The following is a 461,373-nucleotide window of genomic DNA, read 5'->3' on the forward strand; positions in this document are numbered from 1 at the left end:
GCTCATCCCGGAGGAAAACCGGCGGGCGATCAAGGAAGCGGAGGCGAAAGGAATTCACGTCGTCATCAGCACAGGACGCACGCTGATGACCTGCCGCGAACTGGCTGAGTCTCTCGAGCTGTCATCCTTTTTAATCACGGCAAACGGCAGCGAAATCTGGGATTCCAACTTTGAGCTGGTTGAGCGCAAGCTTCTTCATACCGATCATATTCAAAAATTATGGGATCTGAGGAATAAGCACAACACGAATTTCTGGGCTTCTACCGTCGATAGAGTGTGGAGAGGGGAATTCCCGGAAACGATTACGGATCATCAGTGGCTCAAGTTCGGTTTCGAAATCGAGGATGACGAAGTGCGGAATGAGGTGCTGAAAGAGCTCAAAGAATACAAGGAGCTCGAAATCACAAACTCAAGTCCGATCAACATCGAAGTCAATGCCCTCGGTATCAACAAAGCGGCTGCGCTGGCGAAGGTATCGGAAAAACTCGGCTTCACGATGGAAAATGTGATGGCCATGGGTGACAGTCTGAATGACATTGCCATGATTGAAAAAGCGGGTGTCGGCGTCGCCATGGGGAACGCGCAGGACATCGTGAAAGAAACAGCTGACTGGGTGACTGATGTCAACACGGAAAACGGGGTCGCCAAAGCGATCCGCCACTGGGTGTTATAATAGAAAAAAGAGAGAGTCTCAGTATGAGACTCTCTTTTTTTTTTGTTTTGTCAGATTTGTGACTAGGTCCATGGTAGGTTTTCTGACAAAAGGATGTTCAAACCTGTCAGAAATAAATATAATGAAGAGAAATCCAACAATTCGGAATAGTCATTCCGAATAGCGGAATGATAATCATATAAAACGTTTACAATACAGGAGGGATCTTATGTTTCAGATTGACATCAATTGTGATTTAGGAGAGAGTTTCGGTGCTTATAAAATCGGGCTGGATGAAGAGATTTTGGATTATGTGACATCTGCAAACATCGCCTGCGGCTTTCATGCGGGTGATCCCAGCGTGATGCGCAAAACGGTTGCGCTTGCGGCGGAAAAAGGCGTGAAAATCGGCGCTCATCCCGGGCTGTTCGATCTGCAGGGATTCGGGCGGCGGCAGATCGCGATTACACCCGAGGAAGCGTATGATCTGACGCTGTACCAAATCGGCGCGCTGTCAGGGTTTTTAAAAGCAGAAGGTGTCGAGATGCAGCATGTGAAGCCGCACGGCGCTTTATATAATATGGCCGCCGTCAATCCCGGCCTGTCAGAAGCCATCGCTCAGGCGGTCTGTCATTTTGATCCCGGGCTTATTCTTTTCGGGCTTTCCGGAAGCGAGCTGATTAAAGCGGGAGATCGACTCGGACTGAGGACGGCAAGCGAAGTGTTTGCGGACCGCACCTATCAGGAAGACGGCACGCTGACGCCGCGTTCAGAGCCGGATGCGCTGATTCAGGATGACAAAAAAGCGGTCGGTCAAGTGATTCAAATGGTGAAAGACAGCACGGTGACATCGCGTAAGGGACAAGCTGTAAACCTGAAAGCGGACACCGTCTGCATTCACGGAGACGGCGCCCACGCCCTCACATTCGCAAAAACAATCAAAAAAGAATTAAAAGCAGCAGACATTCAAATCAGCGCGCTTGCAAAAGACTGAGCAGCAGAGGGAGGAAGACAGCATGGAGCAAAAGAAAAAAACAGCCGGAAAGGCTTCCGGCAAATGGTCGCTTCTTTTAGGCGCGACATTTTTGATGGCGACATCATCAATCGGGCCCGGCTTTCTGACGCAAACGGCCACGTTTACCAATACATTGGCGGCAAGCTTCGGCTTTATCATTTTAATCTCTATTATTTTGGACATCTTCGCGCAAACCAATGTATGGCGGATTATCGCGGTTTCCGGAAAGCGCGGCCAAGAGATTGCCAATATGGTGCTTCCGGGCGCCGGTTATGCCATTGCTTTTCTGGTCGTGCTCGGCGGACTTGCGTTTAATATCGGAAACATCGGCGGCGCGGGTCTCGGTCTTCAAGTATTATTCGGAATCAAACCGGAGATCGGCGCTTTAATCAGCGCTGCGATTGCGGTTCTGATTTTCGTCATAAAGGAAGCCGGAAAAGTCATGGACCGTTTTATGCAGATCGCCGGAATCGTCATGATCGTATTGACGGTGTATGTTGCCGTAACGACGGCTCCGCCGGTCGGACACGCCGTTGTGAAAACTTTTATGCCTGATCATATCAGTGTGCTGGCAATCGTGACGCTTGTCGGCGGTACGGTCGGCGGATACATTACATTTGCCGGCGGCCACCGCTTGCTTGATTCAGGCATCCAAGGGAAGGAAGTCATTCCTCAGGTGACGAAAAGCTCCATCACGGGCGTCTTGATTACATCTGTTATGCGGATTGCCCTGTTTCTCGCCGTGCTCGGCGTCGTTTCAAAGGGCCTGCGCATCGATCCTGATAATCCCGCGGCTTCTGTGTTCAAGCTTGCGGCGGGAAATGTCGGCTATAAAATTTTCGGCGTCATCATGTGGTCTGCCGCTATCACGTCTGTCATCGGCGCCGCCTATACATCGGTGTCATTTTTCAAATCATTTTCAACAAAAATCGAAAAGCACTCACATGGCGTCATTATCGGTTTTATCATCGTATCCACTCTTATTTTTGTTACGATCGGCCAGCCTGCCAAAATTCTGGTCGCGGTCGGTTCGCTTAACGGCTTAATTCTGCCGCTTGCATTAGCGATGATACTGTTGGGCGCTTATAAGAAAAAAATCGTCGGCGATTACAAGCATCCGATCTGGCTCACGATTGCAGGGGCGATCGTAGTGGTTGTCATGGCGGTTATGGGCATCTATACATTATTCACGCAGATGCCGCAGCTATGGAGCTGATGATATGAAAAAACATATGAGTGACATGAGTCCCGAAGAAGTCAGACAGCTGATCAGGAAGGGGCAGATGACCGGGCCGACGGCGGGGATGGCCGCTTCTTATGCACAAGCCAATCTCGTCGTTTTGCAAAAGGATCTTGCCTTTGATTTTCTCTTATTCTGCCAGCGCAATCAAAAGCCTTGTCCGGTGCTTGATGTGACGGATGCGGGTTCACCCGTTCCGGCAATAGCTGCGCCGGGAGCTGATATCCGGACGGACTTTCCGAAATACAGGATTTATCGGCATGGCGTGCTTACTGAAGAGGTAACGGATATTACGCCGTATTGGAAGGATGATGATGTCGGGTTTTTAATCGGCTGCAGTTTTTCATTCGAGCAAGCCCTTATTAATCAGCACATTCCAATCAGGCACATCGATGAGGGTGTGAATGTCCCCATGTATAAAACAGACATTGACTGTGTTCCCGCCGGCCCGTTTTCTGGAAAGATGGTCGTCAGCATGAGACCGATTCCGGAAAGGCTTGCAGTCCGCGCGGCGCAGGTCACGTCACGTTTTCCCGCCGTGCACGGCGCCCCCGTCCGCATCGGAAATCCGCAAAGCATCGGTATCAGCGATTTGCATCAGCCGGATTTCGGAGATGCCGTAACGGTGCGGGAAGGCGAAGTTCCCGTATTCTGGGCTTGCGGCGTTACGCCCCAGGCGGTGATCATGGAAGCAAAGCCTGACATCGTAATAACACATTCACCGGGGCACATGCTGATCACCGATATACGAAATGAATCGCTTGCTGTCCTGTAAGTGAGAAAGAATACAACGAGGTGATGACAATGATGCAGTATAGCGGAAATACAGCGCTTGATATACAGCCGTACGGTGATTCCGCCGTTATCATCCGCTTTGGCGGGCACATCAGCGAAGAGGTCAACGGCCGGGTGCATGCGGCGGCAGCCTGTATGGAAGAACGGCCGTTTCCGGGCTTCGTTGAATGTATTCCGGCATTCACAAGCTTAACGATCTTTTATGATGTGTATGCCGTCTCAAACATAAAAAAAGGCGTCTCTCCTTTTGCCCTGGTCAAGAAAGAAGTGACAGAACGTCTCAGCCATATAATGACCGGCCGCAAAGAAGAGCGCCGGGTGATGGAAATCCCCGTTTGCTACGGCGGTGATTTCGGTCCCGATTTAGAAGAGGTCGCTGAGATGAACGATCTGACCCCGGAAGACGTCATCCGCATTCATACTGAAGGCGAATATCTCGTTTATATGCTCGGATTTGCGCCGGGATTTCCGTTTTTAGGAGGAATGTCTGAGCGGATCAGAGCGCCGAGAAAGGCGTCGCCAAGGCCGTCCATCCCGGCCGGTTCAGTAGGAATCGCGGGAATGCAGACCGGTGTGTATCCGATATCCACTCCCGGCGGCTGGCAGCTGATCGGCAGCACCCCGCTCCGGCTTTTCAGGCCGGAAGAACATCCGCCGAGTCTATTGAGAGCGGGCGATACGGTGAAATTCGTCCGGATCACGGCAGAGGAGTACAGCCGCATCAAGGAGGGAGCCGAATGAGTATGAAAGTGGTAAAGCCCGGTCTCTTGACGACGGTTCAGGACAAGGGGCGGACGGGATATCAGAAATACGGTGTGCTGGGAAGCGGCGCAATGGATACGATCTCACTGCGCATCGCCAATCTTCTTGCCGGAAATCAAGAAAAAGAGGCGGGACTGGAAATTACGCTCATGGGGCCCGGGCCTTCCTTTGAATTTTCAGAACCTGCGGTTATTGCCGTCACGGGAGCTGATTTCGCCTTTCATATTAATGGGGAGCCCGCTCCTCTGTGGAAACCGGTTTTGATAAAGGAAAACAGCGTTGTCTCATTCGGGCCGTGCAAGATGGGGAGCCGCGCTTATCTCGCCGTCGCGGGGGGATTTGACGTGCCCGCCGTCATGGAAAGCAAAAGCACATATGTCAGAGCGGGGATCGGCGGCTTTTGCGGAAGAGCGCTGCAAAAAGATGATGAGCTGCCGCTCGGCCGTATGACGCCATGTTCGGAATCAATCGCGTACCGTCTGAGCGATTCTTTCGGACAGCATGGTTTCTCAGCGCCTGATTGGTCTGTCAGCAGCAGAGGATTTCTGCCGCTGAAAAAAAATCCGGTCATACGAGTGCTTGAAGGCGCTCAATTTCACGCTTTTACAGAAGAAGCAAAATTACGTTTTTACCAAGAGTCATATACGGTCACGCCTCAATCCGACCGAATGGGCTACCGGCTGAAGGGCGCTCCGCTTGAATTGCGGGAGCCGCTGGAGATGGTATCTGAGGCCGTGACGTTCGGAACGGTGCAGGTGCCGCCGGACGGCAATCCGATTATTCTGCTGGCTGACAGACAGACGACGGGGGGCTATCCGCGGATGGCGCATATCATATCCGCTGATCTTCCTCTCGTCGCCCAAACGATGCCGGGGGAACATATCACGTTCCGGGCCGTTTCGCTGGAGGAAGCGGAAATGCTGCTTTTGGAGAAGGAACAGCAGCTGAAGGAGCTGAAAGCAAGGCTCAAAATGGAATGGCTGATCTGACAAAGGGGCTAAAGATCATGGATAACAAAAACAAAACCGTCATCAAATCAATGGAACTGCTTCACTTGTTTCTGACTGAACCGAGCCTGAGCTTAAATCAACTGGTTTCTCTATCGGAAATGCCGAAGACGTCGGTTCATCGGATGGCAAGCTCGCTGGAGGAAACGGGATTTCTCACCCGGGCGGCGGACGGCCGTTATCAGCTTGGTCTGATCTTTTTACAATTCGGCCAGCTCGTCTCTGAACGTCTGGACATCAGGAAAATAGCCAAACCGATTATGGAAGAACTGTGCGGCGAAGTGGATGAGGCCGTTCAGCTGATCATGAGGGACGGAGATGAAGCCATTTACGTCGAAAAAATTGAAGGCACCCAAACCGTCCGCCTGTATACGGCAATCGGCCGCCGGTCGCCGCTGTACGCGGGAGCGTGCGCCAGAAGCATTCTATCGTTTCTGCCAAAAGAGGAGATTGACACATACATTCAGAAGACAAAGCTTGCCGCAATCGCCTCAGGCACGATGACGGATCGGGCTGAACTGCTTCACTCCATTGAAAGATCCTTACAATCAGGTTATACGATCAGCTATTCGGAATTAGAAGATTACACGGCGGCGATCGGGGCGCCGATTTTCAATCACGAAGGTAAGGTGGCTGCCGGAATCAGCATCGCCGGCTTCGAAGCCCGGTTTTCAGAGGACAGGCTGCCGTATTTAACCGAAAAGGTCAAAACCGCCGCACAGTATATTTCTGAGAAATTGGGTTATTGACCGAGCCAATTTTTCTTCACTCGCGTACATTACAATATCGATAGTAACGAGTGGAGGAAAGAAAATGGGACTTGTTTATACGGCGCTGGGGGATTCTTTGACGACGGGGAGGGGATCCGGGCCGTTTTCCGCCGGTTTTGTCCAGCGGTTCGGGCGCATGATGGCAGAAGATTTACAGACAAGAACCGACGTATCCATCTTTGCCAAATCAGGCCTTGAGACGGGAGAAATTCTCGGGCTTATGTCCTTGCCGTACATTCAGAGGCGGATTCAGGCTGCTGATATGATTACGATTACGGGCTGCGGCAACGATTTAATCGATTCGGTTCAGGCATATCAGCAAACATCGGACGCTTCGGTGTTCACCAGCGTGTCCAGTCACTGCCATGAGAACTTTGAAAAGATGATTGCCAAGATCGCTGCCTTAAAAGGGCCGCACCCGTCTCCTTATGAGATCCGCGTCTTCAATTTATACAATCCTTTCCCGGGAATCTCCATTGCAGAAAAATGGATATCCTCTTATAATGCGCACCTCAGCACACTCGCATCGGCGCCGTACGTCAAAATCGCCGACGTCCACAGCGCTTTCAAAGGAAAAATGAATGAATATCTCTCTCATGACCGCGTACACCCCAACAGCAAGGGATATGAAGTCATGGCATGCGTCCTGCGGGGGCTCGGATACGGAAGCCTCGCCGGCTCATAACCGCGCGCTCCTTTTCATCGGGAGCGCGCTTTTCGTGCTCCTTAAAACAAACTTAAAATTGTCCGACTTTCGTTCTATCCGCGCAAAAAATACGCTAGAATAATGGGGGATAAAGACAGAAATAGAATTGTGTTCAAAAAATGATAACAGAAAGGATGGATTGCTTTGCTGCGCGCCTTAAAACTGTCACTCGCGATGCTGATTATTATACTTGCGGCCGCCGCATTTACGTATGCGGAACATACCTCTGTCATACAGCCGGTTATGCTCGTGTTTCTCGGTGCGGTCATGTTCATTCAGGGGCTGGAGGAAAAACGGAAAGAAAACGACGGCTCCGGGAAATTCAATATCTATACCGCCGTTTTTGTATGGTCGATCTCCTTAATCGGTTTTACGCTTCACGCGATCTGAGGCTGATAGATCCTGAAAATGCTCCACAACGGGAAATGGTGAATAAAAACGGTGCAGTAAGGCTTTCCATTCCTGATATTCCGGCGATCCGCGAAAGCCTTTTGTATGATCTTCCAATGTCTCCCATTCCACAAGCAGCAAATATTTATGCGTCTTTTCCATACATTTGGACAAGGAATGGGACAGATAACCTTTCATGCCCGCGATAATCGGCTCCGCCCGGCGGAATGCCTCTTCGAATTCCCCCTCAAGACCTTCTTTTACATACAGCATGGCTGCTTCTTTGATCATCTGAAATTCCCCCTTTTTTTAATAGATACATTGTATAAGAATATGGCCCGTGACGGCAGGAAAAACAAAAAAATTTTAAACAATATGAGAAAAAAATCCTTGCCAGCCTGATTTGGTTTAGGAGAAAATAACAGTTGGAAGGCAGGGGAATAGACAGTGAAAAAAGGGTTATACCTATTACTTTTACTCGCAGGAATCATAGGTTTGATCGGCTGCTCGAAAACGGAATCGGCCGAAGACAGAATGAAAGATTTCGTAAAAGACTGGAACGGCGGTCACTACGATAAGATGTACCAAAGCCTCACCCAGGATGAAAAGAAAAAACGATCCAAAAAGGATTTTGTAAAGCGATATGAAACCGTTTATGAACAAGCAGGGGTCAAAAATCTGAAAGTCACTGCCGAAAAACAGGACGAAGACGACAAGAAAAAAGATGACCTCCAGCACATCGATTATAAAGTCAGCATGGATACAAAAGCAGGGAAGGTCGCTTTTGAAAACACGGCCGTCCTGAAAAAAGAAAAAACAGACGATGGAGAATCATGGAACATCGACTGGAATCCTTCTTTTATTTTCAAACAGCTTTCCGATGACAAAACCGTGCAGATCGCAAATGAAGAACCGAAGCGCGGACAAATTTACGACAAAGACGGAAAAGGTCTCGCCGTAAATACCGAGGTGCCGGAAATCGGCATTATCCCTGGAAAACTCGGCAAGGATAAAGACAGCGTGATCAAAAAACTGTCTGAAAAACTGGACCTTTCTGAAGACGATATCAAAAGCAAACTGAACCAGGGCTGGGTAAAAGACGACTCTTATGTCCCGATTCAAAAAATCAGACCGGATGATGAAAGCAAGGTCAAAAGCCTGCTCGCATTAGACGGCGTGACGAAAACGAAAGTCAGCTCCCGCTACTATCCGTACGGCGAAAAAGCGGCCCATCTGACCGGCTATATTAAAACCATCACAGCGGAGCAGCTGAAAAAAGCGAAAGACGGCCAATACAGCGATACTTCCAAAATCGGCATCGCCGGCCTTGAGAATGTATATGAAGACAAGCTGCGCGGCACGACCGGCTGGAAAATTTACGTCCCGCAAACAGGTGAGGTCATTGCTGAAAAGAAAGCCGAAAGCGGGCAGGATATTCATGTAACGATTGACATGAGTACGCAGACGAAGCTGTATGATTCTATGAAAGATGACAGCGGAGCGGCAGTCGCCCTCGAACCGCAAACGGGAGAGACACTCGCGCTCGTCAGCGCACCATCTTATGACCCGAACGGCTTTATTTTCGGCTGGGGCGGAAAAGAATGGAAAAAGCTGAATGAAGATAAAAACAATCCGTTTTCAGCGAAATTCAACAAACTTTATGCGCCGGGTTCAACGATTAAACCGATTGCCGCGGCAGTCGGCCTGACAAACGGAACATTGAAAGCGTCGGAAAAGAAAAAAATCACCGGAAAAGAGTGGCAGAAAGATTCAAGCTGGGGCGGTTACCATGTCACACGCGTATCAGAGCGCCTGAATGAAGTGGATCTCGAAAACGCGCTGATCACATCTGACAACATCTACTTTGCGCAAAATGCCATAGATGCCGGAGCGGACGCGTTTACAAAAGGATTAAAAACATTTGGGTTTGATGAAGAGATTCCGTACCAATTTCCGATTGAAAAGTCTTCAATCGCTAACGGCAAGCTTGATTCCGAGATCCTTCTCGGAGATACGGGCTACGGCCAGGGGCAGATGCTGATGTCTCCGCTGCACTTAGCGGCTGACTATACCGCATTTGTAACAGACGGAAATCTCGTCAAACCGACATTGATCAAAGACGGAGAAAAAACACCGCAAATCTGGCATAAGCAAGTGGTGTCGAAAGCCAATGCCGAAGAAATCACAAAAGGGCTGAGAGGCGTCGTTGAAGATCCGCGCGGCTCTGCATATCAGCCGGCCGTAAGCGGCATTACCGTAGCCGGAAAAACCGGCACAGCCGAGCTGAAAACGTCTAAAGAAGATAAAGACGGCAAAGAAAACGGCTGGTTTGTCGGTTACGATTATAAAAAGAAAGACCTCTTGATCGCGATGATGATTCAAGACGTCAAAAAACGCGGCGGAAGCCATTACGTCGTTGAAAAAGCGAAAAAGCAGTTTCAGAATCATTAAATGACGATTTTTGCGGGCTGAAAGGAAAATCGGCCGCCGAAGCAGAATGAAACAGCATGGGCAATTCCTGAAAACAGAGATACAAGAGGCTCTAAGAAAAAGGGGGATTTCACATGCAGCGCATTCAATTGGCTGAAGACCTGGAATTTTCAAGAGTGATACACGGGCTTTGGCGTCTGAACGAATGGAATGTTTCAGACGGAGAGCTGCTGAATTTGATTGAATGGTGTATCAGCCAAGGCATCACCACCTTCGACCATGCCGATATATACGGCGGTTATACGTGTGAAAAGCTGTTCGGCGGCGCTTTGTCCCTTTCGCCTTCAATAAGGGAGCGAATCGAAATCGTCACAAAATGCGGGATTGTCATTGAATCACCGGAACGGCCCGGAAACAAGTCGCATCATTATAATACGTCGAAGTCTCACATTTTAGCGTCGGCGGAGCAGTCGCTCTTGAATCTGAATACGGATTATCTGGATGTGCTGCTCATTCACAGACCGGACCCGCTTATGGAACCGGAGGCGGTGGCTGAAGCGTTTCATGCGCTGAAAAGCTCGGGAAAGGTCAGATATTTCGGAGTATCGAACTTTAAAGCGCACCAGTACAGAATGCTCGAATCCTATTTGGATGATCCGCTCATCACAAATCAAATTGAAATCTCGGCGTACGAGCTGGAAAATATTCATGACGGCACGCTGGATTTCTGTCAGGAAAAACGCATTCCGCCGATGGCGTGGTCACCGCTTGCGGGCGGGAGCGTCTTTACCGGACAATCAGATAAGGACGTCCGTATCCGTGCCGCGCTTCGTTCCGTACAGGAAGAAATCGGCGCCGCTTCCATTGACGAAGTCATGTACGCATGGCTGTTCACCCACCCGGCAGACATCATGCCGATTGTCGGCAGCGGAAAAGAGAACCGCATTTCCGCCGCGGTGCGTGCATCCGCGTACAAACTCAGCCATGATCAGTGGTTCCGGATTTATACCGGTGTCCAAGGCTGCGATATTCCATAAACAGAACAAACGCCCGGAAGCTATCTTCCGGGCGTTTGTTTATGTGGTGTGCAATGTCTAAAAACAAGTAAGGTCACTTTGAAGTATAGCCGTGCGGATCAAGAGTAACAAGCGTCATGGCATATTATCTGACACATTTTTCTTTTTCAATACTGTCACACGGCCCAGTGCCAAATTGCCATTTGAAAATGGTTGAATAATCATTGAAAGCGTTTTATATTATAACTTACACCACTTTCCCCGGCAGCACTCCCCATATGCCATACTTCTCACAACTAGAAAATCTGGAGGCGCGTTTCATGTATATGACAGCGAGAGAACAAAAATTAATGAAACATCTATTACTGCAGAACCGGTACGAGACAGTGCATGAACTGGCGGAAGCTTTACAAGTCAGCACAAGAACCGTTCACCGCGAGTTAAAAACAATCAAACCGATAATGGAATCATTCGGTCTGGCACTTGATAAGCAGCCCGGCAAAGGACTGAAAGCGGTTGGAAACCCGGAGGACAAACAAAAACTCCTGTCAGACCTGTCCTATGAACAGCATGAATACAGCGCTGAGGAGCGGAAACTTTTAATTCTATGTTCACTATTAGAGTCTCAAGAGCCGATCAAGCTCTACAGTCTGGCGAACGAACTGCAAGTGACAAACGCGACGATCAGCTATGACCTGGATGAGCTGGAGACTTGGATTGCGCCCTTCGGCTTGACGCTGATCCGAAAAAGGGGCTTCGGCATTCAGCTGACGGGGCCGGAAAATGCGAAACGGAAAATCGTCGGCAATCTCATCGTCAACCGCCTTGATATTCAAAGCTTTTTGGAAGCGGTTGAATTGAATATTAAAGGAAAACCGGACGATGCTGAAAAAATGTTCGGCGTCGTAAATAAAGCGGAACTTTTGAAAATGGACCGGCTCTTAATTCAGCTCAAGGAAAAAATCGCGATCGCCTTATCTGACAGCTCATACATGGCGCTTGCGGTTCATTTAACCTTTGCGATGGACCGGATCAGGCTCGGAGAAACCATCACGATGGAGGCTTCGGAACTAAAAGCGCTGCAGCAGACGAAGGAGTACGGCTCTGCGCTGGAAATGGCAAAAGAGCTTGAAAAAGCGTTCGGCGTTTCAATTCCGGAAGCTGAGATCGGATATATCACCATTCATTTGCGGAGCGCCAACCGCAAATACAAAACGGAATTCAAACCGGAAGACATAGAGGTTGAAACGGCCTTGCAAACGAAGCAGCTGATCGGCTTCATTTCTGAAAAAATTAAAATTGATCTGACGGAAAACGGTTCTTTATACGACGGTTTAATCGCCCATCTGGAGCCTGCGATCAACCGGGTAAAAGAAAATATCGACATGTACAACCCGATGACCGAGCAAATTAAACGCGACTACTTCCTGCTGTACATGGCCGTAGAAGAAGGAATGGAAAAATTCTTTCCGGGGCTTCTTTTCTCTGATAATGAGATCGCTTTCATCGTTCTTCACTTCGGCTCTGCTTTGGAAATCAAACGGGAAGAAGCGAAGATCAAAGCGCTGATCGTCTGTTCAAGCGGCATCGGGTCGTCCAAAATGCTCGCATCCAGGCTGAAAAAAGAGCTTTCGGAAATCCGTTCCTTTGATATGTCTTCCCTCATCGAACTGAAGGATCGAGACATCACCGCGTATGACATGATCGTATCCACCGTTCCGATCCCGTATGAAAACATTGATTACGTCATGGTCAGTCCGCTTTTAAACGAAGAAGACGCTGATCAGGTCAAGCAGTACATCAAAAGAAAAATTCCGCTGATTCTTGACAAAAAAAGAAACGGTGAAAGAGAGGAGAAGCAGCCGGAGACGCCTGATATGCTGGAAGCGGCCGGCCGTATGGCGCATTACGCGGCGGTTATCCAAAGCGTGCTGCGGAACTTTTCGATCAAATCCATTGATTCAAACACGGCGTATGAGCTGTTTTTGAACCGTATGTTTGACATGCTGGAGCAAGAAGGATTGGTTCATAATGCCCAAAAAACCGCACAGCGCCTTGCTGAGCGTGAACGACAGGGCGGACTCGGCATTCCGGGAACGGCGATGGCCCTGTACCATCTCAAAAATGAAGAAATTGTCACGCCTTTTTTCAAAATTTATGATTTGACAGCTCCATGCAGTGTCAAAGGCATGGACGGAAATTCCCTGACCGTCGACCGCGCTTTGGTGATGATGGCGCCGGCTGATATGCCCGCTGAAGGCTCGGAAATACTAAGTGCGGTCAGCTCGGCCATCATCGAGTCCGAAGACAGTATAAAAGCCTTCCAGACTGAGGATGAGGCCGATTTATACAAACGTTTAAACAAGCTGTTTTATCATTTCATTCAGGAGAAAGGACAGCGGTAAACAGGAAGCGCACACCTCATGTGGGGTGTGTTTTTTTGTGCATGTATGAGGGTAAGGGGAAGGGAAGAAACTAAAAACACGGGACTATTGTATCATTCACTGATGGAATAGTTCTAAAACAAAATAGTTTTACAAGTTATATTTTTTGGTTTAAAATGGGTTGCGTGAGAAAGAAAATCTGACAGAGTTTTTTTGTGATTTATCATTATGGGAGATGAAAATATGGAGACATTACAGCATCTGATTCTGCATGACATTTCAAATAGCGAAGAGATCGAAGCTGTAAAAAGCGGTGCGTATACCCTGACCTACGCGGAATATCGAAAACGAATCAACCAGCTTGCACAAGCGCTTCTTGATAAAGGAATAAAAAAAGGCGACAGAGTGGCGATGCTTTGCAAAAACGGCCACGCGGCATCCATTGTCATGTTTGCGGCACTCGAAATCGGCGCGGTGGTTGTGCCGGTCAGCTGGCAATTAACACCTTACGAAATGAAAGGCATTTTAGCAGCCTGTGAACCGAAAGCTGTTTTTTACGGCACTGAATTTAAAGAGATCATGGAAGAAGTGCTTCCTGCGCTGGTATCTTCTCTTAAACTGAAGGTCGAGACCGGAACAGCTGCGGAGACAACGCCTCAGTTTGACGCTTTATTGACAGGCTCCGGTGATACACCGGATGTCGAAACGGTGTCTGAAAACGATACGGCATTGCTGATGTTTACCTCAGGTACAACCGGCAATCCGAAACGCTGCATGATCACTCACGGCGGCATATACAACTACGTAAACGCGACATTGGCATACACGGGGAGAATGCAGCATGTCCGCTTCTTAGCATGCCATCCGAATTACCATACGAGCGCGATTATCTGCCAGATGGTCGGCACGATGAGCGGAACGACATTCATTATGACAGACAATCAGGACCCTGTGGAAAACCTGAAGCTCATCGAAAAAGAAAAAATTCAAACCATCATGGCGCTGCCAGTCTATTTCACATACCTGCTGAAAGCATGGGAAACGCATCAGACTGACATGTCTTCTATCGTTTATATGATGACGGGAGGCACAAAGGTGCCAAGCAGCCTGATCCAGCAGTATCTCGATATCGGCATTCCGCTCATGCACGGATACGGAAGCACGGAAGCGTGGGGTATCAGCTCTTGGAATCCGCAAATGGGAATGGATAAAGCCGCTTCCGCGGGTAAACCGATGGAAGAAGTGGACGTCCGCGTTGTAGATCCGGAAACAGGTGAATTCCTTCCGCAAGGCTCAATCGGAGAAGTCGTTGTGAAAAGTCCGTTTTTATTCAAAGGCTACGAAGGTAACGAAGAAGCGACACGAAAAGTGCTGAAAGACGGCTGGTTCCATACCGGCGATTCCGGCTATGTGGATGAAGGCGGATTTATCTTTATCACCGGACGTTACAAAGATGTCATCATCTACGGCGGCGACAATATTTATCCCGACCAGATTGAAGAGGTCATTCAGCAAGTGCCGGGCATTCTTGAAACGGCGGTTGTCGGTATCCCTGATCCGCTTTACGGTGAAAAGCCGAAAGCGTTCATCGTGACAAACGGCAGAGAAGGCCTGACAGAAGAAGAAGTGACCCGATTCCTTCAAGAACGTCTTGCCGCCTTTAAAATTCCGGAAATTGAGTTCGTCAGCGAACTTCCGAAAAACAACCTTGGAAAAGTGAGAAAAGACGTGCTCCGCAAACAAGCGGTCCGTTCATAATTGAAAACAAAAACCCGGCTGCCAGCCGGGTTTTTTTCTTGCGTTCCATGTGAAACATTTTTCTCCGAAAACATTCTGAACTGTCTCAATCATGTTTATCCGGAAGACTGACGAGGTAGACAAGAAATATGAGATCGAACAAGAAGGAGGAACTTAACATGGAAAACTATCCGAAGGAATTCCCGGCGGAATCACAAAACCGCCAGCCGGGCATTGAAAGCGAAATGAATCCGGCGCCTGTTTATGAATACAAAGAATATAAAGGCGCTGATAAATTAAAAGGGAAAACCGCACTTATCACAGGGGGCGACAGCGGTATAGGACGCGCCGTAGCGGTTGCTTACGCGAAGGAAGGCGCAAATGTCGCGATCGTCTATTTTGATGAACACGGTGATGCGGAAGATACAAAAAAACGAGTGGAAGAAGAAGGCGTAAAATGTCTGTTAATCCCCGGCGATGTCGGTGAGGAAGACTTTTGCAATGAAGCGGTTGAAAAAACGGTTGAAGAATTCGGGCGTCTTGATATTCTCGTGAATAACGCCGCGGAACAGCATCCGAAAGAAAGCATTAAAGACATCACAAGCGATCAGCTTCACAGAACCTTTAAAACAAACTTTTACTCACAATTTTATTTGACTAAAAAAGCGATTGATTACATGAAGCCGGGCAGCGCGATCATCAATACGACATCCATTAATCCTTACACAGGCAATCCGCAGCTGATTGACTACACGGCTACGAAAGGCGCGATTAACGGTTTTACGAGATCCATGGCGCAAGCGCTCGTCAACGACGGTATCCGTGTCAACGCCGTGGCGCCGGGGCCGATCTGGACACCGCTTATTCCGGCGACATTCTCAGAAGAAACAGTCGCTTCCTTCGGTCAGACTACACCGATGGGCCGGGCAGGCCAGCCTGTTGAACATGTCGGCTGCTATGTGCTCTTGGCCTCAGATGAATCATCTTATATGACCGGGCAGACGCTGCATGTCAACGGCGGCGGATTTGTAAACACATAAGGGGGCTGAAGCATGACGATATCGAAACATGACGTGAATGCATACTATCAAAATGCGGGAATCGTTCTGACTGATGATGAAGTCGAAGACATTCAAATTATGGATTACGGTTTAGGTAAGCTTAAGGAAACCGGGCTTCAGCTGTTTATTTACGTGAATACCGACCGCTACTGTTCGAAAGAATTGGTGCTCTTTCCGCGCCAGACGTGTCCGGAACACCGCCATCCGCCGGTCGGCGGCGAGAAGGGAAAACAAGAGACATTCCGCTGCCGCTGGGGGAAGGTGTATCTCTACGTGGAAGGCGAAAAGACAGAGAACCCAAGCGTCCTCCCGCCGGAAGAAGACAAGGAATACTACACCGTCTGGCATGAGATTGTGCTTGAGCCGGGCGGACAATACACCATACCGCCGGATACGAAGCATTGGTTTCAAGCGGGAGAAGAAGGGGCGGTCGTCACGGAAATGTCATCGACAAGCACGGATGATCACGATGTTTTCACCGACCCGCGCATTTAAGGATGAGGCTGCACGCCTCATCTTTTTTTGTATGGAAAAAAATGAATTTACCTGTATAATGGCTAATAAAGGAAAGAAGGTGTGATCGTGTTTTCCTGTCAAATCCGGGAACATCTGACGATCAGATTGCTTGCCAAAGAAGATACGGACGAATTGTATTCTGTTATGAAGCGAAATCAAAACCATCTCAGCGAATGGCTCAGCTGGGCGGAAGAACTGGCTGATATCGATACGTACCGCGATGTGATCATCCCCGAATGGCGCTATAAATACGCGGAAGAAAATGGGTTTGACGCCGGAATTTTTGTGAAGGGCCGGTTTTGCGGCATGATCAGCATCCATAATGTCGATACAGCCAATCAAAAAGCAGAGATCGGCTACTGGCTGGATCGAGAGCATGAAGGGTTCGGCATTATCACCGCAAGCTGCCGGGCGGTCATCACCCATGCATTTCAGGATCTCGGCCTGAACCGTATTATGATCAGCGCGGCTGAAAAAAACACGAAAAGCAGGGCGGTGGCGGAACGGCTCAGATTTCAGAAAGAAGGACTGACGAGAGAAGGCATTTTCGTACAGGGCGCCTATCATGACACGGTGAACTACAGCATGCTGAAGCGGGAATGGAGCGAAGATCGGCAGAAGAGCACATTTCTTGGTTTAAATGTCTTCCCCAATGTGGAAAAGTAAAAGCGGAGACGTTAAAAAGGAGTGATTCTTCATGAATCAAAATGAAATCAAAGAAAAAGTGCTTGAAGTACTGGATCATCATAAAGTCGGTTCGCTTGCGACGGTAGAGCAAGGCAAACCGCATTCACGCTACATGACATTTTTCCATGACGGCTTAACGATTTACACGCCGACGAGCAAAGACACTCATAAAGCGGAAGAAATTGAAAACAATCCGAATGTTCATATTCTGTTAGGGTATGACTGTGAAGGATTCGGTGACGCTTATGTGGAAGTGGCCGGAACCGCCAAACTGAACAACTCAGCCGATTTAAAAGAAAAGCTGTGGGATCCGAAACTGGAACGCTGGTTTGACGGAAAAGACGATCCGAACCTGGTGATTCTTGAAATTGAACCGAAGCAGATCAAGCTCATGAACGCGGGTGAAAAAACGCCGGCCGAGCTGGAACTTTAATAAATCATTTGATTATTCAGGGGCAATCTGTTATACTTAACTGCTAAGTGACAACATGCAAATAAAAAAGAAAGTAAACTTCTTTTTTCTGTTTTGATATAGAAGCTTCAGGCTTCAACGGACAGCTTGAAAAAAAGCTGAGCTTATTCTTTTCCTTCTGATATTCGCCCCTAACGAAGAGATGGAAAAAAGACTTTTTGTTTTACAATTCACACCGGCGCGGCTTCGGAGCCGCAGTGACGATTGAGAGGTAGGGCTTTCGTTGTCTTGTGTTCAAGAACTTCCATGGTGTTTACTTTCGAAGAATGATTCTGTCGGAACTGTTAATACACGAATCACCCGCGGGCTAAGGCGGGCAACCATATATTATTTATTTGCGTAAGAAAAGAATAAGACAAAACCGCTCCGGACATCCGGGCGGTTTTTTTATGTAACCGGCCGAAACCTCGCCGCAGTCTGCAGAGTCTAATCAGTAGAAAAGATTTGGAGGAATCATACATTGCACGTTATTACTTCACAAGTACTGTTTATCTTCTGTTTTCTGCTGCTGATACATTCGATTGAAACGCTTGCCTATGCAACACGGCTTTCCGGCGCGAGAGTCGGATTTATCGCGTCCGCGCTGTCATTATTTAATGTCATGGTCATCGTGTCGCGCATGTCAAACATGGTTCAGCAGCCGTTTACCGGACATCTGATTGATGCCGCCGGATCAAACGCCCTGTCTGTTGTGGATGCTCAGTTTCGATTTTTAATATTCGGCTCCACGGTCGGAACGATGCTCGGCATCTGTCTTTTGCCGACATTCGTCGCGTTATTCTCCAGGGCGATTATACACTTGGCGGACGGAGGAGGCTCCGTCATGCAGGTATTTAAGAAAGGATTTTCACTGAACGGGCTGAAGCATGCGCGTTCTTATATCAGACTGCCGTCAGTCTCCTATTTAAAGGGGCTTCAATTCCGAATGATTCCGAAACGCTTGTTTGTCATTAATATGGTCATTACGTCTATTTACACGATCGGTGTTCTGTCCGCTCTGTACGCCGGCCTTCTGGCGCCTGAGCACAGCACGACCGCCGTGATGGCATCAGGCTTAATCAACGGAGTTGCGACTATGCTGTTGGCTGTGTTTGTTGACCCGAAAGTATCCGTACTGGCAGACGATGTGGCGAAGGGCAAGCGCAGCTACGTCTCCTTAAAATGGACATCGTTGACGATGGTGACATCAAGGGTGGCGGGCACGCTTCTCGCCCAGCTCGTATTCATCCCCGGCGCTTATTATATCGCCTGGGTGACGAAATGGATGTAACGCATGAAAAAAGCTCCTCTGCAGAAGAGGAGCTTTTTTATTGATAATGTCTCAGGCCGCGATCATAAATAAAATTACCGAACGGAATAAAGGCCGCGATAAAACCGGCGGCTGACCATTTCACATGCCATTTGACAGTAAACGCCGCATACGCCAGCACCGCCAGATAAATGATAAACAAACCGCCGTGAATGGAACCGGCAATGGTGACGGCGAGCGGATGATGAGCCCAATACTTCAGCGGCATCGCGATAAACAGCAGCACCAAAAGCGACATTCCTTCAATAAACCCCATCGTGCGAAGTCTGCCGATAGGCGTGTGTAACATACAGCTCCCTCCTGTCGGACATCTTTTTTCCTCTATACTATAAGCAAAGGGCAGTCCTAATATGACCATTTCGCGTCAGTTCCTAAAAAACCTTTATTAATTCAGCCTGTTGTTCTTGTCATTTTTCGGATTTCTCTTGATAATATAGCCAAAAGGGTAAGGAAGGACTACAGTCATGAAACTAGATAATGTGGATCTGAGCATCATTAAAGAGCTGCAGCGGGACAGCCGCCTGTCCATGCGGGAACTGGGCAGAAAAATCAAATTGTCAGCCCCGTCCGTCACAGAGCGTGTCAGACAGCTTGAATCCTTCGGCGTCATTAAGCGCTATACATTGGACATTGATCAAAAAAAGATCGGGCTTCCCGTCTCCTGCATTGTCGAAGCGACGGTGAAAAACGGGAAATACGATCAATTCAAAACCTACATTCAATCCATTCCCAACATTGAATTTTGTTTTCGGGTCGCCGGGGCGGCGTGTTATATGCTGAAGATGAACGCGGACAGCCTGGAAACGATCGAACACTTCATCAACCGCACCTCTCCGTATGCCCAAACCGTGACCCACGTCATTTTCTCAGAAATTGACACAAAAAACGTCCTCGATTAGAGGGAGCGTGAGGAAGTCTGTTATAATAACAGGATGATTGTGAAAGAAAGAGAAGTGAAAAGCATGTCAAAAACAGTTGTATTAGCTGAAAAACCTTCAGTCGGCCGGGACTTGGCCCGCGTTCTGAAGTGTCATAAAAAAGGAAACGGATATCTTGAAGGCGACCGCTACATCGTCACATGGGCGCTCGGGCATCTGGTAACGCTCGCTGACCCTGAAGGATACGGCAAAGAATTTCAATCATGGCGGCTTGAGGATCTGCCGATTATTCCGGAGCCTTTAAAGCTCGTCGTCATTAAAAAAACAGGAAAACAGTTCAATGCGGTCAAAGCTCAGCTTGTCCGGAAAGACGTCACCCAGATCGTAATCGCTACAGACGCAGGACGGGAAGGGGAGCTTGTGGCCCGCTGGATTATCGAAAAGGCAAACGTCCGCAAACCGATTAAGCGGCTGTGGATTTCCTCTGTGACGGATAAGGCGATTAAAGAAGGATTTCAAAAGCTCCGCAGCGGCAAAGAGTACGAAAACCTGTATCATTCCGCCGTTGCCAGAGCGGAAGCGGATTGGATCGTCGGCATCAACGCGACCCGCGCGCTGACGACGAAATTTAACGCGCAGCTGTCATGCGGACGCGTCCAGACTCCGACATTGGCGATGATCGCCAAGCGTGAAGCGGACATTCAGGCGTTCAAACCCGTTCCTTATTACGGTCTCCGCGCGGCTGCTGATCAGATGACGCTGACATGGCAGGATAAAAAAACAAAGCAGACAAGAACATTCGATCAGACGGTGACCGGCCGTTTGGCAAAAGATCTCCAAGGAAAGCCGGCGGTCATTTCAGAATTGAAAAAAACGGCGAAGAAAAGCTTCGCTCCCGGTCTTTATGACTTGACGGAATTGCAGCGGGACGCTCATAAGCGCTTCGGTTTCTCCGCAAAAGAGACGCTGTCCGTGCTTCAAAAGCTGTATGAACAGCATAAGCTTGTCACTTACCCGCGGACGGATTCCAGATTCCTTTCCGCAGACATCGTGCCGACTTTAAAAGACCGTTTAAACGGCATGGAAGTTAAGCCGTACGCACAGTACGTCAATCAAATACTGAAGCGGGGCGTCAAAGCGCATAAAGGATTCGTCAATGATGCGAAAGTATCGGATCACCATGCCATCATTCCGACAGAGGAGCCGCTGATCCTTTCAAGCCTCAGCGACAAAGAACGAAAGCTTTACGACCTGATTGCCAAACGTTTTCTCGCCGTGTTAATGCCGGCGTTCGAATACGAAGAAACAAAGGTCACAGCCGATATCGGCGGCGAAACATTTACCGCAAAAGGGAAAACGGTTCAATCGTCTGGCTGGAAAGCCGTGTATGATATGTACGAGGATGACGACGATCATGAGGAAGACAAAGACCAGACGCTCCCGGATCTTCAGCAGGGTCAGCGCCTCACTGTCTCATCACTGAAAGAAACGAGCGGACAGACGAAACCGCCGGCGCGCTTTAATGAAGGCACGCTGTTATCTGCGATGGAGAACCCAAGCGCCTTTATGCAGGGAGAAGAGAAGAACCTTGTGAAAACATTGGGTGAAACCGGCGGACTCGGAACAGTCGCCACCCGCGCTGACATCATTGAAAAACTGTTCAACAGTTTCTTGATCGAGAAAAAAGAAAAAGATATTTTCATTACGTCAAAAGGGAAGCAGCTCTTACAGCTCGTCCCGGAAGATTTAAAATCACCGGCCTTAACCGCTGAGTGGGAGCAAAAGCTCTCCGCCATCGCAGCGGGCAAACTGAAATCCGCCGTGTTCATTAAAGACATGAAAACATATGCGGGCAAAACGGTGAAGGAAATCAAAAACAGCAGCCAAACCTTCAGACATGACAACATTTCAGGCACCGCCTGCCCTGATTGCGGCAAAATGATGCTTAAAGTCAACGGCAAACGCGGCACGATGCTCGTATGTCAGGATCGTGAGTGCGGCAGCCGGAAAACGCTGGCAAGAAAAACAAACGCCCGCTGTCCGAACTGTCATAAGAAAATGGAGCTTCGCGGCCAGGGCGAAGGCCAAACCTTCGCATGTGTATGCGGCCACCGGGAGAAACTGTCCGTCTTTGAAAAGCGCAAGGCGAAAGATAAATCCGGACGCGCATCCAAGCGGGACATCAACTCTTATATGAAAAGCCAAAACAAAGAGGAGCCGATGAACAACGCGCTGGCAGAACAGCTGAAAAAACTCGGCCTGGATAAATAGATCAGAGAAAGGCAGCATTTGTAAAGAAATGCTGCCTTTTGTTGTGTTTTTAACTGTAATGGGAATACGATCCAGACGAAGAGGGAAAAGGTGAGCAGACGGCGCTCCCATTTAAAATTTCCCAATGTGAAAAAATGCTAGTATTCTTTTATCATTTCCTATATAGTAAAAATACTTTGTGAAAAAATAAGATATGGGTCTAAAAAAGGATTTATAAAATAGGAGGATGGACTGTGAAGCAATTCGTTTTTCGCCTGATGATCCTTTTGATTTCGATCGTTCTGACGGCGGGGTGCGCGGAGGCCGGCACTGAAAAACAGGCGGCAGCCGAACCGTCCGGGCCGTTTCAGCCCGCAGAGCATTTTATTTATTATAAATTGATGAACGGGCGGGGGATGATCCGGACGAACATATCCGGTGAGCCGGAATATTTATCAGAGTCTCTCGGACTATGGATGGCATTTTTGCTGAACAGGAAAGATGAACGGCAGTTTCAAGCGCAATATCAGCTTCTCACCGATTCGTTTCTGACGAAAAACGAGCTCGTGTCGTGGAAGATTGACGGGAATAAAGCGAGCGGCACCAATGCCTTAATTGATGATTTCAGAATCATGAACTGTCTGAATGAGGCCGGAACCCTGTGGGGAAACAGTGAATACGGGAAAACAGCGGTGCAGATCGGGAAGGCGCTGGAAAAATACAATACGAATGACGGGTATTTTACGGATTATTATGATGCCGCTTCAAATGCCGCGTCAAAGACCGTGACGTTGTCCTATGTCGACCCCGGCGCCTTACAGATGCTCAGAGAAAAGGGGATTATCGATGAGAAAACGGAAAACAGGAACCTCGATGTTCTCAATCTTGCGCCCCTGAAAAATGGTTTTTTGCCGAAATCGTTCAATACCGAAACTAAGGAATACAAATATGACAGCGAAGTCAATGTCATCGACCAGCTGTACGCCGCCGTGAATCTGAAGCGGGGCGATGGCAAAGCCGCTGTGCTGTCGAAATGGATGATAAAGGAATTTAAGTCGCGCGGACAGCTGTACGGACGATACAGCGCAGACACGAAGGAGCCGGCGGTTCAATACGAATCACCGTCCGTTTACGCCCTGGCCGTTCTTTTTTTAGCAGAACAAAAAGCTGATCCGGCTGTCATCAAGCCGCTTTATGAAAGAATGACTTCATTTGAAACACTGGACACGCTGAAACCTGATTACGGCGGCTATATGAGCGGGGGCGATACACATTCTTTCGATAACCTGCTGCCGCTTCTGGCTGAAAGGAAATTGTTTAATGAAAATATCATTCAATGAATCACAAAAACTGTGCAGCTACACAGCAGTTATGCTGGTGCTGCTGTCTTTTTTTATTTACTATGCGTCTCAGCAATCCGCAGGGCTTCTGATAACCTGCATCACATTGCTTGTTGCGGGAGCCGGCATATGGTTCGGGGCAATCTACGCGCTCGTCATCACCTTACTCGTCTTATTTGTTCTCGGCAGTCTGCTCCTGTGGTTTCAGACCGGGAGCTTTATGGCGTCTGCCGGTGCCGAAAGTCTGCAGGTGCTGGTCATTTGGGGGATTGCGCTGCTCGTCTTTTCTTACATAGCGGGAAGGATTCACGAGTTGGCGAAGGGGCTTGAGCGCTCAGTGAAACAGCTGCGTGAAGAGATTACGAGCTTTGTCGCCGTCGACAGGGTGACCGGCTTTGACAACCATCTGCGGATGAAGCTGGAGCTTTCTGAGGAAATCAAGCGGGCGGAACGTTACGGCAATTCCTTCGTCTTTTTGCTGCTGCACATGCATTATTTCAAGGAATTCAAATCCCTCTACGGAGAAAAAGAGACCGACCGCCTGCTGGCATTTATCAGCCGCCAAATCCGGTCAAGCGTTCGGGAAACAGACAAAAAATTCAGGCCGTCCGCCGAACGGTTCGGCATCGTGCTGACCCATACGCCAGAAGAAAACATGCCGGCCGTTCTGGCGAAGCTGAAAAAGGAATTGGATACGTACCGGCTGCAAAACGATAAATACGTCTCCATCACCTTCCGTGTATGTTACTTGGCATACCGAAAGGATTTACAAACGGCTGAGCAATTTTTAAATGAACTGGAAAACGAGATGATGATGAATGAACTCTAAATGGATACCTCTCTTACTCTCGGCGCTCTTCATGATTTCGGCGGTTTATGTTCCCCTTACGGCGGAAGCAAAAGACAAAAAGGACGGCATTCTCATTATTTATACAAGCACGGACGGCAAAGAAACCGCTGAGGTCAAAATGCTTGATCTGACCGCGGGCCATTTCTCATCCGCCGTCACCGTGAAAAGCGACGGAGACATCACAGCCGCGGACCTCAAAAAGAATCGGCGCGTCATCTATTACGGCGTCACGAAAAAAAAGCTCAGCACATCATTCGTGTCTCTGATCAGCAGCATGCCGCAGCAGCTTATCAGCATCGGCTATAACGCCGGACAGTTCCGCCAATTTGCGGGTTTGTCCCTGACAGAGAAAGAAACGGTATACCGCATTTACGGCAAAGAAGAAAAAACAGACATGCCGCTTGAAAAAGGGATGTCCGTGCTCGGCGTATCGGGAGTAAAAGGAAAGTCCCTTTATACATACCGGTCCGGTGACGGCGGCACCCGCCCTTTTATGTGGAAAACGGCGCGCTCTGACTATTATTTCGGTGTGACGAGCCTGTTAAATGATTCGTTTCTGACGGCGAAAGCGCTGCGCAGCGCATTCGGAGAATCAGCGGGCGGCACCCTCCTTTATTTACGGCTTGAAGACATCAGTCCGATGTCAGATGAAACATTGCTTTACGAAGCGGGCGCTTACCTGCATAAAAGACACATTCCGTTTATTCTGGCGGTCATTCCGGTCTATCTCAATCCGGAAAACGGAGAAAAAGTATACCTGGCAGACAAACCGAAAATGGTCAGCGTCCTGAAAAAACTTCAGCAAATGGGCGGCAGCATCATTGTTCACGGCTACACGCACGCATACCGATACAGCGAAACGGGAGAAGGCTTTGAATTTTGGGATGCCAAAGCGGATCAGCCGATTACGTCAGAAAATGCGGATGATACTCCGGTCAAGCTTGAAAAGGAACAGGATTTTCCGAATGAAAAAGCGTACCGGGCGTATGTGAAGCCTTTCCGTGAAAAAGAAAACATCTACACGAGAACGAAGCTGGAGCAGGCGATTGACGATCTGACAGAGCTCGGCCTTTACCCGCTGTCATTCGAAGCGCCGCACTATACGATGTCTGAAGAAGGCTACAAAATTGCATCTTCTTATTTCTCCAGCATTTTCGGACAAGTGCAGCTCAGCGGCACGACGTGGAAAACCTCGGGCGCCCCTCCGTTCGTCTCAAAGCCGGCTATGCTGGACGGGATGACGCTGTACCCGGAAACAATCGGTTATGCCGATAACTCAAAGGAAAATCCGCTCGGAGATATGGAGAATCATATTTCGCAGATGATTGATTTCGGCGGCGGAACGGCGGGCGGTTTCTACCATCCGTATCTCGGCATGAAATACCTCCCCGAGCTCGTCAATCAGATGGAGCGGATTCCCGGCGGCGAGTGGCTCGATCTGAAGAAAACGAAGCAAACGGTAACGTCGGACAGCGTCAGGATCAAAACGGACGGGGACGGAACCATTCATGTGGAAAACAAGATTCATCCGATAACGGCCTTTTTCAATCACCATCAGCAGACGCCTCTGGAAAAAGCGCTTTGGATTCTCTCCGGCGTGGTGTTATTGTTTATCATCATGTTCGCCTGCTACGTTCTTTATTTGCGCGCCACATTAAAAAAACGAATCTTTAAGGAGAGAAGAAGCCTTGAGTAACATTCTGTTTTTTATCTCATTAAGTTTAATATGGTTGATGCTTCTCTATCACATGTTTCTGATGCAGGGCGGATTCAGGCATTATATGACCTTCGAACGGAACATTCCGAAATGGCGCGCAAAGATGGGGGAGCTCCCGAAGGTCAGCGTGCTCATTCCCGCGCATAACGAGGAGGTCGTCATCAGGCAGACGCTGAAGGCGATGGTGAACCTGTATTATCCGAAAGACAGGCTTGAGATCATCGTCGTTAACGATAATTCCTCCGACCGGACGGGAGACATCGTCAATGAATTTTCCCGTCAGTATGACTTCATTAAAATGGTCATCACAAAGCCTCCGAACGCCGGAAAAGGAAAATCTTCGGCGCTGAACTCAGGGTTCGCGGAATCGAACGGAGACGTGATCTGCGTGTATGATGCGGACAATACGCCGGAAAAAATGGCGGTGTACTACCTGGTTCTCGGTCTGATGAATGATGAGAAAGCGGGAGCGGTTGTCGGGAAATTCCGTGTCATCAACGCGGCCAAAACGATCCTGACAAAGTTTATCAATATTGAAACCATCTGCTTTCAGTGGATGGCGCAGGGCGGCAGATGGAAATGGTTCAAAATCGCCACCATCCCGGGGACGAACTTCGCGATCAGGCGGAGCATTATCGAACAGCTCGGCGGCTGGGATGATAAGGCGCTGGCGGAGGATACCGAGCTGACCATCCGCGTGTATAATCTCGGCTACCATATCCGCTTTTTCCCGGCGGCCGTGACATGGGAGCAGGAGCCTGAGACATGGAAGGTCTGGTGGCGTCAGCGGACAAGATGGGCGCGCGGCAACCAATACGTCGTTCTCAAGTTTTTATCCCAATTTTTCAAGCTGAAACGCAAGCGGATCATCTTCGATCTGTTTTATTTCTTTTTTACGTATTTTTTGTTTTTCTTCGGTGTGATCATGTCAAACACGATTTTTATCATCAATCTTTTTTACGACCTGCATCTGGCAGTCGGGTTTTTGGCGATGATTTTGTGGATACTGGCCTTTTTCCTGTTTATGACTGAGGTCATGATTACTTTAAGCATTGAAAAAACAGAAATGAACAAACAAAACTTCTTTATCGTATTTCTGATGTACTTTACATACTCTCAGGCTTGGATCGTGCTCGTCATCTGGTCATTATTCACAGAGATCAAGCACCGCTTGTTCAAGCAGGAAGTCAAGTGGTACAAAACGGAGCGATACAATCAAAATAAAAGCGGGTGACCTTTTTGAAAAAAGCGATCATATTGATAACCGGCCTTTTGCTATTGATGTATAACGGGCAGGCGGCCGCGGCCCGGGAACTGAAAACGGACGGTTCCGCCCTCGGAACAAGCGCCGGCGCAAAAGAGCAGCAGGCGCTGACTGGCGATCTGATGACACTGTACGGGGCGAAAGACAGCGCAGAGCTGACCTATCAGATTCCTGCGGGAGCTTCGAATGCCGATCAGTCGCTTCTGATTGATTACGAGGCGTCAAACTTATTAATTGCCCCGTCTTCTTTAACCATCGCAATTGATGATGAACCCGTCAAATCCATAAAGCTTGACGGCAGCTCCAAGCGGAAAACGGTGAAGCTCAATCTCAGCAAAAGCCAATCCGCCCAAGGCTATCACAATGTATCATTGCAATTTTACGGCGTATTAAAAGAGGGCGTCTGCGTCAGGCAGGATACGTCAGGCAACTGGATAAAAATTTATCCGGACAGCCGCCTTGTGCTTTCAGAAGCAAGCAAGTCAAAGGGAGCGGATCTCGGCCATTTCCCGTATCCGTTTGCCCAATCAGGCAATACGGGTGAAGAAACCGATATTATCCTTCCTGACAAACCGACCTCGGCGGAAGCCGAAGCCGCAGTCAAAACAGAAGCATTTCTGAAAACGGCAGACAGCAGGCTGAAGGTATCCTATGTAAAAGAATCCGACGCCGGCAAAATCAGCAATCCGTCAATTGTCATCGGCGCTGATCAGCATTGGAACGGGAAAATAAAAGAGCTTTTCGAACGCGGGAACATCAAAGCGGAAGACAACAAACTTCTTCTCGCTGAACGGGTTCTGACATCAGGGGACAAACGGCAGCCCGTCCTGTTTGTCACGGCGCAATCAGACAAAACGCTGGCGGATAAAATCCGCGTCATCACAGACAGCGCTTATTCAAGTCAGCTGGGCGGAGATACTTTGACAATCGGCCGCCTTCAGCCTGCTGCGGAAAAGACAGGCAATAAACTGACACTAGAGGACTTCGGCGCGGGAAATGTAACGATCGGATCAAACAAAACGGCGTCAGAGCACTTCTTTTACCCTGCGGCTGCCGCTGTTGATAAAGACGGTAAGGTCAAGCTTTCACTTACATTAAAAACGTCGGAATCGATCCGGACGAAGGCGGATTCAGATGATGACGCTGAGAGAGCGGAGCTGAACGTCATGGTCAACGGACAGCCGAATGCGGTGCGTCTTGATGATCTCGGCAATAAAGATAAAGACGGCTTTTACCACGTCTCCATCCCGATTGATCCGAAGCTTTTGCGAAGCAGCAGGTACATTGATCTGCAATTTGTCACATCAGGTTTGAAACATAACAATCCGTGTATCGACCGTGACGAAAACAAATGGGTCTATATTGATAAAAGCAGCACGCTGACGTATCCGGTAAGCGATGCGGCGCAGAAAGCGGATTTCGGGCAATGGCCGCTCCCGTTTGCGGGCGGCGGGAAAGAGAAAACAGTGATCGTCATCCCGGATGGCGTAAACATACAGACATTGAAAGAACTTTCTCTGGTGGCGGATTCATTCGGAAACGGCTTTACCGTAAAGACGGCATCAGACATGAAGGAAGCGGATGCCAAAGGCCGGAATGTTGTGTTTATCGGAGGCCTGCCGCAAATCCCGCTTTTAAAGTCAAACGCCTCTAAGCTTCTCGTGCCGTCAGACCGCAGCGGCGCGTACGATGTTTCTTCGTTTCAGATGCTGAATGAGACAACGAAACAAGTCGCGTTTACCCAGGAATCACCTTGGGACTCCGGCCGGAGCATCGCTGTTTTTGCTCCGTTATCAGGAAGCGGCGCGTCTGTCACAAAAGAGCTGATCAGCTTTTTAGACAGCACAAGCGATGCCGCAACCGTCATTAACGAAACGACAGGCAAGCAGCTGTTTTCGAACCATCAGCAAATCAAGTCAGATGACAGCAGTCCATCGGCTGATACGAAAAGCCGGTCCGCAGCACTGAACGTTACGTATATTGCTGTTTTCGCGGCGCTTATGATCATTGCGGCCGGTCTGATCTGGCTGACGGCAAGAAGGAAAAAAAGAAAAGCGGATCATGAAAAAAGCGAAGAGTAATGAAGGAAAAAGAGGCCGTTCACAGGCCTCTTTTTTTTGTATTTTTATTTCCATTTTTGGCGGTGATTTTTTTATTTTTGAAACAGCATAAAAGCCCCTTTACAACTGAACGGGACGGGAGTATGATCTCTTTTATAATCTATATCGCTTAATCTGTAATCAGAGCGGGGGAACCAATTTGCGGCGCGTGATGCCGCTTGGGGTGAATCCTTTTTCAGGTAGGGCCAACTCTCATCAGCCCGAATCCGACAGCTAACCTCGTAAGCGTTCATGAGAGGAGATGAATGAAACCTGTGCACGATTATGGCGCAGGGGCATCCGTTTGCCTCTGTGTCTTTTTGCTGTGCTGAAATATGGCATGCAATCAGCATTCGGAGACATCATAGCAGTAAGGGTTTGTAAATCAAACGGAAAATGAAAAAAAGGGGAAAACAACAAATGTACCATTCAATCAAAAGATTTTTGATTGGGAAACCGCTGAAATCACAGGCGGCCGGAGAGCAGAAACTCACGAAACTCAAGGCGCTCGCCATGCTTTCTTCAGACGCGCTGTCATCAGTTGCTTACGGAACGGAACAGATTCTGATCATTTTGGCTGCGGTAAGCGCGGCCGCGTTTTGGTATTCCATTCCGATCGCAGCCGGTGTTCTCATTTTGCTGCTTGCTTTGATTCTGTCCTACAGACAGATTATTTACGCTTATCCGCAAGGCGGAGGCGCTTATATGGTTTCTAAAGAGAATCTTGGTGAGAAGCCCGGCCTGATTGCGGGCGGCTCATTGCTTGTTGATTATATTCTGACGGTGGCGGTAAGCATTTCTGCCGGAACTGACGCGATTACATCGGCATTTCCGGCTTTGCACCCGCATCATTTGCTCATTGCTGTTTTGCTTGTGATTCTGATTATGATTTTAAATTTGAGAGGGCTGTCAGAATCGGCGTCCATTTTGGCGTATCCCGTCTATCTGTTTGTGGCGGCGCTTGTCCTTTTGATCGTCGTCGGGCTGTTTAAGCTCATGACGGGCCAGGTTCATCCGGCCGAGCATACACCAATCGGCACGACCGTGGCGGGCATCACGCTGTTTTTGCTGCTGAAGGCCTTTTCATCCGGCTGTTCGGCGCTGACCGGTGTTGAAGCCATTTCAAACGCGATCCCGGCCTTTAAAAATCCTCCGGCAAAAAACGCGGCCCGCACTTTGGCCATGATGGGCATTCTGCTGGCGATCTTATTTACGGGGATTACGGTGCTGGCGTACGGCTACGGCACGGGTCCGAAGCCTAACGAGACCGTTATTTCACAAATCGCCGCGGAAACCTTCGGACGGCATACGGTGTATTATTTCATTCAAGGCGTTACATCATTGATTCTCGTGCTTGCGGCGAATACGGGCTTTTCCGCATTTCCACAGCTGGCGTTTAATTTAGCGCGCGATCAGTATATGCCGAGAATGTTTACGGTACGAGGCGACCGGTTAGGCTTTTCAAACGGCATCATCTTTCTCGGTATCGCGTCCATCCTGCTCATTCTTTTATTCGGCGGCCGCACGGAACATTTAATTCCGCTTTATGCCGTCGGCGTGTTCATTCCGTTTACGCTGTCGCAGACGGGAATGTGCATCAAGTGGATCAGGCAGAAGCCGAAGGGCTGGGCGGTAAAAATGCTGATTAACTCATGCGGCGCCGCCATTTCATTTATGGTGCTGTGTATTTTATTTGCAACGAAGTTCAATCTTGTCTGGCCGGTGCTGTTATTCATGCCTGCTGTCGTGATGCTGTTTTTCGTCATTAAAAATCACTACACCGCGGTCAGTGAACAGCTGCGGGTCGTTGATCAGCAGCCTGAGGAAATCAGGGGAACTGTCGTCATCGTGCCTGTCGCCGGTGTCACCACCGTCGTCCAAAAATCGATTCAGTATGCGAAATCATTATCGGATCAGGTCATTGCGGTTCATGTTTCCTTTGACAGAGAAAACGAAAAAAAGGTGGAAAAACGCTGGGAAGAACTTCATAACGGCGTCCGCCTCGTCACCCTGCATTCCTCATACCGCAGTCTGGTTCATCCGTTTGATAAGTTTTTAGAAACGGTCGAACAGAAAGCGAAAAAAGAAAAGTTCTCCGTGATGGTGCTGTTTCCGCAATTTATTACGAAAAAACGCTGGCAGACCATCCTTCACAACCAATCAGCCTTCTTGCTCCGCGTCCGGCTGTTTTGGAAGAAGGACATAATCGTCGCCACCCTGCCGTATCATTTTAAAAAGTAACGGAAAGACCGCAGGCTAAAATGCCGCGGTCTTTTTTGTAAAGGAGGACGACATGGCACAAGGCGCTTTTGTCATCATACAAAATGACGGGCGGGACATATTGCTCGTAAAACGAAAAGACGTTCCACTATGGGATTTGCCCGGGGGCAGGATTGAAGAAGGTGAAACACCTGAAGCCGCAGCCGTCAGAGAGGCCTTCGAAGAAACCGGGTATAACGTGACCATCCTGCAAAAATCCGGTGAGTATGAAAGGCCGGCATTTGAAGATACACAGCACGTTTTCATCGGAGCCATTACCGGAGGAACACCGCTGATGAACGGATCGGAAACCGCCGATTTACGCTGGTTTTCCCCAAACCGGCTGCCGCTGTTCATGGTGCCGAACAGAAAACGGCAAATAAAAGACGGACTCAATGGGGCGGCAAATCGTAAGGCAGTCCTTAAAGACCGAAATCTGTTATCCATCCTTGATCTGCTAAGAAAAAAGCTGAGAGCATAGCCCGTGTTTCAACCCGTATGAAAAAGGGGATGAATACAGGTAAAAGGAGGATGCAGTATGCCAAGTAAAACAGCAGGACACGTAATGACGGAGCTGCTTGAACAATGGGGAGTCGGTCATATATACGGCATTCCCGGAGACAGCATTAATGAATTTATCGAAGAACTGAGACATGAACGAAATAACCTGACATTCATCCAAACCCGGCACGAAGAAGTCGCAGCCCTGGCCGCCGCGGCTGAGGCAAAACTGACCGGGCAGATCGGTGTCTGCCTTTCAATCGCAGGACCGGGGGCCGTTCATCTGCTGAACGGTTTATACGACGCCAAAGCGGACGGCGTTCCGGTGCTGGCGATTGCGGGACAGGTGGCTTCCGATGAAATCGGCCGTGACAGCTTTCAGGAAATCAAATTAGAGCAAATGTTTGAGGACGTGGCGGTATTCAACCAGCAAGTACATACGGCAGAAGCGCTGCCCGATCTTCTGAATCAGGCGATCCGCACGGCTTACAGCAAAAAAGGCGTTGCCGTTTTAACCGTTTCTGATGATTTATTCGCGCAAAAAATCAAACGGGAGCCGGTTTACACATCGCCGATATACCTCAAAGCTGATATAGAGCCGAAAAAAGAACATCTCGTGACATGCGCGCAATATATTAACAACGCAAAAAAACCGGTCATTCTCGCCGGCCAAGGGTTAAAATCAGCAAAAGAGGAGCTGCTCGCATTCGCCGATAAAGCGGCCGCTCCGATTGTCATTACCCTTCCGGCAAAAGGCGTCGTGCCTGACAGCCATCCCCACTTTCTCGGGAATCTCGGGCAAATCGGCACAAAGCCCGCCTACGAAGCAATGGAGGAATGCGATCTGCTGATCATGCTCGGTACGTCGTTCCCATACAGGGATTATCTCCCGGATGATACGCCTGCTATTCAGCTTGATTCGGATCCGGCGAAAATCGGGAAGCGCTATCCCGTCAATGCGGGAATCGTCAGTGATGCGGCTCTGGGACTGAAAGAGCTGACGGAATACATTGAATATAAAGAAGACAGAAGATTTTTGGACGCCTGCACCGAGCACATGAAGCATTGGTGGAAGGAAATCGAAAAGGATGAAACCGAAGCGACTCATCCGCTCAAGCCGCAGCAGGTCATTGCCCGGCTTCAGGATGCCGCCGCAGAGGACGCCGTCCTGTCGGTGGATGTCGGAACGGTTACGGTGTGGATGGCCCGCCATTTTAAGATGAAGAAGCAGGACTTTATCGTCTCAAGCTGGCTCGCCACGATGGGATGCGGGCTTCCGGGAGCGATTGCCGCAAGCCTTGCCGAACCTGAACGGCAGTCCATCGCCATTTGCGGAGACGGCGGATTTTCAATGGTGATGCAGGACCTGCCGACGGCTGTTAAATATAAACTGCCGATTACGGTTGTCATATTAAACAACGAAAATTTAGGCATGATTGAATATGAACAGCGGGTCAAAGGCAACATTGACTACGTCACCCAGCTGCAAAATATGGATTACGCCGCTTTTGCAGAAAGCTGCGGGGCAAAAGGCATCAAAGTGACGAAACACGAGGAATTGGCTCCCGCTTTTCATGAAGCGCTCAACTCAAATGAGCCGGTCGTCATCGACGCCGTCATCGGCGACGAGCCGCCGCTTCCGGGAAAAATCACTTACGGCCAAGCGAAGGGCTTCAGCAAATACATGCTGAAAAACTTCTTTGAAAACCAAAAAATCGAAATGCCGTCACTCAAGAAAAGCTTAAAACGGCTGTTTTAAGAAGCCGGTGGTTATAAAAAAATAAACAGGCAGCATGCCTGTTTATTTTTTTAGGCTTTCTTATTGATGATTATTTCTTTACTGACCCCTTCCATGGTAAGGAAGTGGTCAGCAGTTTGAACCCGCTTGGAAGCTTAGAGGACGGGAACCGTAACCGAAAGTATACCGTATTAAAATCTGCGGAAACGGTAAAGAAAATCGTAAAATCTGCAGCTAGCAAGCGATGGCTGATAAAAAAGCTTTTGGAGGGCCAGGACAGTTCATAACAAACGTGGTTCGCACATTAGCATCGCACAGCCCTTATCAGCAAAAACAGGAACAAAGACTGGCGTGGCGACGTACACCGTCAAGAAGGGAGATGTCCTCCCTGTAATTGCACAGAAAACTGCCGTAAACATGGCCACCATCCAGAGATTGAACAGTATCAAGGACCCGAATTTTATCAAAGTCGGCCAAGTATTAAAGCTGACGGACTCGGCCAGCTCTCCAACAAAAGGAAAAAAATCATCTTACACGCTGCCATCGGGCGTTTTTAAAGTGACAAGCCCCTTAACTAAGGGAACGGCCGTGAAACAGATCCAGACAGCTTTGGCAGCTCTCTATTATTATCCGGACAAAGGGGCAAAGAACAACGGAATAGATGGCTATTACGGTTCGAAAACAGCAAACGCGGTCAAACGATTCCAGTCCATGTATGGACTGCCTGCTGACGGCATTTACGGGCCGAAAACGAAAGCAAGGCTTGGAGAAATGTTAAAAAGGGAATAAAAAAGCAGGCTCTAAATTGCCTGCTTTTCTTTTTATTAGCCTAATTTCTCTTTTGAGATCTTATCCAAATTAGTAAAAAGTATATCCAGGCCCGAAAATAAGAAAGTTATGAAGAATGAAAGAAGAATTTCTCCACCTTGAAATATAGATATGTTTTCAATGAAATTACTGGAAACATATTTAATTGAGAAGTAAACAGCAGCCCATGCAAAAATGAATTCAAGTATATAGGCTAACCAAGCAGGTAATTTAAAAATATGAGTAATTCCTTTTACAATTGCCATAAGGATTAGCATATAAATTAAAGCTAAAATACTTACGACAACAGAAAATATGTATAAGTCTGAAAGTGAACCATAGATGATATACTCTCCGAAAAAATGATTTACAGTTATAGCTACAAAATAAATAACTAGGCTAGGTACAGTTATAGCGAAGAACAGGGAGAATCCAATAAGCCCTATGAATGCTACATGAGCTAAGTGGTTGGGTGGTGTATCCACAATCTCCTTTTTTAATAGAATCATAAAAATAAGAGATGAAATAACAAGACAGCATAGTATGGTGAGCAATACGGTAATAAAGATAGCCATGTTAACCTCCAATGAAAAAGTGCTATTAGAGTGAATCTAACAGCACTTTAAATTTTAAATATGTTAAATCAAAGCAACAATGAATTTAGCTAAAGTGGTAGCTACATCTGTAGGAGCTCCGATAGCTTTAAAAGCTTTTGTAAATTGTTTTACACCCCAATTTTCACCTTTATCCATAATGTCGGCAACCTTCTTAGAGTTTTTTCTAATCCATGCCGCAGCTTTAGGGGAGAATGGCTTTAAGGCTTTTGATAAAAGCCATCCACCTGAACGGCAGGCAGCTCTGAAAGCCTTATAGGACCACGAAACTACACCTTGGGTTTGGTAGTCACCATTGAGAGCCGCTTTGGTTGGAATAGTGCCAGGCATTCCAGTTGGAATAGTACCTGGTGCAGTTTTCGTTACCGGTACAGGAGTTGTGGTTCTGTTTTCAGCTGCTAAAGCACCTGAAGTACCCAAGAATGATGTAAGTAGAGTTGCGCTTAAAACTACAGGGATTACTTTCTTCTTCATATATATTTTCCTCCTAATAATTTATGAATAACAATAAAATGTTTCATCGCTAACGTTGTCCAATGAGCGAGGCTTTTAGCCTTGTCAGAAAGTCCAGACTTTTTAAGTGAAAGATAAAGATTCTCTCCACGTCAATACAACTCAAGGCAACATATTCGTTTAATAGCTTCTTTAAAACCAGTTTAAGCTAAAAGGAAAACGGCTTATCAATTATTATAAAAAATTGGTTTGGTAATTCCAGTGGCATTAGTAGTGATATCTCGGTTTTCTTCAGCTCAGGATGTGGGGACAAAAGAAGCAGTTACAAGGGCTAAAGATGTGGCGAATAGAATACCGTTAGCTACGTGTTTAATGAAAAATCCTCCTTTAGGAATGTAATCTGCCAGCGAAATGAAAGACTATGTATTTAGGATAGTCCTATATTATTCGCTTTGAATATTTTTCCACCTCCTTCAGAAACCATTCTATCAATAGGTATTTTTTGGGTAAATAGTATTTTTATACAGTATTTTTATGTTGAGGTATAATTTCCCTGTGTCTTAAAAACAAGTTAATCAGGTGAGTATGACGCAAAAGTAAATTGCGGTTTTTTTTCGTTTTCACTTTATGTTCAAATAGTTATAATATTACAAAAATAGTGATTAGAGGGAGAGGTATATATGGATCAAGTTTTGCCGTCGTCCCAAGTTGGTGTCAAGATCAATGAATGGTACAAAATGATTCGCCAGTTCAGTGTGCCTGATGCTGAGATTTTAAAGGCTGAGGTCGAACAGGAAATAGAGGAGATGGAAGAGGATCAGGATTTGCTTGTTTTTTATTCATTGATGTGCTTTCGTCACCAATTGATGTTAGATTCCTTGGAGCCGGAAGACAGATATCGAGATCGCCCCACAGTCGACGAACTGCTTGAAAAAATAGAAAAGCCGCAAAAAAGACTTACAGGCCTCTTGAAGTATTACTCATTATTTTTTCGTGGAATGTATGAATTTGATCATAAAGAGTATGTTGATGCGATAAGCTATTATCGCAAAGCAGAGAGAGAGTTGAATGCTGTATCAGATGAAATGGAGCAAGCTGAATTTCATTACAAAATAGCTGATGCCTATTATCAAATTGATCAGCACTTTGTTTCCCTCAATCATTTGAAAAAAGCCAAGCAATTGTTTGAAAAAAATCAATTATACAAAGTGAAAGTGATTGGCTGTAATATGATGGTCGGTGCTAACATGTACGATATGTACAGGCTGACGGAAGCAGAATCATATTATCGGGAAGCATTAAGTATCGCCCGTGGGTTGGAAGAGGAAAAAGTGAAAAGGATTATCGGGTGATCTTTCATAACTTAGGCTTAGTTTATTTAAGAGGGGAAAATTTGATTGCTGCTGAAGAGAATTTCAAAAAGGCAATAGACGTGAAAGAACATATTGATACAAACGGCTTTAAATCGTGCTCGGACTTCTAATGAAGAAGAATATTTGGCGAAATTAAAAATCATTAATTCATTATACGAAGAATATAATGAAACAGCAGTGAAACAAAGCTTAGGCTACTTAGAAGAGAAACGCCTTTGGTCTGATTTCGCAGAGCTAACTGAACAATTAGGTGACTTTCATTTTGAGAAGAGAAACTATGCAGAGGGAAGAAACTTTTTAAAGAAAACCATACATGCCCAAACACAAATACTTAAGGTTACGGAGGCTATATAATGAAGAAGGTTATAATCAGCTCCGCTTTAATCGGTATTCTTTTTACTGGATTATTAAGTGTAACAAATGTTTATACTGCTGAAATGAGTGATTCTGGAACTTTCCACATCGCTGAAAAAGCTATAAATATTTAAGTGTTCTCCAATTTTTGACCTCCACCTTTTAAGACTGGGGGATTTCTTTTTCTTATCCAGTAATCAACATACGCAGCCTCATATGGTTCTTAACCGCTGAGTGTATTGCGTTCACCTTTCCGTTTTGCTGTGAAGTGTTTTCTTGAACTATGCATGCATGAGAAAGACGCCGTCCATTTTTAAGCCTTTCTTCAATCATTCAAGGAAAAACAAAGGAGCTATCGAGAAGATTTCGACCTTGATAAACAGCCTGCATGCCTGTTTATTTTTTTTGTTTGTTGAGCGACTTGGCTTGCATATAGCCGCCCTAAACGGAAACGGAGATTGTGAAAAACCACAGCTGGCGGGCGATAGCTGATCAAGAAACTTATGAAGGACCAGTGCTCAGTGCAATTCATCTCAAGAACAGCCAGAGAGCGGTCACAACAGCGATCATAAAGTAATCTCCATCATTCAGTGTAGTTCCATTTTTGACAAACACAAGTGCCGTCCGGTTTGTCTTTGTCCCTTTCGGGGTTTTAAGCGCAATGTTCTTCCCTATATTGTAATAAACAATTTTAAATAAATAATATGCCAGCGAACAGAATAAAAAGAGCAACATGAACTTGCCAATAAACAATATCATGTTTCATTACTCCCTTTTGCAGTTTTTTCGTTTGAATATATGACGGAAAAGTCAGGATGTTATATAAAAGGAGAAGTATTTTACAGAGGCTGGTGTTATTCATTAATGAACGGTTCGCCGCAACATCCCCAGATTCGGAATCATTTCAAAACGAAAGAGAAGCCCGAGGATTATTAAAAAACAGTCCCTAATGTGTCCGCTTTTTTTGGAAAATTTGATCTAAGATGAACATAAAGAGGGTGAATACGAAGGACACCGTAATCATATCTATCAGAAATATATTAGGAGTATCTTTTATTAATAGCAGCCATACCACCTGCAAAACTAAAGAAATAGAAAAATAGAATATATATGTCATGATCCTCATATTTGTTACCCCCTTAGCCTAATTTCTCTTTTGTGATCTTATCCAAATTAGTGAAAAGGATATCCAATCCCGAAAATAAGAAAGTGATGAACAATGAAAGAAGAATTTCTCCACTTTGAAATATAGATATGTTCTCAATGATATGATTGGAAACGTATTGGATTGAGAAGTAAACAGCAGCCCATGCAAAAATGAATTCAAGGATATAGGCTGACCAAGCAGGCAATGTCAAAACATGAGTCATTCCTTTTACAATTGCCGTAAGGATTAGCATATAAACTAAAGCTAAAATACTGACGACGACAGAAAATATGTATAAGTCTGAAAGTGAACCATAGATGATATATTCTCCGAAAAAATGATTTACAGTTATAGCTGCAAAATACATAACTAGGCTGGGTACAGTCACAGCGAAGAACAGGGAGAATCCAGTAAGCCCTATGAATGCTGCATGAGCTAAGCGGTTTGGCGGTGTATCCACGATCTCTTTTTTTAATAGAATCATAAAAATAAGAGATGAAATCACAAGGCAGCATAAGAAAGTGAGCAAAACAGTAAAAAAGACAGTCATTTTGACATCTCCAATGAAAAAGTGCTATTAGAGTGAATCTAACAGCACTTTGCATTACTTCATACGTATTTTCCTGACGATCATTTATGAATGATTTTAAAATGCTTTCATTGCTAAAGTTGTCAAATGAGCGAGGTTTTTAGCCTGGCTGTCAGAAAGTCCGGACTTTTTAAGTGAAAGATAAAGATTCTTTTCCACGTCAGTCCAGCTTAAGGCGACATACTCGTTCAGCATTTTCTTTAAAACCGGTTCGATGTGTTCATTGAAAACGGACTCGAGTTCATTTCTTATTTTCTTTCCTGCTAATTTTTCAACAAGATTGAATAATTTTGTTTTATTTTTCAGCACTTCTCTGATTACATCTTTGACTGGTTTTGACACAGATGCATCGCTTTGTGCTTTAAGTCCGTAGGAAAATTGCGTATCAGTCTGATAAAAAAATGATTTGGTCGTTCCAGTGGCATTGGCAGTATTATTATGATTTTCTTTAGCTAAGGATGCGGGGACAAAAGCAGTAGTTACAAGGGCTAAAGATGCGGCAAACAGAATGCCTTTAGCTGCGTGTCTAATGGGAAATCCTCCTTTAGAAATGTAGTGTAGAGAGAAATGAAAGACTATGTATTTAGGCGGGACCGATATGATCCGCTTTGAACATTTTTCCCTCTCAGATACCATTCTATCAATAGGTATTTTTGGGGTAAATAGGATTTTAATACAGTATTTTTCTTATAATTCAAAATCTTCTTTAGCAGGATTCATTTTGGCTGCAGTTTTGATGAGATGGGACATGGGCTGGAGCCTATATAACACATGTACAGGCTGATTGAGGCGGAATCACATTATCGGAGCGGTTTTATAATTTAGGGTTAATGAATAAAAATAAACAGGCGGCATGCCTGTTTATTTTCGTTTGCGTGAAAGAGCGAAGAAAAACGGGAAGGCGGAGCCGGCCAATAACGTTCCGAATAAAAACATGCCCCCGATGAACACATGATAGTTCACCCCGCCGATCCAAAGCCCCGTGATTAAGGAAACGATGCTTAATGCGATCATCAAAAAGCCGGGAATCAGACGTTTCTTACCCGTTGTCCGATAAGCAAAAAGAGAACAGAAGATGCCGATGACAATCGGCACAATCCACAGATAAAAAAGGATAAATACTGACATAAGCAAAACTCCGATTTTTCTTCTATCATACCAAAAACGCCCGGAAAAAGATACGAACGGCACCCGGCGTCAAAAGAAAAACCGGCCGCAATGGCCGGTTTTTTCTAACGGAATGAATCGTAGATCACAAACAGATTAAGCGCGATCACCAAAACCGCAATCAGCCAGGCGAGAGCCGTCACCCATTTTCGGTTCGTCAGGGCGCCCATCAGGCGTTTGTTGCTTGTAAACATAATCAGCGGCACGAGCGCAAAGGAGATGCCGAATGAAAGAACGACCTGGCTCCATACGAGCGCTTCTGTGGCGTTGACCCCCGAGATAATGATGATCATCGGCGGAATGATGGTAATGAAACGCCGCAAATAAAGCGGGATACGGTAACGGATGAAGCCCTGCATGATAATATCGCCTGACAATGTGCCGACAGAAGAGCTTGAAAGCCCTGCAGCCAGCAGCCCGATCCCGAAGAGAATGGCTGAAGCCGGTCCGATATAGTGGCCGAATTGCTGATAAGCCACGTCTAAATCTTCTACATACAGCCCGTTCTTGAAGAAAAGCGCGGCAGCGACGATGAGCATGCTTGCGTTAATCGCCCCGGCGATCACCATTGCGATGAGAATGTCAATCGTCTCGAATCTAAAAATCTTTTTCCGCTCACTATCCGTTTTTCCGACGACACGGCGCTGTGTCAGTGCGGAATGTAAGTAAATGGCATGCGGCATCACGGTTGCGCCGAGTATCCCGGTTGCCAAGAGCACACTGTCCATTCCGTCAATTTTCGGGATAAACAGCCCTTCGAGAACGGAAGCGGCGTCAGGTTTGGCAAAGAAGGTTTGCAGAGCGAAGGCGATCACTACGACGAACAGAAGTCCGGCGATGCCCGCTTCCAGCGCCCGGTAACCCCGGCGCTGCAGCTCTAAAATCGCGAATGATCCGATCGCCGCAATAATGGCCGCTTCAACCATCGGTATGCCGAACAGCAGGTTGAGCCCGAGCGCCGCCCCGATAAATTCTGCCAGATCAGTTGCCATAATCACCAGTTCACCCTGTATCCACAGCCCGGCTGATACCCATTTCGGATACCGGTCTCTGGCGATTTCCGGAAGGTTTTTACCCGTGGCAATGCCGAGCTTCGCGGAAAGAACTTGGATTAAAAAAGCCATCAAGTTTGAAAAGAGGATGACCCACAGCAGCATATACCCAAATTTCGAACCAGCTGAGATATTCGTAGCGAAGTTTCCCGGATCAATGTAGGCAATCGCCGCGATAAAGGCTGGGCCTAAGAAAGGCAGAAGCCGCTTGAATCCCTTGCTTTTGCCGTCAAGTGCATCCTGCACGGCTTTTGCTTGCAGTGATTGTGCTGAGATGTCTTTGCTCATTATGTCTCACCTAAATTCCGATAGATTTTTAGCTAAATAACAAAAAGTTTCCTAGATGCAAATTATTTTATCTACATCATAAATCCGCTATTATGAGATGTCAAGTTCTTTATGTTCAATAAACCGGCACATTGATGCCCTGTTTTATCTATGATATGTATCCCGCCGAAGAAAGGTCCGAAAATGAAAACGGCATCGTTCCGGGAAAGAAGCGATGCCGTTCGCAAAGCGTGTTTCCGCCTCCGATCATGCACGGATGCGTGGAGCGTTCTTTTAAAAAGGTGAAAAGAGGACACTTGCCTATATAACTTCACAACTTTCTGTCCGCCCAACTGATTTGAGAAAAAGACGCTGTATTTCCTCCGTTTTCCCAGGTAAATAGAATAATAATGTTTCTTTCCATTGGAAGATAAAACCTTTCTGTACCATTCAAATGACCTCCGGAAAAACTCCGGCTGCTCTGAATAAACGTTTGAATCAACGATATATCAGTGATTCCAGTCCAATAAACCGCTGTTATCTATCAAAAAAAGAATCGGCATGGTCACTTGCGAAGAAAAGAAGTTGGAGCATTAGACTTATTTCAGTCTCCCGGGCAAAAAAGTATAATAACGTCAGGAAAGCTTTCCGGCCATATGATAAAAGAGGGGGAATTTTCTTGGTACGTCGTTTGTCGATCATTTCTTTAGCCATGATTTTTGCTGTTTCTTTATTCGCTTTTGGCGGCTCTGCATCAGCAGCAGCTTTCAAACCTAAAGCTGAACCGGACGTTTCCATTTTAGCCAGCGGGGGCACAGTCGGTATTTACGGTGCTAATATGCGCTCATGCTCTAAGGTCAGCTGTTCAACGATCACAACATTCTCAAGCGGTAAAAAAATTACAGGTTCTTGGGTAACCGGAGAATATGTTCAAGGCCACTACACCAATTCCAATAAATGGCTGAAAGTCACGTATGCAGGAGCGACAGGCTACGTTTCAGTCACCACACTATCTTATTATTACGGTTTATAATCAGAAAAACCTCGTTCTCTTGAGAGCGGGGTTTTTCCTTTATTCCGATTCAATTTCCGCGTTTCGTTTCATCATCGTGTTTCATCAGCTGATCGATTTCTTCCTTAGAAGCGTTTTTTTTCCACTCTTTCGCCTGACTTGTCGCAATGGGAATGGCCCGTCCTTCTTCATAACCCTCATCTACCATCGCATTCGCGATTTCGATCGCTTTTTTCTTCACAGGTTCCTCGAGATTCTTCAATGATTGCGGATAATCCTTCATAGACCAAGGCATGTCTATCACTCCTTTATGAAAAGTGTTTCCCGCCTGAAGAAAAAGAAAACCGCCTTATCAAAAAGAATGACAGCTAGTTTTACGAGAGACCAGCAATTTCCGAATAAAATATAAAGGATAAAGAAGCAAGTACAGATTGAATGCCCACCACATAAGATCAAAATCACCGATAAATACCCAAAAGGCTATCGCTTGCAGGCCTGAACAAAAGGTCAGCACAAGTGATATTAATGCGAAAGGGCGCCATAACGCATGTGTCCGTTTATAAAGAAACAAGCTGTACAGCCCGGTTATCGAAATGAAAATATCTAAGGGAAAGAATGACCAGTTCCAGGCCATGATCATGGCGTTATCATAATCTTTAAACACCATGTTTTTTGGAATCCACTCAAAAAAAGTAACAATCCAATAAACGATAAATCCAATATCTGTAATGAGGAAGAGAACCTTTAACCCTTTCATCATCTGTTTCTGTCCGTATGAACGCTACTGCCGTTTGATGACGTTTCACTTTCAGAAATAAAGTTTAAGGAAACAACACCGATGATGATCAAAAGAACAGAGACAGCTTTTATGACAGAGAACTGTTCATGAAAGAAAAAAATTCCGATCATGGAAATCAGTACGATCCCCATCCCCGACCAGACCGCATACGCGATGGAGACACTTATATATTTCAAAGTCAAAGTAAGAAAACAAAGGCTGCCGATATAAAACAATAATAATAAAATACTTGGGACAAGTTTTGTAAATCCATTTGATAATTTCATGCTGACCGTACCCAATACTTCAAAAATGATCGCTAAACTTAAATAAATCCATTGCATTCAACATTCTCCTTCAATCGTATTATTCAAAATTATACAATATACAGAATTTGAAGAAAATTAAACAATGGAATGTTTTCCGGATAAAAAATCCGTCCGGGTGTTAAAAGAAAACGCCATAAAGGTATACTATGAACAAAGAAATCAGAAAGGACGTGCAGGACGGGTGACAGAAGAGCGGACAGACCTGGAAAGACAACTGAGAGACATTCAAAAATGGGAAAAGGCGCAGCAGAGGGTGATGTTCTGGCAAACATTCACCCGCTTGCCGTTTCAGCTTTTGGACAAGCTGACACCGCAATTTATTCAGAGGAAAATCGGACTCATTCTCGATGAAACGGGAACGTTTATTCAGTCAGGCGGACAGTACCTGACATCTGAAAAGCGCATCACGAAAAAGTTTCAAAAACGGCTGCCGCACGGTACATGTCGAACGCTTCACGACATCCGCATTGCGCCGCTTGCCGTCATGGACGAAATCGCAGAAGCCGTAGCGCGTACAAGCGTAAAGGCCGCGACGGTGCAGGGAGCCGCAACGGGAGTCGGCGGCGTATTCACGCTGGCGGCAGACATTCCGGCGATGCTCGGCCTGTCCTTAAAGACGCTGCAGGATATCGCGGTTGCTTACGGCTTTGATCCGAAAGACAAAAAAGAACGCGTGTTTATCGTCAAATTGCTCCAGCTTGCATCCAGTGACGTCATCGGAAAAAAAGCGATCCTGCAAGATTTACGGCAATATGATCAAAACGACCGCGCCTATCAGCGCGTCGCCTCGCAAATCCAAGGCTGGCGGGAAGTCGTTTACAGCTATCGCGATACGTTCGCCGCGAAAAAACTGCTGCAAATGGTTCCGGCCGCAGGCATCATCTTCGGCGCGTCCGCCAACCGTTCAGCTTTAGAAAGCATCGCGGAAACAGGCATCATGCTCTATAAAAAACGCCGGATTCTAAAACGCATGAGGGATACAGAATGATAAAAAACCACCCGAAAACACATTCAATGTGTTTTCTTTGTTTAGCAGTTCTGAAATCGGGAAACCAACAACCAACACCAATTAAAGGAGGAATTCAAAAATGGCACAAGATAATAACAAAATGAGCAGAGAAGAAGCAGGTCAAAAAGGCGGAGAAGCCACAAGCAATAACCATGACAAAGAATTCTATCAGGAAATTGGTCAAAAAGGCGGAGAAGCAACAAGCAAAAATCACGACAAAGAATTCTATCAGGAGATCGGTGAAAAAGGCGGAGAAGCCACTAGCAAAAATCACGACAAAGAATTCTATCAGGAAATCGGTGAAAAAGGCGGAGAAGCCACTAGCAATAACCATGACAAGGAATTCTATCAAGAAATCGGCCAAAAAGGCGGAGAAGCCACAAGTAAAAATCATGACAAAGATTTTTATAAGGAAATCGGCCAAAAAGGCGGAAACAGACGAAGCAGCTAATAAAAGCATAAAAGGCAGACAACCTGCAGATCAAAAGCGATCCGGCGCATCAGCTGGATCGCTTTTTATTTTGGGAAAATCTTGATCTGAGCCGCCGTTGCGATACAATAAAATGAAAAAGGGGTTTTTCACTCGTGTCTGACATGCTGAATTTGCTCGCTATCGCCAATAAAGTCAAAGAAAAACACGACAATTTTTCAATCGCGGAGATCAATGACCACTGTGTGCGCCTCGCAGTGTTTACGGGAGAATATGACTGGCACCATCACCCTGACTCAGATGAATGGTTCATCGTTCTGGAAGGTGAGCTGCTGATCGATTTTAAGGACAAAGAAACCGCAGTGCTCAAAGCAAATGACAGCCTGCTCATCCCGAAAGGCACGATTCACCGCACCCGCTCTTACGTCAGAACCGTGAATCTGTGTGTTGAGCATACGCGTGCGAAAACAGTCATCACAGAGGAACGTCATGCTGATCAAAAAGATTGTATGTGAAACAGACGCTGCAAACGCTGAAGCATTTGCGCAAGCACAGTCAAGGTGGGGAGCATTATCATGTGTAAATGGCTTCGTCAAACAGGCCGGCGGGTGGCGGAAAAACGCAGACGGCCTGTTCATCGCGGAAATCATCAGCGTTTGGGAGAACAGACAGGCCTATGATGATTTTATGGAGAACGAACATGACCGAATATACGAAGAAAACGAGCAGAAGGCTGCGATTCTTTCAATAGAAGTGATGCTGTATGAAGAGGATGAACCTGTCATTCACGAGCTGTTACATCACCCTGACATCCGATACGAACCGGACTGGACGGTTCTGAAGGCATAATGAAAGCCCAAAACAGTTTGTTTTGGGCTTGTGTCTTTACTCGCGTCCGGGAAGCGTGTTGTGGACATACGGCGGGACGGGATCCAGCTTAGCTATTTCGCCGTGCGCTTTCGGTTCCTTTTCGTATTCGAATGGTTCTCCGTCCGGCGCTGTTTCCTTCAGCCAATTTTGTTCAGCGCTTTCTCCGCCATCTGAGAAATGAATAAGCTTATGGGAGAATGACTGTTTTTCCAGCGCCTTCGGGAATGTGGAAGGAACGATCGGACCTTCCTGTTCTTCTAATTCTTTAATGGCCGCAAGCCATTGGTTTTGATGCATGGTATCGCGGGCCAATAAAAAGCTGAGCATATCTTTCACGCCTTTATCATCGGTCATTTCATACAGGCGTGCGACTTGAAGCCTTCCTTGTGATTCGGCGTTCAGATTGGCGCGGAAGTCTGCCAGAAGGTTTCCGCTTGCGACGATATAGCCTGCGCTCCACGGAACGCCCGTGCTGCTCTCCGGCATTGCGCCGAGTCCTGAGACAATTGCATGATGCGGATTCATCCCGCCTAAAATGGACCCGATGACCGGATCATCAGCCGCTTTTTCCTGCTCTGCCAGCGGGGCGTCTTCTAACAGTCTCGCAATCATCGTCGCGATCATTTCGACATGGCCGATTTCTTCCGTCGCGGTATCCATCAGAAGATCCTTATATTTTTCATTGCCCCGTGTATTCCATCCTTGGAACAAATATTGCATGGCGACGGATATTTCCCCGTATTGTCCCCCTAAAATTTCCTGCATCTTTTTTGCGAACAGCGGGTCAGGACGATCCGGTTTAGCCGGATGCTGCAGTTTTTTCGTATGTGTAAACATGTCTCCATCTCCTTTTTTTTGCTCTGTCCCTATTTACTTCCCCGGCGGGAAAAGGGATGAAACGGAGATGGGCGTATTGGTCCTGCTAAGGCTCGCGGCGCAAGGATAACAAATCCTGCACAAGCCCGCGGCCGATCATCTGTTCATATTGTCCGTAAATCGGGTCGAGGCGTTTCATCCATGTGTTCTTTTCCGCTTTGCTCAGCACATGAATAGTAATGGATGAATTCTTCTTTATCTCTTCAAGCTGGTCTTTATTCATTTTCTCAGCGGAGGCTTCGTTCCACTCCGTCGTTTCTCTCATCGCCTCCGTTAAGATGGCTCTCGTTTTTTCTGTCTGTGAATTCCAGAAATGCTCGTCGGTCATCACGGCATAACCGAGGTACCCGTGATTGCTGATTGTCAAATAATCTTGAACATTATAAAATTTTTTAGAATAGATATTTGAAATCGTATTTTCTTCTCCGTCTACAAGATTGCTTTCCAAGAGCTGAAACGTGGAATTAAAGGAATCCTGCCGCGGGCGCGCGCCGAGCAGGCGGTACTGGTCTTCGATCACGCTGCTCGGCATGATCCTGAGCGCCTGTCCTTTCAAATCGTCCGGAGTGAAGATCGGTCCTTTATTTGACGTAAGCTGCTTAAACCCGTTCGTCCAGTACGCCAGTCCTTTCAAATGATGCTTTTCTAATGAAGCGAACAGGCGTGTGCCGATTTTGCCGTTCAGGCCTTCTTGCACGGCTTTATAGTTTGTAAACGCGTACGGCAGATCCAAAACACCCCATTCGGGAGACAGTGATCCGAGCTTTGAGGTGGAGGGAGCGATGAATTGCACGTCCCCGTTTTGGAGGGCGTTTATTTCTTCATTATCCGAATAGAGGCTCCCGTTTGGAAACACCTCTACTTTAATGGTGCCGCCGGATTTTTGATAGACAAGTTCGGCAAACTTATTCGCCGCCCGCCCTTTTGGCGTGTTTTCAGCAACGACATGGCTGAATTTGAAAACGATTTGATCTTTCAGGCCTTCCTGTTCGTCATCATAATACGGTTCTTCCGTTGAGAAACGATCATGAAAGCCGATGAATAAAGCGGTTCCGATACCGAGTACCATCAGGCTGAGACAAGTCAGCAAGCTTTTCATCGAAAACCCCCTCCGCCATTTTCTATAACAAGCATAATCGGGCGGGCCGTTTTCGTAAAGAGACGGAAAGGAAGAGGCCAATGACGAAAAAAAAGCTCACCATCCGCTGGAAAATCACCATACTTTCGTATATCGTCGTGCTTTTTACCTTTTTGATCGTCGGCATCGTGCTGATCGGAAATATTCAGCATACAGAGGAGCGCGAGCTGAAAAAACGGCTGATGAATACCGCGCGGACGGTATCTGAGATGACCGATGTCAAACGCGCCCTGGAGCAGAAAAAACAAAGGGAAGACGTGCGCCATGCGGTCGAAGAAATAAGGATCATCAATGAAGCGGATTACATCGTCGTCATGGATATGGATCATATCCGCTATTCACATCCCGTCAGCACAATGATCGGAAAGCGTTCAAGGGGTGAGGACGAAGCCGCGGCGTTCGCCGAGCACATTTATTTTTCCGAAGCAAAGGGAGAGATCGGCACCGCCGTCCGCGCTTTTTATCCCATCAAAGACCGGAATTTGAATCAGATCGGCGTCGTTCTGGCCGGTAAAACGCTGCCCGGATTCGGTGAAATTCTTCTTCAGCTGAAACATGAAATACTGTTTATCGTTCTGCTGGCGCTCGGGTTCGGACTGGCCGGCTCCTTTTTGCTGGCCCGCCACATCAAAAAACAAATGTTTTGGCTGGAGCCCCATGAGATCGTGAGAATGTATGAGGAACGGACCGCTACGTTTCATTCAATGAATGAGGGCGTCATCGCGATTGATAATCAGCATCACATCACCATTTTTAATGAAAAAGCGAAGCAGATATTCAATGTCAGACAAGAAACAGACGGCAGGCTTATCTGGGACGTGTTAAAAGATTCGCGCCTCCCTGAAATCGTCGAGCGGAACCGAGCCGTATATAATGAAGAAATCCAAGTCAGCGGAAAGGTGATCATGAGCAGCAGAATTCCGATCGTCATGAAAAAGAAGGTCATCGGAGCCGTCGCCATTTTTCAGGACAGGACGGAAGCGGCGAAAATGGCGGAAGAACTGACAGGTGTGAAAAATTTTGTCGATGCGCTCAGAGTTCAAAATCATGAACATATGAACAAGCTTCACACCATCGCGGGACTGATTCAGCTCGGAAAATCAGAAAAAGCGCTCCAGCTTGCTTTTAAGGAATCATCAGAACAAGAAAGCGTCACCGATTTTCTTCATCAGGCCATTCAGAATGACGCTGCGGCGGGACTGCTGTTAAGCAAAATCAAAAGAGGAAAAGAGCTTGGCATTTCTGTGAAAATTGATGAAAACAGCAGTTTCTCGGCATTTCCGGAGCATGTCGACCAGCATGACATCGTCGTCCTGCTCGGCAATTTAATTGAAAATGCGTTCGGCGCATTCGAAACAGCGGACACGGAGGACAAACATATTGACATCAGTATCGAGCAAAATGATGAAGTGCTTGCTATATTAATAGAAGACAACGGAAGCGGGATTTCCGATCAGCACATCCCGCACCTTTATGACAAAGGGTTTACCGTCAATAAAACGGGAGGAACGGGATACGGCTTGTACCTCGTCAAACAAATCGTCGACAAAGGGATGGGCATTATTGAAGTCGACACACGGCAGGGACAGGGAACGGCATTTTCTATTTTATTTCCGATGAAGGGGGAGGAATCATTCGATGGACATCAAGGTGCTGCTTATTGAAGATGATCCGATGGTGCAGGAGGTGAATAAAGAATTTATCACCGGTGTTTCGGGGTTCAGCGTCATCGCCACAGCCGCTGACGGAGACGAGGGAATCAGGCTTATAAAAGATCTGAGGCCCGGGCTCGTGGTATTAGACGTATACATGCCGAAAAAAGACGGAATTAAAACACTCCAGGAAATCAGAAAACAAAAGCTCGAAGTGGACGTCATCATCGTCTCGGCCGCAAAAGACAAAGAAACAATCCAGCTTATGCTGCAAAACGGTGCGGCCGACTATATTTTGAAGCCGTTTAAGCTGGAGCGGATGAGACAGGCGCTCGAAAACTATAAACAATATAAACGGAAAATTGAAGAGCATGACACCATGTCGCAAGAGCAGCTTGACATGCTGCTTAAAATTCCGCAAAATCCGTCCCGGGATCTGCCGAAGGGGTTAAATCATTTTACGATGAATGAAATTTTGACCTATATGAAACAGCAGACGGAGCCGCTTTCAGCTGAAGAAGCCGCCAAAGCGCTCGGAATCGCCAGGGTGACAGCGCGGCGTTATCTTGATTTTCTTGAAAAAGACGGCCAGATTAAGCTCGACATTCAATACGGGGGAGTGGGCCGGCCGGTTAACCGCTACAAATTCGTCCGCTAGCCGAGACCAAAAAGACCAAAATGTCCGTTATGATCATAAGCTTCCCCTCTTTGTTTGAAAACGCTATCATTTTCGTATAGACGCAGCGAGAGGCAAGGGGGAGTAGGGATGAAAATTTTCAAAAATCTTACGGTGCAGGTCATCACGGCGGTGATCATCGGCGTTATTGTCGGACTCGTATGGCCTGAGGCCGGGAAGCAGATGAAGCCGCTCGGCGATACATTTATCAATGCGGTAAAAATGATTATCGCACCGATCATATTCCTGACGATCGTGCTTGGCATCGCCAAGATGGGAGACATGAAAAAAGTCGGCAAAGTCGGGGGAAAAGCATTTATTTATTTTGAAGTCGTGACCACCATCGCCCTTATTATCGGACTTCTGGTCGTCAATATCATGAAACCCGGTGAGGGGCTTGATTACAGCAAGCTTGAAAAAGGGGATGTCTCTCAGTACACGCAAAACGGGGGACAGGGGATTGACTGGATTGAATTTATCACTCACATCGTTCCGTCAAATATGGTTGACGCTTTCGCAAAAGGCGACATTCTTCAGGTCTTATTCTTTTCTGTATTATTCGGTGTCGGCCTGGCGGCGCTCGGTGAAAGAGGCAAAAGCATTATTGATTTCTTCGATAAACTGTCGCACGTTTTTTTCAAAATCATCGGCTACATCATGCGCGCGGCGCCGATCGGCGCATTCGGGGCCATGGCCTATACGATCGGGCACTTCGGCCTTGATTCCATCAAGCCGCTGGCGAGTCTGATGCTGTCTGTATACGTTACGATGTTCCTGTTTGTATTTGTCGCTTTGAATATCATTTGCAAACTATTCGGTTTCAGCTTGTGGAACTATCTCCGTTTTATTAAAGATGAACTGCTCATCGTTCTCGGCACAAGCTCTTCTGAGTCCGTCCTTCCGCGGATGATGGATAAAATGGAGCGCTACGGCTGTTCCAAATCGGTTGTCGGCCTTGTCATTCCGACGGGATATTCTTTTAACCTGGACGGCACCTCGATTTATCTGTCCATGGCGACGGTTTTTCTGGCGCAGGTGTTCGGCGTTGACCTTACCATCGGCCAGCAGGTTACGATCATTCTCGTGCTGATGCTGACATCAAAAGGCGCGGCGGGCGTAACCGGAAGCGGATTTATCGTGCTCGCCTCCACTTTATCGGCGCTTCAGGTTATTCCGCTGGAGGGGCTGGCGCTGCTCCTCGGCGTCGACCGCTTTATGAGTGAAGGAAGGGCGATCGTCAACCTGATCGGAAACGGAATCGCCACCATCATCGTAGCCAAGAGCGAAAATGAGTTTGACGAAGCGAAAAGCACACAGGCCGTTAAAGAAATGAAAACGGCGGTATAAAAGGAAAGGAACGGCATGCATCGGGCATGCCGTTCTTTTTTTCGGCCGCCATGAGTAAAAAAGATAAATTTGTTTAAATTTATTAGGAGGTGGACAAAGACCTTAGCGTCATTTTGTTATATAATTTACAATTAGAGAGTGAAAGATGAAATCTAAGGGCTTTTTGTCCTAGCAGGAGTGTATAAATGGCGGCTATTTTTAAATTTTTTCAGCATCCGGGTGTCAGACGTTTTTCCGTTTTTCTTGTTTTGACTGGGGTGTTAGTTGTATTCCGAAGTATGATTAATTTGATTTTGCTTACGTTTATTTTTACTTTTCTGATGGATCGGCTGGAGACTGTCATCCGGCACGTGTTGAACCATTTTTTCCGGATCAGCCAGAGGGTGGTCATCACCGTTTTATATATTGCGCTGGCTGTCGGGGCGACTGTCGGAGGCTTTGTCTTTTACCCGATTGTTGCCAAGCAGATTGAACAGCTGATTAAGCAGATCAAGCACATCGCGTATCATCCCGATGTCATTCCGTTTTATGATGAGATATCGAGCGTGTTCGGCGATATCAATATCGGTTCCTATGTAAAAGAAGGTTTTAATGTACTGTATACATACTTGGCCGATATCAGCACTTTCGGTTTGCAGGTCGTGATGTCACTGATTCTCAGCATGTTTTTCCTGTTCGAGAAAAAGCGGCTCACGGAGTTTATGAAAAAATTTCAGCACAGCAAGCTGTCTGTTTTTTACTACGAACTTGCTTATTTCGGCAGCAAGTTTGCGAGAACATTCGGCAAAGTGCTTGAAGCCCAATTTATTATCGCGCTGGTGAACTGTATCCTCACCTTGATCGCATTGGCGATTCTGCATTTTCCGCAGCTGTTCGGCCTGTCAATCATGGTCTTTTTCCTCGGGCTCATTCCCGTTGCGGGTGTGGTGATTTCGCTCATTCCGCTCAGCATCATCGCGTATACGACGGGCGGCGCAGCGTATGTCATCTACATCGTGCTGGTCATTTTCGTCATCCATGCGATTGAGACGTACTTCCTTAATCCGAAACTGATGTCAGCGAAAACGGAACTGCCGATCTTTTTTACTTTTACAGTTCTGATTTTCTCGGAACATTTCTTCGGCATTTGGGGCTTGATTATCGGAATTCCGATTTTTGTGTTCCTGCTTGATATTCTGGATGTCGTCAATAATGAAGAGAAGGAAAAAAACGGACCGGTCCCGGATAAGACATAACGTCGGCTCCGGCTCTTCACGAATATATGACTAATGTTATAATGCAGACAGTGCCTATGTACGGGCACTGTTTATTTTTTGTGAAAAAGGAGGAAGGCTGTATGACTGAGCCGATTTTACATATTGAAGGCCTTGACAAAACAATAGGCAAAAAGCACATTTTAAAAAACATCAGCATGAATGTCAGGCAGGGCGAGATCATCGGTTTGCTCGGTCCGAACGGGTCGGGAAAAACCACACTTATCCGAATCATCGTCGGTCTTTTAAAGAAAAACAGCGGCACGATTACAATTAACGGCTTTCAGCACGATGCTGATTTCGAAAAAGCGCTTGAATCCGTCGGAGCGATCGTGGAAAATCCTGAATTCTACCCGTACCTGACGGGGTGGGAAAATCTGAAGCACTTTGCCAACATGCACAAAAACATCAAAGAGGACAGGCTTCAGGAAGTCATCGAGCGGGTCGGGCTCACCAATGCCGTTCATGACAAAGTTAAAACGTATTCCCTTGGCATGCGCCAGCGTCTCGGAATTGCGCAGGCCATTCTTCACCGTCCGAATCTGCTCATTTTAGATGAACCGACAAACGGGCTTGATCCCGGCGGAATGAAGGATTTCCGCGATCACTTAAAGGAACTCGCGGAGCTTGAAGGGACGAGCATCCTTTTTGCGACGCATTTATTGCGTGAAGTGGAGGACCTTTGCGACCGTGTCATCATCATTCAAAAAGGTGAGATCAAAACAGAGGTTGTTCTGCGCGGCGCTGAGGAAAAAGAAGAAAAAGCCGTCCTCGACATTCAGCCGGCTGACGAAGCATTCGAATGGCTGTCCCAACAGCAATTTGCTCCGGAGAAAAACGGCGGGGGCATTACCGTCACCGTAGCGAAGAAAGACATCCCGGCATTAAACCGTGCGCTCGTCGGACAAGACTTTCTCGTGTATTCCATCATGCCGTATGCGGAATCGCTGGAGGATGAATTCATGAAAGTGACGACGGCGCTTCAAGAGGAGGGGGAGACGAATGTTTAAATTGACAGCGAATGAGCATATGAAACTCTTTAACCGAAAAGTCTCATTAGTGGCGCTGATTCTGATGGCCGTTCTCCAATTTATTATGGCGCTTGTCATTAAACGGCTTGTCATCAGTTCCGGAACGGATGAGAATTTCATCGGCTATATGGCGTACGCGCCCGGGCTGAATATTCTGCTTGAGGCGTTAACGATCGTGATCGCGGCAACGATCATTTCCGCTGAATTTGATAAGAAAACGATCAAATTTTTGTTAATCCGCCCGGTAAAGCGGGAGCGGATATTTGTATCTAAACTCATTACCGTATTTTTGGTCAGCTTGTACCTGTATGCGGCGTACTATATTCTGTCTCTGCTGTTCGGTATGGCTTTCTTCGGTGTGTCGGTGACATCTGAATCAGGGACGCTTCTTATGAACACCCTGAAAGTAATCGGCACGAACTGGGTCGAGGCGTTTGCGATGGCATGCTTTGGCTTGTTGTGTTCTTCTGTATTCCGAAACAGCGCAACGGCCGTCATTTTGTCATTTATCGTGCTGTACGGCGCAAAATCACTCGTGACGATTATGTCGCTCTTCCAAAACAAATGGGGAAGTTTTCTGCTGTTCGCAAATACTGACCTGACGCAATATATGAGCGGGGCGAAACCGCTGTTTGCGGGAATGACGCCGTTATTTTCCGCAGGCATTATCATTATCCATATCGTATTCTTCTTAGCCGTCGCTTGGTGGAGCTTTTGCAAACGCGATGTTCGGGTATAAAGTAAAGGAATGACATTTTTGTGAAAAAGATCACGATAAATCAATAATTTATGCTATTTTGATTTATAATAAAGGTAATGACGGAGGTGCTCACTTGAGAAATTTTATTACCGCATTACCGATTGTGTTATTGCTTGGTTTTTCCTTTGTGTCATTCATGTTCCAATTCGAACATCTTGTTTATTTCAGGCTTGCGCTGGGTTTGTTTTCTACAGTGGGGCTGTTTCTCTTATATAAAATGAAGTCGGGATTCCGTTATTTCATCATCTACCTGTATGCAAGCTGGATCGTGCTTGCTGCAGTTACCGCGTTTGAAGAGCCGATTTTTTCAAGCTTTTTCTTTGGCGGGCTTGTGATGACGATGGGTTATCTCACATATATGCTGATTTATCTCGGGCTTAAGCAGGACCGCGGCCCGGAAGCAGTCTGAACGCGCTATTCCATGGAATAGCGTGTTTTTTTGTACAGCCTCACAGTTGCGAAACGAGACTTGAATCTCTATAATACTTATTAACTTTATCGGAATTATAATGGGGGGATTCCAGTGTCTTTATGGATACAGAATGAACGGCAGAGGGAATGGATGGAAAAAATCGGCCTGCTTGCAGACGAATTTCAAAAAACAGCCGCGCTTGATGATGAGGCGGGCCGTTTTCCCGCGGAGAAAATTCAAAGACTGCGCGACGCGGGATATACGGCGTTAACGGTACCTGAGGTATTCGGCGGTGCAGGCATTTCCGTTTATGATATGGTGCTGTTTCAGGAACGGCTGGCGCGGGGAGACGCGGCCGTTGCTCTCGGAATCGGCTGGCATTTATCCGTCATGGGTGAGCTCGGAGAAGGAAACAGCTGGGATGAAGATGTCTTTTCATTTATCACAGAAGAGGTGAAAAAGGGAGCTGTCCTGAACAGGGCAGCGACGGAACGGCAGACCGGCAGTCCGACGAGGGGAGGAAGACCCGGCACCTCCGCTGTCAAAAAAGACAGAAAATGGGTGCTGAACGGCCGAAAAACCTTTACAACCCTTTCGCTGACTTTGAATTATATGCTTGTGACGGCATGGATTGAAGAAAAACAAACGACCGGTGTTTTTCTCATTCATAAAGATCAGGCAGGCGTTTCAGTCGAAGAAACATGGGATATGATTGCCATGAAGGCGACCGGAAGCCATGATCTCCTTTTAGATCATGTCACGGTCAGTGACGAGCGGCTTGTGGAGCTTATCAGCGGGCCGAGAGCGGCGAAAGTGAATGGCTGGCTACTTCACATTCCCGCTGCTTATCTGGGTATCGCTCAAGCGGCAAGGGACTATGCCGTCCGGTTTGCATCCGAATATTCGCCGAACAGCCTGAACGGACCGATTAAAGACGTGCCGGCCGTTGGGCAGCGTGTCGGGGAAATGGAGCTTGAATTGTTAAAAGCGAGACAGTTTCTCTTCACGGCGGCGCAAATGTATGATGACCCGAAACGCCGCCCTTTCATCAAAAGCGAGCTCGGCGCCGCAAAACATATTGTGACAAATGCCGTCCTTTCTGTTGTTGATAAAGCAATGAGAATCACTGGCGCAAAAAGCCTGGAGCGAAACAATCCGCTTCAGCGGTATTACCGGGATGCCCGGGCCGGCCTTCACAATCCGCCGATGGACGATGCAGTCATCGGCAAATTAGCGGCGGAAGCCTTCAAGCAATAAAAAAAGAGCCTGAAAAAGGCTCTTTTTATGTATGGCTGTTGTGCCGGAGCAGTTTTTGATGCTTGCGGTCAATTCTGTCATAGATCACATTCATCAGCTTTTGATTATTCATAATGGCCGCCTTGTTTTCTTTTATCAGCTGTTCGTATGTTTTTATTTTACGTTTCGCCATGAGCCCGCACCTTCCTTACATATTTGTATTCGCTTTCTAACTCTCCGAGCGATAATTCATATAAATGCCGTTCCGACTTTTTGTATATTCCGTTATTGATCAGCAAATGGATCAGATGTTTTTTTCGTCCTTCAACTGATGATCTGAGCTGAGGAGAAGACCTCATGATTACCCTCCTAATCAAATGATATTGAGAATCATTATCAGTTAATGAAAGTATACAATGGGCATATTCATATGTAAAGGGAAAATACCGCCAATTTTTCGACAAAAAGTTTCCCGGGGAATAATGCTGTCGAATATTGCATTTGGTCAGATCAAAGCTGCTATTTTTCCGCTTTTCCATCCATACTATGAATGAGAATGGAGGAGTCCTTACATGAATGATCAAACGGCAAACTTAAAACGGGGTGAGAAAGGCGCGATTCTTAATATCGCCGCGTACCTCATCCTTGCCGCCGTCAAACTGGTGATCGGTCTTATTTATCATTCCGAAGCGCTCAGAGCGGACGGGTTAAATAATGCCACGGATATTGTCGCATCACTGGCTGTGCTGATCGGGCTCCGGATTTCCCAGCGCCCCGCGGACAGTGATCATGCTTACGGACATTATCGGGCTGAAACAATTTCTTCATTAATTGCGTCTTTTATTATGATGGCGGTCGGTATTGAAGTGCTGATCGGGGGAGCAAAGGCGATTGTCAGCGGAACGGAGGCCGAGCCGAGCTTCATTGCGGCATGGACGGCGCTCGGAAGCGCGATTATAATGTACGGCATGTATGTATATAACAGCCGACTTGCGGATCGGGTTAAAAGTTCTGCGCTTCATGCGGCGGCGAAAGACAGCCGTTCTGACGCCTATGTCAGTATTGGGGCGTTTATAGGCGTCTTAACCGCCCGGCTTCATCTGCCGTGGATTGATCCGGTCATTGCTTTTCTGATCGGAATCATCATCTGTAAGACAGCATGGGACATCTTCAAAGATGCTTCCCACTCATTGACGGACGGGTTTGATCTGAAAGATTTGGAGCCGTATAAACACACGGTGAAAGAAATAAAAGAGGTCAGCAGGCTGAAGGATGTGAAAGCAAGGTATTTAGGGAGCACGGTTCATGTGGAAATGGTCATTACGGTAGATCCGGGACTGTCTGTGAAAGAAGGCCATGCAGTAGCCGATGAGGTCGAATATGCAATAAAACATGAACATGATGTGACTCATGTCCATGTTCATGTAGAGCCTGAAGTCATAAACAAAGATCGTGAAACGAATTAAATATGCTGTGATAAAAACTCTGTGACTTCTTCGGGCGTTTTCGCGTTTGCGCTGTGAAGATGCGCTTTCTTTTCGCCGTTTTTAAAGATCAGAAGGCTCGGTATGCCCATTACCTGATATTTGTCGGCAAGCTCAGGGAGCTCGTCTCTGTTCAGTTCATACCAATCATTTTGATTATATTCTTCCAAAATATCGCCGATGAACATATTCATGCGCGTGCAGTCAGGGCACCAGTCAGCGAAAAATTTCACGATGATTTCCTTGTCGGATTGAATAAGTTCATTAAATTGTTCTGTTGTATTGATTTTTTTCATATGACACATCTCCTTTTCCATGCCATTTTAATATAAAATAAAAAGGAATTACATACAAATGCTTTCATATTCAGAATGCCCAAAAATAATTAGATCATTTTCTGAGGAAAGTGATAAGATAGTAAAGATGAATTGTTGTGGGGGGAATATCCATTGAAAACAAGTCTAGGATTGGTGTACGGCGGAAAGTCAGCCGAACACAATGTATCGCTGCAGACAGCATTAGCTGTAACAAAAGCGCTTAATACTGAGAAGTTTGATATACATCCGATTTACATCACTGAAAAAGGAGAATGGCAAAGAGGCCCGCTGCTGACTGAGCCGGTTTCCAACGTGAAAATGCTTCAGCTGGAACAAAACGGTGAAAGTTTCGCTCTATCAGCATTGAACCGGGAAATGTTTCCTGAAGCGTCGCCTGACGAAAAGGCGCCGATCGATGTCGTATTTCCGCTTCTCCACGGACCGAACGGTGAAGACGGCACCATTCAGGGTCTCCTGGAATTGCTGAACGTTCCTTATGTCGGCAACGGGGTGCTTGCATCATCAGCCGGCATGGATAAAGTCATCATGAAGCATTTGTTCGCTCAAGCGGGGCTTCCGCAGGCGAAGTACGCCGCTTTCTTAAAAAAGGACTGGAAACAGACGCCGGACAGCTGCTTACAGCAGGTTGAAGAGGAGCTGGGTTATCCGTGCTTCGTCAAACCGGCGAACCTCGGATCAAGCGTCGGAATCAGCAAATGCCGAAACCGTGAAGAGCTTGAAAAAGCCTTCGAACTGGCTTTTGAATATGACCGGAAAATTGTGGTGGAAGAAGGAATCGCCGGCAGAGAAATCGAAATCGGCGTACTCGGAAATGACGAACCGAAATGCTCCGCCGTCGGTGAAATCGCGCCGAAAACCGACTTTTACGATTACAAAGCGAAATATGAAGACGGCGACACGGATTTAATGATTCCCGCGCAAGTGACGGATGAACAATATGCGGAAATCAGCGAAATGGCGATTAAAGCCTTCAAAGCGATTGACGGATCAGGCCTTGTCCGCGCCGATTTCTTCCTGACCAATGACGGTCAAGTGCTCATTAACGAAGTGAACACAATGCCGGGCTTTACGCCATTCAGCATGTTCCCGCTGCTTTGGAAAGAAGCAGGCGTAGATTACAGTGATCTGATCGAACAGCTGGTTGAGCTGGCAAAAGAACGCCATGCCGAAAAACAGCTGATTAAACATACATTTTAATGAAGACGGACACTGCCTGAAGGGGCAGTGTCTTTTCCCGTAACAGACAACATTTTCAGAAAGCGAGGTGCCACCTTTGATAAAGCGAACTGTAAAACGAATCGCCGACATGGTCAAAGGCACACTGACAAATCCCGAATTTGAACAAACAATGATTGAGGGCGCCGCAACCGATACGCGGACTTTGGAAAAAAATCAGCTGTTCATTCCTTTAAAAGGCGAGCATTTTAACGGCCATACCTTTGTGCCGCAAGCATTCGAAAAAGGCGTTTCCGCGGTATTGTGGGACCGCTCTGAACCGAATCCGCCGGAAGGGCGTGCTGTCATCCTGGTCAATGACACGCTGGAGGCGCTGCAGACATTGGCAAAAGCTTATTTGAAAGAGCTCGGCACACGGGTCATCGGGGTGACCGGGAGCAACGGAAAAACGACAACGAAAGACATGCTTCACGCCGTTCTCGGCACTCAGTACCGCGTTCACAAAACCGCCGGCAATTTCAACAATCATATCGGCCTGCCGCTGACCGTGCTTGCCATGCCTGAAGATACAGAAATCGCCGTTTTAGAAATGGGAATGAGCGCGAGAGGCGAAATTGATTTTCTGAGCCGTCTTGCTGAACCGGAAGCGGCCGTCATTACCAATATCGGCGAATCCCACATGCAGGATTTAGGCTCAAGAGAAGGAATTGCGGAGGCGAAACTTGAAATTATAAACGGACTTCGGGAAGACGGCGTTCTGTTTTATTTCGGGGATGAGCCGCTGCTTCGCGAAAAGACGTACACTTGCCGGACAACGACATACGGCGCAGGCGCGGACAATGATCTCCGCCTGAAAGAAATAAAACAGGCGGAAGAAGGCACGTACTTCAATATCGACGGAATCGACCGTTCTTTCTTTATTCCGGTTCTCGGCAGACATAATGTGATGAATGCCATGGCCGCATACGCCGCCGGCATCTATTTCGGCATTACGCCGGAAAATGCCGCTCTGGGACTGAGCCGCCTGAAGGTGACGGGGATGAGATTGGAACTGGTCAAAACGGACAACGGCATCTCGATCGTAAACGACGCGTATAATGCGAGCCCGACGTCAATGAAAGCGGCGGTCGAATTAATCGAAACGATGAAAGGCTATCGGAAGAAAATGCTCGTGCTCGGTGATATGCTTGAACTCGGTGATGAAGAAAAAGCATTCCACGAAGAATGCGGAGCTGCGGTTAATCCGGCGGAAATCGACCATGTATTTACTTACGGCACACTCGGCGCATTCATCGCTGACGGAGCGCGCCGGCATTTTGAAGAAGGGCGCGTCAGCCATTATCTTGACAAAAAAGAACTGCTTCACGCCATACAGGAAATGGCCGCTTCCGGCGATCTCCTTCTGTTTAAAGCATCGAGAGGTATGAAGCTCGAAGAAATCGTTAAAGATTTATTAGAGAAGAACTGAAAAAATACTGATCAGCATTATAAAAATATACAAAAATGAAGAAACTAATTCAGGGTGAAATAATTCTGTCCGTATTGAAAAAGAAAGGCCGCCGGCTGGGAAATCCCGTCCGGCGCGGGGTCCGGCCTCGTTTGCGGGAAGAATCCGGTCAGGCCGCTTCCGGCCGCCTGACCATCTCGCCTTATTGAAAAACACATAGTGTAATGGTAAGATTAAACGTAAAGTAATTCGGGCTTTGTATACGTATGATCCTGTCCTTTGGATGAAAGGGCGGTTTTTAGTGGTAAATCACGACATTACTGAAACAGCAATCAGAAGGAGTTTGAATAATTTGACTATAACGTTTCAAGATTTCCAATTAAGTTCTGATCTCATGAAATCAATCAATCGTATGGGATTTGAAGAAGCAACACCGATCCAGGCACAAACGATTCCGCTCGGACTTTTAAATAAAGATGTCATCGGACAAGCGCAAACAGGTACAGGTAAAACAGCTGCGTTCGGTATACCCCTTGTTGAAAAAATGAACCCCGAGTCTCCTAATATTCAAGCAATCGTAATCGCGCCAACCCGTGAATTAGCCATTCAAGTATCTGAAGAGTTATATAAAATCGGACAAGATAAGCGTGCGAAAGTGCTGCCTATTTACGGCGGTCAGGATATCGGACGTCAGATCCGCGCATTGAAGAAAAACCCGCATATCATCGTAGGTACGCCGGGGCGTCTTCTTGACCATATCAACCGCCGCACGATCCGTTTAAACAACGTGAACACGGTTGTCATGGATGAGGCTGATGAAATGCTGAATATGGGATTCATTGATGACATTGAATCCATTCTCTCAAACGTGCCGAGCGACCACCAAACGCTCTTATTCTCAGCAACAATGCCTGCGCCGATCAAACGGATCGCAGAGCGTTTCATGACTGAGCCGGAACACGTAAAAGTAAAAGCGAAAGAAATGACTGTGTCCAACATTCAGCAGTTCTACTTGGAAGTGCAGGAGCGCAAAAAATTCGATACGCTGACTCGTCTTCTTGACATTCAGTCTCCGGAACTTGCGATCGTATTCGGACGTACGAAACGCCGTGTCGATGAGCTTGCTGAAGCCCTGAACCTTCGCGGATATGCAGCTGAAGGAATTCACGGCGACTTAACGCAGGCGAAACGTATGGTTGCGCTTCGTAAATTTAAAGAAGGTGCGATCGAAGTGCTTGTAGCGACTGACGTTGCCGCCCGCGGACTTGATATCTCAGGCGTTACCCACGTTTACAACTTTGACGTGCCTCAAGATCCTGAAAGCTACGTTCACCGTATCGGAAGAACGGGCCGTGCAGGAAAAACGGGTATGGCGATGACGTTTATCACACCGCGTGAGAAAAGCATGCTTCGCGCGATTGAACAAACGACAAAACGCAAAATGGACCGCATGAAAGAGCCGACGCTTGACGAAGCATTAGAAGGACAGCAGCAGGTGACGGTTGACCGTCTGCGCACGGCGATCAGCGAAAACAACCTGAACTTCTACATGACGGCAGCTGCGGAATTGTTAGAAGATCATGATGCAGTGACAGTTGTGGCTGCAGCCATTAAAATGGCGACAAAAGAGCCGGACAGCACGCCTGTACGCCTCACTGATGAAGCGCCGATGGTCAGCAAACGCTATAAAAACCAGCGTACTTCTAAGCGCAGAGACGGCCAAGGCGGCGGCTACCGCGGCGGCAAAGGGAAAAACAACAACCGTTCTTCCTACGATAAAAAACGCTCAAGCGACCGCCGTTCTTCAGGTGACAGACGCCAGAAAAAATCATACTAAAACACAGGAAGCGGACCCTTTTACGGGGTCCGCTTTTTTTTGATATGCCGGAAAGTGAATCTTTTTTGCAAATCAGCCGTATTTGTATGTATGATAAAAAATGGGAGGTAGGTATGTTGAGAGCACAGCCAAAAAATCGAATCAGTCCAAGCGGCTTAAAAGTCTGGCGTCTTCAGGAAATCATCCTGTCCGCCTTCTGTCTTCTGGCCGTTATAGCAGCAGCTGTTTTAAGCCATTTCTTCCATTGGCCGTATTGGATCACCGGAGTCCTCGGCATCATTTGGGTCATCGGTTCAGTGATATCCGTCTATGCCATACCGAAAATCAGGCACAGGATCTGGCGCTATGAAGTCCATGAAAATGAAATTGATATTCAATCCGGCATTTTTATTGTCAAACGGGTCATTGTGCCGATGGTGAGGGTGCAGCACGTAGATACTTCACAAGGCCCGCTCCTCAGAAGGTACCGTCTGGCCTCAGTCAAAATCTCCACGGCGGCAACCGTTCATTCCATTCCGGCGCTTGATATGGAGGAAGCTGACCGGCTGAGGGATTCCATTTCCCGTCTGGCAAGGGTGACGGAAGATGATGTCTGAGCCGAAACGTCTGCACCCGGCGGCCGTGATTTTGAACTTATTCCATATTATTATCGAAACCATTAAAAACATTATTCTGCCATTTTTTCTCGTCTATATTGTAAACTCCAACCACTTCATCCGCTTTTACGGAGGCATTGCGCTCGCCGTCCTGCTTATCTGGCTGATTACGGCTAGTGTGATCGAGTGGAGAAAATTCACATACCGGATTGAGGACGGAGAATTCAGAATTGAAGAAGGCTTGTTTTTTACGAAAAAGAGATACATCTCCATTGACCGGATTCAATCAATGAATACGAGTGCCGGCATCATTCAGCAGCTTTTTAAGCTTGTTAAGCTTCAAATCGAAACGGCCGGCGACGGGAAAAACGCCGAGGCCGTCTTATCCGCCATTACTGTGGAAGAGGCGGAACGGATCAGAGCGGCTGTTTTTCAGCAAAAAGCGGAACAAGAAGAACGAGGGGAGACCGCAGCGGAGCAGGAGCCGATGCGCGGGGAAGATGTGCAATCCGTTTACCGATTGTCTGTAGGTGAGCTGCTTATGGCCGCCTCAACATCCGGGGGAATCGGTGTCATCATCTCAGCGGTATTCGCCCTCTTTTCTCAGATTGATGAAGTACTTCCGATGGACTGGCTCTATGACAGGTTTTCTTTTCTCAAGCATGCGAGCATCGGTATATACGCCGTGATCATTTTCATAGGATTGTTCATCGCCTGGCTGTTAAGCATCGCCGGTATGATGATCAAGCATGCCAACTTTAAAATAGAAAAAAAGGAACACGAATTGGTCATTACCAGAGGAATTATTGAAAAACATCAAGTGACAATCCCGCTCCGTAAAATCCAAGCCATTAAAATGAAAGAAAATGTGATCAGGCAATTATTAGGATACGCGACGGTGGCGATTGTCAGCGCAGGCAGTGCGGGGAATGAGAAAGAAGGAGCACAGACGATTCTGTTTCCGATCATCCGCAAATCAAAGCTCGGAGTGATGCTGAACGGTTTCACACCGGATTACGTGCTGGAAGAAAACCGGAATCATTTGCCGAAAAGGGCGCTGCGCCGGTATTTATTCCGATCCATAATCTTCTCGGTTTTCGTGATCATCCCGCTTTGTATTCTGTTTAAGCCGTGGGGATATGCATCGCTCCTTGTGCTTCCCGTCGAACTGGTGCTTGGATATGCCTCGTTTAGGACAGCGTCATGGTGCATAAACGGCGGCAGGCTTCAGATTACCACGAGGCTGGTCGGGAAGACGACCACGATTATGCTGAGAAGAAGAATGCAGATGTTTGAAGTCAGCCGCTCCTTTCTGCAAAAAAGAAGGCGGCTCGCATCTGTGGCTACCGCAGTGAAATCAGCTCACCACATGGAGCATGTCATGCTGAAGGATGTCAGCGAGGAAGATGCCGAACGCATCGGGCGCTGGTATTCATATGAAAAAGCGGACGGTTAATACCGCCGCTTTTTTTGCTGCACGCATAAAAAGGAAAGCAAAAATCCGCCTGCCAGTCCGAACAAATGCGCCATAATGTTAATATTAGAGTTGATAAACGTCGACAGCACCGCGATGATAAGCAGGGTCATAATCATTTTCGACTGATCCCGGCCGATCAGCTCCTTGCGGAAAACAGTCAAAAACACATACACGCCGAAAAGTCCGAAGATCGCGCCGGATGCGCCGACATGCACATAATCAAGCGGTTCGGCAAGATACGTGCCGATATTGCCGATGATGCCCGATGCGATGTACACAATCAGAAAACGGACTTTTCCGAGCATCTGCTCAAGCGGGGGCGCGAATAAAAAGAGAGACATGGAGTTAAACAAAAGGTGAGTGAAATTCGCGTGTAAAAACATCGGTGTCACCAGCCGCCACCATTCTCCCGAGGAAACGCCGTAATTATAGCCGGTCACAGCATCTGACCACATCATGACGGAATGAAGCGGCATACTGAAAAACAGCCACAAGAACGCCTGCAGCGCCAAGATACAGCTGACGGCCGGATAACGTCTGATAAAAGTCTGGAAATTTTCCGTTCGTATAAACATCGCAAGCCCCTTTGCATCTGATTTGTTACATATATAGTAACACGTTTATGACATAAACCGTTTTTTAGTACGGACTTTTAGGAGGAATTCACATGATTTTCGGAATCGGAATCGACATCGTTGAACTGCACAGAATTGAAAACATGCTCAGCCGGCAGGCGAGATTTCCGCAAAGAATATTGACGGAGGCTGAATACGCCCGTTTTACATTGCTGTCGGACAAAAGGAAAATTGAATTTCTCGCGGGAAGATTTGCGGCAAAAGAAGCCTTTTCGAAAGCATACGGCACAGGTATCGGCAAAGAGCTCAGCTTTCAGGATATTGAAACCGGAAACGACAAAGCGGGAAAGCCTGTGCTGGCCTGCGCCAAGCTTGACGGCGCGGCGGTTCACGTCTCCATTACCCATACAAAAGAATACGCCGCGGCACAGGTCGTGATTGAAAGGTTGTCACGCTAGTCTGCATATTAGCCGGAACCCCTTCATATATTTGATAGTGCATTAAGGGAGACAAGTTGTTTGAGGCTTTTATGGTACGCGTCCGTCCGTTCAGGGCGTACCGTTAAAGTCAAACAAGCGATTTCTTCCCTTTACATCAATTGAGAAGAAGGGGTTGAAAAAAGGTGAGAAAAAGCTTTGTTTTGCTTTTAACGGGACTGCTTGCCGTCCTTATTCTTTCGGCCTGCGGCCAAAAATCACAGGAAGATATCGTGAACGGTTTAGATAAGAAGGCGAAAGAATACACCTCGTACAAAGCGAAAGCCAAAATGACCATTGAAACGGGGAGTGATCCGCAAGTATACAATGTGGAAATCTGGCATAAAAAGCCTTCCCTGTACCGGGTCTATTTGGAAAATCCGAAAAAAGACCAAAACCAAGTCATTTTACGGAACGCCAACGGAGTCTTTGTCCTCACGCCGTCGTTAAATAAGAGCTTCAGATTCCAAAGCGACTGGCCGAATAACAGCAGCCAAGTATATTTGTTTGAGTCACTTGTAAAGGACGTGCAGCATGACAAAGACGCCGTCTATTCCGCCAAAGATAAAAAGTACACGTTTGAAACAAAAACAAACTATCAGCACAACAAAATGCTGCCGACTCAGGAAATCACTTTCAACAAAAAGGACATGAGCCCGTCGCTCGTCAAAGTCATGGATACAGACCGGAAAGTGATGGTAAAAGTCGAATTCAAAAGCTTTGAATTCAACAAGCCGTTCGATAAAGACTCTTTTGACGAGAAGAAAAATATGACGCTTTCTCAGATGGACGTCGCCACAAGCGCCAAGCCGTCTGATTCATTTGCGGTCAAAACACCGCTTCAAGTGCCGGCCGGCGTCAAAAAGCTTGAAGAGAAAGATATTTCAACGGCGGACGGCAAACGGATCGTCATGACTTACGGCGGAGAAAAATCATTCACCCTTATTCAAGAAAAAGCCCATATCGCAAAAGCCGCCTCTGCCGTCACGCTGAAAGGCGAACCGGTTAATCTCGGCTTCACGGTTGCGGCATTATCTGATACGTCTTTAACGTGGACATATGACGGAGTGGATTATCTTCTGTCATCACAGGATCTTACAAAAGATGAAATGGTGGCCGCCGCCAAAAGCATGCAGGGACAGTCGTCAAAATAACGTCAAAAAAGAGGCCGCTGCTGTCGGTCTCTTTTTTGATTCCATTTCACTTTGCAGAATAATTTTAGTATGATAATAACAATATGAATTGAAAATAATGCTAGGAAGTGTATCGAATGACCACAGCATCCTTTTACAGAGAAACGTGGGCGGAAATCAATCTGTCCGCGATTAAAGAAAATGTCACGCATATGAAAAAACACATCGGGCAAAACGTCCATCTCATGGCGGTTGTAAAGGCGAACGCTTACGGCCACGGAGATTTGGAAGTTGGGAAAGCCGCGCTTGAAGCGGGTGCCTCTTGTCTTGCCGTAGCCATACTGGATGAAGCGATTTCATTGAGAAAGCGGGGCATTACAGCGCCGATTCTCGTGCTTGGCGCCGTGCCGCCCGAATATGTACAAGCAGCTGCCGAGTATGACGTAACACTCACGGGGTATTCTGTTGAATGGCTTCAGGAAGCTGCGCGCCACCTCGGAAGTGCGACAGTGCCGTTTCATCTGAAAGTCGACACCGGCATGAACAGACTCGGAGTCAAAACGGAGGAAGAAATCCAAAGCGTGTTAAAAATCCTCAGCCAAAATCCCGGTTTAGTCTGTAAAGGCGTATTCACCCACTTTGCTACCGCGGATGAGAAAAACAGAGATTATTTCCTCTTCCAGTTTGACCGCTTTAAAACATTGATCGCTCCGCTTCCTTTAAAAGAATTGATGGTGCACTGCGCGAACAGCGCTGCCGGACTTCGTCTTAAAAAGGGCTTCTTTAACGCGGTTCGTTTCGGCATCAGTATGTACGGGCTTCGTCCTTCTGCTGACATCCAAAGCGAAATTCCGTTTCAATTAAAGCCGGCTTTTGCGCTGCACTCTGTTTTATCCCATGTGAAAAAGATCCGCAAAGGGGAAAGCGTCAGCTACGGCGCAACATATACGGCAGAGAAGGATCAATGGATCGGAACGGTTCCCATCGGCTATGCAGACGGGTGGCTCCGCAAGCTGAGCGGCACGTCTGTGCTGATCGGCGGCAAACGGATGAATATCGCGGGAAGAATCTGCATGGATCAATTGATGGTCGAATTAGATCAATCTTATCCGCCGGGCACCAAAGTCACCCTGATCGGCAGCCAGAAGGAAGAAACGATCACGATGGATGAAATCGCCGGGCGGCTTGGGACAATTAATTACGAGGTCCCTTGTACCATTAGTTCCCGCGTTCCCCGTATGTTTTTGGAAAATGAGAGTATAATGGAAGTAAGAAATCCTTTACTGCAAGATAATACAAGCAAGTAGCCGTCATCCGGAAAAAGAGAATTTATAAAACAGCTTTGCTTGACGTTTGAATAATGGTATCATTATGTCTGGATGGATGAATTGGTCGTATCCGTAAGTTTGGTGGAGGTGTATGTTTTTTGTCTGAATCCAGCGCAAGAACCGAAATGAAAATCAGCTTGCCCGAAAACTTAGTAGCTGAATTGGATGGTGTAGCGATGCGGGAGAAACGAAGCAGAAACGAACTGATATCACAAGCAGTGAGAGCGTATGTCAGCGAACGGACAACTCGCCATAACCGTGATTTGATGAGACGCGGGTATATGGAAATGGCGAAAATCAACTTGAATATCTCTTCTGAGGCTCACTATGCTGAGTGCGAAGCAGAAACGACCGTTGAGCGCTTAGTCAGCGGAGGATAATCATTTTGATTGTAAAGCGCGGCGATGTTTATTTTGCTGATTTATCTCCTGTTGTTGGCTCAGAGCAAGGCGGCGTACGCCCGGTTTTAGTGATCCAGAATGATATCGGAAATCGCTTTAGCCCGACTGCTATTGTTGCAGCCATAACAGCCCAAATACAGAAAGCGAAATTACCAACCCACGTCGAAATTGATGCAAAACGCTACGGTTTTGAAAGAGATTCCGTTATTTTGCTGGAGCAAATTCGGACGATTGACAAGCAAAGATTAACGGATAAAATAACTCATCTGGATGATGAAATGATGGATAAGGTTGATGAAGCCTTGCAAATCAGTTTGGCACTCATTGATTTTTAGTCATATTTTGGTTGCTCATAAAGAGCAACTTTTTTTGTTTTCGAAAAACATAAGCGCTATAATAAAGAGATAATCAAACAAACTTTGTTGTTTTGTGTCGGGAGGTCAGTGAAACCCATGTCGAATCAGAAAGTGTATCAGTTTATCATTGATCAGCATGATGAACTGCTTGATACTTGGACAGCCAAACTAAAAGAAGTAGGCAATCAGGAAGACTATCAGCTTACGAATCACATATGTGAAAATATTTGTAAAGACTATATAGACATTCTTTTATTATCGACTAAAAATGACGAGGCTGCGGAAGAGCAGATCAGCGACCTCGCACTGCGCGCCGTTCAGCTCGGCCTGTCACTGAAACTTCTTTCAGCCACCCTGTCAGAGTTTTGGAAGCTGCTTTACGAAACGATGGTCGACCTTAATATGGCCGATCAGGACAGAGCGGAATTGATATTGGAGATAGACAGCTTTTTCAGTCCGATCAACACGGAAATCTTAAATCAGTATTCTATCTCATGGGAAAAAACGGTTACTTTGCAAAAAATCGCGCTTCAGGAACTGTCCGCTCCGCTGATCCCGGTATTTGAGCATGTAACGGTCATGCCGCTTGTCGGGACGATTGATACGGAGCGTGCAAAGCACATTATGGAAAATCTGTTAAACGGCGTCGTGAAGCACCGTTCACAGGTTGTATTAATTGATATTACCGGCGTGCCGGTCGTTGATACGATGGTGGCGCACCATATTATTCAGGCATCAGAAGCGGTGCGGCTTGTCGGCGCGAAATGCCTGCTCGTCGGAATCCGTCCGGAAATCGCGCAGACGATCGTTAATCTGGGAATTGATTTGTCGCAGGTTATTACGAAGAATACCCTTCAAAAAGGAATTCAAACAGCGCTTGAAATGACAAATCGAAAAATCGTTTCATTGGGGGAATAACATTGTGAGACATCCAAAAATCCCGATCCTGAAACTGTATAACTGCTTATTGGTATCCATCCAATGGGAACTTGACGACCAGACAGCTTTGCATTTTCAAGAAGATCTGCTGAACAAAATCTATGAAACCGGCGCAAACGGAGTCGTCATTGACCTGACATCCGTTGACATGATCGATTCATTTATCGCGAAAGTGCTCGGCGATGTCATCACCATGTCTAAATTGATGGGCGCAAAGGTCGTATTGACGGGAATTCAGCCGGCTGTGGCGGTCACATTGATTGAACTCGGAATCTCACTTGAGGAAATTGAAACGGCGCTCGATTTAGAGCAAGGGCTTGAGACATTGAAGCGGGAATTGGGGGAATAGCGATGAACGACCAATCCTGTGTGAAAATCATGACAGAATGGGATATCGTAGCCGCCAGACAGCTTGGCCGCAACGTTGCGAAGGAATTAGGCTTCGGCACGGTGGACCAGGCCAGAATCACGACGGCTATCTCAGAATTGGCCAGAAACATTTACTTATATGCAGGCAAGGGCCAGGTCAGCATAGAACAAGTAAACGACAGAGGGAAAAAAGGCCTTAAAATTATAGCAGAAGACAAAGGACCCGGAATCCCCGACATCCGTAAAGTGATGGAAGACGGCTTTTCAACGTCAGGCGGACTGGGAGCGGGACTTCCGGGCGTCAAAAGGCTGATGGACGAATTCAGCCTGCAATCTGTTGCAGAGGAAGGAACAGAGATTCAAGCCGTAAAATGGCTTCGGTAGGAGGTTAGAACGTGGATTTCAGGGAGGTTATAGAGCAGCGGTATCATCAGCTGCTTAGCCGATATATAGCCGAATTAACAGAAACATCTTTATATCAAGCCCAAAAATTCAGCCGAAAAACGATTGAACATCAGGTTCCTCCGGAGGAGATCATCAGCATCCACCGAAAAGTGGTAAAGGAACTGTATCCGGATCTGCCGGAAGATGTTTTTCATTCGCTGGATTTTTTAATAGAAGTCATGATTGGCTACGGGATGGCTTATCAGGAACACCAAAGTCTGCGAGATATCCAGCAGGAGCTTCGTTCAGAAATTGAAATTGCCGCAAATGTTCAGCAGACGCTGCTGGGCACAAAAATTCCTGAAGAAGAAGAGCTGGATATCGGGGCGATCAGCGTCCCCGCCAAGCAAATGAGCGGGGACTATTATCACTTTGTCAAAGACAAGGAATCGATTAACATCGCGATAGCCGATGTCATCGGAAAAGGAATACCCGCCGCATTGTGCATGTCGATGATCAAGTATGCCATGGACTCTCTTCCGGAGATCGGCATTCACCCCTCCCAAGTGCTGAAAAATCTTAACCGCGTTGTAGAACAGAACGTGGACTCAAGCATGTTTATCACCATGTTTTACGCAAACTACAATACGGAAAATCACCAATTTACATATGCTTCTGCGGGGCATGAACCGGGCTTCTACTACTCTGAAAAAGAAAAAAAGTTTTATGATCTGGAGGCAAAAGGATTGGTGCTGGGAATATCCCAGGATTTTGATTACAGCCAATATGAACAGCACATGGACGAAGGAGACATGATCGTTCTTTTTTCTGACGGCGTCACCGAATGCCGCACCGAAAACGGTTTCTTAGAACGCAGCGACATTCAGCGCATGCTGGAAGAACATATGGACTGCTCCGCGCAGGATATGGTCAAAAATATTTACGACAGCCTGCTGAGACTTCAGGACTTTCAGCTTCATGACGATTTTACGTTAATTGTTTTGAAAAGAAAGGTTTAAAAAAACAGCAGCACGGGTAAAAAGCCATTAGCACGAGTAAGGATAACTTTCAGAGGTGATACGATGAATTTAACGGTAGATATGAAGGAGAATCTTTCAGATATACAAATCAATATCGCTGGAGAAATCGATGTATACTCAGCTCCGGTGGTTCGTGAAAAGCTGATGCCCCTGGCAAACGAGGGGAAGGACATGAGAATCTGCTTAAAAGATGTAAATTATATGGACAGTACGGGTTTAGGCGTTTTTGTAGGCGTGTTTAAAACGGTGAGCAAGGAAGGCGGCTCTCTGAAGCTTGAGAATCTTTCCGACCGGCTCGTCCGTCTGTTTGAAATTACGGGGCTTAAGGACATCATCGACATTTCGGCAAAGTCAGAAGGTGGCGTGCAATGAGTACATCAGTTGATTATATAGAGATGAAAATTCCGGCCGAACCGGAATATGTAGGAATCGTCAGGCTTACGTTATCAGGAGTCGCCAGCAGAATGGGCTATACCTATGATGACATTGAAGATTTGAAAATCGCTGTCAGCGAAGCTTGTACAAACGCTGTCCAGCATGCATACAAAGATGAAAATAAGGGAGAAGTATCCGTGCGGTTCGGTGTGTTTGAGGATCGGCTGGAGGTCATTGTCGCCGATCAGGGAGACAGCTTTGATTTTGATCAGAAGCAGCAGGATCTCGGGCCGTACACACCTTCGCACACAGTCGATCAATTGTCAGAAGGAGGGCTCGGTCTGTATTTAATGGAAACGCTCATGGATGAAGTCAAAGTTCAAAGCAACTCTGGCGTAACCGTGGCGATGACAAAGTATTTAAATGGGGAGCGAGTTGATCATGGCACAACCATCAAAAACTACGAAACTAACTAAAGATGAAGTTGATCGGCTCATACGCGACTTTCAAACACATGATAATAAAGAAGCCCAGGAAACACTCGTCGAGGTGTATACCAATCTCGTCGAAATGCTGGCAAAGAAATATTCAAAAGGAAAAAGCTTTCACGAAGATCTCCGCCAGGTCGGGATGATCGGACTTCTCGGAGCCATTAAACGGTATGATCCCGAGGTCGGCAAATCCTTTGAAGCATTTGCGATTCCGACCATCATCGGCGAGATCAAACGCTTCCTCAGAGATAAAACATGGAGCGTACACGTCCCGAGACGGATTAAAGAACTCGGGCCGCGCATTAAAATGGCGGTGGATCAGCTGACGACAGAGACGCAGCGGTCGCCGAAAGTCGAAGAAATCGCAGCCTTTCTCGATGTGTCAGAAGAGGAAGTGCTTGAAACGATGGAGATGGGAAAAAGCTATCAGGCGCTTTCTGTCGATCACAGCATCGAAGCGGATGCGGACGGAAGCACCGTCACAATTTTAGATATCGTCGGGTCGCAGGAGGAAGGATACGAACGCGTCAACCAGCAGATGATGATCAAAAGCGTGCTTCATGTGCTGTCCGACCGCGAAAAACAGATTATCGATCTAACATTTGTGCAAAATAAAAGCCAAAAAGAAACAGGGGACATTCTCGGAATATCTCAAATGCACGTCTCGCGCCTGCAGCGGAAAGCGGTGAAAAAACTGAGAGAGGCCTTGATTGGAGATCCCTCCATGGAGCTAATGTAATGATTCAGGTTGAAGAAAATGAACATGTTCAAACTCTTGTATACCAATTAAATAAAGAAGGCAAGTCCATATGCGGCGACAGCTTTTTTATGAAGGCGAATGAAGAAGAATTAGTTTGCGCGGTAGCGGACGGTCTCGGCAGCGGATCTCTTGCCAACGAATCCTCGTCAGCCATTAAAGACATCGTGGAAACGTATGCGGATGAGGATGTGGAAAGCATCATTGAGCGCTGCAATCAAGCGATGAAAAACAAAAGAGGGGCGACTGCCTCCATCTTAAAAATCAATTTCATCAAAAGGGAATTGACATACTGCTCGATCGGCAACGTCCGTTTCTTCCTGCACTCCCCATCAGGCGAAGTCTTTCATCCGCTGCCGATTTCGGGTTACCTCTCAGGCAAACCGCAAAGATACAAAACGTATACGTCATCATACGAAAAAGGGGCGACATTCATCATCTACACGGATGGGCTTGAGGTTCCGCATATCCGCACCTGCTTAAAGCAGGGACACTCAATAGAAGAAATATCAAAATCACTTCATCCGTACACAACATCCAGACGTGATGATTTGACCTATATTCTCGGGCAGCTTTTATCGTAAGGCTGCTTTTTTTATGTTCCGCCGTTTTTTGATACACTAGAGAAAGAAAGAAGAGATGGAGGCTTTTGTGATATGGAAACGTTAGCCCTTTTGAAAAAACAAATTGCTGAAGAAACAGCGTTATCCCAAAAACATGTCGAAAGTGTCATCCGCCTGCTGGAAGACGGCAATACCGTCCCGTTTATTGCGCGGTACCGAAAAGAGCAGACCGGCTCAATGGACGAGGTGCAGATTCAGGCAATCTCCGAGCGGTGGCAATACATACAAAACCTGACGCAGCGGAAAGAAGAAGTCATCAGATTGATCTCCGAGCAGGACAAGCTGACGGAAGGGCTGAAGCAAAAAATCGAGCAAGCGGTCAAGCTTCAGGAAGTCGAGGATTTATACCGTCCCTTCAAACAAAAACGGAAAACAAAAGCCACCGTCGCCAAAAGCAAAGGCCTTGAACCGCTTGCGGACTATATTCTTTCTCTCCCGAAAGAAAACCGCCTTCACGACGTCGCTGATCAATATATCAGTGCAGAAAAAGAAGTCGCTTCAAGAGAGGAAGCTATTGAAGGCGCGAAGCACATCATAGCCGAACAAATCTCGGATGATCCTCATTTCAGAAAGTGGATCCGCCAGGAAACGTATAAAAAAGGAATTCTCACTTCCGCGGCAGGCAAGTCAGCCGCAGATGACGAGAAAAACGTCTATGAAATGTACTACGAGTACGAAGAGCCGATCCAAAAGGTCGTTCCTCACAGAGTGCTTGCGATGAACCGCGGTGAAAAAGAAGGCATTTTAAAGATTGCGATCGAACCGCCCGCCGATCAGATAAAAGCTTATTTAGAAAAGCAAATCATCAAACACCGTGAAACACCTGTGAAAGAAACGCTTAAAGAAGCCATTGAGGACAGTTATAAACGTCTGATCCAGCCGGCTATTGAACGCGATATCCGCAAAGAGCTGTCAGAAAAAGCAGACGCGCAGGCGATCCATATTTTCGCTGAAAACCTGCGTAAACTCCTGCTGCAGCCGCCGATGAAGGGAAAAGTCGTGCTCGGCGTCGATCCGGCCTTCCGTACGGGGTGCAAACTGGCAGTTGTTGATGAGACGGGAAAAGTGCTGAAAATCGACGTCATTTACCCGCACGCTCCCGTAAAAAAGACAGCGGAAGCCCGGAAAAAAATCAAAGAATTGCTGGATCGGTACGAAGTCGAGGTTGTGGCGATCGGAAACGGCACGGCATCACGGGAGACAGAGCAATTCGTCGTTGATGTGCTGAAAGAAACAGAGCGTGACATTTATTATGTCATCGTCAATGAGGCCGGAGCAAGCGTGTATTCCGCGTCAGAAATCGCCCGTGAGGAATTTCCGGATTTTCAGGTCGAAGAGCGCAGCGCCGTCTCCATCGCGCGGAGGTTGCAGGACCCGCTGGCCGAGCTTGTAAAAATTGATCCTAAATCCGTCGGCGTCGGGCAATACCAGCACGATGTCAGCCAAAAGCAATTAAACGAATCTCTCCGTTTTGTCGTAGAGACCGTCGTCAACCAAGTCGGGGTGAATGTCAATACAGCTTCAGCCGCGCTGCTCCAATATGTAGCCGGGTTATCCAAAACCGTTGCCGGCAATATCGTTAAAAAAAGGGAAGAGCTCGGAAAATTTACAAATCGCAAAGAACTGAAAGAAATCCCGCGTCTCGGCGCAAAAACATATGAACAATGCATCGGCTTTTTGAGAGTACCCGGAGGACGAGAGCCGCTCGACCGCACCGGGATACACCCGGAAAGCTATAAAGAGACAAAGGCGCTGCTCAAAAAACTGCAGCTCACTGCGGATCAGATCGGAAGCGCGGACGTAAAAGAGAAAATAAGCGCATTGCCGCTGTCTGAAACGGCTGAAGAGCTCGGTATAGGGGAAATTACGCTTGCGGATATTTGCGGGCAGCTGACAAGGCCGGAGCGCGATCCTCGTGACGAAGTGCCGAAGCCTTTGCTGAAAAAAGACGTTCTGCAGCTTGAGGATTTAAAGGAAGGAATGGAATTGCAGGGCACTGTCCGCAACGTTGTGGACTTCGGCGCTTTCGTCGATATCGGCGTCAAGCAGGACGGGCTTGTGCACATTTCAAAACTGAGCAATCAATTCGTCAAACATCCTCTCGACGTCGTATCGGTCGGAGACATCGTCACCGTATGGGTCGAAGGGGTGGACGTGCAAAAAGGCAGAGTGTCGCTGTCTATGGTAAAATAAAAGCACTGCTTACGGGGACTGCCCCCCGTTTTTGAGACAGGGGTCAAAACACCTTTTAAACAGCCAATTGCCGATAGTTTATCGGTGATTGGTTGTTTAGTTTGGTTTGAATACGAATATTGTTATAATAATGAATGTATTCTATGACAGTGCGTTCTACGATGGCAGTCGTAGTTCGATCAATGCTGTTAAGATAGAACGTTTCAGACTTTAGCGAGGAATGAAACGATTCGATGGAGGCATTATCAGCGGGCGTCCCTTTGCGGGACATACTCATGGTAATGCCTTTTGTTTTAACAGCTTTTTGATACTCGTAAGATGTATACACAGAACCTTGGTCACTATGTAACACGCAGTTCTCAGGCAGCATTGGTAGCTGATCAAGTGTGTCTAAGACAAAGGCTGTGTCCTGCTTATCCCCAATAGTAAAAGCAATCACTTCTCCATTGTATAAATCTAATATACTGGAAAGGTACAATTGTTTCTGTCCATAAGGCAAATATGTGATGTCCGTTACTAGTTTTTCAAGAGGACGATCAGACTGAAAGTTCCGATCCAATATATTATCGACCACGGCATATGGCTGCCCATCCTTCTTGCGCTTTTTCACCTTAACCCGACACTGCCATTGATTTTTCTGCATAATACGTTGAACCGTTTTATGGTTAATACACATTCTCTTTTTTAGTATGGCTGTGATTTTTCGATAGCCATATCGATACTTGTGCTCTCGGCACAACGTGCCGATTTGTTTTTCCAAATGGCGCTTGGGATGATCCTTCATCAGATTCTTCTTCCAACGATAATAAGACGCTCGAGAGATACCTAAATGAATACAGATATCCTGTACGGTCATTGTGCTGTGCAATATTTCTACAAGTTCGACTGACGTTTCGCTATCAACTTCCTTTCCAATTCGTTGTACTTTTTTAACACTTCATTCTGTTGTCTCAGATAACGATTCTCTGCCTGGAGTTTCTCTAATTCAGAAGAATACTCCGGACCCTTTCCATAAGTATATTGCTTTCCAACAGGCTGTTCGAATCGGTGGGTATCCCCAGCCTTATGCCATCTAACCCATGTCTGAACCTGAGTCTTATTTTTGATATTCAATTCCTGCATGATCTCTTTCATAGGCACGCCCGCCAATCTCATTCCTACAGCCTTCTGTTTGACTTCAACCGGATAACTCACTCTTGTCCCCATAGAAAAACACCTCCAAGTTTTATTTCGGATAACAACGGTCCGTTTTCAAACTTGAAGGTGTTTTTTGTTTGTCTCATATTATGGGGTCAGTTCCTACGAGCAGTGTTTTTTTCTGTAGAAATACCAGCACTGATTCAGCAGTTTGATTTGGTAATTGTCCTTTTCTAAAAACGCTTTTTGCATTTGTTTCATCAGCCAATTCGGCATGGCTCATTCCTCCTCAGCTTTTAGTTAGAGGTCGGTTTTAACTCATTGTATGCGAACGGTGAATTGTCCCGTTCAATGTTTTTAAAGCGGGGTGCACTTATGGATAACGAACAACTTCAAAAGCTGACGGAAGACATCTCTGAACAAGATTTCGGAAAGCCGTTCCGTCACAGAGCCTTCTTCAATGACCGGCTGAAAACGACAGGCGGCCGGTACATGCTGTCTTCTCATAACATTGAATTAAACCGAAAATATCTGCTCGAACACGGACGGAGCGAGCTGGTAGGCATCATCAAACACGAGCTGTGCCATTACCATCTTCACCTTGAAGGAAAAGGGTACAAGCACAGAGACAAAGACTTCAGAGAACTGCTTCAGAAAGTCGGAGCGCCGAGATTCTGCAAGCCGCTCCAAACCAAAAAGACACAAAAGAAAACATATATGTATAGATGCGCGGCTTGCGGCCAACAGTATATAAAGAAGCGGGCAATGAATCCGGAAAGATATGCCTGCGGAAAGTGCAGAGGAAAAATCAAAAGAATTTTTTAAAAAGGCTTGACTCATTTTAATGTTCTATGTTAAATTATAAAAGTCGTTGAGAGACAACGACACTTTCTCAAAAAAATAAATGTTGCTTCTTGACACAATATGTCGCATCATTTATAATGAAGAAAGTCTGATTATTCCACAGTAGCTCAGTGGTAGAGCTATCGGCTGTTAACCGATCGGTCGCAGGTTCGAATCCTGCCTGTGGAGCCATATGGAGAAGTACTCAAGTGGCTGAAGAGGCGCCCCTGCTAAGGGTGTAGGTCGCGTAAGCGGCGCGAGGGTTCAAATCCCTCCTTCTCCGCCAGATAAGTTCTCAACCAGACGGCCCGTTGGTCAAGCGGTTAAGACACCGCCCTTTCACGGCGGTAACACGGGTTCGAATCCCGTACGGGTCACCATTTACCTTCGTTGGGCTATAGCCAAGCGGTAAGGCAACGGACTTTGACTCCGTCATGCGTTGGTTCGAATCCAGCTAGCCCAGCCATTTTATTTAAAATTTTCGAATCACTTTTAGAGCGAGCCATTAGCTCAGTTGGTAGAGCATCTGACTTTTAATCAGAGGGTCGAAGGTTCGAGTCCTTCATGGCTCACCACTTGTCACGCGGGTGTGGCGGAATTGGCAGACGCGCTAGACTTAGGATCTAGTGTCTTACGACGTGGGGGTTCGAGTCCCTTCACCCGCACTTTCTTTTCAAAGTGCTGATCATCATCACTAGCTTATATGCTTAGTGGAAAGACAGCTTCATAGCACGCGGTCGTGGCGGAATGGCAGACGCGCTAGGTTGAGGGCCTAGTGGGTGAATAACCCGTGGAGGTTCAAGTCCTCTCGGCCGCATCTCAATGATACCAAGGGTTATAGAGATCCTTGGTATTTTTTTGTGTTTATTTTTAAATGATCTACTGCTCACAAACTGCCCACTTACCTAAAGTAAGTCATCTGCAGTCGACATCGCACAAATATTTTCATTATTTATAGATAGTTACTAATGCCTCAAACTCCAATTTGCAAAAGCAGAGAAAGTATTGCTAAGCATGGAAGACCTTGTTATATGATCAGCTATTAGAATTTAGACACGAGATAATAGGGTAGGGGCATAAGGGTACTGAAAAGGCTTAATCTTTTTTAAAAGATTAAGCCTTTTTTTGGCTATAAATGTAATCGGTGTCCAATAGTTGCCCTGAATTCATGAAAAAGGATAAAATAGGTGTAAATAAGTTGTGATTTTAAAATTAGAATCAAATCCTTATCACAAAAGCAATAATAACTAATCGGCGAAGAAAGGATAACAGTCAAATGAAAACATTAGTTATCGTTATACACCCTAATTTGGAAACGTCTGTTGTCAACAAAACCTGGATGAATCGTTTAAAGCAAGAGAATGACATTACGGTTCATGACCTGTACGGTGAATACCCTAATTTTATCATTGATGTAGAAAAAGAGCAGCAGCTCCTGTTAGATCATGAGCGTATCGTTTTTCAGTTCCCAATGTATTGGTACAGCAGTCCCGCGTTACTCAAACAATGGGAAGATGATGTGTTAACACATGGCTGGGCTTATGGAACTGGAGGTACTAAATTGCATGGAAAAGAACTGCTCTTAGCTATCTCCTTAGGCGCACAGGAATCTGATTATCAAGCAGGCGGAGAATATAATATCACGATCAGCGAGCTTATCAGACCGTTTCAAGTCACTGCTAACTATATAGGAATGCGTTTTCTTCCTGCCTTTACACAATATGGGACACTTCACCTTTCAAAAGTAGATGTTAAGAACAGTGCGGAGAAATTGGTTAACTATCTTAAAGCTGAGCATTGATCCGGTATTCGCGAGGGAAGCTGAAATAAATGATGTGTTGTGAAAATAAGGATTTGTGATAGATGTTAATTAAACTTTATTTCAAAGTTACATCGACTGAATGCAGGAGGGCATAGAGCGAGGACTTAATTATAAAAAAGAGACCAAGCTATTCACCTGGTCTCTCACTATTTCAACTTTTTACTGTTAATTAACGCCAAGCTGACGGAGAATATCATGCACATCCACATGAGATCTATGTTCAATAATTTTACCGTCAACAATACGTAACAACATCATAAGAGAGAATTTAACGCTTTTTCCTGTTGCAGGGACTCCAGCAAATGGAATACCTGTATGCCTGCCTTCAAAAATAAAATATGCTGCAACAAGGTCGCCTTCAGCTGCCATTGCTTTAATTGGCATTTTGAAATCTGGGAAAGCATCGAAGTTTTTCTTTTCTGATTCAATTAAACCCTCTACGCCTGGATACGGTGTATCTACTTGTGGATAGAATACGAAATCTTTATGGCAAAAGTCTTTTAAGGCATCGTATTTTTCTTGTTCAATCGTTTCAAAGTAACGACGCACTAATTCTTTATTGTTTTCAACGGACATAATGAACGCGCCCTCCCTTAGTTAAAACTTCAGTTCATGTGTTAGATTAAAATGAATATGATTCGCCATCTTCAGGCACTAAAACATCAGAAGTGATTTCTTTTTCATTAATAAAGGATTTTAGTTCTTCTTTTGATAATCCCCAATGATTTACAGCTTCCATGTGGCTTACAATAATTTTTGCTTTTGGAGCAGCCTTATACGTTTCATAGATATCTTCTTTACCCATGATGAGAGAACCGCCTTCGTAGAATTGATTATCTCCGCCATTTACGACAATGATTTCTGGTTGATGTGTATCAATTTCTTCCTGAACGGCAACATACCATACTGTATCTCCGGCTATATATAACGTTTTCTCGCTTTGGTGTTTGAAGACAACACCGCAAACAAGACCTGCAAGTTTTAAAATTTCTCCTCTTCCGTGTTCGCCTTTTGTTTTAATCAATTGAATACCTTCAAAAACTGTATCTTTTGTTAAAACCTCTACATTTTTGAATCCGGCATTTCGTATTTCTGTTGCATCTTCTTCATTCTGGGAGAACAGCTTGATATCTTTTGGCAATACCTCTTTTGCAGCCTCATCCCAATGGTCATAATGAAGATGAGTAACAATAACAGCATCAACATCTTTAATAATATTGTCAACAGATGTTGGCAATTCAACCAAAGGGTTATTTTGATCTTGTCGTGGTGCATTTGGGAATGGAGGGTATGCACCTTTCTCAGCTAACATAGGATCTATTAAAAACTTTTTGCCTGCGTATTCGACAACAAGTGTGGCATTACGAATTTGTTGAATATTCATGTGTAACACTCCTTTTCTTTGATATGAGTATAGTTTACATACAGCTGCTGAATAAATACATAGAACAAATCAAGTCGTTCTGTCGCTTGACTTGATTTTTGAAAGTGTATATTTTGTTTTGTATGAACTGATTATTATCGCTGTACATAATGTGTCAATTTACTTTGAAAGGATCTGAGCTCATGTTAGATCATACAGATATGCAGATATTAGAAGAGCTGTCTAAAAATAGCCGTATTACAATGAAAGAATTAGGTGAAAAAGTTCACTTAACAGGGCAGGCAGCTGCTGCGAGAGTTGTCAAATTGGAGGATAATGGTGTAATTGAGGGGTATACAATTAAAGTGAATCAAGTAAAACTAGGATGTTATATACATGCTTTGCTTAATATCTATACAAAAAGCACCCATCATAAGCCATATCTTTCATTTATAAAAACCCAAGAGAGATACGTAATCAATAATTATAAAATTAGTGGGGATGGTTGTTACCTTCTTGAATGCCGATTTCAATCTAACGAGTTGCTAGATCAATTTCTAGTGGAATTAAACAAGCATGTAAATTATAAATTATCAATTGTTATTAGCAAATAGAAAGACTCATTTAAAAATCGTTGGTTATTCTAATGAACATGGAACCCGAGACATGTCATGTATTTTTCTGGTGACGAAAAAAACTACTCCATTTTTACTCCACAATATGAATAAATCATTGTGATACATCATAATCAAAATAAATAAACACTGATATATAAAGGTTTTTGTAACAGAAAACACAGCTTCACTTTATTGATGGCCCAGCGGGTGAATAACCCGTGGAGGTTCAAGTCCTCTCGGCCGTATCAATGATACCAAGGGTAATAGAGAGAGCCTTGGTATTTTTTTGTGCTTATTTTTAAATGATCTACTGCCCACTTACCTAAAGTTCAAAGTGATCAAAATACTCAAAGTATCTGGACAATACTTTGCTTGGTTCTTATTTGTCAATAGTCGCCGTAACGAAAGCACTAAACAACACATAAAAGAGATTCTTTTGATATGACGGACACATATGACAGTTTGCGATTGTCAAAATTCAATGTTTAATCTTTGTTCAACTTACCAAGGTCAGTTAAAATTTTGTTAAAATTGTGATAAATGTATGAAAGGATTAAATGTTCATATCGAAACATTAGGATTACAGGGAAGGGGAAACAAATACATGTCGATTTACCATAAAGTAATTGGAGAGGGATATCCGATCGTTATGCTGCATGGTTGGACACTTGACCATCAGGTGATGTTACATGCAATGGAACCGTTATTCGAGAAACGAAGCGGTTGGAAGAGAATATACATAGACTTACCGGGTATGGGACATTCTGAGCCGCAACCGTCTATTCAGAACTCGGATGATATTTTAGAAGCGATATTGCGTCTTTTGGACGAGATTATTCCTGGTCAACAGTTTATTGTGTGTGGTAATTCATATGGAGGGTACATTGCCAGAGGTATCGTTCGTTCACGTCAAGAAACAGTTCGTGGATTACTGCTGATGGCACCATTAACTATACCGGAATTCGATGAAAGGGTAGTACCGCAGAAGACTGTTCTAAAAAGAGACAGCGACTTGATATCACATTTGTCTTCAGAGGAGGCGGATGAATTTTGCTCTATGGCGATTGTGCAAGGTAAAACTGAATGGGAGAGGTTTCGAGATGAAATTTTACTTCCTTCTAAACAAACAAATTATGAATTCATAAACAACATTCGTCAAAATGGATATGGGTTTACCTTCGATATTTCATCTAAACTTGAGTATCCCACGCTAATTATCACAGGGCGTCAGGACAATGTAGTCGGATACCATGATGCGTGGCGACTAATAGAAGATTACCCAAGGGCAACTTTTGCAGTACTTGATATGGCTGGTCACAACCTGCAAATCGAACAAACCGATGTATTTAATTCATTGGTTCATAACTGGTTAAACAGACTTGAGTCGGAAAATTTTCGGATGGTATAACTATTCATAAATATGAATTTACTGTTACAATTACCAGTTAGTTAAACAATAATTGAGATAATGAGTTTTGGTATTTTTTAAAATTTTAGTAATTATTAGTCTTTATTGTCATTGGGGATAATTTAATCATTGAATTTCATGATGGAGAAGTAAAATTAAATGAAGGTGAAATGTTTGTCATTCCGAAAAATGTTGAACATAAACCTTATGCAGAATCAGAGTGTGAAATTTTGTTTGCAGAACCTAAAGGTGTTGTGAATACCGGGCAAGAAATAACTGATTAAACAGCTGAAAATGATATCTGGATTTAGCTGTAAGAAATAGTAGATCAAAAATAAAACCATTACCTAAGAAATGTTTCTTTATTTCCAGCTGGATTTAAAAAATAATTTTGTTAGGTATCATGCAATAAATTCAATTGTCGGTGATTGGCCTGTTTAAATGCATCCATTATTTCATACCCGGTGCTACTTATTTCTGTTGTAGTCTGTATCCTGATTAATAGGTAAAGAAAGTCGAAAAGGTATACGAAATTCTTCATACAAATTAAAGTTTTGAATGAAAGAGCAGGATTACTCCTGCTCTTTTTCTTTCTGATTGGGCTGGATTAAACGCAGACGGTTATTCCTTGGGAAAAACAAAAAAATTTCTTCTATCCATTGACTAGCTGGGCTTTAGCCGGGTTTCTATCACCCTGTTGAGCTTGTCAGATTTTAAAAAGATATGGTACGTTTATAGTGTTTTGTTTCACCTGATTGTGGGGTAATAAAGATAGGATCAGTAAATAATTCTTAGGAACGACCTCAATCTTATAATAAACATATTGGAAGACGTAATGGAAGAACTAAAATAAAGGTTTAGGATACTTTGAAGAAATAAAAGTTTTTGTTCGATTGTGATAATATTCACAATAGAGCTTTATTAAGGGGAATCATTTCTCCAAATAGTCTGCAGAAAATACCAACCACAGCCCAAGGATATATCACTAACCGCTTTGCCTGATATTATCTGTTGGATGTTTCTCTTTTTGTTGCTTTTTGTATTATTTTTAGTCCAATCGGCAAAAATAAGTTAAGGAAACCAGCGAAAAAACTGAATTTCATCCTTCTTTCCTGGTTTACAATGTTATTTGGCGCTGATATGGATATTAGTCTAGTCTTTTAAGGTACAGTTGAACCAATCATCCACTATGCCGTTAGCTCTCCATCAGGTGAAACAGAAACCCCCGGACTTTTAGAGAAGCATTACGCTATACATTCTGGGACTGCATGCTTGGACCGTTTATGCGCTTGTATAATGTGGATTTGATAATTAAGGAGTCGATATTATTAAATGAAGTTTAACAAGAAAAAAATTAACGTTGTAGACATTCAAAAAGCGAAGAAAAGCGTGTTTGCTACAGGGATAGGAAACGCGATGGAATGGTTTGATTTTGCTTTATATTCTTATTTGGCAGTTATTATTAGTAAAAACTTTTTCAGTCCAGTTCAAAACGATGAATTAAAGTTAATATTTACTTTTGCTACATTTGCAATTGCCTTCTTACTTAGACCGGTAGGCGGAATTATTTTTGGTAAAATGGGTGATAAATTTGGTCGGAAAATAGTATTAACAATTACTATTTTAATGATGGCTTTATCTACTTTAATAATTGGTGTGCTTCCTACCTATGAACAGATTGGTGTATGGGCCCCTATATTATTACTCTTAGCTCGTATTCTGCAAGGTTTTTCTGTGGGTGGAGAGTACGCTGGTGCAATGGTATATATCGCAGAATCTTCTCCAGATAATAAGCGTATAAGGTTAGGCAGCGGTTTAGAAATCGGCACATTATCTGGTTATATAGTAGCTTCTGTTTTAGTTACAGTACTTTTCTGGACTTTATCTGATGTTCAAATGAATAGTTGGGGATGGAGAATTCCTTTCTTCTTAAGTATTCCAATAGGATTATTTGGTTTATATTTGAGAAGTCATTTAGATGAATCACCAATTTTTGAAAATGACATCTCTGAAAGCCAAGAACAACAACCAGGTTTATTAGAAGTCATTAAAACATATAAAAAAGATATCTTTTTATGTATCGTATTTGTGGCATTTTTCAATATAACCAATTACCTATTGTTAGGTTATATGCCTTCTTATTTAGATGAGAACCTTGGTATAAGTGATAATATAAGTACACCGGTTACAGCAATTGTATTGATTATTATGGTACCGTTCGCTTTAACTTTTGGTAAATTGGGAGATAAATTAGGAAATAAAAAAGTTATAACAATTGGATTAGTATTAGGAATTGTATTTTCGATTATCTCTTTTCAATTTCTTAATATGGGGAATATAACATTCTTATTTATAGGACTTTTAATGTTAGGGATTGTATTATCTGTATACGAAGGTACTATGCCAGGATCTTTACCTACGTTGTTCCATACTGACATTAGATATCGTACGTTATCCTGGACATTCAACTTATCAGTTTCTATTTTTGGTGGAACAACACCTTTAGTTGCTTCTTGGTTAACCCATGTGACAAGAAACAATTTGGCGCCGGGTTTCTATTTATTAGCAGTTAGTTTAATTGGCTTAATTGTTGTGTTAACCTTATTTAAAGATACTTCAGGTAAATCTTTAAAAGGTTCTTACCCAACAGTTGCTTCTAAAGCTGAGTTTCAAGAAGCTGTTGAAAATCCAAAAGATTCACTGTGGTGGAAAATGGAACAAACAGAAAAGGAATGAAAAAAACATCCATTTAATTGACCGGCTACTCGACATACAGACTCAGAATAAGCTGGGATTATCCGAGCAGCAATGATTGCAGCTCTTTTATATTCTGGAGGGCTTACTGCTTTGCAAAAGCAGCGTTGTTATTCTCGATCGTCATTATTTTATTGGTTGTGTCCTAATAATAAAACGTTGACGCAAGAACGAAGAGAAATTAAAAGGTCCGAGCAATACAGCAAAATAAGAAGCAAGAAGCTTTGTTATGCCAGTTCTTCTCCCGAAGGAGAGCTGGCTTTTTATTTTCTATATGGGGTCCAAAGCAGAAAACGAGAACTTGTACGCTAATCACAGTATTTGGTTCTTCTTGTTTTATGGGAGAAGGAAAAAATATCTGTTAAAGGTTTAGGCGAAGAATTATATCTAGACTCCGGAGCATTAACTCCAGTTTTAAAACGACTTGAGGAGCGAGGTCTTATTATAAGAGAGCGTTCAAAAGAGGATGAACGAAGTGTAATTATTACGTTAACAACTGAAGGGAATGAGTTTAAAGAAAAAGTCACAATGATACCTAATGCAGTATTTGATAAAACCGGTTGTAATGAAGAAGAAATTAAAAGTTATAACAAGGAAATTCGTAATTTACTTAACATGCTGACAACTGAGCAATAGTTTTATGAATATAGATGGCGGGCCCAGCGGGTGAATAACCCGTGGAGGTTCAAGTGCCTCTCGGCCGCATCAATGATACCAAGGGTTTTGACACCCTTGGTATTTTTTGTTTATAAAAATTCATCTGTTACTGTCCACTTACTTATAGTAGGTCGTATGATTTGTCAGTCACCTTCATCCTTCTGCTGACTGCGTGCGGCGGTAGTAAATATGATAATGCAATTAATGAAGTGATGAAGCAGGAGAAGAAAGTCAGAAAAGAAATGCGAGCTGATTCAGATGAGCACAAAAGAGATAACGCCATAATTCGTGTATATGATGACGGGAAATATATTCAACTTGCGTTTTATCAGCCGGAAGAAAGTTCTCGTAGGCTGACTGCTTATTCTTATTATAAGAAGCTTGGAGATTCTTATGAGGAAATGGCACATATGCCGGGTGATGGTGATGGCGACCGCCTTGGTCTTTATAAGAAAACACCTGATTATAAAGAGGTTAAAGGCAAGGAAACAAAAACAATGTGCTTGTTCATTCCTGATAGGGGAACAATTGTTTTACCGTTAAGTTGTTGTGTGAGAGCCAGTATGTTAAAATGCTACGTAGATTTAATAATAAAGTTTAGATTCAGGGAGATTTATTTATGAAGTTGGATGAATTTACCGTCGGGCAGGTTTTTCAAACTAAATCTTTTGAATTAACAAAAGAGAATATAAAGAATTTTGCAGAAGTGTATGACCCACAATACATGCATTTAAATGAAGAAAAAGCAAAAATGGGCAGGTTTAATGGAATTATTGCTTCTGGAATACAAACGTTATCTATTACTTTTAAGCTTTGGATTGAAGAAGGGTGTCATGAAGACGATATTATTGCTGGGACAGGAATGAATAATATAAAATTCCTAGCACCCGTTTACCCTAATGATAAACTGAACACTATTGTTAAGGTTATTGATAAAAAACCAAATAAAAGCCAGACGGGGATACTTACTGTATTGTTATCTACCTATAATCAGAAAGAGGAAAAAGTGTTTGAAGGTGAGTTATCAGTATTAATTAAACGCTAAATGACCTTTGCGGCATATCATCGTCACCTATCATTTTTTATAGGTGTCTGCATGAAATGAGCAATCATCTTAATGAATTGAGTGGACTTTGAGTCTGCTCTTTTTTTATTTGTTCAACCTATGTCGAGAAACAAAGGACTCACAATAACGAAAAAATCATCTCGTAAATACGAATTTAAAAATTGCTGCCTTGAGGTTTTTTGCATATTCCTCTGTATCATTGCACCGGATGAATATCTATAATGAGCGTTCTATCCTTCGATGTTATGTTTCCTTTTTACTTTTTGGTTTTGTCAGTTCAAAGCTGTACTTTACCATGTCATGGATTTGATGCTCTGGGAGTCCCTCATCTAAGGTAAGCGTATTCCAATGCTCCTTGTTCATATGGTATCCGGGCTTGATTTCTTCAAAAAGACCACGTAGAAAATCAGCCCTTTCAGGTTCGCATTTAAGGTTGACACATAAGTGTTCGTCGCGAGTGAAGATAAGTGCAAATATTTTCTTATTCCCTTTGTGCCGAATTGCAGTCCAACCATCTCCAAAAGGGTGGTCTTCATAAGAGTTTGGAAAGGTTAGGCAGTAATCTTTTATTTCATCATAATTCATTATCAATTCACTCCATACCTCATTATTTTTATATACAGAACATATTCGTTCAAACTAAGATTTGCGGTTTCTTTTATACCAATCCGAGATTTCCTCAAGTCTTTGTTTGAACTTAGCTTCTCAACCTTGAGTTGTTGGATAGTAATACTCACGCCCTATTAAAGAATCTGGCATCGTGTGCATTGTCGTTAATTTTTTCTCTTTATCATGAGCATATTTATATCCCTTACCGTAATCTAAATCTAAAATCAATATCAATTCGGGGCTGGATTCAATATGACCCAGTCCATTTTTGTTTTATTGATTTTTCTTATCCCCAGTCTGATAAAAGATTTTCTGTGAAATCATTTAACAATTATTGGTCAATTTTTCTTTTTCAATAATATCCTTTACCACATCCTCAATTGTGATATGCCCAAGAGCTTTTTCCAAGGCACATTGGGCGATTTCAAATATTGGACCAATTGTACTTTGAATGTTCCGGCCTACAGGACATTGAGGATTGGGATTTTCATGTATACTAAACAATTCTTTATCTTGAACAACATTAACTGCTCTATAAACATCAAGTAAGTTGATTTCAGTTAAATCCTTCGCTAATTCAGCTCCTGCAATACCTGGCCGAACATTTACAAAACCTGCTTTTTTCAGCATCCCCATAATTTTTCTTATGAAGGCGGGATTTGTATTTACACTTCCAGCTAAAAATTCAGAAGTGCTAATTCCGTCTTCATTTATTTCAATAAGAGCCAATATATGAATTCCTACAGCAAAACGGCTGCTAATAGACATGATTTCTTCACCATCCTCATTACTTTACACTCTTTATAGTACACTTGTAACTGAATGAATTACAAGTTCTTTTACTCTAATATGCTCAATTAACAAGTTGACAAATAAATAAGGTGTAACTAAACTTATTACATGTAATCGATATGGTTACATTTAAAATTTTGAATGATTAGGAGGACTTTAAATTGAAAATTGGAATCATTGGTGCAACCGGAAAAGCTGGAAGTCTTATCTTGAAAGAAGCGGTAAGCAGGGGACATGAAGTAACTGCAATTGTAAGAGATGCTGCAAAACTTAAAGAGGAAAAGATTGCAATCATTGAAAAAAATATAATTGATCTTACATCGGATGATCTAAAAAAATTAGATGTAGCAGTTAATGCCTTCGGTGCTCCATTAGGAGAAGAACAGGCACATGTAGATGCTGGCCGGGCATTAATTAGGGCATTAAAAGGAACGGGTACAAGAGCCGTAATTGTAGGTGGAGCAGGGAGTCTTTATGTAGACGAAAATAAAACTGTCAGTGTAATGGATACACCTGATTTCCCGGAGATTTTTATTCCGACAGCTAAAGGGCAAGGTCGTAACTTGCAAGAACTAAAGGAAACTTCTGATATGAACTGGACATTTATCAGTCCTTCAGCGGTATTTGACCCAGACGGGAAAAGAACTGGATTTTATCAGTCAGGAAAAGATCATCTTCTTGTGAATTCGAAAGGCGAAAGTTATATCAGCTATGCAGACTATGCAATTGCAGTATTGGATGAAATTGAAAATCCAAAACATATAAATGAACGCTTTACAGTTGTTGGAGAAGCTGAATAAGTGATTGAGTAGAAACAAAGGGTGCCATTAGTGTCAACGCTCTAATGGTATCTTCCTTCTAAGAATGTACCCCCTGTTATCAAAGCTCCTTTTCATGTTGCTGATGACAGAGTAGGTGCTTAGTGAGTTGTACCAAAAAAAATACGTATAAATAGCTCTGACTAAAACCTTTGTGGGTTAGTTAGAGCTTTTGTAAACCCACTCGTTTTCGTGAGTCGGCTTTTTTTTAAATACATCTATCAACATGATATTTATTATTAAGTACGGTAAGGGGTCCGTCAAAACTTCTAAATTACAAATGAAGGTTCTCACTAAAAAAACCTGCCGCACGTTTAACAAATAAAACCCTGAATGAAACATAATATTAATTTGCAGTTATTTCCGTTTCGTGATATGATAAAGGAGAATTATTTTTGTTCGTGTAAAGGATAGTATGAATATCGACTTTTCGTCTTGATGATACTTTGGGCAAGGATAGTAATACAATGTGTAACACACTAGGAGGCAACAAAAATGGAACAAGGTACAGTGAAATGGTTTAATGCAGAAAAAGGTTTTGGATTTATCGAACGTGAAAATGGAGACGATGTATTCGTACACTTTTCTGCAATCCAAAGTGACGGATTCAAATCTTTAGACGAAGGTCAAAAAGTAACGTTTGACGTTGAGCAAGGTGCTCGCGGAGCTCAAGCTGCTAACGTTCAAAAAACTGCTTAATCTTCAATCGTTTATACAAACAGGCTCTTTATATAGAGCCTGTTTTTTTATGTTCTCTGTATCATACTGAATAAAAAAACCCTACTCAACGTTCGAGTAGGGACAGTTGCTACAAGGTAAGAAAAAGGTTTAAAACCTCAAAGGATTGTTTACAGTATAACATACCGGATTGACGATATGTGGAATATATATAAATGATTTGTTTTTATGTTCTCAAGATAACTGTATGTTATTCTTTGTTACAATTCGCATATCTCTTTTATGAAAAGAAGAAAACAACTGCTATTCAATGTGGAAGCAGATGTAAGAAATTCTTAAAGATAAAGAGGGGAGTGGTTGTTTTTTCTTCCGGAAATAATCACTTAGACCTAAAACAATGAAAGCCCTGCCTCTCTTCCATCCTTACGGCTCCTTGTCCGTGCCAGTGTGAATCAGGATTACAAAAATCAAGTGACTATTTCATCGAGTTTCTTGATAAAACATCAAATGTTCGTTAAAGAAAAAAATAAAACAGATTAGATTGTAGGAATAATAAAAGAGGTTAATGTTCTAAAAGTAAGTTGAAGAAGTTAAGCGTCTTTGAAATATTTTAATCGTAATATTCCGAAAACTCGTGGGTGCTTTTTGGAATGCAAAACATTATTTAAAATTAACCTTAGCAGAAACTTTTTATTTGTTTTTCAGTGATTCCTTTAATGACTTCCAGTTCACTAATCAAAAATTCATATGCATCATCCAACATTTTTTTTTCGCTTGAATTAAGTGCTTTTTCTTTCTTCATTCGCATTAAATCACGTACAACTTCAGCGCCTTCTTGTATTTCACCCGTTTTTATTTTGTTCGTGTTTACTATATACCTTTGCTTCCACGGCAGTAACCTATCTGATTCTCCATGCTGAAAAATGTGTATAATGTGTTTTAATGCACGTATATCAGTAACTGGCCGTATATTTGAACTCAATATTTTACGCGTTGGAATCATAACTGTCATATTACTTATTGACATTCTTATGACATAATACTGTTGTTTTTCCTCTAAGAATTGTTTTTCTTCTATGGCTTCAATTGTACCTGCTCCGTGCATTGGATAAACAATGTTATCGCCAATTTGAAACATATAATCCACCTCCATATATGGGAACTTAACTTAAGGTTATCATATATGGAGTTAGATATCAAATTTTTAATGATAACATGGTCATTTATTGGTGTCAATAACTTTTTTAAAAAAACAACATCAAAACAAGAGGGAACCTGTGGGATTCCCACTTTCATAACCAATGATATGCTTTTACTATGTTGAGGGCCCAGCGGGTGAATAACCCGTGGAGGTTCAAGTCCTCTCGGCCGAAAAGAGTGAGGTTGAAGTAATACTCACTCTTTTTTAGAAATAACACTCCTGAAAACAGCTAAAAATACAACAAATCTTGGATAGCCTACGTGTAATCGGAAATGAAGCTGCTGGAGCGTCCCCCGAGGTTATTTAGTTACTATTTTATAATTTCTCTCTTAAAAAGCAGCGAGCGGCATTTAATCACTTTCATTAGCGAAAAGAGTACGAGCTGTTTGGATAAAGACATCTGTTGCTTTAGAGATATCTTTCATATCTGGAACAGCTATACCGATTTCTCTAAACGTGTTCGGCTTTAATTCACGAAAAACGACATTTTCCGGTAGTGATAGAATGTTTTTTTTCGTTGTAATTGTAATTCCTAATCCTTCTTGTACCATACATAATGCTGTGTCTATATAATCAATAACAAACCGTACTTTAGGTTTCAATTTAAAATCTTTGAATAAAGAGTGAATTTGTAACTCATAACCGCCTCTTCCAAGTAATATATCCTCATCTTGTAAGTCGGGAATACCTATTGTTTCTTTCTGATATAAAGGATGACTCGAGTGCATAATGACAATCAATTGATCTTTCGTTAAGGGCACGATATCGAAATCTTCTGCGGGAGGAATAATCATTCCTACATCAACACATTTAGAACGTAACCATTCTTTGACTTGATCTACACTTCCTTCCGAAATCTTGACTTCAAGACCAGGATACTTATCTTCCATTGTCCGTATAATTTTGGGAATAAACCTTTTGCACGCAGTTGGGTAAGCTCCAATATGAACCTTGCCTATTTCTAATCCTTGTTCAGCTGCAATTAATTCATCTACTTTCTGGAATTCACTCAGGATATTTCTAAAATTAATTAAGACACGCTCTCCTATATCAGTAAAAAACAACCCGTTCTTCTTATTTCTCTTAATTAACTTCGTCCCTAATTGCGATTCAATCGTTGCTACGGCACGACTTACCGCAGGCTGTGTCATGTGCAGCTCTTCACCGGCTTTTGTAAAACTTCCTGTTTCCGATATCTTAACAATCAGTTGAATTTGTGATCTATTCATATCGTTATTGTTATCTCCTATATGATTAATATGCATTTTATCTATGATGAAATCTAATGTACCATAAAAGAGAATGAAACTTCAAGATAATAACAATAACCGTAGACAAGCGGAAGACATTCAACAAGAGCTGGATAAGAATCACAAGGAATTTCAGAATATGTGATCCGTATTTGAGATGTATTCCAAACTATGCTCGACTGAAAAGGTTCCTAGTTTTTTGTTATCACTAATCAACTCAACCTTAAAAAGGAGAGAAGTATGATGAATACTAGTGAAAAAAGAAGATCGGGGTTTTGTTCGCAATGCGTTTCAAAATGCGGGGTTATATCCATTACGGAAAATGATCAGTTAAAAAAGGTGATTCCAGATAAAAGTCATCCGAATGGGGGAATCTGCCCAAAAGGAGCGTCAGCCCCTCCGATAATCAATCATCCTGATCGTATTCTTTTCCCTTTAAAAAGAACGAATCCAAAAGGGGAAGAACCGAAATGGAAAAGAATAAAATGGGAAGAAGCCTTACAAACCATTGCTGATAAGTTAAAACAGATCAGTTCTGAAACAGGGGCAGAGTCGGTAGCATACACTTTTCCAACTGTCGGTGCGAGCGGAAGTTTTAACTGGGGGCCATATCTGCAGCGCTTGATGAATCTTTACGGCACTCCCAACTATATTTCCCATACAAATGTCTGCCAATGGGCAAGGGACGAGGGATCAAAATACACGTATGGTGTTGGATTACCTCAACCCGACTTTGAACATGCTAATTTAATATTGATATGGGGACACAATCCGGCAGATACGAATCTTCAGACTTGGAAAAGGCTCATGGAAGCGAAAAAAAGGGGGAGCAAACTAGTCGTAATTGACCCGCGCCGTACAACGACAGCTGCAGCGGCAGATTTATGGATTGCTCCGAATCATGGAACTGATAGTGCCTTAATATTAGGCTGTATTCGCTTTTTACTTGAGAATCATTCATTTGATCATAAATTTCTGCTTAATTGGACCAATGCCCCCTTCTTAGTGGATAAGCAAACGGGGAAATTCCTTCGACCGGAAAATCATCATCCATATGAATTTTTAGCTCTTGATAAGAATCAGAAGCCATATAAAATTGATACCCGGGAAGATCCTCAAACATGGTCAGAAAATATTTTACTTACAGGTGAATATACAAATGGAGGCGTTTCTTCAGAAACTGTTTTTTCTCAATTAATGAAAAGAGTCTCTTCTTTTACGATTGAAAATGTGGAAAAAATAACGGGTGTTTCATATGGAAAATTAGTCGAACTTGGGGAATTATTAAGCGATGTAGATCCGATATCTTATTATTCATGGAATGGCTTAGAACAGCATGTAAATAGTTCATCAACTAATCGAGCATTGTGTATCCTTTATAGTCTGACCGGTCATTTTGATAAACAGGGAGGAAATATTATCCTCCCATCTTTACCAGTTAATCTAATTAAAGATCAAAACTTGATTCCGCTGTCACAACAACAGAAGCGTTTAGGAATAGAGAAGAGGCCCCTGGGTGCTCCGAAACTTTCCGCAACAGGGTATGATTTTGCCGATGCTGTATTGAACGAAACGCCTTATCTTATGAGAGCGTTATTAAGTTTTGGGAGTAATATGGTCACACAAAACCCGGGAAGCGGAAACATGATTGAGGCCTTAAAAAAACTGGAATTTCATGTCCATGTCGATATGTTTCATAGCCCTATGACAAGGTTTGCAGATATTGTATTACCTGCTGCGCATGCCTGGGAGTCACCAAGTCTGTTGGCTGGTTTTGAAGGGAGTTTACAAACGGCTCAACATATTCAATATAAGCCTGCAATGTCAAAGGCCCCTGGGGAAACTCGTCCTGACCTGCAAATCATAATGGATCTGGCATTAGAAATGGGTAATGGAGATCATTTTTGGAATGGAGATATTGAAGCAGCGTTTAACTACTATCTTGAACCTTTGAATTTAACATTAGACCAACTTCGTTCTCAGCCTGCAGGGATATCAGTTCCGTTACAAGTAAGCTATTGTAAATATAGTGAAAAACTGAATGAAGAAGTCAGTGGCTTTTCCACCCCAACGAGGAAGTTGGAGATTTATTCCGAGTTTTTGTTACAGCATGGGTATGACCCGCTGCCCCAATTTGAAAAACCATTAACTGTTCCGCATTATCAGGATAAATCAAATGATTTTCCGTTAATTCTTTCTTCAAATAAATTAAAATCTTTTTGTCATAGCCAGCATCGAAACATTGCTAAACTAAGGAAAATGCATCCTGATCCTTTTGTTGAGATTCACCCGAAAACAGCTCAAATGTATAAATTAAATGATGGTGAATGGATTCAATTGGCATCTCCTCATGGCAGAATAAAGGCAGTCACTCGAATGACGCAAAGTATACCCGTAGGTACGGTATATACTCAAGCAGGATGGTGGGATAAGTGTGATGAACTAGAGTTATTAAGATTTGATCCATTTTCAGCTGTAGGGGCAAACGTGAATCAATTGGTAGGGATAGAGCAGCTGGATCCTATGTCAGGTTCCGAACCTTTAAAATCATATCGTTGCCAGATTTATAAGATGTCATAGATTAATTCTTTACAAATTAAGTATTAATGATAAGTGATAGAATACATTTAAGCTGATGGCTCCTTAGCGTTGGAGAAATCAGCTTTTTTCAATAAAAGGGTTATAAAGGTTTTATGTAAAAACGGTGGTGTTGCCCCAGACTGGTGACTTTATATGACCAAGGTAAACGCAACGTCCTTCAGATATCTGATCACTAAGTTGAATTTATGGTTTTTCATATCATTTTTGTTATCTCCAATATAATTAATATGCATTTTATTTATGTAATAACTTCATGTACCATTAGATAGAATTAAACTTCAAGAAATCAATCGGAGGTAATTGGTATGATCAATCGTAATAGATTATTTCTATTTGCACTTATACTGGCTGCATTTAATCTGAGACCGGGTATCACTTCAGTTAGCCCAGTTCTACACGGAATAACGGAGGAACTAAGCATGAGTTCGATGTCAGCGAGTTTACTCACGTCTATTCCTTTAATATGTTTTGGTTTTTGTTCATTATTTGCTGGTCGTTTAGCCAATCGCTATCAATCAGAGAAAATTATCACATTCTTTATCGCCTGTATAGGTGTTGCAACGTTTCTGCGTTTCTTTTCAAATTCCTCAATATACCTATTAATAACGGCTTTGTTTATTGGTGCAGGAATTGGGATTGTAAGCCCTCTGCTCTCTGGCTTCATCAAAAGTTACTTTCCAGAGAATGCTGCATCCATGATAGGCATATATTCTACGTCAATGGTCGTTGGTGCATCTATTTCTATTGGGCTGACAACACCACTTCAACACATACTAAATGATTCATGGAAAAACGGATTAGCATTCTGGAGTATTTTTGCTCTATTCGCTCTTCCACTTTGGTTTATGGTCACAAAACACGCTCATCATCACACCAATCAATCGTCAAAAAAAAGTCGTGCATCTTTACCATTAAAAAATAAAGAGGCCTGGTTATTAACTTCTTTTGTAGGGCTTGTAACTCTTTTATTTTATTGTTTTGCAGCTTGGCTGCCAGCAATTGTAGAGGAAAAAGGAGAAACTGCGGCATTCGGCGGACTCATCGGTACAATATCTATGCTTGCACAGCTGCCGGCTACTCTTTTATTGCCTAGTCTCTTAAAGGTCATGCCAAGCAGAAGATTTTGGATTACATTCCTCACCCTCAGCGTGATGATCGGTTTATCCCTGTTATGTTTTACAAACGTAACACCTATTGTTGCAAGCATATGTTTAGGAATTGGCAGCGGTGGTCTTGTTTCACTTACTTTATTATTACCAATAGATAAGACAGCTTCACCTATAGAAGCAAGCACTTGGTCAGCAATGACTCAAGCCATTGGGTATATGATTGGTGCAGTGGGGCCATTTATCATCGGTTTTCTACATGATTATTTAGGAAGTTTTGTTCCTACATTATATCTTCTTATCACCTTAGGTTTGATTATTATCTTACTAGGTTGGAAACTCACTAAACCAGCTAATGTTTTAGAAGAGGAGATACCTGTAAAATTATAACGATTGGGAACAAATTTATGCTGATAAATTTGCTCGGTCGGGAAACGTCCCTGAAGAATGCAAACAATGGGGTTCTTTTTGGATCGAAAGCGCATCTGCACTGTCCCTGACGAAAAAAACATTGCTTCTTTGAAGGCAGCCTGCGAACAAATAACGAAGCTATTTTCGATACAGAGGTGAAAAATCATGCCAACAAATGAAAAAATGAGTAAGCAAAGCAAAGTCATTCTCTTCATTTTAATTTTAGGGAATTTTCTATGCCTAATCAGTGAAACTGTAATGAATGTGGCATTGCCCAGTATCATTTCAACATTGCACGTTACAACAAGCACTGCCCAATGGCTATCAACCGGCTATATGCTTATCATCGGAATATCCGTACCGGTATCAGCCTTTTTAATTCAACGGTTTACACTAAGGCAACTGTTTATCACAGCGATGTGTTTATATGTGATTGGTTCATTGATTGGTTATATTACGCCATTCTTCTCTTTACTCTTTATTGGCCGTATGATTCAAGCATTGGGAACAGGTATTGTTTTACCATTAGTCATGAGTACAATGTTAACACTTGTACCGGTAAGTATACGCGGAACTGTGATGGGAATATTCAACGTAGCGATTTTGTTTGCTCCGGCGATCGGACCTGTCATTTCTGGTTTAATTATTCAATATTATTCATGGCGAATTGTTTTCTTAGGTCTTTTGATTGCAGCGGTGCTCATTTTGATAATAGCTGTCTTTAAACTTCACAATGTATCTGAAACATCTAAACCGACGATTCACATTCCATCCGTGATTCTTTCGACAGTTGGGTTTGGCGGAGTTGTTTATGGATTTAGTACAGCTGGTGAAGCATCTGGATGGGGAAACCCAATCGTATGGATTACGCTTGTTGTTGGTGTGCTGGCTCTTGCTTTCTTCGTCAGACAGCAAACAAAGCTTTCGTCACCCATGATCAGCATGAAACCATTTACGTCATCCGTTTTTTCAAGAGCGATGTTTCTGATGTTTCTCATTATGATGATTCAGTTTTCGATGATGCTTATTTTACCTCTTTACTTTCAAACAGCTGCCGGCTTGACACCATTAGGCACGGGATTTCTTATGCTGCCTGGCGGAATCACGCTGGCATTTACAGCGATGATTGGCGGGAGATTGTTTGATAAGGTTGGTTTTAAACCGCTGATCATCATTGGTTTACTTCTTATAATGATCGTTTTAAGTTTATTTACTCAGATTTCAAACGAAACGGCTACGACAACAGCTGCCATTCTTTATGCAGCATTTACAATTGGAGTAGGGTTGAGTATAGGGCCGGTGATGACTCTAGGGCTAAATCAAGTTCCTAAACAGCTGCATGCCCATGGATCAGCAATTTCAAATACCATTAACCAAGTATCTGGTGCAATCGGTCCGGCTCTTTATACAAGTATTATGGCTGCGGCTTCGCAGCATTATATTCAACATACAAACGAAGCCAACAAAACTATGCTGAACATACAAAGTATGACCCAAGGTATTCATACAGTTTATCGTGCAGCGATTGTCTTTGCGGCTGTCTGTTTCATTCTAGCCCTTACTTTAAAGAAAAAAGACCAATATCTTGAAACAGATAATGATGATTTATCGTAAGATTAAAACCAAAAAAGAAAGGTCATTTTCTTAAAATATACATCGGCTAGTAAGGAAAAACGGTTTTCATTTCAATTAAATCAATCCATTGATCAGTGACACAACATAGGTAATGAATGTTAAATCATTTCATCCTAATGAGATTCGGAGAAGTGGGGAATTAAGGGTGTTTTTTACTCGCCAATTATTAACCATAATTCATTCAAACTTATAGAAATGATGTAATGTGGTGTTAGAAGGTGTAATGAAAATAGCTTTCATAATCAGTGCTACGGATTCACTATGTTAAGGCCCAGCGGGTGAATAACCCGTGGAGGTTCAAGTCCTCTCGGCCGCCTCTGAATGATACCAAGGGTTTTTGACAACCTTTGGTATTTTTTGTTTCTTTTTAAAAAATGTGTTTTGTGACCAAAAGAGTCCACTACTAATAGTAGTCGTCCGGTTTGCCAGCCATCTTTTGAAGAGTCTTTTATTTTTCTTAGTGTATCGGTTATTCTGCTGACTGCGTGCGGCGGAAATAAATATGATAATTCGATTAATGAAATGATAAAATAGGAAAGAAAGCCAAAAAGAAATGAGAGCAGATTCAGATGAGTAACACAAGAATAACTCATCGTGATCGTATTCGTACACATTTTTACAGAGGAGGACAATTATGATTGGAATACTGGCAGGAATGGGGCCAAAATCTACTGGGCCATTTGTAGATAAGGTAGTAGACGAGTGCCAAAAAATATATGGAGCAGTACATGATATGGATTTCCCTCATATGATGATTTATTCTTGTCCGACTCCTTTCTATATGAATAAACCTCTCAATCATACGGACATGGAAAAGGCAATTATTGAGGGGGCTGTAAAGCTTGAAAAAACGGGTGTTGATTTTATTGCCATCCCATGTAATACCGCACATATCTATTTTAATCAAATAAAAAAATCGCTTTCAGTCCCTTTACTAAACATGGTTGATGAAACCATAAAAAAAATACCTAGAGGCTCAAAAAAAGCAGCTCTTTTAGCCACCTATCCTACGGTTCAATCTGGAATATTTCAAGAAGCGTTAAACAGAGAAGGTTATGATTTTTTACATCAAGATAGTTGGCAAATCTATGTCGATCACATAATAGAAAAGATTAAACAAGGTCAAATCGATGAGGCTGGTACATTATATGATGAATTACACCGTGAATTAGCAGAAAAGGTTGATACGGTTATCATTGCATGTACGGATTTAAATATGGTCACGGATCAAAAAAGCAGCGAACTTACCTTTGTTGATTCATCAGCTTGTCTCGCTCAAGCCATTGTAAATAAGTATGTATCATTAACAAAATAAGCCGTCTGATTTATCAGCAAATGCAGGGCGCTTTTTTTTCGTTAAAGCGCCCAGCTTCGGCAAATACATGATCCTCGATTACTTCTTGAATGTAACTTCCCCGTGTTATTGTTCCTTTAACATTGAATATTTTCGATACGCTTTATAGTAACTGATGCCGAAGATAACAGCCATAAGAGCGGGAAGCGACCTTAGAAGGGCAAATGGAGTTTCAAATAAAAATGCTTTCCAAAACATTGCGCCTTCCATACTCCACAGACCTTCAGCTAAATACAAACCTGAATCCTTGTAAATCAAATAAGAATAAAATAAGCAAAGTAAACCAAAACAAGATGAATAACTCATTAATCTTTTATAATAACTACTCTTTGATTGGCGATCCGAGAAGATTTCATTTTGATCATCATCTTCTTTTTGCCAATATCGAGTTCCGCTGAGCCATGGGCTGTTTATATAACTCCAGCCGAAGTCTTCATAGATCTCTCTGTAGTTCTTGAATTTTTTCTTTGATAAATAATCTTGATAATCCAGTCGCATCACATATTTTTTGTCGGTTTTTTCGAAAGTGTATATTCCTAATCCGCTGATATTTGTACAGCGATAGCCTTTTTGTAATTGCTCGTTCAGCCATTGCTCCTCTTTTTCAATATCAAAAAACATCTTAAATGTCTTCATTCGATTCACTTCCTTCGTACAGGGATAAAATATGCAGTAACCTGTTTTGTTCCATTTTCAAAATGGCGCTTCCTTCCGCAGTTATCATATAAACTTTTCTCCGGCCCGACTCTCCGACAGGTTCAATCCAGCCATGCTTATTCAAGTTTTCAATCGCGCCGTATAATGTGCCGGCCGCTAAAATAACAGTTCCGTTACTCATCTTTTCGATCTTCTGCATGGCGGCATAGCCATGAAGCGGCTCCCGCAGAGCTAATAAAATATAATGCATGGTTTCAGACAGCGGTAATAATTTATGTTTCATATCCTCATCCTCTATTCAGTCTGACTATATAGTTAAACTTAATACAGTTCAACTGAATAGTCAAGAGTCTTTTCAAAATTTGTCAAAGGAACTTGAAAATCAAATCTAAAAAGCCGCTTTTCTTACGTAATGGGAAGCGGCTTCTGGGTAGTCCTATTCAATTAAATGGCCCGATTGTTGGTTGTAATGCCTAACTTCAGTGTTTGAAATGCCGGGCGGTAATAAGCTTTATCGAATGCCCAGGGTATAAATAACCCATGAATGTCCAAATCCTCTCAGCCGCATTAAAAATACCAAGGGTTTTGAGTCCCTTGGTATTTTTTGTTCATTGTATGATGATGTAAACTTCTGACTTATTTAATGGCTGTCGTTCCAGTTTTTCTCTAGAAATGTATTCACAGGCTCTAAGTTGGTTTTGTTCGCAATTTCAATGACAGCGGGAACCACGGAAGGGTCTGTTTTGGAGAAGTTAGGAATCCGCGGATCTAACCGGAAAAAGCGATCTCCCAGCAGATTCGCACTGACCATGGATTCATAGTAGCCATTTCCGCCGGAGATCATCTGAAGAAATGGCAGTAATGGTTCATTAGGCGACCTGTCCAAAAGGACTCCCCAATTTGGAGGAAGGTTCTTCAGATTTTCGGGACGTATGTTATCCGCACTTACCATTCCCCACCCCCTCGTATCTCTTCTTAACCGAGTCGGGGCTTCGCCTGTACCGATGGATAGCGCCGCAATTAGATCCAATGGCACGTTGGCTTTACCAACCGCAAACGCGATACTGGCCGTACTGGGGTTCGTTGCCACTACATATCCGTCCACGTAGTTTTGATAGGCGCGCTGCGTTGCGGGAGCACCGCTGCTCCGCAGTATGACATCACTCACTTTCTCATTTAAATAGGGAGAGCCGGGAAAGTTGTGAAATAATACGGGCGTCCAACGATCCAGTGCTGGGGAGTATAGTTTGAATGAAGGGACAACAATTCGTTTTCTTAGATCTTTAAGGCGAAGGCCTGGCGGGAAAAAGTTTCGTACCGCTTTAATAAAACCGGAATATGGCAATTGTTGATTGAAAACAGGTCCTCCCGGCCGGGAAGTGCTGAATGCGGGCAGGATTTCATCCTCAAAATACTGAAGTGTTTCCTTCGGAGATCTTCCGCTTGCTAATGCAAGGGCAGTAAATGAACCGATTGAATTTCCCGCAAATACATGGGTTCGGCTTATCAATGCTGGATTTTCTTCAGCCAGTCTGTTCAATAGCTGTAAACTTAAAGCACCTAAGGTACCGCCCCCGTCAAAGGTCATGATTCGATACTTTGCCAAAGCTGATTTCTCCTTTCTGATGAAAACTATCATTTAGTATATGTTCAACCAGAGTCTATTGTATGGATGAATGAATATCTTCTTATCTTAAATTACCAATCCAGCGAGTTGGGAAAGAATACGTTTTTTATTTAAAGAGGTTTTTTCCGGGAAGAAGGAGAATTATTTAAAAATAAAAGGGGGAAAACACTTGAATACGATTGACCTTATTATTTTAAATTTTGAAGAAGTAAGACGGCGAAGCATCAAGTTATGGACAGCTATACCTGAGGAAAAAATGGACTGGCGCCCGGATTCCGAAGCCATGTCGTGTAAAGAAATGATAAGACACATATTAGAAGCGGAATTTCTTTATCATCAAATTTTAATGAAAAATATGAGTGAGTTTTCAGAGGAAACTATTAATCCTTATGAATCAAAAATGTTTACCACAGTAACCGAAGAATTAGAATTTGCAAAACCGTATCGGGCCGAGTTTTTGACATTCATCAAATCGTTAAACGAAGCAGATTTAACAAATATAAAGATTGACAGGTCTGATGTTGGATATATTCGCGAACTAGGAGACATGTTATTAAGAATCGCTTACCATGAGTCCGTACATACTGGTCAGCTTTTAGACTATCTCAGAACTGCTGAAGTGGACAGGCCTTTAATTTGGGACTAGTTAAATGATAGAGTTTTACAAGGAAAGCGGAAAGAATGGAATATAAACCGATTAATTTTCAAGAGAAATTAGCTGCGTTCCAAGATCAATGGTCTCCAAAAGTAATCGCTGAAATGAATGATTATCAATTTAAACTTGTTAAGGTACAAGGGGATTTTGTTTGGCATAAGCATGACGAAACAGATGAAGTCTTCATTGTCATTAAGGGTAATTTGATCATTGAATTTCGTGATGGAGAAGTAACATTAAATGAAGGTGAAATGTTTGTCATTCCGAAAAATGTTGAACATAAACCTTATGCAGAATCAGAGTGTAACATTTTGCTTGTAGAGCCTAAAGGTGTTGTAAATACCGGGCAGGAAATAACTGATCAAACAGCTGAAAATGATGTCTGGGTCTAGCCTGTAACAAAAAACGATCAAAACTCCGAAAGATCGAATGACGATTAGAGAAAATGATCAGGAAAACCAATTAAGAATGATTTAAGGTTAAATATTGAAAAATTTGTTAATATTATAATATATTGTTTGAAAATGTAATCATTTTATAAGGAGTTTTCTAATTGCGTTGGAGTAAATGGTTCAATATTTTTTGCATAGCAGCATTGGGATCAGTATATGGCTATAAATTGTTTACTAACCAAGAAGTCAGTACGGCTCGTGCAATCATAGCTGCTGCAATTATCTTGTGGAACGTTGTCGGACTTTTTAGCAAAGAACCAGTAAAACAAACACAGCAAGCAAACTAAAAGTCAAAAACACAAAAAGTTGGTACAGAAGGATGCTGCAGCGTACAGCATCCTTTTTCGCAGTCTCCCTTTTTACGCTGCTTATCATAAACATTTAAGTTTCATCAAGCATCCAGAATCTGTTGTATCGATAAATAAAAATTATCCTAAAATGTGCCGGTTCATCAAAATACCAGTCCAAGCTGCAGTTATTTCTTTACATAGTATGTAAAGATTAAAAGATGAGAGAAGGAGTGGCGTAATGTATTATAACGAAGGTGAAGATCAACAGTACGTTCAGAGGAAAAAGCCATACAACGAAGCCTGTGACCTTGGCCATGATTTTGATATGGCGGAAGACGAAGCAAGAGCAGAAGCAGCAAGAGAAGCAGAAGCGAGAGCCAGAGCGGAAGAGGCGATAGCAAGAGCGGAAGAAGCAAGAGCCAGAGCAGCAGAAGCAGCAAGAGCAACGGCAGAAGCAAAGGTAAAAGCGGCAAAATTAGCAGCAAAAGCGAAATGTAAAAAACGTCATAAGAAAGAGAAAAAACAGGATTGCAAACGTAAGCACAAGAAGAAAAAATAAGAGCTTTTCATCATGTAAAAGATAAGATTCAATGTGTATTGATTTTATCCGTACAGGGGTGCAAAAACGATAAAGAATAAGATTCTTGTCGGGGGATCAAGCAGAAAGATTGCTCAGCCGGTGTCTCAGCAGAACCACGCATGGCAGGACAAACATAATTTTCTATGGACTTCCATAGTTTGGTCGGGATATCACGCCAATAATTGTAAGTGCCTATCATGATAAAAAAGGCAGGAGAGACAAGAGTTTCGGCAGCTTGCCGCTCTTGTCTTTTTTTTGTTTTTATATCATCTTCGCGTATATGTATCTATTTTTAAGTTTGCAGAACATCTGTCTAAGAATTTGTCCCATCCCTACATATACTGGTATCGGAATCAAATGCTTATTGGGAGTGAAATAGATGGGATCAGCACAGTTAACAGGACGCGTCATCTTCAAAGGGGACCCCGGCTATACACAGGCGGTTAAGAATTGGAACCCTTATGTTGATGTCTGTCCGCTTGTCTTTGTTTTTGCACAAAATTCATACGATGTAAGTAATGCTATTAAATGGGCTCGTGAGAAGAATGTGCCTATGCGTGTCAGAAGCGGCCGCCATGCTCTGGATAAAAATCTTTCCACGGTAAGTGATGGGATTGTTATTGATGTGAGTGACATGAATAAAGTTTTCTTAGATGAAAAAAACGCGGTAGCAACCGTTCAAACCGGCATTCACGTCGGCCCGCTTGTAAAAGGTTTAGCTCGGGAAGGTTTTATGGCCCCGTTCGGAGACAGTCCAACCGTCGGAATCGGAGGAATCACAATGGGAGGCGGATTTGGAGTGCTTTCACGATCGATCGGCCTGATAAGCGATAACCTTCTCGCACTGAAAATGGTAGATGCCAAAGGCAGGATCATACAAGCAAATCAATCCCGCAATGAAGATTTACTGTGGGCTTCCAGAGGCGGCGGGGGAGGCAATTTCGGATATAACACCCAATATACGTTCAAAGTTCACCGTGCCCCTAAAACCGCAACCGTCTTTAATATTATTTGGCCGTGGGAACAGTTAGAAACGGTATTTAAAGCGTGGCAAAAATGGGCGCCGTTTACAGACGAACGATTAGGATGCTACCTTGAGATTTACAGCAAGGTAAATGGCTTGTGCCATGCGGAAGGATTGTTCCTCGGTTCAAAACCAGAGCTGATTCAATTATTAAAACCTTTATTAAATGCCGGAACGCCGGCACAAACAGTAATCAAAACATTATACTACCCGGATTGTATAGATTTCTTAGATCCTGACGAACCGATTCCCGGCAGATCTGATCAGAGTGTTAAATTCTCCTCGGCGTGGGCGCTCAATCTTTGGCCGGAAGAACCTATTGCAGTAATGAGACAATTTTTAGAAAAAGCGACTGGGACAGAAACCAATTTCTTTTTTATCAATTGGGGCGGCGCGATAAGCAGAGTACCAAGCAGTGAAACAGCCTTCTATTGGCGCCGTCCGTTGTTTTATACGGAATGGACGGCCAGTTGGAAAAATAAATCACAAGAAGCTTCGAATCTTGCATCAGTTGAAAGAGTGCGTCAGCTGATGAAACCATATGTAACAGGTTCATATGTGAATGTTCCGGATCAAAATATCGAGAACTTCGGAAAAGCATATTATGGCTCAAACTTTGCAAGGCTTCAAAGAATAAAGGCGAAATACGATCCCGAAAATGTATTCCGTTTTCCGCAAAGCATCCCGCCATCGTATAAATAGTTTGATCGTTTTGGGAAACAAATAAAAAACACACCAGAACATTCAGGTGTGTTTTTATCGTTGCTAAATTTGGTTATTCAATTGCATCCCAGTGCGGATTCCAAACGATTTCCCATAGGTGCCCGTCGGGTCTTGGAAGTGACCGGAGTATCCGCCCCAAAAAGTATCATGAGCGGGATCAGTTATCGTTGCTCCTGCCTGTTTTGCCTGTTCCATGACTTTATCGGCTTCAGCTTTACTGCCAACATTATGTCCTCATGTAAATTCTGCAGGGCTTGGCGCAGTTAACGTAACGTTTGTTTCATGTGCGATGTCTTTGCGGTTCCAAATGGCAAGTTTCAGTCCTGTTTGTAAGTCAAAAAAGGCAGCTGCGCCATGTTCAAATTCTGTACCGGCTATTCCCTCTGTAGGCAGACCCAAGCCATCCCGATAGAAGTGAAGCGATTTTTCTAAATTGTCTGCGCCTAAAGTAATTACTGTAATCCGCGGCTTCATAGCAATCATTGATCAAGAGCAATATAAAGTATTGGACATTTTCATTGAAAAGATTTTGACATTTCAGTAAAGAACCTATATATTCATATATGAGCACATAATCATATAAGGTTATTTTTTTGTCCATGTTAGAATGCTTCATAACAGAAAAGAAATAATAAATGCAGTGTATGAGATAAGGAGGAGATTTTTATGGGGCACAATCACAATCACGCTGGCGGAGCCAATAAGAAGGTTTTATTGATCTCTTTTATCATGATTACAGGTTATATGATAATAGAAGCGATAGGCGGATTTGTAACCAATAGTTTAGCGCTTTTGTCAGATGCAGGCCATATGCTGAGTGACTCGATCTCATTAATGGTTGCTCTGATTGCTTTTAAATTGGCCGAAAAAAAGGCAAGTCATCATAAGACATTCGGCTACAAACGATTTGAGATTCTCGCAGCTGTGATAAACGGTGTTGCATTAATATTGATTTCCCTTTATATCATTTATGAAGCAATCAAACGTTTCTCTCATCCGCCGGAGGTAGCAACAACCGGCATGCTGACGATTAGTATCATCGGGTTAGCTGTGAATATATTGGTCGCTTGGATTATGCTGAACGGCGGAGATACAAAGAATAACCTGAACATAAGAGGGGCTTACTTACATGTGATAAGTGACATGCTCGGATCTGTAGGTGCCATACTGGCTGCGATCCTTATCATCTTCTTCGGGTGGAGCTGGGCAGATCCAGTGGCCAGTGTCATTGTAGCTATTCTTGTGCTGAGAAGCGGTTATCATGTGACGAAAGACTCCATTCACGTATTAATGGAAGGAACTCCGGAAAATATCGATGTCACTGACATCATTCATACAATTGAAGAGACAGAAGGAATTCAAAGCATTCATGATTTACACATATGGTCTATCACAAGCGGATTGAATGCTCTTTCCTGCCACGCAGTTGTTAACGATCAACTGACCATTTCTGAAAGTGAAAGTATTTTACGCAAAATGGAACATGAACTTGGAGATAAAGGCATTACACATGTAACCATTCAAATGGAAACAGCAGCGCATAATCACGACAATACGATTCTTTGTCAGGCCCAATCTGAGAATCCGCGTGACCATCATCATTAAAGGAGGAAATAGGGACTCACTTTGTCTGCTGACAATTAAGATAAAACCGGAGGGGGGATTCATATGTACGACACGATAGTAATCGGAGCCGGTCAGGCAGGAATCTCAGTAGGATATTATCTAAAGAAGTCGAAACAAAAGTTTATCATTTTGGATAAAAGTCATGAAGTGGGAGAAAGCTGGAACAACCGGTATGACTCATTGGTTTTATTTACTTCTCGAATGTACAGCTCTTTGCCTGGAATGCAGCTTGAAGGAGACAAGCATGGACTCCCTTCAAAAAATGAAATTGCTGCTTATCTGAAAAATTATGTTGAAAGATTTGAAATCCCGATCCAATTACGGACAGAAGTAATAAGTGTGCAAAAATTAAAGGACTATTTCTTAATAAAAACAAACCGGGAAGAATATCAAACGAAGAATCTTGTGATGGCCGCAGGTCCTTTTCATACCCCTAATATTCCATCAATATCAAGGGATGTAGCCGATCATATTCATCAATTACATTCTTCACAATATAAACATTCAAAACAACTGGCGCCTGGGAATGTACTGGTAGTCGGCGGCGGGAATAGCGGGGCTCAGATAGCTGTTGAATTATCCAAAGAAAGAGTTACATATTTGGCTTGCAGTAATAAATCGGTTTATTTCCCTTTATGGATTGGAAAAAGAAGCATCTTTTGGTGGTTTGATAAATTAGGAGTTTTACATGCAAGTCATACATCCATATTAGGCAAGTTCATTCAGAAGAAAGGCGACCCCATATTTGGGTATGAATTAAAACATGCAATAAGACAGAAGAAGATCATCTTAAAACAAAGAGTCATAGCCGGAAAGCAAAATGAAATCATTTTTAAAGATTCATCTTCATTAGAAGTAAACAATATCATTTGGGCAACTGGTTTTAAGAATCCGCTTTGTTGGATGAAAATAGAAGGTGTTTTGGATAAGGAAGGCCGAATTATACATCACCGGGGTGTTTCAGCTGTGGAAGGATTGTATTTTATTGGTTTACCTTGGCAGCATAGGCGAGGTTCAGCGCTGCTTCAAGGTGTAGGAAATGATGCTGAATACATTGTAAAACAAATGAACGGCGGATAGACAGAGGAGAGCAGTAACTTACGTGTTTACTGCTCTTTTTTGTGTTGAATAAGTCCGGTTATGTGACTGTGTAAAGCCGAAAAAATCTTTTGGCTTAATTAATAAGAAGATCCCTGACTCATTGATTGTGCAACATTCTGACGTACCTCCCTAGCTAACTGCGCGGCACGTAAGGAAGCCTGCCAAATAGCCGGACTCACTGCAGATTGACTGATGGATAATGCCTGTTGTGTGGCTGGAACCATTGGTCTTAGGAGATTTTCCGCCTCGTCTACAGATGACGCGTATTGGTGACCGGCTGCTCTTCGCAGGTCTGCTATCGCTGCGGGGAAGTTTGACCATAGACGAAGTATTGAATTCATGCAGCCTACCATAAGAGGAAAATGAGGAGCCCGGCCTTGTCCGGCGGCGAGAAGCTCTGCTGCGCCTAAAGCGGAATAAACGTGATAGCTCAACGGAGTAAGATATTTCGCGTGTACAGTATGAAGTTCTCGTAATCCCCAAGTGTCTGGAAGAAATCTGAATTCTGAACTCATACCGCATCCCAGAGCGAGTGCTCTGCTGACAGCCTGCAAGTGTTTCACTACCGCAGCCATTGATTGTTGAAAGGAGGATGAGTGTATTGGAATTTGTTGAATCGCAGATAAATGGCTTCGCATTTTATGATTTGCCTGACTTAAATCAGGCTGCTGTCTGTAATCATATACATAATACGGATAATAATAATAATACATATCTAAACTCCCTTTATGAATGGCTTTTAGGAGCAGGATATGCACCCAGATTGTTTTTGATAAGGGCATGTGCCTAAATGAATCCGTCAAATGTTGTTGAGTCTGAATATTTTAGCCCGCCAAAACCAATGGGTAAAACAGTTAAGGCCGAAGCTATGAAGCAGGCTCTCTTTGCCTGCTTTTTTTGTGTGTCGGCCTTTACATCTGACATGTAAAGTTATCTGAAACTGTATCTTTTTAAATGTCAGACAGTGTTATATGATACTCTGCAGATATTCAAGAATATGTACTTGGAGGACATTCTCATGCGAAATTTTAATGTTGCTATCCCTACGCCTTTTCATGAAGATGAAAGTTTATATGTAGAAGGATTTGATGCTATTGTCGAACATTTGAAAAACAGCGGTATCCATTCGTTACTCATATGCGGCACGACTGGTGAACAGCATTCACTCAGCATAGATGAGCGTCTTCAGATCATTGAGTATGTTAATCAGCGAAAATTTGAAGATGTTGAACTGATGTTCGGTGTTTCAGCCGTAAGAACCAGTGATGCCGTCAAACTGATGAAACACATCGAGAAAACCAATATTGATTCTGTACTGATTGGTTTTCCTCCTTATATAAGACCGACACAGCAGCAAGCCGTTTATTACGTTGACGAACTTCTCAGTCATACCTCTAAAGAGGCTGTGCTTTATAATAACCCCGGCCGGACCGGTTTTAATCTGAGTGAGAAAGCGCTTAAAGACTTGATAAGCCGGCATCCCCGGATAAGGGGGCTGAAAGAAGGAGGAGACGTTCTGCGTCATAAACAAACAGAGTTCCCTGATCACTTTATTTTGTTTGCGGCAGGAGACGTTGAATTTCCGAAGATGCTGAGTAACGGGTGTAACGGCCTGTCAAGCATGGCCGGAAATGTCTATCCTGAAGAAATCAGAGAAAGCTTCAGCAGCTTATCAGAAAATAAACCGATTAATCTGGATCGAATAAACGATCTGATTGCTGAAGTGACAAATCATCATACTGTCATGAATATAAAAAATCACTATAGGAAGATTGGGATTCAAGCAGGCAGCTGCCGGTCACCCATTATATAAGAAATGTTCCGTCGCGGATAAGTGAAAAATGTGATCAGCGCGCTTTCTGTACTTGGATTAGGCTTAATAAGCAAGTTGTATAATACTGTCATTAGCGGGGGCGTAAGCATTTGTTTAGCTTTACATAAGGGAAACCTTATGATATGGTTATTATTGCTAATATTGACAAGAAAGAGGTGAAAGCGATGATAACGATTTATGGAATTTTGTATGGTAAAAATGCAAAAATTGGAAACATCTTGGCGGACAAAGGGAGCAGTCTGTCCTTTTTTAAGCCAAATCACCATACAAAAACAGTTATCGGTGCTTTTTCTCTATGTCAAATAAACGATAATCCAATGACATAATGTCCTTGTTTATTTGTGCATGATGTTATTTAAGCGTAACACCGATAATTGTGTCGGTGTTTTTTTGTGCCTGATTTTAAAAAATGGTTAGATTGATAACTCCCTTCTATTTACTCAAACAAACAAGAGTATTATGGAAGGATGAGAAAACATGCAACAAAAAAACAAGTATATAAGAATCCAAGAGTTCCTGAAGCAAAATAAATTTCCTGATTTTAGAATGAATCAAATCAAAAATGCTGTATTCCAAGGGAGAATAAATCATTTCAATGAAATAACGGTTCTTCCTAAATCCTTGAGAAAATTGTTAATAGAGGAGTTCGGAGAGTCAATTATAAATATTGCTCCTTTAAAAGTGCAGCATTCTGAGCAAGTTACAAAAGTCTTATTTGAAATTTCAGGAGACGAAAAAATAGAAACGGTTAATATGAAATATAAAGCCGGTTGGGAGTCATTTTGTATATCCTCGCAGTGCGGCTGTCATTTTGGCTGTACATTTTGTGCAACAGGAGATATTGGTTTAAAACGCAATTTAACGTCAGATGAAATGACTGACCAAATTTTGTACTTTCACTTAAAAGGACATTCAATTGACAGTATTTCTTTTATGGGAATGGGAGAAGCATTAGCGAATGTACAAGTTTTTGATGCTTTACATGTGCTTACAAATCCGGAGTTGTTTGCTTTAAGCCCTCGCAGGTTATCTATTTCGACCATAGGTATTATTCCGGGCATTAAAAAAATCACTCAGGATTATCCGCAGGTCAACCTGACGTTTTCATTACATTCTCCTTTTAATGAACAGCGAAGCAAGTTAATGCCGATTAATGAACGCTACCCGTTATTGGAGGTAATGGACACATTAGATGAGCATATACGTGTGACCTCAAGAAAAGTTTATATTGCTTATATTATGCTGCCGGGAGTTAATGATTCTATTGATCATGCGAATGAAGTAGTAAATCTTTTAAGAAGCAGATATAAGAGAGGGAACTTGTTCCATGTAAACATCATTAGATATAACCCGACTGTTAGTTCACCTATGAGATTTGAAGAAGTAAATGAGAAACAAGTTGTAAACTTCTATAAAAAATTAAAGTCAGCAGGAATTAACGTGACCGTCAGAAGTCAATTTGGCATTGATATAGATGCTGCTTGCGGACAATTATATGGAAATTATCAAAAAAATAAGAACCAATAAATCAGGTGCAGAACTCGGTTTGACTTCATATTATTTCATTTGATAACATAAAATGGTTATCGTGATTGAAAAAAAGATACCCGTTTTTATAAAAAAAGGAGTCATAACGTTGCTGAAAAGGTTTTTTCTTGTTTTTCTTACGCTGATAATGTCTATATTTGCTGTATTCGCGGCTGCTGAAGAGTCTCCCGGCGATCGTGTCATTTCTTTTGACGAGCCTATGATTTTATTGATTTCACTCGGAATCATCTTATGTTTGTTCATTCCTCCATTCGTCATGTCCTTTTTTGGCAGCTTGGTTGTGAGAATCATATCCGGAGTCTATCAATGTTTTATCGTCCTCACGTTTGCGGGGCTCATTCCGGTTGGATTTCTGATCCCCAATGGCTTTTTGACAATTCTTGCTGCCGTACTGGGGACTTTGGTCAGTTTAGCCAGTGTTGTGGTCACCTTATTCGTTGGCAGGAAAAAAGAGGCCGGAAGGTTTTAAAACTAGTGGGTAAGCTGCAATATTGAAGGGAAAGTCATTGTTTGACTATTTATATGGAATAGCATAGAATTAAAGTAAATATTTATAAAAAGTCACTAGGGGAGCTTTAATAGCTGAGAAGAGACAATACGTCCTGACCCTTTGAACCTGATTTGGTTAATACCAGCGTAGGGAAGTGAAAAATTAGAGAGATTCTTTATCTTATCTATATTTAAGCCACTTTCCATAGAGGAAAGTGGCTTTATTTATTTTGAAAGGGTGATATGAAGTGGCGACTAAAAAAGTTTTTCTGGCAGGGCCTTTTAAAAGTTTAGTAGATGAGAAAACTGGATTGATGAGTACGTATGAGAGGGGAAAGCTGGAATCATTAATTTCCTTTTTTGAGAATGAAGGATGGCTGGTTCATAATGCTCACAAGCGGGAAGGGTGGGGGAAAGATTTCATGACACCCCTTCAATGCACTAAAATTGATTTTGATGAAATAAGTACTTGCGACCTTTTTGCAGCATTTCCCGGATCACCCGCTTCTCCTGGAACACATATAGAAATTGGATGGGCTTCTGCCTTGAAAAAAAAGATCGTGCTATTTCTAGAAAAGGACAAGGATTATGCTTTCTTAATTCAAGGGCTACATGCAGTGGCGGATGTTGAGCACATCAGCTATAAAGATACAGATGATTTATTAGAGAACATTAAAAATATCTTTGCAGCATATAAGGCGGAATCTCAATGAGAAAGAGAACTTTTCATGAAGCATATACGGAAACGCTGTATGACATCTATCACAACCCTGAATTTTTCAATTCACCGCGCGGACAAAAAAGCAGAGAACAATTGAACTACCATCTGACTCTGGAAAATCCAATAGAACGTGTCACTTATTTATCCTCAAGAAAAACCAATATCGTGTTTAATTTTGCTGAAGTGCTATGGTATTTATCGGGGAGTAACGACTTAGATTTTATCAGTTATTACAATAAAAAAATGCCTTCATACTCAATGAATAAAAAAACATTAACAGGCACTGCGTACGGGCCTAAAATATTTGAATTCGGAAATGCAAAACTAAATCAATGGAATAGAATAAAAAATCTTTTGACACAAGAAGATATTGATTCAAAAAGGGCATTTATTCAAATATTCGATGCTTCGGAACTCTTCGTTTTAGAAAATATAGATGTTTCCTGCACAATCGGTTTGCAGTTTTTTGTGAGGGAAGGCGAATTATACATGTCTTCTGTCATGCGTGCAAATGATGCTTTTCGCGGGATGATCAGTGATCTTTTCTCATTTACCTTCATGCAGGAATTAATGGCCAGAGAACTGCGTTTAGAAGTCGGAGAATATTTTCATAATGCGGGATCGATCCATATTTATGATTCAGATCATGAATGGGCGAAAACGGTGCTTGAAGAAGCTGAAAATCACCATGATATTCCGGAATTTGAATTTCCGAAAATGCCTGAGGGAAATAACTGGCCGTCCATTGAAACAGTCTTAAAGTACGAAGAATTACTTAGGAAAGATCAAATTTCTATGACTAAAAACGATATTGAAATGCTTGATTTACCTGATTACTGGAAACAGATTCTTTTCCTTTTTAGTATATACCAGCATATTGCATATAAACGGGATATGGATCATTCTCTATTTCAAAGTTTACTTCCTATATATCAATTTTTCGTCAGGAATAAGTGGTTTCATTATTTCTCAACTGAGCAAAAGGAGGAAATTCAATGAAAACTTCATGGAAAGAAGACAGTGTTGCTGGTAAATTCGATGCTTATAACGACGTTTTAGAACAAACGTTAGGTTTTGAGTTTGTTTTTCGTACTTTTGATAAAGCGGAGATTAAAAAGGTGCTCGATTTCGGATGCGGTCCAGGAAAGGTAGCTTATAGGCTGGCTGACAGAATAGGCTGCAATGTGATCGCAGTCGATGAATCAAGGAAGATGTTAGATATAGCAAAGGCAAAAAGACAACATCCTCATGTGGACTATCATTTAATTGAACACGATAATCTTTCCTTCTTACCAGATCACTCAGTTGATGCTGCAATGGCCTGTTATGTTTTTATTAATACGGATAGTGACCAGCGTATCAAAGGTATCATAGATGAAATTTTTCGTGTGTTAAAACCAGGAGCTTCATTTGTCATACTCGATACGAATCCTGATTCAACCGGAATTGAATTTTCAACCTTCCGTAATGGAATACCGGGGAAAGAATATTCTTACGGAGAAGAAAGAAATGAATGGCTCCATGTTCCCGGACAAGCAGATTTAATTTTAAATGATTTTCATTGGCCTAAGTCAATGTATTATAAACTATTAACTCTTGCAGGTTTTGAAAATGTAACTTTATCAGAACCAACGTTAAACGATATTGACCAAGAGCATGTAAAAGCCATAGAGAAAGAGTTTCAATTTAATAATTGGAAATGTGAAAAGGAATATCCGCCTTTTGTCATTTTTAAAGCAGTGAAACCTGCCTGAAGGAGGAGTGTAAATTGACGGATACTTATAAAGCGCTTTCGATTGCTGGGACTGATCCTTCCGGAGGGGCGGGAATTCACGCGGATTTAAAAACATTTCAGGAACAAACGGTATATGGAATGGCAGTTATTACATCAGTTGTTGCACAAAACACACTTGGTGTGAAAAGTTTTGAGGAGATGTCTCTTCAGAATATATCTCAGCAAATAGACTGTGTCATGGATGATATAAAACCGGATGCTGTCAAAACCGGTATGCTTGCAAGTATAGGAATTATTGAATTGCTGGCAGAAAAGTTAAAAGACGCAAATATTCAATCGTATGTGATGGATCCGGTTATGATTGCTAAAAGCGGACATCATCTGCTCCATAAGGACGCCATTGATCATTTGAAGAAATTATTAATACCCCAAACAACTGTTATTACACCGAACATTCCGGAAGCGGAAGTAATCATCGGCAAATCAATCGAGACTGTACAGCAGATGCGTGATGCGGCGAAAGAAATAGTGGAGGTATACGGGGCAAAAAGTGCTGTCGTAAAAGGGGGGCACCTGAACGGAGAAGCCCGTGATATTTTGTACTTTGACGAGGACTTCGAGGAATTTGTTTCTCCCCGCTTTGATACAAAGCATACTCATGGAACAGGCTGTACGTTTTCAGCTGTGATAACTGCAGAGCTGGCAAAGCAGCACAGCATACCGGAATCAGTGGCAACTGGAAAGGAATTCATTTCAGCAGCCATTAAACATCCCTTAGGAATCGGGAAAGGACAAGGCCCTACAAATCATTTTGCATATCGCTCAACTATTAACCAAGAGACAACCGCTTAAGGAGTGTTATGATGATCTCCGAGAATTATGATGTATTTTTATTTGATTTAGACGGAGTGATATATATAGGAGATAAAGCTTTACCAGGAGCTGTGGCCTCTTTAAAACGACTCCGTGAAGAAAAGAAAGCCATTCGCTTTTTAACGAATGATCCTTGTGTTACAAGAGAAACGATTGTGAAACGCCTTCATAAACTGGGGATTTCAGCAAGTATTGATGAAGTGTTTACTGCGGGGTGGGCAACAGCTGATTACCTTGTCAGTGAAGGAATAAAGAAGGCATATATATTGGGAAATGACCAACTTAAAAGTGAAATTCAAAAGGCCGGTATTGATCTTACGGAAGATCAGGCGGAGGCTGTTGTCATTGGCTGGGATCAAAATATTACATTTCAGGATGTGCATAAGGCAGTAAACCTCATCCGCTGCGGGGCTTCATTTATCGCTGCAAACGGGGATAAAACATTTCCTGCCGCTAACGGACCAGCTCCCGCGACAGGCGCTATAGTCGCGGCTGTTAAAACAGCAGCTGCTAAAGAGCCGATTATAATTGGAAAACCGGCGTCTTCAATATTTGAAAAAGTACTCGAGTCTTTTGAAGATAAAGAGAGATGCGTTATGATTGGGGATACGCCTGAAACAGATATTGTCGGAGCAAACCAAATAGGCATCACTTCCGTATTAGTTTCTGAACAAAATACTTTATTTCCTGCAAAACATGATTTTAGAAATCCGGATGTTGTGATCCGCGATCTGAAAGACTTGTTCGATAATGAAATAAAGGCAGAAGTACGGAAAAAACCGGATTTCCAATGGACAGAACAAGTGAAAGCCGGAGTCGCTGGAATTATAATTAAAGAATCAAGTTCCGTTTTATTAATGAAGCGTGCTGATAATGGTTTATGGGGCATTCCTTCAGGACATGTGGAACCTGGTGAAACAGTTGAACAAGCAATTATAAGAGAAATAGAAGAGGAAACTGGATTAGTGGTGAAAGTCTCTAAAATGATAGGCGTTTATTCTGATCCGAGTTCACAAACCTTTATATACCCTGACGGCAGAGTCAGCCATTTTATTACCAATTGTTTTCAATGTGACGTCATCGGCGGCACTTTGAAAAAGTCCACTGAGGAAGCCATGGAAATCAGATATTTTGATATCCATGAATTACCTGAACATCTCTTGCCGATGCACCCGAGATGGCTGGATGATGCTTTGGAAATGAAAGAGAATGCTTTTATTCGATAAGGAACAGTATGTCAAAAATACTTTTTGGGGGTTATTTACAAGGATTAACGGTTTTCAACCCATATTTCTCGGCCGCGTTCCAAAAACACCAAGTGTCACAGACCCTTGGTGTTTTTTAATTCCGGCAGAACCATAATGCAAGAGCGGCAGAAAAGAAGGTATAATGGGCGGAGAAGAGGTGTCAGCCAATGAAAATAACCAGAGAGACATTAGAAAATCAGCAAATTTGGATATATGGTGTGACTCTTGTAATCGGCGGAATAGCGGGGATCGCCGGGAAAGATTCAGGACTTCGCTGGGGATGGACGATATCACCGTTTATCGCTGTTCTCATGTATGCCATGTTTGCCCAAATCCCATTCTTGAAGCTGAGGGAAACCATGTCAAACCTCAAGTTTATGGCGGCTTTATTGATCGGTAATTTCTTAGCTGTACCTGTCGTTGTATGGGTGTTAACCGCCATTTTTCCTCAATCTCCTCCTATATTATTAGGGGTTTGTTTGGTATTGCTTACACCTTGTATTGATTACGTCATCGTCTTTACTCAGCTCGGCAAAGGAAATGAGAGATTAATACTGGCTTCCACGCCGGTTTTGTTCGCCGTTCAGATGGTATTGCTTCCGTTATACCTGTCGCTGTTTATCGGGAAAGAAGTGATAGGGGCTGTTCATGCGGGACCTTTTCTGGAAGCATTCTTATTGTTAATAGCAGTGCCGCTGCTGGCGGCGGTGATGACTCAATTATGGGCTGATAAGAAGCCGGCGGGAGAAAAGGTGTTGGAATGGACGGCGTGGCTGCCTGTTCCTTTTATGGCTCTGGTCTTACTGGCGGTCGTCGCCACACAAATCGGAAAGGTCATCAGTGATGCTGACATCATTATACGTGTGATTCCGATCTATCTGTTATTCCTGCTCATTATGCCGTTTGTCTCCCGGCTTATCGCATATGCGTTCCGTCGGGATACAGGTGAAGGAAGAGCATTGATCTTCAGCACGGGCACAAGAAATTCTCTCGCAGTCCTTCCGTTAGCGCTGGCTTTGCCGGATGCTTGGGCCTCATTAGCCGCCGCTGTAATCGTCACACAGACGATTGTTGAATTGATAGGCGAATTGGTTTATATAAAAGCGGTGCCCGGTTGGCTGCTGAAATAAAAAATAATTTGAACTGAAAAAAACATACCAACAAATATTGGTATGTTTTTTATGTCGATTATAAAGTTGAAATATCAATGACGAAACGGTAGCGGACATCGCTTTGGAGAACCCGTTCGTACGCTTCGTCAACTTGATTGGCCGGTATCACTTCAATTTTAGGAGCAATGCCGTGCTCGGCGGCGAAATCAAGCATTTCCTGAGTCTGCGGAATACCGCCGACGAGTGAACCCGCAATGCTGCGGCGGCCCGTGATTAAGGAGAACACACTGTATGAGTCCGGCTTAGCGGGCGCTCCCACATTTACCAATGTACCGTCAATGCGAAGCAGGGATAAGTAGGCATCTACGTCAAGGTTCGCGGATACTGTATTTAAAATAAGATCAAATCGTCCGGCCAGCTCAGTAAATGTATCCGGATCGCTTGTTGCAAAGTAATGATCGGCTCCAAATTCAAGCGCTTCGTCTTTTTTGTTCATTGAGCGGCTGAGGACGGTGACCTCTGCGCCTAAAGCGTGCGCGAATTGAACGGCTAAATGTCCAAGCCCGCCCATTCCGACAATCGCCACTTTTTTGCCGGGGCCGGCATTCCAGTGTTTCAGCGGAGAATAGGTGGTAATGCCCGCGCACAATAGCGGGCTGGCAGCATCCAAATCCAGCTGATCCGGAATCCGGACAACGAATCTGTCAGTGACAACTATTTTCTGGCTGTAGCCGCCGTACGTAGGGTTTCCGTCGTAGTCCAGGTTATTATAAGTCTGAACAACGCCTTTTGTGCAATATTGTTCGTCTCCGTTCAGGCAGTATTCACATTCCCCGCAGGAGTCTACAAAACAGCCGACACCCACACGGTCGCCGACGGCAAATGTGGTGACTTCTTCACCCACGGCTTCCACAACTCCGGCAATTTCGTGTCCGGGAACCATCGGAAAGATTCCGCCGCCCCATTCATCGAATGCACTGTGGATGTCTGAGTGACAAATCCCGCTGTACTTAATATCAATCAGGATATCGTGCGGCCGTAATGCTCTTCTCTCAATCGTTGTCCGCTCAAATTTAGCTTTTGCATGCGGAGCGCTTAATACACGAGTCGGATGATTATTGCACATGGTTATCTTCCTTTCCAAGATAAAGTGATGAATCCTCTGTTCGATTTTACTTTAAATGTTAAAGCGGACTTTAAGTCAAGGAGTTTGGTTTATTTTTTTATGAAATGATATTCTATAATGGCACGCTTATGAAAGGTATGAAGGACGGGTGGTAAAAATATGAAGATTGCGCAGGCTGCAAAGCAGGTTGAGTTATCAGCCGCAACGCTTAGGTATTATGAAAGTATAGGACTGATTCCTCCGGTAAAACGCGATGAAAGCGGCATCCGCGATTATGACGAAGATGATGTGAATTGGATTCAATTTATAAAATGCATGAGAAGTGCCGGGCTGTCGATTGAGGCGCTGATTGAATATACCGCTTTATTTATTGAAGGAGCCGATCATACAATCGAACCCCGAAAAAACATCCTTATAAATGAAAGGAAAAGGCTGACGGAGAAACAGAGGGAAATTGATGAAACCATAAAACGATTAAACAGGAAGATTGAGGATTACGAAGATATCCTTGAAAATGAAGCGAAACTTAAAAACAGATTGAAAGCTGAATGTATTTCTGAATGAAGAGAAGGTGTCCCGGACGCGGGGCCGCATGAAATGTACCAAGGGAAACGAGCCTTGGTTTTTTTATTTTCTAAAGAGTGGAAACAAAACAGCCTTTTCTATCTTATCAATCATTACTTATCCTTTTTTCAGCTTGACTTTTTTACTGCAGACTTTTAAAGTGTGAAATGTTGCTTAGACTGTGATTAGCGACTTTAATGCTGAAAAGAGGTGGTTTACCCAGATGAACAATAAAAAGAACCCTTGGGCGTTATTGCCTTTAGTCTTATTCGTAGGGCTTTTTGTCGGCTCTGGTCTGGTGACCGGAGATTTTTATAAATTGCCGATCTTGATTGCCGCGATCATTGCGTCAGCTTTTGCGCTGTTATTTAACCGGAAGAAATCGCTCAATCAAAAAATAGAATGGTTCGCTTCCGGTGCGGGACATCCTGATATTATCATTATGGTTATGATTTTTATATTGGCAGGTGCCTTTGCTTCAGCGGCTGAAGCGATGGGAGCGGTGCATTCAACTGTCAATCTTGCTTTGAGCGTTATTCCGCAGCAGTTTTTGCTGCCGGGGCTGTTTATCATTGCTTGTTTTATTTCTATATCGATGGGAACATCAATGGGCACGATTGCGGCGGTTGCGCCGATCAGCGCGGGTTTGAGCGGCGAGCTTGGCATCTCCGCCGCGATTCCGATTGCGGCTGTGGTCGGCGGAGCTATGTTCGGAGATAATCTTTCTTTTATTTCCGATACGACCATCGCGGCAGTCCGGACGCAAAAAACACAAATGAGGGATAAATTCAAAACGAACTTTCTGATTGTTTTGCCCGCTGCCATTGTGACTGTTATTATCTTATTTTTTATTCCGGCAGGCCACGCCGTCCATACGGGAACTGCATCTTACAGCTGGATTAAGGTGCTTCCTTATATCGCCGTGTTGGTTTTTGCGTTAATCGGTATTAATGTGATGGCTGTCATATTCGGCGGATTGATTTTGACGGGAATCATAGGGTTAGCGTGCGGCAGCCTTACGTTTGATTCTTATTTTAAGGCGATTACGGAGGGAATTGCCGGAATGAGCGATCTGATCATCCTGTCCATGCTGATCGGCGGGATGGTCGGCGTGATGAAACAAAACGGCGGGATCGACTTTTTACTGGAGTTCATCACGAAACGAATCCGTTCGAAAAAAGGCGCCGAAGCCGGCATTGCCGGACTGGTCAGCGTGACGAATCTGGCTGCGGCCAATAATACGATCTCGATTATCGCAGCCGGGCCGATTGCAAAGAATATCGCTGATAAATTCAACATCGACAACAGAAAATCGGCAAGTATTCTGGATATCTTTTCGTGCATGATTCAAGGATTGATTCCTTACGGCGCGCAGCTGTTATCAGCCGGGAAATTCGGGAATATTTCACCCGTCAGCATCCTGCCATACTCTTTCTATCCCGTTTTAATCGGAATCTGCGGTATCGCCGCCATCATATTTGGACTGCCGAAATTCACAAGAAATACGAAATGAAAAAAGCGCCGTTCGGCGCCTTTTTTCTTTCATGACAGCCAAGCATTTCTCAAAAGCTGTACGCCATGTGTGATCTGATCCGTATCGAGATGGGCGAAACCCAGCTTTATGATCGGCGGTTCGGGTTTTTCGGCAACGAAATAAACGGCGGTAGGATATACCTTCACTCCGTACTGAAAAGCGCGTTCGATTAATGTTTCTTCTGTATAGTTCAGGTGAACTCTCACCAATATATACAATCCCGACTGCTCGCCGATGATCGTCACATGATCGCCGAACTGCTGCTTTACATGTGAAATCAAGTGCTGCATTTTTCGCCTGTAAACAATGCGCATGCGCTTAATATGGCGGGTCCATTCACCGGCCTTCATCAATTCAGCCATGGTCAGCTGGTTAAGCGAAGAAGCGGTGCCTTCGAAATGAATAAACCGTTCTTTATACCGGCGCAAAAGGCGCTGCGGCAAAACCATATAGCTTATGCGGATGCCCGGAAGAAAGGATTTTGAGAAATTCCCTAAATAAATCACCCGGTCTGATTGAATGGAAGCAAGAGCGGGAAACGGCTGCTGTGTATAACGGAATTCACTGTCATAATCATCCTCTAGAATATAACCCTCTCTATGATTCACCCAATTGATCAGAGTTTGGCGCTGCTGAATGGACATGCTTACGCCGTAAGGGCTGTGATGGGATGGGGTCACATAGATTAATTTTTCTTTCATTGCATGTAATTGAGAAAAATCAGCTCCGTTTTCATAGACAGGCATCGTTTCCAGAGATAGCCCGTGAAATTGAAATGCCGCTCTGGCACCGTCAAATCCCGGGTTTTCAACGATCATTCCCGAAAAATCCTCTTTCAGAATCCGGCTGAGATATATCAGCATCTGCTGGGTGCTGCTGCCGATGATAATGGAATCCGCATCTGTTTTCACCCCGCGGGATTCCAAGAGATAAGCGGCAATTTGTTCACGCAGGCCTCTCTCGCCGAACGGTTCGCCGTACAGAAAGCTTTTCTCTGATGTCAAAACTTGATTGTATAATTTTCTCCATGTTTTCAGAGGAAAATGCTTTTGATCGACGGCTCCGGCGCAAAAATCAGTCAGGACCGGCTGAGTTGATTCGGTTTTTTCAGCGTAAACAACATCGTTTTCTTTTTGAAATATAGAAGGTTCTACTTCATTTACAAAATAACCTTTGCGTGTTTCTCCGCGAATGTATCCCTCCGCTAAAAGAAGATCATAAGCCATCAGCGTTGTATTACGGCTTACCCGCAGGGAATCCGCCAGCTCGCGAATGGAAGGCAGCCGCTCATCTGCCTGAATATTTCCCTGCTCAATCAATGTTTTAAATTGCTCGTAAATTTGTTTGTATTTCGGGGTGCCGCTTTCGAAAGCGAAAATCATATTTTTCATCAGATGTTCTCCTCTGACATGTGTATTTGTTTGAAACTGTATCTTTTTAAATGTCAGTTGATATCTTATTATAGCGGAAAGCGCTTTATCAATCCATGTTCAGAGAGGAGAGTTTTGTATGTATATTCCGGCTCCATTTCAGCTGAGTGAAGCTGAAGCGTGCGATGTAATCAAAAAGTATGGTTTCGCAGCATTGTTTTCAACGGCGGAAGGCATGCCGTATGCAACCCACCTGCCATTGATGATGAGTAAGAATAACGAATGCTTATACGGTCATTTTGCATTGCCGAACCCCCAATGGAAAGAGATTGATGGCCAAAACGTGTTAGCCGTTTTTCAAGGGCCTCATTGTTATATCTCGCCTAAATGGTATGAGACGAATCAGGCTGTTCCCACATGGAATTATGTGGCGGTTCATGTATACGGAGAGGCGGAGCTTTTGGATGAGGAAGAAACCGTGCAATCGATGAGTGATCTCGTATTGAAATACGAAAGCCCCGACAGCCCGTACAAATTAGAGGATGTCGATGCGAAATTGCTGGCAGGCATGAACAAAGGGGTAAAAGGTTTTAAAATCAAAATCAGCAAAATAGAGGGGAAAGCAAAGCTGAGTCAAAATCATTCAGCCGCAAGACAAGGGCTGGTCGTACAACAGCTCAAACAGATTCCTCATACAAACGAACAGCTCATTTCCGGCTTGATGGAAGAAAACATCAAGCGGATCACTGCAAAAAACTGATCCATACCTTAAAAACATACCGGCAGCATGCGGTATGTTTTTTTCTGATTATGAAGCTTTTCTCAGGATGAATAAAGACTCAAACAGCACATAAATCAACGGCGCCGATAAAATGAAGAAAGAATGAAAAATAGCATACGGTATGAGTAAGTAAACGATAAGTTTTAATAGAATGGAAGACGTTTTATTCAATGTCCAGCGATTCTTCAAGATATCAGTCATACAAGCTGAAACAAGGCCGACCGTCAAATATCCGGCTGCTATGTACAGATAAATAAAAAGGTAAAACCGGTCAGACAACGGCGGTGTGTCTTCTTGTGTCACTTTTAAACTCACATAAAAGACCAATAAAAAGCAAACGGACGAAATCAGAGCTAACAAAAGGTGTTTATATAAATACTTCTTCATGTGTTTCACCTGCCTATGGCGCAATTATTTCTTAACATATTATGACATGGTTTTACCGCTGCTGAAAGAATTGGAAGTCCTGCTATATGAGCGGGGCGTAAAGAATCAATATCATCTTTTCATGAATCCGGATGTTTTGTTCGGATGGATGTAAAGAAGAATATACCAAAAAAAGCTGTCAGCTTGGTCCTGACGGCTTATTTTTGGGGAAAGGCTTATTTCTCCGTGGTGAAATAAAGCAATGCTATGACCGGAAAAGCGATTCCAATCCATAATGTGATACTCCACCCGCCTGAGGCGTATGCCCATCCTCCGATTGATGATCCTGCAGCGCCGCCCAGAAAGAAGATTGCCATAAATAATCCGTTTAATCGGCTGCGGAATTCAGGTGCCAACGAAAAAATGGCACGCTGACTGAGTACGAGATTGGCAGATACCCCCATATCCAACAGGATAGCTGCGGCCACCAGAACTGCTACTCCGACGGGGGAGCTGCTCTGAATCATGAGCGGGAGTAATAAAGAAACGATGACAACACCGAGAGCGATTCCGGTGGCAAGCCGGGTTAAGCCGCGATCAGCCAGACGGCCGCCTATCGGTGCAGCCGCTGCACCCGCAATGCCCGCTAATGCATACAGCGCGATTGCCTTCTGAGAAAAATGAAAAGCAGGCCCGGACAATAATAAAGGTACAGTCGTCCAGAATAAGCTGAAAGCTCCAAATACAAACGCATGATAAATGGCACGGCGGCGTAAGACCGGAGTCGTGCGCAGCAGCTTCCACATTGAACCGAGTAAGACGGTGTAGCTTGTGTTTGCTGTTGGTTTTCTGGCAGGAAGCACTTTTGATAAGACGATTGCCAGGACAACACTTAACGCGGCGGATAAAGCAAATATGGCATTCCACCCCCATATATCAGCGACCAGGCTGGATATCGGACGGGAAAGCATAATACCGAGAAGCAGGCCGCTCATCACATTGCCGACAACCCGGCCTCGTGCGGCATCTGGTGCAAGGATGATGCGAACGGAACTAGCACTTGGGCTGCGATGGATCCCAGTCCGATGAAAAACGCAGCGGCTAAAAACAGTGTTCCATGCTTCACACATGCTGTCAGAGTTAGAGCGGCTGCGCTTAGTAGGAGCGATACCACGACAAGTTTTCTGTTTTCGATAATATCTCCCAAAGGGACGAGAAACAGCAAGCCGGCAACGTATCCGATTTGAGTCAGCGTGACAATCAATCCGGCACTGCTTGGAGAAAGCCCGATTGCCGCACTAATGAATCCTGCCAAGGGCTGTGCATAATAAAGGTTAGCGACAATGATACCGCATGCCGTTGCGAGAAGAAGGGTTAAACTGGTTGAGATTCTCTGATCTGCTTTTTGTTTGTTTAATGTAGCCATGTGAATGAACTCCTTTTTAATGATTTTATGAGGTTTGATAAATATTTTGCTGATTCATCTCCTCTCCATAGATTTTTAATGCTAAGGTTTAGCGGAGTGTTGAACATTTTATAAACTGAACGTTCAGTTTTATTTATAAGTGAATGATATACTAAACGTTCAGTTTTGTAAATAGGTTTCTGTTTTCTTTTTTTATACATATTAAGTATACTGAACGTATCGTTTATAATTCGGGAAGGAATGATTCATGTGCAGAGTAAACGAGGACGGCCGCGTGATGAAGGAACACATAAGGCGATTCTTTCTGCAGCCTATGATCTATTGTTGGAAAATGGCTTTGACGCGGTGACAGTCGATAAAATTGCTGAGCGTGCCAAAGTAAGTAAGGCAACGATTTATAAATGGTGGTCAAACAAGGCTGCCGTTATCATGGACAGCTTTCTTTCGACCGCTACGGACAGACTGCCTGTGCCCGATACAGGATCAACAGTGCAAGATATATTGACCCACGCCACGAATTTAGCAAGGTTTTTGACGAGCCGGGAAGGAACCGTTATTAAGGAATTAATCGGTGCGGGGCAGCTGGATGCAAAATTGGCGGAAGAATATCGCACGCGATTTTTCAAGCCCCGCCGCCTCCAAGCGAAAGGCCTTCTGGAAAAGGGAATTCAAAAAGGTGAATTAAGAGAGAATCTTGATATTGACGTAAGCATCGATCTCATTTACGGACCGATTTTCTATCGTCTGTTGATCACAGGTGATGAGGTGAATGATTCCTATGTGCATGATCTGGTGATGAGTGCGTTTAAGGGAGTTCAGCCTGCCTGAAAAATACCCGGATCATGTGAAAGAGATACAGACTTCTGCTCCCTATGGGCGGAATATAATGAAAAGGCCGAACAAGTTCATTGTTCGGCCTTTTCTGATTGATTTGCGAACTGCCGGGCGGCCGCCACGCAAGCGATAACGCCGGCATTCACCGCCGCAAGTTCCCATCCTGCTTTTTCATGGAGAATCATGGCGGCCAGTAACAGTCCGAAGAAAGGCTGCAGAAGCTGCAGCTGTCCGACCGCGGCGATGCCTCCCTGGGCGAGTCCGCGATACCAGAATACGAAGCCGATCAGCATGCTGAATATTGAGACATATGCAAGACTGAGCAGTGCGGGCGCGCCGATGTTTGACCATGAGTCCGGCATGAAGCAGAAAGACAGGATGAACATAAGGGGAAGCGATAAAACGAGTGCCCAAGAGATCACCTGCCAGTTGCCAAGCCGCCGGGAGAGGCGGGCGCCTTCAGCATAACCGAGACCGCACACGATAATCGAAGCGATCATGTACGTATCACCGAGCGGAGAGGATTCTCCTCCTTGCAGCAGAGCATATCCGGCTACGAGGATGCTGCCGGCAGCCGAGAAAATCCAAAAGACCGGCCTGGGCCGTTCGCCTCCTCGCAGTACGCCGAAGATCGCCGTCGCAAGCGGGAGAAGCCCGATGTAGACAATGGCATGAGCGGATGTGACATGCTGAAGCGCTAAGGCTGTAAGCAGCGGGAAACCGATCACGACGCCGAGCGCTACTGTTATTAGTGAAATGATGTCGCTTTTGGCAGGGCGTTTCTCCTGAAAAATGAGGAGCAGAGCGCCTGCCAATATACCGGCTATCGCGGCGCGGCATACGGTGAGAAAAACCGGGTCAAAGTCCGCTACAGCCAAGCGGGTCGCAGGAAGCGAGCCGCTGAAAATGAGCACGCCGATAAATCCGTTAATCCAGCCGTTTGCGGCTTTCTTCATTCCAATCACTCCAATATATATTTCTAAACCCATTTTCAAAGTTTATAATGACTATAAACTGAAATTGGCCTTATACAAATGGCCAGTTTTTATAAAAAGAAGAATGCCAGTTTGGAGGGAGCAAAAATGGATATCACGCCATTTTTAAATAGAGATCTGAATATTCCGCTTTATCAGCAGCTTTATCGGCATTTTAAGGAAAATATGCATCAGGGCCGTCTTCCTAAAGGACTGAAGCTTCCTTCAAAAAGGCTTTTGGCAAGTCAGCTTTCCGTCAGTCAGACGACTGTAGAGCGGGCCTATGAACAGCTTGCCGCCGAAGGCTATATTGTCAGTAAGCCGAGAAGCGGATGGTTTGCCGATTATGACTCGGACGCCGTCTATGTGAAAAAGCCGGGCGCTTCGCCTGTTCAAACAAAGGCGAAGGAAGACCGCCAATGGATTGATTTTCACTACGGCACTGTGGATGCCGCTCATTTTCCTTTTTCGGCATGGCGCAAAAGCATGGTTGCAAGCTTAGATCAATACGGGCATGAGCTGTATCGGCCCGGGGATGATTTGGGCGAGCTTGAATTGAGAACGCTCATTTCGGAGTACTTATATCAGTCGCGCGGAGTGAATTGTCTTCCTGAACAAGTGATAGTCGGCGCCGGGAACCCTGCTCTTTTGCAAATGCTGTGCAAAATATTTGAAGCAAATCTATCCATCGGATATGAAGATCCGGGTTATCCGAGAGCGAGGGAGATTTTTAAAGCCAATCACATGAAGATTATTCCGATACGCGTCGATAATGAAGAAGTCTGTATCCGGAAGCTGAATGAAGAGCAGCTGCGTCTTGTATATGTCACGCCTTCTCATCAATTTACGTTAGGAACGGTTATGCCGGTAAACAGAAGGATTCAGCTGCTGAAATGGGCGGAGGAACATCAATCGTTCATTATAGAAGATGATTATGACGGAGAATTCAGATACAACGGCCAGCCGATCCCAGCATTGCAGGGGCTTGATCAGCATCACCGTGTCATTTATATGGGAACGTTTTCCCAATCTCTGCTTCCTTCGCTGCGCATCAGCTATATGATTCTTCCTTTGCCGCTTATCGAAAAAGGCAGGGAAATCGCTTCTTTATATAAACAGACCGTCTCCTGCCACAGTCAGCTGACGCTGGCTCAATTTATCAAAAGCGGAGAGTGGCAGAAACATATTAACAGAATGAGAAAGCTGTACCGGAAAAAAAGAGCGGTATTATTAGAGGCCGTGCGGCGCGAGCTGGGACAATACGTCAGGATTCGCGGAGAAAATTCCGGGCTGCGGATTTTACTTGACGTTCATCTGCCTTTCAGCGAAAAAGAGCTGATTGAAAAGGCGGAGGAACAAGGCGTCAAAATCTATCCCGTGTCTCTTACCTATCAAAAACAGGTCCCTGAAAAAACAGTTTCTCTCGGTTTCGCGGGGGTTTCTGAAACCGATATACAAGAAGGCATAAAAAAACTGAGAGCCGCCTGGGCGCTGTAAAAGGCAGCTCACAGTTTGAAATACTGAAGCTTGAGTCAGGGGTGCTGTCTCAGCAGCAAAACGATTTATAGGACGGGCAGGCGGAGCGCCGTATCAATATTTTGTAAATTAAACCGGACTTGTTCATCTGTGTTCCACGGATGATACCAGCCTTTTTCTATCATATAGCGTGAGATTTGCTCATGCATGTCGATGGCTTCTTCTAAGTGACGGGTGAGGATCGCTTTCACTTCAGGCGTTCCGGCTTCCGTCGCCGCCATCGCATAGTTTCTGACTCCGCTTTTAGCCGAATTCAATAAATCCATTGCGACAACTTGGTCTGTCAGTGCATCCATCCCCGTCAAGTATTCAATAATCGGATTCATTCGTCATTCATCTCCTATTCATGCTTTGCCTCAGATAAAATCGAGGCAAATTCCTGCAATTGCCTTGTTGATGTATCCGCATCCTGCTGCATGATTTCTTTCAGCTGCGGATCGGATACGAGCGCTTTCATGGTTTTGGATTTCGTCAGGCAAAGTGACTTAAAAGAAGCCATCTCCTGAATTTCGAGTAATTCATGTAAGGCGCTGGCCATTTCTGTAGCCTCCGTTCTCTAAGGTTTGAGTACAACTTTAATACAATCATCTGTTTTCGTGTCAAACATCTCATAGCCGTGCTTCGCTTCACTAAGCGGAATGACATGGCTTACAACATCGCCCGGATCAATTTTGCCGGTTGACACCAGTTCAAACATATACGGCATATAATGGATAACCGGAGCTTGTCCGGATCGGATATTGACGTTTCGCTGCATGATATCGCCAAGGGGAAACCCGTTGTATCTGCCGCCGTACACACCCGTAATCTGGATCGTTCCGCCTTTTCGCACGGCTTGGGACGCGATGACCAATGCGCTCATCGCCCCGCCTTGAAGTTTTAATCCGCTGGCGAGGAACTCAAGATCTGTCATTTTTCCGTCCATGCCGACGGCGTCAATGACAACGTCGGCGCCGCCTTTGGTGATTTCCTTCAGGTAGCTGCCCGTATTTTCGTGGTCTTCGAAGTTCACGATTTCCACTTTATTCGTCCGTTTCGCATGCTGGAGACGGTAGTTAACATAGTCTACGGCTATTACGCGTTTCGCTCCCTTTAACCAGCAGAATTTTTGAGCGAAAAGGCCCACGGGCCCGCAGCCGAGAACGATGACCGTATCGCCTGCTTTTACGCCGGCATTGTCAACGCTCCAAAAACCGGTTGTCATCGCATCGGCAATAACACTCAATTTCTCATCCGGTTCTTCGCATGTTTCGGGGACTTTAAAATGGGTAAAGTTCGCAAAAGGGACGCGCAAATATTCGGCCTGGCCGCCAGGATAGCCGCCGGTACTCCCTGAATAGCCGAAATAAGCGCCCATATCGCCGTTTTCATTTGATTGATCACATTGGCTTTCCAAGTGATTTTTACAATAAGTGCATTCTCCGCAGGCGATATTAAAAGGAATAATGACGCGGTCGCCTTTTTTGACTTTCGTCACGCCGGGACCGGTTTCTTCCACGATGCCCATCGGTTCATGCCCGATGATGTAGTCTTCCTGCAAGTTCGGGATGAGTCCGTGGATTAAATGTAAATCTGATCCGCAAATTGCCGTACTTGTGACTTTTATAATCATGTCATCGTGTTTTTCAATCTTCGGATCAGGCACGTCTTTGACTACGACGTTTTTCACTCCTTGATACGTTACGGCCTTCATGCTGTAATACCTCCAGTGTTAGTGTTCATCAGGTGTGCGGTCAAACATCCCTTTTCTGTTCGTTTCAACGGGAAACAGATTCATGTTTCCGACCATGAGGGTATTTTTCGCAGAGAGCTGGTCCAGTTTATACTGTTCGCTCAGATCATGCGGGTGAAACCACTTTTTGCTGACCATCAAGTCTGTAATTTCCTGATGCATCGCGATTCCCTGCATGAGCTGTTTGCGCAGCAAAGCTCTTACATCAGGTGAAGCGGTTTCTGTCAAAGCGACGGCGGTATTTCTGACGCCTTCTTTTGCCCTTATGAGAAAATCCATTGCGAATGTCATATCTGCGAGTTCAGGGACGTGTAATGAATTGATTGGATCTAAATGGTCATGATTCAACGATGCTTACCTTCCTTTCAATTGATGATCGAAGTCGGCCGGTTTTGAGGAACAGGAGCCTGAAAAGATGCCCGTTCATAAACCGCCTGCAGATCAGCCAGGTCTTGCGAGGCTTGCTGAACATCTTTCTCCATTAACGTTTTCAGATCCTGATCAAACACAAGCCCTTGCATGAGCTTGGATTTCGCTACACAAAGCGTCTTGAAGTTAATCATTTCATGTAAGTCAAGCGACTCGTGAGCCGCTAATTCACGCTTTTCCATAATCGTCTTAAACCTCCTCTTCTCAATTACATAATTAATTTCCCCTGAGAAAAGAGCTCTAGTCTTACAAATTTTGTTTATAAGAAAAAAGAGAGAAGAAATCTGACGGTACATCAAAAAAAGAGGAAGCCTAATCCCGAAGATGATAAGTCCGGCAAACACGATGCTTTTGAAAGCGGAAAAACAACCTGCGCTGATGACAAATATCCCAGTGATAACAAACAGAACGCTGACCGGGGCAACGAACCTGGTTCCCTTCCGCGAGATCATCCGGCTGGCGCTTAACAGGCCGATCAATGAGCCGAACGCAAGCCCATATATAACCAATCCCGCAGGCTGTTTTTTCTTTCACCCGTCATGCAGGACAGAAGGGGAAGGTGAGAAGCAGGCACTTATGGTATGATGACAAATAGAATAAAACATCGTGAGGCCGGTCGGCTAAAAGGAAGTGGACAGAGATTGTTTGGTACAAAACATCAAGAAGACTATGTCTCCCGTGACAGACGCTCATTGCATATGCTTGCGCTTCGGGTGCCCGGTCTGGCGTTTATTTTTATGGTATATGCCGCATCAGTCTCTTTGCAGTACATTTATGAAAGCTGGACGGTTTTATTGCTGCTGTTATTCACGATATTGATCGTCATTTTTGCCGTGCTGCACTGGCATTCCTATCGCTGGGTCAAGAAAAAAACGTTTCTTTATTTCATCATACAGGGATTTATCATATATACATCGGCTAACTTGATGACCGGGGGCTATATCGCGGCGGTCATCGGTCTCTATGCCTTTTTAATCGGGCAGATTATCGGAATGGCGGATAAGGGCAAAACGCTGCTCATACTCTATCTTTTCATTTTAATGTCCATAGCAGCCCTGCACCAGGAGCATCCGCATCATCTGCTTCGTTTCATCGTTATCGCCGCTCCCATCATGATCGTGATTATCACGTATGCGGCAACATTTTTCGCGCAAGTTGATGAAAAAATAAAAACACAGATGACGCTTGAAAAATTAGAACTCGCTCATCGGCAAGTGAAACAGCTGACGCTTCAGAATGAAAGGCAGCGGATGGCGAGAGACTTGCACGATACGCTTGCACAAGGGCTGGTCAGCTTGCATATGCAGCTTGAAGCGGTACATGTTCATCTTTCAAAGGGTAACACTGACAGGGCGAAAGACATCATCAGCCAGTCAATGGACAGAGTGAAGGGCACATTGGCTGATGCGCGCTCGGCCATTGACAACCTTCGCAGCAAATCAGAAGAGATCGGGTTCTTAAAAGAAAGCATCACTGAACAAATCAACCATTTTACAGAAGCCTCCGGGCTGTCTTGTTTTTTAGATTACAGCGTGCATCATGTGCTTGACGTTCATACGGCGGAGAATTGCCATTACATGATCGGAGAAGGCCTGACAAACGCCGCCAAGCATGCAGAAGCCAAGAATGTCTGGGTGTCCGTTCAGGAAGAAGAGGGACAGATCCGCATAACCGTCAAAGATGACGGGAAAGGCTTTGATGCCGGAACAGAAATGAGAAAAAGCGGACATTACGGGCTGCTTGGGATACAAGAACGCGTCAATATGATGAATGGCACTTTCCGTATAACAAGCGCCAGATCAGCGGGAACTCAAATTGAGATCATCATACCAATTCAAGGAGAAGCGGAACATGTATAAAGTGTTAATAGCAGATGACCATCTTGTCGTCAGAGAAGGTCTGAAGCTTTTGATAGAAACAAATGACCATTACACCATAACGGGAGAGGCGGAAAACGGGAAAACCGCCGTCCGCCTCGCAGAGGAACTAAAGCCCGATGTCATTCTCATGGATCTGTACATGCCGGAAATGAGCGGGCTGGAAGCCATTAAACAGATAAAAGAGCATTCTGATGTGCCGATCATTATTTTGACGACCTATAATGAAGATCATCTGATGATAGAAGGCATTGAATCAGGCGCGAACGGTTATCTGCTGAAGGACACAAGCTCAGAAACCTTATTTCATACGATGGATGCGGCGGTGAGGGGAGAAGTGCTTCTGCAGCCGGACATCTTGCGGCGTTTCCGGGAAATGAAAATGGAACGGGCAAATGCCAATGAAACACAGCTGACGGACAAGGAAATCATAGTTCTGCAAGCCGTTGCGAAAGGACATAAAAGCAAAGCGATCGCCTTCGATTTAGGAATCTCAGAGCGGACGGTAAAAGCGAGATTAACATCGATTTATAACAAATTAGGCGCTGATTCGCGGACGGAAGCCGTCACCATTGCCATGCAAAAAGGCATTCTGAAACTGAATATATAATGAAAAACTGCCCAAACGTACATGCCCCTATGTACGTTTTTTTTATGTGAATGTGAACTACAATTAGGCAGAAAGTAATGATTGGAGAGGAGTATTCGATGTCTGGTTTTTTATATAAATTAGGGGGATGGTCTGCCCGCAACCGATTCAAAATGATCAGTGCGTGGCTCGTGATACTGATCGCTTCGATTGTGATCGCCATCTCGTTAAAACCTGCTTTTTCTGAGGATATGTCAATTCCCGACACACCTTCTGAAAAGGCGATGGATGTGATTCAAAAAGAATTTTCAAAGGGGCCCGATAAAGGAAGCATACGGGTTATTTTCGGAGCTGAAGACGGGAAGAAATTGACGTCAAAACCGGAAAAACAAGCGATTGAAGAGACATTAAAGAAGATCAAAACAGATCATTCAGTCGCTTCGATTGCAAGTCCTTTTGAGACAGGAACCATTTCTAAAGACGGATCAGTGGCATATGCCGATATTACGTACAAAAAAGCGGCGGATGACATTACGGAGGCGTCTGTTTCACATATTAAACACAGTCTGTCCGCCGCCGGAGACAAGGGCCTGCAGACGGAGCTCAGCGGTGATGTGCCGGGGGCCGGTGTTGAAGTCGGCGGTGTCTCTGAAATTGTCGGCGTTGTGCTGGCTTTCGTCGTTCTGGCCATTACGTTTGGTTCATTAGTTATAGCGGGGCTGCCGATTGTCACAGCCCTGATTGGGTTAGGCGTAAGCGTCGCGCTGACGTTAATCGGAACACAGGTCTTTACAATAGCCTCGGTCAGTCTCTCATTATCCGGAATGATCGGCCTGGCCGTCGGGATTGATTATGCGCTGTTTATCTTTACGAAGCATCGTCAGTTTTTGGGCGAAGGTGTACAAAAAAATGAATCGATCGCTAAGGCTGCGGGAACGGCTGGCAGCGCCGTCGTTTTTGCGGGACTAACCGTGATCGTCGCGCTTTGCGGATTGACTGTTGTCGGCATTCCGTTCATGTCTGCCATGGGATTGACTGCGGCACTCAGTGTGCTGATGGCTGTATTGGCTTCAGTAACGCTGGTGCCTGCGGTGTTGTCAATCGCAGGAAAACGAATGATTCCGAAATCATACAAGAAGAAAGAAAAGAAAAGCGCCGACACGAATGCCTGGGGGCGCTTCGTTACAAAGAAGCCTATTCTGTTAAGCATTTTCAGCATCATTCTTTTAGCCGTCATCAGTCTGCCGGCCATGCATTTAGAGCTGGGGCTGCCTGATGCGGGAATGAAAGCGAAAGACAGCCCGGATCGCCGCGCCTATGATCTGTTGTCTAAAGGATTCGGAGAAGGCTTTAACGGCAAGCTGACAATTGTTGCCGATGCAAAAGGGGTCAAGGGGAACAAAAGTGAGGCATTTCAAGACGCCGTGAAAGAAATGAAGGACTTGCACAATGTGGCGAGTGTCACACCTGCCATGCCGAACGAAAAAGGGGACTATGCCATCATTACGGCAGTGCCTGAAACCGGGCCGAATGATAAGGCAACGAAAGAGTTAGTGCAGGATATACGGAAACGATCAGACAAAAACGGCATCCGCCTGCTCGTCACCGGGTCAACCGCGGTGAACATTGATATTTCAGACCGGTTAAACGATGCGATCCCGGAATTCGCCATTCTCATTGTCGGGTTTGCGTTTGTATTGCTGACCGTTGTTTTCCGCTCGCTTCTCGTGCCGCTTGCCGCCGTTGTCGGCTTTTTGCTGACAATGACCGCAACACTCGGGTTATCGGTATTCGTCCTGCAGGATGGACATTTCACCGGCTTGCTGAGCATTCCGGAAAAAGGCCCGATTCTCGCCTTCCTGCCTATTTTGGCGATCGGTATTCTTTTCGGGCTGGCGATGGATTATCAAGTATTCCTTGTCAGCAGAATGAGAGAAGAATATGTCAAAACAAAAAATCCGGTACAAGCCATTCATGCCGGATTGAAACATAGCGGACCTGTCGTAACAGCGGCGGGACTGATCATGATTTTCGTCTTTGCGGGATTCATCTTTGCGGGAGAAGCTACGATCAAATCCATGGGCTTGGCAATGACCTTCGGTGTGCTTTTTGATGCGTTCATTGTAAGAATGACCATTATTCCGAGTGTCATGAAGCTGATGGGACATGCGGCCTGGTACTTGCCGAAGTGGCTGGATAAAATCATTCCGAACGTGGATATCGAAGGCCATAAGCTGACACAAGGCAAAACACCGGAGAAACCGGAAGAATAAAATGAAAAAGCAGATCGTTTGGAACTGACCCCATAATATGAGACAAACAAAAAACACCTTCAAGTTTGAAAACGGACCGTTGTTATCCGAAATAAAACTTGGAGGTGTTTTTCTATGGGGACAAGAGTGAGTTATCCGGTTGAAGTCAAACAGAAGGCTGTAGGAATGAGATTGGCGGGCGTGCCTATGAAAGAGATCATGCAGGAATTGAATATCAAAAATAAGACTCAGGTTCAGACATGGGTTAGATGGCATAAGGCTGGGGATACCCACCGATTCGAACAGCCTGTTGGAAAGCAATATACTTATGGAAAGGGTCCGGAGTATTCTTCTGAATTAGAGAAACTCCAGGCAGAGAATCGTTATCTGAGACAACAGAATGAAGTGTTAAAAAAGTACAACGAATTGGAAAGGAAGTTGATAGCGAAACGTCAGTCGAACTTGTAGAAATATTGCACAGCACAATGACCGTACAGGATATCTGTATTCATTTAGGTATCTCTCGAGCGTCTTATTATCGTTGGAAGAAGAATCTGATGAAGGATCATCCCAAGCGCCATTTGGAAAAACAAATCGGCACGTTGTGCCGAGAGCACAAGTATCGATATGGCTATCGAAAAATCACAGCCATACTAAAAAAGAGAATGTGTATTAACCATAAAACGGTTCAACGTATTATGCAGAAAAATCAATGGCAGTGTCGGGTTAAGGTGAAAAAGCGCAAGAAGGATGGGCAGCCATATGCCGTGGTCGATAATATATTGGATCGGAACTTTCAGTCTGATCGTCCTCTTGAAAAACTAGTAACGGACATCACATATTTGCCTTATGGACAGAAACAATTGTACCTTTCCAGTATATTAGATTTATACAATGGAGAAGTGATTGCTTTTACTATTGGGGATAAGCAGGACACAGCCTTTGTCTTAGACACACTTGATCAGCTACCAATGCTGCCTGAGAACTGCGTGTTACATAGTGACCAAGGTTCTGTGTATACATCTTACGAGTATCAAAAAGCTGTTAAAACAAAAGGCATTACCATGAGTATGTCCCGCAAAGGGACGCCCGCTGATAATGCCTCCATCGAATCGTTTCATTCCTCGCTAAAGTCTGAAACGTTCTATCTTAACAGCATTGATCGAACTACGACTGCCATCGTAGAACGCACTGTCATAGAATACATTCATTATTATAACAATATTCGTATTCAAACCAAACTAAACAACCAATCACCGATAAACTATCGGCAATTGGCTGTTTAAAAGGTGTTTTGACCCCTGTCTCAAAAACGGGGGGCAGTCCCGTTTTGATCTGCTTTTTTTATGTGCTGACCGCATCCATGAAATGAGAAAAAAGCTTTTTCATGTCTTCATGTTTTTTTGTCAGCATTTCGGGATGCCATTGCACGCCGACGACAAATAATTCACCCGTCCGTTCAATCGCTTCAATGGCCCCGTCTTTCGCATAAGCCGCCACTTTAAACGAAGGCGCCGTCTCTTTTATGATCTGGTGATGGAATGAATTCACCCGCGCTGAATCGCCAAACAAGGTATGGAGACGTGTCCCTTTTTCAAAAGAAACATGATGGGTTTTTAACGGCGGATCTTTTTCTTGATCATGCTTAATGTCAGCAAACGAAGCGTGTGTCAGGTCTTGATATAAAGTTCCCCCGTAAGTGACGTTTAACATATGCATCCCCCGGCAGATGGCCAGAATCGGCTTTTCTAAAGCAACCGCCGTGAGAATCAGCTCCTTCTCGTAGGCGTCCCGATCAGGAAAGGTCTTTCTTAAAGCCTGTAAAGGTTCTTCGCCGTAAAACAGCGGGTCTATATCCTGACCGCCGGACAGAATGATCCCGTCAACATGAGAGACCTGTTCCTTTAAAAGCGCCGTCTCTTGAATCACCGGCAATATAAACGGCACACCGCCGGCCTCAGAAACAGACTGAATATAATCATTATTGACATATGCCCGATTATAACCCGGGAAAGGGCCGGATTGATCAGCCATAATGTTTCCCGTAATTCCAATGCGTTTGGCCATTCTTCGCCCCCCTGAACCATGCTCATAATTAATCTGAACGTAGGTTGTACAAATCAGTTTGAAATTATTCTTCATGATACGTGAGCTTTCCAAAACAAAACCCGTGACAATCACGGGTTTTTCATTCATTTCAATTTCTTTATTTCTTCCGTCAGCTCTTTGAATTTTTGATCAAGCTCACGATATTGTTTATCAGCCGGAGTCATGAAGCTGAGTTTTCCGAGGACTTCCTGCCGTTCGGTTTCAAGCTTCAATCGCAGTTCTTCAGCATCGTCCCTGACGGAGGGAGATTCTTTCCATTGTTTTCGGACGCTGCCGTTTGAGATATCAAGCCGGATGTCCGTCGTCTTTTCGACAAAGTAACGATCATGAGATACGATGATGAGCGTTCCGTCGTATCGGGCCAAAGTGTCTTCAAGCTGCTCGCGTGACGGCAGATCAAGGTGGTTTGTCGGCTCATCCAGAATCAGCACATCTTTCTCCTCCAGAATAAACGCCATCAGTTTGCATTTGACCCGCTCTCCCATGCTCATCTTGCCGATGGGTTCCGTCCATTGCGCTGCGGTAAATCCTAAATGCTTCATGAGGGATTGAACATTTCCCCTTGCTTCGAACGTTTCTTTGTAAAAAAGCTGTTCGGGGGTTTTATCAAGCGGGAGGTCGAATACTTCCTGGGTTAAATATCCGACGTTTGCAGACGGAGAAATCCATATGCTGCCGTCCTGTGCTTTTTCCTGACCGAGGATGACCTTCAATAATGTTGTTTTCCCGCTGCCGTTCGGGCCTGTAATCGCGATCTTTTCACCGTGCATCACAGTGAAATTCACGTTTTTGAAAAGCGTTCGGCCGTCATATGACTTTGCGGCATCCCTTACTTCTAAAAAACGCTTTCCCGCTTTTTTGCGGTGTTCAATGGAAAAACGGACTTCATACTCCGCTTCAACCGGTTCTGCTTTCGCTTTTTCAAGCTCTTTCTCAAGGCGCTTCTGCTTTGATTTAATCTGGGCGTCCGTGCGTTTTGCTTTTACGCGATGGTATTCTTTAAACCCTTCTATTTTCGTTGATTGGGCGTGGGCTTTTTTTGACCAGGCGCTCAGCTCGTTCATTTGAGCTTCAATCCTTTTGACCATATTCTGCTGATTCTCATATTCGCGCTGCTGTGTCAGTCTTCTCTGTTTGCGGACCTCCATATAGCTTGAATAATTCCCTTTATGTTCAATGAGTTTCTTTCCTTCGATGGCCCAGATTTTTGTCGCCGCTGCATCTATAAAAGCACGATCATGCGAAACAAAAATAATGGTGCCTTTGTAATTCTTGATCTGATTTAGCAGTATTTCTAAACTGTGCTGATCGAGGTGGTTCGTCGGCTCATCTAATAACAAAAGGCTGCTTGAGGAGGAGAAACCTTTGGCAAGACGGGCTTTCAATTTTTCTCCGCCGCTTAATTTCGAAAAGGCGCGTGCGGGCACGTTCCACTTTTCCAACAAGGCTGCCTCCGCAGGCTCCGGATGGCCGGAATCATAAGCTTCCGTTTCTTGTTCCACCATATATATGTTCACATCTTGCATCATCTGGATCTGTCCTTGTGACGGCGCTTTTTGATTGCAGATCAATTGCAGCAATAACGATTTGCCGGCGCCGTTTTTACCGATAACGCCGATGATGTCACCTTGCTGAACGCTCGCGCTGATCTGTTCAAAAAGGGGAACACTGTTGATTTCATAACTGATGCCGCTTATTTTTAACATTTCTTTCATATGTCAATCCCTCGCTTTAAAGGGAGGACCAAAAAAATCCTCCCAATTGATTTGGAAGGATTAGCCGTACCTGTGCATGATCAAATAAGCTATTTTTACATAGCTTTCGTATCGTATAGAAAATGGGCAGACTAATCCTATTTTTTCTGATTTGAAATATTTGATTTCAAACGGTCAAAATAAGATTAGTTAATCATTGTCCACCCATCATCCCTTCGTATTTGTTACAAACAGTGTAGCACACACTTATCTGTAAAAGCAAAGGGTATAAGCCTTTTTATTCCAGATTGGAGACTTCCCATTCTTCTTCTAAAACGGCATAATAATATTCGTCCCACCATTCATTATCATGGGGGATGCATTTTTTGAAAAAGCCTTCCCGTCTCATCCCGATCTTTTCCATCACCCGGTGCGAAGCCATGTTTTCCGGCTGACATGTCGCAATGATCCGGTGTAATTTCATCTTGTTAAACCCGAATGCCAGCACGGCGCGCGCCGCCTCTGAAGCATATCCTTTGCCCTGGTATTCCGGGTGAAACACCCAGCCGATTTCATACGTATGATCGCCAAAATACTGAAAAAAAACAATGTGGCCAATGACCGTTTTCTCATCCTTCAATAAAACGGGAAACTTCCCGGCATGTTCACCGCTGTTTTCAGTAACGAATTTCCTGGCATCTTCTTCGGTAAAGACACCCTCTGGTATATATTTCATGACACTCGGATTTGAGGCGTACGCATAGACATCCTGCCAATCTTCCGGTTCAAAAGTCCGAATGACAAGCCTTTCAGTTTTGATATTCATTTTTTTATGTTCCTCCATCAAAAAAGGTTTCATTTACTACTTCGATTGAAAGATATAAAAAACCTTTGAGCGGGGAAGAACCGGATAAAAAAAGCCTGCAGCTATACACTGCAGGCGGTTATTTTTCATTTGCGGCGGCAGGCAGGTTTGTAAACCCGAATTGCCCTCCGACAGCTTCTTTTACTTCATGAATAACGATAAATGATTTCGGATCAATTTTTTGAACATGTTTTTTGATTTTCAGCAATTCGTTCTTTTTAATGACAACATAGATAATGCGCTTGTCTTTGCTGCCGTAATACCCGTATCCGTAAAAAATCGTCGCCGCGTTGCCGTACTCGGAGGTGATGGCTTTGGCGATTTCTTCGTATTGGTCAGACATAATGGTGAGGGCTTTTTTATTATGGAAACCCTCAATGACAATATCGACGATTTTGGCGCACAGATAAACGAATATAAACGTATACAGCATATGATTGATTCCGATCGCTAAAACGGATGCGAAAATGATGACACAATCCATATAAAACATGCTTTTGGAGATGTTAAAGCCCTTTGTGTAATTCAATAAATACGCCAAAAGCGTGGTCCCGCCGGTAGATCCGTCAGCGATAAAGATCAATGCCAGCCCCGCTCCCATCAGCAGAGCGCCGAATACGATCCCGAGCACCATGTCGTGCACGCCGAATGGAATAAAGCTGACGATGCTGAGAAAAACAGAAGTCATTCCCGTACCGAGTATCGTGTATAAAATCGTTTTTTTCGTTAAAAATTTATAAGCCAACCCGATAAAAATCAAATTTACAACCAGAGTCGTAATACTTGCAGGTATATGGAAAAGATAATATAAAACGAGAGCGATTCCCACGGTGCTGCCGTCCCCTAAATGATTCGGGATGACGAAAAATTCCACGGACGCCGCGATAAGAAAGGCTCCGGCCATAATCATCAGTATATCCTTGCAAATGTTCTTCATATGCAAACCTCCTCCGCAGTCAAAAATATATAAAAAACAAAAACGCCTCAAAAATTATCCAGCAGAACTAAATAATTTTTAAGACGAATCATTCACAATCTCGTTTGTTCATTCAGTAAAGAATGATCAGCTTCAATATCGAAGATTATATAGACACCTTCACATCTTGTCAATGCCGTGAAAATTGATTTTTCTGCAGTGTATATGAGGTTTGAATCAAATCAAAACGAGGAATGATATCAGAAGAGTTTTCATTTCTGCTCTATCAATAAGAGAAATGTAATGAGAGACAACGAAGAAGGGATGATGACATTGGAACGAATTTTTATCAGTCCGGCCAAATACGTGCAGGGAAAAAACGCCATTAAAACGATCGGCGGACATCTGGAGGGCGTTGGTGAAAAAGCCGTCGTCATCGCGGACAAAACCGTATGGGATATCGCGGGCCACAAGGTGACGGCTGAATTAAAGAAAAGCAATATTTCTTCTGAAGAAGCGGTTTTCAACGGCGAAGCCTCCCAGGAAGAAATGAAAAGAATTGCCGGCATCGCAGAAAAAGCAGGGGCGACTATTGTCATCGGAGTCGGCGGCGGTAAAACGCTTGATACGGCCAAAGCCGTATCAGATGAAATAAACGGCTACACCGTTATCGTGCCGACGGCCGCTTCAACGGATGCTCCGACAAGCGGGCTGTCTGTCGTGTATTCTGAACAAGGCGCGTTCGAAAACTATCGTTTTTATCATAAGAATCCTGACTTGGTTCTGGTCGATACGAAAATCGTCGCGGAAGCTCCGCCGCGCTTTTTAGCGTCAGGGATTGCCGATGCGATGGCGACGTGGATAGAGGCGCGCAGTGTCATCGCCAATGGCGGTAAAACGATGGCAGGCGGAATTCCGACAATCGCCGGAGAGGCTATCGCGGAAAAATGTGAAGCGGTATTATTCAAATACGGCCGTCTCGCTTATGAGTCTGTGAAAGCGAAAGCCGTTACACCCGCATTGGAAGCGGTGGTTGAAGCCAATACACTTCTGAGCGGACTGGGATTTGAAAGCGGCGGCTTAGCTGCGGCACATGCCATTCATAACGGATTTACCGCGCTTGAAGGTGAAATCCATCACTTGACCCATGGTGAAAAAGTGGCATTCGGCACGCTTGTTCAATTGGCGCTGGAAAAACGTTCGCTTGAGGAAATTGAGCGGTATATCGCGTTTTATATCAGCTTAGGGCTGCCTGTCACACTTGAAGACATCAAATTGAAAGACGCATCTAAAGAGGACATTATGAAAGTGGCAGAAGCCGCGACGATTGAAGAAGAAACGATTCATGCCGCTTTTGACGTGACGGCTGACGACGTGGCGGACGCCATTATAGCGGCTGATCAATACGCAAAAGCATTTAAAGAAAAACACGCGTAAAACCTTTTACCGCGTGATCCGGGACCAAGGGCTGTTACAGCCCTTGGTTTTTTTTATGCCCTTTGAAAACTTTTAAAAATAAAGAAAAAATTATGATACAATATACAAATGTTTTGAGAGATTGACAAAGGAAAGGTGGGAACGATATGCTGCATAATCCGACCGGTAAGGAGCGGCTTGCGCTGGCTTTTCTACTCGGAATGCTTGCGATACTGGGGCCGCTCAATATAGATATGTATCTGCCGAGCTTCCCTGAAATCGCCGAAGATTTAAGCGCCCGCGCTTCGCTTGTCCAGCTCAGTTTAACCGCTTGTCTGATCGGACTGACAATCGGACAGGTTGTTGTCGGCCCGTTAAGTGACGCGAAGGGAAGAAGAAAACCGTTATTGCTATGTATTTTTTTATTTGCTTTGTTTTCTCTGTTTTGCGCGCTTGCACCGAACATTTCAACACTGGTGATTGCCCGTTTTCTTCAAGGATTCACCGCTTCGGCAGGACTCGTTTTATCCCGTGCAATCGTCAGAGATGTGTTTACGGGAAGAGAGCTTTCTAAATTTTTCTCGCTGCTGATGGTTATTACCGCCGTCGCGCCGATGGTGGCGCCGATGACGGGAGGCGCGATTTTATTGCTTCCGTTTGCATCATGGCATACGATTTTTCTGTTTTTAACTTTTATCGGGTTTTTGCTTGTTCTCATCATTGCGCTCAAGCTGACAGAAACCCTGCCGCCAGAAAAGCGGATTCCGAGCTCCATCGGAAATTCCGTGCGGACAATGGGAAGCCTGCTGAAGGATCGGTCATTTATCGGCTATGCGCTGACGGTCGGTTTTATTCACGGCGGGAGCTTTGCGTATGTCTCCGGAACGCCTTTCGTGTATCAGGATATTTACGGAGTATCGCCTCAGGTATTCAGTGTTTTATTCGGCATAAACGGTCTGGCGATCATTACCGGAAGCTTTATCATCGGCCGTTTCGGCGGGATCATTCACGAAAAAAGCCTGCTGAGAATCGGCGTGATTACAGCGATGACGGCGACTGCCGTTCTGCTCGTCATGACGATCATTCACGGGCCGCTGGCGGCACTGGTGATTTCCATTTTTATTTATATGATTACGATCGGCATGACGCTGACAAGCACCTTTACATTGGCGATGGAAAAGCAGGGACACCGCGCGGGAAGCGCAAGCGCACTGCTCGGCATGCTTCCGCTTCTTCTCGGTTCCATCGTGTCGCCGCTTGTGGGGATGAATGAAGCGACGGCCGTGCCGATGGGGGCAATTATGTTCACGACATCCGTTATCGGTTCCATCGCTTTTTTCGCCTTAACAACAAAACCGGAGAAAGCAAAAAAGGAGTGAAATGATTCACTCCTTTTTTTGATGCCCGCTATTCATATTTCTTCAGCACGATCGCCGAATTATGTCCGCCAAAGCCGAATGAGTTGGAAAGGCCGATCGTTAACGATTGATGGCGGGGCCCGTCTGTCACATAGTCCAAATCACATGCCGAATCAGGGTGCTGCAGATTGATCGTCGGCGGGATGATGCCGTGTCTCAGGCTTTCTGTCAGAGCGATGGCTTCAACGCCGCCTGCCGCGCCAAGCATGTGGCCGAGCATTGATTTGTTGGCCGTAACCGGAATGTCATACGCAAGCTCCCCGAATAATGTCTTGATGGCCAATGTTTCAGAAAGATCTCCGGCTTTTGTGCTTGTCGCATGGGCGCTTACGACATCAATGTCTTTCGCTGAAACGTTCGCCTTTTTCAAAGCGTTTTTCATCGCCAGGTATGCGCCCGTCCCTTCCGGATGGGAGGCCACCATATGATACGCGTCAGAGCTTGCGCCGTAGCCGAGCACCTCACAAAGGATCGGGGCATTTCTGCCGATTGCGCTATCCAATGATTCCAATACTAAGATGCCTGCGCCTTCACTCATGACAAACCCATCGCGATCCGCGTCAAACGGCCGGCTTGCCGCGGCGGGGTCTTCGTTTCTCGCTGACAGCGCGTGGGCATTGCCGAAGCTGGCTAATGACAAATTCGTAATCGCCGCTTCCGCTCCCCCGGCAAACATGATATCTGCGTCATCATTCCGAATGGCGTTGAATGCTTCCCCGATCGACGTATTGCCGATGGAACACGCGGTGACGGGCGAAAGTGAGGGGCCGAGCGCGCCTAATCTGATGCTGATTTGAGCGGCGGCCGCGTTTGAGATCATCATGGGGACAAGGCTCGGGCTCACTTTTCGCGCTCCCCGTTCATTTAAAGTATGAACGTTATCAATCAAAGTCGTGATGCCGCCGATTCCCGAGCCGACGTACACGCCGAGGCGTTCACGGTCAATCTGATCGAGCTGAATCCCGGAGCTTTCAAGCGCCTGTTCCGCTGCCGCTAAAGCAAACTGGCTGAAACGGTCAAGCCGTCTCGCTTCTTTTCTGCCCCATCTTTCTTCTGCGTCAAAATCACGGACGGTGCCGGCTATTTTTGTCTTGGAGCCGGAGACATCAAACGAATCGATGAGAGAGATTCCCGATGTTCCTTCCGTCAGGTGTTTCCAAAATGTATGCACATCATTGCCGAGAGGTGAAATCACTCCCATTCCGGTGATCACAACTCTTTTCATGGTCATTCCTCCTTCGGTATGTATTTATTGTAACTTGCAATTATCCTATTACAAGTTGTTGATTATCCTAGTATAATGAATACCAGGGTAAGAGAGGAGAGATTCGGTATGATACCAGAAGGAAGATTGCAGGCGCTCTCAGAGTTTTTAAAAACGCAGCGGGCCAAAATTTCTCCGCAGATGGCCGGGCTTCCGATGGGCACACGGAGAAGAACGCCCGGACTCCGAAGAGAAGAGGTCGCGCAATTAGCCGGCGTAAGCACCACGTGGTATACGTGGCTGGAGCAGGGCAGAGACATTAAAGTGTCCGCAGCCGTATTGGACGCCGTTTCCGATGCGCTGCAGCTGAACAAAGATGAGAGAAATTATTTATACGCGCTTGCCATTGAGGAGGGCGTGAAGCAGCCGTTTGCTGCGGAGGAAGAAGCGGTTATCAGCCCGTCCCTTTCAAAAATCCTGCAAGAGCTCCGTTATTGTCCCACCATTATCTCGGACAGGCGGTGTCATATCGTAGGGTGGAACCAGGCTGCGGCGCACGTGTTTTTAGATTTTGAACAAATTCCTCCTGAAAAGCGGAATCTCATAGAGCTATTGTTTTCCAGAAAAGAATTAAGAAGTTTAGCCGTGAACTGGGAGCACTTTGTGAAAGGATTCATCGCCATTTTCAGAACGTATTACGGCCAGTATGTAGCTGATACGTGGTATTCTCAGTTTATAGAAGAAATGGAGAAAACGTATTCGGAATTTCATACGCTGTGGAATGAGAGCGAAGTCAGCTCGGCACCCGAAGTATTAATTGAATTCCGCCACGCGAAGGCGGGAAAAATGGTCTTTAACCTGACTTCATTTCAGGTTCAGGGCAACAGTGATCTGCGGTGCAGTGTGTATACACCGGTAGATCATACCGAAACGGAAGCAAAGCTGAAAAAGCTCTTCGAAAACAGATGAAGAACAGAACAAAACGGGAGGCGGCCGCCTCCCGTTTCAGTTTAAAATAAAAGCATGAGACCGGCGATGGCCGGTGTTAAAAAGATGGCTGATTTCAGAATGACTTTCGGCACGAGGTTGGTGAATTTCGCTCCGACATATGCGCCGCACATCGTTCCGATCAGCACTTTGACCAACAGCATATAATCGACAAATCCTTCCGTCACATAACCGAGTCCTCCGCCGACCGCAAGCGGGATAATGACAAGCATGGTGGTGCCGACCGACTGGCGGATGGATAAGCGCAAAAGAATCATTAAGCCGATTTGGATGAAAGGGGCAGAGCCGATCCCGAACGTTCCGGACAAGATTCCTGCGATGACACCGAGTACAACGGCTTTCACCCATATGTTCAGATTGCTTTGCCGTCCGGAATCTTCTTGTGTTTCTTTTACAATAAATAACCGGACTAAAATAAGCAGAGCAGATAAAAACAGCATGCCCGCCGTCAAGTAATGCAGCAAATCTGCGGGGATAAGGGAAGTAAGCCTTGCCCCGAAAAACGAACCGAATGCCGCAAAAACGCCGACGATGAGACCGATCTTCATCTGAATATTGCCTTCACGGTAGTGGCTGAAAGCCCCCGATAAACTTGTGAAAGCCATTCCGGCGAGGGAGGTGCCTAAAGCCGTATGAATCGGTACGTGAAACAGTATAGTTAAAAGTGCAATGACAAAACCGGCTCCCCCCGCGCCGATAAACCCGAGAATAATCCCGAGAAGAAACATAACGAGTATAATAAGCACAATCTTCTCCTCCATTTAGATGCCTGATCACCATGTTCCGCTCCGCTGTATCAGGTTTTAATAATCGACCGTAGTCCGTCGACCGTCGTCTAATATCTTTATGTTACCTCAAATTTAAGGTATTGGCAAGAAGACGAATTGCTTTTATACAGAGGGTTTACAGCTCTTTCACCATCACTTTTTCCCCGTTTGAGTCCAGCTCTCCATTGAATAAGTAGCCGAATTTTTGATAAAGCCGCAATGCGTGCACGTTATCTTCAAACAGGCTTAAATAAATCCGTCTGCAATCATATATTCGAACGAGATGGCGGATAAGGGCATCAAGCAACAGCTTGCCCAATCCCCGTCCCTGATAGCGTTCATCAATAAAAAAACGGTCAAGCCATACTCTGCCGTTTTCATTTTCCTCATCATATTCCGGAAACCATCCGTACATGGCAAAGCCGACCAATTCCCCGTTAACATAAAGACCGGCCGGCTGATAATGCCGGCAATCCTCAGCATCTTGTAAGCACTCTTCCGCGGTTTCAATAAATGAAGTCTGGCTTTCCCTTACACGAAGCGCCAGTATATCGGCACGGTTTTCTTCCGTGACTGTTCTGATTTCAATCGTCATACTTGATACTCCTCTTCCGCTTTTTTTGAGACGGTAAAGCTTTCATTACGTAAGCCATTTGTGAATCAGCCTTCTCTCGGATACAATGATCATCATAAAGGATATGGTTACCGTATAGTCAAGGAGGCATTATGAGCGAAGACGTCAGAAAATACTTCACAACGGGTGAATTTGCAAAACTGTGCCACGTAAAAAAACAAACCCTGTTCCATTATGACGAGATCGGCCTGCTTTCTCCGGAAATCAAAAAAGCGAACGGATACAGATACTATTCCTATCATCAATTCGAACTGTTCCAGGTCATCGGTCTGTTTAAGGAGGTCGGCGTGCCCTTGAAGCAGATCAAACCGCTCTTAACAGACAAAACCCCTGAGGGTATCATCACGCTTTTAAAAGAGAAATCTTCAGAAATCGAAAGCAAAATCAAAAAGCTGGAGCACCTGCAAAGGATGATTCGGACAAAGGTGAAGCTGACCGAACAAGCCTTGGAGACAGACTTTTCCTCCGTCTCATTGCAGCGATTAGATGAAGAGACACTTATGATAGGACGGCCCGTACTCCATTTGCCAGAACGGCAATATACTGCCGCCATTTCAGAATTGATCCGCTATATGCGGGTACATGAGCTCGATCAGGGGCATCCGGTCGGCGGACTGTTTGCGCGGGAGCAGATTCTGAAAAAAGAATTCTACAACTACACCCATTTTTATATGAAGACAGAAGAAGGCATAGAGAATAGAGACCTCCATATCAAGCCGAAAGGGCTTTATGCCGTCGGGTACCAAATAGGGGATGAAGCGGAAGCGGCTTACCGCAGCATCATGCAGTTTATTGAAGAGTATGGGCTGGAAATGGGCGATTATGCATATGAAGAATATATGCTTGATGAGGTTGTGGCGGACGGGTTTGACAATCAGATCACAAGAATCCAGCTGCAAGTCCGCAATCCATAAAGCCGATGCCGCCGTTCATTTACGTCTTTTAACAAACCTTGTATAATGAGAAAAATCAGATTGCAATTGAGGTGAAAAACGATATGTTTCTAGCGCCCTTATTTGAACATGATGTACCGGCAGCACTTCTCCGCCCTTAATGGAGGAAGGTGACTGCGCTTCTCTCCGTTAGGGCATATGACGTGACCTAATATGATAACGGAGGGTGCATCAAATTGAAAAATACATTGTTCGGTTCGATTTATTTGGCATTGGCCGCCAGTATCTGGGGCGGTATGTATGTCGTTGTAAAAGTTGTGGTAGCGGTCATTCCGCCGCTTGAACTGGTATGGCTGAGATATGCGGTGGCGCTTCTTTCGCTTTTGATTCTCAGTTTATTTACACGCCAATCCTGGAAAGTTCATAAACGTGATTTATTACTGATCGCTGCGATCGGATTGATCGGCAACACGGTTTCGATCGTCACGCAGGAAATCGGCACGAAATTATCAACCGCGCAGATGGGTGCGATTATTACGGCATCCACTCCCGCATTTATGGTTGTATTTGCCCGGCTGATATTGAAAGAACGGTTAACGCTGAAAAAAGGAATATCGACAGGGCTGGCGACGATCGGAGTATTGCTCATTGTGGGGAACGGAGATCTCAATATGTCGAGCCAGCTCGGCGGTCTCTCGCTTCTGGCTGCGGCGCTGACATGGGCTTTGATGTCCGTGCTGATGAAACGGGTTCCCGGCCATTACTCACCGCTTGTCGTCACAACGTATTCCATTTGCGTCGCATTTGTCATCCTGACCCCGTTTACAGCGGGCCCGCTTCGGGAGATTCCTTTGTCTCAGCTTGCCCGGCCTGAGATATGGGGCGGACTTTTATATCTGGGTGTGATCTCAACCGCCTGCGCGTTCATGCTTTGGAATCGCGGATTGCAATTACTGAATGCGGCAAGCGGCGGTCTGTTTTTCTTCTTTCAGCCGCTTTCCGGGACTTTGCTCGGCTGGCTGCTGCTGGGAGAGACGATCGGAGGAACCTTCTGGATCGGGGCGGCTCTTATTGTTTCAGGCGTCGTTCTCGTCATGATAGAAAAATAGAAAATGAAAAAAAGCCATTCAGCAAATGAATGGCTTTTTTCTGATTTCCGGCAGGATTCGCTCCGTCATACACAGAAAACAAGGAGCAGAAACGGATCATGGGCATCGGTACTCTCAAGGTGCAGTATCCTGACTCTTGGGGTTTCGTCAATTAACATAACGGGCGGTGAAAAAATGGAGCCAAAATGGCTTGAATGGGCAAAACAGCTTCAATCCGCGGCGCAAGCGGGGCTGGCTTATTCCAAAGACATATATGATATTGAGAGATTTGAAGAAATAAGAAAAATAAGCGTGGATATCATGGCGCATCATACCGGCACCGACAAAAGGGTCATAAAAGACGTATTCGCCGGTGACACGGGCTATCCCACTCCGAAAGTTGATATCAGAGCGGCAGTTTTTAAAGATCAGAGCATATTAATGGTAAGAGAGAAAAGCGACGGCAGATGGGCGCTGCCGGGCGGATGGGCTGATATCGGGATTTCACCGGGTGAGACCGCTGTCAAAGAAGTAAAAGAGGAATCGGGAATCGAAGTAAAGCCCGTTAAACTGTTAGCTGTAATGGATAAGAAATGCCATTCCCATCCGCCGACCGCCGCCCACGTTTACAAAGTGTTTATCAAATGCGAGATCATCGGCGGCCGGATCAGGGAGGGAACAGAAACAAGCGCCGCCGGCTTTTTTGCGGAAACGGAACTGCCGCCGCTATCTGAAGCCCGCAATACAAAAAGTCAGATTGAAAGGATGTTTGCATATCTCAAACATCCGGACGAACCCGTTTATTTTGATTAAGGCAGCAATCAGAAAGAAAAGGGGGCCCGAGTATAATGGAGGATTCAATTAAACAGCAGGCGCAGCGGCAATTTGCCAAAAACGCCGCGAAATATGTGACTAGTCCAGGACACGCCGCAGGAGAGGATTTGGCGTATCTCGTTTCAGCTTCCGGTGCCGAAAAGCATATGGACGTGCTGGATATCGCGACGGGAGGCGGACATACGGCTAACGCTCTCGCTCCTCTCGTACGCTCTGTTATCGCATATGACCTCACGGAAGAAATGTTAGCAGCCGCTGAAGCATTTATATCCGGAAACGGATGGACGAACGTGTCATTCAAAAAAGGCGATGCTGAAAAGATGCCGTTTTCCGATGCTGCTTTCGATATCGTCACATGCAGAATCGCGGCGCATCATTTTCCCGATGTCAGAGCCTTTGTTCATGAAGCGTTTCGGGTTGTCAAACCGGGCGGCAGACTGCTTCTCATTGACAATACCGCACCTGAAAAGGATGAATATGACCATTTTTATAATGACATTGAAAAGAAACGGGATCAGAGCCACTTTCGGGCGTGGAAAAAAACAGAATGGCTCCGTTTTCTGGAGACAGCCGGCTTCCGGATTGAATCCGCTGTCTGCTTTTTGAAACCATTTCAATTTACCGTCTGGTGTGAACGGGCAGGCCTGACTGAAGAGAAAGCCGCATTACTGGAAAAACAGATGCTGGATGCTCCTCGTGATATACAGCGGTTTTTTTCTGTAGAAAAGGATCAATCAGGCCGTATTGCAGGCTTCACAGGTGAATCGGCCTGTTTCTGCGCGATCCGTCCCGTCTGAGACGAAAAAAACCGCTGTGCAGTTTTCCTGCCCGCGGTTTTTTTCGTATTATCTGTTCTTGATTTGAGAAATAATAGCGGAAGTGACATCTTCCGTTGAATGTTTTCCGCCGACATCAGGAGTCAGAATGCCGCTGTTTGTGACCGTTTCAATAGATTGTAAGAGGAGATGGCCCAGTTCCTCTTCTCCGAATGAATCGAGCATTAATTTCGCCGTCCATATTTGGCCTATAGGATTGGCAATTCCTTTCCCGACAATATCCGGGGCGGAGCCGTGAACAGGCTCAAACATGGAAGGATATTTGCCGTTTACATTGATGTTGGCTGCGGGAGCGATTCCGATGCTTCCCATAATCGCCGCGCCGATATCTGTCAGCACATCTCCGAACAGATTCGAAGCGACAATGACATCAAAGCGTTCCGGCTGCGTGACGAAGAAGGCCGCCAGTGCATCGATGTGCTGGGAATCCGTCTCAATCCCGGCGTACTCCCGGCTGACCTCTTTAAAGATGTCATCCCAGAACGGCATCGAGTGAACAATACCGTTTGATTTCGTCGCGCTTGTGACGTGTTTCCGCCGACTTGCCGCCAGTTCGAAAGCATACCGCATCACTCTTTCCGTACCCCGGCGGGAAAAGACCGCGTTTTGTATGGCGATTTCGTCCTCACCCTGATAGATTCTGCCGCCGACAGAGCTGTACTCGCCCTCACTGTTTTCGCGGACGACTATCAGATCAAAATCTTTCGGGTTAACGAGGGGGGAAGTGATTCCCGGCAGGAGCTTCGCCGGCCGCACATTAATCACCTGTTCAAATTCCCGGCGTATCTTGATGAGCAGCCCCCACAGCGAAACATGATCGGGGACGAGTTTTTGATTCCCCACCGCTCCCAAAAACAAAGCATCAAAGTGCTGTAACCTTTCTAATCCATCATCCGGCATCATAGTCCCGTGCTCCAAATAATACTCGCAGCTCCACGGAAAAGAAGTGAAATCAAAGACAATGCCTCCATGTAATTCGGCGATCGCGTTCAACACCCGCTCCGCTTGAGGGACTGTTTCTTTCCCCACACCGTCCCCCGGTATGCTGGCAATCTTGTATGTTTTCATGTTTCCGTCACCTCTGAATGAATTGTTTTCGGTTTACGGCAGACCGTCGACCGTCGTTCATCATAATTCCATATTACGCCACCTCCGATATGCTGACAAGCTCGGGAATGTTGCTTCCATAGATAAACTGTTATATGATCTTGGTAACAATAAGGCCTAAATTGTATGAAGAGGTAGGAAAGATGGATAATTTTAAATTAGATAAGCCAATCCCGTATTATCTGCAATTTTATTCCCAATTGAAAAAAATGATATTTGACGGGATTTTTAAACCGGGTGAACGGCTGAATGAGACTCAGCTGGCCAAGGATTTCGGAGTCAGCCGGTCGCCGGTCAGAGAAGCCATGCGGCTCCTTGAAAAGGACGGGCTTCTGACGGCAGACGATCGAAACGGCTTTGTCATTTATTCGTTGTCCGTTAAGGATGTTGAAGAGATTTATAAAATCAGAATGTCACTTGAATCACTGGCGGTCGAACTGGTTATTGATGAAGCGGCTGAGAGTGAAATTGACCTCATTGAAAAACAGCTGTGGGAGACGGAAGAAGCCATCAATAAAGGCGTCAAAGAGACTGAGATTATTTCCTTAAACGAGTCGTTTCATCGGCTCCTTGTGGATTTCAGCCGCAACAGCCGGCTGGCCATGCTGCTTGAGCATGTCAATGTGCTGATTCATTTTTGCAGAGTTCTTAATTTTAAAGGAGATGACCGTGCGGAAGTTATTCTGCATGAGCACCGGAAAGTCTTTGAAGAAATAAAAAAGGGCGACAAAACAAAAGCCGTGCAATATATGACGGAGCATCTCAAGCATGATGAAGAACATCTGAAAGGCGTGCTGAGAGCGGAAGAAACAGACGAATCATCACGATAGACAAGGCGAAATGCCTTGTCTTTTTTTTGCCGATGTCATCGAACCGTCATAAAGACCTGACGGATGTTCCTTGCATGATTTTTTCCGCGTCATTTATGATGGATATGGAAGAGACACAAAAAAGGCAAAGGAGATTGAAAAATGGCGAAACATATTCTGATGATCAATTTTCCTGCAGAAGGACACGTAAACCCGACTTTGGGTATGACAAAGGCCTTCAGCGAACGGGGCGATCACGTTCATTATATCTCAACGGAAAAATACAAAAGCAGACTGGAAGGAGTAGGGGCGAAAGTTCATCTTCACAGCGATCTGCTCAGAATGACACCCATTGATCCCGGCAGTCCGTCCGGCATACTTGCATTTTTAAAGGTTCATATCAAAACGTCACTGGAGATTTTACATATTGTGCAGCGGCTTGCAGAGGACATTCAATTCGACGCCGTCTATTATGATAAATTCGGTGCGGGAGAGCTGGTGCGGGACTATCTCAACATTCCCGGCATCTCTTCTTCAGCATCCTTCCTGTTCAATGAAGACCGTCTGAAAATACTGCCGCTCCACCCGGACAGGGAATGTGAAGAGCTGTTGGCCGAGATGAAAGACAAATACGGTGTCGCCCCTGACAGCATGGTTCAATTTATGAACAACACAGGTGAATTGAACGTCGTCTATACAAGCAGATATTTTCAGCCCGAAAGTGAGACATTCGGAGATGAGTATTTATTTATCGGTCCGAGTTTTCCGAAGAGAAAAGGGCGCGTCGACTTCCCGATTGACTCACTAAAGAATGAAAAAGTCATTTATATCTCAATGGGAACGGTGCTCGGGGACACGGAAGCGTTTTTCAATCTGTGCATAGACGCGTTCTCAGATTTTGAAGGAAAAGTAGTCATTGCCGCCGGGGAAAAAGCCGATCTGTCGAAAATCAAACAGGCGCCGGAAAACTTTATCATCGCCCCGTACGTGCCGCAGCTTGAAGTGCTGGAGCAGGCCGACGTGTTTGTCACGCATGGCGGAATGAACAGTGTAAATGAAGGCATTCATTATCAAGTGCCGCTTGTCGTCATCCCGCACGATAAAGACCAGCCGATGGTTGCGCGCCGCCTGACTGAATTGGATGCAGGCTATACCGTGCAAAAAGATGAAGTAAGCGCTGAAAAGGTAAAGCTTGCCGCGGAAGAAGTGCTGCATAACGGAAAATACAAACAAGGCATTCAAGCCATTAATGAAAGCTTTAAAGAATGTACGAACATGAAGGATGTTCTCGCCCGGATCGACCGGTTTATTGAACAAAAACATGCTCAATAATACATGGAAAAAGCCTGTTTCCTCTGCCAAAGGGAAACAGGCTTTTTATAATGGCTTTTAGATGATGTGATGTTCTTCATTTGCAAGTTTCACAAGAGTCAGAAGAGATTCTGCCTCACGTGCGTCGAGTGTTTTTGCCAGACGGTTTTTTTCAAAGATCTGCTGGCCGAAGACATTCACAGACGCCTGGTCAACCGCCGTGTGCCAGTCCTTTTGTGAATGATTCTCAGAAAAAGAGAAAACGAACACGGCAAAGACCGCTATAAGCATCGCCATGACCCAAAATTTTTGCCGATTTCCTGCTGCTGACATAGGCCGCCTCCTAAACATTTTACTGGTATTAGATCATATATGAGCTGTTTTTAACAGAGTAAAGAAGTCATTTTTTCATGTAGTCCAAATGAAACGGAGTACAGCCGAAAGCCCGCCGGTCAGGCCGATGAGCCAATTCATATTTTGTTCATATTTTATTAAAAGTTTATCCAAGCCTGTCCTTTACAGTAGATATAACCACAAAATGCTGCTGAAAGGAGCCTTTAAAAAATGCATATTCATATGATCAACAAAAACCAGTTTGAGAGTGACTTGGAGGCGGCCGGCTTCAGCCGTCAGGCAGATGATATTATCGGCAAAATGAAAGAGTACGTAACGGAATACGCGGCTTCATCCGAACGGTTCCTGATTGAAATTCAAACCGTCATGAACGAATACAAAGCTGTCGTCTGCGCGATGTTTTCGACCATGGAAATTGCCGGTGCAAATAAAGACGAGAAGCATGTTGAATTCGAAGCCTGCACAGTATTGTGTGAATAAAAGACCTTCATCAAACCTCCGCGGCTGCCTGAACGGCAGTATACCGACTGGTGTTTTGAGAAGGGAAAATATTGAAACTTCTAAAGCGGCCGCTCGTATAAAAGAGTAAATCAGCTTGTATATGGGGGGTTCGTGAAATGAACGATAAGAAACAACAAGCTTTTGAACAGCTTTTCAGCACTTTAGACGAAAGACATGAAATAAACGGCGCTGTATTGGCAGCGGAAAACGGCCGCATCTTATACCAGGGTTCATTCGGCGCTGCAGAACTGAAAACAAAGAGGATGCTGAATGACCAATCGGTCTTTGAATTGGCCTCAGTATCGAAGCCGTTTACAGCTTTAGGAGCTATCATTTTAGAACAGCAAGGGAAGCTGCGTTATGACGATATGATAGAGCGGTGGCTTCCTGATTTTCCTTATCCGGGCATTACCATTCGGCATTTACTCCATCATACGTCAGGATTGCCGGACTATATGGAGTTGTTCTTAACACATTGGGACCGGGACAGAATTGCCGTTAATCAAGATGTGATCAATATGCTTAAGCAGCATAAACCGGATGCTTATTTCCCGCCGGGCAAGGAGTGGCTTTACAGTAATACGGGGTATGTGGTGTTAGCGGTTATTATAGAAATTGTATCAGGCATGAGTTTTGCTGAATTTATGAAACAAGCCGTATTTCATCCGCTCCGTATGCACGATACGCGGATTTATAACAGAAGGCTGAGTAAAGAAAACATTCCGAACTATGCATATGGCTATGTGTATGATGTTCATTCCGGAGAATATGTGCTGCCGGATGAACTTGAGGAAACTGATTATGTCGTCTTTCTTGACGGAATTCAAGGTGACGGAACCGTTAACTCCGCTATTAGAGATTTATATCTGTTTGATCAGGCTCTTTATACGGAAGAAATCATCGGCAAAGAGTCTAAAGATCAAGCGTTTACACCGGGCTATTGGAATGAAGAAAAGCAATTCGGATACGGATTTGGCTGGATGATTCAAAACAGCCCCCAAAAAGGGAAGGTTATCAGTCACGACGGAGGCTGGCCGGGCTATTCAACTCTGATGATCCGATATATTGACCAGAATAAAACATTGATTTATCTCAGCAATATGGAACAATCGTATCAATTTGAACAAGCTGTAATTGCCGCGGCTGTAAACATCTTATTTGATCAGCCATACGTGATTCCGAAACGTCCGGCAGATCAGAAAAAAGCAGATATCGATCCTGCGATTTACAGCAGATTTACCGGCAATTACTCATTTCAGGATGACACACATGCATCGGTGGCGGTAAAAGAAAACCGATTGTATCTTACAATAGACGGGCAGACTCCATTCGAATTATTCCCAATGACGGAAACCCGTTATTTTGTCAGGGCGCTGACGCTTGAAATTGAATTTGCAGGTGATAAAGCACAAACAGCCCCGCATTTCGTTTTATATCAGGACGGCACAGAAGAAACGGCTTTGCGGATAGACTGAGTGACATGCAAAACAAAACCGCCGTCCTGAGAAGACGGCGGTAATAGACAAGTCAAACCCCTTTGATGACGCGAAATTTTCTTTTCGGCTCTGACATAAGTATAGAAGAAAAAATCATAGCTCCGAGCATTGTGATGTATTCCATATAAAGCGAAACCTCTGCCAAAACCAACCCCGCAATCATTAAAACAGCGCCCAATACCACCGTAAAAACCTTCGTTTTCATGATGAGTTCCCCCTATTATCTGATAATTGAATTATACTGCATCTCCATTAATGTGTACATTTTGTGAACAATTTCACCTGATGAAAGGCAATAAAGAGAGATTTGAAGAATTAGGAGAAATGACAGGCCATCTTTTTGTTTTACTGAAGAAACGAAAGGGAAAGTGAAAAATCAAAAAGGCAAAGGAGTTCTTGAAATGAAAGCGAGACTATTTTTATTCAGCATGTTTCTCCTGATCCCCGTTCTGGCGCTTGCCGGATGCAACAGCCAATCTTCAGGAGGAAGCGAAAAAGCGAAAGACAAAGAAACGCACTCTCACGAAGACATGAATCACTCAGGTTCATCCGAGGTGCCGAAAGGTTTAAAGAAGGCAGAAAATCCGACTTATAAGGTCGGCAGTGACGTCATGATTTTAGCTTCTCATATGAAAGGCATGAAAAATGCGCAAGGAACCGTAAAAGGTGCTTATGATACAACGGTTTACAGTGTATCTTACACTCCGGAAACGGGAGGAAAGCGCGTCGAAGATCATAAATGGGTCATTCAGGAAGAGCTGAAGGGCGCCGGGGATAAAACGTTAAAACCGGGTGACAAGGCCGTGATCGAGGCATCCCATATGAAAGGCATGAAGGGCGCCGAAGCCGTTATTGATTCAGCCAAAAAGACAACCGTTTATATGGTCGACTATACACCGACTGACGGCGGCCAAAAAGTAACCAATCATAAATGGGTGACAGAAGACGAGCTTGCTGCCGCAAAATAAAAAGACCGCAAAAGCCGAAGGAACTCCTTTGGCTTTTTTGCGGTCTCACATTTATGCGGATTTTCTTTTCAAAGCGGGTCTCGTTAAAGAGAATACAGCTAACGCGACAGCGATAATGACAATCAAACCGCCGCACCAGGCTGTTGCTGTGACTGAACCGGTTTGTCCGATCACGCCGCCGCCGATGGCTGACCCGAGCGCGATGCCGATCTGCAAAGCGGACGTGTTGAAGCTTTGCTGAATATCGGAAGACTCAGGCGCAATTTTGATTAAATAGCTTTGCTGCGCCGGCGCAAGGCTCCAGCTGAGCAATCCCCAGATCACCATCGCAGGCAGGAAAATGATTATAGAAACCGTTGTCAGCGGAAGAATAAACAGGATCAGAGCGAAAGAAACGGTCACAAGCATGATGCTTTTAAATGCTCCTAAACGGTCATACAGCCAGCCTCCGAACGGGCCGCCGCATACCGCTGACAGACCGAACAAAAAGTAGCATACACTGACCCAAACGGAACTCAAATGAAGCGTTCTTTCCAAAAAAGGCGCAAAGTAGGCATAGAGTGTGTAATGCCCCGCCAATGTAAACAAGGTGACAAGATGTGCGCTGGCAATTTTGGCGGTCCCGATCGTCTTGATCTGCTCACGAAACGGAATCATTTTTTCAGCAGGTATTTTTTCGAAAAAGACGCTGATGATCAGCATGGAAACGAGAGATAATACGCCGATTCCCAAGAACAGAACGCGCCATCCGAAGGCATTGCTGATGATAATGCCGACAGGCACGCCTAAAGCGATTGCGGAGCTGAACCCCATGAAAATGATGCCGATCGCCCGCGCTCTGTATTCAGGCGCCACGATTTTAGGAGCAATCGTTAAAGAAAGGACGACAATCAGCCCTGTGCTCATGGAAGCGAGCACCCGTGACACCATAAGTACGGCAAAATTGGGACTGAAATAAGCCACCAGATTACTTAGGAAGAAAATAAACAGTGCGATTAAATAAAGCCGCTTTCGTTCAGCCTTTGCCGTCACCGCCAAAAGCAGCGGGCCGGATACCGCGTAACCGAGCGCAAACACGCTGATCAGCTGCCCCGCGCTGACGATAGATATATCTAAGTCGGAAGCGATTTGCGGAAGAATACCGCCCACAATTAATTCAACCAATCCGACTGCGATGGTAGATGCTGCAAGCAGAAATACTTTGAAATTCATGTACAGATACTCCTTTTTTTATTTTTTAGAAAATAAAAAATCCTGATTACAAAAAGTGTACGGGACAATTTTTGTAATCAGGATTTTACGGTTCCTGGTAGACACCCTCAAACCATATCATTGAGGTTATACAATGTATGCAATATTCGGTTGTGTCCGTTTCTGCAAAAAATTCTACCATAATAGTGAGGGAGATTCCATAGAAAATTCAAGGAAATCCTTTCATTTTCAATATCGGCGGCTGTAACGTCATTGATGAAGCCGGGAAAAAAATTTATGATAACCGTAAGGAGTCTATACAGATCAAACATTATACAGCCGGAGGAAACCGATGAATAAGTACGAAAAAATCGCCAACGAAATGAGAAAGAGGATTAAAAGCAGTGTATATGACATAGATCAGCCGATCCCGGATGAAAAGACGCTCGCTGCGGAGTTCGGGTGCAGCCGGATGACAATGAAGCGGGCGCTTGATACACTTGCGGCTGAAGGGATGCTTTTCAGAAAAAGAGGGCACGGCACGTTTATCATTCAATCAGCCATGCAGGATGAGCACGTTCACGTAGTCAGCAACGAAATTCTCGGCTTGAGCAATTTGTTAAAAGGAAAAAATATCAAGAGCAAGGTCATCCGGTTTGAAGTGCAGTTTCCGTCTCAAGATGTCGCCGCACATTTGGCCATCGATGAAAAGACTCCCGTCTATTATGTAGTAAGGCTCAGAATTGTTGAAGGCGAACCGTACGTTCTTGAAAAAACGTACATGCCGGCGAGCCTTATACCCGGCATTAATGACGAGGTGCTCAACCATTCCATCTACGATCATATTACGCGGGAACTCCAGCTCAAAATCGCAGGCTCACACAGAAAAATCAGAGCGTGCAAGTCGGATGATATGGATCAGCAATATCTCGGCTGCCGGCCGGATGACCCGATACTTGAAGTCGAGCATGTAGGCTTTTTGGACAACGGCACTCCCTTTGAATATTCATTTTCCCGCCACCGTCATGACAAGTTTGTCGTGACCTCAGTCAATATAAAACGTTCATAAAAGCGCCGAAGAGTGAGAGAAAAACTCACTCTTTTTTTGTTGCCGCTGATTTACATCTTCGCTTCTTTTATGTTATATTACCCAATGATAGAATCATCCTACAAATTTCAGAGGTGTTTTGATGGAGATATCCAAAACAAGCAGACTGTCGCTCGTAGAACAAGTGGTGACGCAAATTGAATCGTTAATTCAATCGGATAAATGGCCGGTCGGGACGCGCATTCCCCCTGAGCTGGATTTAATGAAGCAATTTGATGTGAGCCGAAACACATTGCGTGAGGCCATTCGGGCGCTCGTACATGCCGGCCTGCTTCAGACAAGGCAGGGGAGCGGTACGTATGTCAGCTCATCCAGTGTTCTCGGCGCGGCATTTTACCGCCATATTAAAAAATCAAATTTGCTTGAAACATTAGAAGTCAGATACGCACTCGAACGAGAAGCTGCGCGATTGGCGGCGGAAAGGCGTAATGACGAAGACCTGAAAGCACTGAAGGTGTGCTTGGATGAATGTGAAGCGGCCTTGCAAAATGAAGATCGAAAACGGTATGCCGAGGCTGACATTAAACTGCACAAAACCATTGTACAGGCGGCCCATAACAACATGCTTTCTGATCTTTACGAGCATATGACGGAGGCGCTTTGTGCGTCAGTCCATAACCTGTTGGAAATCACCCCTGCTATACGGATCCACACCCAGCTTGCCGCCGCGATTATCGGACAGAAACCGGATCAGGCCATGGAGGCCGTCAACCAATACATCACAGTATTTAAAGATACAATACACATGGAGGATGAACATGAAAATTAAAGACGAACATCAAATTCTGCAAGCAAGTCAGCGTAAAAAACTGATATTGCTGGTCATCGGAGTCATATTGATAGGGGCCAACCTCAGAGCGCCTCTGACATCGGTCGGGCCGCTCGTTTCCTCAATTCGGGACAGCCTCGGCATGACCAATGCGGCTGCCGGCACCATTACGACAGTGCCGCTTTTGGCATTTGCATGTCTGTCACCGTTTGTTCCTTTATTGTCCCGGCGCTTCGGTACCGAGATTGTCTTACTGTCATCATTAATTGTCCTGACAGCCGGAACTCTGCTGCGCTCCATCGCCGGAATCGGCACTCTCTTTTTCGGAACGATTCTGTTGGGATTGTCGATCGCCGTATGCAACGTCCTGCTGCCGAGTCTCATTAAACATAAGTTTCCCGGAAATTTAGGCATCATGACCGGCGTCTACTCGGTTTCTATGAATCTGTGCGGCGCGATTGCATCCGGCATCAGCGTGCCGATCGCCTCTTCAGCGGGGTTAGGCTGGAAAGGCGCGCTCGGCTGCTGGGCTATCCTTTCTTTCATTGCGTTTGTCATGTGGATTCCGCAAATGCGAGGACGCGAACTGCCCGTCCGCACGACTGGGACAAACGGAGAGAAGAAAAGCAGTCTGCTGCGGTCTCCGCTTGCTTGGAAGGTGACGATGTTCATGGGGCTGCAATCCCTTATTTTTTACACCGTCATCGCTTGGCTGCCGGAAATTCTTCAGCAGAATGGTCTCAGCTCAAGTAAGGCGGGATGGATGCTTTCATTAATGCAATTCTCAGTCCTGCCGATTACTTTTATCGTGCCGATCGCTGCCGCTAAAATGAAAAATCAGCGCGCACTCGCCGGACTGACGGCTTTATTTTTCCTTATCGGCATTGCCGGCGTTCTTTTCGGAAGCCCGGCTCTCACTCCGCTATGGGTCATTTTGATCGGAATTGCGGGAGGATGTGCGTTCAGCTTGGCGATGATGTTCTTCAGCCTGCGGACACGGCATGTTCATGAAGCCGCGGCGCTTTCCGGCATGGCTCAGTCATTCGGATACCTGCTTGCCGCGTTCGGGCCGCTCGTATTCGGTTTGCTGCATGACATCACGCACGGCTGGACGGTTCCGTTATTCATGCTGATCGCAGTCTCCGTTCTGATATTTATTTTCGGAGTCGGAGCGGGAAAAGCGGAACAGATCAAAACAGCATAAAAAAACAAAGGGCCCGTTTAGGGTCCTTTGTTTTTTATTTGAAAAGCTGTCTCAGGCCGTCACGCTGTCAGTTTTAAGCCGATGACACCGATGAGGATAAGCCCCAGAGACACCAATTGTGACAGATTGAATTTTTCTTTAAACCAAAGTATGCCCACGGCCGAAACGCCGATGCTTCCCATGCCGGTCCAAGCCGCATACGCGACACCTGTGGGAAGAACCTGCATCGCTCCGGAAAGGCAAAAGAATGAAAGCATAAAGCCTGTTACCATGACAATCAGCGGCCACTTTTTTTTAAAACCGTCAATATGTTTCATGGCAACGGCCGCTACAACTTCCTCCGCTCCGGCAATAAATAACAGCAGCCATGCCATTAATGTTCACCCCTTGTTTCAGTTTCTTTCGTAAATACCTTCATTCCTAAAATGCCGGACAACAGCAAAGCCAAAAAGAATATTTGCCCGATTGAAAACGATTCACCTAAAATGACGCCCGTTACATATGTGCCGACGGTGCCTATTCCGACAAAAACGGTATATGCGGCAGCCATCGGAATTTTTTTATAAGAGCGGATCAGCATCAGAAAGCTGACGGCAATCAGAAGGAAAATACCAATCCAATCAAAGAGCGAATCCGCATGCTTCAGGGCGGACGCCCAAACTACTTCTAACAGTCCGGCTATCAATACAAGCAGCCAATACATGATACAGTCACCTCAGTTATGAATGAATGTCAGTCATTTTTACGGCGGTCAAAAATGATCGGTCTCCGCCAATCATTTCTGCAAGCTTCTTTTGAGAAAGCTGAATATTTCTTTTTTATATACTTCGAGATCGACATCCTGTTCACAGCCGATATAAAACCGTTCAGCCGCGTTCTCGACAACGTTGATAATCGTTCTGGCCGTCCATCTGACATGAATGCCGCTGTGGACCTCACCCTGTTCAATGGCCGTATTGATCACGCCTTCCAGCCAGGAATAATAAGGCTGATAAATGGCTTCCCATTTCTCCATTGAATGATCGATGGCAAGACCGGAATAACAGAGAACGATAATATCTTTATGAAGCCGGGTGATGTGAAATGTCTCATCTACCAAAATGTCCAGCAACGTCCAAAAATCTTCAGAACCGTCCGCTTTCCCTTTTATTCTGTCCAGCGTAGTGTCGAGCAGGTTTTCTGCAATCGCGGATATCAGTGCGTTTTTAGAAGAAAAATATAAGTAAAACGTACCTTGGGCCGTTCCGGCTTTTTTGACGATTTCTGAAATGGATGCTTTGTCTAATCCTTTTTCAGAAATGACTTCAATCGCGGCTTGCAGGATCTTTTCGTATTTTCCCGAGCTTTGTTTTGCCAATAGAGGGGTTCCTCCTTTTATGAATGACTGTCATTCATTTTATCGCATGTTCTCTTTTTTGTCATCCCTTAAAATAAAAATACCGGAAAGAAGACCATACTTCTTTCCGGCATTCGTCATTTATCACTGTCGATCATAGCCTTCGGCAGACCCGTATATTTTGCCCAGTAATAAATACCGAGCGAACCGATGGCGATCAGAATCAGGTCAAGCGGATTGCTGATAATGCCCAATCCGTGGCCGAACGAGCCGAGATAGGAGAAAATCAGCATCATGACATAAAAGCCGACGATCCACCATGCTGATTTCAGCTGCTGCCGTATGCTGACATCATCTTTGGGAGCATATTTACTGAAACAGAGATAGATCAGAAACATGACAATTTGAGAACCGAGAAGCCAGGATACGGTGCGCCATCCGGACCAATATACAATATAAGAGGTAAAAATAAACGACAGCGGCCCGATGATGCTCATCCCTTTTAAATAAAACGGTCTGTTAATATTCTTCGCGTTGACTCTCAGCGCCGCTGAAGAAATCGGCGCAATCGCATAAGACAGAATCAATGCGACGGAGCATACGTTGACAAGAGCGTTCCAAGAAGGGAAAGGAAGCGTCCAAAAAACAGCCAGACCGAACGAAAGCCAAAGGGAGGCGCGCGGTGTCCCGGTTTCTTTATTGACTTTAGAAAAAATGCTGAATAATGTTCCGTTTCTGGCCCAGGCATAGACGAGACGTGAAGTCGTATTCATAAAGATATTTCCGTTACCGCCCGGTGATAAAATCGCATCTAAAATGACCAATGTCGCCAGCCACCCCAAACCGAGCAAAACGGCGATATCTTTGAACGGAAGGGAGAATTCAGTCCCGATAGCCGGCCATCCGTGCTTCAGGGTATCCGCCGGGATCGCCCCTATAAAAGTGAGCTGCAGCACGGTGTAAATAATAGTAGACACGATAATACAGACAATCAATGCGATCGGAATGTTCCGCTTCGGGTTCTGCACTTCACTCGCGACAGCCACAATCGGATGCAGCCCAAGATATGCAAACATGACGCCGCCTGTGGAAATCGCGGCCTGAATTCCGGTGAAACCAAAAGGCGAGAATCCGTGAACGGTCATATTGCCCGGGTGAAAATGAAAAATCAGTACCACAATTACCGTAATCGGTACGACATATTTAAAAATCGAAATAATGAAGTTTGCTTTCGCAAAGGTTTTGACACTCCAGTAATTGAGGAGGAAGAACAGGCAGAGCAGCGCAAATTGCAATATCCACCCGGCAATTGTCGGAGAATCGGAGCCTTTTACGGTCAAACCGGGAAACCAATACGCCACGTATTGGCGGACTGCCGTGACTTCTATAGAAATAAGACTCGTGTATGCCACAATGGTGACAAAGGAAATTAAATATCCGACGAGGTGTCCGTGTGAATATACGGGATACCGGATAATTCCCCCGGTCCGCGGCAGCGCGGCGCCCAGTTCGGCATAAACCAAGCCGATCAATAAGATGATTCCCCCGCCGATCAGCCAGGAAAAAATGCCTGATGGGCCCGCTTTAGAGGCGACGTTACTGACGGCAAACAGCCATGCCGAACCGAATATGGCTCCCATGCCGATTAAAATAAGATCAAAAAGTGACATAGTTTTCTGGAAGTTTCCTTGCTTAGACATTCGCTGCCTCCTTAGAAAAGACATTGTTCTCTTTACATAATTCCCATTATCATTCAAACATACCCAGCCGGCCGGCTGGAAAATTAGGACAACTTTCGAAACGAAGTATGTACAGCAATGTGCTCACATTATAATAACGGCCGTATGGCAAGATCTCCCGGCTTATATTCCCCGTTTTAAACAAATTCAAACCTCATATTCAGAAAAACAAAAAACGCCCGAAACAGGCGTTTTTTGTTACAAGTTCATATCTTTCAGTCCGGGGCTGTGCTCATTCGGAAGCTCAGGAAGTTCCGGCACGGGGAAACCTTTAGGAGGCTCGGACACACTTAATTCGCCGCCGTTTCGGCTCGGCGTCGTTCCCTGCAGAATTTCTCCGATCCGTGTCGGATCCAGTCTGAAATTAAATTGAGTATTATGATAACCCATCTCAACGAATTTCCGGCATTCCGGGTATTTTTCAATATCATAATTCGGCACGGGAAATAATTTGCCCCATTCGACACCCAGTGTTTCCAACGCTTTTGTAAATGCATTTTGATGGGCGTTGTCACGGACAATCAGAAAACCGAGTGTTTCTCTGAACGTCTGATTTGAACTCATTTCATAAATGCGTGTCTTTTGCAGCACGCCGGTTGATTCCAGCACGACATTGTCCAATAAATCGGAAATCAGATTCCCGTGGTTGTATACCCAAGAACCGTTCCATGGATTGCCGCCGGCGTCTACAGGAAGAGAACTTTGCGCTCCGATGATAAAATGGTGCGGATTGGCGTGTTTAACTGCTTCGTCAAGCGGCGCCTGATCTGCCGCCTGATTTCCGGGGCCCTCAGCGCCGCTTTCGTCGAGCAGCGCATTGATCGTATGCTGGACAAGCTCAACGTGTGCGATCTCTTCTAAAAATACACCGCGAAGCAGGTCACGGAACTGTTTTTCTTTTCCTCTGAAATTAGAGCTTTGGAAAAAGTATTGCATCATCGTCCGCATTTCTCCGTAGTGCCCGCCTAAAATTTCCTGAAGCACCTTGGCCGCGGCCGGGTCCGGCTTGTCCGGTTTAATGATATTGATCAGCTCTTCTTTGTAATAATACATAAACAGCGCCCCCTGAAAGAAGTTTTCGGTTCTTCTGTTAGTGTCTTTGCAAAGTCAGTTTTTATGTATCGGCATCAAAAAAAGGACGGAAAGCGTGTCCGTCCTTTTGTGTTAAGCCTCAACCGCTCCGCGAAGTTTCGTGTTGACAAGCCCGTTCCATCCTTGATCCATCGTACTGTGAATCTCGGAGCTTTTCCGATTGACTTTATTGATGACGGCTTCCGGCTCTTTCCATCCGCCGTGAATGAGAGTGAATTCCGTATCTCCGCTTTCCGTTTCCTTTAAGACAAAAGAAACGATCCAGCCTTCCGTATCCCACGAAAAAGAAAGGCGGTACGGCGCTTCAATATCCAGCAGCTTGCACGGAGACGGACCGAACGGAGATTCCAGCTGAAACTCACTGTCTTCTTGAGGTGTGAAATCATTCGGCATAAACCAGAGAGACAGGCCGTCCGCAGTGGAGACCGTATCCCAGACAACTTGTATCGGCGCCTTGAAAACGGCGGTATGAATAATGTCCGGTAATGGCTGATTGCTGCTGTTGTTGTTTTTGTTATCTTTGTTTTGTTTATCAGACATGATGCGTAACCACTCTTTCGCTGTTTTTACTTTTGATCATACTACACGGGGCAGGACATTTGAAAACAAATCAAACTTATTTTATGCTTTTCCAAAGCCATTCAATTCATTTTAAGGAGACGTAGTAATGACAGATCAATTTAAAGCGTTAGTAGTCGATCAACGTGAAGACCGGTTTTCAGTCAGCGTACGGGAGCTGGCGGTTCAGGACCTTCCCGAGGGTGAAGTGCTGATTAAGGTTTGCTACTCAGGGGTGAATTATAAAGACAGCTTGGCTGCCATTCCTGACGGCAAGATCGTAACGTCGTACCCTTTCGTCCCGGGAATTGATTTAGCGGGAATCGTCGTTTCCTCAGATGACGCCCGTTTCAAAGAGGGGGATAAAGTCATTGCGACAAGCTACGGCATAGGTGTTTCCCGCTTTGGCGGTTATAGCGGGATGGCCCGCATTCCGGCAGATTGGATCGTGCCGCTGCCTGAAGGTCTGACACTTAAAGAAGCCATGACGATCGGAACCGCCGGCTTCACTGCCGCATTGTCCGTCCAGCGTCTTGAAGAAAACCATGCCGCTCCTGAAAAAGGGAAGGTGCTGGTGACAGGAGCGACAGGCGGCGTCGGAAGCTTTGCCGTCTCCATTCTTTCAACCTTAGGTTACGAGGTCGAGGCCAGTACGGGAAAAGAAGACGAAAGCGGCTATTTGAAGAGCCTCGGAGCAAAGACGGTCATTCACCGTGACGAAGTGTATAACGGCACGTTAAAACCAATGCAAAAACAAAAATGGGCAGCGGCCGTCGATCCGGTCGGAGGTGAGCCGCTTGCTTCAGTTCTCAGTCAGATTCAGTACGGCGGATCAGTTGCTGTGAGCGGACTGACAGCGGGAACGAAACTCCCGGCTACAGTCTTTCCGTTTATATTGCGCGGCGTCAGTCTCTTGGGAATCGATTCCGTATTCTGTCCGATGGAGACAAGAAAGAAAACATGGCAGCGTTTAGCTGATGACTTCAAGCCTGCAGATCTGGAGGCCTTTATTCAAAAGGAAATTACACTTGAAGAGCTGCCGGATACGCTTCCTGCTCTTTTAAAAGGAGAAGCGAGAGGAAGAACGATCGTTACAATAAACGAAGAATAAATCAAAAACCCCCCAATCAGCAGTTGGGGGTTTTCAATATATAATCAATTATTTATTGAGAAGAGATTAACTATTGAGTATATCGTGGAAATGAGCCGATTAAAAACACAAATTGGTTATATATAGGTAATATAAAGGTAATTTATAAAATTTTCTGAAATATTTATTGACTGAAAGCGCTTTTAAAATTATGATAATAACATAAATGCCAATAATATCATTATAACTTCACTACAAAGTAACTATAAAATAACAATTTGACGAGAGGGGAGAGCGGATAATCACTATAAATGATAACGCTTTCGGATTATTTTCTTCTTATATAACTGTTTTGGACGGTCAGAACTTGTATGCAGACGTTATAGGTGCAAATATTGATAACTGAATATTCCGATATTATCTCTATGTAAAAACTAGGAGGATTTGAAGATGAATAAAAATAGCAGCCAGCATTCATTTTTGAGAACCATCATTTTAGTATCGACGTTCGGGGGTCTGCTTTTCGGCTACGATACAGGTGTAATTAATGGGGCGCTGCCGTTTATGGCGGAAGCTGACCAGCTTAATCTTACCGCTTTGACTGAAGGGATGGTGGCGAGCTCCCTGCTCTTGGGGGCTGCGATCGGAGCAGTTTTCGGAGGGAGATTGTCGGACTATAACGGCAGACGTAAAAATATCCTTATCCTTGCCGTTTTGTTCTTTGCAGCGACGCTTGGATGTACACTGGCGCCTAACGTATCTGTTATGGTCATCTCCCGTTTTCTGCTGGGGCTTGCCGTCGGGGGAGCATCCGTAACCGTTCCGGCGTATTTGGCTGAAATGTCGCCGGCGGAAAGCCGAGGGAGAATGGTTACCCAAAATGAATTGATGATTGTAACAGGCCAGCTGCTTGCCTTCACGTGTAATGCTATTATCGGCAATGTGCTTGGTGATACCTCTCACGCCTGGCGTTATATGCTCGTTATCGCGGCTCTTCCTGCGGTATTCTTGTTTTTCGGTATGCTGAAAGTTCCTGAAAGTCCGCGCTGGCTGGTTTCTAAAGGAAGAAAAGAAGATGCTCTGCGCGTTCTCCGGCGAATAAGGAATGAAGAGAAAGCGAAGTCTGAGCTCGCTGAGATTGAATCTGCCTTTCATAAGGAAGCTGAGATGGAGCAGGCCGCCTTTAAGGATCTTGCCGTTCCGTGGGTGCGCCGCATTGTGTTTGTCGGGATCGGAATTGCGGTAGTGCAGCAGCTCACCGGCGTGAATTCAATTATGTATTATGGAACTCAAATTTTAAAAGATGCCGGTTTCGAGACAAAAGCCGCATTAATCGGCAATATCGCTAACGGTGTGATTTCGGTGCTCGCGACTTTTGTAGGAATATGGCTTCTCGGCAAAGTCGGCCGCCGCCCGATGCTGATGACGGGGCTGATCGGAACGACTGCGGTGCTGCTTTTGATCGGAGTTCTGTCTGTCGTGCTGAAAGGATCGCCCGCTCTTCCTTATGTGGTTCTTTCATTAACAGTCACTTTCCTTGCGTTTCAGCAGGGGGCTGTCTCTCCGGTGACCTGGCTGATGCTGTCGGAGATATTCCCGCTTCGATTGCGGGGACTTGGTATGGGGGTCACTGTCTTCTGCCTCTGGATCGTGAACTTCCTTGTGGGTTTCACTTTTCCGGTCCTGCTCGCAAACATCGGATTGTCTGCAACCTTCTTCATTTTTGTCTTGTTAGGGATAGCGTCCGTTATATTTGTGAAAAGGTTCCTTCCGGAAACGAAAGGTCTGTCGCTCGAACAGCTTGAACAAAACTTCCGTGCTTATGAAAAAACAGATCGTAATAGCGCGGAAGCCAAGGTGAGCGGGTAATCTGAATAGACGCGGGGTTCCTGGGAATCCTGCTTTTTTATTTATTACATAGAAGGGAATAATAAGTGAGAAAAAAGTTTCGTAAAAGTGTTGACCTAATTTAAAGTGCATGGTATATTATTAGACGTCGCTGATGAACAAAGCGATAACGACAAATGAGAAAATGATCTTTTGAAAAAAGACTTTACAAATTCTCGAAAGCGTGTATAATAAATGAGGTCGAGAAAAAGACTTTGAAAAGAAATAAAAAAACACTTGACATCATAACTGATTGGTAGTATGATAGTTAAGTCGCCTGATAAGCGCCCGTAGCTCAATTGGATAGAGCGTTTGACTACGGATCAAAAGGTTAGGGGTTCGACTCCTCTCGGGCGCGCCAATTCAAACGCGGGTGTAGTTTAGTGGTAAAACCTCAGCCTTCCAAGCTGATGTCGTGAGTTCGATTCTCATCACCCGCTCCATTATAATGATCTTTGAAAACTAAACAAGACAAAACGTACCTGTTAATTCAAAGTTTTAAATAAATCGCACAGCGATGTGCGTAGTCAGTCAAACACTTTATCGGAGAGTTTGATCCTGGCTCAGGACGAACGCTGGCGGCGTGCCTAATACATGCAAGTCGAGCGGACAGATGGGAGCTTGCTCCCTGATGTTAGCGGCGGACGGGTGAGTAACACGTGGGTAACCTGCCTGTAAGACTGGGATAACTCCGGGAAACCGGGGCTAATACCGGATGGTTGTTTGAACCGCATGGTTCAGACATAAAAGGTGGCTTCGGCTACCACTTACAGATGGACCCGCGGCGCATTAGCTAGTTGGTGAGGTAACGGCTCACCAAGGCGACGATGCGTAGCCGACCTGAGAGGGTGATCGGCCACACTGGGACTGAGACACGGCCCAGACTCCTACGGGAGGCAGCAGTAGGGAATCTTCCGCAATGGACGAAAGTCTGACGGAGCAACGCCGCGTGAGTGATGAAGGTTTTCGGATCGTAAAGCTCTGTTGTTAGGGAAGAACAAGTGCCGTTCAAATAGGGCGGCACCTTGACGGTACCTAACCAGAAAGCCACGGCTAACTACGTGCCAGCAGCCGCGGTAATACGTAGGTGGCAAGCGTTGTCCGGAATTATTGGGCGTAAAGGGCTCGCAGGCGGTTTCTTAAGTCTGATGTGAAAGCCCCCGGCTCAACCGGGGAGGGTCATTGGAAACTGGGGAACTTGAGTGCAGAAGAGGAGAGTGGAATTCCACGTGTAGCGGTGAAATGCGTAGAGATGTGGAGGAACACCAGTGGCGAAGGCGACTCTCTGGTCTGTAACTGACGCTGAGGAGCGAAAGCGTGGGGAGCGAACAGGATTAGATACCCTGGTAGTCCACGCCGTAAACGATGAGTGCTAAGTGTTAGGGGGTTTCCGCCCCTTAGTGCTGCAGCTAACGCATTAAGCACTCCGCCTGGGGAGTACGGTCGCAAGACTGAAACTCAAAGGAATTGACGGGGGCCCGCACAAGCGGTGGAGCATGTGGTTTAATTCGAAGCAACGCGAAGAACCTTACCAGGTCTTGACATCCTCTGACAATCCTAGAGATAGGACGTCCCCTTCGGGGGCAGAGTGACAGGTGGTGCATGGTTGTCGTCAGCTCGTGTCGTGAGATGTTGGGTTAAGTCCCGCAACGAGCGCAACCCTTGATCTTAGTTGCCAGCATTCAGTTGGGCACTCTAAGGTGACTGCCGGTGACAAACCGGAGGAAGGTGGGGATGACGTCAAATCATCATGCCCCTTATGACCTGGGCTACACACGTGCTACAATGGACAGAACAAAGGGCAGCGAAACCGCGAGGTTAAGCCAATCCCACAAATCTGTTCTCAGTTCGGATCGCAGTCTGCAACTCGACTGCGTGAAGCTGGAATCGCTAGTAATCGCGGATCAGCATGCCGCGGTGAATACGTTCCCGGGCCTTGTACACACCGCCCGTCACACCACGAGAGTTTGTAACACCCGAAGTCGGTGAGGTAACCTTTATGGAGCCAGCCGCCGAAGGTGGGACAGATGATTGGGGTGAAGTCGTAACAAGGTAGCCGTATCGGAAGGTGCGGCTGGATCACCTCCTTTCTAAGGATTTTAACGGAATATAAGACCTTGGGTCTTATAAACAGAACGTTCCCTGTCTTGTTTAGTTTTGAAGGATCATTCCTTCAAAACATAGGAACACCTGCTAAATGCGCCACTTCCTGTGGCAACGCATGTGTTAGCATGTCCTATGCGTTGTTCTTTGAAAACTAGATAACAGAAGTAATTCACATTCAATTAGTAATGCAAGATATCACGTAGTGATTCTTTTTAACGGTTAAGTTAGAAAGGGCGCACGGTGGATGCCTTGGCACTAGGAGCCGATGAAGGACGGGACGAACACCGATATGCTTCGGGGAGCTGTAAGCAAGCTTTGATCCGGAGATTTCCGAATGGGGAAACCCACCACTCGTAATGGAGTGGTATCCATATCTGAATACATAGGATATGAGAAGGCAGACCCGGGGAACTGAAACATCTAAGTACCCGGAGGAAGAGAAAGCAAATGCGATTCCCTGAGTAGCGGCGAGCGAAACGGGACCAGCCCAAACCAAGAGGCTTGCCTCTTGGGGTTGTAGGACACTCTGTACGGAGTTACAAAGGAACGAGGTAGATGAAGAGGTCTGGAAAGGCCCGCCATAGGAGGTAACAGCCCTGTAGTCAAAACTTCGTTCTCTCCTGAGTGGATCCTGAGTACGGCGGAACACGTGAAATTCCGTCGGAATCCGGGAGGACCATCTCCCAAGGCTAAATACTCCCTAGTGACCGATAGTGAACCAGTACCGTGAGGGAAAGGTGAAAAGCACCCCGGAAGGGGAGTGAAAGAGATCCTGAAACCGTGTGCCTACAAGTAGTCAGAGCCCGTTAACGGGTGATGGCGTGCCTTTTGTAGAATGAACCGGCGAGTTACGATCCCGTGCAAGGTTAAGCAGAAGATGCGGAGCCGCAGCGAAAGCGAGTCTGAATAGGGCGAATTGAGTACGTGGTCGTAGACCCGAAACCAGGTGATCTACCCATGTCCAGGGTGAAGTTCAGGTAACACTGAATGGAGGCCCGAACCCACGCACGTTGAAAAGTGCGGGGATGAGGTGTGGGTAGGGGTGAAATGCCAATCGAACCTGGAGATAGCTGGTTCTCTCCGAAATAGCTTTAGGGCTAGCCTCAAGGTAAGAGTCTCGGAGGTAGAGCACTGATTGGACTAGGGGCCCCTACCGGGTTACCGAATTCAGTCAAACTCCGAATGCCGATGACTTATCCTTGGGAGTCAGACTGCGAGTGATAAGATCCGTAGTCGAAAGGGAAACAGCCCAGACCGCCAGCTAAGGTCCCAAAGTATACGTTAAGTGGAAAAGGATGTGGAGTTGCTTAGACAACCAGGATGTTGGCTTAGAAGCAGCCACCATTTAAAGAGTGCGTAATAGCTCACTGGTCGAGTGACTCTGCGCCGAAAATGTACCGGGGCTAAACGTATCACCGAAGCTGCGGACTGTTCTTCGAACAGTGGTAGGAGAGCGTTCTAAGGGCTGTGAAGCAAGACCGGAAGGACTTGTGGAGCGCTTAGAAGTGAGAATGCCGGTATGAGTAGCGAAAGAGGGGTGAGAATCCCCTCCACCGAATGCCTAAGGTTTCCTGAGGAAGGCTCGTCCGCTCAGGGTTAGTCGGGACCTAAGCCGAGGCCGAAAGGCGTAGGCGATGGACAACAGGTTGATATTCCTGTACCACCTCCTCACCATTTGAGCAATGGGGGGACGCAGGAGGATAGGGTAAGCGCGGTATTGGATATCCGCGTCCAAGCAGTTAGGCTGGGAAATAGGCAAATCCGTTTCCCGTGAAGGCTGAGCTGTGATGGCGAGCGAATTATAGTAGCGAAGTTCCTGATTCCACACTGCCAAGAAAAGCCTCTAGCGAGGTGAGAGGTGCCCGTACCGCAAACCGACACAGGTAGGCGAGGAGAGAATCCTAAGGTGATCGAGAGAACTCTCGTTAAGGAACTCGGCAAAATGACCCCGTAACTTCGGGAGAAGGGGTGCTCTGTTAGGGTGCAAGCCCGAGAGAGCCGCAGTGAATAGGCCCAGGCGACTGTTTAGCAAAAACACAGGTCTCTGCGAAGCCGTAAGGCGAAGTATAGGGGCTGACGCCTGCCCGGTGCTGGAAGGTTAAGAGGAGCGCTTAGCGTAAGCGAAGGTGCGAATTGAAGCCCCAGTAAACGGCGGCCGTAACTATAACGGTCCTAAGGTAGCGAAATTCCTTGTCGGGTAAGTTCCGACCCGCACGAAAGGCGCAACGATCTGGGCACTGTCTCAACGAGAGACTCGGTGAAATTATAGTACCTGTGAAGATGCAGGTTACCCGCGACAGGACGGAAAGACCCCGTGGAGCTTTACTGCAGCCTGATATTGAATGTTGGTACAGCTTGTACAGGATAGGTAGGAGCCTTGGAAACCGGAGCGCCAGCTTCGGTGGAGGCATCGGTGGGATACTACCCTGGCTGTATTGACCTTCTAACCCGCCGCCCTTATCGGGCGGGGAGACAGTGTCAGGTGGGCAGTTTGACTGGGGCGGTCGCCTCCTAAAAGGTAACGGAGGCGCCCAAAGGTTCCCTCAGAATGGTTGGAAATCATTCGCAGAGTGTAAAGGCACAAGGGAGCTTGACTGCGAGACCTACAAGTCGAGCAGGGACGAAAGTCGGGCTTAGTGATCCGGTGGTTCCGCATGGAAGGGCCATCGCTCAACGGATAAAAGCTACCCCGGGGATAACAGGCTTATCTCCCCCAAGAGTCCACATCGACGGGGAGGTTTGGCACCTCGATGTCGGCTCATCGCATCCTGGGGCTGTAGTCGGTCCCAAGGGTTGGGCTGTTCGCCCATTAAAGCGGTACGCGAGCTGGGTTCAGAACGTCGTGAGACAGTTCGGTCCCTATCCGTCGCGGGCGCAGGAAATTTGAGAGGAGCTGTCCTTAGTACGAGAGGACCGGGATGGACGCACCGCTGGTGTACCAGTTGTTCTGCCAAGGGCATCGCTGGGTAGCTATGTGCGGACGGGATAAGTGCTGAAAGCATCTAAGCATGAAGCCCCCCTCAAGATGAGATTTCCCATTCCGCAAGGAAGTAAGATCCCTGAAAGATGATCAGGTTGATAGGTCTGAGGTGGAAGTGTGGCGACACATGGAGCTGACAGATACTAATCGATCGAGGACTTAACCAATTTGAATGTATGCTTACTGTTATCTAGTTTTGAGAGAACACTCTCAATGGTTTGGTGGCGATAGCGAAGAGGTCACACCCGTTCCCATGCCGAACACGGAAGTTAAGCTCTTCAGCGCCGATGGTAGTCGGGGGTTTCCCCCTGTGAGAGTAGGACGCCGCCAAGCTTTTCTAAAATTTTATCATCGCGGGGTGGAGCAGTTCGGTAGCTCGTCGGGCTCATAACCCGAAGGTCGCAGGTTCAAATCCTGCCCCCGCAACCAAAAAATAAATGGTCCGGTAGTTCAGTTGGTTAGAATGCCTGCCTGTCACGCAGGAGGTCGCGGGTTCGAGTCCCGTCCGGACCGCCATTTTTATTGTAAACGAAACGATCATGTTTTCGTTTTTTTTGTGTTTTCTTTTAATGCTGGCAGCTTGGTATCTAACCAAGCTTTCTTTTATATCGTTAAAGTCTTGGATATTGAAACATAATCCGATACACTAGAAAGAGCTGTATTTCACAAGAGCGTCAGAAAGGGAGACGGGAGATATATGGATGAGTTTGATTTGATTCACAGTATTACACCGCATTCGCATTATCATCCTTCCGTCGAGGTAGGGATCGGTGATGATGGTGCGGTTTATACAGCATCACCCCACATGCAGCAAATTGTCTGCCTTGATACAATGGTGGAGAATGTTCATTTTAAATTAGAGTATTCCTCTCCTCATGATATCGGTTATAAGGCGCTTGCTGTTAACATTAGTGACGTGGCGGCGATGGGAGGCATTCCGAAGTTTTATTTGGTGTCTCTAGCGGTTCCTTCTTGCTGGCAGAAAGCTGACGTCCAGGCAATGTATGAAGGAATGGCGGAACTGGCGAAACTATATCAAATGGATTTGATCGGGGGAGATACCGTCTCCGCTTCCGGTCAAGCTGTTATTACCGTTACTGTCATCGGAGAAGTTGAGAAGGATTGCGCTTGTCTGCGAAGCTCGGCAAGACCCGGAGATGTTGTGTTTGTTACAGGGGATATCGGTTCGTCCGCAGCAGGACTGTCTCTTTTATTGGGAGAAACACTCCCTTCTGCTTTTCATACGACTGATTATTTTATCCAAAAACATAAACGGCCCGTTCCGAGAGTTCAGGTCGGCCGCTTCTGCTCTCAGCTTCAGCGCGCGGCTCTGAATGATATCAGTGACGGATTGGCTAGTGAGCTGCATGAAATAGCTGCGGCAAGTTCAGTTACGATAGAAATTAAAGAACAACTTCTGCCGGTGCATCCGGATTTGCCTGAGGCAGATTCTGAGTGGAAGAAATGGGTGTTATTCGGCGGAGAAGATTTTGAATTGGTTGGAACGGTTTCTCAGCAAGAGTGGACCTCTCTGCTTGATTACTGCGCTCAATCGGGCATTCCGATTGCGAAGATAGGAGCGGTATCTGAACGGAAGGAAGCATGTGTTCTTTTGACAGCCAATGATCAGAGACAAATCGTCCTTGAGAAAAAAGGATACAATCATTTTAAATAAGACGGGTGACTCACTTTGAAGACATTACAATGGAGAACGAAAAACCCCGAAGAAACGAAAGCCGTAGCCAAGCTTGCCGCTTCTTTGGCAAAGCCGGGAGACATTTTGACACTGGAAGGCGACTTAGGCGCGGGAAAAACGACTTTTACAAAGGGTTTTGCCGAAGGACTGGGAATCACGAGAGTGGTAAACAGCCCGACTTTTACAATTATAAAAGAATACCATGACGGTTCGCTTCCTCTATATCATATGGATGTGTATCGTATGGAGGATGAAAGCGAAGACTTAGGGCTTGAAGAATATTTTGAGGGACAAGGCGTCTGTTTAATTGAATGGGCTCATTTAATTCAGGATCAGCTGCCTGCTGAACGGCTGCAGATCGTCATCACAAGAGCCGGTGATGAGGCAAGGGACATTACCTTTACGGCTTGCGGAACACGGTATGAAACGCTTTGTGAGGAGATAAATAAACATGACAATACTGGCAATTGATACGTCAAATTACACGTTGGGTGCCGCGCTCGTTCGTGACAAAACGGTGATGGCGGAGTATATTACATATTTAAAAAAGAATCATTCCGTGCGGGCCATGCCTGCTGTCAATTCATTGCTGAAGGATTGCGGCCTAACACCGCAGGACCTTACGAAAATAGCGGTGGCGAAAGGACCGGGTTCATACACAGGTGTCAGAATCGGTGTGACGCTGGCAAAAACATTGGCATGGTCGCTGAAGCTTCCGGTTTCCGCTGTCTCGAGTCTGGAGGTGCTGGCGGCTAACGGACGGCACTTTCAAGGACTGATCTGCCCGTTATTTGATGCCCGGCGCGGACAGGTATATACGGGGCTTTATGAATATCAGGACGGCCGATTACGATCCGTTATTCCTGATCAGAATGTCCTTTTGACTGATTGGCTCGGCATGCTGAAAGAAAAAGCGTCTCCGGTTTTATTTTTAGGGCACGATACAGCCATTCATGAAGAAACCATTCTTCATGAATTGACATCTCAAGCAGTGATTGGAACGGCTGCACAGCATAATCCGCGGCCGTCAGAGCTGGCGTTTTTAGGCTTGGAAAAAGAGGAAGCGGATGTCCACAGCCTTGTTCCGGATTATTTGCGTCTGGCAGAGGCTGAAGCGAAATGGATGGAATCTCAAAAATAGGGTGATAGGGATGAAAACGAAAACGGCGATTCGAAGCATGCGTCCGGAAGATATTGATCAAATTTATGAAATTGAAACAGCATCCTTTACTTCTCCGTGGACGAAGGATTCATTTTATCATGAGCTTTTGGAAAATCCGTATGCCCACTACCTTGTCATTGAAAAGGACGGCTGTCTGGCGGGGTATTGCGGAATCTGGATTATTATAGATGACGCGCAGATTACGAACATAGCCATTAAGCCGGAATATCGGGGCCAATCATTGGGAGAAGCGCTGTTTCGCTCTGCGATAGAATTGTGCAGAGAAAAAAAGGCAAGAAGGCTCTCTCTCGAAGTCAGGGTCTCAAATCATCCCGCCCAATCCTTATATAAAAAATTCGGTCTTCAGGCCGGAGGAATCAGAAAACAATACTATACAGATAACGGAGAAGATGCGTTATTAATGTGGGTGACATTACATGAGTGAAAAACAAGATATTTATGTATTAGGAATCGAAACAAGCTGTGATGAAACAGCGGCCTCAGTCGTAAAAAACGGGAATGAAATTATTTCAAACGTTGTCGCTTCTCAAATTGAAAGCCATAAACGTTTCGGCGGGGTCGTGCCTGAAATAGCGTCCAGACATCATGTGGAGCAGATTACCCTTGTAATTGAGGAAGCTCTTTCAAAAGCGGAGATGGGCTTTGATGATCTTGATGCGATTGCCGTAACGGAAGGACCCGGACTTGTCGGAGCCCTGTTAATCGGAGTCAATGCGGCAAAGGCGTTAAGCTTTGCCCATCAAATACCGCTAGTCGGCGTTCATCACATCGCGGGTCATATTTATGCAAACAGGCTGATAGGAGAGTTTCAATTCCCGGCGCTTGCTTTGGTTGTGTCAGGCGGACATACGGAATTGGTTTATATGAAAGAGCACGGTTCATTCGAGGTTATCGGTGAAACACTGGATGATGCCGCAGGCGAAGCTTACGATAAAGTGGCAAGAACGATGGGGCTTCCTTATCCGGGAGGGCCGCAGATTGATAAGCTGGCAGCTGTGGGAACGGATTCCATTCCGCTTCCGCGTGCGTGGCTGGAAGAAGGGTCTTACAATTTCAGCTTCAGCGGCCTGAAGTCAGCCGTGATTAACACGCTTCATAACGCCTCGCAAAAAAATGAGGTGATTCCTCCGGAGGATCTTGCCGCAAGCTTCCAGCAGAGTGTCATTGATGTACTGACGGCAAAAACCTCTAAGGCCGCGAAAGAATACGGGGTGAAACAAGTGCTGCTGGCAGGGGGCGTAGCCGCTAACAAAGGGTTGAGAGCCGCACTGCAGCAGGAATTCAGCCATTCGGGAGATCCCGAGCTTGTCATCCCGCCGCTTTCTTTATGCACGGACAATGCAGCGATGATTGCGGCTGCCGGAACCGTTGCTTTTGAAAAGGGGATTCGGGGCTCATATGATATGAACGGACAGCCCGGTTTGGAATTAACATCCTTTGATCGTCTCACGTTGTAAAACGTGAGGCTTTTTTTTACTTATTAACAGATAATTCCAACATATCCACAGGATTGTGAATATATCCAGAAATCCAGGCTGGATAAGGGGCTGTAAGTTGTTAGTAAAGTGGATAAAGTCAGAAAATTTTGTGGATAGTGTGTATAAAACGCTTACTTACATGGCTGACAAGGAGGATAGCTGTGGATAAAAAAGCACCCCTTAAAGAGGTGCTTGACGTTTTCTATTCTTCTGAGGAGAGTTCCTCCCATTCTGCTAATAAGTTTTCGAGCTCTTGATTCAGAGCTTCATTCTCCGCATGAATGGTCTGTACCTTTTCATGATCCTGATACACGTCAGGATCGCACAGCAGCTCCTCATTGGCGCTGATTTTCTCTTCGGCGGATGAGACGGCAGCTTCAATTTCTTCAATGCGTCTCAGGCGCTGCCGTTCTTTCTTCTTCCATTCTTTTTCTTCCTCGTAAGTTCTTTTCGTATCCTGTTTGACCTTGCCGGCAGGCTGAGCCTGCTCTTTTTCCTGCCGCTTCATTTCTTCCAGTTCCAGCTGCTGGGCTTTTTTCTCGGTGTAATAGTCATAGTCACCCAAATATTCTTCTGCATGATCAGGTGACAGCTCCAGCACTCTTGTGGCGATCCTGTTAATAAAGTAGCGGTCATGCGATACAAATAACAGTGTTCCCGGGTAGTCGATCAGGGCGTTTTCCAGCACCTCTTTACTGTCCAGGTCAAGGTGGTTTGTCGGTTCATCAAGGATGAGAAAGTTTGCTTTTTGCAGCATCAGCTTGGCAAGCGCGACTCTTGCTTTCTCACCGCCGCTTAGAGAACGGACAGGTTTCAGGACATCGTCTCCGCTGAACAGGAAGTTGCCGAGGCATGTCCTGATCTCTTTTTCCGGCATGTCCGGATATTCATCCCACAGCTCGTCCAGCACGCGTTTGGACGAGGTCAGTTCAGCCTGCTCCTGATCATAATAGCCGATTGTGACATTGGAACCGTACGTGATCGATCCGGATTCGGGGCTCAGCGTGTTCATAATGGTTTTCAGCAAGGTTGATTTGCCGATTCCGTTCGGTCCGACGAGGGCGGCGCTTTCGCCTCTTGTAATGCCGAAGGTCAGGTTTTTCAAGAGCGGCGGCTGGCCGTCATAGCTGATGGAAACATCCTGTACGCGCAGGACGTCGTTTCCGCTCTGTTTTGTAATGTCAAAACGGAAGGCGGCTGATTTTTCATCCCCGAGCGGCTTTGCCATGACGTCCATCCGTTCAAGCTGTTTTCGTCTGCTTTGGGCTCTTTTCGTTGTAGAAGCTCTGGCCAGATTGCGGTCGACAAAATCTTGAAGCTTGGCGATTTCGTCCTGCTGTTTTTCATACAGCTTCAGGTCTTTCTCGTACTGCTCAGCTTTTTGTTCTAAATAGGCGCTGTAGTTGCCGAGATATTTTTTACTTTCTGTCCGTGAGACCTCGTACACTTGGCTGACGACTTTATCAAGAAAGTATCTGTCGTGGGAGACGATCAGAATGGCGCCTGAATATCCCTGTAAATAATGCTCAAGCCATGTAAGCGTATCGATGTCGAGATGGTTCGTCGGTTCATCCAGAATAAGCAGATCAGGCTGGGTCAGCAGCAGTTTTCCGAGCGCAAGTCTTGTTTTCTGGCCGCCGCTCAGGCTTTGCACTTTCACGGAATCGTCAAATTTTCCGAAGCCGAGGCCGTGAAGGATAGATCGGACATCCGCTTCATATTGATAGCCGCCTTTATCCTTGAAATCCTGCTGAAGCCTGTCATAGGTTTTCATCAGCGTCTCAAGCTCCGCGGGGGCGGCCGTGGCCATCTTTTCTTCAATAGAGCGCATCTCTTTTTCCATTGCTTTCAGGAAATCAAAAACGCTCAGCAGTTCTTCTTTTATGGTAAGCTGGGATTCCAAGCCTGTGTGCTGGGCAAGATATCCCATCGTTAATTCTTTCGGTTTGATTAATTCACCCTTTTCATATGAAAGGTGACCTGCGATAATTTTAAGGAGAGTTGATTTGCCGGCTCCGTTTCTGCCTACTATGGCGATGCGATCCCGAGATCTGACTTCAAGCTTTATATTGTTTAAAATAGGATCAGCGCCAAAAGATTTGGATAGCTGATTAATTTGTAAGATCATCATATTATTTCACCTCTGTTATAATAAGTTAAGTGTAGCTTATCAACCTGCTGTCAGCAAACAATACATCAGAATTGGAACATTATAGGATAAGACATCAGGGAGAAAATAGTGTATGATCAGAAGTAAGGAGAGTTTAAATATGAATGGATTTTCTCATTTTAATGAAGAAGGCCGTGCCCGCATGGTGGATATAAGCGATAAATCTTCAACAGTCCGTACTGCCGCTGCGATATCCAGCGTACACATGAAGCATGACGTGTACAGCAGAATCAAAAACCGCGAGATCGGAAAAGGAGACGTGCTGGCTGTCGCACAGGTGGCAGGAATTATGGCCGCAAAGCAGACGTCAGCGATTATCCCGATGTGCCACCCGCTTTCTTTAAGCAGCGTCGACATTTCATTCGGCTGGGAGGAAAAGGATTCCGAAGCCGTTCTTCATATACAGGCAAGCGTAAAAACGAAAGGGAGTACAGGTGTGGAAATGGAAGCGCTAACTTCCGCTTCAGTCTGCGCTTTGACCGTGTATGACATGTGTAAGGCGCTGGATAAAGGAATGGTCATCGGCCCGACCTGCCTCATGGAAAAAGCAGGAGGCAAAAACGGTGATTTTAAAAGAGATGCATCTGAGTATAAAGTGGAGGACCAATCATGAACAAGGATCAATCAAAAATTCCACAGGCGACGGCAAAACGGCTGCCGCTTTATTATCGCTTTTTAAAGAATTTACACGCGTCAGGAAAACAGCGCGTTTCATCAGCTGAACTGAGCGACGCGGTAAAAGTCGATTCGGCCACGATCCGCCGGGATTTTTCCTATTTCGGGGCGCTCGGCAAAAAAGGATACGGCTATAATGTGGATTACCTGCTGTCATTTTTCAGAAAAACACTGGATCAGGATGAAACGACGAACGTCATTTTGATCGGTGTCGGGAATTTAGGGACGGCGTTTCTTCACTATAATTTCACAAAAAATAATAACACAAAAATATCTATGGCTTTTGATGTGAATCAGAGTAAAATAGGAACTGAGGTAGGCGGTGTGCCTGTCTTTGATCTTAATGATTTAGAGCTTCACATTAAGGATGAACCCGTGGCGATTCTTACCGTTCCTGCGGTTGCCGCCCAGTCAATCACCGACCGGCTCGTGTCGCTCGGAATCAAGGGAATCCTTAACTTTACGCCGGCCCGTTTGAATGTGCCGGATCACATTCGAATTCATCATATAGATTTAGCTGTAGAGCTTCAATCATTGGTTTATTTCTTAAAGCATTATTCTGTTTTGGAAGAAATTGAATAGCGAAAGGAGGAGCTGCACATGATCGGTCCTGGAAGCCTGGCGGTTATCGGTGTGGTGGCGGTGATTATTTTCGGTCCGAAGAAGCTTCCCGAATTAGGAAAAGCGGCGGGGGACACGCTTCGTGAATTTAAGAACGCTACTAAGGGATTAGCCGGTGAAGAAGAGGAAAAAAAGAAAGAAGAACAGTAAGATAGGATGACGCGTATGAGAGTGAATCAAATGACGCTTGTGGAGCATATTGCCGAACTTCGGAAACGATTGCTGATTGTGGCGTTATCCTTTACGGTTTTCTTTATTGCCGGCTTTTTTCTGGCAAAACCTATCATTGTGTATCTTCAAAAAGCCGATGAAGTAAAAGAGCTCACCCTTAATGCTTTTAACCTGACGGATCCGCTGTTTATCTTTTTGCAGTTCGCGTTTATCATCGGCATCATTTTGACTTCGCCGATTATTCTCTATCAGATTTGGGCGTTTGTCAGCCCGGGCCTGTATGAGAAGGAGCGCAAAGTAACACTCAGCTATATTCCGATTTCGATCGTGCTGTTTGTCGGCGGTGTGTCGTTTTCTTATTATATTTTATTTCCGCTGGTCGTTGATTTTATGAAGCGGGTCTCGAATGACCTCGATGTCAACCAGGTGATCGGGATCACCGAGTACTTTCATTTTCTGCTGCAGCTGACGATTCCGTTCGGACTGCTGTTTCAGATGCCGGTGCTGATCATGTTTTTAACGAGACTCGGTGTTATCACGCCGATGTTTTTATCGAAGATCAGGAAGTACGCGTATTTTGTGCTGCTTGTGATCGCCGCGATGATTGCGCCGCCTGAGCTGCTGTCTCACTTGATGATTACCATTCCGCTTTGCATTTTATATGAGATCAGCATTCTTATCTCAAAAGCGGCGTATCGGAAAAGGCAGACCAGCAGTGAATCCGATCAGGACGTATCAGCATAAAAAAAGCCATTTCTCAATGATGAGAAATGGCTTTTCTTTTATTTTTGATTTTTCTTCACTTTAAATGAGAAAGCGAACATTTTAAACGAGATGCTGATATTATAAGCGGCGAAAACCATCAGCAGTATGGAATAAAAAGACCACATGCTTCCCGGAGAGCTTGCGGCCAAATACGTAAAGATACAGCCGACTGCGAAATAAATCAAGCCCCAAGTCATTGGGTTCCTCATACAAACAATCCTCCAATAATTAATTGCATTTGCTCACTATGCTGTTCAATATATTTTTGGGCGGGGCCGAGCTGCATGACCACGACAATGGTATTCATCATGACATGGGCGAATATCGGCACAATAATCCGTTTCGTCTGCACATACAAGAACGCAAAGGTAAAGCCCATGGCCGTATACAGCAGCAGGTGCGTGAGGTCTTGATGCACAATGCCGAAAATGACGGAACTGATCAGTCCGGCGATAAAGAAATTCGTTTTTTCATATAATACACCGAAAATGATCTTCCGGAAAATGATTTCTTCAAGAATCGGCCCGACGATAGAAGAAACGATAATCATGAGCGGCATGGCTTTAATAATGCTGAGAATGGCTTTCGTGTTTTCGGAACCGCTGCCCACATGAAAGACATACTGCTCAATCATCCCGGCGATTCCCTGAGAAAATAAAGCGAGCCATATTCCCGCGACCGCCCAGAGAACGGACATGCCGGCGGATGCTTTCTTCCCGTTTCTTAATGTCTGCTTCGGCGCGGTTCTCAAAATCAAGAGAACGATAATCAGGCAGATGAAAAAGCTTACGACGGAATAAATCCCCTGAGCCATGGTGAGATTCGCATTCGTAGGGTGCCCGCCCGCATAGCCGAATTTGTACATTAAAGGAATGCCGATCAATGCGGAAAGCTGCATGATAACATATGTCAAAATGATATACCAATACTGTTTTCTCAAATGATATGTACTCCTTTATCCTATAAAATCAACTTATTTGTTCTTATTGTAACACAAGTGAACTTGACGTGAAAAAAGGAGAAAATCAGTGTGAGAGAGAATCATGTAAGCGTGAAAATTTTTTATTCTTATGACTTGAAATTGGAAGTGAGATTCTTTATTATAATAACTGTGTTAGCACTCTTTAGAGCTGAGTGCTAAAATTACATATTCATACTATTGAGGAGGTTATTACATTGTTAAAGCCATTAGGTGATCGCGTTGTCATTGAACTCGTAGAATCTGAAGAAAAAACTGCCAGCGGAATCGTATTACCGGATTCTGCAAAAGAAAAGCCGCAAGAAGGCAAAATCGTGGCAGCCGGTTCAGGTCGCGTGTTGGAAAGCGGAGAGCGCGTTGCTTTAGAAGTAAAAGAGGGCGACCGCATTATCTTCTCAAAATACGCCGGTACTGAAGTGAAATACGAAGGTACTGAATACTTAATCTTACGTGAAAGCGACATTTTAGCTGTTATCGGCTAAGCAAATAAATATTTTTAAAAATTCGAGGAGGTTTCGTTAACATGGCAAAAGATATTAAGTTTAGTGAAGAAGCACGCCGCGCTATGCTTCGCGGTGTCGATGCGCTTGCTGACGCTGTAAAAGTAACTTTAGGGCCAAAAGGACGCAACGTGGTTCTGGAGAAAAAATTCGGTTCTCCGTTAATTACAAATGACGGTGTGACAATCGCAAAAGAAATTGAACTTGAAGATGCGTTTGAAAACATGGGTGCGAAGCTTGTAGCTGAAGTAGCCAGCAAAACAAACGACGTTGCCGGTGACGGTACGACGACTGCGACTGTACTTGCGCAGGCTATGATCCGCGAAGGCCTTAAAAACGTAACTGCGGGGGCTAACCCTGTCGGCGTGCGTAAAGGTATGGAACAAGCCGTGACTGTAGCAATCGAAAACTTAAAAGAAATTTCTAAGCCGATCGAAGGCAAAGAGTCTATCGCTCAGGTTGCTGCGATCTCTGCTGCTGATGAGGAAGTCGGAAGCCTTATCGCTGAAGCAATGGAGCGCGTAGGAAACGACGGGGTCATCACAATCGAAGAGTCTAAAGGATTCACAACTGAGCTTGAAGTTGTTGAAGGTATGCAATTCGACCGCGGATATGCGTCTCCTTACATGGTGACTGACTCTGATAAGATGGAAGCGGTTCTTGACAATCCTTACATCTTAATCACAGACAAAAAAATCACAAACATTCAAGAAATCCTTCCTGTGCTTGAGCAAGTTGTACAGCAAGGCAAACCATTGCTTCTGATCGCTGAAGATGTTGAAGGAGAAGCTCTTGCTACACTCGTTGTCAACAAACTTCGCGGCACATTCAACGCTGTTGCCGTTAAAGCTCCTGGCTTCGGTGACCGCCGTAAAGCAATGCTTGAAGACATCTCTGTTCTTACAGGCGGAGAAGTAATCACAGAAGACTTAGGCCTTGACCTGAAATCTACTGAAATCGGACAATTGGGACGCGCTTCTAAAGTTGTGGTAACGAAAGAAAACACAACAATCGTAGAAGGCGCCGGCGATACTGAAAAAATCGCTGCACGCGTCAACCAAATCCGCGCTCAAGTGGAAGAAACAACTTCTGAATTCGACAGAGAAAAATTACAAGAGCGTCTTGCGAAACTTGCCGGCGGCGTAGCTGTCATCAAAGTCGGCGCTGCGACTGAAACTGAGCTGAAAGAGCGTAAACTTCGCATCGAAGACGCCCTCAACTCAACTCGTGCAGCTGTTGAAGAAGGTATCGTATCCGGCGGTGGTACAGCGCTTGTCAACGTATACAACAAAGTCGCTGCAGTTGAAGCTGAAGGCGATGCGCAAACAGGTATCAACATCGTGCTTCGCGCGCTTGAAGAACCGATCCGTCAAATCGCGCACAATGCAGGTCTTGAAGGATCTGTCATCGTTGAGCGCCTGAAAAACGAAAAAATCGGCGTAGGCTTCAACGCTGCAACCGGCGAATGGGTAAACATGATCGAAAAAGGAATCGTTGACCCGACAAAAGTGACACGTTCTGCTCTGCAAAACGCAGCTTCTGTAGCAGCAATGCTCTTAACAACTGAAGCCGTTGTCGCTGACAAACCGGAAGAAAACGCCGGCGGCGCAGGAATGCCTGACATGGGCGGAATGGGCGGAATGGGCGGAATGATGTAAAGAATGCCGAAACCCCTTGATTTCAAGGGGTTTTTCTTTTTGTTTTATGAAATTGGTCACATTTTGGTCACATAGGAGTCATGATAACTGTATTTTCATTGAGAGGTCACCTATGAATGAATTAAATTTTTGCGAAGTTCTTTCTTTGGTTTTTCTAGTAGTGTGTAAATATACTTTTTTCGTTATGTCATCATTTTGATGGCCTAGTATTTTTTGTATCTCTTCTAAAGGTACATCTGCCTCAGCAGCAAGCGAAGTGAATGTATGCCTAAAAGTATGTTGGGTAATATGTTTGTTTATGTCCATCCGTTTTAAAATCCTTCTCATTCTGGTATCCATCTTTTTAATGTTCTCAGGGTGGCCGTCGGGACGAGCGAATATAAAATCATCATCACTGAATGTGCGTCCATTCGCGTATGCTATTTTAGCCTGTTTGAGCTTCAGTCTTTTCAACAACGATGCTAAAAAGTCCGACAAAGGAACATCCCGAACAGCAGCTGGCGTTTTCGGTGGCAGCAGTTCATAGTCAGATGCTTTGTTGGATGGGCAATAAAGCGTTTTGGTAACTCGAAATGTTTTGAGGTCATCTCCCTCTAAAGTTAAGTCTCTCCATTTGCCGGCCAATCGCTCCCCGGAACGAGTGCCTGTAAATGCAGCCATGCAGAAATATTCAAAGTCGAGAAAAAGACCGTGTTTTTCTGTAAGGTCTAAAAACTCAACAAGTTCTTCGCCTTCAAGAAAGTTTTCGACTTCTTCTTGAGATTCAATATCTTCTACTGTAAGCTTTGGACGCTGCGGTTTAACAAATTCCGTCGGGCTTTTGCTTATGATGTCCTCCTGTCTCGCATATTTGAAGATCATGCTTGCTGTAGTGTGAATACCACTTATTGTATTGAAGGAATAATTTTGTTCTCTCAGATAATCTAAAAACTTCTGATAAACACCCCTGGTTATGTCTTTAATTTTCATCTTCCCGAAGTATTCTTCCAAACTCTCTATTTCACTTTTTCGTGCTCGCAGGGTACTGACTTTGACGGTATGCTTGTATTCTTTGTACCATAGGTTTTTGATTTCCTGAAAAAGAATGTTCTCTTTCCCGACATCAATCCCTGAAAGGAGCTTCGTTTTCAATTCAAGATAAGCGGCTTCCGCCGATGCTTTTGATAGGAAACCACGTCTTTTTATTTGTCTGCGTTTTCCTGTTCTTGGATCGCGGCCGTTTTCCATCACAAAATACCAAGTATATCCTTTAGATGAACGCTTTGATTTCTCCTTTTTAAAGACAACCATTTTAATCCTCCTTAACGATAGTTTAATTTATTAAAGTAAATTCTTAATCTCTTTTTTGCAAAGTCAAAGGTTACTTTAAAAGTATCTGATACCAGCCGTGCAGCGGCTTCCTCATCTGAGGGTAAGTTCATCTGTCGCAACATGAATGTTGGAACACAAAAGTGATACGAAAAATAACCTGCTTTTGATTCTTGATACTGTTTCCAGTGGGGCGGCATAAGCTCGTTATCGCCGCCCTCTAATAGGATGTGCCATAATTCGTGAGCTAAATCCGATCGTTGCTGTTGATAGCTTAACCGGTTGTTTATGCCTACGATATGAACCCCCGCAATATCTAACATATAACTTTCTCGATCATCAAAAAGTACAAATACATTGAGCTTCCTGCATAATTTAACAAGTTTAAGTTCTGAAGGCGTTGTTATTTTGTGTTCCCTGAGAAAACTTTCGATCCAATCCTCTAAGTGACTTTGCGTATACCCCATGTTGTAATTGACCCCCTCATTACCTTGTCAATGCTTAAATTGTGGAAAATCTGTTTGCTTGTATGTAATTATAGGGGAAAAATGTACCATTTTACACCGGTAAATACGTCCATAAATAGGTTAAAGTGGCATTATAAAGAACGTTTGTTCTGTTTTGTATTCAAAAAAAGGAAGCCCGAAGGCTTACTTTAGTGATATTGTACCTTTTTGGGTGCCGTAAATGCCAGTTTGCACAACAAGCTTTAGGTCTTTTGCATTCGCAACCTCCGGCGCCACATCAAAAACAACTTTACCACTCATTGTAGAATCAGGGTTTAAATCCTGCATGAGAAAACTGTTATCAATGCTGCCGTCTTCTTTTTGGTTCGCTGAAACACTCGCCGCGGAATCGGCTTCATATGTTTTTTTGCCTTTTTTCAATTTGAAGAAAGAGGCATCCACAGTGATTTTATCATTACCGGTATTTTTAAGCGTTGCTTCAATGACCAGGTATTTGTCATTTGCTTTCTCCGGCAGTACAGACGGGCCTACTTGATCAGCTGCTTTTCTGGACTTAATATTATAAATCATATCGCCAACCTTAATATCTTGACCCATTTTAACCTCTTTATCGGAGGATTTATTTTCGGCTTTCTCGTTTTTACTATCCCCGTTGTTGTCAGACGAGGCGTTTTCTGTAGATCCACACGCAGCTAAAGCGAGTGCCAAGCCCAAAGACATGAATAAAACTAACCACTTTTTCAAACTAATTCCCCCAGTTCATATAATAGAATACCTATATATGATCAACTAAAACGATTGATAATTCAAGAGAGTTTTACCAATTTTTCTAGTATTTTCATGAACAAGCGTAAAAGGGCTGAAAGTGTTGCCTCAATAATTGCGGTTGAAAGGGAAATGACTGAAGGTATTACTGAAGTGTTCACCTCAATTTTTGAGGTTGAATGCCATATAACTGAACACTTAACCTCAATTTTTGAGGTGATCTATTCAGCATTATTTAAACTAAACAAAACAATAATAAATAAATAATTAATTCTTATCTTCGTTCTTCTTTTTGAAATTCTCCTCAATGAGTTTTTCAATGCCATCAATTCGTCTTAAAGCATCTGCAAGAATTTCCTCTTTTTCACTATCAGTGAATTCCCGACCATCGACAGCGGCAAAACGAACGTCATTATGTTTACGCAGTTCCCTGGCCTTATCTCTATAATGATCTTCGCCTCTGAGCAAAAAATCTATAGAAACATCAAAGAAATCCGCAATTTTAACAAGTGTCTCATGGTCCGGTTCTCTTTTGCCCTGTTCGTATGATGCGTATGTTGTGCGGGCAATGCCTAAATTATCTGCAACCTCTTGTTGATTTAATTTTCTCCCCACTCGGAGCTCTTTAAGTCTAAATGAAAAATTCATAGTATCGCCTCATCACGTTTTTAGAACTACCTACATTATAACTACACAATAAGCGTAGTAATATAGATTACTCGAAAAGAGTCATTTTTTTAAAAAAGGGGTTTACAAGACTCGTTTTGCGTAGTATATTTAATTCGACGACACGAAATGAGTCATGGAGGTGAAAAACATGCCTGCAATTGTAAGGGATTGGTTAAAGCAAATACGATTATCCCAAAATCTTACCCAAAAACAAGTTGCTGATAGAGCGGGCATCGCAAGAACAACATACGCATCTATTGAGCAAGGCGAAAGAAATGCTGGTGTCTCAACGGCTAAGGCTATCGCGCAGGTTCTTGGATTCCATTGGACCCTTTTTTTTGATGAGGAACTACGCGTTTCGAGTATCGAACTCAAATTCAACACAGCATAGGAGGTCAAAAGCATGTTCAATTTAGATCATGAAGCTTTTAGAAACATGTTCCGCGAAATTATAGCGGAAGAGGTCGCTGGAGCTCTTCAGGATTTCAGAACCACTCAACTCCCGCCAATGCTGACAAAGCAAGAGTTTATGGAGGTTATGAAAATCAAAGAAACGAAGGCCTCTCAACTTATCAACCGTGCTGACTTTCCTGTTTTTAAAGAAGCCGGGTTAAGAATACCGACTCATTTGCTTTTCAAGTGGATCGAGAAAAACACAGATTGGGTTGCCGAAAACACTGACTACTACAAGAAAGGAGCTACAGCATGAATCAATTACAAAATTTTTCACATGAGCAATTCGGAAACTTGCCGATCATTCAAGTTGACAACAAAGATTTTTTCGGAGCAACCGAAGCGGCTGCATCCCTCGGGTATGCGAACGCACATGATGCAATCTCAAAACATTGCAAAGAAAATGGAGTCGCGTTTCACGAGGTCACAGATTCGCTCAACCGTAAACAACATAAAAAATTCATTAGCGAAGGAAATCTTTACAGGTTAATTACTAAATCTAAACTTCCTGCAGCTGAACAATTTGAAGCATGGGTATTTGACGAAGTGCTGCCAACACTGCGTCAGACAGGCCAGTATGGCGGCCCAAAGGTTTTATCCGATGAAGAACAGCGAATCGAATCGCTGAAACTCACTTTAGAAACAGCAGAACGACAACAGAAAATGCAAAGCGTGTTGTTCGATCATGAAAAGCAGATCGGTGAGCTCAGTCAAAAAGTGGACGAGCAAATCACGTTGGATTCCGGAGAACAGCGCCGGCTTCAAAAAGGAGTAGCGCGCCGGGTTTATAGCATCACGGGAGATAAGACAGAAGCGGCCAGGCTTTTCAGAGAACTACACCGTGAGATAAAAGACCGGTTCGGCGTTTCAAGCTACAAAGATATAAAGCGCCGGGAGCTGTTATCCGCAATCAAATATATTGAAAGTTGGATTCCTCGAAAGGTTTCCTAAAGCCTTTCAAGTTCCTTCATTAATTAAATTTTACCAGTGAACAACTGGATATATCAGGAGGCAAACATATGGAGAACAACCCATACAATTTGCATAATCTACCCCGGATCATGCGTAGTGTCCGCAAAGCGGCAGGACTTGCACAATATCAGATCGGTAATTTGATAGGGGGAAAGGATCAGCGGTATGTTTCGGACGTTGAAAATGGATTCAGTAAGCTTACCCCGGAATTATGTATCAAGTGGTTTGAGGCGTGCGAGGCATACGAACATATTGATCTGGTACATTACCTCTTCAAATTGCACCCGACGACAGCGGCGCCAATTGATCCAGCACTTAACGAGAGCGCAAGCGCGGCGGTAATCAATATGATTCATCAGCTTGAAGAGGCATTGCAAGCAACAAGGCATTTAGCGCGCTGGCTGGCAAACGATAGGCCAGGCCGACAACCTGAAGAACTGCCAATGGCCGATATTAAACAGATTTTCGATCTGATCCCGGCAAATAAAACGCTGATATATTCGCTGGCCCGTAGTCATGGATTGAACATGAAGGAACTGGCCGAAAGGTGGACGCGGAAAGCGCTAATGAGTCAGGTTGCAATGGCGAAAACAGAAGAAAGGCAGGCGGTGCTGGTATGAAAATCAATCAGTTTCTAAAATCAGATGCAGATTCAGCAAAAAGAAAAATCGAGTCGGCGGAAGAGCTCTCTATCATGCTTTCGGAGGCGTTACGGGATGGCGATTATGAAGAAGCTATCAGTCTTGCAGGGAGCATCAAGGTTCTTACAAAGGACATCAGCCGACTGGCGAATAAAGGGCGGTTGTATCACACAGCAATAAAAATGCAACAGCGCGGCATTAATTTAGCAGTGATAAGTAGGTGTTTTGGATGAACGTTGAAAACCCAATGGTTCTGAACAACTGGCATGACAAGCTGACTGAGCTGGAAACAAAAAAGGACTTTTTCGGGGACGAAGTAACGTCAGCAGATAATTATGTAATCGACAGCGGCGAGGTGATTTTACAAGACAATCTTAAACGCTATTTGAAGGAGCAACTTGGATTTAGGTTTCATTCAGCACAATAAAAAAAGCCCACTTTGCAGAGTGGACTAGGTAAGGCGTTTTGATAATTGATTGTATTCCTATTATACCAAAACGCCCCATAAAAAACAATGGAGGTTTTATACATGGCTAAAACAGTTAAAGTCGCATTCAGTGAGCGTGCAGAGGATCAGCAACGTTTAAGACAGGTCGGAGGTTCAATTGTATTCTCCAAAAACGGTAAAGCGCAGTTTAGTTTCCCTTCAATGGATCACTACCGGGAATGGCAGCGACTTGGAACGGAAGCATACAAAAGAAAGGTGGCAGAAGCACAATGAACGGACTATCTCAGGTAGATTACTCAGATTACATGCCGGCGCCTCAGCAGGCCACTGGCGTGACTACGGAAGCGATGGTAAGCCGACAGGCTCAAGAAGTACAGGCGGCAATGGTCATCGCAAAGAAATTCCCACGGGACGTATACGCGGCGTTTGACCGGATTAAAAAAGCATGCGAACGGAGGCTTTTGGCTGAGAATGCGGTGTATGAATATCCTCGCGGCGGCACAAAGGTTTCCGGCCCGTCAATCCGATTGGCGGAGGCATTGGCGCAGAATTGGGGCAACATTGATTATGGAATTATGGAGCTCGAGCAAAAAGCCGGGGAATCCTCTGTCATGGCGTATGCTTGGGACCTTGAAACGAATACACGGCAAACCAAAATATTTACTGTGAAGCATGAGAGAAAGGCGAAAGGTACAGTAACAAAGCTTAATGACGCGAGGGATATTTACGAAATGGTTGCCAATCAAGGAGCCCGTCGACTCCGTTCCTGCATCCTCGGAGTGATTCCTGGTGATATCGTTGATGCTGCAGTTGATATGTGCCAGAAAACGTTGATAAATGGCCATAAAGAACCATTGGAAGACCGGCTCAGAAATGCTTTATCAACATTCAAGAAAGAATTCGGGATCACCAAAGAAATGATTGAAGAGTACATCGGCAGTAACGTTGATGCTTTCACTGAACAAGATTTCTTGAAAATTGGTCGTATTTACACGTCTCTGCGTGACGGGATGGCAAAGAAAGAGGATTACTTCAATGTGAAGACCACTGGCGCGACTAAATCAAAGGCTGAGGAAGAATTCAAAAAGCAAAAAGAGCAAGCTGAAAAGCCTGCTGATAGTAAAGAAAAGGCGGGTGATCCTGCTAATGCGGATACCGGCGCTGAGCAAGGAGAATTATTACTCTAACGAGATTGATAGACACTATATGTCAAATTCTCAATATAAAAGCTTTTTGCAATGCGAGGCTGCCACGATGGCAAAGTTGAACAGAGAATGGACGCCGCCTACATCGGAGGCGCTCATCTTCGGCCAATACGTTCATGCCTGGCTTGAGGGTGAACAGGCTTTTGATGAATTTAAAAAGAACACTCCATCGCTTTTTACACAAAAAGGCCAGCTGTACAAGCAGTATCAGTTAGCTGATCTGATGATTGAAGCGATTCAACATGACGAACTTTGTATGTTCGTTCTGCAAGGAGCAAAGGAAGTTATCGTATCAGCTGAACTGTTCGGCGTCCCATGGAAAGGCAAGTTGGACGTATACAACCCTGCCGGCAGCCGTTTTGCCGATCTGAAAACAGCCCGTTCACTCCGGGAGAGGGTTTGGAATCCGGAAATAGGTTATTGCTCATTTGTCGAGGCAAATGGCTATATTGCACAAATGGCACTGTATGCTGAGCTTGAAAAAAGAATGACTGGAAGGAGTGAATGGCTTGAGCCCCTGATTGTAGGGGTTTCAAAAGAAGATCCACCTGATAAAGCTGTCATCAATATTGATGAAGGCAGGATGGAAGCAGAGCTTGAAGAGATTGAGCAGCGGATGGACCGGATTTTGCAAGTGAAACATGGCGGGGAGAAGCCGGAACGGTGCGAAAAATGCAAGTATTGCCGGGCCACTAATCAACTGAACAGCATCATCCATTTTTCGGAGTTGGTGAGCTGATGGACAGGGAGTTGATCAGGATTCCCATCCCGCATTGTTATCTCTGGCTGGTCAAAACGGTTCAGCGCGATATGAGAAAGGACTTGTATACCCGGTATACGACTGACTACTTAAAGACAAATGAGCCGTCTCTGAGGTTAGTAGAAATAGATTTTAAGGCTCTGACAGCACTGTGTGAAAGGAAGTAGGTGAGCCATGAACTACCTGAAAGAAATGAACGGCTTCATGAATTGGTTAGAAACGAATCCGTTGTCTGCAACAACACAAGCGTTATGGTTCCATCTGATGCACATCAACAATAAAACCGGGTGGCGGGAGTGGTTCACCACTTCAAATACCACTCTTCAAGCAAAAATCGAGATAACAGAAAACACGTTGATAAAGCACCGGAAAATTCTGATTGAGCTCAAACGAATAGAATATGAGCCGCAGGGGAGAAAGGCCGGAAAATACAAGCTGATCTCTTTTGAAAATCAAGTACGTAATGAGGAAACGGACAACCGTAAAGCGGATATGCCAGACGCGGCGGCATCGCCTAAAGAATCATCGCCAAAAGCACAGCAGGAGGTTGACGAAAAAATGAAAAACGCATTTGAACTATTCGAAAACAAAACAGCCCGCACCATTGGCACAATGGAGGTTCAGCGGCTCGGGTATATGGTGGATGATTACGGCGAAGAGAAAGTCATGGAGGCGATGAAACAGGCTTTCAGAAGCAAGGGAAACAACGTCAATCTGAATTACATTGAAGCAATCCTCTCAAACCCATTCAGCCAGAGACGAAAGGAGAAACAGCAGTATGGAAGCTCGCAAAACGCAAGATATGGACGCGGCAATGAAGGCCATTCTAACCAAGCTCCGGGATCGGTCAGCAGCATCTTCAGTGGGACAGGCCGCCTCAGAAGAAAAGGCTGAATACGAGTGCTCTGACTGCAAGGATAAGGGCATTATCGTTTACCGGATTCACCAAGACACAGAACGCCAATTGAGAAAAGAGCATAAGACAATGGAAAGCCTGGATCCTGATCAAATGGTCAGAGAAGAGGATTATCTTGCGGGGAAAGTATGCTTGCCGGATAAGGCCCGAGAATGGAAGACGACATTTTCCAAGCAATGCGAGTGTGTGAAACGGAAAAAGATCGCCCGGCTTATGAAGGCCAGCGGCATCACGGAGGAATTCGAAAAGCTCCTTTTTGGAAACTTCATTAAGGACGGGAAGCCGGACATGATCAAGGACGCTTATGAGTGCGCAGTGGAATACTATAAGGATTTTCCCAACGTCATGGGAAAACGTTCAAACAGTATCGCTTTGCTCGGGCAGCCGGGCAGCGGAAAAACGCACCTGTTAACGGCGATCATGAACAATCTGATCAAGAAAAAATCAATTTACTGCATGTATTTCCCGTACGTTGAGGGAATGGGCGATCTGCGAAATGACTTTGACCAGTTGGAAACAAAGCTCGACGCCATGCGGAAAGCCGATGTCCTGTTCATTGATGACTTATTCAAGCCAGTGAAGGGGGAGCCGCGGGCGACGGATTGGCAAGTGGAACAAATTCAATCGGTTGTGAACTATCGGTACCTGAATCATAAGCCTCTGCTAATCTCTTCCGAGCTTGATACGGGCGAAATTTTGGATATCGACGAGGCGCTGGGCTCCCGGATTCATCAAATGTGCAGAGATTACACGGTGATCATTAAGGGCGACCGGATGCAATTAAACCATAGGTTAGGAGATTGGGAATGACAGAAAAAGCGAATTTCACAGCGACCGACGGAATGTATCTGTTCGGGCCCGCCGAGCAAACGGCCGGCCAGGACCTTACCCCGGCGATCCGGGTGCTTGAGGAAAAAATCAAACAAATGGAGCTGATGCACAGTGCTTAAAGCGGTGATCCTGCTGCCGGCCATCATCCTCACAGCGCCGTACAAGGAAAAGCAGATTCAGCACTGGGAACAAATTGACGGGAGGTAACGACGGCACGCGGGAACGGGCCGATAAGGAAATAGTCAGGGATATGGAGGCAGCAGAATGAGAGAAATTAAGTTTCGTGCTTGGAGCAATAAATACCAGCACATGTTCAGAGTGAGCGAAATTGCACAAGACAGAAGCGGCTATACACACGGAATTGTCGACGAAGAGTTTAAAAATGAATTTGAACCGGAATTCGATAGTCCATTTTGTTGGATAGGCCGTGTAGATTTTACAAAATCATCTGATGGACGCGTTGCTTCTTTAGCTCAAAAGTCAAATGATGAACCCTTTTATCTAATGCAATACACCGGATTGAAGGACAAAAGCGAGGCCGGGCAGGAGATTTGGGAGGGAGACATTCGAAAAGACGCTTTGGGGAGAATATTTAAGGTTGTTTACGATAATGATTTGGCTGCATTTTACGGAGAATATACCAACGGGCATTATGAGTCTCTTGGTGATTGCGGGCCGGATTCTGAATTTCTCGGAACAGTCTATCAAAATCCTGAGCTTTTGGAGGAATCACATGTCAGTCAATAAATACGGCGCCAGAAAAACACAGGTAGACGGCATCACGTTCGACAGCGGGGCCGAAGCTAAATACTATGAGCAATTGAAATGGCTCAAGGTGAGCAAGCAGATCAAAGATTTCAAGCTGCAGCCGCGGTTCCTGCTTCAAGAGGCATTCAAAAAGAACGGCAAAACTTTTCGGAAGATTGAATATATTGCAGACTTTGAGGTTCATAACTTGGACGGCACCATCGAGATCATTGACATCAAGGGCGTAGAAACAAAGGAATTTGCCATCAAACGCAAGCTGTATGAACGGCTTTACGATACGCCACTCAAGGTGTTGGCGTTGGATAAGGCATTCGGCTTCATTGAGTTGGACGAGCTGAAAAAACTCAAAAGAAAGGCGGGGAAGACCACTGCAAAACGTGGTAATCGCAGACGATCGGCCGTTGTGGGTGCAGGAAGAAGATAAGCTCATGGCCTGCATGATGCTCTGTTCCGATTACAAACGATGTGCAAGCCGAATGGGAGCGGAATGCAAAAAGCTTGGAGGTTCAGAAATACCAAAAATCAATTCAGGAGGTTATCGCTATGCAAGAAAAAATCAATCCATACAAGCCTGGCCCAGTTGAGGAGTGGAAAATGACGCCGGAAGAGCTGGCGGCTTACGTCGAAAAGCATCCGATCATTTACCGTGAGGAATTAAAGCCGTCTGCCGGCGTGACGATGCGGCTGCCGTCGTAAAACGTAAAAAAGCACCGAAGCTGCGCCTCAGTGCCTTTGATATGAACTGGTACTTCTATCATAGCACAGGGGGCGGCCAGAGTGAACAAGCCAACAGAAATAAAAAATCATGAAACAACTATTCAGCAAAGCATCGAGCCGGGGAAAGTCCGGATCATCGTTTTAGATGGTACTGAAGGGACAGCCCACTTAATGGACGCCCCGGAACACGGTAAAACAATCATTCAAACAATAAAAGGCGGCCTGGCTCGTTGTGATTACGAGATCGGCCACAAATTCAAATAGCAGGGGTTTCCCCTGCGGGGGAGGAACGGGCATGAAAGAGAGAATTGAGTGGTTAAAAGGGCTTACGTATATTCCGCAAAAGGAAATGGGATGGCTTCTTGAACAAGCTGAATTGTCTGCTAAACAACAGGAAATCATCGAGGAAAACAAGCGTCAGCAGGAAATCGCGGTCAATCAGTTTCGGCAGGCTCAGGAAGAGATACAGCGGCTTACAAAAGAGAATGACAGGTTCAGAAAAGCCTTTCATCTGTTCGCAAATATGAAAACAGTGAGAACGGCGCCTGAATTAGTAATTCAAAGATATTCCCGATATGCGAAGGAGCTTCTTGAAGGCAGAGGATTGGAGGGTAATGCGGAATGAGCGAATTATCCCAAGAACAAACTTGTCCGTATTGCGATTGCACAGAAGAAGCATACCATTCTAACTGGGATTCAGACAGCGACGGGATCGTAACATGCACGAGTTGCTATAAAGAATATTATTCAATGCCCAAATATCACTTTGAGGGTTGGCAGGTTGAAAAAATATGCGAAGAATGCGGTCATGAAGAAAGTGAATGCCATTGCGAGGGGGAAGAAAAATGATGCCATTACAAGTAGAACTTCAGCGGAACGTGAAGGCCACGAAGGACGAAGCAATGACCGTCGAGCAGGCGGCCGAGCTTTTAAAGGTTCACCCGGACTACATCCCGACGCTGGTCGCTCGGTCTGATGATCTGAAAATGATCGGCGATACCATTATCGCTAAACGGGATAAAACAAATATCTGGCTGGTCGGGGCATGCGTGGGGTTTTTCTTCTTCGCTGTCGCTGTCCTGCCGGGGTTGATGGGGTGACGGGATGATCAAGCAACAACTGGGACTTTTCAGAGAAATCATTGTCGATAACTTCGCGGGCGGAGGCGGGGCCAGTACCGGAATTGAATTGGCTACCGGGCTTTCGGTGGACATTGCGATTAACCATGATCCGGCGGCCATCGCCATGCACCAAGTAAACCACCCTGATACAGAACATTATTGTGAGTCTGTTTGGGAAGTAGACCCAAGGGAAGCAGCCAAGGGGCGGCCGATTGGTTTAGCTTGGTTCTCCCCATGATGACGGAAAACGAAGAGCTTCAAGCAAGATGCATCGAACTGGAAACACGCAATGAAGATTTAGCGCGGACGATTCAGGAGCAAAACAAAATGATCCGGGGGCAAAACTGGCGAATCCTGTTTTTCGCCCTCTCTTGGGTCGTATATGGCATCGTAAGCGTCGTGAATTATTTTTGGGGGTGATGGAATGACAGGAGCCGAAAATGACTTAATGCATTGTGAATGTGGAAAGCGGCTTGAACAGTTTGGTGGAGGCACTTGCTCCGACTGCTTTATGGAATCCGTTCATGATTCTATCGCAAACAGGAATAAGAACAAAGAGGTCAAAATCTGGTGCGGCTCGGAAACATTATGGGCTTTTGACAAAAAGGATATAGCGGCCATCAAAGAAATTCCCGGTGGCTCTCGGTTGGAATTGAAGAACGGCGACTGGTTTGAGATTGATTATTCTGTTGAAAAAATGAAGGATATTCTTGGATTGGGGGAAACAAAATGAAGAAAAATGAATCAGTTTCAGTGATTGACGCAATCAAATGCCCGCATTGCGAGTATGTAATGGAATTTTACGATTACATTGAGGGAGGCGATATGTCGGGTGAATTTGAAATGAATTGTGAGAAGTGCCACAAGCCTTTCCATGTGGATTTTAACAGTACATTTCATTTCACTTCTAAAAAACTACATGGAATACCCGAAAGGACGGAGGATTAATAACTATGAAAAAGCTATTCAAATCAATCATTCTATCAGCGGTATTACTTATGGGAGCGGCGGCCGTTGCGCCGTCTGCTTCCGCCGCATGGTCCGGCTGGCAAAATGAATCCGGGTACAGCGGGCGGGTGTTTACGGATGCAGCGACTTACACGGCCGGCGCCTCAACGGTGGACTGGAAAGCCGAGAAGAAAGGCTCAAGCACTCTTTATTACACGGCTGGCGTATACAAGAAGCGCAGCGGCGGCGGGCTGACTGATACGAATTTAGTACAGCGGGGCAGCTTCAAAACGTCAACGCCTCTGAAATCATTCAACGTGAAAACGATCCGGAATAAGACCGGGAAAGGAACCTATGTCATTCAGCTTGACTGCTATTCTGATTCCGGCAAGCGGAACTACATCGGAACATTTGAATCAGCTAAATTTCAAATCAAATAAGGGGGATTCGATGGCGCTGAGAATAGTTTTTATGCTGATGGGGTTAGGATTCTGGTTTTATTTCCAGTACGAATATAGGCCGGACATGAAAGCAAACATCACGTTAATAGGCGCAATCATCGCATTCACGGCTGCGGCGTTTTTTCAAGATATTGATAAGTATATAGAGAAAGGAGAAGACAAGTGACAAAAGAGGAATTGCATAGCTATTATTGCGAGGAATGCGAAGAATGGACATATATTGAAGAGCTTAAATATCCGAATGGTGTTCATTGTGCACATTGTGGAACGGAGGGTGTTTCTATAAGCTCCGAGGGTTATAAAAAATTGAAATGGGCATCGGAACAAAACTAAATAAGTCCAAGACGGAAAGCCTGCGGACACTGATCACTGCACAGAATCACTGTGCTCTGATTGGTGTCCGTTTTTTATTTGAGCGGAGGGATGACATGAAGCAGAAAAAGAAAAAGCCCAATAAAAACGCGCAGGAGCGATCTGAACGCTTTTGGCAACAAATGATGAACACGAACATGCAAACACTTAAACGAGGCAAGGGCGGCGCATTTAAGCGCAAATAAAGGGAGGAATCAGAATGCAAGATTTAATCATTGAGTACAAACGAGCTTTAAGAGAAACAAGAAAAATGTATCGGCTCTACAAAGATACGGCTGAAGTCAATCTGGCGGCTGAACAGATCAACGACAAAAAGATTATCAGTAGCATAATCAGCGATATTGAATTCACTCTTGAATGGCTGCAGAACGGAAGACAGCCCGGCGCCCGTCGAGGTGCTGACAGAAGAGACGCATATCAAAGGACGATTCTTGCTGATCCGCGCTTAATTGATGCGCTCCCGGAAGAATACGCAATCGTTCAAGAAGCTGAGGGAGAGGTAAGTGATTGGGATAAAGAAAGAATCGCTGATGCCCTTTCCGTGCTTACTGAAAAAGAAAAAGACATTTTCATGATGCATGTTGTGCAAAACATGTCATTCGAAGAGATAGCGCAGTTATTGGGGATTAAAAAAGGAACCGTGCAGAAGAACATCGAACGTTCCCGCCTGAAAATGAAAAATAGAGCAGATCACAGCCTATTCTGTTTAGCGTGAATAGGCTCTTTTTTATTGGAGAAATAAAGAAAAAAGCCCATTAAATTACTTGACGTAAGTAAAGTGATGGGGTATAATTAAAGTATAGAAAGGAGGGAAAGAAAGTGGCTGAAATCGCATTGGTACTGGGGATTATCCTCACAACTCTCACAGTTGTTGAAAAAGTCCTCATCATCAGGGAAAAGCTTAAAACAAAAAAGCCCAAAATCAAAAAACGCAGACGTCCAAGAAAGCGCAGATGATTTTGAGCCGAGGGAGAAGGTAGCGCTTCTCCCTTGCTCCAAGTATAGCAAATGCGGCGACTAAAGAAAAATACTTGAAAGCCAGCCACTTTCAAAAAAATGAAAAGTGTACAGTCCACCACCGATATTGTTGTTCTTCTCGCCTTGGCGTATATGTTGTTTTTCCGTCAGGATGTGGCAGCGGGACCATTGAAAACGGCTCTCGATATTAGTCTGATCATTTTATTTGTTGTTTCGATCATTGAGAAAGCATTTTCCCTTTACTTGAAATATCGCGAGAAAAAAGGATGATTCAAAAATGTACAAGCCTAAAGAGCGTGACGCAATCAAGAAATTCTTGAATGAAGAGATACTCAATACAAGTGAAGCGCTTGAGATATTGGGGTTCACCCGTCAGTATCTGAACCAGTTAGTGAAGACCGGGGAACTGGAGCCGATGAAAGAAATGCCCCGGGACAGGCTTTTTCTGAAAGAGGATATTTTGGATTTTCAAAAACATAGAAGGAAATGAGCAAATATGAAAAAATTAATCGATGGTTCAACGATCTTATTCTTTATTCTGTTTGTGATATTGTTCACTAATTTTAATTATGGTGATCTCAGCACTCTCGATATTATTACTATGATTTTGGCAGTGATCTGGTTTGTATTGACTATAATTAATATAACCCTAAAATGGAGAAACCTCCGAAATGGCTAAGTTTATTTTTGAGAGTATAGACGAGCTGAGAGATTTTATGGATAAAGAAGTCATAACGACATCTGAAGCCATTGAGATAATCGGATGCAGCCGGCAGAACCTCAAGCAGCTGGTGGATTATAAAACATTGGTTCCGATTAAAACTACGAACAGAGATCGCCTATTCTTGAGAAAAGATATTGAAGGCTATAAAAAGAAACGTTGATTGCACCCTGTCAAAAGGGTGTTTTTTCGTCTTACGGTTGCCACCTATTTATGTAGGACGCTTTCGTTCGAAATTCACTAACGAAAGGAGTGAATGAGATGGATTACAAAACATCGAAACAAGAAACTGTTTTAGACAACGTGAGAATTACTGGTCATTTGCACAATGCGAAAATACCCCAATTAAGCATAAGTCAACTTGTATCCGAGACAATCGCTGATAAGGAGTTATTCGACTGTATCACTACTGAAAAGGTTGAACAATTATCCAAGGCTCATAATGATTTAGGGTTCACCATTGATCGATTGAAAAAAATTCATGAACAGGGCCGATGCGTAGAGTTTATGAGCGAATTGATACCCACTATTGATAAAGAAAAGTACGGGGACGTATACGAATACAATATAAGACTTAGCGTTAAACATGCTCAGGTTTAAAATGTTACTGCGGCACTGTGAATCAACAGGGTCGCTTTTTTATGTTCTCTGTAAACCGGGTCCAGTGAATCTCAGATAAAACAATTGGCGGCTGACAGCCTCTGAGTGTGGGCTTGGTTTAGAGAGAATATGAAGGGGATGATCCGATGAGTAAAGTGAAAAGAGTTTTTCCCGGCCCTACAAACGGACTTATTAACTGGATGGAACAGAACTTTCATGAGATAGATGGCTTTGTCGCTACTTTCAACATGAAAGACGGAACCACGATGACTGTATACGATGCAGAATCATATTCGCAGGCTGTTGGACTCGTGGAAATAGGGAAAGACACTATTCATCAGCTTGCACACGATGACGAGTTTAGTCCGAAAAAATAATCTCCAAAACAACTCAATTCAAAAGGAGGCGGCGGTGGATGTAGATGGCTGAAAAGCACATTCAGGCGTATAAGGATTACGCCAAAGGCATGAAATACAAGGACCTTGCCGAAAAATACGGGGTGTCAATGAACACCATTAAATCGTGGAAGCAGCGGCATGGTTGGGAACGAAAAAAGGGTGCACCCTCTGAAAAAAGTGTGCACACAAAAAAAGCGGGCGCCCCACCCGGTAATAAAAATGCATTGGGAAACAACGGCGGCGCCCCGGAGAGAAATCGAAACGCGGTTTCGCATGGCTTTTTCTCGAAATATCTGCCGGAAGAAACGCTTGAAATCATGGAAGAGATTCAGGAGCGTTCCCCTGCTGATATGATATGGGATCAGATTCAGATACAGTATGCGGCTATTATCTGGGCGCAACGCATTATGTTTGTACAGAATAAAGACGACCTTGCAAAAGAGCTTAAAAAGGCGAAATACGTTTATCACCAAGAAGAGGACGAAGATGGCAATGAGTATTTTGAAAAAGCCGTCACTGAAGAAGAGTTTGAAATACAATTCGCTTGGGATCGTCATGCAACATTCCTGAATGCTCAATCTCGGGCAATGGGAGAGCTCAGGAGCTTGATCAAGCAATTCGACCAGCTGGCGCATGAGCAAGATGAGCGGCGTCTCAAATTGGAACAGATGCGCTTGAATATCGAGAAAACACGGAACGAAGTCGAGAAAGACGCTCCAAAAGACAGTGGCGTGACGATCATTGATGATATAGGAAGTGAAGACGTTGACGAAGGTTAAGCGAATATCGGACATCGTAACGCCGAAATTCCGTTCGTTTTGGGCGGCAGCCAACAGTCACAAATATCTTCGGTATGTCTTAAAGGGTGGACGTGGCTCTTCGAAATCGACGCATATTGGTACCCGAATAGTCAACGACATGATGAAATACCCGGTCAGTACACTTGTGGTTCGGAAAGTCGCCAACACATTAGGGGAATCGGTTTTCGAGCAGCTTAAAGAGGCAATTGATCTGCTGGGCGTGGGTGAATACTGGCATGTCAATAAATCGCCGATGAGGCTCACGTACAAACCCAGGGGAAACAGCATCATCTTCAGGGGTGCGGACGATCCGGCAAAAATCAAGTCACTCAAGATCGCAAAATTTCCGGTTGCCTTCCTGTGGGTCGAAGAGCTGGCCGAATTTAAACTGGAAGAAGAAATTTCAATGATCGAAAACTCCGTCCTGCGGGCTGAACTCCCGGACGGTCTTTTTTATGCTTTTTACTATTCATACAATCCGCCGAAAAGAAAACAATCGTGGGTTAACAAAAAATATGAATCTTCATTCGTACCAAAGAACACATATATCCATCATTCAACATATCTCGAAAATCCTTATATCTCAAAAGCCTTTAAGGAAGAGGCTGAGATCGTTAAGGAACGGAACCCATTAAAGTACAGATGGGAATATCTCGGCGAAGCGTTAGGGAGTGGTGTTGTGCCATTTGATAATTTGAAAATCGAGAATGGCTGCATTACTGATGAAATGGTTCGTTCATTCGACAACATCCGGCAGGGCGTTGACTTTGGATATGGTCCTGATCCTCTCGCTTACGTCAGGTGGCACTATGACAAAAAGCGGAACAGTATCTATGCGATTGATGAGCTTTATGATCAAAAGGTTTCCAACAGAGAGCTGGCAAAATGGATCAGGTCAAAAGGATATGAGAGTCAAGAAATTACTGCTGACAGTGCTGAACCTAAAAGTATTGATGAATTGAAAATAGATCATGGCATCCGACGCATTACAGGCGCTAAAAAAGGACCTGACTCGGTTCAATATGGCGAGGAATGGCTTGATGATTTAGACGCTATTATCATTGATCCGTTGAGAACGCCTAATATTGCCCGGGAATTCGAGAATATCGACTATCAGACTGATAGAGACGGCAATCCAAAGGCGCGGCTTGAGGACGCTGACAACCACACTATAGATGCCACTCGTTATGCTTTTGAACGGGATATGAAGCGGCCGGGCGTACGGGTCATGACGAGATAAAAAGAAAGGAGCTGATTTCTATTGTATCCAATAACGCCAACACACACAGAAGAGCTGTTGAAAATCATTCAGGACAGTGCAGAAACATCAGATACTCTGCCGGACACTACGGTTATTCAAAAGATGATTGATAAACACGAATTAGATCGTGACCGAATGCTTGAGGGCGTCGCATATTATATGAATCAGGCCGACATAAAAAAAAGACTGCGCTATTTCTATGAGGGTGGCATACGAAAAATAGATACGGAAAAGCCTAATAACCGTATTTCTCATAACTGGCACAAGCTGCTGGTCCAACAGAAAGTGCAGTATCTGGTCGGGAAACCAATCACTTTTAATGCTGAAGATTCAAAGTTCTTGAAGCTGGTCAATGACTTTGTAAACGAAGATTTTGATGACGTGATGAATGAGCTTTTGAAAAACGCCAGTAATAAGGGCAGTGAATGGCTCCACCCATTTGTTGATGAAGACGGGAAATTTGATTTTATCCGGATTCCGGCTGAAGAAGTCATTGCGGTATACGATACGACGAAAAAGCGGAAGCTTCTGTATGCAATCAGGTATTATGATGTGAAAAACATTGATGATGAATACACTCGTAAGGTCGAATTGTATACGGATGAGCAGATATTCTACTACGTAATGCACGATGGTGCTCTCGTTCTTGATTTTGAATACGAACGAAACCCAGAGAGTCATTTTTATTTAGGGAATGCCGGGTATGGATGGGGAAAAGTCCCCTTAGTCGAGTTCAAGAACAATGAAGAAGGTGTCAGCGATCTTGTTTTTTACAAGGATTTAATTGATCAATACAACAGCAACATTTCAAACAACGCAAATACTTTTGATGAAATGCAAGAAATTATTTATGAATTGATAAATTACTCGGATGACCTATCTGAATTTGTCACAAATCTGCGCCACTATAAAGCGGTTGCTGTTGGTGAAGGTGGCGGATTCAACATGAAAACTGCTGAAATCCCCATGGATAGTTCTAATTCCCACCTTGATCGACTTGAGGAAAATATATACCGGTTCGGGCAGGGAGTTAACAATAATCCTGACAAAGTGGGAAATTCACCGACGAACGTTGCAATTAAAAACCTATATTCTTTACTTGATCTGAAGGCAAATGAAGCTGAGAGGAAATTCCGTCCGGCTTTGCATGCCTTCTTTTGGTTTTTTACTGAATATTTGCGGATGACCGGCCAAGGGGAATACGATCACACTCTCTTACAAATGACATTCAACCGTTCACGTATGACCAATGAACTTGAAGAGGTGCAGATGGGTAATCAAAGCACTGATTTAAGCAAAGAAACTCGTCTCGCTCATCATCCATGGGTTGACGATGTAGAAGCTGAAATGAAGCGAATTGAATCTGAAGAAATCGAATACAGGAACAGCATGCCGCCGTTAACGGATGTGGAAACAGACGTGGGCGGTGATGAAGATGAACCAGAATGATATTGATAAGTACCTGGACGACATGATCACTGAGGATGCTCAAAAGATTGATGTCGTTTTTGCATCTCGCTTAAAGGAGACCAATGCACAAATTGCCCGGCTGTATGCGAAATACAGTAAGGACGGCCAGCTTACTTTAGCCGATGCCAACAAATACAATCGTCTGAACAAGGAAATGGAGAGGATGGCCGAGGAATCTCACAAGGCTTTCAAAACCATTCTAACTATTGTTGAGGCATTAGCAGCCAAGCAGTTTTTAGAGAATTATATGCGTTCTGCTTATCTATTTGAAATGGAATCCGTGGTTAACTTGGGTTTTAGCATCCCGACAGCCGAAGTCATTCGGCAGGCCATTCTAAACCCCATAGCTGAATTGACTTTGTCAGCGATATACAGGCGGCATCGCGATGATTATGTCCGGCAGATTCAAATTTCCGTCGCACAGGGCCTACAAGCGGGGGAGGATTATTCAAAGATCGCCCGCCGCATTGAAAGAGCGACCGAATTTGCCCGCAGGAAAGCCCGTGACGTGGCGAGAACAGAAGTTCATAGGGTACAAGTCTCGGCAAGGATGGAAAGCGCTGAAAAGGCCTCAAAACGGAGCAATCTTGAAAAGATGTGGAATGCTACCCTTGATCTTAAAACACGAGCCGGGCACAGGAAGCTGGACGGGAAGACAATAGAACGCAATGGGCTGTTCAAATCAATTTATGGCGGCATCGGACCGGCTCCGGGGCACATGAATAATGCGAAAGACGATATAAACTGCCGTTGCACAATTACGTTTAAAGTGAACGGCGTCCTGCCGGACACGAGAAGGGCGAGGGAAGGTGGTAACGGAGCAGGCCGAACAATCCCATATCAAACCTATGAAGAATGGTACAAATCCATTGAGGAAAAGGGGAAATGATCTATGAAAGTGAATGAACGTATTCAATATTTACTTGAAATGCTGAATTGCGCTATTCGTTACGATGATTCTGATAGTTACGACGAGATTATGAATGAGCTTAAACAAACACTGTTGCAAACAAAAACATTTGATGCAAAAAAAGCCAAAAAGCTTATTGAATCACAGGATATGTACAGGGCTAACTTACAGGAGCTTGAAAAACAGAATGAGCAAAGCAGTCTGACCGTTATTTTTAAGGGTGAAGCGTTGCAAAATTACCAGCTGTATAAAGATAGTCATTAAAGACCTGTCCTGAGCATGACGTTAAAAGGCTCTTTTGTCTGCTCGTTTTAAAGGTTTAGAGCAAAAACAAACGTAAATCCTGTGCGTGAGGTGGACACGCAAAAAAACATCAAAGGAGAGAATGAAATGAGTTTAAAAGAATTGCTCGGTGATGATTTATATGCTCAGGTGATCGAAAAAGCCGGAGATCAAAAGATTGATATTGTCAGTAACGGCCAATGGTTCCCGAAGGAGCGTTTTGATGCAGTCAACAATGAGAAGAAGGACTTGAAAAGCCAGCTTGACGAGCGTGACCAGCAATTGAACACTTTGCAGAAACAGGCTAAAGGAAACGAAGAGCTTCAGGCAGCAATTGAACAATTGCAAGAAGACAACCAAAAAACTGCTGAGGAGTATCAGCAAAAATTAGATCAGCAGGCTTTTGATTTCGCGATTGAATCAGCATTACGTGATGCGAAGTCAAAAAACATCAGGGCTGTTAAAGCCAATTTAAATCTTGATGGTTTGAAATTAGCTGACGGCAAGGTGATTGGTCTTGATGAACAACTAACGGCTCTCAGGGAAAGCGACAGCTATCTTTTTGAGGAAGATCAAAAAGGTGCTCCGTCTTTAGCGGGAAGGCAGCCACATGTTTCCGGTCAATCCGGAACGCAGACGCCTGCAAACCCTTTTAAGAAAGAAACGTTGAATCTTACTGAGCAAGGGCGCCTTTTTAGAGAGAATCCAGAATTAGCAATGCGCTTGCAAAAAGAGGCGCAGTAATGGAGGTGTGAAGGTATGAAAAAACGCATTCCGCGTTTTCTTCGCAATGTGAAGCTACCAGCGGGAGAAAGAGGCCCTAAAGGTGATAGAGGTCCAGCTGGTCCTCAGGGGCCAAAAGGAGATACAGGACCACGAGGCCCGGAAGGCCCTCAAGGTCCAAAAGGCGATCCGGGAACATCAGCTTAATTTAAAATAAAGGAGAAATGACAATGGCAACAACTAAAATAGCGGACGTTATCGTTCCAGAGGTTTTTAACCCATATGTAATTCAAAGAACAGCCGAATTATCGGCATTACAACAGAGCGGGATTATCTCAAATAATCCGGAATTGGATCGTTTAGCCTCTTCAGGCGGTACGACTATCCAAATGCCTTTTTGGGATGATTTAGAGGGAGAAGACGAAGTTTTATCTGACAAAACACCTCTCACACCTGAAAAAATCACATCAGATTTTGATGAGGCGGTGCTTTTGCTTCGTGGTAAAGCGTGGGGAGCAAATGAATTGGCAAAATCATTGGCTGGTAGTGATCCAATGGCCGCGATCGCTGCGCTTGTGGCAAGCTATTGGGCGCGACGCAGACAAGCAACACTTTTAGCAGAGCTGAAAGGTGTGTTCGCTTCACCAACAATGAAAGACAATATTCTTGATATTTCTACTTTGTCAGATGGTGTTTTCAATGGTGAAACATTCATTGATGCAACACATGTGATGGGGGATGCTGAGAATAAATTGACTGCGATTGGCGTTCACTCGAATACTTATGCGGAAATGAAGAAGCAGAACCTTATTGAATTTGTGAAGGATTCAGAGGCGGCTGCAAAAATTCCATTCTATCAAGAAAAGCGGGTTATTGTGGATGACAGTATGCCTGTCGAAACCCTTGAAGAAGGCGGAAAAGTATATACTTCGTATTTATTTGGTGCGGGAGCAATCGGCCTCGGGAACGGAGCAGCCCCAACACCTACCGAAGTAGACCGCGACAGTTTGCAAGGTGAAGACATTCTCATTAATCGTCAACACTTCCTGTTACATCCACGCGGCGTGCGTTTCGTGAAAAACAATGTTGCTGGTCTTGCCCCAACGAATGAGGAATTAGCCGATCCATCCAACTGGAAACGTGTTTACGAGCCTAAAAACATTCGGATGGTTGCATTCAAACACAAGCTGTAAGGGGGCTGGTCTTCATGGGTCTGGCTTCTTTTAATAGAATGCGACGGTTGAAAAAAATGAATTACGAGAGCATGTCTTTAGATCAGCTTAAACAACAAGCAAAAGAAAAAAGGATTCCTGGCTATTTCAACATGAAACGAGAAACACTTCTCGAAAAATTGAAAGGGTGATCCAATGGACATCCAACAAGTAAAACGAATGATAGGGATAACCACCGACAAGCATGACGCTTATTTGTCTGAGGTTGTCCCTATTTTAATTGAGGTTGCCGCAGACGAATGCAAAAATACTTTTGATCCAAAAGCGCTGCCCGCTGGTGTGAAAATATTTGTTGCGAAAGCGGCTGAATACAATATGACGCCGTCTGGTCTGTCTGGGAGAAGTATGGGGGATGTGTCGTATTCGTATAACACGGACTTCCCGCAACACATCATGAAGAATCTGTACCCATACAGAAAGGCATTCCGATGATCTATGAAGAATTCCCGCATGTTGTCACGTTTCAGCGGGTGGAAAAGGTGCCGGACGGCGGCGGGGGCTATGTTGAAAAATTCACTGATTATCTCACAACAGAGGCCTTTGTCGGCGGGATTACGTCCCGGGAATATTATCAGGCTCAGCAGCTTCAGAACCCGGTTGATTGCAATGTGTATTTTCCGTATCGCAATGATATTGAGAAGACAATGCGGATCATCTACGAAAATAAGGTGCTGACTCTCAAATCAGATCCGATCGACCAGGGCGGCATGCATGAGATGATGAATTTGAAATGTCAGGTAACGGGGGTGCTGAAGGGCAGTGGCTGAGGTCAGTGGTAGATGGGTCAGGCAGATGCAAAGAGCCACGAGCGAGTTTAGAAACCGGGTCATAGATGATATTAAGCAACTGGTCACAGACACGGCCGAGCTGATTTACAGCCATGCTGTCCTGAATGCTCCGACCGCCGCGATAGACGGAGGGAACCTGAAAAATTCAATTGAAATCGACTACCAAGAGGGCGGCTTACGGGCCGTTATTTCTGTTGGTGCCGATTATGCCGTATATGTGGAATATGGAACAGGGATTTATGCAGAGGAAGGCGGCGGCCGGCAAACGCCGTGGGTTTATTATGACACCAAGCTTAATAGATGGGTGGTCACGCGGGGAATGCGGGCACAGCCGTTCTGGAACCCAGCGGTGGACGAAGGCATGCGGTATTTTGCCAGTCAAATGTGATGGAAAGGAGCTGTCATCATGCGATCTGCCCTGTGGCCGTTGCAGGCTGCTCTATTTAAGAGGTTGTCAACAGACGAAGAGCTGAACGGGCGCGTCACGGGCGTCTTTGATGCAGTCCCGAAAGATCAGCAAAAGCCTTATGTCACAATGGGAGATGATGATGTTTCCCCATTTGAAACAAAGACATCCAGCGGTGAAGAAATCAATGTCGTTCTGCACTGCTGGTCGGGTTACAACGGAAAAAAAGAAGCAATGGAGATTCTGAGCCTCATGCTTCAAGCGTTAACAAGCAGGCCCCTAACAATAGAGGGCTTTTCTTTATGCCGTTCTGAGATGCGCAGCATGCAGGTGATCACCGATATTGACGGGTACACGCGTCACGGCATTCTCAGAATGCGCTTCACAATAAACAATTGAGAGGATGAACAAAATGCCGGATTTATTAAACGGTAAAGATGAGATTTATTTTGTGCAGCCGATGGATGCAAAAGGGACAGATGGGCTGTTCATTGCCTTTCAAACAGAAGGGTCACACACGAAAGAACAGGACACGCTGGACGAGTCCACAAAATCAGGCCGTATTGTCGGTTACGGTACAAAAAATGAAAGCTTTGAGCTGACTTTTTATGCTGCTGTGTCCGATCCAGGGCAGGAAGCGATCGAAAACGCATTTGATAACGAAAAGGCAATTAAGGTCTGGAAAGTCAATAAAAACAAAAATAAAAATGGAAAGCACAACGCAGTTTATGGTCATGCAATTATTGAAAGTTTGGAAGCGAGCCAGCCGCAAGATGGTTTTGTTGAGACGTCCGTTACTCTTCCTGTACTCGGAAAAACATTCAAAGGCGAATTGCCTCCACTATCGGACGAAGTATTAGCGGCGATTGAATCCTCTGCCGGCGCGACTAAATTTGAGGAATTCGGCGGCACGACTACGCCCTAATGCGCCCCAAAATCTATCGTTCACGGCTACGACTGACAGCGTGACCGTGAAATGGGATGCGGTAGATGGGGCGACTTCATATAAGGTATACAGGGGAGCGGGCAAGCAACTGGACGCAACTGTCACTGGCACATCCCACACCTTGACAGGAATTGCAGCCGACACGAAACTGACGGTCAACGTCTCTGCTGTGAACGATGCTGGCGAGTCCTCAATGACTGAGATTGTTACGCAAACACAAGCGGTTACGCCCTAACGTACCCCGCAATATAACTGCGAAAACCGCCACTTCAAATCAGGTGAGTTTTTCATGGGATGCGGTGAAAGGGGCGTCATCTTACAACATTTACAGATTTTATGCAAAAATAGCGACTGTCTCAGAGAATTCGTATACGTCGAATCCTAACCTGAAGCCGGACACTGCCTACATTTTTAACGTGTCGGCAGTGAACTCGGCCGGGGAATCGGAACGATCGGCCAATTTTACGATACGTACAGAAAAGGAATCATAGGGTCCGGACTTCCCGGGCTCTTTTTTAACATAAAAAAATAATCGGAGGTTTTATAATTGGCTTACTTAACTATCGGAGATAAAGAATACAAATCACGCTGCGACTTTGCTTTTGACAGATTGGCAAACGAAAAATATTCCACTGCGGACGAAAAGGGCAAAGGCGGCACAATGAATATTTACATGAGCTTGCTCAACGAAGAGGCTTCCTATCTTTCTGCTTTTTGGGATTGTGCACTCGCTTACTTGAAGAAAGAAAAGCCATCAATTGAGGCTATTGAAGAAGCAATTATTAAAATCATTGATGAAGACGAAACAGGCGACGCAATTGACAAGATGATCAATGAAGCATTCACAACGCTGGACTCGGCGGGTTTTTTCAAAGGCGTGATCCGTCAGCGCTGGAAGATGATGGAGAAGATGAACAAAGGGAAGAAACCGGCTCCGAACGAAACGCCGGAAATGGAAGCGAAGCGGCTGGAGGACGAAGAGAACGGCAAGGAAGTCCTGAAGATGATGAAAGAGGCATACAAAGAGAGAACGGGATCGACTATGACCAAATAATTACAAATTCCGCACATTGGCTCGGGGTTTATGATGTGGATTTAATCATGTCATGGACTCCTAACGAGTACAAGCTTTTGCTCAAAGGGGCCAAGTTGCGAGAAATAGATGAATTGGAGCTTATGGCAAGAAACGCCATGTTTCACCGTTACGCCATGAATGAGAAGCGCCCTAAAGAAACGAAAATGTTTGATGCAAAGAAGGCCAGACGCCAATTGGAGCGGAATATCACTGGCGATAACGACAAATGGCGTAAATCAGATGTGAACGAGCTCGGCAAACGAGCTAAAGGGGTTCAGCGGTTTAATGATACAATCCGCAACCACTTTGCAAAATTTGGACAAGGAATGGGGTGAGGAATTGATCGAAAGATTGACAGCAATAGTTGAAGCGCAGACAAGAAGATTTACTCGCAGCATGGACCGTGTGAATGATATGATGCGCCGGATGAATGATCATCAGACAGTAGAAATTGACGCAGAGATCGCAAGCTTTCAGGCCAGAGTGCGGCAGGCCGAGCAGCAAATTGATAATTTTGTACATCGACATGAACGCACGCGAGTTGATTTAGATGCTGATTCAGATCCTCTGACTAGAGCTGTGTCAGAAGCACGGACAGCTTTAGCTTCGTTGCGAAATAGAGTCACTACCAACATAAACGGTGATACCTCGAATTTAACGAGAGCGGTAGCAGTAGCCAGAACAGAGACACATTCCTTGCCAAAACGTGTTTGGATACACATCGAAGCCCGAATTGATCGGTTTGAAACATCAATGAACAGGCTCGCCAAAATCACTAACTCTGTTTCAACTGTCATAGGTCATTCGCTTGCTGGCGCCTTCACGTCCGCATTGCCTGCAATTTCTCCGGTTCTTGCCAGCATAACCGGGGCAATTGGTGCCTTGGGCCCTATGCTCGGGGTGGCAGCTGGCGGGGTTATGGGGTTAACCAGTGCATTTGCAACAGCGGGAACAGGCGCGGCGGCATTCGGTGCCCTGGCTATTACTTCAATAAGCGGTGTATTCAAAGCATCTGAAGACCTTGCAAAGCTGCAGGAGAAGCTGGACAATGCAACGAGCGCAAAAGAGCGCGCTAAAATCATGAAACAGATCAATAATCTGCAAAAATCTCTTGGAAAAGAAGAGAGAGAGGCATTAAAGAACCTCGAAGACTTCAAAGACAATTGGCGGGACATCGGTACGATGGTTCAAAAGCCGATCTTAAAAACATTCGGTATGTCTCTAAATACGTTTAAACTCGCGCTTAACTCACTCATTCCAATGTTTGATGGACTGGCAAAAGAGGGCGTGGGACTGGCGAAAAGCATGGATAAGGCTTTTAAAGCTCCGGACATGCAGAGATTCATTTCCTATCTGAACAAAGAAGCTCCGGCGGCGTTTGCTTCATTCGGCCGATCTGCCGGGAATGTCTTACGGACAGTTTTTAATCTGATCGTAGCATTCGGACCGACTGGAAAGAGCATGACAAAATCCATCGAAGGAATGACCCAATCATGGGTGAAATGGTCAGCGAACTTGGGCTCCTCAAAGAAATTTCAGGCTTTTGTGGAGTATACAAAAACCAACGGCCCAAAACTGCTGCAGATCATCAGAAACTTTTCGGGCGGCCTGACAAAGCTGTTTACTGGATTCGCTCCTATGTCTCAAGACATGATGACATCCCTCGTAGATCTGACCAAGCGGTTCAATGAGTGGGCTGGCAGCGTTACGAAAACAAAAGAATTTCAATCGTTCATAGACTATATCAAAACCAACGGCCCTACAGTATGGAGCACATTGGGGCAGATCGCGAAGACTATCATCAACTTGCTTGTCGGCATGGCTCCACTCGGAAAAACGATTTTGGAGAATGTAAATGGGTTTTTGAAATTTACTAATGCGGCGATGGAAGCAAACCCGGCAATCGGGAAGTTCATTGCGGCGGGCATTTCATTAATCGGTGCTCTAAGAGCTATTGTTCCGGCGATAGTAGCGGTCAGTGCTGTTACCAACGGTCTTAAAGATTTTAAAGATGCAGCTGATTATCTACGAACCTTCAAAACCACAGCTGCGGGTATAAAGCTGGCCGGCCTGATTGGCCAATTAAAATCAGCGATAGCAACTATGGGACAATTCATTGCGAAGTATACAGCGATGGCAGCAAGCGCAACAGCTAATGCTGTGAAAATGGCGGCATCGTGGACAGCCATGAAAATATCAGCGTTTGTTTCTGCTCTGAGGCGCGGCATTGTTCAAATGGGCTTATGGATCAAGAATATGACTGTAATGGCGGCCCAATCAATCGCAAGTGCTGCCCGTACAGCAACCGCATGGACAGCAATGAAGATCTCCTCTTTTATCACAATGCTGACAAACGGGATTAAGCAGATGGGTCTTTTCATTGCCAAAATGACCGTGCTCGCAGCGCAATCCATAGCACAGGCAACCCGCATGGCAGCGGCTTGGACGGCGGCGCAGATCAGCAATTTCATATCTTTGCTGGTTGCAGGCGGTAAGCAAATGGTTTTATTCGGTCGGCAACTCGTCATGCTTGCGGCACAAGCGGCAGCACAGGCGGCACGTATGGCCGCATCATGGGTCATCGCAATGGGGCCTATCGGATGGATTACGGCGGCTGTCATCGGTCTGGTTGCCTTGATCATCGCGAATTGGGACACGGTAAAATCGGCTACAATTGCGGCATGGGGCGCTATTTCCAGTTGGCTGTCTACTGTCTGGACAGGTATAAAGACGATAGCAACATCAACATGGAACGGAATAAAGTCGTTCTTCTCTACTGTTTGGAATGGAATTGTATCGGCAGCTAAAAGCATTTGGAACGGCCTGAAAACATTCTTTTCATCACTCTGGAATGGGATGAAAACCGCGTTCACAACGGTTTGGAACGGCATTAAGTCATTCGCCACTTCAACCTGGAAAGGCATTGTGTCAGTCGGGAAATCTGTCTGGAATGGTTTAAAAACGTTCTTTTCATCTGTTTGGAATGGAATGAAAACCGCATTTACAAGCATTTGGAACGGCATCAAAACAATTGCTACTTCGATCTGGAAGGGCGTTGTATCAGTTGGAAAATCAATCTGGAATGGATTGAAAACATTCTTCACCAGTTGGCTAAATACGCAAAAGAAAATCTTCAGCACCGTTTGGAATGCGATAAAAACTGTTGTTACCACAGTATGGAAAGCTGTATCTTCTACTGCCAAGAGCATTTGGAATGGTTTGAAGTCATTTTTTAGCAGCATGCTGAATGGCACCAAGAGTGTTTTTACAAGCGTGTGGAACGCCGTCAAAGGTTTTGTGACAGGGCTCTGGAAAGGGCTTGTGAGTACAGCTAAAAGCCTATTCAATAGTATGAAAAACGCTATTTCCGGCATAATGAAATCAGCAAAATCAACAATTACAAGCATATGGAACGGTGTCATGAAGTTTTTCCGCGGCATTAACTTGTGGCAGATCGGTAAGAACATCATCCAAGGCTTAATAAATGGTATTAGCGGCATGGCGGGAGCATTAGCGAGCAAAGTAAAATCAATGGCAAATGCTATCCCTAACGGCATGAAAAAACTTCTGGGAATCCATTCTCCGTCAAGGGTAATGCGTGACAAGGTCGGCTATCACGTCGGTACCGGTATGGCGGCTGGTATTGATAAGTCGCAGGCCAAAGTAAAAGCGGCTGCGGCGAGAGCGGCTAAAGCGGCTCAAAAAGCTGCTGAAGTGAAAGTGACCAACAAAATTAAAAACGCTGAAGTTAAATATGACACCAAGAAAATGGGCGCTGACACTTATATCAAGACGTTGCAGAAAATCCAGAAGCAAAACAAGCTGACAAGCGAGCAAAGCCGAAAAATCCAGCGTGAAATCTATCAAGCTGCCAAAAACGCCTCTGATAAACAGAAGAAGCTTTTGAAAGAGCAGCAGCGCAAGGAAGCGAAGGCGAAGCTGGCGTATACCAAGAAAGTATCAGATCAGATTAAGAAAGCTGAGGCAAAATACGATACAGGAAAAATCAGCGGGAATACCTATATCAAAACGCTTGAGAAAATCAAGAAGAAGAACAAGCTGAATTCTGACCAGCAAATAAAGGTTCAACGGGAAATCTATCAGACTCAAAAAGCGATGGCTGATAAGACCAGAAAGCAGAAGGAAGCCGAAAAGAAAGCGGCTGACAAACTTAACAAGGGCATTCTTTCTGCAAACAATACTTATCTCTCAAAATTCAAAAGTGTGAATGATAAACTGACTGCCGATATTAAGGCGGCCAATGATGCCTATAAAAAAGAGCTGCAAGACCGAACTGACGCGATCTATAACGCCATCGGTCTATTTGACGATGTCTCAAGTCAAAATGTGAACGGCTCCAAGCTGACTTCAAATCTTAAAAAGCAGCTGGACAAGATCAAAACGTTCAACACTGACATTACAAAAATAGCAAGCCGGGCACCGAAGGCATTCACAGACGAATTGAAAGAAATGGGTGTCGGGTCAGCTGATCAGATTAATGCAATAGCCCGCATGACAGATTCGGAGCTAAATGAGTATGTCAGTCTGTGGAAAGAAAAGCACAAGCTGGCCAGTGACCAGGCTACCCAAGAATTAACCGGCTTGAAGAACGCGACGACCAAGAAAATAAATGAATTACGATCTGCCGCAAATAAAGAACTGGCACTATTGAAAAATGACTATCTCCGCAAAATTGGGGAGCTTACAGTGGATGTAAAACAGCTTGGTTCTCTCAAGAAAAGCGGAAAAGCCATCGGTTCAAATACAATGGCTGGCATTATTTCTGGAATGAAGAATATGAAGGGCGAGCTGGCGAAAGAAGCAAATTCCATCGCCTCGACAATTGAGAAAACCATTAAGAAAAAATTGAAAATCCACTCCCCATCCAGATTGATGCGGGATCAGGTCGGGATCATGGTTCCTGCCGGTATCGCTGTGGGGATTCAGAATGGTATCGGTGCTGTTCAGAAAGCTATGGGCGCCGTCAGTGATGCCATGACTATTCAGCAGGAGGATCTGAATTTTGCATATGACACATCCATTTCTAGTAGCGAACTCGGCACGGTTAGAAAAGAATTGAGCGCGGACATCCGGAACCTTGAATTGCCTGACAGAATGATTGTTGTTGAGATGGACAGCAAGAAGGTCGGTCAAGGCGTAGAAAAGCCTGTCACAAACGCACAAAAAAGGTCAAACGCAAGGAGGGTGAGATTTAATGATTAATTACCAGGAACTGCTGCCTAACCAATGGAAAATCACGTTTGATGGCATTGATATCTCCCCCTTCTTTTATGTGAAGACCACGGGCGGCCGGGGAGTGACCGGAAGAGAAGTGAATACAGCCACTATCGGGAATCGCCCCGGCGGTTTCCTGCGGAACACAAGAATCCCTGTAAGAGTCATAACCATTGAGGTTCTTTTTGCCTTCAGCAGTGAAGAAGAGTTGAAGAAAAAGCAGGAGGAATTGACTTTTATTCTGCACACCGAAGAGCCTAAACCGTTAATTTTTCATGATGAGCCTGACAGATTCTATAACGCTGTCTTTGAAAGCATTTCAGAAGGCGAAGAACAGGGAGGCTTTCAGACTGCAACATTGACTTTTATCTGTCCGGATCCAAAAAAATACGGCTTAGCGAAGGATTTTGAATTTGATTCAGGTGTTCAAACTATTACTAATCCGGGCTATGCAGCCGTAGACCCAACAATCGAATGCGTTTTTGAAGAGAAAGCCACTTCATATGAGGTGGCTCTTCTTAATGCTGATGGGTCTGTATCGAAAACGATCAAGCTGCTTTACGATTTCATCGCTGGTGACACTCTTGTAATTGATTCAGCAAAAAGAAAGGTCACTTGCAGCGGTAATTTAATCATGACAGCACTTCAAATTCAATCAGATTGGTTTCTGTTGCCGCCCAGGACGCCAGTTAAAATCAAGTTCAGTCATAAGAGCAGCATCAAATTTAATGAGGCATATTTGTAAGGAGGTCCGGTCATGGCTGACATTTATATACTTTCACCAGATGATAAATTATTGACAGTGCTGTCCAGCCACGGACGAGAAACCTGTACGTTCTGGGATGCAAAATACAAGGAAGAGCTGAACAAGGGCTCTTCTTTTTCTTTTGTAGCGGACGCCTCCCATCCTGACGCACGCTTCTTATTTGAAGAGAATCAAGTGGTGTTCAAGGATAAGGACGGTGTACTGCGTCTGTTTGTCATCAAGGAATTGGATGATGCAGACGAAGAAGGAGAGGTTAACACCCAGGTTACCTGTGAGGCTGCCATGATGGAGCTTGCCGAAACATTTGTAAAAGATTTCCGCCCAACTAACAAAACTGCTCAGTTTGTACTGGACAACGTCCTTTCTCGGTCAAGATGGGTGGCGGAAGTAACGGCGGAGCTTGGAGTGAATTCGACTACCTTCTATAAAAAAACAGCGTTGGATTGTATTGCTGACGTGATCAATATATGGGGCGGAGAGCTTCAGGACACTATAGAATTTGATGGAAATAAGGTCGTCAAACGAATCATAAAAATACTTCCCCGTCGCGGTAAAGACAGCGGAAAGCGCTTTGAGAGTGATAAGGATACAACAAATATCCGGCGGACCGTTATCAGTTACCCAGTGACAGCCCTTTGGGGTTACGGGGCATCCATAGCATCTACGGATGAGGAAGGAGAGGAAACGGGCGGCTATTCCCGTTTTATTGATTTCTCTGAAGTAGAATGGAAAAAATCAAAAGGCGACCCGGTCGATAAGCCTTTAGGCCAGGAATGGGTTGGCGATCCGGATTTATTAGAAAGATTGGGGCGCCTTAGAGATGGAAAGTTGATCCATCGGGAAGGCCAGTTCAATAATGAAGACATAACGGAGCCGGAAGAGCTCTTAAAGGCCACGTATAATCATTTGATAACGACTGCATGTAAGACAGAAATCAATTATGAGCTGTCTGTGCAGCTGCTTGAGAGCGTGCCGGGACACGAACACGAACATGTGGAATTGGGAGATACAACGATCACGATTGATCGAAACTTCGCTATTCCAATCGAGACATCGCAGCGCGTTATTTCAATGGAATACGATATTACTGACCCTGAAAATACTTGCGTCGTTGAGATCGGCCAATTTTTATCGGCATTACAAAAAGACGGTAGGCTTGAGCAGATTGAAAGTGTGATCGAAAAGAACCGTGGCACTTGGGAAAGCAAACCGGACGCCGGAGAGGTTACGGACGGCAGCTTTCCCGACAAAGCACCGCCCGTTCCGTCGAATGTAGTGATCAAACCCATGTTTCAGAATGTGGCCCTGACATGGGACTATGATCCGTCCAGTTATATTGCAGCCTACGAGGTGTATGCTTCACAAGTAAATGGATTCACCCCATTAAAAGAGAATCGTATTTTCAGAGGCAAAACAGGCGGATACGAGCATTTTACGGGAGTAAATGAAGTTTGGTATTATCGCTTGCGCTCAATCAACACACGGGGCACAGCAAGCGAATTCACGGATCAGTTCTCCGCGACCACTCAGCGCATTCGGACTGATGACATTGTTTTCGGAGCGATCACAAAAGAAAAACTGGCCCAGCTGGCCGTCGATGCTGATAAACTTTCCAGAAACTTTGATGATGCTAATATCTTACCCGGCTCTCTTTTAAAATCTAAATGGTTCTATGATTATACGGACACCAGCCACAGTGTTGAGGAAAAAGAATTTAATGAAATGACTGTTTCTCAAATTATCAATGGAACAACTAGAATAGCTTTCGGAATATGCGGGAACAGGTCCTCGCCTGTTAATATTCAAAGAATGGCATTGGTCAAAGAACAACAATATACACTGTCTTTTGAAATAAAGCGGAATAATACCACCGACATAAATTATATTCATTTGAAAAAAGGCAGTACTTTCATACAAATTAGCAGCAATGAACAGAAAGATATTTCTGCTTTTCCGTCTGATCAATTTATAAGGGTTAATATCAAATTTACTGCTCCGGAAACCGGCTCTGATTACACAATTGGAATCGGCGGATATAATCGAAACGGAAACACTGAGCCCTGTAGCTTTGTTATTCGTAAGGTACAGGTACGCAAAGGCGATGTCATTTCTGATTATGGTTATAGCCCGTTTGATACTCAGCTGGTTGATGGGGTTATTGATGGCGACCACATCCAAAAGGCGGTAATAGAAGCAGCTCATATAAAAAATGCAGCCATAACAAGTGCGAAAATAGCTGAGGCGGCAATCGGGACAGCGGCTATTCAAAATGCGGCTATCGCAAAGGCACATCTAAAAGAAGCAATAATTGATTCGGTACACATCATTGATGGTTCAATAACAAACGCCAAGATCAAAGACCTTTCAGCGGACAAAATAAATGTCGGGACGTTAAAAGGTATCACGATTGAGGGGGTGACCATAAAAGGGGCCCGTTTCGAGGCGCTGACACAATCAGAAGATGCCGAATACTATATCGAAGGCGATAAGATTTACCAGTACACCAGAGACTCTCATTATGTTTACAACAAATTGATTGTTAGTTCTGGAAAAATAACGCAGGAACAAGGAAAGTTTTTTGATCCTGGTGATTCCTATAATGAAATCTACAGAACAGTTTCAATTGGTGATGGCAAAATAGAGCTCCGTGGCGCAGGCAAGCAAACCGCATATGAAACGGTTCCAACTATCTCAATGTATTCAGAAATAGGAGATGTTGGACAAGTTATAAGCCATTTTAATATGAAAATGGAAAGACAGGCAGCTGTTGAAGAAGACGCTTTTCTTCTTACTGCTACTACCAATCCTAAAAATATAGGAGAGCCGTTCACATATAACCGTTATCAGGCCCTTTTTGAAGGATCAGCTACTATTTATCGCTTTAAACCGAATAATTTAGATATTGATGTCCCCGGGGTCATTCGACTGAAATCAGGCCAAAAAACGATTGTTGATGCATCAGATTTAACGCTACCATTGGGAACCAAAGTTGTAGCAGGGAATGCAAAAAATTGCGAATTCAAATTGATGGGTGGCAATGTTTCTACAGAATTAGAAGACGAGCATGGAGGCCTACAATACGGTTTGATGGTTTACTGCTTTACTTGGGACATTAAACTGCCGCCTGACGGAGGGGCAACTGCGTACGCGCGCTACAATCGCATTCCTTTTGTTGATAGTTTTTATTATGCGCCTGAGAACGTTTTTGCGGCGGTAGGTACAGCCATTGGCGCATATTCTAATGCGGTTACGGTGGGATTAGAAAATATAAGCGCCAGTTCTGTTGATATTGGAGTGAGAGGGACCGGGACTACTGCCGGAGTTGCGGGAAAAACGATAAAGGTTCAAATTGTTATTTTTTACGAATCACAATAAGGGAGTAATTTTTATGGTTGAAAAAAGGGATTTTAACATGAGTCTTTATTATGCGGACGGCATCGAAATAGAAGAAACCGGCGCGGGAATTGAAATAACTGCCGGCTCTATAAAAAAAGGAGACAAGACATATCCCATGGAGGCTGTTTCGTTCGATCTGCAGCCGGACGATACAACAAAAGTAGCGTATCAATTATATGTCCTTCATGATATAAAGTCTGATGAAATAAGCTATTTGCTCACAAAAACTTATGTAGAGCCTGACGGTTATTATCAAGGGTACAGTGGGAGCAAAAAGCTTATTATGATTCCAGTTCAAATTGTCGTTGATCCACAAGGCAACCGAGAAGGGCTTATAACAATCTACGTTCAAAATAAGGAGGATGGCAAAGATGAAGCTTGAGCCCGTGGTATTAAATATTGAAGCAAAAGATAGAGAAATGGAAAAGACTACAGAGGAAAAGTTGCAGGAACAAGTCCTTGACCTTCAGCGGGTTTGCAATCTCTTGATGAATCAATAAAAGGAAACGGGGGGAGCCCATTGGAGAACCGAAGTGCTCTTTTCGGGTTTTTTGAGGATTGCTGGAAAAACGGAACTGTTTTGACCGTTGAAATGAGAAAAGCCGTTGAGAAAGGCCGCATTACGAAAGAGGAATACGACGAAATCACAGCAAAAGAACGAGGTAGTGCTTACCCTGACCAAGAATAAGGAGTGTGTGGAATGCAAGAAATGACAAAAGAAAAATTACAGGAACAATTTGAAATTGCAACATACAAGGCTGCTTCTTTGCTTGCAGAGCTAAATGAAAAAAACGAAAAGCTCGCTGAGTATAAAGCGTTGTACACTGCGGCTGTCAATAAACTGACCCAACTGCAAAATGCTTCAACTAAAACACAAAATGAAAATCAGAATGCACCAGCAAGCGCACCTGTAACTGAATAGGTGTTTTTATTTTGCCTCGAAGGAGGTGAAGCGTATGAGATAGAAAAAGGGGGGCGTACTAATGTCACAAATGACGGAGGTACCGGAAGTGAATGCTTTACAAAAAGAAATTACAGAGGTTAAAGCCGGGCAAAAGACTCTTGAACAGCGAGTGAGTGTCCTTGAGCGTTCTTCTGACAGGCATGATCAGCAAATCATTTCATTAAACGAAAAGCTGAACAAAATTGATGAAAATACGACTTGGATCAAACGGACCATCACAGGGGCCATAATAACGGCAGTCAGCACCGGTTTTATCGGCGGGGCTATCGCGATCATGTATAACCTGCTGCAAAAATAAGGAGGAAAATAACATATGAAAAAATTCGACAAAGGTACAGTCGTCCGGACTGTGCTTCTTTTTATTGCTCTCGTAAACCAAGTTTTAGTGATGTTTGGTAAGGATGTGCTACCGATTGCAGATGATCAAGTGAATGACCTTGCGGACGCGGTTTATTTAGGCGGCTCCATCGGGTTTACGATCATCATGTCACTGGTAGCATGGTTCAAAAACAACTATGTGACTGAAAAAGGCCATAAGCAAAGAACCGTTTTAAAACAGCACGAGTTGACCAAGTAAGGGCTGCCGTCGGCGGCCTTTTTATATTTCAAAACAGAATAGGAGAGATTTTTATGTCAGCATACAGAAACCAATATATTGATATTAATAAATGGACGCGGCCAGGAATCAAAAACAACGGCGTGAAGAAACTGGTGGTGCATTACACGGCAAACCCCGGTGCGCCCGCTGCCAATCATTATAGATACTTTGGTCAAACGCTCCCCGCACAAAACAGAAATCTGTCTGAGAAGAAACAGACGTTTGCATCTGCACATATCTTTGTCGATCGTACAGAGGCTATTTGCATCATTCCGTTGAATGAGGTGGCCTATCATGCGAATGACGTTCAGCAATTCGTCAACGGGCAGCCTTACCGGGGTGTCTCGGCGCTGAAACCGAATGCGAATTTCTTGTCTGTAGGCGTGGAGCTTTGCATTGAAAAGAACGGCACTTTCCATCCGGATACCATTGCTCGTGCGGAACAAGTTTGTGCCGAGCTGTGCAAAATGTATAAACTTGATCCAATCAATGACATTGTGCGACATTACGACATTACCCATAAAATCTGCCCGGCGCCGTGGGTAAGCAACTCGCAGGGGTTTACCGATTTTAAGGCCCGTGTTAAAAAACGAATGGCCGGCGTGGTTGTAACGGCGCCTGTATCAAATCCGGATGTTACCCATACAGACACAGGAAGATTCATCAAAAACACGGTGGTTTCAAGCGATGGCCTTGTTTTACGTACACAACGGAGTGCCTCTTCTTCCATGGTGCTTAACCTGCCGAATGGCACGGTTGTAAAATATCAGCTCGGATCAACTGTCAACGGATGGGGATATGTTGAATACACCAATTCTAAAGGCCAGACATTCCACGGATATGTGAATGTATCTTATATTAAGAGTGATAATGAGTTGAAAAGCGGCAGCAAGAAGAAGGCAACAGCCTCAAAGCCTAAAACCACTCAGAAATCAAAATTTAGCTTGCCTGCGGGTATTTTTAAAGTCACAAGCCCATTGACCCGAGGGGAGGCCGTAAAACAGATTCAAACAGCGCTGGCGGCTCTTCATTACTACCCGGATAAGAGCGCAAAGAATTTTGGAATTGATGGCGCATATGGTGCGAAGACAGCAAATGCGGTCAAGCGATTCCAGTCCATGTATGGCCTGACTGCTGACGGCATCTATGGGCCGAAAACAAAAGCGAAGGTCGAAGCGCTTTTGAAATGAAAATGAGCAGGCATTAGGCCTGCTCATTTTGTTTTAAATCATTTGTTAGGTATTCTATATCTTGTATGTACCGTTGTATAGTTTCCTCAATTGCATCTCTTACAACCCGAGGGTAACCCTTTTCACTTTCCTGTTTCTGCTCCTTCTTCAGTTCTTCTAAATCCTCTTTAAACAATTTAATAGCAGTCTTTTTTTGGTCAACGTTCATATGATTGTAAATTTTTCTCATGATAATTCTCCTTTTTTAACTAATTTTAAACAAAAATTATAAATTTTAGTATATAATACTATATTGGAAGGAGGTGGTAAAATGAAAAAGATTATGTCAAGCGTAATTATTCTTTCTCTCACAGGCTTACTTTTAGTATCAACACTATTACCAAGCGTTGCAAGTGCCGCAACTCCTAATAGTCAAACTGAGACTAAAGGAACAACACAGAGTGTTAATGTTCAAACTAACACTTTGAACAATTTAGCTGAGGAACAGAGTGAGGAGCCAGTGTTCCACACTACCGGCATTAAAGGCTATCTAGTCAAATTAGCTGCAAATACAGTCTCCTTAGGAATTAGACATGGCGGAGCAGCGGTTGGCCAAATATTAAAACATGCCGACGCTAAAGCAGCAAAAGCATTTAAAAAGAATTCAGGCTACATAGCAGATAAGATAGATGAAATAGCTGAACTTCCCGATGTTACTGCACATATGATTTCGGACAAGCTATTTAAGGCTTTGAAGGGTAAGATTGGCGGAGGATCGGCCAAAATAATTGCTGATGGTGTTTATTATGCTATTAATCTATTGTTGTTCTAAAAGCAGGTAAATGCCTGCTTTTCCTCTTGGTGAATGTATAAGCTCTGAAAAAAATTAGAGGCAGAGCGTTAAGAAGTATCGTTTGTATGATGAATGATTCCCTTCTCGTGACGAGGAGGGTTTTTTGTGATGTATGGCCTGACTGCTGACGGTATTTACGGACCGAAGACGAAAGTGAAACTAGAATCACTCTTAAAATAAATAAAATCCCCCATTTCGGTGGGGGATCAATTAATATATTCTTTCCAATTATCATAGAAACCCATATGATGCATTTCTATTACGTCATCATACTCTTCTGTTAAAACTAGAAAACTATTAAGAAACCTATTCCATTCTTGTTCAGACAACAATATCTTCAAAATATAAATAAACGAAACAAGCTTGCTGTTATTTAATTCTATCTTTGGTGATAGTCTAATCGAAAAAGAGAATTTTTTATTATAAACTCTTGAATAGTGAGCGCATGTGTTTCTTAATATAGTAATAGCCTCAAGCCAATTACTAAGCACTGCATGCGAAAGCCCATTATATAAGCTTTTTGAGATTGCTTTCTTATCTTTGCTATGCATGTTTTTGTAAAATTTCGATATAGTACCCATCGTGAGTAATTCAACTGCGCCCCAAATAGGCAGTTGACTATTATAATGGTTACGATGATGAACAACAAAAAGATCACTACTATTCATGATTGTTTTAGATAATTTTTCAATGAAATCTCTATGGAAATTTTTACTTTTTTGATCGTGGTTAAAATTTTCTGAAAAATGGTACCCTAAAGGACCATAAGTATCTGCAAAATTATATGCCAGTTGAGCTTTAAATGAAATCTCTATAAACTCAATAGCCCTCAATAAAATCCTTCTTAATTTTTCATCAAAATTATGTAAGCGTACTGCGTCATTAAATGAAGCATCAGAATGAAATTCATCGTTTACCTTCATTGTTAACATATAACCTGTCAAACGGTAATAGTTGATTTTTTTTAGGATGTTTAAGGCTTCAGTATCATCATCAACTTTTAAACCACGTTGTTTAAGTATTTCAAGTTGTTCTTCATGTGTTTTGAAGACTTTAGGAGTATGCGCGATTGACATAATTTACCATCCTTTAGATAAAAAAAAGTCTCACTGTGGTCCGCATTATTCCGAAGAACAAGAGGCGTGTGAGCTCTGTTACATTTATTATACTATTTATATACGGAATTGTCAATGTAAAGTTAGAAAATCCACTTTTCTTTTTTCTTATCCCAATTCAAAACACGATTTCTCATCAAATTTTTCACAGCAGCACGGATCGTCTGTTCATCTTTCCCGGTTTTCCTTTTCAATTGTTCCATGGAGGGATTTTTCCCGAAGCGGGTCATATTGAATATAATCCGATACACTTTACGCTCAAAATCGGTCATTCTGAATCAACTCCTAACGGGAGTATAAACGAATTTAGTTTCTGATTTCAATTTTGGTCACACAATTGGTCACACTTTATAAATTCAAATATGAATATCAATGAGAGATATGGGGGCAATCGAGCGAAAAAACAAATAACGAATTGCCTCAATGAATAGGAATGTATGTTCTTGAAAGTGATTGATCTATGGGCGGAATGATGTAATTTAAAGCGTTAAACAAGACGTTTTAAAGCTTCATCCACTATCTCATTTTGAAAAGCAGTTACGGATGCTTTTTCTAAAATGAGAACCGTCATGTAAATCAATTTAATAAGACTACTTCCTAAACAGGAGGTAGTCTTTTTTATTATTAAAATTTGCGTATTAAGACTTTTTGGATGACAGACGCTTTAAGACACAACAAAAGCAAACATTTGGAATTGTGAATCGATGTTTAGAGAATTTGTAAGTTACTGTATTGAGAAAGAAGTGGTAAATGTAAAGGATATTTCTTTTAGTCATGTCCGTTAATATTTCAAAGTGCCAAGGGAAAGGAAAGGAAAAAAAGCGGATATGATCAATGCAAAGCTTTTACGTATAAAAGCCTTTCTTTCTTAATTACATGGTCGAGTGTGGAGTCATTAAGAACAATTCCGCAAAGAGGGCAAAAAGAAGGTGTGAAGATTGATGTATTTAACGATGAGCAAATCCAGCAAATACTGAACTTCTACAGACGAGATATGACCTCGCGGCGGATAACAACTAAAGGCTGAACTACTTAACAAGGTGTATTAGACAATGTGGTGCTTTATTTTAACGGACAAAAGAAATTTAAACAAAAAAAACAATTTAAGATATGTGTATGAGAAATAATAGACGATTATAATCTTGAAGAATTAGATTAAATAAGTATATAAAAGCAGAAATGAGTATGGGATTAAATGGTCCTGGATGTATGACTAGGAATATTGAGATTGAGGAAATAGATAGTGTAAAAACTTATAGTCAACTAGTTAACATAAATGAACATATTCTCTAAAAAGCATCAAACATAAAATGAGATACACTTTTAATGTAATCTGTTTGTTGGACGCTGTATTTCGTAACAAAGGGAATAAGAAACTTTGTTTATTTCTAATCAATTTTCTACAAATAATTACATAAGACTTTAGTTATGCATTTTTAGACAAAAAGTTGAATTTATTGCCTTGGAATTGGAAATAATGTAGAATCATAGTAGAGATAATGATAAGTAAACATTACAATTTCTCGAAAAATCTTCTTAGGATGTGAAGGAGGGCTGATGAAAAATGGTTTCAATCTACGAAGCATTTTATGTCGATAACGATAAAAAAACATTAATTAGTATAGAAGAAATCAAGCCAGAAGAGTATTCCAGAAAGTATTGGGGAAAGCTTTTTTGTACGGAAGCAGGATGCGAAGCTAAATTATCATATGTGAAACTGCCAGGTAATAAAAGCCATTTCAGGAAGTGGAGAGAAAGTCCCCATTCGGAAAACTGTATTCACTTTGCTGAAAGAATCGATGGAAGAACTGGAACTAGACAAGTAGGTGTCCAAAATGGATTTATTTCACCAGAACAAATGAAAAAAGCACAAAGAGAAGCATTTGAGCTTGAAATTTTGAGTGCTGAAGAAAGAATAAAGAAAAGAGAAGATGATCGAGAAAAAAGATTGAATAAAAAAAATACCAAAAAAGTCACCAAAACAGTGGAACAACCAGCAATCAGAGTAATAGTTGATCCTGCTCATAAAATAGAAGATACGAATCAAGTGAAAGGTAGATTGTATAAGCGGGATGTAGATGCACTAAAAGAAAAAGATTTGGGGCAAACAAGGACTGTAACAGGAAGAATTGAGAAGGTCGAAACTGGAGAGAAAAGTGCATTAGTGAGAATTTGTAAAAATAATAAATTTGTAAATATAAGGTTTGGAGAAGCTTTTTTTGCTGATGCTCCTCAGTATGAAGGTTTGTTTCATTATATTGATCAATTTGCAACAGAAAATAATAACGCAGTCTTTAATGCTACTGGAGAAGTTAAGCAAAATGAACAAACTAATGAGTTTGAGTTAATTGTCTTTAACAGGGATGGTTTATTGGTTCATGGAAGGACTTTATCTTATATAGCAACTACTTACTCCATAGAATCAGACAAAAACTAAGATGAATAATAGTAGTAAATATATCGTTTAAGAACTCCATAAGTATTGTGGAGTTCTTTTAACGATAAAAGCTATACAAAGTACACTTGAGAGAGAGCTTTTTAAGTCAATGCTAATCGTACAGTTTATTTGCACAAATTATAATGGAGAATGATTGAATTTATTTCATATAATGAGGGAGGAAGTTATGAATAAGGTTGTTTTGATAGGAAATGGTTTGTCGGTAGGTTTAAATAAAGATTTTGCTCTTCCTAATATTACACAGAAGTTTTTCAATCGCTTAACTTCTGAACATAAGTCCTTCATTCAGCATCATATGGATAGATTAAAAAAGGGGGAATACATACAAACAGACTTTGAAGAAGCTATAGCCAGTATTGAACAAGCTTATGAATCTCTGAAAAATTACTATGATTTCCTTGATGAAAATGAGCAAGGAGAACGATTTATGGGGACTTATAGGTTGGAAAAGAATGAACTAGAAAAACATTTGAAAGCAATAAAAGAAATAATATTCGAGTATACAGCGTCAATTTTAGATTTAATAGATGGACACGTTCGTTGGAAAGAGATTAATGAAAGATTAGACGGATTTGTAGAATGGTTGCGAAACATTATTGAAGAATCTACTCGTATCGGTTTCTTTACTCTAAACTTTGATTTACTATTAGAAACTATATTGTTGGAAACTATAGGTACAAATAATTTTATGGATTACCATGTTCCTCGGGATAAATGGGAGTTGGCTGATAATGAAAAGCGATTTTTCTTTAGTCCAGAGTTGACACTATCCATGTTTGGAGAGAAAAAAGTGGAGCTCCATCATCTACATGGATCGCTTTCTTCTTTTAAGGATATCGATACAGGGAAAACTTTTAAGATAACTACAGAAACGTTACGTTCTCATAATGTCTATAATAAGATTTTTGACTATAATATTATCCCTTCCATAGTAACAGGTGGAGGGAAAAGTGCAAAAGTTCAAGAAATGCCATTTAATTTTTACTATAACAATTTCCGGCGTAAATTAGTTGATAAGAATAATCCATGTGATGAATTGTATATTATAGGATATAGTTTTCGAGATGAGCATATTAATAATTCAATATGTGAGCGTTTAAAACTTGATAGAAGTAAAAAAGATCCAAAACCGTTGCAAAGATTATTGATTGTAGATTTTAAGAATACTGAGGAAGAGAAAAATAAGTTTATTGATGATATAAATTTGGCGCTTAAATTAGGACCGAGAACTAAAGGAAGATTTGAGTATGGAGATTCTCGGGTAATGTTCGAAGGGGCAAATGCTCTTTCTTCAGTTAAGTTTTAGTTATAGATAAAGCGGCAAGGTTTCAAGACAGTTCACAGTAACCACTTTCTAATTATAGGCTATATAATATGTTGTAAGTAATCATGCATTGTCAAAAGCTAATGAAACGTGATTATACCAACAAAAGTAACACGCTCATCTCTACGAAATGTTGCGTCTGTAGCTGCAATGTTCTTATCAACGAAGCTGTTACCGCTGACAAGCCAGAAGAAAACGCTGGAGGCTGAATTCCTGATTTGAGCGGTATGGGCGGCATGATGAATTAAACTACGAAAACTCTTGATATACCAAGGGTTTGACCATTGATTTCATCTGAAATGCCCATAGCGTTCTATCAGAAAGACCTTATCAGTTAACTCAACTGATAAGGCCTGATTTATTTATAAATAAGGTGTGAGGGGTTTATCTTAGATGGAATTCACACTTTCCTAACTACAATGTGACTTCAAACCATTTCCTTCAAGCACCATTCTCAGCTGCTCAACCTCACCCCGAATCCCAATCCCAGGCTCCCACGAATCAATCAAACGAATCGCCTTTTGATTCGATTCCATCGCTTTCGTTTTCTCTCCTTTACGATACAACAGCTGTGCCATTCCGTAATAGTAATAGATCAACTCAACTTGATTGGCGTTATGTTTGTCATAGAGCATTTGTTCAAAGGCTTTTTCCGCTTTTTCGAGTTGATCACACTTTACGTAAGCCATGCCCAGGTTGAAATAGGCTTCTATTGTTTTTTCGCCGCCGTATGCGGCGCTGGTTGTGTTTGCCGCTTCGTATAATGTGATGGCTTCTTCGTAGTGAGAGCGGGCGAAACTCAGGTCGCCGCGGACCAGAAGAACCCTGTGCCGGATAATGGGGGAGACGGGCTGATCTTTGATGCCATCCAGCATTGCTGCCGCTTTGTCCGGTTCTCCGGTTTTTAACAGCAGCCTCGATTGCAGGGCGGTTCCCCATACTTTCAAGTCGTCGTGATCCGGCGCGCCTGATTGTTCGAGTATCTTCAGGCCGGCTTCTATTTGCCTGAGAGCTCCGTCTGAATCGTTGACTTCCATCAGCGCCCAGCCTGCCGTGTCGATCCTGAAGTAGGCTTCCCGTGTGTGTTCGCCTGATTGACGGGCGGCATCGGCGGCTTTTAATCCGTATTCGATTCGCAGGAGCAGGTTGATTCTGCTTAGAAAATGGCTGATGCGGATGATGAGTTTGATCAGGATGTCATGTTGTCCGGTTTCACTCGACCATTCGATGACCTTTAGGATGTTCGGCCATTCCTTTTTCATTTGCTCTAAATTCCGCCCCAGCAGGTAGCTCCAATAGACGGAATTCGGCCGTTCCCGTTTTATATGGGTTTCCGCATAATCAATATAATAATGCGCCCAGCGGCTGCGGGCTTCTTTTGCAAATTCGTGATTTTCTGATAAGTGCTGTTCTCCGTAAGCGACAACGGTTTGATGGGCTGCGTATTGAATTCTTCCTTCGCCTCGTTCCGGCTGTATTAAAGCATATGACCGCATTTGCTCAATCGCGTAATGAAACCGCCGGACGTCTAATCCGGCCGCTAGAGCCAAGCTTTTCTCATCAGGGGGCTTAGCGAAAAAGCAAAGCGTCTGCCATAGTTTTCGTGTGTCTTCATGACATCTGTCCCATGTGCGGCCAAAGAGAACCTCAAACAATTCCAATAATGAGTAGCCTGCTTGTTTAAGTTCTTGAATGAGCTGCGGAGCGGGGATGTCGTCGTCTGACATGTATGCAATGCTCAGTGCCATGGCCTTCGGGTTGCCGGCGGCTGCCGAGATGAATTCATTCTTAAGGTCAGGCGATAGCCGCAGCAGCTGCTCCAGCTTTTCCCGTTTTTGCGGGAGGTTGCATGTTTGCAGACAGCGGTGCACTTCTTGATGGAAAAATTCAAGGGCATCCGTTTGTTCAAGGCCGCTCAGCTGGATGGCCGCCAGTTCCCCGAGGCCGTCCCGGTATGTCTGTTTTACGTTTTCCCGTGCCGTAAGGAGGACTTTTACGCCTTGCGGAAGGCCGATGATAAATTCGTGAATGTCACGTTCCGCTGTATCGATGCTGTCAACGATCAGCAATACCGGTTTTTTATTTGAATGAGCGGCTAATGCATTGCGGACGACGAACCGTTTTTCGTTGATTGATTTATCGATTTGTTCGGTGCGTCCGAGCTGATAGGCGATCGTGTTTAAAAAATCGCTGAAGCTCAATCCTTTCCAGTCAGCGCTGATCCAGATGATGCTGTTGAATGCTGGCCAGTCTGGTGAACTGCCGGCACAAAGGTAGGCTGCTTCAAGAGCGATCGTTGTTTTCCCCATGCCGGCCCAGCCTGTGATTAAACAGACCGGTGACGGAGACAGCATCCATTGCCGGATCGCCTCTATATCAAAGTCGCGGCCGATAAAGTTTCCCGTCCGGCGTGACGGTAAGTTATGCGTGACGGAGTTTCTTGTAAGCGCATTCGTTTCGTGGCTTGGTCTGTCATGAAACAGCCGCTTTACTGCTTTTTCAACATCGTCATCACTCGGCGCTCCGAATGATCCGTCTTTCCGGAGTATTTTTGCTTTTTTTAGACAAGACGCCGTCCAAACGGGCAATGCGGGTTTGATGACGGGAATGGTGGTGGTTTCCAGAAGATCGGTCAGCCATTCAGGATCCATGTCAGTCTTTTCGATAATGATCCAGATCATGCCGAACAGCTTTCCGTCGTCAATTCGTCCGGGAATGTAGTTTGCGCCCATCTGTCCGATCCAGCTTTTGATCGTGTTAGAGGAAACGCCTAATCGGAGTGCGATTTGATCTATATAAGACTGTCCTGTTTTTTCGTTCTTTTTCCTTCTGACTTTATAATCAGGATGAAGTTTCAGCGATTTGACGGCAGGTGCCAGCAGTTCTGCAAAATGTGTCCGGTTTTCAAGTTCAGCCATTAGCCTGCACCTCCTATTAGTACTATTTTATCAATTCAGTGTTTTTTGTATATGAAAAAATAAAAAGTACAGTGCGGCTGTCCTTTTATACAGCAGGAAAGGCTGTTGAACGTATGGAAAAGCAGATAAAATAGGGGCAGTAACAGAGAAAACAAAAATGTATGCACTTACATTTCAGAGCAGAGAAAGGATTTTGCCAAATGACTCACACAGTGCCTCAAAACATGAAAGCGGCGGTTATGCACAACACGAGAGAAATCAAAATCGAAACATTGCCCGTGCCTGACATCAATCATGATGAAGTGTTAATTAAGGTGATGGCTGTCGGAATTTGCGGATCTGATCTGCATTACTATACAAATGGCAGAATAGGCAATTATGTAGTGGAAAAACCATTTATCCTCGGTCATGAATGCGCGGGAGAAATTGCCGCCGTCGGATCGTCTGTCGATCAATTCAAGGTGGGAGACCGTGTCGCCGTCGAACCCGGTGTCACATGCGGACGCTGTGAGGCGTGTAAGGAAGGGCGTTATAACCTTTGCCCGGATGTACAGTTTTTGGCTACACCGCCGGTAGACGGCGCGTTTGTCCAATATATTAAAATGCGTCAGGACTTTGTTTTTTTAATCCCAGACTCACTTTCTTATGAAGATGCTGCTTTGATCGAGCCGTTTTCTGTCGGTATCCATGCGGCGGCCAGAACGAAGCTACAGCCCGGATCAACGATTGCGATTATGGGGATGGGCCCTGTTGGGTTAATGGCTGTTGCCGCAGCTAAAGCATTTGGGGCAGGCACAATCATTGTCACCGACTTAGAGCCGCTGCGGTTAGAAGCTGCGAAAAAAATGGGAGCGACTCACATTATTAATATACGTGAACAGGATGCACTTGAAGAGATTAAAACGATCACGAATGATAGAGGCGTTGATGTTGCTTGGGAAACAGCGGGGAATCCGGCGGCATTGCAATCCGCACTGGCTTCCGTGCGCCGGGGCGGAAAACTGGCGATTGTCGGTTTGCCTTCTCAGAACGAGATTCCGCTCAATGTGCCGTTTATTGCAGATAACGAGATTGATATATACGGAATTTTCCGTTATGCGAATACGTATCCGAAGGGAATTGAATTTCTCGCTTCCGGCATAGTGGACACGAAGCATCTTGTAACGGACCAATATCCGCTGGAGAAGACGCAAGAGGCGATGGAACGGGCCTTTCAATACAAAAATGAATGCTTAAAAGTGATGGTGTATCCAAATCGCTGAATGAACGGGGAGGATCTTTGCATTCTCCCTCTTGCTTATCAAAAATGAAAACGGATTCTTGGGGTGGGAAATGATGATTGAAACAGAAAAAGCAGCGGCAGTAAAGACGAAATATCGCGGCCTGTCCTGGATGGAACGGATCGGCTACGGATTCGGCGATATGTCGTACAATATTATCTTTCAGTTTGTAAACGCATACTTATTATTCTACTATACAGACGTCGGCGGCATTAAGCCTGCGGTCATCGCAGCTTTGTTTCTTATCGTAAGGGTGCTGGACGCTGTTTTTGACCCGATTATGGGCGTGATTTTAGACAAGACGAATACAAGATGGGGAAAGGCAAGGCCGTATCTTTTGTGGGTGGCGTTTCCTTTTGCGCTATTTACGTTCTTATGCTTCACGACCCCTCATTTCGGCGAGACGGGGAATATGGTTTATGCGTACATCACTTATATTCTGCTTGGGATGTCCTTCAGCATGCAGACGATTCCGGTCAACAGCTTAACGGGGCGGATGACGAATTCCGTGGAGGAACGGACGGTTCTGACGACGACCCGGATGATTTTGGTTTATATCGGAATTCTGTTATCGATTTCCTGTGCGACACCGCTTGCGGACGCCATCGGCGGGAAAGATCAGGCGTTTGGATTTCAGATGACGGCGCTCATCTATGCGGCTGTCAGCATCGTTTTGAATCTATTTAGTTTCTTTACTGTACGGGAGCGGATTCAAACTGAAAAAAGAAAAAAACAAGGAATGAAAAAGACGTTGTCCGTTTTGTTCCGAAACAAGCCTTTGCTCATTTTGGTTTCTGCATTTTTGGCGTTTGCGATTGGGTTTAACATTAAGCTCAGCACGATGGTGTACTATTTTACGTATAACGTCAGCCATAAGGAATTTGTGTTTTTAGGAACTGTATTATTTTTCGGCGCGGCGCTGATCAGCAATCTGTTTATTCCTTTCTTTTCTGAGAAGCGGGGCCGGAAGCAGGTTATGATCATCACGGCGGCGCTATCGCTGATTTCTTATGCGGGCCTTCAGTTTACATCGTATTCTTCGCTGCCGCTTATTTTCTTTTGGCTTTTCGTTTCGGGATTTTTCACAACGCCTTTAAATACGCTTGCTTGGGGAATGGTTGCCGATTGTGTCGATTATGCGGAATGGAAAACCGGAGTCCGGGCTGATGGCGTGGTGATTTCGAGTATGAGTTTCATCAATAAGCTCGGAGTTGCGTTAGCCGGGTCATTTTCGGCCGTTTATCTCGGAATCGCCGGATATGCCGCGAATACCGATCAGACGGCCTCGTCATTGAATGCGATTAAAAATATGAATGCGCTCATTCCGGGATTGTTCATTCTGCTGTCTATTATTCTTATTTCTTTTTATCCTTTAACTGAAAAAAAATATCAGCAGATGATGTCTGATCTGGAGCAAAGAGCTGCAAGATAAGTATACGTAAAATTTAAAATATTCTATGTAAACGGTTGTATTTATGACAGAAAGCACTATACTGAAACTATAATTGAGAATTGATAAACGAGTGTGATAATGTGGGAAGCCAATCTGTTATTTGTATTGGAGAATTGTTAATTGATTTCTTTTGTACCGATGTGGATGTTGATTTGACGGAAGGGCGCAATTTCTTAAAAAGTGCCGGCGGCGCACCGGCGAATGTGTCGGCAGCGATTGCTAAGCTGGGCGGAGACGCGGCTTTCAGCGGAAAAACAGGCAAAGATCCGTTCGGGTATTTTCTGAAGCAGACATTGGACGCCGCACATGTCGATACCTCTATGCTTGTCATGGATGAGAAAGCGCCTACAACGCTTGCGTTTGTTTCATTAAAACAAAATGGGGAGCGCGACTTTGTGTTTAACAGAGGAGCGGACGCTTTGTTAACGCTGGATGATATTGATCTGGAAAAGGTAAACGATGCGAAAATCCTTCATTTCGGATCAGCGACGGCATTGTTATCTGATCCGTTTTGCTCAGCCTATTTACGGCTGATGTCGATTGCGAAAGACAATGGACAGTTTATTTCCTTCGATCCTAACTACCGTGAGGATTTATGGAAAGGAAGAGTTTCAGAGTTTATAAACACCGCAAAAAAAGCCGTTGCCGTAAGTGATTTTGTGAAAGTCAGTGACGAAGAGCTTGAGATCATCAGCGGTGCGAAGGATCATAAAGAAGGTGTTGCGGTTCTTCATGAGCTCGGGGCCGGCATAGTTGCGGTGACACTCGGGAAAAGCGGGACCCTTCTTTCAAATGGGAAGGATATTGACATCATTCCGAGCATTCCGGTGACATCAATAGACTCAACGGGAGCGGGAGATGCGTTTGTCGGCGCGGCGCTGTATCAGCTGGCGCGCACGGATGAGATTCAGACGGCAGCCGAAGATTTTGCGAAGCTGCGTGATATTGTCTCATTTGCCAATAAGGTGGGGGCGCTCGTGTGCACCAAAATCGGTGCGATCGATGCTCTGCCGAGTTTAAAAGAGGTTGAAGTATCACTGTAAAGTATGGAGGATGTTTCTTGAAAGTCATCGGACTTCGGGAAGCATCCTCTTTATTTAGGTCTGAAACTCTTTACGATATACGGTATACTTTAGAAAGGCATCCAGTAAATTGAACCGATGTGAAGTACATACAATCACGTTTTTATCAGTTCTGAGTAAAACCAAGTTTCTGCTGCTGCCGTCATGTATAGTATGACGGCCTATGATATTGAACCGCGGAGGAATGTTTTTCATGAAACATGTTTTTCTTATTGTGCAATGCGCGTTTTCTGTTTTTTGTTTTCTTTGTCTCGCCGCTGTCAATTGGTATCAGGGGAGTGAGCTTGTTTCTGATTCGTTTGATTGGAATGATACGGCGAAATTTTCAAAGCTTTTGAATGGGACGGATACGATTACAAGTCCGGAACAGATTTCGCAGCTTGATTTCTTTGTGTATGCGGCGAAACATTATCCGTTAGTGAGCGGGTTGATGATCGGGCTGTTTGTTTATTTTTTGTTCTCACTGTATCTGGTCATAAAGAATTTCCGCCGGCACAAATGGGCTGAATGAGACTATTTTCATATAAAATACATAAATTTATGAGAAAATGAAACTTTTTTCGAAAAAAACAGTATAGATAACTATGAACTTGTTACTATTTAATTTTGGGAGGAAAATGAAAAATGAGTATTTTAGGAAGATTTAAAGACATCATGTCAAGCAATATCAATGCGCTGCTGGATAAAGCTGAAAACCCTGAAAAAATGGTTGATCAATATTTGCGGAATCTGAACAGTGATTTAGGAAAAGTGAAAGCGGAGACGGCTTCTGTCATGGCTGAGGAACAGCGGGCGAAAAGAGCGTTAACAGAATGCCAGGCTGATGCCGAAAAGATGGAAAATTATGCGATGAAAGCATTGCAGGCCGGCAATGAAGCCGATGCGCGGACATTTTTGGAAAGGAAAGCGGCTGTTGAATCAAGACTGACCGAGCTGCAAACGGCTTATCAGCTCGCTTCTTCCAACGCGTCTCAAATGCGCAAAATGCATGACAAGCTTGTCGCTGATATCGGAGAGCTTGAGTCGCGCCGAAATGCCATCAAAGCGAAGTGGTCTGTGGCAAAAACGCAGGAGAGAATGAACAAATTGGGGTCCTCTGTGTCAAATGCGGGCCAATCGATGACAGCTTTCGGCAGAATGGAAGACAAGGTCAACCAAGCGCTTGATCATGCCAATGCGATGGCTGAGCTGAACGCGTCTCCGAAAGACGATATTGGCGAGCTGACGGCTAAATATGACAGCAATCAAAGCAGTGTCGATGATGAATTGGCGGCGCTTAAGCAGAAAATGCTTTTCAGTAAAGATCAATAGACAGCGGGCTGCAGCTTTGTCCGATATAAAGAGAAAGTGAGAGAAACAGAATGATCATTTCTTATAAATGCCCGAACTGCGGCGATGATATGGTCTTTGACAGTTCATCCGGCATGCTGACATGTCACAGCTGCGGGCGGCAGGATCAGATTGAAAGCCTGCCAAAGGAGTATATAACGACGAGATTTTCCGAAAATGAGGCGAACGAGTACCGCTGTGAAAATTGCGGCGCGGTATTAATGACTGAGGCGGAAACGACGGCCACGACGTGCGGGTTTTGCGGAGGAGCCGCCGTTCTCGCCGACCGATTGTCGGGAAATCTCGCGCCTTCGATGGTGATCCCTTTTACGATCAGCAAGGAAGAAGCCATGAGCGCTTTTAAAAAGTGGTGCCGAAACGGCCGTCTGACACCGAAAGGATTTATGACTGCCGATCGGGTGAAGAGCATAACCGGCATGTACGTGCCGTTTTGGATGTTTGACTTAAACAGCAAGGTTCAGGTCAATGCCGTTTGTACGAGAGTGCATCACTATGAAGATGGAGAATACCGGGTGACGGAGACCGAGTATTACAACGCGTACCGCGATATCAATCTTGATTATCTCAAAATTCCGGTCGACGCTTCAGAAAAAATGAATGATGAATTAATGGACAAATTGGAACCTTACTCATACAGTGAACTGAAGGAGTTTAATACGGCCTATTTAGCGGGATATATAGCGGAAAAGTACAATTATACCGATGACGATCTCTTTCCGCGGGCGAAGGATAAAATCAGCCATTATATTGATTCTTATATCAGATCCACCTTCTCCGGATATACGACGGCTGACATTACGGATGAGCAGATTCAGACCGATAAAATCAGCAGCTTTTACGTACTGCTTCCGGTCTGGATGGTCAGCTACGACTATGAGCGGGCTGAACACATTTTTGCGATGAACGGGCAGACGGGCAAGGTTGTCGGCAAACCGCCGATCAGTGCCGGAAAAGTGGCCGCGTGGTTCGGCGGCATAACCGCCGGTGCGTTTTTAGCATTAAGACTCGTCTCACTTATGATAGGAGGCGGTTTTTGATGAAAGTATCGATAAAAAAAGCGTGTCTCTTCTGCTTCGTCCTTTTTCTGATGCTGTCTTTTGGTTTACATACATCGGCGTCTGCCGCGGAACAGAAGCAATATGTTTATGACAATGCTCATTTATTAACGAAGGATGAAACGAAGAAACTTGAGGAATTGGCCGGGAAGCTCGGGGCAAAGCGCCATACCGATTTTATCATTCTTACCGCAAACGGAACGGGCGGTAAGGACATCGAGCAGTACGCCGGTGATTTTTATGACAGTCATTTTAGCGGAAGCACGGCGATTTTGACCATTGATATGAAAAAGCGGGAAGTATTTATCTCCGGATATAAAAAGGCGGAGACGTATTTGAATAACAGCCGGCTGAATACGATCAGAAATACGATCTCGTCAGATATTTCCGCAGGCCATTATGAAAAGGCGTTTCAGACCTACATCAAGATGGCTTATAAAGATATGGGGAAAAGCCCGGACGACAAGTCTGACAATCTGCTGCTCACATGGTGGTTTCAGCTCATTATTGCCGCAGCCGCGGCCGGAATCACCGTCACTGTGATGGTGTACAATTCCGGCGGCAAGGTCACCGTCACCGGCAGCACGTATATGGATCACGATACGTCTGAAGTGCTGAGCCAGCACGACACATATATCCGAACCGACGTTACAAGAGAAAAAAAGCCTGATAAAGATAATGACAATGACGGCGGAGTCACGAGGGGCGGCACGAGTTACAGCGGAAGCAAGGGAAGTTTTTAAATTATATGTAAAGGATTTGAGCATACATGGGTTTTTTCAGAAATCAGTTAGCAAATGTGGTGGAATGGGAAGAATTCAGAGATGACATGGTTTTCTATAAATGGAACAACCGTGAAATTAAAAAAGGCAGCCGTCTGATCATCCGGCCGGGACAGGATGCCATCTTTTTATACAACGGGAAGATTGAAGGAATTTTCCGTGATGACGGCGATTATGATATCGAATCAGAAATCATTCCGTTTCTATCTACACTAAAAGGGTTTAAGTTTGGCTTTAACAGCGGCATGCGGGCTGAAGTGCTGTTCGTGAATACGAAGGAGTTCACCGTGAAGTGGGGCACAAAAAACGCCATCAATATTCCGGCGGCAGGTATGCCGGGCGGTATGCCGATCCGCGCAAACGGCACATTTAACTTCAAGGTCATTGACTACATCGGATTGATTGATAAGATTGCGGGTGTCAAAGACAGCTATTTAGTGGAGGACATTAAAATCCGGATTACGTCTATTCTCGATCAGCTTTTGATGAAATGGATCACCAGAGAAGGAAAAGACATGTTCAATCTGCAGTCGAATTCCTTTGAAATCGGAAAAGGGATTCAAGAAGATCTTGATATGCAGCTGATCGGAGACGGCATGTCGATTACGGGCTTCAATATTATGAGCTTTAACTATCCGCAGGAAGTTCAGGATATGATTACGAAAAACGCTTCTTACGGCATGGTGGGCGATGTGAACCGCTATCAGCAGATTTCCATGACGGACGGAATGTCATCCGGCAAAATGAACGGAAGCGGCGCCGCCTCAGACATGGCGGGCATGATGATGGGAATGAATGCGGCAAATCAAATGATGAACCAAATGAACCAAAATCAGCAGAACCAGCCGCAGCAAGATCAAAGTCAGCAGAATCAGGGGACGGCACCGGCAAACGGCTCGGAAGGAGCGGCTAAGCCGAAATTCTGTCCGAACTGCGGAACGAAAACGGAAGGCGCGAATTTTTGCCCGAATTGCGGACAGAAGCTTGCCTGACGATATACGAAAAAGAGGCCTTTTTGGGGCCTCTTTTTTTTGTCATGATTTCATTGTTTGAACGATGAGGGATGTCAGCGCTTTAGACCCCTCAGGTATGAGATGGACGCCGTCCGGTGTGAAGTATTCAGGGTGCTGCAATGCTTTTGCGTGCCAATCGACAAGCGTCACATTTTTGCGAGACTCGGCTTGCCGGCGCAATGATTCGTTTACTTTGCTTTCCCACTGCCGCGGCACACGCGTGTTGACAAGATAGATATCGGCTTTTGAAAAGGAGCTGATCAGTGATTCAATTTGGCTGTTTGTGAAATAGCCGTTCGTCCCTAACTCGATGATGACCGCTTTGTTCGGCTGATTAAATGACGCATATTCCGAAGTGAGCTGGAGTGCTTGAGAGACTTGTCTTCCTACCTTTCCGTCGATGGTGACATGAGGGAGGGACTGCCGCAGGTATGACGCAATGTCCAGCATCACCGAGTCACCGATAGCCAGCACGTCTTGCTGAGGCTGTGTTTGTTTTGGATCAGCCGTTTTTTGAGATGACCGTTCCTTTTTCTCTTCGTTTTTCTTTGTATTTGATTTGTCTGTTGGTTCTTTCTTGTTTTTGTCTGACGCGGTGTCTGTTTTTTCGCCGCTGTGTTTTTTCTTGCTGTCATCTTCTTTTGCCGGTTGATCGTGATCGGCCGTCTTGTGCGAAGAGGCGGCGGTTTCTTGCTGATCATTTTGCGCGTACGTCCATTGCGGCTGTTTTTTCTCTTCGGCTATTCCTGACAGCCCGCCCGCAAATACGAGAATGGCGGCAAGAATAAGGCCGAGCGACATTCTGCTGATGACAGAGGACGTCTTCCATTCCAGAAAGCGGTTCAGAAACACGCGGCGTAAAAATGGCCGGAAGCCCGCAGTGCGGATCGGCTGTTCAATGAAATGGTAAGACAGCTCGGCAAGAATGAAAGTGGCACCGATTCTGACGGCGCAGTGCCAATAAACCGGATTTCCGATTTCCTGCACGGGTGTGCTCAGTACGATAACCGGGTAATGCCAAAGATAGATTCCGTATGATCTCGTTCCGATCCAGCGAAGCGGCTTCCATGAAAGAACATGTCCCAAAAAGCTGCTCGGATGGCATAAACATGCGACAAGAACCGCTGCGGTGATGCTGATCAAAAGCATGCCGCCCTTGTACAGGAAGGGTTCATATTCATCCGTGTAAAAGACGCAAAGCAGCAGCGCGGCAAAAGCGGCAAGCTCCGTCCCGTGAAGCAGGTGTTTCATTCTGCTCGGCAGCCGTTTGGAAGATAATCGTTTCATCGGCCACACTAAAGCTAAAGCGCAGCCGATCAGCAATTCAAATGAGCGGGTATCCGTCCCGTAATAAACGCGGCTCGGATCTCCGCCGGGCACATACATCATACTCATTACGACTGCCGAACATAACGCGAGGAACATGACCGCGGCCGCAAGCCGGGCCCGTGTTTTACATATGTACATTCCCGCAAGCAGCAGGAAGGGCCATATGATATAAAACTGTTCTTCAATCGCCAGCGACCAAAGGTTTTTTAATGGCGAAGGGGAGCCGAAGCTGTCGAAATAAGAAAGCTGATGAAAGATAAACCACCAATTGCTTATGTAAAAAAGTGAGGAGACCGCATCCCCGCGTACGGTATGCAGGAGCTCGCTGTTAAACAATACGACCCAAATGACCGTCGTGATAATCATGAGATAAGCCGCCGGCAGAAGCCGCCTGATCCGGCGCACCCAAAAATCACGCAAATCAAGGGTGATGGCATTGCCTTGGGCAGGCAATATAATAGATGTAATTAAATACCCCGATAAAACAAAAAAGATATCAACACCAATGAAACCGCCGTCGGCCCAGTTAAAATTCAGATGATATGCGATAACTGCGAGGACGGCAAAGGCGCGAAGTCCATCCAGTCCGGGAATATAGCGGTGATGCAGTGACTTGTCTGACATGGTATTCCTCCAATAATGTGTGCGGAAATTCTCGCTGTTTTGCGGATGGCTATGGCAGATTTCTGTACAGTCTTCCATTTGTTCCGTTAATTAGACGCATTCGGAAGGGGATTTTGTTTCAGAAAAAATGAATGAAATGCTGTGATTTTCTTAAACTTTTCAGCCCCCGTCCGGCGTCTGTTATATGAAAAGGGTCTCTTGTACATCTTGGCTGTTGCGGGACGAAAGAAAAAATCCATGATCTGCGGATATCATGGATTTTTTTCTTTCTTTATCTGATGTAGCGGTCTCCGACAAGCAGCTTGGAGATGACGGAGGTCGGTATTGTAAACTCTGTGACGCCCATATATCCGGGTGCCGCTTCATATTCGTCAAATGAGATGACAAGTTTGTGCTTATCTGTAATATAAAAATTCTGGTCGGCGCGGATGGCTTTAAAAGGCTCCGACATATCATTATCTTCGACCCAGTATATTTTATTCGGATCTTCTTTCATCTGTTTTTTCATTTGTTCTTTAATATTTTGGCTGATGACTTTAATATAACGGTCATCTTTAAATAAACTCTTTAACGTAAGCACGGCCTCATTCTTTTTATCAATCGTGATGTAACGGCTTTGCGTATAAGATGAAGCTTGCGTTTTTTCGATATCACGGCGGATTGAGATCAAATCCGCTGTGTCAGTAACGGTTTCATAATCGCTGTAAATACTAAGGTGGCCTTTTTTGCTTTTTGAGGTCGCCTTCATAAATTCCTGATACAGCTCTTTTCTTTCTTTCATATAATGCCGGTTGATGCTGTCTTCGAGTTTATGATCGGAAAGGCCGGACAGAGCGGGCGTTTTCACATCAATGCTTGATTGGTTCTTTTCTTCCTTCATCTCCGTGAATGTGATGGCTTGGACGACTTTGCCGATGACGGGGATTTTAGACATGGCTTGTGCGGCATCCGGGTTGATATTGACAACGGCGGTAAATAAGACGGCCGCAGCGACTGCCGCGGATGTCGGCCACATCACGATTCGTTTTTTCTTCGGTTTCTGCTGAAGGGCTTTTTCGACAATGCTGTCCAGTTCCTTAGGAATGGGCACACTTTTATACTCTTCTCTTAATTGTTCTAATCTCTTTTCCATTAAGAAAGATCCTCCTTCGTCAGCTGAATGCGCATGAGCTTCAGCCCCCTGTAAAGGCGTGTTTTGACGGTGTTGATGTTTTCCCCCGTGATGTCCGCGATTTCTTCTAATTTCAGGTCTTCAAAGAAACGCAGAATGATAATGGTTTTATATTGATGCGGCAGGTCATCAAGCGCTTCGTGAAGGTCTGTGTCTTTGTAGTGATCTTCCTTTCCGCGGCTTAAAAACTCGATCGTTTCATCGTCCATCACTTTCAGTTTTTTCTGTTTGCGGAGAAAATCAATGGCCGTGCGCACTAAAATTTTATAAAACCAGCTTTTGATCACATCGGGGTTTTTGACGGATTCGACCGATGTCAGCGCTTTTTGAATTGATTCCTGAACAATATCTAACGCGTCATCCTTGTTCTTTACGTAACTGTACGCCAGCCGGTAAAAGTCTTCCTTGCGCTCAGTTATGCACGTCACAAGCGACGCTTTGGCTGTTTCGTTCTTCATTGCTTCAAAGGGCTCCTTTTTTAAAAATACGTTTCATAGGCTGCTGCCTAAGGATAGACGGGACAGGGTAAAAAATAGTTTGCGCAGAGGGGATCATTTTTAAAAGGAAAAGGAAGGAAAGACGATGAGATGAAAAAAAGAGCCGGAACGGCTCTTTTTCGGATGTGTTGATATTCAGCTGAACGGTTTAGTTCGGTTTGACTAAGATTTTCACTTGGTTTTTCTCTTTGATTAAAGCGCCGAAGCCTTCTTCAATCAGATCGTCGAGCACGATTTTTTTCGTGACGAGCTTATCTGCTGAGAAGTACCCCTCTTTCATCAGTGCAAGAACGGAAGGGAAGATGTCACGGTATCCGATAATGCCTTTTACGGTCCGTTCTTTGATGACGATATCGTTCGGATGAATTTCCGCTCCTTTTTCCCAGATGCTGACGATAACCGTTTCACCGGCAATGTTTGTTGACTGGATCGCCTGGCGGAGAACGACAGGAACGCCTGTTACTTCATAAGAAACATCAACGCCGCCGTTTGTGCGTTTAGCGATTTCTTCAACGACATCGTCCGTTTTTGACGGATCAATGATGATAGCGCCGAGTTCTTTCGCTTTTTCCTGACGCTCCGGTGAAAGTTCAACCGCGTAAATATCTGTGGCGCCGGCCGCTTTCAGGGCTTCAATCACAAGCAGCCCGATCGGTCCGCAGCCAAAAACTGCCGCCTTGTCGCCCGCTTTTAATTTGCTTTGGCGGACGGCGTAAAGCGCTACCGCTGACGGCTCAACAAGTGCGCCCTGTTCGTAAGAAAGCTCTTCAGGAAGCTTAAACAGCAATTCTTCGTCAACGGATACATATTCAGAAAATCCGCCGCCGCCTCCGGCTAAGCCTAAGAATCCCATTTGTTCATCAAGGTTATAGGCTCCCTGATGTCCGTGTGTGGCAAAAATCGGTTCCACGACGACACGGTCGCCGACGCTGTAATTTTTGACGCCTTCGCCCACTTCAACGACTTCTCCTGAGAATTCGTGACCCATCGTGACGGGCGCCATTTCGTTTGTTAACGGATGAGGTTTGCCGACCGGAATAAAGATCGGGCCTCCCAAATATTCATGAAGGTCGCTTCCGCAAATCCCGCACCATTTGACTTTAATTTTGACTTTACCCGGTTCTGCTTTAGGTTCATCAATGTTTTCGATTCGAATGTCTTTTTGATTGTGCCATCTTGCCGCTTTCATTGATTATCACTCCTAGTCTGATTGAAACGAGTATAGGTACATGATCAATATGAACCACGGTTAAAAGGAATAAAGTGCCTGCTTCCTAAAGCCTGATTTTTCTCAAAATATATCATATTATGCAACTATCAATAGGCCTTATAAAAAGTCCATATTGAATGCAGAAATACTCTATGAATATTATAACGCTAATGAATTAAATTTTGTAGTATAATTTACCATGGAATTATATAGAACAGGTAATTGTGCCGTCGTTATGTGCATGTCTCATCACGTTGTAATGAACATGTAAAGTGATTGAAATATTATAATCGTCTTCTTGGTGTATAATTTTGCCTAGAATAAAGAATCAGGAGGACGAAAGCTTGAAGAAGTTATTCTTAGCCTTATTGATTTTAGCAGGAAGCACGCTGGGAGCGATCAGTTACTCTTCTGATGCAAGTGCTAAAAAAGTGAACGGTAATATTACATGGTATAATGGAGTCGGTAAAAAAGGATCTTCCGGTAAAAAACTGGGACACTGGGATTGCGCGACAAAATTAGGATTTGACGTTCCGAGAAACGGAACGAAAATCAGAGCTTATGCGAAAGCAAAACCGAAAAAGGTTATCACCGTATACAAAAATGATGTAGGCCGTCTGCCGAATGCCGTATTGGATGTCAGCCCGAAAGCGTTCAAAGCGCTCGGATATCCATTAAGCAAAGGAAGAGTATCCGGACACTACAGCTATTAAAATAGACCATCTTAAAAAGCAAGGACACTGATTCTTGCTTTTTCTGATTGACGGAGAGATTGATAATGAAGAAGAAACGATGGATCTGGATGTTGCTGGCAGCCGTTTTGGCGGCGGCGGTCATCGCGTCCGTTTTACTGATTAAAGGAAAAAGCGACGGCGGCGGAAAAGCCGTTGTCTCCGGCGGCCATGACAAGCTGCTTGTTTCCATTACAGACAAAGATCTGATGACGAAATATTACGAGGACGGCCGCGTGCTGTATGAGGAAAAGCTTTCGGCATATCCGGCGTTTGCACTGGATGACGCCCGTCAGGTGCTCTATTTTGTCGGGAATAATGACCAAAATGAGATGCGTCTGTATAAGCTTGATCTGAAGACGAAAAAGAAGACGGTGCTTTATAAAGGAACGGCAAGCGCTGACAGTCTGTTTTTATCAAAGGATCTGACGCACATTTATTTCCGTCTCGGGAAAGCGGATGAAGATATTTTCCGGCTCGCATCTTTTGATTTGAAAACGAAACGTTATGAAAATCTGTATCCCGCCGCCGATGAGAAAGACGACAGTGTAAGCAGCTTCTTTTATAACCGCAGCCAAAACGATTTTGCGCTTTTGCATTATTCCGTCAAAGAGGATTATCAAAAAACGGATGAGGCAAATGAGAAGGGGATTGACCCTGAACCGACGAATATCCGGTTTGCGGCAGGAGCGGGCGAACACCTTCAGGATCTGACAAACCTTGAACAGTTTATCAGCGACGTGGCGGTGTCACCGGACGGAAAGAACCTTGTCTTTACATCTTATACCCAAAAAGGGACGGAACAAAAAGCGTCCATCCGTCTGATGAATGTCAAAACGAAAAAAGATGAAACGATTATCTCAAACGGGAAGGACTTCGCTCCGCTGATTGATGCCCAGCCTCAGTTTTCTAAAGACGGCAGCATCATTTATTTCATGGCGGAAGCAAAAGGCGCTAAGCGTTTGAAGGATGAAACGGGGCGGAATGCGAAGGTCCGGACCATTTATGCTTATCATTTGGATACGAAAAAATGCGAAAAAGTCTGGGAAAATGACAACGGCATTATCAACAGTTTTTCCGTCATCCAATCATGAAAAAAAACACTCAGCGCCCGCTGGGTGTTTTTTAATGAACAAAGCTGGCTGCGGCTGAGGCGAGCCATTTGAAAAAACGGAGAATCGGAACGGCAAAATGAAGCGTTTCGATGAATGACTGTGCGGCAAGGTTCATTTTCCGCCGTTTTGCCATTTCCTTCAGATCTTTCTGCTGCCGATCGTTTTTCATGTTCATTGCTCCTTTGCATCATAAAAGGACATGATAACGCAAAGGCCTCTCATGAGACATGGAGGCCTTCTCTATGTTGAGACTCGTAAAAGGGAGGTCTAACTTGATGCCGTTTGATTATTGTTTTGGAGATTTACCAACGAACGGACGCCGTCGATCATTTTACTGCCGCAAAGGGGGCAAGTCGGGGTATCACTGCCGGCAAAATTCTTTCTGCTCCAGCCGATACAGTCCTCTTTTGTGCATTCCCACGTACTGACATCTTCTTTAGGCAGCGGTTCCTGATTACGTTTGTTGTAGTAAGACATAAAGTCACTTCTTCCCTTATGAATTTTCGTGCACTCCTTCATTGTCTCATACTTTTCCCTAATCTCCTAATTCCTTTTTCTATCCAGATTTCCAATGAGGGTGCATCGTCTTCCTGTTATTACAGTATATGCAAATAAGTGTCTTCTTATTTTTTCTTTTTGGGTAAATAAAAAAGCCCCTTCTCTAAAAGGGGTGATATTTGTTTACTGCTTATCCGTGACGTCCATCGGTCTCATCATGTCGTAATCTTCATGTTCTAAAATATGACAGTGCCATACGTAGCGTCCGCTGTAAGGAGCGAAGGTCGCCGCGATTCTGATGACCTCTCCCGAGTGCGCCTGCACGGTATCTTTCCAGCCTTTCTCACTTGGAGGAGGCGGGACGGCGGGGCCTGTATACACAATGTCGCCGAATTTGTTATAACGCTCTAAGTCAAAAGGGCGCCGGTCAAGGATTTGGAAGGAAACAAGGTGCAGGTGTATCGGATGGGTTCCCCCCATCGGATTAATAATCGACCAGATTTCCGTTGTGCCGAGCTTCGGCGCTTCTGTCACAGGATCATGCCACCGCTTGTTATTCAGCGTCAAAACGGGCCGGCCGTATTTGTCTTGCGTATTTGTGAGTTTAAGCGTCCTGATATTGTGTATTCTCTTTGATGTCACATTAGGCATTGTTGAAAGATATTTAGGCTTCCGGCTTGTGTCTAATCCCTTCAGCGGTTTTGTGACGCGGAATTGCATCACATTGGCGTCTGTATCCGGATCGGCGTCGCCCCCGCAGCCGGTGCAGTTCGTTAAAATGATATGTTCTCCGTCAAAGGCGGAGAAATCGATGAGCACATCATACCGCTCTGCCGGGGCTAAGCTGATAGATTGTGTTTTGACAGAGCGGGGAAGCAATCCGCCGTCAGAACCGATTTGAATAAACTTCCCGCCGTTATTGAGCGAGAGAGAAAATGTTCTCGTATTGGAGGCATTAAGGATACGGAAACGATATGTCCGCGGTTCAACTTCCATATACGGCCACGCTTTACCATTGACGAGAATGGTATTTCCGCAAAAAAACGGGACGATGGAAGGGTCGGGCAGCGTTTCGGAAGGGTTAGCAGGTCCGCTCGGATAAGACAAGGAACCGTCGTCATTTAATGTGCGGTCCAAAATCATAAGCGGTACGTCATACTCTCCGGAGGGAAGCTTCAGCTGCTTTTCTTTTCGCTCGCGAATGATATACATCCCGGCAAGCCCGGCGTACACATTGAGCCTCGTAATCGCCATGGCGTGATCGTGATACCATAACAGAGCCCCGCGCTGTTTGTTTGGATAATGGTATACCTCTCTCTCAAAATAAGGACCCGTTTCCTTAAAATCCTTTGTGAACCATGCTTCCGGGTAGCCGTCGCTGTCCGGCGGCGTTGCTCCTCCGTGTAAATGGACGACGGTTTTGACATCGGGTTCCTGATGGCCGCTTTCTGAATGGTGAATGGTATGATCCACGGGCAGAAAATGCTTATCCGGCAGGTCATTCATCCATTTAATATAGACGTTTTCATCTTGGTTCACGTCGATCGTGGGGCCCGGAAATAAACCGTTATACCCCCACAGCCGGGTCGGCGGGAGATCGCGGTGCAGCTTGTGAAAGCATTCCTTCATGGTGACTTCATAATACGTGCTGCCGTCTGATTTCTTCTGCGGCTGGAGTGTTTCGATAATCGGCAGTTCATCTGCAAATTTTTCTAGAGCCATTTTTCATCCTGTCCTTATCATTTATTGAAATCCTGTACTACAGTTAATGCTGCCTGGAACAGGTTGGTTAAAAAAACACCCGCCCTTTTTTGAGGGGGGTGTTTGCGGTTATTGCGCAATCCGGCTTTCGGAAGCGCTCTCTTTCGGTTTTTGTTTTTTGCGGAATACATATGAGGCAAGTACCAGCAGAGTAATAAATCCTGTCAGCAGAAATTCAGACCGCATTGAACTGATAAACAGCATAGATAACAAGATGGCGCAAATGGCGATGATCGTCAGGTAGGTTAAGTACGGATAAAACCACATTTTGATTTTAAGAGATTCAGGGTTTGTCCGTTCGATTTTCTTTCTCATTCTCAGATGTGAGACGGCGATGACGAGATAGACGAGCAGTGCGATCGCCCCTGATGAATTGACCAGGAACAAAAATACGGAGTCGGGAGAAAAGTAGTTCATAACAACGGCAATATAGGAGAAAAAGGTGCCGGCGATAATGGCTTGAACCGGTACGCCTCTTTTGCTCAGTTTCATAAAACGCCGCGGCGCTTCATTTCGCTCTGCCAGTGAATACAGCATCCGTGACGTCGTATAAAGCCCGGAGTTCAGGCAGGACAGAACGGCTGTCAGGACGATGAAATTCATGATTTGAGCGGCTGCGGGAACCCCGATATGGCTCAAAACGGCAACGAAGGGGCTTTCCAAAATATTGGCTGAATCCCACGGCAGCAGTGTGACCACAACCGCAATGGAGCCGACGTAAAAAATAATGATCCGCCAAACGACTGAGCGGGTCGCCTTCGTGACGGATTCGACCGGATTTGACGTTTCTCCCGCTGCGATTGCGACGATTTCAGATCCCATGAAAGAAAAAATGACAACGACAATGCCGAGCAGAACGGAACTTGGACCTTTAGGGAAAAATCCGCCGCTGCCCGCCAGATTTTCCAGCCCGACCGGTTTGCTGCCGGGGACGATTCCGAAAATGAACGCAAATCCCGCGATTAAGAAGACAACGATCGTCGCTACCTTCACTAAGGAAAGCCAGTATTCAAATTCGCCGAACGATTTAACTGAATAAATATTCGTCAGTGTTAACAGCACGGTCAGAAGCAGACTCGTCAGCCATAACGGAATGCCCGGGAACCAGTACTGTATGATTCCGGCGCCTGCAATGGCTTCAATGGCAATGACGATGACCCAGAAAAACCAATACAGCCATCCGATCGTAAAACCGGCCCAAGGACCGATGGCGTCATGCGCGTACTGTGAAAACGAACCGCTTGTCGGGTTGACGGAGGACATTTCCCCCAGCATTCTCATAATAAAAATCACTAGTAATCCTGCTAAAGCGTAGGAGACAATCGCTCCGGGTCCGGTGGAATGAATGACGGATCCGCTTCCGACAAATAATCCGGCGCCGATCACGCCGGCAATTGAAATCATGGTCATATGCCGGGTTTTTAATCCCTTAGATAAAGAGTTAGGCTGATTCATTCTTTGCCTCCTTTTGGTTTGTTTATGCTGAATATTCCGACAAGTATTATTCTATCATAAATGCCACAGACAGTTGAAAATGATGTAAGAAAATATGACATTTTTTCTCGTCCGTACAGCAGAAGGTGCCGGAAGGAAAAGAGATAATTTTCTGTTATTTCTGTGTTTTAATGGTTTTGAAAATAATTCCATGAACATGGGTTGGCGAGAATCCTTGATACGATTGGGATGAGAGGGGTTTTGTGAATGAAAATAAGTTTCCTGAGTGCATAAATGTTCTATGCTTACTATTTTTCTGTGGAAAGTGAATCATGTTTCTATAGACCCACTGTGTCCTCGCTTTGTATGATAATGAAGGAAAAATTGAACGGGAAGGAGGATTTTCAGTGGAGAGATATCATGAATTGAAAAAAGGCGAAACCGGAGCGATTGTCAGTATTGGCGCATATGCGGCATTGTCGGCTGTGAAGCTTGTGATCGGTTATTTGTTTCACTCAGAAGCGCTTCAGGCCGACGGTTTAAATAATACGACTGATATCGCGGCATCTGCGGCTGTTTTCATCGGTTTGCGCATCTCTCAGAAACCTCCTGACGAAGATCATCCTTACGGCCATTTTCGGGCGGAGACCGTCGCGTCCCTCATCGCTTCCATTATTATGATGCTTGTCGGAATGCAAGTGCTGTTCAGCGCCGCGCAATCTATTTTTTCCGTTAAAGAGGAAACACCGGATATGATAGCCGCCTGGACGGCCGCGGGGAGCGCCGTGGTGATGCTGATGGTCTGCCGCTATACGAAAGGGCTTGCGAAAAAGGTAAACAGCCAGGCGCTTTCAGCTGCGGCCGCTGATAATAAATCAGATGCGCTCGTCAGTATCGGCACGTTTATCGGAATTTTTGCTTCACAGTTCCATTTGGCTTGGGTGGATACGGTTACCGCGTTTATCATCGGGCTGATCATCTGCAAAACCGCGTGGGATATTTTTAAGGAATCCTCTCATTCGCTGACTGACGGTTTTGATGTCAAACATATTTCTGATTATAAAAAGACGATTGAACAGATTGCGGGCGTCAGCCGTTTAAAAGATATTAAAGCGAGATATCTGGGCAGCTCCGTTCATATTGATGTCGTCATTGAAGTGCCGTCTGATCTGAACATTAAAGAGAGTCATGAGATCGCAAATGAGGTAGAACGCAAGATGAAAGAGGAACATGCCATTGACCATTCACACGTTCATATGGAGCCTCTCCAGCTGAAATAAAGCTTCCTTTCTAAAGGGAGCTTTTTCCTTTTTCAGACTGGAAACAATTCGCTGGAAACGTTTTTTTATACTGTTTATATTTTGTGGTAAAGTTAGGTTACGATAATTGAAATTTGAGAGATGACTAGGAGGAGAAGAATGGCTTATAAAGAAGAGCTGCATCCGCTGCTGGAGAAAGCCGTTGAGCATATTGAAAACATCATCATAGGAAAACGGGATATCGCCATACTCAGTCTGGCCGCCATTCTCGCAAAAGGGCATGTGCTGCTGGAAGACGTGCCGGGAGTCGGAAAAACGATGATGGTCCGCGCTTTGGCCAAGCTGATCGGAGCTGACTTTAAGAGGATTCAGTTCACGCCGGATCTTCTGCCGTCAGATGTGACGGGTGTCTCTATTTATAATACGAAAACGATGGAATTTGAATACCGCCCGGGACCGATCATGGGGAATATCGTGCTGGCTGATGAAATTAACAGAACCTCTCCGAAAACGCAGTCTTCCCTGCTTGAGGCAATGGAGGAAGGGAATGTTACGATTGACGGAAAGACAATGCGGCTGGCTGAGCCGTTTTTCGTCATGGCCACACAAAACCCGGTTGAATATGAAGGAACGTATCCGCTTCCCGAAGCCCAGCTTGACCGGTTTTTATTTAAGCTGCGCATGGGCTATCCGACTGCCGAGGAAGAGCTTCAAGTTCTGTCTTTGCAGGAAGGGCGCAATCCGCTTGAAACAATCGAGCCCGTCATTTCTAAAGAACAGTTTATCAGCCTTCAGCAAAAATTGGAGCAGGTGCGGGTGGATGATGGAATTAAAGCGTATATCGTCGGCATTACTCAGCATACCCGCCGGCATCCGTCCGTACATCTGGGCGTAAGTCCGCGCGGTTCAATCTCATTAATGAAAGCCGCGCAGGCGTACGCGCTGCTTCATGACCGCGATTACGTCATTCCTGATGACGTCCAGTATTTGGCTCCGTATACGCTGCCGCACAGAATGATCTTGACCGCCGAGGCGAAATTTAACGATGTGACCCCGGAAGCGGTTATAGAAGACATCATGCAAACGGAAAAAGTGCCCGTCCAAAGGATGTCGGTCCGCTAATGAGAAGGAAGATGCATTGGCTTCTATATGGCTGGAAGCTGCTTATGTTGGCCGTACTGACGGCGGCTGTCTTTTCTTATGCCATGTTTCAGGGCGGATTTGTGAGCTGGTTTTTATTTTATGCGTTTTTGCCGTTTACCGTTTACGCCGGGCTGGTCGCTGTGTACCCGTTACGGGCGTTTCAGGTGACGCGTGACGTGTCCTCCGCCCAGTTAACCTCAGGCGACAGGCTGTCTGTCACCATCAGGCTGACGAGGCGCCTGCCGTTTCCGCTGACATATATGGTCATTGAAGATGTGATGCCGGAAACGCTTGGCGAGAGGCGCAGTGCGAAACAGCTCGTGTTTCCGTGGTTTCAAAGGAAGCTGACGTTACAATATGAGCTGCCGCAGGTGCCGCGCGGAGAGCATCATTTACATACGATAAGAGTGCGGACGGGAGATGTTCTCGGGCTTTTGGACAAGACGGCGTCGTTTTCCGTAACGGATACGGTTCTGGTTTTCCCGGCGTACGGGTCTGTTCACTATAAGCCGCAGGTCTCATCCGGAGAAGAGGGTGCGGCTGCCGGCGCTCCGTTTCAGGTACACCGCTCAGCAATGGCTGCGAGCGTCAGAAATTATCAGGCGGGCGACCGGTTTTCCGCACTTGACTGGAAAACATCGGCGCGGCGGAATGAGCTGATGACGAAGGAATTTGACCCGCTGCAGAGTGTGAATATAATTCTCCTTTTGGACTGCAGGCCGTCCCCATCGTTTGAAGCCGCGGTATCAGCTTCGGCATCCCTGCTTTACACGGCGCTTGTGAAGGGCTCTCCCGCAGGATTTATTTCATTGGGGAGCGACCGGACCGTATTTCCCGTCCGGGAGGGAGACCGGCATTTCAGAAAGATGCTGCGTTACCTGGCATCAGCTTCAGAATCGGAAGAAGCCGATGCAGGCGGGCGTTTAGGAAAAGAGCTGGCGGATCCGCGCGTCCGCAAAGCTTCCATTGCCGTCGTGACGGGCAGTCTTACAGAAGACCTTCTCAAACAGGCTGAGCCCGGCCGTGCTGACATGACGGTGTTTTTGGCGAAAGAAACGAATGCCGCGCTTTCAGAGAAAGAACGGAAACTCGCTCTCATCTTCGCTCAAAAAAATATTAAGGTGCAAATGATCAGGGACAAACGGGTGTCCCATGTTGTTTAGAAAGAGAGGTGGCGCGCCATGCCGCATGACGAGAACCAGGAAAGCAGGCTGAGTCTGCTGCTGTTTTATTTTCTCGCTTTTTTATTGTTATGGGAATGGCTCAGGCCGCTGCACAATTTTACGGATACAAAACATACCGGTTTTTTCATCGTTTTTATCGGTTTGGCATTTCTGCTGTCATTCTTCCGGATGAGGTGGTACGTCACCGTGCCGTCCTGCATTCTGTTTACGTTGATCAGTATTCACATCCTGTTTTATAAAGGTTCGGTTTTTCAGCCGGAATGGCTCGTTTCTTTTTTGCGGGACGTGATTCAAAATGCCCGCCACATCGGGTCCGGAAGATGGAATGACATGAATCCGTCATTCCGCACATTGCTGTTTTTTGTGCTTTTATGGCTGCTCGTGTATTTGCTGCATTACTGGGTGATCTATCAGCGGAAAATATTATTCTTTTTTATCATGACGGTGGCGTATATCACCGTGCTTGATACGTTTACTCCTTATGATGCCGCGTACGCCGTCATCCGGATCGTCTTTATCGGCTTTTTGATGATGGGGCTTTTGTATATGGAGCGCATCCGGCTTACGGAACACATAGCATTTAAAAAAAGATTGATACTCAAATGGTTTCTGCCGCTGATGCTGTTTATCTGCGCTTCTGTTGTGTTCGGGCTGGCGGCTCCGAAATCAGACCCGAACTGGCCGGATCCCGTGCCGTTTCTTAAAAAAATAACAAACCACAAAGAAGTGCCCGCCGCCGAAAGCAAAATCGGCTACGGCAATCATGATGAAACATTGGGCGGCCCTTTTCAGCAGGATGATACGCCGGTTTTCACATGGAAGGGAAAAGAACGGGCGTACTTCCGGGTGGAAACGAAGGATACATACACGGGGAAAGGCTGGGTGGAGACCGATCAGGGCATGTCCTATAAACTGAACGGCGGCAACGTGGAAGATATATGGTTTGACCGGAGTGTGCAGACGAGACGGTATACGGCACAGGTGTCCATTGATGAGAATTATCTCTATAATCACGTCATGTATCCGATCGGCGTCTCCAATATTAAACCGAAGCACTCGATTCAGCTTGAAATGAACGGAAACACCGAGCAAATTATGCCGGTCAGTGAACAAGTGGGCAACATCCGCAATATGGGACGGTACACGGTGACTTTTCAGGCGCCCGTCTTTAAGCTGAATGATCTCAGAAAAGTGAAAGTGAAACGATACCGTGAGCAGAATCAATTCAATGACCGTTATTTACAGGTCCCCGACAGCCTTCCGAAAAGAGTGAGACAGCTTGCGGACAGACTGACGCGGGATCATCATAATATGTTCGATAAAGCGAAGGCGATCGAGGATTATCTCGGATCTTCCGCATTTTCGTATAATACACAGGATGTCGCGGTTCCGGAGCACAATCAGGATTATGTCGATCAATTTCTGTTTGAAACGAAAAGAGGATATTGTGATAACTTTTCATCGGCAATGGCTGTGCTGCTCCGCTCTGCGGGAATCCCCGCCCGTTGGGTGAAGGGCTATACATCCGGCGAATATAAAGGGGCAGGCGACCATAACGGCCACATTTATGAAGTCACAAACAACAACGCCCATTCGTGGGTAGAAGTGTATTTTCCCGATCAGGGCTGGGTGACGTTTGAGCCGACAAAAGGCTTCACCAATCCGACGGAGTTTACGTCAGAGCAAAATCATACCGCGGCAAAAGACAGCGGAGGCTCAGCGGGGAATTCGGATTCACCGTCTGACAAGCAGCGTCAGGAAACAAAGCCGGAAAAAGAAAAAACACCGAAAAAGCGGGATCACCGTGCGGCACCGCAGCCTGTGATCCGCAACAAAACCGCGGCACACCTGTGGCCGTATGCAGCCATCGTTATCGTGATTTCAGCCGCGGCGGCACTCGCCTGGGTGCTCCGGGCGCGCTGGATTCCGCACGTTACAGCAGCCAGATTGAAGCGGCGAACGGGTGAAGACGTCTTTTTCGACGCATATGCCGCGCTGCTCCGCCAGCTGAAACGAAAAGGATTCAGCAGGGGAGACGGAGAAACGCTGCGCGATTTTGCCGCGAGGATTGACGAGGCGTACCATACAAACGACATGTCCGAGCTGACGCTGCTCTATGAGCGGGCCTTATACCGCAGGGATAATGCAGCGGAGCTTTGGAATGAATCGGGACAGTTGTGGGAAAATATAATTAAAAGAAGATAGTCTTGACCGCATATCGTCCTGTTGTTAGAATAAATGAATGTTAAATGGGAGCCCGGGAGCGTTAAAAAGCCGGGCTTCCGGACAAGTCTTGCGCGACAGAGGGCTGAACGTGTGTCCTCCGTTTTTTCTGTGTCAAAAACTTAGAGGAGATTAGGTGACAACCATGACGAAGTTAGTGAATGAAATGATTCTTGTTCTTGATTTCGGCAGTCAGTATAACCAGCTGATTACCCGACGGATCCGTGAATTTGGCGTATATAGCGAGCTGCATCCCCATACGTTGACAGCTGAGGAAATCAAAGAAATGAATCCAAAAGGAATTATCCTTTCAGGCGGACCGAACAGTGTATATGATGAAGGATCTTTCCGCTGTGATGAAAAAATCTTTGAACTCGATATTCCTGTATTGGGCATCTGCTACGGCATGCAGCTGATGACTCATTACCTCGGAGGGAAAGTCGAGGCGGCAAGCCAGCGCGAATACGGTAAAGCCAACATTCAGATTCAAGGAACCCCTGACTTGTTCAAAGATCTTCCGGAAGAACAGGTTGTGTGGATGAGCCACGGCGATTTGGTTGTAGAAGTTCCTGAAGGCTTCACTGTTGACGCAACAAGCCATCACTGCCCGAATTCAGCGATGAGCAAAGCGGACAAGAATTGGTACGGCGTTCAGTTCCACCCGGAAGTGCGCCACTCTGAATACGGCAATGATCTTCTGAAAAACTTTGTATTCGGCGTTTGCGATTGTGAAGGCAAATGGTCAATGGAAAACTTTATCGAAATCGAAATGCAAAAAATCCGTGAAACAGTCGGAGACAAGCAGGTTCTTTGCGCGCTAAGCGGCGGTGTTGATTCCTCTGTTGTGGCTGCTTTAATTCATAAAGCGATCGGCGACCAGCTGACTTGTATTTTCGTCGATCACGGTCTGCTTCGTAAAGGCGAAGCGGAAGGCGTCATGAAAACGTTCAGCGAAGGCTTTAATATGAATGTCATTAAAGTTGATGCGAAAGACAGATTCTTAAACAAGCTGAAAGGTGTTTCTGATCCTGAGCAAAAACGCAAAATCATCGGCAACGAATTCATTTACGTGTTTGATGATGAAGCGGACAAGCTGAAAGGCATCGATTACCTTGCGCAAGGAACGCTTTACACGGATATTATCGAGAGCGGTACTGCAACGGCGCAAACGATCAAATCGCATCACAATGTCGGCGGACTTCCTGAAGATATGCAGTTTGAACTGATCGAGCCGCTGAACACCCTTTTCAAAGACGAAGTGCGCGCGCTCGGCACAGAGCTCGGCCTTCCGGATGATATCGTATGGCGTCAGCCGTTCCCGGGCCCTGGACTTGGCATCCGCGTACTCGGCGAAGTAACGGAAGAAAAACTTGAGATCGTTCGTGAATCAGACGCGATTCTGCGTGAAGAAGTGGCGAACCACGGCCTTGAGCGCGATATCTGGCAGTACTTCACGGTTCTTCCTGACATCCGCAGCGTCGGCGTCATGGGAGATGCGAGAACGTATGATTACACAATCGGTATCCGTGCCGTAACATCAATTGACGGCATGACATCTGACTGGGCGCGTATCCCTTGGGATGTGCTTGAAGTGATTTCTACACGGATCGTCAACGAAGTGAAACACATCAACCGCGTCGTGTATGACATTACGAGCAAGCCGCCTGCAACGATTGAGTGGGAATAGTCAAAAGAAGCTTAGAATCCTTGGTTTATAAGGGTTCTAAGCTCTTTTTTCTTTTATAGCAACAATTGATCCAATATTATTAATTGAACCGTGAATTTTAAAGAAAAAGTATTCCACAATGGGATAATAATTAATGTTGTTTTAGAATAAAGTTTGTTCAAATTAAGCAAATTAAAGAAACCCTCTATTCAAATACAACCATTTCTCCGACATCTATAAATCCAAATCGCTTATAGATATTTTTTCCATCCTCTGAAGCCTGTAATACAACTGGTTTTTGTTTATCCTTTGTTTGCTTTAGAAGAAATTGAAACATTTCACTGCCAATTCCTTTACCTCTAAATGTTTCTTTTGTCATCACATCATAAATACCATAGCTATCTTTGGTTTCTATTAATAAACCGGTAGTTACAGGCATTTCATCTATGCATCCAATAAACATCTGAACTTCTGAACCTAATTTTACTTGTGAAAACGTATTAAAATAACTTTCTAGTGCATCTTTTTCTGGTGTACCTTCAAATAAGCTCATGAATACGTCTATATATTTTAAAAGTTCTTCATCATTTTTCACAGCAGTAATCATAAGCTGATGGGAAATTCTTTGCCCAACATTAAGAGTATTTTCAAGTTTCATCATTACATTACGTTCCGCTTCTTTTAGATCATATTCTTGTATAAGTTTTGTCCAATCCTCAGTTAAATACTGAGCATCAATCCAAATACTAAAGGGATATTTTTTATATGAAAAATTATCGATTCCATGTCTGATCTTAACTGTATTTTTGATATTTGGAGATTTCGGTAATATTACATTGAATGTATCAGTGGGGATTTTTGTATTTGCTATGATGAAATCTTCTTCCTTTGTAAGCTCTCCGCTAACTGTATGGGTAAATGATTTTAATTTTTCTTCCAAATTGTTTATGACTAATTGTTGATTTGTAATCATGTTTTTGCACCTTTCAATTCGATTTAGTGCGCTTTTTTTATTATAAGGTCAACTAAAACACTAAATCACAGTATTTACCCCCTCCCATAATATTCAGAACACGGGGGAGCAATATTTTTAATGGTAACTTCTAAATCAAGGAACTACAAACCCCAAAAGGCTTGATATTCAATAAATTAATTCTTATAATGTTTTAATACCATTGAATGGGAATAAATGAAGAAAAAAACGTCTCTTTTAAAAAAGAGGCGTTTTTTTTTCATCTTTTTGAAACCGTTTTGCCTTGATTCATATCTAACAGCATAGGAGGTGGATAAGGTGAAGGAAGAACGATTGATCAAAAAGGCGAAAAAAGGTGATGCCGCAGCCTTTGAAAAACTGATCACCGCACACCAGGATACTTTATATAAAACAGCTTATCTCTATTTGCATCACAAGGAAGATACGCTGGACGCTGTTCAGGAAACGGCTTACAAGGCTTTTCTTCATATCGCGCAGCTGAAGGAGCCGAAATATTTTAAAACGTGGCTGATCCGGATTTTGCTTCATACGATTTTTGCGATGAGGAAAAAGCACGGAGACGTCATCCCGTTTGAGCCGCAGCATGATACGCGCGCGGAGAATAAGAACATTGAAGAATACATAGATCTTCGTAATGCCCTGGAAACGCTTGACGAACATATACAGCTGACCATTCAGCTTTATTATTTTCAAGATTTCTCGATTGCTATGATCGCTGAACAGACCGGTATGGCGGAAGGCACTGTAAAAACGCATCTGCACAGGGCGAGAAAAGCATTGAAGCAGGAGCTGGAAAAGGAGGATAAACATATATGGAAAAGCATCAAATGAAGCAATTGTATCAGGACATTGACGTGCCGAAAGCTGAATTGAAAAATGTGATACACAGCGCCGCTGTCCGTGCCGGAAAAGAAGGCGCCGTCAGACGGAGATGGGGAAGAAAACTGATAAACGGACTCGCGGTTGCTGCTGCTTTGTTTATTCTGTATTTGTCCTCAGGCTTATTCATGCCCTCCGTTAATACGGCTATGGGAAACATTCCTGTTGCCGGACAAATTTACAGTCTGTTTCAGGATAAGGCAGGTTCTGCGCTGTTTAAAAGCAATTTGGTGACAAAACTGAATGAGAAAGCGGAATCACGCGGAATCACGGTGACAGTGAAAAGTGTGTATTACGACAGCGGACAGCTCGTTTACAATTTTACCGTTGACAATTTGAAATCAGATGAGGAGAGCATCTCTTTTCAAGTTGATTATAAAGATCCATGGAATATGTTAGCAGAGGATTATGACAACAGTAATATGAAAAAAATGAAAGACGGGCAGTACGCGGGACAGCTTCGCCTGTTCACGGACGGCTCAAAGCTGAAAGACGGTGATAAGCTTCCGCTTGTCATTACACAAATCAAGGATATCCCGGGAAACTGGCGCTTTACACTCCCTATTAAAAAACAAAAGTCCGTTTCTCTTGAAGGAACGAAAGCTGTGAATGTAAATCACGGATTATACCGCTTTTTCGATATCCGGGCGGAAAACGGAACGACGGGATCGGCTCTCCTGTATTCTATCGACTTCTATGATGCAGCCAAAAATGATGCCATCTCGATTTACGAGGCAACGGATGATGCCGGAAACCATTATGAAATGACGGCGTCGAATATTGAACTTGGCGGCAGAAAGAATCTTCCCGGCGGCGGGAAAAGAATACGCGGCCAAACTCAATTCAGCAAACCGATAGACCCGAAAGCGAAAACACTTTTCATAACGGGCGATATAAAAACAGAATCAGAGCCGGGAGAAATCGTGCCTCTGAAAACAAAACTGCCCGTCAGTTATACAACGAAACATCATCATGTCGGCATCACCATCAAAAAGATCAAACAGCAAGGCAGACGGGTGATCGTCGATTATCAATTCACAGGAATTAATTACAGCAAAGCGGATGAAGATCAGCTGATCAATGTCGGTGAGTCAATCGGTCTCGGCAATACGAAAAAAATGAAAACCTGGCCATCGCTTAATGAGTATGAAAAAGGCTATTATCTGAAAGGGAATAAGGCGAAAGTCACGAACCTTAAAACGGGTGAAATGGAATCCGTTTTTGAATTGGATGATTCATCCAATAAAGACTATTCGTTGCGCGATTTCTCATTCGATTCATACGCTTTGTACGTCAATCAAACGGTTATGAACTTGCTGGCGGATGATAAGGGGATCACATTCGCGGTGCCGGTTCGGCCTGCGGACGGAAAATGATGTCTGGAAGGCGGCTTTTGCCGTCTTCCATTTTTGGTCAATTAACGAATAAACCAAATTTTTTTAACGGGATTGTTCGTTTTTTTTATTGAGTTTTCAAAATTGAATTGATACAATAGACTCAGAAATCAAATATGCAGATATCGTATAATGGCGGGGATATGGCCCGCAAGTTTCTACCAAGCTACCGTAAATGGCTTGACTACGGATCAATCTCAATCGTTTGATATAAATAATCCATTCTTATTTATTCAGACTGAACGTATGTAGTCAAGCGTCCCAAATGTATTTGGGGCGTTTTTTATTTGGCGGATAACGGGCAGAATAAATGGGAGAGAATGAAGGAGGCAATTGGCTTGAAGCAATTTTTTCAGTTTGATGAGCTGGGGACAAGCTATCGTAATGAAATCATCGGCGGTTTAACGACCTTTTTGTCAATGGCGTACATTCTGTTCGTCAATCCGCTGACATTGTCTTTAAACGGTGTGAAGGGATTTCCGGAAGCATTAAAAATTGATCAGGGCGCGGTGTTCACCGCTACAGCCTTGGCGTCTGCGGCCGGCTGTATTTTAATGGGGCTCATTGCAAAGTATCCGATCGCGATTGCGCCGGGTATGGGATTAAATGCGTTTTTTGCTTTCTCTGTCGTCCTCGGCATGGGGATTTCATGGCAGGCTGCGCTTTCCGGCGTCTTGATTTCCGGAATTATCTTCGTGGCGCTTTCGCTGACGGGACTGCGGGAAAAAATCATTAATGCGATTCCGCCTGAGCTGAAATTGGCGGTCGGCGCGGGTATCGGTTTGTTTATCACATTTGTCGGTTTGCAGGGTTCGGGCATTATTGAAGCGAACTCATCGACTTTGGTGTCTATCGGCAATATTCACAGCGGCCCTGTGCTGCTGACGGTTTTCGGTGTTATTGTGACGGTCATTCTGATGGTGCTTCGCGTAAACGGCGGCGTATTTATCGGAATGCTTCTGACGGCGGTTGCCGGCATGGTCTGCGGACTGATTCCGGTTCCGACGCACATTGTCGGCAGCGTGCCGAGTCTTGCGCCGACTTTCGGACAGGCGTGGATGCATCTTCCGGATATCTTCTCCGTACAAATGCTGATTGTCATTTTAACTTTCTTGTTCGTCGGGTTTTTCGATACGGCCGGAACGCTGGTGGCTGTAGCGACACAGGCCGGGCTGATGAAGGAAAACAAACTTCCGCGTGCGGGAAGAGCGCTTCTGGCAGATTCGACATCAATCGTTATCGGAGCCGTACTCGGTACGTCTACAACGACTTCTTATGTTGAATCCAGCTCAGGCGTTGCGGCGGGGGCGCGCTCCGGCTTCGCGGCTGTTGTGACGGGCATTCTCTTTTTGCTGGCGATGTTTTTCTCGCCGCTTCTGTCAGTTGTCACCACGAATGTGACGGCTCCGGCTTTAATTATTGTCGGCGCGCTGATGGTGGCGCCGCTCGGTAAGATCGCCTGGGATAAATTCGAGGTGGCTGTGCCGGCATTCTTAACGATGATTATGATGCCGCTGACGTACAGCATTGCGACGGGGATTGCGATCGGTTTTATATTCTACCCGATTACAATGATCTGCAAAGGAAAAGGAAAAAGCGTTCACCCGATTATGTACGGGCTGTTCGTCATCTTTATCCTGTATTTCATCTTCTTGAAATAACGGAAAAACCGGCTGAGGAAAGCCGGTTTTTTGTTTTTGTCCTATTCCGTAAAACCAATACATACTATAAAACGTCATGTGGGTGTCCGGGTGAAGAAAACCGCTTGACTGTTGAAGGACGCTTCGGTACCTTATATAAGTGTTTTATTTTCTTGTTTAACAAATTCCGCCGTATTTTTTTGATAGGAGTTGCTGACATGACGGAAGAAAGAAAAGAAACGTTGGAAGAAGAAAAACAGCATCAGGGGACTGATGAAGAACCGCTGTCGAGAATGTCCAGAAATGCGGGACGTTATCAAAAGCAAAAGAAAAAAGAAAAGGAACGGCGCCCGGCTCCGGCTTTTACGGAAAAACTCGCTTCTGCATGGGCCGCGGTCAAACGTTATTGCCGTTTCGCACTGCGCATTTTGACATCACCGGTGAAGGTCGTTGGGGAAGACGGCTTTTCCCGCTTTAAATATGCTCTTATTTCAATGCTTGTATTCAGTATCTTTTTCTCAATCGGAAATTGGTTTCAGCTGAGGGCTAGCCAGCAAAGGCCTCTCGGATACGGAGAGCGGCATCATACGTTTTTTGACGGTTTTACCGTCGTTCTCGTGTATACGCTCGTCTTTTTTGCCGCTGCGGCCGGGGCGGTCTGGCTTGTATCACGTTATATGATGAAACAGAAAATTACGATGCGGGATGCGGCCGCGGGGGTTGGATCGCTTTTGGTTCCGGCTGTCGCCTGCTCTATCGTGTGGATGATTTTCGCGATATTGAATCTGCCGGTCGTCACCGTGGTGTTTACGGCGCTGACCTTGTTTCTGGCCGTCTCGGCGATGGTGCAATTTGTGCAGATTCTATACAAATCGGCTGAAAAGCCTGCGGCTGACGTGATGTACTGTATTTCCGCGGCGGTCATCATCATGCTCGTTTTTACGGCTGTGACATGGCCGCTCATTTCCGAGTACTTTACTGCTTCGCTGATTCCTTTATAAGTCGAAATTTGTCTTTCACAATGTTTACAAATATTTCTAATAAAGCGTGTTGTTTTGAAAAGCCGTCCGATATATGATGGGAGCAACAGAAATTGGAAAGCGGCATTAATCTTTATGATTCGGAAAGGGATGATGAAGATGGCCCCGTTGTTGCGAGAAGCCATTAATCGGAAAAAGCAGCACCTGAGGACAAAGCTGATCCGCTCAGGGTTTTATCAAGACCATGTTCAGGAACTGTCCGGATACACGCTGAGTGAACTTGAGAAGGAATATGAAGCCGTCAAACGATTGAAAAAAGCCGAGCTTCACTGATAAGAGCTTAACAGTCTGCCTTTGCGGGGCGGGCTTTTTTTTCTTTTGAAAATGATGAAAAGAGGGTAAACTATCCTTAATTGAAGGATTGATGCTTTTCAAAGTATCAGAGGAGGGGAATCAGTGATGCAGACGATTTTATCCAACAGTATAGGTATGGTTCTCATTATTCTCATCATTAACATAATATATGTCTCTTTCTTTACGATCAGGATGATTCTGACATTAAAGGGACAGCGCTATTTCGCCGCAGGCATCAGTACGATTGAAATCCTTGTGTATGTGACCGGCCTGAGTCTCGTGCTCGGCAATCTGAATCAAATTCAAAACGTCATTGCTTATGCGCTCGGCTACGGCCTCGGCGTCATAGTGGGAATGAAAATTGAAGAAAAACTGGCGCTCGGCTATATTACAGTCAACGTCATTACGAAGGAGCTCGATCTGGACCTGCCGAAACAGCTCCGGGAAAAAGGATACGGGGTTACAAGCTGGGTTGCGGGCGGACTTGAAGGAGACCGGACCGCCATGCAGATTCTGACGCCGCGCAAATATGAGCTTCAGCTTTATGATACGATTAAAACGCTTGATGAAAAAGCGTTTATCATCGCCTTTGAGCCGAAAACGATCCACGGCGGATTCTGGGTGAAAGCAGTGAAGAAGAGGAGAATTAAGGAATGACAAAGCCAAAAAAGAAACGGTTTGAAGTAACGGAAGATGAAACGATTGACACCATTCTCACTTTAATGAAGGAAGAGGGTTATATGCCCGTCCGGCGGATGGAAGAGCCGATCTTTACAGAAAAGAAAGAAAATGGATCAATTCAAGTCGTTCCTTGCGGGAAAAAAATCGTATTTGAAGGGAAATTGATCTAAACACGAACATTAAAAGAAAGAATTTTTATATCGTTCGATAATGTCGTTGACATTATCCAAGTCCGTTGTTAAGATAAACATGAAATCAAAACACGACCTCATATAATCTTGGGAATATGGCCCATAAGTTTCTACCCGGCTGCCGTAAACGGCCGGACTATGCAGGAAAGTGATAAACAGCTGACATGGATATCGCAGAAGCGAACGACTGACGATACGCGCGCCATGCCCGGTTTGTATTGCTTCCTCATAGTTGCAATATAAGCCGGGCTTTTTTTTCTGAAAAACAAAGCATGAGAAGGTGGGAACAGAATGCAGCCGCTAGCAGGAATCATCATGGGAAGCACCTCCGATTGGGAGACAATGAAACATGCATGCGACATACTTGACGAACTTCACATTCCTTATGAAAAACAGGTGGTATCCGCGCACCGGACGCCTGATTTGATGTTTGAATATGCAGAAAGCGCCAGAGACAGGGGCTTAAAAGTCATTATTGCCGGAGCCGGGGGAGCGGCGCATCTGCCGGGAATGACGGCGGCCAAAACGACGCTGCCGGTGATCGGCGTACCGGTTCAGACAAAATCGCTTAACGGGCTTGATTCTCTTCTGTCTATCGTACAGATGCCCGGAGGCGTGCCGGTCGCGACGACGGCGATCGGGAAAGCGGGCGCAGTGAACGCGGGTCTGTTAGCCGCGCAAATTTTGTCGGCATTTGACGATGACATTGCGGATAAACTAGAGGCGAGAAGAAATGCGACAAAACAAACGGTGCTGGAAAGCAGTGATCAGCTTGTCTGATAAAAAAACGATTTACCCCGGCGCCGTCATCGGCATTATTGGAGGCGGACAGCTCGGAAAAATGATGGCTGTCGCCGCAAAACAGATGGGCTATAAAGTCGCTGTCGTCGATCCCGTGAAAGACTCGCCATGCGGACAGATCGCCGATATTGAGATTACCGCCCAGTACAATGACCGTGAAGCGATTCAAAAATTGGCCGGAGTCAGTGACATCATTACGTACGAATTTGAAAATATCGATTACGAGGCGCTCAACTGGCTCAAAGAACATGCATATCTTCCCCAGGGAAGCGAGCTGCTGCTCATCACCCAAAACAGGGAAACGGAAAAAAAGGCGATCCAGTCAGCAGGCTGTCAAGTCGCTCCTTATCGGATCGTAAACAGCGGACGGGAGCTTGAGGAAGCCGTTCAGGCACTGGGGCTCCCGGCGGTGCTGAAAACATGCCGCGGCGGATATGACGGCAAAGGCCAATTTGTCATTAAGGAAGAAGGACAGACAGATGAAGCGGCTGTGCTGTTAGAGAACGGCACGTGCATACTTGAAAGCTGGGTATCGTTCCGGATGGAGCTTTCCGTTATCGTGACGAGATCAGTACACGGTGAGATTTCAACCTTTCCGGCTGCTGAAAATATCCACAAAAATAATATTCTGTTCCAAAGCATCGTGCCCGCGAGAGCGGAGGAAACGGTTCAGAAGCGGGCAGAGGTGCTTGCCGTTCAGCTCGCGGAGAAATTGGAACTTGTCGGGCCGCTTGCGGTGGAAATGTTCGTCACGGAAGACGGAGACCTTTTGATTAATGAACTGGCGCCGCGTCCTCACAATTCCGGGCATTATACGCTCGACCTTTGTGAAACGAGCCAATTCGAACAGCATATCAGAGCGGTCTGCGGACTTCCTCTCGGCAGAACCGATCTTCTCAAACCGGGAATGATGGTGAATCTGCTCGGTGATGAAGTGAAGCTTGCGGAGGAGCATACGGAGCTTTTAAAGGAAGCCAAACTGTACCTGTACGGAAAACATGAGATTAAAAAAGGCCGCAAAATGGGGCATATGACATTTTTGCGGAAGCCTGATGAAACATGGATTCAGGACATCACGAACATATGGATGAAAAGAGACGGAGGACGAGCATAATGATCGAACGTTATTCAAGACCTGAAATGTCCGCGATCTGGACGGACGAAAACAGATACCAGGCATGGCTGGAAGTCGAGATTTTAGCCTGTGAAGCCTGGGCTGAGCTTGGCGTCATTCCGAAAGAAGACGTCAAAGTCATGCGCGAAAACGCGTCTTTCGACATCAACCGCATTTTGGAAATCGAGCAGGATACGCGCCATGACGTCGTTGCATTCACCCGCGCGGTTTCAGAATCATTAGGCGAAGAAAGAAAATGGGTTCACTACGGCCTGACGTCAACAGATGTCGTGGATACCGCTCTTTCCTATCTATTAAAACAGGCGAATGAGATCTTGCTCAAGGACATTGAGAGATTTGTTGACATTATAAAAGAAAAAGCGAAAGAACATAAATACACGGTCATGATGGGCCGCACGCACGGCGTACACGCGGAACCGACGACATTCGGCCTGAAACTCGCGCTTTGGCACGAAGAAATGAAACGCAACCTTGAACGTTTCAAGCAGGCAAAAGAAGGGATCGAAGTCGGGAAGCTTTCCGGCGCGGTCGGCACATATGCAAATATTGATCCGTTCGTAGAGCAGTATGTCTGTGAAAAACTCGGCCTGAAAGCGGCGCCGATTTCCACTCAGACATTACAGCGCGACCGACATGCGGATTACATGGCGGCACTGGCTTTGATCGCGACGAGCATTGAAAAATTCGCAGTGGAAATCCGCGGTCTGCAAAAGAGTGAAACACGTGAAGTGGAAGAGTTTTTTGCTAAAGGACAAAAAGGCTCATCGGCTATGCCTCATAAACGGAACCCGATCGGGTCGGAAAATATGACGGGCATGGCGCGTGTGATCCGCGGGTACATGCTGACGGCATACGAAAATGTACCGTTATGGCATGAGCGTGATATTTCTCATTCATCAGCTGAGCGCATCATTCTTCCTGACGCGACAATCGCGCTGAATTACATGCTGAACCGATTCAGCAATATCGTCAAAAACTTAACGGTATTCCCGGAAAATATGAAACGCAACATGGACCGCACACTCGGTTTGATCTATTCTCAACGCGTGCTGCTTGCTTTAATCGACACGGGTCTGCCTCGTGAAGAAGCATATGACACGGTTCAGCCGAAAGCGATGGAAGCATGGGAAAAACAAGTGCCGTTCCGTCAGCTTGTCGAAGCGGAGGAAAAAATCACGTCCCGTCTCACACCGGAACAGATTGCCGATTGCTTTGACTACAATTATCATTTGAAAAACGTCGACTTGATCTTTGAGCGTTTAGGTTTATAGAAGAAGCCAGCCGGAGGCGGCTTCTTCAGCCGCCGTAGATTGAATATTCCCAACATTCGGGTTAGGAGGCCTTCCGTGAATATTGTGAACAATAATCTTCTTTATGAAGGAAAAGCGAAACGGATTTATCAAACTGAAGACGAACAGATTCTCCGCGTGGTCTACAAGGATTCCGCAACAGCCTTTAACGGTGAGAAAAAAGCGGAGATCAGCGGAAAGGGCCGTCTGAACAATGAAATTTCAAGCCTGATTTTCAAACATCTGCACGCCAAAGGAATTGACAACCACTTTGTGGAGCGTGTTTCAAAATCAGAGCAGCTTATCAAAAAAGTGACCATCATTCCCCTTGAAGTCGTGGTCAGAAACATTGCCGCCGGAAGTATGTCGAAACGTCTCGGCATCCCGGAAGGAACTGAGCTTCCGCAGCCGATTATCGAATTTTACTATAAAGATGACGCACTCGGCGATCCGCTCATCACAGAAGATCATATCTGGCTTTTAAAAGCGGCGGCTCCTGAGCAGGTGGAAACGATCAAATCGATTACAAAACAGGTGAATCAAGAGCTGCAGCATATTTTTGAAGACTGCGGCGTCAGATTAATAGATTTTAAGCTGGAATTCGGCTTAGACGCAGAGGGACGGGTGCTTTTAGCGGATGAAATTTCTCCTGACACGTGCCGTCTGTGGGACAAAGACACAAACGAAAAGCTTGATAAAGATTTGTTCAGACGGAACCTGGGAAGCTTAACCGACGCATATGAAGAGATTTTCAAAAGACTGGGAGGCATTTCATAATGTATAAAGTGAAAGTTTATGTCAGCTTAAAAGAAAGTGTGCTCGATCCTCAAGGAAGCGCGGTGCAGCATGCATTGCACAGCATGACCTACAATGAAGTGCAGGATGTGCGCATCGGAAAATACATGGAGCTGACGATTGAAAAATCTGACCGCGATCTTGACGCGCTCGTGAAAGAAATGTGTGAAAAGCTTCTTGCCAATACAGTCATTGAAGACTACCGATATGAAGTTGAGGAGGTTGTCGCACAGTGAAATTTGCGGTGATTGTGTTACCCGGCTCCAACTGTGATATTGATATGTTCCACGCCGTAAAGGACGAACTCGGCGAAGAAGTCGAGTATGTCTGGCACGAGGAAACAAGCCTTGACGGATTTGACGGCGTGCTCATCCCCGGCGGGTTTTCATACGGCGACTACTTGAGATGCGGCGCCATCGCCAGATTCGCAAACATCATGCCGGCTGTGAAAAAAGCGGCTGCCGAAGGAAAACCGGTTCTCGGCGTCTGCAACGGATTCCAGATTCTGCAGGAGCTCGGACTTCTGCCCGGCGCGATGAGACGCAACAAAGATTTAAAGTTCATCTGCCGACCGGTTGAATTAACCGTGCAGAACGGCGGCACGTTATTCACATCTTCCTATGAAAAAGGACAATCGATTACGATTCCGGTTGCCCACGGCGAAGGCAATTTCTACTGTGATGACGAAACGCTTGAAAGATTAAAAGAAAACAATCAAATCGCTTTCACATACGGCGGCGATATTAACGGAAGCGTCAGCGGCATTGCCGGCGTCGTGAATGAGAAAGGCAACGTATTAGGCATGATGCCTCACCCTGAGCGCGCAGTCGATGAACTGCTCGGCAGCGCAGACGGTCTTACATTGTTCCGGTCTATCGTGAAAAATTGGAGGGAAACTCATGTCGCTACTGCTTGAACCAAGTAAAGAACAAATAAAAGAAGAGAAACTCTATCAGCAAATGGGTGTCAGTGATGACGAGTTCGCACTCATTGAATCTATTATCGGAAGATTGCCGAACTACACGGAAATCGGGATTTTTTCCGTCATGTGGTCAGAGCACTGCAGCTATAAAAACTCAAAACCGGTTTTACGCAAATTCCCGACTAGCGGCGAACGCGTGCTGCAGGGTCCCGGAGAAGGCGCGGGAATCGTTGACATCGGTGACAATCAGGCGGTCGTGTTCAAAATTGAATCTCATAACCATCCGTCAGCGATTGAGCCATACCAAGGTGCTGCGACGGGAGTGGGCGGCATCATCCGTGACGTTTTCTCAATGGGCGCCCGTCCGATAGCTGTATTAAACTCTCTTCGATTTGGTGAGCTCACTTCACCTCGTGTGAAGTACTTGTTTGAAGAAGTAGTGGCGGGAATCGCGGGATACGGAAACTGTATCGGAATTCCGACGGTCGGCGGAGAAGTGCAGTTTGACGCAAGCTATGAGGGCAATCCGCTTGTCAATGCAATGTGCGTCGGCTTAATTGATCATAAAGATATTAAAAAAGGCCAGGCGAAAGGTATCGGCAACACGGTCATGTACGTCGGCGCTAAAACGGGCCGCGACGGCATACACGGCGCTACTTTCGCATCGGAAGAAATGTCAGATTCATCTGAAGAAAAACGTTCCGCGGTGCAGGTCGGCGATCCTTTCATGGAAAAACTTCTCCTGGAAGCATGCCTAGAAGTCATCCAATGCGACGCCTTAGTCGGCATTCAGGATATGGGGGCGGCCGGTCTGACAAGTTCGAGTGCTGAAATGGCAAGCAAAGCCGGCTCAGGCATTGAAATGAACCTTGATCTCATTCCGCAGCGGGAAACAGGTATGACCGCTTACGAAATGATGCTTTCTGAGTCTCAGGAACGCATGCTTCTCGTCATTGAACGCGGACGTGAACAGGAAATTGTCGATATTTTTGATAAATATGATCTTGAAGCGGTTTCCGTAGGTCATGTTACGGATGATAAAATGCTCCGCCTCCGCCATAACGGAGAGGTTGTTTGCGAGCTTCCGGTCGACGCGCTGGCGGAAGAAGCGCCTGTATACCACAAGCCGTCAGCAGAACCCGCGTACTACCGCGAGTTTCAGGAAACGGAAGTTCCCGCGCCTGAAGTAAAAGATGCGACAGAGACGCTTTTTGCCCTGCTGCAGCAGCCGACCATCGCCAGCAAAGAGTGGGTGTACGATCAATATGACTACATGGTGCGCACAAATACGGTGGTCGCTCCGGGCTCTGACGCGGGAGTGCTCAGAATCCGCGGCACGAAAAAAGCGCTGGCGATGACGACGGATTGCAACGCCCGTTATTTATATCTTGATCCAGAAGAAGGCGGGAAAATCGCCGTTGCCGAAGCGGCGCGCAACATCGTATGCTCAGGCGCCGAACCGCTTGCGGTCACGGATAATCTGAATTTCGGAAACCCGGAAAAACCTGAAATTTTCTGGCAGATCGAAAAAGCGGCCGACGGCATCAGCGAGGCGTGCAATGTTCTCAGCACTCCCGTCATCGGCGGTAACGTATCACTTTATAATGAATCGAACGGAACGGCGATCTACCCGACGCCTGTTATCGGCATGGTCGGCTTAATTGAAGATACCGCTCATATTACGACACAGCATTTCAAACAAGCGGGGGATCTTGTATACGTAATCGGCGAAACAAAACCTGAGTTTGCCGGAAGCGAACTGCAAAAAATGACAGAAGGCCGCATTTACGGCAAAGCGCCGCAAATCGATCTTGATATAGAGCTGTCACGTCAAAAAGCATTGCTTGACGCGATTAAAAAAGGCTTCGTTCAATCAGCGCATGATGTGTCTGAAGGCGGCTTAGGCGTAGCGATTGCAGAAAGCGTCATGACGACGGAAAACCTTGGCGCCAACGTGACTGTAGAAGGGGAAGCGGCATTATTATTCTCTGAATCTCAATCCCGCTTCGTCGTTTCAGTGAAAAAAGAACACCAAGCGGCGTTTGAAGCGGCTGCGGCCGATGCGGTTCATATCGGCGAGGTAACGGCTGACGGACTTCTGGCGATTCAAAACCAGGACGGACAACAATTGGTTCACGCGCAAACGAAAGAACTAGAGCGCGCGTGGAAAGGAGCTATTCCATGCTTGCTGAAATCAAAGGCCTGAATGAAGAATGCGGTGTGTTTGGCATCTGGGGACATGAAGAAGCTCCGCAGATCACATATTACGGCCTGCACAGCCTCCAGCACAGAGGACAGGAAGGCGCGGGAATTGTCGCAACTGACGGTGAAAAACTGACGGCGCATAAAGGACAGGGGCTTATTACCGAGGTTTTTCAAAACGGCGAACTGAGCAAAGTGAAGGGAAAAGGCGCGATCGGGCACGTCCGTTATGCGACGGCAGGCGGAGGCGGATATGAAAATGTCCAGCCGCTCCTGTTCCGTTCGCAAAACAACGGCAGCCTCGCGCTCGCCCATAACGGCAACTTGGTCAACGCCACACAGTTGAAGCAGCAGCTTGAAAACCAAGGGAGCATCTTTCAGACTTCCTCCGATACGGAAGTGCTGGCTCATCTGATTAAACGCAGCGGACACTTTTCGCTGAAGGATCAAATCAAAAATTCGCTATCCATGCTGAAAGGCGCTTATGCCTTTTTAATCATGACTGAAACAGAAATGATCGTAGCGCTTGACCCGAACGGACTCAGACCGCTGTCAATCGGCATGATGGGCGATGCTTACGTCGTCGCATCAGAAACATGCGCATTCGATGTGGTCGGCGCGACATACCTTCGCGAAGTAGAGCCGGGCGAAATGCTGATCATCAATGATGAAGGCATGAAATCAGAGCGTTTCTCCATGAATATCAACCGTTCCATCTGCAGCATGGAGTACATTTATTTCTCAAGGCCTGACAGCAATATCGACGGCATTAACGTGCACAGCGCCCGGAAAAACCTCGGGAAAATGCTTGCCCAGGAGTCCGCGGTTGAAGCGGATGTCGTCACAGGCGTGCCTGATTCCAGTATTTCTGCGGCCATCGGCTATGCCGAGGCAACGGGCATCCCGTACGAACTCGGTCTCATTAAAAACCGTTATGTCGGCAGAACCTTTATCCAGCCGTCACAGGCTCTCCGTGAGCAAGGCGTGAGAATGAAGCTGTCCGCCGTCCGCGGTGTTGTCGAAGGAAAACGGGTCGTCATGGTTGATGATTCCATCGTGCGCGGGACGACAAGCCGCCGGATTGTCACAATGCTCAGAGAAGCGGGGGCGACAGAGGTGCATGTGAAAATTAGTTCACCGCCGATCGCTCATCCGTGCTTCTACGGCATCGACACATCAACCCATGAGGAGCTGATCGCTTCCTCTCATTCTGTGGAAGAAATCCGCCAGATCATCGGTGCTGACACGCTTTCTTTCTTAAGTGTAGACGGATTGTTAAAAGGAGTCGGCCGAAAATTTGAAGACACCAATTGCGGACAATGCCTCGCTTGTTTTACGGGCAAATATCCGACGGAAATTTATCAGGATACAGTGCTTCCTCACGTAAAAGAAGCGGTGCTGACAAAATAAAATGTGAAAATGACATAAAGGCAGCGTGAATTCAGGCTGCCTTTCTCTTTCTGCCTTTTAAGGAGAAACGAATTGACAAGGAGTGATAGGGATGTCTGATGCTTATAAAAATGCCGGAGTTGACATCGAAGCCGGATATGAAGCCGTCAAACGAATGAAAAAACACGTGGAGCGCACGAAAAGGCTCGGCGTTATGGGAAGCCTGGGCGGTTTTGGCGGAATGTTTGATCTGTCAGAGCTTCCGTATCAAAAGCCTGTTTTAATTTCCGGAACAGACGGTGTCGGCACCAAGCTGAAACTCGCATTTTCAATGGATAAGCATGACACGATCGGCGTCGATGCGGTCGCGATGTGTGTAAACGATGTGCTTGCCCAAGGAGCGGAGCCGCTGTTTTTCCTTGATTATTTGGCGGTCGGCAAGGCTGATCCGGTAAAAATTGAGCAGATCGTTCAGGGCGTGGCGGACGGATGCGAGCAGTCAGGATCAGCGCTTATCGGCGGTGAGACGGCGGAAATGCCGGGGCTGTATACGGCTGATGAATACGATATTGCGGGCTTTTCAGTCGGCGTCGCGGAAAAAGACGAAATCGTCACCGGTGAACATATCGAAGAGGGGCATCTCTTAATCGGACTTACTTCAAGCGGCCTTCACAGCAACGGGTTTTCCCTTGTGAGAAAAGTGCTTCTTGATGACGGCGGACTTGATTTGGATACTGTCTATGAACCGTTTGCGCGTCCTCTCGGAGAAGAATTGCTGGAACCGACGAGAATATATGTGAAGCCGGTGCTCAAGGCGGTGAAAAGCGGTAAGGTGGACGGCATGGCGCATGTGACAGGCGGAGGATTCATCGAGAACATCCCGCGGATGCTGCCGGACGGATTGAGCGCGGAAATTGATCACGGATCATGGCCGATCCCGCCGATTTTTCCGTTTCTGCAGGAGCACGGCAAGCTGAAAGAAGAAGAAATGTTCAATGTCTTTAATATGGGCATCGGTTTTGTCCTTGCCGTTAAAGAAGAGGACTTGACAGACGTTATCGACACGCTTGAAGCTCAGGGCGAGAAGGCTTATCTGATCGGCCGGGTCAAGCGGGGCGAAGGCATTTCTTTCGGCGGTGCGGCTCTTTCATGAAAAAGTTTGCGGTATTTGCTTCAGGAAACGGATCGAACTTCGAGGCCATTGCCAAACGCATGAGAGAAGAGAAGTGGGATGCGGAGCTCTCGCTTCTCGTGACGGATAAGCCTCAGGCAAAGGCGGTGGAAAGGGCGGAGGCTTTACACATTCCGTCATTCGCCTTTGAACCGTCATCTTTTGAAAACAAAGCGGCCTTTGAACGGGCCGTTATTGAACAGCTGCGCCTGCACGGGGCGGAATTAATCGTTCTCGCCGGCTATATGAGACTGATTGGAGATACGCTGCTTGAAGCATACGGGGGCCGCATTATTAATATACATCCCTCGCTTCTTCCGGCATTCCCCGGGATTGACGCTGTCGGACAGGCGTATCGGGCCGGTGTGAAAGTGGCGGGCATTACCGTGCATTACGTCGACGAAGGCATGGACACCGGACCGATTATCGCGCAAAAAGCATTCGAAATACAGGAAAACGATACGCTTGAAAACATAGAGCATACAATACACGAGCTTGAGCACAAATGGTATCCGAGCGTTGTGAAACAGCTGCTGGGACTAAATAACAGAGGTGAAAAGGCATGACAATCAAACGCGCACTAATCAGTGTTTCTGATAAAACAAATCTCGTACCTTTCGTAAAGGAACTGACAGAGCTCGGCGTCGAAGTCATTTCGACCGGAGGAACAAAAAAACTTCTTCAGGAAAACGGTGTGGATGTCATCGGCATTTCAGAAGTGACCGGATTTCCTGAAATTATGGACGGACGGTTAAAAACGCTCCATCCTAATATTCACGGCGGACTGCTTGCCGTAAGAGACAATGAAGAGCATATGGCGCAGATCAATGAGCATGGCATTGCCCCCATTGACCTTGTGGTCGTCAACCTTTACCCGTTTAAAGAAACGATTTCGAAAGAAGACGTAACATACGATGAAGCGATAGAAAACATTGATATCGGCGGTCCCGGCATGCTGCGCGCCGCATCGAAAAACCATCAGGATGTGACGGTCATCACAGATCCGGCCGATTACAGCTCCGTGCTCAATGAGATGAAAGAACACGGCGGCGTTTCGCTTAAAAGAAAACGCGAGCTTGCGGCCAAAGTATTCCGCCATACCGCGGCATACGACGCATTAATCGCTGATTACTTAACACGCGAGGCCGGTGAGAAAGACCCTGAGCAATTCACCGTTACATTTGAGAAAAAACAATCGCTCCGCTATGGTGAAAACCCTCACCAAGAGGCTGTTTTCTATCAAAGCGCACTTCCCGTCTCCGGTTCCATCGCGGCGGCAAAACAGCTTCACGGCAAAGAGCTTTCTTACAACAATATTAAGGACGCAGATGCGGCCGTTCAAATCGTCCGGGAATTTACAGAACCCGCAGCTGTTGCCGTTAAACATATGAACCCGTGCGGAGTCGGTACGGGAGCTTCAATTGAGGAAGCATTCAATAAAGCGTATGAAGCTGATAAAACCTCCATTTTCGGCGGCATCATCGCGCTGAACCGTGAAGTTGATCAGGCAACGGCTGAAGCCCTTCACGGCATCTTTTTAGAAATCATTATCGCCCCTTCTTTCAGTGAAGAAGCGCTGAACGTACTGACGGCGAAGAAAAACCTTCGTCTGCTCACGCTTGACGTGTCCGCATCAGGGAAGAAAGAAAAACAGCTGACATCCGTACAGGGCGGCCTTTTGATTCAAGATTTAGACGTCCATGGATTTGATGACGCCGACATCAGCATCCCGACAAAAAGAGAGCCGAGCGAGCAGGAATGGGAAGATCTGAAGCTGGCCTGGAAAGTCGTCAAACATGTGAAATCCAACGCGATCGTTCTTGCAAAAGACCATATGACGGTCGGTGTGGGCGCAGGGCAGATGAATCGCGTCGGTTCAGCTAAAATCGCCATTGAGCAGGCCGGAGAAAAAGCAAAAGGCAGCGCGCTCGGATCAGACGCGTTTTTCCCGATGCCGGATACTGTCGAAGAAGCCGCAAAAGCCGGTGTCACGGCGATTATCCAGCCAGGCGGATCGGTCCGCGATGAAGATTCGATTAAAAAAGCGGATGAATACGGGATCGCCATGGTATTCACCGGCATCAGACATTTCAAACATTAAGAGGGGGGAACGAAGCGTGAATGTATTGATTATCGGAAAAGGCGGCAGAGAGCACACACTGGCTTGGAAAGCGGCGCAAAGCCCGCTTGTTGACACGGTGTACGCCGCGCCCGGAAATGACGGTATGGCAGACTGCGCGACGCTGGTCAACATTGAAGAAAGCGATCATGCCGCACTCATTGCGTTTGCGAAAGAACATCATGTCGGCCTGACGATTATCGGCCCTGAAGTTCCTCTGATTGAAGGGATAGCCGACGAGTTTGAAAAAGCCGGACTGCTTGTTTTCGGACCGTCTGAAAAAGCGGCAATCATTGAAGGGAGCAAACAGTTTGCCAAGGATTTAATGAAAAAATACGGCATTCCGACGGGGGAGTATGAGACGTTTACTTCATTTGAAGAGGCGAAAGCATATGTGCAGCAAAAAGGTGCTCCGATTGTCATTAAAGCGGACGGGCTTGCCGCCGGAAAAGGTGTCACGGTCGCGATGACGGAAGAAGAAGCGATTGAATGCCTGCACGATTTTCTTGAGGATGAGAAATTCGGGGAGGCGAGCGCATCTGTTGTCATTGAAGAGTTCCTCGCCGGCGAAGAATTTTCTTTAATGGCGTTTGTAAAAGGGGAGACCGTCTATCCGATGGTAATCGCTCAAGATCATAAACGCGCCTTCGATGGAGACAAAGGGCCGAATACGGGCGGAATGGGAGCCTACTCACCGGTGCCGCACATTTCCGATGATATCGTCAGAAGCGCAGTCGAAACGATTGTGAAGCCGGCGGCAAAAGCAATGGTCAAAGAGGGGCGTTCCTTCACGGGCGTGCTGTACGCGGGGCTGATTCTGACGGAAAACGGATCAAAAGTCATTGAATTCAACGCGCGTTTCGGAGATCCGGAAACACAGGTTGTCGTGCCGAGAATGGAATCTGACCTCATTCAGGTGCTTTTGGATCTTCTGCATGAGAAGGATGTTGACCTAAGGTGGAAGGATACGGCCGCTGTCAGCGTTGTGCTGGCTTCTGAAGGCTATCCGGAAGGCTATGCGAAAGGCACTCCGATCGGCAGTTTGACGTCCGCTGAAGACGGGATCGCTGTTTTTCATGCCGGAACGAAAAAAGACGGCGGACAATTTGTTACAAACAGCGGCCGGGTCGCCAATGTCACGGCATTTGCTGAGACATTTGAAGCGGCGAGAGATAAAGTGTACAGCGCCGTTTCAGGGCTGACAAAACCCGGACTGTTTTACAGAAGCGACATCGGCGCCCGTGCGCTGAAAGCATCGCAGCGATAAAGAGGAAAACCCCGCGTCATATCAGATGCGGGTTTTCTTCTGAAAAGACGACTAAGACTGTCGGCTTGCCGTGTGACACGCAGTCATCGATGAAGTCCTCCGGCGTATAGACGGATTCTTCTCAGACTCGCGGGACAGGAGAAATTAAATAACAAGCCAAAACGGCTTGTTATTTTTCTTGCTGATGGCTGTCATCCTGATTCATTCCGGTTTGGAACATATATGTCACCGGACAGAAGCGGAGGATGCCGGATGCCGCTTTCATCGCGCCCATCATCATACAGAAGAGATGCACCTTGCACCAAGGTTTTCTCGTGTATTTCGCTGACGCAGCAGACAAAATGGTGAGGCCGCAAGTGATGCGCATAACGGCATTTAATAAACTGATATTCGGTTTCATCATTTCAGCTCCCTTAGAAAAAGTTTTTCATTCATCTTCAATAATTTGTAACGTTTTAGCCGTGCGATAATTGTGCGGATGTGATACGATGGGTCTAATATAAGCGAAGGAGAGTATGTGAATGTCCGAACGTACCTTTAACTGGAAAAATAAAGACATCAGATCACAGGCGGATGTTGTAGACTCAAAGCTGCTTCCAACGCTACTTTTACGGGATGCTCTCGTATTAAATCCTTTTTTAAAACAATGGCTGAAAAAGAATGTCTGGATTTACGGAGATCGAATTGTATATGTTGGTCATGAGCTTCCTGATGCAGCAGAGCACATTCATACCATAAATTGTGAAGGAAAATACATTGTGCCAGGTTACATTGAACCGCATACACATCCTTTTCAAATATATAATCCCCAAACGCTCGCCGAATATGTGTCTCAATTCGGAACAACGACGTTTGTTAATGATAACTTGTTTTTTCTTTTGCACAGCGGTAAAAAGAAAGCGCTTACTATATTGGAGGAACTGAAAAAACAGCCGGTGCAATATTTCTGGTGGTCCAGATATGATCTGCAGACTGAAGTGCTGAATGAGGATCAGCTTCTTTCTTTTGATGTCCGCAAGCAATGGATTGAGCACCCGGATGTCATTCAAGGCGGAGAATTGACCGGATGGCCGCGCCTCATGGACGGCGATGACCTGATGCTTCATTGCATGCAGGCGACAAAAAAACTGCGCAAGCGGATAGAAGGGCATTTTCCCGGAGCCTCTGAAAAAACACTGACGAAGATGAAACTGTTCGGAGCTGATTCCGACCACGAGGCGATGAATGGCGGCGAGGTGATGAGACGGCTTGAATTGGGCTACTATGTTTCGCTCAGACATTCATCCATCCGCCCTGATTTGAGAACGATTTTGCAGGATCTTCATCAAAAAGGCTTCCGGCATTATGATCATTTCTTCTACACGACGGATGGAGCGACGCCGCATTTTTATAAAGGCGGCATGACGAATGAATTAATCAAAATCGCTTTGGAGGAAGGAGTTCCGGCGATCGATGCCTATAATATGGCCTCCTTTAATATCGCGAAGTATTATCAGATGGACGACTTTCTCGGTGTGGTCGGTCCGGGACGGCTTGCTTCATTGAACATTCTCGATGACCCGATGAATCCGGACCCGGTCACGGTGATCTCCAAAGGCATCCTGCTGAGGGAAGACGGCCGAAATATGAATGCGTTTACAGAAACGGATTGGAAAAAGGGCGGTCTTGTCCCTCTTGAGCTTTCATATGATATGACGATGGATGATTTACAGTTTTCAATGCCGATGGGTGTGACCATGCGCAACGCGGTCATTATGGAGCCGTATATGATTGCGATTGATAATTCTGTTGACCAGCTTTCTTTTGATCATGATGAATGCTATCTCACGCTTCTCGATAAGCATGGAAAATGGCGGGTCAATACAATGCTGAAAGGTTTTGCCGATCGGGTGCAGGGCTTTGTCAGTTCCTACACGACAACCGGAGATATTATCGCTGCCGGAAAAAATAAAGAAGATATCCTGCTCGCTTTCTCACGGATGAAAGAAATCGGCGGCGGAATCGTGCTTGCCGAAAACGGGAAGATTCTGCATGAGATTCCCCTCGCCTTAAACGGTTCTGCATCCGCGGAGAAGTATGAAGAAGTGCTTGAGAAAGAGCAAAAACTGAGGACGCTGCTGGAGGAGCGGGGCTACCGATTCTGCGATCCGATCTATACGCTGCTCTTTTTGCAGAGCACACACCTGCCTTATATCCGCATTACGCCGAGAGGAATATTCGACGTGATGAAAAAAACTGTACTCTTTCCATCGATAATGCGTTAAAATATAAAAGCAGGGAGCCGACATATGAAAAGATGGAAAACCGTTTGTATGCTTTGTTTTGCGTTTTTGCTGCTTGCCGCCTGCCGGCAGAACAATGCCGATCAGGTGCAGCCGAAAGAAGCGGAAGCTCCTTTAACGGGGCTGAAAACTGAGCAGAAGCTTGCAGAACGCCGTCCGATTGCAGTCGCAGTGAACAATCATCCGAAGGCGAGGCCCCAATCCGGGCTGTCAAAGGCGGATGTTGTCATCGAAGCGCTCGCGGAGGGCCGGATTACGCGGTTTCTCGCGATTTTTCAAAGTGAGATGCCGGAAACGGTCGGGCCTGTGCGGAGCGCGAGGGAATATTTTGTCACGCTCAGCAGCGGGTTTAACAGCATATTTGTCCATCATGGCTGGAGTCCCGGCGCAAAAAAGCAGCTGGAGTCCGGAGCTTACGATTATATAAACGGTTTGGATTTTGACGGAAGCCTGTTTTGGAGAGCCGATTTCAGCAAGCCGCCCCACAATTCCTACACGTCGTATGACAATATCAGGAAGGCGGCGGAACAAAAAGGATACAAGCTGAACGGAAAAACAGAACCGCTCCCATTTCAGACATCAGATGCAAAACCAGGAAATGAAACCTACAATATTCGGATAGATTATGGAACACAAAACATTACAAATCTTGTCGAATACGATTATGATAAAAAAGCTGATGCTTATACAAGAAGCTCTGATGGTGTGAAAGCGACAGACCGGGAGACCGGAAAGCCTTTAGCCATGCACAACATTTTTATTGTTGAAGCCGGCCATCGCATGACAGACAAAGATGGAAGGCGGGCCATCGATATTCAGTCAGGGGGGAAGGGCCTCCTGCTTCAGCACGGCGATGTTATAGAGTCAGACTGGGAATATAAAGACGGCCGTATTCTGCCCGTAAAAGGCGGTGAGATTCTTCCGTTTGTGCCAGGAAAGACATGGATTAATATCGTGCCTGATCTCGATGCAGCTTCCATTAGTAAAGGAGAAGGTGTTTGACGATGCAAATCGATAAATTACGCGGAAAAGAACTGGACCAGTTATTTTTATCTATTTTATCGCTGAAAGATCTGGAGGAATGCTATCGTTTCTTTGACGATCTTTGTACGATTAATGAAATCCAATCGCTGGCGCAGCGTTTGGAAGTGGCAAGAATGCTCCGCGAAGGAAATACGTATCACAAAATTGAAAGCGAAACGGGTGCTTCCACAGCGACGATTTCCCGGGTGAAGAGATGCTTAAATTACGGTAACGACGCCTATGAAATGGCGCTTGACCGCGTAAACAAAGGAGAATCCTCCTCAGCTACGTAAAAAACCGCTCTGCCGATGGGACTGACCCCCGTTTTTGAGACAGGGATCAAAACACCTTCATACAGCCAATTGCCGATATTGTATCGGCGATTGGCTGTTTAGTTTCGTTTGAATACGAATATTGTTATAATAATGAATGTATTCTATGGCAGTGCGTTCTACGATGGCGGTCGTAGTTCGATCAATGCTGTTAAGATAGAACGTTTCAGACTTTAGTGAGGAATGAAACGATTCGATGGAGGCATTATCAGCGGGCGTCCCTTTGCGGGACATGCTCATGGTAATGCCTTTTGTTTTAACAGCTTTCTGATACTCATAAGATGTATAAACAGAACCTTGGTCACTATGTAACACGCAGTTTTCAGGAAGTGTTGGCAGCTGATCAAGTGTGTCTAAGACAAAGTCTGTGTCCTGCTTATCTCCAATCGTAAAAGCAATCACTTCTCCATTGTATAAATCCAATATACTGGAAAGGTACAATTGTTTCTGTCCATAAGGCAAATATGTGATGTCCGTTACCAGTTTTTCAAGAGGGCGATCAGACTGAAAGTTCCGATCCAATATATTATCGACCACAGAATATGGCTGCCCACTTTTTTTACGCTTTTTCATCTTAACCCGACACTGCCATTGATTTTTCTGCATAATACGTTGAACAGATTTATGATTAATACTTATTCTCTTTTTTAGTATGGCTGTGATTTTTCGATATCCATATCGATACTTGTGTTCTCGGCACAACGTGCCGATTTGTTTCTCCAGTCGTATCTTAGGATTACTCTTAGTCAGATTCTTTCTCCATCTATAATATGAAGTGCGTGAAATATCTAAATGGACACAGATGTCCTGTACCGTCATCGTCTTGCGCAATTCTTCTACCAGTTTGATTGTCGTTTCCCTATCAGCTTCCTTTCCAATTCGTTGTACTTTTTTAACACTTCATTCTGTTGTCTCAGATAACGATTCTCTGCCTGGAGTTTCTCTAATTCAGAAGAATACTCCGGACCCTTTCCATAAGTATATTGCTTTCCAACAGGCTGTTCGAATCGGTGGGTATCCCCAACCTTATGCCATCTAACCCATGTCTGAACCTGAGTCTTATTTTTGATATTCAATTCCTGCATGATCTCTTTCATAGGCACGCCCGCCAATCTCATTCCTACAGCCTTCTGTTTGACTTCAACCGGATAACTCACTCTTGTCCCCATAGAAAAACACCTCCAAGTTTTATTTCGGATAACAACGGTCCGTTTTCAAACTTGAAGGTGTTTTTTGTTTGTCTCATATTATGGGGTCAGTTCCGATGACGGCAGGCGGTTTTTTTATGCGTGCTGATTCAAAAGGCCGGGAAGTTCCCTCAGGCTTCCGTCTTCCTCCCGGTATACGATGTGTTCAGCTGAGAAATGAATCGGTGAGCTGATGCCTGCCGCCGCGGCGAGGTGAAACAGCCCTTCACGCAACGAGAGTACGTAGTTGCAGACGCGGTGCTGTTTATCTTCGATACTGAGCGCGCGCTGAAGTTTTGGATCGGTTGTCGCCACTCCGACAGGACAATGATTGGTGTGGCATACTTGAGCGCGAATACAGCCGACCGAAAACATCATTCCCCGGGCAATATTGACAAAATCCGCGCCTAACGCGAGGGCAACGGCAATCTTATCCGGAGTGAGCAGCTTTCCGGATGCGAAAACTTTCAGCTTATCTCTTATCCCGTATGTCTTCAAAAGGCCGTCAACAAGGGGAAGGCCGGTCAGAATCGGCAGGCCGACGGAATCCGCCAGCTCATGGAAAGAAGCTCCCGTTCCCCCTTCACTGCCGTCAATCGTAATAAAGTCGGGAAGTTTGCCTGATGAACTCATACAGGAAATAAGGTCTTCAAGGTCTTTGCGGCTGCCCGGTACAATTTTGATGCCGACCGGTTTTTCACCGACAGTCCTTAATTTCTCAATGAAATCAAGCATGTCCGGAACATTTGAGAACTCGTTGAATCGGTTTGGGCTGTCAATGGATTGTCCGGGCTGCACATTTCTGATGGCGGCAATTTCTTCGGTCACCTTTGAACCGTCAATATGCCCGCCTCTTGCTTTCGCCCCTTGCGCAAGCTTTAATTCAAAGGCTTTAATCTGCTCGAGGCGGCTTTTTTTCTTAAATTCTTCCCATGAAAATTCTCCATCTTCAGTGCGCACGCCGAACAGCCCGGGGCCGATTTGGCAGATAATATCCGCGCCGCCTTTCAGGTGATACTCAGACAGGCCGCCTTCGCCTGTATTCATCCATGTGCCGCCGGCCTGGTGCAGCCCTTTTGACAGGGCGGTGATTGCCCTGTCGCCAAGTGAGCCGTAGCTCATCGCTGATTGTCCGATTAACCCTTTCACATAAAACGGCTTCTTGCATGTGTCGCGGCCGATCACTTGCACATCGTCCGGATGCAGGTAATAAGGGTCCGCTTTTGCCTTTTCGCGGTGTTCGCTGCGTTTCAGCAGGTTGTCTTTGTCAATCTTGTATACCATCGTGTCGATCTTCGGCGTCTGATCTGCGCGCAGCTCCTCCCTTTGTTTCGGGAAGAGGGCGTTACGGATATAATAGCCCGGCTGATTGAAATCCCGTTCTGAGCCGAAGCCCATCATTCTGCTCTTATACTTTCCCGACATGACCGTCTGTTCATATTCTCTCCGGGAAAACGGCTGTTCTTCGTTATCATTGCTGAATAAATACTGCCGCAGCTCAGGTCCGATTTTTTCAAATATGTAGCGCAGTTTTCCCGCTACGGGATAATTGCGCAGCACTGAATGTTCTTCCTGCTTTTCGTCTCTTATGTATATCCAGAGAAACAATGCGGCGGGAACTAAAATAATAAAAATCAATATACAAATCAGTACGATAATGGCTTGTTCCATTGAGATCAGACTCCTTGTCTTTTTTCTCTTTGACATTCCACATATTGTCTGTTTTCAAACATAGCCGTTTCCCGTCCGGCGGAGCGCAATCTTTTTTTGTGAATCAGGTGAATGACGTCTTTTTCCGTTTTTCCGGGCCAAACGAATTTGTTATAATGTTTAAATGGCAAGAAACGAATGGAGGAACGAAAACGCATGTACGATGTTAACGAGTGGAAGCATGTTTTTAAACTCGATCCGAATAAAGATTTACCGGATGAACAGCTGGAACGGCTTTGTGAATCAGGGACTGACGCCATTGTGATCGGAGGAAGCGACAATATCACCGAGGACAATGTGCTGAGACTGATGTCAAAGGTGCGGCGGTTTTTAGTGCCGTGCGTACTTGAGGTGTCGACGATTGATTCCATTGTGCCCGGGTTTGATCTTTATTTCATTCCGAGTGTGCTCAACAGCAAAAAGGCGGACTGGATTGTCGGCATGCATCATCAGGCGATGAAAGAATACGGAGAGCTCATGTCAATGGAGGAAATCGTGACGGAGGGCTACTGCATCGTCAACCCTGATTGTAAGGCGGCCGCTTTGACGGAGGCGGATACACATATAGAAACAGAAGATATTCTCGCCTATGCGCGGGTCGCGGAGCATTTGCTTCATCTCCCGATTTTTTATCTGGAATACAGCGGGATGCTGGCGGACATAGAAACGGTGGAGAAAACGAAGGCTGTGCTGGACAAGTCCGTCCTGTTTTACGGAGGCGGCATTAAAGACGCGGAAACGGCGGAACGGTTCGGCCGTCATGCCGATGTCATCGTTGTCGGAAATGCCGTATATGAAGATTTTGATCAGGCGCTTAAAACGGTGGCGGCTGTAAAGACAAAGTAGCCAAGCGGACGAAATTGATTTATGATAGAACATATGTTTGATAGGCGGTGAACGGATATGAATTACATTAGCAATCAATTATTAAGCGGATTAAATCCCATTCAGCAGGAAGCGGTCAAGACGACGGACGGTCCGCTGCTTCTGATGGCGGGCGCGGGAAGCGGAAAAACACGTGTGCTGACGCACAGAATCGCATACTTAATGGCGGAAAAACACGTGGCGCCATGGAACATTCTGGCGATTACATTTACAAATAAAGCCGCCAGAGAAATGAAGGAGCGGGTAGAGAGCATTCTCGGACCCGGCGCGGATGAAATCTGGATATCCACTTTCCACAGCATGTGCGTGCGGATTCTGCGCAGGGATATTGACAGAATCGGCATCAACCGAAATTTCTCCATTCTTGATACGGCTGATCAGCTTTCCGTTATTAAAGGGATTCTGAAAGAGCGGAATATCGATCCGAAAAAGTTTGATCCGAGAAGTATTTTAGGCTCCATCAGCAGCGCAAAAAACGAGCTGATCGAACCTGAGGAATTCGCAAAATCGGCCGGCGGCTACTACGATCAGGTCACGAGTGACGTGTATACCGATTATCAGAAAAAACTGCTGAAAAACCAATCGCTCGATTTTGATGATTTAATCATGACGACGATTAAGCTTTTCGAGCGTGTGCCGGAAGTGCTTGAGTTTTATCAGCGCAAATTCCAGTACATTCACGTAGACGAGTATCAGGATACGAACAGGGCGCAATACCTGCTTGTGAAGCAGCTTGCGGCCCGTCTTGAAAATATCTGCGTCGTCGGTGACTCCGACCAGTCCATTTACAGATGGCGCGGGGCGGATATCGCGAATATCCTTTCCTTTGAAAAAGATTATCCGAGCGCAAACGTGATTCTGCTCGAGCAAAACTACCGCTCAACAAAGCGGATTCTGCAGGCGGCTAACGAAGTGATCAAAAACAATTCAAACCGCAAGCCGAAAAACCTGTGGACGGAAAATGATGAAGGCATCAAGCTTTCTTATTACAGCGGCGACAATGAATTCGGCGAAGGCCAATTCGTCGCGGGCAAAATTTACGAGCTGCACAGCTCGGGCCGGCGGAAGCTTTCCGATATCGCGATTTTATACCGGACAAACGCCCAGTCGCGCGTCATTGAGGAAACCCTTTTAAAATCCGGACTGAACTACAATATCGTCGGCGGAACCAAGTTCTACGACAGGAAAGAAATTAAAGACATTCTCGCATACCTGCGCCTTGTGTCAAACCCGGACGACGACATCAGTTTTACGCGGATCGTCAATGTGCCGAAGCGGGGCGTCGGCGCAACTTCGCTAGAAAAAATCGCTTCATATGCGGCGATGAACGGAATGTCAATGTTCCAGGCGATCAAACAGGTTGATTTCATCGGCGTCAGCGCGAAAGCGGCAAACGCGCTTGACGGCTTTGGCGCGATGATTGAAAATCTGACGAACATGCAGGATTACCTGTCCATTACGGAACTCACGGAAGAAATTCTCGAGAAAACGGAATACAGAGAAATGCTGAAGGCCGAAAAATCAATCGAAGCCCAAAGCCGCCTTGAAAATATCGACGAGTTTCTTTCCGTGACGAAAAACTTCGAACAAAAAAGCGAAGACAAGTCTCTCGTCGCGTTTCTGACTGATTTGGCGCTGATTGCGGATATTGACCAGCTCGACCAGAAGGAAGAGGAATCAGGCGGAAAGGATGCCGTCACTTTAATGACACTGCACGCCGCTAAGGGGCTTGAATTTCCTGTCGTGTTCTTAATGGGCATGGAAGAAGGCGTGTTCCCGCACAGCCGCTCCCTGATGGAAGAAGCCGAGATGGAAGAAGAACGCAGGCTCGCATATGTAGGCATTACGAGGGCGGAAGAAGAACTGTATTTAACGAATGCCAAAATGCGCACCTTATTCGGCCGCACCAATATGAATCCGGAATCCCGCTTTATCAGGGAAATACCTAGCGATTTATTGGAGAACCTAAATGAGAAGAAAACACCTCGCATGCAGCCGGGAAGAAAAGTGCAGCCGAAACGCGGGCCCGTATCCCGTCCCGTTTCCTACGCGAACAAAACAGGCGGCGACTCGCTCAGCTGGGCGGTCGGCGATAAAGCGGGCCATAAAAAATGGGGCACCGGAACGGTTGTCAGCGTAAAAGGAGAAGGCGAGAGCACCGAGCTTGATATCGCATTCCCGAGCCCAGTCGGCGTGAAGCGTCTGCTTGCCGCTTTTGCGCCGATTGAAAAGCAGTAACCTGAAGAGGAAAGGAAGAACATGATGGACAAAGAAACAGCGAAACACCGGGCAGAAGAATTGCGCCGCACCATCGATCAGTACAGTTATGAATATTACACCTTAGATGAACCGAGCGTGCCGGATTCCGAGTACGACAGACTGATGCAGGAGCTGATTGCCATAGAGGAAGAGCACCCGGAACTCAGAACGCCTGATTCGCTCACACAGCGGGTCGGGGGAGCGGTGCTTGAATCGTTTCAAAAGGTGCAGCACGGCACGCCGATGCTCAGTCTCGGCAACGCATTTAACGATGATGATCTCCGCGATTTTGACCGCCGCGTCCGTCAGGCTGTCGGTGACGGCGTCGCTTATAATGTGGAGCTGAAAATAGACGGTCTTGCTGTTTCTCTCCGTTATGAAGACGGCTATTTCGTCAGAGGCGCGACAAGAGGAGACGGAACGACGGGCGAAGATATCACGGAAAACTTAAAAACGATCCGCAACATTCCGCTGAAAATGAAACGGAATCTTTCCATAGAAGTGCGCGGAGAGGCGTACATGCCGAAACAGTCATTTGAAGCGCTCAATGAAGAACGGCTGAAACATGAAGAGGAGCCGTTCGCCAATCCCCGGAACGCGGCTGCGGGCTCACTCAGACAGCTCGATCCGAAAATTGCAGCGAAACGAAATCTTGACATCTTCGTCTACAGTATAGCGGAGCTTGACGAGATGGGTGTGGAAACACAGAGTCAGGGCCTGGATTTTCTGGATGAGCTCGGTTTTAAAACAAACCAGGAACGGAAAAAATGCGCCACGATAGATGAAGTCATTGAAATGATCGAAGAGCTGCAGGCGAAGCGGGCCGATCTCCCGTATGAAATTGACGGGATCGTCATCAAAGTCGACTCGCTCGACCAGCAGGAAGAGCTCGGGTATACGGCAAAAAGCCCGCGCTGGGCGATTGCTTATAAATTCCCGGCGGAAGAGGTCGTGACAAAACTGCTCGATATCGAACTGAATGTCGGAAGAACGGGCGTTATTACGCCGACCGCCGTTCTGGAACCGGTAAAAGTCGCGGGAACGACGGTCTCAAGAGCATCCCTTCATAACGAAGATTTAATTAAAGAGAAGGATATCCGCATTCTCGATAAAGTGGTCGTCAAAAAAGCGGGCGACATCATCCCTGAGGTCGTCAATGTCTTAATCGAACAGCGGACCGGGGAAGAAAAAGAATTCAATATGCCGACCAGCTGCCCTGAGTGCGAAAGCGAACTTGTCCGCATTGAAGGAGAAGTCGCGCTGCGCTGCATCAATCCGGAATGTCCGGCGCAGATCAGAGAAGGCCTGATTCACTTTGTCTCACGCAACGCGATGAATATTGACGGACTCGGAGAACGTGTCATCACACAGCTTTTCCGTGAACATCTCGTCCGTAATGTCGCTGATTTGTATAAGCTGACGAAAGAGCAGGTCATCCGGCTTGAGCGGATGGGGGAAAAATCAACTGACAATCTGATCAGCTCCATCCAAAAGTCGAAAGAGAATTCGCTGGAACGCCTGCTGTTCGGTCTCGGCATCCGTTTTATCGGCTCAAAAGCGGCCAAAACACTCGCCATGCATTTTGAAAGCCTGGAAAATCTGAAACAAGCCACGGAAGAAGAGCTGCTTGCGGTGGATGAAATCGGCGAAAAGATGGCCGATGCCGTTATCACCTATTTCCGCAAAGAAGAAATGCTTGAGCTATTGAATGAACTTGAGGAACTCGGTGTGAACACACTCTACAAAGGCCCGAAAAAAGTAAAAGCGGAGGACAGCGACTCTTATTTTGCCGGCAAAACCATCGTGTTGACCGGAAAGCTTGAAGAGCTGTCCAGAAATGAAGCCAAGGCGCAGATTGAAGCGCTCGGCGGAAAGCTGACGGGATCTGTCAGCAAAAAAACAGACTTGCTGATTGCCGGAGAAGCGGCCGGAAGCAAGCTGACAAAAGCGCAGGAATTAAATATTGAAGTATGGAATGAAGCACAGCTATTGGGAGAGCTAAAGAAATAAGAGGAGTGTTTTCTATTGAAAAAGATGTTGGCATTGGCGGCGACGGCAACGGCGGCAGTACTCATGCTGTCGGCCTGTTCGCCGAGTTTCGGGGGGAACAAAGAGGAAGAGATCACGCAGAAAACGGCAAAGTCTTCTGAAAAAGCGATCATACCGAAATATAATATCTCTGATTCCTACTATAAAATGGTGCTTCCGTTTAAGGCCGGAAAAGCGCGCGGCCTGACCGCGGACCGGCTGAACACGAGGCTGGACATCGATGAATTCGAGACGGGTCTGATGCGGCTCGCTCAAGACACGTTCCCGACGGATGACTATTTGTATCAGGAAGGCCAGTATTTAGATGAGGACACGGTACTCAGCTGGCTTGACCGCAAAAAAGAAGGCAGTGATCTGAAAAAGGCGAAAAAGGCAGATTCCAATTTTCAGAATCTCGGCTTAAATCCCGTGCTGCCAAGCTCGGGATCGGCAAAAGAGAAAAATGAAAACAGCCCGATTTACTTAGCGTCCATGCTTGAGCAGGATTACTTAGTAAGAAAAGATAAAAATTCCATCCAGCTTGGCGGTATCATGATCGGTCTCGCTCTCAACTCTGTATACTATTACCGTGAAAACACAGGTGATCCGCAGCAGGAAGTGGAGCTCAGTGACAAAACGATCCGCAGCCACGGTGAAGAAATCGCTCAGGAAGTCGTTAACCGCCTTCGGAAAATGGATAACCTGAAAAATGTGCCGATTACCGTCGCCCTTTATAAACAAGCGCCGAAAACATCAATCGTACCGGGGAATTACATTGCAAAAACAGAAGTCAAAGCCGGCTCATCCACCATTTCAAACTGGGATGATGTCAAAGAAAAGTACGTCTTCTATCCGGCGGATACAGACACGGCAAAGAAATACCCTGATGATTCCGAAGTATTTAAACGCTTCAAAAACGCCATCGACAGCTACTTCCCGAATTACACCGGAGTCGTCGGAACGGCAATGTACGAAAACGATGAAATGAGAAAAATGAAGATTGAAATCCCGATGCAATTTTACGGGAAAAGCGAAGTCATCGCCTTCACCCAATACTTAACAGGTGAGCTGATGGATTATTATTCAAAAGGCTCAGTTGATGTCGAAATTAACATTACCTCGTCTGACGGGCAGGAAGCGCTGATCGTCCGCAATGCGGGTGACAAAGAACCGACCGTCCATATTTACGATTAACCAAGATGCCCTTGTTCATTTCTGTATGAGCAAGGGTTTTTTTTATTGTGAATATCGTTGGAGCGAGGAATGAGGTATGTTAAGATATTTGTATAATCAGGAATTAACAGGAAAACACATTTCATTTCTAAGCGGATGTTACTAATCTGCTGTGAAAAAAGAAGGGCAGGAATGTTGATGAATGACATTTGCTGAGTACACACACCGCCTACAAACGTTATGAAAAGGGTGAATCAGCATGCATAAAGATATTAAAGCGATTTTTGAGGAAGATAAGGTGCTCGCTGAAGCAGGTGAAATATACGGCTTTACCAAGTTTCAATTTATCGCGGACGCAGAGAACTACGTATATGAAATTGTAAAAGATAACGAACCTTATATTTTAAAAATTACGCATACGATCAGAAGAACACCGGAATATATTCTCGGAGAAATGGAATGGCTTCATCATCTGGCAAAGGGAGGGCTTTCAGCAGCAAAGCCGATTCCTTCATTAAATGGCAAAGATGTCGAAGAAGTGCCGGATGGAAAAGGCGGAGCGTTTTTAGTAAGAGTCTATGAAAAAGCGCCCGGACGCAAAGTGGAGGAATCAGACTGGAACGGAACCCTGTTTTACGAGCTTGGAAAGTACACGGGGAACATGCACCGGCTGACGAAAAGCTACCGTCTGAGCGATCCGGCATATAAAAGGCAGGAATGGGATGAAGAGGAGCAGCTGAAGCTGAGAAAATACGTGCCCGCAGATCAGCATCTCGTATTTGAGCGGGCGGATGCTCTAATGGAAAAACTGCGCCGTTTGCCGAAGAACCCTGAAAACTACGGACTTGTGCACGCCGATCTGCACCACGGCAATTTCAATTGGGACAACGGAAAAATCACTGCATTTGATTTTGATGATATCGGCTACAATTGGTTTGTGAATGATATCAGTATTCTGCTGTACAACATGTTGTGGTATCCGGTCATCCCGTATGAAGACAAGGCCGCGTTTACGGGTGAATTCATGACTCACTTTATGAAAGGCTACAGGGAAGAAAATGACCTTGATCCCGCCTGGCTTGAACACATCCCGGATTTCCTCCGGCTGCGTCATATGCTGATCTACGGATTATTGCATCAGGCGTTTGACCTCAATTCACTTGGGGACGAGGAACTTGAGATGCTGAAAACCTTCAGGCGCGATATCGAAAATGAAACCCCGATTACGGAGTATAACTTTTCTGCATTCGTATAAATAGAAAAACGCCGGCTGAATCCAGCCCGGCGTTTTTTTATAGCGTATCACACTTCACTCCGACGACACCTTGAATTTCTTTAATATCATAATAGACGTCAGTGGTGTAGCGGTTTTTATGAACACTGACTTTCACTTCCATAATCGGAAATTCTTTTTCGCCCAGATCATCAATCCGGACGGAGTGAATGCGGAGCTGTTTGCTTTTCATTTCCTTTAAAATCTCGGTCATTTTGTCTTTATCGGAAAGAGACATTCTCACGCGAATATCTTTTTCCTTCAAGCGGTTGGGACCGATTTTTCTGATCAGCCACGGAAGAAATTCGACGCTGATCAGGATAAACAAGAGGCTTGCGAACGCCTCTTTATAAAAGCCGGCGCCTGTAGCCAGACCGAGCCCGGCTGCGCCCCAGATGATGGCCGATGTCGTCAGGCCGGATATGACGTCATTGCTTTTACGCAGGATCACACCCGCGCCGATAAAACCGACGCCGGAAATGATTTGGGCGGGAAGGCGGAGCGGATCCATCATGATTCGGTAATATTTTGGGAAATGATATGCCGCATTAATGCTGACGATCGTCAGCATACAGGAGCTGACGGCGATGACGATACAGGTTTTCAGTCCGAGCGGTTTGTTTTTCAGCTCGCGTTCAAGACCGATGATCATGCCGATCAGCGTGGCAATGCCCAGCTTTAATAAAATGTCTGGTTCGATAGGCCAGCTCAATTTGCACAGCACCTCCGCAATTTTCTTATAATAAATTGATATGATTTTCTCACAGTATTTATAGCAGGACAAGTGCGGAAGAAAAAAGCCGTCAGGGATAAAATCTGACGGCTTTTTGTCTATTTCTTGTTTTTCAAAAGAGCTTCCATCCGGCTGAACAGCTGATAAGAAGCATCGGCCGGTTTTTTGGTCAGCAGGCTGACGGCAATACCGGCAATCAGACTGAGGAAGAACCCCGGAATGATTTCGTATACGCCGGTTGAAGCGGCAAGCCCTGTCGTGATCCAGATTAAAACGGCCGCAGCCCCGGTAATCATCGCCGCAAGCGCTCCCCATTCATTCATCCGTTTCCAGTACAGACTGAGCAAGAGCGCCGGGCCGATAGCCGAACCGAAGCCTGCCCACGCATATCCGACCAGATCAAGAATGGTGCTGTTCGGATTCATGGAAAGCAAAATGGCGATAACGGCCACGATCAATACCGACAGGCGTCCGGTCATGACCAATTCTTTATCGCTCGCTTCCCGTCTGAAAAAGGCGCGGTATAAATCTTCCGTAATGGCGCTTGCCGTTACGAGAAGCTGTGAGGAAATGGAACTCATGATCGCCGCTAAAATCGCGGACAGCAAGAAGCCCGTAATCAGCGGATGGAACAAGATTTTAGAAAAAATAATGAAAATCGTTTCCGGATCTTTTACGGAGACTCCGAAGTGATGAGAATACGCAACCCCGATAATCCCGGTAAGCAATGAACCGACAACTGAAATAACCATCCAGCTCATCCCGATTCTGCGGGCGGGTTTTAAATCTTTCACTTCTTTAATCGCCATAAATCGTACGATGATATGAGGCTGGCCGTAATAGCCGAGTCCCCATGCCAAATAAGAAATAATGCTAATGACGCTCGCGCCTTTAAAGATATCCAATAGTTTCGGGTTAACGGCGTTGATCGAATCAATCGTCGTTGAAACGCTCCCGAGCTGGGTAAAAGCAACGATCGGCACAAGCACTAATGCCGCAAACATGATCGCTCCCTGTACAAAGTCAGTCAGACTGACAGCGAGGAAACCGCCAAACAGCGTGTAAAGCACAACAACACCGGCCGTTAAAAACAAACCGAATTTGTAGTCGGCGCCGAATGCCGATTCAAATAACCTGCCTCCGGATACCATCCCGGACGATGTGTACAGTGTGAAAAAGATCATAATAATCACGGCGGAAACAATTTTCAGCAATGATGACGAGTGGCGGAACCGTTTATCGAAAAAATCGGGAATCGTAATCGCATCATCCGCAACTTCCGTGTAAGCGCGCAGCCTCGGAGCAAGCAGCAGATAATTTGAATACGCGCCGATCGTCAAACCGAGCGCCAGCCATAAGGTCGATAACCCCGTTGCGAACATTGCGCCGGGAACTCCCATCAGCATCCATGCGCTCATATCGGCCGCACCTGCGGACAGCGCCGTTACGAACGGGCCAAGTCCTCTTCCGCCCAGCATGTAATCATTAATATTCGTTGTCTTCCTGAATGCGTACCAGCCGATTAACAGCATGGCAGCAAAGTAAATGCCAAGAGATATAATTAATTCAATACTCACGTTTTTGGACCCTCTCTTCTTTCATGTAAATGTTGCATCACCTCTGTAGATTAGTAGTGCCGGAATATGCGCCGGCGATCCAGCCTTTAGTCATCATTCCATGCGGATCGCATGATTTAGTGCTGGCTATGGTTACTAAACCTAACAAAGTATCCCCGATCAATCAACTCTCGAAACCTGGCCCGCTCAAGGAAAAAATCCCCGCCAACATAGAACAGCTTAGAGATGAAAACGCTACCAATAAATTATAAAAGTAAAAATTTTCTGACATATAATTCGTTTCTCTTTCTCCCCGATTTAGGATAAAATAGAGAGGGTTTCATCATGCCTCAGAAGGCGGCGTTTTGTTGCTTTAGAGGGCTCGTTTTTGATATGATCAGTATTATATGACGAAACGGAGAATTATGCGGAGGTGGATCTTATGTCACGAATTTCTATAGAAGAAGTAAAGCATGTCGCTCATTTGGCGAGACTCGCCATTACGGATGAAGAAGCTGAAATGTTTACAGAACAGCTTGACAGCATCATCTCGTTTGCCGAGGAGCTTAATGAAGTGGACACGGATAACGTGGAACCGACAACACACGTGCTGAAAATGAAAAACGTAATGAGAGAAGATGAAGCGGGTAAAGGCCTTCCGGTCGAGGATGTCATGAAAAATGCTCCCGATCATAAAGACGGCTATGTCCGTGTGCCATCTATTCTGGATTAAAGGAGGGAGACAGTATGTCATTATTTGATCACAAAATCACAGAACTGAAACAAATGATACATAAAAAAGAAATCAAGATTTCCGATCTTGTTGATGAATCTTACAAACGGATCGCATCCGTGGATGATAAGGTGCAGGCGTTTTTACAGCTTGATGAAGAAAGAGCCCGCGCTTACGCGAAAGAACTTGACGAAGCGGTTGACGGACGGTCTGAACACGGTCTTCTCTTCGGAATGCCGATCGGCGTCAAGGACAACATCGTGACCAAAGGGCTTCGCACAACATGCTCAAGCAAAATCCTCGAAAACTTCGATCCGATTTACGATGCGACGGTTGTGGAGCGCCTTCAAGCCGCTGAAGCCGTCACGATCGGAAAGCTGAATATGGATGAGTTCGCGATGGGTTCTTCTACTGAAAACTCCGCGTACAAAGCGACGAAAAACCCTTGGAATCTCGATACGGTTCCCGGCGGATCAAGCGGCGGTTCCGCAGCGGCGGTTGCCGCGGGCGAAGTGCCGTTTTCACTCGGATCTGATACGGGCGGCTCCATCCGCCAGCCGGCTTCTTTCTGCGGCGTCGTCGGATTAAAGCCTACATACGGACGCGTGTCGCGTTACGGTTTGGTCGCTTTTGCGTCTTCACTGGACCAGATCGGGCCGATCACAAGAACCGTAGAAGATAACGCATTCCTTCTTCAGGCGATTTCAGGCCCGGACAAAATGGACTCTACGAGCGCCAATGTCGAAGTGCCGGACTTTCTTTCTTCATTAACTGGCGATATTAAAGGCTTAAAAATCGCCGTACCGAAAGAATATCTCGGAGAAGGCGTCGGCAAAGAGGCGAAAGAATCGGTTTTAGCCGCTTTAAAAGTGCTTGAAGACCTCGGAGCGACATGGGAAGAAGTATCTCTGCCGCACAGCAAATACGCGCTTGCGACGTATTATCTGCTGTCTTCTTCCGAAGCGTCTGCAAACCTTGCGCGCTTTGACGGCATCCGCTACGGCTACCGCTCAGACAATGCGGACAACCTGATCGACCTTTATAAACAGACACGCTCTGAAGGCTTCGGCAATGAAGTGAAGCGCCGCATCATGCTCGGCACCTTCGCGCTCAGCTCCGGCTACTATGACGCGTATTACAAAAAAGCGCAAAAAGTGCGCACGCTTATTAAGAAAGATTTTGAAGACGTATTTGAGAAATACGATGTCATCGTCGGACCGACAACGCCGACACCGGCATTCAAAATCGGCGAAAAAACCAGCGATCCGCTCACAATGTACGCCAACGATATTTTAACGATCCCTGTCAACCTCGCGGGTGTGCCGGGAATCAGCGTGCCGTGCGGATTTGCGGACGGACTGCCGCTCGGACTGCAAATCATCGGAAAACACTTCGATGAAGGCACTGTATACCGCGTCGCTCATGCTTTTGAGCAGGCAACAGATCATCATAAAGCGAAACCTGAACTGTAAGGGGTGAAATGAAGTGAACTTTGAAACGGTAATCGGACTTGAAGTCCATGTGGAATTAAAAACAAAATCTAAAATTTTCTCAAGCTCACCGACGCCATTCGGCGCGGAAGCGAATACCCAAACGAGCGTCATCGACCTCGGCTATCCCGGCGTGCTGCCCGTTTTGAACAAAGAAGCGGTCGAATTCGCGATGAAAGCCGCAATGGCTTTGAACTGCGAAATCGCAACGGATACGAAGTTTGACCGAAAAAACTATTTCTATCCGGACAACCCGAAGGCATATCAAATTTCTCAATTTGACAAGCCGATCGGCGAAAACGGCTGGATCGAAATCGAAGTCGGCGGAAAAACGAAAAAAATCGGCATTACCCGTCTTCACCTTGAAGAAGATGCGGGAAAACTGACGCATACGGGCGACGGCTATTCCCTTGTTGACTTCAACCGCCAGGGCACGCCGCTTGTCGAGATTGTATCTGAGCCGGATATCCGCACACCGGAGGAAGCTTACGCATATCTCGAAAAGCTGAAATCAATTATCCAATACACAGGCGTTTCCGACTGTAAAATGGAAGAAGGTTCACTGCGCTGTGACGCCAACATTTCTCTCCGTCCGATCGGCCAGGAGAAATTCGGCACAAAAACGGAGCTGAAAAACCTGAACTCCTTCGCGTTCGTGCAAAAAGGACTTGAGCATGAAGAAAAACGCCAGGAGCAGGTGCTTCTGTCAGGCGGAGTCATTCAGCAGGAGACGCGCCGTTACGATGAAGCGACGAAAAAAACCATTTTGATGCGTGTCAAAGAAGGTTCGGACGACTATCGCTATTTCCCTGAGCCTGACCTTGTCGAGCTCTGCATCGATGACGAATGGAAAGAACGCGTAAGAGCAACCATTCCTGAGCTTCCGGACGAGCGCCGCAAGCGTTATATCGAAGAGCTCGGCCTGCCGGCTTATGACGCAATGGTTCTGACGCTGACGAAAGAAATGGCTGATTTCTTCGAAGAAACGGTCAATAAAGGCGCAGAAGCCAAGCAGGCATCAAACTGGCTGATGGGTGAAGTCTCAGCTTACCTGAACGCCGAACAAAAAGAGCTTGAGGATGTCGCCCTGACTCCTGAAGGCCTTGCCGGCATGATTAAGCTGATTGAAAAAGGAACCATCTCGTCTAAAATCGCGAAGAAAGTCTTTAAAGAATTAATTGAAAAAGGCGGCGACGCAGAAAAAATCGTCAAAGAAAAAGGCCTCGTGCAGATTTCTGACGAAAGCGTGCTTCTGAAGCTGGTAACAGATGCGCTTGACAGCAACCCGCAGTCAATTGAAGACTTCAAAAACGGAAAAGACCGCGCGATCGGCTTCCTTGTCGGGCAGATTATGAAAGCCTCAAAAGGACAGGCCAACCCGCCGATGGTCAACAAGATCTTACTTGAAGAAATCAAAAAACGATAAAAAAAGCAGCCGCCTCTAAGGGCGCTGCTGACACGGAGACCGGTAAGCGCCGGTCTCTTTTTTTATAAGATGAAATAGGTTTCAATGGAAGCCTGCAGCGTTTCAATCTGCTCATTTCCGCTGCCTGCCAAGTTGGACAGCATTCCTTTAATAATCGGTTTTCGCGGCTCTTCCTTTGCACATTCCTCTTCAATGACTTCAAGCGATACGAGGACGTCCTCAGGCAGCTCCTGCTGTGCTTTTATCTTTTGAATATCCGCAAGCAGTCTTTCTCTGTCCGCCGCGGGCTGAGTGAAGATATCCTCAGGCAGCAGCGGATCGGGATTGTCTCTTATCAGTCCCGTAATCAGATCATCGATTCTGGCAATCAGAAAGGCCGCCACGTTTTCCGTCCGGAATGCCGTATGTTCATTAAAAATCAAGAAATGAATATAGGAGCTCACAATTCCTTGCGCCATAACCGACGCATCCGCTAAAAACGGTGTGACGGCATCTCCGTAAACGGAGAGCAACGCATCCCGGTACAGCATGTTAAATTGAATATTGGCCTCATGAAAATACTGTTTGACCTTTTGATTTTCAGGAATGACCTTTTCGCTCAGCAAGAGGATGATAAAGTCCTTGTGTTCCATAAATTCCTGGAATTGATATGCGATTTGTTTTCGGAATACGTCCTTAGACGGTTTATGCTGATGTTCTGTTTTGATTTTCTTTATTTCTTCCATAGACATGCCGATGTAATACTCACATGCTGACAGCAAAAGGTCTTCTTTTGATTTGAAATGGAGATAGAAGGCTCCTTTTGAAATTCCGCATTCGCCGGCGATTTCCTGAATGGTTGTTGAAGAAAACCCTTTTTTGGCAAATAAATGGATGCCTGTTTTTATGATTTTCTCTTTTTTTTCGTTCATGACGTGCTTCCCCTTAATCCTGAAAAATTTAGAAAAATTTACTGCCTTATTAGTTGACGATGTTGAGTTATACCGTTTAGTATTATATAGAATGACCAGTCAGTCAATAAAAATTAACGGAGGACATGATGAACCACATTATTAACTTTGTACTGAAGAACAAATTCGCAGTTTGGCTGATGACGATTATCGTTACTGTAGCAGGGCTGTATGCCGGTATGAATATGAAGCAGGAATCCATACCGGACGTCAACATGCCTTACCTTTCAGTAAATACGACTTATCCCGGAGCTGCTCCGAGTCAAGTTGCGGATGACGTGACAAAACCGATCGAGCAGGCGGTCCAGAATTTAGAAGGAGTGAGCGTCGTAACGTCCACATCCTCTGAAAACGTCTCATCGGTTATGATTGAATATGATTACAGCAAGGATATGGACAAGGCGAAAACCGAAGTCGCTGAAGCGCTGGACAGTGTCAGCCTTCCTGACGACGCGAAAAAACCTGACATTTCCCGTTACAGCCTCAACTCTTTCCCGATTTTGACGCTCAGTGTGACAAGCGGCAAAAGCTCGCTTGAAGACCTGACCAAAAATGTGGAAAACACTCTCGTTCCTAAGCTTGAAGGCATTCAGGGCGTTGCGTCTGTGCAAGTTTCCGGACAGCAGGAAGAGCAGGTGGAATTCTCTTTCAAAGACAAAAAAATGAAAGAGTACGGACTTGATGAAGATACCGTCAAGAAAGTGATCCAAGGCTCTGACGTCAATACGCCGCTTGGATTGTATACGTTCGGCAACAAAGAAAAATCAGTTGTCGTTAACGGAGATATTACGTCAATTAAAGATCTGAAAGATATGAGGATTCCGGTCACATCTTCTTCTGCCGCTCAAGGTCAAGCGGGCGGAGCCGGTGCGGCATCTGCGGCGGACGCTCAGGCTATGCAGCAGGCACAGCAAAGCGCGTCAGCAGGGGTGCCGACAGTCAAGCTTTCTGACATTGCCGACATTAAAGATGTGAAAAAAGCTGAATCCATTTCCCGCACGAACGGAAAGGACAGCATCGGAATTAATATCGTAAAAGCCAATGACGCCAACACGGTAGAAGTGGCCGATGCGATTAAAGATGAACTGAATCAATACAAAAAAGACCATAAAGGGTTCAAGTACAGCTCGACTCTTGATATGGCAGAGCCGATTACAGAGTCGGTGGATACGATGTTAAGCAAAGCGATTTTCGGCGCGATTTTTGCGGTCGTGATCATTCTCTTATTCTTAAGAGATATTAAATCAACGATGATTTCTATCGTTTCCATCCCGCTGTCACTGCTGATTGCGCTTCTTGTGCTGAATCAGCTTGATGTCACATTAAACATAATGACGCTCGGTGCGATGACGGTCGCCATCGGACGGGTAGTCGACGACTCGATTGTCGTGATCGAAAACATTTACCGCCGCATGAGGCTGAAAGATGAACCTTTACGCGGGAAGCAATTGGTGCGTGAAGCGACGAAAGAAATGTTTAAACCGATCATGTCATCAACGATCGTAACCATTGCCGTATTCCTGCCGCTTGCCATGGTCGGCGGACAGATCGGCGAACTGTTTATGCCGTTTGCATTAACAATCGTCTTCGCGCTTGCCGCATCACTGTTGATTTCGATCACACTGGTGCCGATGCTTGCGCACAGCTTATTCAAAAAATCGCTCACAGGCGCGCCTGTTAAAGCGAAAGAGCATAAGCCGGGCAGATTGGCCAATTTCTATAAAAAAGTGCTGCATTGGTCATTAAGACATAAATGGATTACATCTATCATCGCGGTTCTGATGCTTGTCGGCAGTTTGTTCCTCGTACCTCTGATCGGCGCGAGCTACCTGCCTGCGCAAGCGGACAAAACGATGCAGCTCACATACACGCCTGAACCGGGCGAAACGAAAAGCGAAGCTGAAAAAGCTGCGCAAAAAGCGGAAGACATGCTGCTTAAACGCAAACATGTCGATACCGTTCAGTATTCATTAGGCTCGCAAAGTCCGCTCGGCGGAAGCTCAAACGGCGCATTGTTCTACGTGAAATACGAGGATGACACGCCTGATTTTGACAAAGAAAAAGACAATGTCTTAAAAAAAATCAAAAAAACATCCAGCCGCGGCGAATGGAAATCACAAAATTTCAGTTCGTCAGGCAACAACAACGAGTTAACGTACTATGTGTACGGAGATTCAGAGTCTGATATTAAAGGCACGGTCAAAGACATCGAAGGCATCATGAAAAAGCAGAAAGATCTGAAAGACGTCAACTCAGGCCTTTCCAGCACTTATGATGAGTACACGTTCGTCGCTGACCAGGAGAAACTCAGCAAGCAGGGCCTGACGGCTTCGCAAATCTCCCAAGCCCTGATGTCCCAAACGTCACAGTCTCCTTTGACAACGGTGAAAAAGGACGGCAAAGAGCTTGATGTGAACATCAAAACAGAAAAAGACCAGTATAAGAGTGTAAAAGAATTAGAGGATAAAACCATCACATCGCCTGCAGGCCAAGAAGTAAAAATCGGCGATGTGGCGAAAGTGAAAAACGGCACGACATCCGATACCATTTCCAAACGCGACGGCAAAGTGTACGCTGACGTAACGGCAACCGTCACTTCTGACAACGTCACGAAGGTGTCATCAGCCGTTCAAAAGAAAGTTGACAAACTGGATCACCCGGACAATGTATCGATTGATACCGGCGGTGTATCAGCGGATATTGCTGATTCCTTTACGAAACTCGGCTTAGCAATGCTTGCCGCAATCGCCATCGTATACCTCGTTCTTGTGATCACGTTTGGCGGAGCATTAGCGCCGTTTGCGATTCTGTTCTCGCTTCCGTTTACAGTCATCGGCGCATTAGCCGGACTGTATGTATCCGGAGAGACGATCAGTCTGAATGCCATGATCGGTATGCTGATGCTGATCGGAATCGTCGTCACAAATGCGATTGTCTTAATTGACCGCGTCATCCATAAAGAAGCGGAAGGCTTATCGACGAGAGAAGCGCTCCTGGAAGCCGGCTCTACGAGATTGCGTCCGATTCTGATGACGGCGATCGCGACAATCGGCGCCCTGCTTCCATTGGCATTGGGCTTCGAAGGCGGAAGCCAGGTCATTTCTAAAGGACTCGGTGTCACCGTTATCGGCGGTTTAATCAGTTCGACTCTGCTTACCCTTCTGATTGTGCCGATCGTATATGAAGTATTAGCGAAATTCCGTAAGAAAAAACCTGGAACGGAAGAAGAGTAAGACAGCGGGCCTTGGCTCCTTAAACGGAGCCGGGCCCTTTTTTCTTCTGGCAATTCCTGTACATATTGTTGCGATTTTCTCAAGTCATAGTATAATTAAAGGTTGTTAGTGTTAATAATGGATCGGATACTCTTAAGTAGGATGATGAGATAATGAAACGTGCACGCATAATATACAATCCGACTTCAGGACGGGAGCTTTTTAAGAAAAATCTTGCCCAGGTCCTGCAAAAATTTGAACAAGCCGGTTATGAAACCTCCACCCATGCCACCACATGCGCGGGGGATGCCACCCACGCCGCAAAAGAAGCCGCTTTGCGGGAGTTTGACTTGATTATCGCAGCCGGCGGAGACGGAACGATTAATGAAGTCGTCAACGGCCTTGCGCCGTTAGACAAACGCCCGACACTCGGCATCATTCCGGTCGGCACGACAAATGACTTCGCCAGAGCGCTGGGCATTCCGAGAGAGAATATACTGAATGCCGCTGATACCGTCATTAACGGCGTAGCCCGCCCGATCGACATCGGACAGGTGAACGGTCAGTATTTTATCAACATCGCCGGCGGAGGCCGTCTGACGGAGCTGACGTATGATGTGCCGAGCAAACTGAAAACGATGCTCGGCCAGCTTGCTTATTATTTAAAGGGAATGGAAATGCTGCCTTCACTTCGACCGACAGAAGTCGAGATTGAATATGACGGCAAGCTGTTTCAAGGCGAAATTATGCTGTTTTTAGTGACGCTGACCAACTCGGTCGGCGGATTCGAGAAACTGGCCCCTGATTCCAGCCTGAATGACGGCATGTTTGATTTGATTATTTTGAAAAAAGCCAATCTCGCGGAGTTTATCAGGGTCGCGAGCATGGCGCTCAGAGGCGATCATATTAACGATCAGCACATTATTTACACAAAAGCGAACCGTGTGAAAGTCAATGTATCAGAAAAGATGCAGCTGAACCTGGACGGCGAGTACGGCGGCATGCTGCCGGGCGAATTCGTGAACCTGTACCGGCATATTCACGTCATCATGCCGAAGGAGAAAGCGGAACAGCTGGATGATTAATACGCGGACAAAATCCTAAAACAGTATTCGTTTTAGGATTTTGTCATCTTTTCAGCGTGATCGGAAACCTTTGAAGGCTGACATTGAATTTGAAGGTTTGCCAGCACGCTGAAACAAGGCTATTGGTAAAACGAGAGGTGATTATAGATGAAAATGAAACCCCCGATAGAAAAAAATGAATACTATGACGTGACATTTGAGGATTTGACGCACGAAGGAGCGGGCGTCGCAAAGGTTCAGGGCTTCCCGATTTTCGTGCCGAACGCCCTGCCTGAGGAAAAAGCGCAAATCAAAGTGACACGCGTCAAAAAAGGCTTCGCTTTCGGCCGCTTAATCGAGCTGAAGGAAGAAAGCCCGCACAGAACGGATGCCCCATGCCCGATCTACAAACAATGCGGCGGCTGCCAGCTTCAGCACATGACCTATGAAGGCCAGCTCTTGTTTAAACAGAAACAAGTCAAAGACGTCTTAGAACGGATCGGCAAGCTGAACCTTTCAAAAGTCATCGTGCATCCGACGCTCGGCATGGAAGACCCGTGGAACTACAGAAACAAAGCGCAGGTGCCGGTAGGAGAACGGGAAGGCGGACTCGTCGCCGGATTCTATCAGCAAAGAAGCCATGACATCATCGATATGAGCGCCTGCCTGATCCAGCAATCCAAAAACGACGAAGCCGTTCAAGCTGTCAAAGATATTTGCGCCTCATACGGCGTCAAAGCCTACAACGAAGAACGCCACAAAGGCTGGCTCCGCCACATCATGGTCAGATACGGCGTCGTCACGGGCGAAATGATGATCGTCTTCATCACAAGAACAAGCGATTTTCCGCACAAAGCGAAGATCATCGAAGACATCACGGCGCAATTCCCGCACGTCAAATCAATCGTGCAGAACATCAACCCAAACAAAACAAACGTCATCTTTGGGGACGAAACAAACGTCATCTGGGGCGAAGAATACATCTACGACCTCATCGGAGACGTCAAATTCGCCATCTCCGCCAGATCGTTCTATCAGGTCAACCCGGAACAGACAAAAGTGCTCTACGACAGAGCGCTTGAGTACGCGGAGCTGCAAGGGGAAGAAACCGTCATCGACGCCTACTGCGGCATCGGCACGATTTCTCTCTTCTTAGCGAAGCAGGCGAAGAAAGTATACGGCGTCGAAATCGTGCCGGAAGCCATTGAGGATGCAAAACGCAACGCTGAGCTGAACGGCATCACGAACGCAGAATTCGCAGTCGGAGAAGCAGAAACCGTCATTCCGAAATGGTATGAAGAAGGCATCACGGCCGACACCCTCGTCGTCGACCCGCCAAGAAAAGGCTGCGACGAAGCCCTCCTGCGGACAATCATCGACATGAAACCGAAGCGAGTGGTGTACGTGTCCTGTAATCCAGGAACGCTTGCAAGAGATCTGCGGGTGCTTGAGGATGGCGGGTATCAGACGCTCGAAGTGCAGCCTGTGGATATGTTTCCGCATACGAATCATGTGGAGTGTGTGGCTGTGCTGGAATTAAGAGAAGGCAACTAACCCTTAGGGATGGTTGCCTTTTTTTAATCCGCATTTTTTTGCATTCAGGACGAACTCGTGACATGAGAGGAGTACCAGAAGATGTTTGGCTAACGCCTATAATATAGCTTTCTATACATCTCTTTATGTAATAAAGGGTACCTTTTTAGGAACCCTTTATTAATATTCACCTAGAGGGGCAGCTTTTTTAATATACTTTCATATCTTGTTTTTTCTCCTTACTAATCATTACTTTTTCTAAATAACTCTTAAGAAATACATTATCTATCCTATCTGGAATGTAACCCAGACGTTTATTTAATATATTCTCTATGATATACATTTTCTTTGTGTAATATTGGTAACTATCCGTTGCGATTTGAACATTTTCTGATTCATTTCCCTTTTCTGATTCAAGTCGAGATTTATATAGCTGATCATACTTCTGTTTGCGTATTTTTCTTGAGAGCCGCAGTAAATGAAATAATTCAATTGTTGGCAGAGTCATTAGTTCTGGTGTAGACTTATCCAAATCTAATTCAGAAGTATGCTCACGATATTCTATGATTTCACGTTTTCCATCTCTCTGAACATTATGTATGTACATTAAGCAAAAACTACAGTAATACTGATTATCCTTTTGAATTGAAGTTGCACAATAAGGGCATGTTTCCATTACGTTCTCCTTTCTGAATATTCTAAGATAATATGTATTTCGGTTACAAACAAGAATTTTAAATAGTATTAGAGATTCTTAACAAAACCCTTTTTATGATAAAGGGTTTATTGATTACAGCATGTATAAGTTTCATGCAAAATCAATAAGTGATCCCTATGTATAGAAAATCCACCGAGCCTAAACCCAATAACAAAACGCGAAAATAATAAATTATATTGTTATAATCATGATAATTATTTATAAAAAGATAATAAAGTTGGATAAAAATGAGAAAATCCTGGCGGAAATGACGATATAAAGTTAGTGAACAACGGTATAGACTCTTACTTTTCGAGGTGAACAGAATGGGAGAAGAACAAGACATTATTACAGTAACCGATCTGCGCAAAAAATATGGATCATTTGAAGCAGTGAAAGGGGTATCCTTTTCTGTCAAACGCGGCGAGCTGTTTGCATTTCTGGGAACGAACGGTGCAGGGAAATCGACCACTATCGATATTCTCTGTACGCTGATTAAAAAGACATCCGGAAAAGTGGTAATAGACGGTTATACGCTTGGTGAGGGGAAAGAGAATAATCATATCCGCAAAAAGATTGGGGTTGTCTTTCAAGAGAGCATTTTGGATGAACGATTGACCGTTTATGAAAATATCATGAACCGCGGACAATATTATCATTTAAGCAAGGCACAAGTGCAAGAGAACTATCAGTTTGTAACAGACTATTTAAAATTGGATGATATTAAGGAGAAAAAATACAGCGATTTGTCAGGCGGACAAAGAAGAAGAGCGGATATTGCCCGTGCCATCATCCATAAACCGACTATATTATTTTTAGATGAGCCTACTACAGGTCTTGATCCGCAAACGAGAGTTTTTGTTTGGAATGCGATTAAAAGGCTGCAGGAAGAAACAAACATGACGATCTTTTTAACGACCCATTACATGGAGGAGGCCGCTGTGGCTGATAACGTTGTGGTCATCAAAGAAGGACGTCTGATCGCAGAGGGTACACCGAGTCAGCTGAAAGATCAATATGCGTTTGACAGTCTGCATATGATGTTTAAGCAAGGCGTTGATCCGACTGCATGGTTTGAAAATAAACAACTGGATTTTATGGTTAAAAACTCTATTTATTCCCTTCGTGTAGAGTCCACTCTCCAAGCGTTTGACATTTTGAAAGGTCTTGAAGAAAAAATTGAATCTTTCGAGGTGATTAAAGGGAATATGGATGATGTGTTTATCCATATTATCGAAGAACAAGGAAGCAGTTTGCCAGTAAAGGGGAGCATTGCATAAATGAAGTCTTTATCCAGTTTAATCAGCAGAAATATAAAAATATACTTCCGTGATCGAACGCTTTTGCTTCTTTCTTTGCTGTCAGTATTTATCGTCATTCTGTTATATGCCGTGTTCTTACAGCAGACACAGCTGGACGCCATTAAGGCCTTGGTCGGTTCGACAGATGATTCCAAAGCAATGGTGAACGAATGGATGGTGGCGGGATTGCTGTCCATTACAGCTGTGACAACGACTTTAGGCGCTTTCGGAATTATGGTGAAAGATAAAGAAAGTAAAAGAACGTATGACTTTTTAACAGCTCCTTTATCAAGGGCGACCATCCAATTGAGCTACGTCATTCATTCATTTGTCATCGGCTTGATCTTTTCATTCATCGCCTTTTTAGGCTGTGAAATTTTTCTCGTTTCAACAGGCAGCAAACTTTTAAGCGGAACAGATATACTTGAAGTATTGGGGATCATTATTCTTTCAGTTGCACTGTCAAGTTCCATAAATTTATTTTTAACGCTGTTTATTCATACACAAAATGCATTTTCGACGTTAAGTACGATTGTCGGAACAGCCATCGGTTTTTTATGCGGAGTATATGTGCCGATCGGCGGCGTACCGGTGTTTGTGCAGAAAATTATTATGTATTTCCCTATCAGCCACACCGCTGTTCTGTTCAGAAAAGCGTTTATGACAGACTCAGTTGATAAGGTATTTAAACATGCCTCTGCGGACCAAATACAGGAATATGAAAAGCATTACGGGATCGTCTACAAGTTAAACGGCCATTTTATCAGTACGGCAGCAAGCTTGTGGATCATTGTTATTACAGCCATCATATTTACCGTCATATCTATTTTCATATTTAAAAAACAAAATAAATGACCTCTTCAGACGATACATACCGATGTAACAGGCAGCATCCGTTTACTGGATGCTGTCTGTTTTGTTTATCATTATTCTTTTTGTGCTCAATTCTAAAGAGTTCTCGGATTTCTCTTGAAAAGTGTTGAAGATATCTTTATTTACACTGTATCGGGCTGGTATATCTTGTGAATAAATAAGTTGATGTTTTTCTGGTGTCGTGAAGTGAAAGAGGACCATGGTAGAGTCACTTCTGCATAAAGATATATTTTTGTCCATTCACAAGGTATGATGTCATTTAATTTCTTACTAATAAGCTGGTACAAATCATGCGTTTTTTTAGTTTCCAACCTTTTTCACCCTCAATCGTCGAGAGATCCTAGTTATAAAAAATAGCCCAGCAGGGAAGTGCTGAGTCATTATTGTTTTATAGACCGCAGTAGCTTACTACAAATTCTTTATCATCCTCATCTTTAGGCAATATTCCTAAATTTTTATATTTCCAAACATCTCGTCTTTGAAGGTCATCAAGTTCAGACAATAAAACATCATCATAATTATAATCAATTGAAAACTTTCCGGTGTTTTCTAATTTTAAAGTGAGATTAGTCCAAATATCTTGGTTGCCTAGTTTAAATTCTTCTTTTAGTTCTTCAAATAGCTCTTGAAGTTCAATTAGCAGTTGATCGTAAATCTCTTCACTCACATCAAAGTGTTCAGGTATATAATGAGAAAATAAATAATCACTGTTATTTGGTGTTGTATAATAAAAGTATATATCCGCTGAGTCATCAAGTATTTCAGCATATAAAACGATCTTTTCCCATTGAGATGGAATCATTTCATTTAGATGTTCAGCAATCTTTTGATATAGTTCACCCATTTTTTGAGTTTCCATTGATGATCCTCTACCTTTGAATTGTTGATGGCATTATTTAATATTTAGATAATCCTTAACAAATTCTTTGTCCTCTTCGTCTTCAGGGAAAATCCCCAAGTTATTGAACTCCCAAATCATTTGCCTTTCGTATTCGTCCAAATCAGATTCAATAACATCTTCATAATCATAATCAATTGAGAACGTTCCATCGTTTTCAAGATTCAGTGTCAAATTTGTCCATGCTTCAGGATTATTTTCTTTAAATTCATTGTGTAACTGTTTAAATAACTCTTGAAGATCTAATAATAGTTCTGTATAAATTTTTTTACTAACTTGAAATTGTTCTGGAATGTCGTGAGAGTATATATATTCATCGTTTTCTGGTGTTTGAAAGAAAAAATACACTTCTCTGGAGCCGTCTAATATTTCTGCATAAAGAACAACTTTGCTCCATTCAGAAGGAATTATTTTTCCTATGGCATCAGTTATTTTTAGATAAGCTTTTTCTAACATCATTATCCCAACTTTATTAAATTAGATTTTCAGGATATTCATCTAAATATTTTTTTATTAATTTTTGTAATGATGAATCCTTAGGTTCTTCCCTTAAAAATTTGAATTTCCAGATGATAAGCTGATCACTGAAACTATAATCTGTCTTAAACCAATCTGTATAATCAAAGTTGACAGTTAATTTTCCTGATCTTTCTAGGCTAAGAGTGAAAGAATAAAATAATTCTTGATCATGATCTTTGAAAACATCTCTCATTTTTCCGCTTAGTTTAAATAATTCCATCTCATACTGATCGAATTCATTTTCGTCAATATCAAATTCAAACGGAATTTCAAGACTGTACTTAAAATAATTAGGTTCATTTTGAGAATTGTAAAAAAAGTAAGTGCCTCCGCCTGTCTCTGAATCTAAGCATAGAAAAAAAAAATTCTCCCATGGTTCTGGTATCATTTCGTTAACGGTTTCAGCTATGTTTCTATATAATGCATTTAATTCATTTTCCAACAAGGATCAGCCTCCAGCATTATAATTGGTAATTTGTAAGGATCATTTGTATCAAAAAAACCCCCCAATAAAGGAGGGGGAATTTTAATTTTGAGAATTTAAATACTGTTCTAAAAAGGATTTTAAAGGTTTACTCTTAGGATAAATTCCTACATTTTTATAAGTCCAGATTGTTTGTCTTTGAGAGATGGTATATGGAGATTGAATAACGTCTTCATAATTATAGTCTATCGAAAATTCTCCGCTTATCCCCAGATTAAGTGTTAGATTAGTCCATATATCTTGATTGTTTTCTTTAAATTCATCTCGTAATTCCTCGAATAAGTCATGCAAGTCAAATAACAGCTCCTCATAAATCTCCTCACTGACATGATAGTGTTCAGGGATATTATGAGAATATATAAAATCTTCACTATGTGGAGTATTGAAATAAAAGAAAACTTCAGATGAATCGTCGAGGATTACAGCATAAAGAATAACTTTTCTCCATTCTGTTGGAATCATTTCATTAATTTGTTCCGTTATTTTTTGATATAATAAATCCATTTTTTGAGTCTCCATAAAATCATCTCCAGAAACAAAAATAGCCCAGTAGAGAAGAGCTATTTTTGTTTTGTAGATTCCAATATCAATAGACGTTGGATACCATTTAAGTCCATCGGTGTAAATTATATGAGAACTTTAAAATTTCACCATTAGAGTTCTAATTGGACAAAACATCTTGATTGTTATTGAAGGTTACGGGCTATAGTGTGATTACTCTTCTTTATAGTTAAGAGCAATCTCCACAATTTGCTCAGCTGTGTATTCTTCATCGCTCCAAAAAATTAAATCACTTGGTGCAGGATGAGGGACATTCTCTTCTAATAAATCGATGTATTTACCAATAACCTCATCTTCTAATTCAGGATTCATAATTTTTTTCACCAATGAGACTAATTCTTCTTTTGACATTTTATTCAAGACTAATTCTTCCTTTCTGCATTTAATTTTAACTTCCTTTTTTTCCGAAATGATAAGCTGGATCTAGTATCTCTTGATGCATTTTGGGGGAAGTAATAATTAGGTTATCTAAATTATACACATCCCCACCTTTATCAATAGGTTGTTTATGGTGTAAAATATATGACTTATGTTTACCGTAATGCTCTTTTTTAGGCGCGATAGGGGAATTCCCGTTTTTCATTCTTGCTATGTTATTTTTATTAAATTCATTTGCATATTCAGTGTTTGCCATTGATTTCCAGAATTCTTTTCTGAACTCATCAAATGACTTGAACTCCTTCCCAAGGAGCTGTTTACGTACTTCTTGAGGGATAACCCCTAATTTACCATTATTGTACATTAGTTTTTCTTGAAGCTGAAGCCCTCTGCTTGGAATTGGTTTACCAGTTGCAACACCTGGAATGTTTCTTTTTGTGAACAGAATGCTAGATTCTTTAGTTTCTTCTATAATTTTCTTTAACAAAGGCGTATTCTTCACATTGTGAGTATTTTCAATATCCTGTGCTATTCCGGCAAGCGCTGGTTCGTACTTGTTTTTCGAAACGGAATTGATATAATTTTTTCCTTTTTCAATCCCGGTTTTCACATGTTTTGCAGCCGCTTTTTCACCGGCTTCCAAGACGTTATCCACTTTGGCGGCACCTGTTTTAGCGAGCTTGCTTGTTACTTTTACAGCTGAACCGGAACCTTTGAGTCCCACAATGCTCCCGATGGCGTAGGTGATGTAATGTGATCTTGAATACGCATCCCCGTTAACCATTTTATCATTCCATGAATCCGCCAGGTTTGTCCATATGATTTTTGCGTAGGAGGGCGTGTTCAATACAGCCGATATGGTTTTAGCGACTTTTTGTTCATCAGAGAGATGGTAAAAATCCCATGCGCCGACAGCCAGATCTTTGATGCCTGTTATGGTGTCTTTCCCGACATCATAAAGGCCGACGCCTACTCCTTTGACGATGTCCCATGCCGTTTCTCCGACTTCTTCGAGCTGCTTTGCTTGTTCAAGCTGCATCACATATTGCACCTGAGCGGGTTCAAGGTTTTCATAGCCGATCTTCTTCGCGATTTCCAAATACTCATCCGGATCGGTGACACCATCGGCCAGCTTTTTCTTCAGATCCTTGATTTCCCGCTCTTTCGCTTCTTCCTTTTTCATCGTCAAATAAGCATCCGAATGTCTTGCAATCTCGTCTTTTTTCTTATGGATGTCGCTTTCTCGGTACGCCTTGGCATTGTAGTGAAGCGGCGTGGCGTTTTTTCCTTTGCCTGTAGCGTTTTGGAGCTGCTGGAAATCTGCTTGGATAAAATGTTCATTTGCTTCGGTTTCTGCGTATTCTTTCGTTAGATCGTGATCAAGCTTGCCGAGCTTATGTATCGTTTCGCTTCTTTTTTTGTCAGCTGAAGAGAGCTTCTGATCTGTGCTTTCGGTTGAAAACAGATCAAGCGAGATGATGTCTTCGATCTCTCCGAGGATGGAGCGCATGTCCTTTTTCTGCTCTTCCATAATCGCCTTTGATTTACTGAGGGCGTGGGTGAGCTCATGCTCCAGAAATGATTCCTCCACATGCGAATTAGAAAGTCCGGCATCTTCGACCTTACCGGGAAGGCTTGTGAGAAATGCGATTTTCATATCGATCAGATCAAGCCAGCTGTCTGTGACGCCGGCGTGGTCCTTGAAAAAAGCTTTGATGTTATTGGCGCCCCGGCCAGAGAAATCATTGTCACCAAGATCAGCCATACCTTGAAACGCTTTTTTTAGATTGACCATCTGGCCGCGCAGTTCTTTGTATTCACTCGCACGCTGTTTGGCAGCTGTCAACAAGCTGTTTGCTTCGAAAACTTTCATGACCATATCCTTTCTTTTGTTCGATATCAAAATTTTACCACGTAAGTCAGGATATACAGTGTAGGAAATAGGTAATAAGAATAAAATGAATCTTTTGGCTTGCGACTTCCTTCCTGTATGAAGGGAAGCTTTTTATGTTTTGTACAATAACCCTCACATTCGGCTTACTGCGCTCCGGTGATTTTAAGCGTGCCTGTTTTTTCTAATGTCTTACACTCGAAACAACCCAACCGCTGAGGTATAATAGAAGCAGAGTATTTATCATACAGATTCAATTCGTGAAAGAGAGTGGAACAAAATGGGCCGTAAGTGGAACAATATTAAAGAAAAGAAAGCATCAAAGGACGCAAATACGAGCCGGATTTACGCGAAGTTCGGCCGTGAGATTTATGTGGCGGCAAAACAAGGCGAGCCAGATCCGGAATCGAACCAGGCGTTAAAAGTGGTGCTTGAGCGCGCGAAGACGTACAGTGTGCCGAAAAATATTATTGAGCGTGCGATTGAAAAGGCGAAAGGCGGCGCGGAGGAGAACTTTGACGAGTTGCGTTACGAAGGTTTCGGGCCGAACGGTTCAATGATCATCGTTGATGCGTTAACGAATAATGTAAACCGCACGGCGCCTGAAGTGCGCGCCGCATTCGGGAAAAACGGCGGAAATATGGGTGTGAGCGGGTCTGTCGCTTACATGTTCGATGCGACTGCCGTTATCGGCGTTGAAGGCAAGACGGCGGATGAAGCGCTGGAATTGCTGATGGAAGCTGATGTGGACGTGCGCGATATTTTAGAAGAGGATGACAGTGTGATCGTGTATGCCGAGCCTGACCAATTCCATGCCGTGCAGGAGGCATTCAAAAATGCCGGCGTTGAAGAGTTCACGGTTGCGGAGCTGACGATGCTTGCGCAAAATGAAGTCGAGCTTCCGGAAGATGCGAAAGCTCAATTTGAAAAGCTGATCGATGTGCTGGAAGACCTCGAAGACGTACAGCAGGTTTATCACAATGTAGATTTAGGCGAATAAAGACAAAAAGGCCGGGGCGGCATAAGTTCCGGCCTTTTTATTTTGCTTAAGCGGTCGGCCTGTTTCGTATTTTTCTCCGTAAGCAATTATTGATTATTTCGCCAAAACTGGGCGGATGCCCATACGTTTCCTTCCGGATGTCATAAACTGGACTGTAACCTATGTGAAGGAGCGATAAATCATGAATGAAAGAAGACCGATTTACGGCGGCGGCTATGGCGGCGGCTACGGAGGCTACCCGGGGTACGGTTTTGGCGGCTACGGCGGCTTCGGAGGATATCCGGGATACGGTTTCGGCGGAGGCTACGGCTACCCGGGATACGGTTTTGGCGGTTACGGCGGCTACGGCGGCTACGGCGGCTTCGGGGGATATCCGGGATACGGTTTTGGCGGCTATGGCGGAGGCTACGGCGGCTATCCGTTCCATCATCATCATCATCGGGAAAGCCAATATATCTGACCATTCGGGAAAAAGCACTCTTGGAACAGCAAGAGTGTTTTTTTGTGACCGTTTCTAAGCGCTGGCTTTTTTATTATCTTACAGGGCATAAATGCCGATACGGATTCATACCTATTAAGGTCATGGTTTAGGAAAGGAGGATCGTAATGAAAGAAAATCAGCCGTTTACACCGGTCAAATCCTATAAACCCTTCCACAGCCGGTTTGATCCCTGCCCGCCGATCGGGAGAAAATACTACAGAACGCCGCCGCATCTTTATATGCGGTTTCAGCCGTATCACTTAGAGCAGTTTTCTCCGATGGAGGCATTGAGAAAAGGGACCCTTTGGAAGGATCTTTACGATTTCTATGATAATCCTTATCGGGGGGGAATCGAATATGGCGAAAAAGATTGATGATGAATATTATCGGCTGCTGGAGCAAATTCAGGCGGCGGACTTTGTCTTGGTGGAGCTGACGCTTTATCTGGATACGCATCCCCATGACCGTCTCGCGCTTCAGCAGTTTCATGAATATTCCCGGTACTCAAGACAGCTTAGAAAGCGGTTTGAACCTGAGTACGGACCGCTTCTGCAATTCGGCGTGAGTCAGGTCGGCGCTCAATGGGACTGGGGCCGCGGTCCTTGGCCATGGCAAGTATAAGGAGGGATCTGTAAATGTGGGTATATGAAAAAAAGCTGCAGTATCCGGTTAAAGTCAGTACATGCAACCCGATGCTGGCTAAGTTTCTCATTGAACAATACGGCGGGGCGGACGGCGAATTGGCCGCAGCGCTCCGGTACTTAAACCAGCGCTACACGATTCCTGACAAGGTGATCGGCCTGCTGACGGATATCGGCACGGAGGAGTTTGCGCATTTAGAAATGATTGCGACGATGATTTATAAGCTGACAAAAGATGCGACCCCGGAGCAGCTGCGTGATGCAGGGCTCAGCGATCATTACGTCAACCATGACAGCGCGCTGTTTTATCACAATGCGGCCGGAGTTCCGTTCACAGCGTCTTACATACAGGCGAAGGGAGATCCGATCGCTGATTTATATGAAGATATTGCGGCTGAAGAAAAGGCGAGAGCGACGTATCAATGGATTATTGATATTTCCGATGATCCTGACCTGAATGATTCACTCCGTTTTCTGCGTGAGCGTGAAATCGTCCACTCTATGCGTTTCAGGGAAGCGGTTGAGATTTTAAAAGAAGAACGTGATAAGAAGAAAATTTTTTAAACGGCCCTCAAACATGACGGCTGTTTTTTTCCTTTCTGCGTTTGGTCTATAATGAAGGTGTCGAATATTCTGATTACGGGAGGCTTTTATGACACCATTTACGATCACGGAGGAGAAGGCGGGGGCATTCCGGGTCACCTCCGCCCGGAAAGATGATGCAAAAGAGGTCATGGATCTGCTCGTGCAAGCGGCAGAATGGCTTCGCGATAAAGGGTCGAACCAGTGGAGCGGCCTTCTGCAAGGGGAAGATACCCACAATATGCGGGAGGCGATCGCCCAAGGGTATGTTTTTTTATTCAGGCAGAATGAAGAGTTGGCCGGCGTCGTCATGCTGCTTCCCGAAGCAAGCGGGTGGGACAGACGTCTTTGGGGCGATGAAGGACATGAGGAGTCCGTATATCTTCACCGGCTGGCGATTAACAGGCGGTTTGCAGGGGCAGGGCTCGGCCGGACAATCATGACTTGGGCGGAGAGGGGTGTGTCTTGTCCGGGAAAAACGAAAATCCGGCTCGATTGCGTGTCCGAAAACAAGTCGCTTCAGTCGTTTTACAGCGGAATGGGGTACGAATCAAAAGGACCCGCGCCGGGTTATCATTTGTTTGAAAAAAAGGTGAGCAAATAAAAAGCTACTCATGACGGAGGTGCAAAAGACATGGGGTTTTTTTTTCTGATCTGTCTGGCCGCATTTTGTCTTAACTTTGCCGTATCGGCTGTGCTCCGCAAGAAATGGCCGAAAAAGATGTGGCCTGAGTGCCTTTTGGCGGTGCTGGGCCTGACTGCTTTCGGTACGGTTGTTTACAGCATTTTCGGTGTCGGCGGCTGGGAAGGAATGGGCTTGGGGCTTGCCGCGATGTTTGCGGGTTCCGGAGCGGCCGCCGGTTATGCCGCTGAGGTGTGCTTGCGGGTCGTCAGATCGAATCAAAAACAGTAAGCAGAAGTGAAAAAACGCGGCCGCGGCTGCGTTTTTTTGTGTGTTGCCGGCCGCTGTATAGAAAACAGGCGAATGTCCATAATGGTAATGACTTTTAAGAAGAAGGTGCGAATATGGGACATTTACTTACAGTGGCTTGGGAGTTAGTATGCGGTTTGGGTATTTTATTTGTGATTTTAAAATTACTTGGAAAAACTCAATTCTCGCAAATTACGCCGTTTGATTTTATTTCCGCGCTCATCCTCGGCGAACTGGTCGGAAATGCGGTGTATGATAAAGGCGTCAGGATTTTTGAAATCATTTTTGCCTCTCTGTTATGGGGGGGTTTAATTTATCTCATCGAACTGATTACGCAGAAAGTAAAAAGCTCCAGAAAGCTGTTGGAAGGCGAGCCGAGTATTATCATACATAAAGGAAAACTGAAATATGATGTGCTGAAAAAGAATAAGCTGGACATTAATCAATTGCAAAGCCTTCTCAGACAGGCGAATTGCTTTTCCATACAGGAAGCGGAGTACGCGATTTTAGAAACAAACGGGATGGTCAGCGTCCTGCCGAAATTTCAATATGACACGACGAAAAACGGCGACATGCAAATAAAGCCGAAGCAGGTCTCTTTGCCGGTCACGCTGATTATTGACGGCGAAGTGCTGTATGAAAATCTGAAAGAAGCCGGGCTGGAAGAAAAGCAGCTGAATCAGGAGCTGAAAAAGCTGAACATCAAAAAAACGGAGGACGTGCTGTATGCGGAATGGAAGCCCGATAAACCGCTGTTTGTCCTGCCGTATGAGGAGAAAAAATAATAAAGAGCATTGCCCTGGGGCAAATGCTCTTTATTATTTTTCGTGTACGCCTGTTTTAACGGCTCTGACATGATACATACCGACATCCGTCCCAAGCATATAATCAGGTTTCGGCTTGCCTTGGTTTGCTTTGTGGGCCGCGATGTGGTCTTCGCTTTTTTCCCATTGTTTCCAATGGTCTTCTGACTCCCAGCGGATTAACACGACGACTTCTTCATCACCGCGGCGGACTTTTTTTTCCAGGACCGTTACGTCTATCAAACCTTCCTGCTTTTCAATCACGCCTTCTGAACTGAAGCGTTCGATTACTTTGTCGGCATGTCCTTCTTTTACGGTCATTTTTCTGATTTGTACGAACATCTGGCAGCTCTCCAATCCTTTTCACGCTTTATCCAACATTTTAAATGAAAATGATTCTCAAAGTCAATTAAGATGCCTGACGGATTACGATTTCAGGAGAAAGACATGACCATCCTCATCTTTAAATTGCACGAAGCTGCCCCATTCCATTTGTTTCGGTTCATCTAAAAAGGTGATGCCGTTCTTTTTCATCTGTTCGTATGCGGCAAAGACATCTTCACACTCAAATACGATAGAAGCCTTCATATGCTCGGCCCCTTTCATCATCGATTTCGGATAAATCACCAAATGAGTGGCGGCTCCTTTGGGCGCTACCTCAAGCCAGAAGGCGCCCGGGCCCATCGGATGCTCGGCGACGGTTTCAAACCCCGCTTTTTCCGTCCAGAATGTTTTCGCTTTTTGCTGATCATCAGTGTATACGGCGACTGTCGCGATTTTATTGATCATCATACTGACCTCCTGTTTCATTTCTTTTATAGTGTATCCTCCTGTCGAAAAAAGCAATCAAAAGCTTTAATGTGCCGGTTTTTTTAATTTCTCTAGTGCGATCGGCGATTCCGATTTATAATTTAAACAAAAGTACATATTCTTGAAAGAGGAGACGGCAGTGAACAAAGACCAATTACTTCATGATTATATTATTACACATTCGGCAGAGCTGACGGAAAAATGGCTCAAGCTGAGACGGAAGCTGAGAGGGCGTTTTTATTCTGCGGATCAATTAAGTGAGGAAATGAAACGGCTGCTGATCGAGCAGCATACCTTTACAAACACGGTCATCGCAAGTGCTTTTTTGGAGGATCCTGCCGTTTTTCAGCATAACAAAGAAAAATGGGCCGCACAGGTAGCGAAAAGCAGAGTGGAGCAAGACGCGGAGGTTCATGAGGTCGTTGAGGCGATCGGCAATTCAAGAACCGTCTTTTGGGAGGCGGTCACCCGTTTTATGGATGAGCATCAGGACATCGTAACAAACGAGGATGCCCGCCGCTGGAATCACCTTGTCAACGGCTCGTTTGATCAGCTGATGACGGATTTTACTGAACAGTTTCAGAAATTAATGATCGCGAGGCTGTCATCTCAGCAGGAGCTTATTTCCGAATTGAGCTGTCCCGTTATTTTAATCGCAGATACGATCGGCACTCTGCCGCTCATCGGCGCGATTGATACGAGACGGGCGCGCGTGATTTTGGAGTCGGTGCCGGAAAACTGTGTCGCCAAACGGATCACAAACCTTGTGATTGATCTGTCCGGTGTGCCCATTGTCGATACGATGGTGGCGCAACAATTGTATATGCTGTCGAAAACGTTATTTCTACTCGGCATCAGAACCGTGTTTTCCGGCATTCGGCCTGATGTGGCACAGACTTCTATCCAATTGGGGCTTGATTTTTCAGAGTATCAAACTTACGGCTCCCTGGAGCAGGCGCTCGCCAGCATGGGTGTCACATGTGTGATCGAGGAAGCAAAAGCATAGGAAAAAGGTGCTCCGGCCAGAGGCGGGGCGCTTTTTTTGTCAGCGGAAAACAATGTAAATATGTCGGAACGTGAAGATTGCGTTCTTAAAAACAGCTATATGACGCCTTGGGAGTCGATTTCGGGATGAAACGGTTTAAATCAAAGCGAAGGAAGTGACAGTTTTCGCAAAGAAAACATATCCAAAAATTGTGTAAATGTTATTGATTTCTGAATGAAAACATAATAGTATAATTATATATTTCTTATCAGAATAGTATGAATTAAAACACTCATTGTCAAAAGACGAACGGCCAGACATAAAGGGGGAGCATGATGACGTCCAAAGGAAACGTAGATCCGCATGTGATTGAAAAGATTATCAGCGCGCTGGAAACGCTCGATTTCGGGACAGTTCAGATTACGGTTCATAATTCCCAAGTGACACAAATTGATAAGGTGGAGAAATATCGATTTTCCCTGAAGAGCAAAGAAGTAAAACAATCTTAAAAAACAGCCAATGACAGGAGGCGGTACATATGAAGCATTCAACTGTTCCTTTCCGGGAGAGCCGGTATCTGCACCTGCCCGAAGTGCGCTTTCTGCATTGGTGCACGAAGCAATACGGCATTAACAAAGGCGTGCTCAATACAATTGACGGCTGGTTTTATGATGCGGGCGTCATTCCGATTCCCGTCAGGCGTCTTTATGTGCTGGCATTTCTCGATTTCGCGAAAACGCCGGGGCAGAAGGGGAAGATCCGATTCGGGCACGGCGGCTTGACGAAAAAACTGCATGATTTCATGGATATGCAGGAATGCGCAGCAAAACGTCAGGCCTGACATCCTTAAAATCTTCTTAAAATCATACAAATTTCTCCCATTTTATTTATAATAGACCTATCAAGATCATTTTTTTGGGAGGACTTTTGACATGCAAACTGCTGCTTATGAGAGCAAACAATCTATTATGCAGCGCATTATAACGGTATTTGTGTTTACACTGTTAGTTGCGACAATCGGCCTGTATACGGGCCAGTTCATTCCGCCGGCATTGATGCTGCCGCTGTCGGTCTTAGAGGTCGTCATGATCATCGCCGCATTTTGGCTGCGCCGAAAAAAAGCCGTCGGATATGTGTTTGTGTTTTCATTCGCTTTCATTTCCGGAATGACGCTGTTTCCGATTATCAGCCATTATGCGTCCGCAGCGGGGGCCTATGTCGTATTGGAGGCATTCGGTTCATCGTTTGTGATTTTTGCGGTGCTCGGCACGATCGGCGCTAAGACGAAAAAGGACTTGTCATTTTTATGGTCCTTCTTGCTTGTCGCTGTTATCGCACTTCTCGCAGTGGGGATCTTTAATATTTTCAGCCCGCTGAATTCCGCCGCCATGATGGCGTATTCCGTCATCGGGACGATTGTGTTTTCAATGTACATCTTATACGATCTGAACCAGATCAAGCACCGGGACATCACGGCTGACCTGATTCCTTTGATGGCATTGACGCTTTATATCGACTTTATTAACTTGTTTATCAACCTGCTACGGTTTTTCGGAATTTTAAACAGTGATGATTAACCGCGCGAAAAAGGCGCCCTGCTGAGAGGGGCGCCTTTTTATGTTCTGCCGCCGGAAAACAGCAGAAGCTTATCAAATAATACTTCAAGCATTTTTGTCAATTCCGCTTTTTGTTCAGCGGTGAAGCTTTCCATGACTCCTGAAATATTGGAGAAGTGGCCGGGAAGAAACAGCATCAGCTTTTCTTTTCCTTCTATTGTGAGTTCGATGCTGATTTTTCGTCTGTCGCCGGTATGCCGGCTGCGGTTTACAAAGCCATCCCGTGCGAGTCCGTCGATCAATCCGGTGATGGTCGCTTTGGTGACATTGGATTTTTTCGCCAGCTCCGTCGGACTCAGGCTGTGGCCGGGTGCGTCAAACAGAAACATTAAAATTTTGAATTTCCCTTCGGACAATCCGTGACTTGAGAAATAATGCTCCATGACCTGATTCATTTTTTTAGACATATCAAATAACGTCAAAAATGTTTTCAATGATTCAGCATCCATATCGGCGTAAATCTCAGCGCGTCCGGCAATCTGCGAGTAATCCGGCAAATGTCTCAACTCCATTTTTGTAAGCCTCCGTACCATTTTAGTGATTCAAAGTATAAGCTTGCCGGATTCAAAAGGCAACCTATAAAGATTGACAGTTTTTCAGTCTATATAGTAAGGTGGCTAATAGTTAATAAGTGATAAATAAATAGAGAAGGCGGTATCGTGATGAACCATGAAGTGAAAAAGATCATCATAGCGGGCGGAGGGATCGGCGGCCTGTCCGCAGCGATTTCTCTCGGCAGAGCGGGTTTTGAAGTGACCCTTTGCGAGGCGGCGTCCGACATGCGAAAAAGCGGAGCGGGCATTCTCCAGCCTCAAAATGCGCTGCGGGTGCTTCGGGAAATCGGTGTGTATGATGAATGCTGTCAACACGGTTTTCAAACGGAATGGCTGAAGCAGCATGATGAAAACGGAACGCTGCAGTTTAAAGTGAGTGAGGCGTTTTTAGATGATTCATTGCCGGGGCGGAATAATATATTGCGGCAAACGTTAAACGATATCCTCAAAAAGCATGCTGAAGCGGCGGGGGTCACGATTCTGCTCGGTAAAAAAGTTGTGTCTTACGAAGAAACGGCAGATGAAATAACGGTGCATTGTGCAGACGGAACCATGATGACGGCTGACATTCTCGCCGGCTTTGACGGCATCCGCTCCGCTGTCCGCGATCACATGCTGCAAAGAGAAGTGAAAACAGAGTATCTCGGCATGGGAGCGCACAGATTTTACATTTCTTTTCCCGAGCCGATATTTCATGATTCGACACTGATGTATAAAAAAGGGCAGACGCAGGTCGGAGTCGTGCCGCTCTCTGAAAAAACAGGATACGTATTTATCATCCGGCCGTATGACGCTGACTTCAGGGATGACGAGGACACGCGTTTTGAACGGGTGAAAGACTTGCTGCGCGGAATTCCGGGAGTAAAGTTTGTGACAGAGAATATGTCAAAGGAATATCCCGTTTTGTTTCATAAGATTGAGCAGATGGCGGTCAAAGAACCGTGGCACAGAGGCCGCGTCGTTCTGGGCGGGGATGCCGTCCATGCAGGAGCGCCGACATTGGCGCAGGGAGCGGCGATGGCAATTGAAGACGCGATTGTGCTTAGTGAAGAACTGCGAAAACACGAAAACCATGAAACTGCATGTCAAGCATACTTCGAAAGACGGGCGGAGCGGACATTACAGGTGCAGAATCTCTCATCTGAAATCGTCCGCCGCGAGATAAAGGGAACGCCCGGCGTCCAAGACATCATCGGTGCATGCTATCGATTGCTCAAAGAGCCTTATTAAATAAAGAAAGTCCAGAACATGGCGTCTGGACTTTTGTCAGTCTTGTTCAGATTTATTCCGTATCCGTTCAATCACCTCATGCAGCCCCTCAGGCTTGTGAAACTCCACCGGCGAACTGCCTTTTTCAAACGAGATCGTCTCCGCCTCAATGAGCGCGACATAGCGCCCGTTCACTTTTGCGAGATGGATGGATTCGCCGAAATCAGCCAGTAATCCTTTAATCTCTGTTTCTCCTACTTTCATTTTCAGCTCGGCTTCCGGCGTGTGTTCAATGATCTGCGCGGATGCCTCGATGACTTGATGGGTGTCGAGGCGCTCCTGAATTTCCCGCTTTTCACTTGCTTCCCAAATTTCAATGTCGTGCTCAAACTGCTGAAGCTCTTCGCTGTTTTCTTCAAAAGTTTCATACACGTGTTCCTGCACCATGTTCATGACTTGGTTTTTCATGATTTCCGGCATCGATTCGCCATATTCGACAAATTTGAGAAAATCTTCGAAATAACGGGCGTGCGAGGCCTGGTGGATTTTCAGCTCATGCTCTTCCGTCATGCCTTCTTCCGGCATATACGGATATTGAATGCTTTTCATGTTTTTTGTCGTGATGGCCATTTCGACCTTTTTAATGAGAGACGAGGCGTCTGAGATGCGGGCGACCTTCGGCTCGAAATCGCATTTCATCATAAAGACGAATTTGTCTTCAAAATACTTGCGCGGAACGGCCGATGCCACGATAAAAACACCGCCGCGCACGGCGCTCGTGTCAAGGTAAGTGCGGACGAACTGCTCGCTTGCTTCGATAAATGCTTCCTTCGTATCCGCAAGTCTGGCGCGGTTGAAAAGGTTGTAATTCGGATTTGAATCAAGCTCATGACCCGGCTCCGTGATAAAATGGCCGATTTTTGTTGGGACTTGCTCGGATTGCGGATGCCGTTCGGCTTTCCGTTTGACGATTTTCTTCAATTCCCCGTCAAGAAAATCCTTCAGCTCGCTTTCTTCAAATTCTTCCGTGTCAAGGGTCTGGAAATGTTTGAACTGTTTGTTTGCCTGTTCGTCTTTTCCTTCCACTTGAATGACATAAAACGATAAAAACTTGATTTCAAAATCCATATGTGAACTCACCTTATTTCTGTATTTAACAAGCCTCTCCAGTATAGAAAAAACCGTTATCGATCGTCAATCCGGGGATTGATCCGTAACGGCGGATAATTGGCCGGTGAAAAGGGCACTGTAGTTGGAAGGAACGCATCAATGTGTTAGAAAGGGTGTTATTCATGAAGGAAACAGGTCCGATTCCGCAGCCGAAGACATTCGGTCCGCTCGGCAATCTTCCTTTGCTTGATAAAGACAAGCCTACAATGTCGCTAATCAAACTGGCAAACGAGCAGGGGCCTATTTTTCAGCTGCATACCCCGGCGGGCGCCATTATCGTCGTGTCCGGCCATGAACTGGTGAAAGAGGTTTGTGATGAAGAACGGTTCGATAAAAGCATTGAAGGAGCTTTGGAGAAAGTCCGGGCGTTTTCCGGTGACGGGCTGTTTACAAGCTGGACGCATGAGCCTAACTGGCGAAAGGCGCATAATATTCTGATGCCGACCTTCAGCCAGCGCGCGATGAAAGATTATCATTCGATGATGACTGATATCGCGGTGCAGCTGATTCAAAAATGGGCTAGGCTGAACCCGGATGAGGCCGTTGATGTGCCTGCTGATATGACCCGCCTGACGCTTGATACGATCGGGCTTTGCGGCTTTAACTATCGGTTTAACAGCTATTACAGGGAAACGCCTCATCCGTTTATCAACAGCATGGTGCGCGCCCTTGATGAAGCGATGCACCAAATGCAGCGCCTTGATGTTCAGGATAAGCTTATGATCAGGACGAAGCGCCAATTTCATCATGACATTCAGGCGATGTTTTCGTTAGTAGACAGTATTATCGCAGAGCGCCGGTCAGGCGGCCGGGATGAAAAGGATCTGCTGGCCAGAATGCTGAATGTGGAAGACCCGGAAACGGGCGAAAAACTTGATGATGAAAATATCCGGTTTCAAATCATCACGTTTTTAATTGCCGGCCATGAAACGACAAGCGGCCTGCTTTCCTTTGCCATCTACTTTTTGCTGAAACATCCCCGTGTTTTGGAAAAAGCCTATGAAGAAGCCGATCGGGTTTTGACCGATCCCGTTCCTTCATATAAACAAGTGCTGGATCTTACTTATATCCGAATGATTTTGCAGGAGTCATTGCGCTTATGGCCGACCGCGCCTGCGTTCAGCCTTTATGCGAAAGAGGATACGGTGATCGGCGGGAAATATCCGATCACGCCGAAAGACAGAATTTCCGTCTTAATTCCCCAGCTTCACCGTGATAAAGACGCGTGGGGAGACAATGCGGAGGAATTTTATCCGGAGCGGTTTGAACATCCTGATCAAGTGCCTCACCATGCGTATAAGCCGTTCGGAAACGGTCAGAGGGCGTGTATCGGTATGCAGTTCGCCCTGCATGAAGCAACTCTTGTTCTGGGGATGATTCTGCAGCATTTTACCTTTATCGATCACACCGATTATGAGCTCGATATTAAACAGACACTGACGATCAAGCCCGGCGACTTTCATATCCGGGTGCGGCCGAGAAACAAAGAAGCCGTTGCGGCTGCTCTCCCGGCGGCTGAAAAAGCGGCGGAAGACGTCGAAAAAGAAAAACGGGAAACAAAAGGCGCATCCATTATCGGGCTTGATAACCGACCGCTTCTGATTCTGTACGGCTCAGATACGGGAACCGCAGAAGGCGTGGCGCGGGAGCTTGCCGATACTGCCGGGATGCACGGCGTCCGGACTGAAACGGCGCCTTTAAATGACCGGATCGGAAAACTGCCGAAAGAAGGAGCTCTCTTGATCATTACGTCCTCTTATAACGGAAAGCCTCCGAGCAACGCGGGACAATTCGTTCAATGGCTTGAAGAAGTCAAACCCGGGGAACTGGAAGGCGTCCGATATGCCGTCTTCGGCTGCGGTGATCATAACTGGGCGGCGACATATCAGGCTGTACCGAGGCTGATTGATGAGAAGCTTGCCGAAAAAGGGGCGGAACGCTTTTCCTCCCGAGGCGAGGGGGACGTCAGCGGCGATTTTGAAGGAAAGCTTGATGAATGGAAAAAAAGCATGTGGACGGACGCCATGAAGGCATTCGGTCTCAAGCTGAATGAAAATGCCGAAAAAGAGCGAAGTGCGCTGGGCCTTCAATTTGTCAGCGGGCTTGGCGGGTCTCCTTTGGCACAGACGTATGAAGCGGTTTACGCATCCGTTGCGGAAAACAGGGAACTTCAGGCGCCGGAAAGCGGCCGGAGCACAAGGCATATCGAAATCACTCTGCCGAAAGAGGCTGCCTATCATGAAGGGGATCATCTCGGCGTGCTGCCGGTAAACAGCAAAGAGCAGGTCAGCCGTGTTCTCCGCCGGTTCAATCTGAACGGGAATGATCAAGTGCTGCTGACGGCCAGCGGACAGAGCGCGGTTCATCTCCCGCTCGATCGGCCGGTCAGGCTGCATGATCTTCTGAGCAGCTGTGTCGAATTGCAGGAAGCGGCATCAAGGGCTCAAATCCGGGAAATGGCTGCTTATACGGTCTGCCCGCCGCACAAACGGGAATTGGAAGATTTTCTTGAGGAGGGCGTCTATCAGGAGCAAATCTTAACATCGCGCGTCTCGATGCTCGATCTCCTTGAAAAATATGAAGCGTGTGAACTTCCGTTTGAGCGATTTCTGGAGCTTTTGCGTCCGCTGAAGCCGCGGTATTATTCGATTTCAAGTTCGCCCCGGAAACATCCCGGGCAGGCCTCAATTACCGTCGGCGTCGTTCGCGGCCCCGCCCGGAGCGGTTTGGGGGAGTATCGCGGAGTCGCTTCGAATTATTTAGCGGACCGCGGCCCTGAGGATGGTATCGTGATGTTTGTCCGCACTCCGGAAACACGATTCCGGCTTCCGGAAGATTCGGAAAAACCGATTATTATGGTCGGTCCCGGCACAGGAGTCGCCCCGTTCCGCGGGTTTCTGCAAGCCCGGGCGGCGTTAAAAAAAGAAGGAAAAGAGCTGGGGGAGGCTCATCTGTATTTCGGATGCAGAAACGATCATGATTTTATTTACCGTGACGAGCTTGAAGCTTATGAAAAAGACGGAATCGTGACGCTTCATACGGCTTTCTCCCGCAAAGAAGGCGTACCGAAAACGTATGTGCAGCACTTAATGGCGAAAGACGCCGGTGCTTTAATTTCCATCCTCGGCCGGGGAGGGCACCTCTACGTATGCGGCGACGGCAGCAAAATGGCGCCCGATGTAGAGGCAACGCTGCAAAAAGCGTATAAGTCGGTCCACGAAACAGACGAACGGCAAGCGCAAGAATGGCTTTTGGACCTCCAGACAAAAGGCATTTACGCAAAAGATGTTTGGGCGGGGATTTGACCGATTTGATGAAAAGGACTGGATGACTCCAGTCCTTTTTTTACATCAGCCAAAAAAACCTTCAAGTTTTTCAGCCCCTTTGCATACAATAACTTCAGCCCGCCTGTTGGGCGGCTGTCTTTGATATTCATTTTTCGTTTTTAGAAGTTTGTGTTATTCTTATATTTGGTATCTCCTATTTTCAGACCCGGTCTGATACGGTACCTTTTAATGCCAGAAAAAAATGTGAAACGAAGAACGGATATCCTGCGTCTAATGGCTGGCGGGATAAGATGTTCAATGGGCATGACACGAATGATAAATATATCGTTTTTTTTAAATGGTGTGTTTATGGGGCTGTGTGATGCTTTCGTTTTGCTCGGAAAGCAGGAATTGAAGCAAAAAGTAAGAATACAGATTTAAAGTGTTTAGGAAAGTAGAGGTTGCCATGAAGAAATTATTTTCTTACAGACTTAGTTTTTTTGTACTGGCTATTATTTTGTTTTGGGCCAAAACGTATTTAGCCTATCATGCTGAATTCAACCTTGGGGTGAAGGGTCCGACGCAGCAGTTTCTGCTTGTGATCAATCCGTTCTCAAGCGCCATTTTCTTTTTAGGACTGGCATTGTTTGCGAAAGGCCGCAAATCAGCGATTATCATGGTGATTATTGATTTCATCATGACGTTTATTTTGTATGCAAATATCCTATTCTATCGATTCTTCGATGATTTCTTGACATTCCCTAACTTAAAGCAATCCGGTAATGTGGGAAATATGGGAGACGGCATCTTCAGCATTATGTCCGGCCATGATATTTTATACTTTGTTGATATTATTATTTTAATCGCACTTCTGGTGTGGAGACGTGAGCTGAAGGAATTCAAGCTGAAAAAACGGTATACGTCATTAATTATCGTGACGGGTATTGTTTTGTTCTTCGTGAACCTGGCGATTGCCGAAGAGGACCGCCCGGAGCTGCTGACAAGAACGTTTGACCGCAATTACATTGTAAAATACTTAGGCCTTTATAATTACACGATTTATGACGGCGTACAGACGGCGCAGACGGAATCTCAGCGGGCATATGCCAGCAGCGATGACCTGACGAGCGTTGAAAACTACACATCGTCGCATTATGCGAAGCCGAACGCCGAGTATTTCGGCAAGGCCAAAGGCAAAAACATTATTAAGATTCACTTGGAAAGTTTCCAATCGTTTTTGATCAACTACAAACTTGACGGAAAAGAAGTCACGCCGTTCCTGAATAAACTCGCCCGCGGCGGAGAGGACATGACGTACTTTGATAACTTTTTCCACCAAACGGGCCAAGGTAAAACATCTGACGCCGAGCTGATGATGGATAACAGCCTGTTCGGACTGCCTGAAGGGTCAGCCTTCGTGACAAAAGGGGAAAACACGTATCAATCGCTTCCTGCCATCCTTGACCAAAGTGAGGGCTATACAAGCGCCGTTTTACACGGTGACTACAAATCATTCTGGAACCGTGACCAGATTTACAAACATATCGGCTACGATAAATTCTTTGACGCCAGCACATACGATATGTCTGATGACAACCTTGTCAATATGGGACTGAAGGATAAACCATTCTTCAAAGAATCCATTCCGAAGCTTCAATCGCTGAAACAGCCGTTCTACGCGCATTTGCTCACGCTGACGAACCATTATCCGTTTACGCTTGATGAAAAAGACGCAACGATCGAAAAAGCGAAAACGGGCGACGCGACTGTGGATGACTATTTCCAGACGGCGCGTTATCTCGACGAGGCGCTTGAACAGTTCTTTAAAGATCTGAAGTCATCCGGTTTATATGACAACTCGGTGATTATGCTTTACGGAGACCACTACGGAATCTCTGAAAACCATAACCGCGCGATGAAAGAAATTCTCGGCAAAGAAATTACGCCTTATCAAAACGCGCAGAATCAGCGTGTGCCGCTTATGCTTCGCATCCCTGGCAAAAAAGGCGGGGTGAACCATACGTACGGCGGTGAAATGGACGTTGTGCCGACGATCCTTCACTTGGAAGGCATCGATTCTAAGAAATATATTAATTTCGGCACCGATCTCTTCTCGAAAGACCATGATGATACGGTGACGTTCCGTAACGGAGATTACGTCACGCCGAAATATACTTCCATCTCCAATGTCGTATACGATACGAAGACAGGAAAAGAACTGAAAGGCAATCAGGAAACGAAAAACCTGAAAGCCAGAGTCACAGAGCAGCTGAAGCTGTCTGACAGCGTGATGTACAAAGACTTGCTCAGATTCCACAAATTGAGCGACTTTACGCCGGTTGATCCGTCTAAATATCATTACGGCAAAGAAAAGCTGAATCAGGATAATAAATAATAGAAAGAGCCTTACGGAATTTCCGTGAGGCTCTTTTTTTTGTGTATCTTCACCAATCTGAAAAAAGAGAGAGCTTTTGGTCACAAAGGGCGCCAATCTCTCATATCTTACAGTAGATTTTGAAACCGGTGATAGAGAATCGGACAAATTATCGGGTTGGTTTCTCTTATACGGGCGGTTTCGAATCCAATATTCACAGAGAAGAGGGGTAGAGATGAAAGCAGTCATTCTCTGCGGCGGAAAAGGAACGAGAATGAGCGAAATCACCAATGAACGTCCCAAACCGCTCGCCATGATAGGCGGCAAACCGATTCTATGGCATATTATGAAACTCTATCAATACTATGGCGTGAACGAATTTATCCTGCTTCTTGGTTTCAAAGGAGAGATGATTAAGGAATATTTCTTAGATTATGACTGGAAGAATCACAGCATGACGCTGGACAGCTCTACCGGAGAAGTACGGATATTGGGAAAATCCGAGCCGTGGAAAATCACTTTTTTAGACACGGGGGAACACACGCAGACAGCGGGGCGGCTTTTACAGGCAAAGGACATCATCGGTGATGAAACCTTTCTTATGACGTACGGGGACGGACTGGCCAACATCAACCTGTTTCATCTGATCAGCTATCATCAATCAAAAGGGGCAGCGGTGACCGTCACCGGTATAGAAAAGTCCTCGCAATTCGGAACGCTGACGGTTGAAGACGGCATGGCGAAAAGCTTTTCTGAAAAAACCTCGAGTGACGGCATCATCAACGGCGGATTTTTCGTGCTCAGCCCGAAGGTATTTGATTATCTGCCGAAAGACAGGGATGTCATGTTTGAAGAAGAACCGCTGAAGGAGCTGGCGAAAGACGGCGAATTGGCGGTATACCGGCATTACGGTTTCTGGACGGCGATCGATACGTATAAAAACCTGCTGGAAATCAACAAGATGTGGGACCGGGGACAACATGTATGGAAGGTATGGTGATCAAGTTTGAGTTTCTGGAAAAATAAAAATGTGTTTGTGACGGGATGTACAGGTCTTTTAGGAAGCTGCTTGGTGAAGGAACTGATCGATCAGGGGGCCAATGTGACGGGACTTGTCCGTGACACTGTGCCCAAGTCGAACCTGTATCAGGGAGAACAAGTGAAGCAAATGAATATCGTGCAGGGTGCGCTTGAAGATCTGGATGTGATTGAGCGGGCGCTGGGCGAATATGAAATTGACACGGTCTTTCATTTAGCCGCTCAGGCGATCGTCGGCGTCGCAAACCGCAATCCGATTTCCACATTTGAAGCCAATATTCTCGGCACATGGAACATCCTTGAAGCGTGCCGCAGGCATCCGCTCATCAAGCGGGTGATCGTCGCGTCCAGTGATAAAGCGTACGGCGACCAGCCGACACTGCCGTACGATGAAAACATGCCTCTTCAGGGCAAACATCCGTATGACGTATCAAAAAGCTGTGCCGATTTGTTAAGCCACACATATTTTAATACGTACGGACTTCCGGTCTGTATTACGCGCTGCGGCAACTTGTACGGCGGCGGAGATTTGAACTTTAACCGGATTATTCCGCAGACGATTCAGCTCGTGCTGAACGGTGAAGCGCCGGAAATCCGCAGCGACGGCACATTTATCCGTGATTATTTTTACATCGAGGATGCGGTCGAGGCATACCTTTTGCTGGCGGAAAAGATGGAGGAGCTCAATCTTGCGGGAGAAGCGTTCAACTTCAGCAATGAGATTCAGCTGACGGTGCTGGAGCTTGTAGAAAAAATTCTTAAGGCCATGGACAGTGACCTCAAGCCGAAAGTGCTCAACCAGGGAAGCCATGAAATCAAGCACCAATATTTATCGGCGGAAAAGGCGAGGAAGCTTCTGAATTGGACACCCGCACATACCATTGATGAAGGATTGGAAAAAACGATCGAATGGTATAAAGCCTTTTTTCAAAAGTAACAGAAACAGAGGTGAGAGAAAGACGTGACAAGCGCATATTGCACAGTTTTATCAAAAGGAAGGCTGTATCAGGCTATCGCTTTGTTCGGCTCATTGAAAGCGGTTCAGGCGGACGCCCCCATTTTTACTTTGTGTATGGATCAAGACACCTATGACGTGCTTCAGGCAATGCGGCAGGATAATGTCACCTTGATTCAGGTGTCCGCACTGGAAAATGAGGAGCTCCTTGAACTGAAGCGGACGAGGGATCAGAGCGAATACTGCTGGACGGTGAAGCCGGTATTTCTCGAATTCGTGCTGGACGGACATCCGGAATTAGAGCGTGTCACGTACATTGATGCCGATTTGTTTTTCTTCGCCGATCCGCGCGCGATTTTTGACAATCAGCCGGATTGTTCGGTGCTTCTGTCACGGGGCGATATCGTCATTCCCTCATTTGGAAAACAGGAAATCGACATGCTGCAGCGTCTTTTAGGCCGGTATAATTCCGGTTTTCTCAGCTTCAAAACCGACAGTGCCGGTACAGATTGTCTCAGATGGTGGAAAGAACGCTGCCTGGAAGAATGCAAAAATGCGCCGGGCGAAGGAAAATTCGGAGATCAAGGCTACTTGGATTACATGTCCGGCCTGTTCCCGAATGTGTGTGACATCACCACGCCCGGCGTGAATATCGGCCATTGGAATTACGGCCGCCACACGTTTTCATGGAAGGACGGGCGTCTTGTGCTCGAAGACGGAAGTCCGCTGATTTTCTATCATTTCAGCGGATACCGGATCGTTACAGCCGGCGACATTCGGCAGATTCATGAGACGGACCGGACCGACCTGCCGTTTGTCCATCAGCTTTATCAGGACATTCTGAAGCGGGTGATCGGGACGGTCAGCGCCGTCTGCCCGGAGTTCAGCGGCTTTGCATCTGAGGATGATAACAAATAAATGATCATATACAGGAAGTGAACGAAAAGTGAAGGCAAGCGTCATTGTTCCCGCATATAATTCCAAGGAGCGGCTTTATAACAGCCTGCTGTCCCTGAATGAACAGGAATGCACAGAGCCGTTCGAAGTGATTGTGGCTGACAACGGTTCGGAAGACGGAACCTTATCCATGCTTGAATCATTCAGCGCGAATTTTCCGCTGATTTTTGTGAGAATTAAAGAAAACAGAGGGATCGCTTACGGACGGAATCAGGCGGTCCGCAATGCCAGAGGCGATATTTTGATCTTCCATGACAGCGACATGCTTGCCGAAAAGGATTTGGTGGCGAAGCATATCAAGGCTCATGAGAACCGGGACGATCTTGTCGTATGCGGTATGTTCTGGAAGCGGATTTACAGCTTTTATTATGACCGTTTTGAAAAAGAGCATAAAGAGAAACTCGCCGAACTGTATGAAGAGCTGCCGGGCGATAAAGAGCCGCTCCTTGATGAAAGTGACATCAGAGACGGAAGTTTTCTTGACCAATGCTTTGATTTAGATACCGACTTTATCCGTGTGCTGAAAAGCATTTTGGAAAAATACGGAGATGATTTGAAAGGCTACCGTCTGCCGTGGCGTTTTTTCATTACGAACAATTCGTCAGTCAAGAGACAGCACGTGGCAGATCTCGGGCTGTTTGATGAAGGCATTGTCAGATACGGCTTTGAAGATTATGATCTCGGCATCAGGCTTCATCAGTCGGGAATGAGATTTCAGCTGCGGCGCGATATCATGAGCGTCCATCAGGAGCATCCGAGCAACTGCGCTTCCGTTGATGATATCAGGGCGAATATCGCGTACATGTGCGACAAGTACAATGACATTCATTCGCTTGACGTGCACCTCGCGTTTAACGGCCCGTTTGACGCGGAGTTAACCAACAGCATGATGGCAGACATCGAAGTGCTGCTTGATTATGAGAAATATGAAAGCCTGCTGCACATTTTTCTCGAGCTGCTGCACGCGGTTAAAGACCGCAACCTCGACCCGGACTGGAAGACGAAAAGCCCGCGGATCACGGCGAACAGCTTCAATCTGCCGGAGGTCGGAAAGCTTTTGGCAAAAGCGGAAAAAAAGCTGGGCGTCACGCACTTTGCAAGGGCGTTCAAAGCGCTGGCTGCTGATTTACTGCATGTGGATCTTAAATAAATTGGATGTGATATGGTGAGTAAATATCATTTTTCAACCATTGTTTCCAGAACGCATATCTTTAAACTGATGCCGATGATTCATTCTCTCCATGAGCATTGCCGGGATTTTCATCTGTATGTGCTGTGTGTCGATCAGAAAGCGTACGAACTGCTTCAGCAGGTGCCGTGGGAACATGTCACGGCGGTTCAGCTTCATGAAATGGAGGACCCGGAGCTGCTTGAAGCAAAGGGCGGCCGGACGTTTCATGAATATTGCTGGACGCTGAAACCGGCATTTCTGTTCCATGTGATGACGGAGTATGATGGAGCCGAATATTTTGCCCACTTGGACACCGATCTCTTTTTCTTCTCAGATGCGGGCGAGCTGTTTGCGGAAAAGCCGGATGCTTCCCTTTTTCTGACGGATCACCGCAATTCAGAACGGTTTGCGTCTTATTACAAGCTGACAGGGCAGTACAACACCGGGTTTGTCGGCGCGCGGAATACCGGGGAAGCGTACCGGGCGGTCTGGCAGTGGAGGCAGGATTGCATCTCCTATTGTACGGTGGAGATGAATGAAGAAAAAAAGACATACGGTGATCAAAGGTATGTTGAAAAGTGGCCCGCGCAGTTTGAAGACGTTCATGTCACGGAGTCGATCGGCGCGAATGCGGCGCTGTGGAATATTGAGCAATATGACGTCAGCCTGCGCGGCGGGGCTGTATATGTCAATGACACCCCGCTGATTTTTTATCATTTTTCAGGCTTTACGCTCGTCACGGAGAACGAATTCAATCTGTGCTGGTACTATCACATTGATGACGAGGCGACAGTCAATATGATTTACGTACCGTACATCAAAAACGTAAAAAAATGGATTGATGAAATTCAAAAAGCGTTTCCTGATTTCAGAGACGGGTTTATTCCGAAATACGCGGTTCCTGATACTCATTTTTATACAGTTGAAACATAAAATCCCTGCCTTTTCGGCAGGGATTGTTTTTATGAATGCCATTCTTTTAATGTTTTGTCGCTCGGCAGGACAAAGGCGAGCAGACCTAAAACGGGCAGAAAGGCGACGGCTGTCATGGTCGGCGTCAATCCCGCTGAATCAATAAGAGCTCCGAGCGCAACGGCTCCGATCGCGCCCATTCCGAAGGCGAGCCCGACCGTAAGCCCTGACATCGTTCCGATTTTGCCTGGAACAAGCTCCTGCGCGTAGACAACAGTCACGGAGAAGCTGGACATCAGAACAACACCGATCAGCGCCAGTACGCCATAGGCGATGACAGGCCCCGCAAACGGAAGGAAAATCGTCAAGGGAGCCGATGCTATCATCGAAACGATGATGACGTTCCGCTTTCCGAAACGATCTGCAAGCGGCCCGCCGAGAAACGTTCCGACAGCTCCGAAAAATAAAAAGACGAAGATATAGCTCTGTGCCTGCTGAATGCTGACATGATAGGCATTCATCGCATAGAACGTATAAAAGTTGCCGATCGCGCTCACATACCAGGAGCGCGCGAAAATTAAGAAGATAATCATGATAAGGGCGAGAATAATCGGTTTTGTAATCACGGTCTGCACGGCGGAGGCCGGTGATTTTTTACTTACGGCGCGCAAATGAATAAGGCGGCCTTTATACCATTTGGCGATATAAATGAGAAACAGTACAGCGATTGCGGCGACTAGCGTAAACCAGACAGAGCCGAATTGACCGAGCGGAACGAGAATCAGCGCGGTAATCAAGGGCGCCATCGCCTGGCCGGTATTCCCTCCGACTTGGTAAATCGATTGCGCCAAGCCGCGCTTTTCGCCGGCGGCCATGTAGGCGACACGCGATCCTTCAGGATGAAAGACGGCGGAGCCAAGGCCGATAAAAAAGACACAGCATAAAATCGTCAGAAAAGACGGGGCGAACGCGAGACCTAAAATGCCGAGCATGCTTGCGGTGAGTCCGAGCGGCAAGGCATACGGCATCGGGCGTTTATCCGTATACCAGCCGATGACGGGCTGCATCACGGAAGACACCATATTCAGCGTAAAGGCGATCATTCCGAGCTGCGTAAATGTAAGATTCATGGAACGTTCCAAAATCGGAAACATCGCCGGAATCACCGCTTGCAGTGAATCGTTCAGCAGATGACAGATCCCGATAATGAACAAAATAGAATACATGGTTGTCTCGGGACGATGGACAGGTTTTTCTTTAAGCGGGGCGGCAATTGCCAAAGTGATTCTCCTCCTTTTTATGTAAACGAAGCATACACCATATTATTCATAAGGTGAATGAATTATCAAGTGCAAAAAAGGCTCTTCTTTCTCAAACAGAAAAAAGAGCCTTCCTTTTTTATTTATTTAACAAACTGTGTTTTCTCGAATACATCATATAAACGACGATCCCGGCGGCGATCCAGATGACAAAGGCGAGCCATGTCACGCCCGGCAGGCTGCTTGCGAGATACAGGCATAAGCATGCGCTGATGATCGGCACAAAAGGAACGAAAGGAACACGGAAGGAAGATTTGATCTCCGGATGTTTCTTTCTTAAAACGATGACGGCGATCGCAATGACCGTAAAGGCCGCCAAGGTTCCCATGTTGACGAGATGCGCCAAGGTTCCCAAATCAATAAAACCCGCGATCCCGGCGGCAGCGATCCCCGTCACCCATGTGTTTTGAAACGGTGTTTTAAAACGCGGGTGAACCTTGGAAAACATGCGGGGCAAAAGGCCGTCTCTGCTCATCGCAAATGTAAGGCGCACCTGAGCGTAAAGCAGAGCGAGCATGACCGTTGTAATCCCGATAATCGCGCCGACGGAAATAATGCCTGCTATCTTGTTCTGGCCGACAAATTGGAGCGCGAAAGATACCGGATCCCCGACATTCAGCTTGGTGTACGAAAGCATTCCCGTCAGGACGAGCGATACCGTAATGTAAAGGACGGTGCAGATGGCGAGCGCGCCGATGATTCCGACCGGCATTGATTTCTGCGGGTTTTTCACTTCTTCCGACGCGTTTGACACGGCATCAAATCCGAGATACGCGAAGAAAACGGTCGCGGCGCTCGTGATGACGCCTTTCATTCCGAACGGCATAAACGGCGACCAGTTTTCCGGTTTCACGTAGCCGAAACCGACGATGATAAACAGCAGAATGATCGCAATTTTCATCAATACAATGACATTGTTAAAGCGGGTGCTTTCTTTCACGCCCCTTGAAACAATCGCGGTAATGACCAAAATAATGATAACGGCCGGCAGGTTGAACACGGCACCCGTTTTGCTGCCGGGTGCGGCGGTCAGCGCCTCCGGAAGATGCAGCCCGAAGCCCGCAAGAAGCGACTGGAAATAGGATGACCAGCCGGTTGCGACGGCGGCGAGCGCGATGACATATTCAAGCATTAAGTCCCATCCGATTAAAAACGCGAGACACTCCCCGAGAGTGACATATGAATACGTATATACGCTGCCTGAAATCGGAATGGATGAAGAAAATTCCGCATAACAAAACGCGGCAAGCGCGCAGGCAAGGCCCGCGAGCACAAACGACAGAATCAAAGCCGGTCCTGCGCCTGTCGCGGCCACAGTCCCGGTAATCACAAAAATCCCCGTGCCGACAACACAGCCGATTCCGAGCAAAACCAAGTCAAAAGCGCTTAACGAGCGGGACAGACTGGTCTGTTTGCTCTGAGCCTTTAAGTCGGCCAGCGGCTTTTTCCGAAATAGTAAAGACATATGAGTCCTCCTGAAAATTCATAATATTCTTATCATTATATACACTGACGTTTGTATTATATTGTCGAAATTTCTCGCAGTCAATTAAAGAATTTTCCACTTTAAAAGGACAAAGCTAAAAAGCGTCGATGCACGGAAGGAACGGGAATTTTATTGTGAAATAGTTCAATTTTCTCACCTTAAGACCGATACAAAAGATGACTCATCAACTAATTTCAAGTTTCGGTGAAAGGGAGATGTTTTACATGTTTCAATATGAAGAACTAAATAAGCAGTTTATCGGCGGCCGATGGAGGGATGGGAGCAGCCGGAACGTATTGGAAAACAGAAATCCTTATACTCAAAAAGTCATCACCTCATTCCAAAAAGCGACGTCTGATGACGTGGATGCGGCATATCGCGCCGCGGCTCTTGCGAAACAAGAATGGGACAAAGTAAACCCTTTTAAAAAGCGGGCCATTTTGGAAAAAGCCGTTTCTTTCATTGAAGAGCACGAAGAAGCGATTATTTACTTAATCATGGAGGAGCTTGGCGGAACACGGCTGAAGGCTGAGTTTGAAATCGGACTTGTCAAAAATATGATAAAAGAAGCCGCAACATTTCCGGTGCGGATGGAAGGGAAAATTCTCCCGTCCACGATTGACGGAAAAGAAAACAGACTGTACAGAATACCCGCCGGAGTCGTGGGGGTGATCAGCCCGTTTAATTTCCCGTTTTTCCTTTCGATGAAATCTGTTGCGCCGGCACTCGGCGCGGGGAACGGCGTCGTGCTGAAGCCTCATGAAGAAACACCGATCTGCGGCGGAACGCTTATCGCGAAAATTTTTGAAGCGGCCGGCGTACCGGACGGGCTGCTGAATGTTATCGTGACGGATATCGGGGAGATCGGCGACAGCTTTGTTGAGCATCCCGTCCCGCGGATAATCTCATTTACAGGCTCAACCGGAGTGGGCAGCTATATCGGACAGCTTGCGGTCAAACACTTTAAAAAACCGCTGTTGGAGCTTGGCGGAAACAGCGCGCTGATCGTGCTTGAGGATGCTGATCTTGAATACGCCGTCAATGCGGCCGTATTCAGCCGGTTTACGCATCAAGGCCAGATCTGCATGTCGGCGAACCGCGTGCTCGTTCACACATCTGTATATGACAAATTTACAGAGCTTTACGAAGCGAAAGTGTCATCGCTGAAAGTCGGCGATCCGATGGACCCTGATACGGTTATCGGTCCTTTAATCAATGAGAGACAGGCGGAAGGTCTGAGACGGTCTGTCGAAAAAGCGATAGAAGAGGGAGCGGTTCCGGTGCTGTCCGGCCGATTCAGCGGAACGGTCGCTGAGCCCGTCATTTTAAAAGATGTGAAACCTGAGATGAACATTGCGAAGGAGGAGCTGTTCGGACCGGCCGTCTGCATCATGCCGTTTGAAACGGAGGATGAAGCGGTAAGCATCGCAAACGCGACACCGTTCGGTTTAAGCGGAGCCGTGCATACGGCAAACGTTGAGCGCGGCGTTGAGTTTGCTAAGCGGATCGAAACCGGCATGATTCACGTCAACGATACGACCATTAATGATGAACCGAACGTCGCGTTCGGCGGCGAGAAGCAATCAGGTCTCGGCAGGCTGAACGGCGAATGGAGCCTTGAAGAATTCACCACGCTGAAATGGATTTCGGTTCAGCATGAAAAACGGCAATTCCCATATTAAGAAGGAGTGAAAGAAATGAGTATACAGACGGAGCAGCAAACGCACAGCCTGCTTGACGCATTTGTCAAAGTTGCGCCTTTTTTAAACAGCCTGATCCAAGATGACATCACCATCGGAATTTATGATACAGAAAAATTAATCGTGAATATTCCGGCTAAAACGTTTTCTCTTAACGTAAAGCCGGGAGACCCGCTGCAAAAAGGGGACATCATTACAGACGCGATCCGCATGAATCAGAAGAAGACAAGCATGGTGCCGAAAGAGCTGTTCGGATTTCCGCTGATCGCCAGAGCGATTCCGCTTCACGATGAAAACGGAAAAGTCATCGGCGGCGTCGGTCTCGGCACGAGCCTTGAAAAATCAGCCAAGCTTCATGATGTCGCTGAAAGCCTGTCCGCCGTCGTGGAACAGACCGCTTCGGCCATCGCGGATATCTCAGAATCCATCAGCGGTTTCTCAGCACAGATGACCGGGATTTCCGCTCAGGCGAAACAAGTCAGTGAAAGCGCGGGAGAAATCGCCGACATTTCCGTCACTGTCAAGGGCATCTCGGATCAAAGCAATCTGCTCGGTTTGAATGCGGCCATTGAAGCCGCGAGAGCAGGAGAATCCGGCAAGGGCTTTTCCGTGGTGGCGGACGAAATCCGCAAGCTTGCCACTCATTCAAAAGACAACGTCGGCCAAATTGACCAGATTACGAAAAAAATCCACAGCCTGCTGAAAGGGCTGGAGGACTCAATTGAATCCATCAACCAGAACACGGACGGCCAAGCGGCGGCGGTTGAACAAATTTCTGCCACGATGCAGGAAATTTCGGGAAGCGCCCAGCATTTAGCGAAAATGGCTGAAAACGTACTCGGAGAGTCATAAAAAAAGGGAGCTTACGGGCTCCTTTTTTGTTTTTCCTTTATCAATCGGAAACTGCACTTACACGTTTGATCCGTCATGCTAAAGGGGTACACATACGAATACATCACCAATGATAAAGGAGAGTCTTGTATGTCTGATGCAAATCTGCACAACCCGCTGACGAAATATGATCATGATGAATTTCCAAAACAATATCAAGAACCGCCCGGTTTGCAAAAAGAGATGAAGCCTGTGCCGGACTGCGGTGAAACGAGCTATAAAGGAGCCGGCAAGCTGAAGGGAAGAAAAGCCCTCGTCACCGGCGGCGATTCAGGTATCGGCCGGGCCGCCGCGATTGCTTATGCCCGGGAAGGGGCGGATGTGGCGATTAACTATCTGCCTGAGGAACAGCCGGATGCTGAAGAAGTGAAAGCGTTAATTGAAAAAGAGGGAAGAAAAGCCGTTCTGCTGCCGGGAGATTTAAGCGATGAAGCGTTTTGCGGAGAATTGGCGGAAAAAGCGTATCAAGAGCTTGGCGGTCTTGACACGCTCGCTCTTGTCGCCGGCAAACAGCAGGCAGTGGATGATATCAGCGATCTTACTACAGAACAAATCTATCAAACATTTGAAGTCAACGTATTCTCGCTGTATTGGCTCGTCAAAGCCGCGCTTCCGTATCTGCCGGAAGGCGCGTCTATTATCACGACAACGTCCGTAGAAGGGTATAATCCAAGCCCGATGCTGTTGGATTATGCCGCGACGAAACATGCCATTATCGGTTTTACCGTCGGCTTAGGAAAACAGCTGGCGAATAAAGGAATCAGAGTCAACTCGGTAGCGCCGGGGCCGATCTGGACGCCTCTGCAGATTTCGGGAGGACAGCCCGGTGAAAACATTCCGAAATTCGGCAAGGAAACACCGGCCGTTCCATTAAAGCGCGCCGGACAGCCGGCGGAGCTAGCAGGGATTTATGTCTTTTTGGCCTCAGAAGAATCGAGCTATGTGACATCCCAGATTTACAGTGTAAGCGGAGGAATTCCGACAGCGTAATCAATAAGGAGCTGCCCTTCATACGGGGCAGCTCTTTTTTTCGATGTTATGTGCCGAGCACGTTTTGATTATACAGGACACTCGGATGTGACGGATGATAGGAGGCGGCTTTGTCGTTATGAATCTTCGCTTTTTCTCTGTCGCCGAGCTGCCAGTGGCAGACGCAGAGCTGCAGATGGGGATACCAGGTGGAATATTCGAGCTGGGTAAAGCCTGCATCACTGCTTTTGGCGGATAGGGCGAGCTCATACCAAAACACGCCCTGCCGGTATTGCCGTTTCTCCGCAAAATAGTCGCCGAGCCTGCAGCAGAACTCCGGACGCGGACAATCGATCAGAAATGATTTTAAGAGAGACGTCATGGCGGCCTCTTCATGGCCGACCGCCCTGTAGCAATCGGATAGATATTGGCACGTTCTGATCTCGTCTTCGATCCAGCACTGTTTTGTGGAAAGAAAATGGTGATAATACGTGATGGCGCGCTGATACTGGCCGTGATCCTTTAATTCATTCGCGAAGTAAAACAAATCGCGCGGTGTCATCGTTTCACTGTTTTCCGCCATTTTCTCATAAATCTTCAAGTTGCGGTCTGAGGGAGGCGAGTGCTTTTTCTCGGATTTCCGGTGTGTGACGGCAATATCGGTTTCTATGATGTTTCCGTATACTTCAAGATACTCATGCACGGCTCCGATCCAGCGGAACCCTTTTTCACGCTTGACGAGTCGGTTGCGGCGGTATCTGAAGCTGACCTCTCCCCGTGCATCAAAGCCGACGTGATAATACATGGATACCGCGTCCACCTCTTTTGTAAGCGACGCCTTCAGTTCAATCAGCTTTTCACGGTCCTTTTCCGTCAATATATCGTCGGCGTCCAGCCACAGAATATAATCCATTTCCGCTTTCGAAAACACAAAGTTACGGGCGGCCGCAAAGTGATCGATCCATTCAAAATCATAAATCTTATCCGTATAACGGGCCGCGATTTCTTTCGTCCGGTCGGTCGAGCCCGTATCAGCAATCACAATTTCATCCGCAATGTCTTTGACGGAATCAAGACAGCCCGCAAGCACTTCCTCTTCATTTTTCACGATAACGCACAAACTGACGCTGATCATGTCATCACCTCTTCCCCTCCAGTGTATAAAAGGAGAGGCGGAAACATTCTTCGGACAAAATGATCTCTTCCAAGAAATTTGTCTGTCCTTTTACTAGTTTTATTCCAGCGCCTGATTTAAAATGAACACATGAACTTACGTGAGGATTGATAGGGACCATGAGCATCATAAAAGCGGAAAACCTTTATAAAACATACGGAGATAAGACATTATTCGACCATATCTCCTTTCATATTGAAGAGAATGAAAGAATCGGTTTAATCGGCCCGAACGGAACGGGGAAGTCTACGCTTCTGAAAACCATTGCCGGCCTTGAATCAACGGAGGAAGGCGAGATTACGGCCTCAGGAAACGTGCATATTGAGTTTTTGCATCAGGACCCTGATCTTCCGGCCGGACAAACCGTTCTTGAACATATTTATTCCGGCGGATCAGCCATCATGAGAACGATGAGAGAATACGAAAAAGCGCTTCAGGCGCTGAATGAAGAACCGGAAAATGACCAGCGCCAGAAACAGCTGCTTGATGCGCAGGCCCGAATGGACGCGAATGATGCGTGGGAGGCGAATACGTTAGCCAAAACGGTTTTAACCAAACTTGGCGTCACCGATCTGATGAAGGATGTCAGCGAGCTGTCCGGCGGCCAGAGAAAGCGCGTCGCGATTGCGAAAAACGTCATCCAGCCGGCTGACCTGCTCATTTTGGATGAACCGACAAACCACTTGGACAATGAAACGATTGAATGGCTGGAAGGCTACTTATCGCAATATCCGGGCGCCGTTATGCTTGTCACGCACGACAGATATTTTCTGAACAGGGTGACGAACAGAATTTACGAGCTTGAGAGAGGCAGCCTTTATACGTATAAAGGAAACTATGAAGTATTCCTGGAAAAACGGGCCGAACGGGAAGCGCTGGCGGAGCAGAAAGAAACAAAACGTCAAAACCTCCTGCGCCGCGAATTGGCGTGGCTCAGAAGAGGGGCGAAAGCGCGCTCGACGAAACAAAAAGCGAGAGTGGACAGAGCGGAGGCGCTCAAAGAGCAAAAAGGGCCGGCAGTCTCCGGATCACTCGATTTCGCGATCGGCTCCCACCGTCTAGGAAAACAGGTGATCGAAGCCGATAACGTCACCATTACCTATAACGGCCAAGCGCTGATCAGCCGGTTTAATGAGCTTGTCATCCCGGGGGAACGAATCGGCATCATCGGGCCGAACGGAATCGGGAAAACGACACTTTTAAACAGCCTCGCCGGCAGAATTCAGCCTGACAGCGGCAGTATCACCATCGGGCAGACGGTCCGGATCGGCTACTACACCCAGGACCACAGCGAAATGAACGGTGATATGAAAGTCATTGAATATATAAAAGAGACGGCTGAAATCGTCAAAACGGCGGAAGGCGATGTCATCACCGCGGAACAAATGCTTGAGCGTTTTCTGTTCCCGCGTCCGATGCAGCAGACATATATCAGAAAGCTGTCGGGCGGGGAAAAGCGCCGTCTGTACTTGCTGAATGTACTGATGCAGGAACCGAATGTGCTGTTTTTAGATGAGCCGACCAATGATCTGGACACGGAAACATTAAGCGTGCTCGAAGATTATATCGAACAGTTCCCCGGCGTCGTCATCACCGTATCCCATGACCGCTATTTCCTTGACCGCGTCATTGACCGCCTGATCGTATTTGAAGGACAAGGCGTCATTTCCCGTTTCCAAGGTTCGTACAGTGAATACATGGAATACGCAAAAGCGAAGAAGACGGCGGTAAAACAGCCGGCCGAAGAGAAAAAGGCGGAGGAAGAGCCGAAGAAAAAGCGCAAAAAGCTTTCATATAAGGATCAGATCGAATGGGACGGCATCGAAGACAAAATCGCCGGCCTTGAAGAAAAGCATCAGCGTCTGGAAGCGGAAATCGCTGAAGCGGGAAGTGATTTCGGAAAGATTCAAGAACTGATGGCCGAACAGGCAAAGACGGCTGAAGAGCTTGAAGCGGCGATGGAGCGCTGGACCGAATTGTCACTGATGATTGAAGAACTTGAGAATTAAGAAAAGCCGGTACGGCCCCCGAGAAAGATGGCGGGTCATACCGGCTTTTTTTATCTTACACAGATGTCTCCCGGCGCTTTAAAGACAAACGTTTTGTCCAAGCAAAGTTTATCAAGCATAAAAAGTTAACGTTTACGTTAAGGTTCAAATGGTGTATAATAGAAACAGATACGACAAGAGGGGGATTCACCTTGGAATGGATGAAGATTGATCAAGTTGCCAAGCGAAGCGGATTGACAAAACGAACCATTCGTTTTTACGAGGAGATTGGTTTGATTCCTGCTCCTAAACGGACAGAAGGCGGCGTCCGGCTTTACTCTGAAGATGATATGGAGGAGCTCGAAAAAGTCACCAGCACAAAAGAAGTGCTCGGTTTTTCCCTTCAGGAGCTTCAGCAGTTTATGGAGATGAGCCGTCAGCTGGAATTAAACAAAGAGGGGTACTTGTTGTCACTGGATCCGAAGGAACGGAAAGAAAAGCTGGAAGAGATTCAGCACGCTTTGAACCACCAGCTTGAGATGATTGATGAGAAGATCAGCACATTTCAGCATTTTAAAACGCGCCTTAACGGAATGAAAGAAAAAGCTGACCGCGCCATTCAATCAATCGAATGATTTTGCTGTAAACGCTATGGATATAGCGTTTCTTTTAATGGATGAAACAGGAGGTCTGGTCAAATGGATACATCATCACAACAGAAAACAGGCTTATTCAGCCAGCCGAAAGCCGTTTGGGCGGTTGCGTTTGCCTGTGTTATTTCCTTTATGGGAATCGGTCTTGTCGATCCGATTCTTCCGGCGATCGCCGCACAATTACATGCTTCACCTAGTGAAGTATCTCTGTTATTTACAAGTTATTTGCTCGTTACCGGTTTTATGATGTTTTTCTCCGGCGCGATTTCAAGCCGGATCGGCGCAAAATGGACGCTGCTTCTCGGACTTATTTTTATCATCGTGTTTGCCGCCCTCGGCGGAAGCTCAAGTTCAATCGCTCAGCTTGTCGGCTACCGCGGCGGCTGGGGGCTTGGGAATGCTCTCTTTATTTCAACCGCGCTTGCCGTCATTGTCGGGGTATCAGTCGGCGGCAGCGCCAAAGCCATTATTCTGTATGAGGCTGCGCTCGGTTTGGGGATTTCCGTCGGGCCGCTTGCCGGCGGAGAGCTTGGCAGCATCTCATGGCGCGCTCCGTTCTTCGGAGTATCTGTCCTTATGTTCATAGCGCTTTGCGCGATTTCACTCATGCTGCCGAAGCTGCCGAAACCGGCGAAACGCGTCGGTGTGTTTGATGCGATGAAGGCGCTCAAATATAAAGGCCTTTTAACAATGGCAGTATCTGCATTCTTATACAACTTTGGATTTTTTATTTTGCTTGCTTATTCTCCGTTCGTGCTGGATTTAGATGAACACGGCCTTGGATATGTCTTCTTCGGCTGGGGGTTATTGCTGGCAATTACGTCAGTCTTTACGGCGCCGCTCGTGCACAAAGCGCTGGGAACAGTGGGTTCGCTCGTCGTTCTCTTTATCGCGTTTGCGGTCATTCTCATCGTCATGGGGATCTGGACTGACCATCAGACGTTGATCATTACGTGTATCGTTGTCGCCGGTGCTGTTCTCGGTATGGTGAATACGATCATGACAACCGCTGTGATGGGTTCTGCGCCGGTTGAACGTTCAATCGCGTCTTCAGCCTACAGCTCAGTCCGTTTTATCGGCGGTGCGCTCGCTCCGTGGATTGCGGGAATGCTGTCAGAACACTTCACCGCAAGCACTCCATATACAGTAGGCGGGATCGTCGTTTTTGTCGGCATGCTTGTCCTTCTCATGGGACGCAAACATCTCGCCGGAATAAAAGCCGGACATTAAGAAAAAAAGGAACTTCCGCACAGGCGGGAGTTCCTTTTTGTGTTTACAGCACTTTCGTCGTCCAAGATTCACAATTCCATGTTTCCGTCGCGATATCCATGTAGAACTCGGGTTCGTGGGAAATCAGCAGAATGGAGCCTTTGTATTCTTTCAGCGCGCGTTTCAGCTCTTCTTTCGCATCGACATCCAGGTGGTTTGTCGGTTCGTCAAGCACGAGCAGGTTTGTTTCTGAATTGATCAGCTTGCACAGTCTGACCTTCGCTTTTTCTCCTCCGCTGAGAACGGAGACGCGGCTTTCAATGTGTTTGGTCGTCAGGCCGCATTTGGCGAGGGCGGCGCGGATTTCATACTGGGTAAAGGAAGGAAATTCGCTCCACACTTCTTCGATGCACGTATTGTTATTGGTTTCTTTCACTTCCTGCTCGAAATAGCCCGTGTATTGATGCTCGCCCCGTTCCACCGTGCCTTCCAGCGGCTGGATTTCACCGAGCAGGCTCTTTAACAGCGTCGTCTTCCCGATGCCGTTTGCGCCGTACAGGGCGACTTTCTGTCCGCGCTCCATTCTGAGATTGAGCGGGCGTGACAGCGGAGTATCGTAGCCGATGACTAAGTCCTTCGTTTCAAAAATGAGCTTGCCTGACGTTCTCGCAGGCTTGAAATGGAATTCCGGTTTCGGTTTTTCGGCCGCCAGTTCGATCATATCCATCTTATCAAGCTTTTTCTGGCGGGACATCGCCATATTTCTCGTGCTGACCCGCGCTTTGTTACGGGCGACGAAATCTTTCAGCTCAGCCACTTCCTGCTGCTGTTTTTTATAGGCGGCTTCGAGCTGCTGCTTTTTCACTTCGTAGACTTCCATAAACTGATGGTAGTCGCCGACATAACGAGTCAGCTCCTGATTTTCCACATGATAAATCAAATTGATCACGCTGTTTAAAAACGGAATGTCGTGAGAAATTAAGATGAACGCATTTTCATATTCCTGCAAATAGCGTTTCAGCCATTCAATATGCTGTTCATCAAGGTAGTTGGTCGGTTCGTCCAACAGAAGGATTTCCGGTTTTTCCAAAAGCAGCTTGGCGAGCAGCACTTTCGTCCGCTGTCCGCCGCTTAAATCAGTGACGTCGCGGTCAAGTCCGACATCCTGCAGGCCGAGGCCGCGGGCGATTTCTTCAACTTTGCTGTCAATCACGTAGAAGTCATTGTTTGTCAGGGCGTCTTGAATGACACCGACATCTTCAAGCAGCTGCTCAAGCTCATCAGGGTCCGCTTCGCCCATTTTGTTGTAAATCTCATTCATTTCCTCTTCCATCGCAAATAAGTAATGGAACGCATCTTTCAGCACGTCGCGGATCGTTTTTCCTTTTTCAAGCACGGTATGCTGATCGAGGTAGCCGACGCGCACGTTTTTCGCCCATTCAACTTTACCCTCATCAGGCTCAAGCTTTCCGGTAATAATATTCATAAACGTTGATTTGCCTTCGCCGTTTGCTCCGATTAAGCCGACGTGCTCCCCTTTTAAAAGACGGAACGATACATTGTTAAAAAGCGCACGGTCACCAAAGCCGTGGCTTAAATCTTTTACGGATAAAATACTCATCATTACACCTCTATCGTTATCAGACACGCTTTATTTATCATGTGTCTTTCTCATTTATGATTATAAAGGAGGAGACCGTTTGTTAAAAGGCTTGGAAGGAAAAAGAAAATTGCGTTTGGCGCTTGCATTTGAGATACTATGGAGTAGATTTTAAGAATTGAGGAGAACGACATGACCCAAACATGGCCATTTTTACAGCATACACAACCATTTATCGCCGAAAACTGGGAGGCGTCAGGTTTTCAGGAGCCGACCGTCATTCAGGAAAAAGCCGCTCAGGTGATTATGGAAGGGAAAGACGTCATCGCCGAATCCCCGACGGGAACGGGAAAAACATTGGCGTACACGCTTCCGGTTCTGGAGCGGATCAACCCGGAACAGAAACATCCGCAAGTGATCATTTTAGCACCGTCCCGCGAACTTGTGATGCAGATTTTTCAAGTGATTCAGGAGTGGATAAAAGGCTCTGATCTTCGCGCTTTGTCTTTGATCGGCGGAGCAAACGTGAAAAAGCAGGTGGAAAAGCTCAAAAATAAACCGCATATCATTGCCGGCACACCGGGCAGGGTGCTCGAATTGATTCAGGCGAAAAAGCTGAAAATGCATGAAGTCAAGACGATCGTTCTTGATGAAGCGGATCAGCTCGTGACACAGGAACACCGCGAAACGATGAAAAAAATCATTAAAACGACGCTGAAAGACCGACAGCTTTTAAGCTTTTCCGCTACGCTGCAGCCGGAAACAGAACAGGTGCTGAATACTATCGCACACGAACCGGCCGTTTTGAAAGTGGAGCGGAATACGGCGGAAAAAGCGCGCGTCACGCATCAATATCTCGTCTGTGATCAGCGGGATAAAGTGAAGCTATTGCAAAAGCTGTCACGGCTGAACGGCATGCAGGCGCTCGTGTTCGTCAGAGATATCGGAAATTTAAGCGTCTATGCGGAAAAACTCGCCTATCACCATGTGGATCTCGGCATCCTGCACGGAGAAGCGAAAAAAATGGAGCGGGCAAAGATATTATCAGCGTTTGAACGGGGAGAATTTTCGCTGCTTCTGGCGACTGACATTGCGGCGCGCGGACTCGATATCGATGATCTTCCGTACGTCATTCACGCGGACATCCCGAATGAAGACGGGTACATTCACAGATCAGGCCGGACGGGGCGGGCCGGTAAAGAAGGAACCGTACTCAGCCTTGTCACGCCGATGGAAGAATCCCAATTGAAAAAAATGGCCAAATCACTCGGAATTGCGCTGAAAGAGGCCGTTTATTCAGGCGGAAAATTATCTGAGAAATAAGAAACGGAGGGCGGGAAGCCCTTCGTTTTTTTGTTGTAAAATAATAGAAAAGGTTCAGGCGGGGGCGGGAAGATGGTGTCAATAGACAGATTTCAAATATTGAAGGAACGTGAGCTGAAAATACTTGAACACTGGTTTAAGAACGATAACATCAGACGGAGAATGGATGCGATGCTGCCATTAGACGCGTGGTATGCACGATTGAATAAAGATGAAGACGATACTGTCCTTATGGCATATAACGGGCAGCTTCCGGGAGGCATGGTCTCTATAGAGTTTGTGGAGGAGCGGGCGTATATCGGATTGATCGTCAATCCTTTGTACCAGCTTCAAGGGTACGGAAAACAGATCTTGAAAAAACTGCTGACTGATCCTGGGTTTACCAGCGTGCGGGAATGGGCGGCAAGCATCGAAAAAGACAATCAAATCAGTTTAGCCTGCTTTCAAGCAGCAGGATTCACTTTGGAAGATACGGAGCCTGATGAAGACGGCTTTCTTACTTTGATTCTTCGCGGCTGATCCGAAAAAAAAAAGAAAAGGAGGGGACAAAGCCCTCCTTTTTTCATCATCATGTTAACTTAGATCACTGACTTTGATGATCTGTTTGCCTTTGTTTTCTCCTTTAAACAGACCGAGGAACGCGTCAGGAATATTGCTGAATCCTTCCGTAATCGTTTCTTCATAATGAAGCTTTCCATCCTTAAGCCATTCGGCCAATTGTTTCGCACCTTCGGAAAAGCGATCAGCATAATCACTGACGATGAATCCCTGCATCAGCGCTTTTGTTTTGATCAGCTTCGGCTGGACGCGGGGGCCCATGTCTTCTTCTTCACTTTCGGTATTGTACGATGAGATCGCTCCGCATACCGGAATGCGGGCGAATTCATTCAGCAGGTTTATCACCGCATCTGAAATCGGTCCGCCGACATTGTCAAAATAGACATCGACGCCGTCAGGACATGCCTGTTCCAGCGCTTTTTGAATATCATCCGCCGTTTTGTAATTAATGGCTTCATCAAATTGAAGCTCCTCTTTCAAATACGCGATTTTTTCATCAGATCCGGCGATGCCGACAACCCGCGCGCCTTTGATTTTGGCAATCTGTCCGACTGTTGAGCCGACGGCGCCCGCCGCGCCTGAAACGACGACGGTTTCGCCTTTTTTCGGACGGCCGATATCGAGCAGCCCGAAGTAAGCGGTCAGTCCGGTCATCCCTAAAATGCCGAGATACGCCTGGGCGGGTGCGATATCCGTATCCAACTTGCGGAGGGCGGACTCATTGACGGCTGAATATTCCTGCCACGCGAGATTTCCGATCACAACATCTCCTTTTTTCAGCTTATCGCCGTCTGTCAGAACCTCGGCAATCACTCCGCCTGTTATGGCTTCATCTAAAGCGAACGGCTCTACATATGATTTTGTATCCTGCATCCGTCCGCGCATGTACGGATCAACGGACACATAACTCGTTTTCACAAGCACTTCGCCGTCTTTCGGTTCGGGCACGGCAATCGTTTCAAAGCGGAAATCGTCATGGGCGGGAACGCCTTTGGGGCGTCTTGCCAATTGAATTTGCTGCTGATGATTCGGCATACTGAATCCTCCTTCAAGATAAGTGGTTGTTCCAAATGTAACACGAACCATTTCCCAATTACAAAATCAAACCGTCAGCGGCCATAAAAAAAGAAGGGCCAGGGCCCTTCTTTCCTTATATGCATATTTAATAGAATAACCGATACACATCGGTGTTTTTCTCATGTTCCAAATATTCATAGGCATTTGTTTTTGAAGAATGAAGCATGTCAGCGGTAATCACGGGCTGAAGCGCGGTCAGATAAGAACCCAGCCTATTTTCAATTTCTGCCGGCAGAACGGATTCGATATCACCGATATTGATAATGATAGAGAAAACGAAATCGATATTAATATGAAAAGTATCTTCAGCAAAGGCCGTAAGCTCTTTTATTCCATCCGGGCAGCGGGTATGCCGGCGGAATACCTGCTTCACTAAATCACTGACAACCCAAGCGTTAAATCGCTGTTCCGGTGAAAAGTAATGAATAGGAACCACCTCCCTGCTTAATCGGCTCAAGAAGATTTTTATTTTTCTGATAAAAGTTGCTTTTTCTACTGTAACATGTCCCGCCAGAAAATATCCACCGACAATCTGCCCGTTTTCCCACTGAACTCTCTTTCTTTTGTTTGATCCTTGATTGATCGGGTAAACATCCAATATACAAAAACAAAAGGGAGGACTTATCAATGAAACCGGTAGTAAGAGAATATACAAATGATCAAAAACTGATGCAGGACGTAAAAGAGCTTCAGCAATTGGGTGTCGCAAAAGAAGACGTATATGTGCTTTCTCATGATGACGACAGAACGGACCGCCTGGCCGATAATACTGATGTCAATACCATCGGAGCGAAAGAAACGGGCATTAAACACGCAGTCGGCAATATGTTTAATAAAAAAGGCGACGAGCTCCGCAACAAAATTCACGAAATCGGCTTTTCGGAAGAGGAAGCATCACAATTTGAAAAGCGCTTAGATGAAGGAAAAGTTCTTCTGTTTGTCACGGATAACGAAAAAGTGAAATCATGGGCGTAAGCTGAACAGATCCCAAGGGGTTTTCGGTCCCTTGGGATTTTTTTGCGGTTTCCGCAATAAAACCGAAAGGCACATTCTGTACATTTTCGGTGCTGTTTCTCAACTGATTTGATACAATTCAATTGTAATAAATTGGAACAAAGAATCAGGAGGAGCACAATTCATGAAAAAAATGTTATTTATGCTGGCGGTTTGTTTATGTATGATCCCTGCGGACGTCTATGCCGCTGATCTGGGACGGCAGACGTTAGGAACAAATGACGGCTGGGGAGCCGCTTCCGGCGGGACAACCGGCGGCGCGAAAGCCTCTTCATCGAATGTATACACCGTATCAAACAGACAGCAGCTCGTTTCTGCATTAGGGGGAAGCGCCAACAGCACGCCGAAGATTATTTACATACAAGGCACAATCAATATGAATACGGACGACCGCAATAAAACGCTCGGCTTTCATGATTATAAAGATCCGGCATATGATCCGAACGCCTATCTGAAGGCGTACGACCCGGACAAATGGGGAAAAAAAGCGCCGTCAGGCACCCAGGAAGACGCCAGACAGCGATCGCAAAAAAATCAGAAGGCACGGGTCGTGGTTGACATTCCTTCAAATACGACGATCATCGGCTCGGGTTCAAATGCCAAAGTGACAGGCGGGAATTTTAATATTAAGAACGGCGTCGACAATGTCATCATCCGCAACATTGAATTTCAAGACGCTTACGACTATTTTCCGCAATGGGACCCGACGGACGGCAGCAGCGGCAACTGGAACTCGGAATATGACAATATCACCATTAACGGCGCGACGCACATCTGGATCGATCATTGCACCTTTAATGACGGATCGAATCCCGACAGCGGTTTTCCCTACTATTACGGGAGAAAATATCAGCACCATGACGGCCAGACGGATATAGCCAACGGGGCGAATTATATTACATTGTCCTATAATAAATATCATGACCATGACAAAGGCTCCGTCATCGGTAACAGCGACAGCAAGACGTCGGATGAAGGAAAACTGAAGGTGACCATTCACCATAACTATTACCAGAACATCGTCCAGCGCGCACCGCGGGTCCGGTACGGGCAGGTTCATATTTATAATAATTTTTACGCAGGCTCTAAAAGCGCCGCATACCCGTTCAGCTATGCGTGGGGCGCGGGCCGCGCGTCAAAAATATATGCCCAGAATAATGTCTTTGAAGTGCCGGGGCTGGCTGCTGATAAAGTCATCAGCGTCTTCAGCGGCGGAAAAGCGCTTCATGAAGACGGCACTCTTTTAAACGGCGCCTCAATTAACGCGTCAGCCGCCAACGGATTAAGTCAGTCCGTCGGCTGGACACCGTCATTGCACGGTTCCATCGGCTCATCATCAAATGTAAAATCAGATGTTATATCTAAAGCCGGGGCGGGCATATTAAAATAATAAACAAGAAACACAAAGGAAAATATTCCTTTGTGTTTTTTAATTAACAAAAACGTTTATTAACTTAGTTAAGTAGTAAAATGGGATAGGGGATGGAAGACAACAAAATAGGAGGAGACCTGTAATGGCTTCAGAAAAAGACGCAAAAAAACAGCAGGCAGTAAAAATCATTCCTTTGCTTATTACTGTTGCTGTGGGATTAATCATTTGGTTTATTCCCGCGCCGTCCGGACTTGAACCTAAAGCATGGCATTTGTTCGCTATTTTTGTCGCAACAATTATCGGCTTTATCTCCAAGCCCTTGCCAATGGGCGCAATTGCAATTTTTGCATTGGCAGTCACCGCGTTAACGGGAACGCTATCTATTGAAAATACGTTAAGCGGATTTGGAAACAAGACAATCTGGCTGATTGTCATCGCCTTTTTTATTTCCCGGGGATTTATCAAAACCGGGCTCGGCGCCAGGATTTCTTACGTATTCGTACAACGGTTCGGGAAGAAAACACTCGGCCTTTCTTATTCACTGCTTTTCAGTGATTTAATTTTATCACCTGCCATTCCGAGCAATACGGCACGGGCGGGCGGCATTATTTTTCCTATTATCAGATCATTATCCGAAACTTTCGGATCAACGCCGGCAGACGGAACAGAGCGGAAAATCGGCGCTTTCTTATTAAAAACCGGTTTTCAAGGAAACTTGATTACGTCTGCGATGTTTTTGACGGCAATGGCGGCGAACCCGCTGATCGCCAAGCTGGCCCACGATGTCGCAGGGGTGGACATCACATGGACAAGCTGGGCAATCGCAGCCATTGTACCGGGATTGGCGAGCTTAATCATTACGCCGCTCGTCATTTATAAGCTGTATCCGCCGGAAATTAAAGAAACACCGGATGCGGCTAAAATCGCAACGGAAAAATTGAAAGAAATGGGTCCGTTTAAAAAATCCGAACTCTCCATGGTCATTGTCTTTCTATTGGTGCTTGCGCTGTGGATTTTCGGAGGAAGCTTAAATATTGACGCAACGACGACGGCCCTGATCGGATTATCCGTTTTGCTTTTGTCACAGGTATTAACATGGGAGGACATCAAAAAGGAACAAGGTGCATGGGATACGCTGACTTGGTTCGCGGCGCTTGTGATGCTGGCGAATTTCCTGAATGAGCTCGGCATGGTGTCTTGGTTCAGCAATATGATGAAATCTTCTGTTTCCGGTTTTTCATGGATTGTGGCATTTATGATTCTGATTGTCGTGTATTATTACACGCATTACTTCTTTGCGAGCGCAACCGCGCATATCAGCGCCATGTATGCGGCATTTCTCGCCGTCATCGTGGCGGCAGGCGCTCCGCCGCTGTTGGCGGCGCTCAGCCTGGCGTTTTTCAGCAACCTTTTCGGTTCGACGACGCATTACGGCTCAGGAGCGGCTCCGGTCTTTTTCGGAGCGGGTTATATATCGCAAAGCAAATGGTGGTCCATCGGCTTTATCCTGTCAATCGTCCATATTGTGACATGGCTTGTGATCGGCGGATTATGGTGGAAAGTATTAGGGTTATGGTAGAAGAAAAAAAGGCAGACTCAGGTCTGCCTTTTTTTATTTCTGTAAGGAAGGGGAGGGGCCTGCACAAGATGACTTCAGTGCGAATAGAATATTGCCGGGGTGATAATATGAGCAGCGGCCGTAATCAATACATGATATTGAAACAGAAACCTTACAAATATATGAGCAGACATATGAAACACCGGTATGAACAATTACCATGTGAACATGAAAGACCGGAAACAGGGACAGAAAAACGGTTTCCGTCTTCAGATCAAAATCGATCTGCCTTGTGCGTACCCGGGCTGCGAGGTCCCGAAGGCAAAAGAGGCCCCGCCGGCTCCCGCGGTCCGCAAGGGGAGGCGGGTCCGCCCGGTCCCCCGGGGCCTGAGGGGCCGCCGGGAGCGGTTCCGGCTGTAGCTTTTCAAAATACAGCAGACCAGATGATGATTCCGTTAGAAGGAACACCGATAAACGTGTTAAGCACAGTGATAGCCGCGCCGACAGATCAAATGGTGAAAACGGATGCCGTCATACAAGTAAATGTGGAATTAGATCCGCTCGCGTCTCATTTCTCATTGGTCTTAGCTCTCGAGCTGCAAAGAAATGGCGTATCGATACAAACACAGAGACAAGAGCGGAACCTCTTTTCTTCAGGCGGGCAAATCATAGGAATTCCTTTTACGTACATCGACGAAATGAAGGCGGATGAAACAGCCGCGTATCAGCTCTATTTATCCGTCCTTTCTTCGAATTACGTAACACAAGTCGCAGCGGCAAACCGCTCCCTCATTGCGACGGGATTCCCCATTCAAGGATCGGATTAAGGTGATGAAAAGAAATCACCTTTTTTATTTAGATTGTCAAAACACAGCCCGTATTAATATGCTGTCTTAATAAGTAAGACGGTCAACAACGGGAAGGAGAGGGAAAAAGATTGAATGAATAATCCGATTATAAACGGAAGCTTTGAAACCGGCACATTAGCGGGGTGGAGTTCGGCAAATACCCAGATTAACAGTTTGTTTGCACATTCAGGGAGATATTCTGCGCAATTTATTGGAGCTCAGCCATATGCTTACCTCAGTCAAATCGTTCCCATTTCAGCCAAGTCAGTGACTCTATTCGTATCACTCGCAACGCTCGGAAATGAGCCAAGTCCCCAAGTCACTCTCCAGATCATATATGTCAGCGCAGCAGGTGAACAAATCAGTTCCATTCAAGAAAATATTACACCCGGAAATTTGCCGAACGTGCTCTTTCACACATGGTCTGAAATCTATAAAACAAGTACTGTGCCTTCTGGCGCGGCCTTTGCCGTCATTGTAGTAAGTAAAGTTTCTTCCGGAACGGTTTTAATAGACGATGTTTCATTGGCGCAAACCGGGGGTGAACCTGGCGTAACGGGAATTACAGGTCCCACAGGAGTGACGGGCCCCACAGGAGTGACCGGAGCAAGAGGAGCGACCGGAGTAACCGGAGTAACTGGAGCTACCGGCTCGACTGGTGTAACAGGAGCAAGAGGAGCAACTGGAACCACGGGCTCAACCGGAGTGACTGGAGCAAGAGGAGCGACTGGGTCGACTGGAATGACTGGATCAACCGGAGTAACAGGTCCCACAGGAGTAACCGGCTCAATCGGGTCGACAGGATCAACGGGTGTAACCGGCCCAACCGGAATGACTGGTCCGACAGGAGTAACTGGAGCTACCGGCTCGACTGGTGTAACAGGAGCAAGAGGAGCAACCGGAACCACGGGCTCAACCGGAGTGACTGGAGCAACAGGGCCGACTGGAGCAACAGGGCCGACTGGAGCAACAGGGCCGACTGGAGCAACAGGACCGACTGGAGAAACCGGCTCAACCGGAATCACGGGTCCAACAGGATCAACCGGCCCAACTGGGGTCACGGGCTCAACCGGTGCAACAGGAGCGACCGGAATAACGGGATCAACCGGAGCAACAGGCGCAACTGGTGTAACCGGGCTAACTGGAATAACAGGCGCGACGGGCCCAACAGGTGTGACTGGACCAATAGGGGTTACTGGCTCAACGGGATCAACTGGAGTAACAGGGGTAACAGGAGTAGCAGGTTCAACGGGAGAAACGGGTCCAACAGGAGTAACAGGGCCAACCGGTCCAACGGGTGTGACTGGGGCGACAGGAGAAACCGGCGCAACCGGAGCAACGGGTCCAACTGGTGTAACGGGGATAACTGGTGTAACGGGATCAACTGGAGTAACAGGTTCAACCGGAGTAACCGGCCCAACTGGAGTGACTGGGGCAACGGGGATAACAGGTTCAACCGGAGCAACTGGCTCGACCGGGGATACCGGAGCTACTGGAGAAACCGGCGCAACCGGAGTAACGGGATCAACTGGCCCAACAGGGGCAACGGGTGTAACTGGAGAAATCGGTCCAACTGGAGCGACCGGCCCAACCGGAGCAACTGGCACGATTGGCTCAACGGGCTCAACTGGAGTAACAGGGGCGACTGGAGTAACAGGTGCAACGGGATCACCTGGAGCAACAGGCCCAACTGGTTCAACAGGCCCAACTGGTTCAGCAGGAGCAACAGGCTCAACAGGAGTAACAGGTGCAACCGGTTCAACAGGAGCGACAGGGGCAACGGGGATAACCGGAGCGACTGGTGTAACGGGAGTAACCGGATCGACCGGTCCAACGGGAGTGACTGGAGCAACAGGATCGACAGGAGAAACCGGAGTAACGGGATCAACAGGTGCAACTGGAGTGACTGGGGCAACCGGAGTAACTGGCTCGACCGGGGATACCGGAGCTACTGGCTCAACCGGAGTGACTGGAGCAACGGGGATAATAGGTTCAACCGGAGCAACTGGCTCGACCGGGGATACCGGAGCTACTGGAGAAACCGGCGCAACCGGAGTAACGGGATCAACTGGCCCAACAGGTGCAACTGGAGTGACAGGAGCAATTGGTTCAACCGGACCGACTGGCTCAACGGGAGAAACCGGCCCAACAGGAGTAACAGGTGCAACCGGTTCAACAGGAGCGACAGGGGCAACTGGTATAACCGGAGCGACTGGCTCAACCGGTGTAACAGGATCAACAGGAGTAACCGGAGCGACTGGTGTAACAGGGTCAACAGGAATAACCGGTGTAACCGGTGCAACAGGAGAAACCGGTGCAATGGGAGAAACTGGCCCAACGGGAGAGACCGGTCCAACCGGCCCAACAGGTGTAACAGGTTCGACCGGAGAAACCGGCCCAACTGGGGTCACGGGATCAACTGGTGTAACAGGAGCAACGGGATCAACCGGCGCAACAGGGGCAACGGGGGTAACTGGAGAAATTGGCCCAACGGGAGAGACCGGTCCAACCGGAGAAACCGGAGAAACCGGCGCGACTGGCTCAACGGGATCAACTGGAGTAACAGGAGCAACAGGTCCAACAGGGTCAACTGGTTCAACCGGAGAAACCGGCCCAACTGGGGTCACGGGATCAACTGGTGTAACAGGAGCAACGGGATCAACCGGCGCAACAGGGGCAACGGGTGTAACGGGAGTGACTGGGTCAACGGGGATAACCGGAGCGACTGGCGCAACAGGGGTAACTGGTTCAACCGGAGAAACCGGCCCAACAGGAGCAACAGGTCCAACAGGGTCAACTGGTTCAACCGGAGAAACCGGCCCAACAGGAGCAACGGGTTCAACCGGAGAAACTGGCTCAACAGGAACAACCGGGGCGACGGGAGTAACCGGATCAACAGGAGTAACAGGCTCAACCGGCCCAACCGGTGTAACGGGAGTGACTGGGTCAACGGGGATAACCGGAGCGACTGGCGCAACAGGGGTAACAGGTTCAACCGGAGCGACTGGCGCAACAGGGGTAACAGGAGCAACAGGTCCAACTGGAGCAACGGGAGCAACAGGTTCAACCGGAGAAACCGGAGCAACCGGAGCAACAGGATCAACAGGAGAAACCGGAACCACGGGCTCAACCGGAGTAACTGGGGCAACGGGAGCAACCGGTGCAACCGGTGCAACGGGAGTAACAGGAGCAACTGGAGTGACTGGAGCCACGGGAGTAACAGGAGCAACTGGAGTGACTGGAGCAACGGGTATAACAGGTGCAACAGGAGCGACCGGAATAACGGGCTCAACCGGAGCAACAGGCTCAACCGGAGCAACAGGCGCAACTGGAGTAACAGGGCTAACTGGAATAACAGGCGCGACGGGCCCAACCGGTGTGACTGGAGCCACGGGAGTAACAGGAGCAACTGGAGTGACTGGAGCAACGGGTATAACAGGTGCAACAGGAGCGACCGGAATAACGGGCGCAACCGGAGCAACAGGCGCAACTGGAGTAACAGGGCTAACTGGAATAACAGGCGCGACAGGCCCAACCGGCTTAACAGGAGAAACCGGTTCAACGGGATCGACAGGCCCAACCGGTTCAACGGGTGTGACTGGAGCCACCGGAGTAACGGGAGTAACAGGAGCAACTGGGATAACGGGAGCGACCGGAGTAACCGGCGCAACTGGAATAATGGGAGCGACCGGAGTAACCGGAGATACTGGAGCGACCGGAGTAACCGGAGTAACCGGATCGACCGGGGTAACGGGAGCAACCGGAGTAACCGGCTCAACCGGAGTAACAGGTGCTACCGGTGTAACCGGGGATACTGGAGTAACTGGAGCAACCGGGATTACCGGGGCCACCGGGGTAACGGGAGTAACCGGAGCGACCGGAATAACGGGCGCCACCGGGGTAACAGGCGCCACCGGAGTAACAGGCTCAACAGGAGTAACGGGGGTAACAGGGGATACGGGAGCCACTGGGATAACGGGAGCAACCGGAGCAACCGGCGCAACTGGAGTAACGGGAACAACCGGAGTAACAGGCGCCACCGGAATAACCGGAGCAACCGGGGTAACGGGAGTAACAGGAGCAACCGGGGTAACGGGAGTAACAGGAGCAACCGGGGTAACCGGAGCTACTGGATCGACCGGAATAACGGGAGCAACGGGAGTAACAGGCTCAACCGGAGTAACCGGCGCAGCTGGGATAACGGGAGCCACCGGGGCAACAGGAGTAACCGGAGCAACCGGGATAACGGGAGTAACCGGGCTCACCGGCGCCACCGGGGTAACGGGAGTAACGGGAGTAACCGGCGCAACTGGAGCAACAGGAGTAACGGGAGCCACGGGAGTAACCGGAGATACTGGCGCAACAGGAGTAACCGGAGCGACCGGGGCAACAGGAGTAACCGGAGCAACTGGGGTAACCGGCGCAACAGGAGTAACCGGGGTAACCGGAGCCACCGGGGTAACGGGAGTAACCGGAGATACTGGAGCCACCGGAGTAACGGGAGCCACGGGAGTAACGGGAGCCACAGGGGTAACAGGTTCGACTGGAGCAACCGGAGCCACCGGGGTAACGGGAGTAACCGGCGCAACTGGAGCAACCGGGGTAACGGGAGTAACCGGAGCGACCGGAGTAACCGGAGCAGGCGCGATCATTCCCTATGCTTCAGGTCTTCCCACTGCCGTGACGACCATTGCCGGCGGATTAATCGGAACGGTGAGCCTTGTCGGGTTCGGCAATTCTGTAACGGGCGTCAATGTCGGAGGGGGAGGTGCAATTGATCTTACCGGGGCTGGAGGAACTCTGCTGAACTTTGCTTTTTCGGCTCCGAGAAGCGGAACCATTACATCAATTGCCGCCTATTTCAGTACAACCGCAGCATTGTCGCTTGTCGGCTCGACTGTTACGATAACCGCACAATTATACAGTTCCACAGTGCCGAACAATACGTTCACGCCGATCCCCGGAGCATCCGTCACTTTAGCTCCTCCCCTCACCGGCATATTGTCAATCGGCAGCATCAGCAACGGAATCACGACAGGGCTGAACATTGCGGTAACTCCTCAAACCCGGCTGTTAATGGTATTCTCCGCCACTGCGACAGGCCTTTCGCTTATTAATACAGTGGCGGGATATGCAAGCGCGGGAGTTACGATTTCTTAAGTGAAAACGGCCAGACTGGTGCGGATCATCTAAGCTTGGAGAAGATATCACTTTTTCTTCAAGCTTTTTTGTTTTTACGTCTTTTTGGGTAAATAAAGGCTGACGGGAATTCCCCGACAGCCGGCAGAAGTATTTACAAGCCTTCTGAAGTTAATCAGTATCTTAATGAAGACGTTTTTAGTGAGATCAAATCATCCGTTGTGCCGGGAGTGTGAATCATCATCGAAACAGCGGTGCCCTCATCCGGGGTGCTGGTGATCGTCAATTCGCTTCCGCAAAAATGCTTCAGCCGCCGATTGATATTTTTCAGGCCGACACTGCGATTAATATCAGAAGACAAAATATCTTTCTGTATGTCCGGCATGATGCCGGTTCCATTATCCTCCACTTTGATAAAATACGTGTTTTCGCCTTGTTTTTTCGCTGTCAGCTTTATCCGTCCGCCGCCTCTTTTCTTACTGATCCCGTGATGAACGGCGTTTTCCACCAATGGCTGTATCATTAAAGGCGGAAGGGGGAAGTCAATGTCCTGTTCAATATCAAAAAGGATATCAAGCCGTTTGCCGAAGCGTGTTTTTTCTATAGAAAGATATGACGTAATGATAGAAAGTTCGTTTTTGAATGAGCTGATGTCCGAAGTGTTTTGAAAATCAAAACTCATCCTTAAATAGTTTGTAAATGCAGCAGTCGTTTCCCGTGCTTTTTCAATATCCAAATGGCTGAGCGCGATGATCGTATTTAATACATTGTAAAGAAAATGAGGCTTAATCTGCGACTGAAGAAACGCCATTTCTAAATTTGTGGCTTGGTGAGCCGTATGCTTCATCAAAATTAAATTTTTAATACGCGCGGTGAATTCAGAGTAATGATAAGGCTTCTGTAAGATGTCGTTTGCTCCGGCATGAAACGCCTTGTATTTGTCATGGCTGATAATGGCTGCCGTAACGATAAGAACCGGCAGATCGACCATGCTGAATCTTTCGCGGATGATTGTGCAGACTTCAAAACCCGTCATGTCGGGCATCATCAAATCTAATATGACCAAGTCAAGCTTCGAGGAAGAGACAGCTTGAAGCGCCTCTTTTCCGCTTTTTACTGCGATTACGTTATAAGGAACACCTTCCAGCATATCAGTTAAAATTTTCAAACTCTCGATGTTATCGTCGACGATCAGAATCGTCGGAGCATCGATTTTTTCTGAGTGATAAGGCGTGACCAGCGAAATATCCGACATTCTCTGCCCGGGATGTGATTCAGGAAGTTCGGTCTTTGCTTCCGGTAAAGAATCAATTTGAGCGGCGGGTAACGTAAAATGAAAGGCTGATCCTTGCGCCGCCGCTGACTCCGCCCAGATGTCCCCGTTTTGGAGCTTGACGAGCTGTTTCACAATACTTAAACCTAAACCCGTTCCATCTTCTTCCGTCCCTCCCGCTTGCTGAAAAGAATCAAAAATGGTTTCAAGATCAGCCTTAGGAATGCCGCTGCCGGTATCGGCCACCGTGATTTGAATCATTTTGTCATTCAGGCTTTCAGCAGAAAGAATAATGTTCCCCTCGGATGTGTACTTGATTGCGTTTTCAACAAGATTGGTTAAGATTTGACGGAATCGGTTTTCATCTGCAAGCACCAAAGGGAGGCCGTCCGGCACATGATTAAGAATGGCAAGTTTTTTATGTTTGGATAAAAGCCGGTAGAAGTTCATTTCACTGCATATGACGGCATGCACATCGACGGGAACCGGACGAATCTGCAGCATACCCTGCTTCATTTTTTCCAAATCAAGAATATCATTTACGAGATCGGAAAGTCTGTAGCCCATACGGATGATCAGCTGCATATTTTCTTTCTCTTCCTCTATCGTCTTCTTTTTTCTGCCGGCTACAAGGGTTTGGCATATATTAATAATGCTGTTCAGCGGCGTCTTGAATTCGTGTGAAGTTTTGGCGATAAATTCATCTTTCAGTTGGTCGATTTTGACTAATTTCCGTGAGAGGACTTCATTGTCCCGGAAAGCTCCGGCGAATTGCTGCGCCATCAGAAGAACCACCGCCAATAAAGCGATGACTGTTGGCAATGAATAGAGCGAATTAAAAGAAAAAGCCGTTTTGCCGCTGTAAGCTGAAATGGTCGTAAGAATCACAAAAGCGCTCATCGAGACGGATGCGAGTGTAAGGTACGTGCTTCCTTTTATTTTTCTTATGGCGGCAATCGTAAAAATATATGTAATATAAAACAGAGTCGTAACGGCAAGCACAGAATGTAAAATGTATGAGAGATGGTCAATGAAACGTCCGGACATAAAATCAGTGATCAAGATAATCCCGGATAAAGCGGTTAAAATGGTGATCGTCGTTTTTGAAACAATTTCTCTGTATGCATAAAAGAGATAAAGAAAAACCGCCATGCTGACAAGCACGGTTGAGATGATACGCAAGGAATTCAGCAATGAAAATGAAATAGACGGAAAGAGGAGAAAGATAATTCTTTCTTTCCCGATCATAAGAATAATGGCAGAAAAAAGCAGACACATCACGGAAAAGAACAATAAATGTTTATCCTTTGTCCGTTGCAGAAAAAAGCCGAGAAAATATAAACCGGTAATGAAAAAAGCCGTAATCATAATGGAATCATTGAAAAAGGAAATTTGATTCTCGCGTATAATTTGTTCTTGAGTCCCAAACGTTATCGGTTTTGCGATCCCCCAGCCGGGAACTTTTCCGAAATTCGAAAAATGCAGGACAAGTTCATTGTCACCCTTGTGAAGCCTGAAAAAGCTGCTGTACGGTTTGTTCTGCGCCTTAAAATCAGCTTTTTCTGTAGGATTGCCGCTCTGTCCAATTAATTTCCCATTAAGATAAAGGCGGTTTGAACTGTAGATATAAGATGTGCTGATCCCCAAAACCTGATTGTCTTCATTTGATCGGATTGTCAGTTTGTACGTCCCGTAATCCACATCGGCCGTTTTTCCGAACAGCTTCACATTGACGGGGACATCAACGAGTACGGGGTTTTTTCCTTTTGCTGAATGAAGCGCCTGCGGTGACAGCATCTGATTTGGATATAGAATCCATTTCCCGTTCAGCTGGACATTTCCATCCTTTTGAAAATCCCACTTTTCCAGATTAATCACGCCCTGTTCCGCTTGAGGGAGGGATGATCCTGAAAAATGATTCAGGACCATAAAAATCATAAAGAAAGCAGCGTAGCCGCAAATAATCGAAATCGAAATGAATTTTTCTTTCACATCATTACTCCTTTATCCCATTCAGGGGCATTCTATTATCTTATGTAATGTATAAATATTGTAATCACAAACGTTATAATACAACAAGAGAAAGAAAAAGAATCCAACTATATAGGGCGTTGGACATGGTATAATTGAAATTATTTTCAGATATATCTATATTGACGGGTGGGATGCGGTTTGAAAGCGTTAATTGTGGATGATGAGGAATTGGCATTGCTTCATTTTAATCGTATGCTTGAGCGGACAAACGCCTTTCAATCTATTATAACGTTTCAAGATCCGGCGGAAGTTCTGGAGCATTCGGAGCTTTCAGCAGCTGATGCGGTGTTTCTTGACATTGAAATGCCCGGGATAAACGGTATTGAGCTTGCTGAATCGATTCAGGAGATCAATGAAAATATCCAAGTTATTTTTATCACCGCTTATAATGAATTCGCGATCAAAGCGTTTGAATTAAATGCTGTCGATTATCTTTTAAAACCGGTTGACAATGCCCGGCTGCTGACAACTGTTGAGCGGATCCGAATGAATAAAAAACTCAGGACGGCAGAAGAGAATACCGGGACGGATTATGTTATACAATGTTTTGGGAACCTGGACTTTTATCAATCGGTAAATGGTGTCAAAACATACATAACAGTCAAGTGGAGAACATCCAAAGCCCGTGAACTGTATGCATTTTTACTTCTTAATCAAGGGCGCACGGTCAGTAAAGACATGCTGATGGAGATGTTTTGGCCTGCTTATGATGTATCAAAAGCAAGCACCCAGCTCTACTCGACAATATATCAGATACGGAAATTAATCGGTCAGCTGCCTTTCAGCCAATCAATAGAAAATACTGATATAGGATACATTCTCCGGCTTTCCGGGGTAAAGGTTGATACAGTTGAATGGGAAAAAACATTAAAAGAGGCTCCTCCGCTCAGCGCAGCTGCACTAACCCGTCACATGGACATTGTCATGTCATATGAAAACCATTATCTCATGGAGAATGGCTATCTGTGGGCGGAGCCGGAAAAAGCGCGTCTGGCCCATCTGTGGCTCAGCAAAGCGTACGAACTGATTGGTTTTCTCATCCAAGAGAAGAACGATCATCAAGCGATGGACGTTTGCCTGCAGGTTGAGAAAATAGAGCCCGGTGACGATAAAATTATACAATACAAACTGCAGTTATTTAATAAACTGGGAAAGGTAGAAGAGGCGATAAAGGAATACGAACGCTATAAACAATTAAAAGATAAAATCAATTGACGATTGAATGACCGGACCGGCTGATGCCGGTCTTTTTTTGTGCGCTATTTCTGAAATGATCCCATGTACAGAATTTGTATAGGCCGATTTCATACAATGTAGTTTGGTTCGGATAAGGAGAATCCCATGCTTACCGGCTTGTTCGAACGTAAGTCTATATAAAAGGGGAGGAATAAGACATTGGGAGTGAGGAACTTTTCGTTCAGCCCGAAAAAAAGCAAAAGGCTGAGGGCGGCATTGATTTCATGCTTCACGCTGTTTTTCATCTTCAGCCAAGTTGTCAGCTTTACTCCGATCGCAGCCGCTTCCGGATCACAACAAAGCGAGAGCGGGTTCTTTGATTCAGTTGCAGTCAAAGACGGCAGACAGCAGACTGTTGACGGGTCAAAAGGAAGTGAGCCCGCTTTAGCACCGGGAGATAAAGTGACACTGACATACGAATGGTCGCTAAAAAACAAGGAAGATGCAAGTGACCGGAATATCACCTTAAAGATTCCGGAAAGTTTTACATTAGATAACGATGCCGAAGGTGAGCTGACATCAGCTGATCGGGTGATCGGTATATATAAAGCTGAAGCAGACAGCAGCACGCTGGAAGTGAAAGTGAACGATGCTGAAGCAGATGCCGGGGATGCCAAAGGCTCCATTACACTGTCGGCGAAGTTTACTCCCGACATAACAGATGAGACGAAAATGGCAAAAGCTCTTTTTCAACTGGATGCCGGCAAGACCCAGCAGGTGTTAATACCTGTGAAGAAAGACGGAACAACGGATTCCGAAACAGAAAAAAACACCTCTTCAACACCTGCTGAACCTCAGGAAAAGACAGAGAAAAAATCAGCATCTGCGGACGGCGGTGATAAAGCAGAACAGAAAACGAAATCAAAACCTTCTGCTAAACGCAGTCAATCAAAAATGGCGGTTTCAAGCAAATCTGCCGCTAAAAGCCTTCAATCAGGCGGAAGCCGGATTACGCAAAATATTTTAACTGATGTGAAATTGACGGATGAAAAAGGAAAACCATATGACAAAAACAACCCTGCGAATACGAACTCTCCGGCAAATATCACCATTCAATGGGCGATTCCGAATGAGCTGGGGAAAACAATAAACGACGGTGATCGATATGAATTTGATCTGCCTAAAGAATTTATCATGCATAATGACATTACGAACCAGCCATTGACCGACGGCGATAGTACGTACGGAACTTTTTCCATTAATACGAGCGGCCATGTCATCATGACGTTTAACGGCGAGGTAAAAGAAGATACTAACGTCAAGGGGTCATTGTATGTAAACACCCAATTCAATCAGAAAGAAATAAAAGGATCAACCACACAAAAGATTAAGTTTCCGGTTAACTCTGATACGCCGGACGTAACGGTTTATTTTAAACCGAATGTCAATAAAACCATTGAGAAATCAGGGTCATTGGATAAAGGTATTAATCCCGGAAAGGTAACGTGGACGGTTGATCTTAATAAAAAGGAAGAAGAAGTTAAACATGCGAAATTGACTGAAAGCCTTCCGGACGAATTGATTTTCCGCTCTGTGAAAGTGTATGAACTTGATGTGAATATTGACGGCTCGGTGAGTCAGGGAAATGAGATAACTTCAGGTTATACCGTTGGCGAAAACGGTAGTGTCACCTTCGCCGGAACGATCGATTCAGCCTACCGGCTCATATATGACACGGAAATTAAAGATGAGGCAAAGCCGGGTAAAGGCGGAAACATCACGCTGACAAACAAGGCGGCATTCAGCGGAGACAATGCGGAGCCGATTTCTGCGGAAGCTTCCGTAACAGCGGGTTACGGAAAAATGATAGAAAAATCTTCGACAGGTTATAAAGGAGAATCCCAAACGTTCAGCTGGGCTGTTATGTACAACTACGGTGAGAAAAAGATTGATCAATCCAAAGCCGGCATCAAGGATACGTTCGGATCAGACGATCTGCATCTTGTTCCCGGTTCATTGAAAGTCCTTCCGATTACATTCAGCCAGAACGGCAGCGAACAAGAGGGCGCCCCATTAAAAGAGGGTGAGGATTATACGCTGACTGATAACGGGAACGGGTTTGAAATAAAATTCAAGCAAACTGTCACAGGAGCATATAAGATCATTTATCAATCTCAAGTCAACGATGGGGTCATTATTGACAGTCCTGTCAAATACACCAATACAGCAATGACAGATACAGGGGAATCAAAGGAAACTCCGGGAACCGCCATTCAGCAGAATCTGATCAAACATTATTCAAATGCAGACTATGAGAAGAAGACGGTTGATTGGACAATCACAGTTAATAAAAACGGTTACACAATGAAAGACTGGACGCTGGATGATCAATTCACCAGCGGAGGCCTGGCGCTCATTGACGATTCATTTCACATGCAAGACACGACTAACAAAACGCTGAAAGAAGGAACAGACTATATATTAACAAAAAAACCCGGAAATCAAGGCTTTACAATAGCATTGATCGGGGATTATGCAGAAACAAACAGTCAGTTTAAGATCACGTATAAGACAAAATTCAACGCTGACTTTTCAAACGACCCCATTAAGAATACGGCTGAGTCCACATGGACGGATAAAAACGGCGGCAAACGCACAAATAAGGAATCGAGCGGCTTCACACCGAACAATCAGACGTCCCATAACGGATTCAAAAACGGCTCATACAACGCCGTTTCAAAAGAAATCACATGGAAAGTCGGCATCAATTATAATGGCGAACCTTCAAAAAATCCTTATATAAAAGATACGATCACAGATGGTCAGCAATTTTTGCATGGATCGGTTGCTGTTAAAACGTATACCATCAGCAAAAACGGCTCCATCACTGAAGGAGAGGCGCTGGATCCTTCAAAATATGAAATAGAGGAGCCGTCAGACGGCAACAAAAATACGTTAATCGTACGTCTCAAAACAGATGACGCTGTACCATACCTGATTGAATTTAAAACGTCATTAAAAGGCCAGGTCATTAAACAGAGTCAATACACAAACAAAGCAGAGTACTTTAATAATGACCATGCAGACCGAACACTGACGGGTTCAGTTTCCATCGCAAACGGAGGAAACCTGATTTCTAAAGGCGGCAAACAGAACGGAAACAATATCGATTGGAACATCAATGTCAATGCCAGCCAATCGACACTGGATGACGTAAAAGTCAAAGACACCCCGGATGAGAATCAAATAATAGATGAAGATTCTTTTAAAGTATATCAAGCAAAATATAATGAGAACGGCGTTATGAAAGACAGCAGCGGAAATCTTATTCCGGGTGATGTGCAGCTTGAGAAAGATAAGGACTATAAAGTAGATATGAAAACTGACAATGCCACCGGTGAACAATCATTTGTCCTTACCTTTATAGGCGGCTATAAACAAATCGACCGCGCGTATGTCATACAATATCGTTCTCTCATTAATATTTCCGGCAGCAGCGGTCAGGTCAGCAACAAAGTGTCGATATCAGGGACAAATGTTGAGGAGCAGACCCAAGAGAACAACAGCTCAGTGTTTGTCGCCATTTCAAGCGGCGGCGGCTCAGGATCAGGAGAGAAGGGTAGCCTGACGATATCTAAAACAGGATCAGACGGAACATCTCTTTCAGGAGCCGGTTTTCAATTATGGTCTAAAGACGGCAAGCAGCTGCTGCGTACGGGCACAACAGACGATGCCGGTAAACTTACGTTTGGGAATATCCGTTACGGAACGTATGTACTGAAAGAAATAAAAGCTCCGGACGGCTACACCATCAGCGATGCTTATGTAAACGGGGTCTCCGTTACGATTGACGGCAAATCCTCCGCAGCAGGAGCACTCTATAAAGTCATAAATCAAAAAAATAAGGTGACGCTTATCAAAAAAGACGAAAACAATAATCCTTTGGCCGGTGCTGTATTTAAGCTTGAGAAAAAATCAAGCGACGGCACCTATACTCTGATAAAAAATAATATTGAAAGCGATAAAAATGGGAAAGTTGAGATCAACGGTTTGCCCGCCGGATACTATCGGCTGATGGAGACGAAAGCCCCATCAGGGTTTATCGTAAACACAAAAGCCATTCACTTCTCAATCGCAAAGAACGAAAAGAATCAAGTACCTGATGTTGAATTGGGATCAATGGTGAATTACAAAGGAAAAGCCGCTTTAACGAAGAAAGATGCAGACGGCGGGAATCTTGAAGGCGCAGTTTTCAAAATCGTCGACCGTGATGGAAAAACGGTTCAGAAAGATCTGGTTTCAGATAAGGACGGAAAAGTAGAAACATCCGGCCTTGCACCCGGTCATTACGCCTTCATCGAAACGAAAGCGCCTGACGGCTATGTGTTAAATACGGAGAAAGTGGAGTTTACCATCTCAGAATCGGCGGAAGGAAAGCCGGAGTCAACTGACGCAGGAACGGCCGTCAACTATAAAGGCTCTGTCCGGCTGACGAAGGAAGATGCGGAAGGCCGAAACCTCGAAGGTGCAGTTTTCAAAATCATCGACAGTGATGGTAAAACGGTTCAGGAAGATCTGGTTTCCAATAAAGACGGAAAAGTAGAAACATCCGGCCTTGCACCGGGTCATTACGCCTTCATCGAAACGAAAGCGCCTGACGGCTATATGTTAAATACGGAGAAAGTGGAGTTTACCATCTCAGAATCGGCCGAAGGAAAGCCGGAGTCAACTGACGCAGGAACGGCTATCAACTATAAAGGCTCTGTCCGGCTGACGAAGGAAGATGCGGAAGGCCGAAACCTTGAAGGTGCAGTCTTCAAAATCGTCGACAGTGATGGAAAAACGGTTAAAGAAGATCTGGTTTCAGATAAGGACGGAAAAGTAGAAACATCCGGTCTTACACCGGGTCATTACGCCTTCATTGAAACGAAAGCACCCGACGGTTATGTGTTAAATACGGAGAAAAAAGAGTTTACCATCTCAGAAACAGCGGAAGGAAAGCCGGAGCCGTCTGACGCAGGAACGGCAGTCAACTATAAAGGCTCTGTCCAGCTGATCAAGAAGGATCAAGACGGAAACGTTTTAGACGGTGCAGTATTTAAAATCATTGACAGTGATGGAAAAACCGTAAGAGACGATCTGATGACAAAAGAAGGCGGCAAAATTGACGCCGGCGGTTTGGCGCCCGGAAACTATCAATTTGTTGAAACAAAAGCGCCGGATGGTTATCTGCTGTCAACAACCCCTGTGCCGTTTACGATTAAGGCTGAGAACAGCGGAAAACCGAATCAGGCTGCCCTGACTGCAGTTAACATCAAGAACAGCGTTGTTCTCACAAAATTGGATCAAGGTGACAAACGGAAAGTCCTGCAAGGTGCGAAGTTTAATCTGACAGATGCAAACGGCAAAGTACTGACAGAGGGCCTGACGACAGATGAGCACGGACAAATTATTGTACGGGGACTGAAAGCGGGCGAATATCAATTTATCGAAACAAAAGCGCCCGAACTTTACAGTTTGGATCAAACGCCAATATCATTCAAGATCACAAATACCGACATAAAACCAGTCGAAATCAGTGCGGAGAATACACTGACGCCTGGTGATGTCACACTGACAAAAGTGGATCATGACGATAAAAATAAGGTGCTGGAAGGTGCTGAATTCAAGATCACGGATTCTGCCGGACATCCGGTAAACACCGGCGGCAGCAAAGAACGGCCGGCGGTATGGAAGACGGATCAAAAGGGCCGGTTTACGGTGAAAGGATTAGCGCCCGGGCAGTATCGATTTATCGAAACAAAAGCGCCTGACGGCTATCAGCTGAACGAAAAACCAATTGAATTCACAATTGAAAAAGGACAGTTAAAAGCCGTTGAGGTCGTCGTTTCTAATAAGAAATTAAAAAATCCCGCACCTGGGAAAGACACACCGAATCATCAAACGAATCAAGGCGGGCATCATCCTGATACCAATGGTAAAACCAATCACTCGGATACAGGCAAAAACCTGCCGAAAACCGGTGATACGGACGGTATGATGCCGGTCACGGCCGGTATTCTGCTGCTATTAGCCGGCGGAGCCGCGGCTGTTGTATCAAGAAAGAAGAAAGCAAGGAATAGATAGACGTTATCGCACCTGATCATGTAAGAATCGATCAGGTGCTTTTTTAAAAAGAGAATCATTTCTCACCAAATACTCACCGCATGACGTACAAGAAAGGAATTTTCTTCATGGTTAAAAAAATGATCATTGCCGTTCTTATTTTGTCCGGGCTGCTTCTCATTTCCTCTCCTCTCATGAAAGGCTGTTTGATCGCGTACCTCAGTAAAAGCCAAATTGAATCGGAATTGACCGCAGAACAAGCGCGGAAAAATAACATGAAAAAAGCGGACTATGATTTTGAATCCATTCATCCGCCCGGTTTCAGGGAAACAGTTCAGTCAAGTTTTAATCGCAAACCAAAACCGATAATCGGACGGATAACCATCAGCAGCATCGATTTAGACCTTCCGATTTTAAAAGGCACAACCAATGAAAACCTGCTGATCGGCGCGGCAACTATGCGTCCGGATCAGAAAATGGGCGAGGGAAACTACCCGTTGGCAGGCCACCATCTGAAGCAGGAGAACCTATTGTTCGGCCCTCTTTTACACATAAAAAAAGGCGCGCAAATCGTGATGACCGACTTTAGAAAAGACTATATTTATTCTGTAACATCAAAAACCATGATTTCAGAAATAGAAGCAAACGCAATTCAGGAGACAAAAGATAAAGAGATTACATTAATCACATGCGACAAGGCGGTAAGAACCGAAGGACGCCTGGCCGTCAAAGGAAAATTGATTGATATTTCCGGTCATTCAAATGTATCTCGGCCATCATAGAGAAACACTTTTTCAACTGAATATACGTCCGCTGTTAAACATCCCGAGACTGGCTTCTGTCAGTCTTTTTTTGCGCAGCGATTATAAAAAGTTATCCTTCTTATCTCTCTTGAGGGAAATTATACCAGAGTGCACTTTTTGAAAGAAATGACAAGAGAAAAAGATCACGAAAATTCTCAAAAATGAGAAATAAAGATTTAAAAAATGGTATGATTTTAGGAGGAAAGGACGGCTGGTGCTGTGTTGGAAGCGAAGCGGTTTTATGTCTCTCTGCAAATGAAAATCGCCGGATTAATCACGGCTTTATTAATACTTGTCATCGGAGCGCTCACAGTTATATTTGCCTTTCAGCAATTAAAGGAAGGCCAGAAGCAGGCTGAACAGCTGGCGGTGCAAACGGCAAAAACCATTTCATACATGCCTCCTGTAAAAGAGGCGTTCCGGCTTGCGGATCAAGAGGCTTTTACAAAGTTAGATGTCATTGAACAAATGAAAGAACAGGCAGGCGCGCACGCCGTCTACATCACTGATCAAAAAGGGCATGTTGCATTTCATTCGGCCCGAAGCAGTATTCCGAAAGAAAATCAAAATCTGCAAAATAAAACCGTCATGTTCGGCGGGTCACCGGTTTCCGACGGAATGAAGGCTGTCCGGGGGAGCGCCCCGGTTATTTTGGAGGAAAAAAATCATAACGAAGTCGTCGGAACGGTGACAGTCGAGTTTTTACAAGATGAGATAGAAAAAGATATGAAAGCGCATCTGCGGCATTTAGGCTATTTTGCATGTTTGGTGTTTCTTATCGGCATCGGGGGAGCGGCGGCGCTCGCAAAAAGTATCCGTAAAGATACACTCGGCCTTGAACCGCATGAAATTGCAGCGCTTTACAGGGAGCGCAATGCGATGCTCCTTGCGATGAAAGAAGGGATTATCGCCGTAAACAAAGAAGGCGCGGTAACCATGATGAATTTATCTGCGGCTGATATGCTGAATCTTCCGGAACCGATGATCGGAAGGCATATAAAAGAAATCATGCCGGGCGCAAATCTCATGCCGGTGTTGGCAGGGGGAGAATTACCGCCGAACGTGGAGGTGCGTGCCGGAGATAAAGTATTTATCTTAAACGTGAAAGAAATGAAGCAGACCGGACAAGTATACGGAGCGGTGATCAGCTTCCGGGAGAAAACAGAGCTCAAGAAACTGATTAACAAGCTGACTGAAATGAAAAAATACTCAGAGGATCTTCGGGCGCAAACGCATGAATTCTCGAATAAGCTTTACGCGATCCTCGGTCTGTTAGAGCTGGGAGAATATAATGAAGCCATTGAACTGATAAAAGAAGAGTACGCCATCCAGAATGAACAGCATGAAATCCTCTTTCAAAACATTCATTCACAGCGGGTTCAGGCCATACTATTAGGAAAAATGGGAAAGGCGTCTGAGAAGAAAGTGAAGCTTTCAATAGATGAAAACAGCTTTTTAGAATCGCTGCCGGAGCATGTGGGTTCATCCCAGCTCATTACGATCATCGGAAATCTTATTGATAACGCTTTCGAAGCCGTCGCCGAAAAAGAGAAAAAAGAGGTCGCCTTTTTTATGACCGATATCGGCAGGGATATCGTCATCGAAGTGGCGGACTCAGGAGACGGCGTGCCTCAGGAAAAAACAGAAACGATATTTGAAAAGGGCTACTCATCAAAGGGGACGAGGAGAGGATACGGCTTAGCCAATCTGAAAGAAGCCGTCAGTGAATTGCAGGGATCGATAGAGATTTCGCAGCAAAAGAGCGGCGGTGCCGTATTTACGGTGTTTATACCGAAAGAAACGCCAAAGGGGGAATCGGTGTGATTAACATCGCGATTGCAGAGGACGACTTTCGAATAGCGCAAATTCACGAAAAATTTATCGAACATCTTGATGGATTCAATGTCATCGGCAAAGCAATCAATGCCAAAGACACCATATCGCTGCTTGAGAAACGGCAGCCTGATCTGCTGCTTTTGGATATTTATATGCCGGATGAGCTGGGAACAGATCTGCTTCCCCTTATCCGCGGCCGTTTTCCTTCCGTTGATATCATCATTATTACGGCTTCTGCCGAAACAAGACTGCTGCAGGAAGCGCTCAGATCAGGCGTTTCCCACTATGTCATAAAGCCGGTGTCGGCACATAAATTTACAGAAGTGCTTTTGCAGTACCGTGAAAAAAGAGAATGGCTGCACTCACAGCCGGAGCTGAGCCAGTCCGTTATCGACATGTTTTTCGGAAGCGGTCAGAAAGAACAAAAACAGCTCAATGATCTGCCGACCGGGATTAATTCGATTACACTTCAAAAAATCAAAAACGCGCTCAGGGCAGCCCAAAAAGGGATGACGGCCGAAGAACTGGGCGAAAAAATGGGCGCCTCCAGAACAACGGCGCGGCGCTACGCCGAGTTTCTCGTTTCTCAGGAAGAAGCGCTCGCTGAATTAGAGTACGGCATTATCGGCAGGCCGGAACGGAAATATTATTTAGCACATGAATAAGGGATGGGAGAAATGAAGCGGTTGGGAGTGCTTCTTGTCATGCTGGCGGCGCTGGTTTCTTTTGACGGACGGCAGATGGCGGGCATCCGTTCAGCCGAAGGGCCGGTTGAAATTGTCGTCCCGGCAGCGCCTCAAGGGGGCTGGGACGTAACGGCAAAAGCTTTGCAATCGGTAATAGAGCGGAAGCAAATATTAGGCCGGCCCGTAAAGATCGTCTATAAACCCGGCGGAGGCGGAGACAGCGGCTGGAAATATGTAAACGAACGAAAAACGGATGTCATCAGTATGAATTCAAGCCTGCTGTTAAGCAATGAAATTTTGGGACAAAGCCGGCTGAAGGCAGCTGATTTTACGCCTTTGGCCATTATCGCAAAAGAGTGGCAGACCGTCGCTCTTCCGAAGGATTCAAAGATAAAAAGCGGAAAGCAGCTGCTCGGCGATATTAAAGCACATCCGGGCGGCATAAAAATCGGATTTGCGCCCGGCCTCGGAAATGATGACCAGCTCTCCTTTGCGAGAGCGGCGGAAATGGCCGGAATTTCTCCGTTTGATATCCGCTTTTTTCAATACGGGAGCAGCAATGAAGTCATTGAAGCTCTTATCAGCCACGAGATAGACGCCGCCTCAATGACCATTTCAGAAGCGAGAGACGCCTATCGGAAAGGGAACATCACATTGGCGGCCGTTACGTCGGACAAAAGGCTCTCCGGTTACAGCGATGTGCCGACATGGAAAGAGCAGGGGGTGCCGTTTGTCTTTGCGCACTGGAGAGGCATCATGGGGCCGAAAGACATGACCGAAGGCGAGATCGCCTATTGGGATCAGGCTTTGAAACAGATTACCTCATCCGCGGAGTGGAAGCAAATGTTGAAAAAACGGGATTGGGAGAGCTTTTATAAAAACAGCAGCGGCGCAAAACGCTTTTTAGAAGAGCAGACCGAGTTTTATAAAGAGATGATGAGCAGCGAAAAATAAGCCTTCCGCATATTTGCGGGAGGCTTTTTATTTATAAATGAACAAAATGAACGAAAAGGTTATAAAAAATTAAAAATCTTTAAAATCCAAAATATTTACTTCAATATCCAATTCTCATAAGATAGCAAAAAGGCGGATAAAGGGGATCGGGTCTTTAAAATGTAAGCGTATTCATGATGAGGGGGACATACTGTGTTAGCAATCTTAGGCTTTCTTATGATGCTTGTTTTTATGGTGCTGATTATGACAAAACGGCTTTCAGTGTTAACGGCGCTCGTATTAACGCCGATCGTGTTTGCGCTGTTTGCCGGGTTTTCTTTTAACCGGGTCGGCGAGATGATGATTTCCGGGATTGAACAGGTGGCGCCGATTGCAGTCATGATTATGTTCGCGATTCTTTATTTCGGCATTATGATTGATACCGGTTTATTTGATCCGATGGTGTCGCGTATTTTAAAGCTGGTTAAAGGCGACCCGCTCAAAATTGTAGTCGGAACAGCCGTTTTAACCATGCTTGTCGCACTGGACGGAGACGGCTCGACGACGTATATGATTACGACAAGCGCAATGCTGCCTTTATATATCATGCTCGGAATCCGTCCGATTATTTTAGCGGGAATCGCCGGTGTCGGCATGGGTATCATGAACACGATACCATGGGGCGGCGCGACGCCGCGTGCGGCGAGTGCGCTCGGCGTTGACCCGGCAGAGCTGACGGGGCCGATGCTGCCTGTCATTGCCAGCGGAATGGTGTGTATGATTGTGGTCGCTTATGTACTCGGAAGGGTGGAAAGGAAACGGCTCGGGGTGATCGAATTAAAGCAGCCGTCCCATACAAATGAAACGGCTGCGGCTGCGGAAGATGAATGGAGGCGGCCGAAACTGTGGTGGTTCAATTTACTGTTAACGCTTTCTTTAGTGGGATTTTTAGTGTCAGGAAAAGTGAATTTAACCGTGCTGTTCATCATTGCGTTTTGTATCGCGCTGATTGTCAACTATCCGAAGCTTAACGATCAAAGGGAGCGTATTTCAGCCCATTCGAGCAATGTGCTTGCGATCGGTTCGATGATTTTTGCCGCAGGCGTGTTTACCGGAATTTTAACGGGGACGAAGATGGTTGATGAGATGGCCATTTCCCTCGTATCGCTTATTCCGGAACAGATGGGGGGATTTATTCCGGCGATTGTTGCCTTAACGAGCGGTATCTTTACGTTTCTGATGCCCAATGACGCCTATTTTTACGGCGTGCTGCCCATTTTGTCCGAGACCGCCGTGGCGTACGGTGTAGATAAGGTGGAAATCGCCCGCGCTTCGATCATCGGCCAGCCGATTCATATGTTAAGCCCGCTCGTGCCGTCGACGCATTTATTAGTCGGGCTTGCCGGGGTCACCATTGATGAACACCAGAAGTTTGCGATGAAATGGGCGGTTCTTGCCGTTATCGTCATGACGGCCTTTGCGCTCATCATCGGCGCAATCACGATTTTTTAACATAAAACACCCGGTTCGTCGCACACTAAAGGCATCAGAGGAGGTGCCATGATGAGTGATCCGTTTATGCCGCTTTTTTCAGTGAGAAGCGGGGCCGGTTTTAAAGCGGCGGACGGCGTTTACGGACTGACCGTGCAGATTGCGAATGTTTACTTTATCGAAAATCCCTCAGCTCCGCGGGAAATCATTCTGGTTGACGCGGGAATGCCGCAATCGGCGGAGATGATAACAGAAGAAATGAAACGCCGGTTTAAAGAGGAGTATCAGCTGAAGGCAGTCATTTTGACACACGGTCATTTTGATCATGTCGGTGCGATTGAAGAGCTGCTTGAGCTTTGGGATGTGCCGGTTTACATTCATGAAAAGGAGCTCCCGTACGTCACGGGGAAAGCGGATTATCCGCCTGCCAGGCCCGATGCGAAAAAGGGGCTTGTCGCAAAGCTGTCACCGCTGTTTCCGCGCCATACGATCCGCATTCCGTCCGTTCAGGCACTGCCTTCAGACGGTACCGTTCCGTTTCTTGAAGAATGGAAATGGGTGCATACGCCCGGTCACACCCCCGGCCATATTTCATTATTCCGGGATAAAGACCGCGTTCTGCTTGCCGGTGATGCCGTGATCACTGTTGAACAGGAATCGCTTGCGGACGTTGTCATTCAAAAGCAAGAGCTTCACGGGCCGCCCGCTTATTTTACAGCGGATACCCAGACGGCGGCCGCATCCGTTCAGAAACTGGCCGAACTGGAGCCGGAAGCGCTTTTGACGGGTCACGGAATTCCGATGACGGGAAAAAACTACCGTGAGGATTTGCTTACACTGGCTGAAAAACTGCATTCCGTTTTGTAAAACACCTGCGAACATCACAGGTGTTTTTTCTTTGCAGTTTCCAGTATGATACAAAAAAACCATTGTGTTCACTCCTAAAAACGATACAATGGGAAACAGATGTAAATTGAAGGAGAGAGTTTTTTGAAACATACGGAAATACTTTGGGATGAGGCGAAGGATTTTATTGATGTCTGCTATCAGGAACTCGGAATGGAATCGCAAATCAACGCGCGTCTGCACGCGATAAAAGATGAGATAGATCGGACGGGAAGTTACGTCCATACGGCGGAAGAGCTTGAACACGGGGCGAAAATGGCGTGGCGCAACAGCAACCGCTGTATCGGGCGTCTGTTCTGGCAATCGCTGAACGTCATTGACCGGCGCGGTGTGAACACGAAAGAAGAGGTGCGCGACGCATTATTTGAACATATTGAAATCGCCACGAACGGCGGAAAAATTAAACCGACGATTACGATTTTCCCCCCTGAGAAGAATGGGGAGAAGCAAGTGGAAATCTGGAATCATCAGCTCATCCGCTATGCGGGATATGAGACTGAAAATGGAAGAGTCGGTGATCCGGCATCATATGAGCTGACGGCTGTCTGCGAAAAACTCGGCTGGCGCGGGAAGCGGACCGATTTTGATATTCTGCCGCTGCTTTTCCGGATGAAAGGGGACGGGCAGCCGGTCTGGTATGACCTGCCTCAGACGCTCGTGAAAGAAGTGCCGATCACCCATCCGGATATTGAAGAGTTTGCCGATTTAAATCTCAGATGGTACGGGGTTCCGATTATCGCCGATATGAGGCTTGAAATCGGCGGGCTGTCGTACAACGCGGCGCCTTTTAACGGATGGTATATGGGAACCGAAATCGGCGCAAGGAACCTTGCTGACGAAAAACGGTATGATATGCTCAAAAAAGCCGCTGCGGTCATGGGGATTTCCGCCAGCCTGAATACCGACCTGTGGAAGGATCAGGTGCTGGTGGAACTGAATAAGGCAGTGCTCTATTCATACAAAAAACACGGTGTCAGCATTGTCGATCACCATACGGCGGCGAATCAATTTAAACGCTTTGAAGAACAGGAACAAGACGCGGGCAGAAAGCTGACGGGCGACTGGACCTGGCTGATTCCGCCGATCTCGCCGGCTTCCACCCACATTTTCCATAAATCATATGACAATACGATTGTGAAGCCGAATTATTATTATCAGGACAAGCCTTATCAGTAACTGATGGTAAAAGTGCGGTACCCTTTCAGACGGTGTGATTCTTCGATGGTTACGCCTGTGACATTTGAGAAGGGGCTGCCTTTTCTGACTGCTTCGGCAAATTGTTTTAACGACTCTTCAGGACCTTCGGCAAGGATTTCCACCCGGCCGTCATCACGGTTTTTTACCCAGCCGGCTACCTTATGTCTGTCGGCTTCCATCTGGACGAAGTAGCGAAAACCTACGCCCTGAACCCGGCCGTCTGCAATCATATGATATTGAAGCATGGAAAACCACCTTTTTCTTACTATGATAAAGGAAAGATATGAGATTTCGCAAAGGATGTGAACGAAGTGACGCAAGACTATTCTGTCTTATCTATCAATCTCGGAAAGCCCGCAATTCATGAATTTGCCGGCAGACAAATCAATTCCGGCATCATAAAGCGGCCCGCAGATTCTCCCGTCATGCTGTATAAAACCCATTTTGACGGGGACGGGCAAGCCGACTTGAAGCATCACGGAGGCCCCGATAAAGCGGTGTGCGTGTATCCCGCCGAGCATTATTCATATTGGGAAACAACGCTCGCGAGAAAACTTCCCGCCGCCGCGTTCGGGGAGAATGTAACGGTCAAAGGACTGGCCGAACAAGACGTGTGGATCGGAGACGTCTTTCAGCTGGGGGAAGCCGTCGTTCAAGTAAGCCAGCCGCGCCAGCCCTGCGTCAAACTCGCGCTCAAATATGGCATCAAAGATATGGTGCTCCGTGTACAGCAGACGGGATTTACCGGCTTTTATTTCAGGGTGCTTGAAGAAGGATATGTCGATCCGCGTCCCGTCCTCAAGCGTCTGTCGAGAGGAAAAGAAAGCATTTCCGTCTGGTATGCGAATGAAGTGAAATATCGTGATTCCGGCAATCTGTCAGCGATTGAAGAAATACTGCGGGAAGAAGCGCTGTCAGAAAGCTGGAGGGAGTCCTTCCTTAAAAAAAGAGACAGGCTCACTAATGTATAGAAAAAAAGCCGTGCTGCACTGACAGCACGGCTGATTTACGTTATGCTTGTTTTTTTGTTTCCAGCAGATTGGCAAGGAAGTACTTTTTGAAGCTTTGAAGCTTTCTTCCTTCATAGTGGGTAATTCCTTTTTTCTTTAACTCTTCTACATACCAGCCTTTACTGCCATAATGCATGTCAGAAAACTCCTTTCTCCGTTCTCCCGCTGGGGAGGTTTCTTCAGCTTTTGCCAAACTTTTGGCATTGTAACATCTATAAAAAGACGCTGAAAAGGGATAATGCAAAAACTGAGACTTTCGATTCAGAGATGTAAAGCTTTCTTACATATATATGTAAAGGGCGGTCTTTTCATGCTTAATGGCCGGTTAATTTTAACAGCACCGTTCCGAGTGTCATGATTCCGAAAACGACGCCGAAATAAATCAGCATCCCCTTCTTTTTCTTCACTCCGTAAACGGTGAGAATGATGCTTTCAATAAAGAAAATAAACCCGAAGATAATAAACCACATGTTGAAAAATGGCTCCTTTCACAGACATATGTCCAGTGTAGCACAACTCTTATAACGGAGCATAAAAAAGCCGGGCACTGTATCAGTGTCCGGCAAGTTTGACGAGAAGCTGGGCCAAATGCTGTTTTTCATTGTCATCCGCAATGTACCACAGTTCTTGTAAGAGTTTTTCTTCCGCATTGCGGGGCTCCTCGTGTTTGGCGAGATAGTCCCCGAGGATGGCGGCGCTTTTGATGATTTTGCTGTCATCCAGACCCAGTTTTTTTCCGGCGGAAATTTTCTGATGAAGGTACGCCTTAAATTCCTCGAAATCCTCTAAAATCTGCTGTTTCGTTACGCCGTGCATGGCGTGTATTTCGTTTTCGATTTTGATTTTTTCTTTATCTTTTTTCATGCGTCTCCCTCCTTCGGGTTAGTTGTTGTATACCTGTTTGGAAGGGAGATGAAACATTACAATGCAGTTAAAATAATCGGTTTGTCTTTTGTGATCACGATGGTGTGTTCCACTTGGGCGACAAGGCTTTTATCCGGCGTTTTAAACGTCCAGCCGTCTCCCGCTTCAACAATCGTTTCCGCTTTCGTGGAAATAAACGGCTCAAGCGCGATCACGGTTCCGTTTTTAAACAGCGCGTTATCAAACGGATCGTAGTAATTCATGATGTGGTTCGGCGCTTCATGAAGGTTTCTGCCGATTCCGTGGCCCGTCAGCGTTTTAATAACGGTAAATCCGTTGGAGCGGGCTTCATGGTAGACGGCTCTGCCGATCTGGTTTTGGCGTTTGCCTGCTTTTGCCTGATCCAATCCTTTCTGAAATGCGGATGCTGCGCAGTTACAAAGCTTTTGCAGACGTTCATCGCCTTCTCCGAGTACAAATGAAATTCCCGTATCGGAATAAAAACCGCCAAACTCCGCCGAAATATCGATATTTACAAGATCTCCGGCTTTTAAGATTTTAGAGGCGCTCGGGATGCCGTGAGCGACTTCGTCATTTACGCTGATGCATGTCACGCCCGGGAAATCGTATTCCTTCTCCGGAGCGGAAGCGGCTCCGTGCTCGTCAAGCACAGCCTTTCCGATCAGGTCAAGATCTTTCGTGCTCATGCCGGGCTCGGCTTTTTTCTTCATTTCTTCACGCGCCAGCGCGACGATTCTGCCGATTTTTTTAAGGCCTTCTAATTCTTGATCGTTCGTTACAATCATTGTCATTCCCGCTTTCTATTTTTAATCATCTGATTCAAGCTTACCACAACTGGATTATAAATAGAAAACCAACAAGCCTTATGTGAATAAATGAAGGAAAATTGGTATAGATCACTAGATAACTTATGTGGTATATTTAAGAAAAAAGAAGGGGGATGGGTAAAATGCTTCAATTTTTGCAAAAACTCGGAAAATCATTTATGCTTCCGATTGCCGTTCTGCCCGCCGTTGGTATTATTTTGGCCATCGGCAGAGAGGACTTATTAAATATTCCGTTCATTTACGCGGCGGGGACCGCGGTATTTGATCATCTGCCGCTGATTTTCGCGATCGGAATCGCGATCGGGATTTCCAAAGACAGCAACGGGGCCGCCGCTCTGTCGGGAGCCATTTCTTATATCATGCTGGACGCGGCTGTAAAATCAATCAATTCGACAAATAATATGGCCGTTTTCGGAGGGATTATCGCGGGGTTAATTGCGGGATACACGTATAATCGCTTTAAGGATACGAAGCTGCCCGAATATCTCGGGTTTTTCAGCGGGCGCCGGCTCGTTCCGATTGTAACGGCGCTGATTACCATTATTTTGGCGGGGATCTTCGGATTTGTGTGGCCGCCGATTCAGTCGGTGATTACGTCTTTCGGGGAATGGATGATCGGGCTTGGCGGAATCGGCGCCGGGATTTACGGGATTTTTAACCGGCTTTTGATTCCATTCGGTCTTCATCATGTGCTGAATAATATTTTTTGGTTCCAGTTTGGCGATTTTCATGGAAAAACGGGAGATCTGGCCCGCTTCTTTGCGAAGGATCCGACGGCGGGAACTTATATGACGGGATTCTTCCCGATTATGATGTTCGGGCTTCCGGCCGCATGTCTGGCAATGATTGCCGCGGCTAAGCCAAGTAAGCGCAAAGCGACGGCCGGAATGATGATCGGTCTCGCGCTGACGGCATTTATTACCGGAATTACAGAGCCGATTGAATTTGCATTTATGTTTTTATCACCGCTTTTGTACGGGGTTCATGCTATATTAACCGGGTTCTCTTTATTTATCGTGAATGTTCTCGGAATCAGGTCAGGTTTTTCATTCTCGGCGGGGGCGATCGATTATCTCCTCAGCTACGGCATTGCCGAAAAACCGCTTTTGCTGCTCGTTGTCGGGCTTTGTTATGCAGTGATCTATTTTGTCGTATTCTATATGCTCATCAAAACGTTAAACTTGAAAACGCCGGGACGGGAAGATGATGAGGAAGAGGAAGAAGTGCTTAGTGAAGATACGGCCGGTTCCGTCGAAGAACATGCCATGCTCAAGGGGCTCGGCGGCAGGCAAAACCTCGAAACGATTGATCACTGTGCGACCCGCCTCAGGCTGACCGTGCAGGATACGTCTCTCATTAATGAGGCGGCGCTTAAAAAAGCGGGAGCAAAAGGGGTTATCAAAACGGGGAATAAAACGGCACAGGTCATTATCGGGCCGAACGTCGAATTTGTCGCGGAAGAGCTGAGAGAAGCCGTCCGCCTTGACGACCGGAAGCAGACTTGAAAAATCCGGATCACCTATGTGATCCGGATTTTTTTTGAACATATATCAAGTTTCACATAATGTACAAAAAACAACGTTTTCTTCTATGTTAAGATTCATGTAGAACAAGTATGGAGATGATGTAAGGTGACATGGATTGCAGTTGTTTCAATTGTTGTCATAAGCCTGATTAAGATTGTGCTGACATGCCTTCCTACCGGAGCGGTGGAATGGATCCTCCGCAAGTTTGAAACCCATTCAAAGCTCAGTGACGCGTCCGCTGCCGTTTCCCTCGGCGGAAAACGTCTGGAAGGCGAAGACAAACGCCGGGTGATTGATGATTTTAACGAAGCCGTGTTTATCGAACGGCATTATATATACCCAGGGGATGAAGAGCGTTATCTTCATCCGCAAAACGGAGCCGATCCGCTTGTCATTAAGACGAGAAAAGGAAAAAAAGATGTGACGGTGTTTGTATACAGCTACGAAGATCATGTAGATGTCGTCAAACAGCAGAAAAAGAAAGTCGTCGCTTATTCAGTTCTTTCCGACAGCCTGCAAAAGCGCTCTATGGCCGCCGCCGGGAGCTGAACATAAAAAAGCCAGATCATTGATATGATCTGGCTTTTGTTTATTTCTTTTGATCGTCTGCTGAGGAATCTTCACGTTTCGTATAATCAAATTGTGAAGGGTCCACTTTCTTAAAGCCTTTCGGCTGATAGAAACGAAGCAGATCGCCGTTGATGATCTTATCAGACATTTCAAGCTCAGTCTTGACGAGAGAGTCTTCTTTTTTGTCGACTTCTGAATCATCTAAAAGTCTTCCGGTTTTCGTATCGTAATACTTGCCGGACACTTTCGTATAGTTCGGTGAGATGAAGTCTCCGTTACGGAACGGAATGACTTCTCTGTGCTCTTTCGATAAGATATCTGAACCTGACATGAGATAATCTTTCGTATCGACGCCGAGCAGGTGAAGAACGGTCGGCGCAACATCGACTTCACCGGCAAATTTATGATTGCGGCCGCCTTTCACGCCGGGAGCGTGGATAAAGAGCGGCACCCGCTGAAGCTGGGCATTGTCGTATTCAGTGATCTCATCTTTGCCGAGCACTTTCGCCATCGCTTTATTATGGTTTTCGGAGATGCCGTAGTGGTCTCCGTACATCACGATAATCGACTTATCGTACAGGCCGTCTTTTTTCAGGTCATTAAAGAACTGTTCGATTGATTCATCCAGATAGTTCGCGGACTGGAAGTAGTTATTGACGACTGAATCGCCAAAGTCTCCCGCCGGGAAGTCCGTGTCTTCTTTATCCATTCCGAACGGGAAGTGGTTGGACAGCGTAATGAACTTCGTATAGAACGGCTGCGGCAGGCTCTTTAAGAGCGGCATGGATTCTTTGAAATACGGTTTGTCTTTCATGCCGTAGTTTTTCGTGTTTTCTTCGCTCATGTCATAATAAGCGGAATCGAAAAACTTATCGATGCCTTCCGCTTTGTACATTTCGTTACGGTTCCAGAAAGTCTGCGTATTTCCGTGGAAAGCGGCAGACGTGTACTTTTTGCCTTTTAAGATCGCAGGAACGGACTGCAGCGTGTTTTGCGCTTTATTGACGAAAACCGAACCTTGCGAAAGCGGGTACAGAGAGTTCTCCATCATAAATTCCGCATCAGATGTTTTACCTTGTCCCGTTTGGTGGAAAAAGTTATCAAAGTAGAATGTTTGATTATCGTGCGCCAGTTTGTTTAAAAACGGCGTCACTTCCTTGCCGTTAATTTTATAGTCAATGATAAAGGATTGCAGAGACTCTAATGAGACGTAGATGACGTTTTTTCCTTCGGCTTTTCCGAAGTAGACGTTGTTCGGCACGTCATAGTTGGCCTTCATATAGTTTTCCACATCCGTTACATCGCTTGAATCGGCAAGCGCGCGCTGGCTGTTTGATTTCACATTCTGCACGGCATCGTAAATCGTAAAGTTGTACGTGCCCAAGTATTTCACCAGATAGTTTCGGTCAAATGAGCGTGTCAAAAGCTCAGGACGATCGGATTCCGCGACGGCGAGGTTGATCAGGAACACAAGCACGGCGGAAGCCAAAACGATTCTGAATGATTTCTTCGCCGGTTTTTCAGCCGGTTTTTTCATCTTAAGGGCCAAAATAATCAAAATGACGGTATCCAGGAAGTAGAAGGCGTCTGTCCATCTCATTAACGAGAACGCGCTGTCTCCGAGCTGGCCGCCGTTTGTCTTTGCCTGCATCATGACCGGGATGGTAATGAAATCATTAAAGAATCTATAATAGACGATGTTTGCAAAAAGCAAAAAAGACAATAAAAAATGAATCACAATAATGGCTGTCTGCTGTAATTTTTTCTTGAAAAGAAGCCCAAATCCAAGAAAGAACAAGCTGGAGCTCAGCGGATTCACAAAAAGCAATATTTTCTGGATCGTGTTGTCTATGCCGAGGTTAAAGTTTAAAATATAAGCGACATATGTTTTCACCCACAATAACACGACCGCTATCAAGAAGAAGGCAAGTCCTCTTTCTTTTATAAATGTTTTCATTGTTACACTCCTTTTTTCCGATCACGGTTTACACGGAACGATAGAAAAAACGAACGTAATCAATATACCATGAAACCAGCAAATAGAAAAGGTGGAAAAGGCTCATCGGAAAAAGGGCGAAAAACGCTGTCGCAACGGGGGTTGATCTGTTGAATGACAGCTTTAAAACATATAAATGGAACAAACTGGGCTTTGTGTTTCCGTTTAATCATACCCGGTTCTATTGAAAAAAGAGGTGAACAGTGATGGATATTGCCCATATCGTGGCTGAAGATAAAATCAAGCGCGCCATTAAGGATGGAGAGTTCGCCGGCATCAAAGGAATGGGAAAGCCCCTGCCGAAAGACGATGCCGCACATCTTCCGGAGTCGCTCAGAATGGGCTACCGCATATTAAAAAACGCCGGGATCGCCGAGGATGAGGGCGCGCTGAAGAAAGAGCTGATGACGCTCGATTATTTGATCGCCAAGTGCCGCAATGAACAGGAGCGGGATCACCTGCGGAACAAACGGACGGAAAAACAAGTCAGACTCGACAAACTGACGGAGGAGAAAGCCATGTTCTCAAAACCCGCATCTTCTCATTATAAGGAGAAAGTGTACAGACGGCTGGGCCGCCCGTAAGCCGGCTCTTTAGATTTTTTTCTGAAAAGGAATGTGCTCCATAAGGCGCGGGTAGGAAATGTGGAGCAGGCCGTTTACGCACTGCGCCTGTAACAGGTGGGGCTCAGCCGGTTCAGGAAGCTCAATCGTCTCATCGATTTCCCCGTAATACCGGTTTTGGCAGACGCCCATGTTCTTTGGAAAAAGGGGTGTGATGTTTCCTCTTATATGCAGCCGTGTTCTTGACAGCAGCCTCAATGTCAATTCTTCTTCGTAAACGCCGGGCATTTCCACAATGACAAATGTATGCTGTTCATCCTGATAAATATCATAAGTCAGGGTGTTTTTTTGTAAGGAGAAAAAATCTTCGGGAGATTTCCGTTTCAGGACATTGGTCCAAAAGTCGCTGGGCTTGTGCTCGTTCGTAATCTCAAGCCACTTTCTCATTTTTTCGATATCCACTTCGGCAGAACCTCCCTATATTTGATTTGCGATCGGCATTGACGGGTTGGCGATCTGATCCTGATCGCTCACGTCAGGGTCAAGATGGCCCGAATTCAAACATCCGGCGGCCGGCGAAAAATCCCCTAAAGAAAAGTTCGCGCCGACAAATTTGCTGTTGGCGGTGTGGCTGTTTTGCACGGTCTGACCGATATCGACGTTTCCGTTTTGCGTTGCTCCGTTTACTTTTATATTGACGACGTTAATTTGGTAAGGCATTCATAAAAACCCCTTTAATCTATAGTCGGCGGTACCGGCATAACATTTGCGGTATCTGCGGTTCCTATTTCTGTCTGGTCGTTGACATCAGGATCATTTAACAAGTTCTCCATCATCGATTCTATAGGTGACGTATCGCCGAATGAAGAGTTCAGTCCTTGTGATTTGTTATTTGTGGTGGGACTGTTGTATGCCGCTTCCCCAATCGTAATAGATCCGTTGCCAGAAATACTGTTAATCTTCAAATAGTACAGGTTGATAACAGTGGATGGCATCTCTTCACACCTCTTTAACTTAGTTGTACAGTACTGTATGCTTTTTGTGCTCCTGTTGTGAATTCCGCCCGGACATGTTCCCGATAAAACAAGAAGTCAAGGCCCGGTTCCGGCGGGGCTTTTTTTGTTTCAGGGTCTTTCGCAGTATATTTGTGATGAAAGCGCTATAAAAATAGATTGACGACATGTATATACATCATTACAATAGAGTCATAAACATGTATATACAAGTTTGTAAGACAAAATGAAAACGGTTACGGAGGGGTTGGCATGGGTGAGTTTAACCGGGCTGCGCGGCAGATCGCTGAAGCTGTCGGCGGAATCGAAAATATTGAGGCGGCGACTCATTGTGTGACGCGTTTGCGGTTTGCATTAATAGATGAAACCAAAGTAAACCAAAAAATGCTTGATGCAATAGACATTGTCAAAGGATCTTTTGCGGTAAACGGGCAGTTTCAAGTCGTGATCGGGCAGGGGACGGTCAACAAAGTATATGCGGAATTAGTGAAGGAAACGGGGATTGGCGAAGCGTCCAAGGATGACGTGAAGAAGGCGGCGGCGCAAAACATGAATCTTTTACAGCGTGCTGTGAAAACGCTTGCAGACATCTTTATTCCGCTCTTGCCGGCGATCGTCACGGCCGGGCTGTTAATGGGTCTGAACAACATCTTAACGGCGGAAGGCATTTTCTACAGCGCCAAATCGATTGTCCAAGTGTATCCGCAATGGGCGGATCTCGCCAATATGATTAATCTGATCGCGGGGACGGCCTTCGCTTTTCTGCCGGCTTTAATCGGCTGGTCGGCAGTGAAGCGGTTCGGAGGAAGCCCGCTCTTGGGCATCGTGCTCGGGCTGATGCTGGTGCATCCTGATCTGTTAAACGCATGGGGCTACGGGGCCGCCGAGCAGAGCGGCGATATTCCGGTGTGGAACCTGTTCGGCCTTGAGGTGCAGAAAGTCGGGTATCAAGGTCAGGTGCTCCCGATTTTGCTGGCGTCTTATTTACTTGCCAAGCTTGAGCTCTTTTTGACGAAACGGACGCCGGAGGGCATTCAGCTGTTGGTCGTCGCGCCGGTGACGCTTTTGGTCATCGGTTTTCTCTCCTTTGTCATCATCGGTCCGATTACCTTTGCGATCGGTAACGCGCTGACGGCGGGATTGATTGCCGTTTTCGGCCAATTCTCCGCCATCGGAGGCCTGCTGTACGGAGGGCTGTATTCGGCGCTTGTGATCACGGGGATGCATCATACGTTTCTGGCGGTCGATCTTCAATTAATCGGATCAAAGCTCGGCGGCACATTTTTATGGCCGATGCTCGCATTGTCAAATATCGCTCAAGGATCGGCGGCTTTGGCCATGATGCTGATCACAAAAGATAAAAAACAGCGGGGGCTTTCACTGACGGCCGGCATTTCCGCATATTTGGGCATTACCGAGCCGGCGATTTTCGGCGTGAATCTGCGTTACAAATTTCCGTTTGTGATCGCCATGATCAGTTCGGGAATCGCGGGGATGTTCATCTCCGTCAAAGGCGTTCTCGCAAGCTCGGTCGGAGTCGGCGGCGTGCCGGGGATCTTCTCCATTATGAGCCGGTACTGGGGTCCGTTTGCGATCGGAATGCTGATCGTGCTGATTCTCCCGTTTGCGGGAACATACGGGTATGCGCGGCTGAAACGGCAAAAATAATAAACCTGCGGGGCGCCTTCTATCAGGCTGTCCCTTTTCCCTTTCAATTCAAAACATTACAGGCGGTGAAGAAAAATGAAAACAGACAGCACACCATGGTGGAAAAAGGCAGCGGTATATCAAATTTATCCGAAGAGCTTTAATGATACGACGGGAAACGGGATTGGTGATCTGAACGGTATTATCGAGAAGCTTGATTATTTGCAGAAGCTTTTGATTGATGTCATTTGGCTTACGCCGATTTACGATTCGCCGCAGAATGACAACGGTTATGACATTCGCGATTACTGCACCGTTTATGAAGAATACGGAACGATGGAGGATTTTGAACGCCTTCTCGATGAAGCGCACAAAAGAGGAATCAAGGTCGTTATGGATCTTGTCGTAAACCATACATCAGTCGAGCATCGGTGGTTCAAAGAAGCGGTCTCGTCACCCGACAGTCCGTATCGGGATTTTTACATTTGGAAAGACGGAAAGGAAGACGGCCGGGCGCCGAACAATTGGGAATCAAAATTCGGCGGTTCCGCTTGGAAGCTCGACCCGGCGTCAGGCCAGCACTATCTGCATTTATTTGATGTGTCGCAGGCCGATTTGAACTGGGAAAATGAAGAGATGAGAAAACAGGTTTACGACATGATGCATTTTTGGTTCCGAAAAGGAATCGACGGTTTCCGGCTGGATGTGATCAACCTCATTTCTAAAGACCAATCGTTTCCTGATGCCGAGGATGGGCGTGACGGGCGCCCTTATTATACGGACGGGCCGCGCGTGCACGAATTTCTCCATGAGATGAACCGGGAAGTGTTTTCGAAATATGACAGTATGACGGTCGGGGAAATGTCCTCGACAACGGCTGACCACTGCATCCGGTACACAAACCCTGAGAATAAAGAACTCGATATGACTTTTAACTTTCACCATTTAAAAGTGGATTATCCGAATGGTGAAAAATGGGCGCTCGCTCCGTTTGATTTTCTGAAGCTGAAACGGATTTTAGCGTTTTGGCAGACGGAGATGCAAAAAGGCGGAGGCTGGAACGCATTATTCTGGTGCAACCATGACCAGCCGCGGGCCGTATCCAGATACGGAGACGACGGCGTATACCGGACGAAATCAGCCAAAATGCTGGCGGCGGCCATTCATATGATGCAGGGCACGCCTTACATTTATCAAGGTGAAGAGATCGGCATGGGCAATCCGAAATTCGATGACATCGGCTCATACCGCGATGTCGAATCATTGAATATTTACAAAAAGATGAAGGAAGAAGGTGTGCCCGAAAAAGACATTATCGCCATTTTAAAAGAGAAATCAAGAGACAATGCAAGAACCCCCATTCAGTGGAACAGCGGGCCGCACGGCGGTTTCACGACAGGAACGCCTTGGATTCCGGCGGCGGATGATTATCGGGACGTTAACGCGGAAGCGGCTTTGCGGGACCCGGATTCAATTTTCTATCATTATCAGAAGCTCATCAAGCTCAGAAAAGAATATGACATCGTGACTGAAGGAACGTTTGAGCTGCTTGCTGAAGACGATCCGGCGGTTCTGGCGTACGTCAGACACGGCAAGGATGAAAAACTGCTGTGCATCAACAACTTCTACGGGAAAGAAGCGGACTTTACGGTTCCGCTTAAAGACACGGACGGCTGGCGGTTTACGGTGCTGCTGACGAATGATGAACCGAGGGAAGGGCGGCCGGAACGATTGACGCTCCGTCCGTATGAATCGATCGTTTATCATCTGACAAAAGCGTGATACACTAATCTGGGTGGTCAAATGAAAGTGAATAAATACATCACAATCTATAAAGATATGGTGCGGCAGATCGAAAGCGGCCAGCGGAAGGCTGAAGACGTTCTTCCGTCTGAAAATGATTTGTGCGATCAATACGGCACATCACGAGAAACCGTCCGCAAAGCGCTCAATATGCTGGCGCAAAACGGCTACATCCAGAAAATCAAAGGCAAAGGCTCCGTCATATTAGACAGAGAAAAAATGCGTTTTCCCGTCTCAGGCCTGATCAGCTTCAAAGAGCTTTCGGAAACGCTCGGAAAAGAGACGAGAACGACGGTTCACCGTCTCGGGCTGATCCTGCCTCCCTCAGAAGCCGCAAAAGAGCTTGGTACAGAAGCGGATGAAAAGGTGTGGGAAGTCGTCAGATCAAGACGGATTGACGGAGAACAAATTATTTTGGACAAGGATTACTTTGTAAAAAAACATGTGCCTCTATTGACGAAGGCGATTTGTGAAGATTCGATCTATGAGTATCTCGAAGGAGAGCTCGGCCTGTCCATCAGCTACGCGCAAAAGGAAATTGTCGTGGAGCCGGCGGGGGAAGAGGACCGGAAGTATTTGGATCTCGGCGGATTCAGCCATATGGCGGTCGTGAAAAACCGCGTCTTTTTGGACGATACCAGCCTCTTTCAGTACACGGAAAGCCGGCACAGGCTCGATAAATTCCGTTTCGTCGACTTTGCGAGAAGAGAAAAATAAAAACGGACTGCCGCGGCAGCCCGTTTTTTTGTCAGTATCAAAATGAATACTATCCAACAAAAATGTGCGTACTGGTACTTTCAAAAATAATGGCTACAATAGTACATAACGATTGAAAAGGAGAGATCATGAATGTCAGATAAAAAACAGCAGATCATCGAAGCGTATCAATTCAGACACGCCACAAAGGAATTTGATCCTGAGAAAAAAATTTCAGAAAGCGATTTTGAATTCATTTTAGAAACGGGAAGATTATCCCCAAGCTCACTCGGTTTGGAGCCTTGGAAATTTGTCGTCGTTCAAAATCCGGAGCTTCGTGAAAAACTCCGCGAGTTCACATGGGGCGCGCAAAAGCAGCTGCCGACCGCAAGCCATTTCGTACTTCTGCTTGCCCGGACGGCAAAGGATATCCGTTTTGACGCCGACTATGTCAAAAACCACTTGCGGGAAGTCAAAAAAATGCCGGAAGATATGTATGAAGGCTATATCAGCAAAACGGAAGACTTTCAGAAAAATGATTTCAATCTGCTTGAATCAGATCGCGCGCTGTTTGACTGGGCATCCAAACAGACATACATCGCTCTCGGCAATATGATGACAGCCGCTGCGCAGATCGGAATCGACTCCTGCCCTGTAGAAGGCTTCAACTACAAAGAAATTCACCGGATTCTTGAAGAAGAAGGGCTTCTGGAAAACGGAAGTTTCGACATCTCTGTTATGGCCGCATTCGGCTACCGTGTCAGAGAACCGCGCCCGAAAACAAGATCTGCCTCAAAAGACGTTGTAAAGTGGGTATAAGATAAAAAAGGCTGCCGGGCATGTCTCGGCAGCTTTTAACGTTTATTTGGTTTTGCTAAAAAACAGGCGGTAATCCAGGACGTAACGGGAATGATGATGCCGATCCCGATTCCGGCACAAAGAATGGTGACGGCTTCCGCACTGAATACTTTTGAGTTCACTATTTTTTCAGCTGAGTATGATAAGTCTTTAAACCAGATAATTAAAGCCAAATAGCTGCCGAAAAAAGCAAAGAATAACGTATTCGTATTCGTTCCTAAAATATCTCTCCCGATGCTTAATCCGAATGTGTACAGATCTTTTCTGCTCATGGACGGATTATGACTGTAAATTTCCCGCATGGGTGAAGTAATGGAAATCGCGACATCGGTAATCGCCCCTATCGTGCCCATGATGATCATGGCTGCGGTAACCTTCACAAAATCCACCCCGACAAACAGTGTGAATATGCCGATATCACCCAATTCTTCTTCACCGAATCCCTGAATCGAAGTATGTTTTGTTACAGACATAATAAAAAACAGCAGCAGTACAATCGTCAGCATTGCAGAAATAAAAGCGGTTACGGTTTTGACGTTTCCTCCATTAATATAAAAAAGAGTAATGCTGCAAATTACGGCGGAAGAGAGCAATGTTAAAACAATCGGATTGATATGCGGGTCTGTCATCAAAATAATGGTGAGAAAGAGAACACCGAAATTTAAGAATAACGCAATAAAAGACCTCGCTCCTTTTTTTCCGCCGATGATGACCATCAATAGAAATAAAATCGCCGCGAGAATTACGATGACATTCATGAGCTTGCCTTCTTTCGTTTAATAAAAAAGATAGAAGCATACAGACTGGCGGGTATGGCTAATACGATTCCGATCCCTCCGGCCAATGCTCTTGCTATTTCCAAGGAAATGTTCATAGAAAGAGTGAATCCTATCGGGGAATCATTTTTCAAATACAAAAGCATCATCGGAATAGAGCCGCTTATATAAGCAAAAAACAGAATGTTGGTCATCGCCCCCATGATGTCTTTTCCGATCTCCATCCCGGAACGTCTGAGAGCTTGTAATGAGATACCCTTGTTTTCTTCATATAATCCGAAGACAGATGACGTCATGGTAATGGCCACATCCATGACCGCTCCCAGTGATCCGATAAATACCCCGGCCATGAACACCGTGTGATAAGGGCGGGTTAAATACTGCATTTCCTCATATCTGAGACCTTTCTCACCGGTTGCCAGCATCACCAAATACGTAATCAGCAGGGAAACGAAAGTGCCTGCGAGCGTCGCGGCAATGGCTGCGTATGTTTTCGCGTGAAAACCGCTGACAAGCAGCAATGAGATGACAGTAAAGATGAGAATACAGATACCGCAGATGAAAATTAACCCTATATTAGGATGCTTCCTGTACAAATCTAATGCAAACGACAGTAAAACGGCGTTAAACATCAGGCTGACGATTGAAAAGAAGCCTTGTTTTTTGCCGACGATAAGCAAGGTGAAGATGAAAACCCAAGCGATCAGCAAAAGCTGTTTATCCCGTTTTTTATCTATAATGCTTCCCGATATATCCTTGTTTGATGGTTTCCCTTTATCAATAGAAACGAATACTTCATCTCCAATCGAATATTTCTGATCGTTCGCTCCGGATGATGAATACTGATTGGACAAATGAATGAGCTGTCCTTTCTGACTGCCGTTTTCAAGTCTGGCTGTGATCGTCTGATTGAAAATCTTATCTTTGTTTTTATGCATGTCCTGTACGTCAGACTGATGTTCCAATGTTGTTTTCGTCACTTTGGCAATCGGCCGCTCATAAAAAGAAGCGTTGTGAGTGACGAAAATGAACGAGCTGATAAAACAGAGCGCTGTTATCACGTAAAACAGCTTTTTCTTGTAAGACATGCGGTTTCGTTTGTGTCCTGTTATCTTCAAAAAAAGTCCTCCAAACAGGCGGCGCCGTGTGAAAGAGAGGCCCTGCCGTGAAGTGTTAAACGATGCGGATGCAGTCTTTCGCGAATAACGTTCATATTTTATCACTCGGCCGTACGGCTGTCGACTCAGAGGGGGACCGAGAGAAAAAGCTCCCCTGATATCAGATCAGGAGAGCTTTTGGATGAACCGCCCGATAAAAGCGGTCTTTTTATGCGTCGTTCACTTTTTTTGCTTTTCTTCTTTGATGCAGATACAGTGCCGTTCCGAGCGCGCTGATGAGTAACCCGGCAAGAAGGATGGAATACATCGTTGTGGCCGTATCAGGAAGCAGGCCGCCCGGCGATACTCCGTCCTGCGCAGGGCCGGATGACGGTTTTTGTCCGCTTGGCTGCTTTCCGGAGCCGTGATCTCCGCTTGTCGGCGGCGCGCTCTTCGTGTTTGCGTTTAATACGGTGTATTCACTGAAATGATTTGTATAGCCCGTGACGAGATCGTGTGAAACCGAACCGTTGTCTGTTTTTGTATAGACGTTCTTTTTCCGGTCTACATGGTAAATGCCGGGCTGTTTCGCCTTTTTCATATTCTCAATGCGCAGGGTGAGCTTTACCGGCGCTTTGAATGTTTTGATGTCTTTGTTTTTTTGCTTCATTGTAAAGTCGTATACATTTGAAAGCGCCCCGCTTACTTTTCCTTTCGGCGTCACGCCGAATCGTGTATCAGCTGAAGCGGCGTTTGCCATCGGCATTTTCATGCTGAACTTGTCATGCAGGATCGTAAGGGAAGAATCCGATGTTCTGTCCTTTAACAGGCCGATTTGTTTTTTGGTCACGCTGAGATCAATCGGCTTTTTGGCGCCGTCATTCTTATCGTAATACACGATCGGCGTGTTGGCGTTTTTGGCATAGGCGGCAAATGCGCTGTCATCTTCAAGCGTCCACGAACCGTTTTTTTGTTTCGTCGGCAGATACACTTCCTGCGCGCGGCCGTCAACTTTCGGTTCCACCGCTTTTCCCGCTTTTTCAAGCTGCTCGGTGAAGACCTCATAGTCGACAAAGCCAAGGTCTTCTTTATGGGACGCTTCGTTAAAGACGGAATATCCGTCTCCGCCTTCACCGACAAAGTTACTGGTGGCGACTCTGTATGTCTTCTTATCAGAAATCGGCTTTACGCTGCCGTCATCCTGTACGGCCGCAGCTTGAAGAACGCGGTGTCCCGGCTTTTTATTCAGTGTAAACGTGTATGTTAAACCGGCAACTTGAGGGAAGGCGCCGCCTTGAGCCTCAATTCCGCTTAACCCTTGTTCCAAGGCTTGTTTGATCTGTTCTCCGGTTAAATCCGCGACGTAAAGCGTGTTGCCGAACGGCATCACATTCAGCACATCGCCGAGTGTGATGTCTCCTTTATCAATGCCCGCGCGGATGCCGCCCCCGTTTGTGATCGCGATTTGGGCGCCGGCCGCTTCCTTCGCTTTTTGCAGCATGCCGTCCGCGATGAAGTTTCCGAGATTGGTTTCTTTGGAGCGGACATGCTCGCGCTGGCCGTCAAGTGCGACCTTCGTTGAGCCGACTTTTTCATTTTTGACTGAGACGAGCTCTTTTTTAAACGGATCAAGCTCTTTTTTCAGATCCGGGTCTTCTTTCGTCTGCTCGTTCACCGGAATCGCCTGAAGAGAGGATTGTTCCGGCAGGACGATGCCGTTTTTGTCAAATGCGACATCGACACGGCCTAAATATTCGCCGTATTCTTTTGCCTGGGCGACGATGGTCGGCTCTTCGTTTTTGACAACTTCCATTTTATCTACAAGCGTATGCGTATGTCCGCCGACGATCAAGTCGATGCCTTTTACCTTTTTGGCAAGATCGAGATCACGCTGATGCCCGATATGGGTCAGGGCAATAATTTTATTGACATGTTCCTTGTTCTGTATTTCTTTTACCGTATCTTGTGCGGATTGGAAGGCATCATGAAAGACAATGCTTTTTCCCGGGCTTGATGTGACGGACGTATCTTCTGTCGTTAAGCCGAATACGGCGACTTTTTCTCCGTTTACATCAAGCAGAATGTATGGATAGATGCCTGCTTTTTTCTTTTTCCCTGCCGTAAATGTGTCTGCTTTTTTCATGAATGGTCTGAGTTTTGACTCTTTGGACACATCGACATTTGAGCTGACGAGCGGAAAGTCAGGCGCTTGAAAATTGTATTTTCCGGACGGGTCAGCCGCGCTCCCGTTACCGCTCAGGAAGCTGGCGAGAGCACCCGGGCCTTTATCAAACTCATGGTTTCCGAAGGTCATTGCGTCGTAGCCCATGCTGTTCATCAACTTTAAATCAGCCAGCCCCTGCCACTTTGTGAAATAGAGATCGCCTGAGAAAACGTCTCCCGCATCCAGCAAAATGCTGCGGTCGGTTTCGCTTCTGATTTCTTTGATTTTCGTCATCCGCCTCGCCGCGTTATCAAGGTGGGCGTGCGTGTCGTTTGTATGCATAACGGTGAGTTTCCATGCGTCATCTTTCGGCGGATCTGTGCCCGGTTCATCATCTTTGAATTGGAGCTTGTACTGTCCGTAGCCCGCGTTTTGTGATTCACCGATATAGGCGACGTCATCTGCGCGGTCAGCAAACGGCTTTGCGGCCAAGGAAGATTCAAATGTCAGGTTTGTCCCTTTGACCGGAAGGATGGACCAGTTATGATCAGCCTGCGGATTAATCGTTTTCTGCTGGATGATGTAATCCATTAAGACCTGCCTGTTCTCATCGGCAGAAGAGTATACGATTTTATCATTGCTTAAGTGAGGGAATCCTCCGCCGCCTGAAGCGCGGTAATTATTTGTGACGATCAGAAATTCCTGCTTGGCGCTGACGGGCTTTCCTTGATAAGAAAGGTTGACGATCCGGCTTGCATCGGGATGAATGACTGTTCCGTTTTCGTTGTATTTCGCCGGTTTTGTGACATCGACCTGATAGGTGACACCGTCAATGACATCAAAATTGTATGAGCGGTAGGCGTCATTTAAAAGCGCTTGGCTGCCGCCTTTTGCCTGATCGATATGATTAAATTGCCCTGCGGACATTTCAAGCCAGTCTTTCACTTCGCTTCCGTTCAGCTTGACGATCTGAACTGTGTTGTCATACAGGTACAAATCGCCGATATTTTTGATGGCGAGGTCGCCAGCGGAAATGTTTGTATAGTAGTTTGAGCCGTTCCGCCCGCCGGCTTTAAACGGGGCGCCCGCTGAGAGGATAGGCAGATCTTTGTATTCCGTATCCTTCATCTTATTTTCGGCGTACCATTTTTGTGCATCCGTTACGATTTGAATGGACGGATCATCTTTGACTTGGGCGAAGAAACTGTTGATATCGGCTTTTGTCTGGCCGACGGGTTCTCTGATGTATTTCAATGTGCCTTCGTGCGCTTTTTTGACGGTATTGACGACGGTTTCGTTTTCCGACGTCACATTGCCGGCAATCGGCTCGATGCTGCCTTTTGCATCTTCCACATGCCACGCGCTGTCTGTCTTTTCAAGCCGGAGGTCGATGACGCCCGCATATTTGCCCCAGCTGCTTGACATGACAACGGGGATGCCGTTAATCGTGCCTTGATCGACGTCAAATTGATCAGCGCCTTTGTATTCGGCATCAGGGAAAAGCCCGTGCTGATGGCCGGATACGATCGCATCAATTCCGCTGACTTTCGTTGCCAGGTCAAAAACGGCGTTTTCCGCTCCGGAAGACTGCGCTTTTTTTTCGATGCCGCTGTGGGCGAGGGCGATGACGATATCGGCTCCTTCAGCTTTCATTTTCGGAACGGTTTTCTTTGCGGATTCCACAATGTCCTCGACCTGAACGCGGCCTTCGAGATTTTTCTTATCCCACGTCATGATTTGGGGAGGAACAAAGCCGATGTAGCCGACTTTTATCTGATGCTTGCCGCCGTTTTCATCCGTGACGGTTTTGTCTTTTATGACATAAGGCGTATAACGGTTTTCGCCGCTTAATGTTTTCACATTGGCGTTAACGATCGGATAATCAGCGCCTTTGATTGTCCCGTCCAGAAATTCAAGCCCGTAATTAAATTCATGATTGCCGAGTGTTCCTGCGTCATAATGCAGACTGTTCATCACTTCAATGATCGGATGGGTCTTTGCGCCTGAAATAATATCATTTTTCTCATATTTTACGGCGTATTCTCCGAGGGGATTCCCCTGAATCAGGTCTCCGTTATCGACAAGCAGCGTATTCGGGTTTTCGCGCCTGTGCTTCTCAATAAGCTGAGCCGTTCGTGCCAGCCCGAATTCCGTTGTCGGTTTGTCGCTGTAGTAATCGTAGTCCATCATGTTAGCGTGAACGTCAGTTGTGGCTAGAATGCTGAGATTCACACTGGAGGATTTGTTTTCTTCTGCTTTAATGGGTGATGTTGGGAGGATTAGACTAAGTATCATAACTAGGGGCAGCAGAATACGGAGTGTCATATTGACGCTGCATCGTCTTTTCTGTATTCTCACCTGTTCTCCACCTTTCAACAAATTTTGTCATGCAGTACCATTGTAAGAATATTTTGTGAAAGTTTATATAGATTTCATGATGATTCTTGTAAAAAGATGAAAAATGAGGATAATGACCTATGTAAAACGGATGAGCGGCAAACGCGTTACCTATGTTTGATGTTAGTGTGGCTGGGGTACATGGATTTATGTAGACTTCATCAAGCAGGAGGTAGTAACTATGGGTAAAAAAATTGCAGTTGTATTAACCGATTATTTTGAGGATGTCGAGTATACTGAACCTGCGAAAGCTTTTAAAGATGCGGGTCATGAATTAACCGTAATTGAACAGGAAAAAGGAAAAACAGTCAAAGGCAAACAAGGGGAAGCGGAAGTGAAAGTGGATGAGTCCATCGATGATGTAAATCCGAAAGACTTTGACGCATTGCTGATCCCGGGCGGATTCTCTCCTGACATGCTGCGTGCGGATGACCGTTTCGTCCAATTTGCCAAAGCGTTTATGGATGACAAAAAACCGGTGTTCGCCATCTGCCACGGACCTCAGCTTCTCATCAACGCGAAAGCATTGGACGGGCGCAAAGCGACAGGGTTTACATCAATCCGAATCGACATGGAAAACGCGGGCGCAAATGTGGTGGATGAAGAAGTCGTCGTCTGCCAGAACCAGCTGGTCACAAGCCGCACACCGGATGACATACCGGCATTCAACCGCGAATCATTAAAACTGCTTGCGTAATATAAAAGCGGAGCGCCGTATCAGGCGTTCCGCTTTTTTTGTGAAGATTCCCGGATAACCAGCTCAGGCGCCAGAATAATGCGTTGTTTTTTGTGCTGGGAACTGGTGATTTTATGATGCAGCAATTGAGCCGCTTCTTTTCCCGACTGCCGCGGAAAGGAAGAAACGGTTGTAAGCGGGGGATAAGAAATTTCAGCTTCCGGCACGTTATCAAAGCCGACAATGTCAATATCTTCGCCCGGAATGAGCCCGGCTTTTCTGATCCCTTGCATGACGCCGAACGCGACCAAATCACTGAAGCAGAAAATCGCGGTCGGGCGCTCAGACCGGCGGAGGAGCTCCGTCACGGCTTCACAGCCTGCTTCGCGGGTCGGCGCGCTGTCAATGACATAGTCATTTTTCACTTCCAGATCCGCTTCACGGAGCGCTTTTTTAAACCCTTTCATACGCTTCGTCCATGTTGATGAGTGCTTCACGCCGCCCAGAAACGCAATCTCCTGATGGCCTTTCTCAATGAAATGACGCACTGCCTTATAGGTGCCTTCCTCATAATCGGCTCCGACAAAATCACAGTCGGCATCGGCAATCTCCCTGACGGCGAGCACGACCGGAATGTCAAGCTGCTCAAGGCGGGAAAGGGTTTCCTCAGCCGTACCTGAAACCGGACACAAAATCAATCCGCCGACCCTGTGCTCCAGCATGGTTGAGATCAGCTGCTCCTGCTTGGCGACGGAATCAAATGTCGTGCCTAACAGCACCGTTAATCCGACTTCCTCAAGCGTATTCTGAACGCCGATCAGAAACTCTGAGAAAAACGTATTGGAAATGTCAGTAATAATCAATCCTACCGTTGTGGACGTCTGTGATCGTAAATTCGCGGCGACCCGATCATATACGTACCCCAGCTCCCGCATGGATTGCAGCACTTTCTCACGGGTCGCTTCGGAAATTCGCGGATTATTGCGGACGATTAATGAAGCGGTGGATGTTGAGACGCCGGCATGTTCAGCGACCTGCTGCAATGTCACCCGGCGTTTTTTTTGCTGTTTCATACGTCGCATTCCTCACTTGGTTTTTATTCGTTACATCCATTATAAGCGTTTTGGCGCATGAGAAGAAAGAGAGAGGGGAGAAAATGACAAAGCGCCGGAAGACGGATTGTCCTTCGGCGCTTATGTCACAATAGGTTATTCAAACATTTGCTCTTTAATATACTGAACCGGCATTTCACGGCCTGTCCAATATTCAAACGCCATGGCGCCCTGCCAAAGCATCATGCCGAGGCCGTTAATGGTGTTGCAGCCGGCCGCTTGAGCTTGTTCAAGCAATTTCGACGTAACGGGGTTGTAAACGACGTCTGTCACAATCAAATCCGGACGGAGCATGGATGTATCTTCAATGACGCTCAAGCCTTCAAGCGGTTTCATGCCGACACCCGTTCCGTTTGTGAAAATATCGCTTGAAGCGATTTCAGCACGCAGCGCATCTTGATCTTCGAGCGGGAAGACTTTCGCTTTGCAAGAAGATCCCTTCATTTCTTCATTGATGATGCGGACGTTTTCTTCCGCTTTTTCGAAAAATGCGTCATTGCGGGCGAAAATAGAGATTTCTCCGAGGCCTTCCAATGCGGATTGAATCGCTATCGGAGTGGCGGCCCCGCCGGAACCGACCAGCGTCATTTTTTTGCCCGTGATATCGATGCCGTGTTCTTTTAAGTTGCGGACGTATCCCATACCGTCAGTGGAGTGTCCGATCAGTCTGCCGTTTTCATTAACGACTGTATTTACCGCGCCGGTGAATTTCGCTGAATCCGCGAGTTCATCGAGGTAAGGGAGAATGTTCATCTTGTTCGGCATCGAGACATTGAATCCTCTGACGTTTAAGGCGCGCATTCCCGTTACCACATCTTCCAGCTGTTCATTGCCGACTTCAAACGCGAGGTAAGCGTAGTTCAATCCTAATTTTTTAAACGCCAGGTTGTGCATCGCCGGAGATAAAGAGTGTCCGATCGGTGTCGCGAATAATCCGATAAGCTGAGTTTTTCCGTTAATCCGTCCTAAATCTTTCTTCATGATGTATTCCTCCGTTAGTCCATTCATTTGTTTTTCAACCCGCTTTGAGGGCAAAAAACGCTGATTACATATGTTTATTTAAAATGCTGAGTACGCTGCGCAATTCTTCAACGGGAATCTGTCCGGGCGCTGATGCTTCTTTGCCCGCTCCGAACGTGCACGCTGAGCCGAAGACTTCGCCGGCCAGGCGGCTGATCAGACCTGTTCCCGCCATTGACATCGTGATGATCGGCCGGTCTGCGTATTGTGTTTTCATCGTGTGAGTGGCATCCAATAAGACGAAAACATCTTCAGTGCTTTGCGGCATCACCGCGATTTTCGGAATGTGCGCGCCGTACGCCTGCATGTTCCGCAGCCGGGAAATGATTTCTTCTTTTTTCGGTGTCTGATGAAAATCATGATTGGACATGACGACATATACGCCGTTGTCTTCAGCGGTTTTCACAATTGATTTGACTTCCGCTTCTCCCGTAAACAACTCAACGTCTGCAAGGTCAATGTGTTTTGTTTCGATGGCGGTTTTAAGCAATTCAATGTAGAAGCGATCATCAATAACTTTATTTCCGCCTTCTTTATGAGTTCTGAATGTGAAAAGCAGCGGTGTTGCGCCTGCGGCTTTCCGCAGCTTTTCAAGCATGCCTTTTACGGCGTCCAGGCTGTCAACGTGCTCGTACACATCCGCCCGCCACTCAATGATATCCGGGCGAAGCCTGTTGACGGCTTCAATTTCTTCGAGCAGTTCTTTCTCTCCGGGCGCCATCAGCGGCACAATGATCTTCGGAAGCCCTTCGCCGATGACCGTGTTTCTGATCGTGATAGATTGCATGATAAATCCTCTCCCTTAAAAAATAGTCAGGCTTTCATCACTTGCTTAAAGCGGATTCCGATAAACAATGCGAGAAGGGCGCTGACAACCGCAATTCCGATATCAAGCAGAAAAACAGGCGTCAGGCCGGCCGCTTTGGATATCGCTCCCGTTACAAGCGGAATGACAATAAAAGATAAGCTTGATGCTATATTAACAAAAGATGTGATCGTACCTTTATTTTTAGGGAATAAAACAGCCATAACCGTCATCGCCAATTGCAGAATGCCCGCAGTTGAAAGTCCGATGACAAAGGAGCTGATGACTGATACGGCCGGCTGATGAATGAAAATCAGAGCAAGCAGCGCGATTGCCGCGATCACAGGGTACAGCACCATTACCGTAATCGGCTGAATCACTCTGTTTAACAGCACGGCCAGCAATAATACGGACACAAGCGCACCGATGCTGTAATAGCTCAGCAATTTGACAGCCTGCACCTCAGGCATGCCCAAAACGGTTTGCCCGAACTTAGGAAGCCATACTTGAACGAGCATAAACAGCGCCGTAGATGAAAAGCCTAACAGAATGATCGCAAGGCCTTCACGCCATATCGACGGCTGTGATGTGAACGCGTCATCAGACGGAGAGGCTTCCGTCCGGCCGCCGTCTTCTTTTTGCTTATGATTCGGAAACGGAACTTTTAACAGGAAAAAGCCGTTCAGGAAGAAAATAATGCCCGGTACGAAAAACGTCCAGCCGTAAAACAAATGCCTGTCCGCAATAAACGCGATAAAAAACGGAAGCACCGTCGCGCCGATGGATACAAACGCTTTGATTAACACGGTTGCAGAGCTTGCGTTTTTCGGAAATCCTTCAATAAGCGCCGGATATGTCCCGGAATCCAAGAAGGAATTGGCGATCCCGGCGAAAATGGCGAAGATAAACGCGGCCGTATAGTTTGTCGAAAGCGGAATTCCGATTAGGAAAATCAGATACAGAAAGGCGCCCGACACGATAAACGGCCGTCTCCCGAATGTATCCGAAAGCTTCCCGGCAAACAGAAGCGAAATCAGCTTCCCGATCCCGATGGCGGAGACCAAATAGCTGACCCCGGCTGCGGATGTATGAAGCTGTTTTGATAATGCCTCCATATTGGATGCGATAATAATATTGATCATGCCCAGCAGGAAATAATTAACATAAAGACCCGCTGCCATTTTGGTGTATATGTTTTTCATGATGACATCCCCTAATGCGGTTAATAAAGAATTAAATTAATTTTTAAATTAACAAAAGCACAGAACCATTCCCCTTTATTGAACCACTGCCTTTCTTTGAAAACTGGTTTGATAAAACGGTTGCAGAGACAAACTTGAATAACGCTGATATCACAACGAGTATATCGTTCTACTAAATAAAAAAAGATAAGCGGCCCGCTCATTTAGTATATCGTTCTACCAAGTTCACAGTTACTATACTCCTTCTTTTTATATGTGTCAAACCGATGAACTTTTATTTTTCACTTTTTTAAATCAAAAAAAGACCCGCCGTTTTTCGGCAGGTCTGACATGGGTTTATTTTCTGAGAGAGGCGAGCTCCTCGGCAATGGCCTGCATTTCACTCGGGCTGAATGATGCTTTTTTCATGACCATTTGATGAAGGTATGTAAGATCTTCTATTTTTTCATCACTGAAATCTTCCGCTCTGATGACGCCGACATTGAGCATGTTGAGCTTTTGCGAAATGTCTTCAATCATTTTGTTTAACGTTTCTGTTTTTTGGCTCGGCAAATTCATGCATCCTTTCATGACCGTTTTCGTACCCTTTATTCTAACAGAATTCATTTAGAATAAAAGCTTATTTCCACAGCAGCAGAAAAGTTGCTAAGATGATGATAAGGTTTTTGATCCTCAAAATGCGGGGAAAGACTAGGGAGGTTATCGATATGATACATGTGTTGTTTGTCTGTCTGGGAAATATTTGCCGGTCGCCTATGGCAGAGGCGGTATTTTCTGATATGGTGAAGAAAAACGGGCTGAACGGGCAGATTAACATTGATTCAGCGGGAATCGGCGCCTGGCATGCGGGAAATCCGCCGCATGAAGGGACAAAGGAGATCCTAAAGGAGAAAGGGATCAGCGTAAGCGGCATCACGGCGAGGCAGGTGCGTGAGTCTGATCTGACCGATTTTGATTACGTCATTGCGATGGATGCAGAAAATATCGGACATCTGCGCAGCATGGCCGGTTATAAAAAAGCGGCGCCGCGTATTGCAAGGCTGCTTGATTATGTACCGGAGTCGGACCTTGCGGACGTGCCCGATCCGTATTATACCGGGAATTTCAGCGAGGTGTACGCTTTGGTCGAGTCCGGGTGCCGTCATTTGCTGGAGACAATAAAGAAAGACCATCATTTATAAGGGGGATTGACCGATGAAGCAGACACGCATCATGGCAAAAGCGATTCTGATCGGCGCTGCCGCCGGGGGAGCACTGTCCTTATTACATAAGCCGACAAGAGAGGCATGTTTCCGGAACATGGACGCGTGCAGGCAGCGTGCGGCATTCTACCGAAAACATCCTGAAGTGCTGAAACAGCAGGCATCTGCAAAACTTGATCAAGTGAAGACCATCGCCAATACCGTATCGGATGATCTGAGTTTTTTAAACGGCCAGATCACTAAGCTGAAGCAGACGACACCGCAGGTCATTGACCTGTTAAAAGAAACGAAGGAGCATTTTTCGAAAAACGATCATTGAGGTGGGATGTCATGAGTTTTATAAAGGAGCTGTTTGCAAGGTTTTCTCTCCATGAAGGACAAAGTAAATCGGCGGAGCTGGCGTATTTTTTCCTGCTGTCATTGTTTCCGTTAATGATTTTCATGCTGACGCTCACCGCCTATCTTCCCATATCGGCAGAAGACGTGCTCGGGGCGGTCGATCAATACGCGCCCGACAGCGCCATGTCTATGGTGAAATCCATAACAGAGCAAACGCTGAACAAGCGCAGCGGCGGGCTTTTGTCATTCGGGATTATCGCCGTCATCTGGTCGGCTTCGAATGGTATGAACGCGATTGTCAGAGCATTTAACCATGCCTACGAAGTCGAGGAAAACCGCTCATTTATCATCATTCGCCTGACCTCAATTTTTTTAACCATCGCGATGGTGGTTACGATTTTAATCGCATTGCTTCTGCCGGTGTTCGGCAGAGAAATCGGAATGCTGGCCGCAGATTTTATCGGCGCCTCCGGCCTGTTTTTGCAGGTGTGGTCGGTTGTCCGCTGGGGTATCAGTCCGCTTATCCTGTTAATCGTGTTTACCGCGCTTTACATTTTCGCGCCGAATAAAAGGCTTTCCCTCCGTTTTGTGCTGCCGGGAGCCGTATTCGCGGCAGCCGGCTGGATTATCGTCAGTATGCTGTTCTCATTTTACGTCGGCACCTTTGCCAACTACAGCGCCACGTACGGGAGCATCGGGGGAATTATCGTCCTTATGATCTGGTTTTATCTTACGGGAACACTGCTGATTTTAGGAGGAGAAATCAACGCGCTTTTACATAAACGTAAAAAGCTTCCTGATGAAAATCCGTACCGCGGGAGCAAGCTATAGAGGAACGGATGACGTTCAAGCTGAAAAACGGAGGGGAATCGATTATGACCAAGCATACGAAAAAAGGCGGAAGCCATAATAAACAAAACTCCAAAAACGGCCCGAAGAATAAAACAAGCGGAAGCGCTAACGGGCAGAACGGATACCACTAGAAAGAAGCCGCCTGACTCAGATCAGGCGGCTTTTTTATGAGGCCGGAAAAGAATGGGATTCGGATGCGGGACTATGCTTTGTTTTCCCGAAGACGAGCGCAAGCCAAATACAGACCAGAATCACCGTAATAAAGTAAAACAAGTTGGCGCTTTCAAACCGCTGCATATACCAGCCGCCCGCCACCGGGCCGATCATGCTGCCGAGGCTGAAGGAAATGCCGCAGAGCAGATTGCCCGCCGGCAGCAGATGGGACGGCAGCAGGTCGCTCATATAGCTGATGCCGAGGGAAAACATACTGCCGACCGCCATTCCCGCCGTGAAAAAGCAGCAGCCGATGACAGAAGGCGACGGAAACAGTCCGGCCGTCAAAAAGCAAAGGGCACCCGTTAATAAGATGACGAGCAGGACACGTTTTCTCCCGAATCGATCGCTTAATAAACCGAGAGGGAACTGGAATACAATACTTCCGATAGCAAAAGCGGGCAATATCAGCGCGACGGCATCAACGGATATGCCTAAACGCAGGGCGTACACGGGAAAGCTTCCGTTCAGCGCCGTTTCTAAAAAACCGTACCCGAAAGCCGGGAGAAAAGCGACCCAGCCGAAAAGAAGAGCGCGGTAAAACCGTTTTGCGCTGTTATCCCCGGATGTTTCATCCGGACCTTGCGCCGGGTACTCGTTACGTAAGACAAACACAAACAGCCAGGCGGCAAGACTGATACAGCCGGATACGATAAACGGAAGGGAAGGACTTGTTTTCACAAGAGGGACCATGAACGGGCCGACAGCGAATCCAAGCCCGAAGGACAGTCCGTACAGCGAAATGTTTCTTCCTCTGTTTCGGGGCGTTGACTTTGACGTCACCCACGTTTGGGTTGAAAAATGCAGCATATGATCCCCGATTCCGATAAGCAGCCGCAGAAAAAACCATAACCATATGGATTGAAGCCAAATAAAACTGAATAAGCTGATGATAACAAGAAATCCGCCCATGACCATCAGAGGTTTGAATCCGAGCTTGCGCAGCGGGGCCTCCATAAACGGCGACGCCAGAAGCACACCGATATAAAGGCCGGTTGCGTGAAGTCCGTTTATGGCTGCGGATTCTCCGTTCGTTTCAAAAATGACGGAGATCACCGGCAGAAGCATGCCTTGGGAAAATCCGGAGATGGAAACAAGCAGAACCAAAATAAAGAAGTACAGTCGTGACATCGCGTATTTCTCCTTCTTCAGTATCTTTCTTGATCGTACACGGATTTGTCGCGTCCGGCAACCTGAAAATGCCAATTCGGGCTGCCGCGGAAGTGTAATTGAGGGAGTTTTTGAGAAGGATATAAAAAGACTCATTCGAAAAAAGGAGCCAGGCAGATATGAATCGGATTTTTTTCTTTACGGCTGCGGCGGGAGTGCCGCTTTCAGTCATCGGCGGCCTGATGCACTGGCCGTCAGCGGTTTTGTTTATTATTTATTGCTTGACGATTATTGCGCTTGCAAGTTATATGGGGAGAGCGACCGAATCTCTTGCCATTATCGCGGGACCGCGGATCGGCGGTCTGCTGAATGCCACGTTCGGCAATGCGGTAGAGCTGATTATATCGCTTTTTGCCTTAAAAGAAGGGCTGACGGGCATCGTGCTTGCTTCATTGACCGGTTCGGTGCTCGGCAATCTTCTGCTCGTCGCGGGATTGTCGTTTTTTATCGGCGGTTTGAAATACAAGCGGCAGGAATTCAATATTCATGATGCCCGTCATAATTCTGGCCTGCTGATTTTTGCCATTATCGTAGCTTTTGTCATTCCCGAAGTGTTTTCCATGGATATGGGGGAAAAAAACAAGCTTGATTTGAGTGTCGGCATCAGCATCATCATGATCCTTCTGTACGTGGCAGCTCTTTATTTCAAGCTCGTCACCCATCGCGGTGTTTATCAGCCGAACCAGCCGGAGGCAAAGGAAGAAGAGGAGCAGCCTGAGTGGTCGGGGAAAAGAGCGACAGCCGTCTTATTTATTTCAACCATTATCGTCGCCTACATATCTGAAAACCTTGTCCATACGTTTCATGCGGTGGCTGAACAGTTCGGCTGGAGCGAGCTGTTTATCGGAGTGATTATCGTCGCAATCGTCGGAAATGCCGCAGAGCATGCGTCGGCGATTATTATGGCGTACAAAGACAAGATGGATGTCGCCGTTGAAATTGCGGTAGGCTCGACTTTGCAGATCGCCATGTTTGTGGCCCCGGTTCTTGTGATCTGTTCCATCTTTTTTCCGGTCAATATGCCGCTTGTATTCACATTACCCGAACTTGTCGCGATGATATCATCCGTCCTTTTGATGACGATGATTTCAAATGACGGTGATTCGAACTGGTTTGAGGGGGCTACGCTCCTTGCCGCTTATGTCATCATGGCGATCGGTTTTTTCCTGCTTTAACCTGTAAAAAATGCGGATAACAACGATTGCGGAGGAAAAGACTAAAGGAAAATGCTATAGAAAGAGTGATATGATGAGAAAGCTGTTTCATGCCACACTGATTCTGCTGTTATCCTTTAGTTTTTTCGCAACGCCGTCTGCCGGTGCAAAAAAACCGTTTAAAGTTCCCAACTCTGTCGTAAGCATTTCAAAGGAAAATACGTATCCGAATTCTTCACAGGACCAGCCGATGCTTCAGCCGAGCAAACTGGCAAAGGAATTGTTAGATACATCAGAGATCAACATCGAAAATCCGCATCTGATTAAAATGCTGAATGAATCCTCGGTTTCCGGTTCACCGCTTGCCATCGGATACCGGGCGACAATATTTCTCGGGAAATGGGCGCTCGGCTATCAATCGAACGAAACGGTCGCCAACTGGGAATATAAAAAAATCAACACAAACAGAGCGGATAACCGGGGCGGGCAGCAAACCGCGGTTATCTCATACGCCCAAGAACAGCAATACAAAATCAAAGGCGGGCTCACAGCGAAGGTGCCGAACGCAGAAGACGTAAAAAGCATGATGATGCAAAAAGCGATGAAGAAAACAAAACTGCCGCTCGCGTTTGAAACGGTTATCGGCGCAGGCACAAAACGCGATCAAACCTACAAAATTTCTCCGCAGCGGCTCGGCTACCTGCACGCCTACGCTCCGGCCGTTAATGAAAAAGGAAAAGTAACATACGGTGAAGTGTATTTGGTGCTGAAAGGCAGCAAGCGGAAACTTGTCGTCAAAAATGTGACTTCGCAAGGAATCGGGGCTTGGATTCCGGTGCAGGATCATGTCACATTCGGTTTTCAAACGACAGCGCAGCCGAGATAAATAAAAAAAGCTGATTCCGGTTCGGGAATCAGCTTTTTTGTGTGTGATACATTTCCTCAAGCAATTGCACATTGTTGTTGTACAGCTCCCGGGCAAGAACGCGTCTCACCGCAAGGCTCGCCGAGAAGTATTCTGTGTCTTGAACCATGCCTTTGACGGTAAATTCTATGCCTCTGGTTAATTTGTTCAGACTCATAATTCCATGCACTTGAAACGGTTCCGTCGCATTGAGAAATTCATCCCGTTTCAATGAATCGCGAAGCTCATCATTGAGCATGTCACACGCTTTTTCTAAGATGGCATATACCCGTTCAGGATCTTCCTTGTAACTGATCACGACGGACTCGGTAATCCGCATATAATCAATGTTATAGTTTTGAAGCTGTCTGACCTCACCGTTAGATATGGTAAGCAGCTTGCCGGTCCACTCACGGATCTGGAGGGAACGGAGTCCGATTTCTTCCACTGTGCCGTTGAACAGATTGTTAATCGTCACGTAATCGCCTTTATGCAGCTGGCGTTCATATATTAAAAAGATACCGGCCAAAATGTCCTTGATTAACGACTGGGCGCCGAAACCGATGACGATACCGGCAACGCCCGCCCCGGCTAAAATTCGGCCGAAATCATGAACAAATAAAGAAATGACGTAAAAGATAAAACCGATCGTCGCCGTATACTGGGTGATGGACCGGACGAGGCTCTCAATCGTCTTCCCTTTCCGTTCCTCTAAGAAATCTGTGCGTTTAAATAACACCTGAACAAAGCGGTTGATCAGAAAAACACCGGCGTAAAGCACGAGAGCGACGATGATGATCTCAACCACTTTGCTTTTCAAAATGTCCGTAATTGTCGTTTCCATCTTCTGTTAACCTCTGGCTTTTCGTAATGAAAAATCCGTGTCCTGATAATAACTGTTTTTGACAAGGACGTTCGGACCGAGGCACCGGACGTTTGTGCAGCGGCAGTTCAGCTCTTTGCTCAGCTTTGTCTGTCTCCACTTGTCATATGCTTCAGGAAGGCTGTCTGTTTTAATATTGCCGAGCGGCGGTGTATCGCCGAAATCCGTGACAATGATATTTCCGTCAAAAATGTTGACATTCAGGCGGGAGCGGCCGTCAGGGTCGTTTCGCACCGTAACGTTTTTCGCTTCCCGCAGGCGGCGGAGAAGCTTCTGGTCTTCTTCATCAGGACTGCATGCGTAAAACGGGAGCGTACCGAACAGCATCCATGTCTCTTCATCTCGAATGTCGAGCAGATGATGAATAGCCTGTCTCATGTCTTTCAGGCTGAGTGATTCAAGCGCGCTGGCGAAATCACTCGGATACATCGGATGGACTTCGTGCCGCTGGCATTTCATTTCTTCGGTAATTTGCCGGTGAATATGTTCGATATGCGGCAGTGTCCGTTTGTTGAGCATCGTTTCCGCTGAAACCATTACACCTGCTTCGACCAGCGTGCGGCTGTTTTCAATCATTTTGTCAAAATAGCGCGCCCGCTGTTCAAATGTCGGTTTCTTCTCCATCATCGCAAATCCGATGTCGGCAAAGTCCTCGACTGTTCCCCAGTTGTGAGAAATGTGAAGAACGTCCAAATAGGGAATAATCCGTTCGTAGCGCCCGATATCAAGCGTCAGGTTTGAATTGATCTGTGTGCGCACGCCGCGTTCATGGGCATATTTTAAAAGCGGGACGACGTATTCCTTTACCGATTTCAGCGAAAGCATCGGTTCGCCGCCCGTAATGCTGATAGAGCGTAACAGAGGAATTTCATCAAGCCGCTTTAATAAAAGGTCGATCGGCAGCGCATTCGGGTCTTTCGGCTGGAGCGTGTACCCGACGGCGCAGTGCTCGCATCTCATATTGCACAAAGTCGTCGTTGTGAATTCAACGTTCGTCAGTTTCATATCTCCATACTGGTCGACATCCATGTACGCTTCCCAAGGATCGTACTCCGGTGTGATCGGACGCAGTGTTGTGTTTTGTGTCATGACTATCTAACTCCTTTATAAATGGGGCATACTAACGTCTGCCAACTGTTAATTTTAGACCTGATCTGCCAAGATCGCAAGTAGCGGAACCATTGAAAAACGGCAAAAAATACGCTACCATTATAAAAAATGAATGGAGTGGAAGTATGGGGAATGCAGTAAACAGCAAAGATCAGCAGCTCGATTACCTGAAGAACAGACTCGATATGTTTATGAATGTCATTGATTCATTAGACCCTGAATCAACGGACGTTGAAGATATAGACCGGCTCATCGGCATGCTTGATGATCTGGAAGCAAAATACGAACGCTTTAAAAAGGATTGGGAATAAACCCCGGCGGATGCCGGGGTTTTTCTTTTTCCATAATGCGGCTGTATAAAAGGGCAGGGCCTACTGCAAAATAAGGAAAAATGCAGAAGGAGTGCTGGTCATGAAATGGTTTTGTTCAATTTGCTGCATGGCCGTTTTACTTGCGGGAGGCATCAACAGCGCAGAAGCCGTGCCGAATGAACGGATAAACTGGGGCTTTAAACGCAGCGTCAATCATCAGCCGCCGGATGCCGGCAGACAGCTGGACAATCTGGTCAAAAAATATGATGCCTTTTATTTGGGCAATACGAAAGAAAAGACCATCTATTTAACATTTGATAACGGATATGAAAATGGGTACACCCCGAAAGTACTTGATGTGTTAAAAAAACATCACGTCACGGGCACTTTTTTTGTCACGGGTCATTTTGTGAAAGAGCAGCCTGATTTGATTAAACGGATGTCAAAGGAAGGCCATATCATCGGCAATCATTCTTTTCATCATCCTGATCTGACGACAAAAACGGGCGATCAGATTCAAGACGAACTCGATTCCGTCACGGAAGCCGTGTACAACATTACCGGGAAGCGGGACAACCTATATCTCCGTCCGCCGCGCGGCGTATTCAGCGAATATGTCCTCAAAGAAACGAAGCGCCTCGGCTACCAAACCGTTTTCTGGTCCGTCGCATTTGTCGACTGGAAGGTTAACGAGCAAAAAGGGAAACAATACGCCTATGATCACATGATAAAGCAGGCGCATCCCGGCGCGATCTACCTTCTTCACACCGTTTCAAAGGACAATTCAGAAGCTCTGGACGATGCCATTACCGATTTGAAAAAAGAAGGCTACACGTTTAAAAGCATTGATGACCTGATGTTCGAGAAAGAAATGAAGCTGCCGCGCCTGTAAAAAACACCTCTCCTGGTAATGGAGAGGTGTTTTGTTATTTCAGGCATTTAATCAAAGCGGCCCAATCCAGATCCCCGAAGCCTTGTGCGATCCCGCTTTCAAAATGGCTCTTGGCCAGTTCGGCAAGAGGGAGTTTTGCGGAAACCTGTTCTGCGGCGGCGAGCGCCAGGTTGGTATCCTTCAGCCCTAAAGACATTTTGAAACCGGCCGGCTCAAATTTCTCCTCAGCCATGATCGTGCCGTAATTTTGATAGACGGGAGAGCCAAAGAGCGCGCCGGCGATTTCTAAAAATTGTTTTTGTTCTAACCCGTACTTCTCCATCATTAAGAACGATTCAGATAACGCCTCAAGCATGGACACCAGCAAGAAATTGACGCTGATTTTCGCGGCATTGGCCGTTTTTGTTTCTTCACCAGTGTCAAATACTTGCTGACTCAGGATGTTAAGCAGCGGTTCGGCCTTTTTCTTCGCTTCCGCCGGTCCGGCTGTGATGATGCGAAGCTCGGCCTTCTCGGCGGCATCGGGGCGGCCGAGGACGGGAGCGGCAATAAAGGACTGCCCTCTGCCCGAATGTGCGGCGGAAAGCTGTTCTGACAGCGCCGTACTGATCGTGCTCATTGAAATATGAATGCCGTTTTCAGATAACCCGGCAATAATGCCGCAAGCTCCGAAAGTCACGTCTGTTACGGCGTCATCGTCTGACAGCATGGACAGCACGATGTCCGCATGTTCAGCTGCCTGTCGGGGCGTTTCGGCATATTCTGCCCCTTTATCCAGCAGGTCAGCCGCTTTTTCTTTCGTCCGGTTATATACAGTCAGACTGTATCCGGCTTTCATGATATTTTCGGCGATGGGGCGGCCCATATTGCCGAGTCCGACGATGGCGATCTTCATTTGACAGTCCCTCCAATGAAAAGTTTTCCACCATTATACATGCAAAATGGTTAATCTGCTGTGTACAGGATTGCCACTTTCAGTTCAGGTTCTGAAGACCATCCGGAGTCTGAGGCGGCTTTCCCCTTATAAAATCCGGTAAATCGGGTTTTGATGATTGTTTTTGAACGGGGTTTTAACGTTTTTGGTTTGAATGTGACGTCCTTTATGTTTTCTGATAAATCCGGGGTGACAGAAATGGTTTGTTCCCCTTTTCCGTAATGATTGATATAAAGTGTGCAGCTCATGCCCGCTCTTTTTCGCTCAACCAGATGACTGCATTCGCTGCGGTGCTTCACATATTCGACAGCCTCTTTTTCGGGCGCGAACTGTTTTAAGGAAAAAACGGCATATTCGGTGGCAGGACTGATACCGGAAGCGGCCCCCATACTGAGAAAGATCAGAAACAGCCCCGCCGCGGGAAGCGTCCGCCTGAACGCGGCGGCACACCAGATTAACGCCGCAAAGTAAAGCACAACCCCGGGAATGACGGAGATATGGGCTCCATCTTCCGGCCAAGAGGAAAAGCCGAGTAACTCAAAGATGTAATCAGACACCGTACGGCCGTTATACAGCGGGGCAATGGACATGACACTGAAAGCCAGGAGGACAGAAGAAATGATTTTGTGAGAAAGGATGGTAACGGCGCACACCTCTTTACGTTTTTTTCGAGACTATCATGTTTTCTCAAAAAAAGAACAGCCGGCAGCCGTTCTTACTTGAAAATATTAAACCAGCCTTTACGGGCGAACCAAAACAGCATGGCGGCCACAAGAACGGCCATGACGCCCAAAACGATAAAATACCCGTATTTCCAGTGAAGCTCAGGCATGTTATCGAAATTCATGCCGTAAACCCCCGCGATGAACGTCAGCGGGATAAAAATGGTCGAGACGATGGTTAATGTCATCATAATGGCGTTCATCCGGTTTGAATTCAGCGTCACGTAGCTGTCCCGCAAATCTGACGTCATATCACGGTTTGACTCGATCAGCTCAGCCAGTTTTAACAGGTGGTCATAAATATCGCTGAAATACGCTTTCGTTTCACGGCTTTCTTTTACATGGTCAAGGCTCAAAATCCGGTACATTAAATCGCGCATCGGAATGATCGTCCGCCTCAGGTTCAAAAGATCAGTCCGCAATTCAAACACTTCATTCATTAAAGTGCCGTAAGATTTATGTGTTCTGCTGTCTTCAATTTCATTCAGCCGGTCTTCAATTTTGTACAGCACGGGGAAATATTCATCGACAAGCTGATCCATCATCATATAAGTGATGTGCCCGGGCCCTTTTTTGGCTAATCCCGGAGAAGCGAAAAACCGTTCTCTCACCTTTGAGACGCCGGGCGATTCGTGCAAATGGAAGCTGACGATGAAACGGTCGGACTGAAAAATGTCCACCTCTTCCATTTCCAGTGTGTCCGGGTTCAAGGCGTGGAGCACATAAAAACGGTAGCCGTCATAATGGTCGATTTTCGGCCGCTGCATATGCTGAAAGCAATCCTCGATCGCAAGCGGATGAAAGTGAAAATAATCACGCAGCAGCTCGGTTTCATGCATCTCAGCGCCGAAAAAATCAATCCAGTACCATGCGATGTCCGGTTGTTCTGTACGTGATAGGGGGATATTATCTAATATCTCATTATGTGTTGTGATTGCGGTTATATGTATCATAAACAACCCTCCGCCTGCCATTATATCATGCGGCGTTATGAAGAAAAGTATACGAATTGCCGCCCGGCCGCTTCATGATATACTTGGACAAAAAGGGGTGGAGCATATGTGGAAGGAAACGGTTTCGGTCACACCGCCGTATCATTTTGATAAAGTCCTTGAAAGGCTGTCGCTCGATCCGCTGAATGCGGTCGATCTTCATGCAAGATCAATCAAAGTGCCGCTCAGAACACGGGACGGCAAACTGTCCGTCATCACGGTTCAAGCGGAAGGCACCGCCGCAGACCCGGTCTTTCTCGTCAGCGGAGAAACGGACCGCGAGGAGATGATTGAACGGATCAAACACATTTTTCAGTGGGAGCAGCCGCTTCAGCCTGTGCTTGATCATTTCTCAAAAACAAATCTGTCGGCGCTTTTTGAGGAGCATGCGGGAACCCCGCTCGTCTTGGAATATGACGTCTACAACTGTCTCATGAAATGCATCATCCACCAGCAGCTCAACCTGTCCTTCGCTTTTACTTTAACGGAACGGTTCGTCCATGCCTTCGGTGAACAAAAAGACGGCGTCTGGTGCTATCCCGAGCCGAAAACGATCGCGGCGCTTGAGTATCAGGACTTGCGGGAGCTCCAGTTCAGCATGAGAAAAGCGGAATATGCGATTGACATTTCACGGATGATTGCAGAAGGAGCGCTCAATCTGGCGGAACTTACCCATTTATCGGATGAAGACATTATGAAAAAGCTGATCGCCATCAGAGGCATCGGCCCGTGGACCGTCCAAAACGTCCTCATGTTCGGCCTCGGCCGCCCGAATCTGTTTCCTTTGGCGGATATCGGCCTGCAAAACGCCGTCAAACGCCGCTTCGCCCTTGAGGATAAACCGTCAAAAGACGTGATGCTCCAGGTAAGCAGCGAATGGGCGCCGTATTTAAGCTATGCGTCCTTGTACTTGTGGAGAAGTATTGAATGATGAGGATTTTTGGAAACTTCCAGTGAAAAACATGAAGGAACCGCCGGCTGCATGTTATACTGAAAAGATGTGATATTTCAAATCAGCCGTTTTCCCATGAGAAAGGCTTTATATAGAAACGGAGAGAAAAAAACGTGAATCAACATCAAAAAAAGGCGCCTGCCGAATTGAAAATCGGACAGACATTTCCGCTGACCATCAAACGTCTCGGCATTAACGGAGAGGGCGTCGGCTATTTTAAGAAAAAAGTTGTCTTCGTTCCCGGCGCTCTGCCCGGTGAAGAAGTCGTTGCCGAAGCGACAAATGTGCAGCCGAAATTTTCAGAAGCACGCGTCAAAAAAATCCGCAAGCCGTCTGAACACCGCGTCACGCCGCCATGCCCGGTCTACGACCAGTGCGGCGGCTGTCAGCTTCAGCATCTGGCATACACCCAGCAGCTTCGCGAAAAACGCGACATCGTCATTCAGTCTCTGGAACGTCATACGAGATTCAATGTCGAAGAAATGAACATTAAAGATACGATCGGAATGGACAACCCTTGGAATTACCGGAACAAAAGCCAGTTCCAAGTCGGACGCTCGCAAAGCGGCAGCATCATTGCGGGCTTATACGGACTTGATTCTCATAAAATCGTTCCGATTAAGGAATGCATTGTCCAGCATCCGGCGACAAACAAAACAACGGGTATCGTCCGCCGTATTTTGGAAAAACACAACGTATCCGTTTATAACGAACGGACCAAAAAAGGCGATGTCCGCACCATCGTGACGAGAGTCGGTTTTGAAACAGGCGAAGTGCAGGTCGTGCTTGTCACCGCGAAAGAGACACTGCCGAATAAAGACGAAATCGTCAAAGCCATTCAGAACCGTCTGCCGGAAGTGAAATCGATTATTCAAAACGTCAACGGCGCGCGCACATCCGTCATTTTCGGTGACAAAACAAAAGCGTTGGCCGGAAGCCATGCCATTCAAGAAGTGCTCGGTGACGTGTCATTTGAACTGAGCGCCCGCGCCTTCTTCCAGCTCAACCCTGAGCAGACGGTCAAGCTGTATGACGAAGTGAAACAAGCGGCTCAGCTGACAGGAAAAGAAAAAGTCGTAGACGCGTATTGCGGCGTCGGTACGATCGGCATGTGGGTTTCAAGCGGCGCAAAAGAGATCCGCGGCATGGACGTCATTAAAGAATCAATTGACGATGCGAAGAAAAACGCCAAAAAACACGGCATCAAAAACGCGGCATATGTCACAGGAACAGCCGAACACTGGCTCCCGAAATGGACGAAAGAAGGCTTCCGCCCTGACGTGGTCATCGTCGACCCGCCGAGAACCGGCTGTGACAGAACATTTTTAGATACCATCAAAAAAGTAAAACCGAAACGCTTCGTCTACGTATCCTGCAATCCTTCCACACTGGCGAAAGACTTGCAGACGATGTCGAAGGACTATCGCGTCGAATATATTCAGCCTGTTGATATGTTTCCGCAGACGGCTCATGTGGAAGCCGTGGCGAAGCTTGTATTAAAATCGTCTAACTAAAATAAACAATTCGTAATCAGACCTGGATTTCGGTAAATTAAACATTTCCGATTTCCGGGTTTTTTTATGTTTTGTGCCCTTGTCCTATCTGTCTTTTGTCTTTATTTAACTGATAAAAAGAGTTGAAAAAACGTATGGAAAAGAAAGTGAAAAACAGCCAAGTAGGCTGCTTCACTTTCTTTTTTTCGTTTGGAAACGGCATTACAGACAAAATATGAAGATCTTGTTGTGAACCAGAAGCAATAACAAGTCGTTCATGTTCCGTGAATACTTGTAATCTCAGTTAATATTTTGTAAACTTCTTTCTTAAAGAATAAAGTCCCCGACACTCATCGGCACTTCTACTATTGGCGATAGTTGTAATAAATGATAAAAAGGAGGTGAAACCGAATGAGAGATATTGGAACCTCAACCACTGAACGAAGGTTCTGAAGCAGAAGGTGTAAAAGGCAAGGTTGCTTACTTACACTAATCACAACGGCAGTTGGAACATCTACTATTAGCAACAACTGTGGATAAAAGATCAAACACACTAAAAAAGCATGTTTGGTCGTTATACATGATATGAAAGCCTAAACAGGAAAAAAGGACCCCGATTATTTTCCTTATTCCCAAAGAAGAAATAAATCCGAGGCGGAAACGCAAGTGATAACAACTATTACAGTAATACCTGCAATGGTTATATCCTTAATAAGCAATTATTGCGACAATCATGCTTCATCATATAATGATGTTAGATTGACACTTGGCTAAAAAGTATTGCAGAAAAGGAAATGGATAATGAAATGGATAAAGTAAACAAAAAACGACCGTTGTATAAAAAAAGTTGGTTTCTCACGGTTTTGGCATTTTTAGTTTCACAGCTTTATTTTAATTTTGCAGAATTAACGGGATGGGGTCCTAATTATAGAGAAATGAATGGATTCCCAGCAAACATAGCTGAACTGGATTTCTTTCAAACATATCTTTCATTCTATGATAATCCATGGTTTAATACTGTCACTGTTTTCTTGGGGGTTTTCACTGTTATACAAATCATCACAGGTATAACAAAGGATATTCGAAATGAAAGCAATAACTTCTGATGCCTTATTTAATGATGAAAGAAAATGAACACTTTTTTATTAATCTTATGAATGAGACTGCGACACTTAGTCAGCAGTCTATTTTATTGGTTCTGGATCAGGATTACCGAATCGTAACCTTATACAAACTTTTATAGGTGATTTCTGTGGCACCTTATAAATGTAATTATTTATTTTTTTATGCAGATATTTTGTTTATAAGTAATAACTTTAAAACTAAAACGTTATAAAGATATTGACATATGGCCAATTATTTTGCATTGGTAATAGGGAGAACTCATATGATATTCTATTTAGGTTGGAATCCTTTTATCCAAAAAGAGCAAAAGTAAGGCCGCTAAGAAAGATGAAGGTCAGCGCTACTATTAATAAACCACAATATAAATAAAAAATAGGTGTAGATAATCATCACACTTTTTTCTCTCTCAAACCCTTTTAAAGGTTAAGGAGTTGGCTGAGTTGATCAGAAATGAGCGATATGGGGTTAACTATAGCGATAGTTTATTACGTTAACTCAATTAAGGTGTTCTGCTTCAGTTTGCTTTTCACTTTTTCACGTGTAAAAAGTGAAATGTTCAAAATTTACTATCGTTTGATAAGAAGTGCTGACACATGCTATAAGTGTAAAAGAAGCATGGTCAGTTTTTAATTTTGGGATCAAGGTTTGACTGTATCCCATCATGAAAGGATTTGGATTTGTTATGACAGATAATTTCTGGCGTGAATTACCGCGGCCATTTTTTGTACTGGCACCAATGGAAGATGTGACGGATGTCGTTTTTCGCCATGTTGTGAGTGAAGCCGGCAGACCTGATGTGTTTTTCACAGAGTTTACAAACTCAGAAAGCTATTGTCACCCGGATGGGAAGGATAGTGTGCGCGGCCGTTTGACTTTCACGGAGGATGAACAGCCGATGGTTGCCCACATATGGGGAGATAAGCCTGAAAACTTTCGCCAAATGAGTATTGAGATGGCGGAATTAGGGTTTAAGGGCCTGGATATCAATATGGGCTGTCCTGTACCTAATGTGGCGGGGAATGGAAAGGGAAGCGGCCTGATTTGCCGTCCTGAAGTTGCAGCCGAATTAATACAGGCGGCGAAAGCAGGAGGTCTGCCGGTAAGTGTGAAGACCAGACTTGGCTACACGGATATAGACGAATGGCGCGGCTGGCTGACACACATACTGAAACAAGACATTGCGAATCTTTCCATTCATCTGCGTACAAGAGCGGAAATGAGTAAAGTAGATGCGCATTGGGAGCTCATCCCGGAAATCAAGAAACTTCGTGATGAGATAGCGCCGGATACCCTATTGACGATCAATGGGGATATTCCTGACCGTGAAACCGGCTTGAAACTCGCTGAACAATACGGTGTTGACGGGATTATGATTGGACGAGGCATTTTTACTAATCCATTCGCCTTTGAAAAGGAGCCGAGAGAGCATAGCAGTAAGGAATTGCTTGATCTTTTGAGATTGCACCTGGATCTTCATGATGAATATTCAAAAGCAGAAGCTCGAGCATATAAACCGCTCCCCCGCTTTTTCAAGATATATCTCCGCGGATTCCGTGGAGCAAGTGAATTAAGAAATCAATGCATGAATACAAAGTCAACAGATGAAGTGCGTGCATTGCTCGATGACTTTGAGAGAAAGTATCTTGATGGGATGGAGCAAGAGTGACATAAATAACTCTTCATCCGGCCCGGATTTCGGTTTGAATTCCGGGTCTTTTTGTGTGCAGTTTTTACCCAGACAGATCCATGGCCAGTTTCGTCATGCAGAAATAAACGAATCATGGTACATTGATAGGACATACATCATAAAGGGGAGAGAAAAATGAAACGACTGTGCATCATCCCCTGCGGCAAGAAAAAAATTTGGGATGTCCATTCAGATACAGGTCCGGTAAGGGCGGAAGACGTTTATCTCAGCCCGTTTCATCAGGCGTGCGAGCGATATGCGAAAGCATTTTTCGATGAGTGGGTAATTTTGTCGGCAAAGCACGGATTCCTTCGTCCGGATGATATGGTTCCCGGAAATTACGATGTCACTTTTGGAACCGGTCATCCGGAGATCATGGCAGCGGACGAGCTGCGCCGTCAATTTCATGAAAAAGGCTTTTCCGACATCGAAGAGCTTGTCATGCTTGGCGGGAAAAAATACCGAAGCGTCCTAAACGCCGTCATCGGAGAGCATCAGCATATCACCTGGCCTTTGTCATCGTATAAAGGCATTGGCTACATGCTTCAAGCGCTGAATCGGGCTGTTGAAGAAAAGCATGAACTGCAGCACGCGGATATGAAAAAAAAAGTGTAACCACTCAAACGCCGCGATAGACTGTATGCAGAAGAATGAAGCAGTTAAAAGATTTCCGAGGAAATAAATACGTCGATCATTGTCAAAGACAGGGTCATGCCCGGTCTTTTTTGTATGCCATAAAACGAGACAAAGGGAACAGATCGAGACAAAATGAGACACCTGTCTCAAACTGTCTCCATTGTAAAAATAAAAACATTCATTTTACGGGCTTCAAAGGCTGGCATGCTTCTTGCATTTATAAGTGTGAACCCTAAATAGAAGGAGGCGCACAAAATGGAATTGTTAAAACGAGAAGGCTTGTCATTAACTGAGGAGAAAGCGCTGTGGATGTACCAAAAGATGCTGGAAATCAGGGGCTTTGAAGACAAAGTGCATGAACTGTTCGCGCAAGGAGTGCTTCCCGGATTCGTCCATTTGTATGCCGGTGAAGAAGCGGTAGCTGCGGGGGTGTGCGCTCATTTAGATGATGGCGACAGCATTACAAGCACACACAGGGGACATGGCCATTGTATCGCCAAAGGCTGTGATCTGGACGGCATGATGGCGGAAATATTCGGAAAAGCGACCGGACTGTGTAAAGGCAAAGGCGGTTCTATGCACATTGCGGATCTTGATAAAGGCATGTTAGGCGCAAATGGAATCGTCGGGGGCGGATTCACGCTCGCATGCGGATCAGCGCTCACGGCTAAATATAAACAAACTAAAAATGTAAGCGTTTGCTTTTTTGGGGACGGAGCCAATAACCAAGGGACTTTCCATGAAGGGCTGAACTTAGCGGCAGTATGGAACCTTCCTGTCGTGTTCATCGCCGAAAACAACGGCTACGGCGAAGCCACGACATTTGAGTACGCGTCAGCCTGTGATTCAATCGCCGATCGGGCGGCTGCCTACAATATGCCGGGGGTCACGGTGGACGGAAAAGATATTTTAGCAGTTTATCAGGCAGCCGGGGAAGCGATAGAAAGGGCAAGAAACGGCGGAGGCCCGTCTTTGATTGAATGTATGACTTACAGAAACTACGGCCATTTCGAAGGGGATGCCCAAACTTATAAAACAAAGGATGAAAAGACTGAGCATCTTGAAGAAAAGGATGCCATTCAAGGCTTTAAAAACTATCTTCTAAAAGAAACAGATGCAAATAAACTGTCAGACATCGAACAGCGTGTCAGCGAATCGATTGAAAAAGCCGTCTCGTTCAGCGAAAAGAGTCCATATCCGAAAGAGTCAGAGCTGTTGACAGACGTCTACGTGTCATATGAAAAAGGGGGAATGTGAGATGGCGAGAGTCATAAGCATGTCGGACGCGATCAATGAAGCAATGAAGCTTGCGATGAGAAAAGACGACAATGTGCTTGTAATCGGTGAAGATGTCGCCGGGGGAGCGGCGGTCGATCACTTGCAAGATGATGAAGCATGGGGCGGTGTACTGGGGGTCACAAAGGGGCTCGTACAGGAATTCGGCAGAAGCAGGGTGCTGGACACACCGATTTCTGAGGCGGGCTACATGGGTGCGGCCATGGCTGCGGCATCCACGGGGCTGAGACCGATTGCGGAACTGATGTTTAACGATTTTATCGGAACGTGCTTTGACCAAGTGATCAACCAAGGGGCGAAATTCCGCTATATGTTCGGCGGTAAAGCGCAAGTGCCGATCACCGTCCGCACCACATACGGAGCCGGGTTCCGGGCAGCCGCTCAGCATTCGCAGGCGCTGTATGGCCTGTTCACGAGCATCCCTGGACTGAAGACAGTTGTTCCATCCAATCCGTATGATGCCAAAGGTCTTCTGCTTGCAGCAATAGAAGACAATGATCCGGTGTTCTTCTTTGAAGACAAAACGTCCTACAACATGAAGGGCGAGGTGCCGGAAGATTATTATACAATTCCGCTCGGAAAGGCGGATATCAAACGCGAAGGCAGCGACATCACGCTCTTTGCAGTCGGCAAGCAGGTCAATACTGCGCTTGAAGCGGCTGCGCAGCTTTCTGAGAAAGGCATCGACGCCGAGGTGCTTGATCCCCGGAGTCTGTCTCCTTTAGATGAGGAAGCGATTTTCACATCGTTAGAAAAAACAAACCGGCTGATCATCATTGACGAAGCCAATCCGCGCTGCAGCATCGCCACGGATATTGCTGCGATTGTCGCCGATAAGGGCTTTGATTTGCTTGATGCACCGATTAAACGGATTACAGCGCCGCATACACCAGTGCCGTTTTCGCCGGTGCTTGAAGATCAATATTTGCCGACACCAGACCAAATTGTCAGCGTCACGCTTGAATTGCTTGGCGAGCCGGCAATGAATTAAAGGAGGGATATAGAATGGCTGTAAAAGTAGTAATGCCGAAGCTGGGAATGGCGATGAAGAAAGGTGAAGTATCCGTCTGGAATAAAAAAGTCGGCGACCCGGTTGAAAAGGGAGAAAGCATCGCCAGCATCAACTCGGAAAAAATAGAAATGGAAATAGAAGCGCCTGAAAGCGGCACGCTTCTTCATATTAAAGTCAAAGAGGGAGAAGGAGTCCCGCCGGGAACGCCCATCTGTTATATCGGGGAAAACGGCGAAGAAGTGCGGGAGAAGGAGGCGCCGGTTCCTGAAAATGCAGGGAAACCGCAAGCTGAACCTGAACATATTCCCGCTCCCAAAGCCGTGCAAAAGCGTAAACACCGCGTGAAAATATCTCCCGTTGCCCGAAAAATGGCGGAGAAAGCCGGGTTGAAAGTTGATACGCTGAACGGGACGGGGCCCGGAGGCAGAATCGTAAAAGCTGACGTCATCAAGGCCATGAAGACGGAAGCTGAACCGCAGTCTTCGGTTCAGACGGCACAGCCGGAGGGAAAACCGGCTTCAGCGATGAGAAAAGTGATTGCAGACCGAATGCACAAAAGCCTGCAAAACAGCGCCCAGCTGACGCTGACGATGAAAGCGGACATTACGGAGCTTGTAAAATGGCAGCAGCAGCTCGCCGACAGCGCGAAAAAGCGGAGCGGTGTTAAACTGACGGTCACACATTTCGTATCCCGGGCCGCGGTGCTTGCGCTGAAACAGCATCCTGAGCTGAACAGCTCTTATCAAGAGGAGCGGATCATCACCTATCCATATGTCCACCTCGGGATGGCGGTTTCTCTTGAAAACGGTCTCGTCGTGCCGGTGATTCGGGATGCGGAAAAGCTTTCATTCCTTGAGCTTGCGGATCACATCAGCACATCGGCACGCCGGGCGCGGGAAGGCAATGCTTCCGGAGATGACCTGCACGGATCGACATTTTCTATTACAAATCTCGGGGGTTACGGAATTGAGCATTTCACCCCGATTCTTAATCCGCCTGAAGCCGGTATTCTCGGAGTAGGCGCAAGCTATGAAACGCCTGCGTTTAAAGGAGATGAACTTGTCAAAAGCACCATGCTGCCGCTGAGCCTTACCTTTGACCACAGAGTATGTGACGGCGCACCGGCTGCGGACTTCCTGAAAACGGTCAAAGCGCTGCTTGAAGAGCCGGCCGGATTGATTTTATAGAGAGGGTGAAGAGATTGACACTAGCCATTATCGGCGGCGGGCCTGCCGGATATGCAGCTGCCGTGACTGCCGCGCGGAGGGGAGAAGAAGTCGTTCTGATCGACAAAGGGCCGCTCGGAGGCACTTGTCTCAATGAGGGATGCATCCCGACAAAGTCGCTTTTGGAAAGCGCGAATGTACTCGATAAAATCAGGCACGCAGATACATTCGGCATCGAACTGCCGCAAAACATTACACTCAATTGGGCCCGCATGCAGGGGCGCAAACGGCAAATCGTCAGCCAGCTCGTGCAGGGAATTCAATACTTAATGAAAGCAAATCAGATTAAAGTCATCAGCGGGACAGCCTCATTTCTCACAGAGCAGACATTGTTTGTTGAAGGAGAAGGAGGCGCAAAAGACATTCTGGAAGCGGATCGGATATTGATTGCATCCGGATCTGAACCGGCGGAGCTGCCGTTTGCCCCATTTGACGGCGATTGGGTGATCGACAGCAAAGACGCGCTTTCTTTACAGCAAATTCCTTCTTCTCTGCTTATTGTCGGGGGAGGTGTGATCGGCTGTGAATTTGCCTCTTTATTCAGCCGGTTTAAAACGAAAGTGACGGTGATTGAATCGGCTGACCGGCTGCTCCCGGCAGAAGACGGAGAAATCGCCGCCGTTTTCGAAGACTCTTTAAGAGACAGCGGGGCTGATATTCAGACAAAAGCCGCCCTTCAACGGATTGACAAAGAAAGGAAAACCGCCGTGTGGACAAAAGACGGCAAAGAAATTGAGGCTCAGGCTGATCACATTTTGGTTGCAATCGGGAGAAAACCGCGTTTGCAAGGCCTGAATCTGGAGCAGGCCGGCATCCGGTATTCTCCGCGCGGTATTGAAGTCAATGACCATATGCAGACCAATGTGCCTCATATATACGCGTGCGGCGATGCGGCCGGAGGAATGCAGCTCGCGCATGCCGCCATTCATGAAGGAATCACAGCCGCCGCGCATGCCTCGGGAAAGGACAGCAAAGTCAATATGCGGGCGGTGCCCCGCTGTATTTATACATCGCCGGAAATGGCCGCTGTCGGGCTGACGGAAACACAGGCGAGAGAGACATACGGAGATGTGAAAATCGGAGAATGCTCATTCTCTGCTAACGGAAAAGCGTTAATTAAACATCAGCATGGCGGCAAAATGAAAATCATTGCCGAACCGGAATTCGGAGAAATCGTCGGCGTGTCAATGATCGGGCCGGACGTGACGGAATTGATCGGTCAGGCGGTCATGATGATGAACGGTGAAATGACGGCGGATATGTCGGAGCACTTTATCGCGGCGCATCCGACTCTGTCAGAAACGCTTCAGGAAGCCCTGCTGAATGTCACCGGACTTGCGGTGCATTCCGTATAACCGGAATACCCTTTCTCAGATGAGAAGGGGTATTTTTCGTTGAAAGCGCTTTATTTTTCCCCTACAATATATGAAAAGATGGTCTGAACAGGGGGGAGCGAATACAATGAATGTCATTCGGAATGATTTTAAAACCTGGAAGCGCTTTGTGAAAGAAGGCGTGCTCGATGAATCCCGTATTCAGAAGCGGGTGGCCGCCTCATGGCACCGCTGCAAAAAAGCCGACGTCAACCCTTATCTCGAAAAGGGGCCGAATGTGATGCCGGCAGATCATTTAGAAAGACAGGCCGAAAAGCATGCGTTATTTTTAGCGGCCTCAACGCCGTATGCAGAAAGAATGAAAACGGCGATGCGGGAAATGGAAATGATGGTTCTCCTGATTGATTCTGACGGCGTTGTCCATTCAGTTGACGGCCACCCGCGCACCATTCATGAAGCGAACCGCATCAATTTCTTAAAAGGCGCCCGCTGGACGGAAACGGCCGTCGGCACGAATGCGATCGGGACGGCTCTTTATACAAATGAGCCGGTCATGATACACGGCTCTGAACATTATTCGCTCGCTTCTCATCAATGGAGCTGTTCCGCCGCGCCGATCCGTTATGAAGACGGGCGGCTGGCGGGTGTCATCGATATTTCCTGCCCCGCCGCCCGCGCTCAGCCGTTTATGCTCGGAATTGCCTCCTCCATCGCTTATACGGCGGAACGGGAGCTTGCCCTAAAGATTAAAATGACAGAACTTGATATGATCAGCAAATTCGCCGGGCTGACCCGGTCACACGATCCGATCGTGCTTTGCAATGAAATGAGCCGGGTTATCGCCGCAAGCCGTCCCGTTCAGCATTTTACCGGACATATGCTGCGCGAGCTTGAGGAACAGGGCTATCACATCAAGCAGGCGAAGCGGGAGGAGAACGGCTACACATGCGTTTATTTATCCAAACGAGAAGAAAAGCCGTCTTTTATATTCCATGGTGCGGCAGGCAAAAGCCCGTCATCCCGACATATGCTTCAGCAGCTGGAGCTTGTCGCCCGAACGGACGCGACCGTTTGTCTTGCGGGAGAAACCGGGACGGGAAAGGAGGTTGCCGCCCGGGCGATTCATAACAACAGCTCCAGGAAAAACGGCCCGTTTATCGCCGTCAATTGCGGAGCGGTCCCCGAAAAGCTGATTGAAAGCGAACTGTTCGGCTACTCGGAAGGCGCCTTCACCGGGGCCAAACGGAAAGGACATAACGGCGCTTTGCAAAAAGCCGATAAAGGCACGCTTTTCCTCGATGAAATCGGAGAAATATCACACTCCATGCAGGTCGCTCTGTTACGGGTGCTGCAGGAACGGAAAGTCACCCCGGTCGGCGGGACAAAAGAGATTCCCGTTGACATCAGAATCATCACTGCCACCCACACTGATCTGAGACAGCTTGTCCAATGCAAAAAGCTGAGAGAAGATTTATTTTACCGGCTTCACGTCTGTCCGATCTACCTCCCTCCATTAAGAGAACGCACCGAAGACATTCCCGGCCTCTTCCTTGAATTTCAGCGAAATCGCGGCTGGCGGGGGGAGCTTCCTGATGACTTTTTAGACCTATTAAAGAGCCGGAAATGGCAGGGGAATATCAGGGAATTGTTTAATGTATTTGAACGTCTTTCCGTCATGTTCCCGGACGGACGGCTGTCAGAACGCCCCATCGAAGCCCTGCTTGAAGCGTCAGGTCTTAAAGAGGCGGCCGAGTCTTATGAACAAGAAGAAGCGTCCCCTGTCTCCATCCGGGAGCACATTCAGAAAAACATCATCGTAAACGCGCTTGAATCAGCGAAGGGGAATGTCACGCTGGCCGCCAAAATGGCCGGAATCCCGCGGAGCACGTTTTACAAACGCCTCAAAAAATTCAAACTCACCACCGGACAATTGTAAGAAACAAGCATACTTCTCTTGGCTGCCGGACACGTTATGTGTGAGGCCTAAAGGAGGTTTGAGACGTGAATACACAGCGTGCGAAAGACATTTCAGAATCCGCCGCCATGGCGTATGTGACGTACGAAGGAGTTCCGATTTATATTCAGCATGTCAACGAAGACAAGGAAACAGCCAGAATTTTCCCGATCGGAAATCCGCAATTTGAGCAGGAAGTACTGCTTTCTGATTTACAAGAGCATTTTTGAGAATGGGTCTGCTGATGACAGCAGGCCTTTTTCGTACCTGTGGGAACTTTCCCGCTTTTTGAGAAAAATAACTAAAAATGATTAAATGATCTAACTCCTCCAAACCCGGTACAGATCGGACCTTCTCATGATATAAATAAAATGTAAACGTTATCAGAGGAGGGCTTCACATGACAGACAAATCATTCTCAATCGTTATTGCAGGCGGCGGCAGCACATTTACCCCCGGAATTGTATTAATGCTTTTGAATCACCTGGAAGAGTTTCCGATCAGAAAGCTGAAACTTTATGACAATGATAAAGAAAGGCAGGAGCGGATTGCGGGTGCGTGTGAGGTATTTATAAAAGAAAAAGCGCCGGACATTGAATTTCTGGCGACTGATGACCCAGAGACGGCTTTTACGGATGTTGACTTCGTCATGGCGCATATCCGCGTCGGAAAATATGCGATGCGCGCGCTCGATGAACAAATCCCGCTGAAGTACGGCGTGGTCGGCCAGGAAACATGCGGGCCGGGCGGAATCGCATACGGCATGCGCTCTATCGGCGGTGTTCTGGAGATTCTTGATTATATGGAAACGTACTCGCCCGACGCATGGATGCTGAATTACTCCAATCCGGCGGCGATTGTGGCCGAAGCTACACGGCGCCTCAGACCGAATTCGAAAATATTGAACATCTGCGACATGCCGGTCGGAATTGAGGATCGCATGGCGAACATCCTCGGATTATCTTCACGGAAAGAAATGAACGTCCGTTACTACGGCTTGAACCACTTTGGCTGGTGGACGTCCATCACAGACCGGCATGGCAATGATTTAATGCCGAAGCTGAAAGAGCATGTCCGTGAATACGGCTACGTTCCGAAGACGGAGGCCGAACAGACTGAAGCAAGCTGGAATGACACATTCAAAAAAGCGCGCGACGTACAGGCGGCTGATCCGGATACGCTTCCGAACACATATCTGCAATATTACTTATTCCCGGATGATATGGTGAAAAAATCAAATCCGAACCATACGAGAGCCAACGAAGTCATGGAAGGGCGGGAAGCTTTCATTTTCAGCCAATGCGATATGATTACGCGCGAACAATCATCGGAGAACAGTGAAATTAAAATTGATGATCATGCTTCCTATATCGTCGACCTTGCCCGGGCCATCGCTTACAACACAGGGGAGAGGATGCTGTTAATCGTTGAAAATAACGGCGCGATCGCAAACTTTGATCCGTCAGCCATGGTTGAGATTCCTTGTCTCGTAGGCTCAAACGGACCGGAACCGCTCTCAGTCGGGAACATACCGCAATTTCAAAAAGGCCTGATGGAACAGCAGGTGTCTGTCGAAAAACTGACGGCTGAAGCGTGGGAAGAGCGGTCATTTCAAAAGCTGTGGCAGGCGCTGATCCTGTCAAAAACAGTGCCGAACGCCCGTGTGGCAAGACTGATTCTTGAAGATCTGATGGAGGCTAACAAGGACTACTGGCCTGAGCTTGATGTAAGTCCGTCTCCTATTTCCTGATGACAATCTTCCCCGTTTTCTTTATCTGTTATTCTATATAATAGAAAGAAAACGGGGGGATTTTTGGGATGAGTCTTGAAGAACTGGTTAACCAGCATTACGCGAAATTAAATGATAACGATTTTTATATTTTAAAATATATATTGAATCATAAACATACGTGCTACCATCTCGGTATCAATGACATGGCGAAAGCCTGCAATGTCTCTCGGTCTTCCATCCTGCGGCTCGCCCAAAAACTGGGCTTCAGCGGCTACAGTGAATTCCGTGTTTTTCTGAAATGGGAGGATCAGCCTGAAGAGGGCGAGAATATGACGTGTGAAAAGCTGCTGGATGATATTGAAGCCAATGTAAAATACGTGAAGTCAAAAGATATGACGGAGATGTGCCGGCTGATAGATGAAGCAAAACGGATTTTCGTTTACGGATCGGGGACGGCTCAGAGGGTGTGCGCCCGTGAGCTGCAGCGGATGTTTGTATCCCGGCGGAAGTATCTGATTTTAATTCAGGACATCACAGAGTTTGATATCATGTGTGATGATTTTACGGTTGATGACGTATTCATCATTATTTCTTTATCAGGCGAAACACCCGAATTAATTCCGCAGGTAAGGACCCTGTCCGCAAAGGGAGTTCCGTTTATTTCAATCACCAATCTGAAAAACAACGTACTGGCGCAAACGACGCCGTATAATCTTTATGCGACCAGCAAGCCGGTGACGTTAAGCGATAAAACGGAAATCGTCGCATTCGCCCCGTTTTTTCTGGTGGGCGAAGCGTTATTCCGTGCATATGTTGATTATAAAGAGCTCGAAAATTTTGATAAATAGCGGGAGGTCACGTGAAATGATGCAAAAAGTCCAGCGCTTCGGCAGCGCGATGTTTGTGCCTGTTTTATTATTTGCATTTTCCGGTATTATTGTCGGTCTGAGTACGCTGTTTAAAAATAAAACGCTGATGGGGCCGCTGGCTGATCCTGACGGGCTTTGGTATCAATGCTGGTACGTCATTGAACAGGGCGGCTGGACCGTCTTTAATCAAATGCCGCTCCTGTTTGCGATCGGCATACCTGTCGCCTTAGCGAAAAAAGCGCAGGCGCGGGCCTGTTTGGAAGCGCTTACAGTTTATCTGACATTCAATTACTTTATCAATGCGATTCTGACGGTTTGGGGCGGGGCTTTTCATGTCGATATGACTCAGGAAGCCGGCGGAACGAGCGGGCTGACGATGATCGCCGGGATCAAAACGCTTGATACGAATATTATCGGCGCCATCTTTATTTCATCTATTGTCGTGTATTTGCACAATCGTTATTTTGATAAAAAACTGCCGGATTTCCTGGGGATTTTTCAAGGATCTTCCTACATCGTTATCATTTCTTTCTTCATTATGATACCGATTTCACTTGCGGTGGCATACGTGTGGCCGATGGTTCAGTCCGGAATAGGCTCGCTGCAAAGCTTTCTCGTTTCTTCCGGGGCGATCGGCGTGTGGATTTACACGTTCCTGGAGCGGATTTTAATTCCGACCGGCCTGCATCATTTTATTTACTCGCCGTTTATTTACGGTCCGGCTGTGGCTGAAGGCGGTATCGTCACCTATTGGGCCCAGCATCTCGGGGAATACTCTCAAAGCGTCAAACCGCTGAAAGAATTGTTCCCGCAGGGGGGCTTCGCGCTTCACGGCAACTCGAAAATCTTCGGCATTCCGGGAATCGCGCTCGCTTTTTACGCCACGGCTTCAAAGGAAAAGAAAAAAATCGTCGCCGGCCTATTGATCCCGGTCACCTTGACGTCCATTGTCGCGGGAATTACAGAGCCGATTGAATTTACATTCCTTTTTATCTCGCCGTTTTTATTTGCGGTTCATGCTTTGCTTGCCGCTTCCATGGCAACCGTCATGTATATGGCCGGCGTCGTCGGAAATATGGGAGGCGGTTTGATCGAAGCTGCGACCTTGAACTGGATCCCGCTGGCGTCAAGCCACGGCTTGACGTATGTATACCAGATCATCATCGGGTTGTGTTTTACCGCTGTTTACTTTTTCGTCTTCCGTTTCCTCATTCTCAAATTCAACATCGCCACACCGGGCAGAGAAAAAGAGGAAGGGCAGGAAACAAAGCTCTATTCGAAAAAGGAGTACAGAGAACGGAAGCAGGCTTCAAAAGAAACAGCGGCGGCAGACGAAACACAGCGGGATACAGCCGCTTTGTATATTGAAGCGCTGGGCGGAAAGGACAATATTACGGAGGTCACCAACTGCGCCACCCGTCTCCGCGTCACTGTCGCTGATGAATCAAAGGTCAAAAGTGACGCCGATTTCAGAGAGCTGGGAGCCCACGGCGTCGTCAGAAAAGGCAGGGCGCTTCAGGTCATTGTCGGATTAGGCGTTCCGCAAATGCGGGAGCGTGTCGAGAAAATATTGAACGGTTAAAATACTGCAGCAGCAGACTATGTGCAGAGCGCTTGTTAATCCGGCGCTCTTTTTATGTTTTGAAAAAATGTATGAATTTGTCATACCTTTGCCACCTGTACATGCAGGAGTGAAAATGAGGGGGTGCAAAAAACGAAATGACTTCTGCGGTATTTTTATATAACAATTAACAAATAGGAGGCAAGGCAATGACAAACTATACGACTTTCTTAGGACTTTACAAACCCGATAAAACGGAGGGGATTGAGGTTGAAAGCATTGCTCAAAACTTTGAAGCGATTGACAGCAAAACCGGTGCTGCGCTTAGCAATGGCACGTCAACTTATGAAAATTTAAACGAAAGACTTAAAATGTATGAAAACAGATTTGAACATGTGACAGAGCGGAACGTTATGGATTTTGGAGCTAAAGGTGACGGCATAACGGATGATACGCAGGCATTTCATGATGCCATGGCCGACGGAGGTTATGTCGTAACAGTTCCCGCGGGTGTATTCAGAACATCGGGATTGTTTGTTCCTTCAAATACAATGCTTGTCGGAGCAGGCAAGAAAAGAACGGTCATTAAATTATTAGACGAAACACCGGTCGGCCATTCTGTTCTGACCAACAGTGATTATACGAACGGTAATGAAAATATTTATGTCGGCCATCTCACTTTGGATTGGAACAAGGATACGCGTCCTGCCGGCTGGAAGATTCCGAAAGGCCCCACTTCAAGCTGTTTGCTTTTTGCGAATGTTGACTATTCTTTTGTCGAGCATGTGTTTGCGAAGAACGCCGGCCTGCACGGCTTTGATTCTACAAGCCCGAACTATAACAGACATGGAGAAAAAGATGATCCAACTTATTATCAGCCCAACGGCTGTAACTTTGTAACGTTTTCACATTGTGAAGCAACAGGGTCCGGGGATGATAACTTTACTTGTCATTTTGGATTCCACACTACTTTCAGCCACTGTGTTTCCTATCACCCGATGGGAAATGGGAATGGCACGTCAAATTCAAATTGCTTTGAGATCGATGACGGTTCTCAAGATGTATTTGTAGATAGCTGTGTTGCAATTGGCGGTGCACGCGGTTTTGAAATTAAGGCGCATGACTATGCACCGGCGGCTAAACGAGTTCAACTGGCTAATTGCCGTGCTTACGAAAATGCGATCGGTTTTTGCATTAGACATATTGGCCATCATTTATCGGCTGAGCCGACATCAAAAACTGCCCATGATGTCCAATTAGTAAATTGTCAGGCAACAAATCCTAAACAAAATTCTATATATAAAGGCGTCGGAGCGAGTGCGTTGGTTGTTTCGGGCTATGATTCAGTTAATATAGTGAATTTCCAAGCTATTTGTGAAGATCGTTCATACGATTACAGCAATGACACGATCATTATGATTTATTACAAAGGGCGGTATGTCAATCTGAAGAATATTACGATCCGCGGGTTCCGCTCCGCTGCTCATGATCTGTATGTTCTTGGCGGAGAAAATGCGGTAGGTAAGTGCATGATTGACGGCGTTTTTCTAGTTGACGGCGGCACGACGGGGCTTGCTTTTGGCGGAGGCGTTGATAATTGTACAGTGAGCAATGTATACGGGCATAGATTGGGAGCCGGCAGCGGAACGGTCGGACTCTATTCTTCGGGTCCGGATCTGAATATATCAAATATTGATTTTCAAGGATATGAAACAACATTTCATGTAGGCGGTAAAAAAACACCGTATGAGTTGTTTAAACATAAAGGATCTTCTGTTATGGCATCTAAAGATTCCCATGTTACAGGAACTAATGGCTTTGTCGTCGGTTCTGTCCGGGGACAGGCTGCAGGAGGTTCTCAATCTGGAGTAATCGGTTCATACAATACGATTAACCCAAATGCGAACTCAACTGTATGGGGCTGGGGTGCCGGCAGCACTCCGTCATCAGCCAACAGAAAGATTGAGCTTCACGCAAAAGAAGGAACAATTAAGGCTACGGGAGGCGTAACAGGTTCCTCGACATTCTCTGACTACGCCGAGTATTTTGAAAGCCTGAGAGGGGAAAAGATTCCGACGGGAACACTTGTCACACTTGAAGGTGATAAGATCAGACCGGCTGAAAAAGGTGACCTCATGCTTGGGGTCATTTCCGAGACCGCCGGAGTGATTCTTGGCGAGTCGAGTTTTCACTGGTCGGGACGATACGTAAAGAATGAATTTGGCGGCTATGTTTATGAAGAACAGAAAGATGCGAACGGCCATACGGTCATGGCGCCAAAGGAAAATCCGGACTTTCGGCCTGAAGAAGACTACGCTTCAAGAGAAGAGAGAGACGAGTGGAACATTGTCGGACTCATCGGCCAGGTATATGTCAGATGCGATGAGACTGTGAAACCGGGAGATTTTATTCACGCTCATAACGGGATTGCAACAAAATCTGATGCTCCAAACCAGCGCTGGCAGGTCATGAAAGTGATCAATGAGTTTGATGCTGATAAAGGATTCGGGGTCGCTCTCGTTTTTATTCGTTAGATGAAATGACACGGTATGAATGATCATCTGACTAGCGGACGTCTGTTAAAGGCTCCGCTAGTCATTTTAAAATAAAAGGCTCCGGTTCAGGAGCTGGTAAAAAGAAAAGATAAGACAGCCTCCATATATCTGCACGCTTCATTCCCTCAATTTTTATCCTCAATGATTTCCGCTTTTTTTACACAAAATACATAATAAAAGTGGGAGTTCAAGGGTTAATCCTTTATTCATTTAAGACAAACAAATAAAATAAATATACATACATATTGAACAAAGGATTTGGAGGCTTACACATGTCAAAGGCTTTATCATATGTAAAACCGTATTCTCTTTTGGCGGGAATCGCTCTGTTTTTCATGCTCATCGAGCTTGCGGTAGAGCTGATACAGCCCCTGCTGATCGGGAAAATCATTGACGAAGGAATTTTAAAGCAGGATCTCGGAACGGTTTGGCTGTGGGGCGGCGTGATGATCGGACTGACCGCTGTTTCATTCGCATCGGGCATTTTAAATTCATTCTACTCCGCCCACATCAGCCAGAGCTATGCGTATGATACGCGAAAAGGGATTTTTCAAAAAATTCAATCCTTCTCCTATTCGACATTTGCGCAATTCTCATCCACATCGTTTATCACCCGGCTGACAAACGATGTGACACAGGTTCAGAATATGCTTTTCATGAGTCTCCGGTTTATGCTCCGGGCGCCGTTAATGATTGCGGGGGGCATTATTCTCTCGCTGACCGTCAATGCGAAACTCGGGTTTTTTCTGCTGATCACGGTGCCGATTTTGCTTTTGTTTTTGCTGTGGGTGCTGAAAAGAGGCGGCGCGCTGTTTCGGTCTGTGCAAAAGCGGCTTGATCAGGTCAACACGATCATGCAGGAAAACCTGACGGCGATCAAACTGATTAAAGCGCTCCTCCGTGCAAACCACGAAGTGAAACGTTTTTTGAAATCGAATACGAAGCTGATGGAAAAAACGGTCTCCGCTTTTCGTCTCGTGGAAGCGGCGATGCCGATTTTAATGCTGCTGATGAACATTTGTATTTTGTTTATCTTATGGTTCGGCGCCAAAAGCATTGCTCAGGGCGGAGCGCAGGTCGGCGATGTCGTTTCCGTCATTAACTATGCGACGCGGATTACAGGCGCGCTGTCCGTCCTTCCTTTTCTCATCATGGTATTTTCCCGGGCGAAGGCTTCCGGAGAAAGAATCGGCGAGGTGCTGGAAACAGAAGGCGGCGAGGGAACGGGGCAGGACCCGGCACGGGCGCTTGCAGGCGGGATTGAGTTTCGCGAAGTGTCCTTCCGCTATCCGGGCATGGAAAAAGACGCGCTGCATCACGTGTCCTTTTCTGCCAGCCTGAAAGAAACGGTTGCCATTATGGGCGCGACAGGTTCAGGAAAATCAACGCTTTTTCAGCTGATTCCGCGCCTGTACACGGCTGATTCGGGCAGTATTTTCATAGACGGCAAACCGATCGGTGAATTCTCCGCTTGCGGGCTGCGCAGGGAAATCGGCTATGTTCCGCAGGAAGTGCTTCTGTTTTCGGGCACCATCCGTGAAAATATCGCCTGGGGGCGGGAGGATGCTTCACTAGATGAAGTAATGGAGGCGGCCAAAGACGCGCAAATCCATGACACGATTATGAAGCTGTCAAACGGATACGACACGGTGCTGGGACAGCGGGGCGTCAATTTGTCAGGCGGGCAGAAGCAGCGGATTTCCATCGCGCGCGCTTTTATCAGAAAGCCGTCCCTCCTGCTGTTAGATGACAGTACGAGCGCGCTTGATCTTCAAACGGAAGCGAAGCTTTTACAAGCGATCAGATCCTATGAATGCACGACACTGATTATTACGCAGAAAATAACGACTGCGATGAAGGCTGACACCATATTATTGCTTGAAGACGGCGAACTGCTGGCCAAAGGCACGCACAAAGAGCTGATGGCACAGTCTCATCTGTACCGGCAGATTTATGAATCACAATTCGGAAAGGAGGGAGCTGACAATGCAAAAAGACATTCGTAAACCTTTCCGATATCCGAAAATACCGCTCAAATCAAATGAAGGCGGCAGAAAACGCGCGAAAGCAAAAGATACAAAAGGCACGCTGCGCAGAATCTGGTCTTATGTAGCCGAGAAAAAAGGGCTTTTAACCCTTGTGATCATCATGGTAGTCATAAGCGCCATATTCGGCCTGCTCGGACCGTTCGTCATCGGGAAAGCGATTGATCATTTTATCGTCGGGCAGACGACAGACGGATTGGCGGGGGTGCTGTTCATCCTGTTTGGGATTTACCTCGTGCAATCATTGTCCTTATGGTTTCAAAACTATTGGATGATCAATATCTCGCAAAGCACCGTGTTTAAAATGCGGAGCGAGCTGTTTACCCATCTGCATGAGCTGCCGATTCCGTTTTTTGATAAACAGCGGCTCGGGGACTTAATGAGCCGGGTCACCAATGATATCGAAAATGTCAGCTCCACTTTAAATACATCCGTCATTCAAGTGCTGTCGAGCGTCATTACATTCGTCGGCACAATCGCCGTCATGCTGTACATGAGTCCGCTTTTAACATTGATCACGCTTTTGATTATTCCGATCATGCTTTTGAGCATTAAATGGATCACCAACCGGACGGGATTGCTTTTTAAGCAGCAGCAGAAAAACCTCGGCGAGCTGAACGGTTTTATTGAAGAGTCGATATCAGGGGCGAAGGTCATTAAAGCCTATTCGAGGGAAGACCGCGTCATGGAACAATTTTTAGAAAAAAACGCGGCGTTACAATCATCGGGGTTTTGGGCGCAGACAATTTCGGGATTCATTCCGAAAGTCATGAACTCTTTAAACAATTTAAGCTTTACGATTATAGCGGCGGTCGGCGGGCTGTTTGCGCTGAAGGGATGGATTTCAATCGGTTCCATCGTCGTATTCGCCGAATATTCGCGGCAGTTCACGCGCCCTTTAAATGATTTAGCCAATCAGTTCAATACGATGTTATCGGCCATCGCCGGGGCTGAACGGGTGTTTGACGTGCTTGATGAAAAAGAGGAGCGGGAAGATGAAGAGCATGCGCTGTACCAGCCGATCAAAACGGGAGAGATTGAATTCCGAGATGTCTCCTTCGGCTATCATGAAGACAGCCCGATCTTAAAACACCTGTCCTTCAGCGTTCCGAAAGGACAGTCCATCGCCTTCGTCGGACCGACCGGAGCGGGTAAAACAACCATTACGAGCCTGATCGCCCGTTTTTACGAGCCGAATAACGGAAAAATCCTCATTGACGGAACGGACATCAAAAAACTGACGAGATCCAGTCTGAGAAAAAACATGGGGTTTGTCCTGCAGGATTCCTTTCTCTTTCAGGGCACCATCAGGGAAAATATTCGCTACGGCCGTCTGGATGCTTCTGACAAAGAGGTGGAGGAAGCCGCAAAAGCCGCCAATGCCCACGGGTTCATCGAACGGCTCCCGAAAGGCTATGATACTGTTCTTACCCAAAACGGCGCGGGCATCAGCCAAGGACAAAAACAGCTCATTTCCATCGCGAGAGCTGTGCTGGCAGACCCGGTGCTGCTCATTTTGGATGAAGCGACGAGCAACATTGACACAGTGACCGAAGTGAAAATACAAGAAGCGCTCGGCCGTTTAATGGCGGGCAGAACAAGCGTCATCATCGCTCACAGGCTGAACACGATTCAAAAAGCGGATCAGATTCTTGTGCTGAAAGACGGCGAAATGGCTGAAAAAGGAACCCATGCCGAACTTCTCAGCCAGAACGGGTTTTACCGGGAATTATATGAAAGCCAGTTCCGGGAATTATAGATAGGGAAAAAGACCTCCGACAGAGTGCGGAGGTCTTTTTTTCGCGAAGGCAAATAGTACTTTTAAGTTATTTTCGTTAAATGTAACAAAATTACTTGACGTAAATAAGTTATGTATATATACTAGCTTACATAAAGTAAGTGATAATAATTTTCAAGGAGGATTTTATGAATAAATCATTCGAAACAGGAACACTGCTTTTAAGGGTTGTAACAGGTATTATCTTTTTTGTTCACGGTTTATCCAAGTTTCAAGGGTTGGAAGGAACTACGCAATTTTTCCAGAGCATCGGGATTCCGGCCTTTATGGTCTATGTCATCGCGACGATTGAGCTTGTCGGCGGGGTTCTGATCTTTTTCGGTTTGGCAACGCGCATTATCGGCGTTCTGTTTGCCGTCACATTAGTCGGCGCCATCTTCACGGCGAAGCTTTCCTCACCATTTATGGGCGGATCGGAATTTGATTTCATCTTACTGGTTGCGTCAATTCACTTAGCGCTTTCAGGAAGCCGTCTGCTTTCATTGGATCAGCTCCTTTTCAAATCAAAAAAGGGAGAAACTTTTTCAGCATAAGAAAGAAGGCGTTCAAATGACCGGCATTCATCAAGATACGGCAATCGGTTATGTCAAATTGACCATTAAAAATATGGAACGCTCGCTCGGCTTTTACCGGAATGTAATCGGCCTTCAAGTCATCTCGCAGACAGATCGTTCAGCAAGACTGTCAGCAGACGGAAAACGCGTCCTGCTGGTGCTTGAAGAAAATCCAAGCGCCGTCGTTCTGCCGGAGCGGTCTGTCACCGGCCTTTACCATTTCGCGATACTTCTGCCTGACCGGAAAGAACTCGGCATCGCATTGGCCAGGCTGATTGAAAACGGCATCGCGCTCGGTCAGGGGGATCACGCGGTCAGTGAGGCTCTTTACCTGTCTGATCCGGACGGCAACGGTATTGAAATATACGCCGATCGTCCCCGCAGCACGTGGCGCCGGGATGCAGAGGGCAATTATGTCATGCAAACGGCGCCCGTCGATGTGGACGGGCTTTTGGAAGAAGCCGGAGCTGAACGGAAAAGCCGTCTTCCAGAAGGAACTGTTATCGGCCACATCCATCTTCATGTGACGGACTTACAGGAAGCCAAAGCGTTTTACACCGATATCCTCGGTTTTGACATTGTCGGCAATTACGCCGCCATGTCCGCTCTGTTTGTTTCAGCGGGAGGGTATCACCATCACATCGGTCTGAATATATGGGCCGGAAAACATGCGCCGCCGAAACCGGGAAATGCAAGCGGGCTGGATTATTACACCATCGCGCTGCCGCATCAAAAAGAGCTGTCACGTGTGACAAAAGCGCTGACCGATGCCGGCTTTGAGATCGAAGAAAAAGAAGAGGGCGTATTCGTCAAAGACCCTGTATCAGGGGCGGATATCGCATTTACACTGTAAGAAACAAACCTTGCCGTCTAATCGGCAAGGTTTTCTATTTTTCTGAAGTTTTCTTGAAAAGGCTCGGGAAAGAAGAACGTCGATTTGGAATATCCACACGGCTTTTGAGTGACTGAAGAGAGCGAACATCTCAGTCGCAAAAATGACGCGTGGAGCCGCCATCGCCGGCCCGAGCTCAGAGCATCCGCTGGATTGAAAAAGCTGTATGGGCAGGATTTGAATAGAAAAAGGCAAAAGCCGCATCCGGTCACAAGATGCGGCTTTTCATACACAATTTACAATTGTGTGAAAAATGCCCAAAATAAATTGTGCTTCCTGATTCTTCCTGATATGATAAGCCGAAAAAGGAGAACCTGAACAAATGAACTCAAATGCAGCACAGACGGAACAGCCGATGAAGCATAACGGAAACCGGGTGACGGTCAAGGACTTTATCATTCTTGCCAAACCGGGGATTATCATCTCAAATTCACTCGCCGCATTGGGCGGATTTTGGATCGCATGGATTCAGTCAGAAAGGACGGGCGGAGGGCCCGGTATATTTGCCGCCATGGCGGTTGCCATGATCGGAACGGCGTTAGTCATGGCATCAAGCACTGTTTTTAATAACTTTTTTGACCGCGGCATGGACGCAAAGATGGCGCGAACCCGCACCCGCGCCAGCGTCACGGGGAGAATACCGCCGCCGGTCATGATCCTGTACGGCACATGTCTCGGCGCATGCGGATTCATCATGCTTGTTTCGCTTAATGTACTGACCGCCGTTCTTGGCCTGCTTGCCTTTTTGCTGTATGCCGTCGTTTATACGCTTTGGTTTAAAAGACAATCCGTCTGGAGCACATTTGTCGGCAGCTTTCCCGGGGCGGCTCCGCCTTTAATCGGTTATTGCGCGCTCACCGGGTACATTGATATGCCCGCGATTTTGTTATACGCGATTATGTTTTTGTGGCAGCCGCCGCATTTCTGGGCGATCGGAATCAGGCGAAAGGAAGAGTATCGTGCCGCCGGCATTCCGCTTTTGCCGATCATAAAAGGCAACCGCGCCACAAAAATAAAAATGCTGCGCTATATTGCCGTTCTGACTGCGGTTTCGCTGCTCGTTCCTCTTTATATAGACGTCAGCCCGTTTTATACCGCGTCCGCTCTCCTGCTCGGAGCCATCTGGCTGTACCGGAGCGTCAAAGGCTTTCAGGCGGCGGATGACACGCAATGGTCGAAGGGGATGTTTTTTTATTCGATTGTGTATTTCAGTCTGCTTTTTCTTATTTTAATGGCTGATTCATTTATCAATGCGGTTCTCAGAACGTAAACAGGCGGCTTGCAGATACAGAGCCGCCCCGTTTTGGTTATGCTTTTTTGATGAGAGCCAAAATATCTTCAAGCCAGGAAATATAATTCCGTTCCCGCTCAAGCGCTTTTGTCAGCACGAGATAATGGCCGAAATCAGGAGAAGAAAATGAATCCGCCTCCGCGGACGATGTCATCAGTTCTTGATAACTGTTTTCCAGATCGGACAATTTCTCCTTCCGCTTTACGAGCTGATCGGTGAATAGCTCATCCGCTTCTTCCTGCGTCAAAGCTGAGATGAAATAAGCCTTCAGCATAAATTCATCCTTCACCGTTTCAGGAATCGGGTCTTTTTTCGTCAGCCAGGCAGCAAGCTCCAGCTCTCCCTTGTCAGTCAGCGTGTACATTTTTTTCTCAAGCTTTGTTCCTTGAATCGCAGTGCGAAACGTAATAAATCCCTCAGCCGTCAGTTTTTTTAATTCCGGATAAATCTGGCTGTGCTTGGCGCTCCAAAACTGGCCGAGCTCTTCCTTAAAATAGCTCGATATATCATATCCGCTCAATTCGCCTTTTCGCAAAAGCCCTAAAATCGCGTACTTTAAAATTCTCATGTTGTCCTCCAAGCCATTCATTTGACAGCTAGTATACCATACGGCCGCTCAAAAACGCAGAAGTGCCGGATGCTTGTCATTGAATCCGCGGCGGCAAAATCAGCAAAAATATGCAGAAAGGGGTTATCGAAACGGCAGCAGAACGGAAAAAGCCTTTCTCGTGTCTTTGCCTCATTCATATGACATCATGATATAATCATTGTAAAAATTAAGAAATAATGGGAGGGACATATGAAGACGGTGATTGTGTATGCAAACCCGGATGAGAACAGTTTCAATGCGGCTCTCGTAAAATACGTCGTCATGGCTTTAAAGGACAGCGGCCAAAGCTATACGGTCATTGACTTATACGCCGACCAATTTGATCCCGTGCTGAAGTACGGCGGCGAAAAAAAGCGCTCTGACATGAACCGGGACGCTGAAACGAAGAAATACCGGAAACTGATGAAAGAAGCGGATCATCTCATTTTCATCTACCCGCTGTGGTGGGGAGGCGTTCCGGCGATTATGAAAGGCTTTTTTGACAGAGTGCTTGTCGCCGGAGAAGCCTACACATATGAAAAAGGCCGCGTAAAAGGACTGCTCCGGGCAGAGACGGCACAGGTCTTTTATACGGCGGATTCCCCGGGCTGGTACTTAAAGTGGTTCCGGAAAAACTCGGACTGGATTACGCTGAAAAAAGGCATTCTGCAATTTTGCGGCATTCAAAAAGCCGAGCGGAACCTTTTTTCTGTCGTCAAAACGAGCACACCCGAGCTGCGGGAAAAATGGCTGCGCCAAGCATACGCTAAAGTCCGGCGCGCTTGTGAAAAAGGAGCGGCCGCATGCAGATAAAAGAAATTTTCGTGATTCGCTGCCTGTCCTGTTTAAGTGTGGTTCTGCTTCACGTAGTTTCAATGGTGCTGATGATTCAGGAAGAGTCCTTAGCCAGTGCCGCCCATACAGTTGATGCTTTTCGGACCCTGTTGATGTTCAGCACGCCGGCGTTTATCTTTATTTCGGAATTTCTGCTTGCCAGGTCATACCCGGGAGGCGTTCCCGCGGGTTTTTTAAAGAAAAGGGGCAAAGTCATTTTCGTGCCGTTTCTGTTTATTGCCGCGGTGGATGCCATTTTAATGAAAAGCGTGGCGGAAGAAGGAGCCGGATTCGTTTCAGTGATCGGTAAATTTTTAGAGAATGTGTTTTTAGGAAACTTCATCGGCTACTTCATTCTTGTGATCTTTCAATTTTACATTCTCCATATGCTGCTGCACCGCTGGCTGAACAACAAATCTCCCATGTGGGTGCTGTCTGTTTCGTTTATCATCAACGCCGTCTATCTGGCTTACTTTTCCATCTTTCATCCGCCGGCATCATCGGGGCTTGATTCTATTTTTCCGTTCTTTTGGGTTCCGTTTCCGGGCTGGGTGTTTTATTTCTGTCTGGCATTTTATTGCGGAAAGGAATATCCGCGTTTTTTATCGCTCATGAATCAGTACCGTTATGCGGTTTACTTCAGTGCGGCCGTATCGGCAATATTGATTGTGGCCGTTTCATATATCAGCGGCGGCTCCATTTCCTCTAAGCGTCCGGATATTATGATTTACGCGGTCAGTATGATCTTTCTGTGTTTTCATCTGTTTTCAAAGCTCAAAAAAGTGCCCGCGATTGTGATGATGATCAGCAACTATTCGTTTTCAATCTATCTGCTGCACTCCTACTTTTTAATCAGCGGATATCTTCTGGAAGGCTATTTGCGATCAATGCCTTTAGCGGCTGCCATCCTTCTTTTATTTTTGATCTGCACGCTCGGTCCCATTTTCGTATCTTGGGTGTGCAACCATTTCAGATACGGATACCTGTTTGTCGGGAAAGTGTATCAGCCGAAGCAGACCAAAAGAAATACGGCGGCGCATCAAGGCCGCACAGTCTGAAAAAAAGGCGGCGTTTCAGCCGCCTTTTTTGATACGGAAGTTGTACATAACCTGCAAACGAAACCCTCCGCGGCAAGCCGGAAGCGAATGCCAGGCAAGCAGTATCGGGCCGCCTATCTCTAATTTTAATAGCGCTTTCACTGTAAGGCTTAAGACCCCGCCTGTGGCCGTTTTGACGGATGCATTTATGACAACATAACGCCATCGATTTTCTCCCTTGTGAAGACCGATATATTGTATACTTATAGGAAATACTTTCAAAAAAAGTGAAAAAGAGAAAAACTGTGAGCTTGGATGAACGACTAAAAAGGAGCGGGGACATTATGAATGACTGTGTCAAAACATTCGGAGAACTTCCGGACGAACTTTATTCCTTTGCGGGAGGAAAAGGAAGCATTCTCTCTAAAATGTATCAAAGCGGGTATCCTGTGCCTGAAGGGTTTGTGATTTTGCCGTCTGCCTTTCAGGACGGACAGCTGCGCCATCAGGCGAGAGAGGCTATTGATCAATATGTGAAATCCATCCGCAGCCGCCATGCATCTGCGTTGTTTGCCGTACGATCATCCGCGCTGAGCGAGGATTCCGCTCAGGCTTCCTTTGCCGGAGAATTCGATACGGTGTTGAATGTCAAAACAGATCAAGACATGTCCAGGGCGATTGATGAAGTCCGCCGGTCGGTACAGTCAGAAAGAGTAAAGGTGTACAGCGCCGTTCAGGGAATGGAAGATGAGCATGAAATCGCAATCGTCATCCAGCTGATGATACCGTCTGAGATATCCGGAGTGCTGTTTACCGCAGATCCGATTACGGGGAGCAGGCGGGAGATGACAGGCAATTACGTCTACGGTCTCGGGGAGCAGCTCGTTTCCGGGGAAGCCGATGCTTATTCTTTTAAACTGGCACGGCCCAAGAAAAAATATGACGGCCCCGGGGAATTTCGCAAATATGCGTCAAAGCTCTATAAACTGGCGAAAAAGCTGGAAAAAGATCTTGGAGGGCCGCAGGATATTGAATGGGCCGCCGCGGGCGGGACATTGTATATTCTTCAATCCCGCCCGATTACGACCTTACAGGCCGGAAATCTGGAAACCTATGAATGGAATGCTTCTTTCAGCGGTGATTTTTTATGGACAAACACAAATATAGGAGAAGCGATTCCCGATGTGATGACGCCGCTGACATGGTCGCTCCTCCGGAATCTGGATGAAGAGTCGGGCATCATTCCGGGCTATTATGTCTGGTCCGGCAATATTTGCGGCAGAGCCTATAACAATATGAGCCAGCCTCTTTCCGTTCTCGCCGCTTTCGGTCTGAATCCGAAAGGCGGAAAAATAGGAAAAATGATGAGCGATACATTGGGAGAAATCCCGGCGGAAATGAAGATTCCTTTATATCCGTTCTCAAAGTATGAACTTCTGAAGATCATCTCGAAAAAACTGAAACCGTATCTGTCGAAAATGAAGCTCGCGAAAAAAAACATGTCCTCCTACTTGGACGAATCGCCGGAGTGGTGCCGGAATATTGAGGAAAAGCTGAAACGTGCCGAAACGGAGCGGGCATTATTAGCGATATGGAACAATGAGATCTATCCGTATTTATGCAACGCGTGGTTTGCGCTAATATCCGGCGGGCGTGATTCTGCGCAATCCTCTTCGTCGTTAACCTCTCAATTAACAAAACTCGCAGGGATAGAAGATGCGAATCTCCTGCTCTCCAATCTGAGGGGAAAAGGCGGACTGGCAAGCCTGGAGCCGATTATCGGCATTGATCAAGTCATGAAAGGCCGTATGAGCGAGGAAGAATATCTCAGGAACCAAGGCCACCGAGGCCCGCATGAATACGAACTTTCCATACCGCATCCGGGAGAAAACCGGGATTGGCTGACGAAGCAGATCAAAGAACACAAGGAGTCGGGTATTGATGCCGAACAACTGCTTTTGAAACAGCAGCGGGCGCATGAACAGGCCTTCCGAAGATTTGAAGAAAAGTTTCCTCATAAGGTCAAATGGCTCAAAGCCAAAATGGAAAAAGCGTCAGAATACGCGAATATGAGAGAAACAACCAGATCAGAATTTGTCAGGGTGTACCGGACAGCCAGAGCATTCGCGCTCAGAGCGGCGGAAATGACCGGCATGGAGGACGATATTTTCTTCTTGTATCTGCATGAAATAACCGATCTGCTCGCGGGGAAAGAGCCGGCGGTTGCGTCGATTCAAGCGAGAAAGCAAAACTATGAAACCTATAAAAAACTGCCGCCGTTCCCATCCGTTATTAACGGAAGATTCAATCCGTTTAAATGGGCTGAAAATCCTGACAGAAGAGCGGATTATTACGATGCTTTTATGCCTGCGGAAACTGATGATGCGCACACTTTAAAAGGTTTCGCGGGAGCGGCCGGGAGAGTGGAGGGCATTGTCCGTGTCCTTGATGTCCCGGAAGACGGGGATTCTTTTGCGGCGGGGGAAATTTTAGTGACGTCGACAACCAATGTAGGCTGGACCCCGCTTTTTCCAAGAGCGGCCGCTATCATAACGGACGTCGGCGCCCCTTTGTCCCACGCGGCGATCGTTGCCCGGGAACTGGGGATTCCTGCCGTTGTCGGGTGCGGAAATGCAACGTCAAAACTGAAAACGGGGGACAGGGTGGCCGTTGACGGCGGGCAAGGCATTGTCCAGCTGGAACCGCGGCAGACTCCGGTCACTTCTGAAGAGGAAAATGGTAAACTGATAGAATAAAAACATGGGAAAGGAGCCGCGTATGAATAAAGCAGTTATTAACGGGGAGCAAATCAGAAGTATGAGCGACCTGCACCAGACATTGAAAAAGGAACTTGCCCTTCCTGAATACTACGGTGAAAACCTTGACGCTTTATGGGATTGTCTGACCGGCTGGGTGGAATACCCCCTCGTTTTAGAATGGAGACAGTTTGAACAAAGCAAGCAGCTTACAGAAAATGGCGCCGAGAGTGTGCTTCAGGTCTTTCGTGAAGCGAAAGCGGAAGGCTGTGACATCACCATCATACTTTCATAATACGAGCAACGGGAGAGAGACAAAAATGGAAAAACAAACTCTCAGCTATCCGATTGGAGAATATCAGCCGGCTGAATCGATTTCGGCCGGACAGAAACAAGAATGGATCAATGCGCTCGAACACGCTCCGGCCAAACTGAAACAAGCTGTCAGAGCGATGTCGGACAGTCAGCTTGATACGCCGTACCGCGAAGGGGGATGGACTGTCCGCCAAGTGGTTCACCATCTGGCGGACAGCCACATGAACGGCTATACCCGGTTTAAATTGAGCTTAACGGAGAATGAACCGGAAATCCGTCCTTATGATGAAAAAGGCTGGGCCGATCTTCATGATTCCAAAACCGCCGCTTGCGGGGATGCGCTTGAGCTGTTAGCGATCCTGCACAGAAGATGGGCCGCTCTTTTGCGCTCCATGACGAAAGCCCAATTCAAACGGACATACTTCCATCCTGTATCTAAAGAGACGGTTACGCTGGAACAAGCGCTCGGACTATATGTCTGGCACTCTGAACATCACATCGCCCATATTACTGAGCTTTCCCGGAGGATGGGCTGGCATCTGTCTTAGAGGATGCCGGCTTTCGGAAAAACGCCAAAACAGCCGCAGATACAATCGTGCATAATGAAATGACGGCGGCTGCCGTATAAAGATGGTGGTAGCCGCTGGCAATGCCCGCTTCAATCGCATCAGAAACCGCTTTTTTGACAGCGGGAACGGGGATTCGGCTTACCTGCTCCTGCAACGAAGAAAGTCCGCCGCCGATATCCGGCGTTTGCGCCTGATCAGCGGGAATGCCGCTTTTCGCTAAACGGTTTTTGATGTCATCTCCGATCCGGTCAAAGCCCGCTGTAATGAAGCCGGCATATAAAGCCGGAGCGAGCGTCAGCCCGACCTGCCTTACGAGTGACAGCGTGCCGAGCGCTGTTCCTTTGTTTTGGCCCGCCGTTTCTGATACAAGCACATTCAGCGGAGCCCCGAGCAGAAATCCGAAACCGATCCCCGCAATGACACTCGCTGTGACAAATTCCCATTTATCCGTCACCCATAACGGAAACAGGATGAAGCCTGCAAATGCGATGGCGCCTGATACAACCGCGGAAAAGACCGGACCTTTTTTATCCGTGATCGCCCCGCCGAGCCACGCTCCGATTCCTGACGCCAACGCGAGCGGCGTCATCCAATAACCCGCTTTCTCCGCCGATACGTGCAAATATTGCTCCGCATAAGAAGGAATAAAAATGACCGCAGCGAGCAGCCCTCCCGATAAAAATCCGATGACGAGCGTCCATTGAAACACTTTATTTTGCAGCAGCGAGTAGGCGAGAATCGGATCGCCCCCTCGGTTTTCAACCCGCTTTTCGACCTTAAGCAGCACCAGAAAGAGAAGTGCAGCTCCCAAAAGATAACCGTACACCTTTACGTTCATTATGCTTTCTGACAGCTTCGCCCCATCGAGATTCGTGATACCGATCATGCAAGATAAGATCGCAAGAGACAGCAGCATTGTGCCGGCGAGGTCAAGCCGTTTCGCCTCAGGCTCTTTCGTTTCAGCGATAAACAAACCGCCGCACACAACCAAAGCGGCGGCAATCGGCAGATTAATCAAGAACAGCCAATGCCACGATCCGGTTACATCAAGCAAAAAGCTCCCGATATTCGGTCCGAGGACGGCCGCCATACCGTTCATCGCCCCTAAAAGCCCGAGAGCTTTCCCCTGTTTCTCCTTCGGAAGCACGGCCAGCACATGCGAACTCCCGATAATAAAAATTCCGCCGCCGCCAAGCGCCTGAATGAGCCGTGCCGCCAAAAACATCGGGAAGCTCTGACTGAGTGCGACAAGCAAAGAGCCGAGTCCGAACAGCCCGACTTCAATTATAAACAGCTTTTTCCGCCCGTATCGGTCCGACAGCTTGCCGACAATCGCCACACTGACACTGAGTCCCAATGTGTAAAGGGTCACTCCCCACGATCCCCATGAAGGAGAAACATCAAAAGAGCTGTTAATCGTCGTCAGAGCAGCGGAAATAATTCCGTTGTCCAGCGCCGCCATGAACACACCGATCGTAAAGAGAGTGATGGCCCGGCTCTGGTTTTTTTCTGTTTGCAATGGCTCCGGCATACTGATCAATCCTTCCGTTTTTAATTCACTTTGAATATATTATTCACTTCAAGTGAATTAAATGTCAAACAAAAAAAGGCCGCCGATACCGGCAGGCCTTTTTCATCTCTATCCCTGTTTGGAAGAATCAAGCGCTCTTGCCAAAATGGCAAGCCCTTGATTGACCGTTTGTTTTTCTTCAGCGGTCAGCGTTTCCAATGAACGCTTCAATTTTACATGTCCTTTTTGATAAAGGCTGCGGAAAATATCTTTCGCGTTTTCCGTTAATTGAACGACGACTGAACGGCGGTCTTCTTCTGACGGAGCGCGTGTAATGAAACATGATTTTTCTAAACGGTCAAGCAGCCCCGTCGTATTTGAAAGGGAAGCGCCCATTTTCTCCGCTATGTCACTCACCTTAAGCGTCCCGTGGTTGTTCAGAAGCATCAGCACTTTCATTTGCGGCATGCTCATATCAAGCTTCATCCACTCCGATACATCGCCGAGCCCCGCCGATGTCATCACTTTCATGTACAGCACCCAAATATCCCGTTCCTCAGGAGAAAAAATATCGCCGCTTAATACTGTTGTATCATGCAGATTATAATCCATCGTCTCACTTCCTCATTCATACTCCTGCATACCATATTACTGATTTTAATCAGAGAAAGAAAGTTGCAGACGAGTTTTGTTTGAATGTGAGGTGGTAGTGTATAATATGTTGGAGATTATTGGGGGAATTATAATAAATAAGCTATTTTATGATGATTGGAGAGAACATTGCTGACTAAAAAGAATGCCTTATCGATATTAAAAGTATTATTTCCTATTGCAGTTTTGCTTTTAGTCATTTATCAGTCCAAAAAGGAATTGACAGACCTTTCTTTTAAACGAACGCTGTACATTATTAACGGGATTGAGCGTTACGATTTATTTATTCTCGTTCTGCTCGGCCTTCTTGCCGTCAGCGCGATGTCCTTTTATGACTTTGTGCTGAAACGGACGCTTCGCCTCAACATTCCGAATTGGAAAGTATTCAGGGTCTCTTTTATCGCCAATTCCTTTAACAATGTCCTTGGATTCGGCGGTCTGGCGGGTGTCGGGCTGCGGACGATGCTTTACAAAGAACATACGAATGACGTAAAACGCCTCGTCGCAGGCATCGCCTGGCTTACGTCCTCAGCGCTGCTCGGGCTGTCCGTCTTCAGTATCCTGACCATCGCCCGCGTTCTGCCGGTTGGAGAGATTACAGGTGAGAAACCGTGGCTGTGGGCTGTTATCGCCGGAGTGGCGCTAATTGTGCCGGCAGCCTTAATCGCCGCTGGGATCAACAATAAAAAAGCTGGCGCAGAAGACGGTGAAGCAAAACCGAGGCATCCGGTTTTTTCTTACATCGGGGCATCGTTTGCCGAATGGTTTGCGGCGGCTGTCGTCATGTATTATTCCCTGTACGTCATGGGAATTCACGCGGATGTCCGCCATGTATTCGGTGTATTTGCCATTGCCGCTATCGGGGGAATCATCAGTCTTGTGCCGGGAGGATTCGGTTCGTTTGACCTTCTGTTTCTGCTCGGCATGCAGAATATGGGCTTTCCGCAGGAGGCGGTTGTGACATCCATCGTCATCTACCGGATTGTGTATTCATTTATTCCGTTTGTGTTCGGGCTGTTCTTTGCGGCTGGCGATTTAACGGAAAATACGCTTAAACGGCTGGAATCAAATCCGAAGATGGCGCCTGCTGTGGAAACGACGAACGTGCTTCTCGTATTCCAGCGCGCTATCTTAATCAGGGTACTTTACGGTTCGCTGTCGCTTTTGGTTTTCATGGCGGGAGTCGTCGTGCTGGCGTCCGTCGCCCTGCCGATTGACAGGGAGACGGTCATCCCGCATATTCCGCGCCCGGCGCTCCTTGCGTTTAACGCGTTATCGTTAAGCGCGGCTTTGATTCTTTTAATCCTGCCGATTGAATTATACAAACGGACGAAACGTTCTTATTCAATGGCGGTTGCCGCGCTGGTCGGCGGTTTTGTGTTCAGTTTCTTAAAAGGATTGAACATCAGCGCGATCTTTATTCTGCCTGTCGTCATCGTATTGCTTGTGCTGTTAAAGCGGCAGTTTATCAGAGAGCAGGCTTCGTATACGCTCGGCCAGATGATTTTTGCGGCCGCTCTGTTTATTATCGCCTTGTTTAACTACAATCTCATTGCCGGCTTTATTTGGGATAAAATGAATCGGCTCTTGCGCCACGACTATTTCGTTCATAACAATTCGCACATTACATATGCCACGATGACGGCTATTATTGTTGTGCCGCTGTTTTTCCTTTTGTTTACGTTCTTTTATCATAAAAGATCGAAGCCGATCGGAGAAGAGGCCGATCCTGAACGGCTGAAGTCCTTTTTGGCGGAAGAAGGCGGAAATGCGCTCAGCCATCTCGGCTTTCTCGGGGATAAGCGGTTTTATTTCTCAAGCGACGGCAAAGCGCTTTTATTGTTCAGCCAGATTTCCAGAAGGCTTGTCGTGCTCGGGGATCCGTCAGGACAGAGAGACTCTTTTCCGCTTGTGATTGAGGAATTTCTGAATGAAGCGCATAAGCAGGGGCTGAGTGTCATGTTTTATCAGATCGAACGTGAAGATCTGGCGCTGTACCATGACTTCGGCTATAACTTCTTCAAGCTTGGAGAAGAAGCGTTCGTGGATATGGAGGCCTTTACGCTCTCAGGTAAGAAAAAAGCGGGGCTGCGGGCGATTAACAACAAATTTGACCGCGAAGGCTACACATTTCATGTCGGGGAACCGCCGTTTTCCTCCGAGTTTATCGCCAAGCTGAAAGACATTTCGGACGAATGGCTCGGACCGAAAAAAGAGAAAGGTTTTTCTCTCGGTTTCTTCGACCGGGATTATTTGGAACAGGCGCCGGTTGCTTACGTGAAAGACGAGGAAGGGGAGATCATCGCTTTTGCCAACCTGATGCCGATGTATCAGGAAGGCGAGATATCCGTCGACTTGATGCGTTATCGGAAAAGCGCGCCGAACGGTATTATGGACGCGCTTTTCATCCGTCTGTTTCTCTGGGCGCAGGAAAAAGGCTATACCACCTTCAATATGGGCATGGCGCCTTTGTCAAACGTAGGAACGGCTTTTACATCTTTCTGGTCGGAAAGAATCGCGGCCGTCATCTTCAACAACGTCCGGTATATGTACAGCTTCAGCGGGCTGCGGGCCTTTAAAGAAAAATACAAACCGGAGTGGCGCGGGAAATACTTGGCGTACCGCAAAAACAGATCGCTGTCCGTCACGATGATCCTCGTCACCCGCCTGATCGGAAAAACCAAAAAAAGACGCCGTTAAAAGGCGTCTTTTTTTTTGAATAATTAACTAAAAATTCTAATTTTACTCTGTTATACTGAATAACATGATCATAAGGTGAAAGGAAGGCTGATGAATGAAACAGGCAACCGTGTTTAAATATGAAGCGTTTTCCGATATTCCGGATTTGGGAAATCCCGCGGGAATCGTCTTTAACGGAGATGATTATTCAGATGCAGAGATGCAGATGATCGCCGAAATGGCAGGGTACAATGAAACCTCTTTTCTCTGTAAAAGCGGAGAAGCCGATCTGCGCATCCGCTATTTTACACCCGGCCACGAAATGAATTTATGCGGACATGCTACCGTCGCCTCTCTTTACGCATTAATTGAAAAGGGAAGGCTTCAGGCTGATCAGACATATCAAATTGAAACAAAAGCCGGCATTCTTCCCGCAAAAGCCGCTGAACGAAACGGCCGGGTATACATCACACTCGATCAGGCTCCCCCGCAATTTCTGCCGTTTACGGGCGACAAAGAAAAGCTTGCGGCCTCGCTCGGGATTACGGCTGAGGATTTTCACAGCGGGCTGCCGATTGTCTACGGATCAACGGGGATCTGGACACTGATTGTTCCGCTGAGATCACTTAAAGCATCACGGAATATGGTGCCGGACAACGCACAATTCCCCGCTATTTTGCGCGATCTTCCGAAAGCGAGCGTTCATCCGTTTTCTCTGGAAACCGTTCATCCGGAAAGTGATCTGCACGGACGCCATTTTTCTTCCCCTTTCTCCGGAACGACCGAGGATCCCGTCACGGGAACCGCTTCAGGCGTCATGGCAGCCTATATGCGGCAATACGGAGGCTCTGAAGCCGAATGCCTCACAATTGAACAAGGCCAGGAAATCGGGAAAGACGGAAAAGTGGAAATCAGGATCGCGGAGGAAAACGGAGAGATGAACATCAAGATGACGGGAACGGCCGTGTATGCCGAAACAATCAATTTTCAGCTTCCGTAACGGTTTACAAAAGCCGGTCGTATCCGTTATATTATAAATGATAATCATTTTCATTTGGATAGGAAGGTGAATCGGCATGCCGAAAACCGAACAATTACAGCAAAACGAAAGTCTTGCACATACAATCAGAAACAGAAGATCCATCCGGTCGTTTAAACCGGAAACCGTACCTTCTGAAGTCATATTAGATATGCTTGAAACCGCCGTTTACGCACCGAACCACAGGCTGACGGAGCCATGGCGTTTTATCTACGCAGCAAGCGAAGCGGGAAAAGCAAAGCTTGCGGACAGCTACGTCTCATTTTTCAAAAAGATAAAAGATGATTTCAACGAGGAAAAAGAGCGGAACATGAGAAAAAATCTCAGCGCCGTTCCGGGATTTTTGCTGGTCGTCTTTAAAGAAGATGAAAATGAATTTACGAGAAACGATGATTTTGCGGCGCTGAGCGGCATGATTCAAAACCTTCAGCTTCTCGCACATGAAAACGGCATCGGCATGGTCTGGAAAAGCGGCCGCATTATGTATGACAAACAGGTGCACCAAGACTTCGGCCTTGCTGACAATGAGCGCTTTGCCGCCATCATTCAAACGGGCTATCCGGATGAACAGCCTAAGGCGAAAGAACGGACGCCGGCAAAAAGCCTGTTTACCGAACTGTAAAAAAAATCCCCGTCTCTATACAGAGGCGGGGATTTCGTATTAGCGGGTTTTGCTTTTAGCTCTGTTGTCAGCGGCTTTCATCCGCGCCTGCGCTTCGCGGTCAGCGGAATCAGCAAGCTCGCTTGAATATTCCTCATATGTGCCGTCTGTTTCGCGTTTCAAAGCATCCGGAACTTGAGGAAGTTTTTGTTTGTTTTTATCACGGTTTTTGTGAGTATGATTTCTGCCCATATCAATCGCCCCCTGAAAAAAGTGATATCAAACAAACATAGTATCTGCCCGGTTCCGATCTTTATTCAGTTTACTTCCGTTTGGCTGCTCTTTCCGCTTTTTTGAATTCACCGGAATAAAGGACTTCCTGCATTTTTTTCAGATTGGCTCCCTGCTGATGTTTTTCGCGCTTCTTTTCCATAAAAGAAGACCCTCCTTCAAAACAGAATACCAATAGGATTGGCTTTTATTTCCGTTTTTATGCAGATAAGAGATCCTTTAAAGCGGAATCAAGTTCTTCATACGTAAATTGAAAACCGGATGTCAGCGCCTGCTTAGGCAGGGCGCGCTGGCCTTTTACGATCAGCAGGCTCATTTCTCCCAAGGCCTTCTCCAGAAAAAGTTCCGGTACGGGAATCCAATGGGGGCGGTGCAGGACGCTTGCGATCATTTTTCCGAATTGCTTCATTTCCACGGGGTTCGGCGATGTCACATTCATGGGACCGGACAAGTCATCATGCTCCACCGCATAAGCGATGAGTTCCGCGGCGTCATCCACATGAACCCATGACAGCCATTGCCGTCCAGAGCCGATGGTGCCGCCGGCTAACAGTTTATAAGGGAGAACCATGAGCGGCAGGGCGCCTTTTTCACCGAGCATCACCCCGAATCTGGCATATACCGTCCGGATGCCGAGCGCTTCAATTTTCTGGCCTTCACGTTCCCACATATGAGCCGTATGACTGAGAAAATCTTCATTTGACGTATCTGACTGTTCGGTGAACGTTTTTTCTGTGCTTGTGCCGTAAATGCCGACGGCGCTGGCCTGAATCAAAGCCCGGGGTTTTTTCGGCTGCTGCTTTATAATCCGTCTGACTTCTCTCGTCGCTTCTATTCTGCTTGAGATGATTTGTTCCTTCGTTGTGTCCGTCCAGCGGTCAAAGATGGATTTGCCGGCGAGGTTCACCCATACATCAATAGGGGGAAGCTCGCGCTCAGGCGCCGCGTTTTCGGCCAGCCATTGAACATATGTCACATTTTTTTGTTCGGTTTCTCTCTGTTTTCTTGATAAAATATAGACATGATGTCCCCGGCGGGTAAACACACCTGTCAGATGCCGGCCCAGAAAACCAGTGCCGCCTGTCATCGCGATATTCATATCCATCTCTCCTTACACGTTGATACATATACTGTACCTCATTTGCCAAAAAGAAAAACGCCTGAACATCGGGGCGGGAAAGGAGACCGGGATGCCGTTTATTACAAAAATATCGACCCAAAAGAAAAATACCGAGCGCTTCAACATCTTTCTTGATGAGAAATATGCATTCAGCGTCGACGCCGACGTGCTTGTGCGTTTTGACCTGAAAAAAGGGAAAGAACTGGACGAGCTTGACATTCTTGAAATCCAGTACGGCGATGACGTAAAAAAAGCCTTTAACCGCGCCGTAGAATTTTTATCATACCGGATGCGCTCTGAAAAAGAAGTCCGGGATCATCTGAAGAAAAAAGAAACACCGGACATGGTCATTTCTGAAGTCATCCATAAACTGTACGATTACCGCTACTTAAATGACAAAGAATTTGCGGAAGCCTATGCGAGCACCCACAAAAAAACAAACGGCAAAGGCCCTGACGTCCTGTTCCGCGAGCTGAAAGCGAAAGGAATAGACGACGATACCATCAAGGAGACGCTCAGTGCGTTTACATTTGATGAGCAAATACAAGAAGCGCTGAAACATATCGGCAAAATCCTGAAAAAGGACAAAAAGCTGTCCACAAAAGAGATCAGACAGCGGGCGCAGATGCAGCTTCAGCGAAAAGGTTTCCCTTTCGACGTCATCAATGCCGCTCTGGAACAGACGGAGTATGAAAATGATGATGAAGCCGAGATGGAAGCTCTGAAGGCTCATGCGGAAAAAGCGATCAGGAAATACCGCTATGACGGCAGCTATGAAAGCGGAATGAAGGTTAAACAGTACTTATTCAGAAAAGGATTCTCGATTGACGATATTGATCAATTCTTGCAGGAAGAGGAGTAAACTGAAATGGACAAACGATACAGTCAAATGACGCCTCATGAACTACAGACAGAAATTGCGGGACTGACGGAAAAAGCGCGAAAAGCGGAACAGATGGGCATTGTAAATGAACTGGCCGTGCTTGAACGAAAAATTACGATGGCCAAAGCTTACATGCTGAACCCGGAAGACTTTCGGCCCGGCGGGGTGTATCAGATAGAAGGTTCTGATGACACTTTCCGTATTGATTACATCAACGGCGTATTCGCCTGGGGACACAGATCTTCCCCGTCTGACGGGGAAGAAGCACTGCCGATTTCCGTTTTAAAAGAAAAAAAATAACAAAAGAGGCCGGTTCCGGCCTCTTTTTCTTTTCGGGCACATTCGTTTCAACCTTTCAGTAAAAAATGATTGAATTCATTTTTGATATCTTTTAAGATGGAATTCGTTGTTTTTTTAATAAAAAGGAGGCGATTTGCGTTGAATATCAAAATGAAACAGCCATCAGTGAAATTAATGATTTTTGTTTTAATGATTTGCACATTTTCCATCGGGTATACGGAATATGCTGTCATGGGTATTCTGACGTCGATTGCCGATGACTTTCATATACATGTATCTTCAGCGGGCATGCTTGTTACGGCGTACGCGGCAAGCGTCTGCCTGACGGGCCCGATCGTAACCATTATCGCGGTTAAGCTGCCGAGAAAGCCGGTGCTGCTAGGGTTGATGGGCATCTTCGTCCTTGCCAACCTGATGAGCGTCTTTGCGCCAAACTTCGCCGTGCTGGCGATTTCCAGAATTTTATCCGCATCCATCCACGGAGCTTTTTTTGCGATCGCCATGGTGTTTGCGAGTGAAATGGTGCCGCCTGAAAAACGTTCCGCCGCCGCGGCTTCCATGAACGGCGGATTAACCGTGGCGCTGATGCTCGGTGTCCCGTTCGGCTCTTATTTAGGGGATGCCCTTAACTGGCGGGCCGTCTTTTTCATTATTTCCGTTTTAGGCATGATCGGGCTGATCGGACTGATGCTGGTCGTACCGAACCGGAAACCGAAAGTGATTCCGATGCTGATGAATGAATGGAGTGTCTTTAAGCATAAGCAAGTGATTTTTTCCTTTGCGATCACCATTCTCGGCTACTCAGGCGTATTTATCGCTTACACGTTTATTGAGCCGATTTTAAGAGATTCAGCGGGGTTCGGCACAGTCGGCATTACAGGCGCATTATTTGCCTACGGTCTCGGCGGAGTGGCGGGGAATTTCTTCGCGGGGAAAGTGCCGCTCAAACTGCTGACACGCACGATGATCGGTGTGATGATCGGCTTGATCGGCGTCTTGGCGATTTTCCCTTATATCGCTGTTTTTCCCGCCGCCGCCGTTTCAGCGACATTTTTGTTCGGCGCATGTGCGTTCGGCACGCCGCCGCTTTTGCAGACCAAGGTTATTTCTTCCTCTGAAAACGGCACGACAATCGCCGCTGCGGTGAGCGTTTCTGCCTTTAACCTGGCAAACGCGCTCGGCGCCTGGATCGGCGGATTGATTCTCGGGGGAACGGGATCTTACTCATGGCTGTTTGCCGGCGGTGCGCTGATGACGGCTCTCGGCCTTGTGCTTTCCACGTTCGCTCATCTGTCTGAGAAGAAAGATATCTATGAATACCAAGTGCATAAAGGATAACAAAAAGCTTGCAGGGGATATTCCGCCTGCAAGCTTTTTTCAGTGTTTCAATGTAATGCTGATCACCGTATGTTTATCATTCTCAGCTAAGGACATATTCCGGGTTTCCGGTACTCCGTCTTTTTCAAAAACGACGGCATAAGTTCCTTTCGCGGCACTTTTCCATGCAATCTCGCCGTGGTGATCAGTCTTGCCTATTATCTCTCCGCGGTCTATATTCGGCTGATGATCTGACTCCGCCGCTTTCATCACGGTGACCGTCACACCAGCCGCCGGTGAGCCTTCTGCATCCTCAACATGGAGCGTAACGGGCAATACTTTTTTGGCGGCGGAATCATCCGCTTTGCCGCATCCGCATAAAACGGCCGCCGCGAGAAAGAAAACAAAAGCTTTATTGATTTGACCAATATTGAATGTTGTCGAATACACTGTTTGTCACCCTTGTTCCCAGATTGTAAGACGACCCGCCGTTTGTATGAATGGCAATGGCGGTCTGGCCGGTGTCGCTGTAATTGCGGTAAACGGGCGATCCGCTCTGGCAGCCGAACGTATCTGTCGTATAAGTGAGTTTATATGTCTCGGCAGAACGAATCGGCTTGCTGTCCGACCACATGGAACCGGACACTTTGTCGCACGGATATCCTGTCACGGTTGAGGAAAGCCCGGCCGGACTGGAACTGTTGGTCGTCCGGTAGCCGTACCAGCCGACAGTATTCCCGGGCGACCCGTTTACTTTGATTGCCCCGTAGTCATAGTTTGTGTCACCGTTTTCTGTCCACCCTTTGACACTGTAGAATGTCTTGCCTGAATAAGAGCCGTACGGGTACGATGATCCGTTGCGGCCGGGAGCTGCCGTAATTTTCGATGCCCAGCCGTTTTTCTGGTCATACACGCAATGTCCCGCCGTAACGATCGTGTCGGCATTGACAAAAAAACCGGTGCATCCGTAGGTGCTTGTGCTGCCGCTGTATGTAACGGTCAGCTGTGCTGTCGCTCGATATGGAAATGATGTTGTAGGAGAAATTCTGATTCGTTCGTCTGTCCCAATAATACTGGAAGGCTTTAATGACTTGATGTCAGCTTTGCTGTTTTGTGCAAGCTGTCTTTTGGTGAGGCCCGTTCCTTCATAAGCGGGGGATGTCTGTGTTGTTTGTACAGGCTGATTCTGATGTGCGTCAAACTCCTCACCGCTGCTTGAAACAGATGTCTGCGGGCTGCCCGCTGCTTCAGCTGAAACAGCAAATAATGAAACTGACATTAAGAATGCGGTAAGGCTCAGCAATCGTTTTGAAACTGTCTTCATTTTATAAAACCCCTCCTTTTTTGTCTACCGGCTTTCGGTTTAACATTTAACATATTATGGAATTTATTTAGCGTTATGACCGCAAAAGGATGTTTTTTTCCGCAAAAAAAAGACCGGGTCATTCCCGGTCTCTTACGGTGTGTGTGTTATCGTCTGCCTGAAGCTCTCATGCGTTCTTGCGGGTGCGAATTAATTGAACCGTCCGCCCGTTTAGAAGCGTAGTCATCCTTTGCCCGCGGTTCGCCTTCAAACTTATTATTGTTCTGATTAGGAAATCCTTTTGCCTTGTTCCGGACCATTTGTTTTCCCCCTCGGCCAATATCAAAAGGTTGCGCCTTCTGGACTGAAGACGTAAAGTTAGTATATGCCTGTGACAAGCTGCGTAAAAGCAGCAGGTTTTCCCAAGGAAAGGAGACAGAGACATGAATACATATATCGACAAACTGACGAATTTGCTGCTTGAGAAAA

The 461,373-nt window shown here is 46.0% G+C and carries 464 protein-coding genes, 11 tRNA genes, 3 rRNA genes, 15 pseudogenes and 5 riboswitches (2 of these 498 cut by a window edge); of the genes and pseudogenes, 354 read left to right on the top strand and 139 right to left on the bottom strand.

The window, feature by feature from the left end; all coding sequences use genetic code 11:
- The 9 genes from NYE68_RS02540 to NYE68_RS02580 all read left to right on the top strand — a co-directional run.
- Positions 1-673: the 3' portion of a Cof-type HAD-IIB family hydrolase gene (locus tag NYE68_RS02540; RefSeq protein WP_003156292.1), read on the top strand. Its footprint begins 77 nt before the window's first position; only the last 673 of its 750 coding nucleotides appear in the window; the start codon falls outside the window, past its left edge; the stop codon is at positions 671-673.
- A 208-nt stretch (positions 674-881) separates the two neighbouring features.
- Positions 882-1,646: a 5-oxoprolinase subunit PxpA gene (locus NYE68_RS02545; RefSeq protein ID WP_324636126.1), complete on the top strand. Its 765-nt coding sequence runs from the start codon at positions 882-884 to the stop codon at positions 1,644-1,646.
- Between the two features lie 22 nt (positions 1,647-1,668).
- Positions 1,669-2,883: an NRAMP family divalent metal transporter gene (locus NYE68_RS02550; RefSeq protein WP_324636125.1), complete on the top strand. Its 1,215-nt coding sequence runs from the start codon at positions 1,669-1,671 to the stop codon at positions 2,881-2,883.
- Positions 2,884-2,887: 4 nt separating this feature from the next.
- Positions 2,888-3,682, top strand: coding sequence for a putative hydro-lyase (locus NYE68_RS02555; protein WP_061861157.1), 795 nt, complete (start codon positions 2,888-2,890; stop codon positions 3,680-3,682).
- A gap of 29 nt (positions 3,683-3,711) precedes the next feature.
- A complete protein-coding gene (gene pxpB, locus NYE68_RS02560; protein WP_033575070.1) occupies positions 3,712-4,443 on the top strand; it encodes a 5-oxoprolinase subunit PxpB in 732 nt (243 codons plus the stop codon).
- Between the two features lie 2 nt (positions 4,444-4,445).
- Positions 4,446-5,453, top strand: coding sequence for a biotin-dependent carboxyltransferase family protein (locus NYE68_RS02565; protein WP_154019558.1), 1,008 nt, complete (start codon positions 4,446-4,448; stop codon positions 5,451-5,453).
- A gap of 17 nt (positions 5,454-5,470) precedes the next feature.
- On the top strand, positions 5,471-6,220 hold the full coding sequence (locus tag NYE68_RS02570; protein ID WP_324636124.1) for an IclR family transcriptional regulator: 750 nt from the start codon (positions 5,471-5,473) through the stop codon (positions 6,218-6,220).
- Between the two features lie 64 nt (positions 6,221-6,284).
- A complete protein-coding gene (locus NYE68_RS02575) occupies positions 6,285-6,926 on the top strand; it encodes a GDSL-type esterase/lipase family protein (RefSeq protein ID WP_064107410.1) in 642 nt (213 codons plus the stop codon).
- Between the two features lie 165 nt (positions 6,927-7,091).
- Complete coding sequence (locus NYE68_RS02580; RefSeq protein WP_003156283.1) at positions 7,092-7,337, top strand: YczI family protein; 246 nt, start codon at positions 7,092-7,094, stop codon at positions 7,335-7,337.
- Here the strand turns inward: NYE68_RS02580 and NYE68_RS02585 are convergent.
- The gene (locus NYE68_RS02585; protein ID WP_053573724.1) at positions 7,308-7,628 is read right to left on the bottom strand and encodes an antibiotic biosynthesis monooxygenase; all 321 of its coding nucleotides are present in this window, start codon (positions 7,626-7,628) and stop codon (positions 7,308-7,310) included. The genes NYE68_RS02580 and NYE68_RS02585 overlap by 30 nt on opposite strands.
- Before the next feature lie 156 nt (positions 7,629-7,784).
- Between NYE68_RS02585 and NYE68_RS02590 the strand changes: the two genes are divergently transcribed.
- From NYE68_RS02590 to NYE68_RS02630, 9 genes are all read left to right on the top strand, one after another.
- Entirely contained in the window at positions 7,785-9,788 is a 2,004-nt protein-coding gene (locus NYE68_RS02590) for a penicillin-binding transpeptidase domain-containing protein (RefSeq protein ID WP_053573723.1), read from the top strand.
- Between the two features lie 113 nt (positions 9,789-9,901).
- Positions 9,902-10,804: an aldo/keto reductase family oxidoreductase gene (locus tag NYE68_RS02595; protein WP_007410303.1), complete on the top strand. Its 903-nt coding sequence runs from the start codon at positions 9,902-9,904 to the stop codon at positions 10,802-10,804.
- Positions 10,805-11,103: 299 nt separating this feature from the next.
- The gene (locus NYE68_RS02600) at positions 11,104-13,188 is read left to right on the top strand and encodes a transcription antiterminator (protein ID WP_053573722.1); all 2,085 of its coding nucleotides are present in this window, start codon (positions 11,104-11,106) and stop codon (positions 13,186-13,188) included.
- Between the two features lie 222 nt (positions 13,189-13,410).
- Positions 13,411-14,925 (top strand): class I adenylate-forming enzyme family protein, encoded by a 1,515-nt coding sequence (locus NYE68_RS02605; protein WP_053573721.1) that lies wholly within the window; start codon positions 13,411-13,413, stop codon positions 14,923-14,925.
- A 158-nt stretch (positions 14,926-15,083) separates the two neighbouring features.
- A complete protein-coding gene (locus NYE68_RS02610) occupies positions 15,084-15,944 on the top strand; it encodes an SDR family oxidoreductase (protein WP_053573720.1) in 861 nt (286 codons plus the stop codon).
- A 12-nt stretch (positions 15,945-15,956) separates the two neighbouring features.
- Positions 15,957-16,460, top strand: a complete 504-nt coding sequence (locus NYE68_RS02615) for a D-lyxose/D-mannose family sugar isomerase (protein ID WP_053573719.1) — start codon at positions 15,957-15,959, stop codon at positions 16,458-16,460.
- A gap of 87 nt (positions 16,461-16,547) precedes the next feature.
- Positions 16,548-17,147, top strand: a complete 600-nt coding sequence (locus NYE68_RS02620) for a GNAT family protein (RefSeq protein WP_324636123.1) — start codon at positions 16,548-16,550, stop codon at positions 17,145-17,147.
- A 31-nt stretch (positions 17,148-17,178) separates the two neighbouring features.
- Positions 17,179-17,601: a pyridoxamine 5'-phosphate oxidase family protein gene (locus tag NYE68_RS02625; RefSeq protein ID WP_003156270.1), complete on the top strand. Its 423-nt coding sequence runs from the start codon at positions 17,179-17,181 to the stop codon at positions 17,599-17,601.
- 499 nt (positions 17,602-18,100) lie between these two features.
- Complete coding sequence (locus NYE68_RS02630) at positions 18,101-18,910, top strand: lipid II flippase Amj family protein (RefSeq protein ID WP_015416841.1); 810 nt, start codon at positions 18,101-18,103, stop codon at positions 18,908-18,910.
- Positions 18,911-18,947: 37 nt separating this feature from the next.
- Here NYE68_RS02630 and NYE68_RS02635 read toward each other — a convergent pair whose 3' ends face one another.
- On the bottom strand, positions 18,948-19,238 hold the full coding sequence (locus NYE68_RS02635) for a DUF3817 domain-containing protein (RefSeq protein ID WP_007410179.1): 291 nt from the start codon (positions 19,236-19,238) through the stop codon (positions 18,948-18,950).
- A 175-nt stretch (positions 19,239-19,413) separates the two neighbouring features.
- Here NYE68_RS02635 and NYE68_RS02640 point away from each other — a divergent pair, with 175 nt between their 5' ends.
- From NYE68_RS02640 to NYE68_RS02690, 11 genes and pseudogenes are all read left to right on the top strand, one after another.
- Entirely contained in the window at positions 19,414-19,848 is a 435-nt protein-coding gene (locus NYE68_RS02640; RefSeq protein WP_007410180.1) for an Lrp/AsnC family transcriptional regulator, read from the top strand.
- Between the two features lie 63 nt (positions 19,849-19,911).
- Complete coding sequence (locus NYE68_RS02645; RefSeq protein WP_324636122.1) at positions 19,912-22,098, top strand: DNA topoisomerase III; 2,187 nt, start codon at positions 19,912-19,914, stop codon at positions 22,096-22,098.
- A 233-nt stretch (positions 22,099-22,331) separates the two neighbouring features.
- A complete protein-coding gene (locus NYE68_RS02650; protein WP_324636121.1) occupies positions 22,332-23,417 on the top strand; it encodes a lipoprotein YdaJ in 1,086 nt (361 codons plus the stop codon).
- A complete protein-coding gene (locus NYE68_RS02655) occupies positions 23,398-24,246 on the top strand; it encodes a diguanylate cyclase (RefSeq protein ID WP_324636120.1) in 849 nt (282 codons plus the stop codon). The genes NYE68_RS02650 and NYE68_RS02655 overlap by 20 nt, the downstream gene beginning before the upstream one ends.
- On the top strand, positions 24,236-25,963 hold the full coding sequence (locus NYE68_RS02660) for a DUF2334 domain-containing protein (protein ID WP_324636119.1): 1,728 nt from the start codon (positions 24,236-24,238) through the stop codon (positions 25,961-25,963). The genes NYE68_RS02655 and NYE68_RS02660 overlap by 11 nt, the downstream gene beginning before the upstream one ends.
- Positions 25,956-27,218 (top strand): glycosyltransferase, encoded by a 1,263-nt coding sequence (locus NYE68_RS02665; protein ID WP_045508433.1) that lies wholly within the window; start codon positions 25,956-25,958, stop codon positions 27,216-27,218. Before NYE68_RS02660 ends, NYE68_RS02665 begins: the two co-directional genes overlap by 8 nt.
- A 5-nt stretch (positions 27,219-27,223) precedes the next feature.
- Positions 27,224-29,329, top strand: coding sequence for a cellulose biosynthesis cyclic di-GMP-binding regulatory protein BcsB (locus NYE68_RS02670; protein WP_324636118.1), 2,106 nt, complete (start codon positions 27,224-27,226; stop codon positions 29,327-29,329).
- Between the two features lie 135 nt (positions 29,330-29,464).
- A riboswitch (cyclic di-AMP (ydaO/yuaA leader) is annotated at positions 29,465-29,611 on the top strand.
- 156 nt (positions 29,612-29,767) lie between these two features.
- On the top strand, positions 29,768-31,588 hold the full coding sequence (locus NYE68_RS02675; protein WP_324636117.1) for an APC family permease: 1,821 nt from the start codon (positions 29,768-29,770) through the stop codon (positions 31,586-31,588).
- Positions 31,589-31,640: 52 nt separating this feature from the next.
- Positions 31,641-32,087 (top strand): NUDIX hydrolase, encoded by a 447-nt coding sequence (locus NYE68_RS02680; protein ID WP_033575061.1) that lies wholly within the window; start codon positions 31,641-31,643, stop codon positions 32,085-32,087.
- Between the two features lie 57 nt (positions 32,088-32,144).
- On the top strand, positions 32,145-33,866 hold the full coding sequence (locus NYE68_RS02685; protein ID WP_014416943.1) for a pyruvate oxidase: 1,722 nt from the start codon (positions 32,145-32,147) through the stop codon (positions 33,864-33,866).
- A 336-nt stretch (positions 33,867-34,202) separates the two neighbouring features.
- A pseudogene (locus tag NYE68_RS02690) lies at positions 34,203-34,634 on the top strand (peptidoglycan-binding protein); the annotation flags it as partial.
- A gap of 35 nt (positions 34,635-34,669) precedes the next feature.
- Here the strand turns inward: NYE68_RS02690 and NYE68_RS02695 are convergent.
- Together NYE68_RS02695 and NYE68_RS02700 are read right to left on the bottom strand one after the other, a co-directional pair.
- The gene (locus NYE68_RS02695; protein ID WP_025649978.1) at positions 34,670-35,227 is read right to left on the bottom strand and encodes a hypothetical protein; all 558 of its coding nucleotides are present in this window, start codon (positions 35,225-35,227) and stop codon (positions 34,670-34,672) included.
- 63 nt (positions 35,228-35,290) lie between these two features.
- Positions 35,291-35,740, bottom strand: coding sequence for a hypothetical protein (locus NYE68_RS02700; protein WP_025649977.1), 450 nt, complete (start codon positions 35,738-35,740; stop codon positions 35,291-35,293).
- A 659-nt stretch (positions 35,741-36,399) separates the two neighbouring features.
- Here NYE68_RS02700 and NYE68_RS02705 point away from each other — a divergent pair.
- Positions 36,400-37,446 (top strand): annotated as a pseudogene (locus tag NYE68_RS02705) (Rap family tetratricopeptide repeat protein).
- Positions 37,446-37,580, top strand: a complete 135-nt coding sequence (locus tag NYE68_RS02710) for a hypothetical protein (protein ID WP_254926347.1) — start codon at positions 37,446-37,448, stop codon at positions 37,578-37,580. The pseudogene NYE68_RS02705 and the gene NYE68_RS02710 overlap by 1 nt, the downstream one beginning before the upstream one ends.
- Positions 37,581-37,974: 394 nt before the next feature.
- Here the strand turns inward: NYE68_RS02710 and NYE68_RS02715 are convergent, their stop codons facing one another.
- The 5 genes from NYE68_RS02715 to NYE68_RS02735 form a co-directional block, all read right to left on the bottom strand.
- Positions 37,975-38,205: a hypothetical protein gene (locus tag NYE68_RS02715; protein ID WP_022552619.1), complete on the bottom strand. Its 231-nt coding sequence runs from the start codon at positions 38,203-38,205 to the stop codon at positions 37,975-37,977.
- A 380-nt stretch (positions 38,206-38,585) separates the two neighbouring features.
- Positions 38,586-39,143 carry a hypothetical protein gene (locus NYE68_RS02720; RefSeq protein WP_229041614.1) on the bottom strand — a complete coding sequence of 186 codons (558 nt, stop codon included), beginning with the start codon at positions 39,141-39,143 and terminating at the stop codon, positions 38,586-38,588.
- Positions 39,144-39,239: 96 nt separating this feature from the next.
- Entirely contained in the window at positions 39,240-39,818 is a 579-nt protein-coding gene (locus NYE68_RS02725) for a hypothetical protein (RefSeq protein WP_227051479.1), read from the bottom strand.
- A 225-nt stretch (positions 39,819-40,043) separates the two neighbouring features.
- Positions 40,044-40,310: a hypothetical protein gene (locus NYE68_RS02730; RefSeq protein WP_014416946.1), complete on the bottom strand. Its 267-nt coding sequence runs from the start codon at positions 40,308-40,310 to the stop codon at positions 40,044-40,046.
- A gap of 104 nt (positions 40,311-40,414) precedes the next feature.
- The gene (locus NYE68_RS02735; RefSeq protein WP_088005335.1) at positions 40,415-41,692 is read right to left on the bottom strand and encodes an Nramp family divalent metal transporter; all 1,278 of its coding nucleotides are present in this window, start codon (positions 41,690-41,692) and stop codon (positions 40,415-40,417) included.
- Positions 41,693-42,347: 655 nt separating this feature from the next.
- Between NYE68_RS02735 and NYE68_RS02740 the strand changes: the two genes are divergently transcribed.
- The gene (locus NYE68_RS02740; RefSeq protein ID WP_007410203.1) at positions 42,348-42,701 is read left to right on the top strand and encodes a hypothetical protein; all 354 of its coding nucleotides are present in this window, start codon (positions 42,348-42,350) and stop codon (positions 42,699-42,701) included.
- Positions 42,702-42,759: 58 nt separating this feature from the next.
- Here the strand turns inward: NYE68_RS02740 and NYE68_RS02745 are convergent.
- From NYE68_RS02745 to NYE68_RS02755, 3 genes and pseudogenes are all read right to left on the bottom strand, one after another.
- Positions 42,760-42,975: pseudogene (locus NYE68_RS02745) on the bottom strand (DUF2188 domain-containing protein); the annotation flags it as partial.
- Positions 42,976-43,032: 57 nt separating this feature from the next.
- Positions 43,033-43,440: a DUF5360 family protein gene (locus tag NYE68_RS02750; RefSeq protein ID WP_229041612.1), complete on the bottom strand. Its 408-nt coding sequence runs from the start codon at positions 43,438-43,440 to the stop codon at positions 43,033-43,035.
- Positions 43,437-43,802 carry a multidrug efflux SMR transporter gene (locus NYE68_RS02755; protein WP_061890431.1) on the bottom strand — a complete coding sequence of 122 codons (366 nt, stop codon included), beginning with the start codon at positions 43,800-43,802 and terminating at the stop codon, positions 43,437-43,439. The genes NYE68_RS02750 and NYE68_RS02755 overlap by 4 nt, the downstream gene beginning before the upstream one ends.
- A gap of 166 nt (positions 43,803-43,968) precedes the next feature.
- Here NYE68_RS02755 and NYE68_RS02760 point away from each other — a divergent pair, with 166 nt between their 5' ends.
- The 4 genes from NYE68_RS02760 to NYE68_RS02775 all read left to right on the top strand — a co-directional run bounded on the left by NYE68_RS02760 (position 43,969) and on the right by NYE68_RS02775 (position 46,075).
- Positions 43,969-44,775: an EcsC family protein gene (locus tag NYE68_RS02760; RefSeq protein ID WP_060675359.1), complete on the top strand. Its 807-nt coding sequence runs from the start codon at positions 43,969-43,971 to the stop codon at positions 44,773-44,775.
- 100 nt (positions 44,776-44,875) lie between these two features.
- Positions 44,876-45,247: a glucose starvation-inducible protein GsiB gene (gsiB, locus tag NYE68_RS02765; RefSeq protein WP_015416859.1), complete on the top strand. Its 372-nt coding sequence runs from the start codon at positions 44,876-44,878 to the stop codon at positions 45,245-45,247.
- A gap of 134 nt (positions 45,248-45,381) precedes the next feature.
- Entirely contained in the window at positions 45,382-45,741 is a 360-nt protein-coding gene (locus NYE68_RS02770; protein ID WP_015416860.1) for a cupin domain-containing protein, read from the top strand.
- Positions 45,716-46,075, top strand: coding sequence for a DUF4937 domain-containing protein (locus tag NYE68_RS02775; protein ID WP_060675356.1), 360 nt, complete (start codon positions 45,716-45,718; stop codon positions 46,073-46,075). The genes NYE68_RS02770 and NYE68_RS02775 overlap by 26 nt, the downstream gene beginning before the upstream one ends.
- Before the next feature lie 36 nt (positions 46,076-46,111).
- Here NYE68_RS02775 and NYE68_RS02780 read toward each other — a convergent pair whose 3' ends face one another.
- Together NYE68_RS02780 and NYE68_RS02785 are read right to left on the bottom strand one after the other, a co-directional pair.
- Positions 46,112-46,933, bottom strand: coding sequence for a manganese catalase family protein (locus NYE68_RS02780; protein ID WP_012116856.1), 822 nt, complete (start codon positions 46,931-46,933; stop codon positions 46,112-46,114).
- 85 nt (positions 46,934-47,018) lie between these two features.
- Positions 47,019-48,071, bottom strand: coding sequence for a TRAP transporter substrate-binding protein (locus tag NYE68_RS02785; protein ID WP_015416862.1), 1,053 nt, complete (start codon positions 48,069-48,071; stop codon positions 47,019-47,021).
- 80 nt (positions 48,072-48,151) lie between these two features.
- Here NYE68_RS02785 and NYE68_RS02790 point away from each other — a divergent pair, with 80 nt between their 5' ends.
- The 8 genes from NYE68_RS02790 (at position 48,152) to NYE68_RS02825 (ending at position 56,498) form a co-directional block, all read left to right on the top strand.
- On the top strand, positions 48,152-49,774 hold the full coding sequence (locus NYE68_RS02790; RefSeq protein ID WP_031378646.1) for a sensor histidine kinase: 1,623 nt from the start codon (positions 48,152-48,154) through the stop codon (positions 49,772-49,774).
- The gene (locus NYE68_RS02795) at positions 49,749-50,420 is read left to right on the top strand and encodes a response regulator (RefSeq protein WP_003156219.1); all 672 of its coding nucleotides are present in this window, start codon (positions 49,749-49,751) and stop codon (positions 50,418-50,420) included. Before NYE68_RS02790 ends, NYE68_RS02795 begins: the two co-directional genes overlap by 26 nt.
- Positions 50,421-50,528: 108 nt before the next feature.
- Positions 50,529-51,785, top strand: a complete 1,257-nt coding sequence (gene dctP / locus NYE68_RS02800; RefSeq protein ID WP_012116859.1) for a C4-dicarboxylate transporter DctP — start codon at positions 50,529-50,531, stop codon at positions 51,783-51,785.
- A 185-nt stretch (positions 51,786-51,970) separates the two neighbouring features.
- Positions 51,971-53,020 (top strand): AI-2E family transporter, encoded by a 1,050-nt coding sequence (locus NYE68_RS02805; RefSeq protein WP_007410215.1) that lies wholly within the window; start codon positions 51,971-51,973, stop codon positions 53,018-53,020.
- Positions 53,021-53,121: 101 nt separating this feature from the next.
- A complete protein-coding gene (locus tag NYE68_RS02810; RefSeq protein WP_031378644.1) occupies positions 53,122-54,048 on the top strand; it encodes an ABC transporter ATP-binding protein in 927 nt (308 codons plus the stop codon).
- On the top strand, positions 54,041-54,808 hold the full coding sequence (locus NYE68_RS02815; protein WP_007410217.1) for an ABC transporter permease: 768 nt from the start codon (positions 54,041-54,043) through the stop codon (positions 54,806-54,808). Before NYE68_RS02810 ends, NYE68_RS02815 begins: the two co-directional genes overlap by 8 nt.
- Before the next feature lie 94 nt (positions 54,809-54,902).
- Positions 54,903-55,238 carry a hypothetical protein gene (locus NYE68_RS02820; protein ID WP_007410218.1) on the top strand — a complete coding sequence of 112 codons (336 nt, stop codon included), beginning with the start codon at positions 54,903-54,905 and terminating at the stop codon, positions 55,236-55,238.
- A gap of 114 nt (positions 55,239-55,352) precedes the next feature.
- Positions 55,353-56,498, top strand: coding sequence for an acyl-CoA dehydrogenase family protein (locus tag NYE68_RS02825; protein ID WP_324636116.1), 1,146 nt, complete (start codon positions 55,353-55,355; stop codon positions 56,496-56,498).
- A gap of 25 nt (positions 56,499-56,523) precedes the next feature.
- Here the strand turns inward: NYE68_RS02825 and fbpB are convergent, their stop codons facing one another.
- Both fbpB and NYE68_RS02835 read right to left on the bottom strand, forming a co-directional pair.
- Positions 56,524-56,670 (bottom strand): Fur-regulated basic protein FbpB, encoded by a 147-nt coding sequence (gene fbpB / locus NYE68_RS02830; protein WP_003156206.1) that lies wholly within the window; start codon positions 56,668-56,670, stop codon positions 56,524-56,526.
- Complete coding sequence (locus NYE68_RS02835; protein WP_003156203.1) at positions 56,657-56,836, bottom strand: Fur-regulated basic protein FbpA; 180 nt, start codon at positions 56,834-56,836, stop codon at positions 56,657-56,659. Before NYE68_RS02835 ends, fbpB begins: the two co-directional genes overlap by 14 nt.
- Before the next feature lie 213 nt (positions 56,837-57,049).
- Here NYE68_RS02835 and NYE68_RS02840 point away from each other — a divergent pair, with 213 nt between their 5' ends.
- Positions 57,050-57,943: a cation diffusion facilitator family transporter gene (locus NYE68_RS02840; RefSeq protein ID WP_031378641.1), complete on the top strand. Its 894-nt coding sequence runs from the start codon at positions 57,050-57,052 to the stop codon at positions 57,941-57,943.
- Here the strand turns inward: NYE68_RS02840 and NYE68_RS02845 are convergent.
- The gene (locus NYE68_RS02845; protein WP_015416869.1) at positions 57,940-58,257 is read right to left on the bottom strand and encodes a thioredoxin domain-containing protein; all 318 of its coding nucleotides are present in this window, start codon (positions 58,255-58,257) and stop codon (positions 57,940-57,942) included. The two genes, NYE68_RS02840 and NYE68_RS02845, sit on opposite strands and share 4 nt — an antisense overlap.
- Before the next feature lie 153 nt (positions 58,258-58,410).
- Between NYE68_RS02845 and NYE68_RS02850 the strand changes: the two genes are divergently transcribed.
- The 5 genes from NYE68_RS02850 (at position 58,411) to NYE68_RS02870 (ending at position 64,811) form a co-directional block, all read left to right on the top strand.
- A complete protein-coding gene (locus NYE68_RS02850; RefSeq protein WP_003156199.1) occupies positions 58,411-59,496 on the top strand; it encodes a D-alanine--D-alanine ligase in 1,086 nt (361 codons plus the stop codon).
- A 76-nt stretch (positions 59,497-59,572) separates the two neighbouring features.
- Entirely contained in the window at positions 59,573-60,943 is a 1,371-nt protein-coding gene (gene murF, locus NYE68_RS02855) for a UDP-N-acetylmuramoyl-tripeptide--D-alanyl-D-alanine ligase (protein WP_229041608.1), read from the top strand.
- 331 nt (positions 60,944-61,274) lie between these two features.
- On the top strand, positions 61,275-62,759 hold the full coding sequence (gene cshA, locus NYE68_RS02860) for an ATP-dependent RNA helicase CshA (RefSeq protein ID WP_014416963.1): 1,485 nt from the start codon (positions 61,275-61,277) through the stop codon (positions 62,757-62,759).
- Positions 62,760-62,875: 116 nt separating this feature from the next.
- Positions 62,876-63,355 carry a PH domain-containing protein gene (locus NYE68_RS02865; RefSeq protein WP_003156195.1) on the top strand — a complete coding sequence of 160 codons (480 nt, stop codon included), beginning with the start codon at positions 62,876-62,878 and terminating at the stop codon, positions 63,353-63,355.
- The gene (locus NYE68_RS02870; RefSeq protein ID WP_041482103.1) at positions 63,345-64,811 is read left to right on the top strand and encodes a PH domain-containing protein; all 1,467 of its coding nucleotides are present in this window, start codon (positions 63,345-63,347) and stop codon (positions 64,809-64,811) included. Before NYE68_RS02865 ends, NYE68_RS02870 begins: the two co-directional genes overlap by 11 nt.
- Here NYE68_RS02870 and NYE68_RS02875 read toward each other — a convergent pair.
- The gene (locus tag NYE68_RS02875; RefSeq protein ID WP_003156193.1) at positions 64,808-65,407 is read right to left on the bottom strand and encodes a rhomboid family intramembrane serine protease; all 600 of its coding nucleotides are present in this window, start codon (positions 65,405-65,407) and stop codon (positions 64,808-64,810) included. The two genes, NYE68_RS02870 and NYE68_RS02875, sit on opposite strands and share 4 nt — an antisense overlap.
- A 92-nt stretch (positions 65,408-65,499) precedes the next feature.
- Here NYE68_RS02875 and acpS point away from each other — a divergent pair, with 92 nt between their 5' ends.
- The 14 genes from acpS to NYE68_RS02945 all read left to right on the top strand — a co-directional run bounded on the left by acpS (position 65,500) and on the right by NYE68_RS02945 (position 76,272).
- The gene (gene acpS / locus NYE68_RS02880) at positions 65,500-65,865 is read left to right on the top strand and encodes a holo-ACP synthase (RefSeq protein WP_007410229.1); all 366 of its coding nucleotides are present in this window, start codon (positions 65,500-65,502) and stop codon (positions 65,863-65,865) included.
- 164 nt (positions 65,866-66,029) lie between these two features.
- The gene (locus tag NYE68_RS02885; protein ID WP_007410230.1) at positions 66,030-67,037 is read left to right on the top strand and encodes an outer membrane lipoprotein carrier protein LolA; all 1,008 of its coding nucleotides are present in this window, start codon (positions 66,030-66,032) and stop codon (positions 67,035-67,037) included.
- A 116-nt stretch (positions 67,038-67,153) separates the two neighbouring features.
- Entirely contained in the window at positions 67,154-68,323 is a 1,170-nt protein-coding gene (gene alr / locus NYE68_RS02890; RefSeq protein ID WP_064115842.1) for an alanine racemase, read from the top strand.
- Between the two features lie 119 nt (positions 68,324-68,442).
- Positions 68,443-68,724 carry a type II toxin-antitoxin system antitoxin EndoAI gene (gene endB / locus NYE68_RS02895; protein ID WP_003156188.1) on the top strand — a complete coding sequence of 94 codons (282 nt, stop codon included), beginning with the start codon at positions 68,443-68,445 and terminating at the stop codon, positions 68,722-68,724.
- Positions 68,725-68,729: 5 nt separating this feature from the next.
- Positions 68,730-69,080, top strand: coding sequence for a type II toxin-antitoxin system endoribonuclease NdoA (ndoA, locus tag NYE68_RS02900; protein WP_003156187.1), 351 nt, complete (start codon positions 68,730-68,732; stop codon positions 69,078-69,080).
- 117 nt (positions 69,081-69,197) lie between these two features.
- Entirely contained in the window at positions 69,198-70,019 is an 822-nt protein-coding gene (locus NYE68_RS02905; protein ID WP_033575045.1) for an STAS domain-containing protein, read from the top strand.
- A 4-nt stretch (positions 70,020-70,023) separates the two neighbouring features.
- Positions 70,024-70,389 carry an RsbT antagonist protein RsbS gene (gene rsbS / locus NYE68_RS02910; protein ID WP_003156180.1) on the top strand — a complete coding sequence of 122 codons (366 nt, stop codon included), beginning with the start codon at positions 70,024-70,026 and terminating at the stop codon, positions 70,387-70,389.
- Positions 70,390-70,391: 2 nt separating this feature from the next.
- Positions 70,392-70,793, top strand: coding sequence for an anti-sigma regulatory factor (locus NYE68_RS02915; protein ID WP_003156178.1), 402 nt, complete (start codon positions 70,392-70,394; stop codon positions 70,791-70,793).
- Positions 70,794-70,804: 11 nt separating this feature from the next.
- Positions 70,805-71,812 carry a PP2C family protein-serine/threonine phosphatase gene (locus NYE68_RS02920; RefSeq protein ID WP_015416875.1) on the top strand — a complete coding sequence of 336 codons (1,008 nt, stop codon included), beginning with the start codon at positions 70,805-70,807 and terminating at the stop codon, positions 71,810-71,812.
- A gap of 63 nt (positions 71,813-71,875) precedes the next feature.
- Positions 71,876-72,205, top strand: coding sequence for an anti-sigma factor antagonist RsbV (gene rsbV / locus NYE68_RS02925; protein ID WP_003156176.1), 330 nt, complete (start codon positions 71,876-71,878; stop codon positions 72,203-72,205).
- Entirely contained in the window at positions 72,202-72,684 is a 483-nt protein-coding gene (gene rsbW, locus NYE68_RS02930) for an anti-sigma B factor RsbW (RefSeq protein ID WP_003156173.1), read from the top strand. Before rsbV ends, rsbW begins: the two co-directional genes overlap by 4 nt.
- Complete coding sequence (sigB, locus tag NYE68_RS02935; RefSeq protein WP_003156171.1) at positions 72,650-73,438, top strand: RNA polymerase sigma factor SigB; 789 nt, start codon at positions 72,650-72,652, stop codon at positions 73,436-73,438. Before rsbW ends, sigB begins: the two co-directional genes overlap by 35 nt.
- A complete protein-coding gene (locus NYE68_RS02940; RefSeq protein WP_003156170.1) occupies positions 73,438-74,040 on the top strand; it encodes a PP2C family serine/threonine-protein phosphatase in 603 nt (200 codons plus the stop codon). Before sigB ends, NYE68_RS02940 begins: the two co-directional genes overlap by 1 nt.
- Positions 74,041-74,112: 72 nt before the next feature.
- Positions 74,113-76,272, top strand: coding sequence for a Tex family protein (locus NYE68_RS02945; RefSeq protein ID WP_324636115.1), 2,160 nt, complete (start codon positions 74,113-74,115; stop codon positions 76,270-76,272).
- 55 nt (positions 76,273-76,327) lie between these two features.
- Here NYE68_RS02945 and NYE68_RS02950 read toward each other — a convergent pair.
- Both NYE68_RS02950 and cmpA read right to left on the bottom strand, forming a co-directional pair.
- A protein-coding gene (locus NYE68_RS02950) for an IS3 family transposase (protein ID WP_324636089.1) occupies positions 76,328-77,478 on the bottom strand; the annotation gives its coding sequence in 2 pieces (ribosomal slippage) (positions 76,328-77,205 and positions 77,205-77,478; 1,152 coding nt in all).
- 93 nt (positions 77,479-77,571) lie between these two features.
- A complete protein-coding gene (gene cmpA, locus NYE68_RS02955) occupies positions 77,572-77,685 on the bottom strand; it encodes a cortex morphogenetic protein CmpA (protein WP_003156164.1) in 114 nt (37 codons plus the stop codon).
- Positions 77,686-77,784: 99 nt separating this feature from the next.
- Here cmpA and NYE68_RS02960 point away from each other — a divergent pair, with 99 nt between their 5' ends.
- The 9 genes from NYE68_RS02960 (at position 77,785) to NYE68_RS03000 (ending at position 80,053) form a co-directional block, all read left to right on the top strand.
- Entirely contained in the window at positions 77,785-78,234 is a 450-nt protein-coding gene (locus NYE68_RS02960; RefSeq protein ID WP_061861178.1) for a SprT family protein, read from the top strand.
- Between the two features lie 135 nt (positions 78,235-78,369).
- Positions 78,370-78,444: transfer RNA gene (locus NYE68_RS02965), tRNA-Asn, on the top strand.
- Positions 78,445-78,447: 3 nt separating this feature from the next.
- A tRNA-Ser gene (locus tag NYE68_RS02970) sits at positions 78,448-78,538 on the top strand.
- A gap of 19 nt (positions 78,539-78,557) precedes the next feature.
- A tRNA-Glu gene (locus NYE68_RS02975) sits at positions 78,558-78,632 on the top strand.
- Positions 78,633-78,643: 11 nt separating this feature from the next.
- Positions 78,644-78,718: transfer RNA gene (locus NYE68_RS02980), tRNA-Gln, on the top strand.
- A gap of 33 nt (positions 78,719-78,751) precedes the next feature.
- Positions 78,752-78,827 (top strand) — tRNA-Lys (locus tag NYE68_RS02985).
- Positions 78,828-78,835: 8 nt separating this feature from the next.
- Positions 78,836-78,917: transfer RNA gene (locus tag NYE68_RS02990), tRNA-Leu, on the top strand.
- A 68-nt stretch (positions 78,918-78,985) separates the two neighbouring features.
- Positions 78,986-79,069, top strand: a tRNA-Leu gene (locus NYE68_RS02995).
- Positions 79,070-79,528: 459 nt separating this feature from the next.
- Positions 79,529-80,053 (top strand): NAD(P)H-dependent oxidoreductase, encoded by a 525-nt coding sequence (locus NYE68_RS03000; protein WP_324636097.1) that lies wholly within the window; start codon positions 79,529-79,531, stop codon positions 80,051-80,053.
- Positions 80,054-80,239: 186 nt separating this feature from the next.
- On the opposite strand, the gene NYE68_RS03005 is transcribed toward NYE68_RS03000, so the two are convergent.
- Together NYE68_RS03005 and NYE68_RS03010 are read right to left on the bottom strand one after the other, a co-directional pair.
- Positions 80,240-80,650, bottom strand: a complete 411-nt coding sequence (locus tag NYE68_RS03005; protein ID WP_031378634.1) for an ester cyclase — start codon at positions 80,648-80,650, stop codon at positions 80,240-80,242.
- Between the two features lie 46 nt (positions 80,651-80,696).
- The gene (locus NYE68_RS03010) at positions 80,697-81,458 is read right to left on the bottom strand and encodes an MBL fold metallo-hydrolase (RefSeq protein ID WP_015416880.1); all 762 of its coding nucleotides are present in this window, start codon (positions 81,456-81,458) and stop codon (positions 80,697-80,699) included.
- Positions 81,459-81,640: 182 nt separating this feature from the next.
- Here NYE68_RS03010 and NYE68_RS03015 point away from each other — a divergent pair, with 182 nt between their 5' ends.
- From NYE68_RS03015 to NYE68_RS03055, 9 genes and pseudogenes are all read left to right on the top strand, one after another.
- Positions 81,641-82,051 carry an Lrp/AsnC family transcriptional regulator gene (locus tag NYE68_RS03015; RefSeq protein ID WP_015416881.1) on the top strand — a complete coding sequence of 137 codons (411 nt, stop codon included), beginning with the start codon at positions 81,641-81,643 and terminating at the stop codon, positions 82,049-82,051.
- Positions 82,052-82,418: 367 nt separating this feature from the next.
- Positions 82,419-82,543 (top strand): annotated as a pseudogene (locus tag NYE68_RS03020) (IS1595 family transposase); the annotation flags it as partial.
- Between the two features lie 115 nt (positions 82,544-82,658).
- The gene (locus NYE68_RS03025; protein ID WP_031378633.1) at positions 82,659-83,462 is read left to right on the top strand and encodes an alpha/beta hydrolase; all 804 of its coding nucleotides are present in this window, start codon (positions 82,659-82,661) and stop codon (positions 83,460-83,462) included.
- 98 nt (positions 83,463-83,560) lie between these two features.
- A pseudogene (locus NYE68_RS03030) lies at positions 83,561-83,746 on the top strand (cupin); the annotation flags it as partial.
- Between the two features lie 608 nt (positions 83,747-84,354).
- Positions 84,355-84,756, top strand: a pseudogene (locus NYE68_RS03035) (BCCT family transporter); the annotation flags it as partial.
- A 38-nt stretch (positions 84,757-84,794) separates the two neighbouring features.
- Positions 84,795-86,198, top strand: a complete 1,404-nt coding sequence (locus tag NYE68_RS03040) for an MFS transporter (protein ID WP_007409580.1) — start codon at positions 84,795-84,797, stop codon at positions 86,196-86,198.
- A 333-nt stretch (positions 86,199-86,531) separates the two neighbouring features.
- Positions 86,532-86,852, top strand: a pseudogene (locus NYE68_RS03045) (MarR family transcriptional regulator); the annotation flags it as partial.
- Between the two features lie 161 nt (positions 86,853-87,013).
- A complete protein-coding gene (locus tag NYE68_RS03050) occupies positions 87,014-87,496 on the top strand; it encodes a cystatin-like fold lipoprotein (protein ID WP_229041602.1) in 483 nt (160 codons plus the stop codon).
- Positions 87,493-87,918 carry a MaoC family dehydratase gene (locus tag NYE68_RS03055; RefSeq protein ID WP_095284656.1) on the top strand — a complete coding sequence of 142 codons (426 nt, stop codon included), beginning with the start codon at positions 87,493-87,495 and terminating at the stop codon, positions 87,916-87,918. The genes NYE68_RS03050 and NYE68_RS03055 overlap by 4 nt, the downstream gene beginning before the upstream one ends.
- A gap of 264 nt (positions 87,919-88,182) precedes the next feature.
- Here the strand turns inward: NYE68_RS03055 and NYE68_RS03060 are convergent, their stop codons facing one another.
- The 3 genes from NYE68_RS03060 to NYE68_RS03070 all read right to left on the bottom strand — a co-directional run bounded on the left by NYE68_RS03060 (position 88,183) and on the right by NYE68_RS03070 (position 89,316).
- On the bottom strand, positions 88,183-88,524 hold the full coding sequence (locus NYE68_RS03060; protein ID WP_015239219.1) for an MmcQ/YjbR family DNA-binding protein: 342 nt from the start codon (positions 88,522-88,524) through the stop codon (positions 88,183-88,185).
- Positions 88,525-88,644: 120 nt separating this feature from the next.
- Entirely contained in the window at positions 88,645-88,782 is a 138-nt protein-coding gene (locus NYE68_RS03065; RefSeq protein ID WP_316934180.1) for a hypothetical protein, read from the bottom strand.
- 90 nt (positions 88,783-88,872) lie between these two features.
- The gene (locus tag NYE68_RS03070; RefSeq protein ID WP_064107253.1) at positions 88,873-89,316 is read right to left on the bottom strand and encodes an Rrf2 family transcriptional regulator; all 444 of its coding nucleotides are present in this window, start codon (positions 89,314-89,316) and stop codon (positions 88,873-88,875) included.
- A 185-nt stretch (positions 89,317-89,501) separates the two neighbouring features.
- Between NYE68_RS03070 and NYE68_RS03075 the strand changes: the two genes are divergently transcribed.
- Together NYE68_RS03075 and cspC are read left to right on the top strand one after the other, a co-directional pair.
- Positions 89,502-90,140, top strand: a complete 639-nt coding sequence (locus NYE68_RS03075) for an NAD(P)-dependent oxidoreductase (protein ID WP_015416889.1) — start codon at positions 89,502-89,504, stop codon at positions 90,138-90,140.
- 513 nt (positions 90,141-90,653) lie between these two features.
- The gene (gene cspC, locus NYE68_RS03080; RefSeq protein ID WP_003156143.1) at positions 90,654-90,857 is read left to right on the top strand and encodes a cold shock protein CspC; all 204 of its coding nucleotides are present in this window, start codon (positions 90,654-90,656) and stop codon (positions 90,855-90,857) included.
- Between the two features lie 655 nt (positions 90,858-91,512).
- Here cspC and NYE68_RS03085 read toward each other — a convergent pair.
- Positions 91,513-91,974 carry a CarD family transcriptional regulator gene (locus NYE68_RS03085; RefSeq protein ID WP_015416890.1) on the bottom strand — a complete coding sequence of 154 codons (462 nt, stop codon included), beginning with the start codon at positions 91,972-91,974 and terminating at the stop codon, positions 91,513-91,515.
- A gap of 413 nt (positions 91,975-92,387) precedes the next feature.
- The gene (locus NYE68_RS03090) at positions 92,388-93,266 is read right to left on the bottom strand and encodes a LysR family transcriptional regulator (RefSeq protein WP_229041600.1); all 879 of its coding nucleotides are present in this window, start codon (positions 93,264-93,266) and stop codon (positions 92,388-92,390) included.
- A gap of 264 nt (positions 93,267-93,530) precedes the next feature.
- On the opposite strand from NYE68_RS03090, the gene NYE68_RS03095 reads away from it, so the two are divergent.
- The 4 genes from NYE68_RS03095 to NYE68_RS03110 all read left to right on the top strand — a co-directional run bounded on the left by NYE68_RS03095 (position 93,531) and on the right by NYE68_RS03110 (position 100,355).
- Positions 93,531-95,867, top strand: coding sequence for a molybdopterin-dependent oxidoreductase (locus tag NYE68_RS03095; protein ID WP_342494039.1), 2,337 nt, complete (start codon positions 93,531-93,533; stop codon positions 95,865-95,867).
- Between the two features lie 326 nt (positions 95,868-96,193).
- Positions 96,194-97,384, top strand: coding sequence for an MFS transporter (locus NYE68_RS03100; protein ID WP_229041597.1), 1,191 nt, complete (start codon positions 96,194-96,196; stop codon positions 97,382-97,384).
- 183 nt (positions 97,385-97,567) lie between these two features.
- The gene (locus NYE68_RS03105) at positions 97,568-99,019 is read left to right on the top strand and encodes a DHA2 family efflux MFS transporter permease subunit (protein ID WP_229041637.1); all 1,452 of its coding nucleotides are present in this window, start codon (positions 97,568-97,570) and stop codon (positions 99,017-99,019) included.
- A 655-nt stretch (positions 99,020-99,674) separates the two neighbouring features.
- Positions 99,675-100,355, top strand: coding sequence for an amino acid racemase (locus NYE68_RS03110; protein WP_064107251.1), 681 nt, complete (start codon positions 99,675-99,677; stop codon positions 100,353-100,355).
- Between the two features lie 105 nt (positions 100,356-100,460).
- On the opposite strand, the gene NYE68_RS03115 is transcribed toward NYE68_RS03110, so the two are convergent.
- The 3 genes from NYE68_RS03115 to NYE68_RS03125 form a co-directional block, all read right to left on the bottom strand.
- Positions 100,461-101,030, bottom strand: a complete 570-nt coding sequence (locus tag NYE68_RS03115; protein WP_064107250.1) for a DUF2812 domain-containing protein — start codon at positions 101,028-101,030, stop codon at positions 100,461-100,463.
- Complete coding sequence (locus NYE68_RS03120; protein ID WP_012116900.1) at positions 101,017-101,334, bottom strand: helix-turn-helix transcriptional regulator; 318 nt, start codon at positions 101,332-101,334, stop codon at positions 101,017-101,019. The genes NYE68_RS03115 and NYE68_RS03120 overlap by 14 nt, the downstream gene beginning before the upstream one ends.
- 357 nt (positions 101,335-101,691) lie before the next feature.
- Positions 101,692-102,657, bottom strand: a complete 966-nt coding sequence (locus NYE68_RS03125) for a patatin-like phospholipase family protein (RefSeq protein WP_225046141.1) — start codon at positions 102,655-102,657, stop codon at positions 101,692-101,694.
- A gap of 190 nt (positions 102,658-102,847) precedes the next feature.
- On the opposite strand from NYE68_RS03125, the gene NYE68_RS03130 reads away from it, so the two are divergent.
- From NYE68_RS03130 to NYE68_RS03150, 5 genes are all read left to right on the top strand, one after another.
- Positions 102,848-103,324 carry a DinB family protein gene (locus tag NYE68_RS03130; protein ID WP_324636095.1) on the top strand — a complete coding sequence of 159 codons (477 nt, stop codon included), beginning with the start codon at positions 102,848-102,850 and terminating at the stop codon, positions 103,322-103,324.
- 35 nt (positions 103,325-103,359) lie between these two features.
- Positions 103,360-103,725, top strand: a complete 366-nt coding sequence (locus NYE68_RS03135) for a cupin domain-containing protein (protein WP_015416896.1) — start codon at positions 103,360-103,362, stop codon at positions 103,723-103,725.
- A 161-nt stretch (positions 103,726-103,886) separates the two neighbouring features.
- Entirely contained in the window at positions 103,887-104,072 is a 186-nt protein-coding gene (locus tag NYE68_RS03140; RefSeq protein WP_061861191.1) for a hypothetical protein, read from the top strand.
- Positions 104,073-104,313: 241 nt separating this feature from the next.
- Complete coding sequence (locus NYE68_RS03145) at positions 104,314-104,634, top strand: hypothetical protein (protein ID WP_061861192.1); 321 nt, start codon at positions 104,314-104,316, stop codon at positions 104,632-104,634.
- 400 nt (positions 104,635-105,034) lie between these two features.
- Positions 105,035-106,381, top strand: coding sequence for an FAD-binding oxidoreductase (locus NYE68_RS03150; protein WP_060563153.1), 1,347 nt, complete (start codon positions 105,035-105,037; stop codon positions 106,379-106,381).
- Positions 106,382-106,454: 73 nt separating this feature from the next.
- Here NYE68_RS03150 and NYE68_RS03155 read toward each other — a convergent pair.
- Positions 106,455-106,876, bottom strand: a pseudogene (locus NYE68_RS03155) (VOC family protein).
- A gap of 192 nt (positions 106,877-107,068) precedes the next feature.
- Between NYE68_RS03155 and NYE68_RS03160 the strand changes: the two are divergent.
- Positions 107,069-108,007 (top strand): cation diffusion facilitator family transporter, encoded by a 939-nt coding sequence (locus tag NYE68_RS03160; RefSeq protein ID WP_039252595.1) that lies wholly within the window; start codon positions 107,069-107,071, stop codon positions 108,005-108,007.
- Positions 108,008-108,070: 63 nt separating this feature from the next.
- Complete coding sequence (locus NYE68_RS03165) at positions 108,071-109,108, top strand: NAD(P)/FAD-dependent oxidoreductase (protein WP_039252592.1); 1,038 nt, start codon at positions 108,071-108,073, stop codon at positions 109,106-109,108.
- A gap of 98 nt (positions 109,109-109,206) precedes the next feature.
- On the opposite strand, the gene NYE68_RS03170 is transcribed toward NYE68_RS03165, so the two are convergent.
- A complete protein-coding gene (locus NYE68_RS03170; RefSeq protein WP_039252591.1) occupies positions 109,207-109,842 on the bottom strand; it encodes a hypothetical protein in 636 nt (211 codons plus the stop codon).
- Between the two features lie 305 nt (positions 109,843-110,147).
- Here NYE68_RS03170 and NYE68_RS03175 point away from each other — a divergent pair, with 305 nt between their 5' ends.
- The 10 genes from NYE68_RS03175 to NYE68_RS03220 all read left to right on the top strand — a co-directional run bounded on the left by NYE68_RS03175 (position 110,148) and on the right by NYE68_RS03220 (position 118,706).
- Positions 110,148-110,942 carry a dihydrodipicolinate synthase family protein gene (locus tag NYE68_RS03175; protein WP_032870452.1) on the top strand — a complete coding sequence of 265 codons (795 nt, stop codon included), beginning with the start codon at positions 110,148-110,150 and terminating at the stop codon, positions 110,940-110,942.
- Between the two features lie 143 nt (positions 110,943-111,085).
- A complete protein-coding gene (locus NYE68_RS03180; RefSeq protein WP_007409550.1) occupies positions 111,086-111,289 on the top strand; it encodes a hypothetical protein in 204 nt (67 codons plus the stop codon).
- A gap of 151 nt (positions 111,290-111,440) precedes the next feature.
- Positions 111,441-112,490, top strand: a complete 1,050-nt coding sequence (locus tag NYE68_RS03185) for a Cfr family 23S rRNA (adenine(2503)-C(8))-methyltransferase (protein WP_039252586.1) — start codon at positions 111,441-111,443, stop codon at positions 112,488-112,490.
- Positions 112,491-112,599: 109 nt separating this feature from the next.
- Complete coding sequence (locus NYE68_RS03190) at positions 112,600-112,980, top strand: hypothetical protein (RefSeq protein ID WP_032870380.1); 381 nt, start codon at positions 112,600-112,602, stop codon at positions 112,978-112,980.
- Between the two features lie 87 nt (positions 112,981-113,067).
- A riboswitch (TPP riboswitch) is annotated at positions 113,068-113,171 on the top strand.
- Between the two features lie 77 nt (positions 113,172-113,248).
- Positions 113,249-113,713 carry a nucleoside 2-deoxyribosyltransferase domain-containing protein gene (locus tag NYE68_RS03195; RefSeq protein WP_229041593.1) on the top strand — a complete coding sequence of 155 codons (465 nt, stop codon included), beginning with the start codon at positions 113,249-113,251 and terminating at the stop codon, positions 113,711-113,713.
- Entirely contained in the window at positions 113,710-114,720 is a 1,011-nt protein-coding gene (locus tag NYE68_RS03200; protein WP_012116918.1) for a thymidylate synthase, read from the top strand. Before NYE68_RS03195 ends, NYE68_RS03200 begins: the two co-directional genes overlap by 4 nt.
- Positions 114,717-115,475, top strand: coding sequence for a class I SAM-dependent methyltransferase (locus tag NYE68_RS03205; protein WP_039252583.1), 759 nt, complete (start codon positions 114,717-114,719; stop codon positions 115,473-115,475). The genes NYE68_RS03200 and NYE68_RS03205 overlap by 4 nt, the downstream gene beginning before the upstream one ends.
- Before the next feature lie 14 nt (positions 115,476-115,489).
- Entirely contained in the window at positions 115,490-116,308 is an 819-nt protein-coding gene (thiD, locus tag NYE68_RS03210) for a bifunctional hydroxymethylpyrimidine kinase/phosphomethylpyrimidine kinase (RefSeq protein WP_229041592.1), read from the top strand.
- Positions 116,309-116,316: 8 nt separating this feature from the next.
- Complete coding sequence (locus tag NYE68_RS03215; protein WP_015416907.1) at positions 116,317-117,555, top strand: HAD-IIA family hydrolase; 1,239 nt, start codon at positions 116,317-116,319, stop codon at positions 117,553-117,555.
- A 188-nt stretch (positions 117,556-117,743) separates the two neighbouring features.
- Positions 117,744-118,706 carry an arsenic resistance protein gene (locus NYE68_RS03220; RefSeq protein ID WP_229041591.1) on the top strand — a complete coding sequence of 321 codons (963 nt, stop codon included), beginning with the start codon at positions 117,744-117,746 and terminating at the stop codon, positions 118,704-118,706.
- 58 nt (positions 118,707-118,764) lie between these two features.
- On the opposite strand, the gene NYE68_RS03225 is transcribed toward NYE68_RS03220, so the two are convergent.
- On the bottom strand, positions 118,765-119,814 hold the full coding sequence (locus tag NYE68_RS03225; RefSeq protein ID WP_007609682.1) for an NAD(P)-dependent alcohol dehydrogenase: 1,050 nt from the start codon (positions 119,812-119,814) through the stop codon (positions 118,765-118,767).
- A gap of 159 nt (positions 119,815-119,973) precedes the next feature.
- On the opposite strand from NYE68_RS03225, the gene NYE68_RS03230 reads away from it, so the two are divergent.
- Both NYE68_RS03230 and NYE68_RS03235 read left to right on the top strand, forming a co-directional pair.
- Positions 119,974-120,378 (top strand): MerR family transcriptional regulator, encoded by a 405-nt coding sequence (locus NYE68_RS03230; RefSeq protein WP_007409338.1) that lies wholly within the window; start codon positions 119,974-119,976, stop codon positions 120,376-120,378.
- Positions 120,379-120,601: 223 nt separating this feature from the next.
- The gene (locus NYE68_RS03235) at positions 120,602-121,891 is read left to right on the top strand and encodes a Na+/H+ antiporter NhaC family protein (RefSeq protein ID WP_039252571.1); all 1,290 of its coding nucleotides are present in this window, start codon (positions 120,602-120,604) and stop codon (positions 121,889-121,891) included.
- Between the two features lie 29 nt (positions 121,892-121,920).
- Here the strand turns inward: NYE68_RS03235 and NYE68_RS03240 are convergent, their stop codons facing one another.
- Positions 121,921-123,303, bottom strand: a complete 1,383-nt coding sequence (locus NYE68_RS03240; RefSeq protein ID WP_053573690.1) for a PLP-dependent aminotransferase family protein — start codon at positions 123,301-123,303, stop codon at positions 121,921-121,923.
- Between the two features lie 118 nt (positions 123,304-123,421).
- Here NYE68_RS03240 and NYE68_RS03245 point away from each other — a divergent pair, with 118 nt between their 5' ends.
- Entirely contained in the window at positions 123,422-124,042 is a 621-nt protein-coding gene (locus tag NYE68_RS03245; protein WP_146283791.1) for an FMN-binding negative transcriptional regulator, read from the top strand.
- Between the two features lie 48 nt (positions 124,043-124,090).
- Here the strand turns inward: NYE68_RS03245 and NYE68_RS03250 are convergent, their stop codons facing one another.
- Together NYE68_RS03250 and NYE68_RS03255 are read right to left on the bottom strand one after the other, a co-directional pair.
- On the bottom strand, positions 124,091-124,450 hold the full coding sequence (locus tag NYE68_RS03250) for a hypothetical protein (RefSeq protein WP_229041590.1): 360 nt from the start codon (positions 124,448-124,450) through the stop codon (positions 124,091-124,093).
- Between the two features lie 215 nt (positions 124,451-124,665).
- Positions 124,666-125,855, bottom strand: a pseudogene (locus NYE68_RS03255) (MFS transporter).
- A 249-nt stretch (positions 125,856-126,104) separates the two neighbouring features.
- Between NYE68_RS03255 and NYE68_RS03260 the strand changes: the two are divergent.
- The gene (locus NYE68_RS03260; protein ID WP_007409331.1) at positions 126,105-126,683 is read left to right on the top strand and encodes a TetR/AcrR family transcriptional regulator; all 579 of its coding nucleotides are present in this window, start codon (positions 126,105-126,107) and stop codon (positions 126,681-126,683) included.
- A gap of 77 nt (positions 126,684-126,760) precedes the next feature.
- Here NYE68_RS03260 and NYE68_RS03265 read toward each other — a convergent pair whose 3' ends face one another.
- Positions 126,761-127,645, bottom strand: a complete 885-nt coding sequence (locus NYE68_RS03265) for a DMT family transporter (RefSeq protein ID WP_007409330.1) — start codon at positions 127,643-127,645, stop codon at positions 126,761-126,763.
- A gap of 126 nt (positions 127,646-127,771) precedes the next feature.
- Between NYE68_RS03265 and NYE68_RS03270 the strand changes: the two genes are divergently transcribed.
- Entirely contained in the window at positions 127,772-129,160 is a 1,389-nt protein-coding gene (locus NYE68_RS03270; RefSeq protein WP_324636092.1) for a PLP-dependent aminotransferase family protein, read from the top strand.
- A gap of 65 nt (positions 129,161-129,225) precedes the next feature.
- Here NYE68_RS03270 and NYE68_RS03275 read toward each other — a convergent pair whose 3' ends face one another.
- Genes NYE68_RS03275 through NYE68_RS03295 form a run of 5 tightly spaced genes read right to left on the bottom strand, consistent with a single transcriptional unit; the run spans position 129,226 to position 131,542 of the window.
- Positions 129,226-129,525, bottom strand: a complete 300-nt coding sequence (locus NYE68_RS03275) for a spore coat protein (protein WP_053573696.1) — start codon at positions 129,523-129,525, stop codon at positions 129,226-129,228.
- Positions 129,526-129,539: 14 nt separating this feature from the next.
- Entirely contained in the window at positions 129,540-129,737 is a 198-nt protein-coding gene (locus NYE68_RS03280) for a hypothetical protein (RefSeq protein ID WP_053573697.1), read from the bottom strand.
- An 18-nt stretch (positions 129,738-129,755) separates the two neighbouring features.
- A complete protein-coding gene (locus NYE68_RS03285) occupies positions 129,756-130,892 on the bottom strand; it encodes a zinc-dependent alcohol dehydrogenase (protein WP_003156072.1) in 1,137 nt (378 codons plus the stop codon).
- 18 nt (positions 130,893-130,910) lie between these two features.
- On the bottom strand, positions 130,911-131,279 hold the full coding sequence (locus NYE68_RS03290; RefSeq protein ID WP_003156070.1) for a spore coat protein: 369 nt from the start codon (positions 131,277-131,279) through the stop codon (positions 130,911-130,913).
- A gap of 17 nt (positions 131,280-131,296) precedes the next feature.
- Positions 131,297-131,542: a hypothetical protein gene (locus tag NYE68_RS03295; RefSeq protein WP_016937104.1), complete on the bottom strand. Its 246-nt coding sequence runs from the start codon at positions 131,540-131,542 to the stop codon at positions 131,297-131,299.
- Between the two features lie 142 nt (positions 131,543-131,684).
- Between NYE68_RS03295 and NYE68_RS03300 the strand changes: the two genes are divergently transcribed.
- From NYE68_RS03300 to NYE68_RS03320, 5 genes are all read left to right on the top strand, one after another.
- Positions 131,685-131,945 carry a hypothetical protein gene (locus NYE68_RS03300; protein WP_053573698.1) on the top strand — a complete coding sequence of 87 codons (261 nt, stop codon included), beginning with the start codon at positions 131,685-131,687 and terminating at the stop codon, positions 131,943-131,945.
- Between the two features lie 113 nt (positions 131,946-132,058).
- Positions 132,059-133,219 carry a sensor histidine kinase gene (locus NYE68_RS03305; protein ID WP_053573714.1) on the top strand — a complete coding sequence of 387 codons (1,161 nt, stop codon included), beginning with the start codon at positions 132,059-132,061 and terminating at the stop codon, positions 133,217-133,219.
- Positions 133,212-133,847: a response regulator transcription factor gene (locus tag NYE68_RS03310; RefSeq protein ID WP_014304442.1), complete on the top strand. Its 636-nt coding sequence runs from the start codon at positions 133,212-133,214 to the stop codon at positions 133,845-133,847. Before NYE68_RS03305 ends, NYE68_RS03310 begins: the two co-directional genes overlap by 8 nt.
- A 98-nt stretch (positions 133,848-133,945) precedes the next feature.
- On the top strand, positions 133,946-136,099 hold the full coding sequence (locus NYE68_RS03315; protein WP_324636091.1) for an MMPL family transporter: 2,154 nt from the start codon (positions 133,946-133,948) through the stop codon (positions 136,097-136,099).
- A gap of 114 nt (positions 136,100-136,213) precedes the next feature.
- Positions 136,214-137,364, top strand: a protein-coding gene (locus NYE68_RS03320) for an IS3 family transposase (protein WP_324636089.1) whose coding sequence is annotated in 2 segments (ribosomal slippage) — positions 136,214-136,487 and positions 136,487-137,364 — 1,152 coding nt in all. Because the reading frame shifts where the segments join, the coding sequence is not laid out codon by codon here.
- A gap of 58 nt (positions 137,365-137,422) precedes the next feature.
- On the opposite strand, the gene NYE68_RS03325 is transcribed toward NYE68_RS03320, so the two are convergent.
- The 4 genes from NYE68_RS03325 to NYE68_RS03340 all read right to left on the bottom strand — a co-directional run bounded on the left by NYE68_RS03325 (position 137,423) and on the right by NYE68_RS03340 (position 141,683).
- Positions 137,423-138,145 carry a gamma-glutamyl-gamma-aminobutyrate hydrolase family protein gene (locus NYE68_RS03325; protein WP_042634892.1) on the bottom strand — a complete coding sequence of 241 codons (723 nt, stop codon included), beginning with the start codon at positions 138,143-138,145 and terminating at the stop codon, positions 137,423-137,425.
- Positions 138,146-138,270: 125 nt separating this feature from the next.
- Positions 138,271-139,902 carry an ABC-F type ribosomal protection protein gene (gene abc-f / locus NYE68_RS03330; protein ID WP_042634893.1) on the bottom strand — a complete coding sequence of 544 codons (1,632 nt, stop codon included), beginning with the start codon at positions 139,900-139,902 and terminating at the stop codon, positions 138,271-138,273.
- A 277-nt stretch (positions 139,903-140,179) separates the two neighbouring features.
- Positions 140,180-140,707, bottom strand: coding sequence for a GNAT family protein (locus tag NYE68_RS03335; protein ID WP_229041586.1), 528 nt, complete (start codon positions 140,705-140,707; stop codon positions 140,180-140,182).
- A gap of 118 nt (positions 140,708-140,825) precedes the next feature.
- On the bottom strand, positions 140,826-141,683 hold the full coding sequence (locus NYE68_RS03340; protein WP_003156057.1) for a YitT family protein: 858 nt from the start codon (positions 141,681-141,683) through the stop codon (positions 140,826-140,828).
- 282 nt (positions 141,684-141,965) lie between these two features.
- On the opposite strand from NYE68_RS03340, the gene NYE68_RS03345 reads away from it, so the two are divergent.
- Both NYE68_RS03345 and NYE68_RS03350 read left to right on the top strand, forming a co-directional pair.
- Entirely contained in the window at positions 141,966-143,099 is a 1,134-nt protein-coding gene (locus tag NYE68_RS03345; protein WP_015239268.1) for a glycerol dehydrogenase, read from the top strand.
- A 146-nt stretch (positions 143,100-143,245) separates the two neighbouring features.
- The gene (locus NYE68_RS03350; RefSeq protein WP_025853711.1) at positions 143,246-144,457 is read left to right on the top strand and encodes a Bcr/CflA family efflux MFS transporter; all 1,212 of its coding nucleotides are present in this window, start codon (positions 143,246-143,248) and stop codon (positions 144,455-144,457) included.
- A gap of 28 nt (positions 144,458-144,485) precedes the next feature.
- On the opposite strand, the gene fabF is transcribed toward NYE68_RS03350, so the two are convergent.
- The gene (fabF, locus tag NYE68_RS03355; protein WP_064107233.1) at positions 144,486-145,721 is read right to left on the bottom strand and encodes a beta-ketoacyl-ACP synthase II; all 1,236 of its coding nucleotides are present in this window, start codon (positions 145,719-145,721) and stop codon (positions 144,486-144,488) included.
- A 108-nt stretch (positions 145,722-145,829) separates the two neighbouring features.
- Here fabF and NYE68_RS03360 point away from each other — a divergent pair, with 108 nt between their 5' ends.
- The gene (locus tag NYE68_RS03360) at positions 145,830-146,669 is read left to right on the top strand and encodes a helix-turn-helix transcriptional regulator (protein WP_007409314.1); all 840 of its coding nucleotides are present in this window, start codon (positions 145,830-145,832) and stop codon (positions 146,667-146,669) included.
- 41 nt (positions 146,670-146,710) lie between these two features.
- On the opposite strand, the gene NYE68_RS03365 is transcribed toward NYE68_RS03360, so the two are convergent.
- Positions 146,711-147,454 (bottom strand): sulfite exporter TauE/SafE family protein, encoded by a 744-nt coding sequence (locus NYE68_RS03365; protein WP_007409313.1) that lies wholly within the window; start codon positions 147,452-147,454, stop codon positions 146,711-146,713.
- 157 nt (positions 147,455-147,611) lie between these two features.
- Positions 147,612-148,070, bottom strand: coding sequence for a GNAT family N-acetyltransferase (locus NYE68_RS03370; RefSeq protein WP_064107232.1), 459 nt, complete (start codon positions 148,068-148,070; stop codon positions 147,612-147,614).
- A 131-nt stretch (positions 148,071-148,201) separates the two neighbouring features.
- Here NYE68_RS03370 and NYE68_RS03375 point away from each other — a divergent pair, with 131 nt between their 5' ends.
- The 4 genes from NYE68_RS03375 to NYE68_RS03390 all read left to right on the top strand — a co-directional run bounded on the left by NYE68_RS03375 (position 148,202) and on the right by NYE68_RS03390 (position 151,721).
- Positions 148,202-149,023 (top strand): MerR family transcriptional regulator, encoded by an 822-nt coding sequence (locus tag NYE68_RS03375; protein WP_032866761.1) that lies wholly within the window; start codon positions 148,202-148,204, stop codon positions 149,021-149,023.
- Between the two features lie 215 nt (positions 149,024-149,238).
- On the top strand, positions 149,239-150,111 hold the full coding sequence (locus NYE68_RS03380; protein ID WP_042634896.1) for a DMT family transporter: 873 nt from the start codon (positions 149,239-149,241) through the stop codon (positions 150,109-150,111).
- Between the two features lie 174 nt (positions 150,112-150,285).
- Positions 150,286-150,903, top strand: a complete 618-nt coding sequence (locus tag NYE68_RS03385; protein WP_229041585.1) for an NUDIX hydrolase — start codon at positions 150,286-150,288, stop codon at positions 150,901-150,903.
- Between the two features lie 35 nt (positions 150,904-150,938).
- Positions 150,939-151,721, top strand: coding sequence for a class I SAM-dependent methyltransferase (locus NYE68_RS03390; RefSeq protein ID WP_032866755.1), 783 nt, complete (start codon positions 150,939-150,941; stop codon positions 151,719-151,721).
- A gap of 48 nt (positions 151,722-151,769) precedes the next feature.
- Here the strand turns inward: NYE68_RS03390 and NYE68_RS03395 are convergent, their stop codons facing one another.
- On the bottom strand, positions 151,770-152,828 hold the full coding sequence (locus tag NYE68_RS03395) for a tartrate dehydrogenase (RefSeq protein ID WP_007409307.1): 1,059 nt from the start codon (positions 152,826-152,828) through the stop codon (positions 151,770-151,772).
- Between the two features lie 182 nt (positions 152,829-153,010).
- Here NYE68_RS03395 and NYE68_RS03400 point away from each other — a divergent pair, with 182 nt between their 5' ends.
- Positions 153,011-153,697 carry a GntR family transcriptional regulator gene (locus NYE68_RS03400; protein WP_042634899.1) on the top strand — a complete coding sequence of 229 codons (687 nt, stop codon included), beginning with the start codon at positions 153,011-153,013 and terminating at the stop codon, positions 153,695-153,697.
- A 141-nt stretch (positions 153,698-153,838) separates the two neighbouring features.
- On the top strand, positions 153,839-155,008 hold the full coding sequence (locus NYE68_RS03405) for a macrolide family glycosyltransferase (protein WP_324636086.1): 1,170 nt from the start codon (positions 153,839-153,841) through the stop codon (positions 155,006-155,008).
- A 57-nt stretch (positions 155,009-155,065) separates the two neighbouring features.
- Here NYE68_RS03405 and NYE68_RS03410 read toward each other — a convergent pair whose 3' ends face one another.
- Positions 155,066-155,320 carry a hypothetical protein gene (locus NYE68_RS03410; protein WP_031378602.1) on the bottom strand — a complete coding sequence of 85 codons (255 nt, stop codon included), beginning with the start codon at positions 155,318-155,320 and terminating at the stop codon, positions 155,066-155,068.
- A 231-nt stretch (positions 155,321-155,551) separates the two neighbouring features.
- Between NYE68_RS03410 and NYE68_RS03415 the strand changes: the two genes are divergently transcribed.
- Both NYE68_RS03415 and NYE68_RS03420 read left to right on the top strand, forming a co-directional pair.
- Positions 155,552-155,821 (top strand): hypothetical protein, encoded by a 270-nt coding sequence (locus NYE68_RS03415; protein WP_007409303.1) that lies wholly within the window; start codon positions 155,552-155,554, stop codon positions 155,819-155,821.
- A gap of 137 nt (positions 155,822-155,958) precedes the next feature.
- Positions 155,959-157,317: a serine hydrolase gene (locus NYE68_RS03420; RefSeq protein ID WP_163069023.1), complete on the top strand. Its 1,359-nt coding sequence runs from the start codon at positions 155,959-155,961 to the stop codon at positions 157,315-157,317.
- Positions 157,318-157,369: 52 nt separating this feature from the next.
- Here NYE68_RS03420 and NYE68_RS03425 read toward each other — a convergent pair whose 3' ends face one another.
- Entirely contained in the window at positions 157,370-157,543 is a 174-nt protein-coding gene (locus tag NYE68_RS03425) for a hypothetical protein (RefSeq protein ID WP_342494040.1), read from the bottom strand.
- 196 nt (positions 157,544-157,739) lie between these two features.
- Between NYE68_RS03425 and NYE68_RS03430 the strand changes: the two genes are divergently transcribed.
- Entirely contained in the window at positions 157,740-158,306 is a 567-nt protein-coding gene (locus tag NYE68_RS03430) for a YdhK family protein (RefSeq protein WP_007409300.1), read from the top strand.
- 51 nt (positions 158,307-158,357) lie between these two features.
- Here the strand turns inward: NYE68_RS03430 and NYE68_RS03435 are convergent, their stop codons facing one another.
- Positions 158,358-159,518: an MFS transporter gene (locus NYE68_RS03435; protein ID WP_031378599.1), complete on the bottom strand. Its 1,161-nt coding sequence runs from the start codon at positions 159,516-159,518 to the stop codon at positions 158,358-158,360.
- Between the two features lie 54 nt (positions 159,519-159,572).
- A riboswitch (purine riboswitch) is annotated at positions 159,573-159,672 on the bottom strand.
- Between the two features lie 177 nt (positions 159,673-159,849).
- Here NYE68_RS03435 and NYE68_RS03440 point away from each other — a divergent pair.
- The 3 genes from NYE68_RS03440 to NYE68_RS03450 all read left to right on the top strand — a co-directional run bounded on the left by NYE68_RS03440 (position 159,850) and on the right by NYE68_RS03450 (position 162,578).
- Positions 159,850-160,566: a GntR family transcriptional regulator gene (locus tag NYE68_RS03440; RefSeq protein WP_007409298.1), complete on the top strand. Its 717-nt coding sequence runs from the start codon at positions 159,850-159,852 to the stop codon at positions 160,564-160,566.
- 121 nt (positions 160,567-160,687) lie between these two features.
- Entirely contained in the window at positions 160,688-161,374 is a 687-nt protein-coding gene (locus NYE68_RS03445; RefSeq protein WP_031378597.1) for a FadR/GntR family transcriptional regulator, read from the top strand.
- Positions 161,364-162,578 (top strand): MFS transporter, encoded by a 1,215-nt coding sequence (locus tag NYE68_RS03450; protein WP_012116961.1) that lies wholly within the window; start codon positions 161,364-161,366, stop codon positions 162,576-162,578. The genes NYE68_RS03445 and NYE68_RS03450 overlap by 11 nt, the downstream gene beginning before the upstream one ends.
- 59 nt (positions 162,579-162,637) lie before the next feature.
- Here the strand turns inward: NYE68_RS03450 and NYE68_RS03455 are convergent, their stop codons facing one another.
- The 6 genes from NYE68_RS03455 to NYE68_RS03480 form a co-directional block, all read right to left on the bottom strand.
- Positions 162,638-162,952, bottom strand: coding sequence for a multidrug efflux SMR transporter (locus tag NYE68_RS03455; protein WP_003156024.1), 315 nt, complete (start codon positions 162,950-162,952; stop codon positions 162,638-162,640).
- Positions 162,952-163,281 carry a multidrug efflux SMR transporter gene (locus NYE68_RS03460; protein WP_003156023.1) on the bottom strand — a complete coding sequence of 110 codons (330 nt, stop codon included), beginning with the start codon at positions 163,279-163,281 and terminating at the stop codon, positions 162,952-162,954. The genes NYE68_RS03455 and NYE68_RS03460 overlap by 1 nt, the downstream gene beginning before the upstream one ends.
- 72 nt (positions 163,282-163,353) lie before the next feature.
- On the bottom strand, positions 163,354-163,935 hold the full coding sequence (locus NYE68_RS03465) for a TetR family transcriptional regulator (RefSeq protein WP_039252532.1): 582 nt from the start codon (positions 163,933-163,935) through the stop codon (positions 163,354-163,356).
- A 116-nt stretch (positions 163,936-164,051) separates the two neighbouring features.
- Positions 164,052-165,614 (bottom strand): APC family permease, encoded by a 1,563-nt coding sequence (locus tag NYE68_RS03470; RefSeq protein WP_324636085.1) that lies wholly within the window; start codon positions 165,612-165,614, stop codon positions 164,052-164,054.
- 237 nt (positions 165,615-165,851) lie between these two features.
- Entirely contained in the window at positions 165,852-166,706 is an 855-nt protein-coding gene (locus NYE68_RS03475; RefSeq protein ID WP_007409292.1) for a manganese catalase family protein, read from the bottom strand.
- Between the two features lie 111 nt (positions 166,707-166,817).
- Positions 166,818-167,285, bottom strand: coding sequence for an SRPBCC domain-containing protein (locus NYE68_RS03480; RefSeq protein WP_020955414.1), 468 nt, complete (start codon positions 167,283-167,285; stop codon positions 166,818-166,820).
- 127 nt (positions 167,286-167,412) lie between these two features.
- Here NYE68_RS03480 and NYE68_RS03485 point away from each other — a divergent pair, with 127 nt between their 5' ends.
- From NYE68_RS03485 to tsaD, 14 genes are all read left to right on the top strand, one after another.
- Positions 167,413-168,414 carry an acryloyl-CoA reductase gene (locus NYE68_RS03485; protein ID WP_007409291.1) on the top strand — a complete coding sequence of 334 codons (1,002 nt, stop codon included), beginning with the start codon at positions 167,413-167,415 and terminating at the stop codon, positions 168,412-168,414.
- A gap of 429 nt (positions 168,415-168,843) precedes the next feature.
- Positions 168,844-170,262: a sugar porter family MFS transporter gene (locus NYE68_RS03490; RefSeq protein WP_324636084.1), complete on the top strand. Its 1,419-nt coding sequence runs from the start codon at positions 168,844-168,846 to the stop codon at positions 170,260-170,262.
- 302 nt (positions 170,263-170,564) lie between these two features.
- A tRNA-Arg gene (locus NYE68_RS03495) sits at positions 170,565-170,641 on the top strand.
- A gap of 8 nt (positions 170,642-170,649) precedes the next feature.
- Positions 170,650-170,723 (top strand) — tRNA-Gly (locus NYE68_RS03500).
- Between the two features lie 97 nt (positions 170,724-170,820).
- Positions 170,821-172,370: ribosomal RNA gene (locus tag NYE68_RS03505) — 16S ribosomal RNA — on the top strand.
- Positions 172,371-172,603: 233 nt separating this feature from the next.
- A 23S ribosomal RNA gene (locus tag NYE68_RS03510) occupies positions 172,604-175,533 on the top strand.
- A 50-nt stretch (positions 175,534-175,583) separates the two neighbouring features.
- A 5S ribosomal RNA gene (gene rrf / locus NYE68_RS03515) occupies positions 175,584-175,699 on the top strand.
- Together the 16S, 23S and 5S rRNA genes with 4 tRNA genes alongside form the textbook arrangement of a ribosomal RNA operon.
- A 19-nt stretch (positions 175,700-175,718) precedes the next feature.
- Positions 175,719-175,795 (top strand) — tRNA-Met (locus NYE68_RS03520).
- Positions 175,796-175,805: 10 nt separating this feature from the next.
- A tRNA-Asp gene (locus NYE68_RS03525) sits at positions 175,806-175,882 on the top strand.
- Between the two features lie 181 nt (positions 175,883-176,063).
- Entirely contained in the window at positions 176,064-177,041 is a 978-nt protein-coding gene (thiL, locus tag NYE68_RS03530; RefSeq protein WP_324636083.1) for a thiamine-phosphate kinase, read from the top strand.
- 15 nt (positions 177,042-177,056) lie between these two features.
- On the top strand, positions 177,057-177,533 hold the full coding sequence (gene tsaE, locus NYE68_RS03535) for a tRNA (adenosine(37)-N6)-threonylcarbamoyltransferase complex ATPase subunit type 1 TsaE (protein ID WP_007408853.1): 477 nt from the start codon (positions 177,057-177,059) through the stop codon (positions 177,531-177,533).
- On the top strand, positions 177,514-178,203 hold the full coding sequence (gene tsaB, locus NYE68_RS03540; protein ID WP_033574938.1) for a tRNA (adenosine(37)-N6)-threonylcarbamoyltransferase complex dimerization subunit type 1 TsaB: 690 nt from the start codon (positions 177,514-177,516) through the stop codon (positions 178,201-178,203). Before tsaE ends, tsaB begins: the two co-directional genes overlap by 20 nt.
- Positions 178,204-178,213: 10 nt before the next feature.
- Entirely contained in the window at positions 178,214-178,669 is a 456-nt protein-coding gene (gene rimI, locus NYE68_RS03545) for a ribosomal protein S18-alanine N-acetyltransferase (protein ID WP_003155993.1), read from the top strand.
- Complete coding sequence (gene tsaD, locus NYE68_RS03550; protein WP_324636082.1) at positions 178,662-179,702, top strand: tRNA (adenosine(37)-N6)-threonylcarbamoyltransferase complex transferase subunit TsaD; 1,041 nt, start codon at positions 178,662-178,664, stop codon at positions 179,700-179,702. The genes rimI and tsaD overlap by 8 nt, the downstream gene beginning before the upstream one ends.
- Before the next feature lie 223 nt (positions 179,703-179,925).
- On the opposite strand, the gene NYE68_RS03555 is transcribed toward tsaD, so the two are convergent.
- Entirely contained in the window at positions 179,926-181,854 is a 1,929-nt protein-coding gene (locus tag NYE68_RS03555; RefSeq protein ID WP_015239290.1) for an ABC-F family ATP-binding cassette domain-containing protein, read from the bottom strand.
- A 139-nt stretch (positions 181,855-181,993) separates the two neighbouring features.
- Between NYE68_RS03555 and moaC the strand changes: the two genes are divergently transcribed.
- The 4 genes from moaC to tatC are packed head-to-tail and all read left to right on the top strand — an operon-like array spanning position 181,994 to position 184,104.
- The gene (gene moaC, locus NYE68_RS03560) at positions 181,994-182,506 is read left to right on the top strand and encodes a cyclic pyranopterin monophosphate synthase MoaC (RefSeq protein WP_324636081.1); all 513 of its coding nucleotides are present in this window, start codon (positions 181,994-181,996) and stop codon (positions 182,504-182,506) included.
- The gene (locus NYE68_RS03565; RefSeq protein ID WP_003155984.1) at positions 182,503-183,150 is read left to right on the top strand and encodes a redox-sensing transcriptional repressor Rex; all 648 of its coding nucleotides are present in this window, start codon (positions 182,503-182,505) and stop codon (positions 183,148-183,150) included. Before moaC ends, NYE68_RS03565 begins: the two co-directional genes overlap by 4 nt.
- Positions 183,151-183,168: 18 nt before the next feature.
- On the top strand, positions 183,169-183,339 hold the full coding sequence (locus NYE68_RS03570; RefSeq protein WP_003155981.1) for a twin-arginine translocase TatA/TatE family subunit: 171 nt from the start codon (positions 183,169-183,171) through the stop codon (positions 183,337-183,339).
- Between the two features lie 6 nt (positions 183,340-183,345).
- Entirely contained in the window at positions 183,346-184,104 is a 759-nt protein-coding gene (tatC, locus tag NYE68_RS03575; RefSeq protein ID WP_094032596.1) for a twin-arginine translocase subunit TatC, read from the top strand.
- Positions 184,105-184,142: 38 nt separating this feature from the next.
- On the opposite strand, the gene NYE68_RS03580 is transcribed toward tatC, so the two are convergent.
- Positions 184,143-184,334, bottom strand: coding sequence for a YdiK family protein (locus NYE68_RS03580; protein ID WP_003155975.1), 192 nt, complete (start codon positions 184,332-184,334; stop codon positions 184,143-184,145).
- Positions 184,331-185,065 (bottom strand): type II CAAX endopeptidase family protein, encoded by a 735-nt coding sequence (locus tag NYE68_RS03585; RefSeq protein ID WP_007408860.1) that lies wholly within the window; start codon positions 185,063-185,065, stop codon positions 184,331-184,333. The genes NYE68_RS03580 and NYE68_RS03585 overlap by 4 nt, the downstream gene beginning before the upstream one ends.
- Before the next feature lie 236 nt (positions 185,066-185,301).
- Between NYE68_RS03585 and groES the strand changes: the two genes are divergently transcribed.
- Entirely contained in the window at positions 185,302-185,586 is a 285-nt protein-coding gene (groES, locus tag NYE68_RS03590) for a co-chaperone GroES (protein WP_003155970.1), read from the top strand.
- Positions 185,587-185,627: 41 nt separating this feature from the next.
- Positions 185,628-187,262, top strand: coding sequence for a chaperonin GroEL (groL, locus tag NYE68_RS03595; RefSeq protein ID WP_003155941.1), 1,635 nt, complete (start codon positions 185,628-185,630; stop codon positions 187,260-187,262).
- A gap of 78 nt (positions 187,263-187,340) precedes the next feature.
- On the opposite strand, the gene NYE68_RS03600 is transcribed toward groL, so the two are convergent.
- From NYE68_RS03600 to NYE68_RS03615, 4 genes are all read right to left on the bottom strand, one after another.
- Complete coding sequence (locus NYE68_RS03600; RefSeq protein WP_342494041.1) at positions 187,341-188,552, bottom strand: site-specific integrase; 1,212 nt, start codon at positions 188,550-188,552, stop codon at positions 187,341-187,343.
- Positions 188,553-188,563: 11 nt separating this feature from the next.
- Entirely contained in the window at positions 188,564-189,037 is a 474-nt protein-coding gene (locus tag NYE68_RS03605) for an ImmA/IrrE family metallo-endopeptidase (RefSeq protein WP_198698427.1), read from the bottom strand.
- A 183-nt stretch (positions 189,038-189,220) separates the two neighbouring features.
- Entirely contained in the window at positions 189,221-189,781 is a 561-nt protein-coding gene (locus NYE68_RS03610) for a DUF4352 domain-containing protein (protein WP_342494042.1), read from the bottom strand.
- Positions 189,782-190,069: 288 nt separating this feature from the next.
- Complete coding sequence (locus tag NYE68_RS03615; RefSeq protein ID WP_014304472.1) at positions 190,070-190,450, bottom strand: helix-turn-helix domain-containing protein; 381 nt, start codon at positions 190,448-190,450, stop codon at positions 190,070-190,072.
- A 169-nt stretch (positions 190,451-190,619) separates the two neighbouring features.
- On the opposite strand from NYE68_RS03615, the gene NYE68_RS03620 reads away from it, so the two are divergent.
- The 59 genes and pseudogenes from NYE68_RS03620 to NYE68_RS03910 all read left to right on the top strand — a co-directional run bounded on the left by NYE68_RS03620 (position 190,620) and on the right by NYE68_RS03910 (position 225,823).
- Positions 190,620-190,862, top strand: a complete 243-nt coding sequence (locus NYE68_RS03620) for a helix-turn-helix transcriptional regulator (protein WP_342494043.1) — start codon at positions 190,620-190,622, stop codon at positions 190,860-190,862.
- A 12-nt stretch (positions 190,863-190,874) separates the two neighbouring features.
- Entirely contained in the window at positions 190,875-191,180 is a 306-nt protein-coding gene (locus NYE68_RS03625) for a hypothetical protein (RefSeq protein WP_014304473.1), read from the top strand.
- Entirely contained in the window at positions 191,177-191,875 is a 699-nt protein-coding gene (locus NYE68_RS03630; RefSeq protein ID WP_342494044.1) for a BRO family protein, read from the top strand. Before NYE68_RS03625 ends, NYE68_RS03630 begins: the two co-directional genes overlap by 4 nt.
- 68 nt (positions 191,876-191,943) lie before the next feature.
- Positions 191,944-192,516, top strand: a complete 573-nt coding sequence (locus NYE68_RS03635) for a helix-turn-helix transcriptional regulator (protein WP_003155916.1) — start codon at positions 191,944-191,946, stop codon at positions 192,514-192,516.
- Positions 192,513-192,770, top strand: coding sequence for a YqaH family protein (locus NYE68_RS03640; RefSeq protein WP_342494045.1), 258 nt, complete (start codon positions 192,513-192,515; stop codon positions 192,768-192,770). The genes NYE68_RS03635 and NYE68_RS03640 overlap by 4 nt, the downstream gene beginning before the upstream one ends.
- Positions 192,767-192,964, top strand: coding sequence for a hypothetical protein (locus NYE68_RS03645; protein WP_342494046.1), 198 nt, complete (start codon positions 192,767-192,769; stop codon positions 192,962-192,964). The genes NYE68_RS03640 and NYE68_RS03645 overlap by 4 nt, the downstream gene beginning before the upstream one ends.
- Positions 192,965-193,066: 102 nt before the next feature.
- Positions 193,067-193,258, top strand: coding sequence for a hypothetical protein (locus NYE68_RS03650; protein ID WP_241457946.1), 192 nt, complete (start codon positions 193,067-193,069; stop codon positions 193,256-193,258).
- Entirely contained in the window at positions 193,255-194,172 is a 918-nt protein-coding gene (locus NYE68_RS03655) for a hypothetical protein (RefSeq protein ID WP_241457947.1), read from the top strand. The genes NYE68_RS03650 and NYE68_RS03655 overlap by 4 nt, the downstream gene beginning before the upstream one ends.
- Positions 194,132-194,929: a PD-(D/E)XK nuclease-like domain-containing protein gene (locus tag NYE68_RS03660; RefSeq protein WP_338422556.1), complete on the top strand. Its 798-nt coding sequence runs from the start codon at positions 194,132-194,134 to the stop codon at positions 194,927-194,929. Before NYE68_RS03655 ends, NYE68_RS03660 begins: the two co-directional genes overlap by 41 nt.
- Positions 194,929-195,117: a hypothetical protein gene (locus tag NYE68_RS03665; RefSeq protein WP_326157273.1), complete on the top strand. Its 189-nt coding sequence runs from the start codon at positions 194,929-194,931 to the stop codon at positions 195,115-195,117. The genes NYE68_RS03660 and NYE68_RS03665 overlap by 1 nt, the downstream gene beginning before the upstream one ends.
- Positions 195,118-195,124: 7 nt before the next feature.
- Positions 195,125-195,844: a DnaD domain protein gene (locus tag NYE68_RS03670; protein ID WP_342494047.1), complete on the top strand. Its 720-nt coding sequence runs from the start codon at positions 195,125-195,127 to the stop codon at positions 195,842-195,844.
- The gene (locus NYE68_RS03675; protein ID WP_342494048.1) at positions 195,729-196,676 is read left to right on the top strand and encodes an ATP-binding protein; all 948 of its coding nucleotides are present in this window, start codon (positions 195,729-195,731) and stop codon (positions 196,674-196,676) included. Before NYE68_RS03670 ends, NYE68_RS03675 begins: the two co-directional genes overlap by 116 nt.
- Positions 196,673-196,816 (top strand): hypothetical protein, encoded by a 144-nt coding sequence (locus NYE68_RS03680; protein ID WP_007408611.1) that lies wholly within the window; start codon positions 196,673-196,675, stop codon positions 196,814-196,816. Before NYE68_RS03675 ends, NYE68_RS03680 begins: the two co-directional genes overlap by 4 nt.
- Before the next feature lie 145 nt (positions 196,817-196,961).
- A complete protein-coding gene (locus NYE68_RS03685) occupies positions 196,962-197,444 on the top strand; it encodes a YopX family protein (protein WP_342494049.1) in 483 nt (160 codons plus the stop codon).
- Positions 197,431-197,889 carry a DUF1064 domain-containing protein gene (locus tag NYE68_RS03690; RefSeq protein WP_342494050.1) on the top strand — a complete coding sequence of 153 codons (459 nt, stop codon included), beginning with the start codon at positions 197,431-197,433 and terminating at the stop codon, positions 197,887-197,889. The genes NYE68_RS03685 and NYE68_RS03690 overlap by 14 nt, the downstream gene beginning before the upstream one ends.
- A 119-nt stretch (positions 197,890-198,008) precedes the next feature.
- Positions 198,009-198,161, top strand: a complete 153-nt coding sequence (locus tag NYE68_RS03695) for a hypothetical protein (protein ID WP_015239605.1) — start codon at positions 198,009-198,011, stop codon at positions 198,159-198,161.
- 81 nt (positions 198,162-198,242) lie between these two features.
- Positions 198,243-198,446, top strand: a complete 204-nt coding sequence (locus NYE68_RS03700; RefSeq protein WP_003155894.1) for an XtrA/YqaO family protein — start codon at positions 198,243-198,245, stop codon at positions 198,444-198,446.
- A 31-nt stretch (positions 198,447-198,477) separates the two neighbouring features.
- Positions 198,478-198,807 carry a hypothetical protein gene (locus NYE68_RS03705; protein ID WP_342494051.1) on the top strand — a complete coding sequence of 110 codons (330 nt, stop codon included), beginning with the start codon at positions 198,478-198,480 and terminating at the stop codon, positions 198,805-198,807.
- Positions 198,808-199,027: 220 nt separating this feature from the next.
- A complete protein-coding gene (locus tag NYE68_RS03710) occupies positions 199,028-199,282 on the top strand; it encodes a hypothetical protein (protein WP_342494052.1) in 255 nt (84 codons plus the stop codon).
- A 4-nt stretch (positions 199,283-199,286) separates the two neighbouring features.
- Positions 199,287-199,538: pseudogene (locus NYE68_RS03715) on the top strand (DNA cytosine methyltransferase); the annotation flags it as partial.
- 2 nt (positions 199,539-199,540) lie between these two features.
- On the top strand, positions 199,541-199,723 hold the full coding sequence (locus NYE68_RS03720; RefSeq protein WP_342494143.1) for a hypothetical protein: 183 nt from the start codon (positions 199,541-199,543) through the stop codon (positions 199,721-199,723).
- 4 nt (positions 199,724-199,727) lie between these two features.
- Positions 199,728-200,036 carry a hypothetical protein gene (locus NYE68_RS03725; RefSeq protein ID WP_342494053.1) on the top strand — a complete coding sequence of 103 codons (309 nt, stop codon included), beginning with the start codon at positions 199,728-199,730 and terminating at the stop codon, positions 200,034-200,036.
- Entirely contained in the window at positions 200,033-200,251 is a 219-nt protein-coding gene (locus tag NYE68_RS03730; RefSeq protein WP_342494054.1) for a hypothetical protein, read from the top strand. The genes NYE68_RS03725 and NYE68_RS03730 overlap by 4 nt, the downstream gene beginning before the upstream one ends.
- A gap of 5 nt (positions 200,252-200,256) precedes the next feature.
- The gene (locus NYE68_RS03735) at positions 200,257-200,691 is read left to right on the top strand and encodes a hypothetical protein (protein WP_342494055.1); all 435 of its coding nucleotides are present in this window, start codon (positions 200,257-200,259) and stop codon (positions 200,689-200,691) included.
- A 10-nt stretch (positions 200,692-200,701) separates the two neighbouring features.
- Positions 200,702-200,878: a hypothetical protein gene (locus NYE68_RS03740; protein ID WP_164461502.1), complete on the top strand. Its 177-nt coding sequence runs from the start codon at positions 200,702-200,704 to the stop codon at positions 200,876-200,878.
- A gap of 262 nt (positions 200,879-201,140) precedes the next feature.
- Entirely contained in the window at positions 201,141-201,269 is a 129-nt protein-coding gene (locus NYE68_RS03745) for a hypothetical protein (RefSeq protein ID WP_342494056.1), read from the top strand.
- 14 nt (positions 201,270-201,283) lie between these two features.
- Positions 201,284-201,799, top strand: a complete 516-nt coding sequence (locus NYE68_RS03750) for a sigma-70 family RNA polymerase sigma factor (protein ID WP_342494057.1) — start codon at positions 201,284-201,286, stop codon at positions 201,797-201,799.
- 104 nt (positions 201,800-201,903) lie between these two features.
- A complete protein-coding gene (locus NYE68_RS03755) occupies positions 201,904-202,041 on the top strand; it encodes a hypothetical protein (RefSeq protein ID WP_014304494.1) in 138 nt (45 codons plus the stop codon).
- A 298-nt stretch (positions 202,042-202,339) separates the two neighbouring features.
- Positions 202,340-202,552 (top strand): helix-turn-helix domain-containing protein, encoded by a 213-nt coding sequence (locus NYE68_RS03760; RefSeq protein WP_003155868.1) that lies wholly within the window; start codon positions 202,340-202,342, stop codon positions 202,550-202,552.
- 181 nt (positions 202,553-202,733) lie between these two features.
- Positions 202,734-202,946 (top strand): transcriptional regulator, encoded by a 213-nt coding sequence (locus tag NYE68_RS03765; protein WP_031378531.1) that lies wholly within the window; start codon positions 202,734-202,736, stop codon positions 202,944-202,946.
- A 98-nt stretch (positions 202,947-203,044) separates the two neighbouring features.
- Entirely contained in the window at positions 203,045-203,383 is a 339-nt protein-coding gene (locus tag NYE68_RS03770; protein WP_342494058.1) for a hypothetical protein, read from the top strand.
- Between the two features lie 146 nt (positions 203,384-203,529).
- Entirely contained in the window at positions 203,530-203,760 is a 231-nt protein-coding gene (locus tag NYE68_RS03775) for a hypothetical protein (protein WP_342494059.1), read from the top strand.
- Positions 203,761-203,804: 44 nt separating this feature from the next.
- A complete protein-coding gene (gene terS / locus NYE68_RS03780) occupies positions 203,805-204,560 on the top strand; it encodes a phage terminase small subunit (RefSeq protein WP_342494060.1) in 756 nt (251 codons plus the stop codon).
- Complete coding sequence (locus NYE68_RS03785) at positions 204,547-205,821, top strand: PBSX family phage terminase large subunit (protein WP_013351221.1); 1,275 nt, start codon at positions 204,547-204,549, stop codon at positions 205,819-205,821. The genes terS and NYE68_RS03785 overlap by 14 nt, the downstream gene beginning before the upstream one ends.
- Before the next feature lie 21 nt (positions 205,822-205,842).
- Positions 205,843-207,291: a phage portal protein gene (locus tag NYE68_RS03790; RefSeq protein WP_342494061.1), complete on the top strand. Its 1,449-nt coding sequence runs from the start codon at positions 205,843-205,845 to the stop codon at positions 207,289-207,291.
- Positions 207,278-208,201: a phage minor head protein gene (locus tag NYE68_RS03795; RefSeq protein WP_342494062.1), complete on the top strand. Its 924-nt coding sequence runs from the start codon at positions 207,278-207,280 to the stop codon at positions 208,199-208,201. Before NYE68_RS03790 ends, NYE68_RS03795 begins: the two co-directional genes overlap by 14 nt.
- Positions 208,202-208,204: 3 nt before the next feature.
- On the top strand, positions 208,205-208,486 hold the full coding sequence (locus NYE68_RS03800) for a hypothetical protein (protein WP_215532455.1): 282 nt from the start codon (positions 208,205-208,207) through the stop codon (positions 208,484-208,486).
- A 126-nt stretch (positions 208,487-208,612) separates the two neighbouring features.
- Positions 208,613-209,248: a phage scaffolding protein gene (locus NYE68_RS03805; protein WP_342494063.1), complete on the top strand. Its 636-nt coding sequence runs from the start codon at positions 208,613-208,615 to the stop codon at positions 209,246-209,248.
- 209 nt (positions 209,249-209,457) lie between these two features.
- Positions 209,458-210,420 (top strand): major capsid protein, encoded by a 963-nt coding sequence (locus tag NYE68_RS03810; protein ID WP_139890470.1) that lies wholly within the window; start codon positions 209,458-209,460, stop codon positions 210,418-210,420.
- A 14-nt stretch (positions 210,421-210,434) separates the two neighbouring features.
- On the top strand, positions 210,435-210,590 hold the full coding sequence (locus NYE68_RS03815; RefSeq protein WP_156476280.1) for a hypothetical protein: 156 nt from the start codon (positions 210,435-210,437) through the stop codon (positions 210,588-210,590).
- Positions 210,591-210,594: 4 nt separating this feature from the next.
- Positions 210,595-210,891, top strand: a complete 297-nt coding sequence (locus tag NYE68_RS03820) for a phage head-tail connector protein (protein ID WP_241457983.1) — start codon at positions 210,595-210,597, stop codon at positions 210,889-210,891.
- Positions 210,888-211,226, top strand: a complete 339-nt coding sequence (locus NYE68_RS03825; protein WP_342494064.1) for a phage head closure protein — start codon at positions 210,888-210,890, stop codon at positions 211,224-211,226. Before NYE68_RS03820 ends, NYE68_RS03825 begins: the two co-directional genes overlap by 4 nt.
- Entirely contained in the window at positions 211,219-211,635 is a 417-nt protein-coding gene (locus tag NYE68_RS03830; RefSeq protein ID WP_007408589.1) for an HK97 gp10 family phage protein, read from the top strand. Before NYE68_RS03825 ends, NYE68_RS03830 begins: the two co-directional genes overlap by 8 nt.
- A gap of 18 nt (positions 211,636-211,653) precedes the next feature.
- On the top strand, positions 211,654-212,052 hold the full coding sequence (locus tag NYE68_RS03835) for a DUF3168 domain-containing protein (RefSeq protein WP_115998535.1): 399 nt from the start codon (positions 211,654-211,656) through the stop codon (positions 212,050-212,052).
- A 13-nt stretch (positions 212,053-212,065) separates the two neighbouring features.
- Positions 212,066-212,578, top strand: a complete 513-nt coding sequence (locus NYE68_RS03840; protein WP_241457986.1) for a phage major tail protein, TP901-1 family — start codon at positions 212,066-212,068, stop codon at positions 212,576-212,578.
- Positions 212,520-212,834 (top strand): fibronectin type III domain-containing protein, encoded by a 315-nt coding sequence (locus NYE68_RS03845; protein WP_342494065.1) that lies wholly within the window; start codon positions 212,520-212,522, stop codon positions 212,832-212,834. Before NYE68_RS03840 ends, NYE68_RS03845 begins: the two co-directional genes overlap by 59 nt.
- Positions 212,803-213,090, top strand: coding sequence for a fibronectin type III domain-containing protein (locus NYE68_RS03850; RefSeq protein ID WP_342494066.1), 288 nt, complete (start codon positions 212,803-212,805; stop codon positions 213,088-213,090). Before NYE68_RS03845 ends, NYE68_RS03850 begins: the two co-directional genes overlap by 32 nt.
- Before the next feature lie 56 nt (positions 213,091-213,146).
- A complete protein-coding gene (locus tag NYE68_RS03855; RefSeq protein WP_326134092.1) occupies positions 213,147-213,653 on the top strand; it encodes a tail assembly chaperone in 507 nt (168 codons plus the stop codon).
- Positions 213,654-213,700: 47 nt separating this feature from the next.
- Positions 213,701-214,009 carry a hypothetical protein gene (locus tag NYE68_RS03860; RefSeq protein WP_213391045.1) on the top strand — a complete coding sequence of 103 codons (309 nt, stop codon included), beginning with the start codon at positions 213,701-213,703 and terminating at the stop codon, positions 214,007-214,009.
- Between the two features lie 4 nt (positions 214,010-214,013).
- Positions 214,014-218,897: a hypothetical protein gene (locus tag NYE68_RS03865; RefSeq protein ID WP_342494067.1), complete on the top strand. Its 4,884-nt coding sequence runs from the start codon at positions 214,014-214,016 to the stop codon at positions 218,895-218,897.
- Positions 218,890-219,654: a distal tail protein Dit gene (locus NYE68_RS03870; protein WP_342494068.1), complete on the top strand. Its 765-nt coding sequence runs from the start codon at positions 218,890-218,892 to the stop codon at positions 219,652-219,654. Before NYE68_RS03865 ends, NYE68_RS03870 begins: the two co-directional genes overlap by 8 nt.
- A gap of 12 nt (positions 219,655-219,666) precedes the next feature.
- Positions 219,667-223,050: a prophage endopeptidase tail family protein gene (locus NYE68_RS03875; RefSeq protein ID WP_342494069.1), complete on the top strand. Its 3,384-nt coding sequence runs from the start codon at positions 219,667-219,669 to the stop codon at positions 223,048-223,050.
- A gap of 13 nt (positions 223,051-223,063) precedes the next feature.
- Positions 223,064-223,453: a hypothetical protein gene (locus tag NYE68_RS03880; protein ID WP_134986466.1), complete on the top strand. Its 390-nt coding sequence runs from the start codon at positions 223,064-223,066 to the stop codon at positions 223,451-223,453.
- Positions 223,443-223,571, top strand: coding sequence for a hypothetical protein (locus NYE68_RS03885; protein WP_277625814.1), 129 nt, complete (start codon positions 223,443-223,445; stop codon positions 223,569-223,571). Before NYE68_RS03880 ends, NYE68_RS03885 begins: the two co-directional genes overlap by 11 nt.
- 20 nt (positions 223,572-223,591) lie before the next feature.
- The gene (locus NYE68_RS03890) at positions 223,592-223,759 is read left to right on the top strand and encodes an XkdX family protein (protein ID WP_241457998.1); all 168 of its coding nucleotides are present in this window, start codon (positions 223,592-223,594) and stop codon (positions 223,757-223,759) included.
- Between the two features lie 12 nt (positions 223,760-223,771).
- The gene (locus tag NYE68_RS03895; protein WP_241458000.1) at positions 223,772-223,993 is read left to right on the top strand and encodes a hypothetical protein; all 222 of its coding nucleotides are present in this window, start codon (positions 223,772-223,774) and stop codon (positions 223,991-223,993) included.
- Positions 223,994-224,054: 61 nt separating this feature from the next.
- The gene (locus NYE68_RS03900) at positions 224,055-224,333 is read left to right on the top strand and encodes a hemolysin XhlA family protein (RefSeq protein ID WP_013351240.1); all 279 of its coding nucleotides are present in this window, start codon (positions 224,055-224,057) and stop codon (positions 224,331-224,333) included.
- Between the two features lie 15 nt (positions 224,334-224,348).
- Positions 224,349-224,612 carry a phage holin gene (locus NYE68_RS03905; RefSeq protein ID WP_241458002.1) on the top strand — a complete coding sequence of 88 codons (264 nt, stop codon included), beginning with the start codon at positions 224,349-224,351 and terminating at the stop codon, positions 224,610-224,612.
- A 53-nt stretch (positions 224,613-224,665) separates the two neighbouring features.
- A complete protein-coding gene (locus NYE68_RS03910) occupies positions 224,666-225,823 on the top strand; it encodes an N-acetylmuramoyl-L-alanine amidase (RefSeq protein ID WP_241458004.1) in 1,158 nt (385 codons plus the stop codon).
- Between the two features lie 13 nt (positions 225,824-225,836).
- On the opposite strand, the gene NYE68_RS03915 is transcribed toward NYE68_RS03910, so the two are convergent.
- Positions 225,837-226,052, bottom strand: a complete 216-nt coding sequence (locus NYE68_RS03915; RefSeq protein ID WP_088612287.1) for a hypothetical protein — start codon at positions 226,050-226,052, stop codon at positions 225,837-225,839.
- 81 nt (positions 226,053-226,133) lie between these two features.
- Here NYE68_RS03915 and NYE68_RS03920 point away from each other — a divergent pair, with 81 nt between their 5' ends.
- Both NYE68_RS03920 and NYE68_RS03925 read left to right on the top strand, forming a co-directional pair.
- Complete coding sequence (locus NYE68_RS03920; RefSeq protein WP_241458006.1) at positions 226,134-226,634, top strand: hypothetical protein; 501 nt, start codon at positions 226,134-226,136, stop codon at positions 226,632-226,634.
- Positions 226,635-226,763: 129 nt separating this feature from the next.
- Positions 226,764-226,835 (top strand): annotated as a pseudogene (locus NYE68_RS03925) (peptidoglycan-binding protein); the annotation flags it as partial.
- Between the two features lie 26 nt (positions 226,836-226,861).
- Here the strand turns inward: NYE68_RS03925 and NYE68_RS03930 are convergent.
- Positions 226,862-227,731 carry an Abi family protein gene (locus NYE68_RS03930; protein WP_241458008.1) on the bottom strand — a complete coding sequence of 290 codons (870 nt, stop codon included), beginning with the start codon at positions 227,729-227,731 and terminating at the stop codon, positions 226,862-226,864.
- Positions 227,732-227,853: 122 nt separating this feature from the next.
- Complete coding sequence (locus NYE68_RS03935) at positions 227,854-228,042, bottom strand: hypothetical protein (RefSeq protein WP_241458010.1); 189 nt, start codon at positions 228,040-228,042, stop codon at positions 227,854-227,856.
- Between the two features lie 1,292 nt (positions 228,043-229,334).
- On the opposite strand from NYE68_RS03935, the gene NYE68_RS03940 reads away from it, so the two are divergent.
- Together NYE68_RS03940 and NYE68_RS03945 are read left to right on the top strand one after the other, a co-directional pair.
- Complete coding sequence (locus NYE68_RS03940; protein WP_129091688.1) at positions 229,335-230,207, top strand: hypothetical protein; 873 nt, start codon at positions 229,335-229,337, stop codon at positions 230,205-230,207.
- Between the two features lie 187 nt (positions 230,208-230,394).
- Positions 230,395-231,534, top strand: a complete 1,140-nt coding sequence (locus NYE68_RS03945) for an SIR2 family protein (RefSeq protein WP_204530327.1) — start codon at positions 230,395-230,397, stop codon at positions 231,532-231,534.
- Positions 231,535-231,962: 428 nt separating this feature from the next.
- On the opposite strand, the gene NYE68_RS03950 is transcribed toward NYE68_RS03945, so the two are convergent.
- Positions 231,963-234,470, bottom strand: coding sequence for an NB-ARC domain-containing protein (locus tag NYE68_RS03950; protein WP_324636080.1), 2,508 nt, complete (start codon positions 234,468-234,470; stop codon positions 231,963-231,965).
- 200 nt (positions 234,471-234,670) lie between these two features.
- On the opposite strand from NYE68_RS03950, the gene gutB reads away from it, so the two are divergent.
- The 8 genes from gutB to NYE68_RS03990 all read left to right on the top strand — a co-directional run bounded on the left by gutB (position 234,671) and on the right by NYE68_RS03990 (position 242,464).
- Entirely contained in the window at positions 234,671-235,732 is a 1,062-nt protein-coding gene (gutB, locus tag NYE68_RS03955) for a sorbitol dehydrogenase (protein WP_064115505.1), read from the top strand.
- 73 nt (positions 235,733-235,805) lie between these two features.
- Entirely contained in the window at positions 235,806-237,182 is a 1,377-nt protein-coding gene (locus NYE68_RS03960) for an MFS transporter (protein WP_064115524.1), read from the top strand.
- Between the two features lie 101 nt (positions 237,183-237,283).
- Entirely contained in the window at positions 237,284-238,246 is a 963-nt protein-coding gene (locus NYE68_RS03965) for a carbohydrate kinase (protein ID WP_061861217.1), read from the top strand.
- A 232-nt stretch (positions 238,247-238,478) separates the two neighbouring features.
- Positions 238,479-238,796 (top strand): YjdJ family protein, encoded by a 318-nt coding sequence (locus NYE68_RS03970; protein WP_015239299.1) that lies wholly within the window; start codon positions 238,479-238,481, stop codon positions 238,794-238,796.
- A 113-nt stretch (positions 238,797-238,909) separates the two neighbouring features.
- The gene (locus NYE68_RS03975; protein WP_251257726.1) at positions 238,910-239,596 is read left to right on the top strand and encodes a PspA/IM30 family protein; all 687 of its coding nucleotides are present in this window, start codon (positions 238,910-238,912) and stop codon (positions 239,594-239,596) included.
- A 50-nt stretch (positions 239,597-239,646) separates the two neighbouring features.
- Positions 239,647-240,672 carry a TFIIB-type zinc ribbon-containing protein gene (locus NYE68_RS03980; RefSeq protein ID WP_007408871.1) on the top strand — a complete coding sequence of 342 codons (1,026 nt, stop codon included), beginning with the start codon at positions 239,647-239,649 and terminating at the stop codon, positions 240,670-240,672.
- Positions 240,672-241,433 (top strand): TPM domain-containing protein, encoded by a 762-nt coding sequence (locus NYE68_RS03985; protein WP_053573635.1) that lies wholly within the window; start codon positions 240,672-240,674, stop codon positions 241,431-241,433. The genes NYE68_RS03980 and NYE68_RS03985 overlap by 1 nt, the downstream gene beginning before the upstream one ends.
- A 26-nt stretch (positions 241,434-241,459) precedes the next feature.
- Positions 241,460-242,464, top strand: coding sequence for an SPFH domain-containing protein (locus NYE68_RS03990; RefSeq protein WP_015239303.1), 1,005 nt, complete (start codon positions 241,460-241,462; stop codon positions 242,462-242,464).
- A 42-nt stretch (positions 242,465-242,506) separates the two neighbouring features.
- On the opposite strand, the gene NYE68_RS03995 is transcribed toward NYE68_RS03990, so the two are convergent.
- The 4 genes from NYE68_RS03995 to NYE68_RS04010 all read right to left on the bottom strand — a co-directional run bounded on the left by NYE68_RS03995 (position 242,507) and on the right by NYE68_RS04010 (position 247,295).
- Complete coding sequence (locus NYE68_RS03995; RefSeq protein WP_053573636.1) at positions 242,507-244,438, bottom strand: acyltransferase family protein; 1,932 nt, start codon at positions 244,436-244,438, stop codon at positions 242,507-242,509.
- A 271-nt stretch (positions 244,439-244,709) separates the two neighbouring features.
- Complete coding sequence (gene rsiV, locus NYE68_RS04000; protein WP_324636079.1) at positions 244,710-245,570, bottom strand: anti-sigma-V factor RsiV; 861 nt, start codon at positions 245,568-245,570, stop codon at positions 244,710-244,712.
- Positions 245,570-246,067, bottom strand: a complete 498-nt coding sequence (locus NYE68_RS04005; RefSeq protein WP_003155802.1) for an RNA polymerase sigma factor — start codon at positions 246,065-246,067, stop codon at positions 245,570-245,572. The genes rsiV and NYE68_RS04005 overlap by 1 nt, the downstream gene beginning before the upstream one ends.
- 187 nt (positions 246,068-246,254) lie before the next feature.
- Positions 246,255-247,295, bottom strand: coding sequence for a 2,3-butanediol dehydrogenase (locus NYE68_RS04010; protein WP_007408876.1), 1,041 nt, complete (start codon positions 247,293-247,295; stop codon positions 246,255-246,257).
- Positions 247,296-247,660: 365 nt separating this feature from the next.
- Between NYE68_RS04010 and NYE68_RS04015 the strand changes: the two genes are divergently transcribed.
- Together NYE68_RS04015 and NYE68_RS04020 are read left to right on the top strand one after the other, a co-directional pair.
- Complete coding sequence (locus tag NYE68_RS04015; protein ID WP_007408877.1) at positions 247,661-248,029, top strand: RlpA-like double-psi beta-barrel domain-containing protein; 369 nt, start codon at positions 247,661-247,663, stop codon at positions 248,027-248,029.
- A gap of 65 nt (positions 248,030-248,094) precedes the next feature.
- The gene (locus NYE68_RS04020; protein ID WP_015416956.1) at positions 248,095-249,141 is read left to right on the top strand and encodes a PD40 domain-containing protein; all 1,047 of its coding nucleotides are present in this window, start codon (positions 248,095-248,097) and stop codon (positions 249,139-249,141) included.
- 31 nt (positions 249,142-249,172) lie between these two features.
- On the opposite strand, the gene NYE68_RS04025 is transcribed toward NYE68_RS04020, so the two are convergent.
- The 4 genes from NYE68_RS04025 to gabP all read right to left on the bottom strand — a co-directional run bounded on the left by NYE68_RS04025 (position 249,173) and on the right by gabP (position 252,876).
- Positions 249,173-249,331: a hypothetical protein gene (locus NYE68_RS04025; RefSeq protein ID WP_003155794.1), complete on the bottom strand. Its 159-nt coding sequence runs from the start codon at positions 249,329-249,331 to the stop codon at positions 249,173-249,175.
- 98 nt (positions 249,332-249,429) lie between these two features.
- The gene (locus NYE68_RS04030) at positions 249,430-249,639 is read right to left on the bottom strand and encodes a cold-shock protein (protein ID WP_007408879.1); all 210 of its coding nucleotides are present in this window, start codon (positions 249,637-249,639) and stop codon (positions 249,430-249,432) included.
- A 204-nt stretch (positions 249,640-249,843) separates the two neighbouring features.
- Positions 249,844-251,382 carry an outer spore coat copper-dependent laccase CotA gene (cotA, locus tag NYE68_RS04035; protein WP_324636078.1) on the bottom strand — a complete coding sequence of 513 codons (1,539 nt, stop codon included), beginning with the start codon at positions 251,380-251,382 and terminating at the stop codon, positions 249,844-249,846.
- 108 nt (positions 251,383-251,490) lie between these two features.
- On the bottom strand, positions 251,491-252,876 hold the full coding sequence (gene gabP, locus NYE68_RS04040) for a GABA permease (RefSeq protein WP_007408881.1): 1,386 nt from the start codon (positions 252,874-252,876) through the stop codon (positions 251,491-251,493).
- 386 nt (positions 252,877-253,262) lie between these two features.
- On the opposite strand from gabP, the gene NYE68_RS04045 reads away from it, so the two are divergent.
- From NYE68_RS04045 to guaA, 5 genes are all read left to right on the top strand, one after another.
- A complete protein-coding gene (locus NYE68_RS04045) occupies positions 253,263-254,135 on the top strand; it encodes a cation diffusion facilitator family transporter (RefSeq protein WP_033574947.1) in 873 nt (290 codons plus the stop codon).
- A gap of 138 nt (positions 254,136-254,273) precedes the next feature.
- Positions 254,274-255,236 carry a MoxR family ATPase gene (locus tag NYE68_RS04050; RefSeq protein WP_007408884.1) on the top strand — a complete coding sequence of 321 codons (963 nt, stop codon included), beginning with the start codon at positions 254,274-254,276 and terminating at the stop codon, positions 255,234-255,236.
- Positions 255,236-256,420 (top strand): DUF58 domain-containing protein, encoded by a 1,185-nt coding sequence (locus tag NYE68_RS04055; RefSeq protein ID WP_324636077.1) that lies wholly within the window; start codon positions 255,236-255,238, stop codon positions 256,418-256,420. Before NYE68_RS04050 ends, NYE68_RS04055 begins: the two co-directional genes overlap by 1 nt.
- A gap of 18 nt (positions 256,421-256,438) precedes the next feature.
- Positions 256,439-258,646 (top strand): DUF4129 domain-containing transglutaminase family protein, encoded by a 2,208-nt coding sequence (locus NYE68_RS04060; RefSeq protein WP_324636076.1) that lies wholly within the window; start codon positions 256,439-256,441, stop codon positions 258,644-258,646.
- Between the two features lie 163 nt (positions 258,647-258,809).
- Positions 258,810-260,351, top strand: a complete 1,542-nt coding sequence (guaA, locus tag NYE68_RS04065; RefSeq protein WP_007408887.1) for a glutamine-hydrolyzing GMP synthase — start codon at positions 258,810-258,812, stop codon at positions 260,349-260,351.
- Positions 260,352-260,535: 184 nt separating this feature from the next.
- On the opposite strand, the gene NYE68_RS04070 is transcribed toward guaA, so the two are convergent.
- Positions 260,536-261,303 carry a GNAT family N-acetyltransferase gene (locus NYE68_RS04070; RefSeq protein ID WP_042634923.1) on the bottom strand — a complete coding sequence of 256 codons (768 nt, stop codon included), beginning with the start codon at positions 261,301-261,303 and terminating at the stop codon, positions 260,536-260,538.
- A gap of 318 nt (positions 261,304-261,621) precedes the next feature.
- Here NYE68_RS04070 and NYE68_RS04075 point away from each other — a divergent pair, with 318 nt between their 5' ends.
- From NYE68_RS04075 to purD, 19 genes are all read left to right on the top strand, one after another.
- Positions 261,622-262,155, top strand: coding sequence for a sigma-70 family RNA polymerase sigma factor (locus NYE68_RS04075; RefSeq protein ID WP_021495186.1), 534 nt, complete (start codon positions 261,622-261,624; stop codon positions 262,153-262,155).
- Positions 262,137-263,579, top strand: coding sequence for a DUF4179 domain-containing protein (locus NYE68_RS04080; RefSeq protein WP_324636075.1), 1,443 nt, complete (start codon positions 262,137-262,139; stop codon positions 263,577-263,579). The genes NYE68_RS04075 and NYE68_RS04080 overlap by 19 nt, the downstream gene beginning before the upstream one ends.
- A 123-nt stretch (positions 263,580-263,702) precedes the next feature.
- Positions 263,703-263,804, top strand: a riboswitch (purine riboswitch).
- Positions 263,805-263,935: 131 nt separating this feature from the next.
- A complete protein-coding gene (locus tag NYE68_RS04085) occupies positions 263,936-265,258 on the top strand; it encodes an NCS2 family permease (protein WP_007408891.1) in 1,323 nt (440 codons plus the stop codon).
- Positions 265,259-265,455: 197 nt separating this feature from the next.
- Complete coding sequence (locus NYE68_RS04090; RefSeq protein ID WP_324636074.1) at positions 265,456-266,238, top strand: hypothetical protein; 783 nt, start codon at positions 265,456-265,458, stop codon at positions 266,236-266,238.
- A 138-nt stretch (positions 266,239-266,376) separates the two neighbouring features.
- Positions 266,377-266,550, top strand: coding sequence for a Fur-regulated basic protein FbpA (locus NYE68_RS04095; protein ID WP_003155777.1), 174 nt, complete (start codon positions 266,377-266,379; stop codon positions 266,548-266,550).
- A gap of 123 nt (positions 266,551-266,673) precedes the next feature.
- The gene (locus tag NYE68_RS04100; RefSeq protein WP_014469850.1) at positions 266,674-267,228 is read left to right on the top strand and encodes a DUF5698 domain-containing protein; all 555 of its coding nucleotides are present in this window, start codon (positions 266,674-266,676) and stop codon (positions 267,226-267,228) included.
- A complete protein-coding gene (locus tag NYE68_RS04105) occupies positions 267,225-267,422 on the top strand; it encodes an NETI motif-containing protein (protein WP_007609843.1) in 198 nt (65 codons plus the stop codon). Before NYE68_RS04100 ends, NYE68_RS04105 begins: the two co-directional genes overlap by 4 nt.
- 78 nt (positions 267,423-267,500) lie before the next feature.
- A riboswitch (purine riboswitch) is annotated at positions 267,501-267,602 on the top strand.
- A 132-nt stretch (positions 267,603-267,734) separates the two neighbouring features.
- Positions 267,735-268,223, top strand: coding sequence for a 5-(carboxyamino)imidazole ribonucleotide mutase (gene purE, locus NYE68_RS04110; RefSeq protein WP_007609846.1), 489 nt, complete (start codon positions 267,735-267,737; stop codon positions 268,221-268,223).
- Positions 268,177-269,358, top strand: a complete 1,182-nt coding sequence (purK, locus tag NYE68_RS04115; protein ID WP_324636073.1) for a 5-(carboxyamino)imidazole ribonucleotide synthase — start codon at positions 268,177-268,179, stop codon at positions 269,356-269,358. Before purE ends, purK begins: the two co-directional genes overlap by 47 nt.
- Entirely contained in the window at positions 269,358-270,650 is a 1,293-nt protein-coding gene (purB, locus tag NYE68_RS04120) for an adenylosuccinate lyase (RefSeq protein WP_007408896.1), read from the top strand. Before purK ends, purB begins: the two co-directional genes overlap by 1 nt.
- 75 nt (positions 270,651-270,725) lie before the next feature.
- On the top strand, positions 270,726-271,445 hold the full coding sequence (purC, locus tag NYE68_RS04125) for a phosphoribosylaminoimidazolesuccinocarboxamide synthase (RefSeq protein ID WP_225046205.1): 720 nt from the start codon (positions 270,726-270,728) through the stop codon (positions 271,443-271,445).
- On the top strand, positions 271,445-271,699 hold the full coding sequence (gene purS, locus NYE68_RS04130; protein WP_003155758.1) for a phosphoribosylformylglycinamidine synthase subunit PurS: 255 nt from the start codon (positions 271,445-271,447) through the stop codon (positions 271,697-271,699). Before purC ends, purS begins: the two co-directional genes overlap by 1 nt.
- Positions 271,696-272,379: a phosphoribosylformylglycinamidine synthase subunit PurQ gene (gene purQ / locus NYE68_RS04135; RefSeq protein ID WP_031378824.1), complete on the top strand. Its 684-nt coding sequence runs from the start codon at positions 271,696-271,698 to the stop codon at positions 272,377-272,379. The genes purS and purQ overlap by 4 nt, the downstream gene beginning before the upstream one ends.
- On the top strand, positions 272,363-274,591 hold the full coding sequence (gene purL, locus NYE68_RS04140; protein WP_324636072.1) for a phosphoribosylformylglycinamidine synthase subunit PurL: 2,229 nt from the start codon (positions 272,363-272,365) through the stop codon (positions 274,589-274,591). Before purQ ends, purL begins: the two co-directional genes overlap by 17 nt.
- Complete coding sequence (gene purF / locus NYE68_RS04145; protein WP_007609856.1) at positions 274,567-275,997, top strand: amidophosphoribosyltransferase; 1,431 nt, start codon at positions 274,567-274,569, stop codon at positions 275,995-275,997. The genes purL and purF overlap by 25 nt, the downstream gene beginning before the upstream one ends.
- Before the next feature lie 91 nt (positions 275,998-276,088).
- Positions 276,089-277,129 (top strand): phosphoribosylformylglycinamidine cyclo-ligase, encoded by a 1,041-nt coding sequence (gene purM, locus NYE68_RS04150; protein ID WP_015239317.1) that lies wholly within the window; start codon positions 276,089-276,091, stop codon positions 277,127-277,129.
- Positions 277,126-277,713, top strand: coding sequence for a phosphoribosylglycinamide formyltransferase (gene purN / locus NYE68_RS04155; RefSeq protein WP_012116999.1), 588 nt, complete (start codon positions 277,126-277,128; stop codon positions 277,711-277,713). Before purM ends, purN begins: the two co-directional genes overlap by 4 nt.
- Positions 277,710-279,248, top strand: a complete 1,539-nt coding sequence (gene purH, locus NYE68_RS04160) for a bifunctional phosphoribosylaminoimidazolecarboxamide formyltransferase/IMP cyclohydrolase (RefSeq protein WP_039252469.1) — start codon at positions 277,710-277,712, stop codon at positions 279,246-279,248. The genes purN and purH overlap by 4 nt, the downstream gene beginning before the upstream one ends.
- Positions 279,249-279,264: 16 nt before the next feature.
- Complete coding sequence (gene purD / locus NYE68_RS04165) at positions 279,265-280,533, top strand: phosphoribosylamine--glycine ligase (RefSeq protein WP_229041570.1); 1,269 nt, start codon at positions 279,265-279,267, stop codon at positions 280,531-280,533.
- 16 nt (positions 280,534-280,549) lie between these two features.
- Here purD and NYE68_RS04170 read toward each other — a convergent pair.
- Positions 280,550-280,675 (bottom strand): annotated as a pseudogene (locus NYE68_RS04170) (Lrp/AsnC family transcriptional regulator); the annotation flags it as partial.
- Positions 280,676-280,702: 27 nt separating this feature from the next.
- Positions 280,703-280,933 carry a DUF2892 domain-containing protein gene (locus tag NYE68_RS04175; RefSeq protein WP_149061617.1) on the bottom strand — a complete coding sequence of 77 codons (231 nt, stop codon included), beginning with the start codon at positions 280,931-280,933 and terminating at the stop codon, positions 280,703-280,705.
- Positions 280,934-281,054: 121 nt separating this feature from the next.
- Here NYE68_RS04175 and NYE68_RS04180 point away from each other — a divergent pair, with 121 nt between their 5' ends.
- Genes NYE68_RS04180 through NYE68_RS04190 form a run of 3 tightly spaced genes read left to right on the top strand, consistent with a single transcriptional unit; the run spans position 281,055 to position 284,131 of the window.
- Positions 281,055-282,797, top strand: coding sequence for an adenine deaminase (locus NYE68_RS04180; protein WP_061861226.1), 1,743 nt, complete (start codon positions 281,055-281,057; stop codon positions 282,795-282,797).
- A 24-nt stretch (positions 282,798-282,821) separates the two neighbouring features.
- Positions 282,822-283,817 carry a DUF3048 domain-containing protein gene (locus NYE68_RS04185; RefSeq protein ID WP_012117003.1) on the top strand — a complete coding sequence of 332 codons (996 nt, stop codon included), beginning with the start codon at positions 282,822-282,824 and terminating at the stop codon, positions 283,815-283,817.
- Positions 283,818-283,819: 2 nt separating this feature from the next.
- Positions 283,820-284,131 (top strand): YerC/YecD family TrpR-related protein, encoded by a 312-nt coding sequence (locus NYE68_RS04190; RefSeq protein ID WP_003155745.1) that lies wholly within the window; start codon positions 283,820-283,822, stop codon positions 284,129-284,131.
- Positions 284,132-284,188: 57 nt separating this feature from the next.
- Here NYE68_RS04190 and NYE68_RS04195 read toward each other — a convergent pair.
- A protein-coding gene (locus tag NYE68_RS04195) for an IS3 family transposase (RefSeq protein ID WP_241457926.1) occupies positions 284,189-285,339 on the bottom strand; the annotation gives its coding sequence in 2 pieces (ribosomal slippage) (positions 284,189-285,066 and positions 285,066-285,339; 1,152 coding nt in all).
- A gap of 114 nt (positions 285,340-285,453) precedes the next feature.
- Complete coding sequence (locus tag NYE68_RS04200) at positions 285,454-287,028, bottom strand: FMN-binding glutamate synthase family protein (protein ID WP_229041567.1); 1,575 nt, start codon at positions 287,026-287,028, stop codon at positions 285,454-285,456.
- Positions 287,029-287,223: 195 nt separating this feature from the next.
- Here NYE68_RS04200 and NYE68_RS04205 point away from each other — a divergent pair, with 195 nt between their 5' ends.
- From NYE68_RS04205 to NYE68_RS04225, 5 genes are all read left to right on the top strand, one after another.
- Entirely contained in the window at positions 287,224-287,913 is a 690-nt protein-coding gene (locus tag NYE68_RS04205; protein WP_003155740.1) for a heptaprenylglyceryl phosphate synthase, read from the top strand.
- 57 nt (positions 287,914-287,970) lie between these two features.
- Entirely contained in the window at positions 287,971-290,190 is a 2,220-nt protein-coding gene (gene pcrA / locus NYE68_RS04210) for a DNA helicase PcrA (protein WP_229041566.1), read from the top strand.
- 24 nt (positions 290,191-290,214) lie between these two features.
- Complete coding sequence (ligA, locus tag NYE68_RS04215; protein ID WP_229041565.1) at positions 290,215-292,221, top strand: NAD-dependent DNA ligase LigA; 2,007 nt, start codon at positions 290,215-290,217, stop codon at positions 292,219-292,221.
- A gap of 15 nt (positions 292,222-292,236) precedes the next feature.
- Entirely contained in the window at positions 292,237-293,433 is a 1,197-nt protein-coding gene (locus NYE68_RS04220) for a CamS family sex pheromone protein (RefSeq protein ID WP_007408912.1), read from the top strand.
- Between the two features lie 238 nt (positions 293,434-293,671).
- A complete protein-coding gene (locus tag NYE68_RS04225; RefSeq protein WP_229041564.1) occupies positions 293,672-294,667 on the top strand; it encodes a phosphotransferase enzyme family protein in 996 nt (331 codons plus the stop codon).
- 37 nt (positions 294,668-294,704) lie between these two features.
- Here NYE68_RS04225 and NYE68_RS04230 read toward each other — a convergent pair whose 3' ends face one another.
- Together NYE68_RS04230 and putP are read right to left on the bottom strand one after the other, a co-directional pair.
- Complete coding sequence (locus NYE68_RS04230; RefSeq protein ID WP_228841468.1) at positions 294,705-295,337, bottom strand: MgtC/SapB family protein; 633 nt, start codon at positions 295,335-295,337, stop codon at positions 294,705-294,707.
- Between the two features lie 179 nt (positions 295,338-295,516).
- A complete protein-coding gene (gene putP / locus NYE68_RS04235) occupies positions 295,517-296,995 on the bottom strand; it encodes a sodium/proline symporter PutP (protein WP_007408914.1) in 1,479 nt (492 codons plus the stop codon).
- A gap of 421 nt (positions 296,996-297,416) precedes the next feature.
- On the opposite strand from putP, the gene gatC reads away from it, so the two are divergent.
- Genes gatC through gatB form a run of 3 tightly spaced genes read left to right on the top strand, consistent with a single transcriptional unit; the run spans position 297,417 to position 300,623 of the window.
- Positions 297,417-297,707 (top strand): Asp-tRNA(Asn)/Glu-tRNA(Gln) amidotransferase subunit GatC, encoded by a 291-nt coding sequence (gatC, locus tag NYE68_RS04240; protein ID WP_003155732.1) that lies wholly within the window; start codon positions 297,417-297,419, stop codon positions 297,705-297,707.
- 14 nt (positions 297,708-297,721) lie between these two features.
- Positions 297,722-299,179: an Asp-tRNA(Asn)/Glu-tRNA(Gln) amidotransferase subunit GatA gene (gatA, locus tag NYE68_RS04245; RefSeq protein WP_007408915.1), complete on the top strand. Its 1,458-nt coding sequence runs from the start codon at positions 297,722-297,724 to the stop codon at positions 299,177-299,179.
- A gap of 13 nt (positions 299,180-299,192) precedes the next feature.
- The gene (gene gatB / locus NYE68_RS04250; RefSeq protein ID WP_015388583.1) at positions 299,193-300,623 is read left to right on the top strand and encodes an Asp-tRNA(Asn)/Glu-tRNA(Gln) amidotransferase subunit GatB; all 1,431 of its coding nucleotides are present in this window, start codon (positions 299,193-299,195) and stop codon (positions 300,621-300,623) included.
- Positions 300,624-300,685: 62 nt separating this feature from the next.
- Here gatB and NYE68_RS04255 read toward each other — a convergent pair whose 3' ends face one another.
- The gene (locus tag NYE68_RS04255) at positions 300,686-301,534 is read right to left on the bottom strand and encodes a TetR/AcrR family transcriptional regulator (protein WP_229041563.1); all 849 of its coding nucleotides are present in this window, start codon (positions 301,532-301,534) and stop codon (positions 300,686-300,688) included.
- A gap of 128 nt (positions 301,535-301,662) precedes the next feature.
- On the opposite strand from NYE68_RS04255, the gene NYE68_RS04260 reads away from it, so the two are divergent.
- From NYE68_RS04260 to rlmD (NYE68_RS04270), 3 genes are all read left to right on the top strand, one after another.
- Positions 301,663-304,806 (top strand): efflux RND transporter permease subunit, encoded by a 3,144-nt coding sequence (locus NYE68_RS04260; RefSeq protein ID WP_229041562.1) that lies wholly within the window; start codon positions 301,663-301,665, stop codon positions 304,804-304,806.
- A 152-nt stretch (positions 304,807-304,958) separates the two neighbouring features.
- Positions 304,959-305,870: a diacylglycerol kinase gene (locus NYE68_RS04265; protein WP_020955460.1), complete on the top strand. Its 912-nt coding sequence runs from the start codon at positions 304,959-304,961 to the stop codon at positions 305,868-305,870.
- Positions 305,871-306,017: 147 nt separating this feature from the next.
- Complete coding sequence (gene rlmD / locus NYE68_RS04270; RefSeq protein WP_229041561.1) at positions 306,018-307,403, top strand: 23S rRNA (uracil(1939)-C(5))-methyltransferase RlmD; 1,386 nt, start codon at positions 306,018-306,020, stop codon at positions 307,401-307,403.
- A 187-nt stretch (positions 307,404-307,590) separates the two neighbouring features.
- Here the strand turns inward: rlmD (NYE68_RS04270) and NYE68_RS04275 are convergent, their stop codons facing one another.
- Complete coding sequence (locus NYE68_RS04275; RefSeq protein WP_015416986.1) at positions 307,591-308,058, bottom strand: hypothetical protein; 468 nt, start codon at positions 308,056-308,058, stop codon at positions 307,591-307,593.
- A gap of 347 nt (positions 308,059-308,405) precedes the next feature.
- Between NYE68_RS04275 and NYE68_RS04280 the strand changes: the two genes are divergently transcribed.
- Both NYE68_RS04280 and NYE68_RS04285 read left to right on the top strand, forming a co-directional pair.
- Positions 308,406-309,359 (top strand): ATP-binding cassette domain-containing protein, encoded by a 954-nt coding sequence (locus tag NYE68_RS04280; RefSeq protein WP_229041560.1) that lies wholly within the window; start codon positions 308,406-308,408, stop codon positions 309,357-309,359.
- Complete coding sequence (locus tag NYE68_RS04285) at positions 309,360-310,235, top strand: ABC transporter permease (RefSeq protein WP_007609910.1); 876 nt, start codon at positions 309,360-309,362, stop codon at positions 310,233-310,235.
- Between the two features lie 67 nt (positions 310,236-310,302).
- On the opposite strand, the pseudogene NYE68_RS04290 reads toward NYE68_RS04285, so the two are convergent.
- The 7 genes and pseudogenes from NYE68_RS04290 to NYE68_RS04320 form a co-directional block, all read right to left on the bottom strand.
- Positions 310,303-310,564: pseudogene (locus NYE68_RS04290) on the bottom strand (TIGR01741 family protein); the annotation flags it as partial.
- 77 nt (positions 310,565-310,641) lie between these two features.
- The gene (locus tag NYE68_RS04295; RefSeq protein WP_229041559.1) at positions 310,642-311,112 is read right to left on the bottom strand and encodes a TIGR01741 family protein; all 471 of its coding nucleotides are present in this window, start codon (positions 311,110-311,112) and stop codon (positions 310,642-310,644) included.
- Between the two features lie 33 nt (positions 311,113-311,145).
- A complete protein-coding gene (locus NYE68_RS04300) occupies positions 311,146-311,607 on the bottom strand; it encodes an antitoxin YezG family protein (RefSeq protein WP_229041558.1) in 462 nt (153 codons plus the stop codon).
- Between the two features lie 16 nt (positions 311,608-311,623).
- Entirely contained in the window at positions 311,624-312,112 is a 489-nt protein-coding gene (locus NYE68_RS04305; protein ID WP_324636071.1) for an immunity protein YezG family protein, read from the bottom strand.
- An 84-nt stretch (positions 312,113-312,196) separates the two neighbouring features.
- Positions 312,197-312,673, bottom strand: a complete 477-nt coding sequence (locus NYE68_RS04310; RefSeq protein ID WP_229041557.1) for an antitoxin YezG family protein — start codon at positions 312,671-312,673, stop codon at positions 312,197-312,199.
- A 195-nt stretch (positions 312,674-312,868) separates the two neighbouring features.
- Positions 312,869-313,075 carry a bacteriocin immunity protein gene (locus NYE68_RS04315; RefSeq protein ID WP_014417133.1) on the bottom strand — a complete coding sequence of 69 codons (207 nt, stop codon included), beginning with the start codon at positions 313,073-313,075 and terminating at the stop codon, positions 312,869-312,871.
- 28 nt (positions 313,076-313,103) lie between these two features.
- Positions 313,104-314,966, bottom strand: coding sequence for a T7SS effector LXG polymorphic toxin (locus tag NYE68_RS04320; RefSeq protein WP_324636070.1), 1,863 nt, complete (start codon positions 314,964-314,966; stop codon positions 313,104-313,106).
- A gap of 298 nt (positions 314,967-315,264) precedes the next feature.
- On the opposite strand from NYE68_RS04320, the gene NYE68_RS04325 reads away from it, so the two are divergent.
- The 8 genes from NYE68_RS04325 to NYE68_RS04360 all read left to right on the top strand — a co-directional run bounded on the left by NYE68_RS04325 (position 315,265) and on the right by NYE68_RS04360 (position 319,404).
- On the top strand, positions 315,265-315,984 hold the full coding sequence (locus NYE68_RS04325) for a YebC/PmpR family DNA-binding transcriptional regulator (RefSeq protein WP_003155709.1): 720 nt from the start codon (positions 315,265-315,267) through the stop codon (positions 315,982-315,984).
- A gap of 181 nt (positions 315,985-316,165) precedes the next feature.
- Entirely contained in the window at positions 316,166-316,444 is a 279-nt protein-coding gene (locus NYE68_RS04330) for a hypothetical protein (RefSeq protein WP_229041555.1), read from the top strand.
- Between the two features lie 146 nt (positions 316,445-316,590).
- On the top strand, positions 316,591-316,839 hold the full coding sequence (gene cotJA, locus NYE68_RS04335) for a spore coat-associated protein CotJA (protein WP_003155704.1): 249 nt from the start codon (positions 316,591-316,593) through the stop codon (positions 316,837-316,839).
- The gene (cotJB, locus tag NYE68_RS04340) at positions 316,823-317,086 is read left to right on the top strand and encodes a spore coat protein CotJB (RefSeq protein ID WP_007408934.1); all 264 of its coding nucleotides are present in this window, start codon (positions 316,823-316,825) and stop codon (positions 317,084-317,086) included. The genes cotJA and cotJB overlap by 17 nt, the downstream gene beginning before the upstream one ends.
- Before the next feature lie 14 nt (positions 317,087-317,100).
- Positions 317,101-317,670, top strand: a complete 570-nt coding sequence (cotJC, locus tag NYE68_RS04345) for a spore coat protein CotJC (protein ID WP_003155700.1) — start codon at positions 317,101-317,103, stop codon at positions 317,668-317,670.
- Between the two features lie 88 nt (positions 317,671-317,758).
- Positions 317,759-318,292 (top strand): GNAT family N-acetyltransferase, encoded by a 534-nt coding sequence (locus NYE68_RS04350; RefSeq protein ID WP_229041554.1) that lies wholly within the window; start codon positions 317,759-317,761, stop codon positions 318,290-318,292.
- Between the two features lie 30 nt (positions 318,293-318,322).
- Entirely contained in the window at positions 318,323-318,601 is a 279-nt protein-coding gene (locus NYE68_RS04355; protein ID WP_007408936.1) for a YesK-like family protein, read from the top strand.
- Between the two features lie 113 nt (positions 318,602-318,714).
- Positions 318,715-319,404, top strand: coding sequence for a DUF421 domain-containing protein (locus NYE68_RS04360; RefSeq protein ID WP_229041553.1), 690 nt, complete (start codon positions 318,715-318,717; stop codon positions 319,402-319,404).
- Between the two features lie 33 nt (positions 319,405-319,437).
- Here NYE68_RS04360 and hmoA read toward each other — a convergent pair whose 3' ends face one another.
- Both hmoA and NYE68_RS04370 read right to left on the bottom strand, forming a co-directional pair.
- Positions 319,438-319,764, bottom strand: a complete 327-nt coding sequence (hmoA, locus tag NYE68_RS04365) for a heme-degrading oxygenase HmoA (RefSeq protein WP_003155696.1) — start codon at positions 319,762-319,764, stop codon at positions 319,438-319,440.
- Between the two features lie 84 nt (positions 319,765-319,848).
- A complete protein-coding gene (locus NYE68_RS04370; RefSeq protein WP_031379272.1) occupies positions 319,849-320,211 on the bottom strand; it encodes a VOC family protein in 363 nt (120 codons plus the stop codon).
- A 160-nt stretch (positions 320,212-320,371) separates the two neighbouring features.
- Here NYE68_RS04370 and NYE68_RS04375 point away from each other — a divergent pair, with 160 nt between their 5' ends.
- The 4 genes from NYE68_RS04375 to NYE68_RS04390 all read left to right on the top strand — a co-directional run bounded on the left by NYE68_RS04375 (position 320,372) and on the right by NYE68_RS04390 (position 322,794).
- Positions 320,372-321,238, top strand: coding sequence for an STAS domain-containing protein (locus NYE68_RS04375; RefSeq protein ID WP_015416994.1), 867 nt, complete (start codon positions 320,372-320,374; stop codon positions 321,236-321,238).
- A gap of 314 nt (positions 321,239-321,552) precedes the next feature.
- Positions 321,553-321,726: a YezD family protein gene (locus NYE68_RS04380; RefSeq protein WP_003155693.1), complete on the top strand. Its 174-nt coding sequence runs from the start codon at positions 321,553-321,555 to the stop codon at positions 321,724-321,726.
- 29 nt (positions 321,727-321,755) lie between these two features.
- Positions 321,756-322,058 (top strand): hypothetical protein, encoded by a 303-nt coding sequence (locus tag NYE68_RS04385; protein ID WP_015416995.1) that lies wholly within the window; start codon positions 321,756-321,758, stop codon positions 322,056-322,058.
- Positions 322,059-322,149: 91 nt separating this feature from the next.
- On the top strand, positions 322,150-322,794 hold the full coding sequence (locus tag NYE68_RS04390) for a Bax inhibitor-1/YccA family protein (RefSeq protein WP_007408941.1): 645 nt from the start codon (positions 322,150-322,152) through the stop codon (positions 322,792-322,794).
- Positions 322,795-322,832: 38 nt separating this feature from the next.
- On the opposite strand, the gene NYE68_RS04395 is transcribed toward NYE68_RS04390, so the two are convergent.
- Positions 322,833-323,345: a MarR family transcriptional regulator gene (locus tag NYE68_RS04395; RefSeq protein WP_061861239.1), complete on the bottom strand. Its 513-nt coding sequence runs from the start codon at positions 323,343-323,345 to the stop codon at positions 322,833-322,835.
- A 150-nt stretch (positions 323,346-323,495) separates the two neighbouring features.
- Between NYE68_RS04395 and NYE68_RS04400 the strand changes: the two genes are divergently transcribed.
- Positions 323,496-324,617 carry an FAD-dependent oxidoreductase gene (locus tag NYE68_RS04400; protein WP_342494144.1) on the top strand — a complete coding sequence of 374 codons (1,122 nt, stop codon included), beginning with the start codon at positions 323,496-323,498 and terminating at the stop codon, positions 324,615-324,617.
- Between the two features lie 36 nt (positions 324,618-324,653).
- Here the strand turns inward: NYE68_RS04400 and NYE68_RS04405 are convergent, their stop codons facing one another.
- Positions 324,654-325,724 carry a DUF3900 domain-containing protein gene (locus NYE68_RS04405; protein WP_007408944.1) on the bottom strand — a complete coding sequence of 357 codons (1,071 nt, stop codon included), beginning with the start codon at positions 325,722-325,724 and terminating at the stop codon, positions 324,654-324,656.
- A 164-nt stretch (positions 325,725-325,888) separates the two neighbouring features.
- On the opposite strand from NYE68_RS04405, the gene NYE68_RS04410 reads away from it, so the two are divergent.
- The 7 genes from NYE68_RS04410 to NYE68_RS04440 all read left to right on the top strand — a co-directional run bounded on the left by NYE68_RS04410 (position 325,889) and on the right by NYE68_RS04440 (position 336,460).
- On the top strand, positions 325,889-329,071 hold the full coding sequence (locus tag NYE68_RS04410; RefSeq protein WP_324636069.1) for a bifunctional cytochrome P450/NADPH--P450 reductase: 3,183 nt from the start codon (positions 325,889-325,891) through the stop codon (positions 329,069-329,071).
- A 427-nt stretch (positions 329,072-329,498) separates the two neighbouring features.
- Entirely contained in the window at positions 329,499-331,427 is a 1,929-nt protein-coding gene (locus NYE68_RS04415; RefSeq protein WP_003155677.1) for an LTA synthase family protein, read from the top strand.
- Between the two features lie 214 nt (positions 331,428-331,641).
- On the top strand, positions 331,642-332,406 hold the full coding sequence (locus tag NYE68_RS04420) for a glucose-1-phosphate cytidylyltransferase (protein ID WP_015417001.1): 765 nt from the start codon (positions 331,642-331,644) through the stop codon (positions 332,404-332,406).
- Between the two features lie 6 nt (positions 332,407-332,412).
- On the top strand, positions 332,413-333,381 hold the full coding sequence (locus tag NYE68_RS04425) for a GDP-mannose 4,6-dehydratase (RefSeq protein WP_012117042.1): 969 nt from the start codon (positions 332,413-332,415) through the stop codon (positions 333,379-333,381).
- A gap of 24 nt (positions 333,382-333,405) precedes the next feature.
- Entirely contained in the window at positions 333,406-334,317 is a 912-nt protein-coding gene (locus NYE68_RS04430; protein ID WP_007408949.1) for a putative nucleotide-diphospho-sugar transferase, read from the top strand.
- A gap of 28 nt (positions 334,318-334,345) precedes the next feature.
- A complete protein-coding gene (locus tag NYE68_RS04435) occupies positions 334,346-335,506 on the top strand; it encodes a glycosyltransferase family 2 protein (protein ID WP_031379279.1) in 1,161 nt (386 codons plus the stop codon).
- A gap of 15 nt (positions 335,507-335,521) precedes the next feature.
- A complete protein-coding gene (locus tag NYE68_RS04440) occupies positions 335,522-336,460 on the top strand; it encodes a putative nucleotide-diphospho-sugar transferase (RefSeq protein WP_032871781.1) in 939 nt (312 codons plus the stop codon).
- 29 nt (positions 336,461-336,489) lie between these two features.
- On the opposite strand, the gene NYE68_RS04445 is transcribed toward NYE68_RS04440, so the two are convergent.
- Positions 336,490-337,719: an MFS transporter gene (locus NYE68_RS04445; protein WP_061861244.1), complete on the bottom strand. Its 1,230-nt coding sequence runs from the start codon at positions 337,717-337,719 to the stop codon at positions 336,490-336,492.
- Positions 337,720-337,837: 118 nt separating this feature from the next.
- Positions 337,838-339,223 carry an amino acid permease gene (locus NYE68_RS04450; RefSeq protein ID WP_031379282.1) on the bottom strand — a complete coding sequence of 462 codons (1,386 nt, stop codon included), beginning with the start codon at positions 339,221-339,223 and terminating at the stop codon, positions 337,838-337,840.
- Between the two features lie 245 nt (positions 339,224-339,468).
- Here NYE68_RS04450 and NYE68_RS04455 point away from each other — a divergent pair, with 245 nt between their 5' ends.
- The 3 genes from NYE68_RS04455 (at position 339,469) to NYE68_RS04465 (ending at position 342,825) form a co-directional block, all read left to right on the top strand.
- Positions 339,469-340,926 (top strand): aldehyde dehydrogenase family protein, encoded by a 1,458-nt coding sequence (locus NYE68_RS04455; RefSeq protein ID WP_015417005.1) that lies wholly within the window; start codon positions 339,469-339,471, stop codon positions 340,924-340,926.
- Positions 340,927-340,941: 15 nt separating this feature from the next.
- Entirely contained in the window at positions 340,942-341,796 is an 855-nt protein-coding gene (locus NYE68_RS04460) for a methyl-accepting chemotaxis protein (protein WP_003155664.1), read from the top strand.
- A 129-nt stretch (positions 341,797-341,925) separates the two neighbouring features.
- Positions 341,926-342,825, top strand: coding sequence for an SDR family oxidoreductase (locus tag NYE68_RS04465; RefSeq protein WP_007609985.1), 900 nt, complete (start codon positions 341,926-341,928; stop codon positions 342,823-342,825).
- A 46-nt stretch (positions 342,826-342,871) separates the two neighbouring features.
- Here NYE68_RS04465 and NYE68_RS04470 read toward each other — a convergent pair whose 3' ends face one another.
- Entirely contained in the window at positions 342,872-343,939 is a 1,068-nt protein-coding gene (locus tag NYE68_RS04470) for a glycosyltransferase family 2 protein (protein ID WP_015417007.1), read from the bottom strand.
- Between the two features lie 158 nt (positions 343,940-344,097).
- Between NYE68_RS04470 and NYE68_RS04475 the strand changes: the two genes are divergently transcribed.
- From NYE68_RS04475 to NYE68_RS04485, 3 genes are all read left to right on the top strand, one after another.
- On the top strand, positions 344,098-345,987 hold the full coding sequence (locus NYE68_RS04475) for an ABC-F family ATP-binding cassette domain-containing protein (RefSeq protein ID WP_253599756.1): 1,890 nt from the start codon (positions 344,098-344,100) through the stop codon (positions 345,985-345,987).
- A gap of 191 nt (positions 345,988-346,178) precedes the next feature.
- Positions 346,179-346,601, top strand: a complete 423-nt coding sequence (locus NYE68_RS04480; RefSeq protein WP_003155658.1) for a MerR family transcriptional regulator — start codon at positions 346,179-346,181, stop codon at positions 346,599-346,601.
- Positions 346,602-346,664: 63 nt separating this feature from the next.
- Entirely contained in the window at positions 346,665-347,849 is a 1,185-nt protein-coding gene (locus NYE68_RS04485; RefSeq protein WP_007408959.1) for an MFS transporter, read from the top strand.
- Between the two features lie 43 nt (positions 347,850-347,892).
- On the opposite strand, the gene NYE68_RS04490 is transcribed toward NYE68_RS04485, so the two are convergent.
- Positions 347,893-349,449: an ABC-F family ATP-binding cassette domain-containing protein gene (locus NYE68_RS04490; RefSeq protein WP_012117051.1), complete on the bottom strand. Its 1,557-nt coding sequence runs from the start codon at positions 349,447-349,449 to the stop codon at positions 347,893-347,895.
- Between the two features lie 171 nt (positions 349,450-349,620).
- On the opposite strand from NYE68_RS04490, the gene NYE68_RS04495 reads away from it, so the two are divergent.
- Positions 349,621-350,751, top strand: coding sequence for a DEAD/DEAH box helicase (locus NYE68_RS04495; RefSeq protein WP_229041550.1), 1,131 nt, complete (start codon positions 349,621-349,623; stop codon positions 350,749-350,751).
- A gap of 72 nt (positions 350,752-350,823) precedes the next feature.
- Positions 350,824-351,270, top strand: a complete 447-nt coding sequence (locus tag NYE68_RS04500) for a GNAT family N-acetyltransferase (RefSeq protein ID WP_229041549.1) — start codon at positions 350,824-350,826, stop codon at positions 351,268-351,270.
- Between the two features lie 54 nt (positions 351,271-351,324).
- On the opposite strand, the gene NYE68_RS04505 is transcribed toward NYE68_RS04500, so the two are convergent.
- Together NYE68_RS04505 and NYE68_RS04510 are read right to left on the bottom strand one after the other, a co-directional pair.
- A complete protein-coding gene (locus tag NYE68_RS04505) occupies positions 351,325-352,344 on the bottom strand; it encodes an NADP-dependent oxidoreductase (protein WP_015239367.1) in 1,020 nt (339 codons plus the stop codon).
- A gap of 127 nt (positions 352,345-352,471) precedes the next feature.
- Positions 352,472-352,822: a DUF3212 family protein gene (locus NYE68_RS04510; RefSeq protein WP_051058666.1), complete on the bottom strand. Its 351-nt coding sequence runs from the start codon at positions 352,820-352,822 to the stop codon at positions 352,472-352,474.
- Between the two features lie 191 nt (positions 352,823-353,013).
- Here NYE68_RS04510 and NYE68_RS04515 point away from each other — a divergent pair, with 191 nt between their 5' ends.
- The 5 genes and pseudogenes from NYE68_RS04515 to NYE68_RS04535 all read left to right on the top strand — a co-directional run.
- On the top strand, positions 353,014-353,361 hold the full coding sequence (locus NYE68_RS04515; RefSeq protein WP_003155650.1) for a general stress protein: 348 nt from the start codon (positions 353,014-353,016) through the stop codon (positions 353,359-353,361).
- A gap of 163 nt (positions 353,362-353,524) precedes the next feature.
- The gene (locus tag NYE68_RS04520) at positions 353,525-354,790 is read left to right on the top strand and encodes a pectate lyase (protein WP_040238405.1); all 1,266 of its coding nucleotides are present in this window, start codon (positions 353,525-353,527) and stop codon (positions 354,788-354,790) included.
- Positions 354,791-354,914: 124 nt separating this feature from the next.
- Positions 354,915-356,351 (top strand): anion permease, encoded by a 1,437-nt coding sequence (locus NYE68_RS04525; protein ID WP_007408966.1) that lies wholly within the window; start codon positions 354,915-354,917, stop codon positions 356,349-356,351.
- 107 nt (positions 356,352-356,458) lie between these two features.
- Positions 356,459-357,157 (top strand): hypothetical protein, encoded by a 699-nt coding sequence (locus NYE68_RS04530; RefSeq protein WP_324636068.1) that lies wholly within the window; start codon positions 356,459-356,461, stop codon positions 357,155-357,157.
- Between the two features lie 114 nt (positions 357,158-357,271).
- Positions 357,272-357,652, top strand: a pseudogene (locus tag NYE68_RS04535) (NTTRR-F1 domain); the annotation flags it as partial.
- Here NYE68_RS04535 and NYE68_RS04540 read toward each other — a convergent pair.
- From NYE68_RS04540 to NYE68_RS04550, 3 genes and pseudogenes are all read right to left on the bottom strand, one after another.
- Complete coding sequence (locus NYE68_RS04540) at positions 357,610-361,830, bottom strand: DUF4573 domain-containing protein (RefSeq protein WP_324636986.1); 4,221 nt, start codon at positions 361,828-361,830, stop codon at positions 357,610-357,612. The pseudogene NYE68_RS04535 and the gene NYE68_RS04540 sit on opposite strands and share 43 nt — an antisense overlap.
- A gap of 662 nt (positions 361,831-362,492) precedes the next feature.
- Complete coding sequence (locus NYE68_RS04545; protein WP_267477602.1) at positions 362,493-363,572, bottom strand: response regulator; 1,080 nt, start codon at positions 363,570-363,572, stop codon at positions 362,493-362,495.
- Between the two features lie 72 nt (positions 363,573-363,644).
- Positions 363,645-365,528, bottom strand: a pseudogene (locus NYE68_RS04550) (sensor histidine kinase); the annotation flags it as partial.
- A gap of 234 nt (positions 365,529-365,762) precedes the next feature.
- Here NYE68_RS04550 and NYE68_RS04555 point away from each other — a divergent pair.
- The 9 genes from NYE68_RS04555 (at position 365,763) to nosA (ending at position 380,736) form a co-directional block, all read left to right on the top strand.
- Entirely contained in the window at positions 365,763-366,839 is a 1,077-nt protein-coding gene (locus tag NYE68_RS04555; protein ID WP_229041739.1) for a response regulator, read from the top strand.
- Between the two features lie 180 nt (positions 366,840-367,019).
- Positions 367,020-372,926: a SpaA isopeptide-forming pilin-related protein gene (locus NYE68_RS04560; RefSeq protein WP_324636067.1), complete on the top strand. Its 5,907-nt coding sequence runs from the start codon at positions 367,020-367,022 to the stop codon at positions 372,924-372,926.
- Between the two features lie 107 nt (positions 372,927-373,033).
- A complete protein-coding gene (locus NYE68_RS04565) occupies positions 373,034-373,687 on the top strand; it encodes a class A sortase (protein WP_025284410.1) in 654 nt (217 codons plus the stop codon).
- A 240-nt stretch (positions 373,688-373,927) separates the two neighbouring features.
- Complete coding sequence (locus NYE68_RS04570; protein WP_113766649.1) at positions 373,928-375,532, top strand: sensor histidine kinase; 1,605 nt, start codon at positions 373,928-373,930, stop codon at positions 375,530-375,532.
- Entirely contained in the window at positions 375,529-376,209 is a 681-nt protein-coding gene (locus tag NYE68_RS04575) for a response regulator (protein ID WP_007408483.1), read from the top strand. Before NYE68_RS04570 ends, NYE68_RS04575 begins: the two co-directional genes overlap by 4 nt.
- Before the next feature lie 12 nt (positions 376,210-376,221).
- Positions 376,222-377,184, top strand: a complete 963-nt coding sequence (locus NYE68_RS04580; RefSeq protein ID WP_061890485.1) for a tripartite tricarboxylate transporter substrate-binding protein — start codon at positions 376,222-376,224, stop codon at positions 377,182-377,184.
- Positions 377,185-377,376: 192 nt separating this feature from the next.
- Positions 377,377-378,675, top strand: coding sequence for a citrate:proton symporter (locus tag NYE68_RS04585; RefSeq protein ID WP_062623274.1), 1,299 nt, complete (start codon positions 377,377-377,379; stop codon positions 378,673-378,675).
- Positions 378,676-378,726: 51 nt separating this feature from the next.
- Entirely contained in the window at positions 378,727-379,521 is a 795-nt protein-coding gene (locus NYE68_RS04590; RefSeq protein WP_062623275.1) for an MBL fold metallo-hydrolase, read from the top strand.
- Between the two features lie 123 nt (positions 379,522-379,644).
- Positions 379,645-380,736: a nitric oxide synthase gene (gene nosA / locus NYE68_RS04595; RefSeq protein WP_053573578.1), complete on the top strand. Its 1,092-nt coding sequence runs from the start codon at positions 379,645-379,647 to the stop codon at positions 380,734-380,736.
- On the opposite strand, the gene NYE68_RS04600 is transcribed toward nosA, so the two are convergent.
- Entirely contained in the window at positions 380,730-381,002 is a 273-nt protein-coding gene (locus NYE68_RS04600; protein ID WP_015239384.1) for an acylphosphatase, read from the bottom strand. The genes nosA and NYE68_RS04600 overlap by 7 nt on opposite strands.
- Before the next feature lie 66 nt (positions 381,003-381,068).
- Here NYE68_RS04600 and NYE68_RS04605 point away from each other — a divergent pair, with 66 nt between their 5' ends.
- A complete protein-coding gene (locus NYE68_RS04605; RefSeq protein WP_015239385.1) occupies positions 381,069-381,728 on the top strand; it encodes an MOSC domain-containing protein in 660 nt (219 codons plus the stop codon).
- Positions 381,729-381,768: 40 nt separating this feature from the next.
- Here NYE68_RS04605 and NYE68_RS04610 read toward each other — a convergent pair whose 3' ends face one another.
- The 4 genes from NYE68_RS04610 to map form a co-directional block, all read right to left on the bottom strand.
- Positions 381,769-381,903 carry a YflJ family protein gene (locus NYE68_RS04610; RefSeq protein WP_003155609.1) on the bottom strand — a complete coding sequence of 45 codons (135 nt, stop codon included), beginning with the start codon at positions 381,901-381,903 and terminating at the stop codon, positions 381,769-381,771.
- 178 nt (positions 381,904-382,081) lie between these two features.
- Positions 382,082-382,237 (bottom strand): hypothetical protein, encoded by a 156-nt coding sequence (locus tag NYE68_RS04615; RefSeq protein WP_003155608.1) that lies wholly within the window; start codon positions 382,235-382,237, stop codon positions 382,082-382,084.
- An 82-nt stretch (positions 382,238-382,319) separates the two neighbouring features.
- Positions 382,320-382,631, bottom strand: a complete 312-nt coding sequence (locus NYE68_RS04620) for a DUF3243 domain-containing protein (protein WP_053573579.1) — start codon at positions 382,629-382,631, stop codon at positions 382,320-382,322.
- A 56-nt stretch (positions 382,632-382,687) separates the two neighbouring features.
- Positions 382,688-383,437: a type I methionyl aminopeptidase gene (gene map / locus NYE68_RS04625; RefSeq protein WP_007408490.1), complete on the bottom strand. Its 750-nt coding sequence runs from the start codon at positions 383,435-383,437 to the stop codon at positions 382,688-382,690.
- Between the two features lie 164 nt (positions 383,438-383,601).
- On the opposite strand from map, the gene nagE reads away from it, so the two are divergent.
- The gene (gene nagE, locus NYE68_RS04630) at positions 383,602-384,984 is read left to right on the top strand and encodes an N-acetylglucosamine-specific PTS transporter subunit IIBC (RefSeq protein WP_061861257.1); all 1,383 of its coding nucleotides are present in this window, start codon (positions 383,602-383,604) and stop codon (positions 384,982-384,984) included.
- A gap of 126 nt (positions 384,985-385,110) precedes the next feature.
- Complete coding sequence (locus NYE68_RS04635; protein ID WP_007408492.1) at positions 385,111-385,554, top strand: YfmQ family protein; 444 nt, start codon at positions 385,111-385,113, stop codon at positions 385,552-385,554.
- A 40-nt stretch (positions 385,555-385,594) separates the two neighbouring features.
- On the opposite strand, the gene NYE68_RS04640 is transcribed toward NYE68_RS04635, so the two are convergent.
- Entirely contained in the window at positions 385,595-387,532 is a 1,938-nt protein-coding gene (locus NYE68_RS04640) for an LTA synthase family protein (RefSeq protein ID WP_324636066.1), read from the bottom strand.
- 245 nt (positions 387,533-387,777) lie between these two features.
- On the opposite strand from NYE68_RS04640, the gene NYE68_RS04645 reads away from it, so the two are divergent.
- On the top strand, positions 387,778-388,155 hold the full coding sequence (locus tag NYE68_RS04645) for a DUF1992 domain-containing protein (protein WP_007610033.1): 378 nt from the start codon (positions 387,778-387,780) through the stop codon (positions 388,153-388,155).
- Between the two features lie 9 nt (positions 388,156-388,164).
- Here the strand turns inward: NYE68_RS04645 and NYE68_RS04650 are convergent, their stop codons facing one another.
- From NYE68_RS04650 to NYE68_RS04660, 3 genes are read right to left on the bottom strand one after another with little or no spacing between them, the layout of a single operon-like run.
- Entirely contained in the window at positions 388,165-388,596 is a 432-nt protein-coding gene (locus tag NYE68_RS04650; protein ID WP_003155596.1) for an Hsp20/alpha crystallin family protein, read from the bottom strand.
- A gap of 15 nt (positions 388,597-388,611) precedes the next feature.
- The gene (locus tag NYE68_RS04655; RefSeq protein WP_003155595.1) at positions 388,612-388,854 is read right to left on the bottom strand and encodes a spore germination protein; all 243 of its coding nucleotides are present in this window, start codon (positions 388,852-388,854) and stop codon (positions 388,612-388,614) included.
- Between the two features lie 14 nt (positions 388,855-388,868).
- Entirely contained in the window at positions 388,869-389,129 is a 261-nt protein-coding gene (locus tag NYE68_RS04660; protein WP_014417185.1) for a spore germination protein, read from the bottom strand.
- Positions 389,130-389,399: 270 nt separating this feature from the next.
- On the opposite strand from NYE68_RS04660, the gene treP reads away from it, so the two are divergent.
- The 4 genes from treP to NYE68_RS04680 all read left to right on the top strand — a co-directional run bounded on the left by treP (position 389,400) and on the right by NYE68_RS04680 (position 394,112).
- Positions 389,400-390,815, top strand: a complete 1,416-nt coding sequence (treP, locus tag NYE68_RS04665; protein ID WP_324636064.1) for a PTS system trehalose-specific EIIBC component — start codon at positions 389,400-389,402, stop codon at positions 390,813-390,815.
- A gap of 75 nt (positions 390,816-390,890) precedes the next feature.
- Entirely contained in the window at positions 390,891-392,576 is a 1,686-nt protein-coding gene (gene treC, locus NYE68_RS04670; RefSeq protein ID WP_324636063.1) for an alpha,alpha-phosphotrehalase, read from the top strand.
- 21 nt (positions 392,577-392,597) lie between these two features.
- Positions 392,598-393,314, top strand: a complete 717-nt coding sequence (gene treR, locus NYE68_RS04675; protein WP_053573584.1) for a trehalose operon repressor — start codon at positions 392,598-392,600, stop codon at positions 393,312-393,314.
- 132 nt (positions 393,315-393,446) lie between these two features.
- Positions 393,447-394,112 carry an NAD(P)H-dependent oxidoreductase gene (locus tag NYE68_RS04680; protein ID WP_003155588.1) on the top strand — a complete coding sequence of 222 codons (666 nt, stop codon included), beginning with the start codon at positions 393,447-393,449 and terminating at the stop codon, positions 394,110-394,112.
- Positions 394,113-394,147: 35 nt separating this feature from the next.
- Here NYE68_RS04680 and NYE68_RS04685 read toward each other — a convergent pair whose 3' ends face one another.
- From NYE68_RS04685 to NYE68_RS04695, 3 genes are all read right to left on the bottom strand, one after another.
- The gene (locus tag NYE68_RS04685) at positions 394,148-394,909 is read right to left on the bottom strand and encodes a YibE/F family protein (protein WP_047935447.1); all 762 of its coding nucleotides are present in this window, start codon (positions 394,907-394,909) and stop codon (positions 394,148-394,150) included.
- On the bottom strand, positions 394,906-396,045 hold the full coding sequence (locus tag NYE68_RS04690; RefSeq protein WP_053573585.1) for a YibE/F family protein: 1,140 nt from the start codon (positions 396,043-396,045) through the stop codon (positions 394,906-394,908). The genes NYE68_RS04685 and NYE68_RS04690 overlap by 4 nt, the downstream gene beginning before the upstream one ends.
- 208 nt (positions 396,046-396,253) lie before the next feature.
- Positions 396,254-400,546, bottom strand: a complete 4,293-nt coding sequence (locus NYE68_RS04695; protein WP_324636062.1) for a multifunctional 2',3'-cyclic-nucleotide 2'-phosphodiesterase/3'-nucleotidase/5'-nucleotidase — start codon at positions 400,544-400,546, stop codon at positions 396,254-396,256.
- Positions 400,547-400,766: 220 nt separating this feature from the next.
- Between NYE68_RS04695 and NYE68_RS04700 the strand changes: the two genes are divergently transcribed.
- Positions 400,767-401,282, top strand: coding sequence for a type 1 glutamine amidotransferase domain-containing protein (locus tag NYE68_RS04700; RefSeq protein ID WP_064107437.1), 516 nt, complete (start codon positions 400,767-400,769; stop codon positions 401,280-401,282).
- Positions 401,283-401,302: 20 nt separating this feature from the next.
- Here NYE68_RS04700 and NYE68_RS04705 read toward each other — a convergent pair whose 3' ends face one another.
- The 5 genes from NYE68_RS04705 to NYE68_RS04725 all read right to left on the bottom strand — a co-directional run bounded on the left by NYE68_RS04705 (position 401,303) and on the right by NYE68_RS04725 (position 405,952).
- Positions 401,303-402,334, bottom strand: a complete 1,032-nt coding sequence (locus tag NYE68_RS04705) for a LacI family DNA-binding transcriptional regulator (protein ID WP_015417030.1) — start codon at positions 402,332-402,334, stop codon at positions 401,303-401,305.
- A gap of 135 nt (positions 402,335-402,469) precedes the next feature.
- Positions 402,470-403,354 (bottom strand): shikimate dehydrogenase, encoded by an 885-nt coding sequence (locus tag NYE68_RS04710; protein WP_007408504.1) that lies wholly within the window; start codon positions 403,352-403,354, stop codon positions 402,470-402,472.
- A 64-nt stretch (positions 403,355-403,418) separates the two neighbouring features.
- Positions 403,419-404,180: a type I 3-dehydroquinate dehydratase gene (gene aroD / locus NYE68_RS04715; protein WP_015417031.1), complete on the bottom strand. Its 762-nt coding sequence runs from the start codon at positions 404,178-404,180 to the stop codon at positions 403,419-403,421.
- A gap of 26 nt (positions 404,181-404,206) precedes the next feature.
- Entirely contained in the window at positions 404,207-405,400 is a 1,194-nt protein-coding gene (locus NYE68_RS04720) for an MFS transporter (RefSeq protein WP_053573587.1), read from the bottom strand.
- 336 nt (positions 405,401-405,736) lie between these two features.
- Positions 405,737-405,952 carry a DUF1128 domain-containing protein gene (locus NYE68_RS04725; protein ID WP_108702396.1) on the bottom strand — a complete coding sequence of 72 codons (216 nt, stop codon included), beginning with the start codon at positions 405,950-405,952 and terminating at the stop codon, positions 405,737-405,739.
- A gap of 155 nt (positions 405,953-406,107) precedes the next feature.
- Here NYE68_RS04725 and NYE68_RS04730 point away from each other — a divergent pair, with 155 nt between their 5' ends.
- The 4 genes from NYE68_RS04730 to NYE68_RS04745 are packed head-to-tail and all read left to right on the top strand — an operon-like array spanning position 406,108 to position 407,924.
- Complete coding sequence (locus NYE68_RS04730) at positions 406,108-406,581, top strand: low molecular weight protein-tyrosine-phosphatase (protein ID WP_053573589.1); 474 nt, start codon at positions 406,108-406,110, stop codon at positions 406,579-406,581.
- A gap of 13 nt (positions 406,582-406,594) precedes the next feature.
- The gene (locus NYE68_RS04735; RefSeq protein WP_015239397.1) at positions 406,595-406,921 is read left to right on the top strand and encodes a hypothetical protein; all 327 of its coding nucleotides are present in this window, start codon (positions 406,595-406,597) and stop codon (positions 406,919-406,921) included.
- An 11-nt stretch (positions 406,922-406,932) separates the two neighbouring features.
- Positions 406,933-407,772 (top strand): YihY family inner membrane protein, encoded by an 840-nt coding sequence (locus NYE68_RS04740; protein WP_007408509.1) that lies wholly within the window; start codon positions 406,933-406,935, stop codon positions 407,770-407,772.
- Between the two features lie 8 nt (positions 407,773-407,780).
- The gene (locus tag NYE68_RS04745) at positions 407,781-407,924 is read left to right on the top strand and encodes a hypothetical protein (RefSeq protein ID WP_017419116.1); all 144 of its coding nucleotides are present in this window, start codon (positions 407,781-407,783) and stop codon (positions 407,922-407,924) included.
- Between the two features lie 34 nt (positions 407,925-407,958).
- On the opposite strand, the gene NYE68_RS04750 is transcribed toward NYE68_RS04745, so the two are convergent.
- Positions 407,959-409,137, bottom strand: coding sequence for an MFS transporter (locus NYE68_RS04750; protein WP_025284425.1), 1,179 nt, complete (start codon positions 409,135-409,137; stop codon positions 407,959-407,961).
- Positions 409,138-409,295: 158 nt separating this feature from the next.
- On the opposite strand from NYE68_RS04750, the gene cax reads away from it, so the two are divergent.
- Both cax and NYE68_RS04760 read left to right on the top strand, forming a co-directional pair.
- Complete coding sequence (gene cax, locus NYE68_RS04755; protein ID WP_007408511.1) at positions 409,296-410,351, top strand: calcium/proton exchanger; 1,056 nt, start codon at positions 409,296-409,298, stop codon at positions 410,349-410,351.
- A 70-nt stretch (positions 410,352-410,421) separates the two neighbouring features.
- Positions 410,422-411,216 carry a YfkD famly protein gene (locus NYE68_RS04760; RefSeq protein ID WP_167409161.1) on the top strand — a complete coding sequence of 265 codons (795 nt, stop codon included), beginning with the start codon at positions 410,422-410,424 and terminating at the stop codon, positions 411,214-411,216.
- Between the two features lie 28 nt (positions 411,217-411,244).
- Here NYE68_RS04760 and NYE68_RS04765 read toward each other — a convergent pair whose 3' ends face one another.
- Positions 411,245-412,078 (bottom strand): mechanosensitive ion channel family protein, encoded by an 834-nt coding sequence (locus tag NYE68_RS04765; RefSeq protein WP_014417200.1) that lies wholly within the window; start codon positions 412,076-412,078, stop codon positions 411,245-411,247.
- A gap of 6 nt (positions 412,079-412,084) precedes the next feature.
- Positions 412,085-413,206: a radical SAM/CxCxxxxC motif protein YfkAB gene (gene yfkAB / locus NYE68_RS04770; RefSeq protein ID WP_014417201.1), complete on the bottom strand. Its 1,122-nt coding sequence runs from the start codon at positions 413,204-413,206 to the stop codon at positions 412,085-412,087.
- A 146-nt stretch (positions 413,207-413,352) separates the two neighbouring features.
- Between yfkAB and NYE68_RS04775 the strand changes: the two genes are divergently transcribed.
- Both NYE68_RS04775 and pdaA read left to right on the top strand, forming a co-directional pair.
- Complete coding sequence (locus NYE68_RS04775) at positions 413,353-413,538, top strand: SE1561 family protein (RefSeq protein WP_003155558.1); 186 nt, start codon at positions 413,353-413,355, stop codon at positions 413,536-413,538.
- A 100-nt stretch (positions 413,539-413,638) separates the two neighbouring features.
- Positions 413,639-414,430, top strand: a complete 792-nt coding sequence (pdaA, locus tag NYE68_RS04780; protein WP_003155556.1) for a delta-lactam-biosynthetic de-N-acetylase — start codon at positions 413,639-413,641, stop codon at positions 414,428-414,430.
- Positions 414,431-414,464: 34 nt separating this feature from the next.
- Here pdaA and NYE68_RS04785 read toward each other — a convergent pair whose 3' ends face one another.
- The 3 genes from NYE68_RS04785 to corA all read right to left on the bottom strand — a co-directional run bounded on the left by NYE68_RS04785 (position 414,465) and on the right by corA (position 417,039).
- Positions 414,465-415,325, bottom strand: a complete 861-nt coding sequence (locus NYE68_RS04785; RefSeq protein WP_015417037.1) for an NAD(P)-dependent oxidoreductase — start codon at positions 415,323-415,325, stop codon at positions 414,465-414,467.
- Between the two features lie 50 nt (positions 415,326-415,375).
- Positions 415,376-416,017 carry a hypothetical protein gene (locus NYE68_RS04790; RefSeq protein ID WP_342494070.1) on the bottom strand — a complete coding sequence of 214 codons (642 nt, stop codon included), beginning with the start codon at positions 416,015-416,017 and terminating at the stop codon, positions 415,376-415,378.
- A 62-nt stretch (positions 416,018-416,079) separates the two neighbouring features.
- On the bottom strand, positions 416,080-417,039 hold the full coding sequence (gene corA, locus NYE68_RS04795) for a magnesium/cobalt transporter CorA (protein WP_012117086.1): 960 nt from the start codon (positions 417,037-417,039) through the stop codon (positions 416,080-416,082).
- A gap of 106 nt (positions 417,040-417,145) precedes the next feature.
- Here corA and NYE68_RS04800 point away from each other — a divergent pair, with 106 nt between their 5' ends.
- From NYE68_RS04800 to cyoE, 20 genes are all read left to right on the top strand, one after another.
- Entirely contained in the window at positions 417,146-418,009 is an 864-nt protein-coding gene (locus NYE68_RS04800) for a DNA-3-methyladenine glycosylase (protein WP_031378890.1), read from the top strand.
- A 134-nt stretch (positions 418,010-418,143) separates the two neighbouring features.
- On the top strand, positions 418,144-419,544 hold the full coding sequence (gene rlmD, locus NYE68_RS04805) for a 23S rRNA (uracil(1939)-C(5))-methyltransferase RlmD (protein WP_015417040.1): 1,401 nt from the start codon (positions 418,144-418,146) through the stop codon (positions 419,542-419,544).
- 785 nt (positions 419,545-420,329) lie between these two features.
- Positions 420,330-420,629 (top strand): YfzA family protein, encoded by a 300-nt coding sequence (locus tag NYE68_RS04810; RefSeq protein WP_254003807.1) that lies wholly within the window; start codon positions 420,330-420,332, stop codon positions 420,627-420,629.
- Between the two features lie 701 nt (positions 420,630-421,330).
- Positions 421,331-422,314 carry a tRNA-dihydrouridine synthase gene (locus NYE68_RS04815; RefSeq protein ID WP_324636058.1) on the top strand — a complete coding sequence of 328 codons (984 nt, stop codon included), beginning with the start codon at positions 421,331-421,333 and terminating at the stop codon, positions 422,312-422,314.
- Positions 422,315-422,470: 156 nt separating this feature from the next.
- Positions 422,471-422,950, top strand: coding sequence for a DUF6884 domain-containing protein (locus NYE68_RS04820; protein ID WP_342494071.1), 480 nt, complete (start codon positions 422,471-422,473; stop codon positions 422,948-422,950).
- A gap of 276 nt (positions 422,951-423,226) precedes the next feature.
- Complete coding sequence (gene acoA / locus NYE68_RS04825; protein ID WP_003155540.1) at positions 423,227-424,228, top strand: acetoin:2,6-dichlorophenolindophenol oxidoreductase subunit alpha; 1,002 nt, start codon at positions 423,227-423,229, stop codon at positions 424,226-424,228.
- A 1-nt stretch (position 424,229) separates the two neighbouring features.
- Positions 424,230-425,258 carry an acetoin:2,6-dichlorophenolindophenol oxidoreductase subunit beta gene (gene acoB, locus NYE68_RS04830; RefSeq protein WP_061861978.1) on the top strand — a complete coding sequence of 343 codons (1,029 nt, stop codon included), beginning with the start codon at positions 424,230-424,232 and terminating at the stop codon, positions 425,256-425,258.
- Between the two features lie 14 nt (positions 425,259-425,272).
- On the top strand, positions 425,273-426,466 hold the full coding sequence (locus NYE68_RS04835) for a dihydrolipoamide acetyltransferase family protein (RefSeq protein ID WP_015417044.1): 1,194 nt from the start codon (positions 425,273-425,275) through the stop codon (positions 426,464-426,466).
- Positions 426,467-426,480: 14 nt separating this feature from the next.
- The gene (lpdA, locus tag NYE68_RS04840; RefSeq protein ID WP_254003609.1) at positions 426,481-427,860 is read left to right on the top strand and encodes a dihydrolipoyl dehydrogenase; all 1,380 of its coding nucleotides are present in this window, start codon (positions 426,481-426,483) and stop codon (positions 427,858-427,860) included.
- A 106-nt stretch (positions 427,861-427,966) separates the two neighbouring features.
- Positions 427,967-429,775: a sigma-54-dependent Fis family transcriptional regulator gene (locus tag NYE68_RS04845; RefSeq protein ID WP_015417046.1), complete on the top strand. Its 1,809-nt coding sequence runs from the start codon at positions 427,967-427,969 to the stop codon at positions 429,773-429,775.
- A gap of 65 nt (positions 429,776-429,840) precedes the next feature.
- Positions 429,841-430,023 carry an H-type small acid-soluble spore protein gene (locus NYE68_RS04850; protein WP_003155535.1) on the top strand — a complete coding sequence of 61 codons (183 nt, stop codon included), beginning with the start codon at positions 429,841-429,843 and terminating at the stop codon, positions 430,021-430,023.
- Between the two features lie 170 nt (positions 430,024-430,193).
- Positions 430,194-431,543 (top strand): maltose-6'-phosphate glucosidase, encoded by a 1,350-nt coding sequence (gene glvA, locus NYE68_RS04855; protein ID WP_007610111.1) that lies wholly within the window; start codon positions 430,194-430,196, stop codon positions 431,541-431,543.
- 68 nt (positions 431,544-431,611) lie between these two features.
- Positions 431,612-432,373, top strand: a complete 762-nt coding sequence (locus NYE68_RS04860; protein WP_324636055.1) for a MurR/RpiR family transcriptional regulator — start codon at positions 431,612-431,614, stop codon at positions 432,371-432,373.
- A gap of 16 nt (positions 432,374-432,389) precedes the next feature.
- A complete protein-coding gene (locus NYE68_RS04865; RefSeq protein WP_012117097.1) occupies positions 432,390-433,976 on the top strand; it encodes an alpha-glucoside-specific PTS transporter subunit IIBC in 1,587 nt (528 codons plus the stop codon).
- Positions 433,977-434,164: 188 nt separating this feature from the next.
- Entirely contained in the window at positions 434,165-436,489 is a 2,325-nt protein-coding gene (locus NYE68_RS04870; RefSeq protein WP_254003610.1) for a peptidase G2 autoproteolytic cleavage domain-containing protein, read from the top strand.
- 293 nt (positions 436,490-436,782) lie between these two features.
- Complete coding sequence (locus NYE68_RS04875) at positions 436,783-438,516, top strand: ABC transporter ATP-binding protein (protein WP_254003611.1); 1,734 nt, start codon at positions 436,783-436,785, stop codon at positions 438,514-438,516.
- Positions 438,497-440,314 carry an ABC transporter ATP-binding protein gene (locus tag NYE68_RS04880; RefSeq protein ID WP_015417048.1) on the top strand — a complete coding sequence of 606 codons (1,818 nt, stop codon included), beginning with the start codon at positions 438,497-438,499 and terminating at the stop codon, positions 440,312-440,314. The genes NYE68_RS04875 and NYE68_RS04880 overlap by 20 nt, the downstream gene beginning before the upstream one ends.
- A 167-nt stretch (positions 440,315-440,481) precedes the next feature.
- A complete protein-coding gene (locus NYE68_RS04885; RefSeq protein ID WP_007408534.1) occupies positions 440,482-440,886 on the top strand; it encodes a DoxX family protein in 405 nt (134 codons plus the stop codon).
- A 16-nt stretch (positions 440,887-440,902) separates the two neighbouring features.
- Positions 440,903-441,760, top strand: a complete 858-nt coding sequence (locus tag NYE68_RS04890; RefSeq protein WP_031378894.1) for a VOC family protein — start codon at positions 440,903-440,905, stop codon at positions 441,758-441,760.
- A 361-nt stretch (positions 441,761-442,121) separates the two neighbouring features.
- On the top strand, positions 442,122-443,069 hold the full coding sequence (gene cyoE / locus NYE68_RS04895) for a heme o synthase (protein WP_324636049.1): 948 nt from the start codon (positions 442,122-442,124) through the stop codon (positions 443,067-443,069).
- Between the two features lie 37 nt (positions 443,070-443,106).
- Here cyoE and NYE68_RS04900 read toward each other — a convergent pair whose 3' ends face one another.
- Complete coding sequence (locus NYE68_RS04900) at positions 443,107-443,658, bottom strand: PadR family transcriptional regulator (RefSeq protein WP_012117104.1); 552 nt, start codon at positions 443,656-443,658, stop codon at positions 443,107-443,109.
- A 231-nt stretch (positions 443,659-443,889) separates the two neighbouring features.
- On the opposite strand from NYE68_RS04900, the gene NYE68_RS04905 reads away from it, so the two are divergent.
- The 5 genes from NYE68_RS04905 to bstA all read left to right on the top strand — a co-directional run bounded on the left by NYE68_RS04905 (position 443,890) and on the right by bstA (position 449,169).
- Complete coding sequence (locus NYE68_RS04905) at positions 443,890-444,492, top strand: NAD(P)H-dependent oxidoreductase (protein WP_015417051.1); 603 nt, start codon at positions 443,890-443,892, stop codon at positions 444,490-444,492.
- Positions 444,483-445,571 carry an acyltransferase family protein gene (locus NYE68_RS04910; RefSeq protein ID WP_033574998.1) on the top strand — a complete coding sequence of 363 codons (1,089 nt, stop codon included), beginning with the start codon at positions 444,483-444,485 and terminating at the stop codon, positions 445,569-445,571. The genes NYE68_RS04905 and NYE68_RS04910 overlap by 10 nt, the downstream gene beginning before the upstream one ends.
- Before the next feature lie 323 nt (positions 445,572-445,894).
- Positions 445,895-448,306 (top strand): PEP/pyruvate-binding domain-containing protein, encoded by a 2,412-nt coding sequence (locus tag NYE68_RS04915; protein ID WP_324636044.1) that lies wholly within the window; start codon positions 445,895-445,897, stop codon positions 448,304-448,306.
- 22 nt (positions 448,307-448,328) lie between these two features.
- On the top strand, positions 448,329-448,601 hold the full coding sequence (locus tag NYE68_RS04920) for a ribonuclease inhibitor Barstar (protein WP_007408543.1): 273 nt from the start codon (positions 448,329-448,331) through the stop codon (positions 448,599-448,601).
- Positions 448,602-448,626: 25 nt separating this feature from the next.
- A complete protein-coding gene (bstA, locus tag NYE68_RS04925; RefSeq protein ID WP_031378899.1) occupies positions 448,627-449,169 on the top strand; it encodes a bacillithiol transferase BstA in 543 nt (180 codons plus the stop codon).
- Here the strand turns inward: bstA and NYE68_RS04930 are convergent.
- Together NYE68_RS04930 and NYE68_RS04935 are read right to left on the bottom strand one after the other, a co-directional pair.
- Positions 449,129-450,721: an MFS transporter gene (locus NYE68_RS04930; RefSeq protein WP_324636043.1), complete on the bottom strand. Its 1,593-nt coding sequence runs from the start codon at positions 450,719-450,721 to the stop codon at positions 449,129-449,131. The two genes, bstA and NYE68_RS04930, sit on opposite strands and share 41 nt — an antisense overlap.
- A gap of 108 nt (positions 450,722-450,829) precedes the next feature.
- Positions 450,830-451,312, bottom strand: a complete 483-nt coding sequence (locus NYE68_RS04935) for a MarR family transcriptional regulator (RefSeq protein ID WP_012117110.1) — start codon at positions 451,310-451,312, stop codon at positions 450,830-450,832.
- Positions 451,313-451,480: 168 nt separating this feature from the next.
- Between NYE68_RS04935 and mprF the strand changes: the two genes are divergently transcribed.
- The 3 genes from mprF to NYE68_RS04950 all read left to right on the top strand — a co-directional run bounded on the left by mprF (position 451,481) and on the right by NYE68_RS04950 (position 455,691).
- Positions 451,481-454,051, top strand: a complete 2,571-nt coding sequence (mprF, locus tag NYE68_RS04940; RefSeq protein WP_342494072.1) for a bifunctional lysylphosphatidylglycerol flippase/synthetase MprF — start codon at positions 451,481-451,483, stop codon at positions 454,049-454,051.
- A 94-nt stretch (positions 454,052-454,145) separates the two neighbouring features.
- On the top strand, positions 454,146-455,030 hold the full coding sequence (locus tag NYE68_RS04945; protein WP_324636041.1) for a PhzF family phenazine biosynthesis isomerase: 885 nt from the start codon (positions 454,146-454,148) through the stop codon (positions 455,028-455,030).
- 76 nt (positions 455,031-455,106) lie between these two features.
- Positions 455,107-455,691, top strand: coding sequence for a nitroreductase (locus NYE68_RS04950; protein WP_015417058.1), 585 nt, complete (start codon positions 455,107-455,109; stop codon positions 455,689-455,691).
- 39 nt (positions 455,692-455,730) lie between these two features.
- Here the strand turns inward: NYE68_RS04950 and NYE68_RS04955 are convergent, their stop codons facing one another.
- The 3 genes from NYE68_RS04955 to NYE68_RS04965 all read right to left on the bottom strand — a co-directional run bounded on the left by NYE68_RS04955 (position 455,731) and on the right by NYE68_RS04965 (position 457,060).
- Positions 455,731-455,922 carry a YfhD family protein gene (locus tag NYE68_RS04955; protein ID WP_003155508.1) on the bottom strand — a complete coding sequence of 64 codons (192 nt, stop codon included), beginning with the start codon at positions 455,920-455,922 and terminating at the stop codon, positions 455,731-455,733.
- A gap of 70 nt (positions 455,923-455,992) precedes the next feature.
- Positions 455,993-456,103, bottom strand: a complete 111-nt coding sequence (locus NYE68_RS04960; protein ID WP_003155504.1) for a YfhE family protein — start codon at positions 456,101-456,103, stop codon at positions 455,993-455,995.
- Between the two features lie 57 nt (positions 456,104-456,160).
- A complete protein-coding gene (locus NYE68_RS04965) occupies positions 456,161-457,060 on the bottom strand; it encodes a TIGR01777 family oxidoreductase (protein WP_033575004.1) in 900 nt (299 codons plus the stop codon).
- A gap of 91 nt (positions 457,061-457,151) precedes the next feature.
- Between NYE68_RS04965 and recX the strand changes: the two genes are divergently transcribed.
- The 3 genes from recX (at position 457,152) to NYE68_RS04980 (ending at position 459,602) form a co-directional block, all read left to right on the top strand.
- On the top strand, positions 457,152-457,943 hold the full coding sequence (gene recX / locus NYE68_RS04970; RefSeq protein ID WP_012117114.1) for a recombination regulator RecX: 792 nt from the start codon (positions 457,152-457,154) through the stop codon (positions 457,941-457,943).
- 6 nt (positions 457,944-457,949) lie between these two features.
- Complete coding sequence (locus tag NYE68_RS04975) at positions 457,950-458,264, top strand: YfhH family protein (protein WP_007408553.1); 315 nt, start codon at positions 457,950-457,952, stop codon at positions 458,262-458,264.
- A gap of 144 nt (positions 458,265-458,408) precedes the next feature.
- Complete coding sequence (locus tag NYE68_RS04980; RefSeq protein ID WP_031378905.1) at positions 458,409-459,602, top strand: MFS transporter; 1,194 nt, start codon at positions 458,409-458,411, stop codon at positions 459,600-459,602.
- Positions 459,603-459,641: 39 nt separating this feature from the next.
- On the opposite strand, the gene NYE68_RS04985 is transcribed toward NYE68_RS04980, so the two are convergent.
- The 3 genes from NYE68_RS04985 to NYE68_RS04995 form a co-directional block, all read right to left on the bottom strand.
- Entirely contained in the window at positions 459,642-460,031 is a 390-nt protein-coding gene (locus NYE68_RS04985) for a DUF2606 family protein (protein WP_061890502.1), read from the bottom strand.
- The gene (locus NYE68_RS04990; protein ID WP_254003614.1) at positions 459,994-460,905 is read right to left on the bottom strand and encodes a serine protease; all 912 of its coding nucleotides are present in this window, start codon (positions 460,903-460,905) and stop codon (positions 459,994-459,996) included. Before NYE68_RS04990 ends, NYE68_RS04985 begins: the two co-directional genes overlap by 38 nt.
- A 146-nt stretch (positions 460,906-461,051) precedes the next feature.
- Positions 461,052-461,204, bottom strand: a complete 153-nt coding sequence (locus NYE68_RS04995; RefSeq protein WP_003155495.1) for a small, acid-soluble spore protein K — start codon at positions 461,202-461,204, stop codon at positions 461,052-461,054.
- A gap of 123 nt (positions 461,205-461,327) precedes the next feature.
- Between NYE68_RS04995 and NYE68_RS05000 the strand changes: the two genes are divergently transcribed.
- Positions 461,328-461,373, top strand: partial view of a YfhJ family protein gene (locus NYE68_RS05000; protein WP_003155492.1) — the beginning only. Its footprint extends 224 nt past the window's final position; only the first 46 of its 270 coding nucleotides appear in the window; its start codon is at positions 461,328-461,330; its stop codon lies off the right edge, out of view.

The sequence above is a fragment of the Bacillus sp. FSL R5-0447 genome (assembly GCF_038606125.1).
Lineage (GTDB): Bacteria > Bacillota > Bacilli > Bacillales > Bacillaceae > Bacillus > Bacillus velezensis.

What these genes read in the sequence shown, in the direction of transcription:
- NYE68_RS02545 (WP_324636126.1), top strand. Translation starts at nt 882, where the DNA reads ATGTTTCAGATTGACATCAATTGTGATTTAGGAGAGAGTTTCGGTGCT.
- NYE68_RS02550 (WP_324636125.1), top strand. Translation starts at nt 1,669, where the DNA reads ATGGAGCAAAAGAAAAAAACAGCCGGAAAGGCTTCCGGCAAATGGTCG.
- NYE68_RS02555 (WP_061861157.1), top strand. Translation starts at nt 2,888, where the DNA reads ATGAAAAAACATATGAGTGACATGAGTCCCGAAGAAGTCAGACAGCTG.
- pxpB (WP_033575070.1), top strand. Translation starts at nt 3,712, where the DNA reads ATGATGCAGTATAGCGGAAATACAGCGCTTGATATACAGCCGTACGGT.
- NYE68_RS02565 (WP_154019558.1), top strand. Translation starts at nt 4,446, where the DNA reads ATGAAAGTGGTAAAGCCCGGTCTCTTGACGACGGTTCAGGACAAGGGG.
- NYE68_RS02570 (WP_324636124.1), top strand. Translation starts at nt 5,471, where the DNA reads ATGGATAACAAAAACAAAACCGTCATCAAATCAATGGAACTGCTTCAC.
- NYE68_RS02575 (WP_064107410.1), top strand. Translation starts at nt 6,285, where the DNA reads ATGGGACTTGTTTATACGGCGCTGGGGGATTCTTTGACGACGGGGAGG.
- NYE68_RS02585 (WP_053573724.1), bottom strand. Translation starts at nt 7,628, where the DNA reads ATGATCAAAGAAGCAGCCATGCTGTATGTAAAAGAAGGTCTTGAGGGG.
- NYE68_RS02595 (WP_007410303.1), top strand. Translation starts at nt 9,902, where the DNA reads ATGCAGCGCATTCAATTGGCTGAAGACCTGGAATTTTCAAGAGTGATA.
- NYE68_RS02600 (WP_053573722.1), top strand. Translation starts at nt 11,104, where the DNA reads ATGTATATGACAGCGAGAGAACAAAAATTAATGAAACATCTATTACTG.
- NYE68_RS02605 (WP_053573721.1), top strand. Translation starts at nt 13,411, where the DNA reads ATGGAGACATTACAGCATCTGATTCTGCATGACATTTCAAATAGCGAA.
- NYE68_RS02610 (WP_053573720.1), top strand. Translation starts at nt 15,084, where the DNA reads ATGGAAAACTATCCGAAGGAATTCCCGGCGGAATCACAAAACCGCCAG.
- NYE68_RS02615 (WP_053573719.1), top strand. Translation starts at nt 15,957, where the DNA reads ATGACGATATCGAAACATGACGTGAATGCATACTATCAAAATGCGGGA.
- NYE68_RS02625 (WP_003156270.1), top strand. Translation starts at nt 17,179, where the DNA reads ATGAATCAAAATGAAATCAAAGAAAAAGTGCTTGAAGTACTGGATCAT.
- NYE68_RS02635 (WP_007410179.1), bottom strand. Translation starts at nt 19,238, where the DNA reads ATGTTACACACGCCTATCGGCAGACTTCGCACGATGGGGTTTATTGAA.
- NYE68_RS02640 (WP_007410180.1), top strand. Translation starts at nt 19,414, where the DNA reads ATGAAACTAGATAATGTGGATCTGAGCATCATTAAAGAGCTGCAGCGG.
- NYE68_RS02645 (WP_324636122.1), top strand. Translation starts at nt 19,912, where the DNA reads ATGTCAAAAACAGTTGTATTAGCTGAAAAACCTTCAGTCGGCCGGGAC.
- NYE68_RS02655 (WP_324636120.1), top strand. Translation starts at nt 23,398, where the DNA reads ATGAAAATATCATTCAATGAATCACAAAAACTGTGCAGCTACACAGCA.
- NYE68_RS02660 (WP_324636119.1), top strand. Translation starts at nt 24,236, where the DNA reads ATGAACTCTAAATGGATACCTCTCTTACTCTCGGCGCTCTTCATGATT.
- NYE68_RS02675 (WP_324636117.1), top strand. Translation starts at nt 29,768, where the DNA reads ATGTACCATTCAATCAAAAGATTTTTGATTGGGAAACCGCTGAAATCA.
- NYE68_RS02680 (WP_033575061.1), top strand. Translation starts at nt 31,641, where the DNA reads ATGGCACAAGGCGCTTTTGTCATCATACAAAATGACGGGCGGGACATA.
- NYE68_RS02685 (WP_014416943.1), top strand. Translation starts at nt 32,145, where the DNA reads ATGCCAAGTAAAACAGCAGGACACGTAATGACGGAGCTGCTTGAACAA.
- NYE68_RS02695 (WP_025649978.1), bottom strand. Translation starts at nt 35,227, where the DNA reads ATGGCTATCTTTATTACCGTATTGCTCACCATACTATGCTGTCTTGTT.
- NYE68_RS02700 (WP_025649977.1), bottom strand. Translation starts at nt 35,740, where the DNA reads ATGAAGAAGAAAGTAATCCCTGTAGTTTTAAGCGCAACTCTACTTACA.
- NYE68_RS02710 (WP_254926347.1), top strand. Translation starts at nt 37,446, where the DNA reads ATGAAGAAGGTTATAATCAGCTCCGCTTTAATCGGTATTCTTTTTACT.
- NYE68_RS02715 (WP_022552619.1), bottom strand. Translation starts at nt 38,205, where the DNA reads ATGATATTGTTTATTGGCAAGTTCATGTTGCTCTTTTTATTCTGTTCG.
- NYE68_RS02720 (WP_229041614.1), bottom strand. Translation starts at nt 39,143, where the DNA reads ATGACTGTCTTTTTTACTGTTTTGCTCACTTTCTTATGCTGCCTTGTG.
- NYE68_RS02725 (WP_227051479.1), bottom strand. Translation starts at nt 39,818, where the DNA reads ATGGTATCTGAGAGGGAAAAATGTTCAAAGCGGATCATATCGGTCCCG.
- NYE68_RS02730 (WP_014416946.1), bottom strand. Translation starts at nt 40,310, where the DNA reads ATGTCAGTATTTATCCTTTTTTATCTGTGGATTGTGCCGATTGTCATC.
- NYE68_RS02750 (WP_229041612.1), bottom strand. Translation starts at nt 43,440, where the DNA reads ATGATGAAAGGGTTAAAGGTTCTCTTCCTCATTACAGATATTGGATTT.
- NYE68_RS02755 (WP_061890431.1), bottom strand. Translation starts at nt 43,802, where the DNA reads ATGCAATGGATTTATTTAAGTTTAGCGATCATTTTTGAAGTATTGGGT.
- gsiB (WP_015416859.1), top strand. Translation starts at nt 44,876, where the DNA reads ATGGCACAAGATAATAACAAAATGAGCAGAGAAGAAGCAGGTCAAAAA.
- NYE68_RS02775 (WP_060675356.1), top strand. Translation starts at nt 45,716, where the DNA reads ATGCTGATCAAAAAGATTGTATGTGAAACAGACGCTGCAAACGCTGAA.
- NYE68_RS02780 (WP_012116856.1), bottom strand. Translation starts at nt 46,933, where the DNA reads ATGTTTACACATACGAAAAAACTGCAGCATCCGGCTAAACCGGATCGT.
- NYE68_RS02785 (WP_015416862.1), bottom strand. Translation starts at nt 48,071, where the DNA reads ATGAAAAGCTTGCTGACTTGTCTCAGCCTGATGGTACTCGGTATCGGA.
- NYE68_RS02790 (WP_031378646.1), top strand. Translation starts at nt 48,152, where the DNA reads ATGACGAAAAAAAAGCTCACCATCCGCTGGAAAATCACCATACTTTCG.
- NYE68_RS02795 (WP_003156219.1), top strand. Translation starts at nt 49,749, where the DNA reads ATGGACATCAAGGTGCTGCTTATTGAAGATGATCCGATGGTGCAGGAG.
- dctP (WP_012116859.1), top strand. Translation starts at nt 50,529, where the DNA reads ATGAAAATTTTCAAAAATCTTACGGTGCAGGTCATCACGGCGGTGATC.
- NYE68_RS02805 (WP_007410215.1), top strand. Translation starts at nt 51,971, where the DNA reads ATGGCGGCTATTTTTAAATTTTTTCAGCATCCGGGTGTCAGACGTTTT.
- NYE68_RS02810 (WP_031378644.1), top strand. Translation starts at nt 53,122, where the DNA reads ATGACTGAGCCGATTTTACATATTGAAGGCCTTGACAAAACAATAGGC.
- NYE68_RS02815 (WP_007410217.1), top strand. Translation starts at nt 54,041, where the DNA reads ATGTTTAAATTGACAGCGAATGAGCATATGAAACTCTTTAACCGAAAA.
- fbpB (WP_003156206.1), bottom strand. Translation starts at nt 56,670, where the DNA reads ATGGCGAAACGTAAAATAAAAACATACGAACAGCTGATAAAAGAAAAC.
- NYE68_RS02835 (WP_003156203.1), bottom strand. Translation starts at nt 56,836, where the DNA reads ATGAGGTCTTCTCCTCAGCTCAGATCATCAGTTGAAGGACGAAAAAAA.
- NYE68_RS02840 (WP_031378641.1), top strand. Translation starts at nt 57,050, where the DNA reads ATGAATGATCAAACGGCAAACTTAAAACGGGGTGAGAAAGGCGCGATT.
- NYE68_RS02845 (WP_015416869.1), bottom strand. Translation starts at nt 58,257, where the DNA reads ATGAAAAAAATCAATACAACAGAACAATTTAATGAACTTATTCAATCC.
- NYE68_RS02870 (WP_041482103.1), top strand. Translation starts at nt 63,345, where the DNA reads ATGATGTCTGAGCCGAAACGTCTGCACCCGGCGGCCGTGATTTTGAAC.
- NYE68_RS02875 (WP_003156193.1), bottom strand. Translation starts at nt 65,407, where the DNA reads ATGTTTATACGAACGGAAAATTTCCAGACTTTTATCAGACGTTATCCG.
- acpS (WP_007410229.1), top strand. Translation starts at nt 65,500, where the DNA reads ATGATTTTCGGAATCGGAATCGACATCGTTGAACTGCACAGAATTGAA.
- alr (WP_064115842.1), top strand. Translation starts at nt 67,154, where the DNA reads ATGACCACAGCATCCTTTTACAGAGAAACGTGGGCGGAAATCAATCTG.
- NYE68_RS02905 (WP_033575045.1), top strand. Translation starts at nt 69,198, where the DNA reads ATGTCGAATCAGAAAGTGTATCAGTTTATCATTGATCAGCATGATGAA.
- NYE68_RS02915 (WP_003156178.1), top strand. Translation starts at nt 70,392, where the DNA reads ATGAACGACCAATCCTGTGTGAAAATCATGACAGAATGGGATATCGTA.
- rsbV (WP_003156176.1), top strand. Translation starts at nt 71,876, where the DNA reads ATGAATTTAACGGTAGATATGAAGGAGAATCTTTCAGATATACAAATC.
- rsbW (WP_003156173.1), top strand. Translation starts at nt 72,202, where the DNA reads ATGAGTACATCAGTTGATTATATAGAGATGAAAATTCCGGCCGAACCG.
- sigB (WP_003156171.1), top strand. Translation starts at nt 72,650, where the DNA reads ATGGCACAACCATCAAAAACTACGAAACTAACTAAAGATGAAGTTGAT.
- NYE68_RS02940 (WP_003156170.1), top strand. Translation starts at nt 73,438, where the DNA reads ATGATTCAGGTTGAAGAAAATGAACATGTTCAAACTCTTGTATACCAA.
- NYE68_RS02945 (WP_324636115.1), top strand. Translation starts at nt 74,113, where the DNA reads ATGGAAACGTTAGCCCTTTTGAAAAAACAAATTGCTGAAGAAACAGCG.
- cmpA (WP_003156164.1), bottom strand. Translation starts at nt 77,685, where the DNA reads ATGCCGAATTGGCTGATGAAACAAATGCAAAAAGCGTTTTTAGAAAAG.
- NYE68_RS02960 (WP_061861178.1), top strand. Translation starts at nt 77,785, where the DNA reads ATGGATAACGAACAACTTCAAAAGCTGACGGAAGACATCTCTGAACAA.
- NYE68_RS03000 (WP_324636097.1), top strand. Translation starts at nt 79,529, where the DNA reads ATGAAAACATTAGTTATCGTTATACACCCTAATTTGGAAACGTCTGTT.
- NYE68_RS03005 (WP_031378634.1), bottom strand. Translation starts at nt 80,650, where the DNA reads ATGTCCGTTGAAAACAATAAAGAATTAGTGCGTCGTTACTTTGAAACG.
- NYE68_RS03010 (WP_015416880.1), bottom strand. Translation starts at nt 81,458, where the DNA reads ATGAATATTCAACAAATTCGTAATGCCACACTTGTTGTCGAATACGCA.
- NYE68_RS03015 (WP_015416881.1), top strand. Translation starts at nt 81,641, where the DNA reads ATGTTAGATCATACAGATATGCAGATATTAGAAGAGCTGTCTAAAAAT.
- NYE68_RS03025 (WP_031378633.1), top strand. Translation starts at nt 82,659, where the DNA reads ATGTCGATTTACCATAAAGTAATTGGAGAGGGATATCCGATCGTTATG.
- NYE68_RS03040 (WP_007409580.1), top strand. Translation starts at nt 84,795, where the DNA reads ATGAAGTTTAACAAGAAAAAAATTAACGTTGTAGACATTCAAAAAGCG.
- NYE68_RS03055 (WP_095284656.1), top strand. Translation starts at nt 87,493, where the DNA reads ATGAAGTTGGATGAATTTACCGTCGGGCAGGTTTTTCAAACTAAATCT.
- NYE68_RS03060 (WP_015239219.1), bottom strand. Translation starts at nt 88,524, where the DNA reads ATGAATTATGATGAAATAAAAGATTACTGCCTAACCTTTCCAAACTCT.
- NYE68_RS03070 (WP_064107253.1), bottom strand. Translation starts at nt 89,316, where the DNA reads ATGTCTATTAGCAGCCGTTTTGCTGTAGGAATTCATATATTGGCTCTT.
- cspC (WP_003156143.1), top strand. Translation starts at nt 90,654, where the DNA reads ATGGAACAAGGTACAGTGAAATGGTTTAATGCAGAAAAAGGTTTTGGA.
- NYE68_RS03085 (WP_015416890.1), bottom strand. Translation starts at nt 91,974, where the DNA reads ATGTTTCAAATTGGCGATAACATTGTTTATCCAATGCACGGAGCAGGT.
- NYE68_RS03090 (WP_229041600.1), bottom strand. Translation starts at nt 93,266, where the DNA reads ATGAATAGATCACAAATTCAACTGATTGTTAAGATATCGGAAACAGGA.
- NYE68_RS03095 (WP_342494039.1), top strand. Translation starts at nt 93,531, where the DNA reads ATGAATACTAGTGAAAAAAGAAGATCGGGGTTTTGTTCGCAATGCGTT.
- NYE68_RS03100 (WP_229041597.1), top strand. Translation starts at nt 96,194, where the DNA reads ATGATCAATCGTAATAGATTATTTCTATTTGCACTTATACTGGCTGCA.
- NYE68_RS03110 (WP_064107251.1), top strand. Translation starts at nt 99,675, where the DNA reads ATGATTGGAATACTGGCAGGAATGGGGCCAAAATCTACTGGGCCATTT.
- NYE68_RS03115 (WP_064107250.1), bottom strand. Translation starts at nt 101,030, where the DNA reads ATGAAGACATTTAAGATGTTTTTTGATATTGAAAAAGAGGAGCAATGG.
- NYE68_RS03120 (WP_012116900.1), bottom strand. Translation starts at nt 101,334, where the DNA reads ATGAAACATAAATTATTACCGCTGTCTGAAACCATGCATTATATTTTA.
- NYE68_RS03135 (WP_015416896.1), top strand. Translation starts at nt 103,360, where the DNA reads ATGGAATATAAACCGATTAATTTTCAAGAGAAATTAGCTGCGTTCCAA.
- NYE68_RS03145 (WP_061861192.1), top strand. Translation starts at nt 104,314, where the DNA reads ATGTATTATAACGAAGGTGAAGATCAACAGTACGTTCAGAGGAAAAAG.
- NYE68_RS03150 (WP_060563153.1), top strand. Translation starts at nt 105,035, where the DNA reads ATGGGATCAGCACAGTTAACAGGACGCGTCATCTTCAAAGGGGACCCC.
- NYE68_RS03160 (WP_039252595.1), top strand. Translation starts at nt 107,069, where the DNA reads ATGGGGCACAATCACAATCACGCTGGCGGAGCCAATAAGAAGGTTTTA.
- NYE68_RS03165 (WP_039252592.1), top strand. Translation starts at nt 108,071, where the DNA reads ATGTACGACACGATAGTAATCGGAGCCGGTCAGGCAGGAATCTCAGTA.
- NYE68_RS03170 (WP_039252591.1), bottom strand. Translation starts at nt 109,842, where the DNA reads ATGTATTATTATTATTATCCGTATTATGTATATGATTACAGACAGCAG.
- NYE68_RS03175 (WP_032870452.1), top strand. Translation starts at nt 110,148, where the DNA reads ATGCGAAATTTTAATGTTGCTATCCCTACGCCTTTTCATGAAGATGAA.
- NYE68_RS03180 (WP_007409550.1), top strand. Translation starts at nt 111,086, where the DNA reads ATGGTTATTATTGCTAATATTGACAAGAAAGAGGTGAAAGCGATGATA.
- NYE68_RS03185 (WP_039252586.1), top strand. Translation starts at nt 111,441, where the DNA reads ATGCAACAAAAAAACAAGTATATAAGAATCCAAGAGTTCCTGAAGCAA.
- NYE68_RS03200 (WP_012116918.1), top strand. Translation starts at nt 113,710, where the DNA reads ATGAGAAAGAGAACTTTTCATGAAGCATATACGGAAACGCTGTATGAC.
- NYE68_RS03205 (WP_039252583.1), top strand. Translation starts at nt 114,717, where the DNA reads ATGAAAACTTCATGGAAAGAAGACAGTGTTGCTGGTAAATTCGATGCT.
- NYE68_RS03215 (WP_015416907.1), top strand. Translation starts at nt 116,317, where the DNA reads ATGATGATCTCCGAGAATTATGATGTATTTTTATTTGATTTAGACGGA.
- NYE68_RS03220 (WP_229041591.1), top strand. Translation starts at nt 117,744, where the DNA reads ATGAAAATAACCAGAGAGACATTAGAAAATCAGCAAATTTGGATATAT.
- NYE68_RS03225 (WP_007609682.1), bottom strand. Translation starts at nt 119,814, where the DNA reads ATGTGCAATAATCATCCGACTCGTGTATTAAGCGCTCCGCATGCAAAA.
- NYE68_RS03230 (WP_007409338.1), top strand. Translation starts at nt 119,974, where the DNA reads ATGAAGATTGCGCAGGCTGCAAAGCAGGTTGAGTTATCAGCCGCAACG.
- NYE68_RS03235 (WP_039252571.1), top strand. Translation starts at nt 120,602, where the DNA reads ATGAACAATAAAAAGAACCCTTGGGCGTTATTGCCTTTAGTCTTATTC.
- NYE68_RS03240 (WP_053573690.1), bottom strand. Translation starts at nt 123,303, where the DNA reads ATGAAAAATATGATTTTCGCTTTCGAAAGCGGCACCCCGAAATACAAA.
- NYE68_RS03245 (WP_146283791.1), top strand. Translation starts at nt 123,422, where the DNA reads ATGTATATTCCGGCTCCATTTCAGCTGAGTGAAGCTGAAGCGTGCGAT.
- NYE68_RS03250 (WP_229041590.1), bottom strand. Translation starts at nt 124,450, where the DNA reads ATGAAGAAGTATTTATATAAACACCTTTTGTTAGCTCTGATTTCGTCC.
- NYE68_RS03265 (WP_007409330.1), bottom strand. Translation starts at nt 127,645, where the DNA reads ATGAAGAAAGCCGCAAACGGCTGGATTAACGGATTTATCGGCGTGCTC.
- NYE68_RS03270 (WP_324636092.1), top strand. Translation starts at nt 127,772, where the DNA reads ATGGATATCACGCCATTTTTAAATAGAGATCTGAATATTCCGCTTTAT.
- NYE68_RS03275 (WP_053573696.1), bottom strand. Translation starts at nt 129,525, where the DNA reads ATGAATCCGATTATTGAATACTTGACGGGGATGGATGCACTGACAGAC.
- NYE68_RS03280 (WP_053573697.1), bottom strand. Translation starts at nt 129,737, where the DNA reads ATGGCCAGCGCCTTACATGAATTACTCGAAATTCAGGAGATGGCTTCT.
- NYE68_RS03285 (WP_003156072.1), bottom strand. Translation starts at nt 130,892, where the DNA reads ATGAAGGCCGTAACGTATCAAGGAGTGAAAAACGTCGTAGTCAAAGAC.
- NYE68_RS03295 (WP_016937104.1), bottom strand. Translation starts at nt 131,542, where the DNA reads ATGGAAAAGCGTGAATTAGCGGCTCACGAGTCGCTTGACTTACATGAA.
- NYE68_RS03300 (WP_053573698.1), top strand. Translation starts at nt 131,685, where the DNA reads ATGATAAGTCCGGCAAACACGATGCTTTTGAAAGCGGAAAAACAACCT.
- NYE68_RS03305 (WP_053573714.1), top strand. Translation starts at nt 132,059, where the DNA reads ATGCTTGCGCTTCGGGTGCCCGGTCTGGCGTTTATTTTTATGGTATAT.
- NYE68_RS03310 (WP_014304442.1), top strand. Translation starts at nt 133,212, where the DNA reads ATGTATAAAGTGTTAATAGCAGATGACCATCTTGTCGTCAGAGAAGGT.
- NYE68_RS03315 (WP_324636091.1), top strand. Translation starts at nt 133,946, where the DNA reads ATGTCTGGTTTTTTATATAAATTAGGGGGATGGTCTGCCCGCAACCGA.
- NYE68_RS03325 (WP_042634892.1), bottom strand. Translation starts at nt 138,145, where the DNA reads ATGGCCAAACGCATTGGAATTACGGGAAACATTATGGCTGATCAATCC.
- abc-f (WP_042634893.1), bottom strand. Translation starts at nt 139,902, where the DNA reads ATGAAAGAAATGTTAAAAATAAGCGGCATCAGTTATGAAATCAACAGT.
- NYE68_RS03335 (WP_229041586.1), bottom strand. Translation starts at nt 140,707, where the DNA reads ATGAATATCAAAACTGAAAGGCTTGTCATTCGGACTTTTGAACCGGAA.
- NYE68_RS03340 (WP_003156057.1), bottom strand. Translation starts at nt 141,683, where the DNA reads ATGAAGAACATTTGCAAGGATATACTGATGATTATGGCCGGAGCCTTT.
- NYE68_RS03345 (WP_015239268.1), top strand. Translation starts at nt 141,966, where the DNA reads ATGAGAGACAACGAAGAAGGGATGATGACATTGGAACGAATTTTTATC.
- NYE68_RS03350 (WP_025853711.1), top strand. Translation starts at nt 143,246, where the DNA reads ATGCTGCATAATCCGACCGGTAAGGAGCGGCTTGCGCTGGCTTTTCTA.
- fabF (WP_064107233.1), bottom strand. Translation starts at nt 145,721, where the DNA reads ATGAAAAGAGTTGTGATCACCGGAATGGGAGTGATTTCACCTCTCGGC.
- NYE68_RS03360 (WP_007409314.1), top strand. Translation starts at nt 145,830, where the DNA reads ATGATACCAGAAGGAAGATTGCAGGCGCTCTCAGAGTTTTTAAAAACG.
- NYE68_RS03370 (WP_064107232.1), bottom strand. Translation starts at nt 148,070, where the DNA reads ATGACGATTGAAATCAGAACAGTCACGGAAGAAAACCGTGCCGATATA.
- NYE68_RS03375 (WP_032866761.1), top strand. Translation starts at nt 148,202, where the DNA reads ATGAGCGAAGACGTCAGAAAATACTTCACAACGGGTGAATTTGCAAAA.
- NYE68_RS03385 (WP_229041585.1), top strand. Translation starts at nt 150,286, where the DNA reads ATGGAGCCAAAATGGCTTGAATGGGCAAAACAGCTTCAATCCGCGGCG.
- NYE68_RS03390 (WP_032866755.1), top strand. Translation starts at nt 150,939, where the DNA reads ATGGAGGATTCAATTAAACAGCAGGCGCAGCGGCAATTTGCCAAAAAC.
- NYE68_RS03395 (WP_007409307.1), bottom strand. Translation starts at nt 152,828, where the DNA reads ATGAAAACATACAAGATTGCCAGCATACCGGGGGACGGTGTGGGGAAA.
- NYE68_RS03400 (WP_042634899.1), top strand. Translation starts at nt 153,011, where the DNA reads ATGGATAATTTTAAATTAGATAAGCCAATCCCGTATTATCTGCAATTT.
- NYE68_RS03405 (WP_324636086.1), top strand. Translation starts at nt 153,839, where the DNA reads ATGGCGAAACATATTCTGATGATCAATTTTCCTGCAGAAGGACACGTA.
- NYE68_RS03410 (WP_031378602.1), bottom strand. Translation starts at nt 155,320, where the DNA reads ATGTCAGCAGCAGGAAATCGGCAAAAATTTTGGGTCATGGCGATGCTT.
- NYE68_RS03415 (WP_007409303.1), top strand. Translation starts at nt 155,552, where the DNA reads ATGCATATTCATATGATCAACAAAAACCAGTTTGAGAGTGACTTGGAG.
- NYE68_RS03420 (WP_163069023.1), top strand. Translation starts at nt 155,959, where the DNA reads ATGAACGATAAGAAACAACAAGCTTTTGAACAGCTTTTCAGCACTTTA.
- NYE68_RS03425 (WP_342494040.1), bottom strand. Translation starts at nt 157,543, where the DNA reads ATGAAAACGAAGGTTTTTACGGTGGTATTGGGCGCTGTTTTAATGATT.
- NYE68_RS03430 (WP_007409300.1), top strand. Translation starts at nt 157,740, where the DNA reads ATGAAAGCGAGACTATTTTTATTCAGCATGTTTCTCCTGATCCCCGTT.
- NYE68_RS03435 (WP_031378599.1), bottom strand. Translation starts at nt 159,518, where the DNA reads ATGAATTTCAAAGTATTTCTGCTTGCAGCATCTACCATCGCAGTCGGA.
- NYE68_RS03440 (WP_007409298.1), top strand. Translation starts at nt 159,850, where the DNA reads ATGAATAAGTACGAAAAAATCGCCAACGAAATGAGAAAGAGGATTAAA.
- NYE68_RS03445 (WP_031378597.1), top strand. Translation starts at nt 160,688, where the DNA reads ATGGAGATATCCAAAACAAGCAGACTGTCGCTCGTAGAACAAGTGGTG.
- NYE68_RS03450 (WP_012116961.1), top strand. Translation starts at nt 161,364, where the DNA reads ATGAAAATTAAAGACGAACATCAAATTCTGCAAGCAAGTCAGCGTAAA.
- NYE68_RS03455 (WP_003156024.1), bottom strand. Translation starts at nt 162,952, where the DNA reads ATGGCATGGCTGCTGTTATTTATTGCCGGAGCGGAGGAAGTTGTAGCG.
- NYE68_RS03460 (WP_003156023.1), bottom strand. Translation starts at nt 163,281, where the DNA reads ATGTATTGGCTGCTTGTATTGATAGCCGGACTGTTAGAAGTAGTTTGG.
- NYE68_RS03470 (WP_324636085.1), bottom strand. Translation starts at nt 165,614, where the DNA reads ATGTCTAAGCAAGGAAACTTCCAGAAAACTATGTCACTTTTTGATCTT.
- NYE68_RS03475 (WP_007409292.1), bottom strand. Translation starts at nt 166,706, where the DNA reads ATGTATTATTACAAAGAAGAGCTGATCAATATCATTAAACCGGACAAG.
- NYE68_RS03480 (WP_020955414.1), bottom strand. Translation starts at nt 167,285, where the DNA reads ATGTCTGATAAACAAAACAAAGATAACAAAAACAACAACAGCAGCAAT.
- NYE68_RS03485 (WP_007409291.1), top strand. Translation starts at nt 167,413, where the DNA reads ATGACAGATCAATTTAAAGCGTTAGTAGTCGATCAACGTGAAGACCGG.
- NYE68_RS03490 (WP_324636084.1), top strand. Translation starts at nt 168,844, where the DNA reads ATGAATAAAAATAGCAGCCAGCATTCATTTTTGAGAACCATCATTTTA.
- thiL (WP_324636083.1), top strand. Translation starts at nt 176,064, where the DNA reads ATGGATGAGTTTGATTTGATTCACAGTATTACACCGCATTCGCATTAT.
- tsaB (WP_033574938.1), top strand. Translation starts at nt 177,514, where the DNA reads ATGACAATACTGGCAATTGATACGTCAAATTACACGTTGGGTGCCGCG.
- rimI (WP_003155993.1), top strand. Translation starts at nt 178,214, where the DNA reads ATGAAAACGAAAACGGCGATTCGAAGCATGCGTCCGGAAGATATTGAT.
- tsaD (WP_324636082.1), top strand. Translation starts at nt 178,662, where the DNA reads ATGAGTGAAAAACAAGATATTTATGTATTAGGAATCGAAACAAGCTGT.
- NYE68_RS03555 (WP_015239290.1), bottom strand. Translation starts at nt 181,854, where the DNA reads ATGATGATCTTACAAATTAATCAGCTATCCAAATCTTTTGGCGCTGAT.
- moaC (WP_324636081.1), top strand. Translation starts at nt 181,994, where the DNA reads ATGAATGGATTTTCTCATTTTAATGAAGAAGGCCGTGCCCGCATGGTG.
- NYE68_RS03565 (WP_003155984.1), top strand. Translation starts at nt 182,503, where the DNA reads ATGAACAAGGATCAATCAAAAATTCCACAGGCGACGGCAAAACGGCTG.
- NYE68_RS03570 (WP_003155981.1), top strand. Translation starts at nt 183,169, where the DNA reads ATGATCGGTCCTGGAAGCCTGGCGGTTATCGGTGTGGTGGCGGTGATT.
- tatC (WP_094032596.1), top strand. Translation starts at nt 183,346, where the DNA reads ATGACGCGTATGAGAGTGAATCAAATGACGCTTGTGGAGCATATTGCC.
- NYE68_RS03580 (WP_003155975.1), bottom strand. Translation starts at nt 184,334, where the DNA reads ATGAGGAACCCAATGACTTGGGGCTTGATTTATTTCGCAGTCGGCTGT.
- groL (WP_003155941.1), top strand. Translation starts at nt 185,628, where the DNA reads ATGGCAAAAGATATTAAGTTTAGTGAAGAAGCACGCCGCGCTATGCTT.
- NYE68_RS03600 (WP_342494041.1), bottom strand. Translation starts at nt 188,552, where the DNA reads ATGGTTGTCTTTAAAAAGGAGAAATCAAAGCGTTCATCTAAAGGATAT.
- NYE68_RS03605 (WP_198698427.1), bottom strand. Translation starts at nt 189,037, where the DNA reads ATGGGGTATACGCAAAGTCACTTAGAGGATTGGATCGAAAGTTTTCTC.
- NYE68_RS03615 (WP_014304472.1), bottom strand. Translation starts at nt 190,450, where the DNA reads ATGAATTTTTCATTTAGACTTAAAGAGCTCCGAGTGGGGAGAAAATTA.
- NYE68_RS03620 (WP_342494043.1), top strand. Translation starts at nt 190,620, where the DNA reads ATGCCTGCAATTGTAAGGGATTGGTTAAAGCAAATACGATTATCCCAA.
- NYE68_RS03625 (WP_014304473.1), top strand. Translation starts at nt 190,875, where the DNA reads ATGTTCAATTTAGATCATGAAGCTTTTAGAAACATGTTCCGCGAAATT.
- NYE68_RS03630 (WP_342494044.1), top strand. Translation starts at nt 191,177, where the DNA reads ATGAATCAATTACAAAATTTTTCACATGAGCAATTCGGAAACTTGCCG.
- NYE68_RS03635 (WP_003155916.1), top strand. Translation starts at nt 191,944, where the DNA reads ATGGAGAACAACCCATACAATTTGCATAATCTACCCCGGATCATGCGT.
- NYE68_RS03640 (WP_342494045.1), top strand. Translation starts at nt 192,513, where the DNA reads ATGAAAATCAATCAGTTTCTAAAATCAGATGCAGATTCAGCAAAAAGA.
- NYE68_RS03645 (WP_342494046.1), top strand. Translation starts at nt 192,767, where the DNA reads ATGAACGTTGAAAACCCAATGGTTCTGAACAACTGGCATGACAAGCTG.
- NYE68_RS03650 (WP_241457946.1), top strand. Translation starts at nt 193,067, where the DNA reads ATGGCTAAAACAGTTAAAGTCGCATTCAGTGAGCGTGCAGAGGATCAG.
- NYE68_RS03655 (WP_241457947.1), top strand. Translation starts at nt 193,255, where the DNA reads ATGAACGGACTATCTCAGGTAGATTACTCAGATTACATGCCGGCGCCT.
- NYE68_RS03660 (WP_338422556.1), top strand. Translation starts at nt 194,132, where the DNA reads ATGCGGATACCGGCGCTGAGCAAGGAGAATTATTACTCTAACGAGATT.
- NYE68_RS03665 (WP_326157273.1), top strand. Translation starts at nt 194,929, where the DNA reads ATGGACAGGGAGTTGATCAGGATTCCCATCCCGCATTGTTATCTCTGG.
- NYE68_RS03670 (WP_342494047.1), top strand. Translation starts at nt 195,125, where the DNA reads ATGAACTACCTGAAAGAAATGAACGGCTTCATGAATTGGTTAGAAACG.
- NYE68_RS03675 (WP_342494048.1), top strand. Translation starts at nt 195,729, where the DNA reads ATGGAAGCTCGCAAAACGCAAGATATGGACGCGGCAATGAAGGCCATT.
- NYE68_RS03680 (WP_007408611.1), top strand. Translation starts at nt 196,673, where the DNA reads ATGACAGAAAAAGCGAATTTCACAGCGACCGACGGAATGTATCTGTTC.
- NYE68_RS03685 (WP_342494049.1), top strand. Translation starts at nt 196,962, where the DNA reads ATGAGAGAAATTAAGTTTCGTGCTTGGAGCAATAAATACCAGCACATG.
- NYE68_RS03690 (WP_342494050.1), top strand. Translation starts at nt 197,431, where the DNA reads ATGTCAGTCAATAAATACGGCGCCAGAAAAACACAGGTAGACGGCATC.
- NYE68_RS03695 (WP_015239605.1), top strand. Translation starts at nt 198,009, where the DNA reads ATGCAAGAAAAAATCAATCCATACAAGCCTGGCCCAGTTGAGGAGTGG.
- NYE68_RS03705 (WP_342494051.1), top strand. Translation starts at nt 198,478, where the DNA reads ATGAAAGAGAGAATTGAGTGGTTAAAAGGGCTTACGTATATTCCGCAA.
- NYE68_RS03710 (WP_342494052.1), top strand. Translation starts at nt 199,028, where the DNA reads ATGATGCCATTACAAGTAGAACTTCAGCGGAACGTGAAGGCCACGAAG.
- NYE68_RS03720 (WP_342494143.1), top strand. Translation starts at nt 199,541, where the DNA reads ATGACGGAAAACGAAGAGCTTCAAGCAAGATGCATCGAACTGGAAACA.
- NYE68_RS03725 (WP_342494053.1), top strand. Translation starts at nt 199,728, where the DNA reads ATGACAGGAGCCGAAAATGACTTAATGCATTGTGAATGTGGAAAGCGG.
- NYE68_RS03730 (WP_342494054.1), top strand. Translation starts at nt 200,033, where the DNA reads ATGAAGAAAAATGAATCAGTTTCAGTGATTGACGCAATCAAATGCCCG.
- NYE68_RS03735 (WP_342494055.1), top strand. Translation starts at nt 200,257, where the DNA reads ATGAAAAAGCTATTCAAATCAATCATTCTATCAGCGGTATTACTTATG.
- NYE68_RS03740 (WP_164461502.1), top strand. Translation starts at nt 200,702, where the DNA reads ATGGCGCTGAGAATAGTTTTTATGCTGATGGGGTTAGGATTCTGGTTT.
- NYE68_RS03745 (WP_342494056.1), top strand. Translation starts at nt 201,141, where the DNA reads ATGAAGCAGAAAAAGAAAAAGCCCAATAAAAACGCGCAGGAGCGATCT.
- NYE68_RS03750 (WP_342494057.1), top strand. Translation starts at nt 201,284, where the DNA reads ATGCAAGATTTAATCATTGAGTACAAACGAGCTTTAAGAGAAACAAGA.
- NYE68_RS03760 (WP_003155868.1), top strand. Translation starts at nt 202,340, where the DNA reads ATGTACAAGCCTAAAGAGCGTGACGCAATCAAGAAATTCTTGAATGAA.
- NYE68_RS03765 (WP_031378531.1), top strand. Translation starts at nt 202,734, where the DNA reads ATGGCTAAGTTTATTTTTGAGAGTATAGACGAGCTGAGAGATTTTATG.
- NYE68_RS03770 (WP_342494058.1), top strand. Translation starts at nt 203,045, where the DNA reads ATGGATTACAAAACATCGAAACAAGAAACTGTTTTAGACAACGTGAGA.
- NYE68_RS03775 (WP_342494059.1), top strand. Translation starts at nt 203,530, where the DNA reads ATGAGTAAAGTGAAAAGAGTTTTTCCCGGCCCTACAAACGGACTTATT.
- terS (WP_342494060.1), top strand. Translation starts at nt 203,805, where the DNA reads ATGGCTGAAAAGCACATTCAGGCGTATAAGGATTACGCCAAAGGCATG.
- NYE68_RS03795 (WP_342494062.1), top strand. Translation starts at nt 207,278, where the DNA reads ATGAACCAGAATGATATTGATAAGTACCTGGACGACATGATCACTGAG.
- NYE68_RS03800 (WP_215532455.1), top strand. Translation starts at nt 208,205, where the DNA reads ATGAAAGTGAATGAACGTATTCAATATTTACTTGAAATGCTGAATTGC.
- NYE68_RS03805 (WP_342494063.1), top strand. Translation starts at nt 208,613, where the DNA reads ATGAGTTTAAAAGAATTGCTCGGTGATGATTTATATGCTCAGGTGATC.
- NYE68_RS03810 (WP_139890470.1), top strand. Translation starts at nt 209,458, where the DNA reads ATGGCAACAACTAAAATAGCGGACGTTATCGTTCCAGAGGTTTTTAAC.
- NYE68_RS03815 (WP_156476280.1), top strand. Translation starts at nt 210,435, where the DNA reads ATGGGTCTGGCTTCTTTTAATAGAATGCGACGGTTGAAAAAAATGAAT.
- NYE68_RS03820 (WP_241457983.1), top strand. Translation starts at nt 210,595, where the DNA reads ATGGACATCCAACAAGTAAAACGAATGATAGGGATAACCACCGACAAG.
- NYE68_RS03825 (WP_342494064.1), top strand. Translation starts at nt 210,888, where the DNA reads ATGATCTATGAAGAATTCCCGCATGTTGTCACGTTTCAGCGGGTGGAA.
- NYE68_RS03835 (WP_115998535.1), top strand. Translation starts at nt 211,654, where the DNA reads ATGCGATCTGCCCTGTGGCCGTTGCAGGCTGCTCTATTTAAGAGGTTG.
- NYE68_RS03840 (WP_241457986.1), top strand. Translation starts at nt 212,066, where the DNA reads ATGCCGGATTTATTAAACGGTAAAGATGAGATTTATTTTGTGCAGCCG.
- NYE68_RS03860 (WP_213391045.1), top strand. Translation starts at nt 213,701, where the DNA reads ATGTCATGGACTCCTAACGAGTACAAGCTTTTGCTCAAAGGGGCCAAG.
- NYE68_RS03870 (WP_342494068.1), top strand. Translation starts at nt 218,890, where the DNA reads ATGATTAATTACCAGGAACTGCTGCCTAACCAATGGAAAATCACGTTT.
- NYE68_RS03875 (WP_342494069.1), top strand. Translation starts at nt 219,667, where the DNA reads ATGGCTGACATTTATATACTTTCACCAGATGATAAATTATTGACAGTG.
- NYE68_RS03880 (WP_134986466.1), top strand. Translation starts at nt 223,064, where the DNA reads ATGGTTGAAAAAAGGGATTTTAACATGAGTCTTTATTATGCGGACGGC.
- NYE68_RS03885 (WP_277625814.1), top strand. Translation starts at nt 223,443, where the DNA reads ATGAAGCTTGAGCCCGTGGTATTAAATATTGAAGCAAAAGATAGAGAA.
- NYE68_RS03895 (WP_241458000.1), top strand. Translation starts at nt 223,772, where the DNA reads ATGCAAGAAATGACAAAAGAAAAATTACAGGAACAATTTGAAATTGCA.
- NYE68_RS03900 (WP_013351240.1), top strand. Translation starts at nt 224,055, where the DNA reads ATGTCACAAATGACGGAGGTACCGGAAGTGAATGCTTTACAAAAAGAA.
- NYE68_RS03905 (WP_241458002.1), top strand. Translation starts at nt 224,349, where the DNA reads ATGAAAAAATTCGACAAAGGTACAGTCGTCCGGACTGTGCTTCTTTTT.
- NYE68_RS03910 (WP_241458004.1), top strand. Translation starts at nt 224,666, where the DNA reads ATGTCAGCATACAGAAACCAATATATTGATATTAATAAATGGACGCGG.
- NYE68_RS03915 (WP_088612287.1), bottom strand. Translation starts at nt 226,052, where the DNA reads ATGAGAAAAATTTACAATCATATGAACGTTGACCAAAAAAAGACTGCT.
- NYE68_RS03920 (WP_241458006.1), top strand. Translation starts at nt 226,134, where the DNA reads ATGAAAAAGATTATGTCAAGCGTAATTATTCTTTCTCTCACAGGCTTA.
- NYE68_RS03930 (WP_241458008.1), bottom strand. Translation starts at nt 227,731, where the DNA reads ATGTCAATCGCGCATACTCCTAAAGTCTTCAAAACACATGAAGAACAA.
- NYE68_RS03935 (WP_241458010.1), bottom strand. Translation starts at nt 228,042, where the DNA reads ATGACCGATTTTGAGCGTAAAGTGTATCGGATTATATTCAATATGACC.
- NYE68_RS03940 (WP_129091688.1), top strand. Translation starts at nt 229,335, where the DNA reads ATGGTTTCAATCTACGAAGCATTTTATGTCGATAACGATAAAAAAACA.
- NYE68_RS03945 (WP_204530327.1), top strand. Translation starts at nt 230,395, where the DNA reads ATGAATAAGGTTGTTTTGATAGGAAATGGTTTGTCGGTAGGTTTAAAT.
- NYE68_RS03950 (WP_324636080.1), bottom strand. Translation starts at nt 234,470, where the DNA reads ATGGCTGAACTTGAAAACCGGACACATTTTGCAGAACTGCTGGCACCT.
- gutB (WP_064115505.1), top strand. Translation starts at nt 234,671, where the DNA reads ATGACTCACACAGTGCCTCAAAACATGAAAGCGGCGGTTATGCACAAC.
- NYE68_RS03960 (WP_064115524.1), top strand. Translation starts at nt 235,806, where the DNA reads ATGATTGAAACAGAAAAAGCAGCGGCAGTAAAGACGAAATATCGCGGC.
- NYE68_RS03970 (WP_015239299.1), top strand. Translation starts at nt 238,479, where the DNA reads ATGAAACATGTTTTTCTTATTGTGCAATGCGCGTTTTCTGTTTTTTGT.
- NYE68_RS03975 (WP_251257726.1), top strand. Translation starts at nt 238,910, where the DNA reads ATGAGTATTTTAGGAAGATTTAAAGACATCATGTCAAGCAATATCAAT.
- NYE68_RS03980 (WP_007408871.1), top strand. Translation starts at nt 239,647, where the DNA reads ATGATCATTTCTTATAAATGCCCGAACTGCGGCGATGATATGGTCTTT.
- NYE68_RS03985 (WP_053573635.1), top strand. Translation starts at nt 240,672, where the DNA reads ATGAAAGTATCGATAAAAAAAGCGTGTCTCTTCTGCTTCGTCCTTTTT.
- NYE68_RS03990 (WP_015239303.1), top strand. Translation starts at nt 241,460, where the DNA reads ATGGGTTTTTTCAGAAATCAGTTAGCAAATGTGGTGGAATGGGAAGAA.
- NYE68_RS03995 (WP_053573636.1), bottom strand. Translation starts at nt 244,438, where the DNA reads ATGTCAGACAAGTCACTGCATCACCGCTATATTCCCGGACTGGATGGA.
- rsiV (WP_324636079.1), bottom strand. Translation starts at nt 245,570, where the DNA reads ATGGAAAAGAGATTAGAACAATTAAGAGAAGAGTATAAAAGTGTGCCC.
- NYE68_RS04005 (WP_003155802.1), bottom strand. Translation starts at nt 246,067, where the DNA reads ATGAAGAACGAAACAGCCAAAGCGTCGCTTGTGACGTGCATAACTGAG.
- NYE68_RS04010 (WP_007408876.1), bottom strand. Translation starts at nt 247,295, where the DNA reads ATGAAAGCGGCAAGATGGCACAATCAAAAAGACATTCGAATCGAAAAC.
- NYE68_RS04020 (WP_015416956.1), top strand. Translation starts at nt 248,095, where the DNA reads ATGAAGAAGAAACGATGGATCTGGATGTTGCTGGCAGCCGTTTTGGCG.
- NYE68_RS04025 (WP_003155794.1), bottom strand. Translation starts at nt 249,331, where the DNA reads ATGAAAAACGATCGGCAGCAGAAAGATCTGAAGGAAATGGCAAAACGG.
- NYE68_RS04030 (WP_007408879.1), bottom strand. Translation starts at nt 249,639, where the DNA reads ATGTCTTACTACAACAAACGTAATCAGGAACCGCTGCCTAAAGAAGAT.
- cotA (WP_324636078.1), bottom strand. Translation starts at nt 251,382, where the DNA reads ATGGCTCTAGAAAAATTTGCAGATGAACTGCCGATTATCGAAACACTC.
- gabP (WP_007408881.1), bottom strand. Translation starts at nt 252,876, where the DNA reads ATGAATCAGCCTAACTCTTTATCTAAGGGATTAAAAACCCGGCATATG.
- NYE68_RS04050 (WP_007408884.1), top strand. Translation starts at nt 254,274, where the DNA reads ATGGCTTATAAAGAAGAGCTGCATCCGCTGCTGGAGAAAGCCGTTGAG.
- NYE68_RS04055 (WP_324636077.1), top strand. Translation starts at nt 255,236, where the DNA reads ATGAGAAGGAAGATGCATTGGCTTCTATATGGCTGGAAGCTGCTTATG.
- NYE68_RS04060 (WP_324636076.1), top strand. Translation starts at nt 256,439, where the DNA reads ATGCCGCATGACGAGAACCAGGAAAGCAGGCTGAGTCTGCTGCTGTTT.
- guaA (WP_007408887.1), top strand. Translation starts at nt 258,810, where the DNA reads ATGACGAAGTTAGTGAATGAAATGATTCTTGTTCTTGATTTCGGCAGT.
- NYE68_RS04070 (WP_042634923.1), bottom strand. Translation starts at nt 261,303, where the DNA reads ATGATTACAAATCAACAATTAGTCATAAACAATTTGGAAGAAAAATTA.
- NYE68_RS04080 (WP_324636075.1), top strand. Translation starts at nt 262,137, where the DNA reads ATGGAAAAGCATCAAATGAAGCAATTGTATCAGGACATTGACGTGCCG.
- NYE68_RS04090 (WP_324636074.1), top strand. Translation starts at nt 265,456, where the DNA reads ATGACGGAAGAAAGAAAAGAAACGTTGGAAGAAGAAAAACAGCATCAG.
- NYE68_RS04095 (WP_003155777.1), top strand. Translation starts at nt 266,377, where the DNA reads ATGGCCCCGTTGTTGCGAGAAGCCATTAATCGGAAAAAGCAGCACCTG.
- NYE68_RS04105 (WP_007609843.1), top strand. Translation starts at nt 267,225, where the DNA reads ATGACAAAGCCAAAAAAGAAACGGTTTGAAGTAACGGAAGATGAAACG.
- purE (WP_007609846.1), top strand. Translation starts at nt 267,735, where the DNA reads ATGCAGCCGCTAGCAGGAATCATCATGGGAAGCACCTCCGATTGGGAG.
- purK (WP_324636073.1), top strand. Translation starts at nt 268,177, where the DNA reads ATGCGACAAAACAAACGGTGCTGGAAAGCAGTGATCAGCTTGTCTGAT.
- purB (WP_007408896.1), top strand. Translation starts at nt 269,358, where the DNA reads ATGATCGAACGTTATTCAAGACCTGAAATGTCCGCGATCTGGACGGAC.
- purS (WP_003155758.1), top strand. Translation starts at nt 271,445, where the DNA reads ATGTATAAAGTGAAAGTTTATGTCAGCTTAAAAGAAAGTGTGCTCGAT.
- purL (WP_324636072.1), top strand. Translation starts at nt 272,363, where the DNA reads ATGTCGCTACTGCTTGAACCAAGTAAAGAACAAATAAAAGAAGAGAAA.
- purF (WP_007609856.1), top strand. Translation starts at nt 274,567, where the DNA reads ATGCTTGCTGAAATCAAAGGCCTGAATGAAGAATGCGGTGTGTTTGGC.
- purM (WP_015239317.1), top strand. Translation starts at nt 276,089, where the DNA reads ATGTCTGATGCTTATAAAAATGCCGGAGTTGACATCGAAGCCGGATAT.
- purN (WP_012116999.1), top strand. Translation starts at nt 277,126, where the DNA reads ATGAAAAAGTTTGCGGTATTTGCTTCAGGAAACGGATCGAACTTCGAG.
- purH (WP_039252469.1), top strand. Translation starts at nt 277,710, where the DNA reads ATGACAATCAAACGCGCACTAATCAGTGTTTCTGATAAAACAAATCTC.
- NYE68_RS04175 (WP_149061617.1), bottom strand. Translation starts at nt 280,933, where the DNA reads ATGAAACCGAATATCAGTTTATTAAATGCCGTTATGCGCATCACTTGC.
- NYE68_RS04180 (WP_061861226.1), top strand. Translation starts at nt 281,055, where the DNA reads ATGTCCGAACGTACCTTTAACTGGAAAAATAAAGACATCAGATCACAG.
- NYE68_RS04185 (WP_012117003.1), top strand. Translation starts at nt 282,822, where the DNA reads ATGAAAAGATGGAAAACCGTTTGTATGCTTTGTTTTGCGTTTTTGCTG.
- NYE68_RS04190 (WP_003155745.1), top strand. Translation starts at nt 283,820, where the DNA reads ATGCAAATCGATAAATTACGCGGAAAAGAACTGGACCAGTTATTTTTA.
- NYE68_RS04200 (WP_229041567.1), bottom strand. Translation starts at nt 287,028, where the DNA reads ATGGAACAAGCCATTATCGTACTGATTTGTATATTGATTTTTATTATT.
- NYE68_RS04205 (WP_003155740.1), top strand. Translation starts at nt 287,224, where the DNA reads ATGTACGATGTTAACGAGTGGAAGCATGTTTTTAAACTCGATCCGAAT.
- pcrA (WP_229041566.1), top strand. Translation starts at nt 287,971, where the DNA reads ATGAATTACATTAGCAATCAATTATTAAGCGGATTAAATCCCATTCAG.
- ligA (WP_229041565.1), top strand. Translation starts at nt 290,215, where the DNA reads ATGGACAAAGAAACAGCGAAACACCGGGCAGAAGAATTGCGCCGCACC.
- NYE68_RS04225 (WP_229041564.1), top strand. Translation starts at nt 293,672, where the DNA reads ATGCATAAAGATATTAAAGCGATTTTTGAGGAAGATAAGGTGCTCGCT.
- NYE68_RS04230 (WP_228841468.1), bottom strand. Translation starts at nt 295,337, where the DNA reads ATGATCATCGGTCTTGAACGCGAGCTGAAAAACAAACCGCTCGGACTG.
- gatC (WP_003155732.1), top strand. Translation starts at nt 297,417, where the DNA reads ATGTCACGAATTTCTATAGAAGAAGTAAAGCATGTCGCTCATTTGGCG.
- gatA (WP_007408915.1), top strand. Translation starts at nt 297,722, where the DNA reads ATGTCATTATTTGATCACAAAATCACAGAACTGAAACAAATGATACAT.
- NYE68_RS04255 (WP_229041563.1), bottom strand. Translation starts at nt 301,534, where the DNA reads ATGAACGAAAAAAAAGAGAAAATCATAAAAACAGGCATCCATTTATTT.
- NYE68_RS04260 (WP_229041562.1), top strand. Translation starts at nt 301,663, where the DNA reads ATGAACCACATTATTAACTTTGTACTGAAGAACAAATTCGCAGTTTGG.
- NYE68_RS04265 (WP_020955460.1), top strand. Translation starts at nt 304,959, where the DNA reads ATGAAACGTGCACGCATAATATACAATCCGACTTCAGGACGGGAGCTT.
- rlmD (WP_229041561.1), top strand. Translation starts at nt 306,018, where the DNA reads ATGAAAATGAAACCCCCGATAGAAAAAAATGAATACTATGACGTGACA.
- NYE68_RS04275 (WP_015416986.1), bottom strand. Translation starts at nt 308,058, where the DNA reads ATGGAAACATGCCCTTATTGTGCAACTTCAATTCAAAAGGATAATCAG.
- NYE68_RS04280 (WP_229041560.1), top strand. Translation starts at nt 308,406, where the DNA reads ATGGGAGAAGAACAAGACATTATTACAGTAACCGATCTGCGCAAAAAA.
- NYE68_RS04285 (WP_007609910.1), top strand. Translation starts at nt 309,360, where the DNA reads ATGAAGTCTTTATCCAGTTTAATCAGCAGAAATATAAAAATATACTTC.
- NYE68_RS04295 (WP_229041559.1), bottom strand. Translation starts at nt 311,112, where the DNA reads ATGGAAACTCAAAAAATGGGTGAACTATATCAAAAGATTGCTGAACAT.
- NYE68_RS04300 (WP_229041558.1), bottom strand. Translation starts at nt 311,607, where the DNA reads ATGTTAGAAAAAGCTTATCTAAAAATAACTGATGCCATAGGAAAAATA.
- NYE68_RS04310 (WP_229041557.1), bottom strand. Translation starts at nt 312,673, where the DNA reads ATGGAGACTCAAAAAATGGATTTATTATATCAAAAAATAACGGAACAA.
- NYE68_RS04320 (WP_324636070.1), bottom strand. Translation starts at nt 314,966, where the DNA reads ATGAAAGTTTTCGAAGCAAACAGCTTGTTGACAGCTGCCAAACAGCGT.
- NYE68_RS04325 (WP_003155709.1), top strand. Translation starts at nt 315,265, where the DNA reads ATGGGCCGTAAGTGGAACAATATTAAAGAAAAGAAAGCATCAAAGGAC.
- NYE68_RS04330 (WP_229041555.1), top strand. Translation starts at nt 316,166, where the DNA reads ATGAATGAAAGAAGACCGATTTACGGCGGCGGCTATGGCGGCGGCTAC.
- cotJA (WP_003155704.1), top strand. Translation starts at nt 316,591, where the DNA reads ATGAAAGAAAATCAGCCGTTTACACCGGTCAAATCCTATAAACCCTTC.
- cotJB (WP_007408934.1), top strand. Translation starts at nt 316,823, where the DNA reads ATGGCGAAAAAGATTGATGATGAATATTATCGGCTGCTGGAGCAAATT.
- cotJC (WP_003155700.1), top strand. Translation starts at nt 317,101, where the DNA reads ATGTGGGTATATGAAAAAAAGCTGCAGTATCCGGTTAAAGTCAGTACA.
- NYE68_RS04350 (WP_229041554.1), top strand. Translation starts at nt 317,759, where the DNA reads ATGACACCATTTACGATCACGGAGGAGAAGGCGGGGGCATTCCGGGTC.
- NYE68_RS04355 (WP_007408936.1), top strand. Translation starts at nt 318,323, where the DNA reads ATGGGGTTTTTTTTTCTGATCTGTCTGGCCGCATTTTGTCTTAACTTT.
- NYE68_RS04360 (WP_229041553.1), top strand. Translation starts at nt 318,715, where the DNA reads ATGGGACATTTACTTACAGTGGCTTGGGAGTTAGTATGCGGTTTGGGT.
- hmoA (WP_003155696.1), bottom strand. Translation starts at nt 319,764, where the DNA reads ATGTTCGTACAAATCAGAAAAATGACCGTAAAAGAAGGACATGCCGAC.
- NYE68_RS04370 (WP_031379272.1), bottom strand. Translation starts at nt 320,211, where the DNA reads ATGATCAATAAAATCGCGACAGTCGCCGTATACACTGATGATCAGCAA.
- NYE68_RS04380 (WP_003155693.1), top strand. Translation starts at nt 321,553, where the DNA reads ATGACGTCCAAAGGAAACGTAGATCCGCATGTGATTGAAAAGATTATC.
- NYE68_RS04385 (WP_015416995.1), top strand. Translation starts at nt 321,756, where the DNA reads ATGAAGCATTCAACTGTTCCTTTCCGGGAGAGCCGGTATCTGCACCTG.
- NYE68_RS04390 (WP_007408941.1), top strand. Translation starts at nt 322,150, where the DNA reads ATGCAAACTGCTGCTTATGAGAGCAAACAATCTATTATGCAGCGCATT.
- NYE68_RS04395 (WP_061861239.1), bottom strand. Translation starts at nt 323,345, where the DNA reads ATGGAGTTGAGACATTTGCCGGATTACTCGCAGATTGCCGGACGCGCT.
- NYE68_RS04400 (WP_342494144.1), top strand. Translation starts at nt 323,496, where the DNA reads ATGAACCATGAAGTGAAAAAGATCATCATAGCGGGCGGAGGGATCGGC.
- NYE68_RS04405 (WP_007408944.1), bottom strand. Translation starts at nt 325,724, where the DNA reads ATGGATTTTGAAATCAAGTTTTTATCGTTTTATGTCATTCAAGTGGAA.
- NYE68_RS04410 (WP_324636069.1), top strand. Translation starts at nt 325,889, where the DNA reads ATGAAGGAAACAGGTCCGATTCCGCAGCCGAAGACATTCGGTCCGCTC.
- NYE68_RS04415 (WP_003155677.1), top strand. Translation starts at nt 329,499, where the DNA reads ATGAAGAAATTATTTTCTTACAGACTTAGTTTTTTTGTACTGGCTATT.
- NYE68_RS04420 (WP_015417001.1), top strand. Translation starts at nt 331,642, where the DNA reads ATGAAAGCAGTCATTCTCTGCGGCGGAAAAGGAACGAGAATGAGCGAA.
- NYE68_RS04450 (WP_031379282.1), bottom strand. Translation starts at nt 339,223, where the DNA reads ATGTCTTTACTATTTCGGAAAAAGCCGCTGGCCGACTTAAAGGCTCAG.
- NYE68_RS04455 (WP_015417005.1), top strand. Translation starts at nt 339,469, where the DNA reads ATGTTTCAATATGAAGAACTAAATAAGCAGTTTATCGGCGGCCGATGG.
- NYE68_RS04460 (WP_003155664.1), top strand. Translation starts at nt 340,942, where the DNA reads ATGAGTATACAGACGGAGCAGCAAACGCACAGCCTGCTTGACGCATTT.
- NYE68_RS04465 (WP_007609985.1), top strand. Translation starts at nt 341,926, where the DNA reads ATGTCTGATGCAAATCTGCACAACCCGCTGACGAAATATGATCATGAT.
- NYE68_RS04470 (WP_015417007.1), bottom strand. Translation starts at nt 343,939, where the DNA reads ATGATCAGCGTCAGTTTGTGCGTTATCGTGAAAAATGAAGAGGAAGTG.
- NYE68_RS04475 (WP_253599756.1), top strand. Translation starts at nt 344,098, where the DNA reads ATGAGCATCATAAAAGCGGAAAACCTTTATAAAACATACGGAGATAAG.
- NYE68_RS04485 (WP_007408959.1), top strand. Translation starts at nt 346,665, where the DNA reads ATGGATACATCATCACAACAGAAAACAGGCTTATTCAGCCAGCCGAAA.
- NYE68_RS04490 (WP_012117051.1), bottom strand. Translation starts at nt 349,449, where the DNA reads ATGAGTATTTTATCCGTAAAAGATTTAAGCCACGGCTTTGGTGACCGT.
- NYE68_RS04495 (WP_229041550.1), top strand. Translation starts at nt 349,621, where the DNA reads ATGACCCAAACATGGCCATTTTTACAGCATACACAACCATTTATCGCC.
- NYE68_RS04500 (WP_229041549.1), top strand. Translation starts at nt 350,824, where the DNA reads ATGGTGTCAATAGACAGATTTCAAATATTGAAGGAACGTGAGCTGAAA.
- NYE68_RS04505 (WP_015239367.1), bottom strand. Translation starts at nt 352,344, where the DNA reads ATGCCGAATCATCAGCAGCAAATTCAATTGGCAAGACGCCCCAAAGGC.
- NYE68_RS04515 (WP_003155650.1), top strand. Translation starts at nt 353,014, where the DNA reads ATGAAACCGGTAGTAAGAGAATATACAAATGATCAAAAACTGATGCAG.
- NYE68_RS04520 (WP_040238405.1), top strand. Translation starts at nt 353,525, where the DNA reads ATGAAAAAAATGTTATTTATGCTGGCGGTTTGTTTATGTATGATCCCT.
- NYE68_RS04525 (WP_007408966.1), top strand. Translation starts at nt 354,915, where the DNA reads ATGGCTTCAGAAAAAGACGCAAAAAAACAGCAGGCAGTAAAAATCATT.
- NYE68_RS04530 (WP_324636068.1), top strand. Translation starts at nt 356,459, where the DNA reads ATGAGCAGCGGCCGTAATCAATACATGATATTGAAACAGAAACCTTAC.
- NYE68_RS04540 (WP_324636986.1), bottom strand. Translation starts at nt 361,830, where the DNA reads ATGATCGCGCCTGCTCCGGTTACTCCGGTCGCTCCGGTTACTCCCGTT.
- NYE68_RS04545 (WP_267477602.1), bottom strand. Translation starts at nt 363,572, where the DNA reads ATGTCGGATATTTCGCTGGTCACGCCTTATCACTCAGAAAAAATCGAT.
- NYE68_RS04565 (WP_025284410.1), top strand. Translation starts at nt 373,034, where the DNA reads ATGGTTAAAAAAATGATCATTGCCGTTCTTATTTTGTCCGGGCTGCTT.
- NYE68_RS04580 (WP_061890485.1), top strand. Translation starts at nt 376,222, where the DNA reads ATGAAGCGGTTGGGAGTGCTTCTTGTCATGCTGGCGGCGCTGGTTTCT.
- NYE68_RS04590 (WP_062623275.1), top strand. Translation starts at nt 378,727, where the DNA reads ATGAGTGATCCGTTTATGCCGCTTTTTTCAGTGAGAAGCGGGGCCGGT.
- NYE68_RS04600 (WP_015239384.1), bottom strand. Translation starts at nt 381,002, where the DNA reads ATGCTTCAATATCATATGATTGCAGACGGCCGGGTTCAGGGCGTAGGT.
- NYE68_RS04610 (WP_003155609.1), bottom strand. Translation starts at nt 381,903, where the DNA reads ATGCATTATGGCAGTAAAGGCTGGTATGTAGAAGAGTTAAAGAAAAAA.
- NYE68_RS04615 (WP_003155608.1), bottom strand. Translation starts at nt 382,237, where the DNA reads ATGTGGTTTATTATCTTCGGGTTTATTTTCTTTATTGAAAGCATCATT.
- NYE68_RS04620 (WP_053573579.1), bottom strand. Translation starts at nt 382,631, where the DNA reads ATGAAAAAAGATAAAGAAAAAATCAAAATCGAAAACGAAATACACGCC.
- map (WP_007408490.1), bottom strand. Translation starts at nt 383,437, where the DNA reads ATGATTGTAACGAACGATCAAGAATTAGAAGGCCTTAAAAAAATCGGC.
- nagE (WP_061861257.1), top strand. Translation starts at nt 383,602, where the DNA reads ATGCTTCAATTTTTGCAAAAACTCGGAAAATCATTTATGCTTCCGATT.
- NYE68_RS04640 (WP_324636066.1), bottom strand. Translation starts at nt 387,532, where the DNA reads ATGAAAACATTTATAAAAGAAAGAGGACTTGCCTTCTTCTTGATAGCG.
- NYE68_RS04645 (WP_007610033.1), top strand. Translation starts at nt 387,778, where the DNA reads ATGGATATTGCCCATATCGTGGCTGAAGATAAAATCAAGCGCGCCATT.
- NYE68_RS04655 (WP_003155595.1), bottom strand. Translation starts at nt 388,854, where the DNA reads ATGCCTTACCAAATTAACGTCGTCAATATAAAAGTAAACGGAGCAACG.
- NYE68_RS04660 (WP_014417185.1), bottom strand. Translation starts at nt 389,129, where the DNA reads ATGCCATCCACTGTTATCAACCTGTACTATTTGAAGATTAACAGTATT.
- treP (WP_324636064.1), top strand. Translation starts at nt 389,400, where the DNA reads ATGGGTGAGTTTAACCGGGCTGCGCGGCAGATCGCTGAAGCTGTCGGC.
- treC (WP_324636063.1), top strand. Translation starts at nt 390,891, where the DNA reads ATGAAAACAGACAGCACACCATGGTGGAAAAAGGCAGCGGTATATCAA.
- treR (WP_053573584.1), top strand. Translation starts at nt 392,598, where the DNA reads ATGAAAGTGAATAAATACATCACAATCTATAAAGATATGGTGCGGCAG.
- NYE68_RS04680 (WP_003155588.1), top strand. Translation starts at nt 393,447, where the DNA reads ATGTCAGATAAAAAACAGCAGATCATCGAAGCGTATCAATTCAGACAC.
- NYE68_RS04685 (WP_047935447.1), bottom strand. Translation starts at nt 394,909, where the DNA reads ATGAATGTCATCGTAATTCTCGCGGCGATTTTATTTCTATTGATGGTC.
- NYE68_RS04700 (WP_064107437.1), top strand. Translation starts at nt 400,767, where the DNA reads ATGGGTAAAAAAATTGCAGTTGTATTAACCGATTATTTTGAGGATGTC.
- NYE68_RS04705 (WP_015417030.1), bottom strand. Translation starts at nt 402,334, where the DNA reads ATGAAACAGCAAAAAAAACGCCGGGTGACATTGCAGCAGGTCGCTGAA.
- NYE68_RS04710 (WP_007408504.1), bottom strand. Translation starts at nt 403,354, where the DNA reads ATGAAGAAAGATTTAGGACGGATTAACGGAAAAACTCAGCTTATCGGA.
- aroD (WP_015417031.1), bottom strand. Translation starts at nt 404,180, where the DNA reads ATGCAATCTATCACGATCAGAAACACGGTCATCGGCGAAGGGCTTCCG.
- NYE68_RS04720 (WP_053573587.1), bottom strand. Translation starts at nt 405,400, where the DNA reads ATGAAAAACATATACACCAAAATGGCAGCGGGTCTTTATGTTAATTAT.
- NYE68_RS04730 (WP_053573589.1), top strand. Translation starts at nt 406,108, where the DNA reads ATGATACATGTGTTGTTTGTCTGTCTGGGAAATATTTGCCGGTCGCCT.
- NYE68_RS04735 (WP_015239397.1), top strand. Translation starts at nt 406,595, where the DNA reads ATGAAGCAGACACGCATCATGGCAAAAGCGATTCTGATCGGCGCTGCC.
- NYE68_RS04740 (WP_007408509.1), top strand. Translation starts at nt 406,933, where the DNA reads ATGAGTTTTATAAAGGAGCTGTTTGCAAGGTTTTCTCTCCATGAAGGA.
- NYE68_RS04745 (WP_017419116.1), top strand. Translation starts at nt 407,781, where the DNA reads ATGACGTTCAAGCTGAAAAACGGAGGGGAATCGATTATGACCAAGCAT.
- NYE68_RS04750 (WP_025284425.1), bottom strand. Translation starts at nt 409,137, where the DNA reads ATGTCACGACTGTACTTCTTTATTTTGGTTCTGCTTGTTTCCATCTCC.
- cax (WP_007408511.1), top strand. Translation starts at nt 409,296, where the DNA reads ATGAATCGGATTTTTTTCTTTACGGCTGCGGCGGGAGTGCCGCTTTCA.
- NYE68_RS04760 (WP_167409161.1), top strand. Translation starts at nt 410,422, where the DNA reads ATGATGAGAAAGCTGTTTCATGCCACACTGATTCTGCTGTTATCCTTT.
- NYE68_RS04765 (WP_014417200.1), bottom strand. Translation starts at nt 412,078, where the DNA reads ATGGAAACGACAATTACGGACATTTTGAAAAGCAAAGTGGTTGAGATC.
- yfkAB (WP_014417201.1), bottom strand. Translation starts at nt 413,206, where the DNA reads ATGACACAAAACACAACACTGCGTCCGATCACACCGGAGTACGATCCT.
- NYE68_RS04775 (WP_003155558.1), top strand. Translation starts at nt 413,353, where the DNA reads ATGGGGAATGCAGTAAACAGCAAAGATCAGCAGCTCGATTACCTGAAG.
- pdaA (WP_003155556.1), top strand. Translation starts at nt 413,639, where the DNA reads ATGAAATGGTTTTGTTCAATTTGCTGCATGGCCGTTTTACTTGCGGGA.
- NYE68_RS04785 (WP_015417037.1), bottom strand. Translation starts at nt 415,325, where the DNA reads ATGAAGATCGCCATCGTCGGACTCGGCAATATGGGCCGCCCCATCGCC.
- corA (WP_012117086.1), bottom strand. Translation starts at nt 417,039, where the DNA reads ATGATACATATAACCGCAATCACAACACATAATGAGATATTAGATAAT.
- NYE68_RS04800 (WP_031378890.1), top strand. Translation starts at nt 417,146, where the DNA reads ATGTGGAAGGAAACGGTTTCGGTCACACCGCCGTATCATTTTGATAAA.
- NYE68_RS04810 (WP_254003807.1), top strand. Translation starts at nt 420,330, where the DNA reads ATGGATAAAGTAAACAAAAAACGACCGTTGTATAAAAAAAGTTGGTTT.
- NYE68_RS04815 (WP_324636058.1), top strand. Translation starts at nt 421,331, where the DNA reads ATGACAGATAATTTCTGGCGTGAATTACCGCGGCCATTTTTTGTACTG.
- NYE68_RS04820 (WP_342494071.1), top strand. Translation starts at nt 422,471, where the DNA reads ATGAAACGACTGTGCATCATCCCCTGCGGCAAGAAAAAAATTTGGGAT.
- acoA (WP_003155540.1), top strand. Translation starts at nt 423,227, where the DNA reads ATGGAATTGTTAAAACGAGAAGGCTTGTCATTAACTGAGGAGAAAGCG.
- acoB (WP_061861978.1), top strand. Translation starts at nt 424,230, where the DNA reads ATGGCGAGAGTCATAAGCATGTCGGACGCGATCAATGAAGCAATGAAG.
- NYE68_RS04835 (WP_015417044.1), top strand. Translation starts at nt 425,273, where the DNA reads ATGGCTGTAAAAGTAGTAATGCCGAAGCTGGGAATGGCGATGAAGAAA.
- NYE68_RS04845 (WP_015417046.1), top strand. Translation starts at nt 427,967, where the DNA reads ATGAATGTCATTCGGAATGATTTTAAAACCTGGAAGCGCTTTGTGAAA.
- glvA (WP_007610111.1), top strand. Translation starts at nt 430,194, where the DNA reads ATGACAGACAAATCATTCTCAATCGTTATTGCAGGCGGCGGCAGCACA.
- NYE68_RS04860 (WP_324636055.1), top strand. Translation starts at nt 431,612, where the DNA reads ATGAGTCTTGAAGAACTGGTTAACCAGCATTACGCGAAATTAAATGAT.
- NYE68_RS04865 (WP_012117097.1), top strand. Translation starts at nt 432,390, where the DNA reads ATGATGCAAAAAGTCCAGCGCTTCGGCAGCGCGATGTTTGTGCCTGTT.
- NYE68_RS04870 (WP_254003610.1), top strand. Translation starts at nt 434,165, where the DNA reads ATGACAAACTATACGACTTTCTTAGGACTTTACAAACCCGATAAAACG.
- NYE68_RS04875 (WP_254003611.1), top strand. Translation starts at nt 436,783, where the DNA reads ATGTCAAAGGCTTTATCATATGTAAAACCGTATTCTCTTTTGGCGGGA.
- NYE68_RS04880 (WP_015417048.1), top strand. Translation starts at nt 438,497, where the DNA reads ATGCAAAAAGACATTCGTAAACCTTTCCGATATCCGAAAATACCGCTC.
- NYE68_RS04885 (WP_007408534.1), top strand. Translation starts at nt 440,482, where the DNA reads ATGAATAAATCATTCGAAACAGGAACACTGCTTTTAAGGGTTGTAACA.
- NYE68_RS04890 (WP_031378894.1), top strand. Translation starts at nt 440,903, where the DNA reads ATGACCGGCATTCATCAAGATACGGCAATCGGTTATGTCAAATTGACC.
- cyoE (WP_324636049.1), top strand. Translation starts at nt 442,122, where the DNA reads ATGAACTCAAATGCAGCACAGACGGAACAGCCGATGAAGCATAACGGA.
- NYE68_RS04900 (WP_012117104.1), bottom strand. Translation starts at nt 443,658, where the DNA reads ATGAGAATTTTAAAGTACGCGATTTTAGGGCTTTTGCGAAAAGGCGAA.
- NYE68_RS04905 (WP_015417051.1), top strand. Translation starts at nt 443,890, where the DNA reads ATGAAGACGGTGATTGTGTATGCAAACCCGGATGAGAACAGTTTCAAT.
- NYE68_RS04910 (WP_033574998.1), top strand. Translation starts at nt 444,483, where the DNA reads ATGCAGATAAAAGAAATTTTCGTGATTCGCTGCCTGTCCTGTTTAAGT.
- NYE68_RS04915 (WP_324636044.1), top strand. Translation starts at nt 445,895, where the DNA reads ATGAATGACTGTGTCAAAACATTCGGAGAACTTCCGGACGAACTTTAT.
- NYE68_RS04920 (WP_007408543.1), top strand. Translation starts at nt 448,329, where the DNA reads ATGAATAAAGCAGTTATTAACGGGGAGCAAATCAGAAGTATGAGCGAC.
- bstA (WP_031378899.1), top strand. Translation starts at nt 448,627, where the DNA reads ATGGAAAAACAAACTCTCAGCTATCCGATTGGAGAATATCAGCCGGCT.
- NYE68_RS04930 (WP_324636043.1), bottom strand. Translation starts at nt 450,721, where the DNA reads ATGCCGGAGCCATTGCAAACAGAAAAAAACCAGAGCCGGGCCATCACT.
- NYE68_RS04935 (WP_012117110.1), bottom strand. Translation starts at nt 451,312, where the DNA reads ATGGATTATAATCTGCATGATACAACAGTATTAAGCGGCGATATTTTT.
- NYE68_RS04945 (WP_324636041.1), top strand. Translation starts at nt 454,146, where the DNA reads ATGAAACAGGCAACCGTGTTTAAATATGAAGCGTTTTCCGATATTCCG.
- NYE68_RS04950 (WP_015417058.1), top strand. Translation starts at nt 455,107, where the DNA reads ATGCCGAAAACCGAACAATTACAGCAAAACGAAAGTCTTGCACATACA.
- NYE68_RS04955 (WP_003155508.1), bottom strand. Translation starts at nt 455,922, where the DNA reads ATGGGCAGAAATCATACTCACAAAAACCGTGATAAAAACAAACAAAAA.
- NYE68_RS04960 (WP_003155504.1), bottom strand. Translation starts at nt 456,103, where the DNA reads ATGGAAAAGAAGCGCGAAAAACATCAGCAGGGAGCCAATCTGAAAAAA.
- NYE68_RS04965 (WP_033575004.1), bottom strand. Translation starts at nt 457,060, where the DNA reads ATGAATATCGCGATGACAGGCGGCACTGGTTTTCTGGGCCGGCATCTG.
- recX (WP_012117114.1), top strand. Translation starts at nt 457,152, where the DNA reads ATGCCGTTTATTACAAAAATATCGACCCAAAAGAAAAATACCGAGCGC.
- NYE68_RS04975 (WP_007408553.1), top strand. Translation starts at nt 457,950, where the DNA reads ATGGACAAACGATACAGTCAAATGACGCCTCATGAACTACAGACAGAA.
- NYE68_RS04990 (WP_254003614.1), bottom strand. Translation starts at nt 460,905, where the DNA reads ATGAAGACAGTTTCAAAACGATTGCTGAGCCTTACCGCATTCTTAATG.
- NYE68_RS04995 (WP_003155495.1), bottom strand. Translation starts at nt 461,204, where the DNA reads ATGGTCCGGAACAAGGCAAAAGGATTTCCTAATCAGAACAATAATAAG.